Genomic DNA, 461,373 nt, shown 5'->3' with positions numbered 1-461,373 from the left:
ACGTCTCGCCGTTGATGCGAACCCGCCGCAGACCTTGGGCCTGCAATCGTTCCCATAATGCCTCGTACTTCTGCCCCACGCGAACTTCCTGCGGAGCCAGAATCAGCATCTTCGTCCCCGCCGGTGCCTGCATCAATTTGTCGATGACTTGATCGGTCGTCTGTGTTTCGATGGGAATTTGACAAGCCGGACAGTACGGGATTCCCAATCGGGCATAGAGAATGCGGAGATAGTCATAAATTTCTGTGACCGTTCCCACGGTCGATCGCGGCGTGTGCCCGGTGGTTTTTTGTTCGATTGCGATCGCCGGTGACAGCCCGTGAATGTGTTCAACCCGTGGCTTCGGCATTTGACCGAGAAACTGCCGAGCATAAGCCGAAAGGCTTTCGACATACCGTCGTTGTCCTTCCGCATAAAGTGTGTCCATCGCGAGCGAACTTTTGCCGCTACCACTTGGTCCGCAGAAGACGCTCATTTTGTCCCGCGGAATCGTGAGGTCGATATCTTGCAAGTTGTGTTGGGCAGCACCACGGACCACAATTTCCCGCGACGATCGTCCATCCGTCGATCCGTTGCTTCGCGCAGTGGATTGCCAACGGGAGGTGTTACCATTGGATCGAGGCAACTCCTTCAATCCCAGGAACGGACGAAGTGCTTGGCCGGTGAACGAGTCCTCACATTCGGCGATTACTTCGGGCGGTCCTTCGGCAACAATTCGTCCTCCGCCTTCGCCGCCTTCGGGACCTAAGTCGATGACCCAATCGGCCGTCTTGACCACATCGAGATTGTGTTCGACCACGAGCACCGTGTTCCCGGCATCGGCGAAGTCGTGGAGCACTTTGAGCAGCATCTCGATGTCTGCAAAGTGTAGTCCGGTTGTCGGCTCATCAAGTAGATATAACGTCTGCCCAGTCGATCGCTTCCCAAGCTCACGTGCTAGCTTGATCCGTTGAGCCTCTCCGCCCGACAGAGTCGGTGACGGTTGCCCGAGCTTAAGATAGTCGAGCCCGACATCGTGCAACGTCTGTAGAAGCCGTGCAATCTTCGGGTGATTCTCAAAGTGCGATAGAGCTGCCTGAATATCAAGATCAAGAACATCCGAGATACTCAAACCCTTGTAACGAACCTCAAGGGTCTCTTTGTTGAATCGTCGTCCATTGCAAACTTCGCACGTCACCCAAACATCAGCCAAGAAGTCCATTTCAAGTTTGCGGGAACCGTAACCTTCACAAGCTTCACATCGGCCACTCGGGGTGTTGAAGCTAAATCGGCCTGGCTTATAGCCTCGAATTCGGGATTCGGGGAGCTGTGTATAAAGACTACGAATCTCGTCTAGCAATTTGACATACGTGGCGGGATTCGAACGCGGTGTGCGACCAATTGGTGATTGATCGATATCAATGGCTTTATCCAGATGTTTCAAGCCATCGACACTCGTGTATTTACCAGGTGCGCCGTTGCCTTTGTTGAGATCACGGTTAAGAACTTGCCAGAGAATGTCGTTTGTTAGTGAGCTTTTTCCGCTACCACTCACACCGGTGACACAAATAAAAGTTCCTAGTGGAAAGCGAACATCGACTTCCTTGAGGTTGTTGTGAGCGGCTCCTTGAATTGTTAGCCATTGATCTGTCGGCTGACGGCGTTCGTTAGGAATTTCGATCTGTCGTTTACCGGAGAGGAACTGCCCGGTAACGCTTTTGCGGGACTTCTTGACTTTCGTAAGCGAGCCTTCCGCAACTACGTTTCCGCCACGAATTCCCGGCCCTGGGCCAAAATCGATGATATGGTCCGCCGCCCGCATGGTGTCTTCATCGTGTTCGACAACAATCACCGTGTTGCCTTGATCACGCAAGTCTTGCAGGCTTTCTAGTAACATCACATTGTCACGAGGATGCAGGCCGATTGAGGGTTCATCGAGAATATAAACCACACCCACAAGTCCACATCCGATCTGTCCGGCTAGTCGAATGCGTTGTGTTTCACCACCAGAAAGGGTGGGGGCGGTGCGGTCAAGTGCGAGGTAGTCGAGACCACATCGCAAAAGGAACCCGAGTCGGCCTCGGATTTCTTTGATCGCTTCCTCGGCGATTGAAGCCGCGACGGGATCGAGTTCTAGACCTTCAAAAAATGCGGCTGCGTTTGCGATGCTTAACCGACAAACATCAGGCAAGGACAGAGATGGTTGAATGTTCGAGTTGGACTCTTGTGCGAGTTGAGTAAACTCAGGATTCGAAGTCGTGATTAGGACGTGTCTTGCTTGAGCATTCAGTCTCGCACCGTGGCAAGTTGTGCATGCCGAAAAGTCCATATACTTTTCGAGTTGCTTGCGACGCATCGGATTGCGAGCCTTGCGATAGGCGTCTAGCAATTCGGAAATATAACCCTCCCAGACGCCACCATGTTTCCAGATGCCGCCACGATGTCGCCAACTGAATGTGATGTTACGGCCGGGCATGCCGTTGAGGAACATCTCTTGGGCTTCTTGCGGGAGTTCCGACCATTTGGTTTTGAGAAATGAACCACTCTTGAGATCGAGGTCCGTTTCAATCGCAGTCGCCACACCTTTGATAATGTGTTTCCGCCAACGGCCAACCTCGGAGAGTTTTCCGAGTAACGTAAACGCGCCTTTTTGGATGGAGAGATTATCGTCGGGAACTAGCAATTCGGGAACAAAGTCGTGTCGCATGCCGAGACCGTTACAGTCGAGGCACATTCCGAGCGGACTGTTGAAACTAAAAAGTTGCGGGCTGGGGAGTTCGTAACTCGTGCCACAACCGGCACAACTATAGTCAATGCTGTAGAGTCGTTCGGTGTCGCTGATGGACCCACGCAGCGGCATCGCATCTTCGGGCAAGTCTGTTTCATCCGGAGCCGGGCGTTTGGTGTCATCGGCCGTGCTGACGAGCAGGGTACCGCCGGAGAGTTTGAGGGCGTTCTCGATCGCTTCCGCAACGCGGGCGCGGCTGCTTTTTCCTGCCGTGAGACGGTCGATCACGACTTCGATCGAGTGCCGCATTTGCCGATCCAAGCCGAGATCCTGCGTGAGTTGTACGATCTCCCCATCGACGCGGGCACGCAGAAAACCTTGTTTGAGCAGGTCTTCAAAAAGGTCTTTGAATTCCCCTTTCTGTTGGCGAACGATGGGCGCGAGAACCTGATACTTAGTTCCGTTCGGCAATCGGAGGATGTTTTCGAGGATGGCTTCACCGGTTTGCGCGGTGATCAGCTGGCCACAATTGGGGCAGTGACCTTGTCCGACTCGGGCGAATAGAACGCGGAGATAATCATAAATCTCGGTAATCGTGCCTACGGTGCTGCGTGGGTTTCGGCTGGAGGTTTTCTGTTGAATGGAGATCGACGGAGCCAAACCCGCGACGGTATCGACTTCGGGTTTCGGCATTTGACCAAGAAATTGCCTCGCGTAGGACGAGAGACTTTCCACGTATCGGCGTTGACCTTCGGCGTAGAGTGTGTCGAACGCCAGCGAACTTTTGCCGCTGCCGCTGACACCGGTCATACAGATCAGTTTTCCGCGTGGCAGCGTGAGATCGATATTGCGGAGGTTATGCTCACGGGCACCGCGGATGATGATATCGGATTGAGCCATTGAGGAAGTCGCTTGCATGGAAGGACGGCAAATCGAGCAGATCGGGTCAATTTTAGGCAGCCCGTCATCCGGGCGACAACTGAACAGCAACCCGTGAGGGATCGGCCCGTTTTATGGTTTCAATCTGATCTGTTAAGGAAAGATCTCGAAATCTGGCCTGTTCCGACTTCTTCTGGCCGGTATTATGGGCGCGTCGGGAACGGTTCCCGAGTTCCTCTGGATTTCCTAACCCTCAACCCGAATTTTTCGCGAACTTGTGTCTCGCGAACGCTCTCCCTCCTGCAAAAGTGCCTCGCACACCTTCCGAATGGCCATGAGCCAATCACGAGACGTCATGACGACCGAAACTGCCTCACCCGAAAGAATACAACAAGTAAACTCCTCCAGGGATTCGATTTACGACAAGATCTTCTGGTTGACCTACGCTGCGAACGTATCGTTGGTCGCTGCGAACGCACTGACGTTTCGATTCGCCGATTTCGTTAAATTCCTCGGTGGAACCGAAGAAACGACGGGTGCGATTGCCGGTACCGCATTGCTGGGAGCCTTGGCAGCTCGCTGGATGCTCGGACAGGGGATCGACCGCTACGGAACTCGAATTCTTTGGCGTCTCGGAAGTGTCCTGTTCATTGCCAGCATGAGTTTGTTCGTTGTGGTCGATCGGCTCGATGCGTGGATTTACGTGGCTCGCACCGGCTACGCGGTCGGAATCTCCATGATGTTCACGTGCTCGATGGTGCATGCGCAGAATCGCGTTCCGGCAGCACGGCGGACGGAGGTCATCGGCAATCTCGGCAGCAGCGGGTTTGTGGGAATGATTTGCGGTGCCCAGTTGGGCGATTTAATTTTGGCGTTGGTGGAATCAGGACGGATGCAGTACGTCGTGCTATTCGGAACGACGGTGTTGCTCTCGACCGTTTATCTCGGTTTGGTCATTACGATCACGCGACGTGATGTTCACGATCGACCTCACGAAACGCCGGCGGCTCACTCTTTACTGCTGCGATATTGGCCAGGGCCGGTTGTGCTTGTGGCGATGATGATGGGAACCGCTCTCACCGTGACCACGGTGTTCCTAACGCGGTACGTCAATCACTTGGGATTGTCGCATGGCTTCGGAGCATTCTTCACGGGTTATGCCATCTCTGCCTTTTCGTTTCGGCTTTTGGCGTCGAAGTGGAGTCGTTCTATCGGTCGGCACCGCATGATTTTGTTCGGCTTATGCGGTCACGCGCTTGGCTTTGCGATTTTGCCCTACATGACTCGGGATTGGATGTTCCTGATCCCGGCGACATCGTGTGGGTTTGGTCATGCGTTGCTGTTTCCGGCGGTGGTTTCGCTCGGAGCAGGGGCGTTTCCGAAGCAGTATCGTGGAACAGGAACGACAATCACACTGGGCTTTTTCGACCTGGGAATGGCGTTGTCGGCTCCGTTTTTGGGGCGGGTGATCGATCAATTCGATGGAGTCGGTTTCACGCCGATGTTCTACACGGCGATGGGGATGATGTTAATTGTGGCCACGTTCTATACCCTGACGGCGGGGCGTCATCCCGATGTCGATGCCGTGGGGGAAACCGAAGAACAGGTTCATCCACGGGGCTTGCCCCGAGTGGAAACAGCACCGCATCCGGCCCCGCGACCCGAACCCGTGCCCGCCTTGTGTTCTGCTCACCATGACGATTGACGCCGAATCAATAAAAGATCCCCGATCGAGTGACAACCGTTGCCACATGCGACCGGGGATCCGTCGGCGGGTTTCAGGTGAATTCTTGGTTCAGAGCCGTTCTCAGAGTTTCATCGCGGCAACTGTTCCGTGACGGCCGGAAAGCAAAGCCTTTTGGCATTCACCACGGGCTCTGATTCGGTCTATCGATACCAACCGTAGCCGGAGTAATATTGACTCCCGGAATGTGGGTACGGCTGTTGGTAGCCACCATAGTTGCTCTGGTAGTTGTAACCACCGTAGTAATTGTTGTTCTGATAACCCGAGTTGCCGTAATGGGCGGGGTACCGTGAGTTGTAGGGCTGTGGATAGGGGTTGGTGTAACAACCGCCGTAGTTGACTTGGGGAGTGTAATACGAGTTGTACGCCGAGTAGCCCGTGTTCGTGTATCCGGTGTTGAAGAAACTCGTCTTCACTTCGCGTCTGTGGTCGGCTCCGTGTTTGTGATCGGCTTGAGCGGCGTCGGTTGCGAGGCCAGCGGTTCCGAGTCCGACAACAGCCATGGCGATGAAATGTTTCATTGATCAATCCTTAAGAGGGGGTTTTCTGGGTCATCGATCTGGCTGCGTTGTTCGCAACCTGACACCCTAGGAATGGTCAACTTCGCGCGCCATCCGACAGACAGCGAAGTATTTTTTTCGCGGCCCATCAACAAAAAAAGCCACCGGGCATTCACCCGATGGCTTTGATTTTTCGTTCGTGTTCAAATGCGGGATTGATCCCAGCCGACATTTGCCGAGCGATCGGTTAGTCGGAATCGGTACGGAATGGCGATGCCGGCAGACCGTCTTTGTTCATCAGGTTCGGTTCGGCGAGCTTGTGGAAACCAAAGCGGACCGATTTCGGCGCTTTGACTTCATCACTCCAAACGACGACCGTGTCGCCGTCGATTTTTGCCTGTGCGTCGACGAATCCGCCATCTTCACCGGCGATTTGGAACCAGGTGAGTTCTTCGCCGTCTCGACTGGCCAAGCCGCTGCCGACATGATCGAACATCACGCGGATTTTGCCGTCTTCCACCTTCGAGGATTTGTAGAGCGGACCGGAGTAAACCAGATCATCTTGGCCGTAAGTTGTGGCGAGAGCCCACAACGCGAGGCGTTTGCCGACATCTTGTTTGTTTTTGGGGTGAATGTCTTTCAGGTTGGCGATGTCCGTGGTGACGGCCATACCCGTGTGCGGAATTTTGAGCGATTCCGTCTGAGCTTCCCAGGCTTTCGCAAGAATGGTGGGGTCTTCGGTGCCGTATTGGTAAGGGGCCAACTGCACGAAGAGGAATGGCATTTCGGAATTGTGGAAGACTTCCCGCCAACCCTTGATGAGGGCTTCCATCTTGTCCCGGTAAAGAGCACCTTCACGGTGATTCGATTCGCCTTGGTACCAAATTGCTCCTTGGAGAGCGAACGGCACGAACCCTTTGATCATACCGTTATACAGCATCGTTGGGTCTTGATGACTGTATTTGCCTTTGGGATCGCGGTCTTGGACCTTCTTGGCGATTGGTTGGGTTTTCTCGACGGCTTCAAAACCGACGACCGGCGTCCACGGTTCGATCCGCGTTCCACCCCATGACGACGAAATCAAGCCGATTGGTACATCGAGTTCTTTGTGCAAGTGACGACCGAAGAAGTAGCCGACCGCCGTGAAATTTGGAATGGTTTTCGGCGAGCAGACTTCCCATTTGGCTTCGATATCGTCGATCGGAGTGGCGGACGGTCGTCGGGGCACGTTGAAAAGCCGAATCTTCGGGTAGTTCGCCGCTGCGATTTCCTCCTTCGGATTGTTCGATCGCGAAACGGACCATGCCATGTTGGACTGTCCCGAGCACAACCAAACTTCGCCGACGAGAATATCGGTCAAGCCGATCGGTTCCGACTTGGAACCCTTCACCGTAATTTCATGGGGACCACCGGCTTTTTGCGCGGGCAGCGAGACTTTCCACTTGCCATCATCGTCCGCGGTCGCTTCGGCGGTTTGGTCGCCGAGTGACACTTGAACCTTCTCACCCGGATCGGCCCAACCCCACACCGGCAATTTCACATCGCGTTGCAACACCATGTGACTGCTGAAAATCTTCGGCAATCGCACTTCCGCTTGAGCCGAAACGCTCACCGCACTCACCAACGCCAAACCCGCTAGCACCGTTCGAAGGTGCCCATTCACACGCTGCATGGTTTCTCCTCATTCCAAAAATTGTGAAACTGTACTGACTCGGGTAACTGGCCAATCAGCATACTCCTCGGGCGAACAAGCATCAACGAAGGCTAATTGATGACCGACAGCGGCATTGACGCAGGCGGGGGAGCCGATACCATGTCGCGGCGGACTGATCGAATGTTGCGACCAAGAAGGAACTACGAATGAGTGCGATTCTCGTCACCGGTGGTGCCGGTTTTTTGGGAAGTCATCTTTGCGATCGGCTGATCGAACGCGGCGACGACGTGATCTGCGTCGATAACTTCTTCACGGGACGCAAACAAAACATCCAACACCTGATCGGTCATCCGCAATTCGAGCTGGTTCGGCACGACATTGTGCACCCGCTGTATTTGGAATGCGATCAGATTTACAACCTGGCGTGTCCCGCGTCGCCGGTGGCGTATCAGTACAATGCGATCAAGACGATCAAAACCAGCACCGTCGGCATGGTGAACGTCTTAGGTTTGGCGAAACGGTGTCGAGCGCGAATCTTGCACGCCTCCACCAGTGAAGTTTACGGCGACCCGGAAGTTCATCCGCAAACCGAAGATTATTGGGGCCACGTCAATCCGCTGGGGCCGCGAAGTTGTTACGACGAGGGCAAGCGTGTCGCCGAGAGTTTGTGCATGAACTACCATCTCGCGCACGACCTGGAAGTTCGCCTCATTCGTATCTTCAACACCTACGGTCCGCGGATGGACCCGAACGACGGCCGTGTGATTTCCAATTTCATCACGCAAGCCCTGCGGGGCGAACCGCTCACGATTTACGGTGACGGCAGCCAAACGCGATCGTTCTGTTACGTGGATGATCTCATCGCGGGCATGATGAAGCTGATGGACAACGACGAACACACCGGGCCATTTAACATCGGCAACCCAGTCGAGAATTCGATGTTGGAACTCGCCGAGAAAGTGTTGGCGGAAACACAGTCGAAGAGCGAGCTGAAGAATCTCGAACTCCCCGCCGACGACCCGAAACAACGCTGTCCGAATATCGAAAAAGCCCGCACGCTCTTGGGATGGGAACCAAAAGTTCCGCTCGAAACGGGACTGAAGAGCACGGTTGCATACTATCGGGAACAGCTCGGCGTGTGAGGTGTGAGGCGAGAAAAATACAACGCCACGCGCCGCACATCCGTCAAGACGCAGCGCGTCGATTCCCCGCCGCATGTGGGTGGGCGAGTTCGTAGGTTTCCCGCAGACGTCGCGTGCTGACGTGGGTGTAAATTTGCGTGGTTGTCAGGCTTTTGTGCCCGAGAAGTTCTTGAACGCTGCGTAAGTCCGCTCCGCCATCGAGCAAGTGCGTGGCAAAACTGTGACGCAGCGTGTGCGGCGAGGTCAGTTGGTTCAGACCGGTTTGCAGCAGATACTTGTCGAGCATGCGTCGCACGCTTCGGTCGGAGAGTCGTTTGCCGAAGCGGTTGAGGAACAACGCATCTTGCTCCGCCGGCGGCAAACTCGCTGCCGGTTCGCGGACTTCCAAATACCGATCCAACGCCCGAGCCGCGTAACTTCCGATCGGTGCAACACGCTCTTTGCGACCTTTCCCGAGGACTCGCAGCACGTCGGCATCGCGGTCCCAGTTGGAAACATTGAGCGAGACCAACTCGCTCACACGCAAACCGGCGGAATAGGTCGTTTCCAGAATCGCCCGGTCGCGAAGACCATCGGGCGTGTTGGCCGATGGGGCATCTAACAGCTGCCCGACTTGTTCGGTCGTCAGAAAGTGAGGCAGTTTCCGACCGGCTCGCGGCGTTCGCAACGCTTTGGCGGGGTTTGTATCGCACAGCCCTTCACGGACGCAGAACGCAAAGAAACTCCGCAGACATGCCAATCGTCGAGCCACCGTGCTCCGTGCATATTGACACTCGTGCAGAAACGTCACGTAGGTCCGCAGCAATTGCGTCGTGACTTCCGCTGGGGGATAGAGTTGGCCTTGGTATTCCTCGAAGAACTCGCACAGGCTCCGCAGGTCATCCGTGTACGATTTGACCGTCAACGCGGAGGAATTCCGCTCGATTCGCAAGTACCGCGCGAACAGGTCGATCGCTTCATCCATAGTGCAGATGGAGGGGTAAGGCGTGGAGAGTGAGACGATTCGAAATGGAATCACGTGGAGACACAAGGCATTCAACGCCCGATTCCAGACGCCTCACTTCAGGAATCACTCGGCATATGGGCCGGCGTTGGCTTCCGCTTCGCGTTCCTGCCGGAGCCGTCGCACTTTTTGGCTGAGGATGGCGGCGTCGTACCAGGTGAAGCTCAGTTCGTGATCCGCGGCGCATTTGCCAAGTTGTTGCAGCACCGTGGAATGGCTCTCATCGTCGTAGAGAAACACATAGCGTTCCGATTCCTTCACGAGCGCCAATACGTTCATACCTTGCTGCATTGTCTTCGGCCTTCCTGGGCGACAACCGCTGATGTAATGGTTCACTGGGGTTATCGACCAAGTTTGCCACGAACCGTTGCCGAATTTCTGCCGGAACGAACAGACGGAACCGAGTTGCCGTCGCGAGTGGTGCGATCCGTGCAATCGTTCCGATCAGAATTTCAAGATCACCGTTGCTTTCGATGGGCAAATACGACGCGTCGACGGGTTTCACCGCCGTGGAGCATCAGCATTTCGTCGATCATCAATCGAGCGGTGAATTGCAGAAAGTCGTCGCTGCGGTGCAAATACGCTTCCCAACCGCCGCTGCGTAAATCGCCATTGAGTTCGACATAATCTCGCAACGCCGCCGTCAGAGCGGAGTCGGCTCCGTCGAAAATCCGCGAATAGGACATCAACGGACGCGTCGGGTCAACCGGCGTCACTGGTGTTTCGTCCCAAACAACAATTTCGTCCGGCGATTGCCCACGGATCACATCCTCGGTGCAGGATTCCACCGGAGACTGCGGTGTGTCGGGACTTTGTGGTCCTTCGCAGAGATCCCGATGCCGCCCAAACCGTCGTCCCGGTTTCTTAGGACCGTCGCAGGAACCGTCTGGCAACGCGGGCAGAACGATCGTCGGTGGAAAAATGGGAGCACGGGCACGCGGATCGGTCGGCAAGCCCGGCGAGAAGTTCCACTCGTACGGCGAATACCATGCCACCCGCAAACCGACACGTGGGGGATAATACGGATCGTATGCGGTGATCGCACCGACAACGATGGCATCCACGTCCAGAATTTTCGCCAGCTTCAAGGCATCGCCGGGATTATTCAGATTCAGACCGTGATCTTGCATCGCCGCATCGGCAACCCCGACCGGTACAACCTCAAAACCCGGTGTACGTTGAAGTTCCGTGAAATACGCTTCGGCAAAGCGATGCCCGTCCGCCGCCGGTTCCATGCTGAGATTGAAGAACGGAACAACCGCGACCCGTGATAAACCGGGAATCGGGTTCGATACACCGACTTCGACCGTCGAGCAACCGACGAACGCGAACGCCAAGATCATGCAACAAGCGGACCGAATCACAGCACCCCCCGATGAGCCAATTCTCCGTATCAGAAGAATCGGCATAATCGGTCGGAGTTCTGTAGTCAGAACCGTGGAGCGGTGACGTCTGCGATCGTAATTTCCGTCTCACCTTTTGTCATCTAAGCCAAAAGACTCGAAAAAGCTCTCGTAGAATTCTCGTTCGTCTTCGTCCTGAGATGCTTGCAGCTTCTCGTCAATGACTTCTCGGAGAGCGTTGAGTTCCAATGGTGTTGCCCGTGCGAGTTCCGCGGCGATTTGTTCAAGAACACCGACCGCAGAATCAGGATCGACAACGTCATCACTCGACAAATCGAGAAAGGCTGCCACTTCAACCAGTGCTTTTGCCAATTGTTGCATCGACAGCCATTCCCCCATTCACGCAGCTTACGGGCGTCCCGCATAGATCAAGACGCGGGGGCCGTTGCGTTCGTCGCGGTGTTCGGCGACATCAACATTCGTGAAGCCACACTCTTTGAGCAATCGCTGTAAATCTTCCAGGTGCAACCACTTGGCGTGATCGAGCATACCGGCGAACGGGGCATCGCGGCCGTGTTCGCGGTAACGGAAGTAGCGATAGCCTTCGTATTCGTCGAGTTCTTTGTCTTCCGGGGCGACGTGGGTATCGAGCATGACCATCTTCTTGGTCTGCGAGAGATACTCCCGCAAGTGCCCGACCGGATCACTCAAGTGATAGAGCACACCGACATGATGCAGCACATCGCATTCGGCAGAGAACCGCGTCGGCAAACCCTCTTCCAAGTCGTGGAGTTCGACTTGAACGTTCTTTTGGTTGAACGCCCAGCAGCGGACCATTGTTTTCACGCAGTGTTCGATTCGCGAATCGACAGCCACGACGTGCTTGGCTCGCTCACAAAGAGCAACGGTGTGCAGACCTTCGAAACAACCGACTTCAACAACGGTTGAGTCGGTGAGATCAACGCGTTCCGCCAGACTGACGATACGATGATCCGGCATTTCCGCCGGAATGATGCGTTTCTTTTTATTGTGCCGATTGCCGAACCGTCGCCCGTGCGAGTCGACTGTCCAGGCACTCCAAGGCAACAACTTGTTGAGGCGTTGAAGTTCGTCATCGGAGAGCGGGTCGACTTGATGAATCGCCACGCGTCCTTCTTCATGGCCGTCGAACTGAAATTCTTCTTCGACTGGTTCCGGTTCGGGTTCCGGCTTGGTCTCGGCTGGTGTTTCCGCAGCCAATGCCGTCGCCAAATCCTGAGCGGATTTGTCCAACTTCTCCTCGACTGCGGTCGCTAACCCTGAATCCGAGCTTTTTCCAAAGCGACGAAGCAAACTCTTCATACCACCAGCCCCACCATCCATGTGGCCAAAAATTCAAGATGTCCGTACGATAGCGAACCTGTAATGAAAAAGAAAAAACGTGTAAACCCCGATTTTCGATCAAGAGTACAAACAGACCCGGGGTGACGACCAAGAACGATGCTTCCTTGCGGCCGATCAGGACATCAGCGAGATCAACGCAGGAGCGAGAAGGCTCATCAGAATCAGGGCCAACGGGTACACGGTGGCGTAGCTCGTGGCCGGGATTTTGGAATCGATCTTAGAGGTCAACGCACCCAATCCAGGTGTGGATGTCATCGCACCACAAATGGCACCCAAGGTTTGGAGACCACTCAGCGGGACGATGAAGCGTGTCATGAGCATCCCCACAATCAACGGGGCGGACGCGACCGAAATTGCTCCCAGGCAGAGAATCACCCCGTGTTGTTTGAATACCGTGGCGAATTGGCTACCGGCTTCGACACCCGCTTGTGCCAAGAACAACGCCAATCCGGTTTCGGTCAGCAACAAACGAGCCGCACGAGGAAAGTGCCCGACGAACGGACCAATGCGGCCGAAATGCCCCATCACCAAGCCCGCGAACAACGGTCCCCCCGCGAGCCCCAGCGAAATGGTTTCCCCCGCTAATTCAAACCGGACTTGGCCCAACAGCGTTCCGATCATCAAACCGAATGCGAGTGAGATGAGATCCGTTTCGTCAAACGAGCGTTCCCGGTGGCCAGCGAACGTGACAAATTGTTCCAACTGCTCTGGCTCGCCGATGGCACTCAAAGCGTCCCCGAAATGGATGACCTCGTCCGCATCCGGCACGAATTCCACATCGTGACGATAGACACGCGAAATTGTGATCCCGTATTTCGAACGCAGATGAAGCTCGCGAAGAGATTTGCCAACCACATTTTTCGAGGTCGCGACGATTCTCCGACGATGTTCTTCGGTTTCGAGCGAGTGTCCTTGGTGCGGACTGACATCGCCCAAGTAGTCGGTCAGAAGATTCACATCGGCTTCGCGTCCCACGAGGAGCAAATGTTGCCCGGTGGCCAACAGAAATTCGCCGTGGATTGGTTCCAGCAGACCATCGGCCAAATGACGCGTAATCTGACACTGACTCCGTTCCAAGAGAGTAATTTCATTGAGGCGTTTTCCGCTCAAAGCCGGATTCATGACATGAACGAGTCGACGGAGAATGCCCGAATGTTCCGCTGAATCGGCGGGGTCCGCCGGACGTTCATTTTCGTTGAAGATTTTGGGAGCAATATTGATAAACAAAATCACGGCAAGCGTGCCTAACGGATAGGCGATGCCGAACCCCACCGCCAAATCCGAATTGGCCGGCAACACTTCGCTGGCGGCTCCGAGAGCGGGCGTGCTGGTCAACGCGCCGGCCAAAATGCCCGCTGCCAAATCTGCCGGCAAACCAGCGACGCGAGCGAATCCCCAAGCCGCCAACATCGCCGCGACAATCATGACGGCTCCAACAAACGCCAACTGTTTGCCCTGTTGGAAGAAGACGCGGAAGAACCGCGGCCCGGCATCGATCCCCAGGCAATAAACGAAGACCACTAATCCCAGCGGTCCCACAGCTGCCGGAACGTGCCCACCCAGATGTCCCGCGATCAGCCCGGTGAAAATCACGCCGGATGTCCCCAGGGAGAAGCCTCGCCACGAGATTCGCCCCAACGCAATCCCGGAAAACGTGATCAAGAACAGAGTGAGCAATTCGTCCGTCGTTGTCATACAAGCCTTTCGGGCACCCAGTTCCAAATCAGCCGGTGAGTTCCTATCGGGTGGAGTCGACTTTCGGTGTGCAAGTCCTTTGCCACTTCTTGCGAAATTTCCATGAGGTCAACAAACCGATCCCGCAGACCCCACAGAAACAATTCCCGGCAAGAACAAAATCCGAAGCAGCGTAATCTATTGCATTCGAGACACGAAACCGAAATAATTGATTCCCACGCGAGAGTGGCGGAATTGGCAGACGCGCTAGATTTAGGATCTAGTGTCTTCGGACGTGCAGGTTCAAGTCCTGTCTCTCGCAATCTCGTTACTTGAAAAGACTTACGGCGGTTCGTCGTGGGTCTTTTTTGTTTGCGCGGGGCGTTGGCTTGCAATCGGTGGGGCGTTTGCCTCAGATGTTTCTTGAGTTTTCAACCTCGGGCATGTCTTGGAAAGTCTTGTGATGTCGCGATTGATTTTTCTGTTGCTGTTGTCTCTTTCGCTCAGAGTCAACGCGGATGATTCGCCGACCGTCTTTCGGGGAGCCACAATCCATACCGCTGAAGACGCGCCGATCGAAAATGGTGTGCTGGTGGTTGCGGATGGCAAAATCGTGGCTGTCGGCACTGAATCGGACGTCGAAATTCCCGAGAATGCCGAGACACGCGACGTTGGTGGAAAGGTCATCATTCCGGGGTTGGTCGATACGCATTCTCACTTGGGCGTGTATTCCCGACCGAGTGTGCGGAGCAACAGCGATGGCAACGAAATGACCGGGCCGGTGCAGTCGATGGTGCGGGCACTCGATTCACTGAACCCGTACGATCCTGGTATCCGCATGGCCAATGCAGGCGGTGTGACGACGGCGAACGTGATGCCGGGCAGTGGAAACGTCATCGGTGGGCAAACGATTTACGTCAAGCTGCGGGGTTACACGCCGGAGCAAATGTTGGTCGAGCCGGAAACGGTTCTTGGCGGACTTAAGATGGCCAACGGCGAGAACCCGAAGCGGTCTTACGGTCGCAAAGGGCAAGCCCCGGGCACGCGAATGAAACTGGCGGCGATGCAACGAGCGGAGTTCCTGAAAGCCCAGGACTACAAACGGAAGTGGGATGCGTACCGGGCTAAGGCCGCGACCGATGTCGACGCCACTCCGCCGGAAGTCGATCTGGGGTTGGAACCGCTTGTCGAAGTCTTAGAAAAACGCCGCACGGTCCACTTCCACACGCACCGGGCAGACGACATTCTCACCACGCTGCGGTTGAAAAAGGAATTCGGGTTCGAACTGGTGATTCAGCACGGCACCGAAAGTTTCAAGGTGCTCGATGCCATCGCCGAGGCAGGGGTGCCGGTTTCGATGACGGTTCTCGATAGCCCTGGCGGAAAGCAGGAAGTGGTTGATCTGATCGAAGAATGTGGGGCGGAGTTGGCGAGTCGCGGGGTGAAAGTGTTGATCAACACCGACGATCCCGTCACGGAGAGTCGGTTTCTTTTGCGAACGGTCGCAACGGCCGTGCGGGGCGGACTCGACGAAAACTTGGCGTTGAAATCCGTCACGCTGCACGCTGCTGAAGCCATGCATTTGGATCACCGACTCGGGTCGCTCGCCGCTGGGAAAGACGCCGATTTCGTGATCCTCAGCGGTCCACCGTTCAGTGTTTACACGCGGGTTTTGCAAACGTTCATTGATGGCGAATCGGTCTTCGATTGGAACGATGAAACGCAACAACGGTATCAAGTCGGTGGATTCCATCTGCAAGATTCGTCGCAAATTCCATCGCTTCCTAAACCGTTGCCGACCGTTAAGCAACCCATTGAACCGGCCGCTCCGCCGCGAGTTGCACAGCCGAAAGACTCGGATACCGAATTCGTCGTGCTTGCAGGCCGGCTGTACTCGGTGGCCTCGGGACCGATCACAAATGGTGCGGTCTACGTGAAAGATGGGAAGATCGTATTCGCGGGTCCGCAGGGTGATCTTCCGGACGGAGCGAAAAATGCACCTGTGTTAACGGCGGCTACGGTGACGCCGGGGCTGATTGATGCGTTCAGCGTGGTCCCGTTGAACGGTGAGTACAACATCCCCGCCGATCAGGAGGCCAACGAAAAGAGCGATCCGAACCAGGCCGATGTGCGGGCGCTCGATGCGTTCAATCCCGGCGAACCGTTGTTGCGGTATCTTTTGGAGCAGGGCGTGACCGTTGTGCATGCGTGTCCGGGGGATGCAAATGTCATCGCGGGAGCGACCGGTGTGTTCCGCACGCATGGAACGCAGGTCGAATCGATGACGCTCAAGTTCCCGTATTCCATGCTGTTCAATCTCGGCGATGCTCCGAAACAAGCTTACGACGGCAAGAAACCGCAGACCCGCATGGGTACCGCGGCGTTGTTGCGACAAGCCCTCAATGAAGCGGTCAACTATCAACGCAAATTGAAGTTAGCCGACAAGGATTCCTCGAAGAAGCCCGATCGGAATTTGAAACTCGAAGCATTGGCCGATGTGGTGTCCGGTAAAACCAAAGCTCTGTTCGCAGCGGACCGAGCCGACGACTTGCTGACCGCGTTGCGATTGATCAAAGAATTCCAATTGGACGGCGAATTGTCTCAAGCCACCGAAGCGTATTTGGTGGCCGACGAGATCAAACAAGCGAACGTGCCGGTGTTTGTGCATCCCGTGATGCAGCGGGTCGGCGGTTTGGAGACGATTAACTCTCACATGAGCAATCCACTGTTCCTGGCGGAGAAAGAGATTCCGCTCGCACTCACGAGTGGCATTGAATACTACGTTCCGAAAACGCGTGTCGTGCGTTACGAAGCCGCGATGGCTGCCGTTTACGGACTTGGCGTGGATCGGGCGTTGCGAGCGGTCACACTCGACGCCGCCAAGTTGCTGGGCATCGACAAAGACTACGGCAGCTTGGAAGCCGGTAAAGTCGCCGACATCGTGCTGTACGATGGCGATCCCTTCGAACACGCTACCCACGTCACCCGTGTGGTCGTCGATGGCCAAACCGTCTACGACCGGACAGCTCGTCAACCGATCCCGTTCGCACATCGTTGGCAGATTTCCGCACCAGCCGTGCCGTGCTGCAATTGGTGAGCGTCCCAACAGGATGACTCGCTTCAAACCATCAAGTTCTACCGATGGCTAGACAACGTACCGATCTTGCGCGAACATGAGTCGCGTGAGTTCTTGTTGTGATCTAAAGCGAGTTGACCGTATGTGTAGCGTCTTCGAATGGGTTTTTCCTACGAAACACATAGCGCCAGCCGCTGCATTCAAACTAGACATGGTCTAGCCAAAGGGTGTTTTGATGTCGTTGAGACTGATCGTCTTGAACGTGTTGTTGGCGGGTTTCGTTCAATCAGCATGGGCTGAGGAACCACTCCGGACCGCCGCCGATCGTCCGGTGGACGTGCTCCACATTCGCTTGAATTTGGACGTCGATCTCCAAGCGAAAACGGTGGCCGGGTCAGCGACGTTGGAATTCACTCCGCTGCGTCCGCTCAACACGATCACACTCGACGCCATTGATCACGAAGTAATTTCCGTCACTGGGGGAATGAAGGGCGGGAAGCCTCGCGAACTTTCCCACAGCTACGACGGCAAACAGCTCACGATTGAATTCCCCGAGACCACTGAGCGGAAACAGTTGTGGCAGGTCACGGTTCAATATCGTGTCCGTGAACCGGAAGACGGCTTGCACTTCTTCCAACCGACGAAAGCCGAGCCGAACGTACGGTTATCGGTGTGGAGCCAAGGCGAACCGACTGCGAATCGGTATTGGTTTCCCTGCTACGACAATCCGAACGAGAAGCAAACGACCGAGATGATCGTCACCGTTCCCAAGGGCATGGAGGCACTTTCCAACGGCGAATTGCTCTCCCGCGAAGACACCGATACGAAAACCAAATTCCATTGGAAACAGGCCAAACCGCATGTGTCGTATCTGGTCACGCTTGCGGTGGGGGAGTATGTCGTCACCGAGGAAACATGGCGGGGCAAACCGGTGACCTACTACGTCGAACCCGGTCACGAAGCCGACACCAACAGCACGTTCGGCCGCACGCGGGAAATGCTGGACTTCTTCAGCGAGCGGTTCGGCATCGAATACCCGTGGGAAAAGTATGCTCAAGTTGTGGTCGAGCAATTCGACTTCGGCGGGATGGAAAACACGAGTGCGACAACGCTCAATCAGAGTGTCATGCACGACGAAACCGCACTTCTTGACAGCACACCCGACCGCTTGATCGCTCACGAATTGGGACATCAATGGTGGGGCGATTTGCTGACGTGCCAAGATTGGTCGCATCTCTGGCTGAACGAGGGCTTCGCCACATACTGCGAAGTGTTGTGGTGGGAGCACAAACTCGGTCGGGAGGAACGCGATTATCTTTTGTGGGGAAAAGCGAAGTCCGCACGCAGTGGGACGGCCCTCAAACGCCCGGTGGTCGATCGGCATTACCCGCGACCGTTCTCGATGTTCGATTCCCGGTCGTATCCCAAAGGCGGTTGGATTCTTCATATGCTCCGCAGTCAGCTCGGTGACGAAGAATTCTTCGGGGCCATTCAACGTTACGGTACGGTGTACGCGTATCAGTCCGTGGAAACCACCGATCTTCGGCAAATTCTCGAACGCATGACGGGCTACTCACTCGAGCGTTTTTTCTACGATTGGACCGAACGCCCCGGCCATCCGCTGTTGGACGTCAAATCCGCTTATGAAGCGGACGACCACTTGGTTCGGATCGACATCAAACAAACACAAGACCAAGACGCATTCCAGTTTCCGTTGGCGATTGAGCTGGAATTCGAGGACGCGAAACCGCAGCGAATCGAACGCCGAATTGAATCGAAGAACGTTTCGTTCTATTTGCCGGTTCCATCGAAACCGCGTGGGATTCGGGTCGATCCCGAATACACTCTGCTGGCGAAAATCACGGAGAACAAACCGCAGTCGTGGTGGAAGCGGCAACTTCTCGACGGTCCCACCGTACCGGAACGACTGCGAGCCATCGAGCATTTCGCCGGCAGCAAACGGTCTGGTGATGTCGAACTGTTGCAAACGGTGTTGGAGAACGACCGTTTTTGGGGTGTGCGTGTGGAAGCGGCCAAGGCACTTGGGAAAACCGGCGGTGACATCGCTCGTGATGCGTTGATTGCCGCCTGCGATCAAACCGAAGCCAAAGTGCGAACCGCCGCTGCGAAAGCCTTGGGGGAGTACGCCCGTGACGAAACGGCTCTCACGGCTCTTGCGAAACTCGCCCAGCAGACCGACCCCAGCGACGCGATGACCGCCGCCGTGATTGAGTCGCTCGCCAAAGTCCAGGAGAAGCCGGACATCGAACCGTTGCTCGCCGCGTTGGATCACGATTCCCGGCAAGAGATCATCCGCAAAGCCGCACTTCGGGGGCTGGGGCGTTCGAGCGAGGCAAAAGCAGTGGAGGTGTTGCACGAATGGATTCACCGAGGCCATCCACGTGCCGCCCGAGCCTCGGCGATTGCGTCGCTGGCGGAATGTCTCACGCGGTTCGAGTTTTCCGAGCAGAAGACGACCAAAATCGTCGATGATTTCACACGGTTGCTCGATCAATCCGAGACGCCGACGATTCGCCGCGCTTCTGCGGAAGCTCTGCTCAAACTCGGTCGCCGGGCGACATCGGCGTTGTCCGCGGTCGAGGCGTTAGCCGAGCACGACCCGAACGGCCGCGTCCGCACCGCCGCCGAAAAAGCCGCCGAAGCCATCCGCACCGCCGAGTCCCCCAAAGCGGAACTCAAACGCCTCCAAACCGAACTCAAAGAACTCCGCCAACAAAACACCGGCCTCAAAGACCGCCTCATCAAACTCGAAGCCAAGTAGGGGTGAGAAACCACCAAGGCGGACACCGCTTAACGCCTGCGATGGCCGCTGGCGTGGTCGATGAATTGTGGAACATCGAACGGTTGTACGACGAAGTCATGGAGTTGCGAGCAAGCCGACAACAGGCCGCACGGAATCGGCGGTTGTTAGAACGGATGCGAGGCGAGTAATTCCCGAAATGACCGAACCCCGCTAGAATCACCTAGCGGGGTTTTCTTATGCGCCAACACCAGAACGAAGGGAAAGTGATGAAAACCGTTCGGCCCACGTTGATCGTCGTGTTGGCATTTCTTGGCGTGTATGTGGGAAGCTACTTCGCCTTCACGACGCCATCCAAGACATTTACATTCAGTTTTCCTGGCTTACCGTCCGTGGTCGTTTTCAGAACCGCTTCAACTGAATGGCTGAGCGAGTTCTACATGCCAATGGCTCACCTTGAGTCATGGATTATTGATAAGAAGGTGATACTGACGACGGATACATTTTGAGCGATTGGCACGGAAGTTGTAGCTACGTTTATTTGGGCCAGTGGGACCAGAATCGTCCTGCTGGCCTTTCTTGCTTTGATGCTAACTGCGTAGCTTGTGTTGATTATGCCGTTTTTTGGGTTCGTAGCTTGGATTCATATTGAATGACAACTCCTTGCTTGCGATAATCAAACCATGAATCAATCTGAATTCGAGAAGCTAATGGCGGACGTGGAGCGGGAGCGGGAAAGAGCCATCGCTGAGGCTGACAAAGAGTATCGCCAGAATAAAGATGCTCTTGAGCGTGTTAGGAGACTAACTCAACGATACGGCCAGTCAGTGAGTGTGCCAGAGCAAACGGTTGAGAACTCGTTACATCTTAACGCAAGCGAGACGTGTAACGACAATGAGTGGTCGCAGTTGACGATCATTGAACGCGCTCGCCGGTCACTTAAATCAGTTCCTAAAGAGTTTTCTGTGCGAGACGTGGCAGAAATCATCGAGAAAGCCGGAGCAGAAGCAGACAGGACTTCGCTTTCCGGAGCGTTGGCAAGACTAGCCGAGGATGGTGAGATTGTACTGCTCGAACGAGGGAGCGGTCGACGGCCAAGCTCCTACACAATGCCTCAATCGCCAGATAGCCAAGAGCGAAGTGACGATGAAGTCGACTCGTATGGAGTAAATGGTAACGCCGAGTGTTTTTCAGAGGAGTCAGGTATCAACGATACTTTTTGATCACCATTAACAGCAAAGAGCCGCAGAGTGGTTCTGCGGCTCTTGGTGCACAGTGGATTAGACTGGCAAGGTGGTACTTCCAGTCTATCACGCTGTGCACATCAATCTCAATCCTCTTTTTGGGATAGGGCACAAAAATGTCCGCAAAAAGTACGGACTCGTTGCGCGCAACGAGCGTTGCGGTGCGAAACAACTTCACTGACGTGTTGAAGCAAAACGGCGTCTCGACTGGGGCGGAGTACGCAACATATACCGATACGGTTTATGCCAGCGTTTTCGGCATGAGAGCAAAAGAGCTTCGGAGGATGCTCGGACTAAAAGCAGGTGAAAGCATTCGCGATAACTTACCACCTGCCTGGCTTGCCACCGTGGTTATGGCGGAAAGCTTTGCTGTTGAACATGCGAATCTAACCGGGACAATCGATATCGCGACCGTCCGCCATTGTGCGACCTACGCAAAATCGGGGCTGGATTCATTTCGGCAAGGAACAAGCCCAGCCGACAACGGGCCGCAAGAAACCGGCGGTTAATGGAAAGGTTGCGTAGCGAGTGAACAAAAAGTTTGTTACGTTGTTGAGTCACCGGACCGATTTTATTGTGTCGGCCCGGTTTTCTTCGATGCTAAAATGGTGATGGGATGGAAACGCTAGAACCTGACATTACCTACACTTCCACAGACCCCAACGAAGCAACTCCATACGGAAGTGGTGACGCATCTCCACTCTCAAGTTTCGGTGAGTATTTTGAAAAGGTGGCAGGTAGCGGAGTTCTACGAGACGACACACGGCCATTAGACAGAAAAACAAAAACAATGGTCATAAGTGCGTTCGCGAGGGCGCAAGCAATGAAAATAGTTGACGATAAACCAGAAGGTAATGAAGTTGGCCATACTTGGTTATTGACCTGCATTTGGTCTTTTGTAACTGCGTTTTTATTCAGTGTTCTGCTGTTGATTTTCGGGGTTACGGCTCCACTTTTTGGTAACATTGCCGCTGGAATTGTCGGTGTTTCAACCTTGGTTTCAGTGTGTTCATTTGCCGCATTTGTAATTGCTCACATGGAATGAGACGCTCGGCAAAACCACAAAAGAAGGAAACCAGCAAGCAGGTAAAGCTCGTTCTGTCCGTGCTGTCAGCTTATGCCGCAATAGGGTTGGTATTCTTTCCTTCATTGTACTGGTGGTTTGGGATCAACGGCAATCCGCCCCGCACCTGGGACAGCTTCGGAGAATCTGTCTATTTTTCATGGATTACCATAACGACAACTGGCTATGGTGAGTTGCATCCATCACCAGGGTGGCCGCGAATCTGGGCATGTTTAGAAGTCGGATCAGGAATCGTCTTGCTCGTTTTTGGCGTCGGTTACGTGTTTGCAAACATCAAAAAGTAAGAAAACCCCGCTGTATCACCACAGCGGGGTTTTCTTATGCGCTCACCGCACGAACTATTTCCCAGGAATTGAAATTAGGACACTACCCAAACCATAAAATCGGTTGAATTTATTAAATACTAAGTGTCTAGCTTCTTGCAGTTTGATTGGTGGGTTTGGGGGAGTTTTTGGGTGCGCGAAGGGAACGGGTTTGCGGGGTTGTTGTGGTTTGGCATCATTTTGAGTCATGCGTGTTTTTGGTAAACATCGGTGGTCTTTGAGGTTATGGTGCCTTTTGTTATCGTAAACTCGTTTCACGTCTGCTTGACCGGCCTTCTGCATGGTGTAGACTTCCCTTACGACCCGACCGCTTCACGAAGCAGATTGCCGACAGATTTGGTTGACATACGTTGCCTTGTCTCGTCGAGCGAGTTTTTCGTGAGATAATAGAGAACGCGTTGCAGGGATTTCGCAAGTTGGGTGGGTCGGATGGAATCGACAGGCAGAGAGGACTGGCCAACAACCACGCCAGCCTCAACGATGTGGTAACGATCAGTTGGTGACTTGGAACAGGGGACACGGGTGGCATTGGACTTGGCGACAACTTCCTCCGGGTTCTCCACCGATTTCAAGGAGCAGGTCCGCTCCCGGACCAATCTCGTCGAGCTGATCGGCGAATCGATCGCCCTCACCGCTCGCGGCTCATCCGATTTCGTCGGCCTCTGTCCCTTCCACGATGACACAAACCCATCCTTTCACGTTTACCCCGATCGGCAAAGTTATCGCTGTTGGGTGTGTGAAGAAGGCGGCGACTGCTTTTCCTTCGTGATGAAGCACGACCGCGTCGGTTTTCGCGAAGCGTTGGAAATGCTCGCCGATCGTGCTGGTTTGGAGATGCCCCGCACAATCGGCCGCACCTCGCCGGAACAAAAAGACCGCAAAAGTCGGCTGTATGAATACGTCTCCTGGGCGGAAACGCTGTGTCACGAGTTCCTACTCAACGACCGAGCCGCTGCGGCCGCTCGGGAATATCTTCAATCTCGCGGTTACGGTCCCGAGATTTGGCGAGCGTTTCGGTTGGGTTATCACCCACAGGATTGGCAATGGCTGCTTGAAAAATCTCGCTTGAAGAAGTTTCCGGCTGAAGAACTAAAAGCCGCGGGACTCATTACCCAAAAACAAGACGGCGGTGGCTGGCGAGACGAGATGTTGTTTTTCGGCCGCGTGCTGTTTCCCATTCGCGACCTGCGTGAACGTCCGGTGGGTTTCGGAGGGAGAATTTTACCAAAAGACGACGACGGCAAGTTCGGCAAATACATCAATAGTTCAGATTCGGAAGTTTTCGCAAAGAGTAGCCTGCTCTACGCTTTCGACATGGCTCGCGAGGCCATTAAGGACGAAAACACCGTCGCGGTGATGGAAGGGTACACCGATTGCATCTCCGCTCATCAGTACGGCGTGCGGAACGTCGTGGCGTCTTTGGGGACTGCACTCAACGAAAATCACGTGCGGAACCTGAAACGGTTTGCCCAGAAAGTGGTGCTGGTGTTCGACGGTGACAAAGCGGGTCAACAAGCCACCGAACGAGCCATCACCAAGTTCCTCGCGGAAGATGTCGATTTGCGAATTCTCACCCTTCCCGGCGGACTCGACCCCGCGGACTTCGTGTCCCAACATGGCGGCGAGGCGTTGAAAGATCGCATTGCGAACGCTGCCGAAGCGTGGGAATACAAATTGAATTCGTGTGTCGAACGCATCGGCGTGAGTTCGGTGGATGCGAAACAACGGGTGCTCGCTGAAATGGCGACGGCGTTGGCGCAGTCTCCCCGACTCAGCGGTTCGGCTCGCGAATCGTTGATTGTGGCCCGGTTGGCCGGTCTGTTGATGATCGACGAACGCACGATTCGGGAAACACTCAACACAACTCGCTCACAAGGCGGCAACCAACGACCGACGCGGATTTCTCACTCGCAAACCCAACCGAAACCACTGCGTGTGGATTGGAACAACCCCGATGATGTGATCGAGTGCGAACTCTTGGAGATGATTTTCGCCGTACCGTCGATCGTGTTTCGGCTCCAACAGGAGATCGGCCCAGAGGCGGTGGCGAATTTGGCACTCAGGCAACTGTTGCAACTGTGTTATGACTTGGCGGAGCAGGGAGACGAACCGTCATTTTCTTTGGTCTCGACAGCTCTGGAGGATCCGGAGTTGAAGCGATTGGCAATTCGAATCGACGATCATGCACGACAGAAACGGATCGATCGGCTTCTGCAGGAAGCAAAACCTTTCATTACCAACAATGGCAAGAGGACGACCCACGCGGACTACGTGATCGACCAACTCAAGCTTCGGTACGAGCGGCAAAATCAAGAACCGCTCAAAGGCCGACTGACGGGTTTGGTCGCTGGGGAATCGCCTGATTCTCCGGTGGAAGCGGCTCGCCCGGTCGATCGCTCGGAGCAACTCCGCCTGTTGGAAAAAGTTCAGAAATACCACGCCCGCCGAGCCAACTCCTAACGAGACGCTGGCGGCCACAAGATCGACGCGATTGGTTTTCGCTTCGCTCTTGCCAAACTGAAATGAAAATGAACCGATCCGCAAGTTTTTTTACCAAACTTCTCAAGTTTGGCCGAACAGAGCGAAACATTTTGCGAGCGTAAGCTCAATACCTGTTAAGCGTTGAGTTTGAAAACTTGCCACTATCGTCCCAATTGATCAACGAAAACAACCCGACTATTTGGAGACCGCGCCCCGTGTATCGACTTCACAACGACCTCCACGAATTGATCACTCGCGGTAAGAAGCAGGGGTTCCTGACCTTCTCACAAGTCAACGCTTACCTGCCGAACGAAGCCCCGAATCCGCAAAAACTCGACAACCTCGTCGAGTGCATGGACGAAATTGGTTTGGATGTCATCAGTGACGAACAAGCCGGCCTCCCGCCCGTCGACGATGGCAAAAAGAAATCGAAACCCCGCAAGCCTCGGGAACTTTCGGAAGAAGATCGGTCCCGCCGAATCGACGACCCCGTCCGGATGTACCTGACGCAAATGGGCGAGATTCCGCTGCTCACCCGCGATCAGGAAATCGCTCTCGCCAAGAAGATCGAAATCACTCGCAAACGATTTCGACGCACACTGTTGGAAAGCGATTTCGCGTTGCAACAATCGTTGGACGTGATGATCAAAGTCCACGAAGGCGACTTGCCCTTCGACCGCACGATCAAAGTGTCCGTCACCGAAGGATTCGAGAAGCATCAAATCCTCGGTCGCATGGGACAAAACATCGCGACACTCGAGTACCTTCGCGATCAAAACATTGCCGATTTCGACATTGTCGTCTCGCCGGATTCGAGCAAAGACGACAAGAAAGCCGCCACCGCACGGATGGAAATTCGCCGTCGCAAGATGGTGAATCTCATCGAAGAACTTTCGCTCCGCACCCAACGGTTGCAACCGACGCTGCGAAAGCTCGAACAGATTTCCCGCCGCATGACGGAAATCGAACGGCAAATCAAACGGCTGCGACGACTCAAGAGCGCGAAAGACGAACGAGCCAACTTGCAACATGAATTGCAAGACCTGATGACGATGACCCGTGAAACGCCGGATTCCCTGCGAAAACGGGTCAAGCTGATCAATCAACGCTTCGGTGCTTACGAGCAAGCCATGCGGGAACTGTCCGGCGGTAACTTGCGACTGGTGGTATCAATCGCCAAGAAATACCGCAACCGTGGGCTGTCGTTCTTGGACCTCATTCAAGAGGGCAATACTGGGTTGATGCGAGCCGTCGACAAGTACGAATATCGTCGCGGTTACAAATTCAGCACCTATGCCACTTGGTGGATTCGCCAAGCGATCACGCGAGCCATCGCCGACCAAGCCCGGACCATTCGGATTCCGGTGCACATGATCGAAACGATGTCCAAGCTGCGGAAGGTCAGCAAGCAACTGCTCCAAGAGAAAGGTCGCGAGCCCACCATCGAAGAAACCGCCGAAGCCGCTGGCGTGTCACTCGAAGAAACCCGCCGCGTGATGAAAATTAGCCGCCACCCGATCAGCTTGGATCGCCCGGTCGGCGAAAGTGAAGACAGCTACTTCGGCGACTTCATCGAAGACGAGCAAAGCGAAAGCCCCGTTTCGGCAGCGACGCAAGAAATGCTCAAAGACAAAATCGATGTCGTGCTGAAAACCCTCACCTATCGTGAACGCGAGATCATCAAACTGCGATACGGCCTGGGTGACGGTTACACGTACACGCTCGAAGAAGTCGGTCGTATCTTCAAAGTGACCCGCGAACGGGTGCGGCAAATCGAAGCCAAAGCCGTCCGCAAGTTGCAGCATCCCGTGCGAAGCAAGCAACTAAAAGGGTTCTTGGATGGATTGCTCGTCGGAGCAGTCAACTAAAACGGTCAAAGCCGGTCATTACTGACCGGCTTTTTTCTTTGGCCATTGCAAAATTCGAATCAAGAAGGAAACAATGCAACAGAGTTGTCGGTCGATATTCCAGGGGAGCCATTGATGTCCGAGGTTGATCTGAAGGAACTGCACGATTTGCACTTGCAGCTGCATGATGTGCAAAAGTCGCTACGGCGGGGGCCGAAGCAAATCGCCCGCTACCAGCAAGCCATTGAGACGCGACAGCAAGAACTTCAAGATGCCAAGCAACACCTCAAGGATTTGCAGCACACCGCGAGTGTGAAGAACCAGGACTTGCAGGTTCTCGAAAGCAAAATTGTCGACTTGAACGTGAAGCTGAACGCCGCCAAGACGAACCAAGAGTTCGATGTCTTTCAACGGCAGATCGAAGCCGACACAACCGCGAAAGAAGTGGCGGAAGTCGAAATTTTGGAAACTTTGGAACGGATCGATCACCAACAAGGTGCGGTGAAGAAGGCCGAGGCTGCCGTTGTCGATGCCGAGGCGGAAGCCAAAGAGATCGCGGAAAAAATCGCCGCCGCTGAAGCCGGCTTGAAGCGACAAGAAGAAGAACTGGCTGGCCAAGTGGCGGACCGAGAAAAGCTGATTCCGGCGACCGTTCTGAAGCAGTACCGCCGCGTTGTGGCCGTTCAGGGGGCCAACTGTCTGAGCCCGGTCGAAAATAAAACCTGCCAAGCGTGCTACACCAAATTGAGCCCACAACACAACGTGGAAGTCAACACAGGCAAATACCTGTTTTGCCGCTCGTGTGGTCGGTTGCTTTACAAAGCGTAACGGTTTGTCGGGTGTGGATGGTCGGTTGGTCGCTACCGGTCCGAATTGTTGTTAGTTTCTTTGGGAATTCCAAATCCTCGCTATGCGAACTTTGATTGCCGGTGCTGAGTGTGTTCTGCCGTCTGGAAAACAGTCGGTGAATGTGTTGATCGATTCCACATCAGGGAAGATTCTTGATCTCGATCCGGCGACGACGGCCGCGGTCGATCAGCGTGTGGATGCAAGTGGTCTCCATTTGTTGCCGGGCGTTGTCGACGATCAGGTGCACTTTCGCGATCCCGGTCTAACCCACAAAGAGGATTTGCACACCGGCAGTTTGGCGTGTGCGAAGGGCGGCGTGACGACGTTCTTTGAAATGCCGAACACGAATCCGAATACCATTACTAAGGAAGAGCTGCACAAGAAACTCGACCTAGCGGCGTCGAAGTGTGTGGTGAACTACGGTTTCTACATTGGTGCCACGCCGGATAACGTCCCTGAATTGCAATCGGTGAACCGTACGCCGGGCATCAAGATTTTCATCGGTTCAAGCACTGGGAATTTGCTGGTCGACGAGCAAGCCGCGCTCGAGAAAATCTTCGCGGAAACGTCGCTGCCGATTTGTGCTCATTGCGAAGATGAAACAACCGTCCGAGCGAATGCAGCTCGGTTGGATGGCGGAAAATCCTACGCGGATCATTCGCTGATTCGCGATCATGAAGCCGCTTTGATTGCCACAAAACGGTCGGTGGATTTGGCGGTGCGGCACAATCATCGATTCCATGTGCTACACGTTTCGACCGCTCACGAAGCGGAGTTCTTGCAGGAACACCACAATCTCATCACCGCGGAAGCGTGCCCGCACCACTTGTTCTTCAACATCGACGATTACGAACGTCTCGGTTCGTTGGTGCAGATGAATCCGTCGATCAAAACCGATTGCGACAACCGGGCGTTGTGGGACGCATTGCGGTCGAATGTCATTCAAGTCATTGCGACTGATCACGCACCGCATACGTTGGAAGAGAAGGATCAGCCATACCCGAAATCGCCGTCCGGTGTGCCGGCTGTCGAAAACTCGTTGGCGTTGATGCTGGATGCCGTCCATCGTGGTGAGTGCACCTTGGAACAAGTCGTCCACTGGATGTGCGATGCTCCCGCACGTGTTTGGGACGCGGTCGGGAAGGGGCGGATCGAAGTCGGTTACGATGCCGACTTGGTCCTCGTCGATTTGGAGCGAACGCACACGATCCGCAATGCCGAGCAAGTCACGAAGTCCAGGTGGAGTCCATGGGACGGCGTGGCGTTGACTGGGCAACCTTTGAAGACCTGGGTTGGTGGGAACCTCGTTTATGATGACGGTCGCTTGGACACCGAGCATCGCGGAGCGGAAGTGCAATTCGATCACGATCGCGGCGGCTATTGGGCCACAACAGACTAAGATCGCTGCGGTTGGAAGTTGTTTCCTTCAAACGCACGTCTGCTGGACGCAATAGAATCGGTTGATCTGACATGTTTTTTGGTCAAGTTATATTGCACAAATAGTCACTGGTCGCCATTGTATGTGGCCTTCCATTGACCAGGTCATTCGAGAAATGCCAAACCGCTGGAAAGTCATTCGATGCGAGCTGTGCGACTCAGCCCCCAGGGACTGGATCTGAAAGTCGATTTCCCGCCTCCGCAGCCAACCGAAAACGAAGTGTTGGTTCGTGTGTTGAAAGCTGGGATTTGTGAAACGGATTTGCAATTGATTCACGGATACATGGGGTTCCGTGGCACATTGGGACACGAATTCGTTGGGGTTGCCGAAAGCGGTCGGTATGCCGGTCAGCGTGTGGTTGGTGCGATCAACTGCGCATGCGGTGTCTGCGAAACCTGCCAACAGAATCGCCCGCACCATTGCCCGCATCGTTCGGTACTCGGCATTTTGGATCGTGATGGTGCATTCGCCGACAAACTGGTTCTGCCGGAACGCAATCTCTACCCAGTGGATGATAGTATCCCGACAGAGCACGCGGTTTTCGTCGAACCATTGGCAGCCGCGTTACGCATCTTGGAGCAAGTCCCGATCGACTCCCGACATCGCGTGTTGATTCTCGGTGACGGTCGGTTGGGGAATCTGTGTGCTCAGGCGATCGCCACGACGGGAGCGAACTTGGCCGTCGTCGGCAAACATCCCGAGAAACTCGCGTTGCTCATCAATGAAGGCATCACGACGCATTTGCTAGACAATCTTGATCTCTCCAAACGGGCTGATATCGTGGTTGATTGCACCGGTTCGGAGAACGGGTTCTCCACGGCGTTAAAGCTCGTTCGACCGGAAGGCACGATTGTGCTCAAAACGACCGTGGCCGGTGAGCAAACAACTCAGCTTTGGCCGGTTGTGGTGGATGAAGTGAAGGTCATTGGGTCACGCTGTGGAAATTTCGTGCCGGCTCTCGAAGCATTGCGACAGCACCGTGTGAACGTGGCACCGATGATTTCCGCGATCCGTCCGCTCGAAGATTATCACGCTGCCTTTGACGACGCCCGCCGAAAAAATATGATCAAGGTTCTGTTTCACATCAGCGATTGATTTCTGCGAGCGCTCTATGTTTCGTCTTCTCGTGATCGTCACCGTTTTGGCTGTTTCGACTGGCTCTCGATTGACCGAGGCGGCTCCGAATTTCTTGGTCTTCATCGCAGACGATCAGGGGTTTGGCGATCTGAGTTGTTACGGACATCCCACGCTGAAAACGCCACACATCGACCGCTTGGCTCGCGAGGGAATGCAATTCGAACGGGCGTTCCTCACGACGAGTTCGTGCAGTCCCACGCGATGCAGTTTTCTCACCGGCCGCTACCCGCACAACACCGGGGCCGAAGACCTGCATGAACCGTTGCCATCCAGTCAGAAATCGCTCGCCGCGTACTTGCAACCAGCGGGCTATCACACAATGGCCGTCGGCAAATGGCATCTTGGCAATGACGAAAAAGCCCATTGGAACGCGATCCAAGAATGTAGTGGTGCGGAGACAGCGACAAAAGCCATCAAGTTGCTCCAAGCTCGCCCGAAAGACCAACCGTTCTTCTTCTGGGTGGCATCGAAAGATCCGCATCGGCCGTTTGACAAATTCAAACCGGTCCGTAGGACGGCCGAAGACGAAATTCTTCCACTCTACACGGCGAAAGATGTCGTCGTGCCGCCGTATCTGCCGGATCATGAGTTGATCCGTGAAGACATCGCAGATTACTACAATGAAATCGTCCGCTTCGATCATCATGTGGGAGAGATTCTCGACGAACTTGCCGAGCAGGATGTGCTCGACGACACCTTCATCGTGTACCTTTCCGATAATGGCATGCCGTTTCCGCGGGCGAAAACGACGCTGTACGATTCCGGCATCCGCACACCGCTCTTGATTCGTTATCCGCCGCTCGTGAAAGCCGGTCGCGTGCAACGGGAGTTGGTGAGCAGCATCGACGTGACCGCCACGATGCTCGAACTCGTCGACATCGACGCACCCACGGTGCAGGGCCAATCGCTCAAGAACCTGCTGACCGATCCGGAAGCGACTGGTCGAGAGGCAATTTTTGCCGAAGCGAATTGGCACGACTTCGAACAATTCACGCGAGCCGTGCGGACCGATCGGTTTCTGCTCATTCGCAATTACTATTGGCAAAAACCGTTATGGAATAGTGTCGATTCGGTCAACTCGATAACGTGGATTGGCTTTCAACAGGCGTTATCGCAAGGCGAACTCACACCGGCTCAGAAGTTCCTACTCGTCGAACCGCGACCGTTCGAAGAGCTTTACGATTTGCAACTCGATCCGCATTCACTCGAAAACGTGGCGAGCGATCCGCAGTACACGGAACACCTCAACGATCTGAGAATTCAACTCGATAACTGGCGGGTCGAGACCAACGATGTGATGCCGGAGGAACCACGTCGTGACGGTTGGACTCGCGACGGTCGTCCGTTGCCGCACAATCAACCCTGGTACGATCGGTATATCAAAGCCGGTGGCGAGAACAACTTCGAGAAGTTCTGATTCGCTTCATGGACCGCGTCACTCTGGCATGTGTTTCATGGCGACGGAGTTGATGCAATACCGCATTCCGGTGGGTGGTGGGCCGTCGGGGAAGACGTGACCCAAATGCCCCTCGCAACGGGCGCAGCGAACTTCCGTGCGTGTCATGCCATGGGATGTGTCGGTGTGTTCGCTGACAGCCTCTTCAGAAATCGGCTCGGTGAACGAGGGCCAACCCGTGCCGGATTCGAATTTCCCGCCGGAGCGAAACAATGGATGTCCGCAGCCGGCACACACGTACGTGCCCGGTTCTTTCGTGCCGACAAAACACCCCGTGCCCGCCCGCTCGGTGCCGTGTTGTCGGAGCACGTAGAATTCCTCCGGCGACAATCGCTCCCGCCATTCGTCTTCGCTCAATCGAAACGGTTCCACCATCGGTCTCTCCTCAATTGCAGTTGGGACTCGCTGTATGAGCATTGTAGGAGATCGTTGGTGGAGACAAGCCCCAATCGACTAGGTGACTGTTTGTTCCGTATTCGTCGCGATACCACATCTTGTGGATCTTGACGCGAGCGATCTCAAACAGTACCTTTGCCGCTGAGTGAGTGTCCGAAAGGACTGGGGTACGAGCGGCAACGACGGCTTCGCCCACCGGGTGTCGCATCGACCAACAGCGGGCGATCGGAAGGAGTTCGAGAATGCTGGTGCTGACGCGAAAGCTCAATCAAAAAATCATGATCGGTGATTCCATCGAAGTCATGGTGGTGGAAATTCGAGGCGACCGTGTTCGTCTGGGGATTGCCGCCGACAAATCCGTCCCGATTCATCGGGAAGAAGTCTACAACGCGATTCAAGATCAGGAGTGCGAACCGCAAACTGCGTGAGGTTTTCCTCAAGCAAACATGAGTACGCATTTTTCAGAAGCGGCGGAATCCCGGTTTCGCCGCTTCTTTGTTGCGCGGAGTCGGCTAGAATGGTCGACACGCACGAGCAAGTTTTGAAGTCAGGAAAAGTCCGATGTTTGTCGATCGAGTGGAAATCTATTGCGAAGCCGGTGACGGGGGCAACGGCTGCATGAGTTTCCGTCGGGAGACGCACGTCCCACGCGGCGGTCCCGATGGCGGTGACGGTGGCAAGGGTGGCGACATCATCATCCGAGCCGAGTCGAACATTTCCAGCTTGGCGAACATCGTTGGTCATAAACATTGGAAAGCCGGGCGCGGTGGGCATGGCGAAGGCAACTTGCGGACCGGCAAGAACGGCGATGATGCCCTGATTCTCGTTCCGCCGGGCACATTGGTCAAAGACATCGAACGCGGTCACGTCCTGAAAGATTTGGCGACCGACGGCGATTCGGTGATTCTCTGTCGCGGTGGCAAAGGCGGACGCGGCAACAAACACTTTGCGACGGCGACGCATCAAACGCCACGTGAGTTCGAACCCGGCGAAACCGGCGACAAACGCAGTGTGCTGCTCGAACTGAAACTCATTGCCGACGTCGGTTTGATCGGCATGCCGAACGCGGGCAAAAGCACGCTGTTGAGCCGGCTATCACGGGCGACTCCGGAGATCGCGAATTATCCGTTTACCACGAAGTACCCGAACTTGGGGTTGGTGTCGGTGGGGTTTGATGATCACTTCGTGCTTGCGGACATTCCCGGTTTGATTGAGGGAGCCCATGCGGGGGTTGGGTTGGGGCACGAGTTCCTCCGCCATGTCGAACGCACGCGGGTCTTGGTTCACCTGGTGGAACCTGCCCCGATGGACGGCAGCGATCCGGTGGAAAACTATTTCAAGATCCGCGAAGAACTGCGGTTGTACGATGCGGAGTTAGCCAAGCGTCCGGAGCTAATTGCCATCACCAAAAGTGAACTCCCTGATGCCGAGGCAGCCGCCGAATTACTCGCGGAGAAACTTGGTCATCCGGTGCGTCAGATCTCTGCGGTGACCGGAGACGGGCTCGACCCGTTGAAACAAAAAATCATCGAGACCCTAAATTCACTGCCGGAAGCTGAAACTGAATCCGCTTGAACTTTGCGAGCAGGTAACGGAAAAGACCAGGCACGATGCAAGTCTAACCCGAGCCGTCGCGTTGTGATTTCAGTTGCGTGTAGAGTTTTTTCAACTCTGGGCGAAGTTCTTCCAGTTCGGGGTTTTCGATCAGCTTTTCGATGCTGACGAGGTTTTCGAGCTGACTTCCTTCACTGAGGTGGGGCATCATCTGCGGGAGTGTGGCTTGCACGTGGGTCAGAAGACGCTTGAGGTCTTTCATCTCGTAGCGATCCGTTTCCGAGAGCATTTGCAGGCAACCGGTGAACGTCATCGCGAAGCCTTTTTTCATCCGGTTGTAACCTTCCATGCGGACAGGGTACGTGGGATCGTTCGGATCGAGTTGCGGCAGCAATTCGGTCGCCAATTCCCGGATGACTAAAGACAGCTGCATTTGAGCGCCAGCCAATTCCACAATCTCGCCACTCAAGCCCGATTGCTGAGCGGAGAGTGAAAGATAATTCCAAAAAACCGTGTTCAAGCCCTGAGTATGTGCCAGTGACGCTGGCATGCGTTGTTGCATCGGCACTTGGGAATTGCGGTAGAATTCCAGGTTCTCGGTGGAGACTAGCCGAGCAAACACGTCGCCAGATTTCGGGCTTTGATATCGTGGAAGCTGCGTGGCATCTCGCTGAGCGAGTTGGCCAATGATCGCAGCGATGCCGGTGAACTCAGATCCAATCCATTCCCGATCCGGAGCCGGCAAACCGAGCCGAATGTATTCTTCAGTTGTCAGCGAGTTGTCCGCTAACGGCTTCAGTTGTGCGGACTCCGCCGGCACGACCGGGTAACGCGGGTCGGGTGGAGTATCGAATGCCGACGCGTCCGCATTGTGAGCCGGAACCGCGGTCTCCGGAGCAGTTTCCGTTTCACACCCCAAACACGCCACAAGTAGGAATCCGGCTAGCCATCGTGAAGCCATGGAACAAGTTCCCAAAAAACTCAAATCGGCATGTGACACTCCGAATGTCATCATACTGGTCAGTCTGCGGAAATGTCATGCTCGGTGCGTTTTCCAGTCGCATCCCTGGTGAAACGGTTAACCGTCGTTGCTTTGGATTTTCTGTTTCAGATCAATCTGCTTGGCGTTTGCGAGATAGTCGAACCGCTCGGGGTGGCAGGTGAAGATGAGAACTTGCAACGGTGAAATCGGCGAACCATCGTCCGTCGTGCCCCGACCGGCGGCGGCCTCTTGCAAGATTTCCACCATGCGACGGTGTTTCACGGTGTCCGCATGGGTGAGCGGATCATCGAGCAAAGTGACGTGACGTTTTCCGCCCGCGACCAACCGTCCGATGGCCAATCGCACCAAGAGCGCCAATTGCTCAAGTGTGCCGTACGACTCGTCATCCATTTGCACGGGTGTGTCGATCGCGGGCAGACGCATACCTTGCGGGAGATATCCCTTTTCGAATTCGACGGCTTCGTATTCACTCAGCCCCAGCCGATGCGACCACTGCATGACCTGAGTAGCAATTCGACCGGTGGTGGCTCCGACTTGCTGATCGCGACAAGACTCGAACAAATCCAACAACAACTGATGGGCATTTGCGTCGATGGTTTTTTCACGGTGCAGGGCTTCCAGTCGGTGCAACTCGGCTTCGGCGGCGGCGAGTTTTTCGTGCAAGCCTTCTTTCGATTGCAATTGCCCACGGATGAGCGTCGCCTGATCGGTCTTGGATTGGATGCGTTCGCGTCGTGTCTCGCGAGCTTGCCGAGCACCAACCAATCGAGCTTCGATCCCCAATTCTTCCTCAGTCAACGCCGTAGCATGCACTTGTTGCCGGGCCGCCTCGCAAGCCGTCTCGGCATCCGCCGTTGCTTGTTTCAATGTCGCCTCACTGCCGAGTTCCCGCAATCGCCGTTCGGTGAGGTCCTGTTCGGTCGTCAGTTGAGCGAGTTGAAGACGCATATCGGCGGTGGCGTTTTCGGCTTCGTCTTTGGCGGAAATGATCTGAGCATGAGCAGTCTCGAGTTGGTGCAATTCATCACGCAGTTTGCGTTCGGCTTCATCGACGGACTTCTTCTCGATAGCCAGTTCTTCGCGGTTGGGTGTCCAGTCCTGCAGTTCCGGTAAGCGTTCGAGAATCGCCTGGCGGCCGAGTTCCAATTGTTCGAGTTTCGCCGTCAGCGTTTCGCGGCCGTCCGGTGCAATCCCGCGTAATTGCTTTTCGAGTTCTGTTTGCTCCTTCCGCAATCCGTCTCGCCGAGTTTGCCGTGTGACGAGTTCATCGAGTGCGGAATCGTTGCTCGCATCCAATCCGAAACTCCGCAGCGTATCGGCGTATTCGGTTTTTAGTTCATCGAGTTGGCGGGCGGACTCGGCCAATGATTCGTCCTGTTGACCACGAACCACTCGAATCTCGCCCCAACCGGGCACACGTAACGTAATGCGTTGTCGGAAGGCGTGTCGTTGCGGTTCTTCGGCCGACGTTCGCAGCGAGGTTTGTGGCTCGTCATCGCTGAGCAGTTCCACCTCGGCATTTGATTCCGTTTGGATTTCGAGTTGTAACGCCGCCGCCGCGACTTCGGCTTGCAGCGTCCCAATTCGACGGGCAGTGTTCCGCAGCGATTCCAACATTCTTTTGTCGGGAGCTGAGAGTGTGTGCAACTCCTGTTTGATGCCGACGAGTTTTTCTTCCAGGGATTCGAAGTCTTTGATCTTCGCTGTCAGGTTTGCTTGTTGCTCGTGGATGGTCAGGAGCTTTTCACGTTCATCGCAAGCGGTGCGGGCTTTGGCGAGTTTCTCACGGTCCGTCCGACGCTCAGCGAGTGTGCGGGTGAGCGTTTCGAACTCCGTCGTCGTTCGCTGCTGCACTTCCTGGGCGTTTTCCAAGGCAGCTCGATTCTTGAGCGTTTCGCGTTCGAGACGTAAAATCGTTTCCCGAGTTTCTTGGAATTCGTTCCACGTTTTCTTTCGCTGGGCAAGTTCCTTCTCGGCGGCGTCTCGGGCGGACTTGGCTTGTTCGTGTTGCGATTGTCGGGCGGCCAAATCGCGTGTTTGTTTCTCCAATGCGATGACATCCTGCTCCGCTTCGGCAAGCCCTTCGCGAGCGTTGGCGATCTCGGCTTCGAGTCCTTCGTGCTCGCTGACCAAGCTTTCGCTTTGGATTTGTTCCAGTCGCAACTTGCCGACGCGTTCTCGAACGGACTCCAGTTCGCCCGCCAAGATGGCGACCGGGGAATTCGATTTGAAGTTCCCCTTCCGCGTAAAATACTCGTCCGCCGCCTTGCGGAGCACATCGTGAAAGCCCCAGTCATGCGAGGTCAGCAAGGTTCCGAGAACGGCTTCCAAACGTTGTCGTAGAGAACTGCTCAGCTTGTTTGCATCGGGCAGCCGAACTTCGCCCTGCGTGAGCCAAAGCAATTCATTCAGCCCCTCTGTGGATTTCTCAGCTCCCAACAGAATGCGGGCTTGCCGACCGGCTTCCTTGTCACGTTCCAGCACGGTTTCGCCGGTCGTGGTGATTTCCTTCAACCACGCTTCGCCGTCTTTGCGTGTCGAGAACACCTTGTGCAAGCGGTATCGCTTTTGATCGACTTCAAATTCGATATCCACTTCCGGCGAGGCTTGCGAACGCCTGGGCATACAATTCTTGATGGACGTCGCGGACGAAGAATGATCGAAGTCGAACAACCCGTATCGCAACGCGAGCACAATCCCCGATTTGCCCGTCCGATTCGGACCGTGCAACACAACGAGATCGTGGTTCAAGTCTTCGAGGTCGAGCGACTCGATGTTTCGCCAATTCCGCAGATGTAGACCGTGCAGGATCATTTCAATAGTCGGGATTCAAAGGGGATTGGGCTGAGTGAAATCTCGCTGTTATTTCACTTTCGCCGCGAGTTTGTAGAGCACTCGCGTGGCGTGTTCGATGACGGCGGGATCGGTATCGGGGCTGGCCGTTTGCGAGAGTTCTTGCAATCGCTGATGAACTTGACCCAGCACACCGGTGCCGATGATTTCGCGAACTTCCTCGGAAGTCGGTTCGACGGTCAATTCTTCATCGTCCAATTCCGAAACCGCATACCGACCGAGCACGTCGCGAAGTTCTTCCACACGATGCAACACACCCACCGGCAGGGTGCCGGTCAGCTTGAGTTTGAGCAACATGCGTTCGTAATTTTCTTGCTCGGCCACTCGCTGCAAGATGGCGTCGAACTCGGCTTCATTGGTGACGTGTTCGGTCCGCGATCGCCAACGGAAATGCTGGACGTTCACGCTTTCCACCGTCGGAGTGGCTCCCGGTTTTTCGATCGTCACACGCAACGCGGTTCCGTCTCCGGTATCGAGAAACTCCTCGCGATCGGTGCCGGAAGAATACGGTTGCCAACCGGCCACGCGGGAGTCGTCACGAAACCGCATCGGCTCATGCACACCGGGGTACGCCATGCGAACCGCGGATGCGTCGCTGGTGTAGAGTTTCTGCCCATGCCAGTGTCCGAGCGCCAAATAATCCAAGTCGAGATCGGTGGGAGCGGACGGTGAAATGGGGTGGTCATCGGTCGGCAAATCTGGGCGGTCCATCACGCTGCCGTGTGCGATGCCGATCCGAAAACCGTCGTCATCGGTGCGGGGATGATCGGCGATCCAGCGTGTGGGATCGTCTGCCGATCGCTTGCGAAAAACAGGGCAGGGCAGGATTGTCACTCCCTCGATTCCCGTGAACGGTTGCCGCTCGCACAGCAGTTGCACGCGTTGGTTGCTCGTGCCGTCCCATGGAGGCATTTCCCACAACGAACCGGGTTCGTACGGATCGTGGTTGCCGGGAATCAACAGTACCGGCACGGAGAAACTTTCAAGCAATTTGAACGTCCGATTCGAGATCGACCGACTCACGCGGACGTCGTCGAATAGATCGCCAGCGATGATCACAAATTGATCACCCGCTTCGGATGGATCGACTTCATCGCGGATTCGTTCGAGAGCCGCAAACCGGGCTTCCCGAATCCGGTCGATCGCTGTGCCGTCAAACCGTGTGATCCGCAAACCGAGATGCAAGTCGGCAACATGCAAAAACCGCAGCATGAGATTCCATGATTCCGTGAAAGCAATGATTTATGACGGATGAGATTCCAGGGCGTCGTTTTCGTCGGCTTTGGTTGGCATTGGTGTCGGTGGACTTGGCATCAAGAAATTCTCGATTTCACTAACGCTGAGGAACGTCAACAGCAGCAACCAATCTGCCGAGGGAAGATGATACAGAAAGACGCCAAACGCCAACGCACCGAGCAGGCCACTTTGCATCAGCGGCTTCCGATCGCGGGGGATCAGCGTATTGCGAATCAGCAAATACGCCAGTGGAATGAACGGCAGCAAGTGGAATGACTTCCCAACTAACGGCAACCGGAAATTGAAGTCGAAAAGTTCGTCCGGTTTCTTGAGGTTTTCAATCCACGTTTGTCCCCAAAACGGTGCTTTGGCATCGAAACCGGCGATCTGCGAAATCGCGGTGTGGAAGGAATAGAAGATCAGCCCGATCACCAAGAACGACACACATCCCGCAAGGGGATTGAATCCCACAGACCGCAACCGTTCTTGTTGCTCCTGTCGCATTCGTTGCGGGTCGCCGGCGTATTCAAGCCGAATCGCGTCCAACTCGGGCTTGAGTTGTTTGATCAGCAAGCTGTTGCGACGTTGGGAAATCGTCATCGGTAACAGAAACAATCGAACGATAAGCATACCGAGCACAACACTCATGCCGTAATCGTTGACGTACGATTCAAGCCATTCGATCAACTGTTGGGCTGGTTCGCCAATCGAGAACGCGAAGACGGTCGGTGGGTAACTCAGCATGAGCAGCATCAATTCGAGGACAGAACTTCGGCGAGGTAATCAGCGACACCTTGAATGTCGGCTTCGGTGACCACGTCGATATTGCTTTGCCAACGCGGGATGCCTCGTCGATCGAAGACCGTCATGCCTCGGGTCAGTTCGCCGTTCGTTTCCACATCGACGGCCATCGGTTCTCGCTCGAACAAGCGTGGACGTGCCAACGACGCCAAAGCTACCAACTCTGTCAACGCCACACCTTCGATCCCCAAATGCTGATGGTGAGCGCGAAAAGCGAACGGCAACAGACGGTCCAGCAGGCTGACGACTTCTTCCTTGGCCTTAGATTTGATGCGGTCGAATTGATCGAGAGTGAGCAGAAACTTTCGGCTGACGTCCAAAGGAACCAGCGTTTTTGACGCGGGGGAGGTCAGCACTTGTCGAGCGGCTTCGGGATCGGCGAAAACGTTGAATTCGGCAGCCGCGGTGACATCGCCACCCGTCGCGACCGTACCACCTGCGAACACGATTCCATGAATCAAATCGAGGAACCCCGGAAACCGTTCGTTGGCCAATTCCAAGTTCGTCAACGGACCCAGACACAACAGCGAAACTTCATTCGGTTCCGACCGGACAATGTCGATCATGAGTTTGGCCGACTCATGACGATGGTGCAGGTCGGCCATGCGAAATTCCCAGTCACCCATGCCGGATGGCCCGTGCAACTGCGTCATCGAGACATCGGCCGGACCGACATCAATCTGGCTGACCGCCGCCTGACCGTCCGAGAAACCGAAACGCGGCCACTTGAGTGGATCGAGATGTTCCACCACCGCTTGCACGTTCCGAAACGCCGATGGACCACTCACGCACCCTGCGGTGGCCGTCACACCAAGCACATCAAGTTGTGGATCCAGTAACGCCACCGCCAACGCCACGGCATCGCCGATTCCTGAATCGGTGTCGATAATTACCTTCTGGCCCACGACCGACCTCCATTGTGCTCGGTGAAAACTCCAAGCCCGCATTGTAGCGCAGCGACGGCTGAACAGTCAAATCGTTGGATTCAGTCGCGTCTTGAGTTTGCGAAGGCGGTGAAGACGTTCATGCCAGAATCACAACCAACAAAAAAAGCCCTAACCTCTGGTGAGGCAGGGCTTTTCGAAGTGGACAGGGGGGGAATCGAACCCCCGACACCAGGATTTTCAATCCTGTGCTCTACCAACTGAGCTACCTGTCCGACGTCACTTCAACTAGGGCGGGAACTCAACGCTCACGCCGCTGGTCTCTCAGAAACGTATTATTCCGGCGAGGATAGCAATCATTCCCAGAAAATCCAAGCCTCCTCGGTGATGGAATTGAAGAAATCACGACTTCGTCGGTCTCGAAGCAAGTTCACGCCTGTCTTTCCTGCGAATCCGGCATCAGACGTTCCCGGAGTGTGATCTTATGAGCAGTTCTGGCGGCACGCTACGGCGTATTCGGTTTGACGGTGATAGCGTTCTCATCGATGCCGACCACGACGAGCCCGTTGTCGAGGGTGTCTCCCACTTGCACCATTCGGTTATTGACCAATGCCATCATCCCATTCTGACCGGAAACAACCGCCGTCACACGGAGCGTCTGTAATGTGGTTGCGGATGGCGTCACGGGGGCGGATTCGTCTTCGTCGGGTTCCGTTGTCGAGTCGGGTTCGACGGGCGGCGGTTTCGGAATATGGAACGGATTGTGGGCGAGCATGTCATCGAGACAGCAACTCGGCCATGGCGGGAGCACGGTGAGTGCTTGCTTCGAATTACTGGACGGTTTGTCCTGTTTCGAGGCTTGTGAATTCGACTTCCGTGGTGCAAGGCTTTGCTGTTCGTTGAACCCTTCGTCTTCGAATACGACCGAAAAAAGAACGAACCCCAGCACAGGAATGAGGAGCAACTTAATCGTTTGTGAGGAACGTAGATTCATGGCACTGATCAGACATGGCCGTTGGAACGGTTGTGGCGTTACAGGTAGAAGATCGAAATCTCAAGCTCCATACTCAGCCGCGACGTATCGTCTGGCGATTGCGACTGGCGAATGACGAGCCGAGTCACGTCGGTGAGTCGTGGAAGGTCGTTCAAACCGAGCAAAAACCGACACAACGCCGGATAGGTCGCTTGGGCGGAACAGCGGACGGAAATTTCGGAGTGTGGATCGTGTGAGATCGACCGTTGCGGTTCAAACTGCAACAACTGCACACCCGAGTGATTGGCAAGGTCTGAAAGTTGGGCGAGAAATTCCGACTCACTCGGCCGATCGGGAACCATCCGCGTCAGTTGTTGAAGCTGCCGACGTTGAGCTTCCATCTGACTCGTCATTTCGCGGAAGTCGGAATGAATCTTGTCGGTCTGAGCCAAGATGGCTCGATGGGTGTCGATCTCCATTGCGAGGTCCGAACGTGCATCCGCCAACGGGCTGAGAACCGTCCACACCGTCGCGACGACAATTCCAAGAACCAAGCCACCACCGATCCAATCGACGGGAAGAATCCATCGGTTGGCCGAGTTCGCTGGCGAAAACGATTTCATCAGGGAATCAGTAGACACAGGCCACCTCGAACTGACGTTCCGACGCAATGGTCAGGCTTGGCAAAGTCGACCGCAACTGCACGGATCGGAACACTTTGGCTTGTCGTAACGCATCAATGAACTTGGTCACAGCGACCTCATTCTCCGCCGTTCCAAGAATGATCAATTGGTGATCGTAGACCGTCGGCTTCTTGGATTTGGATTTGGCTTTGCCTTTCGTTTGACGTTTCTTCGGTGGCTCCACGGGCGCCCGTTCCTTCCGAGTCAGACGCAACTCGTGCACATGGAGTGTGCCATCGAGCGATCGGCTCCCGGCACTCACGACGGACACCAAAGTCGAAGGCGGTCGATTATGTTCCAACGTATGCACAAGACTGTTCTTCTGAGCGACCTCCCGCGATGCCGCTCGCATTTTGCTCGTCTGCGATTTTTGCTTGTAGATCGGTGCGGTTTTGTGCCGCAACTGTTTGGTGGTGTTCCGAAGATCGTCGAGTGTCCGATAGCCGGTGTAGATACACAGCCCCGCAAACAAGACAGACACGATAACGGCAATCGGCCAAAACCGGCGGTGAGCACGGTCCCGCATTTGGGCCTGGAATGTGGGCGACAACAAATCGATATAGTTCATGAGCGAGCCCTCCGCGTTCTCGTCTGATCCGAAAGCGAGAGCATGGCCATCGCGGCGGCAGGTCCGAAAATGGCTTCTTCCGGAACGGAGTCCGTAGCGGACGGTTCCAGTGACCAACACCGGACCGGCCGACCGACCAGGGGCTCCAGTTTCTTCCGCAGTCCCGGCCAAGTGGCTCCCGCTCCAAACAACCAAACTTCCTCAGGACGATTCGACCTGGGGTTGCGATCGAGATAGGCCAACGTCCGCGTCAATTCCTGCCCAAGATGGTTCAGGTAAGCATCCGTGACCGAGTGCAACAGTTGACGCCAGGAATCGGATGCTGCTGCAGTGACTTCGGGCAAGTTCGGCAACAACAATCGGCATTCCTCGATTGGAAGATTCAAACGGTCCGCCAACCGCCTGAGCAGTTCCGTCGTCGAGCAGTCGCGGAGTGGGCGAATCATTCGTGGTCGGCCATTGTAGATCGACACGAACGTGCTGACCGAGGTTCCCAGATCAATCGCGGCGACCGATCGCGACCCCGCCGCCCAATTCGCCGCCCGTGCCAACGCAAAGGGTAAACCGTCCAAAACGCGGCATCGCAAACCGACCGCAAGCATATCCTCTGCGATCTCGACGGACTCAGCTTCCGACATACTCAACGCCGAAACGGCGACGGTTTGACCATCCCCATTCACCGGCGACTCCGCTCCCATCGACCAGCAATCAGCGACGAAATTCCGACGTCCACTGTCCTCGAGTTCCGCTCGCGTCATCATTCGCAACTCGGCTGATGATCCCGGTGGAAGCTCGAACGTATCAAGTTGCGTTCTCGAAAAAGAAACGACCGCAAAGGCATCTTTCTGCTGGCACAAATGACGACGTGAAAATACAGACGCAAGTTCATCTGCAAGACGCGACGTACCATTGTTGTCCCGCGGAATCGCAAGCCGAACATGATACCGAAGTTGTCCGTCTTGCAGTTTGAGTTGCACGGCTTTGATTGCGCTCGTGCCGACATCGACCCCCCAAGCCGACAGACTCCTGCGTTGCCGGGGAAGCCATCGCGAGAACAATCGAGACCCGAGACCTAAACTCATATTCGGATTCCAATCGTTCTTAATGGGACATCGTGGAGACATCGAGCAAGGGCAGCATCACAGCGAGCACCACACCCGCGACGACCACACCCATGATCACAATAACAATCGGTTCCATAAGTTTGACGAGTTGCCGAACATGCCGTTCGCCTTCATCTTCATAGAACTGACCAACCGTTTGCAGTACGTCTCCAAGCCGACCGGATCGCTCAGCGGTTTCAACCATTTGGGCTGCGCCGGTGGGAACGAAGTTCGATGCCGTCAACGCCTTGCCGACACCGCGACCGTTGGTGACATCATCGATGAGGCGATCGAACAGATCATGGTAAAGGGTGTTCTTCGTGGACTTTCGGCAGAGCTGTAACCCGTCAAGAAGTGGGACGCCCGTCTGAAGCATTGCACCCAACAACTGATACGCTCGCCCAATTTGCAAAGCTTGTGACGCTTTCGCTAGCACAGGCGCCGTCAACGCAATTCGGTCGAACCGGCGTCGAAACCGGTCGTTGCGAATGTTAGAGAACACGAAGCCGCCAATCACTACTAGACCGATTCCGATAACAAGCATATGTGCTTGAATCCAAGTCGCAGAGTCGAGCAGGATTTGCGTGAGCGGTGGGGCAGGTTGGCCGAGATCTTCAAAGACTTGTGAGAACTGTGGTAACACGAGCAGTACCAGTGCTAGCACCACACCTGTTGCCACAAGTGCTAGCATCAGAGGATAGGCTAGGATTGATTTCAGAGTTCCATTGAGTCGAATCTCGTTCCGCAATGACTCCGTAATTCGTTTGAGTACTTCGGTCAACGTGCCTGACGCCTCACCCGCTGCCACACCCGCAACGATTGGTCCGCCAATGGCATCGGAGTGACACGCGAGGGCTACCGAGAAACTGACACCTGCAGACACCTGATCGAACACTTCGCAGAGAATCGTTTTGAGTTGCGAGTGACGACACTGCTCGGACACATTCTGCAACGCCTCCGCTAGGTCCACGCCCGACTGCAACATGATCGCAAGTTGCGAAGTTGTCATCATCAAGTCAGTCCGTGGGATCGCACGGCTTCTCGTCGGTAATGAGAACGATGACGACCGGCTGAGTGCCCCTGGTTTTTGTGCTCGTATTTCGAGCGGAAACAAGCCCTCGCCACGCAAGAGTTGTCGCGCATCGGCCAACGAGGCGGCTTCTATCATGCCGTCCATCGAGGCACCGTTTCTCTGCTTAGCAAGGTATTGAAATTGCATCAATTCGCATCAATCAAACAAAGTCACCGAGGCCACTTCTTCCAAACTCGTTAACCCTTCCTCCGCAAGACGCAAACCCTCTTGCAACAACGTCGATCCATTCTGGCGAGCGTGACATGCTCGGATTTTTTCAAGATCGGTCGTGTCGGTGATTAGTCGTCTCATTTCCGGATCGCAGCTAAGAATTTCGTAGATCCCTTGGCGACCACGAAAGCCCGAATCATGACACTCGCGACAACCGCTGCCTCGCACAAACTGACGACGCGAGTCACCAAGATAGTGCAGCATTTCTAAGTACTCGGCAGTCGGAAAGTAATGCGATTGGCAACTCGAACACACGGTTCGAAGCAATCGCTGAGCCACCACGCCGACTAAGGCCGCCGCAATCTTATAGGAGGCGACACCCATGTCTAACAGTCGAGTGACGGCAGAAGCACTATCGTTCGTGTGTAATGTGCTTAAGACGAGGTGTCCCGTCAAAGCCGCTTGGATTGCAATCTCAGCGGTCTCGCCATCGCGGATTTCCCCAATCATAATTACATCGGGGTCCTGTCGAAGGATGGATCGCAACGCACCGGCAAATCGCATATTTTGCGAGCTGCCAACTTGAACTTGATTGATGAGTTCCAGTTGATATTCCACCGGGTCTTCAACAGTGACAATATTTCGTTGGACTGATTTGATCAGTTCAAGCGCGGAATAGAGGGTCGTGGTTTTTCCACTGCCTGTCGGACCAGTAACTAAAATGAGTCCATACGGTTTGGCTAGCATACGTTTGAGGACATGCAGTTGATCGTTCGGCAAACCGAGTCGGTTCATGTCAAAGGTGACATTGCGACGGTCTAACACTCGAAGAACCACTTTTTCGCCAAGCACCGTTGGCAACGTCGAGACACGAAGGTCGATCTCACGCCCTTCAACCATCGCATGCACTCGACCATCCTGAGGGATACGATGCTCGGCAATATCTAGTTTTGCCATCACTTTCACACGCGAAACAAGCGCCGGGTGAAAGTCTTTCCGCGGCCGCAAAACCTCACGGAGTTGTCCATCAACCCGAAAACGAACGGACGTATGCTGATGGCCAGGCTCGATATGAATATCACTCGCACCTTGTCTCGCCGCATGTACGACGATGTAGTTGACTAGGCTGACGACCGGGCTGCCTTCGGCCATTTGTGTGACGTCTTGCAGATCGAGTTTAATCGTCTGGGTTTCGACTTCGACGGCATCTCGATCAATGTCGGCGGTGACGGCATCAACCGCAAAATCCTCCTCATAACATCGCTTAAGGGTCTGTTCGACTGCCGACTGCATCGCGAGAACCGGGTGAACTCGCAAGCCGGTCAATCGCTCAATTTCATCAATCCGATTGAGATCCTGTGGTTCACTCATCGCGACGGTGATCGTGTCGCGAACTTTCAGCAGGACGACCGCTTGCAACCGCTCAGCCACACGACGCGGTAGCAGTTTGACAACGTGCGGATCAATCAACCCATCACGCAGTCGCACCGACTCAAATCCAAGTTGCTGCGCGAGAAACGGAAGTACCTCTTCCTCTTCGACTAAACCCATTTCGGTCAACATCTCACCGAGACGAGCTCGCTTCGCAGGCTGTTCGGTGAGCGCGGAACGCAGGTTTTCCGCACTAATTAAGCCGGCTTCGACGAGACGTTCCCCAAGCAAAGGGAATCCTTGATCGTTCGCTGTTGATTGTGTTTCGTCGAGCGTTTCTGATGCGGCGATCATACTGTGAAACTCCCCGCCGCTGTGACCGGATCACTATAGACTTCGAAACGCTTGTCAACTTCAGTGATTCGTAGAATGTCCTGACAAAGCGCATTCGGGCGTGCCAGTCGAAGCGACCCGCCACGATTCTCGCAAGTCTCGAGTGTATCGAGCATCAACTCAAGACCGGAACTATCGACGAGCAGGATCTCATTCATATCAAACACGATTCGTGGAATACCGAGACTAACACCTCGCTCAAATGTTCGAGATGCAGCGTCGACAGATTCGAGATTCAATGGCCCCTTCCCAGAGACAATTGAAGTCGCTCCCTGTTGTTGATGGTTCCACATGATGGATGTTTCCTCATCGGCGATTAGAGAGGCAGGTGAATGGTGAATCTCGATCCCTTATCGAGTTCACTAGACGCGGCAATCTGTCCACCATGCTTACGAATGACTTCAAACGTGAACGCAAGTCCTAGTCCGGAACCCGAAACAGAACGCACCCGTTGATCGTCACTTCGATAGAACTTCTCAAAGACTCGAGGCAACTCCTCGGCTGAGATGCCATAGCCACTGTCTTCCACTTCGAACATCAACAGATCGGAATCGAACTCCACCTTGAACTGCACACGCCCACCATCCGGCGTATACTTGGCTGCATTACCAAGCAAGTTCACGAGGGAACCTGTAATCTTGTCTTTATCGAGTTTCGCCTTGGGGTATTTGGCGGGCAGGATTGTTTCGAACTGGATGTTCTTATGCTGCAGTTCCGGTCGAACATGCTCAATGACTTCGCTGACGAGTCGCTCGAGGTCGACATCACTGACAGTGACTTGCAATGCTCCAGCTTCAAGTTGACTCAAGTCAAGTAGTTCATCGACAAATCGCGCAAGTCGGGTCGCCTCAGCATTGATGTGATTGCAAAAACGCTTCTGCTCCTCGATATCAATATCGTCTTCAAAAGCGAGCGTCTCCGCCAGAGCGCGAATGTTAGTTAGAGGTGTTCGCAATTCATGAGTCGCGGTCAATACAAATTGGTTTCTCGCTTCTTCGGCGAGCTTCTGTGGTGTCAGGTCGCGGAAACACCAGATCGTCTGCTCTCCAGAGCGATCAAGTTGACTTCGACTAACTCGCAGAACGCCATCCGTCAGATTCTTGCCAGCATGCAATTCGAAGGCAATCCGACGGGCTGAGCTTTCGAGATGGTCATGCAAATGAGGGTTGTCTGCTCCGAAGTTCTGGACGAGAACTTCACTAACTCGTTTTCCAGTCGCTTCATCACTACTTAGCTTGAGGATCGCGAGACCTGCGGGATTGATCTGCTGGATCGACGATGTGCGATCCGCAATCGCGATGCCATCTGGCAGTGCATTCAATACACGCTCAGAGTTTTGGCCGCCGGATTCCGACGTTTGCGACAGTCGGTGAACCAGTCGATCAATAGATGCAATTTGGCTCAAGCGTTGACTAATGCGGTTCCAACCGTCGGCGGCCTCACCGCCAATCGGAAGTTGTCGGATCGTTGTTTGATGATGATCGACCTGACGAGAGACTGTGACTAGTTCCTGTTCGATTTCCGTCGCGAAGGCAACAGTGCGACGCAGAAGAAAACCACCTGCCAGTAGTACAATGATCGGCAGAACGGTGGTTAATGCGACGAATTCCGTAAACTGCCCGCGGTATGCGAGGTGCAAGGCGAAGACGAGCAGGCAGAGAATACCAGCGAGTCCAATGAGTAAGTACTCGCTGATCAGGCGGCGAACAAGAGTCGGGAAGGCGGGCTTTCCTTGCATGGGATGAACTCAAGTGCTAACAGGCATGAGCAGATAGCAATCTTGATCCTGAAATTAGTAGTGTCCAAGTGCGTCAAGAATGATCTCGTTGCGACGCGACTCAGTCATCGAGTCGGTTTCGCGGCGACGGCATCGGTCCCTGCGTAAAGAACCTCATCGATCCATCGCAAGACCTGTCGTGGACTGAACGGTTTGAAGATGACTCGCGACACTTTCAAAGTTTCTTCGATATATTGCCGATCAATCTCCATTCCTTTGGCGGAACAAAGAAAAATGGGCAACGGCTCTTGAGTGGATTCGGATTCTCGAATTCTTTGAATGAGGTCGAGCCCATTGATGCGAGGCATTTGATGGTCTGTCATCAAAACCTTCGGCCGGACTTCTTGAAGCCGTTCCCACGCGAGTTGACCGTCAGAACATACTTCGAAGGTGAGACCTCGCCGACGAAGATTGAATCCAAGTATGTCTGCGGTAACGCGGTCATCTTCCGCAACAAGCACTTGCAATTCACTCACGTCGTGACTCCCTGAACTCAAATGTACTGACGGCCAAAACAAACTGACGAGAATGACGCAGCCTAGAGATTGTCGAAGCTGGCAGTGTTAATGATGATTTCGCCGGTGGACTTGTCATACTTCCAGTCACCAGCACCCCCAGCACTGAGCGGGGTGCCATCAGAGACGATCGTCACAGAGGCATCGCCAGCAGCACCCGTGATGTGATTCTTAGGGAATGGTCCGCGGAGGAAGGGCTCAAGGTCGCTGAGGAACGTGGCTTCTTCGCCATCTTGACCAGGGTAGGTTCCTGTGGCTCCGAGGTGCATGTCGATTGCATCACGGATCACGCCCAGCGATTGGCTCGTACTGCTAATGCGAGCGTCTTTAGCGGTATCGAACATCTTAGGGGCTGCCACTGCGGCCACAATTCCCATCACAAGAACGACAACGACGAGTTCAACTAAGGTAAAACCTCGCTTCTGCTTCGTGACGTTTTCGCGAGTGTAAGTCATCGGTGGTGTCTCCACGGTAGTCGGTCATAAAGTGTAAATATATGACCCAAGCACGTGTCTTGAGCCAATTAGCAAACTCTCAGTTGTGATAGCATAGGTTACATTTTTAACTCTGTTGAAAAAATGCGACAAATAGTTCTATCGTGGACTATGATTGTGTCGCCTTGTCTAGGTCTTGCAACGGGTCGTAATTTAATGTGTTGCATGCGGTACAAGTGGTAGCAGTCGGTTAATCCGTAAACGTGGAAGACTGTCATGGATTTCTCAGAAAACAGCTCTGCCGTTGGAGAAAATAGTCAATTTGTAGCCAATCGTCTGTCGGGGGTGTTTCCAATGGATTCCTACGCATCGCCGCAGTTGCTACAGCAAGAGATCCGGACGGGATCGAATCACGACACTGGGCCTGACGCACGTGAGATGGAGCTAATGCTCAGCGCGCTGATTGGAAAATCAGCGGGACGTGTGTCTTCGGCATCGATATCGACGACCCAATTACTGCAAAATCTTCATATGGTCGCGAAGATTGCAACCGATCAGAAAGCGGAGATTGATAGTCACGACACTCGCGTTGAAGAGTACATGCACCGAGTGAACTCCAGCTATGAAGAAGTGACGTTCGTTCGTTGGCTTGTGAGTCAGATTCAATTCCGGGGCTTGCAGGATGATGATGAGACATTAGCCGCTCAGATCTGGCCGGAACTGAAGTCAATTCTCGGGGCTGAAGGCGTTTACTACATTAAATGTCACCAGACTGTTCAGCAGACGCCTTCTGAGCTGTGTGTTCCGAGAATCGCACTCGCTGAAGGTCCGCTCCGGCTGGCTAACGAATTGCTTGCGGACCCGACGTCTGCCGAGAAACTGTTGGTCTGGGAATATCCGCAAGTTCACAATAGTGATCAGCGTCCTCATGGTGACGGTGAGTCGGCTGAGGTTTGGTCTTACATCATTGTGCCGGTCGTCAACGAGGCGATTCAACTCGGTTGGATTCTCGCAGTCAATAAAACCGTAGATTCATACTTTGAACGCTCAGCGCACGTGGATGAGTTCCAGCCGTCGGAAGTGGAGTTTGGGACATACGAAGCAACCTTTATGGAGGCCGTTGCCACATTATTAGTCACGCATGCACATAACTATTCGCTCTTCCGTGCTCAAGAGAAACTACTGCTCAACACGATTCGTACGCTCGTCAATGCTGTCGATGCACGCGATCCATACACGCGTGGGCACAGCGAGCGAGTTGCACTCACGAGCCGACGTCTCGCGGAGCAATTAGGGCTTTCGACCAAGGAGTGCGAGGAGATCTATGTGGCTGGTTTGCTGCATGACATCGGGAAGATCGGCGTTCCCGATCGGGTGCTTAGTAAGCCTGGGCACTTGACGGACGAGGAGTTCGAGTTGATCAAGCAGCATCCGACTATCGGTTGTCAGATTCTGCGTGGCCTTGGTGAATTCGCTTATGTGCTGCCGGGAGTTAGATATCACCATGAAGCGTGGGACGGGAGCGGGTATCCGGATGGTCTGGCAGGGGACGCCATTCCCTTCATTGCTAGGATTATTGCAGTCGCGGATTCCTACGACGCGATGACTAGTAATCGTCCCTATCGAAATGGCATGCCGATTGAGAAGGCCGAGAGAATTCTTCGCGAGAATGTAGGAGTGCAGTGGGATGAGAAGGTCGTGGAAGCCTATTTCCAAATCCGAGAGGACATCCACGCCATCGTTGACAGCAGCACTTCTGAATAAGAAGTCGCGGGACCTCGACCATCAGACCTGGGTTGTCTTTTGGAATAACGCGACTTTTCCCCACTGGAGCCCACGGCGAGCGGGTATCACGCTACTTGACGTTGTTGTGACAATGCTGATTATTGGTGTTCTGTCAGTCGCGGCGGTTCCTCAGTACACAGGTATGATGCATCGGTACCGGATCGATGCCGCCGCGAAGCGTTTGAAGACCGATCTCAAGACTGTTCAGACAGATGCAGTCACAAGCAGTCAGACGCGAAGCATCGTATTTGAGCCTGCCGAAGTCTCCTATGATATCGCTGAAAGTGGGCAACTCAGGCAGGAGCGGCGAGTTGACCTGTCGGCGCCGCCATTTCATCTGACACGGATGGAAGTCTTCTCGAATGATCCCGATCTCGAGGGCGAGTTGAACGAAGTCGAGTTTAGTGCGTATGGGTACGCAGACCATAAGTTTTCGATTCGACTGGAGTTGGGGCGGGAGTCGCGACTAGTGACGGTTGAGTCGCGGGGGACGGAAGCGAATATCATTAGTGTGTCGGAGTAGCTCATGCAGTCGGTCCCAAAAGAGTTTAGTGCACGACGCGATTGGCCGACCGGGTTCACGTTGCTAGAGCTGATTGTCAGTATGCTAGCATCCACGGCTTTAGTCGCTGGCCTTTCATCAACACTCTTTGTGGCAACTCAGATTGTCGATCCGCCAAAAAGTCCGAACGCGGCAACAGCCAATGCGTTTATGGATCTGGAACGGATACTTCAAGATCTTCGGTATGCCATCCGAGTGCACGAACTAAGTAGTCATCGTCTTGATGTTGAAGTTCCCGATCGAGATGGTGATGGATCCACTGAGCGTGTTCGATTGGTGTGGTCTGGGGGTTCAGGAGATCCGGTGACGTGGGAATGGAACGATGAACCCGCCATACCAATTGTGCAAGACGTTCACAACTGGGGCGTGACGAGGAGAATGCTAGAGACTGGCGAGATTGTCTTGCTAGAGATGGATCTTCAAGTCGGGTCGGCTTCGTACGGGCGAGTTCAGTCGCAGATTGATCTTCCAAATCGCCCCGAGATGGTTGCAAACTAGCCAGGTTTTTTGTGATGACTATAGGGCGGTTGTGATGTCGAAACGGAACGGGTTGAGTTTGGTGGAGGTCTTGATATCGACATTGCTCGTTGGTGTCTTGCTCGTGTCCGCATTGAAAGCCGTAGGTGCGGTATTGCGACACCGTGATAGTCTGACAGACCGCTCACGGGCCCTAATGTTAGCAAATGGCCTCCTGAGTGAGATTCTTGAAAAAGGATATGCGGATCCAACGGACGCCGATGGTTTTGGATGCGAGACAGACGAAGATGCGAGTGATCGCCAGACGTTTGATGATGTCGATGACTATGCGAATTGGTTGAGATTGCCACCAGAAAATCGCTTGGGAGTGGCTGTGGCGAATTCGGAAGCGTTTCAGCGGTCCGCAACGGTTTTTTATGTCGATCCGAGTGACATTTCGGAGCAGGTTGAGACGGATCTCGGGATCAAGCGGATTCGGGTGGCTGTTGAGGTGAATGGTGTGGAGTTGGCAGTTGTCGAAGCACTCCGGACTCAAGCTCACGATGAAATGCAGCAACAATGATGCGTGCTAGTATTCAAAGTGATCAGAGAAAGTCGTTGAGATCGTTCGGCCTAATGAGTCGTAGAGTCGGGGGTGCGCTCTTTGCACTCGTTGTTTCAGTGAGCTTTCTCGTATCGGTGCTTGGCATGACTGGCATTGTGCTCACGCGAGTTGAGCGTCAAAACACACGTCGTCAGCACGATATGATCCATGCGAAACGGTATGCGCACACGGCGATTGAGTTAGGGCTTGATCGGATCCTTCAGAATCCGAATTGGCGAACACAGTATCCGAATGGTGTTTGGGAGACGATGTCGTTCGCGGAGTCTGGTGAGATTGTGATTGAAGGTATTGATCCTGCCGATGATAGGCTCGATGACAATTCGACTGAGTCTATAAAAATGACAGGCACGGGTGTGGTTGGGATGGCGCGTCAGAAAGAGTCCGTCATTCTTGACTATAAGGATGTCCCATTGGACTGTTTAGAAACCGCCGTTGCCGTTCGAGGAGACATCACAACTAGTTATGCGACTGTTCAGGCAGATGCAGTCATCACGTCGAATGACGATATCTATGCCTGGGGAAGCGAAGTCTATGCAGACGTTGAAGCTGCGGATCGGATCGATGGTTCAACCTACCATGGGCAACAGAGTCCGTCACATACGTCGCGGGAGCTTCCAAGTCGGCTGTCGGTGTTAACGAGCTATCGGCAAGAGGGAACTTGGATTCCCATCGGTTTGTTTCCCTACCGGAACGGTGCCTTTCGAATTGAAGATCGAAGTTTTGATCCAACGACGAACCCCGTTAGTCTCTTTGGGAACGCCAAGGGAATCTATGCGGTCTATTGCTATGGCTATAGTGTTGTTGTCGAAGATAGTCACTTTGTCGGAACTTTAGTCCTCGATAACGCCGGTAGTTCGACACGAGTCACAGGGAACTGCACATTCGAACCTGCGGAGACGGGTTATCCCTCGTTGTTGGTGGACGGGGATCTGACGATCGATCTCAATGCTGATGGAGCCTTGAGTGGGATTGTCTATGCGACTGATGATGTGTTCGTGGATCGACTGCCAATTCTGAATGGTACGCTCGTCGTGGCCGACCGTTTGGAAATCGACGGTCCGATGAATGTTGTTCATAACCTCGACGCAGTTCGACTTCCACCGCCAGGTTTTCGGGCGGCTCAAGGGATGATGAAAATTCGCCCGGGGAGTTGGCGGCGAGAAGTCGATTGAACTTCACCGGGTCAGGAATCGACCCGGTTTGGATTCGGACTCATACTTGTTTTGGCTTGGTGTTGCTCTGTTATGGTTTGTCGTTGGTTGCGGACACCCAGGCGAGTGGGAATCTTGTGATTTGGGTGAGTGCCAATCCGTTGTTCTGGGTGCGGTCGCCGGCACAGTGCGACAACACGACGTGGTCATCAACGAAATCCATGGCAATGTAGCAGTACCAGCCGTTGGGGTTATCTTCGAGAACCTTGGTATGCTGCCAAGTTTGCCCGTGATCCGATGAAATCGCGACCGACAACGGTGTCCGTTTGCCCCGCAATTTGGCTGGGATATTTTGGTGATCGTTCCAAACGAGTAGCAATTTATCGGATGACGGAATGCGTTCGATGGTGGCCGGTGAAACGGGCGACAACATGTTGGACGGCTTCAGCTGCGACCAAGTTGTTCCGTCGTCTTTCGAGTAGGAAACGTATTGGCTTCCCGCATTCGTGCGACACCACAGCATGATGCGTCCGTCGGCGAGTTCGACCACTCCGGGTTCTTGAGTGACGACAGCTTTGCCACCAATTGGTTCCGCCACGGGGACCATGGGGCTGCGTTTCCAGGTTTTACCGATGTCGTCGGAGGTGTAACACACCATGTCCGCGCCGCCTCGCCAGCGTTCCCAACCGGGGGCATAATGTTGAGCCAACGGCACGATCAATCGTCCGCTCTTTGTTTGAATCACCCGGTCGTTATTCAGCACGTAGTAACCGACTTCGTCTTCGGGAACGATCTCAATGGGTTCGCTCCACGACTTGGCTTCGTCTTCGCTGATTCGCAAGACCGGTTCGCAGTCCTGCGTGGAATTCTTGCGGAGATAGAACAACGCGATGCGTTCGTCGGCTAGTCGCAGCAGCGAGACCGACATCACGTTCATTCCGGCTTCATTGTCGACAACGAGTTCGTCGTCTTCCGTCCAAGTTACGCCGCCATCACTGGAGTACCGACCCGCCAAATGGGCTTTCGCGTGATCACCGGCACCGTCTGTGAAGTGCGTATACACCAACAGAAGACGACCGTCTTTCAGCTCGATCATGTCGCCTTCGCTGTTGCGAGGGTTATTCTTCGTTGGTGGCAACAGCACGTTTCGCTGAACCGGGTCAGCCGCTGCTGAGTCTCCATAAAAGGAGACTAACGCGATTCCGAAAACTAGACAGACGCGAACAAGGGAAAATGGCATGGCATCCTCGTCGATTTTGGGGAGACGCTTTTCGGGTCACCCAGGATGCCATAAACCATCGTTGATTGGAAGCATGGAGATGGAAACAAGTTTGGCCGTTCGTTTACCGAATTTCCACGCCTTTGTCACCGGCTTGAACTTCGCCGATTCGCCACGCAAGTGTGTCTTGTCCGTTCAGCTTGGCGAGAATATCGTCGGCGGATTTTCCGGAGACGAGCAGCACAAAACCGACGCCACGGTTGAACACGCGGTCCATTTCATCGGGTTCGACGTGGCCCAGCGAGACGAGCCAATCGTCGACATCGGTTGGAGTCCATGCGGAACGATTCAGCGTCACGCGGGTGTTTTCCGGCAGAATGCGTTCGATGTTCTCTGCCAAACCACCCCCAGTGATGTGTGCCATTCCGTGAACGTCTTCGCGGTGACTTTCGAGAACCGACCGTACCGTGGGAACGTAGATTGTCGTCGGTCGCAACAACGCCTCGCCGACGGTGCAACCGAGAGCGTCGATCTGATCAGACGGTTTCAAACCGGCACGCTCGAAGACAACTTTTCGCAGCAAGCTGTAGCCATTCGAGTGAAAACCGCTCGCTGCCAGGCCAATCGCGACGTCACCAGGCTGAATTGCCGATCCATCGACCAAGTGTGATCGCTCCGCCACACCGACCGCGAATCCGGCCATGTCGAAATCGCCGGTGCCGTAGACGTCCGGCATGATTGCCGTTTCGCCGCCGAGCAGTGCCATCCCGCCTTGGGTGCAACCTTCGCTCACGCCTTCGACGAGATCAGCGATCAGGTTTGGATCGTCTTTTCCCAGGGCGATGTAATCGAGAAAGAACAAGGGTTCCGCCCCGAGACACAAGCAATCGTTGACGCACATCGCGACCAAGTCGATGCCGACGGTTTTGAACTGACCGGCGGCGATGGCGACTTTCAACTTCGTGCCCACCCCGTCTGTGCCGGAGACAAGTACGGGGTCTTCGTACTTGCGGCCGTCGCCTTGCAAGCGGAACAGTCCCGCGAATCCGCCGGTTAGGTCCATCACACGCGGCGTTTTCGTGCGGGCCATCAAACCTGGCAATCGTTGCATCGCTTGTTCGTACAAGTCGAGATCGACGCCGGAATCTTTGTAACTAATTGGGGACATGGTTCAGTCGGATGATGAGAGTTTTCGGTCAACGTGTTCCGCAATCGCGATGTTCGCTTGAATGTGGTCAAGATTCAAGCTGCCGACCACCACACTACTGACGGATTGATCGGAAAACAGAAACTCCAACGCTTCGCTTGCGGAAAGATGACCGGCGGCCAATCCCTTCTTGATCACCACGCCGATTCCCGCATTCGCCGCCCGATGCAGCACTTCCTCGTGCGAACGGTCTTCGAGATGGTATTCAACCATCAGCACATCGGCCCAATCCAGTGCCGCTGCCGCACCCGCGGGAGTTTTGCCGGACAGGCCAATCGCCCGAATCTTCCCGGATTGCTTCAAATCTTGCAGGGTGGGGACGGCATCGGTGTTTTGGAGGATGTCCAAATCCTTGCCGTTGGAATGAATGAACACTGCGTCGAGGCGATCGGTTTGGAGTCGTTGCAAACTCCGTTCGACACTGCTGCGAACGCTATCTGCGGTGAACGAATATGTGCTCACGCCGTTCTCGAAGGTCTCGCCGATCTTCGACGACAACGTGAACTCCTCACGCCGATTCGCCAGATGTCGTCCGATTCGTTCTTCGCTCAGCCCGTAGGCCGGTGCGGTGTCGATGTAGGTGATGCCGGCATCGAGCACCGAATTCAAAATCCGACTGGCGGATGATTCATCGGGCAAATCGTAGCCGCTGGGGTATTTGATGTTCTGATTTCGACCAATCTTGAACGCACCGAATCCGATCGGTGAAACGTTCAAACCGGTGCGTCCCAAGGCCCGGGATTGCATCAATCAATCTCCCCACCCTTGACCGTGTTCTCACGATCGTCATAGTTCAGAAAAGATATCACCAATGTGTGCCACGGCTCTGTGAGCCGTGTTTTCCACACCCAGGTGACTCGTTATCGCTCTTTTTAATCCAACGACATAAGGAATCCACTGTGAACTTCGGCGAAAAATTCGATCAGGGGTTAAGTTACTCCGCGTTTCTCGAACAGTACGGCAACGCCAACGATCAAACGCGTTGGCAGGCCGTTCATGAGGAGGTTAGTCTAACCGCCGCCCAAAAGGAATTGCTCGCGGGGTTTGTGCGGGAGATGAAAGTGCTGGTGCTCGCCGGTGCGTGGTGCGGCGATTGCGTGAATCAATGTCCGATTTTCGATCACTTCGCTAACGCGACGGACAAAATTCAATTGCGATTTTACGATCGCGATGCCAACCCCGATCTGGCGGAAATTCTGCAAACCTGCGGAGCCGCCCGCGTGCCCAGCGTGTTGTTCCTGAGCGAAGACAACTTCATCTGCGGCCGCTACGGTGATCGCACACTGGCCAAGTATCGCAAGATGGCCTCCGAACTCTCCGGCGCCGCCTGCTCCACGGGCATCGTAAGCCAAGGCGATGAGCTACTGAAAACCGTCACCCAAGAGTGGCTCGACGAATTCGAACGCATCCAACACATGCTCAGAACCTCCGGCCGCCTCCGCGAAAAGCACGGCGATTGAAATTTGAGATTCCCCAGGGTGTATGATAGTGAAGGACGCTGAGTCGTCACCTGGTCTCTTACGATCTTGAATCAGGTGAAAGCCTACTGAAATCAATCTCAGTAGGCTTTCAATATAGACTAGGTTTCTTTCTGTTGCGAAAGATTGCCACTAGTACTGGAAGTTAAAGAAACTGCCTAGCAAGCAGCGAGTTGTTTTCTTCTTTGGCGAAGTACAATCAAACCCAGCCCACCAAGTCCGACGCTAAACAGCACCATGGTGCCTGGCTCTGGGACAGCCGAAGTGCTCGTTGTGACATTGTCGATGTAGAATCCACCGCCTGCTGTATCAGGAGCCGCCGTTCCACTAATGCGGAAAATCAGTGATTGTGTTGGAACTCCTAGAGGATGACTAGCAAATTGCCATGGAACATTGCGGTAGTATTCTTCCCAGCTGGTACTCGTGTGCACGAGCGCTCCGTTCAAGAAATAATTGATCACGTCGTTTTTAGGTCCATCGTTGAACAAGATTTCCATACCAAACGTATGGAACACATCTCGGCTTAAGAAACCGCTACCTGGAACAATGTTGCTACCACTAGCAAAGCTGCCATCCAAATTGACATCATAAGTGATGAGTCGCAGGCCATCCATTGAATCTTCGATATCGATGAAGCCTTGACGGCCACCGGTTCCATTGTCACCACTGACAGTCACACTTAGACCTGGCTGGAACATTGACGAGGTCGACCGAAAATCAAACTCGGCGAAGAATCGGTTATTGTTAGCCCCGGTGCTGCTTTCTCCAGCAAAATCGTCTGGATTCGAATTCACAGGATCTGAGGTGGTATCCGTTGGCACTCCACCCGGACGCGGTGAGAAAGGCTGATCGCCAAGCGAGTCTTGGGTCACCGCATTGGAAACACGCCAAACGGTATTCCCACCAATGTCGATGACTTCTTCATCGAGATTCGTAATGTCAACACTCCATCCGCCTTGACCATCAACACTGACTCCTGTGGCGAATCCCTCGAAATCGGTAAATGTCATTCCGGCTGTGGCGATGTCTAGTCCGCCTGCAAGAATGACACCTGCAAGAAATAACCGCACCAAATGCTCACTTTCTACGCACAGTAAACTAATCTATACCTAGCGGTACTAGGGAAACACACGAGCACATTCGCGGACTTACACTAGCTGTCACCCCAGACAGAATGCAAACCCATTCGTTATGATTTATCGAATTTTCACAATATGAAGGCAATCGTGATGAGTCGCTATGTAAACGTAATCTATCTGTGCACATGAGTGTTCTATACGCATCTTGTGCGGTGGCCCTTAACGCTCGGAACCGAGGCGTGATTCCGGTATCGGCTGGGAGATGACTTGGCATGGGGCACGAATCCTGTGCAGGAAAATGCTAGGACTTTTCCTAGTCCCAGCAGAGGCTAATTTTGTGTCCTTAAAACATGCGGTCGAAGAACATTGTGAGGTCTGTTTCTTGCAGGTACTCGAACCATAGGTAGATGAGAAGCATCCATGGGGCTCCGAATGCTGGAACCATTGGCCATTGCCATGGTTTCTTGGTGTACCAAACATACGCGATAGACGTAATCAACCCGAGTCCGCATGGAATTGCTAGTAGAAGACCTAGAACAACTAGCACGTCGAAGATGGAAACAATTTGACTAGCAATCATAAGAGTCGGAATCGACGTTGGCATGAGATGACCCTCCATCATGATGGCAGGTGGACGTGAAGACTTGTTCGGTTTCGCGTTTGGGCGAGGGAATTTTATCACACGTTCGATGGGCAAATAAAAAATCGGACTTGGCACAGTGTTCCTGTTTCGCCGGTTCGGAGAACTTGATTCGGTGCAAAATGGTCTTCCGGGTGGTGTTCGTCTATGATGCGGGTTGACTTCGACGCATTTTGATACGGGAACATCTATGGAGACGGCGGCACGGGAACGGATTCGGGCGGCTTACGATCCGGAGTTGTTTGCCACGCTCGGTGGGCGGATGGTCGAGCGGTTGACCGCTCATTTGCGGGCCATCCAATCCGGTGAGACGGCGGTGCTGAATTGGAACACGCCGACGGAAAACATCGACGTTGCCAATTCGCTGCTGAACTCAGGGGACGGGACCAGAAACACGTCGCTGGAATCGTTCACGGCAGCGGTGCAGACGATTTTGGATCGCGGGCAGAACTTGCATCATCCGCGGTATGTTGGGCATCAGGTTCCGGCGTCGGTGCCGATTGCGGGATTGTTCGATGCCGTCGGGGCAGTGACAAACCAAGTCATGGCCATCTACGAGATGGGGCCGTTCGCTTCGTCCGTCGAAGTTGCGATGGTCGAGCGATTGGGACAGGAAGTCGGTCTGACGCCCGGCGAGTTTACCGGGTTCGTCACGCATGGCGGATCGCTGGCGAATTTGACGAGTTTGCTGACGGCTCGAAATGTGGCGTTGCCGAACTCCTGGCAAACTGGCATTTCACAGGATTGTTCGCCGGTGCTGGTTTCCCATGCGGAAGCTCACTATTGCATTGCTCGATCCGCCGGGATTCTCGGATTGGGAACCGATCAAGTTCTCAAAGCCGCCTTGGACGATCGGCGTCGGATCGATCCGAACCAACTCGACGAGCAACTCACGAAGCTGAAACGAGAAAACCGTCCGGTGATTGCCGTTGCGGCGTGTGCGTGTGCGACGCCGATCGGTGCGTTTGATCCGCTCGAAGATATCGCGGATGTTTGTGAGAAACATGAGGTTTGGATGCACGTCGATGCGGCTCACGGTGGAGCGGCGGCGTTTAGTGAGAAGTATCGGCATCTTGTGCGGGGAATGGATCGAGCGGACAGTTTCATTTGGGACGCTCACAAGATGTTGTTCGTGCCGGCACTCTGCGCGTTCGTGATTTATCGCAATCGTGAGCATCGGTTCGCCGCCTTTCAGCAGAACGCACCGTATCTGTTCGATCCGACTCAGGGTGACATCGCCGAGTACGACAGCGGACTCAAAACCATCGAATGCACGAAACGTTCCGCGGCTCTCGGGTTGTGGGGATTGTGGAGCGTGTTTGGTCGTCAGTTGTTCGCCGATCTGGTGGATACCACGTTTGATCTTGGCAAGACATTCCACGAAATGCTCGTTGACGCTCCCGATTTCGAACCGCTGCATGAACCGGAATGCAACATCGTTGCCTTTCGACACGTTCCCGAGTCGCTACGGAATGCCCCGCCGGACGTGTTGGGAAGTTTCAATCTACGATTGCGACGAGACGTGATGGAGTCCGGCCGATTTTACCTCGTGCCGACCGCGTCCGATGGTGTGGGAGCACTCCGGGTGACGATTATCAATCCGCTGACGACCCGCGATCACCTGGCGGAACTGTTGGACACGCTGCGATCGCAAGGGCAACAGTTGCGTGAGTCGATGAATCCATAGACGTCACGAATTCACCTGCACACTTTGGCGGGTCTGGTGTATTATCCCCATAGATCCTTCCATGTCCCAGACCGTTTCTCCACTCAGCCAACGTGTCGCATGAAGCTCCGAAAATTGATTGATTGTCGTCCGGTCTCTCGGTTTGCTGCGCCGTGTTCGGCTCTCCGGACGTGGCCGAACGTGATCGCTGTTTGTGCCGTTGTCGCGTGTTGTTTTTCTTCGCATGCGGCCAACGCGGGAGAAGTCCGCCTCGCGAACGGCGTGATTTTGGAAGGTCGTTGGGCGTATTTACCGGGGCTGGGACGTGCGGATTTAATGCGGAAAAGCGCGTTTCGTCCGGTGGTGATGGTCGATGACAGCCTGCGAAGGTACCTGGTTCCGAAAGGGCAGGTTGAGAACATCGACGATGCCGCCGGTGTCACGATCAATCAAGAGCACTTCTCGCTTCCCCAACGGACAAAAACACGGGTGGCCAAATTTGGGCAGATTGGAAGTGTGCGGGTGCTTGATGATTTCGACGACTTCGGCCGTCGGACCGTTGAGGTCCAAACCGGTCGGGGGCCGATGAAAGTCGTGCAGGGCATCACCAAGATCACGCCAACGCATGTGGAAGTCAAAGCGTTAACCGAACTCAACTGGGAGCACGCAATCGCCACGACTTCTCTCAAAGAAGAGAAGCTCTCAGCGATGATCGAAAAGGTCATCGACGAGAACAAACCGACTGAAATGATGGCCGTTGCGATTTTCTACATGCAAGCGGGGATGTACCAGCGAGCGAACAAAATGCTTGACCGCATCATCGAGAAGTTCGCGGAAATGCGACCGACCGCCGAGGAAGTTCGCCGGGAACTCAACGATGTGCAAGCCGGGCAGTTGTTGGCTGAGTTGCGGATGCGTCGGCAAGCCGGTCAGAACGAACTCGCCAGTTATGTGTTGCGGCAATTTCCTACGGAGTTGGGGGCGTCGGTTCAGAAGGAGATTTCCGATCAACAAGAGAATCTCCGCCAGCAGTACGAGAACCTTGATTTCGTGCAATCTCGTTTGGCCACCTTGCAGCAGCAAGTTTCCCAAAGTGATCAGCAAGCCGAACTCGAAACGCTCCGCGCCACGTTGCGACGAGAGTTGGATCTGGAAGGGCTGGACCGTCTTCAACCATTTGTGAATCTGCAAGGCGATGTCACGCTTTCGCCGGAAGAAAAGTTGGCGTTGGCTTATTCCGGTTGGTTGCTCGGTGGGGCCGATGCAATGACCGACTTGCCACGCACATTGCGACTCTGGCAGGCACGGTACTTGGTGTTGGAAGCGCTCCGTACGTACGAAGTGAACACCGAAACCCGACTCATCGAGGAGTTGAACGACTTGGAAGGCGTGGGCATCGATGTGGTGATGAAGATGATTCCGCATCTACCGCCACTGTTGGACACCCCCAGCATCCGTCCGCTCGAACCGCATGTGATCGAGGCTCGCGAACTCGATCCCGATACTCCGGTGCGGTATCGGGTGTTGTTGCCGCACGAGTACAGCCCGAATCATTCCTATCCGGCGATTGTCGCGTTGCATCCGGAGGGACGCGGCGGCGATTGGTCCACGATGTGGTGGGGGGGCAATGCGGAAAAACCCGGGCAATCCGCTCGGCATGGATACATCGTCATCGCCCCCGAATATGTCGACGCCGATACAACCGCATATTCCGCGAATACGAAATCGCTCCGCCGCGTTTTGCGATCACTTCAGGATGCCAGCAAACGGTTTTCGATCGACTCCGACCGCGTGTTCCTCAGCGGTCACGGCATGGGGGCGGACGCCGCTTTTGACATCGGGCTCACGAGGCCCGACGTGTTCGCCGGAGTAATTCCGATTTCTGGTCGACTGCGGGAAAACTGCAAATGGAAATGGGAAAACGCCGAATTCACCTCTTGGTACATCATCTCTGGCGAACTCGCGGAAGCCTCGCTGCAAGACACGCATCATTCGCAAATTCTGATGAACATGATGAAACGCGGCACCCGGTACGATGTGATTGTCGCGGAGTATCTCGGGCGGGGCTACGAAACCTTCTATGAAGAGATTCACCAACTCTTCGATTGGATGGATCTGCAAACCCGTCAGCCACAACCGAAGGATCTTTCGACCGAACTCGTTCACACGAACCAAGCCCGCTACTACTGGTTAGCGGCCGAGGGGTTGCCGGTGAGCATCAACAAACGCCCGATCACCGTGGAAGCCGACATCCTCGATGGCAGTACCGACCACACCACCATCAATCTTTCGACCGCCGCCAAACTCTACACCGTTTGGCTCTCGACGGACCTCATCGCCTACGATCGCAAACTTCTCATCCGAATGGGCGGCCGCCGGAAATACAACGAGTTTCCCCACCCCACGTTCAAAGCCCTCTTCGAAGACTACCGCGAACGAGCCGACCATCGCCGACTGTATCACACCAAAATCGTGGTCGAATAAGGCATCATGGAATGAAATACGACTTCACGCGTTGCTCGTCTGCGTTTTTCGTTCAGAAGAATTGCAGCACAACGTCAGAAGTCATTCGGTGAGAGCAGTACGATGACCATTGAAGCCGGAACATCACACGGCTACGTCGCGGTTTGCCGACATTGCAGACGGAGTCTTTGCCGAGACTTCGGAGGCTTGGATGATGTCGGCGATTTCGACTTGGGAGAGGACTCGCTCGACGCGGAGATGGGTTTGCTCTTCGAGATTGAGGGTTTGTCCGCTTGTTGGCCGTAGCAATGGGTCACAGAGAAGTTCGAGCACGGGACGGTCGTAGGCTTCGGAGTTGTTGCGGACGACACAGCCGATGGAGCCGTCGTTCAGTTCCACGTAGGTTCCCAAGGGGAACAGGCAAACGACTTGCAATAGGCCGCGGATGGCTCGGGGATCGAACAGTCCTCGGCGGGTGTCGGCTATGAGTTGTTCGATGGCTCGATACGGTGTGAACGCCGGTCGGTGTGGGCGTGGTGACGAAAGCGCAACGTACACATCCGCGACCGCGGCAACACAGGCCAACGGATGGATCTGCGAACCGGCGCGTGCTCGCGGATATCCGGAGCCGTCCCAACGCTCAAACATCTGGTAGGCGACTTGCCGAGCGACCATCGGCATATCTGGGGTCTCTTGCAACAGGTCGAACGTGCGACAGGGATTCTTCTGAATCTCCACATGATCCGATGAGGACAAATGCCGCTTTTCGGCGACGAGTTGTAGTCCACTCTGAGTCATCCCCACACGTGAGATCATGCATCCCATGCCGAGTTGTTGGATTTCATCCACGGTATGATCGAGAGTCGTGGCAATCGCCATTGCTAATTGAGCGGTTCGCAGGCAATGCTCGTTCGTTGATGGATCGGCGGGCGGTTCGATGGCTAGCTTCACGAAGATGTCTACGTCATTGATGATCATGTCCATGGAATCGAAAGTGACGCTTTTCAGAGGTGTCACGCTGACGCTTGGAGTCACGCTGGCCGATTTCACGACTTGCCGAACTTGAGAGGAGTGCTGCGTCCGATTCCCCTGGAATTCTCCCACGTTTTTGGCCGAGTATGCTTTGCGGGGCGGTTTCTTGATGAGACTCTTCAGGGGTTTGTTCGCGTACTTCCGAAGATCCAAAGGTCCATCGGGTTTGCTGGATTTCGCTGATTCGTCCGTGGCGGGATCGGTGCTTTGTGGCTTCGCACAGATTTCGGCAAGGTGTCGAGATTCAATCGCAACCTGAGTAACCCCACGACTTTGCAATCGCTCGAGGTTCTCCGGGCTGAGACGCATACCGGAACCCAAGAGCAATACACTGGGATTTCGGGCGTCATAGATTGCCGCGGGGAGTTTGGCACCCGGACGCAAATCAGAAACAGAGACAGCCTGAATAACGGTGGGCGTGCGATCGGACACGAAGTTTGCCTTAAAAAGACCGCATGACGGTCTTCCTTTGCTACGGGTTGTCGATGAAGTCGCGCTTGCTTAACAGTAACTGCCAAAGTGTGTAACACTGTAAAAGCGAGGGTACGCTGCAGAGCGCTTGAGGGAGTTGATCAACTGTAGCTCTTTTTCCACGTGTCGGCTGAAGATTTTTGTGAACGAGTGACCAGAACGCGGTGATAGCGATTGTCGCCGGAATTTGGCACACACATTCAGACCGTAGGATGTTGGGGTCAACCATTACTCGTTCGACGGACGAAGAACGATCCCACGCAAACTGGGCTGCCGGATCGAATTCTTTCAGGAACGGCAAGGCGTTTTACGGGGCACTCTGCCTATTGTGAATGCAAAAGAGCCGGTGGTTTGTGGGCTCTATGAGACAGCCCCGCACCGATCAGAAGGGAATGACACTCACGTCTGTTGGATCTACGCCGTGGTGAAGAGGGCGTCGACGAAGGCATCGGGGTCGAAGAGTTCCATGTCGTCGACTTTCTCGCCGACACCGATGTACTTGACCGGAATGCCCATCTGCTGACGAACCGCAACCACCACGCCGCCTTTGGCCGTGCCATCGAGTTTGGCGAGGACGATTCCGGTGCAGTTGGCGATTTCGGAGAAGTTCCGGGCTTGGCTGAGCCCGTTCTGTCCGGTGGTCGCATCGAGGACGAGCAAACTTTCGTGTGGAGCGCCTTCAATCTTCTTGCCGACAACGCGATGAATCTTCTGCAGTTCCTGCATCAAGTTCTTATCGGTTTGCAGGCGACCGGCGGTGTCGACGATACACACGTCGGCTCCGGTTTCGAGCGTCTTTTCACACCCACCGAAGGCCACGCTAGCGGGGTCGGTCCCGCTGGGACGGGTGACGATTTCACAGCCAAGTCGCTCTGACCACATTGTGAGCTGTTCAACGGCTGCGGCACGGAAGGTGTCTCCGGCGGCGAGTACGACCTTTTTGCCCTGCTTTTGGAGCAGATTCGTCAGTTTTGCGATACTGGTCGTTTTGCCGGCACCGTTGACTCCGGAAACCATAATGACCGTTGGTCCGGAATCAGCGAGTTTCAGTGGCGAGAGCGGATCGGTCACGTCGTACCGCACATCGCCTTCGCCCTTGAGCATCGACTTGAGTTGTTCGCGGACAGTCGTCCAGATTCCTTCGACGTCAACGGTTCGTCCACCGTGTTTGCTACGGACTTCACTGACGATGCTATCGGCCGCAACCACGCCCATATCGGATTCGATCAGACGTTTCTCGAACTGCCGCAACTGTGGTTCCCCCAGGATTTCTCCCGAGCGGAACAAGTCACGGACGTCCGTGTTGAGCAACGTCTTTGTTTTGGACAGCGCGCCTTTTAATTTGTCAAACAGCCCCATCGCCGCCAACTCCGTAGTTTTTTCTGAAGGAATCAATCCGCATGATAGGACACCATGAGTAATGAGCCAAGTGCCAGCAATCGCGATTCCGTCGCGGTGTTCTTCCATCCGCCTCGTCGCCGGTCTATACTTGAGATTGACAGGTTATCAAAGAGCAACGTTTCACAGCCGAATGGTTCGAGAGGGGAGACGCGGATGCTGGTCCGGATGGAACTCGCGCGAATCATCATTAACGATATCGCGGATCAGTATCTCATCTATCTGCGTGAGGTCGATGGCGATCGCATTTTTCCGATTTTGATTGGCTTGTTCGAAGCCATGAGCATCAACCGGCGGTTTACCGAAGAACCACCGCCGCGACCGATGACTCACGATCTGCTCAAGAACATGATCGAGGATTTGGGTGGCGAGGCCGAAGACGTGGTGGTCAACAATCTAATGGACCACACGTATTACGCCGTCATTCGGGTGCGACACGATGGTGAGTTGGTGGAGATCGACAGCCGCCCCAGCGATGCGATTGCTCTCGCGGTGCATTACGATCCACCGTTGCCGATCTACGTCGATAGCGAAGTGCTCGACGAAGTCGCGTGATTGGCCGTCAAACTCACTCTTTGGGAAGCTTTGCCAACGCTTCATCGGTTCCGACGAGCACAAGAATGTCGGACTCGTGGATGGATTCCTCCGGCTTGGGAACCCCGACCACTTGATACTGCGGCGGGGTCGTGTTGGGAATCGGGCGACGAATCGTGATGAGGTTCACGCCGAAGTGCTGGCGAATGCCGATCGAGCGAATGGATTGACCCACGAACTCTTTCGGGGCTCGCACTTCAATCAGCGTATAACCTTCACCCAGGCTGATCAGGTCTTCCAATTGCGGATTCGCCAAGCTATGTCCGAGCCGTTCACCGGCTTGAATTTCCGGTTGAATAACCTCGTCGGCACCGATTTGCCGGAAGATTTCCGTGTGAAATTCCGACTGCGATCGGCAAATGATTTTCGGCACGCCGAGTTTCTTCAGAATCACCGTCGTCAGCAATGCCGCCTCGAAGTTCTCCCCGATTGCGACGACGGCCACATCGACTTTGTCGATTTCCTGATTGATCAATGCGTCGCGTTCGGTGCTGTCGATACGGACGGCGACGGCGACATCGTCTTGGACCTCGTTGACCCAACTCATTTCGTTATCGATCGCGATAACTTCGGCACCGCTCCGTGAAAGTTGCCGAGCCAACGCGACACCAAATCGTCCCAAACCGATGACTGCAATACGTTGCATAACTCTTGCTCAAAATGAATACGGGGCCACATGACGGGTGTGATTGTGGGGAATCAACCGAGGTTCACACGTTCCTCGGGGTAATCGTACCGTAGCGGTTTCGGTGCACCGGCGAGCGCGATGAACAGTGTGAGCGGGCCGATTCGGCCGAGAAACATCGTCACCATAATCACGTACTGAGAAATCGGATGCAAAGTGTGAGTTCCAATCGCCGAAACACCAACGGTGGCAAAGGCACTCACGGATTCAAACAGGTGATTCATGAACGCGGTTTCATTGCGTTCAAAAATGGTGAGCAACATCGTTACGGTCATCACGCATAACACGCCCAACGCGACGATCGTGAGTGCCCGGTTGACGAGGAAATCGGGAATGATTCGCTTGTGAACTTCGATGCGTTGGCGTCCTTGCAGAATGTTTCGGAGTCTCAGGACGACCAACGCGATCGCGGTGACTTTGATTCCCCCGCCAGTCGAACCGGGAGCGGCTCCGATGAACATCAGCATGATGCCCAAAAGTTTCGTGGCCGGCGTAAGGGCGTCCATATCGACGGTGTTGAACCCCGCCGTGCGGAATGTCACCGCCTGAAACCAGGCTTCGGAAATCCGCTGACCGAAGGAAATGTTGGCTTGTGGGTCGTCGGCGGGTCGGCCGGTGACTTCAAGTAAGAAGAAGGAAATCGTGCCACCCACCAACAGCACGATGGTCGTGGTCAACACAATCCGAGCCGACACCGAAAGCCGAGGGCGAGTTTTCGGAAGATTGAACAACGGCGTTGTCCGAATCGATACCAACTGCATCCGCGTGTATAGAAAAATGTTATACAGCGTGGCGAACCCCAAGCCGCCCACAATGATCAACCCGCACACGCCGCCCCAAACCTGCCAACGGTGCCCGTAACCAACGAAGCTATTCTCCGTCAGCGAAAACCCCGCATTACAGAACGCACTCACGGAATGGAACACGCTGAGAAACACGCGATCTCCGAAACTTTCCTCAGCGAAAAGGCCCGAAATACACACCGCCCCCACGAGTTCGGAAATGAGTGTAAAGCCTAAGATTCCCAGGACAAGTCGTTTCACCTGACCGGGTTGGTCGGCTTCGAGCAGTTCGTGCAAGGCAGCTCGTTCCCGCGCTTTCATTGCTCGTCCAGCCGCGACTGCGAAGAATGCTCCGCAGGTCATGATGCCCAAACCGCCGATTTGAAAGAGCCCGAGAATCACCGCATGTCCCATACGACTCCAATATGTGGGCGTATCGACCACAATCAATCCCGTCACACAACTCGCACTGGTCGCGGTGAATAATGCGATGCGAAATTGGTCGGTGAAGTTATCCGGAACTTGGGCTTGGTCGGCATAGGCTCTGGGCAAAAGGAGCAGCAGAGTGCCCACACCAATGAGCACCATAAACGAACCCACCAACAGAGGAGCCGGATTGCCGCCGCTTCGGGCCGTGAATTCGCGGGTCAGATAGATGGCATCCACGAATGCTCGGCAAAGGATGCAAATTTCCGAGAACTGCACCAACGCCGCAAAGTGCGAGTCGGCGAAAGTGTCTCCCCAAATCGGAATCGACAAACTGCCGAACGTCCAAACCGCACTGATCAGAATACGCCAGCGATTTCGTCGCCGAAACGTCGACTTCGTGAGGGACCAGCGATAACGGAGAATGAGCGAAGCCGTCAAAAACAACATCGTGACACAGACGGCGATTCCCAGTTCGTACTGGTTCAGCCCATCGAGTTGTCTCAAGCCGTTGAGGATGACCGTCGACACCACCCCCAAGACGATGCTCGCCCCCTCGGCCCACCGTAGTCGATTGACTTTGGTGGGATTCAGGGTGTTTGTCGACTCGAAACTCTGGAGAGTTTGCGGTTTGTCATTCATGGACCGGCTCGGCGTCGTTTGCGTTGGCTTTGTCTCGTCAACGTTTTTGATGCCAAACGGATCCGCGGAAACTCAGGAAATCATGCGAGTTGATTGTTGTCGGGCATCGTGGGATTGAAGAATCCTAACGAAAACGCAGCCAAAGCGGCAAACGATTCTCCATTTCCCGCGAGCGAAATCCGGGACGGTCTACCGTGCAACCAGGTATTGCACGGTGAAGTTCTTCTCTTCGTCTCGCCAAACGCGATCGACGTCAAAACCCGCGTCGCCAGCCATTTCTGTAAACATCGATTGCGTGTACTTGTAAGAACATTCCGTGTGGATGGACTCGCCTTCCGCGAACTCGATCGAGGAACCATCAATCTCCACGACCTGATCGGACAGCGAAACCAGATGAGATTCCATTCGATGTTCGGCCGCATTCACACGGGCTTCGTGCTGGAATTGCGAAATCTCAAAGTCGGCACCGAATTCAGAGTTGATTCGTCGCAGCAAGTTGTAGTTGAACTCCGCCGTCACGCCGGAAGAATCGCTGTAGGCGGGGTGGAGAAGTTCCGGGGACTTCCAAAGATCGACACCAATCAGCAACCCACCACCGGAACCGACTTGGTCCGCAATGTTGGACAGAAGATCGACCGCTTCGGTTGGGCTGAAGTTTCCGATCGTGGAACCCGGGAAATAGACGACATGATGAGCGTCGGAATTCTCCGGCAACTTGAAGGGCTGCGTGAAATCGGTGCAGACAGGGTCGATCTCGATGGCGGGATAACGGTCTCGCAACCGATCGGCAATCGCATACAGATAGTCGCCGGAAATATCGACCGGCACGTAATGCACGTTGGGTTGAAGTGCATCCAGTAGCATCCGCGTCTTCAAACTGCTCCCGCTGCCATATTCGATCAGCATACTGCCCGCACCGATCGCATTCGCCATTTCACCGCAGTGACGACGCATAATTCCCAACTCGGTGCGTGTGAGATAATACTCATCGAGTTCGCATATCTGATCGAAGAGCTTTGAACCGGTTTCGTCGTAAAAGTACTTGCTTGGCAAGGTTTTCGGCGATTCGGTGAGCCCTTCGAGAACATCCGACAGGAATACATCGAGTGTAGCGTTGAGCGATTCGAGGTCGTGAGAGGACATCCGTGAGCGCTTTCGTTGTTGAAGTCGAGCGTGTGTGGTGGAGCGGGAGTTGGGGTTGGAGGTGCAGGGCGGGCGAAAAATGATTGAAACTGAGACGGAAGTGAACGCAATTCCCGCGAAAGAAGTGGCCGATTGTAGGCCTGTTAGCTGTCGTTTTCTACCGGGGTTTTGATGAGAGTTTTGTGAATAGATACAAAAAAACCGACCCAGATCACTGGGTCGGTTCCTAGATTTTCGATTCGATTAGTTCTCGTCAGGAACGAGTTTGTCGAGCACTTCACGAGCTTTGGCCTGTTCCGCTTCGACTTCCGCCGACGCCGGAGTCGAAGGACTGCCATTTCCACCGCTACCCAGTTCGGAGCCGGTTGGCTCGTTGAGCATATTCATGCGGTTGGCGTGAATGCGTTCTTTTTCCGCTCGCAGTTCTTCGAGGGCTTCCTCGTGAATGCGGACTTCGGAATTCTGATGCGTATGGAACCCGGTTCCCGCTGGCACCAAGTGCCCAAGGATGACGTTTTCCTTCAGACCAACGAGATTGTCGATCTTGCCAGCCAACGCCGCTTCGGTGAGAACCTTCGTCGTTTCCTGGAAACTCGCCGCCGAGATGAAGCTTTCGCTTTGCACCGAAGCTTTGGTAATCCCCAGCAACTGAGTCGTTCCGGTTGCCGCCCGCGGCTTGGTGTATTTCACCGTCGGTTCGTTGGCGGCTTCCAAGTCTTCGTTGACTTCCTCGATCAAATCGAGCGGAACCACTTCGTCGACTTTGAAGTCCGCGGCACCCGAGTCCGTGACCCGGACTTTGTCCATGAGTTCTTCGTTGATGCGGCGGAACTCGAACTTGTCGACCAAAACGCCCGGCAGCAATTCGGTGTCGCCGGTGTCTTCGATGCGAATCTTCCGCAGCATCTGCGACACAACGATTTCGATGTGCTTGTCGTCGATATCCACCCGCTGAGCTTGGTAGACGCTTTGGATTTCGTGCAACAGATATTGTTGCACTTCCTCAGCACCTTGCACACGGAGGATGTCGTGAGGCACGAGCGGACCGGCAATCAGGGCCGTTCCCGCTTTCACCTTCTGACCACCTTCGACCAGCAACTGCTTGCCCGGCGGCACGACGTGTTCCACTTCCGAACCGTCTTCACCGACCACGATGATGATTCGCTTACCGCGTTTCTTCTCACCGATCTCGATGACGCCGTCGATTTCGGCGATCACAGCCGGATCTTTCGGTTTTCGAGCTTCGAACAGTTCCGTCACCCGAGGCAGACCCCCGGTAATGTCCTGCGTCCCGGCGGCGGCACGCGGCGTCCGAGCCAACACCCGACCGGCGGCGACTTCGTCGTCGTCTTGGACGTCGATGCTCGCACCTTCTGGCAGCGGATAGTACTTGAGGGCTTTGCCGTCTTTGTCTTGCACAACGATCTGCGGGTGCACGTCGCCTTTGTGCTCGATAACGGTTTGTCGGATGTTCCCGCTGGACTCTTTTTCCGACCGCACGGTGCGGCCTTCGATACAGTCCACCAGTTTCACCCAACCGCCTTCTTCCGAGAGAATCGGCACCGAGTGCGGGTCCCATCGACAGAGGACATCGTCTTCTTTGACGTCCTGGTCTTCGGTCACGAGCAAAGTCGCACCGTTCGGAACTTTGTAGGTTTCGAGTTCGCGGTCTTTCGGGTCGAGAACGGTGATTTGACCGTCCTTGGTGAGGACGATGTTCTGGCCTTCGTTGTTGATCACGCTGCGAATCTGCGTGAACTTGACCTTCCCGGCTCGACGACTCTTAAGTTCGCTCTCTTCGATGTCCCGGCTGGCCGTCCCACCGACGTGGAACGTCCGCATGGTGAGCTGCGTTCCCGGCTCACCGATCGACTGGGCCGCGATGATCCCAGCGGCCAAACCGTCTTCGACGAGCGAACCGGTCGAGAGGTCCATCCCGTAACAGAGACGGCATAGACCAAGTCGGCTTTCGCACGTCATCGGAGACCGTACCTGGATTTTCGCCAGACCCATGTCCTCGATTTTTCGAGCGATATCGACCGTGATGAGTTGATTCTCACGCACGATGACTTCGTCCGTAATCGGGTGGACAATGTTTGTCCGCGAGACCCGTCCGCGAATCGCGTCGGCCAGACTGACTTCGACTTTCTCGCCCCGATAGAGAATCCCTCGGGTGATGCCCTGAGTGGTTCCGCAGTCCTCTTCGGTGATCACAACGTTTTGGCAGATGTCCGCCAACTTACGCGTGAGGTAACCAGAGTCGGCGGTTTTCAAAGCGGTGTCCGCCAGACCTTTCCGAGCACCGTGGGTCGAGGAGAAGTATTCAAGCACCGACAAACCTTCACGGAAGTTCGCTTTGATCGGCGTTTCAATAATCTCACCAGACGGCTTGGCCATCAGCCCCCGCATCCCGGCGAGCTGTCGCATCTGCTCTTTACCACCACGAGCACCCGAGTGAGCCATCAGGAACACGGGGTTGACGTACTTGCCTTCATCGCGGGTATCGTGTTCCAACTCGTGCATCATCGCTTCGGTAATTTCTTCCCGAGCGTGCGTCCACAAGTCGAGCACGGTGTTGTACCGTTCTTGGTCGGTAATCACCCCGCGACTGTAAAGCTTCATTTGCTTGAGGACTTCTTTCTCCGTTGCCTTAATCACGCTGAACTTTTCGTCCGGCGTTTTCAGGTCGCTGGTTCCGAAAGAAATCCCACTATTGGTCGCCTCGCGGAAACCAATTTCTTTCATCGAGTCGAGCAGCTCGATGGTCGCCTTCCGGCTCAGTTCGAGGTAGCTGTCGGAAATCACGTTGGCGAGTTCTTTACTCGTCATCGTGATGTTGTAGTACACCATACCCTTCGGCAGGATGTCGTTAAACAACACGCGACCGACGGTGGTTTCAATCAGTCGGCCAGGGCGATAATCTTCCGCACCTTCGCCGCGAACTTGACGATCCTTCGGCAAACGAACTTTGATGATGTCGTGCCGACGGACTCGTCCTTGAGCCAATGCCGTAAAGACTTCGTCCGGCGAAGAGAATTCGATGAGCCGTTTCTCGCCGTTTTCGCCGCTCCAACCCCAACGTTCCATCTCTGGACGTTTCACCGTGAGGTAGTAGCAACCCATGACGATGTCTTGGGTCGCGGCGATAATCGGTGCCCCGTTCGCCGGTCCAAAAATGTTGTTCGTCGAAAGCATCAGCGTGGTTGCTTCGACCTGAGCTTCGATCGACAATGGCAAGTGAACCGCCATTTGGTCGCCGTCGAAGTCGGCGTTGAACCCCTTACAAACCAGCGGGTGAACACGGATCGCGTTCCCTTCCACCAACACTGGTTCGAAGGCTTGAATCCCCATCCGGTGCAAAGTTGGAGCACGGTTCAGAAGCACTGGGTGATTGGTGATCACCTCTTCCAAGATGTCCCAAACTTCGTCGTCCCGACGTTCGAGCATCCGTTTGGCGCTCTTGATAGTGTCGGCGTGACCAAGTTCTTTGAGCCGGCGAATGATGAATGGTTGATAGAGTTCCAACGCGATCTTTTTCGGCAGACCACATTGGTTCAATTTGAGTTCCGGACCGACGACGATCACCGAACGAGCGGAATAGTCGACCCGTTTCCCGAGCAAGTTCTCACGGAAGCGACCTTGCTTCCCTTTGATCATGTCAGTCAGTGACTTGAGCGGTCGGTTGGAGGAACCGAGCACTGGTCGCTTACAGCGGTTGTTGTCGAAGAGGGCATCGACCGATTGTTGCAACATCCGCTTTTCGTTGCGGACGATGACTTCCGGTGCGTTGAGGTCGACCAATTTCTTCAACCGGTTGTTTCGGTTGATGATTCGGCGGTACAGGTCGTTCAAGTCGCTGGTCGCGAAGTTGCCGCTATCGAGGAGCACCAACGGACGCAAGTCCGGCGGAATGACCGGCACGCAATCGAGCACCATCCACTCGGGACGGTTGTCACTGTCGCGAAGGGCCTCGACGATTTTCAGCCGTTTGATGTAGTCCTTCATCTTCTGCTGTGAGCCAGTCTCACGCAGATCGCGACGCAACTGCACCGACTCTTCGACGAGGTTAATCGTCTCGAGCAATTTCTTGACCGCTTCGGCTCCCATGTCGATTTCGAAGGAGCCGTGTCCGTACTTTTCACGGGCTTGGCGGGCTTCGTCTTCGGTGATGAGTTGGCCACGACGGAGTGGTGTATCGCCGGGATCGATGACGGCGTAGTCCTGGAAGTAAATGACTTTTTCCAGGCTGGTCGTCTTCATGTTGAGCAACGCACCCAAGCGGGACGGCATGCTCTTGAAGAACCAAATGTGAACGACCGGAGCCGCCAATTCGATGTGGCCCATCCGCTTCCGGCGTACGCGGCTGTGAGTGACTTTCACACCGCAGCGGTCGCAGATCATGCCTTTGTATTTCATACCGCGATATTTGCCGCAAGCACATTCCCAGTCCTTTTCAGGCCCGAAAATCCGTTCGCAGAACAGCCCATCGCGTTCGGGACGATAGGTCCGGTAGTTAATCGTTTCCGGTTTTTTGACTTCGCCAAAACTCCAGGAACGAATATCGTGCGGACTCGCCAACCCGATTTTCACCGAGCCGTAATCGTTAACGCGTTCGTAGGCTGATTCGGTGATTGCCATACTTTGTCACTCCAGGTTGTGATCAGAGAAGATGGAGGCTTTTAGATAGAAGACGGCGGAATCTTCAGTTGGCACCGGGCAGGAACTACAGTTCATGCCCGATGCGAGATGCAACGGCTATCTCACACTTGATTCTTCTCCAAAGTCAGGTTCAAACACAGGCCGCGAATTTCGTTGTTGAGCACGTCGAAACTAGCTGGGGTACCAGCTTCGAGGGTGTTCTCACCTTTGACCATGCTTTCGTAGATTTTGGTTCGGCCTTCCACGTCGTCACTCTTCACGGTGAGCAACTCTTGCAGAATGTACGCCGCCCCGTAGGCCTCGAGAGCCCACACTTCCATCTCCCCGAATCGTTGACCACCGAAACGGGCTTTCCCGCCGAGTGGTTGTTGGGTGATGAGGCTGTACGGTCCGGTGGCTCGAGCGTGAACCTTGTCGTCGACAAGGTGGTGCAGCTTGAGCATGTAGATGTAGCCAACCGTCGTTTTCTGTTCGAGAACTTCCCCAGTTCGGCCGTCACGAAGGTGAACCTTACCGTCTTCGGGGAGCCCAGCTTCGTTGAGGGCCGCTTTGATCTGCTCTTCGGGAGCACCGTCGAACACCGGGCACACACAACGATAACCGATATTCCCGGCAGCCCATCCAAGGTGAGTTTCGAGAATCTGACCCACGTTCATCCGGCTCGGCACACCGAGCGGGTTGAGGATGATGTCGATTGGCGTGCCATCCGGAAGGTACGGCATGTCTTCGATCGGGAGGACCTTCGAGATAACCCCTTTGTTCCCGTGACGACCAGCCATCTTGTCACCAACGGAAATCTGCCGTTTACTGGCGACATACACTTTCACCATTTGCAGCACACCCGAGGGCAACTCGTCCCCGCGTTTCATACTGTTCAGAGCGTGATCACGTTCGTCGAGGGCTTCCTCGACCAGCGACCAATGCTCGTCCATGACTTTTCGCAGGTCGGCTTCTTTCTTCGGGCTACCCGCATCCAGTCGTTCGTACCATTCAGGGAATCGAACGGCGAATTCAGCCACGACCTTCTGATCTTCCAATGATTTCATTGGACGACCGTCATCATCGATCACCGTTTGACCATAGGCTTCTTCGAACGGGCCGAGGAACTTCTGGAACGCAGCCGCGACGGACTCGTTGCCTTTCTCCTCAGTCTTCTTGAGTTCCATTTGGAACTTCTTGCGTTCGATGTCCGAAAGACTCATTTGTCGAGCGAAGCGTTCGGTGTGAATCACAATCCCCTCGACACCCGAAGGCACGTCGAGCGATTCATTCTTCACATCTTCACCGGCTCGCCCGAAGATCGCGTGCAACAGCTTTTCTTCTGGCGTGAGTTCGCTTTTCGCTTTCGGACTTACTTTCCCGACCAGAATGTCGCCGGGCGAGACGCGTGTTCCGATTTGGACGATACCGTCTTCATCGAGATGCCGTAGAGCTTTCTCGGAGACGTTGGGAATGTCGCGAGTGAACTCTTCCTTCCCGAGTTTCGTCTCACGAATTTCGACATCGAATTCGTCAATGTGAATCGACGTGTAGACGTCTTCCTTCACCAATCGCTCGGAGAGGATAATCGCGTCTTCAAAGTTGTAACCTTCCCAACTCATGAAGGCTACGAGCACGTTCCGACCGAGAGCCAATTCGCCGTCGCGAGTGGCGGCACTGTCGCAGAGCATATCGCCCTTGCGGACTTTCTGCCCGACATGGACGGTCGGTTTTTGCGTGAGGCAGGTTCGCTCGTTGAGGCCGGTGAACTTCCGCATGGGGAACTTCTTGCCTTCAACGTGAACCTGATCGGCGTCGACGTAGGTAACTTCGCCATCGCGGTCGCTACGGACGACCATCCCGGAGTTGCGGGCGACATACTGTTCCATACCGGTACCGACGAGCGGCGGTTCGGCAATCAACAAAGGCACGGCTTGCCGTTGCATGTTCGAACCCATGAGTGCCCGGTTGGCGTCGTCGTGTTCGAGGAACGGAATCAATGCCGCCGACACCCCGACCATCTCGCTCGGTGCCAAGTCGATGTACTGAACTTCGTTCTTGGCAATCCAAACCACGTCGTTGTTATGACGAGCCAAAACCCGTTCTTCGACCAGCTGACCGTTGTCGACTTTCGTATCCGCCGGAGCCACGCGGACGTAGCTTTCCTGGTCGGCTCGCAGCCATTCGATTTCGTCGGTCAGGCGTCCATCGACAACCTTCCGATACGGAGCGATCAAGAAGCCGTAATCGTCAACTTTCGCGAAGATCGATAGCGACGAAATCAGACCGATGTTCGTTCCTTCCGGCGTTTCGATCGGACAAATTCGACCGTAGTGCGAAATGTGCACGTCACGAACTTCAAAGCCCGCCCGTTTTCGGTTCAAACCGCCCGGACCGAGAGCACTCAACCGGCGTTCGTGCGTGAGCATCGACAGCGGGTTGGTTTGGTCGACGACCTGGCTGAGTTCGCTGCGACCGAAGAAGTAGTCGATCGCCGCCGAAACACTTTTCGGATTGATGAGCTGCCGAGGAGTCATTTCCTCGACGTCTTTCATCTGCATCCGCTCTTGGACGGTTCGGCGAAGTTTCAGGAAGCCTTTCCGCACTTCGTCGGTTCCGAGTTCGTCGATGGTTCGCAACCGCCGGTTTCCGAGGTTGTCGATATCGTCGATCCGAGCGGAATCGTCACCGGCTCGCAATTTGAGCAGATACTTAATGGCGTTGACGAAATCCAACGCATCGAGCGTCATTTGCGTGTCAGGAATGTCTTGATCGAACTTCCGATTGATACGGAATCGACCGACTCGACCCAGACGGTAGCGGTTGACTTCGAAGAACTTCTCGTGGAACAGATCTTTAGCTTTGTCCAGGGCAGGGGGGTTCCCTGGTCGCAAACGTTGATAGATCTTGAGCAACGCTTCTTCGTGGCTGTGCGTTCCGTCATCCAGAATGCTAGAGAGGACCAACTCGTCCGTCATGTTCTCGATCAGCTTCACGGTTCCCAAACCGGATTCACCGACTTGAACGCACATCTCAGCCGTCAATTTCTGCCCAACGTCGGCGATGATTTCGCCACACCGTTCGTGACCGGACGGGTACACGATGTCTTTGGCAGCGTACTTGTCGACGAACTGCTCGTTGCTTCCACCTTGATGCACATCAACATCGACGGTGTTGTAGAACAAATCGACGAGGGCTTCGTCATCGGAGTAATCCTTCTCCATCGCACGCAGAAGCGTCATCGCGGAGAACTTACCGCTTTGGTCGATCCGCACGCCGAGGGCATCACGCTTGCTGATGACCAGTTCAATCCAGCTACCACGTTCTGGAATGATTCGGCAGGAGAAGTTTTTGCGTTCGCCTGGTTCGTCGGTCCGGACGAAGTCCACACCCGGGGAACGGTGCAACTGCGAGACCACACACCGTTCGGCACCATTGATGATGAATTCACCGCCGCCGATCATGATCGGCATGTCGCCGAGGTAGACTTCCTCTTCGACCGGCTGCTCCTTTTCCAATCGCAGCCAGACGCGGAACGGGCGGCCGTAGGTAAGCCGCAACTGACGGCATTCTAGCGGAGTGTAGCGAGGCTTGCCGAGTTCGTACTTGATGTAGTCGAGCCGGTACTGCCCGTCGTAGCTTTCGATCGGAAAGATTTCCCGCAGAATTTCTTCCAGACCCTGATCCTTCCGCTCACGCGCGGGGCGATCGAGTTGCAAGAACCGAGCGTATGACTCGGTCTGAATTCGTGTAAGGTCAGCCAGCAAGTCTGGCAACATGACCTCGAATTCTTCCGGAAGATCACCGAAGTTGCGGATTTCTGTGGTCGGGACGATTCGCTCTGCTGGAATCGGCATGGATCGCTCTCTTCTGATGAAAAACGGTGATCAACGGCCAAACTGCACTGACAATTCCATTGGAGGCCGCCACCCAAGGGAATCGCACAGCCGAAACATCATGCTTCAACGAAACGACGGCGACGAAAGACACGTCTCACGCAAGAAACAACTTTCGTGACCTGAAACCGTTGGAATAAAACACGGACACTCCGGAGCAGATCGTAGAACACGATGGGAGTAAGCCTTGGCGAGAAAGTGGCTGGACAAGTCTTGACGTGATTTTTCCAACCCGGTAGAAGTTGCCCACGCGGAACCAAGCCCTTTGCGTCTTTCGAAACTGGGCAAAGAGGACGAAAAAGCCCGCGGCACGGAGCGGTAGCTCCGCGGCGGTCGATACGTTCATGGAACGCCGCCTCACATTGACCCCCCATGCCTCTCCAGAGAGGCTGCGAATACTTCCGTGCCACGTTTTCTCGTCGCCGTTTCCTGCAACACACCACGTCGAAAATGTTCACTCCGAACGGTGTGGTCTTTGAGCGTCTGGAAGGGAATTCCAACAATTCAACCGACGCACCAAATGACAGCATAGACGACCGACATGTCGGCGCATAGTCATTCGTCGAAAAAAAATCGGACGGCACCCGTGATCGCGGGGTGCCGTCGTTGTCAAAAAGCAGCGATTACTTGATTTCGGCGCTACCGCCGGCCTCTTCGATCGCCTTCTTGATTTTCTCAGCGTCTTCTTTCGAGACACCTTCTTTCAATGGCTTCGGTGCCCCTTCGACGAGGTCTTTGGCTTCTTTGAGGCCCAAACCGGTTTCGCCACGCACGACTTTGATGACGCCGATCTTTTGATCGCCGAAGCCGGTCAAGATGACGTCGAACTCGGTTTTCTCTTCGGCTGCTGCACCGCCAGCGTCGCCACCAGCACCGGGAGCAGCCATCATTACGCCACCACCAGCGGCGGGCTCGATGCCGTGCTCGTCTTTGAGGTAGTCAACGAGACTTTTGGCTTCCAAGAGTGTCAGCTTGACAATCTTTTCGCCGAGGTCTTTGATTTCCGCAGGAACTTCCATTGTAGCCGCGCCAGATTCTTCACTCATGGTCAACACCATCCCCGTTTTGTCTGCTCCTCACCGGCATTCTCGCCCACGCGGGCAGGCAGATCCGGGTGTTGGTTGCCAGAGGGTTTTTCGGTAACTTATGTACGACACGACCGCCGCGTCGATTCAGTTTCCAATGACTCAAAACTTGAAAAAAATGCGTTCGCCGGTTTTCGGCCACCGATCGCCTGTTCCAAAACTTATTCGCCGTCTCCGTCGTCGCCTTCGGAGATTTGTTTGACTTGGCTGGCGAGCATTCGGGCCGGTCCCAATAGGGCGGCTGCCAAATTCGCACCAGGGCTGAGAATTGTGCCAGCAATTGTCGACAGCAGTTCTTCTCGACTCGGGCTCTTGCTGAGTGCCACCACGCCATCGGCGTCGAGCGACTGACCGCCGACTGTTCCGCCTTTGACTTCGAGCGGTTGCAGCTCGTCTGCCCACTTTGTGATTTCTTTGGAGAGCTGAACCACATCCTCGCCACCAAACACCAAGGTGCTCGGGCCTTCGAGGACATCGTCCAGCGAGGTCACGCCCACGCCGTGCAACGCTTGCCGAGCAAGGGTGTTTCGCACGGTGAATGCGGTGATATCTTTCTTCTGGAGTGCCAGCCGCCAAGTATTCGACGTGATGGCGTCCAATTTCGAGCAATCGACGACGAGCATGTCTCGGTGTTCGCCGAGACGCTCGGTAATTTCGTCGATCAACATGCCTTTGATGACTTTACTCATGACACTCTCACAGCCTGAATTTCACGCACCGAAAACAACCGGACACAAGTCTCGTCGACCGTACCAATGACGATCACGCCGCGACAGAAATTCCAGGGGAATTGGTGGCGGTCAGGGTGACGCTTCGAAGATAGACGCCCTTCGAGGACGCTGGCTTCAAGGATTGAATATGTTTGAGGAACGCTTGGGCGTTTTCGGCGAGTTGTTCCGTCGAGAACGACATCTTGCCAACAACGCAATGGACGATTCCGGCACTATCGTTGCGGAACTCGACCTTCCCAGCTTTGTATTCACTGACGGCGGTGGCCACGTCTTGGGTGACGGTTCCCGCTTTCGGCGATGGCATCAAACCTCGCGGCCCCAGCACTCGACCGAGCGGACCGACGACACCCATCATGTCTGGAGTGGCGATCGCAACGTCGAAGTCGAGCCAGCCGTCTTTGATTTTGTCGGCCAGTTCTTTTCCACCGACATGGTCGGCACCGGCTTCTTCGGCCACCGCAACGTTCGGGCCTTGAGCGAATACGAGCACTCGCTGGCTTTTCCCGATCCCGTGCGGAAGCACGATGGAACCGCGGACGATCTGATCCGCTTGCCGTGGGTCAATCCCAAGCCGCAATGCCAATTCAACCGTTTGGTCGAACTTGCAGGGCTTGATCGTCTTTGGCAGGGATCCTTCGAGCCCTTTCAAAGCATTGACTGCCTCCGGGAGCGAGACTTGACCCGCTTCGGCCGCTTTGGTTCGCAGGAATTCCATGCGTTTCGAACGTTTTGCCATCGTTCTTTTAACCTTGCTTCTCTCGACCCGATAGACGGAGACCGGATGCGTCAATCAACTCTGACTGCCGGTTCTGTTGTTCGCCTACCGTTCGAGTGTGTTTTTCACTCTTCCACCAGCTTCGCTCAGTTGCGACAGGTGGTCTCCGGGAAAGAAGGCGGGTAGAGGGGAGTTAGTCGACGACTTCAATCCCCATGCTTCGAGCGGTGCCGGCGATTGTTTTCGCGGCCTGCTCGACGCTTCCTGCGTTCATGTCTTCAAACTTCAGCTTCGCAATTTCCATCAAGTCGTCCGTGCTGACGGCACCCACTTTTTGGGTTCGTGGGTTACCAGCTCCCTTGGCGACTTTCGCTTTTTGCTTCAACAGCACTGCAGCTGGCGGGCTCTTGACGATAAAATCGAACGAGCGGTCGTTGTAAACCGAGATGACGACGGGCACCGTGGTGCCAGCCATATCTTTCGTCTTATCGTTGAACTGCTGAACGAACTGGCCGATGTTCACACCATGCGGCCCCAATGCAGTCCCCACAGGTGGAGCCGGAGTTGCTTGGCCGCCAACGACCTGAACCTTAATTTGGGCCTTGAGCTGCTTAGCCATGACTCAAATTTTCTTTTCTATCTTCAACGCCCAGCCAGTATGGCGTGAGGTGTGTTGGATGCAAAATGTGTGAAAACGAGTTCTGAACTCAAAACTCGCGGGAAGCGTGCCATTCTGTTGACTCGCTGACGAAACGCAAGGGGTGCGTGCAATCTTTTTTTGGTTTTTTTGAAACATCAGCTTGTCGAAGCGTGTGAATCCAATATTCAGTGACTGCGACAAGCTTCGACCGATTACACCTTCTCGGCTTGCCAGTGTTCCAGTTCGACAGGAGTGGATCGACCGAACACTTCGACCAGGACCGAAATCCGTCCGCTGTGTTCGTCGATGCCGTCGATTGTTCCTTCGAAACCTTCGAAACCGCCTTCTTTGATTTTGACCATCTCGCCAACTTCGAAGTCGATTTTGGTAAGTGGTTCTGGCTGGGAGGTCCCTTGAGGCAAGTCGGTTCCGAGCATTGCCGCCACTTCGTGGGGTTGCATCGGAATGGGTTTGCCGGCCGCACCCGTGAAGTCGCCGACACCGGTGGTGTCGCGAACGAGATACCAGGTCTCGTCGTTCAGCTCCATGTGGGCCATGATGTAGCCGGGGAACAGTTTGTGCTCAACGACTCGCGGTTTGCCGTTCTTGTTCTCTTTGATCTTCTGGGTGGGGATGACGATTTCGCCGAAGTATTCCTCCAACCCTTCCCGTTTGATGCTTCGCTCAAGGGATGCCTTAATCGACTTTTCGCGATTGCTTTGGACCTTGAGGACATACCATTCAAAGTTTGATGGTGCTTCAGTGGATTCGTTGGTGGTGTCCACAGCCGGAGCGGAGTCTTCGGCCGCGGGTTCCGGGGTGGCATGTTCATCGGTCATCGTTTTGACCTCATCCGTAATTATGCAGTGATCCCGATTCGACTTGCCGAACTTGCAAAGCAGAACCGGGACGCGAGAACTTTTTCGATTTGCAGGTGGAGTGAACCACCCGAGACATCAGGCGATTAGACCGCCCGTTCCAACAGTCCGACCAGCGTGAAAAACCATGCCCAAAAGATGTCGTATGCCAAAAGAACCAAGCCGATAAACAGCATGGTGGCGATGACAACGGTCGTGGCTCGTTGGAGTTCGTTTCGAGTTGGCCACGTGACTTTGTCCATCTCGGCTTCGACGGCGATCAGGAAGTCAGCGAACTTCGGCCAGTTGACGGCACGATAGATCATCCATAGGCAGACGGCTGCCAAAATCGCCGGGACCCCCAAGCTGATGGGACGCTCGTATCCGTACGAGAGCAGGAATTGCGAGAGTCGCCACAGGCCGATCAACGCGATCAGGGCGATGGCAATTGCAGTCAGTTGGCGGGTCAGGCGGCCTTGGTTGCGTTTATAGAGGCCGAACTGCGTTTGAGTTTGCCAGAATCCAGCTTCTGCCGTTTTTGCCATTCTTGCTCAGACCTTACTACACTCAACAGCCATGCGAGTGATTGTTGCGAATATTCTTCGACCGCAAGCCACTAGAACGGCTGGAGAATAACCAACTGATAGGGAAGCACGGGCGGGAGGACTTGAACCCCCAACCTGCGGATTTGGAATCCGCTGCTCTGCCAATTGAGCTACACCCGTAAACAGTGCACTTTGACTTTATCCGATCTGGAACCGATCTGCAATCGCAAGACAACAGGGGGCACCGTTTCGGGTCGCGTAAAGTGCGGCTGACTACTTCTTGCGGGACTCTTTATGCACCGTGTGCTTTTTGAGGGCCGGGCAGTACTTCTTGAGTTCTAGCCGCTCGGTACCCTTCATGATTTTTTCCACGCGATAGTTGCGCAGGCCGGTTTCCGTGCATTCCAGCCAAACGTACTCGCGTCGATTGCTCTTGGCCATCGTTATCTTCCTTGCAAGTGACTAACTTGCAGATTGGAGTCAATGAAGAAGAGAGTTCGAAGACGAAGCCGCGTCCTCAAAAAGGCTTGAGAACGCGGCTCAACTTGACTTGCAAACTCGAACTATTCGAGGATTTTGGTAACAACGCCGGAACCGACGGTTCGGCCACCTTCGCGAATTGCGAAGCGGCTGTTTTCTTGGAGAGCGATCGGCTTTCCAAGTTCAACCGAGAGGTTGACGTTATCGCCAGGCATGCACATTTCTGCTCCGCCGAGCAGGTTGGCGGTGCCGGTCACGTCGGTTGTGCGGAAGTAGAACTGTGGTCGGTAGCCGCTGAAGAATGGCGTGTGACGGCCGCCTTCCTCTTTGCTCAACACGTACACTTCAGCTTCGAACTTGGTGTGCGGGTTGATGGTTTTAGGTGCGGCGAGCACTTGACCACGGTCGACGTCTTCTTTCTTGATCCCACGAAGGAGGATACCGACGTTGTCCCCGGCGATCCCTTCGTTGAGGGTCTTTTGGAACATTTCGACACCGGTCACGGTGGTTTCGACGGTGTCTTTGAGTCCGATGATTTGGATCTTCTCACCGACCGTGATGGTTCCGGCTTCGATACGGCCGGTCACAACGGTACCACGACCTTCGATCGAGAACACGTCTTCGATAGCCATCAAGAATGGCTTGTCTTGTGCACGAGCCGGCTCAGGGATGTAGCTGTCGAGAGCGTCCATCAACTCGCCGATGCAGGCGTTGGCCGAATCGTCGCCTGGGTTGTCGAGAGCTGGTTTGGCGGAGCCTTTGACCAACGGGATGTCGTCGCCTGGGAAGTCGTACTTGCTGAGCAGTTCACGAACTTCCATTTCGACGAGTTCGAGCAATTCTTCGTCGTCGACGAGGTCGCACTTGTTGAGGAAGACGACCAATCGTGGCACGTTCACCTGGCGAGCCAAGAGGATGTGCTCACGAGTTTGTGGCATCGGGCCGTCGGCGGCGGAGACCACGAGGATCGCACCGTCCATTTGGGCGGCACCGGTGATCATGTTTTTGATGTAGTCGGCGTGACCTGGGCAGTCGATGTGAGCGTAGTGCCGAGTTTCCGATTCGTATTCGACGTGGGAAACAGCGATTGTCACGGTTTTGGTGTCGTCACGCACGGTACCGCCTTTGGCGATGTCGGCGTAACTTTTCATTTTGGCCAGACCTTTGTGGGTCTGAACTGCGAGTAGCGCAGCGGTGAGCGTGGTTTTACCGTGGTCAATATGGCCGATGGTTCCCACGTTGACGTGCGGCTTAGTTCGCTCAAAGACTTCCTTAGCCATCGATCAGTCCTCTCCTGTGGTTTCTTCTTTGCTTGACGGCTTGGCGAGCCGCTCTGAAATTTGAACAAAATAACTTTGCTGCGAAACCGCTTGTCTCGCACGCACTTCTTTCACCAGCCATTCACGGCACGCGGATTGTCGCCTGTTGAGGCCAACGGGCTGAAAGCTGCTGGTGGGACTTGAACCCACGACCTCGTCCTTACCAAGGACGCACTCTACCGACTGAGCTACAGCAGCGATGACAACATGTTTCACGTTGCCGAGCAAAACTGAAAAGCGGGTGAAGGGAATCGAACCCTCACAACCAGCTTGGAAGGCTGGGGCTCTACCATTGAGCTACACCCGCGTTGAGTTGTGTTTCAGCATTTCGAGGTTTGGGTGGAAAGCACCCTTGTTGAAACCTCCATGTTTTGTCTCTCGATACTCAAAATAAGAAATGGGGGAAGCAGGATTCGAACCTGCGAAGGCGTAGCCACCAGATTTACAGTCTGGCCCATTTGGCCGCTCTGGAATTCCCCCGTTATTGGGTTCTCAAGCACCCGTCATCCGGGACACTTCATTTTCTCTATTGTGATGGACAACCGGTTTTTTGGAAAGAGTTAGACGCTACCGATTTCCTACAGGTGCAGTCAAGCTCTTTCACAAGCTAGCGGTGGGAATCGAACCCACAACCTCCGGTTTACAAAACCGGTGCTCTGCCAATTGAGCTACGCTAGCGCAATGACGATTCTTGCGCCAGAGTGGTGAATATAGCAACGGGATGTCGGCTTGCAAGGCTCAGCGTGCTTCTGAAGCGAGATTTCCGAGATCTTCTTCACGGATTCGACACAACACCCGTCGAAACGGTTCACAAAAAATGCCCGCTGGCGGTGAGCCAGCGGGCAAAACTCTAGAAAACGGTAGGATAGAGGGCTTAAATCCCCGGAATATCAAGCCGTTCTTGTTGAGCAATTTTGCGAGCTTTTTTGAGTGCTCGGGCTTCGAGTTGGCGAATACGTTCCTTGGTGACACCAAATCGGCTGCCAACTTGTTCGAGCGTCAACGGTCCTTCTTGTCCTAACCCGAAGCGATACCGGATGATGTCCTTCTCGCGGTCGTCGAGTTGTTCAAGAATCTGCATGATCGCTGCGTGTTGACGTTTATTGGTCAATTCCTCTTGGAACTGGTTGCTACGATCGTCGGTTGACTGTTGGAACAACTCGTCCTTGCCGGTGCGGAAGCGATCGGCTTGGGTGTGAGCTGCCGGAATCGACCGAGCGTAGTTCTTCATAATGGCCCAAGAGGCATAAGTCGAGAACTTATTCCCCTTGGAGTAATCGAACTTCTCAATCGCCCGAATCAGGCTCATGTTGCCATCGGAAACCATTTCGAAGAAGTTGCTGGTCGGTTTGATATGCCGTTTGGCAATCGAGACGACCAATCGCAGGTTACTGCGAATCAGGAAGTTCTTGATTTCCGTCGCTTTGCCGAGCAAGTCTTCGACTTGATCCATTTCTTTCGTGCGCGGCCGGTCCATGTCGATTTGATCGCGGACCGCTCGAGCTTTGAACTTCAGGTAGTTCATTTTTCGGAAGTAATACTGCTCATCTTCCCGTGTGAGCAGCGGGATCGAGTACAAGCTGGCCAAGTATGGGGGCAAACCAGGCGGGATTTTGCTCGGTGTGCGTTTCTGTGGCGTTTCCGGTGGCGGGCCGAGAATGACTTCATCCGCGTCCGCTTCTTGAAACTCCTCGGAGTCGATGTAGTCGATCGGTTGTTCCAGCAACCGTTTCGCTCGGACTTCCGTCACGATGCGATACATGCTGGCCTTCGTTCGGCAATATCGATCCGCCAATGTCTCGACAGAAACACCGCGACGATAGCTGCGGAAGATGTCCGACTTCTGCTCATCGTTGATTGGCGAACTCGCCAATGGGAAGATGGCCGACTCCGGTTGTTCTTGATCGTAGTTCTTTAAGGTGTAGCGAATCGTTTCCACTGAGCGTCCTAACTTCCGCGCTAAACGGCGGCTGATATCCGCGGGGCACCCTCCCCGCCGGGCCAAGCGACGTGCTCGGCGAATAATGTCTTCCCGTTCTTCTTCGGAAAGCTGGCTGAATTTGGAGCCTCGTTTAATTTCGCCAGCGTGGTTTTCGACGAACCAATCGACGGACGATTGCAAGAAGCCAACTCGTTTGCGTTTGCCGAATTTGAACCGGCGGCTCACCAGCCCGCGATCACGCCAACGGTCCACCGTTTTCGTGGATACGTTGTACTTCTCGCTGAGTTCTTTCACTGTGTAAACTGGCTCTTCGACGGTCTGTGCGACCAAGTCGACGCTGTCCGAAAGATCCTCAACGAAGCACCGTAAATCATGGACGGCTTCTTCGCCTGACAGTTTCAGGTCCGGATACAAATCGGTTTCGCGTGACGTAATTCGCTCGAAGAGTGACGGGTAAAGGTACTCTTCTTGCGGGTCGATCTCGCGCAGAAGTTCCTCAGCCCGATCGACTTGCTTCATGCGAACGTCGCGGGGCGTGTACCGAATCTGCTGCTCGGCCAGCTTCCTCATTGCCGGGTTATGATATCGCGTTGCCATGACCATGGTGTTTCTCCGAATCTCGCAGGTAGACCGGTGGTTTTGATGTCTTCCAACAGCAACCGCTGTTCCATTCGTCCGTCAAATTACATCCAGAAACGAATCTTCTAAGGCAATTCAACGCACAAGATGTGCCTAATTGAGTGAACAGTCACATCTCCGTATGAGGGAGTACGTATTTAGGACGACATTCGCGTGAAAAAAGTTCGTATGCGAACCAATTTTTCCCAAAATAGCTCTCGTTTACGGATCTTTTGTTCATTTTTGCGGTGTCGTCATGTACCAAATTGCTACGTTTGCTGTCTTTTCGTTGTAACCCCGGTCATCTTGAGTCGAATCGCGAAATTTCTTTGTCAAGTAGAGTTTGTCGGACCACTTTGGTTCGAATTGCACCAATGTGCGCACAATTCTGGAAAAGTGTGCGGATGGGTCTCACTGCTGAGTAGTTGCATGTTGAGTAGTTGATGCCTTAGCTTATTGACGTCATTTCTCCGCGTTCATCAGGGTCTTTCATCTCATGAAATCGCACTTCGATTGGTTGGTCCGCGCTGTTTGGGCGTTTTCTTTGGCTCTCAATGGCTGTTTCGGTTGGAGTTTGGTTGTCTCCGCAGCGGAACCGGCCTCGTTGGTTGTGGGTTGGGATCCGACTGACGGTCACGTTCTGTTGGGTGAGTTAAACTGCTTGGCCTGTCACAAAACCGGCGAAGATTTCGCACTCCCGGTGACGAAAGACGCTCCAAACCTGAAAACGGTCGGGCAACGGGTGACGCCGCAGTACCTCACGCGGTATTTGGCTGATCCGCAGGAGATCAAACCCGGCACACCGATGCCGCACCTCTTACACTCACTGCCGGATGGCGAAAAAAACAAGACCGTCACGGAATTGACCCATTACTTGGTATCTCTTGGTGGTCCGATTGATCAGCGTGCGTCCGGGGCCAGTAGTTCTCAGATTCACGCTGGTGAGGAACTTTTTCACTCGATTGGGTGTGTGGCGTGTCATCAACCAATGGCCCAGGCACCACAACAGGACCGCGACCTACCGGCCGGTCTGGAGTTGGAAGACCTAATCGAATTGAACCTCCCCGGCACGGCTCCGCCGAAACCGTCGATTCCCTTGGGCGGTTTGGCGATGAAAACGACTGTCTCGGCATTGAGCAAGTTTCTGAAAGATCCGCTGCAAACACGTCCCTCCGGACGCATGCCGCATTTGAATCTCGATTCCGGCGAAGCTCAGGCTCTAGCGGCCTATTTGTTACGGGACCAGTACGACGAATCCGCACAGTCGGTTGGTTCCGGGTTGGACTTTGAGTTCTTCGAAGGGAAAGTCTCGAAGTCCACGGATCTTGAGAACAAAGAACCCACTAATACCGGCACGGTCAAGAACTTCGACCTCACGCAGTTCACGAACTCCAAAGGCGTGTCACTCAAAAACACCGTCAAGGGAGGAGCCCCGGATAACTTCGCGATTCGCTTTCACGGGGCGATCGAGATTCCGCAAGACGGCGAATACCGTTTCTGGACGAAGTCTGATGACGGTTCGGTATTGCGAATTGGTGGCAAACTGATCGTTAGTAATGAAGGTGTGCATGCACCGGTCGAGAAAACCGGGCAGGTGAAACTGACCAAGGGGCGACACAGTATCGAGGTGATTTTCTACGAACTCGGCGGTGGGCATGAGTTGACCGTCAATTGGCAACCGCCCGGCAAGAAACGTGGAAAGATCCCAGCGGACGCATTGTTCCACGACACCGCTGCAATGTTGCCGAAGGGAATTGCCGAGGGCGAGCAGTTCCAAGTCGATCCGGAACTTGCGAAACGAGGAAAAGAAAAATTCGTGGCCATTGGCTGTGCGAACTGTCACAGTACCGGCGAAACCCGCGTGCAGAAGATTGTCAAAGTCGATCTGAACCCCGCGAATGTCGAAGGCAATCGGGGGTGTCTTTCTGACGACGTGGGACCGGGGCGGCCGCGTTTTGCGTTCTCGAATGAACAACGCAGCGCGCTCCGCAAAACCGTGGCGAGCTTGTCTGATTGGCATGGGCCGGAAACGGCGGCCGAGAAAATTGACTACAGCATGGCCGCATTGAATTGCTACCGCTGTCATGAACGGGATGACAAAGGCGGACCAGATTTATTGCGATCAAATTATTTCGGCTATCTGAAGCATGTCGATCTCGGTGATGAAGGTCGATTGCCACCACCGTTGGATCATGTGGGTGTGAAGCTGACTGATGTCGGCTTCCGTGAGATGCTTTTGAACGGCCAAAAGTATCGAACATACATGGCGGCTCGCATGCCACGCTTCGGTCGTGAAAACGTTTTGTGGATGGCTAAGTCCTTCAATGCCGCCGATGCCGGTGAAGTGCCGAGCCGACAAATTCCTTTCAACAAGAATCACATTCGCGTCGGTCGGCAATTGACCGGCAAGAAAGGTTTGGCGTGTATTAACTGTCACGCTTACGGCGAGTACCGGTTGCCGGGAGCGGAAGGCTTGGACTTGTTGAATGTCACGCGGCGGATTCAGCCGGGATATTTCCATGCCTTCTTGAAGGATCCGCAAGGCCTAAAACCGCGAACACGGATGCCGTCCGGTTGGCCCGACGGTCGTAGTGCCTATCAAGACCTGCTCGACGGCAATGCCGATGCTCAAATTGATTCAATCTGGGCGTACCTTTCGGTGGGCGAGAAAGGCGGTCTGCCTTCGGGATTGTCGCCCAACAACACGAATATCCTGGTCCCGACCGATGAACCGATCACGTTCCGGTCGTTTTTGGACGGCGTGGGTTCCCATTGTATTCTTGTCGGATTCCCAGAACGCACCAACGTCGCGTTTGACGCCAACCGAATTCGCACGGTGGTGGCGTGGCCGGGTGATTTCATTTCGGCTCGGGAATCGTGGGAAGGCCGTGGCGGACAGTATGCTAAGATTCCCAGTTCCAACCCGATGTGGTTGCCCGATGGTCCGCCACTCGCTCGGTTGCCCAGTGGAGAATCGGAATGGCCGAAGGATGTTCCCAAAGGCCAGAAGATCGGTTCAAATCGCACGTTGGAAGGGTGGCAGTTCAAAGGGTATCGCTTCGACAAAAACCGCGTGCCCACGTTCCTGTACCAGATGCCCGGCGGAATCGAAGTCGAGGAAACCTATCAAACCGAGTTGGTGCAAGACGGCACCGTGTTGATTCGCAAATTGCAGATCAGCTCGACGAGCGACATTCCCGATTTGTATTTCCTGGCCGCTCGTGGTGATGCGATTCAAGCAGACACAGAGCGAGAATTCGTGATTGACGGCGACGTTCGCTGTCAGATCGCTTCCGGCACGGACAGCATGCCGATCACGCGACCGGTCGGCAATCAGAAAGAGTTGCTCTTGCCGATTCGCTTTGAAAATCGCGATGGCAAAAATGTGGCGACATTTGAAGTCAAAATGACGTGGTGAGAATCGCCGAGGCTCTCGGTGTTGGTCTTGCATTCATTATCTCTCATCCTTGTGAAATGAGTTTCATATGCGTTCGCTTCTCTTGGCGATGATTGCCGTTTGGCCGTTGGTTTCCGTCGCGTCCGCCGCCGAACCGACGGAGAACGATTATTACAAGATGATCACGTTGCCGACGCCGGACGATGTCGTTCTGGAAGTTGGCGGATTGGGCTGGCTCGACAAGCAGAAGACGCGTCTGCTCGCTTGCACACGACGCGGCGAATTGTACGTCATCGACAACGTCTACACCGAACAGCCGAAACTCGCGGGCCAGGAAAACGCCAAGCCAGCTGACGTTGTGAAGTACACGCGAATGCTGTTCGGTTTGGCCGAACCGTTGGGGATTTTGGTAAATCCCGGTCACGGTTTCAAAGACGGCATCTACATGGCTCAACGCGGTGAATTGAGTCGCGTCGAAGACAGTGACGGTGATGACCGAATCGATCTCGTGGAAACAATCTGCGACGATTGGGAACTCAGCGGGAGCTACCACGAATACTCGTTCGGACCCGTGCTCGGCAAAGACGGTGATCTGTGGGTGACGCTGAATCGACCATTCGGCGGCGGACAAGAGCCGAACGGTTTTTGGCGGGGTTGGGCGGTGAAGATCGACACCGAAGGCAACATGGAACCCGTCTGCCCCGGTTTGCGGTCGCCTGCCGGGTTCGGGAAAATCGCGAACGGCGAGATGTTCTACACCGATAACCAAGGCGATCACGTGGCGGTGTGCAAACTTGCTCACCTCAAGCCTGGCGTGTTCCATGGGCAGACAACCGGATTGGAATCGGTCGATCATCCACTCTCGAACTTCAAACTACCATTCAAAGGGTATCCGAAGCGGGGCATGTATTGGGCGGAAGCCGTGGAGGCCAATCCGAAGTTGCAAGCCCCGGCCGTGTGGTTTCCGTATCCGGATTTGGGCAAATCACACAGTCAGTTGTTGCTCGACAACACCAACGGAAAGTTCGGACCGTTTCAGAATCAGTTGCTGGTGGGTGATCAAGGTACCGCGATTATCGTACGGGTGTTCCTTGAGGAAATCGGTGGGGAATACCAAGGGGCGTGTTTCCCGTTCCGACGCGGATTCGATTCCGGTGTGCTCCGACTCGAATGGGGACACGACGGTTCGTTATTCGTCGGCGGAACGAATCGTGGTTGGGGTGGTGGATCGAAACCGTACTGTCTGCAACGATTGGTTTGGACCGGGAAAACACCGTTTGAACCCCACGAAATGCGTGCCAAACCAGATGGTTTCGAAGTCACCTTCACACAACCGGTCGATCCAAAAACCGCGGCGGATGTGTCTTCTTACAAACTTCGTTGTTGGACGTACCGTTACGACGGAGCCTACGGCGACCCGCCACGTAACACGCACGATCTCAAAATCACGAAAGCCGATGTCGCCGAAGACGGGAAATCTGTCCGACTGACCGTGGACGGTCTTGAGCCGTATTACGTTCACGAGTTGCGGTTCGATGGCGTGCGGAATACCGAAGGGCAGGGGTTGTTGCACCCGATCGGCTATTACACGTTGAATCGAATTCCCAGCGAGTAACTTCAGCGAAAGTTTCTGGAAATCATCGTCGATCATGCCGCCGGTTCTAGCCGGCGGTTTTCTTTTTCCAGCCTACGCAGTTTGCCAGACGGTGCGTTTTTTGTGTGCGGATTGATCCAATTAGGAGGACATTTCGGGTTATGTCAAGCCCGTTTTGGAGCCGATGAATGCCTTGGCGAAAAACTAAAATGACGCAACGCAATGTTCAGAAAGGGGGGACATATGCCGTTGCCGAGGATCTACGGTTGGGTGGCCGCTGTTGCCGCCGGAGCCGGCAGTTTCGTACTCGGTGCGGACGGTTCGTCATGGGCAGGCGAACCGAACCGTCAATACGCGTCGGCTTCCACACCGCTGACGCGACCCGCAATCGACAAGATCGTAAGAACGATTCATCGGGGCACGTCCTCGAACGAGTCCAAGTTGCAAGCCATCAGCGAATTGCCGATGGACAAGCTGACATCCGAGCAACGCGGCGAGGTTCAAGCCTTGTTAGATTCGCTGAGCTTGTATCGTCAGTTGGCAACCGTCTCGGTCCGTGCGGAACCGGAAGTTCAGCGGTATTTTCTGGAACGTCCAGATATCGCGGTGAGCTTTTGGCGATCCATGGAGATCTCGAAGTTTCATCTCGTCGAGACCACACCCGGCGAATTTACCTGCGATGACAACGACGGCACACGGGGAACCGCGAGTGTCTTGTACCAAGACAAATCGCAAAGTCTCGCGATCTGCCAAGGTGCCGTGAAAAGCCCGCTCTATCCGGGGCTGATTCACGCGAGTGCATTGTTGCACTTGCAGCATGATTTCGTGACCGGCGAAGACGGGAACACGTGGTGTCGGGATCGGGTGCGAATGTTCGTGAGCATTCCGTCTCATGCGGTTCAGGCGGCGGCTCAGTTGTTTTCGCCGTTGACGAATATGATTCTCGATCGCAACCTGCAAGAAGTGGCCGTGTTTCTCGCGGTCATGGATGGAGCGATGGCCCGCCAACCCGGTTGGGTGGAACAGTTCTCGCAGCAAGTGGAGGATATGTCCCGCGAGGACCGGGAAGAACTACTCGACGTGACCGCCAAAGTGTTCATTCGCAACCGCCAACGGGAGTATTTCCGTTTGCACGGCGAACAACCAACCATTGAGCAAGTCTTGGCACCACTGCGAGAAGCCCAGGCCAACCGACGTCGTGAGAACGCGACCAATTAATCGGCGTTTTCGTGCGGGACGTGTGTGATCGCAACCACACGCGTCTCGCACTTCGGACGCTAAGACGTCGCAATCCCGAAATTTTGAGCGAACGAAGTTCCGACGACGGCAACGCCGAGATGGGTCGATTCCGGCCGCAAGATATTCGCCCGGTGGCCGGGTGAGTCCATCCACGCTTCCACGACTTCAGCGGCGGTCTGGAATCCGTACGCCAAGTTCTCGCTCCAACCCCGATGTTCGAAACCGCCGTAATCAATCCGCGTGTTGATGGTTGGGAAGCGAACTCCCCAGAGGTTGTGCTCGAATGCGTTTTCGATACCGGCCGCTTGACTCGCGTCGACGATTTGCTTGGCGTGAATGAACGCGGACAACGACAGACGCTCGCTCGGTAGCACTTCGTTCAAGCCGGCTCGCACTCGCTCTTCATTGGTCAGCCGCAAGATTTCCAACTCAATGGCCTGCATCGACCGCGGGCGATCGGGTGTGCCTTGGGTCGTGGTGTTCGTCCCGGTGCCGCCATCGACAACATCGAGGCCAACGCCGCCCCACATGTCGTCGTTTCCTCCACGACCGAACAACCGATCGTTGCCGAGTCCCCCATAAATGTCGTCGTTGCCACCACCACCGTAGATGTCATCGTTACCGAATCCGCCGTAAATGCTCGTTGGGATGGTGATGGACTCGGAAACTTGAATGGTGTCGCTACCACTATCACCATCGATCACGATTTCCAAAACCTCGCCCACCGGGAAGGATTCTCCTGTGCTATCCACGGTCACGATGTCGTTGTTGAGAGTCACAACGATGTTGTCCGCGTTTGTGGTGCCGCGGACGACAAGAATGCCATTGGAGAGGTCGCTAGTGACTTCGTTGACCACACTTGGTGCCGGGCGAACTTCTTCAAATGTGGGATCGCGATTTGGATCCGGATCTGGGTTCGGATCGGGGTCAGGATCCGGATCAGGATCTGAGTCCGGTTCGCCAGGCAGGTCGGATGCCAACCGGTTAAGACCGTCTCCCAAGGAATAGAAAAAGAGTGCGTCGGCTTCAGCCAGCGGAGTCACCACGACGTGCTCGAACGTGCCCCCGTTGATTGCCGCCGCTTCGATGTTGTTGGTTTCCAAGCGGGTGGTCAGTTCCCCGTTGATCAGGTAGCCGGTGCGGTTGCGTCCCGATTCGGGGTTCCAGAAGAACAGGTCGGTTTGGTCGTTGTCATCAAAATCACCGGCGATCAGGCGGTTGAAGTCATTTCCGTTGACGGCAGCCGCGGGAATGAGGTTTGTCCGTAGATCGGTCGGCGTCGGGAGATCGGAATTCAGATTCAGATCGATCAGCCGATTGCGACCGGATCGAGAATTCCAGAAGAACAGGTCGCTGGTGCTGTCGTTGGCGAACTGACCACTCACGATCTGCTCGAAATCGCCACCGTTGACCGCGGATGGCTCGATTCGGTTTGTCAGGAATGTCGTCACGACGGATTCGCCGACGACCGTTTCGTCCCCAAAATCAATGAAGCGGTTCCGTCCGGTTTGGGGGTTCCAGAAGAACAAGTCTTCAGCGGTGTCACTGGAGAATTGCCCGGACACGACTTCGGTGAAATCGTTGCCGTTGACGGCTCCACTGGCGACCGCGTTTGTCGAGAAGGAGACGACTCCGTCCTGGATCGCGATGAGCCGGTTTCGTCCGGTCCGTGGGTTCCAGAAGAAGATTTCGTCGCCGGTCGTTCCGTCGAAGTTGCCCACCACAAACTGCGGGAATTCGCCATTGATCACGCCGGTTGGGACGACATTCGTGCTGATCTCGAAGCTGTTTCCAGAACCCCATGCAAAGCGGTTTTCACCCGTGACCGTATCCCAGAAGAAGTAGTCCGATTCGCCGTTGCCATCAAAATCGCCGTTCGCGATGACATCGTAACTTCCGTTGATTGCAGCGGGGGAGATCGCTGCGTTCTCGATGGTTGCCGTGAGCAGAATTCGGGATTCCAGGACTTCCGCCGCCATCGCGTGACTCGTTCGCCAGCGGCGTTTTGCTCGCTTCGCGAAGGCACGATCGACGCAGACTGTCCAAAATTTCCGTAATGTGAGAGGAGTTGTCATCAGCTCACTTTCGAACCGAATTGTTTGCAAGGAGATGCGCAAACGCCCCAGAATCCGCCCAATGCTTGGAATCTCGCATGGGAATAAGGCGGTGAAATGGCGTTCGTACCGTGGATCGGCCCGAGTCTTGTCTATCAGATCGGGAAACTGGGGGGAAGAGGAATTGTTGTCAGATAAAAATTGGCGCGCGAAGCGAACCGCGGATGGTTCGCATTATTCCGTTCACGATCCCCCACGATAGTGATTCTTCGTTCAACAGGCGGTTCGCAAATGTGTCACGAGCCCGGACACAGACGGTCGCAATTCGGTCGAGACGGTGTTTAGATGTCGTAGTACATCGCGAATTCGTAGGGATGCGGGCGTTCGCGGATGGCGTTGATTTCGTGTTCGGTCTTGTACCAAATCCAGGTGTCGATCACGTCTTCGGTGAACACGTCACCACGAAGCAGGAATTGATGATCGTCGCGGAGTGCTTGCAAACATTCCTCCAGGAACGCGGGCGTTTTGGGGACGTCTTTGAGTTCGCTGGGGTCGAGATCGTAAATGTCTTTGTCGAGCGGAGCACCGGGATCGATCTTGTTCTGAATACCGTCGAGAGCGGCCATCAACACTGCCGACATCGCCAAATACGGATTCGATGACGAATCCGGGCAGCGGAACTCGAAGCGTTTGTGGTCCCGATGTGGCGAGTGCACTGGGATGCGAATCGCTGCGGACCGGTTGCGGAAACTGTACGTCAGATTGATTGGTGCTTCGAATCCGGGCAGAAGCCGTTTGTAGCTGTTGGTCGTCGGACAGCAGAACGCCAGCACGGCGTTCGCGTGTTTAAGGATGCCGCCCATCGCGTGCAACGCCATCTCCGATAACCCACCGTATCCGCTGCCGGCGAACAATGGCTCTTCGTTTTTCCAAAGCGAGAAGTGCAAGTGCAAGCCGGAACCGTTGTCATTCCACAACGGCTTGGGCATGAACGTAGCGGTTTTGCCATTCTTAGCGGCAACGTTCTTGACGATATACTTATACCGCAGCAGATGGTCGGCAATCTGCACGAGCGGACCGTATTTCATGTCGATTTCGCATTGCCCGGCCGTGGCAGACTCGTGATGCTGGGCTTCCACCTCGACGCCGCACTCCATCAGCAGCAGCATCATTTCGGTTCGCAGATCTTGCAAGGTGTCGTTCGGGGGCATCGGCAAATACCCCTCGCGATACCGAACCTTGTAGCCTGCGGTGCCGCCGCTGCGACGTTCGCCGTTCGTGTTCCACGGTCCTTCGATGCTATCGACCCGATACATCGATTCGTGTTCGTTACAGCTGAATTGCACGTCATCGAAGACGAAAAATTCCGCTTCCGGCCCGAAGTTGGCGGTGTCCGCAATGCCGGTCGATCGCATGTAGGCTTCGGCCTTGCGAGCGACGTTCCGCGGGTCTTTGGGGTAGTCGGCCCGAGTGATCGGGTCTTGAATGTTGCATGTCATCGACAACGTGCGATCCATGAACGGATCGATCATCGCCGTCTCGGGTTGCGGGACGACGAGCATGTCGCTTTCGTTGATCGACTGCCAACCACGCAGGCTGGACCCATCGAAACTGAAACCGTCTTCAAAGCTGACTTCCGTCAGGGCTTGAACCGGAATCGTGAAATGCTTCTCCGTTCCCGGAAAATCCATGAAACGGAGATCAACGGCTTTGACATCATGGGTTCGGCATAACGCCAAAACTTCCTTCGGGGTCATTCTGTCGGTCCTGGGAACACTCATCGGGTCGGGCAACTCTCAGCGATGCTATTGGGGAACGCAAAAACCGTACCGCTTTGACGTTTCGCCATCATTCCATGGAAGATCACCCCGTGAAGGGGCAAAGGTTCTCACAGAGATCAACTCGCGTTTGGACGCCAATTTCCCTACAGTCTAGCCAGATCAGCTGTCCCGAAGTAAGCCAATTCGAGATGGATCAATTGTACGGTCCCATCTGTCTGGTTCCGTCATGGACTTGGATGGTGAATGATTGCACTCGGGAACGCAACGAATTCATGGCACCCTAGCACAAAATGTGAGCAGAAATGTCGAAAAAGAAGGCAAAGGCGGCCAAAGAGGACGTGAAGTACTGGCTGTTCAAGTCCGAGCCCAATGCGTATTCCATTTCCGATCTGTTGCAAGAGAAAAAGCAGACCACGTTTTGGGATGGGGTGCGGAATTATCAGGCTAGAAACTTCCTGCGAGACGATGTCCAGGTGGGTGATGGGGTGTTTTTCTATCACAGCAATACGAAGCCGCTCGCAATAGTGGGAACCATGCGGGTTGTGAAAGCTGGTTATCCTGACCATACCGCATTCGACGAGAACGACCATCACTACGATCCGAAAAGCGATCCTGAGAATCCGACTTGGTACCACGTCGATGTGAAGTTGGAGCAAGAGTTTCCCGAGCCAGTCACACGGGACATGCTCAAGGAGGATGAGGAAACTGCTGGGATGATGGTACTCGCACGGGGGTCGCGGTTGTCGATTCAACCCGTCACGCCAGATGAGTGGGCAGCGGTGCATCGGTTGGCCGGTGTGGAACCGAAGTCTTAGACGTATCGGCATCCGAATTGCGGTGGTTGTTTTGGTTGTTTTCCACGGACCGACTTCGATAGACTTCGAGCCCACCTCTCTCACACTTCACGGACTTGGTCGATGAGTGATTTCTCCCTGCAAAACCACGGTATTACCGTGGAACGGATTCTCCGCAACCCTGATCCCTCCACGCTGTACGAAGAGGCGATCCGCCGCGAAGCCGGCACTACGATTGCTGACACCGGCGCTCTGATCGCTTATTCCGGTGAAAAGACCGGTCGTAGCCCAAAAGACAAACGGGTCGTCAAACATCCGGATTCCGAAGCGGATGTGTGGTGGGGACCGGTCAATTTTCCGTTGGAGGAATCGACGTTCCAAATCAACCGCGAACGGGCGATCGATTACCTCAATACGCGAGACCGGTTGTACGTGATCGATGCGTTTGCCGGTTGGGATCCTGCGAACCGCATCAAGACGCGGGTGATTTCGGCTCGTCCTTATCATGCGTTGTTCATGCGGAACATGCTGATTCGCCCCACGCCCGAGGAGATGGAAACCTACGGCGAACCGGATTTTGTCATCTACAACGCTGGCAAGTTTCCGGCGAATCGTTACACGTCCGGCATGACCAGCAAGACCAGCGTGGACCTGAGCATCGAACAAGGTGAAGTCGTCATCCTCGGCACCGAGTACGCCGGTGAGATGAAGAAAGCCGTCTTCACATACATGAATTACACGATGCCTGACAAAGGCATTCTGTCGATGCACTGCTCGGCGACGGCGGAGAAAGACAGTGAGAAAAGTTCCGTGCTATTCGGGCTCTCCGGAACCGGGAAGACCACGCTATCGACCGATCCAAGACGGCGGCTGATCGGTGACGACGAACACTGTTGGAGCGATTCCGGCGTGTTCAACATCGAAGGTGGTTGCTACGCGAAAGCGATTTACCTCTCTGCTGAAACCGAGCCAGAGATTTTCGGGGCTCTCCGTTACGGCGCGGTTTTGGAGAATGTGAAATACGACTCCGCCGACCATCACGTCGACTTCAATGATTCCTCGATCACGCAAAATACGCGTGGAGCGTATCCGATCGAGTACATGGACAACGCCAAAATTCCATGCGTTGCCGGTCATCCGACGGATGTGATCTTCCTCACCTGCGATGCGTTCGGCGTGTTGCCGCCGGTGAGTCGACTGACTCCCGAACAAGCGATGTACCACTTCATCAGTGGCTACACCGCGAAAGTCGCCGGGACGGAGATGGGCGTCAATGAACCGCAAGCGACGTTCTCACCGTGTTTCGGTGGACCGTTCCTGGTGTGGCATCCTGGCAAATATGCCGAGTTGTTGGCCGAGAAAATCAAGAAGCACGACGCGAAAGTCTGGTTGGTGAACACCGGTTGGAGCGGCGGAGCCTACGGCACGGGAAGTCGGATGAAACTCGCTTACACACGTGCCATCATCGACGCGATTCACTCCGGTCAATTAGCCGACGCCCCAACGCAGCCCGACCCGATCTTCGGTATCCACGTCGTCACCGAATGCCCCGGCGTGCCAAGTGAAATCCTGATCCCGAAGAACACCTGGACCGACCAAGCCTCCTTCGACGACACTGCAAAGAAACTCGCCGGCCTCTTCCGCGAGAATTTTCAGACCTACGAAAGCGGCGTGAGTGCCGAAGTCATCCAAGCGGGTCCGACTTCTTAGCCCTGCTTTTGACTGCGTTTTGACTGCGTTTTGATATGCGAGAAAGCTGGGAGTTGTCCCAGACTGCGTTACTCGTCGTGTATTTGAATCGGCCGCAGTGATTTCAGCGTTTTGTTGAATTGCCGGTCAACCATTCGGAAGACTTTTTGGCGGAGGCGGTCGTATTCGCGGACGAGGAGTTTGGCTTCGTCGGTGAGTTCACTGCGTTGCGGTCCGGAACCGCCGACGTGCGTTTCCACGAGCGGAATGCCGAAATCGCGTTCGACGTCTTTCACCCGCGACCACACATGACGGTAGCTTTTGCCGACGTGTTCGGCGGCGGCTTTGATCGAGCCGGTTTTGTCGATCGCCTTCAGAATGTTGCTCAGCCCCAAACCGAAGACGTATTGGCCGTCTCGCTCAATCCAGATTTTGGCACGCGGTGTGAGAGGTGGCTCGCCCGTGTGCTGATCGTCGCTCATGTTGCCCTCGTTCGGAAGAGTCGACCCCATGCGAACATGGTGACGGACCGCTTCCCGAACGTCAATGTCTTGTCACGAGGGGCAGGTCAGGGAGCGACTTCGAGCAACTGTTGCTTGTAAGATTCGACGGTCGTGTAGCACTCGCAACACCGATCGATCAGAGCAGGGCGGTCTTCGATGACAATTCGCCGCCGTCGATACGAAATACAACCCTCGTCGCGGAGCATTTGAAGAATCTCCGTGACGGTTGCCCGTCGCACACCGAGAATCCACGAAAGGTGTTGTTGCGTGATGGCAAGTTCTTGCTGACCGGTGGCGTCGGCACACGTGAGCAACCACCAGCAGAGTCGTTGTTCGGTCGGATGAAGTTGGCTACAGGCGGTCTTCTGTGACGACTGAAATTTGACGGTCAACATGAAATGATGCAACGTCTCACGGAAGGCCGGTTCGGCTTTCGTCAGTGATAGAAACGGACCCACTTCGATGCCAAGCATGGCTCCTGTGGCCGACACGACGACTTCTCGATCCGACTCCAGACAACCGCACAACACTGCCACGCCGATGAAACCGTCTGGTCCAATCGTCAGGACTTCGATGGCGCGGTCGTTGCGAAGATTCACCATGACCGACGTCATGGCGTCTAACGGGAAGTAGACGGACTCAATCTCCTGGCCAGGTCGATAAACGACTTCGCCCTGTTCCCAAGTCCGGCATTTACCCATACTGAGAAGTCGGTGACGAACGTCCGTCGGCAACTTTCGAATGAGACTATTTTGTTCGATGTTCTCGGTGTCGTTCTCGGGCACGGGATTGATCTCCCATTGAAACCGACCGGCTAGTTGGCCCATCTCCGTCTGAATAGCCGGCAGAATTTGATCCAGAGACAATATTAAGTGGGTGCATCGTACGTGTCGATTGGCGAATGTCTATTGAGACGCATCGAGAAGTCGAAAAAATCGTCGAATTTCGCAGTAAGGCGATTGCCTTCTATCGAGACATCGTTCTCGAATGCACCATTCGTGCCATCAAACAAAAAAATCTCAACGAGACGCGAATCCCCATGGTAAAACGGCTGATACGTCATTGATCAAACGCGATCTCGGAGTTGACATCCCATTCTTATGGTCTGCTATCAATCAACTTGGTTCCGCCAAGGCCGGTTTGAACTGATTCTCTATGGTCTGCTGGCAGTTGCTGCGGTTTGGCCGATGCCGAAATCGCTGACAACGGTGTTACCACTCGGGACTGAACCGGTGGAAACCGTGCCACTTTTCAATCTGTGGACCATGTGGTGGAATGCGGACCGAGCGGCCGAAGGGTTTTACGATTATTGGCAGTCGCCGATTTTCTTTCCCGCTGCGGATACGTTTGCGTTCTCGGAACCGCAGCCAACTACGCTCGTCGTGGCCCCGTTGATTTGGATGATGGACACCCCGATCGCGGCCTACAACTGCTACCTCTTACTGGCCTTGAGCTTGAACGGTTGGAGTTCGTTTCGGTTGCTCCGACGGTTGGAAGTTGGGTGGGCGGCGGCGTTCACTGGTGGGGCGATGGTGCTGTTGTTGCCGTTCGTGCATTGGCAACTTGGGGTGTTGCAGCTCGTGCCGATCTTTGGAATCGTGTGGACGATTCACGCACTCGTCGATATTGCCCACGGTCCGAATTGGCGAAACGGTTTGCGGTTAGGACTGTCGGTCGCGGTGACTTATTTCCTCTGCAACCATTATGGATTGTTCCTATGTTTACTGTTGGTGCCGACAACTCCCTGGCTGCTGGGGCGGAAAAGTTTCGATTGGCGGGCTTGGGGAATGATTTTGTTCGGTGCGACGATTTGCGTGGCGCTCATCGGTCCGATGGTCTGGACCCAATTGGAAGTGATGCACCGACACGATTGGAAACGGAGTCACGAGTTGATCGAAACGTTATCGGCTCGTCCATCCGATTTGCTGGTTCCGCCTTGGAAACCCATGTCACCGCTGCCGGCCGAGTTGGTCACGCCTCGTGAGTGGCCTTGGAAGTTGTTTCCGGGAATTGTCAAAACGGTTTTGGCGGTGGTCGGTATTTTCGGCGGGTTGTGGAAGTCGCAGTGGCGAACGGCGACCGTCTTCCTCTTGAGTTTCGGAGTGCTCGCGGAATTGTTGGCGTTGGGGCCGTTCTTGAAGATCAACGGCGTGCAACCGTATTGGTGGTTGTTCGAGCATGTTCCCGGAATCGCCCAAGTGCGAAGCGTTTACCGGTTCAACGTGTTCGCGCAGTTGGCATTGTGCTTTCTGGCGGCCATCGGTGTGCAAACGTTGTGTGTCGAATTTTGGTGTCGATCTCAAGAGCGATCTTGGGGGAAGTTCGGACTCGTGGTCACGACGTGTTCGGCGCTCGTACTGGGAGGGTGGGCCGCTGCGGAATTGTGGCCGCCGTGTCAACGTTTACATGTGGTAACGTCACCGGAAGTCCATCGCAAATGGATCGACTGGGTGAAGGACAACACACGATCAGACGCCATTGTGTGTGGCATGCCATTCGTGAAAGGAACACGGGCGGAAGACTACGCCCCGGAAGCCCAATGGATGCTGCACGGCATGTTGCATCATCGGCGAATGACGAACGGTTATTCGGGTTTCTTTCCGCGATCGTTCAAGCGATTGAAGGGCGATTTGTCGGCGTTCCCCAATCGACACGGGTTCGAAGCCCTGGCGAAACTTGGGGTGAAATGGTTGATTGTCGATTCCACCAAAATGCCGACGGTGCAACTGATGAGTGTGCCCGGGATTCGGAATTACCTGCGTCTCGACTTTTGGGACGAAGACGCGGGAATCGCAATCTATCGGCTGTTGAAATGACAAATCCCTACGGACTCGTCGTCAACGGGATGCGAACTCGAAGCGTCAAGTTCGCGGTGCCCGTTGAGCGGATTGCTGATGCCGCCGGTCTATTTTGTCAGTTTGATTTCGATCTCATTGCTGCCAGATTCGATTTCCACAGTTGCCGGATTCGGTTTCAACCCGGCATAAGGGGATTGGGCGGCTTCGCCGTGCCCGTCGGTCGCGGCAGACGATTCGGCGGCGGGAGCACCGTAAGAGATCGCGTGTTTGCCGATCACGGCACCGTCTTCTTCTTCATAGGTGCTGAGTGTGAAGGTTCCATCCGATTGAATTTTCCCCGACGCAGGTTTGCCGGGCGTGGGGTTGTCACTGCTAGCTTGCGGCACGAATGTGAGAGTTCCACCGGTGACTGGTTGGCCGTTGAACGTGACCGTTCCCGTAACCTCTGCGGTGGATTTCTGATCGCCACTGCCTCCGCAGCCTGTAACTGTCATCACGAAACCCATGATGACCAAGCCCATCGCATGCACGCTTTTGCGAATATCCGTCATTGAGTATTCCTTGGATTGAGCAATTCCATAAACAACCAGCCCGAACATCGGCTGACGTTCGAGCTGGTGAAATCATTGGTGTGGTTGCCGTTTCACCGTTGATGCGAGACCACCGGGAAACGATCTTGGAGCCAAGAGCAGACAGTCGGACTATGGGATGGTCACGACTTGTCCGTCATTGCGTTGGCCCAGATTCTCATAGGTGACGACGTCGATGTTTTCGCTCAGGAAGCTGACCGAGCCATCGCCAAAGACGAATTGAGCACCACCAGGGTGTTGGCTGCCGAAGCTCAAGTTCGACTCGGCATTGATGCGTTGGTTGATGGGGGTGATTCGGTCCATCAACCGCAAGTGCGATCCCAAGCCGAGTTCATCGCCACACCCGCGACCGTTCGGATTTCCGCCGGCCCAGATGGGGTACGCTCCATCACCGATGTTCGATGCGGTTACGTTTTCGCTGACCGAAACTTCACCAATGCACACTGTGTTGCTGGTTCCGTCGATGATGTCTCGCATCGCCGTGGGGTAGATGTTGGTGTTGTTGTTGGAGCTTCGGTACACACCGTTGAGGGTGTCGCCACGAACGCCCGTGTTGCAACCCCAGTCGGAGAGTGCTTGGTTCGGCCAGTTGCGGACGTTCCCCATGTTGCCAAGGTAGTTCGACTTCCCGTAATTGTTGTTGGCTTGCTCCGGGAGGATGTCACTCGGGCAGATCAGTGCGCTCAACACGTTTTGCGTGGCGTTGTTGCCGAGGGAGTTGCTGACATTGTGGTTGGCGACGGAGTCAACGTTCGAAACGCCTACCGAACTGCTGCTGAAACTCGGAGGCACGAACATGCCAGCAGTTTTCAAAGCGTCGTAAATGTTGGTTTGTTCCATGAACGGCAGCAGGTGGACATTCCAGCCCCAGTTCACATTGTCGTCGTCATAGGAACCGTAAGGGAATGCTTTGTAGACATCATGAAAGTTGTGCATCGCGACGCCCAACTGTTTCAGTTTGTTCTTGCATTCCGTTCGGCGGGCAGCTTCGCGAGCTTGCTGCACCGCTGGTAGCAACAACGCGATCAGAATCGCAATGATGGCGATGACCACGAGTAGCTCAATTAACGTGAAGCCACGACGTGAAGATAGATTTCGTCCGCGCATACAACTCTCCTCAAAAAAGGACCAAAAAAGTGTGTGGGGATGGTGAATCAGTCAAACGACTGACCCACCACATGGATGTAGCGTCAGGGTGCCCGGGAAGAACTGGTGTGGTGTGAGGGTTGTGGTTCCCAGGATGGTCGTTGCGTTGGCAACGTTTGGTTGGGCGAAGTTAATTGCTTCGGTGTTCGAAGAATTTAACCTCATATTGGCAGGAAAGATTCGGCAAATTTTCACATACCTGAACAATTTCACGGAATCACCACGAACGATCACTCCAATCACAACCGCAAGTGATCGACGATTTCTTGCGGCGTGCGGGAGTAACCGATGTAGAACGGGCCGAATTCCGCGTACTTGGCGGAGGCTTCATCGAACCGCATGGTGTAGACGATTTCCTTGATCGATTCCGGATTGCGTCCCCAAAGAGTGACGCCCCATTCCCAATCGTCGAAACCAGTGCTGGCGGTAATCAACTGCGACACACGACCGGCGAACTTAATTCCACTGGTGGCGTGTTCCGACATCAAGGCCGACCGGTGCGAGAACGATTCCATGTACCAGTTCGCACCCGGCACGCGGCTCTTGTTCATGGGGTAGAAACAGAAGACCGGCAGTTCCGGGAAATCGGGATACAAGCGTTGCTTGTTCATCGCCGGCAATCGCGAGGCGTAAGCGTTGAGTTTCGCCGCGTACATTTCCGAACCGGCTTCCAACCCCTGTGCGACGAGTTTTTCACCGTACTGCTCGGCAGTGGGAACGTATTCGGAGACTTCACTGATCGAGACGAACGAATACGTCGGAACCAAAGCCGGTCCCAGTGGGCACGCGCGGATGGCTTGCACGACGCTGTCGATCACCAGCGGATCGGGGTCCATAATCATCAAACCGAGATCCGCCCGATGACCACTCATCACGGCTGCGAGCAACCGTTGCGGGGCGTCTTCTCGTTCGGGGTTCAGCCAGTGCATCAATTCGCCGCGTCCCCAATCGCGATCCGACTTGCCAATCGCGTTCAAAGCGGCTTGGTCAACTCGGTAATAAATATGCAGGCAATGCCAGCCTTCGGAGAGTTTCACGGTGGGATCGGGCAGGGCGGCTTGGGGAGGGCGATTCATAGCGTGTGGTATTCAAAAAGTCTGTTGTGGTGGGAGTGTCAGTAGACACGATAACCTAGGCGGAACGTGAGGCACAATCCACTCAAATTGCAATTTCGTGTGGAAAAGCACGATCTTAATGATTGTACCAACTTTGCTGGCGGAAGCGGATTCGGAACGCCGATACTATGGGTGTCCCGGAAACACACAACGGAACACAAGCCAGACTGCCACTTTCGGATCAAATGGGCACCGGGTGCCTGTCACAAGCGAGGAAAGCTTGCCGACGCGGTTCGTGGCGATGTTCCGAGGTAGAGGAGACGATTCCACCATGCTGCGACGATTCGTGCTGAGCGGCCTCCTGGGAGTAGCGGCATTCGGTGCCCTCTCCACGCAAGATGCCGACCTGTCCGGTAAGGCTGAAGCTCAGGCCCAACAAGTCGGCCAACCCAACGATTGGCAACGCTTCTACTACTATCCTTACGTGTACTACCCCCACAACTTCCAACCGCCAAAGCAGTACGACAGCATGTACTACAAGTACCCGGCGGAACGTCGAATCCCGGTGTACAACAAGGATTGGTACAACTTTTATCCAACGGAAAAACCCTGGTACAAAGGCCATCACTTCATCTTGGATGTGTTCTGATCGGGTGATCGGTCCTAATCCAAAGGACTATCACCGATCAGCTTCCGGGGGCGATTGTCCGCAAGGACGAATAAAACGACCCGGCGAACCTAATGTTCGCCGGGTCGTTTTTGTGTTACCTCATGCTTTCACGGTTGCGAACTCAACGGTTGATTCCAATCGAGAACGAGAATACCGGAGTCGGTTGGGAACTACCCCGTTTTCGGAAGATCGGGTCTTCGCTGAGCACCTTTTGAACTTCCTCGCTGATGACGGACGGCAAGAGTTCTTGAGTCTCATCATCCAAACCGAGACACTCTTGAAACTTGCATTGAATCGTTCGAGGAAGCTGTCCCAGCACGTGGGCTTCGAGATTCTGACATTTCAGAATCAGTGGGTGACCGTCATCGTCCACCTTCCGAACGCTGACACCCTGCGGACCGCATTCGAGCTTGAACCGTGTGTCCTGGGAAACTGCACACGCGGAATTCACGCCAGTATTCCCCGCGTTGGATTGCGTGCATTTTGGTTTCTTCTCCGCACATGCCGGCCGAGTTGGTTTCTCCTTCGGATACGCAACCGGGGCTTTGTACTTCACGGGCTTTGCGGTTTCGTTGAGACGGACGGAGACGTCGCGGATTCGGTACTGTTGCCCACCGTGGGGAAAGGTGATCACTCTAACTTTCGGTGGGGTGGTCGGTGCTTTTTGGACGACCGGTTGGCACGGCTTGGGTTGCGTCTCTTCGGTCTTCGCGATGTTACGCTCGGCTTTTGAGGCCATCTTTGGTGGCGACGGTCCGACGACCGTGGCGATGAAGTTCGCGACGGCTTTCTGTTTTTCTTCCGTAGTGGTGATGGTCAGGATGTCGTCATCCCGTTTCACGTCGATGCTGCACTGATCCCGCAGCAGTGTGGCCAACATTTCGCCTTTTTGCGAAGGCAGGGCGTAGCGAACTTCCACGATGTTCGTGACCGAAATCGCACCGGGATACGTCGTATCGGCCGGAGATTTCGGAGCCGGTTTCGTTTCAAATTTGCCACCGAAGACGGGCTTTCCACCGGCAACACGTTGCACGAGTGCCCGGATTTGTTGTGGCGAGATCATGCCAACCGCTCGGTCGCACGGCTCGCCATCGACAACTGCCACGAACGACGGCAGCACGTTGACGTTGAACTTCTTGGCGAACTCCGGGTGCTCGTCGATATTCACAACCTTCAGCGGGCAACCGTGGCTGATGAGGTCTTGAATGATCGGTTTCATCTGTCGGCATGGACCGCACCACTCCGCACCGAAACACAGCACATGGTTGTTTCGGTCCGCCTCCGCAGCAGCGGGCGAGGAGTAAACCGGCACGCTGGCGGTTTTCTTTTTGTCACAACCGGGGCATTGGCAGCCTTTGCATTCACAGCCGTCTTTGCAGCAACTCGATTCTGCCGAGCACGCTTCGTAGACAACTCGTTCGTGACCACTCGGGCCTTTGCAGACGCGGGCTTTCACGTACGGTGCGTGTGCGGCGACCATCGGAGGAACCGGCATCGGAGGCATGACCGGATGATGCGGTCCATGAGCTGGGGCATTCATCGGCCCATGCGGCGGAGCACCAAACATTACAGGAACCGGATACGGTGCGTACGCCGGAACCCCAGCCATCGGAAACACACCGACCGGGCAAGCCACGGGTGCTGGGCCATTGGCAACGGGCGTTACGGGGTGAGGAAAATTCGGTGCGGGCGGGAAGAATCGCTCGTGCTCATCGCTGTGTCGAGCGAACGGAGCCGGATGGACCGGTTGCGGATGCGGAGCGTGTTCGAATTCGACTTGGTGAATTCGACGGGGCGCGGGAATCGGTGTCGGTGGTTCGACGGGGAACTCGGGACCGGGCGGGAAAAACACGACGTCGTCTTGCACGTATTGCGGTGACGGCAGCGTTTGTCCGCGCCACCCATGGGGAACGAAATTGTTCAATGCTTGCCGCAATCGGGTGATCGTTGGCACGCGGACCGGTCGTGGCGGTTTTGCGGTCTTGAGGGCGGGGACGATTTCGCTGGGCAACTGGCATTGAAGTTTGAGTTCAAAACGCCCACTCGGAACTTGTCGACTCACCTCACATTTCGTTCCGCACAGGATTTCCGAGTTTGCACCAACGGACACATGGGCTTTGCCCGGTGGGCAGGGGGCCGGCGGGCACTCTTTCGGTGAATCCGCGGCGAACACGCCGACATTGAGCAGCAGGGCGGCAGTCCAAAATACTTCAGGCATCGACAATCAACTCCTTGATAGATGAGTCGGGAATCCGTTCGCGACATCGGACTCATCCACCGATGCAAAACCGTTGCCAATCCATCAACCGAATTCGGGAATTCTCTCCAACTCGTGGATCACATTGATCTTCCAACGACGAAATGTTTTTCCGTGTGTGTTCCGGAGACGAAAGAATTGCAATTCCATCCCGATCGGTTTGCAAGAATTACCGACGGAACTGTTTGTTCGCTCTTGGAAAACCATCAACGATCGTTGATAATTGAGCCGATTGATCTGACAGATGAATCGTGTGCTCGGATTGAACACCTTCCAACCGGAATGTTCCAATGACCCCACCAACAACGCCTCACCCGCAGAATTTCGCCCGCCAAGCCTGGTTTGATGGAACCGCCCGCCGACCGGAGGGGTTGTCTCTCGTGTCGCGGCGGAACGTGCTCAAAGCGGGATTGGCCGGAATTGGCGGTTTGACGTTGCCGGGCCTGTTGCAACATGAACAATCCGCCCACGCCGGTTTGAAGACCGACCCCTCGAACGGAAAAAGTGTGATCCTGTTATGGATGGCGGGCGGACCGAGCCACATCGATACCTGGGACCCGAAACCGGACCGTCCGGTCAACAATCGTGGTCCGTTCGATGTCATCCAAACCAAGCAACCGGGAACGTTGATTTGCGATCGTCTGCCGTTGATGGCCGATCGACTTGATAAGTTTTCGATTCTGCGGTCCGTTGATTGTCGTGGTAGCAGTCACCAACCAAACATGGTGATGCAAACCGGCAACCGCGAGGCGGCTCCGCGAACGAATCCGAAGGGCGATCGCTATCCGTCACACGGTTCGATCGTCGCCAAGCACTGCGGACCGGTCCGGCCGGGAATGCCGCCGTATGTGGCCTTCCAAACCCACCCCACGCACATCGGCTACGCGGGTTGGTTGGGCAAACAATACGATCCGTTCATCGCCAACAACGCCGCGAAACTGCCGATCTACACGAATGTGGGGAAGGATACCGGTCGCACATCCGGGGCCGACGTGTTCCAACTTCCGTCCGGTTTGAACTTGGAACGACTGAAGAACCGGCAGAATCTCGTCGCGGATTTCGACCAGCTCCGTCGTGATCTCGATTTGCGAGGTTCGATGGACGCCGTCGATTCGTATCGGGCGCAAGCGGTGGATTTGCTCGTCGGTCGGCGGGCTCAGGAGGCGTTCGATCTTTCACGGGAATCAGACGAAACCCGCGCGAAATACGGCAAGCACTTATGGTGTCAACAGGCGTTGCTCGCTCGGCGTTTGGTCGAAGCCGGTTCGCGGTTTGTCACGTTGGACTTGTCGTATCACCCCGCGTCCGGGACGTGGGACAATCACGGCGACAACATCCCACCATACGGCGGAATCTCGCGTGGCTTGGGGCCGCTGTTGCCGTTGTTCGATCACCTCATCACGACGCTTGTCGACGACTTGGAAATGAAAGGTCTGCTGGACAACACCCTTGTCATCGCGATGGGCGAATTCGGACGCACCCCGAACATGGGCACGCAGGGCAGCACCGATGGTCGGAATCATTGGCCGGTTGTAATGTCGATGGCCCTCGCCGGCGGTGGCCTGACGCATGGTCAGACGATCGGTTCCACCGAATCGGACGGCGGAGCGATCCAAAGTCGACCGATTACTCCTGGCGATTTGTCCGCGACGATCTACCGTTACTTCGGCGTGCCACTCGGAACCACCTACGAAGACGAACGCAACCGTCCTCGCTACATCGTCGAAGACGGCCAACCAATTGCAGAACTCTTCAGTTAATCGAAACAAAACAAAAGCCCAACGCCGTTTGAGCGTCGGGCTTCTGGATTGTTGGGTTTGTTGCCGACAAATCAGATTGGGCAGGAGATGTTCCCGAGGCGTTCGGTCAGTTTGCCGTTTTCTTCGTAGTCGATCGGAACAGCGACCAAGCTGGGGCCGTCTTCTTGGAAAGATTGCTCCAAAACATCCGCGAGTTTCGTGCTGTCGTCGCAGAAGTGACCTTTCCAACCGAAGGCCTCAGCGAGTTTGACGAAGTCGGGGTTGCCGAAATCGAGATCGGTGTGGCGGCCGAAAGTGTTGTCTTGCTTCCAGGCGATCAAACCGTATGCGTTATCGACCCAGACCATCACGGTCAGGTTCACATTGAGACGCCGAGCGGTTTCCATCTCCTGCACGTTCATCATGAAACCGGCGTCGCCGCAGACCGAAAGAATTCGTCGGTCCGGATGAACCAAGCACGCTGCGATTCCACCGGGCAACGCGAAACCCATCGAGCAAAAACCGTTCGGAATCAGGCATGTGTTCGGCTCATGACATTGGTAATGCCGAGCGATCCACATTTTGTGAGCACCCACATCGGATAGCAGCACGTCATGCGGTCCGAGAACTTTCCGGGCATCGGCGAGCGCTTTCTGCGGTTTAATTTTGCCGACGGAATCGTCGTTGGCGTACTCGTCGAGGTCCTTCTTCATCGCTTCGCGAGCATGTCGGGCGTGCGAGTGGTCGTAATCGAGATTCTCCGGACCAAACGCGTCAACACGTTCGTTGAGCATCCACAACGTGTGAGCCAAATCGCCGACGACTTCCACATCAATTCGGTAATCTTCGTCGATTTCCGCCGGAATGAAGTCGAGGTGGACCAGCTTGTGAGTGTTGTCGGCATTCCACAATCGCGGGTGATATTCGACCATGTCATAACCAATGGAAATGACGACATCGGCCGCCTCGATGGCACAGGCTCCATGATCGCGAGCTTGCAGACCAACGGTGTAGCAGCATTCGTCGGCATCCATGTCGATACAACCTTTGGCCATGAACGTGCTGAGCACGCCGATGCCGGTTTTTTCGACGAAGTTGCGGAGTTGCTTACTGGCTCGGCGACGGATCGTGCCGTTTCCGGCCAAGATCAGGGGGCGTTTCGCGGTCCGAATCGCTTCCCAAGCTCGGTCGACGATTTTGTCATCGGGCACGGGACGGCGGAACTTACGAACTTCGATTGGCTCGGTCGTGGCGTCTTTTTCAGCGATGTCTTCCGGCAACTCGATATGACACGCCCCCGGTTTCTCGGTCCGAGCCAACCGGACCGATTTGCGGACGATCTCGGGGATGTTGTCCGGATGGTAAACCGTCTGAGCCCATTTGGTGACGGGGCGGAACATCGCGACCACATCCATCACTTGGTGCGATTCTTTGTGAAGCCGTTCGGAATCGCCTTGCCCGGTCAGCACAAGCATCGGGGCACGGTCCATGTTGGCGTCGGCGACACCGGTGATCAGGTTGGTCGCTCCCGGTCCGAGTGTGCCGAGCGCTCCAGCAGGGTTGCCGGTGAGGCGGCCATACACTTCCGCCATGAACGCGGCCCCTTGTTCGTGACGAGTCAGAATGAACTTGATCTTGTCCGAGGCATCCAGGGAAATCATGAAGTCGGCGTTCTCTTCGCCGGGCACGCCGAAAATGTATTCAATCCCTTCAGTTTCCAGACATTTCACGAACAGATCGCTGGCTTTCATGACATCGCTTCCTTGGAGATGTGAGTTGAGAGAGTGCAGAGCGTCGAGATGGCGTTGAACAACAAAGAGCGCGTTCACTCGTCGAGGCAGATTACACCCCACCGGAGCGGATTTCCACCGTAACCACGATTCCGTCGGTTTTTAGTAAAATGTTGTGCTCGAACAATTTGCGTCCGGACGCTAGAATGGGAATCTTCAAATGGCATAGCCGTGCAACTTGAGGTGGATGGATCGATGAAAAGTCGTCGTGGTTTTACATTGATTGAACTGTTAGTTGTGATTGCCATCATCGCGATTCTGATTGCGCTTCTGCTCCCGGCGGTGCAACAAGCCCGTGAAGCGGCGCGACGGATGCAGTGCATGAACAACCTCAAGCAAATGGGAATTGCACTGCACAGCTATCACAGTAGTCACGGTTCCTTTCCCTCGGGTTTCATTTCGGTGTTGGACGATCCGAATTGGAGCTACACGACCGGTAACACTCGTAGTTTTCCGCAGGAGCAGGGGCCTGGTTGGAGTTTCTTCGCCCTCATGTTGCCGCAACTTGAGCAGGAAAATCTCCACGAGCAAATCCGCTTCGATTTGCCGATTGCTGCTCCGGAGAATGCCGATGTCCGTCAGCAATCCGTCACGACGTATCTGTGCCCCAGCGATACCGATGGCCGCGTGATTCAAGTCACTACGTGTGGCAATCCGCCTGCGGACTCCGGATCACTCACGAATTTGACTGATGCGGCTGTCTGTAGTTATGTCGGTTCGCTTGGTGGGGGGAACAGCACCGATCCGAACTATGGTGCCTATGAATATCAGCCGTTCAACGGCGTGTTCCATCGGAATAGTCGAGTTCGGGTGGCGGACATCACCGACGGGACATCGAATACCATCGGCATCGGCGAACGCATGAGCCGCTTTGTGGAAAGCACTTGGACGGGTGTCGTGCCCACGCAAAGCATCGTCTACAACCAAACCAATCCACCGCAACCGAATTTCAACCCGCCCACAGATCCGCCGTGCTACAAATGGCGACCGCCGATCACTGCAATCCTCGTTCACGCCCGCTCGGGCCCGCCGAACGGTCTTACGAGTAGTCCTGCAACTTTCAACGGTCCGCACGAGGCCGGTTGCAATTTTTTGCTGATGGACGGCTCGACCCGCGTGATTACCGACCAGATCGGCTTGCCGATGTTCCGGGCTCTGTGTACCCGTAATGGCGGTGAAGTTGTCGACAAAGACTGAACAGTTTGCATATTCTGTACCGAATTTGGCCAAATGGCATCGAAATCGGCTGGCAATCATGTAACAATAACCGTAGATGCGTCACCAAGACGCGTCTTCAGACGACAAAAACTGCCAGTCCGTTTCACACCGTGAATGGAAAGCAAGCTGAGTCATTGCCACTCGGTATTGCGATCGCGGTCCCTCCTAGTCAGGCGAGTTGACGACATCCTCAGTCGGCACTCGTGGTTTGGATGATCAATGACTCAATCCCTCGCACAGAATGTCCTTCTGGGATTCATCCTTCTCACAGCAGCGTCTGCCCATGCCGAAGTCGAATCGACGACCGAAGAGAATCGGGCGGCGGAAACCGTCACGTTCAATTTCCGAGAAGCACCGTGGCCAGGTGTGCTGAGTTGGTTCGCGGAGAAAGCCGACCTCACGCTCGATCTGACCGACCCCCCAACCGGGACGTTCAACTACGTCAGCGAACGCGAGCAAACCATCGTCGAGGCGTTGGACGTTCTTAACGGATATCTGTTGCCGCGTGGGTTCGTCACACTTCGACGCGATGAATTCCTCGCCGTCTTGAAGACCGACAATCCGATTCTGCCGAATCTCATTCCAACCGTGCCCGCGTCTCGATTGAATGAGTACGGCAGCAATGAACTCATTCGCATCGTCGTGAAACTGCAAGGGCTCACCCCCAGCGAACTGGTCGAGCAAGTTCAAACAGTGCTCGGCCCGCATGGGAAGGCGTCTGCATTGGATGCTTCGGAATCGCTCGTCATTCAAGGGTTTGGACGCAGTCTGCGGGAAGTGGTTGCACTGCTCGATGATGCCATTGTCCCTGCCGCCGATGACGAATTGACGTTCCGATCGTTCCCGCTCAAGAACATTTCCGCGACTGATGCCGAACGGCAGATTCAAAATCTGTTCGGTCTTGGCGGCAATCCATATCAAGCGTCGATTGCCCGCCGAAACGCCTATTATTCCAGCCGATCCCGCGGACGGGACGACGACCGAAACCGCACTCCTCAGCCAACCCCGTTGTTGCAGACGATGGCGATGAACATGAAGGTGTCGGCTTTGGGGCAAACCAACACGCTGCTCGTGACGGCGACGCCGGCGGCGATCAAGTTGGTCGAGAACATTTTGCAGTCGATCGATGTGCCACCGCCAGATGGCAATCCGCTGGCACTCAACGACACCACGCCGGTGCTGCGAGTCTACAAAGTCAAAGATGCCGACGAGGACGACGTTGCAGAAACCGTGGACGCGGTGATGCCGGGTGTAGTCATCAATGAAGACGGCCGCCACGATTCCATCCACGTTCTCGCCACGCCGCGTGAACATGCGGAAGTCGAAAAACTCATTCGCATCATCGACAGTGACGGTTTTGGCAGTGGTTTGGAAGTGATTCAGTTGACCAAGACCGATCCGTATCAAGTCAGTGAGATGCTGACCTCGTTGTTCGAGAACGAAGACCGGGACGATCGCCCTGTCATCCGTCCCGAACCGCTTTCCCGTTCGCTCGTGATCCGAGCCACCGGCGGACAAATGACCGAGATTAAACAGATGCTCTTGGCGTACGGTGAGACCGGGACCGCCACTACACCCGCGAGCACCGGCAGCCGATTCCGCAAAGTCTCCCTGACCGGCAGCAACGGCGAACGCGTTGCCCGTGCGGTGGAAGAATTGCTTTCGGACGATCGTGAATTCGAAAATCCAATTCGGGTCGTTGTGCCTTCTCGATCGACACGCAGCACACGTCGTGACGACGACAAGAAAGACAGCTCCCGTATCCGAGTGGATCGTGATGCCGCATCCTTGCAAAACGCGGTGGCATCGGACGATCAATGGATGGCATCCGTCGAAGACTCCGCCTGTAGTTCCCGCGAGTGTCGTCCAGAAACTCGTACGCAGACCGCCATGCAAACAACGCAGAACGTCAACGTGCTGAACGAGGAGAAAGCAAAAGCCGAGAATGCAAAGCAATCGCGACGGCAACGGGTGACGATCGAAGTTCGCGACGGCGAATTGCTGATGTACTCGAACGACGGGAAAGCACTCGATGAAGTTGAGGACACCGTTCGCGAGTTTCTTCGGCAACTCCCGCCGGAAACCGATTGGACGGTGTTTTATCTGCGTGCCGCCGCTGCGGAGGACGTGGGCGATCAACTCGCCGAACTTCTGCGCGGGCAATCCACCACGCCGCTCGTCGGACCAACGTACGGTTTGGAATCCAGTTATTACGGCCAACCGGTCATGCGAATCATTCCCGACTCCCGCACGAACGCCCTGTTCATCAGCGGGACCGAGCAGGAACTTGATCAGGCAGAGCGGTTCTTGGAGTTCCTCGATACCACGGAACTTCCCGAGTCCATGCGTGACCGTGTGCCACGAGCAATTCCCGTCGAACACGCCGATTTGACCGCGGTCGCTGAGATGATTCGTGAACTCTACAAGGACTTCATGGTCGATCCTGCCGCCCAAATGCAGGCACGTCGTCGGGACGACGACCGAGGTGATGACGACGAACGCCGTGTCCTCGTGAGTCAGGCGAACAACAGCCAGAAAGGGCTTCGTCCGCCGGGCATTCGACTGACGCTCGCCGTCGACACCAACACCAGCGAGCTTTTGGTGTCTTGCAACGAACAGTTGTTCGAGCAGATCAAGGAAGTCGTCGCCGCCCGTGACGCCGCAGCTTACGAGTCCCGTCCGCAAATGCGAATCGTCGAACTGGAAAACATCGGAGCCGCCGAACTTGGCATGGCGCTTGATGATCTTTCACCGCGAATTTCCGTCAGTTCCACGACGGCCGGAACCGTGACGCGTTCTCGTACCAACAGCAGCAACCGTTCCCGCCGGCCTAGTACATCCAATCGCCGTCGCAACCGAAATTGATGTTCTCGACTGAGATGACAAAAGCCCGCTGCTAACACACAGCGGGCTTTTTTACGTACGGTGGGAAGTTAATTCGCGTCGTCTTTGGGCAATGGGATTCGCACGGCGAGATCGTCTTTTTCGATGTCGCCGGTGTAGTCGAAGACCCCATTGTCGTCTGTCTCGTTCTCACCAATGCTATACAGTAGAAAACCGTCTGGCGTCCGTTGGTAGATCAGTGGTTTGCCGCTGAACAGGTCTTGCGGGACCTCTGCGAAGAACTTCGGTTTTAAGTCGGCAAGTGATTGCGGGTATTCACCGTGCTCGCGTTGGTAGGCGGCGATTGCGAAGCCGATTTGTGTGACCTCTGCCTTCATTGTTTGCCGCTCTTCTGCCTTGTGAGCCTGGAGAACCGCAGGAATGAGCAGACTTTCCAAGATGACACTCATCCCTTCCGTCACGCTAGCACGGATGCCCTTGCCGAAGAGCATCTTTAGCGGATTGAGGTTCTGAACTTCGCCCCGGCGTTTCTTCATTTCCTCGTTGAAGGCGTTGATGGCCGCGATACGTGCGGCCCGGTTTTTGATTTGCAGCAAGCTCGTCAGCCGATCATAGAGCTTGTTGAACCGCGTGAGCACCAAATTCCAATCCACGCCATTCTTCATGAAGAACTCAGCGATGTTCCCCATGATGCCTTCATCCGGTGCACCATCGCCGATCATTTGCAGTCCTTGCGGACCTTCGATTGCCAGAAGTTGAATGGCGTCCAGACTGAGGCTGCGTTCGCCGAGATCGATTTTCTCACGCATGAGCGGCAACGGCGGGAGCGACTGGAGTTGCTCGCGATATGCGATAAGTTGTTTCTCACCGAATTTCGGCGACGCGATCAAGGCCTGGTCGGCATCGCTGGCAATACTGTCGATCGCAATGCCGACGAGTGCTTCAATGATGGTCGGACCTTGGCCCACCATCCGTCCCAATCGGTGGCTGGCGAGCAGGTCTCGTGTGGCGGCGTCGAAATCCGATTCGCCGAGTGACCGCATCGCTCGCGCTGAAAGCAATCGGGCGATGGCTCGGCACTCTTGTATCATCGGCAGGAAGGTCGTGATCACATTTTCGCGATCGTCGGAACTGACCAGCGGACTAAAATATCGTTCCCGTTTGGTCGCTTCGAGGACCAACGTCAACGGTTCTTGGTTTGCATCGATCCATTGATTGATCACCGGAAACTGTTTCGGCGACCATGGTCGATCCATTGCATGCCCTTGGTTCTCGTAAATTCGATCGAGTTCGTCGGGGCGTTGCCCAGCGGGCAGAGATTTCACGAAGTCATCAATACCGACGAGAAACGTTCCTTCGCTGGGCAGAGATTCGATGCCAAGCCGCTTTGCAAGTCGCTCGTTGTAAGCTTCGGTCAAATCGTCGCGGTAGCCGATCAACTGCCAGATCAGCACGGCGGCATTGTTTTCCGGTGTCACGCCTTCACCGAATTTCGCGTTCAATGCCGCCACGTAATCCACAGTGCCGTCTTCGCGAACCGGCTCGGTGAAGTACGTGGTTTCCTTCGAGAGTTTGATCCCCGCCTTGGTGAATTCCGGAGCCGGGGTGTTGTCTCCGTCGGCAGCCCAGCCGATTGATGACGTCAACAGAATTCCGGCTGCAATCGCGGAACGCATTCGCATGGGCAACTCCCTGTTCGCAAAATGGACTCAAATACCGGCGGCATCGGGGAACAGACCGGTGCGGATCGCCAATTTGTCTAGTTTTTCGATCAACCACCGTGAGATGCCGGAGGATTACAGTTCCGCCGTGGCCCCGGTTCGGATGACGACATCGTTCTTGGCGGCCCAGGTGTGCATGTCTTGCTTTTGGATCGCGGTAGCCATCATCGAGGGGAACAGGTCCGGCGTACACGCAAAACTGGGGGCACCCAGGGCGGTCATCTGGGCGGCGAGCTTTTCATCGTAACAGGGTGTGCCGTCATCACTGAGAGCCAGGAGACAGACCATGTTCACTCCACTGGCGACCATTTCGGCCGTCTGACGCAGCAAGTCCGCCGCGATACCGCCTTCGTAGAGATCGGAAATCAATACGAAGATGGTCTGTGACGGTCGCGTGATGTGACCCCGACAATACCGCACCGCCCGATTGATATCCGTTCCGCCGCCAAGTTGTGTGCCGAAGAGCACATCGACTGGGTCTTGCAGCTGATCAGTGAGGTCGACGACCTCGGTATCAAACACAACCAGCCGCGTGGAAACGGCTCGCAACGTCGCCAACACCGCTCCGAAGATGCTGGAATACACAATCGAAGTCGCCATCGAACCGCTTTGGTCGATACACAATACGATATCGCGGAGCGAGGATTGTTTGCGTCCGTATCCGACGAGCCGTTCGGCGATGATCGTGCCACGATCGGGCAGATAGTTGTGCAAGTTCTTCTTGATCGTGCGGTGCCAATCGATTTCACCGGCCTTTGGTCGTGAAGTGCGTGTCGCTTTACTGATCGCACCGCGGACGGCTTCGGTCATCGGATTTCGCAGTCGGCGTTCCAAGTCGGCCACGACTTTCTGTACGACCTGCCGAGCGGTTTCCTTCGTTTTGTTGGGAATGACGTTCTTGAGCGTGAGCAATGTGCCCACCAAATGCACGTTGGCTTCGACGGTTTCGAGCGTTTCCGGCTCCAACAACATTTGGTGCAAGTTCAGTCGCTCAAGGGCGTCTTTCTGCATCACCTGCACGACGGACTTGGAAAAATACCGCCGAATGTCCCCGAGCCAACGATTCACGTTTGGGCTGGAACTTCCCAAACCGGCCGAGCGATCGGAATCGTAAAGGGCTTCGAGGACGTGATCCATCTGCAAGTCGTCACCATCAAGCCCCCTGGGCAGACCTTCGCCATCGGCTGCCGAACCGCCGCGTCCCCGGTTTCCTCCACACTCCGCCGACTTGCCGAGTACCATTCGCCAGCGACGCAGACGCTCATCGTTACTGATCGGTGGCATCGTATTTCACTCCCAAAATGTGGGCCAACACCGGCAGCACTTTTCGGGCTCGTTCGGTGTTGAGTGTGGCGGATTCCGTTGCGGTGGTGGCCGGTTTTTCTGATGCGGAGTCGGTCGCGAGATGTTTCACCTTCTCGCCCATTTGCCGGCGTTCCGGGCTGGAGAAGTCTGCGAACGCCCGGCGAATCATCGGCAACATTTCGATAAACGTCTCCGCATCCAAACCGGACAGCCAACGGTCGAACACACGCCACACGCTGTCTTGGTGCAGCAACAGCAATCCGCTCCCGCGTAACAGCCCCGTCACCCAGTGGGCACACGCATCGGGCGGGTTGGCTGACGAAAGGGCACGGCGGGCGAGGGTATCGAGTTCGTCATCGGTGATGGCCGCTTTCTCCAACAAGACTCGCACGCACCAACCTCGCAACAGTGGATGGATGTTTCGCGTCATCAACCGTCGCAAACATTGCTGCCATTCATCGGTCTGGTCGGTTTTGGCGATCGTGTCGAGCGACTCGTTGACATGCCCGATGCCCGTCAGCATCCGTTCGGCGGCATCGTCGTCGAGTGACGCACACGCGGGAGCCAGACCGACCGTGATGCGTTCAAAGATGCCAACTAGAATCGGCTCGATCTGTTCCGCTCGCGTGCCTCGCACATCACTGTACCGCGCGACTCGGGCCAACGGCGGCATGGCATGCATGAGATGACGGACATCGGCTCCGACCGCCGCCATCGTTTGGATGCGATCGAGCAGCGGTTCCGTGGCGGCATCCAAACCGGCGAGAATGGCTTGATCGAGCAGGTTTGTCACTACGGAAAGATCATTCGCGTCGGTACTGGTTTGAACCATCTTTGCGGTGGCGGCGGCTTCGACGGTGTTGCCCCAGACGTTGGCTTCGATGATCGCGACCGCAAACTCCGGTTGCCATTCGATCCGCCAGACTTCATGGAACGTGGAAACTCGACCGCCGGTTTGTTCGATGTGTCCCCACGGGATTCCAATACTATGCAGGCGATGCAGCAGGTGACTGCGGGCGAGGTGGTTTTCTTTGCGGAGATCAAGATCCAACACACGGTTTTCGCTCGTTGGTTTGAGTCGAAGTGACTTCTGCAACCGAGCTAAATCTTGGGCCAACGGGACGGCGGGCGTGTCTTCAGGGACTTCGCCAAGCATGTCGCCGATTTCGAGTTTCCGTCGAATCAGCCGCATCGGTGTGGCGTCGCCGTGACAGAGAACCGTCTGCACGGCATCGTTGAGTTCGGCGAGTCCCGGTGATCGCAACTCTCGCATGGCCGCGAGCGCGTCGGCCAATCGCACCGCTTCGATGACACTCGCCGAGGATGCGTCTAAATCGCGGTCTCTTAGCAACCGTGCGGTGGTGGCGATCCAGCGTGTCCCGGCGGTTTCTTGCGAATTCCACAGATGAGCATACCAACCCGGTGACCGGACACCCGCACCGTAACCGCTTTGGTAACTGAGGCGTGAATGCGTCCAAGGAATCCACGTCGCTTTCGTTTTCAGCTTCGGTAAACCTTTGAGCAACTTGGCATCATCGGATTTCTTGAGACCGGTCCGTTTTCCGTTCAAGGCGTCTTCGTCGAGCACCGGGGTATGCCACGCTCCGCAAACGACCGCAATTCGCTCCGGTTTCTCCTTCAACACCTCCCGCAATGTTTTTCGCATATAGGCTTCGCGGAGCAGATCGCGTTCGCGGGTTTCGTCGAACTCTTCGCGGACGGTTCGCATCGCTTCGAGAATGGCGGCGAACAAACCGGTCGCATCGGAACGACGTTCGATTTGCTCCTCCCACCACATCTCATGATCCTGATACCCCGCCGCCTCGGCAAGCAAGGCCAACGGATCGGCTCGCCAAGTTCGTTCGGTTGGTTCGGTCTGTGTTTCCGATGTCTCGTCGGTGCCTTCGGATGGCGTTTCCTCAGCGATCCGTTTCGCCAGTTCTTCCTCGGCTGTTTTTGCGAGGGCAAAGTGATGTGATTGTGGCAGGTCCATCAACCGGACCGGCACCTTGTTCTCGGATGCCCACCGCAGCGTTTGCCATTCGGGCGAAAACACCGTTAGCGGAAAGTAAACCGCTCGCGCGGGTTCATCGGGCGGATAGATCAGCATCGCCACCGGCGGTTTTATCTCTGGATGAGCCGCCAGTTCCAATGCGTCTACCGCATCCGCTGGGCCTTCCATCACGACGACATCCGGCTGCAACTCCTCCAAAGCCGCCCGTAAACTCCGCGCACAACCGGGACCGTGATGCCGAATTCCGAAGAGGTGAAGGTTCATGGCATGGAACTACTTTTTCTTCGGGACTTTGCCGTAGGAGTACTCCGATTCCTCCGCAACGAGTTTATCAAGAACCGCTCGCAATTCCTGACGAACCGCTTTGGTTTCGGTGTCGATCTCACCGGGCTTCAGGTTGCGTTTTTCGAGTTCGTCCGCAGGGACATTGTAGAAGCGACCGTCGTGATAGAGTTTGTAGGTTTGGTTGCGGGCGTAGCGTTTGACGTTGTTGCCTTCGCGTTTGCCGTTGCGTTCGTACCAGCAGAAGACCCAGTCCCGCGGGTTGCCCTCGTTGCCTTTGAGTTGCGGGAGGAAACTGCGGCCATCGATCGTACGATCCTGCGGAATTTTTGAACTGGCACCGGCGGCTTCGGCGAGCGTCGGCAACAAATCGCTGAAGTCGATCAAGTCTTGCGAGACGGTGCCCGGTTGAATCGTGCCAGGCCAACTCGCGATCATCGGCACGTGAGTTCCCGCGTTCGGCGTGGTGCCTTTGCCGCCTTTGTAATCGCGGCCTTGGAACGGTGACTTGATCATCTCGTATGTGCCGTTGTCACAAGTGAAGATCAACAACGTATTCTCCCGCACGCCAGCGGTTTTCAATGCCTGATCGATCTTGCCGACCATCTTGTCCGTGTAGGCGACCATGTCCTTGAAGTGTTTGCGGTTCCACTTCTTGCGTGGCCACTCTTTGGTTTCGGTCGGGTCCCAATCGTCGGAATCGGGGGTGGGTTGGAACGGCCAATGCGGGAGAATCATCGGATAATACGCCAAGAACGTTTCGTCCTTGTGACGCTGGATGAAGTCGACCAGATAATCGCTGACGATATCCGGTCCGTATTCGCCATCGGTGTAGTCGAGGGTCTTGCCGTTGACTTCGACGCCGGGATTCGGATAGCGACATGGCCGCCGTGTGAGTTGCCAAAGACAATACTCGTCAAAGCCGAACTTGTTCGGGCCTTTAAATCCGCCTTCGAGTTGCCACTTGCCTGCGATGCATGTTTTGTAACCGGCGTCCTTGAGGACATTCGCGAACGTGATCTCATTGGGATGCAACAACCCGAACCGCACGTAATTCCGCGAGTTGTACCGGCCCGTCATGATCTGCACCCGCGAGGGTGTGCAAATCGGTTGGGAATAACAATGCTCGAACCGCATGCCCTCGGCGGCTAACCGATCAAGATTCGGCGTGCTGTAAAACTTCGACCCGTTCGCCCCTACGCACTCATAACCCATGTCGTCGGCCATGATGAGCACGATGTTCGGGCGTTGATTTTTCTCGGCGGCGACGCTCGAACTTGCGGGGCGGTTCCAGACGATCAATGTGGCGGCGATGAGCAGTAGCATCACGTGACGCTGATGGAATCCGAGGTGGTGTTCTCTCCCGAGACGCATGAGGAATCTCCAATCGGGCGGTGTGCCGGGGGACAAGATATGTGAATTGAGTATCCGGTTATCGCATCATCAGGTCAACTTGGTCCCGAATCGCGTGGGCGGAGGGCGAACAACATAGTGGCACCGGTTATCGATTTCGATTTTATGGCAACGGTTTGGCTCCCTCGAAAAAGAATTTGCTCGTCCGAAACCGTCAGGTATACTATGTTGTCAAATTTCAACAATTTCACCACACTGTGGGGCTTCATACGATGTCCGAATTAATCGACGACAACGGCTCGAGTCAGACAAGTCGTCGGAGCAAACCGGAAAAGGAAAGCCGACCCAAACCGCCGGAAACAGTGCTCACATCTTTGCAACTGATTGCCGTAGCCGCGACGTTGGGGGCGATTGTGTTGCTGGTATTGTCTCTGGCACGATATGATTGGGCACTGCCGGGTTAAGTGGTTTGATGCCACAACTGTCGGCGGTTGCACACGACTGTGCCGGATATGAGAGCTCAGTCGTTTATTCCGATCGAAAGCACGACGAACGTATGAGACGAATTGCCCTCATCATTGTGATGACCGCCACCATTGGTTGTGCGAACGATCCGCCTCCCGTTGACACCGCATCGGAGAGCGAACAAACGCCTTCACCCGCTGTCGCTGAGTCTGCAACAGACGCCTCCGACGAAGTCGTTGTGATTGATGTTCGGAGCGAGTCGGAATGGGACTCGGGTCACGTCGAGCAAGCGGTGCACATTCCCCATACTGAGATTGCAGATCGAATCTCGGAAGTCACAACCGATAAAGACGCCAAAATCGTTCTATATTGTGCCGTCGGCGGACGAGCCGGAAAAGCCAAGTCCGCGTTAGAAGAACTCGGCTACACCAACGTCGAAAACGGTGGTGGATACGACGACGTTAAAGACCGCTTCTAGACCGCCGCTACCGCATCTCGCCTGCACCATTCGCTTGTCGTGATTTGGCAAGCAGAGTTGGTCTTCTCTTTCTGTCGGTATTCGAACAGAGCCCTGGCGCGCTTTGGGATCATCCCCGCCGATTGACGAATCTGCCGTCTCGGTCTCTTTGCGGAACTCGGCTCGCTTACTGCGATCGTTTCGTGTCTGAGCATCTGTGAGTATCATGAAATACGCTCACACCGTGCTGCTAGTTTCCAAGAGGTTCACAGAGTCCTCGTGTTGCGGCGGCTGGCTTTGAGAGTGTTCACTCCGATTGGATGTTCGCAATCCTCGTGAAGGCAGAAACGGAGGCATCGAATGCCGTGCTCTTTGATCGTGACGCTACTGATCTGTTTCGCGATGAACCTTTCGACAACGCTGGCTTCGGATTCGTTGCTAGTCGAGAATGGCCAACCGCGTGCGCAAATCGTCATTGCCGAGAATCCCACCCGCACGCAGCGATTAGCGGCGGTCGAATTGCAACGTTACCTCGAAAAGATCAGCGGCGCCCGATTGCCGATTGGTCATCAGCACGGGAAGTTGCCGATCACGATCTACGTGGGGCAAAGTCCGGGCACAGAGAAGTTGGGCGTGACCACCGAGGGATTGACCGATGGAGCCTATCGGATTGTCTCGGGAGATGATTGGCTGGTGCTCATCGGTGACGATTCGAATTTTACGCCGATCGAACCGTGGCCACGGGGGCATCGAGACAACCGAAGTGGAAAGATGCAAACCGAATGGGATCGCATCACCGGTCGTCACTGGGGCTACATGCACAACCAACTTCATAAGCATTATTCGGGACCCAACTCGCTTTTCGGCACGCCGAACGAACCGATTGCCGACGATGCGGGAAACGTGCACGTGTGGAACTTCGACGAACGCGGGTCGTTCAACGCGGTCTGTGGGTTTCTGCGAGATTTGGGGGTGCGGTGGTATATGCCGGGCGAAATTGGTGAAGTGGTCCCACGACAAGACACGATCCGTTTGCCGAACGTCGATCGAACGGTGCGTCCAGATTTTCCCATGCGGATTCTCAACTTTCGTCCGGGTGTGTATGGACGGGATGTAATGATGTGGGGCTTTCGGCTCGGGGTGCGTCGTCCCTACGGACGCCAAGCCGCACACGGGCTGCATGGCATGACCGACAATCCGTGGACGCTCGAGAACCGTCCCGAATGGTTCGCACTTTACGGCGGGAAGCGTCACACCGATCCGAATCTCAAGAACAATCAACTCTGCTATTCCAATGAGGAATTGTTTCGGGAAGCGGTCGATTTTGCGCGGGTGCAACTCGACCACTTTGACATGGATGTCGTTTCGATCATGCCGCCCGATGGCTACACCGCGATGTGTCAGTGCGAGAAGTGTGCGGGCAAGGAATCGCCCGATTTAGGAGAACGCGGACGGCTTTCGAATTACGTTTGGGACTTTGTAAACCGAGTCGCCAAAGAAGTGGGCAAGACCCATCCCGACAAGAAAATCTCGAACTGTGCCTACGGCGTATATACGGAACCGCCTTCGAACATCGAAAAGTTAGAACCGAACGTGCAGGTCATCATTGTCGGCGGTCGCCGTCCGTTATCGGATGACCGAGCCGATCTGCGTCGATTGCGGTCCGAGTGGCAGAAGAAAACCGACAACCCCGTGGAAATCTTCGAGAACTATCCTTTCACCGGTCGAGGCTTCTACCTGCCCGCGTATTTTCCTCGGTTGCTAGGCGAGAGCATCAACGAAACAAAAGGGCAATCACGGGGCGAGGACATTTGGCTGACGATGGACTTCTCCGACGATGCGGTGGGCTACAACCATTTCCTGGTCTACTTCACAGCCCGAATGTATTGGGGCGGAAAAGATCAGGATGCGGCGGCAATGTTCGACGAGTACACGCAGAAATTCTATGGCCCAGCGGCACCGCAGATGGCGAAGTTCTTCGAGTATTGTGAAACGCATTGGCGCGAGATGGACAAGAACGAAGAACTCGCCAACCAAGCTCTGCAACGATTCGCCGAAGCCCAGGCCCATGTTCCGCCGAAGTCGATTTTCGCGCGGCGAATTCAGCTGATCGACAATTACTTGAACGGTTTGCGAAACAAGGCGAAACAGTTGGCTCAGAAACGCGGGCCCGTGCCGACACTGCGAATCGTCAGTGGTGCGGAACAACGGGGGACCATCGTCGTCGATGGCAAACTCGATGACGGCCCGTGGACGAAGATTCCAACGGCGTCCATCGGCCGACTTTCGGAGTTGCAGACCGGTCGACAACCGACTTTCGGAACGCGGTTCATGGCGGAGTGGCTCGGGAACAATTTGTATTTGGCGATCCGATGTGACGACAAAGCCGGAGAGGCGTTGAACATTGCCACCACGAAGAACGGCGACCCCGCGATTTGGTACGGCGATGCGGTCGAGATTGAGTTGGCCACGGAATCGCACAGCTACTATCAACTTGCGATTAATCCCGCTGGTGCGTTGGTGGACCTGGATCGCGGTGCCCCGAAAAACCAGTGGTTCAATTGGTCGTCCGGTGCGGAAGTTGCGACCCACATCGCAGACGATCACTGGACCGTCGAGGTTCGCATTCCCATCACGCAAGACGCGAACGATCCGTTGCATCAGGTGGTCGGACACAAGCCAACGCAGAGTCTGCCTTGGTATCTCAACGTTTGTCGGCAACGCATTCGCGATGGTGCGTCGGAGTTCTCCGCGTATTCACCGACTGCGACGGCCGGTTTTCACGTACCGATGAAATTCGCTCATCTTTTCGCGGGGCGTTCATACAAGTTTCCGGCGGATCCCTCGGTGAGCGATTTTGTGATCGCCAGTCGAGCAGCGGAAAAACTGACACGCAGTCGAAAATGGCAAGCCGCACTCGACGCCTATATCACGCTGGCCGATTCCCCAAAACTGACCGATCTTCAAAAGTCGTCCGCTCTCCAACATGCGTCTGCATGTGCCTGTCAGCTCGAAGATTTTGACCGGGCGAACACGCTTGCTGAGCAAATCCCCATTGCCAGCGTCAGGAAAACAACGCAGATGCAAACCCTGGGAGCGGCACGTCGGTGGACGGACATTGCCACGAATTTCGGAGATGAAGATTTCAGCCAATGGCCGTTTTGGCAAATTGCCGAGGGGGCATTCGCCCGTGGCAAAAGTTACTTCTTTCTCCAACAAGGCGAGCGAGCCAACCACGATTTGCAACTAGCATTGGCCTACGAACCCGCCCCGTCAACACAACTCGCCATCCGCACGATGCTCGCACAGAACTTCGAGTCGCGTCTTGAGGACAGCGACGCCGCGTTGAAATTGTATTTGGCGAATCTCGACGGAAAGCAGCGAATCGGTGGTGCGGACGAGTTTCGATCCCTGCAACGAGCCGCCGCGATTCTCTCCGAACGGGAGCGTTACGACGAAGCGTTGTCGTTGTTCGGAGTCGTTTCGTTCGAGAAGCTCAACGGTTTCTGGCTGCACGAAATGAAACTCACCCGAGCCGACACGCTTGCAGCATCTGGACGCAATGACGAGGCCCGCGAACTCTACCGCCAAGTTTCTATAGCGAAATCCGCCACAAAAACGCAACGCCAACGGGCCGACATGGAACTGGGAAGTTGTGAACGTTGAACTCGACAAATGGATCAGGTGAGAGTCGCCGCAAACTTATTGTTGTGTCGGCGGCGATTGTCTCACCCGTCAATTGCAACGAGTTGGCTTCCTACAGTGAACCAATGCGATTGGCTCCGGTGCTGGGATTCCAGAAGAAAAGGTCATCCTGTGGTGGGGTGGTGAAGACGTCTTCGATGAGACGAACGACTTGTTCGTAATCGCCATTGACACCGCCGGTGGCAAAGGCGTTATCGGCAAACGTGGGATCAGCGGCGGGGACGATGTCGGTCAGCAGGCTGCGGTTTTCGCCCGTGTTCGGATTCCAGGCGAAGACGTCATCGAGCCCATCGCCATTCAGGTCGGCAACCTCGATGACATCATAAACCGAACCGTTGAGCAGCGAAGCATTGCCATCGCGGACCATGTCGACCGTCGTGCTGCCCCCCGAAGAGTTGAACGAAACCCGTCGGTTTTTCCCGCTGGTAAGATTCGTAAAGAGCAACTCATCCAAGCCACCCGACTCAAATTGGCCGACGTCAACCGATCGGAAATCACCGCCATTGATTTGCGTGGGATCGATCACGTTGGTTTGCACGCTGCTCACGGCACTGTCAGTTCCCGCAGTAACGGAGAGGAAGTGAGCAATACGGTTTCTTCCACTGATGGGATTCCAGAAGAAGAGGTCCGTTTGATCGATCCCATCGAGGTCCGCGACGACAGCAGTGGTGAAGTCGTTGCCATTGATTTGAGTGGGATCGATCACATTGGTTTGGAACGTACTCATCACACTGCCGGTGCCACCGTTGATATGGATGAGACGGTTCCGCCCGGTGGTCGGGTTCCAGAAGAACAGATCGGTATTGCCGCCACCGTCGAAATCACCCACGAAGACTTCGGTGAAGTCGTTGCCGTTAATGAGCGTGGCGTCGATGGGGTTATCCTGTTGCGTCCGGTTGGCATCACCGAAGAGGATGCGGTTGGTTCCACTGACGGGGTCCCAGAAAAAGATGTCATCGACGGCGTCCACCGGTGTACCATCGAAATTCCCGCTGACCAACGTGGTCAATCCGCCGCTGATGTTGGCTGACGGGATGGCATTGGAGGTGAACGTCGCTTGATTCGGTGCCAGTTCATCGTTCTGAATCGTGCCGTCTCCGGTGCTGACGGCGAATGTCACATTCCGTCCACCGGCTTGCAGATTGGACAGATTGACGTTGAAGGTTTCGTCGGCTTCAAACGTGTTGTCGCCGATGATGTCGACGGAAATCGTTTGCGTCTCGCCCGCGTTGCCGGCAAAGTTCAACGTGCCATTCACGGCGATATAGTCGTTGTCGGCGACGGTCGCGGTGCCGTCGTTCGTTTCGAAGTCCACGGTGAACGGTGCATCAACGGCGTTGTCGAGCGTAACAGTGAAGACCGCCTGCGAAGTGCCATTGTTGCGTTCGATGACGGTCACATCATCAATCGACAAAGTCGCGGCATCATCGTTGATGATCGTGCCCAACCCTCGACCGTCGGCGAGGTTCGCCCCCTGAACGAGAAGGAGATCGACAAAGAATGTCTCGTCGAGTTCAACGGTTGTATCGCTACTGACGAAGACCGTCGCGGTCGCCGAGGTCTGTCCGGCGGTGATCTGATTTGCGGGGCCGATCCCAACAGTATCAGTCACGATCGACGCAGTGCCGTCGGCAAGACTAAAATCGAAAGTGACGTCCGTGAGCGCCGGTCGATCGAGCGAAACCGTGAATTCGAACTCGGTATTTCCGCTATCGCCTTCGTTCAGCGTGACATCGTTGATCGACAGGTTGGCGACATCGTCATTCGTGATGGTGCCGACTCCTTGACGGTCGGAAAACGTCACGTTACGTCCACCGGCGCTGATACTTCCGAGAACGATGACGAACACCTCATCTGCTTCGACCTTCGTATCGCCGTTTACTTGCACGGTGATCGTTTCCGTAGAACCGGCAGTCACGCTGCTGAAGTTGCGAGTCGTTAAACCGATATGCGTGTAGTCGCCGTCCACCCCGTTGGCGGTGTTGTCACTCACTCCGAAAATGAAGCTCACACCGGTGTCGACTTCCGCATCCAGCGTGACGGTGAATACGAACGGAGTCGTGCCGGAATCACCTTCATCAGCGGTGACATCGTCAATGCTGATCGTCGCCGCATCGTCATTTGTGATCGTGCCGACGCCGGTGTCGTCTGCGATGGTGGCCCCCATCGCGTTTGATAGCATCACGGTAAATGTTTCATCCAGTTCGACTTTTTCATCGCCGTTGACAAAGATGGTGATCGTCGCTTGTGTTTGCCCCTGGGGGATCGTCTCGGTACCACCGGCGTTGAGGTAGTCGTCGTCACCGTTTCCACTTTGTAGTGCCGTCCCATCGACTGCCACGAAGTTGAATTGCACATCTTGGTTGGCTGCTTGGCTCAGTGACACCGTAAACGTGACCGCGGTGGTGCTGCTATCCCCTTCGGCGATCGTGACGTCGTCGATGGAGAGTGACGGCAGCACGGGGTTGTCGACGGTAAAACTTGTGGTTGCAGAGGATTGATCGGTCCCGTTGTCGACCGTCAGGCGAAAGATGATCGACTCATTTCCCACGCCATCCGCGACACTGTCCCAGACAAATGTGTTGCCGCTGCCGAACGACAGTGGGGAAGTCGGATTTGAGCCGGACGTCGGCGTCGCTAGTGCGAACGTGGCACCTCCATCGATTGAGTACTCAAACGTCGCGGTCAGCAGACTGTTGAGAGGATCAACGGCGTCGAAACCGATGACGATGATCCCGCTTTCCGTGGTCCCCAAAGGATCGGTGATTGTGGCGGAGGGACTTGTCACCGCTTCGACCGCACCAATGTCGACTGCGGCACCTAGAACCCGTGCGAATCCGGTGCCACGTTGATCGGTGGTGAGCGAGTTGCTCATTGCATCGACGGCAAGAGCGTTGTCTCCCGCGTTGATAGCAGGACTCCCGGCGACCAAGGCATGTGTTTGAGTCGGTCCGCCGTTGTCGCTAAGCGTGGTACTTAGCACGGTATTAATGTCGATTGTGCCCGTCCCGTTGTTACCGACGATATTGCCGTCTTGACCGTCCATGATGGCGCCGGCCGAACTTGCATCGCCGATCAGATTGTTGCTGGCGGAGGTAATAAAGCCCGGCGCTGCATCAATATCATTGGGCGTTGCGTTTCCGGAACTGCCTGTGAAGTTGCCTGCCACAATCGAATTGTTCACGACTTGCGACTGACCAGAAAATGAGAGGAAATTGGCAATTCCACCGCCTGTGTTGGCCGTCCCATTGTTATCAAAGTCGTCGGTGTTGCCGGTGATCGTGGCGTTTGTGATGACTACCGAACCCCCAAGAGCAATTCCACCTCCAACGCTGTTGGACGAATTGCCAGAAATCGTGGAATTGACAATCTCCAAGGAGGCGAGTCTAAAGACCGACTCGCTAGTAATCCCCCCACCATTAGAGCGGGCCATATTGCCATTGACGGTGGAGCCGATCAATCGTGCCGTTGCCCTGTTGTAGATGCCCCCTCCGCTGTTCGCAGTATTTTGGACAATTGTCGAATTGCTGATGGTGAGATTTTCACTATTAATAATGCCTCCACCATTTGCATTGCCAGAGGCACTTCCGCCGGTGATCGTGAGGTTACTCAATGACACTAGCACACCAATCGTGTTGTTGCTCCCATCATCAATGTTGAACACACGGCTGTTGCCACCGGCGTCGATGACGATGTTGTTCATCTCACCGTCGATGCTGAGTGCTTTGTCGATGACCAATTCACCATTCGTCAGGTTGATCGTGCCTTGCACGCTGAAGGTGATATCGTCCCCAGCGCTGGCGGCGGTAATCGCGTCTCGCAAACTCACACCGCCAGTGCCAACGCCGTCGTTTTCATCCGCCAATGTATCAACCGTGAAGGACGTCAACAGCGTGCGGTCTTCGAGGACTTCCGTCGCGATGGGCATGGAGAGACTTCGGCGAATGTTTTTCCGGCGGTCGTTGCGGAGTTGCTGCTGAATGCGGTCGGCGACCAACTCGCGTGTCTGGCGAATGCGGGTCCAGAGATTAGATTGGGAGAACATCGGCAAATTCTTTCCGGTCTGACGAGATTGGTGGAGTCGACGAGTGAGAGTTGGGTGAAACACGGGCTTGGCGCAATCTGGGGTGAAGCGAAAGCCTCTCCTAGTAAATACGGGAGGCTTGGACATTCCCATCTCAAAATTTCTCAGAAGCGATTTTCTGGTCACTGAACAGACAAAACGGCACGAAAACCTTGATAACCGTGCAAACCGCTCGGTAGACTCGATTGTTAACAAAGCCCACACCTGCGGCGTTCGTGTTCCGAGCGGCTCATTTTCTTGAGTTCGTAGCCGGGTTTTGACGTCACTCATCCGAGCGTCGGTTGATTACCAACCGTTGCAGAGGGGGAGGAATATGTCGCCAGAACCTGCCGAAACACTCAGCCAGACCGCGTTTCAGCGGGTTCATGCAGGTGATGCAGACGCTTGTGAATTGGTCGTTCGGGTCTACGGTCCGATCGTGTATCGCTGGGCTAGACGCGAAGGACTGTCGGATGATGTATCCCAAGACCTCATGCAAGATGTCTTTCTCACCGTCTTCCGCAGTTTCGATCCGCAACGCAAAGGCCGATTTCGGCATTGGTTGTGGCGTGTGTTTCGCAGTCGCTTGACCGACCGGTTCCGTCGCGAACAGAAACAACCGCTCTCACTTGGTGGCACCGCAGGCCAGCAATTCTTTCAAGACGTGCCCGATCTGGCGGATACTCCGCCCGATGAACACAGCCCTGACGGACAAGCCGATCAGAAACTTCTGCTCGTTCGAGCGGTGATGGCGATGAAATCGCGGTTTCAAGAACACGTGTGGCAAGCGTTCTGGCGAGTTGTGATCGACGGCCAACCCCCAAGCGAAGTCGCCGCCGAACTCAAGATGTCCACGTGGGCGGTTTACAAAGCCAAATCGCGATGTCTCAAGCTGATCCAAACCGAATTGGCCGGCTTGGAGATCGAGTGGAACCGGAGTTTTCTCACGCAATGATTGGATTTTCAATCGGAAGATTCGTGTGAATGTCCAAGCCACACGTACTTTTAAGTGGAAGCCTCATGCGAAGTCTTGTGATTCCGAAGTGAACCGTTCTGATGCCAATTGACCGCGAATGTCCTGACGAGAGCACACTCCGCGACATCCTCAATGACGTTTCCGGAGAAGTCGAACTCGAAGACTTGGCGACCCACATTGATCGTTGCCAGGACTGTCAGCAACTTATCGAGCGATTGGGGCGGGAGTCCGGCGAAGGTGTGTCGTGGGATTCGCTTGACATTGCCCAGTCCACTTCGTCTCCGTGTGATGCGGTTGTCGATCGGTTGGTTCGGATCGTGCGTGGCGAGACGCTGGCGGAGCATCTTGACGACACCACACCCGACGCACCACCGCCGGAACGCTTGGAGCATTTCCGCATCGTGGAAATCGTTGGCCAAGGGGGAATGGGCACGGTTTACAAAGCGAAAGACACCCGGCTGAACCGGTTCGTGGCGTTGAAACAACTGCGTCCGATTCTGGCCCGTAACGACGAGATTCGCCAACGGATTCTTTCCGAAGCCCAAGCCGCCGCCGCGATTAATCATCCGGGAGTGGTGTCGATTCATTCGGTTCACGACGACCACGATCCCGCGTTCTTCGTCATGGAGTACGTTGAAGGTCCGTCGTTGCAGCAAGTTTTGTCTCAGCAACCGATGATGTCCGTGGACGAAACCATCACCACTGCGACTCAAGTTTTGCAAGCGATGGCAGCCGCCCATCGGTGCAACGTCGTGCATTGCGACATCAAACCCGCCAACATTCTGTTGGATCGCGTTGCCGGAACCGCACGGTTGACGGACTTTGGAATTTCCTACGCGGCCAGTCGGGACGAGAGCGGCCATCCCGAGAAGTACCTGGGCACGCCGCTTTACATGTCGCCCGAACAGTGTCGCGGATCGCGAGTCGACGCCCGCAGCGACTTGTTTAGTTTGGGCGTCCTGATGTACCGAATGCTGACCGGTGTGTTTCCGTTCGCTGGCGAGTCCGCGGGAGCGCTCAAAACGAGTATCCAGCAAACACCACCCGTTCCGATTTCAACGCATCGCCCGGACCTGCCTGAATGGCTAATGGACCTGATCCATTGTCTGATCGCAAAGGATCCCAACGCTCGCCCGCAATCGGCAACGGAAGTCATTGAGTTGCTCGCCGTCTACCAAGAAGAACGGTCGCCGCGATCGCGATTCTTTTTACCGTTGGCGTTGGGGACCGTCTTGCTGGGGCTTGCGGTTTACGTGGTGTGGGACCGTCCGAAACCGTCTCAACCAACTGCGGACCTGCCATCGGAACCACTCGTCACTGCCGCGAATTTGCCGCGAGTTCCGGAACCCATCGAGTTGGTTTCACCGCCCGAGGCCACACCGTTTTATCAGGGTTTGGCATCACCAAGTTTGCCGCTGCTCGAAGCGGATCCATCCATCGAACTCGAATTTCGTGATCCAAGTTGGCGACTGATCGAAACTTTTCGGGTGAATGGAAAGGTGCGTTCGGCGAAGTTCAGTCCGTTTGATGGCAGCATTTGGTTTTGTTACATCGGCACCGAGGCACCACGTGGTGTTTACCGGATCGGTCCGCTTGATCCGCCACGCAAGTACAGTCGAAAGTTACCAATCACTCCCGTGGCTCCGTCGCCGAAAAGTTGGCGATCCACTGGGAAAGCTCGATTGATTCAAGCAACGTCGATGACACATCTCGTTGAGTTCTCATCCACCGGACGCTACTTCGCCTTTCCCTTCGGACGCGACGGCCTCGTCGTGCTCACCGAAACCGCGACCGGCGAACAAATCGGTGGCTATCAATGCCGGTTGAATCGCGACAACGATCCAACGGCCGTCACCTTTTTGCCTGATTTTTACCACGGAGAAATTGGCGAGCCGGGAGAGATCCTCACGCTTGATTATGGTTACCCGTCCTATCCTGGCAGTATCTGGAAATGCACGCTCGACAACGCGACATGCGTTGAAATTGGAATGCCGGACGAATTCAATAATCCGACGGACATCACCGTTGGTCCGAACTCCGTCTATGTTTGCCAGCGTGCTGCGGACGACGAGAAAGGCCCGCGACACGAAAGCCACTTCAAACGACGCCTATTTGAAGTTCGGCTCGACCGCCTCGTTCCCATTGTCACGACCCGGCCGCTCCGGCTGACCGAAGCCATTGTGTACGACCCGGTGACTCAAGGTTTGCTCGTCACGACACGGTATCCGTCACAGTTGTTGCATGTTGACCTCAACTCGGATTCGCCCCGCAAGAAGACCACACTCATCACCAAAGGTTTCAACGAACCCCGTACCGACGGATTAGACATCTCGCCCGACGGCCGCTATTTGCTCATCAGCGATTTCGTCGTCGGCACGATTCACGTACTCGAACGGGTTGTGTCGGTCGAAGATTGATTTTCGCTCGTCACCGTCTGACAAGAAACACACGCGAATTCTTCTACCCGATCCACCATGGTTTTGGAGAAATGACAATGGGGTTACTGCATCTCTTGGGTAAAATCGCTCCGGTCTTGGTATTGGTTTCGACGCTCTACGCAGACACACCCGCCGAGCATTTGCTGAAAAAGTCAGATGACTGGTACCGCAGCGATGCCGGCCAAACCACAGTGAAGAATGTTCTCTCCTGGCAGACGAAGCATGGTGACTGGCCGAAGAATACAGATACCACGAGCCGTCCGTTTCCCGACAATGCCAAGCACCCAACGGGAACGTTCGACAACGGTGCCACCACGGGTGAATTGCGTGTGTTGTCCCGCGCGTATCGTGTGACCGGCGATGAGCGTTGCAAGCAAGCATTTCTTCGCGGTTTCGATCACATTCTGACGGCTCAATACGGCAACGGCGGTTGGCCGCAGTATTATCCGCTCAGCAGGAACTATCATCGACACATCACCTTCAACGACGGTGCGATGATCCGGCTTCTCAATTTCCTGCGCGATATTGCCTTAAAGACTGACGACCAGTGTCTCGACCCGAAGCGTCGTGCAGCCGCAAAAAACGCATTTGATCATGGCGTCGAATGCATCCTGAACTGTCAGATTGTTGTGGATGGCAAACGCACGGTCTGGTGTGCCCAGCATCATGCGGAGACGCTTGTGCCGGTGAAGGCTCGCAGCTACGAACACGCCTCCTTGAGCGGTGGCGAAAGCGCTGGAATTCTGACGTTCCTAATGAGTCTCGACGAACCATCACCGGAAGTCATTCAGGCGGTTCATGCCGGTGTCAGTTGGTATGAGTCGGCCAAAATCGAAGGCGTCCGCTACCGGAAAAGCAAAACGAAACCCGCACTCACTCCAGACCCGAACGCTCCGCCACTTTGGGCCAGATTCTACGAAATCAGGAGCAATCGTCCGATCTTCAGCGACCGTGATGGCGTCATCAAATACGATATCGAAGAAATCGGCAACGAACGCCGCGGTGGTTACACCTGGTACGGCAACTGGGGCAATGGCGTTTTCAAGAGATACGCAAATTGGCCCCATCGATGAGTTGGCGCGTCACCCGTGTTGCATTGTTGAGCTGGAACGAAACAAGGACCAGTCTTTTGGGAAGACTGGTCCTTGTTGATGGATGCCGAAATTGAATTAGTATTCGTTCTGTGCTTCGCCTTCGGTTTCGAGGTGGGCGAAGTCGCTTTTGACGACTTGTCTCACGACGCGGTCGTCGACTTCTTTCTTGAGTTTGGTGATGGCGTCTTCGAGGGCCATCGCTCCCAAGTCGCCGTCGATACGGTCGCGGACGGCGACTTGGCCGGATTCCGCTTCTTTCGGGCCGACGACGAGCATGTAGGGAATCAGATCGAGTTGGGCCTCGCGAATTTTCGCTTGGACTTTCGAACTGCTGCTGTCGACGTTCACACGGAAGCCAGCCGCACGGACTTTTTTCTCCACCTCTTTGGCGTAGTCGAGTGACTTGTCACTGAGGGGCAACACGCGGATTTGCTCGGGCGCGAGCCACAACGGAAACGCTCCGGCGAAGTGCTCGATGAGCATACCGACAAAGCGTTCCATCGAACCAAACGGGGCGCGGTGAATCATCACCGGGCGGTGCGGACGGTTGTCGGTCCCGATGTATTCCAGTTCAAACCGTTCCGGCAAGTTGTAGTCGAGTTGCACGGTGCCGAGTTGCCATTCGCGACCGAGACAGTCCCGCACCATGAAGTCGGCTTTCGGACCGTAGAACGCCGCTTCGCCTTCGCACTCGGAGAACTCCAAGCCGGATTCGCTTAGCACCTTCTTGAGCACGCCTTCGGCTTGATCCCAAAGTTCGTCGCCGCCGACGTACTTGTCGCTATTCGGATCGCGTTTCGACAATTGCACGCGGTAATCGTCCAGCCCGACGCTATTCAGCACGAACTTGACGAGTCCCAAGGTTTCGCGGAATTCCTCCTCGACTTGATCGGGAGTGCAGAACAGGTGGGCATCATCTTGGGTGAGGCCACGCACACGGAGCATCCCGTTGAGTTCGCCGGATTGCTCGTGCCGATAGACGGTGCCGAACTCCGCCAACCGCACGGGCAAATCGCGATAGGATCGCGGTTGAGCCTTATACATCTGCACGTGATGCGGGCAGTTCATCGGTTTGAGCAAGTACCGCTCTTGCTGTTTCTCCCAAAGCTTCAACAACTCGATACGCCCCTGGAGTGCTACGCGGCTTCGATAGACGTTCAACTGTTCCATTGGCACACCGAGAGCGCCAGCCGCGTCGAACATTTTCTGCTCGAACTCGGAAAGTTCTGGACCGATCTTTTGCGATTTCGGGTCTTGATCCGGTTCTTTGAGTTTTGTCAAGTGCTCGATCCAACCGTCAACCAATTGCCCCGCCGGATGTTGGAAGATCGGTGCAAATTGCGATTCGCGGTAATACGGGAAGTGACCGCTGATCTCGTAAAGTTCCACTCGGCCGATGTGCGGTGAATACACCGGTTCATACCCACGGGCGAGTAGTTCGCGTTTGATGAAATCTTCGAGAAGGGCCCGAATGGTCGCGCCTTTCGGCTGCCACAAACACAACCCCTGACCGACATCATTGCTGATCGAAAACAGATTCAGCTTTTTCCCGAGCACGCGGTGATCGCGTTTCTTGGCTTCTTCGAACTTTTCGAGATACGCCTTCAAATCTTTCTTGTCGAAGTACGCGGTGCCGTAGAGTCGTTGAAGTTGCTTGTTGTCCGCATCGCCTTTCCAGTAGGAACCGGCTACAGAAAGCAATTTGAACGCCTTGATTCGCCCGGCATCGGGGATGTGCGGTCCACGACAGAGATCGACGAACTCACCTTGCCGGTAGAAACTGAGATCGCCGTGTTCCGCGAGGCCGGTTTCGATGTGCTCGCACTTGAGTTCTTGGTTCAAATCTTGACACAGTTTGAGGGCTTCATCCCGACTGAGCGAGAACCGCGAAAACTCCTCGGCTTCCTTAATGATTTTCTTCATCTCCGCTTCGATCGCGGGGAAATCATCTTCGCTGATGCGTTGCTTCAGATCGAAATCGTAGTAGAAGCGATTGCCGACAGTCGGCCCGAATGCGAGCCCAACGCCTTCGTACAATCGCATGACGGCTCGCGCCATCACGTGAGCACACGAGTGTCGCATGACCGCAAGGGCGGCTTCGTCGAGTTCAGCAGCACGATCGCCACGATTCTTCTTGGTGAGCAATGTGAGATTGATCGGTGCGTCGTCGCCGGCAACGTCTTCCAGCGGCCGCATGGCGTCCACGACGGTGCCATTCACTTCCGCCGCGACCACGTCGTTCGCCAATCGGGAGCCGATCGAGGCGGCAACATCAATCGCCGAGCTACCGGCGGGGTAATCTTTTTGAGTTCCATCGGGAAGCAGAACCGAAACCATGTCGATGCGTCCTTCGGCGGCCTCTTCGCTGCCGCCATTGGTGAGATGACCGTGGGAGTCGCCGGTACGAAAGGCAATCTCCATCCCCCAACGGTGCAGACACAAAACCTCAGCCGACGGTTCACACCGCTACTGAGGCTGAAAACGCGTTATAGCCCAGCGACTTTGAGAACGTCAAGCACTTCATGATTCGCTCGAAACAACACAGCGGTCCTGGTGGATTCCCCCGCTTTTCCACACGCCTTCTTGCCGTCCGACGAATACGCCCGATAATGACTGACACGTATTGAACGTTCTCACCAATATTCTCCCGAAAAAGATTCAGGTTTCGATCCGTTGCTTAAATCCACCTCAATGTCAGAACGAATTCGCGAAGACGAGGTCATGGATCAGCCGGGTTTGGATCAGGAATCGCATCGTTCGGCGCTCAGGGGGCTGCGTCGTGTCAACTACTGGAGTCGCACCGCCAAACGTATTTGGCCTATGCTGCGAGAATTGGCGAAGGATCGGAAGCAGGCTCAAGTGCGGGTGCTCGATCTGGCTTGTGGCGGCGGTGACGTGACGCTGGCATTGGCGAAACAAGCTCGTCAGACGGGTCTTCCCGTGAGTTTGGAAGGTTGGGACAAAAGTTCAACGGCCATTGATTTTGCTCGGGAAGCGGCGAAGTCGATAGACTTGGATCACGTACAATTTCAAGTTCGTGACGTCTTGGCTGATCCCATCGAAGAACGATTCGACGCCGTCATTTGCACGCTGTTTTTGCATCATCTAGAAGTCGACCAAGCGAAATCCCTGCTGGAACGAATGCGGTCGGCGGCAGAGCGTCTGGTCGTGGTGGATGATCTTCGGAGAACGTCCGCCGGATTGTGGTTAGCTCGGGTAGGGACCCAGATTCTTTCGCGGTCGCCGGTCGTGCATACCGATGCGTTGTTGTCGGTGCGGGCGGCGTTTACCAACGATGAGATTCGGGAACTTGCCGAGTCCGCTGGTCTGAATGGCTGCGAAATCCAACCCCATTGGCCGCAACGTTTTCTCTTGAGTTGGAAGCGATCGTGAACGCTTCTAGTCAACACACAACCGCATCCGATCTGAACGATCGTTGGGATGTCATCATCATTGGGGCGGGGCCAGCCGGAGCACTCACTGCGAACCTGTTGGGACGCTCCGATTTGCGGGTATTGCTCGTCGATGCCAAACCGCTTCCCCGTGCAAAAGTTTGCGGCGGCTGTTTGAATGCCCGCTCGATCGAGTTGCTCGAACACCATGAATTGAGTGCCGTTTTGGACCAATCGTTTGCCACACCTCTGAAAACAATTCAATTGGTGGGGACAGCGGGGCATTTCGATTGGCCATTACCGCAGAACCTAGTGATCAACCGAGCCGACTTCGATGCAGCGTTAGTGAATGCAGCGATCGAAGCGGGCGTGACATTCCAGCCCCGTACGTTGGCCACGGTGCTGCCGGAAGCTGATCCGGGCTCGCGAACGGTCCGGCTGCAATACGGCGGTGACATTTCGGAAGTATTCGGTCGTGTGGTTATTTGCGCGGATGGTTTGGGGCAATCGAGTCTGCGACAACTTTCGGAGTTCTCGACGAAAGTGATGCCCTCATCGCGGATTGGTCTGGGAGTCGTCGTGCGGGACGACAGCGAGCATTATCCAAGTGGACGTCTTTCGATGGTCGTCTCGCCGACAGGGTACGTGGGTTTGGCTCGGACTGCGGACGGACGTTTGAACATCGCGGCTGCCGTCGATGCAGAGACACTCGCTTCTTCTTCCCCATCAGCCGTGACTGCTGACATTCTCGCTCATTGCGGGATGCCGAGACTCGCAGGGATTGAGTCAGTGCAATGGCAGGGGACGCCGACGTTAACTCGATCCAGTCGTCGTGTGGCGGCGAATCGGTTACTTGTGCTAGGCGATTCGGCGGGCTATGTCGAGCCGTTTACCGGCGAAGGCATGTCCTGGGCGATGCACTCGGCCATACTGTTGGCACCGATCGCTCGACGAGGAATCGATCGCTGGAGCGACGCGTTGGAATCGGAATGGAATCTCACACTCAAAACGAAAGTTGTGCGAAATCAATGGACGTGTCGCCTGATCAGCAAGATTCTCCGCTCACCGCGATGGACCGGTCTCACACTGCAAGCGGTTCACAAGGTTCCTTTTCTGCGGCGGCGAGTGATGTCGCGACTGGCCGGCCGGTGACCCATCGTGTCCGGTCCGAAGACGCCCGCTTGGTCAAGTTGCTTTCCATCGGCACCGCGGTTCCGCCCGGTTCGATTTCCCAAACTGACGCAGCGACGTTGGCCACTCAGTTCACGCACGGACGTTACCGAAAGACCGTACCGGCGTTGTATCGTCGCGCGGGAGTCGAAAATCGTCATTCGGTCATCTGTGACGAAACACCATCCGGTCCGTTGGAGAATGCCTTTTACCCTGCGGCAACCGATGACGAAGATCGTGGACCGACCACCGCGACACGCATGCAGAAATATGCGACCGAGGCCATACCGCTGGCCGAAGAAGCCTGCCGAATCGCCGTTGCGGATTCGAATATCGATCCGAAAGACGTGACCCATTTGGTGACGGTTTCGTGCACCGGCTTTTCGTCGCCCGGCGTCGATTTGGCGTTGGTGGAGCGGTTGGGGTTATCGCGGCAAGTCGCCCGAACGCACGTGGGATTTATGGGGTGTCACGGGTTGCTCAACGGTTTTCGTGTAGGGCATGCCTTCGCGAACGATCCCAACGCAACGGTGCTGATTTGTGCCGTCGAGCTGTGCACGCTTCATCAACAATACACCGACGATCCCCAACAAATTGTCGCCAATGCCTTATTCGCGGACGGTGCCGCCGCCATCGTCCTGCAACAGGAAAGTGAGCCCAAAGCCTCGCCGGGCTGGTCCTTGAAAGGGCAGAATTCCTGTGTCATTCCTGAGACATCGGATTTGATGACCTGGAAAATCGACGATCACGGTTTCCAAATGACGCTGTCCCCGAAAGTTCCGGACATAATTCGGGCAACGCTGGTCGATTGGCTGCAAAACTGGCTTAGCTTGTTTGGCCTGGCCATCGAAGACATTCCGAGTTGGGCCATCCATCCTGGCGGTCCGAAAATTATCTCTGCCACCGGACAAGCACTGGAACTGTCGGCTGAGCAACTGGTCCCGTCGCAGTCGATCCTCAAACGCTTTGGCAACATGTCGTCGCCCACAATCGCGTTCATTCTGAACGAATTGCGGACGAATGGTGCCGACGGGCCCTGTGTGGCTCTCGCGTTCGGTCCCGGTTTGACTGTTGAAGCGGCACTATTTCTTTGAACGTGAAATCACCGGCGGTTCAATAGGTTTCCGTTTCCAACCCGCAGCGGTTTTGGACTTGAGTTGCGATCGCGTCCAACTCGTCTTTCGTCAGCGGGGTGACAAAACTTTCCGCCGGGGGTCGCGCGACGGTGTAGACCTGCACCAGCCGAATCTGGCCGCCGGCGTCGAGTACTTCGGCGAGTCGCTCACAGTATTCGTCGATCTCCTGCGGCGTGGGCGGTTCGCCTTGGACTCGCATGAACAGGCTTTGAATGACAATTGGTCGTTTCTGAGCGACCGTGCTGATGTTGTCGAGAATCCGCGAAAATGGAATCTTCGTGCGTTCGATGAGCTGGTAATACTCCGCCGTGCCCGCATCGAGTTTCGCCCAAATCTCGCCATTGTTCTGATCGAGCAATTCCAACCCCGCCGCGACGACCGGCCGGTGAAACATGCTGGCGTTCGTGATGAGCACCAGTTTCACGTCATCCAAATTCCGCCCGCGTTTGAGTTCGGCGGCTCGGCGAATGATTTCGTCGAAATTGCGATACGTTGTCGGTTCGCCATCCCCAGAAAACGCGACGTCGTTGAGTCGTCGCAAATTCTCGGGGACGGATTGGAACTTTTTGTCTTGATAGAGTTGACCACTCGTGACGAGTTCCAACATATGATCGAGTTCGGCGAAGAGTTGATCAAACTCGACAAATTTCGTTTCCGCTTCGCTCCGGCGATCCACTTGGCAGTAGATGCAATCGAAGTTGCAAACCTTGTCGGGGTTGAGATTCACGCCGATCGAAATGCCGCCGCTGCGACGCGACAACACCGGATACACGAACCGATTCGTATGGAACGTGCGAGCGTGGTCGGTATGCAGCGGCACAATTTTGGTATCGGTCATGTTCAAATTTCTCAACTGCAGGTTCGTGCCAAATCGCGGATGTAATCCAAGGCGTCTTCGAGTTCCGGGACATCCACGCCGCGTTCGCGACCGGCTCGATCGCATTCGCCGAGCAATTGCAGCGTTTCGTAATCCTCGTGAGCCGCCAACCGTCGTCGTGCCCGTGCCCCGATGCTGCCGTCATGCAACTTGTGGGCATCCATATGATGCGCGATCAACCACAAGGTTCGCTCGGTGCACACATCTTTCAACGCATCGAGAGCCGCCAACACGTGATCAGTCGGATCGATCGACTTGCCGACGTCGTGCAACAACGCCGCCAGCAGAAACTCTTCATCGTATGGTAACTCGTCACATGCGAGGTCGAACACCTGCAAACTATGATAGAGCGCATCGCCTTCGGGGTGATACTTCCGCGATTGTTTCACATCCTTCATCGGCAACATCAAAGCATGATAAATTTGAAACCGATCGATCTGGCTTTCCGCTTCGATCATCGCATCGTCGAGCGACAAATCCGGATATTCCTGCTCCAAAAGTTGTTCGAACTCCGCGATCGATGCCCGTTCCATCGCCTTCCCAGTGATCGAACTTTTGAAGACGTACCCGATTTTGTCCGGTGAGTACATTGTCAGTTCGACCGGGAACCGATCCTGCACGTGAATGTGGGTGAAGACCCGTTCTTCGCCGTGTTTGCGGACACGTTTGTGTTCCACGTCGTAGACCAACCCTTGATCTTCCAAAATCCCGACGATGCTTTCGGAACTCTGGGCGAAGACGTGGATGTCGATATCCGACCCCATCCGCACATGTCCGGTCAGCACGCTGCCGATGATTTTCGGTCGAAACTCGCGTAGCAACCGCATCAGCCACAACGCCTGCACACGCATGTCGCGGAGTTTGTCGAACCGCGATTCACCCTCGTGCATGAAGGCGAAGCGTTGGATTTCGTCGCGAATCTCGCTGTTGCTGGGCAATTCGGACGGCTTCACCCAACCTTGACAAATTTTGCGAGCCGCCTTCATCTTCGCTCGGTAGTATTCCGATTCCTGCCGAGTGTACATCATTCGGGCGGCTTCAAAGACGATCTGCCGCCGCAACTTGTCGTTCGCCATGTTGTTGTGTGTCGATATGATACCAATCGCCTTCAAGGTGAATCAGTGTCCCTCCTGCTGAACAATGTTGGAGGAACAATCGAAATCGAACGCGATTGGAAATGCCCATCAATGCGACACCGGGCATTCGGATTGTAGACATCACCGACCCAGCAAGGCAAGTTCTTTGTGATTTGCCGGTCACTTTGCTATACGAGGGCTGTGTCGACTGTCTCCATACGTATTGGCTCTTTTTTCGATACCCGACCGATGTCCACACCCACCCCGCTATCGCCCGACCAAGTTCGTCAATGGATCAGCACGAACGTCCCCACCGCCGAATTCCAAGGCAAACGTGTGCTGCTGATCGTCCCCGATCACACGCGGACGGCTCCGTTGCCGTTGTTGTTCGAAGCGTTGCACGCTCATCTCGGACCGGCTGTGAGCCAATTAGACGTGCTGATCGCCCTTGGCACACATCCGCCGATGACGGAAGAGCAAATCGATTTGCTTCTTGGACTCTCGCCGGAGCGTCGGCAGAACGAGTTCCCGAATGTCGGGCTGTACAACCACGCCTGGGATGACCCAAACGCCCTAACCACGATCGGCACACTCACGAAAGCCGACACGGAACGCGTGTCCGACGGCAAACTTTCGATGGACGTGCCGGTCCAGATCAACGCCCGCATCAACGATTACGATACGCTCTTAGTGCTCGGCCCGGTCTTTCCGCATGAAGTTGTCGGGTTCTCCGGTGGGAACAAATACTTCTTCCCTGGCATTAGTGGGCCGGAGTTGTTGAACTTCTTCCACTGGCTCGGGGCGTTGATCACGAACGTCGGCATTATCGGTGTGATGGATACTCCGGTTCGGCAGGTCGTTAATCAGGCGGCGAAGATGATTCCCGTCGAGCGGAAGTGCATCACGTTCGTCGTCGCGCCGGATGCCTCACCGTATGGTCTGTTTTACGGGACGCCCGAAGATGCGTGGGCGAACGCGGCAGGGTTGTCGTCACAGGTGCATATCGTCCGCAAACCGAAGCCGTTTCACACGGTGCTTTCGTGTGCTCCACCGATGTACGACGAACTTTGGGTCGCCGGAAAGTGCATGTATAAGTTGGAACCGGTCGTCGCGGACGGCGGGGAACTTATCATCTATGCCCCGCACATGCACGGCATTTCGATCACGCACGGTGCGAAGATCGAAGCCATTGGCTACCACGTTCGCGATTACTTCCTGAAACAGTGGGATCAGTTCAAAGATCACCCCTGGGGTGTGCTGGCTCACTCCACGCACGTTCGCGGCGGTGGCACGTTCGAAGACGGTGTCGAGAAGCCCCGTGTGCAAGTCACGTTGGCCTCACAAATTCCGCCCGAAGTCTGCGAGCGAATCAATCTTGGCTACCGCGATCCGAACACGATTGATATCGAAGCCTACGCCGACCGGGAAGACGAAGGTGTGCTGCTCGTCCGGAAAGCTGGTGAGCAACTTTACCGTCTGAATGATCAATAGTTTTAACTGACTCACAACTTTTTCAATTCACACCCTCACGACTAATCTCGCCTGAACGGAGTTGTCCGCCCTATGTCCGAGACCGACTACGAATCTCGCTTGAAACTCGCCGTTGACGCTGCGAAGGAAGCGAGCGAGTTGATCCTGAAGTACTACCAAACCGACAACATCGGCCTCGAAAGCAAAAGCGATTCCTCTCCCGTGACGGTCGCCGACCGCGGAGCCGAGGAGTTGCTGCGAATGCGGATCGGTGATGCGTTCCCCGACGACGGCATTCTCGGTGAAGAATTTCCACCGAAAGAAGGTACGAACGGCTACCGTTGGATTCTCGATCCGATTGACGGCACGAAGTGTTTCGTCGCGGGCACACCGTTGTTCGGCACGCTGATCGGCATCGAACGTGATGGCAAAATGATCGCGGGCGTATGTCGGTTCCCAGCTCTCGATGAAGTCGTCTATGCCCGCGAAGGCGGCGGAGCGTGGTTCCAAACTGGCGACAAGGAACCGAAAGCCGCCCAAGTTTCATCGGTCGATCAAATCGAAAACGCGTTGGGTTGTTTCACCGAATTGGCTGGCTGGTACAAGATCGAACGGAAAGAACTGTTCGACAAACTCGCCAGCTCCGCCCGAGCGCTTCGCGGTTGGGGCGACTGCTACGGCCACATGCTTGTCGCGACCGGACGAGCGGAGTTCTCCATTGATCCCATCATGAGCCCCTGGGACATCGCCGCGCTCATCCCAATCGTCCGTGAATCCGGCGGCTACTGCGGCGACTGGGACGGCAACCGCATCATCGACGGCGGCAACGGCGTCTCCACAAACGCCGCGATGAAAGACAAAATCCTCGGCATGCTGAAATAGACAACCTGTTGTCACTGCTCGTTGCGAGTGATTCGAAGTTAGAAAAAAGATGGATGTCGGAGCCAAATGAAGAGCAGGTAGAATTGGCGCGTTCGTACTGTGTGTTTGCAACGCTTGTTGCAATGCCAGTTTGGTGGTTCATTTTCGTTCTCTTCGCGACCGGAGACGAATTCACCGATAGTCCCGCAGGCCTTGGTTTTGTTGGTTGTATAGTGGTTGCATTCGCAACTCCCGCAATAATTGCGAATGTATTTCTTGTTGCACCGTCGCTATTTACCTGTAGCTTTGAAGTCACCTCACGAAAAGGAATTTACTTCGTCCATGGTTCCACGTTAGTCACATACTCGGGTCTGTGGTTTGGCATCGAAAGTTTTTTGGGTGAAGGAACATCAGCTTGGGTCTCTCTGTTCCTAGTGCTATCGATCTTCTACGTTCCCCCGATGATTGTTGGTTCGTTGGTCTACTCGCATATCCTCGCTCAAGAGTTGAATGCCAAAGAAGTTCCGTAGGGTGCGTCGTGACGCACCAGGCGTGAATGACTCGGCAGACTACGATTTGTTCCTGTTGAATCAGCGGTTGGTCATGAGCAACTACCGACGATCTCGTGAAGGAAGAATGTTTTTCTTCACCGTTGTCACGCACGAGCGGCGATCAATTCTGACTACTGACTTTGGACGACGCACGCTACGAAAACCAATCTTGGAGGTGAAATCCCAGCGGCCTTTCGTCATGACAGCAATTGTTCTTCTCCCTGATCATTTGCATGCAATTTGGGAACTTCCATCGGGCGATTGCGACTACTCGACCCGTTGGCGTCGGATCAAATCGTTGTTTACACATCGTTGGCTGGCAGACGGGAGACAAGCTGGTTTCGTCAATCAGAGTCGGTCTTCTCGAAAGGAGCAGGGTGTTTGGCAGCGGCGCTTCTATGAACATACTTGCCGTGATGATGACGATCTCAAACGGTGTTTAGACTATCTACATTTGAATCCCGTCAAGCATCACCTAGTCGATCGGGTTACAGATTGGCCTTGGTCGTCTTTTCATCGTTATGTGGGGCTCGGAGAGTATGACCGGGATTGGGGCGGCTCTTCAGAGTTGTACGGTGATGAGTTTCAGGACGCCGAATGAAAGCGGTGCGTCGCGACGCACCCTACGAGATCTCGCTTGTTCTCGATCGAGAGGCAAAGCGACGGCGGGACCGGTCCGAATCGATCAACTGCCGCGTTTGGAGGGTGGGTCTTCGTTGGCGTGGGCGACGGCGTCTTCGAGGAAGTAGTTGATGTCTTCGGCTTCGTCTGCGTGTAGCACGGCATAGGCGTGGGCGGCGCTGCGGGCGTGATAGAGTTGCTCTCGCAGATTGATGTCGCGGGTGATTGCCGTCGCGAACGCGGCGAGCACTCTCAGGTGGCGTTTGCGGTCGGTTTCGGGAGTAGCGAGCAGCAGAACGGCGTGGATCGGTTGCCCATCGGGGGCTCCCAAATCAATGCCGTTTGAACTGATGCCCAAGATTCCGTTCATTTCGGCTCCCTCTTCGAGAACCACGTGCGGCACCATCAAGCCTTCCGACAAACACGTCGTTTCCAACGCCTCGCGTTCGAGCACTCTCGCGACGAACTGGTCTTGGGGAATCGGCGGCGGAGTGGATGACGCATAAAGCTGCGTTGCCAATTCGCGGATGATTTCCTCTTTCGTCGTTCCCGAGAGTTTGGTTGTGATGTGGTGTTCGTCGAGGAAGTCGAGGAGACGAGGGAAATCCATTCCGGCTTCACCGGCTCGTTGCAATGCAAATCGAGCTGCACTGGGACCGACGAGTTGGTTGATGGCGAGCGCTGCCAGTCCGACCGTGGTGACCGTCTCCGCGACATCATTCAAGTGTGGATCGCCCTGAACCAACAGCACGAGACCAACCGCGACACCACCGTGCGGAATCAAGGCCATCCCCAAGTTGTTCCGAACCGTGGTGGGAACGCCCGCAATGGACATCGCACCGAACGCACCGACGTACTTGCCGATGAGTCTTGCGAAGAAGAACGCCAACACCAACCCGGCGGCTTGCATCACCAAGCTAAAGTCCAGATTCATCCCGGCGAAGGTGTAGAAAGCGGCGAAAAGAACGCCGCCAATCGCGTGGAGATAGGCTTCCGTCGAACGAACGACATCGTGCTGCACATTGGAAACCATGATGCCTGCGAAGGTACATGCCAGAATTCCGGAGACACCAAAACCTTCGGCTCCGCCCCATGCTCCCAAAATGACCGCCACCATCGTTGGGCCGAGAAACGCCGGACCCACCAACGTCCGATTCAGCCCCAACGCCGCCAGGGCTGCTCCACTCCCGACTGCGAACGAGATGCCGAATTGAGTCACCACCGAACCCAAGGCTGTCGACCAGGTACTATGCCAAACGGTCCCCTCGGCACTTCCTTCGGCGAGGTAAGACGCCACGAACGCGAACGCTCCGACCGCGACCATGTCAATCAACGCGACAGCCGCCAACAGCGTGCGTGTCAGAATCCCACGTGCCCGCGCTTCCTGAACCACCAGCACCGTTGTTCCCGGCGCTCCGGCAATCGCGATGGCCGCCAGCAACAAACTGGCTCGGATCGGCATTCCACACATTGACATCGCCAACCCAACGAGGACCGGCGTGCAAATGGCTTCGCCGATGAGCAATAGTCGAAGCCGATTCCCGGAGTTTCTCAGACTCGCAATGTGAAGCGCCGCGCCTACTGTGAAGGCAATATATCCCAGCACAAAATTCATGTACGGCTTGAAGGCCCCGACCGTAGCACCGCCAAGACCTGTGAATTCACCGTGATACGGAGAGGTCGCCCGCAGCAAAATCCCGACACTGATCCAGCCCGTCACCTTGGGCAAATGGACTTTGCCGAACAACTCGCCGGCAATGATGCCCGCGACGAGCACGATGGCCATTTGATAAAGCGGACTGTCGACTGCAAATGATACATCCATGATGAAACTTCAAATTCGAGAGCATTCGCCAGAATTCGGTTTGTGGGCGCAAGTGCTTCAGTCGCTTGCCCATTCAGAAGACACGAGGGATTGTGGTTTCATGGTATAGCGTGATTTGCAAGTGCAACACAAGTCGAATGATTAGGTGACGACCGTTATCACAGAATTCCAAACCAAGAATTCTTGGCATCCGACTCAACGAACATCGTGAATCGTGCCGTGCATTGTCCGTGAGACCGTTTGCCCGTTGGGTGTTCGCAATCGGCATTGCAGTTCATAACACCAGGTCGGTGCCAACTCCGGGATGGTCAACGTGATGGTTTTTCGATCGGCCGAAAGGACTGCTGAAGTGATCTCACGATTCTGTTCGTTGTAATGTTTCGAGCCGTAATTCTTCGTGCGTTTCAAATCCCAGGTTTGGAATTGAAACCGCTCAAGTTCCGAGACGACATCCGCCGCCAAAGCGTCGCTGAAAGTGATGGATAAGGTCTTCGGTTTTGTTTGAACCTTGATGGGCATGATCGCACCGGAACCGGAATACCGAATGCGATACAATCCGCCTTCCCGCATTTGTTGGCTGCTGCCCCACGCGAACAAACCGCACACATAGAGTTGGCCATCACCAGGATGAAACCGCCCTCGCATGGTGCCGGTGGGGAATTGATCGATCGGCAATTGGCACATCGCGCCCTGCACGCCGCCGGTTTCGTCGAGATGTTCGTGCGGTACGACGAACACCTTTCCATACCCATAGGACAAATTCAGCAAGGTGTTCCGCAAGTTGCCCCACTGGTTCGCGCCGGACCATAACAACTCCGCAGGCGATCGGTCAAAGGAATTGGTGATCCAGCACAACGGCGGTTGCATGGCGGAATCGGAGGAGTCGGTCACGTCGTGATAGCCGTACATATTTCCGTAGAACCCACCTTCCACCACCCAATTGATGCGGTTTTTCGGGTTCCAATGTCCCTCTTGATCGGTGACGACAAAGCTACCATCGGGATTCATGCAAACCCCGTTCGCCGCTCGAAACCCGAATGCGAGAATCTCTGTCGCGTTGCCATCCGGCGTGACTTTCAACAACGTTCCATGATGCGGCACGACGGCTTCCAACGCGTGACGAGCCGACTTGGCGTAGTAGAAATTCCCGTTCGCGTCACGTTGCAGTCCCATGGCGAATTCATGGAAATGTTCGGTCACTTGTTGATCGTTGTTGAAACATTCGTAGAAATCGGTTGCACCATCGCCGTTGCGGTCACGAAGAATGACAAGCTGATCGCGACACGTGAGATAGATTTCTCCATTCACGATTTTCAGTCCCAACGGCTGAAACAAACCCGCTGCAATTCGTTTCCAAGTCAGCGTCGCGGTTCCGTCAGTTTGGAGTTGCGATAAGCCGGAGACTTCGTAGACGTCGCCATCCCACGAGCAAAGCGCAAGCCGATCACCGTCGGCGTAGAAATCCAAACCGGAGAAACGGAGTCGTGCCAACCAGGGATTCGAGTCGGGGGCGGTCAACGTATCGACGGCGAAGCCACTTTCGTTGAACTCACCCAAACTTGCGGTTGTCTTGAGCACTTCCGGCCAAGGATTCTCCGCCGGTTTCGTGATGAGTTCATCCAACGCCGTGTTGGGCGTCGCGTTCGCAATGGAATTCTGAATGCCGGAGACGACGGGTTCCGCAATCGGTTTTTCGTTGTTCGGGCGTGCCGTCCACACGCGGAGCGTCCGTTTTTCTTGTGACGGTGGAATCACCAGCACCAACCGCTCGTCTTGCTGTTCCAGGTGGCAACCATTCCCATCACCCGCAAAGCCCGCGAGCAAACGGTTTGCCGATTGAGACTTTCGGACCGGATTGGAAACCGCTTTGGCCGGGAATTTTTGGGGGTCGGTTTGGGCATCCGTCAGCCAGCTTGCGATCGGTGAGGACTTCGAGTTCCGTAGGTTTCCGATGGCGACCTCGCTCAAAGATTCATCGAAGAATCGCACGTCGCGAATTGAACCTTCAAAAGCGGATTGCCGAGGGAAGTTTGGCGCACCAAATCCAATGCGGAGCACGGCATCTTTCAACGGTTGTTTCGTGGCCATTCGGCGCGATGCCACTTTCTGACCATCGACGAACAACTGAACGAGTTCGGTCTCGGCGTCCCAGCTGACAGCCACGCGATGCCACTGGCCGTCGGCGATTTTGCGTCGTGACTCGACCACGCCGACCCAACCGATGTCGTAGCACAACCGTCCGCCTCGCAAGAACAACACGGTGCCGTTCGGGACCCATTTCGGGCCGGGCGTGGTGTTGGCGACGATCACGCCATCATGTTTCGTTTTGATGCTCGCCGTAATTGTGAAATCATGATTAAACGTGTCGAACGTCTTTGCGACCTGCAACCATTGCGAACCATCAAAATGACCAGCGTGAATCGAATGCTCTGGCTGATCCGTGTCGGTAGCGTTGTCGGTCGGTTCGATCGTAACGGTCTGTGCCAACGGTGTGCGGTCGAGAACGGTTCCCTCGGGAAGTGTGGCGACCAGCAGCGTGCGTGGCTTGTCGGTTGGTTGTAGTTGCAACGTGCGGACCATCGCCGGAGAGATGTCCGAACTTGCGGTCGGCACGGAACTCACCGTTTCGAGAAGACGTCTGCCACCAACGCTGTAAGAAAACACGGGACCAACTGCAGTATTGTACATGCCGTGATAGTCGGCCCATGGCTTCGGAAGCGGACCGTAACGTTTGCCGTCTCGACCTTGAACCCGCAGCGTGTCCGCGAACGAATTCGTTTCCGGATTGGCCCAACCAGGACCGGTCGGATTCTGAAAAATCACATCACCCATCGCATGGGGATGGGCTTGGTGACGGCCGTCGAAATGGATTCCCTGCCAATCAATGAAACGAGTTTTTTGCTCGGGTGAATGCACCCAACCGGCGGCGAACCGCATTGTGTCGTGATCGAACATCATCCATTGATTCCCACGGGAAATGCCGCCGGGACCGGGATCGAGCCGCACCGCAATCCCTTTGTACGCGATGTTCGATTTGTCGCGGCCGACCTCGATGGTGTTGTGCATCCATCGGCCGTAATCCATGTCCTGCCAGGGAGCGAACTCGACTGGTTCGGGACCGAACGTGTCGCCCGACGGCAGCGACTTGAGATACGGCTGAGTCACACTGACGTACTGCTCCGCGTTATGTCGTTTCAGATATTTCTCGCGGATGTAGTGGATGACATCGTATTTCTGTCGAGGCACCATCCATGTTTGCGGCAGCATCAGACCGAAGCCGTGCGTGAGGGTCTGATACATCGTGAACGGCTCGGAACCGTTCTTGAACTTTCCTTGACCAAACCGCAACGCCGTCGGCAGCGAGCCCGCCCGTTCCAAGTTGCCATGACAGTTGATGCAAAGACGGTTGTAGATTGTCTCGCCACGTGCGAACGCGTCGTCATCCAGATTGCGGATGAGACCGGCATGATCGACGTGGTTTTCGTATTCGGGAAGTTTGAAGGCGATCAAAGCGGCGGGCGGGTGCAGTTCACGGGCTCTCGCGGAACCGCCATCACGAATCTCAATCACATACTGCACCAAATCGAGAAACTGCTGGCGACTGGCCAGCGTGTTGACGACACCAGTTGGCATGATCGACTTTTGGCTTTCGAGAACTTGGTCCACTTCGGCACGTGGGATTGTTGTGATGCCGTTGGTCGTCGTCTCCCGAATTCGAACGAACTCGCTTCCATCGGCATCGGCCTTGAGACCGGTCAAAACCGTGCCATCCGTCTTCAGAACCGTGACCGTCTCGAACCCCGGGCGAATTTTCTCCGACGGTTTCAAAATAGATTCGACAATGTGCTCGACCGACGCATCCTTCCGGCTTCCCAACTCGCTGAGGTTCGGTCCCAATGGTTGCGATGGGTTGTTGGCGGTTTGATTTGGGGGTGTGCTCTCAAAGACCTGATGGCATTTCGCACAGCCAACATTCACACGATGAAAGACGATCGCCCCGCGTTTGGCATCGCCCAACTCCATCGCCGCTTTCGCCAAGTTCGTGGTAGCTTCCGCGTTCAATCGTTGCTCAAGCGTTTGAGCCGACACCACGGATGCGAACCCAAGCCACAAGAAAAGGGCGAAACTGCGTTGGAGTGAGTGCATTGCGAATTCACCTGAAATCGTGATTGTGATGGGTTTGTTTCGAACCGAGTTCCAAACGGCGAATGGGGATCGATGGGAATCGCTCGGCGGTCGCTCGGTCATGGCTGCGTAAACTTGACGAGTACGAATGTGATATCGTCGTCTTGCTGGGCTTGCCCGCGGAAGGTCGCTAAATCCTCCGTGATTCGGGACGCGATTTCATCGGCGGACTTCGCGGCGTGGGCACGCATCGATTCACAGATACGCTCCTTGCCGTACTGCTCACCGGCGGCGTTAGGGCTTTCCCACAGTCCATCGGTGGCCACCAAAACGAGCGTTCCCGGTGGCAAATCGGTCCGCTTCATTTCCCGGTAAGACTCACCGCTGACCAACCCCAACGGCAAACCGCCGACATCTTCGAGTTCGATGAACGAATCGGTGTTCGGAAAATAGACGAGCGGCAAGTCATGCCCGGCGCTGGCCATGCGGACGCGGCGTGTCGCTGGGTCCACGAGGAGTAGGACCATCGTCATGAAACGTTCACCGCCGGTGTCTTCGACGAGCAAATTGTTGATGTGCGTGAGCCAATTGCCGAGGGAGTTTTCGTCTTCCGCTCGACTCCGCAGAATGCCTCGAACGGTCGCCATCAACAAAGCAGCCGCCACGCCATGCCCCATCACATCACCGAGCACCACCACGAGTTCATCGGAATCCGTTTCGGAGACTTCAAGAAAATCGTAGTAATCCCCGCCGGTTTCGTCGCAGTATGTGCTGTGACCGGCGACTTCGAGCCCTGGAACTTGGGGCACCGATGACGGCAACAATTTTTGTTGAATCTCCATCGCCAATGACAACGAATGTCGTAGACGCATACGGTCCTTGAGTGCGAGCGACATTTGATTGAGTTCCCGCGAGAGCTGCTCAAACTCCCGGTGACCGCGGACTTCGACGGCATGATCGAGGTTCCCTTCGCCAATCGTTCGCACGGCATCAGCAATTTCCGTGACCGGCCGCACCAAGGTCCATGCCGCCCAAATTCCCAGAGCCAGTGTTGCCAACACGACCAGTCCACCGATCAACCAGGCTTGTCGTCGCAGATCCGACACGCCAGCCATGATTTCTTCGTTCGGAACAATTACCGTGAGCGTCCAATTCAGACCCCAGGGATCGCCAAGGGGCCGAGTTTCGACGCGATACTCCTGCCCTGAGATTTCGAGAAACTGCTTCTCGACGAAGTGTTCCGAGGAATGGGTTTCCATCGCTTTTGCAACGCTGGAGATCAGCGGATCTGCGGAATCACTGGCGAGTATCCGTTTGCCATCCGCACTGACGACAACCGCATCGGCTGATGTGCCGAGCAATCGCCGGTCGGCGTCCATGAGGACTGCTTGTCCCGTCTCGAACACGGGTGTCTGAGCGAGGAATCGGGAGACATCGGTCAGGCTGATGTCGGACTCGATAACGCCGACGAGATCGTTGTTGTCATTGAAAATCGGTCGGGCGTACGCGATCCCTAACGTTGTCTGACCACCGTTTCCCCGCACCCACGAATACGGTTCACTCCAAGTCGGTCCACCAACTGTAACAACGGCTTGATACCACGGACGTTGACGCGGATCGTAAACGTAGGTGCTAATCTGCTCGCCGACAGTGCCGGACTCGGACACCCGATATTCGATCAACTCCCCGTTGGTTTCTTCGTCGAGGATCGCGTATTCGTATCCTTTTTCACCGGGGTAGCGGATCATCCAGGTGGCGTCTCCTTGCGTGTTCCCGAAGGTCACGGAATTGATTTCCGGGAATGCTTGGAGATAGTCGAACAACTCCGGTCGCCAACGCCGAGGTTGGTCCGCGGGTAACTCGCCCGAGGTGATTTTCAACGCCGCATGGCCGGTCGCGAGAACGGCATTTTCGAGATAGGAGTTGACGGTTTGCTCGACGCGATCGGTGGTCTGATCGAGAACTTGCCCGGCCAACGTTTGCAAAAGACGACCAGCTTGCCAAGTGGCCACCCATGTGAGCGCAACGGCAACGACAAACACCGGCACCAGCAACATGGCTGGTGCCGTGTGGCGAATCGAAAAGGATTTCACAGGAGTTACTTCAGTTAGTTGGACGTGTTTGCGGAGTTCGCGTCGGAACCGTCATCGGTGTTGGAATCAGCATCTGACTCAGGGTCTTCCAATCGCACCAACAACCAGTCCTCCACGCGATCGGTTCCGAAATGAACCAGCACGGGGACATCGTCTTGAGTCAGGTTGTAGAGACCGGTTTCGACGATGACATCGTCACTCTCGCCGATTCGCATGGCAACCCGTTGAGTTTCCTTATCAACTTGGCCTTGGACGCTCACCGCTTCGTCGGTTTGATCGTTGTAGAGCGTTCCACTGATGATGCCGGTCTTGGACACCGCGAGTTGAATTGCTCGACTCGGTTTTGCTTCCTTTTCGTTGCTTGAAACGGCGAATGTTCCTAACGGCATCCATTCGGTTTGTTCGGCTTCTTCCTGCGAAGCCGGTGGTTCGACCGTGGCGAGTGCGGCGGCGGATTGTGCGAATTCATCGGCTGTCGCGACTTGCTCACCGTTGATATACACACTGTTGTCCTGATAGACCACGTTGCCGCCGGTTCCGTAATCGTAGTAGATCGGTTCTGCCCAAACCGCTGGGGGAGCCGACCATGTGAACCAATTCACCGTCGCCGCGAACGTGGGAACGGTCCACCAGTAAGACCACGGATAGCGGTTGAATCGGTAACCGTAATGCCAACCCGCCCACCGATGCGCGTGCCGATCCCACCATCCCCGATTGAACCAACCACGTGCATAACCACGGAACCAAGAACTACGTCGGAAGTAGTCGCCACGGTTATGCCAATACCGCATACGATCGGGATGGCGCGTGCCGTAGTTTCGGAGTCCGCCGATCTGGTTCGACCAACGATTGTTGATCGAGTTGATGCGGTTGCGATCAATGTTCACCCAGGAGGGGCGATTATTGATGACACGATTGCCACCGACATTGATCTTTCCAATGTTGATGTTCGTGCGATCCCCGCGATTGCCGGACCCAATGTTGAGATTGGTTCGGTCTCCAAAGTCGGTGACACGATTGTCTCGGTCCGTGATCCGGTTGTTTCGGTTCCCGAAGTCGGTGACGCGGTTGTCTCGGTCACCGATACGATTATTGCGGTCGCCGATGTTGATGTCCGGTCGCCGATCTCCGAATTCGCCATCCGGTTTCAATGGGCGATCCATGCCGAGAAAATCCCCGAGTTGTCCGGCGGATGGCCGGTTTCCGCTTCCCGGTCGATTCTCGAACGCCGGCCGATCAATCACACCAGGTCGGTCTCCGATGTTCGGTCGATCACCAATATTGGGACGATCTCCGTTACCCGGTCGATTGATCCCGCCGGGACGGTCCCCAATGTTGGGTCGGTCCCCAATGTTGGGTCGGTCGCCGAGGTTTGGCAGGCTGGGGCGGTTTCCGATGTCTGGCCGATTGATGTTGCCTGGCAGTGTGGTTGGACGCGAAGGACGATCTGGCCGATTCGAGCCAATGTTGCCTGGCAGCGTCGTGGGGCGATTAGATGGATTGAATCCACCGCTGGGGCGTTCAAAAGACGGCCGTGTTGTGGGACGGCTGATACTGGGACTTGAGGGAATTCGCTGGCTGAAGTTGCCTCGCGAACTTCCCAAGCTTGGTGAACTCGGTCGGGACGACGGACGGTAATTGCTGATACTGCGACCGCCGCCACCTTGGAAACCACCACTGCGGATACCGCCTCCGCCACCACTACGGAACCCGCCACCACCTCCGCGGAACCCACCGCCTCCGCCTCCACGAAAACCGCCACCTCCGCCACCACGGCCACGCAGTCCGAAGGCGTGGACGTCGGTCGGGAGAAGGAGTGACAAGCCGACTAGCAATGCAATTCGAAGTGTCATGTTATTTCTCCTCGTCAGCAGTTGAGTCGCCGGATTCGGGAAGCACGTCGACTGTTTCATCGGTCGCGGCAGTTGATTCTGCAACGCGACTGACCTTCACCGCGGACTTGGTCGGTTGGGGCGTGCCGCCAATGGAGTGGCCGATCAATTGGATTTCGATCGTGTCCTCATCTTGAGACGTCATGACGAATGTGCCCGATGCTTTCCGACCATCGGCGAGTGTTTGGGTGGTTTGCACCAACCAATCATCATCGTTCCTCGACCACGTGCCACTGCCGAAACTTCCGTCGAGATTGAACGTCCACGAGCGAATTTGCTGCGTGTTCGCGTCCCAACCGATCACTTGGGTCCCTTGTCGACGGGCATCGTCGGATTGAACGATGGTGAAAGACCGAACCAAGAACGCTCCGCCGGGAGCCCAGCGGGTGACGGTTCGCACGGTGTGATCTTCCGCGACATCTTCCCAAGTTCCGACCAGCCATGCCAAGTCGGCTAACGCTTCACTGGCGGATTGCGGTGTGGGCACTGCGGATTCGGTCACGGACTGAAACACCCAACCCGCGTCCTCTTTCACCAGAAGCATTTGAAATTGGGTCTCGAGCGGATCAGTTCCCGGCACGAAGATGCTGCTGAGGCCATCCACGATCGCGATGTCGGATTTGATCATCCGAACGTCGTCAATTGTGACCGCCATCCGTGTTTCTGGGTTGGCCTTCAGTGTGTCTTGAATGCTCTTGGCAATCGCATCGTGACCGACGGACTTCTCGCCGGTGCTGTGATCGGTGTAGCTGACATCTTCGGCCCAGAATTTCTTGACCGTGGCGGCGTCGTGTTCGTTGAACGCCTTCACATACTTCGCGATTGTTTTCCGGACATCCGCCTCCTCGGCCGATGAAACCGCACACACTCCAAACACCGCCACGCAAAGCAATTGAATTCGCAACAACCGTTGCATAAGACAAACCTCTCCTCTTAGGTTTTGGGGGATCACGACAGGCCCAACTCAACTCTACCGTGGGCGTGCGTCTTGGACCAGTTCGTGAGAGATTCCGGTGAAAAAACGTCCTCCGCTTGACGCTCCGACTGAGATGCGTTGGAATACTCGCGTTCGATCCAATCTTCGAGGATGAGGGCGATGAGTCAGTTACTTGAGAGTTTGCGACAACTGTTAGTGGCGGTTTGGAACGTCGTTCAATCGCTGCTGGGCGTGTTCGAACCAAATTTGGGACTGTGGCTGTTCCTGGCGGCGTGGATCGGGTACTTCCTGTTCGCCGTCAACTGGGTGGCACTCCGACGCGTGATGCTCTCCGGCGGTTGGGTGGGTGTTTTGCTGTTGGCGTTGGTCTCGATTTTGGTCTGGGGTTCGGTTGATCCCGCGACGCAACCGCATGAAATCTTTGGTCTGCAACTGTCGAACTACGTCGGCAAGACGGTCTACGTGACCGTGCTGCTCTGCATCATGCTGGTGTGCGGTTCGGTGCAATTGGCGAATCCCGCTCGAACGGATGTCGATATCGCAGGTTACGAGGAGTAAGTTCCAAGAGGTGGTGGGCATGTCGGATCGGCAGCGTTCGCAATTTGGCGGAATCGTGCTTTGCGGCGGACGCAGCCAGCGGATGGGGCGTCCCAAATTGAGTCTGCCGTTCGGTGACGAAACCATGTTGGGACGAGTTGTCCGCGTGCTGAGCGAAGTCGTCACGCCGATTGTGGTCGTGGCGGCGGTCGATCAGGAATTACCGACGCTCCCAAGCGATGTCATCATCACACGCGACGAACAACCCGATCTCGGTCCGCTTGCCGGTTTGGCCGCCGGTCTGAAGGCGTTGCCAACCGGAACTCCGGCGGCGTATGCCTCATCCTGCGATGTCCCACTGCTGAAACCGGAATTCATCTCGTACTTGGTGAACCGCTTCGGCGATGCTGACGTGCTGATGCCGCGAGAGGGGAAGTTTCATCATCCGTTGGCCGGTGTGTATCGTAGCACGTTGGAGCCAACGATCCGCGAAATGCTCGCGCATGATCAACGTCGACCAGTCGGGTTGTTGGAACGGTGTCGTTCGGTGACAATCGACGTGGACGAACTGCGGGCCGTCGATTCCGAACTCGATTCTCTCCGAAACACAAACACGCCCGAGGAATACCACGCCGCGTTGATGCGGGCGGAACGGGATGATTCATGACCGAACCAACATCGAACCCGAACGACGTGCGGATGCGGGGGTTTGCTCAGCGGGCTCGGGTCGAAGATGCGTGGACGTGGATTGCGAACAGTGCCGAAACGCTGGGCTCCGAAACGGTTCCATTGGCGGAGGCAACCGGTCGCGTGTTGGCGGATGCGGTGATCGCTCCGTTGAATGTGCCGGCGTTCGATCGCTCGGCGATGGACGGTTACGCGGTACGGGCGGACGAAACCGACGGTGCCGCCGACTACACCCCGCTGACGCTCAAAATTCTTGGCGAATCCCTACCGAATCAACCGTTCGCAGGGGAAGTCACACGGGGAACCGCTGTGCGAATCATGACGGGAGCCCCGGTGCCAACCGGAGCCGACGCCGTGCTGCCGGTGGAGTATGCCAGCGAACGGGAAGGGCAATTGGAGCTGACAACCACCGTGCCACCGGGCAAACACATCGGGCGAGTCGGTGAAGATGTGAAAGCCGGTACGGAACTGCTGCCGTTCGGGCGTCGTCTGCGACCGCAAGACGTGGGCGTTTTGGCTTCGGTGGGGTTGCCGGAAGTGTCGGTCGTACGCCGACCGACCGTGCGAGTCCTCATCACTGGCAACGAATTGGTTCAGCCGGGACAATCGCGGGGAGAACACCAAATCTTCGAAGCGAATTCTCATCTGCTGCGAGGATTGATCGAGCGGGACGGGGCGGTGTTGGAGTCCGTGCGGCTGTTGCCCGACGACCGAGACGCCATCCGCAACGGTTTGATTGACCCCGGTGCGGACGTGCTGTTGGTCTCCGGCGGATCGAGCGTGGGCAAAGAAGACCATGCCCCGTCATTGGTGCAGGAAGTCGGCACACTCGACATTCACGGCGTTGCCATGCGACCGTCGAGTCCCGCGGGAATGGGGCGAATCGGCGAAGCGTTTGTGTTCCTGCTGCCCGGAAACCCGGTGTCGTGTCTCTGTGCCTACGACTTCTTCGCCGGGCGAACGATTCGAAATCTCGGCGGCTGGAACACCGAATGGCCCTACACTCGCCAGACAGGAACGTTGACCAAAAAAATCGTGTCGATGGTCGGTCGAGTGGATTATTGCCGTGTGGTCATTCAAGATGGTCGCGTTACGCCGTTGGCAGTGAGTGGGGCATCGATTCTGTCTTCAACGACTCGGGCAAATGGTTTCGTCATCGTTCCCGGCGAACACGAAGGCTATGCCGCCGAGACCGAAGTGACCGTCTTTCGTTACGACTGACCGAATCGCTGAACGGTTTGATCCAGCTTGATGACCGTCTCGCCAAGTTCCTGGTTCTTTGCACTCGCCAACGCAGCTTGGTTGGCCGCCGACATCAGGCGTTTGTGGAGACGTTGAATCTCTTGGCCGATGCGTTCCTCGAAGTCTCTCATCTCGCTACGCGAGATCTTGGGAAGCGTCTTCGATTCGGCACTCAGTTGATTCAGCTCGGAAATCACGTCTTCCAAGGTCTCGATTGCGGTGTCGGTGTCTTCGACACTGTCCACGTTTTCGAGGGCAATCGCCGCTCGTTCCAAAGCTCCGACGTAGCGTTCACCGAATTCGTTGGTTTGACGGACGGCGTCGGGGTTGGACGCGGTTTGGCATCCCCACACGACTACAAGGAAAGTTGTCAGCAAAATCGCATGTCGCGAGGTGTTCCGTGGCATGGTCATAATCCGAATGGGTTGATCGACGGAGGAGAGAACTTCTCATCAAGGTAGCCGTCGGGAAATATCTCTGACGAGTGAGAAACCGGCGTGCATCGGGAAAATCACCGAGCACGGGCCGTTTGCTCGATCTGTCCGCGTTGCGGCATTTTTCGGTGAAGCACCGGTCGTTCAATTCGTTCCGGGAGGTGGGTTTTCGGCATCATCTCGATGCAGTTGTTAGTCCGGTTTGGAAATTTTCAGGAAATCGTTGACAGCCGATTTTGCTTAGTTATGATTGCAATTGACCTCCGCTCATCCTCCCTGCTTAACGCGGGCTTTTGAGTGGGCACAAGACAATTGCCGTTTTTCCTTGATCAACGAGTATCGTTGACGAGTGGACAAAACGAGTCGTCCCGCCCCTCGCCCGCGATCGTGCTTGCCAGGTTTGCCTTCTTGTTGGATGATCCGTTTTCTCACTCGGTGATATCCGGGATTCGGCTGTTGACTTCCCTCCCATAAATTCCATGTGTGACGTTAGTTACGCATCCAATTTCCGTGAAGGATTCGAGAAATGACAACCTTACTCACCGCTGCCACGTCTCAGTCACTCCCCGCCATGATTGGTATGCCGGGGCCATTCGAGTTGGCCATCATTGGGGGAATCGTGCTGCTGCTGTTCGGGAGCCGCTTGCCATCCGCGATGCGGAATTTGGGCCAAAGTGTCAACTCGTTCAAGAGAGGCCTGAAGGAAGATGACGAAGAAAAGAAGGTTGCTGAACAAGAAGAACTCAGCGATCAAACCAAGTAGTTCGTCTTTCCACCGGTTCACGCACTTCGATTCGTCAAGGAAACTCGTGTTATGACCAGTCCAGTTCTGGCCCAATTTGGTGGCATTGGCCCGATGGAAATGATGATCGTTGCGGTCATCGGGTTGTTGCTCTTCGGAAAGCGACTGCCAGAAGTCGCCAAAAGTATGGGGCAAGGCCTACGGGAATTCAAAAGTGGCATGAGCGGCTTCCAAGACGAGGTCCACCGCACCGCCTATTCCGATTCTTCCAGCAGTAGTAGTCGACGACCACTGCCCGAGGAAGAACGTGCGGAAGTGACCGCCCCCAAGTTCGAGCCCCCCACATCCGCTCCCCAAGCTGACGACGAAAACAGCAACGAGAACGCCTGAACAAGAACCCCCTGGCAAGTGGCATTGGCCGGGGGCAATCCCGGTCTCCTGCTGGGCAAACATGCCAGCAATTCATCGTCAGCAACCTAGGCTTAGGCTAGTCTTCGTATTGCCTCGCACGTTCGCATGTCATGCTGTGATTAATGCATCGAATCGTCTTGACATCTATCGGACTAGTCTCGCTGGCGCTGGGATTCCTCGGAATCATTCTGCCCTTGTTGCCGACGACGCCGTTCCTGCTATTGTCGGCCTCTTGTTTCTGCCGAAGTTCGCCGAGGCTCTACAAATGGCTGATGAATCATCCGTGGTTTGGACTCTACATTCGAAGTTATCGCGAAGTTCGAGCAATCCCGTTCCGAGCCAAGGTCATCGCCGTTAGTTTGCTAGTCGTGACAATCGGATATCTAGTCCTCTTTACGAGCATCTATTGGCTCATCAAAGTCGCCGCGTGCACTGTTGCTCTGATTGTGACCATCCATATCCTTAGGCTCAAAAGTTTGACTAGCGAGATGGTCAATGACATGAATCAAAGCAACGAACTAAGCTAGGCAGAGGAAGTCTAAGACGCTTCGTTTGCTAGTATGCAAGCGGATGTTCGGCGGTCTCGAATCAACTGACTTTAAAGACGTACAGCCCAGACAGGAAACATGATGAAAGTATGTATTGTTGGGGCGTCTGGGAAACTAGGTCGGTATATGGTCCAGCATTGTTTGGATCGCGACTACGAAGTCGTTGGTGTCTGCCGGCCCCGCAGTGTCAAGAAACTCGATGAGTACCAAGATCGAATTCAGATCATTCCCGGATTCACCAATGACCGTGAAGTCATCAAGCAAGCGGTTGCGGGTTGTGACGGTGTGCTGACCGTGCTAGCTCCTTGGGGGGTGAATGATTATTCGTCTGGGACAGCACAAGCCGTGATGGATTTCGCCGAACCGAATGCTCGGCTAGTTTTCTCTTGCGGTTGGCATATTTCCAAGGACGGCCAAGACGTTTACTCAAAAAAGTTTCTGGTCGCGGTCAGCGTCATTGGGTGGATCGTCAAAGCTTTGCGACTCGTTGATCTCAACGATCAAGTTGTGGCTTGTCGCAATATCTTTGCGAGTGATCAGCGATGGACGGTGGTTCGTGGAAGTGACCTTGAGGAAGGTGAAAGCCAAGGACTGCCAATGTGGAGTCAGCATATCGGTGATCCCATTCTCAAGAGCAATCTGACTCGTCGAATCGACTTTGCATTGTTCATGGTGGAAGCCCTTACAAACGATTCCCTCGTGCATGAAGCACCTGCAATTGTCGGCTGCCAAACTCCATCCGCGTTAGAATATCAGAGCCAAAAGACTTCCTAGAGTTACGCAGTGTGACCGCCAAACCGTATTGCTGTCTTCTATGTTCGCGGCGGATGCCAAAACGAGAACTGGTCAAATGCTAGCTGTGCAAGTTTCTAGAGTGCCGATGATGGCTAAGATCTTGCGGCAATAGGGTGACTTAAGTCGTCAAATCGCGACGGCCCCACATGCGGGTGAGCATGAGGACGATAACCGCTGCAAAGACCATAATGAGAGAAACGGCAACGGCGGCTTGAAGGTTGCCAATCGAGAGTTCTAGGAAAATCGTGGTCGACAAAACTTCTGTTTTGTATCGCGTCGCGCCGGCAAAGACGAGCAGGGGCCCGAACTCTCCTAATGCACGTGCCCAGGCTAAGGTTCCGGCGGTCAGGATACCGGGCCACGCTTCCGGGAATGTCACCATTCCAAATGCTTGTGCACGCGTGCAACCGAGTGTCAACGCGACTTGTTCGCGCCGTGGATCAAGATTATCGAAAGTGCTTCGCATTGTTCGCACCGCAAATGCCGCCGAGACGACAAATTGCGCGAGGATGACGGCGGGTGTTTGATAGACAATGTAGCGGTTGAACCACGCGAACGGTGGGAACTGGAACAAAATCAGCAAACTCAAGCCGACGACCAACGGCGGTAACACAATCGGGATGTCGAGCAGGGCATCGACAAAGTCGCGGCCGGGAAATCGACACCGTGACATCACATAGCCCACGGGGACCGCGACCCACAGAGACAAGATGGTTGTGATTGTGCAGGAGAGCAAACTCAGGCGAATCGAAGCGCGAATTTCCGGTCGGTTAAGTGCATCGACGATTGCCGACCCAGCCGATTCATTCTCCCGGGCGGCATTGGTCATATAGGCGAAGTCGGCGATGATCAATCCGCTGAGAAACAGCACGTAAGTCCCTGCAACCACTCCGAGAATCGCGAAGAAGATCCAATCGGTTCGGGTGCGAATCGATGTATTGTTCGGCGAATCGGTCATGGCGCACCGTTTTCGATCGGCCCCCAGCCGAGTTCTTGGAAGACCCGCAAACCGTGTTGCTTGTCGGAAAGGAACCGAGCGAACTGGCGGGCCGATTCAGGATGTTCGGAGTGCGTTACGGTGCCGAGTGTGATGGTGGCAAGTCCCACGTCGAGTTCCGGGATTCGGACGGCTTCCAGATCGGGGTATTGTCGAGCAATCGTATTCCAGACGATACCAGCGTCAACGCTGCCAATCTGCACGGCGTTGGCGACCTCGGGAACGGTTGGAAGATATGTGCCATGATCCGTCACCGCTGACGCAATTTCGGTCCAATGACCCGATTGTTCGAACAATGCCCGCGTTTTCTGTCCGATGGCCGCCAGTTCCGGGTTTCCGATAGCGAGGAAAACATCGTCACGGGCGAGGTCCGCGATGGTTGTGATGTTTTTGGGGTTGCCTTTGACGATCAAAATGACCGGTTTCTGTGTGGCGATGGAAAACGCTTCATCGACGAGTTGTCTTTGCATGGCCTGCTCGATGTACGTTTCATCCGCCGCCAGATACAAGTCGCCGCGACGGGAGACTTCCAGTTGGTTCAGCAGAGTATCGGAACCGGCCCAATTGGTTTCGATGCGGACGGGATGTCGCTTTTCGTATGCCGAGATGAGTTGGTTCATCGGCATTCGACAACCGGCGGCACAATGCAAGTACAGCGTTGTCACGGGAGAATCTGTTGAACCAGCCGTTGGTCGCGTGGGGCTTGAGTTCATCAAGAGCCCGATCAACCCGACCAAGATGACTGCGGAACAGACGAAGCTGACCGCGAGTCGATTCGGTGGCAATAAGTGGCGATCAAACATCAGGGGTACTTGTGGTCGTTGCGGCGGGAAGCATGAATGATCCTATCGGGTTCGGGTTGCGTTTTCGACTGTCACGGACGCAAGATCGAAGCGAACACTTTACAACCTGACGATCAATTCGTTAATCAACCGATGTCACGACCGCTCTCACGCCGGAATTTAGGAGTACAACGATGCCCGCCAAAAATGTTTTGGGAGGCGAACTGCAAACATGTAGCAAAGACCCTCTGACCGGATTCTTCCGCGACGGCTGTTGCAACACGGGGAAAGACGATCTCGGCTTGCACCTGGTCTGCACCCGTGTGACGCAAGAGTTTCTAGAGTTTTCCGCGATGCGGGGCAACGATCTGATCACGCCCAATCCGATGTACCAATTTCCGGGTTTGAAGCCGGGCGATCAGTGGTGCGTTTGTGCGTTGCGATGGAAAGAGGCGTTCGAAGCAGGTTACGCCGCTCCAGTCGTGTTGGATGCGACGCACATTTCCGTGCTCGAGTATGTCGATCTGGCCGATTTGGAAGCCAACGCCGCGACCTAACGGATTCGATTGCTCATTGGGGCGGGCCAAGTTGCAGTTCGAAAAGCGTGTCTTCATCCGGCGACTGTTGAGGATGGGTGACTTGCGGGACCGGTTCCGGGAGTTGCGGCTTCAGCGAGTTCCAGAGCAACGTGAGACCGACTCCACCGCCAACTCCACTTGCGAGCAGACCGGCTCCCAACAACGCGGGCCAAATTCGTGACGGGCTGCGTCGTGGTGGCAAATGCTGATGATGATCGCCGATATGGATCATGTCGGAACTCTCCGAGTCAGCAGGTGAGCGGTAATCCGAGCCGAAGTTGCGGCGATTGTGAGCATCCACCGCCGCTCGGTCCATCGCCAAAATTTGGTGATTGTCCTGCAAATCTTTGGCTTCGCCGGCGAGTCGCATTTTGCCGTAGTCGTTGAGGAGTTGCTCGATCCATGACATGACGGGTTCTCAATTGAATGGAAAAACGGCGTGAGCCGGTTCGTGAAACACGTCCCGACTCCGCCGTGAATTGCCGATCAACCTATGCGGGCTGATTCTGGACGCTGCGATGCTGCACGATTTCTCGGGCAACTCCACTGGTCCGCACATCTTGCATCGCCTGGGCTTCCCGAACGCTGATCTTCTCCTTCGATTCCAAATACGCCAGCCGCGTTTGCTCGGCGATGTTCGCAGAGGCATCTGCCTGACGTTGTGCACCATTGAGTGCATGCGTCACCATCATTTCCGCCGTCACACTTCCCAATTCAATCGGCATCTTCCACTCCTTCTGGGTTAGTACAGGAACTGTCATCAAACGAGGGTTTGGTGGCGTTATTGACGTCTCGGTATCAGTCGTAGTTGGATCGGTTCACCGAGTCGGTATTTGGCTTCGGATTGGATTGTCCCGTTTGGTGTAAGCACCTGGACGGGGATTTGAATGTTCTCAAGTTGTTGCAAGCGTTGTTCGATTGGCTCCAAATCGTGCGATGAGACTTCCGCGAGCGTCGCTTTCATGGCATTCAATTCGGACTCCAACGTCTGTAGTCGCTTGGCGAGTTGAGCGAGATACTCTTGGCAATGGCAGGTCTCCGATGGTCTGCGGGACGATACGTATGGTCGTGGATACGCTGGCAAGTGGGTGTGTCGTCCGGTGGGGGGATCGGCTTGGAACGTGGAGCGAATCAACTGACGAACGGCGTTGGCATCGGTTGCGAGCGTGAACGTGGGATGACGCACGGGAGCGGTGGCAAAAATCACGGCGGTGAGTTCCGCCCGTGCATTGAACACGCCTCCGCCGGAATCACCTGGCCGTGATGGGGTCGCCACGGTGAGAATCTGACTTCCCCATTGCGTTCGCATGACGTGGCTTGTACGACGGTGAAGAGTTTCTCCGCCTGGGAATCCGGCCAGTGTGACGGACTCGTTCGCAGCGGACATGGTCTTGGCGAGCGATACGGTTTGGAGCTGTTGATCGGTCAACGTCACACCGATCAGGGCGAGATCGTGTTGTCCGTCTGAGATCCCCAAAACCGTTGCTTGAGTCCATTTTCCGTGAATGTCGAGTTCAATCTTTCGTGGGTTCCCTCGCACGGCATGGGCCGCCGTTACCAAGATTTCTTTGCCAGCGTTGTAATGACCGATGGCCACCGCCGACGCATACGCTGTGGTGACACGACACGATTGCCCCACGCATTCCGACGAGACGATCCGTACGCGGTAAACCGCTTCCGATCCATCGGATGCCAGTCCGCAAGTGGTGTCGAGCAACAAGATCGACAGACCAAACCATTGAGCGAGTCGGTGCATCGCGGGGGTCCTCCTGATTGGCACATGACGTTCGTTGGCAACGAGTGTTGCACTCACTCAATACGTGAACCGGTGCGCGGGCTTCGTCATGGTTGGACATTCGCCCCGCCGTCGCTACAACTTGGGTGTTGTAAACCGACTGAAACAGGCATGGGGAACACAAAACATGGAGTTGGCAGAACGGACCGCTGTTGTCACTGGTGGAGCGATTCGGTTGGGCAGGGCGATGGCATTGCGATTGGCCAAGGCCGGCATGAATATCGTTGTGCATTACGGTCACTCCGCTGAGGAAGCCGAGCAAACCTGCGGTGAGATTCGCGAACTCGGAGTTCAAGCCGTCAGTGTGCAAGCGGATTTGATGCAACCCGAATCCGCCGCCGAGACAATCTTCTCCACCGTTGAAAGTGAGTTGGGTGGAGCGGATGTGCTGATCAACAGTGCTGCGATCTTTGAGCCAGCGCGGCTTGCCGACACGACGGGGGACCTGTTCGACCGTCACATGCAGATCAATCTCAAATCACCGTTTTTCCTGGCGAAGCGGTTTGCTGACGGATTGCAGAACCGAACGGAGGCCGCGATCGTGAACATCGCCGATTGGCGGGCGACCCATCCCGATCCGAACTATTTGGCATACACGCTGACCAAGTCGGCGTTGGTTTCGTTGACGGAAGGTTTGGCGAAGGATTTGGCTCCGCGTGTGCGAGTGAACGCGATCGCTCCTGGTGCAATTCTGCCGCCGCCAGGAGGGAGTGAAGCAGAATTCGAGAAACGCGGCGCGAACAATTTGCTCGGTCACACTGGCACTGCGGACGACATTGCCGAGGCGGCGGTGTATCTGCTGGAATCGGATTTCATCACCGGTCATTTACTGATGGTCAATGGTGGCGAACACTTGAAGTCCCCGAGGACATAGACGATGTTGCCAACACTCGCGTTTTTCGTACGAACATCCAGCAAACTCGTGAATTGGCAAGTTGAAGCCACTGGTCGATCCGCTTCGCAGTGGCGAAACCGTCGCGAACACCCCACAATGGACGCACTATGACCGATCGCATTCTCGTCAAGGACCTCCTCCTGCGAACGATCATCGGCATCAATGACGATGAGCGTGTCAATCAGCAGGATGTGGTGATCAATCTCGTGATGCACGCCGACACGCGATCCGCCGCACGCACCGACGACATCGCCGAAGCGGTCAATTACCGATCGGTGACAAAAGACGTGATTGACCTCGTGGAGAATTCGGAGTTTCTGTTGGTCGAGCGAATGGCGGAAGAGATTGCTCAACTGTGTTTGGCCGACAGTCGCGTCGAGCGTGTGGAAGTGACTGTCGAGAAGCCGACGGCGTTGCGGTTTGCCGCTTCGGTCGGTGTTTCAATCGAACGCACACAAGCCGACCGTCGCTGATACGGTGAATGAAGGGGTGACGATGAACCGCGTCTATCTGGGGCTGGGATCGAACATCGACCCGGAAACCAACTTGCCGAACGCGGTTCTTGAATTGCAGAAGTATGGGCGGATTGCGGCTGTCTCACGGGTCTGGGAAACGAAGCCGGTGAATTGCCCCGGCAGTCCCGAGAACTTCCTCAATGCAGCTGTGTTGTTGGAGACATCGCTATCTGCGATTGCGGTTCGATTGGAAGCCATCGCCGCCATCGAATCCGGACTCGGCCGCGTTCGCGACCCCGCCAACCGCAATGCCCCGCGGACAATCGACATCGACGTCGCGTTGTTCAACGACGAAATCCTGCAAATCGAACACCGTCCCGTTCCCGATCCCGCCATTGTAAAGCATGCGTACTTAGCGATCCCGCTTGCGGAGTTGGACCCGAACTTCAAACATCCCCAAACCGGTGAAACGCTCGCGGAAATCGCCGCCGGTTTCGATCATGAGACAGAAGGCGTGTTTCCCAGTTCGCATGTCGATCTGGAAACGCTGCTCCCATGATTGTGCTTGCTCTGCAGTGGACGTAGAAAAAGTCCGCCGGACGTCACCGGCGGGCTTTCGAAGTCGATTGACTTGGAGTTCGATTAATAATCGCCGACAACTTCGCCGCCCGCTCGGGTTGCGAGGGCTTGGTACACGGTGAGGTCGATGGAATCACTGACGAAGCGAACGCGACCATCACCATAGGCAAAGTGGACGCCGCCGGTGTGGTTGCTGCTGAAGTCGTCCAAGTGACCGACGGGATCATTCGGGGCGTGGTCCGCAATGCCGAGAATCCGTGAGAAGGCTTCTTCACCTTCCGGGACCACACCGGCCCAAGTCGAATGCCAAGGCGGGGAGGCGTTCGGGTTCGTCTTGCGTTGGCCAACCATGAACGTGTTGCTGGCTCCGTCGGTCATGTCGCGGAAGGCAATCTTGCTGTTGTGGAAGAACACGCCATCGCTCATGCATGCTTGGCCGACGGAAAGCCCTTCGCAATCGTGTAGTTCCAGCGTTCCGAAGTTGCCCACAAAGTTCGCGGTGGCCAACGTTGCGAGAACCGTGCCTGGGCTGCCTTCTTCTTCGATCTCCCACGTGTCGTTCGAAGGATCGGACGGCGAGCGGAAGGTGTCTAGCGGGGTGGCGAGGATCGTGGCGTTGGCGGGATCGTTGATCGGAAGGTTGAAGTTGATCAGATCATACAAGTTGTTTTGCTCAAGTTGCGGCAGAATGAACGTTGCCCAACCCCAACCGTTGAGTCCTTCCACGTCGGCCCGCCCGGTGCTGGCTTCATAGCCAATCCAACCCGGGGGGAACGAGAGATTCGTGTCGTGATAGTTGTGCAATCCCAAAGCGACTTGGCGAAGGTTATTCCGTGTTTGCGTGCGGCGAGCCGCTTCCCGCGCTTGTTGCACGGCTGGCAACAACAAAGCAATCAGAATCGCAATAATCGCGATGACAACCAACAGTTCGATCAATGTGAAACCGCGACGCGCACGCGTCCGGCTTGAAAGCGGTGAAAACATGCGTAGCTCCCGTCTGAAGTTCGCGCATCGGCGAACCCGAAAATAGAAAATAAGTCCGCGAAGAAGTAACCGTACGACATCGGGACGCGTCGTGATGACGACACAACCCAGGTGACATTCGTGATCGAGCGAATCGAACGTCAGACGGTGGGCGGAGCACGGGAGCGAAACCGTAGCGGTGGCAGTTTCGATGGTTGCGAGCTTGAGACGAGTTCCGTCGTCGTCACCAGTTGAACATTGGCCGAGATCGAAGCCAACGCCGTGACCATCGGCACATGCGCGATCACCTGGCAAACGGCACAGTCGTCATCATGATCGGGACAATGACGGTGTGGTAACGTCGGAGTTTCGGAATCCGATGCATGAGAGTGCTCACGTGAGCAACTCGAATGCGATGAGTGACCCGCATGCGAGTGCGTAGTCGAAGATTCACCCAACGCGTGATGGTGAGAATGGTCGTGCAATTGCGCTCCGGCGATCGAAGCGAGAAAATACCCGCCCATCGCAACGAAGGATAACAATCGCGAAAACGAACCCATTTTCACAACATAAGCAGAAGGAAAGAAATTGCGTGTGACATTATGGGCAGGAAAGGCCGCCATGGCAATCCGTCGTTTCGAGAAGTTTGGAAAAACTTCAACGAGCTGCCAACCGACGGATGACCCGTAAGAACTCTCGATCCAGCGATTCCAAGTCGTCTCCGAAATACTTCTGGAACACTTGAACATGCTCCTCCGATGAGCGGAACATGAGTGGTTCCAACTTGGCGATCGATTCGAGATACTTCTCGTATTCGTCGCGTTTTTCGTGCATTAGGAAGTACGTCAACGCCCACGCTTCGGCATAGGCATCGGTGGCGATTTTCGGATCGACGAAGCGATCGTTAGTGGCGATCAGCGTTTCGAGCGAGTTTCGGGGGCGGCGTTGGCGAGCGTAATCCAGGAACTGTTGTAATCGGTGTCGATGTCGTAACCCAATTGTCCGTTTTGGGTTGCGAGTTCGTGGGTCAAAGGTTTCAAACTGCATCGCCAAGCCTTCGGTGAACCACAGCGGATTATCCGCGTAGCGAGTGTGAAGTCCGCGATTGAAAGCAATTTGATGGGTTGCTTCGTGAATGATGGTGGCCGCATTCGTTCGCAATGCATTCGCCCGAACCGACCGACTCCGTGAATTCCGCGATAAGTCGTAGAGAATGATGCGGTTCGAACGAGCCGAGTAATACCCCTGACTCTGTGCCGTCACCGGGCCGTTTTCGGCGGTTGCGTATTGGGCGAAATCCTTCTGGTCAGCGAACAAAACGACGGCGAGTGGAAATTCGGATTTCGTGAGCGTGACGGCTTTCGACTCGAATGCTTCTTGGAACGCGGTGTAAAGTCGCTCGAACAGTTGCCCCACGTCGGCGGTGTAATCGCGGTTGGCATCGGAGGCAATGACGTAGTGTTCGGTGGCATGGATGCGAAAGCCGACGCCAAGTTCCGCAAGCATCGCCCGGCCGAGTTCCTCCGCGGTCGCCGATTGAAACTCGCCGACGGTGTCTTTCGACTCCAAGTTTTCACCGGGGACGATGACGATTTCCGCGGTCGGCGTTTGCAACAACATTCCGCCGTCTTGTGCTTCGACCAGAATCCGCCCGGTTGCGGTTGTCGTTGGTTGATCAGCCGCCGTCTGAAACTCCACCTGCACAAGTTCCGCCGCTCGCAACGAGCCAGCGTAGAGAATCACGAAACAGAGACTGAGGATTCGCGTCATGGCATGCACCTTGGGATTTCCACTCTGTTATATCCGATCGACGCCGTCTCAGCACGGTCAAAACGGGCACGGAAAAAACGATGCCGGTTATTGAGGTAATCCTTTACCACAAGGTGTCCATGCGATACGATAGCAGACGTATCGGCGGTTTCCGATAAGATCCTGCCGGCAATTCTCTCACCGTCCTGAGTGATATCAAAAGGACACTTGCCATGCTTCGCGTTGATGCTGGTCGAACGGAATCGTACTGTGACGGAATGAATCGGCGGAGTTTTCTGCAGGTTGGAATGGCCGGTTTGGGGGCATTGTCTTTGCCGAATTTGCTGCGGGCCAAGGAAGCAAGCCGCAACCCCAAAGACACATCGCTGATTCTCTTATGGCTCGATGGCGGACCGAGCCACATGGACATGTACGACATGAAACCGGAAGCGCCGGTGGAGTATCGCGGGATTTGGAACCCGATTCGCACGAACGTCTCGGGTTTCGACATGACCGAGCTGTTCCCGAAACAGGCCCACGTTGCGGACAAGTTTTCCGTCGTGCGGTCTTTGCATCACAACAACGGCGACCACTTCGCCGGCGGACATTGGATGCTCACCGGACGTGGCGGAGCCAGTGGTGCGGACAAGGTCGGCAAGTATCCGTTTTTCGGTTCCATCGTCAGCAAAATGCGTGGGGCCAAACAGCCCGGCGTGCCCGCGAACGTGGCCATTCCCTACGCCATGAGCATCGGCATTCGCCCCGGTTATTTCGGCGGCAACTATCTCGGCGTGCAACACGATCCCTTCCAGACGCAACGCGATCCGAGTCGACCGAACTTCCAGGTTCCGAATCTGAACATGCCCAGCGGAATTTCCGTGGATCGGCTCGGCGACCGCCGTCACTTACTCGCCCAGTTCGATGGGTTGCGACGCGAAACCGACCGCAGCGGCATGATGGACGCGATGGATCGTTTCGAGCAGAACGCCTTTGAGATGGTCACCGGTCCCGCTGCTCGTCAGGCATTCGACATCGAATCCGAAGACCCACGACTCCGCGACAAATACGGTCGCAACACCTGGGGACAAAGCACGCTGCTCGCGCGGCGGTTAGTCGAAGCCGGTTCGACGGTTGTTTCCTGTCACTTCGGCGGTTGGGATCACCACTGGAATCTGCAATCGGGCTACGAGCGAGTTTTGCCGAAGATCGACGCACTCGTCTCCGCTTTGTTCGACGATTTGTCGACACGCGGTCTGCTGGATTCCACCTTGGTCATGCTGTGTGGTGAGTTCAGTCGGACGCCCCGCATGAACGATGGCAGCGGCAACGGCACTCCCGGACGCGATCACTGGGGCAATTCGATGTTCTGCTTGATGGGTGGCGGCGGAATCCAAGGGGGACGTCTGATTGGCTCAACCGACCGACTCGGTGCCGCCCCGCAAGACAATCCCAAACGCCCCGGAGACATCCATCACACCGTCTTCAAAGCCATGGGCGTCGACCCAAACCTTTCATTCCTCAACCACGCCGGCCGTCCCATCGCCGCAATCGACCACGGCAGCGTGATCGAAGAGTTGTTTTAATCCAGTCGCCGCGAGTTGACTCTGAAAGTTCCCCATGTATCGATTGCTCGCGCCCGTCTTGGTGATCAAAATCGCGATGGTTTTGGGAGTGTGTTCGACCGCGTTTGCGGGTGATGGCCCACTCGAAATCGAACGCCTCACGATCGCCAAAGGCGACGCAAAATGGGACTGGACCCAAGCTCGAACGGCGATTGCAAAGCTCGGAACGAATTCCGTCTTCGTCACCACGTTGTCACGCACGGCCAAGCGGGGGGCCCATGGCTATCACGATGTGTTTGCAGTCTTCAGCGATGATGATGGCGAGTCATGGTCGGAACCGCGATCGATTCCATCGCTACGCAGAATGACACGGGATGATGGTTACGAAGTGGTCGCGGGTGATCTCTGCCCGATTTGGCATCCCGCAACCGGCAAAGTGTTGATCACCGGCAAAACATTCAATTTCGCAGACGGTACCAAAGAAAATATTCTTCGAGAACAAGTCGCGTATTGTGTGTTCGATCCGAAGCGAAACGAGTTTGGGCCGTTACGTACGATGGAGATGCCGGAGAAAGATCACGCCGGCGATGCGATCATCGCGCCCAATGCTGGCTGCCATCAGCAGGTTGTCTTGGATGATAGCACGGTTCTGTTGCCGGTTCGATATCAACGCAGCGTCACCAAACGCAACTATTCATCCATCGTGGCCAAGTGTCGGTTCGATGGCGAGACGCTCACGTATCTCAAGCATGGCTCGGAGCATTCCATCCCCACGCGTCGCGGACTCTATGAACCCTCGGTAACGGTTCACGATGATCGCTACTTCCTGACCATGCGGGCTGACGACGGCGCTTGGGTGGCACGAAGTTCCAATGGAATCAACTACTCGGAACACATCGTTTGGAAGTACGACGACGGAAGCGAACTCGGCAGCTACAACACCCAGCAGCATTGGGTCACGCTGGGCGGCAAACTTTATCTCGTCTACACTCGCCGAGGCGCTGGCAACGACCACATCATGAGGCATCGAGCGCCGCTTTTTATCGGTGAAGTCGATCCAGAAAAACTCGTCGTATTACGAGACACCGAACAAATCATTATTCCTGAGAACCACGCGACGCTCGGCAATTCCGGCGTCTGTCGAATCAGTGACGAAGAGTCGTGGATCACAGTTGCCGAAGGCGGTGTCAGTCATGGTAAACGCAAGGGTGAGAACAATTGCGTCATCCTTGCCAAACTACGATTGGCTCGTTGATCAAGCATTAGCGATTCCCCGTGTAATCCCAAATACGCGGATCGCCGCGACGAATTTCCTCGCCGTAAATCCGAACACTTTGCTCAAACGGTGGGAGTAGTGGGCGTTTGCGGCGATACTGTAGTTCTCCGACGAGCATATCGGTGAATGATTCGCCGGAGAACGCAAAGCAGGGATGGATCAGGCTATTGGAGAAACAACGGCCCGCCGAGTCGATATAGAGTTCCGAGTGCCAATTGCATTCTTCAGCTATGGGGATCAATGTGGATTTCAATCGGTGTTCCCAGTGTCCGACTGGAAAGTCGATTTCCGAGAATGGACGAAAATAGAACTCTTCAATCGGCTCGTCTTCCGCCGAGCAATCACGCTCTAGCAGTTTGATACCGCCGAAGTTCTCCAGTACGGCATACGCCGGATGATCACGCGGGACGAAATCCGGAACCGCTGCTCGGTGATGCGGTGTCCAATCACATTCAAGAAACCATTCACGGACTTCAATCGGCAGTTCGAACACGGCTGTGATCGTAAAGTATTAGGGTACGAGGTTAGTCCGAACGATTGTCTTCCGTTTCTTCAACGGGATCAATCAAAATTGTGCGCCGGTTCGATGTGTCACTGCAACTCTTCCAAGACGTGATGCGACCGGTTTCGGGATCGATCGTGACACGTGTGTAATAAGTTACAGTCGTGGTTGTTCGAAAGTCACGGCCGGACGAGACGCCTTCCTCATAGCTACCCTGACCAAGGTGCCACTCGCGATCGCTAATTCGCTCAAACGGTTGCTGTTTGTGCGTGAAGTGCCGCCCGCTAATGTCACAAAACGTGTGCCACACAAGTTCGGCATCGCGATTGGTCTGTATCTTGATTTGATGGTTGACAAGTAATGCGGCGAACGGATCGTTGCGACTGTGAGCATACGGACGGTATGCAACGTCCCCCTTGGCATCGCAAGCGATTGTCACGTCTGTCCACGCCGCTAGGTCAGGAGATCGTTCTGGTGCTGCGGGGTTCGGTCGTTCGAAGTACCGGACCCGTGCGAAACGCAGTTCCGGGAAAAGTTGCCCGGCCGCTGGCGAATACACATGACGCCATGGTCTAAAGTTCGCAAAGGCATAACCGCCAGCGCGGTATCTCTGTTCGACCGATTCTTGATACGCCTCCAACGCTGGATACATGTCGTGAGACTCGGCAACGGGAATTCGGATCCCGTATTGAAACTGGATGTGAAAGACCATGAGTCCCACGAGCGTGCTCGTCATGTCCAATTTCCTTGCGTCTTCGACTTCCGGTGGTGGTCCTGACTTGGTGCCAAATCAAACCCGATAAAACTCCCGGTACCACTCCACGAAGTTTTTGATGCCGGTTTCGATGGGGGTGCTGGGGCGGAAGTCGACGTCTCGGGCTAAGTCGTCGATGTCGGCGAAGGTGGCGGGGACGTCGCCAGGTTGCATGGGCATCATGTTCTTCTCGGCTTTTTTCCCGAGACAGTCTTCGAGAGTTGCGATGACGTGCATCAATTCCACCGGCTGATTGTTGCCGATGTTGTAGACGTAATACGGTGCCCGACTGCTCGCCGGGTCCGGGGCGTCGCCGGACCAATCAGGATTGCCGGTCGGGATGCGTTCGGAGATTCGCCGCACACCTTCGACGATGTCATCCACATAGGTGAAGTCTCGCCGCATTTGGCCGTGATTGAACACCTTGATCGGCTCACCCGCGAGAATCGCCTTCGTGAACAGGAACATCGCCATGTCCGGTCGTCCCCATGGCCCGTACACCGTGAAGAACCGCAAACCGGTCGTCGGTAAACCGTAGAGATGGCTATAACAATGGGCCATCAGTTCATTGGATTTCTTCGTCGCCGCGTACAGACTTAGCGGATGGTCGACGTTGTGATGAATCGAGAACGGCATCTCGGTGTTCGCGCCGTACACGGAACTACTCGACGCATACGTGAGATGTTTCACGCCATGATGCCGACAGCCTTCGAGAATGTTCACGAACCCAACCAGGTTAGCATCCACGTAGGCATGCGGATTTTCGATCGAGTATCGCACACCCGCCTGTGCAGCGAGGTTCACGACGACATCGAATTGCTCGTCGGCAAACAATTGCATGAGCGGTTCACGGTCGGCGAGGTCCATCTTGACGAACTGGAAATTCGCTTGGTCCTTGAGCCGATCGAGTCGGGCGTGCTTCAGAGTGACATCGTAATAGTCGTTGATATTGTCCAAGCCCACGACGGTCTTACCGGCTTCGAGCAGTCGCAAACTCAGTTGAGAGCCGATGAACCCAGCGGCTCCGGTGACGAGATATTTTTGCATCGCCATACTTCCAGTCTCTCCCTAGTGAACACTCCCTGTTTCGATTGCGAGTAGACCGAATCTTGCGACGTGGTGCAATGCTGGTTTGGCGTTCTGGGGGCACGTTTGCACTTTGATTGATGAATGCCGTACCATTTTTCATGCGAATTTGCATGGAACCACACACTGCTATGAACCTCTATGGAGACGCTTGATGCTTTCATTTCCTTTTCATTGCGGCCACTGGCTTCGCGGAGCGATGCTGGCCGGTGCGTTGATTTACTTGACGACTCCGCTCGTCAAAGCGGCCGAACCGGTGTTCAAAAGCCCGGTGATCACCGAATCCACGCCCGGTCACGAGGTGAAAATTGATATCAATCTGAACAACGCCAAGAGCTTGTACTTGGTTGTTCGTGACGGGGGCGATGGGTTCTCGTGCGATTGGGCGAACTGGGGCAATCCGCGAGTGACGTTGGCCGACGGTGAGGAAATCAAACTCACCGAGCTGAAATGGAAGGCGGCGAAATCCGGCTGGGGGAATGTGAATGTCGGCAAGAACTGCGGTGGTCGGCCGATGCAGGTTCTGGGCGTGTACTTGGAAGACGGGATCGGCACACATGCGAATTCCGTCATCCAATTCGAACTGGCGAAGCCTGCGAAGAAATTCCAAGCGACCGGCAGCTTAGACGACGGCGGTGCCAACCAGCCCGGCACAACGAGCGTGCAGTTCTACGTGTACACCGAGAAGCCGCCACAACGGGTTTTGGCGACTGCCTCCAAATCCGGCGGCGGCGACTTGCCACCAGGGGAAGCACTCGACGGTTTGGATGTCGCTGATGATCTCGCCGTGTCTCTGTTCGCGCATGAGCCGATGTTGCTCAGCCCGTCGAATATCGACATTGATCATCTCGGTCGCGTGTGGGTTTGTGAGATCGTCAACTATCGTCAGTTCCGCAATAAAGACACCCCGGAACGCAAAGAAGGCGACCGCATTCTGATTCTCGAAGATACCGACGGAGACGCCAAAGCCGACAAGTCCACCACGTTCTACCAAGGTCGCGACATCGACTCCGCTCACGGTGTGTGCGTGCTGGGGAACAAGGTGATCGTTTCCGCCGGTGACAGCGTGTTCGTCCTCACCGATGACGATGGCGACTCGAAAGCCGACCGTAAAGACGTGTTGTTCACGAAAATCGATGGCACGCAACACGACCACGGCATTCACTCGTTCCTGTTCGGTCCCGATGGAAAACTGTACTTCAACTTCGGCAACGCCGGGCGACGCATCCACGACAAGAATGGCAACGTGGTGGTCGACATGAGCGGGCGAGAAGTGCACGACCATCGCAAACCGTATCAAGAAGGGATGGTCTTCCGCTGTAATCTCGATGGCAGCGAGTTCGAAACGCTCGGTTGGAACTTCCGCAACAACTGGGAATTGGCCGTTGATAGTTTCGGCAACATCTGGCAAAGCGATAACGATGACGACGGCAACCGTGGTGTGCGGATCAATTTTGTGATGGAGTTCGGCAACTACGGTTACAAAGATGAGTTCACCGGAGCCGGTTGGCGAGATGAACGCACCGGTTGGAGCGAGGAAATCCCGAAACGTCATTGGCATTTGAACGATCCCGGTGTCGTGCCGAACTTGCTGCAAACTGGGGCCGGTTCACCAACCGGAATCTGCGTCTACGAAGGCGATTTGTTGCCGAAGCAATACCGGGGTGAGATCATTCACTGCGATGCGGGTCCGAACATCGTGCGAGCGTATCCCGCGAAAGTCGATGGAGCCGGTTACACGGCGGACATCATCAATATGCTCTCCGGCACGCGGGACAAGTGGTTCCGCCCGTCGGATGTGTGTGTGGCTCCGGATGGTTCGTTGATCGTGGCCGACTGGTACGATCCTGGCGTGGGCGGGCACCGCATGGCCGACATTCAAAAAGGCCGCCTGTTCCGTTTGACGCCGAAAGAGATGGAGTACAAGTCCCCGAAGTTCGATTTTGAAAGTCTGGATGGAGCGATCGAAGCGCTGCAAAGTCCGAACATGGCGGCTCGGTATCTCGCGTGGACTTCACTACACGAGATGGGCGTGAAAGCCGAGAAGGCTTTGGTCGACATGTTCCAAACTCATGACGATCCCCGCATGCAAGCACGAGCGTTGTGGTTGCTGACGAAGCTCGAAGGACGCGGCTACGATCACGCTGCCGAAGCCCTCACGCATGACGATCCGAACATCCGCATCGTCGCGTTGCGGGCGATTCGGCAGATGTCTTCGGCATCAGAGAGTGACAGGTTGCTGAACGTTTTGGAATCGCTGAGTCACGATCCATCGGCAGCGGTTCGGCGGGAATGTGCGATTGCCTTGCGAGCCAAGAAATCCGACAAAGCGGCCGATATCTGGGCCACTTTGACGAATGAATACGACGGCGATGACCGTTGGTACTTGGAAGCCCTTGGGATCGGGGCGGAAGGGCAATGGGATCGGTTCTTTGAAACCTGGTTGAAGACCGATGCCGTTAGTCAATCGCCGGGGCTTTCGAAAGCCGAAAAGGATATCATCTGGCGAAGCCGATCGGCGCAGGCGTTGCCGTTGTTGGCGACGGCGATTCTCGATGAAGACACATCGGACAGCGAACGGCTGAAACATTTTCGGGCGTTCGATTTCCATCGCGACCCAGCCGAACGAGAATTGAAGACCAATACGCTATTAACGCTCCTTGCTGGAAACCATCCCGATCAAACGCAAATTGCGGCGTTGTCGTTGAAACACCTTGGAAAACTCTCGGGGGCTCAACGCGAAAAGTTGCTGCCGATGTTGAACGAGGTCGTTTCGAGAATCGAAGACCCCGAGCGAGTGGTTGCGTTGACTCAGCAATTCGGGTTGTCGCAGCAGTATCCGCGACTTCTGCAAATTGCACGGGAGAATCCCGCCGAACAAGCCGGTGTGGAAGCCATGCGAGCCTTGCTGGCTGCCGAGCAAACCGAACTGCTCGAGAAAGCGTTGGCGAGTACCGAGGACGTGCAAGCCACGGCGGTTGCGACGGCACTTGGGTATTCCAATCACGGTCGAGCTACGAAATTGCTGATGCAGACGATGAACAACAAGAAAGCCGGTTTGGCGGTTCGTCGGGCATCGGTTACGGGGCTGTCGAAGTTCAAAGGTGGAGCGGAACGCTTGGTCGAACTCGCGAAAGCGGACAAGCTCGACAAGAAACTCACCGACGCCGCCGCGGCGGGGTTGCATGCGTCGCAATATCCGCACATCAAACAAGCCGCCGAGAAACTCTTCCCGTTACCGCCCACGAAGAACAACAAACCGCTGCCGCCGATTGAACATCTTGTCTCGCAACGCGGTGATGTTAAACGCGGTCGGGTGTTGTTCAACACGGAAGCGACCTGTGTGAAGTGCCACATCGTGAACGGCGTCGGTCGTGAAGTCGGGCCGAATCTCTCGGAGATCGGCAAGAAACTCAGTCGGCAGGCGATGTACCAATCGATTCTGTTCCCGTCCGCCGGGATCAGTCACAACTACGAGTCGTACACGCTGCTCATGACCGATGGCACGCAAGTGACCGGGTTGAAGACAAGCGAAACCGAGGATTCGGTTTCGATCAAAGACATCAACGCCCTGACGCGGACCTATCCCAAAGACGACGTGGAATTCATGAAGAAGAATGAAACGTCTCTGATGCCCGCCGACTTGCAGAAAGTCATGACCGAGCAAGACTTGGTCGACGTTGTCGAGTACCTAATGACACTCACCAAAGCAAAGGAGTTTCATTCGGAGAAAGCGTCGAAGTAGCCTTCATCGCGATTGGAGGGGAGTGGGGGCAGACATTCTTGTCTGCCCCAATTGCAGATTTGCGGTCTTAGCCATCGGAACCGGTCGGGCGTTTGGCCTGATCGGTTTTTTCGTTGGCTGTTTTGTTGGCCAGAGGGATGATGTCGCGGGTGTCGTCGGTGCTGTGACGTTGCTCGGTTTGAGCGCGGTACAAGTTGCGATACACCGGGCAAGACTCGATCAGTTTCTCGTGCGGACCGTAGGCGACCAAATGGCCTTGGTCCATCACGGCAATCTTATCGACGAAGTCGAGAATGCTTTGGCTCACCGAGTGCGTGATGAGGAAAACCGTGCGGTCTTCCACGAACTCTCGCAAGGCGGCGTGGATTTGTTTTTCGCTTTGAGCATCGACGGCCGATGTGGCTTCGTCGAGGATGAGAATCGTGGGGTCTCGGAGAATCGCACGGGCCAACGCGATGCGTTGTCGCTGACCACCGGAGAACCGACCACCTTTCTCGCCGACGGATGTTTCAAATCCGTCTGGCAACTCACTGATGAAGTCATACGCGTGCGCCTGTTTCGCAGCGGCGATGACTTCCTCACGCGATGCGTTGGGGCGGCCGTAACGAATGTTTTCGTAGATCGTCTCGTCGAACAGCAGCGTCTCTTGCGTCACCACGCTGATCTGATCACGGAGTGATGGCAGACGCACGTCGCGGATATCGACGCCGTCAATCAGAACTGCACCATGATCGGGGTCGTAGTATCGGGGCAGCAAGTTGACGAGTGTACTCTTACCCGAGCCGTTTTCCCCCACCACGACCACCACATCACCGGCGGCCACTCGCAGATCGACATCCTTGAGCACGGGCGGCCGGATGGCGGCTTCGTCACTGGAATAGTAACTGAAGGTGAGGTTGGAGAAGTAAATGTCTCGGGCGTGACGAGGACAATTCTGAGCTTTGGGCGATTGTTTGACGAGCGGTTTCTGATCCATCAAATGAAACACGCGATCGGCGGCGGCTGTCGAGCGTTTCAGCTTGGCGTAGACCGTCGAAAGTTTGCGAATCGGATCGAGTGTCCCGGCGAGCAACACGTAGAGCAACGTTAGTTGGGCCATGTCCATCGGCTCGGAAGCGAGATTGATGCCCCAAATCGATTTCGTCTCTCGCATCACCAAGTATGCACCTGGCAGCAAGGCGATGAACACCGCACAGAGCCCCATGATTTCGGTCGTCGGGCTGGTGAGAGCATCGAACTGCACAAGCTTCATCGCTTTACGGTAATACTCTTTGTTCTCACGATGGAATCGAGCGCGATGCCGATGCCCACCGTTGAATGCAATCACGACTTTCAGTGAATCGAATGTCTCTTCCAGTGTTTTGTAGAGCTTGGACATGCTCTCCATCATCTTCTTGCTGGCCACCTTGAGTTTGCGACCGATGCGGTAAAACACCAGCCCGACTAGTGGCACGAACAGCATGGAAATCAGTGTGAGACGCCAATTCACAAAGAAGGCGAACACGATGCAGCCCATCGCTTTGAGTGGCTCACGAATGACTTTTCCACCCAGCAACGTGAGCCCTTGGGTGAGCACGTTCATGTCGTACGTGAAGCGAGACATCAAATCGCTGGTGCCATTGTGGGCGAGCGTTTGATAGTCGAGATGCAGCACTTTGCGGAAGCAATCCTTACGGATGCTCATCGCGGTCAGTTGCACAATACTGCCGACCAAGACTTCTTGAACAACAATAAAGATGCTTTTTAGAACCGTTGCAAAGAGAACCAGGCCCAACAGCATCGCGAGCATGGTGAATTGATCGTCGGGGAGCCAAGGCAGAATTGACGTTTTGAGCCAATTCATCAGCAACGCCGTTCGGGAAGCCTCGCTGGCGAGTGATTGCTGCTTGGCTTGCTCACGGAGCAAATCCACCCGTTCTTGGGAACTGGCGGCACTTGCTGGCAGATCGGCGAGCAATTGGTCGATGTGCGTGACGCGGCGTTGGCGTTCATCCAACTCGGCGTTGGCCTCGGTGATGTTGGTTTCCACGTATTCGGTCAAACTTTGTTGCTGTAGCAGCAACTTGACTAACGGAAACGCCGCGGAAAGATTCAAACTCCACAACACCGCAACCAGAAACGCAAACAACACGGAGAGCGCAATTTTTCCGCGGTGGGGCAGAACGTAAGCCAAACATCGGGTGGCACTGCTCACAGGTCAATTTTCCCGGAAGACAGGGGTGTGTTCTCAGACCGAGATTCCATCGAAGAATGAACTTCATCGACTTACTCGGATTCGTTCGCGCGGAATTAGAGACGAAAGACGAAGTTGCGTCTAGACCGATTCGGTGTCGATACCAACCGATCTCACAATGGGCTCACACGATTGCCTCTTCCCATGAAACTCGGATCTCGCTAGATTTGAATTCGATAGGAATCAGAGCATCACCGGGCAATCTGCCCTGCCGCGACTTGAGGAAAGGAATTCCCGATGCCGAACAATCCCGTCATGATCGGCGGTTCGCCGTGCGGACCGGGGCATCCCCTGGTGTTCATTGCTGGTCCATGTGTGATCGAAAGCGAGGAGATGATCCTCGAAATCGCCGATCATCTGGCGAACACGGCGAGCCAAATGGAAGTGCCGTTGGTCTTCAAAGCCAGCTTTGACAAAGCCAACCGCACGAGCATTCACAGCTTCCGCGGACCGGGTTTGGAACGCGGGATGGAAATTCTCGCCAAAGTCAAAGAACGATTTGGTTTACCGGTCACGACGGACGTTCACGAGGCCGGTCAATGTGAAGCGGTGGCCGAAGTTTGCGACATTCTGCAAATCCCGGCGTTTCTGGCTCGGCAGACCGATCTCGTGTCGGCGGCGGCTCGGGCGACGGCCAGCAAGGGTGGTGTGGTCAACGTGAAGAAGCCGCAGTTTGTGGCTCCGGAAGATATGGTTCACGTCGTCCGCAAGACCGAGGAAAGCGGGAACTCGAATGTCATGCTGACCGAACGTGGGACCACATTCGGTTACGGTCGGTTGGTCAATGATATGCAGTGCATTCCGGTTATGCACAAGCTCGGCACGCCGGTGTGCTTTGACGCTACTCACAGCGTGCAAATGCCGGGTGGCTCGACCACGGGGGGACGCCGAGAAATGGTGTTCCCGCTGGCACGGGCGGCGGTGGCGTGCGGTGCGGATGCAGTCTTCTTCGAGACACACCCCAACCCCGACGAAGCCAAAAGCGACGGCCCGAACCAAGTCTACTTGAAGGACGCTGCCCGGTTGATCGGGCAACTTCGCCAAGTACGACGACTGATGCTTGAATTCGAAACCGCCAACTGAATGCCAAAACCCCGGTCGCCACGGCGTTGTCAACCGCGTCTTCCGGGGCATGGTTCCATGTGATTTTGTCGATTCTGAGTGCGGTCGAAAACCGTCGACTCATGATCGAGGCAGGTTCCGTCTCGTGGTGGCCTGGAAACCCGGGATTTCTCGCGACCACCACGGAGTCAAAAGACTGTAATTCGGTTTAGAACTCGTCATCTTCGACGGCTTCGACTTCGATGGCATCTTGGACGGGGGCGAAACGTGCCCGTTGTCGCGCCATGCTGGCGTAGCTGAACCCCAAGAAGACCGGCATCTGTCCCACGACCGAAGACAGACCAGGAATCGGCAACGCGGCTTCGGAATGCCAAACCACGCCATCGTCAGTCCGCACGGCGTGAGAATTGGCATCCTGAATGTATGGCAGGAATGCTCGCGTGGATGGCCAAATGAAGGTGTCGATCGGCGTGCCGTCACGTTGGATCTCTGAGAAGACGATTTGGGAAATGTAAGGAGCAAAGGACAAGAATGCCTGCATCGCTCCTTCGGCGTTCGCGTATCCGATGCTAAGAACATCGCCCGAGTGGTCAGCCAGTTGCTTTTTGACCTTGGCTGACAAGTTGGGCGATTTGGCTTCGGCTCCCCGCAGATAGGCTTTGATCGCTTGCGGGTTCAGGGTCGCGACGATGTGCGTCTCGGTCAAACAGAACGCTGGGGCAAACGGAATTTCGTCGCCAACGGTGTTGATGAAATGAATATCCCGCCCCATAAACTCGTGTTTGGTCAGGTAAACGCCGCGTCCCCATCGTCCCTCACGGGTTTGACCGGGAACCGCGAGTTGCAGGACTTCCATCAGTCGCTTGAAGACTTTCTCCGCTTTGTCGGCGTCTTTGACATCGACGGTCAACACGGGGCTGGTGAAAAGCAATCCACCATTGGAAGGGGAGTTGTGAACACTCCACACCTGACCGATGGCCGGGAAGATGTCGTCGTCAAACGACAGTTCCAATTCGGATTCGAGTTGTTTCACGGTTCCGTTGAGGGCGTCCAAAGCGACGGGATCGGCATCGCCCACGACGGTCCGAAGTTCGGCGAGAACTTTCGGCCAATCCATCGAGAAGACTTGGTAAAAGTCTGCATCGGCAGGGATATGAGCGAAATCGTCGGCTTTCAGCGAGCGACCACCGAGTACAGCCAGCAATCGTGCCGTTTGTCCGCCGGTGATGAGCTGACCCTTCTGCGTGATTCGGCCATCAACCACACCCACACATTGCGTGTACGAGCCGACTTTGTCCAAACCGAGAATCTTCGCCATCTGCGTGTAGACCATACCCTGTTGGCCAGCGCTTTCAGCGTGTGATTTCAAGAGCCCGCCCAGATCGACCCAAGCCAAACTTGCAACACGGTCCATGCCGACTTTTTTCATCGCGGCTTGGAACTTGGGATTCTCTTGGATGGACTGGGTGTCACCGTCTGTCTTGTCGTCCAACGCGGCGACGACTCGGTCAATGGTTCCGGATCCCCAACCGAGGATGAAGTAGTTTTCGTGACGATGCAGGGTGAGTTCCGCACCGGGAATCGGAATCGGAAAGGCTTGCCGCTCAAGTCCCGGTTTCTGCAACAATCCTGGGATGAGGCCGAGAAGCGATTCCAAGTTTTTGCCAAAGGAATCGGCGTTCTTCTCACCGGGATTCAAAATGACCGTGACGCGGTAGTTTGGGGCCATCATGATTGCCGGGGGCATGCCGGGCGGAATTTCCGGCGGATTCTCGACCGATGCGGCGGCTTTTTCCGCGTCGAATTCCAAGTAAGCACAACCCGAGCCGTTCAAGACGGCCATGTACAGTTCCGGTATGGACTTGGTGAAGGGGTTGGATGGCCCACCGAATTCACTGGCAATGACCGTCCGAAAAGTCTCGAGGACAGTTTCGACGAACAAACGCACTTCCGGATCGGCCGCGAAACCGTCGATTCCGGGGGCACCGGGTTTGCCCTCGCCGCGTGCGGTCCATTCGGAGTAATAGAACGCATCGACTGGTGCCGCCTGCACATAGAGAGAGTCTCGTTCACCTGGCGGCAATCCGAGGATGTCCCCCCCGCTGAACATTGCCGACAACATAAACAGGAAATTGGTTCCGACCAAACCGACTGACGCCATCTGTCCCATCCTCGCTGACTGGTGACTAAAGTTGATTCCTCGGAATGGTATCGAAACGGGTTCTCAAAAACCATCGTTACCACGCGAACGCGATGTCATGGGGCGTCGTCGTAACCGATTGACATTGACAGGTTTTCCGGTCCTCGGTATCACGCCTGCCCATTCGCGGATCGCTTCGGAGGCGTGAGATGCTGTTCAGTTCGAGCATTTTTCTTCACTTATTTCTGCCAGTCTTGCTGGTGGCGTATTTCGTGTCGCCACGTAGCATGCGGAACGGTTTGTTGCTGACGGCAAGTCTCATCTTCTACGCCTGGGGTGAACCGAGTTTAATCGTGCTGATGCTCGGCTCGGCGGGCCTGAACTTCATGATCGGCCGTTGGATCGGTGATACGCTCGGGACGGTCAAGAGTCGTTGGATTCTGACGTTCGGAATTGTGGCGAACTTAGCGTTCCTGGGGTACTTCAAGTATGCCAAGTTGATCGTGGAAAGTTTGAGTTCCCTTTCGGTGGCGTTTGGCGGCGTTGGTTTGCAAGTGCCCGACATCGCGTTGCCGATCGGCATTTCGTTCTACACCTTCCAAGCGATGGCGTATCTGATCGATGTGTACCGCCAAGAAGTGCCGGCGGACCGCAAGTTCGTGAACGTGGCACTTTACATCGCGTTGTTCCCACAATTGATCGCCGGCCCGATCGTGCGTTACACGCAGATTGCCGACGATCTTCACGGTCGCCGTGAAACTCTCGATGGGTTCGCCGACGGTGTGCAGCGGTTCGTGTTCGGACTCGGTAAGAAACTTCTGATCGCGAATTCATTGGCTGCGGTGGCGGACCCGATTTTCGATTTACCGAACACGCAGCTTTCGATGTCCGTCGCGTGGCTGGCGATGGTGTGTTACACGCTGCAAATCTATTTCGACTTCTCCGGCTATTCCGACATGGCCATCGGGCTGGGGCGGATGTTCGGTTTCTCGTTCCCGGAAAACTTTCGCTACCCCTATGTGGCTCAGTCGGTCACGGAGTTTTGGCGACGTTGGCATTTGTCACTGTCGACGTGGTTTCGCGATTACCTCTACATTCCGCTGGGCGGAAATCGATGTGCGGCTTGGCGAAATTCGCTGAACTTGCTGATCGTGTTTCTCCTCTGCGGACTCTGGCACGGAGCCAGTTGGACGTTTGTCGTCTGGGGCGTGTATCACGGTGTGTTCCTGATGGTCGAACGGCAGGGCTTGGGGGATGCGTTGGCGAAACTCTGGCGACCGTTGCGACACGTCTATCTGCTGCTCGCTGTGATCGGTGGATGGGTCTTGTTCCGAGCCGACAGTTTCGGTCATGCGACAGCCATCTATCGAGCCATGTTCGGACTGCAAGGTTGGAACGGTTTTGAGTACCCCTGGGAACTCTATCTCGATTCTGGTGTGGCGTTGGCACTTGCGGCCGGATGCATCGGAAGTTTGCCGGTGCTGCCTTGGATTCGAGAGAAATTGACCACCACCGAATCGGATGCACCCGCTCCAATGATGGCTCCGCGAATGGCTTTCACGGGCGCGTTGGCAGCCTGTCAGCTGGTGCTTCTCACGGCGGTGTTGATTGCTTCGTCCGCCGTGTTGGCCGCCGGAACTCACAACCCGTTTATTTACTTCCGATTTTAGTCATCCAACCGAGAACGGTGGGCTGCTGGATTCGCCAGTGCTTCACTGATTCGATGTTCGTGATGCTCCAGACCTGATTTCCGAGACTGCGATGACCGCACTTCCCACCTCGCGATTGTTCGCCCCGCAAGCCACGCGGACTGCATATTCCTTCGTGATCGCGGTCATGTTTTTCGGGTTGCTATCGGCCCCGTTGTTCGGCCTACTCCAAGGGGGAGCCGACGATGCTATCCGCGAAAACGAGAACCGTAATCCGGCAAAATTTCCCACTGTGGAACTGCGACAAAAAGGACCGATTCTTTGGCCGTCCAAAAAGAGTCTCTCGCTCTTTCCCCGGTCGTTCGAGCGATGGTTCAACGATCATCGTGGATTCCGGCAGCCGTTGTTAGGGCTCTACAATCTGGCACGCAGCGAAGGTCTGGTGAGTGAGAGTCTCGGTCAGATGGTCACTGGCGAGGCCGACCGTGTGCCGGTCATCATCGGTCGTGAAGGGTGGTTGTACTGCACGAGTGATCGGCTCGTGGACGAGTATCGTGGCACACATCCCTTCACGCAAGACGGGCTCGATCGCTGGAAAAACGTGCTGCTTGCCCGCAAGAAATGGTTAGCCGAGCGGGGCATTTCGTACATCGTCGTTTTTGCGCCGAACAAGAACGCGATCTATCCGGAATACATGCCACGAGCGATTCACCGTGTGACAGACACTTGCCGACTCGATCAACTCAAGTCGCATTTGCAAGATACGGACCTTGATGTCATCGATCTTCGTGCCGCAGTGACGGCGATGAAATCACGGGCGAGGACTTACCATCGCACCGACACGCACTGGAACGAAGTCGGTGCGTTCGCGGGTTATCAGGAAGTCATGCAGGCGGTGTCCCGTCATTTGCCCGGTGAGGACTCATGGACGCTCGAAGATTTCGAGATTCAAACCGAAATGGTCGGGAACAAGGATCTCGCTCGAATGTTGCAATCCCCGGAACCGTACATCGAAGAAGACATTCGCCTCGTTCCGCTCCGTCAACGGCATGCGAACTGTGAAATGCTCGAAGGTGATCCAAAGTCGGTCAAATCGACGAATCCCTCCGCCGATCGTCCGAACATCGTTGTGGTACACGACTCTTTCATGACGGCGATGGCTCCATTCTTGAACGAACACTTTGAAGCCGTGCAATACGAATGGCAATCGGATTTCCCGAAAGACGTCATTGAACGCGAACGCCCCGCACTCGTGATTCACGAGTACGTGCAACGTCGCCTGATGAGTCATCAACCGGAGCCAGGAGTTCCAACCGCGGAGTGAGTTGCCCTCTCGCTATTTCTTCTTCCGTGCCCGTTGAATCCAGCTTTTGTATTCCGGTCGGTCGGCCCACGCATCGAAGTAAGCTTGATAGGCTTTTAAGTCGATCCAATATCGCGGTTCCGGATGGCTAGGATCAACACGGCCTTCCGGGTAATCTTTCCCCGCCATGCTGCGATCCACGGAAGCATTCCATTTGTCCAACTTCGACTTGAGGTCGGCGAAGACCTTCGGCTCGGACGCTTGAAGATCTTGGGTTTCCTTCATGTCGTCCTTGAGATTGTACAACGCATATCGGGTTTTCTTTTTGTTCGGCAACGCGAGGATTTTGTAATCGCCCTCGGTCAATGCTGAACCGTCACGATATCGAAAACCGATCGGTTGCGGACGGCTCAGCACGGTTCCCTCGAACATCGGTTTGAGACTGATGCCATCCAGCGTCGGCAACAACGTATCGCTCGGCAAGCCGACGATGTCCACAAGTGTCGGGGCAATGTCCATGGTGCAGGCGGGCACTTTGGTCACGCGGGCTTTCGTGATCTGAGCCGGCCATTCCACGATCCCCGGCACACGCAAACCGCCTTCGTACAAACTTCCCTTGTTGCCGCGAAGTCCACCGACGGTGTCGGGCGTGATCCGGGGCAATCCGCCATTGTCGCTGCAAAACCAGAACAGCGTATTTTCGGCGATGCCCGCGTCTTTCAAACCGGCTCGAAGGGTGCCGATGCTGCGATCCATCGCCACCAGTTCGCCGTAATGTTCCTTGGAGTTCCGCTCCAGGTCATCGAACTGAGCGGCATCATCTTTGGCCGCTCTCCAAGGACTATGCGGCGTGCCGTACCAAATGACCGTGAAGAACGGTTTCTTCGCTTTCGCATTCTTGTGGATGAACTTGAGTGCTTCGTCCACGACGATTTCCGACGAGTCCCCCGCAAACTCTTCGAACTCGCCTTGGCGACTGAGAATCGGATCCCGATCGAAAAAGTTCGTGACCGACAGCCATTCTTGAAATCCGAATTCGCCAGGTGAGTGCGGGTCGTCTTCCAACACCGGCACGCCGGGTCCCCGTAAACCGTTGAGATGCCACTTCCCAAAATGCCCGGTCGCATAACCAGCTTTCGCGAGTCCCTGGGCGATGGTCGGTTCTTGTCGACGGAGTGCGTATCCGTGCGTCATCACGCCGGTGCGTTCGTGGGTTCGTCCGGTCAAGACGGTCGCTCGTGTCGGTGAGCACACCGGACCGCCCGCATAAAAGCGATCGAACCGCAACCCGTTCGCCGCCATCGCATCGAGATTCGGCGTCTTCAAAACCGGATGGTTGTAGTATCCCGTTTGCCCCCACCCCATGTCGTCGGCCATCACCAGCACGATGTTCGGTCGCTCAGTCTCGGCAGCCAACCCGACCGGAAGCCGCGTGAGCAGAGCCGTGAACAAAAACAATCCAATTCGGCAAAGTCGAAGATGTGGAAGCATTAAGAAGAACCTTCCTGAGTGGGGATCGCGAATGTGCGGTCAGTGCGGGATGTTCGTCATTGTTCAGCCTTCATCCGTGAACGTCAAACCAACTGACCAATGGTCTCGGGTGGCATGCCCACAGCTCGGGGTGGGCATGGGCTAGCGACGTTCGATTATCCATTCATGTCCACGCAAAGCCGTGGGCATGTCACTCGGTTGCTCATCTTGATGCAATTTCCCGCAGGGGCACCAAAAATGGGAAAATGACAATGACGGCTGGTTTCGCTTTCGTTGGCCGATGTTTTGGCGTACGGTGTGACACATATCAAAGTTCTCAAGCGCTCTACGAATCTTTTCGAAGGCGATTGCCGGTGCAGACGACGCTTTCACTTTTGGATTATTTGGTCATCCTCGGTTACCTCGCCGGGACGTTGTGGTTGGGCGGTTGGATCGGGCGACGTATTCGCTCGGGGACCGATTTCTTCCTCGCCGGTCGCACGCTGCCATGGTGGGCGATCGGAATGTCGCTCGTCGCGACCGATATCGGCGGGACAGACATCATCGGTGTCGGCGGGGCGGCGTACTCGCATGGGATGGCGGTCGCGAATTTCGAGTGGATCGGCTGCGTGCCGGCGATGATTATCGCCGCGTTCGTCTTCGTGCCGTTCTTCTACCGCAGCGGACTTTACACCGTCCCCGAGTTCATGGAACGTCGCTACAACGCGGGCATGCGGTCGGCATTGGCGGCGTGTTGGCTGATCTTCATGGCCTGCAACATTGGCGTGATGCTCTTGGCGTCAGCGAAAATGATGGGGCAAACATTCGGGTGGAATCTGTCGGCGTGTATTTGGGCGACGGGTTTATTGGTCGGGTTCTATACCATTGTCGGTGGACTCGCGGCGGTCGTTTACACCGATGTCATTCAGTGCGGTGTGATGATCGGCGGGTGTCTACTGATTCTCGTGCTTGGGTTGATCGAAGTCGGCGGCATTGGCGGTTTGCAAGAACGACTCGCCGCCAACGAATACTCGACGCAACTCATTGTGCCCGTCGATGCGGATTCGCCGTTTCCGTGGACGGCTATTTTCTTCGGATTGGCACTCATCCTCAGTCCGGCGTACTGGATCGGCAACCAAGCGATCGTGCAGCGGTCGTTCGGGGCGAAGGACGAATTTCAAGCGAAAGCGTCGTTCGTGTGGGGAGCGGTTCTTAAGAATATCATTCCCATCATCATCGCCGTGCCGGGTTTGATCGCCGCCGCATTGTATCCCGATTTGAAAGAAGGAGACGCCGCCTTCCCGCAACTCGTCGCGACGCTGCTCCCGGTTGGCATTCGCGGTTTGTTCGTCGCGGGTTTCATTGCGGCGTTGATGTCGAGCGTCGATTCCTATCTGAACTCCGCCGCGACGATTCTCTGTCACGATCTTTACCGACGATTTTTGAACCCGTCGGCCAGTGAAGAGAAACTTCTCGAGGTTGGTCGGATCACAACGGCTGCGTTGGTGGCGTGGGGCATCGGGTTTGCGTTTGTGTTCCTTAAGGGCAGCGAAGAATCCGGCGTTTATGCCATCTTCCAAACACTGATGTCCTTCTTCCAAGGACCGGCGCTGGCGGTCTTGTTGATCGGCGTGTTCTGGAAGCGAGCGACCGGGCGTGCCGCCGTCATCGCGTTCCTTGTCGGTATTGCCAGTTCGGTGAGTCTGTTCGCGTTGAGTCAACCGGCCGTGATCGAGAAACTCGGTTGGAAACCATTGTTCCAGATTCCCGATCCGTTCCTGTATTTCTCCGTCTGGGCGTTCCTCGTGACGGCGACACTGTTAGTCGCGTTGAGTTTCCTCACACCGCCGCCGTCTGCGGACAAAGTGAAATACACGCTGGGACAACGAAAGGCAAATTCATGACACCTTTGCACGTCATCGGAAACACGATTCGGGAAGTGTTGGCCGCCATCCCGATGCCCGTGGTTCGCGGCTTGTTTTTGGCGGTGCTTATCGGCTTGCTGATTTGGGTTTTGCGACTGCCACAATCGGAAACCACCGCCCAAAGCGAATCCGGTCGCACCGGAATGAATCTCAAATGGGGAGCGGCGCTCGCGATCCTTTTGCAAATTGTGATCTACGCCATCTTCTGAGTGATTCGGAGACGCCATCATGTCGCTGTCCACCCGTCGTGAATGGATGCAATCCACACTGCAATCCGCCGCTATTGCCGGTGGACTGAGCCAATTCGGTTGGGCTGCATCACCGAAACGGGAACCGCTCCCAGTCGCGGCTGCCGTAACGGAATACCGACAGAACTCACACGCCGATGTACTCGTCGGCAAAATTCTTGACGGGTTCGATCAGCAAGGCGGCGATGGGCCGGATTTGAAACTTGTCTCGCTGTATACCGATCAAACCCCACCCAAAGAACTCTCGCGATCACTCGCCCAGAAACACGGTTTTCGGATCTGTCGTAGCATCGACGAAGCGATCACGCTCGGCACCGATCAGGTCCAAGTGGCGGGAGTGCTAAGTATCGGAGAGCATGGCAACTATCCCAAGACGAAAGACACCGGTCAGAAGATGTATCCGCGTCGCCGGTTCCTTGACGACATTGCCAATACGTTTCGGAGAACCGGGCAAGTGGTGCCGGTTTTCAACGACAAGCACCTTGGGTATCGGTTTCAGGATGCGAGCCACATGGTGAAGACGGCTCATGAAATGGGCTTCCCGTTGATGGCGGGGTCGTCCGTTCCGGTCGCGTGGCGACGTCCGCCGTTGGTCTTGCCGATGGAGTGTGAAATCGAAGCGGCCCTTGCCATCGGGTATGGCGAGCCGGAAGCGTATGGGTTCCACGCCATCGAAGGCTTGCAGTGTATGATCGAACGTCGACGCGGCGGCGAAACGGGGGTTGTCTCCGCTCAGGCAGTGCAAGGCGATGCCCGATGGCAAGCCGCCAAAGCAGGGCGATGGAGCGAAGAACTGTTCGAAGCCGCCATGAAGTGCACGCCGATGGAACTGAAACCGGATTGGAAAGATCGCATCTCGAAAGTCAGTCCGTTTTATCTATTCGAACACGCCGACGGTTTGAAGTCGTGTGTGGCCATGGCCAACGGCGTGAGCGGTCATTTCGCGTTTGCCGCCAAATTGAAGGGGCAAGCTGAACCGGTCGCGACGTGGTTCGAGTTGGAACTCGACCGCCCGTACGGTCACTTCACTTACTTGCTGAAAGCGATCGAAACCATGTTCCACACCGGACGGGCCTCGTATCCGGTCGAACGCACATTACTCACGACGGGAATGCTCGATTACTGCATGCATTCCATCGCCCAAGACGGCAAACCATTCCGAACCGCCGATCTGAACGTGAGCTACAAACCCGTCGATTGGCCCTTCGCGAATTCGTCACGAACCACAAAATGACTCGCCGCTTCAATTCATAAGGAACAAGAATGCGTCGTCCGCTAGTTTCCGGCGGGCGTCGTCTTCGATGAATCGTCGTAGCGTGTGATAGCCGTAAAGTGTTTTGATGCGGTGCGTCAGCAAGGCGCTGTTGCGGTTGAGCATGCCGTCCCAGTATTCGGGATTTCGCGGGTCGATATCGGACTTCGTGACCGGCCCCAATTCCTGTTCGACGTTCGGCAACGATCGCCACAACCGCACATGCCGGTGATGAGCGGCGAGCGCCTTCCGCGCGATGGTCGGGAAACCAAAGCGATCGATTTCGGTCACGGCGGCGGCATGGTTGATCAGATGATGCAACCCGCCGAACCCTTGTTTTCGGGTCGATGCGGTTTGAATCAATTCATCGATCGTGACCTGCACCATGTCCCTGGTGTGTTTGTAATCGGGGAACTGCGTCTCGGATTCCAACGTTACCTGCTGACCGCTGAGCCAACCGGTTTTCTGCCCATAGTATCCGCGACCCTCCGATTGGTGCTTGAACGCCTCGGTGAGTTTGCGGATCCCATCCACAACTGGTGCGGTCGCATATCCGGGATGATCGTGCAATGCCCGCAATGCGATCGATGCGAAGATGATGTCGTGACCCGATTGCTGCAGCGAACCGGCGATCTGTTCCAAGGCGCTCGCAATCGGTTTGAGTGACGCCGGCTTGGTGTCTTCGGGAGCAACCGGGTCGAAAAGCTCCTGCGGTGTGATACCGGCTTTGCGGGCGTTGAACCAGATGGCTTCTTCACCCTGCATCACGCGGTCTAACTCGCCTTCCACACCGCGAAAGACCCGCTGATCCAATCCGCCCTGGTCCTCTCCGAAGAAGTACCCCGCGACGACGGCGGCTCCCAAATGACCGGCCATCGTGCCCGCTCGATGCGCGTTCGCTAGCCCCCACAACCCCTTCTGCAGGTATTCGAAATCGACCATCACATCCGTCCTCTCGAGAGTTACTTCAATGACCGCAAATACGAGATCAAGTCGGCCAACTGCTCTGGTTTGAGATTGTTGACGAGGCCTTTCGGCATCATGGAAAGTTCGCGTTTAATGCGTTCTTCGATATCTGGTTTGATGATCTCTTTCGAGAGGCCGTTGGCACTACGGATCGTGACGGTCTCCGCGCTTTCGCTCACCACGAAACCCGTTTCGACTTGGCCACTGACGGTCAGGAACGAGAACGTATCGAAACCTTGAGCGATTTTTTCGCTGGGTTTGAGGATCGACTCGACGAGTTCCGCCGGTTTGTAGCGTTTGCCGATATCGACCAAGTGCGGGCCTTTCGGTTTTTGCCCGTCGGCGTAAGTGTGACACGCGATGCACGATTGCGAACGGAACAACTCCGCTCCCCGCCCAACATCACCTTTGGTCTTCAACGCTCGTTCGGCGACCGCCTCGTATGATAGGTTTGCGATCAGGTTCGGATCCTTGGAATCCACTTTAGGAACTTCGATCGCCGTTTGCGGTTCGGGTTCATCCATCGCGACCAGATTGCCGTCACCAAGTCCGTCCGCTTTGACCTTATGCAACACGATCTGGTCTTCGATGAACTTCGTGGTGTCTTCGTTCGCATCACCGAGCGCGGTTTTCACGACCGACGCGATGCGTTCGCTTTCAGACCACGGTTGGCGATCGTAAATCGGTCCGCTGTTGTCCGGCCGCGTGCCCCACCAATCCCCCTTGTATTCGCCTTCCCTGTAGTACAGTCGAAGCAGCGTGGCGAGCAATTCGCGTCGCTCGGACACGTTGCTCGTTTTGTTGAGTCCCTTGATCAAACCGGTCACGACCGCCGACGAATAAATCTGCCGCAATGCCTGCAATGCACCGGCACGGTAAGGACCGTCAAGAGCAGCCAGACACGCATCAACGGCTTCGAGTTCAATCAACGCCTGCACCGCGAGATGCGGAATGACGCGGCCAGGATCGGGTTGGGCATGGAACTTCTTGTGTTCCGGTTTCGGTTCATCGGCCGATCGTTTCGTCAACGGCAAAATCTGATCCGCGACGGTCGCATCGCCCAACCGGCCCAAACTGATCACCGCTTGGGCTCGTGTGCGAAGATCGTCGGACTGGAGCGCGGCTACGAACGGTTCGGTCGGCAGCGACTTCAATTCGCTTTTTCGATCGGCCAACGCTCGCAGGGCGAAGCGACTCACTTCTGAATCTTTGGCGAGGGTCAACAGTGTGTCATGCGAGGCAGTGCCGTCGAGTTGTTTCAACGTGAAAATCGCCGCCACGCGACCGTAAAGTGGAGCATCGTCACTCTTCGCAACTTTGGCGAGCATTTCGCTCACTTCGGCATTCCGACCGCGACGCAGAATCTCACGCTGACTGTGCAACTGATGCACCGCACTGGGGGAACTCAGCATCTCGACGAGATCCGAACTCGAAGCGGCATCGAGATGCGGGAACGGTTTCGGTAAAAAATTCTTTGGTTGAATTTGAGCGACGAAACCGACGTTGGGGCCGCTGTAGTTGAACTTTCCGTTCTTCCAACTGCTGACGTACATCCGTCCGCTGCCGTCGACGTCGATGTCCGTCGGTCGCGGAATTTTGAGGAACACTTCTTGATGCGGATCGAAGGTCGCACCGTGCTCTGGGAAGTTGTGCCGATAGACTTCGCTGCGTCCCCAGTCGCAAGTGTAGGCGGCGTTCGCGAACGGTTTGGGCCAACGCAAGTCGTGAAAATACATCGCCCCACAACCGGAACCGCCACCGTAATCCGCCAGCGGCGGCATGGTTTCCTCGGCGAAGTGCAGGTAACGCGACGGATAACCATAGTCGGCCGACTGCATCACATGCGTAGTCCGGATATCCCAACCGCCGCCGTCGTTCGTGTTGTCGCGGGTGAACATGTTGAGGTAGGGATCAATGCACACATCGAGAATGTTCCGCTGCCCCCAACTGAAGACTTCCATCTCCGTGCCATCGGGCCGCACACGCACGACACCCCCGCCGCGTCGCGTGAGTTTCCGGCCGTCGGTTCCCGTTGCATCGACGAAACCGAAGTCACCGACGGCAATATAAATCCAACCGTCGATGCCCATGCGGATGCCATTCGTGGTGTGGTCGGCTCCGCGTTTGTTGACCTGATCGGTGCTGATGCCAGTGATCAGAGTTTCGTGCCGATCGGACACGCCATCCAAATCGTCATCGTGATACACACTCAAAAACGGCGGATGGAGCACCCACAGCGAACCTGCGTCGTAGATCAAACCACGGGGGTGATCGACTTTCACGAACTCGTTGATTTTGTCTGCTGTGCCGTCGCCATCGGTGTCCACACAACGCAGGATTTTGCCTTTGCCGGGCTCTTTGCCTAGCGAACCTTGCTCATCGACACCGACGAACAATTCCCCTGTCGGAGCGGCCGAAATGCACACTGGATAGTTCACTTCCGGCGGAGCCCCGAAGATCGTTGCTTCGAAACCTTCGGGCAACTTCACATCACTGAGCAATTCATTCGGCGAGCCCGCCGTGTCACCGGCTTGGAGTGATTTCGGAAGTTCCGGGAGATCGCCGTTGTAGGCTTCGAACTCCCAGAAGCTGCCCCATGCTCGCGTGCTGGACGAGTTGTACGTCACCCGGAGGTAACGTGCATCGACAGAATCGAACGTGTGTGGATTGATCTTGGCTCGCTTTTTGTTCTTCGTCTGATCGACAATGGTTTGCCATTCGTCACCGTCTTGGGAAGCTTCTACTTTGTACTGATACGCCGCGTTCTTGGCTTCCCAGTGAATCCGCACCGACGACACCGGTTGAACCTTGCCAAGATCAACCTGCCACCATTGCCCGCCGGACCCGTTGCTCGCACACCAGCGGGTGGAAAGTTTGCCATCGACGGCGTTCTTGGCGAAGTTGTTTTTGTTCTTTTCTTCGCTGCTGGCTTTCGTCGGTTGACCGAACGCAAGGTTGGCCGCTCCACAACAGCCGGACAAATCCGGTTCGCTCGCGGGCGCTTCGATCTTCGCGGAAATTAGTTTTTTGATCTCCTCGTTCTGCTGTTGCGTGGTCGCATTGAATTCCTTGTCGACATCGCGACCGGCGGCCCAGAGGATGCCTCGTGTGACCATGTCGAGGTATTCGGGTTCGACCATCGTTTCGTTGTGGTGGCCGATCGTCGTGCCGAACACGCGGGTTTTGTTTTTGCCGTATTCGTTGGTCCAAATGCACGTTTGCGGAGAACCGTCGGCTCGTTTCGGAGCTTCCGCCAGTGGCGTGGCGGTCGGGAACAGTTTGATGGTGTGGTACAACTCACCCATCGGCGTGATCCACTGCGGACCGAACTCCGACATGATCGGATGTTTTGGCTTCAGATTCTTCACGGTATAGGAATATTTTGGCCCGTGATTCGGCGACTGCACACCGACGAACTCGAACCAATCATCGGTGCCGGTGCGGTAACAGTGCATCGCACAATGAATCAGCACGGCGGGCGTGCCCTCACGGTGCGGCTTCAAAATTCGCTCGACCCACTCTCTGTCCTTCACGTGAGCAAAGCACTCGTTGTGCACGACGACATCAAACCCCTCCGCCCAATCTGCGTCTTCATACAGCGGAATCTTGGTGTTCGTCGTGCTGCCACCCTGATGGACCACTGTCCAAACCACATTCGCCCGCGCGGACACACCCCGCGCGATGATCAACTTCTGTCGCTGATAATCGTGACAGCATCCGCCGGTGACGAGCAGAGCACGAATGGGCTTCGACGCAGGTTTGTCATCGGCTTGCACGAGTACCGGCAGCAGACACAACACTCCAGTCAGAAAAGATCGCATGGCAAGCGGTTCCATATTCGATAATTGTCAACAAATGATGGTGTCGGAATTTGGCAGGACCATGCAGTTTGACCGAAGTCAGGACCACTCGCAAGGTGGTCGATTCGCCCGCTTCCGTTTTTTTCTGTCGTGGCGGAAGTTAGGGTAGTGCACCGTTGGAACGACAATGGATAACTCAAAACCGATTACGAACATCTATTCGGAAGCGCTATGCAAGCTCGTAATGCCCGGATCGGCATGATCCTATTCTGTGTGTACCTGCTGTTTTACGGCGGGTTTGTGGGGGTGAATGCGTTCGCCCCGGAGATGATGGAAACGCTGCCGATCGCGGGGATCAACCTTGCGATTCTGTACGGGTTCGGTCTGATCGTGCTGGCGTTGGTACTGGCGTTGATTTACGGATTGTTGTGCCAAGCGGACGTCGAACCGCCCACGATGGCTGAAGCCAAAGCGGATGCTGAAAGCAAGGAGGCGGGCGAATGATTTACGAACCTTCAATGGTGGCCGTGATCATCTTCGCGGTCTTCGTGGCGTTCACGTTAGGTCTCAGTTTCTATCTCGGCAACCGGGCGAAATCTTCGCAAGGGTACTTCGCCGCTCATGGGCAGATTCCGTGGTTCGTCAACGGTGTGGCGTTCGCGGGGGATTACCTTTCAGCCGCATCATTCCTGGGCATCTGCGGGATGATCGCCTTCTACGGTTACGACGGGTTTTTGTACTCGATCGGTTATCTCGCCGGTTGGGTGGTCGCGTTGTTCGTGATCGCCGAACCCATGAAACGCCTTGGCAAATTCACCTTCGCTGACGCGCTGGATGCGAAATTCGATTCCCGTGGGATCAAACTCGCCGCCGGGATTAGCACGCTCGCGGTGAGCGTGTTCTACCTCATTCCGCAGATGGTCGGAGCCGGTGTGCTCGTGCAACCGCTGCTCGGGTTTCCACACTGGGTCGGTGTGGTGTTGGTGGGGACGGTGGTGATTCTGATCGTCGTCACCGCCGGGATGGTGTCGACGACTTGGGTGCAGTTCTTGAAGGGGTCGTTGCTGGTTGTTTTCAGTGCGATTCTCGTCGTGATGATCTTGCAACGCGGGTTCACGGTCAAAGCCGGTGGCGAAGACGATTACGCCTTCCGACGCATCGGCCCGATTAACGCAAGCAACATTCCAGCCAGCGTGCAAAGTCTTCCCGAATATCAGAACGCCGAAGTGATCCCCGCTGCAGACGGTTGGGAATCGACGCCGTTCCTCCGATTGAAAGACTCGAAATCCGGAGACGTATCGACGTGGAGCATCGAGGAAGACGAGTCGGGAGCCGTCACACTCTACGAAGCTCAAACGCTGACGGAGTTGCCGAATGGCGAGACCTTGATCAACGGCAAACCGCTCGGCACCGAGGAGGGCCAAGCCACCTTGCATCCGGTGGGACGCGTTAGCGAATTGCCCGGTGGCAAGATGGAATCCGGTCCGGTCGGTCCGTTGGAATTCTTCCGCACGCTGCAAGACAGCACGGTGATCCTGTGGAAATCGAAAGTCATCACCGAGGCTGACGGCACGACTGTCAACGTCTATTACCAACAACCGACCGAGGGCAGCCGCGTGTTGCGACCGGGTGAGCATCCGCGTTTCGCCGGGATTCGTGGCGACAACTTCATCGACAAATTGAACTTCCTTTCGTTGATGCTCGCGTTGTTCTGCGGGACGGCATCGCTGCCACACATTCTGATTCGCTACTACACCGTCAAAGACGCCGCCGCTGCTCGGAAAAGCACGATCGTCGGGATTGCCTCCATCGGCTTCTTTTACGTGCTCACGCTCTACATGGGCCTGGGGGCGATGACGAGTGGTTCGATGGACGTCACCAACAGCAACATGGCCGCCCCGCTGCTCGCCAAAGGGATGAATGAATGGTTGTTCGCGGCGATCTCGGCGATTGCGTTCACCACGGTGCTCGGCACGGTCAGCGGGTTGATTCTCGCTTCAGCCGGGGCGGTCACGCATGACCTGCTCAGTAGCGTGTTCCGATGGGAGATGACCGATCACGAAAAAGTCCGCGTGGCGAAAATTTCGTCGGTCTTCGTGGGTGTGATCGCGATCGTCTTGGGGATTTTGTTCGAGAAACTCAACGTGAGTTATCTCGTCGGTTGGGCGTTCAGCGTGGCAGCTTCGGCGAATTTGCCGAGCCTGGTCATGCTGCTCTTCTGGCGAGGCACCACCCGACAGGGCATCATCGCCGCCGTCGTGGTCGGTATGACCAGTTCGCTCGCGTGGATCCTCCTCAGCGGCGACACCTTCGCCAAAGTCTACGGCCTCCCCGCCGAAGACGCCCTCGTCCCGTTCAGTCAGCCGGGCATCGTAACGATCCCGCTGGGCTTCTTGACGTTAGTCATCGTGTCACTCCTGACACGTTCTAAGGATTAACCAAGCACAAAGTAGGCTGGGACAAGTCCCAGCTTTCTAGTGTCTCAACGCGGCATCGAAAGCTGGGTTACGCTGCGCTAACCCAGCCTACCTGCTAGACTGATTTCACAGGGAATGATTGGTGCACCGAACCGTGGAGCTTGCTGATTTCGTTGCTTATGGGCTGATGATTGTCGCGACAATCATGTGGTCAATGATCCTTTACGGAATTGTTGGCACTTCAAAAATTGTCGCAGTCGTTCTTTCTGTAATCCTCGGACCGACTTCGTTCATTCTTGGTTGCGTTCTCATCCTAACGATCATCGATCGTTGGAAACGTTAAGTTAGTGTAGGCTGGGACAAGTCCCAGCTTTTTCAATGTCTCGTGGCCTGAGAAAATGCTGGGTTACGCTCCGCTAACCCAGCCTACTTACTCATGATGAAGATTTGGCCGACTGGTGCGATTGCAGCAGCCACTCTTGGAGGGGCAACCGCAGTTTTTGCTTTATGCTACTATTGCATTCAGCCAGCGACTGGTGTCTGTGCGTCTTTCCACGAACAAGCGAAGTTGCTTCACTTAACTTCACGGTTTCAAGACTTTCCTGCTGTCGGTCCTACCGAGTGGAAGCGTTTTGACCGACTTCGAAACGCATATCGCGTCAAGGGACGTGTTCGAGACTTACAATCTTATCTGGATTGGCGATTTGGACCCGGTGTTGTCGAAGTTGGTGAATTCCGACTTGCAGAACAGAACGGGAACCCCGTGATTGGTGAAAAAGACGATCGATACCTCAACGATGGTTTTGATGACAACGGCCATCACCTCGAATTTCGAGTCCTTAATACAGGAGAGTTTTTCTTCGATTTCATGAGCAATCAGTGAATCATTGGCTGGTGCAAGTCCTAGCTTTCTGGCCATTCCATAACCGCAATGAAAGCTGAGCAGTAGGGTGCGTTGCAACGCACCTTAGTTCGGAGTGGTGCGTCACGACGCACCCTACAGTTACTGGACAGGGTTTCATACCAGTCAGTCTATCAACACGCTTTGCTCTCGCCAACATGCGGGTTTTCTTCTTATAGTGCGGTTTTGGTTCAAGATATTGAGAAGACCATCCGTCAGGACGGAGACTACGATGCGATGTCATCGAAATTCCGCAATTTGGGCAATTTGGGGGCTGCTGACGATTGGCGTCTGCGGTTGCGGCGGCAATTTGGGAGCTGAACCGGCTTCCGAGGACGGTTCCGCTGTCTCCACGGCTGAGAAATCGGCCGAGCCGAAGGGCGAACCGAATCGGTTGGCGGGCGAGACCAGTCCGTATTTGTTGCTGCACGCCCACAATCCGGTGGATTGGTATCCCTGGGGACCGGAGGCGTTCGAGAAAGCCCGCACCGAGAACAAACCGATCTTCCTCTCGATCGGCTACAGCAGTTGTTATTGGTGCCATGTGATGGAACGGCTGGTCTTCGAGAATGAAGACATCGCCAAAGCCATGAACGAGAAGTTCGTGTGCATCAAAGTCGATCGCGAGGAACGCCCGGACATCGATGACATCTACATGACCGCGTTGTTGGTGTATCTGCAAGCGACCGGGGCGGAGCAGGGCGGCGGTTGGCCGTTGTCGATGTTTCTCACACCGGAAGGCAAACCGATCGCGGGTGGCACATATTTTCCGCCGGAAGCCAAACCGGGTCTGCCGAGCTTTCCGAGTGTGCTGAAACAGGTCGATCAGATTTGGACAAGCAACGAAGACGGTGTGCGTCAAAGTGCAGAGACGATGGCCACGAATGTGCGACGCGTCATGCAACCGCCGCTTGTGCTCAAGAAGACCGAACTCAAACGAGAACTCGTCACGCAGACCGTGACCGCGATCGCAGAGACCTTTGATCAGAAACACGGCGGCGTGGATTTTGCCGCGAACGCTCCCGATTCGCCGAAGTTCCCGGTGCCGGTCAAATTGAGCGTCTTGCAATACGCTGCGGCACGGGACGACATCGAACAAGCCGGGAAAATCGTGCGACAAACGCTCGATGCGATTGTGCGGGGCGGCATTCACGACCATCTCGGCGGCGGATTCCATCGCTACAGCACCGATCGCGAATGGCATGTGCCGCACTTTGAGAAGATGCTTTACGATCAGGCACAACTCGCCGACGTGTTGCTCGAAGCGTATCGTACGACCGGCCAAGATCAATTCCGTCGAGCGGCCGAAGGGACTTACGATTTTGTCCTACGCGAACTCACCGATCCGGCGGGTGGTTTCTATTCCGCGTTGGATGCTGAAACCGATGGCGTGGAAGGTCAGCGGTATGTGTGGACGAAGAAGGAAATCCTCACCGCCTTGGGGGAAGACGATGCGAAATTGTTCGCCAAAGTGTATGGACTGAATCAACCGCAGAAGTTCGAACATGGTTACGTGTTGCATCAACCGCAGCCGTTGTCGGACATCGCGGATGAACTGGGAACCACCACGCCGGAGTTGGAACGGCGATTGGCACCGATGCGGAGAAAATTGCTCGCCGTGCGGGACCAACGACCGGCACTCCTCAAGGATGATAAAGTTCTCACGAGTTGGAACGGTTTGATGATCCGTTCATTGGCTCATGCGGCAAAACGCTTGGACCGGGCGGATTACCGAACCGCCGCCGAGAAAGCCGCTCTGTTCGTGCTGTCCAACATGCGGGATGAGAAAGGTCGGCTGCAACGGACCTATCGTGATGGGCAATCCCAATTGAATGCTTATCTCGATGACTACGCCTTCATGATCGAAGGGTTGTTGGCTCTGTACGAAACCACCGAAGATCAGAAATGGTTGCGAGCCGCCAGACGGTTGACCGATCAGCAAATCGAGTTGTTCCAAGACGAAGACGGTGCCGGCTTCTTCTTCACGCCGCATCATCACGAGGAACTGTTGGCTCGCACGAAGAACGCGAACGATGCCGTGTTGCCCTCCGGGAACAGCGTGAGCGTTCGCAACCTGTTGCGGTTGTCGTCATTAACGGATACGCCGAAGTATCAAGAAGACACCGAGAAAACGCTGCAACTATTCGCGTCGCAATTGGCGGACCGTCCGCGTGGGATGGCGAACATGGCTTTGGCATTGGGCGAGTATTTGGACAATCCGAATTTCGCCGCCGCCCGCACGCAAGAACCGAACATTCACGATCAACGCCGGAATCAAAACGCGATTCTGCAAGTGGCCGCCGAAACATCGAGTGACTCCCGCAAGGAAATCGTCACCGCTCAGGCGTATTTGAATGTCGACAAACTCCCCGCTGGCAGCACCTGCGAGATTGTCGTCTTTGTGGACATCAAACCTGGTTGGCACATTAATCAGAACCCCGCCGTGCCGAAGAATCTGATCCCGACCAAGTTCAGCATCAAGAGCGATCACGGCATCACGGTTGAAGACCTACGATATCCAAAGGGCGAACCGCTGACGATTCCCGGTTTCGACGAATCCGCGTTGGTCTACGAAGAGAGCATCGTCATCCGCGGCAAACTCCGAATCCCGCAAGACATCAACGTGACCACCGACGAAATGCACCTCGCTGTGAGATATCAGCCGTGCAATGACAAAACCTGTCTCGCCCCCAAGACGGCGAAACTCGTCGGCCAAGTGCCGATCGCCCGACCGGGGGAGCAGGTGCAGTTGATTAATCAGAACTTGTTCCCGCGGCGATGATGATGTGAGGCGTGAGGCGTGCGGCGACGCGATCGGGATACACCTCACACTTCATTCGCCGATCACGGAATCGGCGTCTCCTCGAGGATCTGCCGAATAATCTGCCCGGCTCGTTCGCGTTGGTTTTCTCGGACGATTCCGCCGCAGGCGACGCGGTGGGCGAGGACCGGTTCGGCGAGCGTTTTGACATCGTCCGGGATGGCGAAGTCGCGGCCTTCAATCATCGCGAGACTTTGCACCGCCCGATATAGCGTGAGTGCCCCACGAGTACTCACGCCAAGTTGGAGCATGTCGTGATCCCGCGTGGCGTGGACGACGTCGAGGATGTATTCGCCGATGGCGTCATCGACTCGCACCTCCCGGACCTTGGCTTGGAGTCGCTGAAGTTCATCACCGGTCATTGCGGGTTGCAACGTATCGACGGCTTCACCTTTCCGGTGGCTGTTGAGGACTTCCAGTTCTGTCGATCGTTCGGGATAACCAATGCCGGTGCAGATCATGAAGCGGTCGAGTTGGTTTTCCGGCAGCGGATACGTGCCCTCGAATTCGAATGGGTTCTGTGTGGCGACTACGAAGAACGGTTTGCTCAGCGTCCAGGTTTGGCCTTCGATCGAAACCTGATTTTCGCTCATTGCTTCCAACAGGGCACTTTGCGTTCGCGGCGTGGTGCGGTTGATTTCGTCCGCGAGCAACACGTTCGTGAAGATCGGGCCTTTGCGAAATTCAAATTCGCCCAAGTTCGGCATGAAGATGCTGGAACCGAGAATATCGCTCGGCAACATATCCGGCGTGAATTGCAGCCGGTTGAATGTGCAGTCCAAACTCTTGGCAACCGATTTCGCCAACGACGTTTTCCCCACGCCGGGTGCGTCCTCCACCAAGACATGACCACCGCCGAACAAAGCGACGAGTGTTAGACGAATCGGTTCCGGTTTGCCGAGCAACACGCTGGCGATGTTTTCTTCGAGACGGCGAATCGAGCTGGTGTCCGGTGTCACAATCGGTCCATTCCAAGTCAAAAACAATCGGCGAGTTTGGTCCGATGATACCGGCGTGAACGACTTGAAACCAGCAACGAGAATGTCAAGAAACACAAGGTTTTACAAACTGGGTAAACAGCAGAGACTTTATCAGCTTGGTTGTCGTTAGCGGTTTTGATTCGGATTCTGTTCTTGCGGGTTGGATGGGGACGATCAAGAAAAATGGTTCTTCCCATCATGTGGATTGGCACTCGTTATCTCCCTCCAGCCTCGTTCGCGCTTATGACATTCGCGTTTCGATCCCGACAAATCCTGCACCAAACTGGTTTCCACGGTTCAGTTGACCGGAGGGTGACGGTTGCTGGCTTGCTGGTGGTGTTGATGTTCGTGAGTGGATGTCAACATACGTCCGGTGTCGCGTGTTCACCTGGTGTGTACGAGCACAATCGCGGTCCGGTCCGGCCAGAGTTTTCACCTTCTCCAACCGAATCACCGGCCAATGTGTCTAGCGTGGCGCCGGTGTCGTCGGAGTGCGTGGTGGAATCACCCGGCGAGGTTTCGTGTGCGATGACCGATTCGTATTCGGCACACAGGCATTCGGGGAATCAACCGATTTCTTTTCGGCAGGATCTGCATGATTTCCTAGGCCGATTGGGGGATGATGCCGTTGGCATGGCGGACTGGCAGAACGCGGCTTTAGCGGGAGTTGCGACCGCCGGTGCGATTGCGATTCATCAGGACTGGGACGACGACGTTCGCGAATACACAGCCGAACATCCGAAGCGGTGGGGGCACGGCAGTACCGTCATCGGTTACTTCGGACACGCCGAATACCACGTTCCTGCGTTGCTCGGTTTGTACGGTTGGAGCGTGAAGCAGCAAGACCCAGAGCTTCACGAGTACGCCACCACGCTCATCAGTGCCTACACGTTGACGAGCATCAGCGTTCTGAGTTTGAAACTCATCACGGACACCGATCGGCCGAGTGACGAATGGAACGACGGCCGTTACGGGTTCCCATCGTATCACGGGGCCAGCTTGTTCACGTTGGCAGCGGTCACAGAGGAGTTCCACGGCTTCTTGCCAGCGACTCCGTTATACACACTGGCCGGTCTGGTGAGTTGGAGCCGAATCGACGAGCGTGATCATGACCTGTCCGACGTGGTCTTCGGAGCATTTCTTGGCTGGGCAGTGGGCAAGAGTGTCGCAGCGACCCGCTTGCATGGCGACGGTCGCATTCGGTTGCGTCCGTATTTTCACCCCACGGAACCGGCGGCCGGCCTCGCCGTTCAAGTGCCGTTCTAGACCAGGTTTCGTCGAAATCGTCGGTGACGTGAGAGCCGAACGCAGCCAATTTTCTGATCGCTGCGGGGTGCTGTCTCGTGGCGATCACAGGGAATGAGGGCCGTTGGATTGTGTCCACCGCGGACACGGAAGACCGGAACACGGTCTGGGGCATTTCCCTGAGTGAGAAACCAGGAAAGGCGGATTCCAACTCTTTGGGAGCGTCATTTATCTTGGACCAAGTGACCACATTGGTCGAGTCGATTCCGACTGAATCACACTTGGAGGATATGCCGATGCCATCCGCCTGGTCGAAAAAAGACGAACGTCAATACGATCACATCAAGAAGGGCGCCCAAGAGCGTGGGAAATCCGAGGACCGTGCCGAGGAAATTGCCGCTCGCACCGTTAATAAGACGCGACGCAAAGAGGGGCGAACACCTAACAAGACGAGTTCTGGAACGGGGAATCCCAATTCCAAATTGGAAGAACGGACCAAACGCGAACTCTATAATCAGGCCAAAGACTTGGATATTCCCGGTCGTAGCCAGATGAACAAGAACGAGCTTATCAGTGCAATTCGACACCATCGCTGATAGTCTCGACCATCACAACGAACATGCTCGCCCGTCAACGGACCGCAAGCCGTTCCCGGCTTGAACACGGCCTCGTCTAGCGTTCCCTGTGCTTGACGGGCGCGGTTTTTTCCCAGCGGAAAATTCGCAACGGCGGGATATTTCGCCAGACGGTGCATTTGTCGGGGCGGCCAAACGAGCCTTTTGCCAAGTTGCACACGCGATCGCGAATTTGGTACGCCACGAACGCGCCGTTCGGGCTGAGCAGCGAGTGAATATCCGCGATCAACTTGCGGCCGGTTTCTTGATCCATAGTCGAGAATGGAATGCCGGAGATGACCAAATCCGCGTTATTCCACTCGGCTTGGTTCAACAACTCTCGCACCTGCAATGCATCGCCGTGCTGCACGGCCAATCGTGGATCATCAATCTGTTGGAGCCGATCGATGAACAACGGATTCGCTTCAATGCTCATCAGTGCTGCGTCTTCGGTCATATGACGCAACAATGCCCGCGTGGTTCCCCCAGTTCCCGGCCCGAGTTCCACAATTCGCCGCGCCGATGGAACACGAGCGAACGTACTCAGACGACGTTCCAGAATCGGCGAACTCGGGATGATCGAGCCCACTTGCCGAGGTTCTTTCAGGAATCCGCGAAAGAAACTAAAGGAATCCGGGGACCGTTTTGCGGAGGTGTTTTCGGTGCGTGGGGAAGAAGACGCCGGGTCCATGAAATGACCTCAAAATCAAGATGTGTCGGCATTGGCGGAAAATTTGGTCAATTATGGCATTAACATGGCTTCGCGTAAACCTAACAGAATTTTTGGCGATGTGACATTCACGCGGTCCAAGTTCATTAAATCGCGATGAGGGCGGGTTGCGAAATCCGTGAGCGCGAGTCAGACTGATGTGGTAATGTGAGTGATTGTTCGCGTGTGATTTAAGGGCCGTTCATGAATAATTCGCAAGAATATTTTGTCGGCTGGAGCACATTGGCTCTGATCAATGCGGGGTTGGCTCAAGGGAAAAACCGCAGTGGTCTAGTGTGGTTTTTGATTTCGTTGGTCTTGGGACCAATCGCCACTCTGCTTCTCGTCGTGCTTGACCGCGGAACGCCGGAATAACCCATTTAAGAAGGCCCGCGAGCCTGGTCTTTCCGAGTGGAAATTGAAACCGTTATGAGTGAACCGTCGTGGGATTGTTTGTGTGCTGGGATTGTGGTCGCCGATCATGTGTGTGCCCCGATCGCTCGGATGCCGCATTCCGGGGAACTCGTTCTGACGAAGCGGATGGAACTCACCGTGGGTGGGTGTGCGGCGAATGTGTCGGTCGATTTGGCGAAACTTGGGCGTCGTGTGGCGATGTCGGGCTTCGTCGGTGAGGACGCCTTTGGTTCATTCGTCCGCCAGACGATGCAATCCGCCGGTGTGAACTGCGACCAACTCCTGACCAGCACAACACGTGAGACCAGCGGGACCCTGGTCGTCAATTGTGAAGGCGAAGATCGGCGGTTCATCCATTCGATTGGTTCCAATGCCGAATTCACCGGACGAGATCTTACACCAGAGCGAATCGCATCCGCCCGCGTGCTGTATTTGGGCGGGTATTTGTTGTGCGAGGAGTTGGCAGCCGACCATGTGGCTGCGGCGTTTCGGACAGCTCGGGAACTTGGTGTGACGACGATTCTCGATGTCGTCGTGCCTGCCGCCGGCGATTACTGGTCCCGCGTGGCGGCGGTGTTGCCGTTCACCGATGTGTTCCTGCCCAACACGGATGAAGCCAAACTCATCACCGGTTTGACCGATCCCACCGAGCAAGCCCAAAAGTTCCGCGACGCGGGTGCGAAGACGGTCGCGATCACCTGTGGCGATACGGGAGCGGTGTTGCAGTCCGCCGCCGGTAATTGGCGGTCCGGGCGGTTCGATGTGGCGGTGGTCGATGGCACTGGCAGCGGTGACGCATTCGCCGCCGGTTTCATTCATGGCTTGCTCGCCGATGCCGATCCGGAAACATGTCTCCAATGGGGCAGTGCCCTCGGAGCCAGTTGCGTCCAAGCCGTCGGGGCTACGACGGGTGTGTTCTCGGATGGCGAACTTCGACAGTTCTGTGCGGCGAATCAACTGGCCATCGAACCGGTGTAGACGTATCGCGTTCCGATCCGCTTAGACTGATTGACTCTCAATCGCGACGAGTCTTGTCTCAAGACGGCCCGGAAACAAACTGGTCTACGCATCAGTCTCGGCAATCAATGCGGCGACGGCGGCTTCACGGGTTTCGTGGATTTGCCAAACGGTGTCGAAGCGGGCAGTTTCGATAATTTGCACGCCCGGTTCCGACAGACCAGTGCATGCGAATCGGGCACCGTCTTTGGTTTTGACCGCCTGCCAGAGTTTCAGCAGACTTTCCAACACCGCGGACCCGAACGCATCGACATTGCTAAAATCGACAACGATGTGTCGCAAGTCTTCCTCGTTGATGCGGGAGAGGGCCCGCTCCTGGTCTTCGGTGCGGCGATCGTCCGCGAAACCGGCGAATCCCTGCAGCACCGTCACGATCAGGACATCACCTTCGCGATCGTTGCCAAACACCGCCGGTGAGGTCATCGAATCTGCGGATGCCATCAGACTCGTCAGCGGTTCGGCGTCGACTTCCTGTTGCGGTCGCCGCCGGATCAACGTTAACTCTTTGCCGGATGCGTCCACCGAAATCTCGTCCATGAAGGTTTGAATCAGAATCAAACTTCGCTGCAACGGGTCTTCCAAGTCGGCATCGCCGTTGGATTCCGGGAGGAAGATGCTCGCCGTACCTTCGCCTTCGTGCTGCACGACCAGCCGGACTTCGTCGTCATTGATACGAACCGTCAGCCAGACGGAACGGTCGGAGAATGGTGGCATCGCCCGTTGATTTTCAGCGGCCTCGCGGAAGATCAACTCACCTTCGAGTCGCGTGCTCGGGTCGAGGGCCAAATTTCCGAAGAACATGGCGTGATCGAGGGCGTTCCGCAACGCGACAATAATTTGCATGCGGACTGTATCATCCCCGAACTCCGCGTTTTTGAGTTCCTGCTCCACATGCGTGGCGACGGAAGTAATTAACGTGGGATCGTTTTCCATCCGGAATTCCAGCGATCGTGCGACAAGACAACGCTGCACACGGTCTTTGGTATCCGCAACTCGCATGGATTCCAAGATGTCTTCGAGCGTGTCGATCATGCTGTGATCGAGCCGACTCTTCGGCAGATAACTAGCCGCTCCATGCCGGAGTGCTTGGATGGCAATATCGTCGCTGCCGTGTGAAGTCATCAGCACAACCGGCAAATGCGGATGATCTCGGCGGACGGCATCCACGAGTTCCAAACCGTCCATCTCCGGCATTTGCAGATCGGTTAACACCAAATCAGGTTCGTGTGTGCGGAGTACGTCCAACGCCAGCCGACCATTCTCGGCCACGTACACATCGTACCCGGCTTTTTTGAGCGTCAGTCGAATTTGCGTGGCCTGGGTGAGGCTGTCTTCGACAAGCAATAAAGATGACATACATGGACTCCCGTCGACACCGTGGATTTCCGAAGAAGTTGCCTTTGGTGAAGCGAATCACCGGGTCACTTCGTCGGTTCGAGCATCAAGAAGTCGTTGAGTTCTTCGGCGAGATTCTCGAAGCTCGAACGTAAAGCGTCCCATAGCGCGGGGGCTTCGTCCAGTCTGCCGTGCCGGGATTTTTGTTCGAGCTGGTCGGCCAACGGTGCGATTTCGATGCCGCCCACCATCCGAGCGACATGACCGATTGCCTGCGAAGTTCGTTCGATGCTCTCGGAATCTTCCAACGCAATTGCCATTCGCAGGGTGTGCAAATGCCGGGGGCAGGCTTCCAAAAAGGAGTCGATCGCTTCTTGCAGACGCTCACGGCTGCCACCGGCTTCTTGCAACGCGGCGGCCCAATCGAGTCGTTGACTTTTCGGCCAACTCATGCGGGAGGAATCGAGCGATTCCGTGTTTTTCTCCAACGGAACAGAGGGTTGACGAAGACCAGGAACGGACGTTGTCGCACGGTTCGGACTCGCAAACTCCGATTCCATTTGCAACGCGGGACGCTCGACGGTTTTCAATGCGGCCGTGATCATCGCGTGGACTTCATCGCGGCGGAACGGTTTGAGCAAGTATTCCGAACTTTGCGTCGGAGCTTCCTGCACATTCCGCAGCAAAACCACATGCCCGGAGAAACCACGATCCTTGCGAAGCCGATCCGCCAGCGAGGTCGCACTGACATCGTCCAGGTCGGCGTCGACCACAACGAGCGAGAATTCCCGACCCTCCCGTTTGGCTTGCCGCCATGTTTCCAACGCCTCGAAACCGGCCGCCGCCGTGGTTGGCAAAAGTTTGCAGTCTTGCAGCATTCGAGCGAGCACGCGTCGAGCGGCGGCGTTGTTATCGACGATCAACACCGGCGTGCCCACCCAATCGGGCGACACTGTTTCCGCCGGCGGACTGTGACCGATCGGAAGTTGCAACGTGAGTTCAAACTCCCGGCTACCATCGCTGCCGTTGTTCAACTTGAGATCACCGCCGAGATGCGATGACAATTTCTCCGCCAACGCTGGACGCGGTCGGTAGCCGTCACTGTGAGTGTCGTTGAGTCGAAATCGAAACGGAAGCACTTCACCGGGTTCGGGGGACCGAGATCCGAGTTGCTCAGCATCGGTCTCCACCGTCAGCACGACCGCACCGCCGGGATTGCGGGCCACTCCCGGCCCGATCAAATCGAGAAACAACCGCCGCAATCGGTCCACATCCCCCACGACCGCAGCCGGTACGGAGTTCGGCCAGTCAATGAGCCACCGTGTCGACGCTGGATGACTGGGGTGTGTGGCGAGATTGCGGAACAGCGATTCCAACTCGTCTCGCAGCGAGAATTCTTCGGGTTGAAGTTCGAGCGTGCCGACTTCGAGTTTGGCCAAATCCAGCATGTTGCGGAGCACGTCTTGCAAATACCCGGCGGAAACCGAGACGGTTTGCAGGGACTCCCGTTGAGCTTCGGATAATTCCGTTGCCAATGCGTCGTCCAACGAAGCGACAAGCGTCTCGGCGGGAACTTCGATTTGCCGAGACAACTGGTGCAAAAACTCTTGTTGCGTCCGGACCGCCGCACCGGCTGTTTGCCGCGTTTGTTGCAACTCGGCACTGGCCCGTTCGAGTTCTTCGCGAATTTGATCGAGTTCGAGCGTGGAACGTTCGGTGCTGCGAAGAGATTGATCACGTTCGCGTCGGACTTGTTCGAGTTCCTGCCGAGTTTCCGCAAGCCGTTCGGCGAGGGCATCGGACTCTTTCGACGATGCGGCGGACGGCGGAGATGATGACGGTTGTTCGTCGGTTTCGTCCGGGCTGACTTCTTCGGTGCTCAGTTGGAGGATTCGCCCGACGCGGGTGGTCATCACAGCGACGATCCAAACGGCGAACATAGCGAGCAACCGATTGGCCAGCACGACCCGATCACCCAACGCACCGGAAAGCAGCGGGACAAGCCAAATGAGAGCCGTACACACACCAGCGGACAGCATCGAGAAGCGACGACCAGCGGCGAATGACAACGCCACCGGCAACACGTAAGCCGTACCGCCGACGACATCGCTCGGCATGATCCAATCGATCACGCTGATCGCGATAGTGAGAATGAGGGGTAAGAGAATGGTGATCACAGACGTCATCCCGTCGGGTCCCGTCGACGGATTGGATTATCCCGAATGATTTTTCGCGTCTTCTGCGAGCCGAGCGACTTCCTGCACTTCCGACTCAACGCGCTAGTTATACACGTCTGGCAAAACAATTGCGACAGGAAATCCGGCCAGCGTTGCAACGGAGCGGCGGAGTGCGATAATCAGAAGCACGGTCGGTCGGCTGAGACCAATTGACTGTGGCGATCCGCCGCGGTTGCGTTAGCCTACCCATTGCCTTCCCAGGGCCGTTGTTCGTGTGGCCAGCCCCATCATTGGCGGCGGGGCCACAGCAAGCCACAGGCTTTCCCCGCCGCCAATGATGGGGCTGGCCTGAGTGAACGACCCTGGTCCGCCGTGAGAAGTCAGCCGACCGGCTCTTTTCAGATCGATTTTGTGGGAATTCCTTGCTTCGACGGGTTGAGAACGTATTGGCTGCGACGATCCGTCGTGGTGTCGAAAGATTCGTCATGCTTCCCCCGGCTTTGGGTTCGCAATTCCTCGCGACAAAGGGGGCGGCAGACGATGACGAGCCGAAAGGCTCTTCCTGGCCCATTTGCCGCGAGGAATTGCAACCCTGACCGCCCGGTCTGCCGGGAGAAGTCAATCCGTCGGAGCAATTCAAATCATCAGGTCGTTGTATGGGCATGTTTCGTTGGTTGTTGAACTTCTTGGGACTGGCTCCCAATCCCAGGCCGACCGCTCGGCAGCGGACGATCGCCGACAGTTGGACGGCCGAACGGACGTCGGCAGCACCTCAATCAACGCCTGCTCGGTCGGTCTCGGCCCAAAAGAAGCAAACGTCGGCCAGTCCCGAAGCTCTGAATGCCGCTCAGTTTACGCCAATTGGCGATCGCGACCTCAAAGAGCAGGCGAAGAATCTGGGATCCGCGTGGAGTAATCCATGGTTCGGGCGACGGGACATCATTCCGCCAGCGGATGATCCCCGGACACAACTCATCGATCGGGCGATGGTCACGCACGGTTTCCTCACCAGAGAGGAACTCGCCGACATTCACGCCGTTGGCGAGGAAATGAGCGAATACCGTCCGGATACCGTGCTCGTTTCGCACCGGGCGAATCAGTTGGTGGCCGAGGCGACGGCGGACCGCGAGGAACTCAAACGACAGAAGAAAGCCGAAGCCGAGGAAAGAAAACGCCAACGGGAAGAAGAAATCGCCGAACGGAAGCGGACGGATATCGTTTTTCTCGGGCGTGGTGTCTCCAAGGGTTTGGCCGATCGACGGGCGAACGTCGAGGAGTTGCAAAAGAATAATCTGCCGGTACTGGCGACGCCCGGCGAATTGGCGAAGGCGATGGAATTCCCCATTCCGCGTCTGCGTTGGTTGGCGTTTCATACCGTCGCGGCGGAGCGTGTGCATTACATTTCCTTTACCGTGCCGAAGAAAAGTGGCGGCGAACGGGTGTTGTCGGCTCCGCATCGGGACATGGCGGCGGCTCAGCGTTGGATTCTTGAAAACATTTTGGAAGCCGTCCCAGTTCACGAGGCGGCTCACGGATTCGTCCGGAAACGCAGCACCGTCACCAATGCCGAACCGCATGTCGGTCAAGAAATGCTCGTCGGATGTGACTTGGAAGACTTTTTTCCCTCGATTACCGTGTTCCGTGTGATGGGCGTGTTCGAGCAACTTGGCTACTCACCGGCAGTTGCGACGATTTTGGCTCTTCTTTGCACGGAGTGTCCACGTCGCAAGATGATTTACGCCGGTCAAACTTTTTATGCTGCGACCGGTCCGCGAGCGTTGCCGCAGGGAGCATGCACGAGCCCGGCTCTCAGCAATCTTGTCTGCCGCCGATTGGATTCCCGTCTGACCGGACTCGCCAAACAGTTCGGGGCAAACTACACCCGTTACGCGGACGATCTGACGTTCTCCGGTTCCGGAGATGTCGCGAATATGGCCGGTTGGGTGATTGCCAAGATTCGGCATGTCGTTGCTGACGAAGGGTTTACACTGAATCGGAAGAAAACCCGCGTGCAACGGCCGAACATGCGGCAGACCGTAACCGGTGTGGTCGTCAACGAGCGTCCCGGTGTGCCTCGGAAGCTGGTGCGACGGTTGCGAGCGATCTTGCACAATGCTCAAACGACGGGGCTTGCGGCTCAGAATCGGGAGAATCATCCGCATTTCGAGAGTTGGGTCGAAGGGATGGTCTCGTACATTCAGATGGTCAATCCCAGCCAAGGCGAACCGCTGCGAGCGGCACTTGCGACGATCAGGAATTGAAAATCCGCTGTCCGATTCACTAAACTCTCTCGATGAACGAATCCTCCGCACCGTCGTCGTCCATGACTCGCTCGCAGATTGCCCGCGAAGCCGAGATCCGTCGGACGTTCGCCATCATCTCCCACCCGGACGCCGGGAAAACCACGCTCACCGAGAAACTGCTGCTTTACGCCGGTTGCATCGACGAAGCCGGTGCGGTCCGCGGGCGGAAGAATCAACGGGCAGCCACATCGGACTGGCTGGAACTCGAGCAACAACGGGGGATTTCCGTCACGTCGACGTTGCTGGCGTTTCCGTATCGTGGGTTCCAGATCAACTTGCTCGATACACCCGGTCACGAGGATTTTAGCGAAGACACCTACCGCACGCTGACCGCCGCTGACGGTGTGGTCATGGTGCTTGATGCGGTCAAAGGCGTGGAAGCCCAAACGATCAAGCTGTTCAAGATTTGTGCCGATCGGAAGGTCCCGATTATGACCTTCGTCAACAAGATGGACCGCCCCGGTGCGGACCCGCTGAAATCGTTGAGTGACATCGAAGAAGTCCTGGAAATCGACGCGATTCCACTGAATTGGCCCATCGGCACGGGGCGGGAGTTCTGTGGCGTTTATGACCGGACACAACAGCAAGTTCTGAAGTTTCAACAGGTGGCGCACAATGCGACTCGTGTGCCTGTGGAGACCGCGACATTGGAGAACGCCGATTCCGTTCTTTCCGATGAGCTTGCGATCGGTCTGCAGGATGAAATCGAACTGCTCGATGTGGCAGGAACGGAATTCGACGAGGAACTGTTTCGACAGGGCGAGCAAACGCCGGTTTTCTTTGGAAGTGCGTTGAACAACTTCGGGGTGGAACCGTTTCTCGATGCGTTCTTGAAGATGAGCCCCGCACCGCGTCCACGGGAATCCGACATTGGCGAAGTGCCCACAGATAGCGACGCGTTTTCGGGTGTGGTGTTCAAGATTCAAGCGAACCTCGACCCGCGTCACCGCGACCGAGTGGCGTTTGTTCGGGTGAACGCCGGCCGATTCAAACGGGATATGGAAGTCACGTTGGCTCGCACGGGTGAGAAGGTCCGCATCAAACGGGCACACCGCGTGTTCGGTCAGGATCGCGAAACCACCGACGAGGCGTTTCCCGGCGACATTGTCGGCATGGTCAACCCCGGGCAATTCCACCTGGGTGACACGCTCTGCGAGGGCGAACCCTTGCAATATTACGGCCAATGGGAGTTCCCGCCGGAATGTTTTGCCCGCATCCGCTGTGGAGATACCGGCCGCCGCAAGCAATTCCAAAAGGGGTTGACGCAGTTGATCGAGGAAGGTGTCGTCCGCGTGCTGACCGACTCCCGCACCCACGCCAACGAACCGGTGTTGGCGGCCGTTGGGGAATTGCAATTCGATGTCGTAGAGTTCCGTCTCAAATCGGAATACAAGACGCAAACCACGCTGGAACGGTTACCGCACTCGGGAGCACGGTGGCTCGACACCGATCCAGACAACGTCGATTCGCTGAATTGCCCCTCGGGCACGCGGATCATGTACGATCAATTGGGCTGCCCGATGTTGCTTTACAATAGCGATTGGGAATTGCGATTTTTCCAAGAACGCAACCCCAATGCCGCCTTGTGCGAATCTCGACCGATCCGCAAACGGAACTCTTGAGTGCATCAAGACGTACGGGGTGAACTTTAGCGGCGAGAAGCCAGCCTGGTGACAACGGCGTTTTTGGGTTCGGATCGGAGACATCAAGACCGCAATCCGGCTTAACCCGTACAACCGGAATTTTTCCGCAAACTTTTCTCAAGTTGCCTAACCGGATTAGCCGACACGATGCTTAGAACCGCGCTTTGCGTCTGGTTCGAGGATTGTTTCGTCGGTTTTGAAGGCGACTAAGAAGATGCTGCAACTTCGCATGCTATTGGTGATGCAATTGGGCTTGGTTTGCTGCGGATGCGGCGCGGGCACGTTGCTGCCGAACCGCTGCCTGATGGACATGCGAGACCGCGTGTTGGCGAAGGGCGCTTGGCATGGATGTGGTTCGCAGTACGATGGACCGCATCGCGGAGCCTTCAAGGACGGTTTTCTCGACGGATATTCTGACGTGTGCGGTGGTGGCACCGGTCAACCTCCGGTTGTTCCGCCCAAGAAATACCAGTCGGCGTGTTATTCCTCTCAGGAAGGGGATTCGAAGACGATCGCTTGGTTTAACGGCTTCAGTGCTGGTGCGGTGGCAGCGTCGGCGGATGGTCGGGAAGGACTGCGGGAAGTGGTGCTTTCGACCGATCCCAATGGCGGTTTGATCGGTGCGGAGTCGAGTTTCCCCGGTTTTTCCTCGCCGGTCGGAACCGTTACGGTTCACAACGGCACCCCACACGAGCCGTACGAAGTCATGCAACCGGAAGTGTGGCCCACACCGCCACCCATTCCCGACCCACCAGCCCCGGGAACCCGAACGGTTCGGCCGAACGCCCAGGGCGAGCAAAGCGTGCCAAGACAACCGCTGCCCCGAACGGAGCAACAAGCACCGCAACCGGCTCCACAAGCGGACATCGACCCGTTCAAACCGGATGCACCGCGACGAACTCGGTAATTTGGTCGACACGAATCGGGCCGAATCCGTGGATTGAGTGGGGTGTGCGAATCTCGTATGATCGCCGGAGTTCAACACACTCCCCCCTTCTTCAAGCCGGGCGATTTCATGACGGAAGATCGGCTGCAATCCACCACATGCGCCCAAAAGCTGAAAGCATTGGGAGAACCGTTGCGGCTACGGATTGTGGACTGTCTGCGTGCGGGCCCGATGACCGTCAGTGAAATTTGTGAGGCGATCGAGACGGAGATCGTCACCGTTTCACATCATTTGGGAGTGCTCCGCAACGCGAGTATCGTCGAGCGAACGAAGAACGGCCGATTCGCGGTCTACCGGTTGAGCGAAGGCACACTCGAACTCGCCGAGAATGCCAAATCGAACGATTTTATCGATCTCGGTTGTTGCCGCATCGAAATCCCGAAGTGATTCAGTCGCCGACGTCTCGTAATCGCTGACGTACGCACATTAGTGCGAATCCCAAGAGATTCAACCCTCGCCATTCGCTGGGATTTGTGGCACTCGGGTTGCGTTCACCCATGCCGATGCCCCAAATCCGATCTCGCGGACTTGCCTCGACCAATACTCGGGCACCGGTTCCCAACAAGAAATCTCGTAAGTCTTGGTGTTGGCTGAACTTGGCCAAATTACCTGCTACAACGATTTCAAAGCGTTTTTGTTTCCAGACGGCTTCATCAAACCCATGAACGGCACGACCCAACTTCTTTGCTTCGCCGGGGTGTGAAGATGCGATGATGGCTTCTCGAGCCGGTTCGTCATCGAACAAACGGGCCTTTTCCGCCATCATGTAGTGTTCGGCGGTTTGGTAGGTTTCCTCGTCAACGATGAACGGTACTTCCCACCATTGGCTGAAACACCATTTTCCGACCGGTTGATCACCGTTCGGGGTGTGTCCCCAGAAGAACAGGTACTTCGGCTGCCAACCGGCGTCAATTCGCGTTTGCAGAGCGTTGACGTCGAAAGTTTTCCAGTGGTCATGATTCATCAATTTGCCTCCTGATCTAACGCCGATGCAGATTTCTACCGCGACAAACGTCTCGGGATCGTTTAAGATTGTCTAGATACGTCGATGTCGAACAATGGGATCCTACTGCCATGCCTCATATTCCGCGTTACTCCTCTCGCCGTGAATTCCTGCTCAAGGGCGGTACGGGTTTTGGTTCGATTGCCCTGGCTCATCTGCTGCAATCGGAACAAGCCTCCGCGAGCACTTCGCCATACGCTCCAAAGCAGACGCACTTTCAGCCGACCGCAAAGAACGTGATCTTTCTGTTCATGGAGGGCGGTCCCAGCCAGATGGACACGTTTGATCCGAAGCCGAAACTCAACGAGTTGGCCGGTCAACAACTGCCGGACAGTTTCGGTGAGGTCATCACACCGATGGGCGAGTACAACGCCCCGTTGCTCGGTTCCAAACGGAAATGGAAGCAGCACGGGGAATCCGGCACTTGGGTCTCGGATTGGCTGCCCGAGACCGCGAAGTGTGTCGACGACATTGCCGTGATTCGTTCGTGTTGGACCGATGGCATCAACCACTCGGGCGGTGTTTGCCAGATGAATACCGGCACGCCGGTCGCCGGGCGACCGAGTCTCGGTGCGTGGGTCAGTTATGGTCTTGGTACGGAGAACCAATCACTACCGGCATTTGTGGTGATGACCGATTCCGCGACCAAACCAACGAACGGTCCGCGAAACTGGGGCACCGGTTTCATGCCGGCGGTTTATCAGGGCACCCATCTTTCGCCGTCGGGCAGCCCGATTCCGAACCTATCGGCTCCGAAGGGCGTTTCGGATCGGCGTCAGACGTCGAAGTTGGACTTTCTGAACCAACTCAACAGTCAGCACGCCCAACCACGGGGATTCCAAACCGAATTGGATGCCCGAATCGCCGCGTATGAATTAGCGTTCCGGATGCAAGCGACGGCTCCGTCGGCCATCGACTTGACTGCGGAAACCAAAGAGACCCAGGACCTTTACGGCTTGAACGAAAAGAAAACCGCTGCTTTCGGTCGGAACTGTCTGCTTGCTCGACGATTGGTCGAACGCGGCGTGCGATTCGTGCAACTTTATCACGGTTCCGGTAGTAAGTGGGACGCCCACTCCAACATCGAACGGAACCACGCCGACCGCTGTGCCGAGAGCGACAAACCCGTTGCCGCACTCCTGACCGATCTCAAACAACGCGGCATGCTCGATGACACGCTTGTGATCTGGGGCGGCGAATTCGGCCGCACACCGATGAGCGAGAAGGGCAACGGTCGCGATCACAATACCACCGGATTCACGATGTGGATGGCCGGTGGTGGTGTGAAAGGCGGTCAGACCATCGGAGCGACCGACGAACTTGGTCTTCATGCGATCGAAGATCGTCTGCACGTGCACGATCTCCATGCGACGATTCTGCACTTGCTGGGTCTGCATCACATGGAAGTCGTCTACCATTACAAAGGCCGACCCGAACGCCCCACCCTCAACGAAGGTGAAGCGTACGAGAAAATCACCACCGGTTGAACGACATCGGTTTCGAGGGACGCGGCTACTGTTGGCGTCCCTCGATTGCGACCATTAAGATCCCCGCAGCCAATACCAACATGGGCGGCACCGAAGCATCGTCATGAACGCTGACCGTCATCTTGTGGATGAACGGATTGAAGTGCGTGCGGAAATGTGCAACTTCGTGACCGTCGATATCGTCCATGTGAAAGGCTTGCGGTAGGAAGTTCATGCCGAACCGCCGGATAAACGCATAGAACGCGCTGTCTTCCTGAATCTTCCCCGCGGGATGTCCGTCTTCATCCATGACTTCCCAACTGTCGCGGAACATCGAACTAAACCCTTTCCGCTGCAACGTGCCCACGGTTTCATTCGTCCGGCTGTCGATCACATCGTAGGCCGCTGAGAAGTCGATCACGCTACGGGCGGAAATCAGCAAGCGTTCGTCGCTCATGGTTTCGTCGGTGTAAATCCGAATGTCTTCCTTGAGTTTGAACGCCTTCTGCTTGCTGAAACCAATCAGGTCACCGGCGGAATTGTAGATGTGAAACTTCGCGCCGAAGAGTGTGAAGACCTTGCGGCGAATGGTGTATTCTTTGCTCATGTCTGATTTCCCAGTAGCCCTTGCGGATTGATTGGCGTTGATATGGTGATTTGAGAAGGATGTTGCAATACCAACCGTTCCGACGAATGATGTTCGAGACCGCCTGACGATTGGCTGTGTTTCGGCTGATGGATTCCCGTTCTTCAGCGGTACACATCATCGAAACGGGCTCTAGAATTACTCTACGTTTCAGACGTGGAATCGGACCATTTTTTCTTCGAAAGTTCATCACCATGATCGTCGGTGTCCCCAGCGAGATCAAACAAGACGAGTACCGTGTGGCATTGTTGCCGGTCGGTGTGGAAGAACTGACGGCGGCCGGGCATCGTGTGTTGGTTCAAAAGGGAGCCGGTCTGGGGAGCGGCATTGCGGACCAATTGTACGTGGAAAACGGTGCGGAAATCGTCGAGACCGCCGAAGAGGTGTTCGCCAATGCGGAACTCGTAGTGAAAGTCAAAGAGCCGCAGCCGTCGGAATGGCCAATGTTGCGGGCTGATCAAATGCTGTTCACGTATTTCCATTTCGCTGCGGATGAAGTCCTGACTCGCAGCGTTTTGGACACCGGTGTCACGGCCATCGCCTACGAAACTCTGCGGGGACCGAGCGGTGATTTGCCGTTGCTCACGCCGATGAGCGAAGTCGCCGGGCGAATGAGTATCCAAGAAGGAGCCAAGTTCTTGGAGCGTCCGCAGGAAGGCCGCGGAATTTTGCTCGGCGGTGTGCCCGGTGTGCCGCCGGCCCATATTGTGATTCTCGGCGGCGGAGTCGTCGGCAAGAACGCCGCTCAGATTGCCGCCGGGTTTCAGGCGGATGTGGCGATTCTCGATATCAACGTCGATCGGCTACGGTATCTCGAAGACATCATGCCCGCGAACGTGAACACGTTGTTTTCTGATCGTCACAACATCCGCGAACAACTTCAGTTGGCCGACCTCGTCATCGGAGCCGTCCTCATTCCTGGCGCACGGGCACCGAAGTTGGTTTCCAAAGCGGATTTGAAACTGATGAAACCCGGTGCGGTGATCATTGATGTGGCCGTCGATCAGGGCGGATGCATTGAAACCACGCGACCAACCACACACGCCGAGCCGACCTACATTGTCGACAGCATCGTTCATTACTGCGTGACGAACATGCCCGGTGCCGTCGGTCGGACCAGCACGTACGCGTTGTGCAACGTGACGTTTCCGTACGTGCTCCGCATCGCCAACGACGGTCTGGAAACCGCCGCCACACAAACGCCGGGCATCGCGGCCGCGGTGAACATGCACGATCGCCAGGTGACCAACCAAGCCGTCGCGGACACATTTAGTCTGGCATTTCATCCGTTCGGATGAAACGGTTTCGGTCTTGTTCACTTTTCCATTCCTGAGTATCATCCCGCGCGAACGGCTGCACTCAGGCCGTTCTATCCTCTCTGTTAAAAACTGAAACTTGATCGGTTCGGGTTCTGTTTCGTGGTGACGACGAAGCACGAAGCTTCTTCGTGTCCTCCGCAGATACAGACAACCGAAATCCGATCTCGCGATTTCTCAATCTCACTTCTTCGTCTCTCAAATCAGCGGGTGATGCCGTGGTTGCGGTTCCCTCGAATGCTGGCGTTCCCGGTACGGATACCGATACGCCTCGACCGTCTCGTTTCCGAAAATTTGTGCGGTTCGTGTTCGTTTCCAGCGTGCTGCTGGTGGCGTTCGTGTTCGTCGCACCGATGATCGTGGCGAAGACGGAACTCCGACAACACATTCTTCCCACGATCTTCGCGGACTACTCCGGGAACATCGAAACCGGGGGAGCATCCCTCAGTTGGTTTGCGCCGGTTGTCCTGTACGACGTGACCGGATACGACACCGAAGATGAACCACTGCTGACCGTGCCACAGGTCGAGAGTAGCAAGAAACTCTGGGAACTCGCGTTGGATGCGTCGCGATTGGGGCGGTGGACGCTGACTCGACCGCACATCGATGTTCGACTCCACGAGGACGGCAGCAACCTCGAAGACACATTGGCCAAAATGATCGCCGCCGAAAGTAGCGACGCACCGATGTCGTTTGATGTCGTTGTCAACGAAGGCACGGTTTCCGTCGTGGACGGTGAGACGGCCGAGTCGGTTTGGCTGTCGGAGTTGGCTGTCGAGTTCGTGCAACCCTACGAACTAACGGCACCGCTCGTCGCAAAAGTCGCCTCGAAAATCGGCTCACCCGACAGCCCTGGCACCGCCGGTCAGTTCGACACCGAACTTTCGTGGACACTGCCAATCGAAGACGAAACTTTGGGCATCGGGCAAGGCGATCTGGCGTTGAAGACTCAAGATTTGCGACTTGGCACGCTGACCAAACCTCTGCGGCGGTTTCTTGCCGAGTTGCAACTTGGTGGTGTGTTGGTGAGTGATCTGAAGCTCGATTGGCAGGAAGCTGACGGGGAGTTGCAACTTAAAACCAATGGTCGACTCAACGCCACGCAACTCGCGATCGGTAACCCTGCATGGTTTGGCGAGGAGCAATTGCGAGCCGAGTTCTTCGCCACCGAAACCGACCTGGAATTGAATGCGGGACAACTGAAAATTGCGAAGTTCACGTTGAATTCCGATGCGGCGAAAATCGACGTGCAAGGCGGTGTGGATCTCAATCGTGCTGGTGAGTCTTCCAATCTCGATCAATTGACGCAATCGTTCAACGAGTCGGATCTCACGGCGTCGGCGATTGTGGATTTGGCTCGGCTCGCGAAAATGCTGCCGCAAACGGTTCGGCTTCGTGAGGGTTTGGAAATTACGGAGGGCACGTTGTCCGCGTCGCTTCAGCCGGAGGACCGCGACGGCGTTCGCGTTTGGAATGCCAGTTTCGGGACTTCGCGATTAGTTGCCAACGCCGATGGCCAGGAGATCGTCTGGGAACATCCGCTCGCGATCGACGCCAAAGCGAGGATGACGGACACCGGTCCGCAAATCGACGAAATTCTTTGCGAATCCGATTTCCTCAAACTCCGTGGCGAGGGGCACATTGACGATGCCACCTTGGAAGCCGAATGCGACTTGAATCGTCTCACACAAGAAGCCGGTCGATTTATCGATCTGGGAGACATGCGGTTGGCGGGGCAAGTGCGATCGCGGTTGACGTGTCGGCAACTCAATCCCGGCGAATGGCAAGCAGCCGCTGCGGCAATTGCCAACGGTTTCTCGCTGGCGATTCCCGGTCAACCAACATGGACCGAAGACCAACTGACGATCACTGCATCCGGAGATTATCTATCCGTCGGCGAATCGCAGTCGATCAAGAATGCGACTTTTGAAGTTCGCTCTGGTGACGATGACCTCAACATTCGCCAAACCGCCGCGTGCGAATGGCCCCTCACCACCGGCACCGCGATGCTGCGGGCGGAAATGAAAGGTGATCTCGGGCGATGGGCGACTCGATTGAAACCGATCGTCGATCTCGAAGGTTGGACCATTCAAGGACAAACCGCGATCGCGGTCGATGTCGAATACTCTCCGGTTCGGGTCGCGGCGAAAAATTTGATCGCCGACTTCACACCGCTTTGGATTCGTGCCGAGGGCATCAACTTCAACGAGCGACAAGTCCGCATCCGAGGGGAAGCCGAGTGGCAATCTGTGTTGGCTCGTGCAGTGGCTTCCGAATTGGTTTGGACCAGTCCCGCGTTGAGTCTTCGCGTGGACGGATTGGATGGCCGATTCGCACCGAATGCACCGACGACAATCGCCGGGAACATCAACTTCCGTGGCGATTTGCCGACCGTGTTGTCCTGGTTACGAGACCCCAACACGCCGCCGACATATCAAACCCAAGGCACGGCTGTCGGAAAGATTCAGTTGGCCGTTTCGGAGTCGCGAACGCAAGCCGATTGGGATTTGCAAATCGAAGATCCCGTCGTGACCGATCCGCAAGATCCGCGGACGCCACTGTTCGCTGACAATCGGGTTTCGTGCCAAGGCAAAGGAACTTACGACTCCGCCCGTGATCATGCGGTCTTCGAGCGACTCACGTTGCTGGGCGGACCGATTGAATTGAATTGTGTCGGTGAGGTCAAACAACCGTCAACGGTGTGTCTTGTCGATCTGAGAGGACAATTCGCGTGCGACATGAATTCAGCCAGCGAACGGTTACGACCGTGGATCGGCAACGATGTGCGATTCACCGGACGCCAAACACGTGACTTCGCCATCCGGGGACCGGCATTCACACCCACGGGTGAGCAGGGCTATGTGGCGAAGGATTTGCTCGCTCGCATTTCGATCGGTTGGGATGGAGTGAGTGCCTACGGACTTCAAGGTGGGGCATCGGAATTGACCGCGAATCTTGCCAACGGTGCCTTGCGGCTTGGTCCGCTCAATCAATCGATTGTTTCCGCGGTTGGGGCTACGGGACAGGCATCGTTGGGCACGACGCTTCCGCTTCGCGACCCGTTGGTTGCCACAATCGACAACGGAAGTGGTCTCAACAATGTCGTGCTTTCGCAAGAAATGTGCGGGCAATGGTTGAAGTATGTGGCTCCGATGTTGGCGGACTCCACACGTGCGGACGGGCAATTTTCGTTGCGGCTGGCTGGCGGTCAGGTTCCGCTTGCCGACCCCATGCGGATGAACACCGCTGGCGTCTTGGCAATTGAGCAGGCGCGTGTGCGGCCCGGTCCGGTGGCGGCGGAGATGTTCAAGGTCGCGCAGCAGGTGAAGTCACTCATCAATCGTGGTGCGGGCGGGCAAATTGTCGACCCGGAGAAAGCATTGCTCACGCTGCCCAAGCAGAACATTGAATTCCGCGTCTCCGAAGGCTTTGTGACGCATCGCGGTTTGACGATGGCCATCGACGATGTGCCGATCCGAACCAGTGGGCGAGTCGGGCTCCTGGACGATTCGCTCGCCATCGTCGCCGAAATCCCGGTGCAGGACGATTGGATTCAGAAAAACAAATGGCTCGCCCCGCTGAAGGGGCAGGTCATCGGACTACCGATTGGTGGCACGCTCAGTCGACCCACTGTCGATGCTCGTGTGATGCAAGACCTGGCGCGTCGACTTGCAGAGTCGGCAGTCGGTGGAGCGGTCGAGGAACAAGTTCGTGATCAGATTTTTGGCGGCGAATCTCCCGAGAAGAAACTTCAAGACGAACTTGGCAAAGGCTTGAAGAACTTGTTCGGGCGATGATGAAATCCAACCATCGGGGGCGTTAAGGATAGGTTTCCGCGTGGAAGGTTCCGAATGGGCGTCTTCCACAAATGCGAAATCTTCCGAGTCACTGAAGATGCACCCGATGATCGGTGATCGGTCGACGAGAAATTAATCCGAAGACTTGCTGGTTTTTGAGCCGGAGTCCGATTTGGATTCGCTCTTACTGCTGGCTTCGCTTTGCGATTTCTTGTCGGCGGCGGCGGCTTTCTTGTAGCTATCGCTGCGGTAATCGGTTTCGTAGAAGCCCGAGCCTTTGAACAGAATCCCGGCTCCCGGACCGATCACACGGCGGGCTTTCTTCTTGTTACACGCCGGGCATTTCTTTTCCGGGGTGGCCGTGATGGATTGAAACAACTCCCATTCGTGTTGGCAGGCTTCACAGCGATAATCGTACGTGGGCATTCAAGAAACCCTTGAGTTTACGGGGTAGGAAGTAGGTCAGGCTAAACCTGAGATTGGCGGTTTCAAACAGAATGAATTCGTCAGGCGACGGCCTAACTACCATCCGCCGGTCCACTGGAGACCACAACTTTACTCGGGCGGATGACGCGGTCGTGAAGTTTGTAGCCGGGTTCGTAATCCGTGATGACGGTCATCGGCGGATGCTCGGATGGAATCTGCGTGACCGCTTCATGAAGGTTCGGGTCAAATTGCTGACCTTCCGCTTCGATCCGCTCGATGCCATGCGATTTGAGCGTGTTCTCGAACTGCACCGAGACCATCGAAATGCCTTTGAGCAGTTCGTCGACGTTCTTTGACTTCGCCGCTGCTTCCTCGGCTCGCCGGAGGTTGTCCAGTCCGGAAAGTAAGTCCCGCACCAAGCCGATGGACTGATACTTGCGAATCTCGTCAGCGTCTCGTTGCGAGCGTTTGCGGTAGTTGTCGAGTTCCGCCTCCGCCCGCAACCATTTGTCACGATTGGAATCGCGTTCGGTTCGCAACGCTTCGAGTTGCTCGGCGTTGATGGCCGGCTCGTCGGAATTCGCGTGCTCCTCCTCGGCGGTCGGCGGTTGTTCTTCGAAGACTTCTTCCACGTCGTCCGGTGTGGGTTCCGGTTCGTTTTGGCGTTCAGGTTCACTCATGGCTATTGACTGCAAATATGAAATGGTGAAATTTGGGTTCGTCGGTCAGGAGGGATTTGATGCAATCCGTTTCGGACCCGGAATTCGTCAGGGATCGCCTGACCGACTCACGACAAATGGGACCTCGCGGGCTACTCGTCATCGTCGGGCGAGAAGAACTCGCGGACTTTTTCAAAGAAGCTTTTGCGATGCGGGGTGACGTTGGTGTTCTCGATCTCGGCGAGTTCGCGAATGAGTTCCTCATGACGGCCATCGACCGACTTGGGCACTTCCAATTGGATTTGCACGAACAGATCGCCCCGACTGCCGCTATGCACATCCGGCATGCCTTGTCCGCGGAGTCGAATCACTTCACCGGGTTGTGTGCCGGCGGGAATTTCGAGCGAATGTTTTCCGCCGCTTTCGAGGACGGGAATGTCGATGTTCGCACCGAGAACTGCTTGCGAATAGTGAATCGGCACGCGACACGTAAGGTGATCGCCTTCGCGCTGGAACAACGGATGTTCTTTCACGCGGACATCGACAAGCAAATCGCCCCGTGGTCCGCCGTTCGGACCGGCGTCACCTTCGCCTCGGAGTGAAATTCGATTGCCGTTATCGACACCGGGGGGAATTTCGAGCGTCTGTTGAATCTGTTTGTCTTGCCGACCGTCGCCACGACAGTCGGAACATTTATCGCGAACCACTTTTCCGCTACCGTGACAGGCCGGGCATTCGGTCGCCATTTGAAAGCCGAAGAACCCCGCTCCCGCACGCTGCACGACCTGGCCTTGCCCGTTGCAGTAGTCACAAGTTTCCGGAGTTGTGCCAGGTTTGGCTCCACTACCGCTACAGGTTTGACAGGTTTCTTTGCGAGTGAATTCCAGATCGCGTTGGCAACCCGTTGCGGCTTCGAACAGATCGATTTCCACGACCGTACGCAGACTGTTGCCGCGTTGTCCGCCGCCACTTCCGCGACGCCGTCTTCCGCCGCCCATCTGTCCGCCAAAGAGTTGGCTGAAAAGATCCATAGCGTCGTCGAAACCACCGAAACCGGCTCCCGCGCTGGCGGCTCCCTTGACGCCTTCGTGTCCGAAGCGATCGTAGCGACCGCGCTTCTCCGGATCGCTGAGAACTTCGTACGCTTCGGCCACTTCCTTAAATTTCTCGGCGGCGGCTTCGTCGCCTTTGTTTCGGTCGGGATGGTACTTGACCGCAAGCTTCTTGTACGAACGTTTGATCTCGTCATTCGAAGCGGTCTTCGTGACGGACAACACTTCGTAATAACATCGTTGAGCTGGCATGGAGCTTGTCACTTCCGTCTATCCTCAAAATTCATTCGCGCTGCGTGCCCGAAGTGTAGGCGGTTCCCCAACCCGAGGAAACGCCAGAATCCCGGCAAAACTGACTCCAGCCAATGACGCGAACCCTCAAAATTTCTCGTGGTCGCAGTCAGCTGGGGGATGCCCACGGCTTTGGAATTCGACCAAAAGAAACCCCGGCTTCGCGGACGAAACCGGGGCTTATTATAAACCGGTGTCTCCTTACGGATTACCGGATTGCGCCTTCGACTTTGGCTTTTTCGCCGCCATCGGGATCGTCCGTGCGGGTGACGCAGACTTGGGTCGTCAGCATCAAACCAGCGATGCTCGCCGCATTGGACAGAGCATTTTTGACGACCTTGGTGGGGTCGATAATACCTGCTTCGAACATGTCGACGTATTCGCCGCTGTTCGCATCGAAGCCGGTGTTGGTGTCCATTTCCTTGACTTCGTCGGCGATCACCGAACCGTCCCGTCCGCTGTTGCTGACGATCTGACGAATCGGAGCTTCCAAAGCGCGGGAGATGATCTGGATACCGATCTTCTCGTCGCCACGACCTTTGACACCCTTAACCGCTTCGATGCAGCGGAGAAGAGCGGTGCCACCACCGGGAAGAATACCTTCTTCGACGGCAGCTCGCGTCGCGTGCAGGGCGTCTTCCATGCGGGCTTTGGTTTGCTTCATTTCCGCTTCGGTGGCAGCACCGACGGAAATGATCGCCACGCCACCGGTCAGCTTCGCCAAGCGTTCTTGGAACTTTTCGCGATCGTACTCGCTGTCAGTTCCGGCGATGTGCTTGCGGATTTGATCAATGCGGGATTGGACTTTGTCCTGATCGCCAGCACCTTCAATGATGGTCGTGTTGTCTTTGGTGACTTCGACCTTCTTAGCTTGACCGAGGTGCTCCAACTTGACGTTTTCGAGCTTGATGCCCAAGTCTTCGCTGAGCATCGTGCCACCGGTCAGGGTGGCGATGTCGCCGAGCATGGCTTTACGACGTTCACCGAAACCAGGAGCTTTCACCGCACAGACGTTGAACACGCCGCGAAGTTTGTTGACGACCAACGCCGTCAAGGCTTCGCCTTCGAGGTCTTCGGCGATGACCAACAACGGTTTGCCGGTTTGAGCGACTTGCTCGAGGATCGGCACGAACTCACGCAAGTTGCTGATCTTCTTTTCGTGAATCAGAATGTAGCAGTCTTCCAATTCACAGCTCATGTTTTCGGCATCGCTGACGAAGTAAGGCGAAAGGAAGCCTTTATCGAACTGCATGCCGTCGGCGAGGTCGAGAGTCGTCTCGTTGCCTTTGCCTTCTTCAACGGTGATCACGCCGTCACGACCGACTTTCTCGATAGCTTCAGCGATGAGCCCACCAACTTCGCCGTCGTTGTTCGCGGAAATTGCGGCAACTTGTGCGACTTGAGCGGTGGAGTCGATGTGACGTGCCATGCTTTCGAGCTTCTCGACAGCCGCGGCAACGGCTTTGTCGATGCCACGCCGCACGACGGTCGGGTTGGCACCGAGCGTCAAGCTTCGCAAGCCTTCTTCGAAGATCGCCCGAGCGAGGACGGTGGCGGTGGTCGTTCCGTCACCGGCGACATCGCTGGTTTTCTGAGCGACTTCGTTAACGAGCTTGGCCCCCATGTTTTCATAAGGGTCTTCGAGTTCGACTTCCTTCGAAACGGTCACGCCGTCTTTGGTGACAACGGGGTTGCCGAAGGATTTGTCGATAATCACGTTCCGACCGGTTGGGCCCATCGTCGAGGCAACCGCGTCGGCCAGGGTATCGATGCCACGCAGCAGTTTCAGCCGTGCGCGGTCGTCAAATAAAAGTTGTTTGGCCACGGAAAGGCTCCTGGGTTGTTGGTTGTGAGTGGTCCGTTGTCAGTTGTCTTCGGTGTGTTGCCAGTGGTCCGTTGTCAGCCGTGGGTGTTCGTCACGAAGTGAAATCACAAAGCGACGGACAACCAACCACGGACAACCGACAACCGACAACTGACTACTTTTCGATTTTCGCGAGGATGTCGCTTTCACGGAGAATCTTGTATTCGACGCCATCGATTTCGATGTCGTTGCCGCCGTATTTTCCGAAAAGGACTTCATCACCGACCGACACAGCGACGGCGGCGCGATCGCCGGAATCGAGCAGACGGCCTGGGCCAACAGCGGTCACGGTGCCGCGTTGTGGTTTTTCTTGAGCGGCACCTGGCAGCACGATTCCGCCAGCGGTGGTTTCTTCGGCGGAAGCAGGTTCGACAACGACGCGATCATCGAGAGGGTTGAGTTGCATTGTGGATTCTTTCTTCGATTTATGAGTTGATTGTTGTCAGTTGTTGGAAGTTGATCGTCAGCAAAGACCGACAGGCGGCTTACATCATGCCGGGCATGCCACCCATTCCGCCCATGCCGCCCATACCGGGCATTCCCATTCCGCCCATGCCACCCATTCCGCCCATGCCTCCCATTCCACCGTCGTGGTGATGGTCGTCGTGGTGATCGTCGTCTTCCTCTTTCGGTTCTTCGACAACGATGGAATCGGTGGTGAGCAACAAGGACGCAACGCTAGTTGCGTTTTGGAGAGCGGTCCGCACGACTTTGGTTGGATCGACCACGCCAGCGGCGATCATGTCGCCGTACTTGTCATTCAGAGCGTCGTAACCGTAGTTGACGTCTTCGCCCTTCTTGACGCGGTTTGCGACCACAGCCCCGTCCAAGCCGGCGTTGGAAGCAATTTTCCGCATCGGCATTTCGAGGATGTTTTTGACCAACTGAGCACCCAACGCTTCGTCGCCTTTGAGTTTGAGCGACTCCAGTGCCGGAGCACATCGCAGCAAAGCGACTCCACCACCAGGAACGATGCCTTCTTCGATGGCAGCTCGCGTGGCGGCGAGGGCATCGTCGAAGAGGTCTTTGCGTTCTTTCATTTCGGTTTCGGTCGCTGCTCCGACGCGAATTTCCGCGACACCGCCAGCGAGTTTCGCCAACCGTTCTTGGAGTTTTTCACGATCGTATTCGCTGTCGGTCTCGTCGATTTCTCGGCGAATTTGCTCGGCACGACCTTCGATCGCGTCTTTGGTGCCAGCACCTTGAACGACGGTCGTCGTTTCGCTGGTGATGATCAGCTTCTTGGCTTTACCGAGATCGTCGATTTGGACATTTTCGAGCTTGATGCCCAAGTCTTTGAAGATCGCTTTGCCGCCGGTGAGGATGGCAATGTCTTCGAGCATCGCTTTGCGACGATCGCCATAACCGGGAGCTTTGACGGCGGCGACGTTGAGGATGCCCCGCATCTTGTTGACGACCAACGTCGCAAGGGCTTCGCCTTCGATGTCTTCCGCAATGATCAGCAGCGGAGCACCGGCTTTGCTGATTTCTTCGAGCAGCGGAACCAAGTTCTTGGCGTTCGAGATTTTTTCTTCGAAGATCAGGATGCGAGCGTTGTCGAGAACAACTTCCTGATCGTCTTCGTTGGTCACGAAGTGAGGCGAGAGGTAACCGCGTTCGAACTGCATCCCTTCGACGAGTTCCCAATCGGTCGTGCCTTTGCGGCCTTCTTCGACCGTGATCACGCCGTCTTTGCCGACTTTCGTCAGGCAGTCCGCCAAGATGGAACCGATTTCTTTATCGTTGTTCCCGGCGATGGTGGCGACAGTTTCGATTTTCTTCTTGTCTTTGGCGTCCACCTCTTGAGCGATCGTTTTCAGATGCTCAACCACGGCGGCGACAGCTTGCTGAGCACCACGAGCCAAGCTCATGGCGTCGGCACCGGCGGCGATGTATCGCAGACCTTCTCGGAACATGGCTTCGGAAAGCACGGTGGCGGTTGTGGTTCCGTCACCAGCGACGTCGTTGGTTTTGGAAGCCACTTCCTTGACCAACTGAACCCCCATGTTTTCAAAGGGGTCTTCCAGTTCGATGTCTTCCGCAACGGTCACGCCGTCTTTGGTGACTTTCGGGGCTCCCCAGCCTTTGTCCAGAACGGCATTGCGACCACGAGGGCCAAGCGTGCTGCTGACGGCGTTCGCCAGTTTGGACACACCCGCCAGCAAACTTTTGCGGGCATCGTCGTCAAACGTCAATAATTTGGACACGTTTTCTCCTCGATCAACTCTGATGGGAACGAAAATTCAATACCAGATCGGCGAGCGGGACGTTCATCCGGAAGTTCAATTCGAATGAGCCGCTGCCGAGAGTCGGTCAAATCCAGGCTGCCACGATGGAGCGTTCCCGCCTGTTTTGGTTACACGTCCGCCGAGTGTGCAAGTCGCGCGCCGCTGGTGTGGTCGGGAATGTAAGTCGATTCTACTAAACAAGATAAATCTGTTGGTATGGATCTGGTGGTGTTCGCAACTGACAAGTTGTCAGAGGATGGGATTCTCTCACGATCGAACTGTCAGCGGATGTCAGTCCGACAGGGCCTCCGCCGATTTGGGCGAATTCGAACCCAGAATGCGGTTTTCCGGGAATTTCGACGTTTCCCGCGCGTCCTATATTCACCGAGTTCAGCTGTCTGGAAGGGGCGTCTCATGCGGTACCTCGTTTTCTCCGTGTTCTCCGCGTTGGTAATTTCCGGTTGCGGACGGGAAGCTCCCCGCAAGCACACTTCACAACCGCGTCTACAGGAGGCCGAGTCTCAGACCGCGCGCGTGGCGAAGACTGATGACGTCTCGAATTCGTCGGAGAAAATCGCAGAATTCACAACACCCGCCGCGGATCAGGTTTTCGAGGGGGCTATGGAATCGGAATTCCATGTGGTCGAGCAGCCACAGCCAATCCCGCCGCAACAGCAGCAACCACGACCACCACGCCTCCAACGTCCTCAACCACAACCGAATTTGCTGACGGCGGGAAGCCTCAACGATTCCGCCAATTTGCAGGCGTATCGAGAGTATCTCGCCGAGACACGTCAAAACGGAGCAGGGCGGTTGCTGCCCGAGTTCTCGCTAGGACCCGTTGCGACAATCAATGTCGTCGATGCCGAAAACCACGCCGTTTCAAATGCGGTGGTCACGCTGCACCATCCTGAAACCAACGAAGTCTTGATGACTACCCGCACGCGAGCCGATGGCACAACGCTGCTTGTGGATCGGAATTCCGTATTCTCCCAATTTGAGGAACCGCTCCCGATCGAAATACGATCGGGACCAGAGATCAATCGGCAAGCGATCACCTTGCAAGATCGGACTTGGTTATTCCGTCTGCCGTCGAAACGTGCTCGGTTACCGCATCGGTTGGATGTAGCGTTCGTTATCGACACCACCGGCACCATGGATGATGAGTTGGAGTATCTGAAATCCGAGATCGACCATGTGTCGTCCACGCTGCAAACACAATTTCCCGATGTCGGGCAGCGATTCGCGTTGGTCTGTTACCGTGACCATTACGATCAATACGTGACACGGACTTTCGATTTCACCGATTCCATCAGCGAATTTCGCGGACATTTGTCGGCTCAACGGGCTCGTGGTGGCGGAGATTACCCCGAGGCGGTCCACTTGGGATTGGAGAAGGCCACGCAATTGAGTTGGCGAACCGACAATTCCGCCCGGTTGGTGTTCCTCATCGGCGATGCGCCGCCGCACCGCAACCAAGTAGACAGTGCGTTTCAGGCCATCGAGGAACTCCGCAATCTCGGCGTGGCGGTCTATCCGCTGGCCGGAAGTGGGACGAAGGATGAGTGCGAATTCGTCTTTCGTGCGATGGCTTGTCTGACACGCGGAGAGTACCTCTTTCTGACCGACCACTCCGGCGTTGGGCAGGCTCACGAAACACCGGCCACGTCCCGTTTCGAAGTCGAGCCCCTGAACCAGTTGCTCGTGCGAGTGATGGCCGAGCAGCTCAGCGGACGTTCGATGTTGGCACAAGACGTGATTGCCGTCGAAGATGGTCTGTCCGATCGTCCCGTTCGTATCGTCAATGCACCGCCGCCTTACGAGGAAACGGCACCTCCATATGTGCATGAGCATCATTCAGGCCATCATCATTCCGGGCATCACCCGACGCATCCGGTTCAGCATCGTTATTTCATGGTGAATCCGACGACCGTGGTTCGTCTGGTCGCTGGTGCCATTATGATCGGTTTGATTCTCTGGATCGATCGCCGCATGCGACTTTCATAACGGCAGACTAGTCACTGCGGATGCGGTCGATACAATACCCACATGGCAGGCAACTCATACGGACAATCGTTTCGCATCACCACCGCCGGGGAAAGTCACGGGCCGGGAAATGTCGTTATTATTGACGGCGTCCCACCGGGGATTCCGTTGGTTGTGGATGACTTCACCGAAGACCTGAACCGACGACGACCGGGGCAGAGTAAAATCGTCACACAGCGGAAAGAACCGGACGCTCCGGAAATTCTCTCCGGCGTGTTCGAGGGAAAAACCACCGGCACGAGCATCGCGATTTTGGTTCGCAACCAGGATCAACGCAGCCGGGACTACGGCGACATCAAGGACAAATACCGTCCTGGTCACGCCGACTACACCTTCGACGCCAAATACGGCTTGCGGGACTATCGCGGTGGTGGGCGGTCGAGCGCTCGAGAAACCACGGTGCGTGTCGCGGCGGGTGTCGTTGCGAAGAAGTTGCTGGCGGAGGCGTTTGGCGGTTTCGTGATCGGGTATGTCGTGCAAGTTGGCGAAGTGCGAGCCGAGATTTCCGACCCAGCAGCGATTACGTTGAAGCAAGTCGAAGAGCAACCTGACGGCGAACCGAACATCATTCGTTGTCCCGACCCATCCGCCGCCGCTCAGATGATTGAACTGATCGATCAAGTCCGCAAAGAGGGCGACAGCATCGGCGGCGTGGCGGAAATCGTGGCGACGAACATTCCCCCCGGTCTCGGCGAACCGGTCTTCGACAAAATGAAAGCCGACCTCGCCAAAGCGTTGTTCAGTCTGCCGGCCGTGCTGGGCGTGGAGTACGGCATCGGATTCGGCTGTGCAACAATGCGGGGCAGCGAAAACAACGACGTGTTCACGCCAACGGACTCTGCGACTGCGGACGAGAGTTCTCTTCCGAAGGGAGCCGCAAACCAAATCACCACGCAATCCAACCGACACGGCGGTATGTTGGGCGGCATCACCAGCGGACAACCGATCGTCCTGCGAGCTGCCGTCAAACCAACAAGCAGTCTACCGCAAGAGCAGGACACCGTCACAACCGAAGCCGAACCCACCACGATCCGCACCAAAGGCCGTCACGATCCCTGTTTGCTCTCCCGCTTCATCCCGATGGCCGAAGCCATGGTTGCGATCACCCTCGCCGATCACTGGCTAAGATGGAAAGCCCAATGTGGGTGATTTGAGTGATTGTTCGCAATTGGGTGTCGCGATCCCTGTTTGCTCCCCCGCTTCATCCCGATGGCCGAAGCCATGGTTGCGATCACCCTCGCCGATCACTGGCTAAGATGGAAAGCCCAATGTGGGTGATTTGAGTGATTGTTCGCAATTGGGTGTCGCGATTTCACGCTGGCTATCGTTCTTCATTCGCAGAGTTGCCGGAAAAGTCGCCTGTTTCACCTGTGTACTTGGCAATCTCATCGTGCGTAGCTTTAAGCTCCGTCAACTTGATCAGCCATAATTCGGCAAATCGTTTCGGGACTTCGATCGTGATGGTGATGCTTCCATCGGAATGCTCTGAGACCAGATATTCTGAAGAGCATTCGCCGACCATCTCGACGGTGTTCTGAGGCATTTGTAGGTCAATCTTTCTGGCTAAAATCTATCAACAGAGCTCTTCACCGATCTGCTGCTCATCATTCTGGTAATTAAAAATCGATATGAGGCCGGCTTCCGGTTGTCCTCATTCGATGAGTTTGTCATTTCAATCGAACGTCAAATACGGTGACAGGGCTTGTCGTGTGTCGGTTTGTGCGTAGTAACTCGAGAGGGTATGTCGCGATTTGACGCTGCTGGTGACCCAGGTTTGATTGACCTTGTCCGCTTGCCAGCCCATTTTGCGGAGATCGCTCCTGCGGAAACCGGCTTTGCCGATGCCCTTTTTGAGCCCGATGTTGGTGAACGGGTAGATACAGAGCATCGGATCGAGCCAATTGTGAACGCAGAGCAAACACTCCACGCGACACAACGCCGGGTAATACCGCTCACCCGGATTGAGCCAATGTTGATGCACGGTCGCTGCGGAGAGCACTAGTCGAAATCGGCGAAGTTGTCCGTCGGTCGGATTGACCGAGTCGGCCACGCGTCCGGTCGCAATCAACGACAACGCTTGGCAGGAAATTCGGGCACCGTGACTGTGGCCGATGAGGCACACCGGGTTTTCCGGCGGAATGCAAGAAATCAGTTGGGCCAAGTAGTGTCCATTGGTGGTCGCTTGCCGGTCGAGTCGAGCCATCTCCGTTAAGATACATTTGGTGAAATCGGCTTTGCTCGGCCAGTGCAACGCCATCATATGAATTGGTTGATGACCGGCACTTCGGAGAAAGCTTCGATAGTGCGTTACCGAATCACGAGCGGCCGATTCACGATCGACGAATGCTCCGTGCGTCAAAATGCAGACCGGCACGCCAGGTTGCAGGGACGCGGTCCATTCCTTTAAGTCCGACGGTCGGTATCGGCCCGATTCGTAGCGAACCACACGGACTTGGGCAACCGGTTCGCAGCCCGGTTCAACGTTTTGTGGACTGGGAATCGTATCGATGAAGAAGAGGTCTGGGTCACATTGAGTTCCCAGAGATGGTTTCACCGGAAGAACTGGTGAGTCGGTGGGCGGAACTTCTGGCTCGACTTCCGGTTTGATGCGAACGTTTTCGACCGAGGGCGATGGCGCATGGACGGACAGGGAATCCGCGAATGCCGGGGTCACACCAAGACAGGCCGTCACCAATCCGCAATGGCAAACCAACGACCGCCAAATTCCCTGCGACTTCATCAAAGACTCCGCGTGAGTGTGTGACCGGAAACGGACAGTCCGTTCAGGTACTCATGCTTATCGTCTTGGTTGCAGAGTGGTGTCGGCTATTTCTTTCACGGTGAGGTTTGTTTGGAATATCAAAACGATGACGGTTGCGTCAGGCAAACACTGGCAACGGATTGCCAGTGCAGGAAATTGCATATGGTGACGGCGATGTCTCGTAAATATTTATGTGATAGGAAGTTGTGTGGCATGCCCACAGCTCGGGGTGGGCATGGACCAGCAACTTTCGATTATCCATTCATGCCCACGCAACGCCGTGGGCATGTCACCAGGTTGGTTCTCAGCTTGATGCAATTTCCGGCACCGTCATCTTCTCGAATCATGTTTGGGAGCGCTCAAGCGACTTGTGTGGTTTCCGTAGATTGCGGTTCCGGGTCGCCGAGATCTTTCTTGAGAATCTTCCCGATGGCCTCCAACGTGCCGTCTTCACGCCATTTCCGAAAATAGGTGTAAACGGTGGCCCAGGGCGGGAAATCGTGGGGCAACATCCGCCACACACAGCCCGCGTTCGCTCGGTAAACGATTGCATTCACAATCTCACGCACATTCGTTTCGCGATGGCGTCCGCGTTGTTTTTCGGGAGGGATCAGCTCCGCGATCCGGTTCCAATCGAAATTGTCGATGTCGCTCGGGTATCGTTCCCGAGCTTCGGGTAAACCAATCATGTGAAGGTCTCGACGAGGTTCAACAAGGACCCGCGGGAAATCATTCCCCACGGATGGTGGATATTATTCAGTGGTCAATCAGGAGGTGTTTTTCCGGCGTTAAACGTCGGCGGTTGATTTCGATTCATGATTCGCTCGACGCAGACGTTCCATATCGGGGTTCATCCAACGTCGGCAAAGTTCCGACATGGGAATTCGTTGCCGAGCCGCTTCGAACCGGATCGCTTTCCAATCCGAGAGCGGCATAAAAATCGAAACCTGCTTGCGAATTTCACGCGTTGACATAGCGGCAATCCTGGTGGTGCATCAACTCGGGCATAGAGGCGGGAAAATCATCGGAAGCTCGAGATCAGTAGGCTTTTAATCAGGGCCACAGAAGACCGTCAGACGGTCTAACGTTCCAAACCGGTCTCTTGGTTCGGCACGCGTCCCGGATGTTTCGGACGCTTGAGTGGTTGGGTCGCCGCCCATTCCAACCAGTTCGCATCGGCCAGGTTCCGCTTCGGTAAATGCTCAGACGATTCATCATCGGATTGCGTCGATCGTCCGGACTTCTTCGCCCGTCGCCGACTGACACGCGGTTTGGGAGACTTCGCCGAATCCTCGGTGTTCCCCATTGTCGTCTGTCGCATCGGGAGCGTGATCGGGCCGTCGTCGTCCCAATCGTCTTCGATTTCCGCCACCCGGTAGCCCCAACGGAAACTCAACCCCGACAATTCTTCGTCACTGTCCCAAGACACTCGGACTTCACGAACCATGATCAACCTTTCCATGTGTGGTGAATCAAAATTGACTCGATTGGAGCAAGACAAATGTGAGAAATGGAGCAAGACAAATGTGAGAAAGGGTGACCTCCCTGTCATTGTCCGGCTCGTCCTGGCTCACCTTTCTCACGTGCATCATTGTAGTGTACGCGTGAACATAAAGGCAAGTGGAATTTGGGTCTCTCGGGAAAATTTGTTCATTGGTGTCCTCCTTGAGACGCCTCTATGGTTCTCAACGGGGAACCGGCTCGGTTGGATCTTCAATCTGTTTGAGATTTTTGAAAATTTGAACATCATGACGTGATGACCGGGATTGCGGTGGAGTTTGCCTTCCGGTCGGCGGTTGTGTCTGGTCGCTCCTCTTGACGCATCGCCCGAATCGCTGGTACTTTCCGCGAAATGGACTGGCCCAATGATGCTTCGCGAAGGGAGTCGCGACCGTGAAAATCTTCTTCTCCGCCGGTGAACCCAGCGGTGACCAGCATGCGGCTCATTTGATTGAAGAGCTTCGGCGGCGTGATCCGAACATCGAATGTTGTGGTTTCGGTGGTCCCGAGATGGAGAAAGTCGGGCTGCGATCCATCTTTCGGCTGACCGATCTGGCGGTGATGGGTTTCGTGCGTGTCGTGCCGATGCTTCGGAAGTTCTTTCGTGTGCTAGGGTTAGCGGAGAAGTTCTTCGCCGAGGAAAAACCGGACGCGGTCGTATTGGTGAACTTTCCTGGTTTCAACTGGCGTGTCGCGAAGCGTGCAAAAGCCGCCGGCATTCCGGTCTTCTTCTATTTGCCCCCGCAGTTGTGGGCTTGGGCATCGTGGCGGATCAAACGGGTTCACAAGTGGATTGATTACGTCCTTTGTGGCTTGCCGTTCGAGCACGATTGGTATTCTAAGCAGGGCGTGAACTCCGAATACGTCGGCCATCCGTTCTATGACGAAGTTGCGGAGAAACAGCTCGACGAGGAATTCGTTGCCGAGTGGAAAACCTCGGAATCGGCGACTCACCCACGGACGGTCGGTGTGTTGCCCGGTTCGCGGCGGCATGAAGTCGAAAAGAACTGGCCGATCATGTTGCCGGTCCTGCGAAACATCGCGGCCAAACATCCGGATGTGCGGTTTCTCGTCGCCGGGTTCAATGATGAGTTCGTCGCACACTGCAAAGAGTTGATGGCACCTGAAGACGAAAACCTGCCGCTCACGTTCTTCACGGGCAAAACACCGGAGATCATCGAAGCGGCGGACTTTTGCTATATGGTGTCGGGCTCGGTCAGTCTGGAGATGCTCGCCCGAGCGAAACCGGTTGCGGTGGTCTATAAGGTCTTCCGTTTTGGCCGGATTGTGCAGCGATTGATGATGAAAGTCGATTACATCTCGTTGCCGAATCTGGTTGCCGACCGTGAAGTGATGCCGGAATGGATCGTCTCCGACCTTATCGAGCAGGACATCACCGCGATGACCGCTCAACTCGATACCTGGCTTTCCAACCCCGAGGAACTTCAGCGGTCTCGTGAGGAGTTGATTGCCCTCCGAGACAGCGTGATGCAAACCGGTGCATCTCGAATGACGGCCGATGCCATCCTCGCGCGACTGCCGCAAGAAGAGACGATCGAACACCGCCGAGCTGCGTGATCACCGTGGCACACCGGTTTTTAGAACTCAATCGCGACGGCGAACCCGTTGGCGGCTTGTTCGATGGAAAAGCGATTACGGATGTCCTGCCGTGCCCGTTCTGCTCTGGCCATGCGATCGGGATCTTGCAGGACAAATCGAATTCCGTCGGTGAGTGCGTGGGAATCGCCCGCCGGTACGAGCCAAGCGGTCTGACGATGCGTGAGCATTTCCGTTGTACCGCCAACGTCGGTGGCGACAATCGGCAACCCACACGCGGCGGCTTCGAGCAACACGCGGCCGAACGGTTCCTGTTTCGCCGCATGCACAAGTAAGTCCGCCTCGGCCATCAATCGCGGCACATCATTCCGATAACCCAGCCGGTGCAACCGATCCGACATTCCCGCTTCGGCAAATCGATCGGAAATTGCTTCGTCAAATTTCACGGTTTCGGGTTTCGTCGAGAAGCGTTCGCCGACCAGCACGAAGTGAGTCGAGGAATCCTGGGAACCAACTGAGATCGCCGCTTCACTCCAGACATCGAGTCCCTTTCGCAGGCCGATCTGCCCAATCGTGAGCAGAAGTTTCGCATCCGCGGGCACACCGAGTTCATGTCGTAGATCAAGCGGCATCTGACTGGTATCACGGCAAGACTGATCGACGGTGATTCCGTTGTGCACGACGACGGTGCGTTCGGCGTTCAAGCCTTGTTCGATGTGAAACGTTCGTGTGGCTTCGGAAACGGCTAGCAATCGACGGTTTTGGTTGAGGTCGGTGATGGTTGCTCGGCTGAGTTTCATGATGTCCCGCAGATGGGCGGTCGTGGGGATGTCGATTTGTTCGGCCAGGGCTCCGGTGAGACGGCCCATTGACAAACTGTTGGCGTGAAGGTGCGTCGCACCGCTGGATTTCACCAAATCGGCCAACGTGCTCAATGCCTGTTCACGGGATAATCGCTGACCGTCCTCGCGCCGCAATTCAAATGGTAGGCATTCCAAATCCTGCTCCCGCAAAGCATCCGTGAGCCGACCAGTCGGTGGAGCAATCGCGATGAATTCCCATCCGTCCCGTTGGAGGGGAGCAATGGTGGCCAAGATCGAATTCTCTCCGCCATGGATCGAACCGTATTCAAAAAGCAACGCGACACGGCGAGGCATATGGATGGTTTCTTTCGTCGAAACTCAATCAATGACGGAAAAATGGGGATATTCGTCGAAAATGCATCGAGTATGCCGCCAGGTCAACCGAGTGCGAATCGAATCGACATAAACGGACGGTTTTCCGGACCGTTTGTGGTTCCTCGTTGGCCCTGGTCGAGTCTTGGTCGGTCATCCTCCGATAACGAAAGGGAGTCCCCAATGCGGCCGATGTTTGGCATCGTGTTGCACGGTCCTGAACGGTTTTCGGGATCGAACGATCTTACGGAGAATGCGGATGGAATTATTTCAAACCCTTACGGATGATCAGAAAGCCCTGGTCGGTTGCGTGGTTGCACTGTTGACGTGCGGAACGTTGATGTCGCTCAGTTACTACGTCGGCCAAATGTTTCGCAAGAACGACACACCCGAACCCGCCGAACCCCACATCTTGCGATTTCCGAATCGTGTCGATACGCACGAGGAGCGTCCGGAACGAAAAGCCGCCTAATCAACGACCCGAAAGACAAATTTCACTGCCAGGCCAAACGAGGATCGACACGTGCCCGATACACGTGTGATCCTCGATTTTCTTGGTCGCGATTCGTTTCAGATCGGATGATCGATTCGTTGCGGTTGAATTTGTTCCATCGTTAAGTGGGTTAACTGTATGGTCTACAGACTTCTCTTTAATTCTGAGCTAAGAGATTGATTGAGAGTGGAGAAAATTCGTCTCTCGAAGCAATTCCCGATGGAGACATACGACCGCTTGTTAAGATCGATCATAGTCGAAGCGAATTTGCCCTTGGAATTTGGAGGTCGAGGTTGTCATGACTGATGTCAGCATTTATTCGGAATTTGCCGACGATCCGGAATTTCAAGAGCTACTGACCATGTTCATGGAGAGCATGGCGGAGCAGCAAACCCACCTGAACGACGCGTTCATGGCCGGTGATTTAGACCAAGTGCGGGAAGTGTCTCACAAGATTAAAGGCTCAGGAGCCGGCTACGGGTTTCCGGAATTAACGGACCTGGCTGCCAGCTTGGAAGTGAGCAGTCGAGAACGTCTGGACGATCGTGTTGAAACCGATTTCAACGCCCTACAGGACTATCTGAATCGATTGCTTGCCGGAACCTAGCGGATTCCCGTGGGAAACTCCGTCTTTCCCTTGCCGTGAGCGGTCGAATTCGCCAACGTAAAGCGATAGTGATAAGAGTGCATCACTTGTTAGACGTTGTGGCGTCGATTTCCATTGAAATTTCGCGAGGGAACTCTCATGAATCAAAATATCGTGCGAATGGTGTGTGGAGTCGGGCTCCTGGGGTTTGGGTATCTCTTGGGCGCAAGTGGAAGTTTCTCCACACCGATGGCCAACGCCCAGCAAGCCGCCAACGATTCAAAAATTCCGTTGGGGCTGCAACGCGATACGATCGACAAGGTAAAGCAAGCCCTCGATAATCTCAGTGGTGCTCAACAAGCGCTCAAGGACGAAGGTCGTTACAACCCGGCTATCAACGGTATCAATGCGTTTGCAACCACGGTTGGTGGTGTGGATGCGGTTGGCGATTTGGAATCGAACCGGGCTGTCGATCCGGAAACCTTCGCCGCTCTCTACGCCGGACAGGCCACCAACGAAGTGAAGCAACATCTTGGGAAAGACCAGGAAGGCCGGTTGACCTACAAAGACAAGGTCATTCGGATGTACTCCTTGGCTCAACTGCAACAGCTTTATCAACAGCGACAGATGATCACAGAAGCTGTCACCAAGTAGTAACGCTGTCGGTTGGTACTGGTTCCGTCGCGGGTTTCCGATCCGGACTCGTTGGCGTGCTCGTCGACAATCCATTAGCCTGTAACTTCGGGTTGGATATTGCCACAACAGGAACGACCTGTGTGGAATCGTCTTCGTGTCCGTCTTTGTGATCCGTTTAGAGGAAACTCCTGTGCCGACTGCGCAATCTTTGCGAACCCCATCCGATAACTCGACACGCTCTGGCTATTGGTTGCAATTGTTGATCCCGGCTGTCGTTTTCGGATGGGCCCCGCTCGTCATGGCCGACGACGCGGACCATCTGAACCAGCTGCAAACCGAAGCCGTGAAGGAAAAATTCAGTCCGGCTGCATTTTGGGGCACCGATGACTCGATTTATTCGAATTGGTATTCGCACTCGAATCGACTGATTCCGGTTTACACCTTCGGCACTCGTGGAGCTGGTGAGGGGATCGACCTAACCAGCTACACCGGCAAAAACAGCCCCTACCGAGACGAGGCGAAACTCAGCCGGATTTACGGTCACACGCCGACCGATACGCTTAACGATGCCGCGGAATACCTCGATCAATCGAACATTGGGGACATCCAAACGGCTGCTCTCAAGGCCGGGAAGAAGCACATCTTCTTAGTAGTCTTCGATGGCATGGATTGGCAAACCACGCAGGCGGCTGCGATCTACAAGACTGGCAAAGTCGGATACACCTCCGGTCGGGGCAGTGGACTGCATTTTCAAGACGCCACCGCAGGCGGCACGACTCAGTTTGGTGCGATGGTCACGACTCCCGTTGCCCAACGGGCTCAGATTGATGTCGATCAGCAAACCGCCGACGGGTTGGCGGGCACGTTCGGCGGATACGATGCGAAACGCGGGGGATCGAACCCGTGGTCGCAACCGGACGATTTGCCTTACCTCATTGGCAAGTCGTCGAAGAAAGCCCCCGGAAAGCACGCCGTCCCAGATTCCGCAGCGACCGCGACCGCGATGACCACGGGAAGCAAAACCTACAATGGTTCGATCGGGGTGGATCGTACGGGGTTTCAAATCACGTCGATTGCTCATGCCGCTCAGCAAGAAGACTACCGAATCGGCGTGGTGACGAGCGTGCCGATCAGTCATGCCACTCCCGCGTCGGCGTATTCTCATAATGTCACTCGCAACGACTACCAGGATCTCAGCCGTGACTTACTCGGGTTGCCTTCGATTGCCCACCCGGATCAACCGCTTTCTGGTGTGGATGTGCTCATCGGTGCGGGGTACGGGGTGAAGACTTCAACCGACCGCGCACAGGGCAAAAACTTCGTACCGGGAAATCGGTACCTCACCGATGCGGATTGGAAAGCCGTCAATGTCGAGAATGGTGGCAAGTACGTTGTCGCATCGCCGCAAAAAGACAAGACGGGTAAAGAGGTTCTCGCCGAAGCGGCTCAAAAGGCCATCACGGACGGTCATCGTTTGTTCGGATTCTTCGGGACCGGTTATGCCCATCTACCATTCCAAACTGCCGATGGCAAATTCAATCCGTCACCGGGGACCACGAAGAAACAAGAAAAGTACTCCGCTGATGAAGTTCGCAGCCAACCAACTCTGTCTGAGATGACCGAAACCGCCCTGGCCGTGATTTCGGCTGACGACAAACCGTTCTGGATGCTGGTCGAAGCCGGCGATGTCGACTGGGCCAATCACGACAATAACTTGGACAACTCCATCGGTGCTGTCTTCAGTGGTGACGACGCCGTCCGGACGATCACCGAGTGGGTCGAGAAGAACAGCAGTTGGGACGAGTCGGTTCTCATCGTCACCGCCGATCACGGACACTATCTCCATCTGAAGAAACCGGAATTGCTGATTCCAAAGACTGAAAAATAGCCCCCCCGACGCTCGATCGACATGGATGCCGTTATGTCTCGTCCGAATATTCTTTGGTTCTGCACCGACCAACAACGGGCCGACACAATTGCGGCACTCGGGAATTCGTTAATTCGCACGCCGAACGTGGATCGTTTGGTCTCCGAAGGCGTGAGCTTCACGGAAGCGTATGCTCAAAGCCCGGTTTGCACGCCAAGCCGGGCTTCCATGCTGACCGGGCGGTATCCCCGCACGACGCGTTGTCGCCAGAACGGGCAGGGCATTCCACCGACCGAACGGCTTGTGCCGCGAATGCTCGCGGACGGCGGTTACGTTTGCGGTTTGGCGGGGAAGTTGCATCTTGGGTCCTGTGCGAACGGGCAAGTCGAACAGCGGATCGACGATGGTTATTCGGTCTTTCACTGGAGTCATCATCCGCAACCCGATTGGCCGGAAAACGCCTACACGCAATGGTTATCTCGACACGGCCAGAGTTGGGAGAAACTTTACGACGGTCCGTCCACGCGATTCGTCAAACGAGGTGTGCCGGCGAAGTGGCATCAAACGACGTGGTGTGCCGAGATGGCGATTGAGTTCATCGAGGCTCAAGCCGCCACCGATCAACCATGGATGTTCAGCGTGAATTGTTTCGCGCCGCATCATCCGTTCGATCCGCCCGGCGAATACTTGGACCGCTACGATCCCCAAGACATGCCACTGCCGAAGTTTCAAGCGGGGGAACTCGACGGCAAACCGAAGTTTCAACAACTCGATCACGCTCATGCTCATAACGAGCCGGGTTCGTATCCGACGGCGGACATGACCGATGACGAAGCCCGCGAAGTCGTGGCGGCGTATTATGCGATGATCGAACACATCGACCACGAATTCGGCCGCATTCTGACGGCTCTCGAACAAACTGGGCAACGACGCGATACGCTGGTGATCTTCATGTCCGATCATGGCGAGATGCTGGGCGATCATGGTTTGCTTTTGAAGGGGCCGCATTTTTACGACGAAGCGGTTCGCGTGCCGTTGGTGATGTCTTGGCCGGAACGGTTCCAGGCCGGTTTACGAAGCGATGCCCTCGTGGAGTTGGTCGATCTCGCGCCGACGCTGCTGGAATCCGCCGGCATACCGATCGAATTGGGGATTCAAGGGCGGTCGTTGTTGCCAATTCTCCGTGGAGAAGCCGACCCGCATTCGCATCGGGAATTCGTGTTCTCCGAGTACTACAATGCCTGGACTCACGCTGACGCATATTCGACAATGCTGCGGACGCGAGACGAGAAAATCGTTGTGCATCATGGACAGCCGGTAGGGGAACTCTATGATTTGCGGGCCGATCCCGACGAGTTCGTGAACCTATGGGATGAACCGACCGAATCTGATCGAAAACTCAGGATGCTTCAAGCTGCTTTCGACGCGAGCGTGTTCACAATGGATCCGTTGCCGCCACGTTTGGGGCCGTTTTGACGATCGACAATGGAAAACTACCGCACGGAGTGAGACCGGAACTCATGGATGCCGAACCGCCAGCGGACGAATCGCCACACATCAGCCGCGCCCCTTCGCTTTGGCACAGCTTTCGATTTGCCGCCGAGGGCATGTGGTATGCGTTGCGGACCCAACGCAACTTGCGAATTCACTTCGGTGCCGCTGCCATTGTGATGACATTGGCCACGTGGCTGCACGTCTCTCGCTTTGCGTGGGCGGTGCTGGTGCTGCTCATCGGCTTGGTGTTGGCAGCGGAGTTGATTAACACCGTGGTGGAAGCGGTGGTCGATCTCGTCTCGCCGGAGTTTCACCCGCTCGCGAAAATCGCCAAAGACGTCGCCGCCGCCGCGGTGCTAACGGTCTCGGTGACGGCGGTGGTCGTCGGGTTGTTCCTCCTCGGTCCGCCGTTGTGGGAAGCGTTGTTCGAATCGTAATTACCCGCCTTGGCACACTCTCGTGTTACAGCGACGGGTGAGTGACGTTGGGGCGTTCGTAGTTCCAGCGGTCGAGCACGGTTCGCCACTCGCGATCGATTCGCTCCACCGTCTCCGCATCGAAACTGTATTTGTTCTTGCGATACGATTTCTGGGCGGCGACGTATTCCTCAAGATGCGGTTTCGCGGTTTGGAATCCGGGCAGGGCGAGTTCCGTGTAGAGTCGGGCGACTTCACCGACCGGGTTTTGCTCGACATCTTCAAACCGAACTTCCGCAAATTGCCCTGGGGGAATGCGGTCGATGTCGTTGTAGAGTCGTTCGTGCAAGCGGGTGTAGACGCCGAAGTTTTGGTCTTCGATGTCTTCCCGCTCCACATTGTGAAGTGCAAACGCGTCAAGAAACTTCCGCCACAAATTGTTGTTCGACTGCTGCACCACATACGGATTGCGGTAGATGTGAATGAATTTCGCGTCCGGAAACATTTCCAAGAGCGTCGGAATGCGAGCGGCGTGCGGCGGGCTTTTGAGGCACAGCGGTTTCGGTCCCTGGTCGGCAATCACGCGGCGAAGAAACCAACCGTAGGTGCGTTTCCAGCGGTCGTGTTGTTTCTCGGTGATGTCCTCAAATAGCACCCAATTCCGAAAAATCTGTTCGAGCTTCTTCGGAAAATAGTACGCATGCAGGAACGACATTTCGCTGATCCGCGACATCGCGAACTCTTCTTCCTGCGCTTCCTCCAAACCGAAGCGGACGGAATCCATCGGGCGTTCCGACGGCATTCGTTTCGCCAAACTGCGATACACCAAACCACGCGCTCCGAGGAAACTCTGAGCCGCCACGCAGTGAAACGCTTTCACGTATGCGAATTGCGGATCGCAGGTCATGAGGTTGTGCAGATGCGTCGTGCCGCTTCGCCAATGACCGATGATGAACACCGGTGACTTCGGCAAGCCGATCCGCTTGACCTTTCGAGAGGATCGCAGATCGTCGAGTCGTCGAAACGGAATACCGACCGTGCAGGTGGCGGCGAGTTTCGTCGCCAAGCCGCGGTACTCCCGATCGACTCCGTACGTGCGAACGAGCTTGGCGAACGTGCGGCATCCGATCAACGACAACGGATGTGGTGAGGAACGGTCAAACGTTGACATGGTCTCACTTCCGGTTCACCGCGACATCATCGGCTGCGTCGTTTCTTCGGTCGTGTCGTTGGCATCGCGAGTCAGTCGCTGCACGCCATACGGTTTCCGAACGTCGTACGTCACGCCCCGCCACACGATCCGTCGTTTGACGATGGCCTGAAAAATCAGTTCGGGCGTCAACCACGATGCCGCGAGCATCAGCAATCGGCTTGGAATTCCGAACGATCTTGCGAGCGTCTTGCGATGGGCAAGCAAACCGCGAACCCGCTTTTCGATCAGCAGCAACAAGCCGAACGCCAATCCCAGATAGATCGCCAGCACACCGAGAAGCTGCCCCAATATGGTCCAGTTGGCTTGCGTCATTCGCAGGAATGCAGCGATGGTGAGGCCCCAGAGGCTGATTGTCGTCCCCACGTAAATGACGCTCGCAGGCCAAAAGGCATCGGGGCGGTACAACCGAACCCACAACATCTGTCGCGTGACGAACGTGCGGTAACTCTCCAGCGAACAACTCGATGACTCAACCATCACCAATCGGGTGACGCATTGCAGTTTGCGTTTCGTTCGACGGAGATGGGAACTGAGTGGCAAATCCTCGCAGCCGGCGTGCTTCCAACGCTCGCGGAGTTCCGGTTCATCGAGAATCGCCCGCCGAACCGCTAGCGATCCACCCCACGGCAAGTTGCGAACGGTGCTACTCACAATCGACGCCGCACACCACACGTAACGCCATACGGTGCCCAATCGGCGATCGGGCACTGTGTACCAGCGGCAACCGTACGTGCAGTCGGCCTGATCGCTTGCCAACGGCGCGACCAATTCGCTCAGCCACGTTTCATGCGGGACGACATCGGAATCAATGAACGCGACAACTTCACACTCGGCGGGCAATGTTTCCATCGCCTGCAAGACCGCGCTGTTCTTAAGTCCGCAAGTCGTGAGTCGCGTGACGAGCGGTTGAATGTCGAAGTTCGCCGCGTCTTGGAGTTCATCTCGCAAAAGTGGTTCGGCAGTTCCATCGGGATCGTCCAAGATGATCCGTACGGAAACCGACGGATAATCTTGATTCTTCAACCCACGGATTGTCTCCCGTAATCGGTCGTCGATACCGCGGATCGGCAGCAAGACGGCGACTGGTGGCAGAGAACTCGGTTCTGGCTGCGGGGTCGGTCGAGGACGCGAGCGGAACCAAAACAGCACCGTCGCGGCGGCCTGCTGAACGGCCGAAACCGCCAGCAGGATGACCAAACCCCATTCCCAGGAGGTCATGACCGATTTCCTCGACGAGTCGTTCCGGCTGCGGCGAACGCGGTTTCCGAATCCGCCGGTGCGAGGGCAGCATCCAATTGCGATGCCAATTCCGAAACTTGCGGTGGGAACATGATCGAGAAGTGCTCGGCTTCCAATTCCGTGTGCACGCAGTCTTGATTCGTCCAACGACTCCAACTGCTTTCCGCGGCACCGAGCCCGTTGGTCGCGCTCCACAAGTGCAGCGGCACGGAAAGCGGGGACTGCGGTGTGCCGGGGTCGTCGCTCATCATTTCCAGGTGCAAGCCGATTCGTCGGAGATACTCACCGACCAATTCCTCGGGCACACCCGCACTGAGGTGTCCGCCATCGAGCAACCAACTCAAGACTGCATCGGAACTGAAGTGAGCAGCGACTTCCGCCGTTTCGCGTTCGAGACGATCGGCTTCGAGTTCGACCAGGAAGCCCGTTTCTTGTCGGATCAACTCGTAAGTTTCCACCAGGAACTTCTGAAGTTGGCGTTCCTTCTTCTCGGTGGAGTCGAGATCGGCGGGGTTCGATTCCACGATGCCGAGGAAGTCCACGGTTCGTCCCATCTCTTCCAGCCGAAGTGCCGTGCGAGCCGCCAACAAACCACCCATCGAGAACCCGAACAACCGCACTGGGCCGTCGGCGTGTTCTTGAACGATGGCGTCCGCGTATTGCCGAGCGAGAGTTTCCGTCGTTTCGCCATCCGCCACTTCCGTGGCTTGCAGACCGAACACAGTGTATTCGTCGCTCAATTGTGGCAGCAAGTCGTCATAAATTCGCAGCTCGCCACCCGCTGGATGGAAGACGAACAACGGCGACGCTCCGCCGGTGCCCTTCCGAAGCGGAATCAGCGGGGAATCTTGAGCAGCTTGCGGTGTCGATTCGTCTTCGACGATTTCTTCCGACGTTCCGAGCAGCGATTGCAACAACGTCACGGCGAGTCGTTCGATCGTCATGTCTTTGGACAACGCACTCATCGGCACGGCGACGCCCAAATCGGATTCAATGATGCTTGCCAGTTCGACGCCCATCAGCGAATCCAGACCCATTTCGGAAATCGGCCGATCCAACGCCAACTTGCCCGGCGACATACCCAGCACACGACCGACACGGCCGCGAACGAACTCCCGCATTTTCGCGGGGCGTTCTTTGGGTTCGGCAGAAACGATGGATTCCCGTACTCCCTGCGATGCGTCACCGTCGCCGGATTCACTTTGGTTGGCGAGGAGGTTGGTTAGCAGCCCTGGCGTTTGTTTCAGGTTGCGGAATCGTCCGGCGAGGGTTTGCCAATCGGCTCGCACGGAAACGAACGAGGAATTCGCTGCCGGAATGGTCACGTCGAGTGTTTTGCGGATGTCATCGACAGACATCGCGGTGAACCCGAGTTTCGCGAGCGAATCGCCCAGATCTTCCCGTTCGGCCACATACCCGACTTCACCCAGCACACCCCAACCGATGGCCGTCGCGGGCAAACCGAGACGACGCCGATGGTCGGCAAGTGCTTCCAACGAGAAGTTCGCCGCCGCGTAGTTGCCTTGGCCAAAGTTCCCAACCGCCGCACTGACCGAACTGAACAGCACGAACATATCGAGCGGCATGTCCTTCGTGAGACGATGCAGCACCCAAGCCGCATGCGACTTCGGCCGTGTGACGGTCTTGAAGCGATCGGTGTTCAGATCGCTGATCACGGCGTCGTCGATGACCATGGCCAAGTGCAATACGCCACCGATGGGCGGCATTGTGGCTTGCGTTTCCTTCAACACTTCCGCCATGCGGGTTTCGTCGGTGATGTCGCAGCACTCGGCTCGCACGGTGACATCTCGCGATTCGAGATCGGCCACGAACGCCTTCGCGGCATCCGTTTTCGGACCGCTACGACTCACGAGCAACAAGTGTTTCGCACCGTGATCGACCAACCACTTCGCAACTTCCTGACCGGCTCCTCCGAAAGCACCCGTCACGAGGTATGTGGCATCGGACCGGACCGCCGGTTTCGTTTCCGTTCGGCGAATTTGCCCCCAGTGTTGCGTGAGGTCGAGCACAACTTTCCCGATGTGCACACCTTGTCCCATGAGCCGGAAGGCTTCCTGCACCCGGGCCACCGGCAACACCCGTGTCGGCAGCGGTGCGAGGTTTCCGTCCGCACTTTCGGCGAACAGACCACTCAGCAACGACATGCCGGATGCCGGATCGCTGCCCATCATCGCGGACAAGTCGACCGCATGATACGCCACGTTCCGACGGAACGGCCACAAGCCCACGCGGGTGTTCTCGAAGAAGTCCCGCTTACCGAGTTCGAGGAATCGACCGTACGGTGCAAGACACGACAAACTTCGCACCATCGCTTTTCCGGCAAGCGAGTTCAACACGGCATCCACACCGCGTCCGTCGGTCGCTGCGAGGGTTTCGTCGTAGAAGTCGAGTGACCGCGAATTCATGATCCGCTTCACACCGTACTTCGGCAGCAGTTTTCGTTTAGGATCGGTCCCAGCGGTCGCGTAGATGTCTAAACCGAGACGCCGGGCAATGTGCATCGCCGCCATCCCAACACCACCAGCCGCCGAGTGAATCAACACCGATTCACCTTTTTGCATCCGTCCAACGTTTCGCAACGCGTGATCGACGGTGATGTAGGCCACCGGCATCGAAACCGCTGCGGACAAACTGAGGTGATCCGGCACTTTCGTTACCCGAGCACCGGCCACGGTCAGCACGGATCGGAAACTTCCCGCAGTGCAGGCGATGATACGATCACCAGGTTGAACGTGCGTGACGTTCGCTCCCACGCTCCGCACGATCCCACTGCATTCGTCGCCCGGTTCGATCTGAGCCAAATCGTCAGCCGGGAACCGACCGAGTGCCCGCAGAATGTCGCGGAAGTTGAGCGCGACAAAGTGCACATCCATCTGGATTTCGTCTGGTCCGGGCGGTGCCGGATGCGTCTCCAACAACTCCAAGCTGCCGAGATCGCCGGGCCGAGCGACGTGCAATCGGAAGGGAACTTCGTTGGCAGAGTCCGCGGCGATTGTCTCGGTTCGTGGATCGATTTGCTCCATTCGCGGCACCAATCGGTGTGCTCCACGCCAAGCAACTTCCGATTGCGGATCGTCCGCACAAAGTTCCGCCCACAGCGTGTTTTCGTCGCCCTTCAGCGGGTCGAGATCGATTTGCCGAATGGCAATGTGTCGATATTCCGAAGCCGCCGAGCGGCCCAATCCGACCAATCCGCCTTGCAACGGACCCGTTGCTTCGGTCGAAACTCCCACATCGCGGGCACCCCGTGTGACCAGCAGCAACCGTCGCGGCGATTGCTTCTCGTCAGCGGCGAATACCTGCAAGAGATGCATCAACGAATGCGTGGAACGATCGTCAATCGATTCCAGTCCGCTCATGGTGATCTCGGCGGAGTCGGTGTCGCTAGCGGTCAGATGGACGATGCTCCAATCACCGCCTCGGAAGCCGATCGCCGACTTGAGTTGCACGAAATCATCGTAGTTCGCGGAGTTGATTTGGAATTCATCGGAATCCAACAAGTCGAATTCTTCGCCATCCCGCACGGTCACACAACGACGACCCGCGTGACGAAGTTGGTCAACGAGCGTATGCCCAGCGGCTCCACCGTCACCAAAGATCAACCAGTTCGGTTCCTTTGGTGGTTTGTCGGCGATGAACACTTTCGGCAATTTGGTTTCCGACCGGTTCGGCTGCCGAGCGACAATCACGGCGGCATGTTCGCCGGTTTCGTTGCAGGTTGCGGGCAACGTGGGCGATTCCCAACCGGTTTCCGAGAGGATTTCACTCCACTCGGATGTGGTCAACAATGGGCTGTGTTCACGGGCGGGGTCTTGCTGATAATTCCACCAACCGTCCGTCAAACCAAAGACCAAATCGAAGGCCATCCGCGTTTGCGTGAGTTCTCGCAGCACGAGCAACCCGCCATCGACGAGCAAGCTCGAACATCGTCCGAGAGCCGCTTTCAAGTCCGTCACACCGTGAATCGCGTCGGCGGCGATGACGATGTCGAAACAACCGGTCGGCAGATCCTGCTCGGCGGGGTCGCGTTCCAAATCGAACTTCGCATAACGCACGCAATCCGAATTGCGGAATTGGTCCTCGGCTCGTTGCAAGAAGTACGGCGAGAGATCGGTAAACCAGTATTCGGTTTGATTGTCCGGCAGCACCGGCAGCATGTATGCCGTCGTTCCGCCTGTGCCAGCACCGACTTCCAGAATGCGAAGCGGTCGTGATTCCGGCAACCGATTTCGCAGTTCGACCGCGATTCGTTGAATGAACGTGTTGCCGTAACGAGTCCAGTATTGATCGCGGTAAACTTGTTCGAGCAGTCCGACTGATTCTTCGGAGAACAACAACTTCAACGGATCGACTTCACCGGAGAACACACCTGCCAAGTCTTCGCCGCAAACTTCGATCAACCGCAAATGCGGATAGAGTTCGGGCAGTTCCGCGAGTGCGTCCAACCAGGCGGCGTTGACGTCTGGTTCGGGAAGATTGTTCGCGACCTGCCAGGCACCGTCTGTCTTCGTGAACTCACCCGATTCGACCAAGCGATCCAAGCACCGCTCGAACAGCGGCCGATGTTTCTCGATGAGTTTGCCGGAATCGACCAACGCTTGCGAATCGACCGACTCACCGGCTTTGAGATCAATTCCCATCTGCTGCAAAGCGTTCAGGAAATACGGTGTGGCCACACGATCCTGAGCGGCAACGCTGTCACCGATGATTGTGGCGGGCACGTCGTGCCAAGTGTTTGCGGCTACGTTCTCGGCGGATTCGACAAGGTCCGTGAGCGATTTGGTTTCGGCCAGCGGTTCCGCCACGACCGACGATCCCGGAAGCGGCGCGTGATACCAACGAGTTTGGTGCAAACACGGACCAATCTCGTTGCGTTCCCGTTCGCGTTGCGAAATCACACCACGACAACGGAAATCGAGAATATCGATCGCGGGTTGTCCGTCGATGGTGAAGATGCGAATGTCACCCGTGACTTGCATCGCGGATGAGCTCGTCAGTTTGACTTCACTGTACGCAGCCGTGCCGGGCGATTGATGGAAGTGCACGCGGCCGATTCGTTCCGGCAGGAACATACGGTCGTCGGCTCGTTCTTCCGGCGGAATCGCTTCGAGCAGCACTTGGAAACACGCATCCAGCAACGACGGATGCACATGGTACAAGTTCGCCCGGTCCATCAAGGATTCATCGAGTTCGATGCGACCAAGTGCCGATTGCCCCGTGCGGTGCAATTCTTTCACACCTTGGAAAGTCGGTCCGTATTCCAGGTCGATCTGGCGGAATGTCTCGTAGAATGCCTCGGCGGATGCGGGTTCGGCATTCGCTTTCCAGGCGTCGATGTCGAGTGGACTCGGTTCGAGTTTCGGCATCGGACGGTACATGGCTTGGGTGTGTTTCATCCATGCTTCGTCGGATTCGTTCATCCGGCTCGCCATGAACAGCGTGCCCGCGTTTGGGTCGGCGGAAACTTGCGTGAGCGGAGCCGCTTCGTTCGGCAGGAACAACGCTCGCAGCATGTCCACATCGTCGATTGTGACGGATTCGGATTTCTCCGCCCGCAACGCCGCTGCGAGGAACATTTCCACAAAACCGGCCGCCGGGAAAATCACTTGGCCACCGGCTTTGTGATCGGGCAACCACGTATAGACCGACACATCGAGCGAGTTGTGCCATTCGTGTTCAGCAGCCGTCGCGGCTTGACCGAGCAACGGATGGTAATCGGGACGCAACCGCGATTGTCGAGAGTCGGCACTTTCATGCCAGAAGCGTTCGTGCAACCACGGATGACGCGGAAGATTCACGACGTTTCCACCCGTCGGGAAGAACGCAGACGGATCGACCGTGAGACCGTGCGTTTGCAGTCCGACAAATGTTCCGCGAATGGTTTTCTGGTCGTCTTCCTTGCGGACAAGCGATGCAAATACCGTTGGCTTCGGGCCGTCCGACTTGCGGCATTGTTTGATCGACGCACCCAAAACTGGATGCGGTCCGATTTCGAGGAAGTTCGAATAGCCCATGTCTTGCAGGGTTTCGATCGCCGGAGCGAAGCGGACCGGCTGACGGATGTTGTCCCACCAGTAATCGGCGGAAAGCCCTTCCAGACCGACTTTCTCGCCCGTGACGGTGCAGACCATCTCGCAGGTGCGGGCGGAGTTGTTGATTCTGCCGATCGCGGACATGAACGATTCTTCCGCGGGAGCCACCAGGTGACTGTGAAACGCGTGCTTCACCCGCAACGCTTTCCACCAAATATCGCGGGCATCGAGTTCCTTGCCGACGGCTTCCAACGCTTCGGCTTCACCGGCGAGTGTGACCATGTCCGGGCTGTTGATGGCGGCCACGCACACCTTCGGCTCAAACTCGGCAATCAAACGGCGCGCGTCGGCTTCGTTGAGGCCGGCGGCAAGCATCTGACCGGGCAGGGCGTGTTCTTGCAGCGAAATTCCCCGGTAGCCAATGATCTTCACGGCGTCTTCGAGCGAGACCAAACCGGCCACATGAGCCGCCGCAATCTCACCGACACTGTGTCCGACAACGGCCGCCGGATTCACGCCCCACGATTCCCACAATCGAGCCAAACCGACGTGAATCGCAAACAACGCCGGTTGAGCCACCGATGTGAGATGGATTTGGCTGGATTCGTTGTCCTTCGAGAGTTCCTCGATCAATGACCAATCGACCACGTCTTTGAGCAGCGTGTCGATTTCGTCCATCGCCGCTCGGAACACGGGTTCGCGACGGTACAAGTCCATGCCCATTTGAGCGGCTTGCGGGCCTTGTCCACAGAAGACGAACACCAACCCTTGTTCATCTTTCTTCGCTTCCGCCGTGTGCATGTTCGGGCGGGTTTCGTCATCCAGAAACGCGGTCAAGGTTTCACGGGCCTCGTCGGCGTTCTGTGCCACCAAACCAAGACGGTGCGAATAATGCGACCGCCGCATTTGCGACGTGTAAGAGATATCGGCCAACGAACCGTTCGCCGAGTCCGCAAGGAATGCGCGGAAATCGTTGGCTCGTTGACGGAGGGCATCTTCGGATCGTGCAGTGATCAACAGCGGAAACGGAACCTGGTCCGAATCAGTGTGGGCGTGCGAACCGTTGGTGCTCGCGATGGCCGATCCGTTCGTTGCCGGTGTATGCCCGTTGCTGCGAACAATTTGCGGGGAGTGTTCGTTGAACTGCTGCGTTCGTTCGTGGTTGGGGTCGGCCAAGATGACGTGCGCATTCGCGCCACCGAAACCGAACGAGTTGATACCAACGACACCGGGTTTGTCATCCGGCCAGGCTTCCATCTCCGTCGGTACGCGGAGTTTGAATTCCTCGAACGGGATGTGCGGGTTTGGGGTTTTGAAGTGCAAGTTCGCAGGGATTTGGCGTTTTTGCAGCACGAGAATCGCTTTGACGAGCGAGGCAATCCCCGAAGCGGCTTCCATGTGTCCGATGTTCGTTTTCACCGAACCGATGATGAGCGGTTGCTCGGCGGATCGGCCATCGGAAAACACACGACCAAGGGCCGTCGTTTCCGCCGGATCACCGACGACGGTGCCGGTTCCGTGGGCTTCGACGTAGCGGACACTCGCCGGGTCAACCTGCGAATTCTGATAAACTTCCCGCAGCAACGCTTCTTGGGCATCGGGGTTGGGCATGGAAATCCCGCCGGTGCGTCCGTCTTGGTTGGCACCGGTTCCCAGCACAATCGCTTGAATCGGATCGCGATCACGGACGGCATCGGAAAGGCGTTTCACGATGATCGCCCCGCCACCTTCCGATCGGACGAACCCGTTGCCGGACGCATCGAAAGCCTTGCAACGGCCGTCGGGAGACAACATCGACGCCGCCGAGAAACTGATGAACGTTTCCGGGTTGATGATGACGTTTACGCCCCCGACGATGATCATGTCGGATTCGCCATCAAGCAAGCTCTTGCAACCGCGATCGAACGCCATGAGCGCAGACGAACACGCCGTATCCACGATAAAACTCGGGCCACGGAGATCCAAGCAGTAAGAGATCCGGTTGGCCGCGATGCTCAGTGAACACCCTTGAGCCGTGAACGCACTCAGACCACGTTGCGATTGGCGGTCGCGTTGAATCTGGCCGTAATCGCCGGTGGAGATCCCCACAAAGACCCCGGTTCGACTCCCGGCCAACGATTCCGCCGGAATGCCCGCATGTTCCAAGGCTTCGGCAGTCGTTTCGAGCAGCAAGCGTTGCTGTGGATCGATGTACTGAGCTTCTCGCGGGGAGATCCCGAAGAGACTCGGTTCAAACTGATCGATACTGTCGAGGAACCCGCCCCAACGGGAAGCACTCTTACCGTTCATTCCTGGTCCGGCGCTGTAAGCAAGTTTGCTCCAACGATCTTCCGGGATCTCGGTGACAGCGTCACGACGCTCTTCCAACAATTGCCAGTAACTGGTTCCGTCGGTGATTCCCCCAGGCAGACGGCAAGCGTACCCGACAATCGCCAACGGCTCCGCAGGAGTTGCGGAAGTCGAATGCGGTTCAGACATAGGAATGTGATCTTGGTAAGAAGGAAACGTAGATTGACCCCAGCGCGTTTCCAAGTGACCCACTCGGAAGGACCATCCAGTATCACGATGGCCTGGACTTTCCGCAAGCAAGGATTTCGTGTTTCCGCAAACTTGCCCAATTTAACACCTTGAAACAAATATCGCGGAGAAAAGTCGGATGCATGTTGCCGAGCTTGTGCAGTTGGTTACGGACTATTGAGGAAAAGGTTGAAGACATTTACTAATTCCATAGGGATTTTCACTTGAGTTGCGTGTTTCCTTCGTTCATTCTTTAAATAGGGAGATTACAACGGTTTCGCGTAATCCATGGGCATGAATGACAGGGCATCTGTATGCGAGCTGAGTTAAAGGTCGTCGAAGGTTCCTTGGCCGAAAAAAACATCAAATTGAAAGAAGGCAAGTTCATCGTCGGTCGCGCTCCCGATTGTCATCTTCGGCCCGATAGCGATCTTGTCAGCCGCTACCATTGCGTTGTGCGAGTCGATGAGTACACCGTCCGCGTTCGCGATATGGGTAGCCGAAACGGAACGCATGTCAATGGTCGGTTGATTCAGGCGGACACGCGATTGATGAACGGTGACAAGGTGAAGATCGGCGATATGATCTTGCAAGTGTCGATTGCCGAGGCCGCCGATCCACCATCGAGTTTCGAGATTCCCAAGGCTCCCACGGAACCATCCGATAGCGAAACGAGCTACGGGATTCCGAAAATGCCGAAGTAGACACGCGGACGGTCAATCCGACGAATGCCTCAGAAAACCGCTCGCGCCCCCTCGTCAGCGGACGACTGGCCGACTAAACTGTGAACGATCCTCATGAGGACTTCGTACACGCTCCGTCCAGCCGGTTTTGAGTCATTATGTCTGCTGTTTCTTCCTCTGTTGCCAAGCCGTTGCCGTTCGATGAAGACTTCATTCGTCAATTGACGGAGAAGTACCCCACGCCGTTTTACATCTACGATGAACGGGCAATCCGTGAAAACGCGCGGCGTCTCAATGCGGCTTTCGCTTGGTGCGATGGGTTCCAAGAGTACTTCGCCGTCAAAGCCACGCCGAACCCGCATATCCTCAACATCATGAAAGAGGAAGGCTTCGGCGCAGACTGTTCGAGTTTGGCGGAACTCGTGATGTGCGAACGAGTTGGCATCACCGGGGACGATGTGATGTTCACCTCGAACAATACGAAAGCCGAGGAGTACGCCAAGGCGGTCGAGTTGGGTGCGATCATCAATCTCGATGACATCACGCACATTCCGTATCTCGCCGATTCGGTGAAAATGCCCGAGCAATTGTGCTTCCGTTACAATCCGGGACCGCTCCGCGAAGGCAACACGATCATCGGCAAACCCGAGGAAGCGAAGTACGGGTTCACCAAGGAACAGCTCTTTGCAGGCTACCGTCAAGCTCGGGAACTGGGAGCTAAGCGGTTCGGTTTGCACACGATGGTGGCCTCGAACGAACTCAACGCCGAATACTTCGTCGAAACCGCACGGATGCTGTTCGAGTTAGCCGTCGAATTGAAGAAGGAAACGGACATCTCGTTGGAGTTCGTGAATCTCGGTGGTGGTATTGGTATTCCCTACCGTCCGGGAGATCAGCCGGTCGACTTGGAACACATCGGCAATGGCGTCAAGAAGCTCTACGACGAAATGATCAAGCCTGCCGGTCTTGATCCGTTGAATGTTCTGATGGAAAACGGTCGCTGCATCACCGGGCCGTATGGTTATCTCATCACGTCAGCGATTCACGAAAAGCACATTTACAAGGACTATGTCGGCGTCGATGCCTGTATGGCGAACTTGATGCGACCGGGGATGTACGGTGCGTATCACCACATCTCTGTGCTCGGCAAAGAAAACGCGGCAGCGGACACAACCTGCGACGTCGTCGGTTCGCTCTGCGAGAACAACGACAAATTTGCAATCGACCGGAAACTGCCGAAAGTGGAAATCGGCGATTTACTCGTCATCCACGATGCTGGTGCTCACGGTCACGCGATGGGTTTCCAGTACAACGGCAAACTTCGCTCCGCGGAACTGCTTTGGAAACCCGACGGCAGTGTCCAACAAATTCGCCGTGCCGAAACCCTCGATGATTATTTCGCGACTTTGGATTTCTAGACAGTCGGGCGGGGGCAGCGAGTGTAACCCGCCAAATCCATTCCGCATGAATAACATGGTGCGTTACGCATTGCTGCACGCACTCAACGAAGAAATCTTCGTCTCTTATGATTAATATTGCTCCGATTCGACGTGCTCTCGTTCCTGTCGACAGTGCCGCTGCCGCTCAACTTGTGGCTCCGAATTATGATGAGTTCCAAGGCGACCGCGAGGTTTGGGAGTTCATTCAAGCCAAACCGGAATCGATTCTCGCGGTGACGATGGCGCATTGCGATGTGCCAACCGAAACGGAAATTGGCGAGGACGGTTCCGATGCCACGCTCGACAAAGCCCGCGAGACGCTGAGGAATCGCATCGACAGCCCGCTGACGAAAGTTGTCGAGAACGTGCTGTGGGTTTACGAAATTGTCGATCCGCGTCGGCCCAGTGTGCGGCAGATGGGGCTCGGTGGAGCGGCGAAAACCGCAGACATTCGCACCGATGAATCGCCCGACGGGACCGTGATCCGCAACGAAGGGATTCGCGAGGAAAAAGCCCGTGGGCGAGCGAATTTGATTTCCAAGACGAAGTCCTACGTAGGCGTTGTCAACAATACCGTTGAAGACGAAAGCGGCCACTTGATCACCGCTCTTGAAGAGTACGCCGACGGGCGGGAATGCGATTTCCAAGCCGACGACGAAGTCGGCAACACGCACAAAGTTTGGCTGATCGCGGATGAACCCAGCATCAACAAGTTCGTCGAGCTGATGAAGGCAGAGCCGTTTGCGTACGTCGCCGATGGCAACCATCGCAGTGCCGCTGCCGCGTTGCTGGGGCATGACGATTATCTGGCGATGTTCTTCACGACCGGACGGATGGGGTTGGCACCGTACAATCGGCTGGTCGCCGAACCGAAAGCGGCCGAATTGGATTGGCTGCAAACCCTGGCCGAATATTTCGACGCCCAACCCCGTCGCGATTCCGAACCATTCCAACCCAAGCAGACTCATCACATCGGTCTGTACGATGGCAAGAAGTGGTTGGAATTGGTGCCGAAAGACAACGCCTACGATGCCAGCAACGCGGCGGAGTCAATTGATTCCGACATCGTGCAACGGCACATTTTCGAAGATGTGCTCCAAATCGCTGATGCTCGCGACAAACGGCTGACGTTCGTCGGCGGCAACAAAGATGCGGCCTGGTTGCAAAGCCGTGTCGACAGTGGCGACTTCCACTTCGCCGTGACTCTGCCACCGGTCACGATGGAACAGTTCGTTTCGGTCTGCCAACAGAATCGATTCATGCCGCCAAAATCGACGTGGTTTGAACCGAAGATCCGCAGCGGCTTGGTTGTGGCATTGCTCGACTAGATCGGATTGCGATTGTTCGTCCGGTTAGGGTCACCGTCGATTGTCATCACCGACGGAACGGGTTCGTGTTCCACTTCGGCAGCTTCTCGAGCAGTTTAAGCGGATACGAGAACGGGCTATCCGACTCGGTCGGTGTTGGCTCCGGTGCAGGGACGACTTGCTGATCCTGCGTGATGATGCGGAGATCATCGAACATCACTTCGCCCAGTCCGGTGAGTTGCATTGTGAGTACGTAAGGACCGGTCTCGGGCACTTCTCGCAGGAAGAAGAAGTGTTGCCATTCGCTGGCTTGATTCCAGCGAAGCGCGGCAGCGGGGCCAGCGATGTTGTCGAACAGCATTGCTCCGTCGAGTGAACGTTGGATGTCGTTCGGAACACGGACCCAACCGCTCACATGAACAACTTGCCCACTTTTGACCGAAACTGGCGGCGTCTTGATGATGACAGGACTCGCCGGCATGATCTCCGGTGGGTTTTCTTGCGGAATGGGCAGGGCGTGTAATCGAAGCGAATAGTTGCCTTCCCGCTGCGAGGGGTACAAATCCGCTCCCGCATGCACACCGGGCACATCGTTGCCTTCATGCAATCCGCCGGCGGCGAAGAAGGTGTCGGCATCTTCGAAGTTGCCACCACGGAGTCGGTTTTCCTGGCCAGCGAGATCACTTTGCCCGATGCGTTGCATCAATCGCCAGTGATCGGGCAGGGTTTGGTAGCAGACGGTGTACGGACTCGACAACGGCGATGGCAGTTTGATGACCGCATCGTTCCAGTGTCCGCGTTGCAAGATTCGTTGCAGTTGCATCGCTCGCCCGGCTTCTTCGGCGGCCGCTTGATACGCACCGCGAGCCAAGGCGTCTTCAGCCATCATGACGTGTTCGCGAGACCGTGAAAGAATCTGCGGACTGTCCGGCCAACTGGCTCCGAGCGATTGCAGTTCTTCATCGATTCGCCGGACACGCTCTAATTTTTCCCGGGCCAAAGCCACACAGACCGCCGCACTTTGCGGAGCGATCTGGGCGACTTTTCGCCGGATGGCGTCGATCAACTCGCGATCTCGTGTAATGATGATCGCCGAGGTTTGATCAAACTGTTTCAACGTGATTTCCAAACCACCCGCACCGCGTTTGACCTGACCTTGACCGGTCAACGGCACGATTTTCGTCGGGGACACTTCCCAAGCGGAGGAGAAGTCATCCACACCGGCGACGACAATTCGGGCATTCCGTGCGGCCATCTGACCGGGCACGAATTGGGCTTCCGTGCCGTACCAAATCGGCAGCACGAGTTTGCCATACTCACTGGAGATGACAGTCGCTTCCAACTCACCACCGACTCGGGAGGCCCGTTGCCGTTGGTATTCTTGCTCTCGGAGCATGGCGTCTCGTTCATGACGCGAATCGGCAGTGGTGCGGAAGTCGATGGAACCGCGTCGAATCGCTTGGGCACTCGGCAAATCAACCGAGAACGAAGATGGTGATGAAACGGAACCCGTCGCCAAGAACGGTTGCAACAACGAGAGTTCAAGATTGAGCTGCGTGATCGCCAGACGTCGCTCGGTGGCACCGGGCGAGTTGTCGTCGAAGGAGGTGCGTTTCCAGTACCCAATCCCCTTCATGCCCGCCGCGATCGCCGAATACACCTGAAGCCGGAGTTGCTCCGGTTCAATGACAACTTCGTGACTGCCTTGCCGAGACGTCATCGCCTCCAGCGATGGAGCCGGTTCGGTTTGAATCCAGGTCCACTCGAAACTTCCCATCCGGGCGAGTTTCCGTTTTTCGAGGAACCATTCGCGTTTTTGTTTGTAGCCGAACGATGTGTTGGCGACGTGTCGGCTCATTCCGAGCAACGGCACGCGTCGGGACATCGCCCGTTCTTCACCACCGATGACCTCCACGGCGATTGGGCGATCGAAATTCCGATCGGCGGTTTGCACCTGATCGACCCACGCGAACAACTCGTCTTTCGCCGATGACGGAACACGCGTTCCGAGATTCCAAATGAGAATGGGGCGTGTTTCCTGACCGAATGGCAACACGCTGACATCACGGGCGTCGATGACTTGCCCGTCGGCATCGACCGCACGCGGTGGAGTGGCCATTGCCCACAAGTCATGTTGTCGCAGGGCGTTCAGAGTTGTTTGGTCTTCGTAATCGGGAATGCCAACAACATTCAAACCGATTTCCTTGAGAAGTTCCGGCGATTCCGAATGCTGAGCCGCAATGATCGGGAAGAACGGTCGGCCTTCGACCAGAAACCGACCCAACCGTACTTCACCCGCGGGACCAACCGGAGTGTCGGGCTGCGAGAAACTCGCCGGTTCCGTTTGACTGATTGGATCCTCAACCGCACTGGCGAGCTGCACTTGTTGCGGATTGACGAGCGGACCAAAGTGGAGTCCGTCGAGAAAGATTTCCGTTTCCCCAATGCCAACTTGGCCAGTCAGCACGATGCGATTGACAAACGCACCTTCGGTGTTGAGCGACGGGCGATCCAACTGCACTCGCCATTGGCGAATCCGAGCTTGCAACTGCTTGGAATCGGCCCGACAAACCAACTGCTGCCATTCACCATTGTTCCGATAGATATCGCCGGAAACAAAGGCCGTCAGTGGTTTTCGGGTTTGCGGATGGGTTTCATTCGGGAAGACAACACGGAACCACGCTGTCAAACCGGGGCGATTCGACCGCACCGACACGACCGCTTCCAACTCGTCGATTAACCGGCCTTCCGGGACATCGTGCTCGAGTTGGAAGGTGATTCCGTCCACCTCGCTGACCAGTTTCAACGCTTCGCTACGTTGACCGTCCGCGAATTGTTGCTCGGTACGATGATGAGCGGTCAGCCGGAGTTGCGACGATTTGAACCGGACTGTCCAAGCAGTTTGGTCCGCCTCTTCAAACCCGGCGTAATACTCGGAGGCACGACTCGTGGAACCCCAGAGCACAAGCGATAGACAGACCGCGATCGTCCACCGCGTGATTCGCCTACGAAGCCGTTCGACAATCACGGTGGCAACTCCATTCTCGTCCATGAGGCAAGAGTTCGACAAAATCGGGTCTCTGGTATCAATCAAAACGAGTATGACGCCCCAAACCGTCGGGGCACACAATCGGAATTATCGGCACAACCGGACTGCGGAGATGACTAAAAATCACGGAACTTTCGCGTTTTCGCTCAGAATCGCAAATTATAGCGATTTCCCGAATGACCGATACGGCAGTTTGCTGAGGGGCGGAGTGATGTTGTAAGTATTGTTCTTGATTGTGTTTACGAAATTGTTGTTGTAGTGAACATTTCGGCGACAATCCCGGTTAGCGAATTTATGCAGTCGTTGAGAAAAGGGAACCTGTGAAACCGGGAAAGGATGGGACTTTCGTCTTGTGATCGGTAGGCTGTACCCTCAGAATTGATGGGGTAGCAAGTCCAACTAAGGAGCCTCTGTTCGATGTCGACATCAAATTCTCGCCTCCCCGATAGCGTTGGCGACGAACTACCCCGCGAACTGATCGACTTCGCCAAAGTCATCGCTCGTCTGCCCGCCCACCATCAACCGGAAGTGGAAGAAGCCTACAATCGGGTTGTGGATTCGGTTCGGCGACGTCGGCGGATTCTCACGTTAGTGCAAGAAGCATTGGCTCAACTTCGGCTGGACATCAAGTATCTGATGTTCGATCTCGAAATGACCCGCCGCGAACGGGACGAGCTGAAACACCGTCTCGAAGAATAGCAACATCGATATTTAGGTGGCTGTTTCCGAAGTTCCCGCCAATTGACCCTCCGCCGCCGGTGACTCGGCTTCCTCGCTTCCCACCCGCATCGCCCACCACTGAGCCAACATGGTTCCCGTTAGCATGCAACCGAAGGTGTACAACGCCGCCGGCAACGCGACCGTCGGTTGATCGGGGAACAACTGCGATGCCAAAGTCGCACCGAGTCCCGCGTTTTGCATCCCGACTTCCAGCGTCAGTGCACGTCGTTTGGCGTGGGAAATTCGCATGGCTCCGCCACCGAACCAACCCGCCAGATAGCCAATGCCGTTAATGACGAGCAGCATTGCCAATAGATCGAGTTGCAAATTCGCCAGCCGTTCGTGATTGGCGTTCACAACGACGGCGATCACCCACAGGATGGTCAGGTTGGCGACTGTCGGTCCGATGCGTTGCAACACCGATTCCGCCCGGCGACTCGATCTCGCCAAGAAATACCCCGACAGCACGGGAATCGCGACTTGCAGCAACAGATCCAAAAACGCTTTCTGAGCGATCGCCGCCGGATTGGCCAATGATTGTCGTAATGTCAGAAACAGAATGAGCGGCACGAAAATCGGTGACAGCAACGTGGCGGTGGTGGTCAGGCTGACGGAGTAACTCACGTTGCCGCGAGCCGCGAGCGTCAACACATTGGATGCCATCGCTCCGGGAACCGAACCCACCAAGACCAAACCCAACAGCCATTCGCCTTCCAAACCGGCCAGTCGCGCGACGGTGTACGCCGCTAGTGGCATCGTCGCATATTGCACGAGTGTTCCCCCGAGGACCGTCGGCCAACTCTTGAGAACTTGCCGAATCTCATCGCGGGGCAGCAATCCACCGATGAGGAACATCGTCACGGTGATGATCCAACCCAAATACGGTTTGGAAATGGCGAACGGGTCGAGTTCGGGATTCCAACTCGGCCAGGAGTAAGCCAACAGAGAAAGCAGGATCAACCAGCCGAGCAAGAAGCGTTGAAACATGGAAGTGTCCGTTGTCTTGTTTGTCCGTCGTTCGTGGTTGGCTAGTGAGAAAATGCTTGGATCAGCGGCATCGGACTCGGTCCCGCCGGTTCCGGATTCCCGCCTCGTGACCTGGTTGCTATGGGTGGTCGGTGAGCCGAAATGTGTCTACAGTCTTAACGGTTTGCCGCTAATACTTCGAGAGACTCACGTCATGACGGTTGATAAATCCGAAACTCGCATTCGTCGGATGTTCGGCGAGATTTCCGGACGGTACGATTTGTTGAATCGCGTGCTGTCCGGTGGGATCGACACCGCATGGCGACGCAAAACCGTACGAACCGTGCCACCGACCGGGACGGCTCCCATTTTGGATACCTGTACCGGCACCGGTGATTTGGCGTTGGCGTATTGGAAAGCAGCGGGAGGAAAAGTTCCGGTCGTCGGAACGGATTTCACGCATGAAATGTTGGAAATCGCCCGCGAAAAATCGGCTCGCAAATCCGCCGAAGACGTGACCTACATCGAAGCCGATTCCCAGAACCTACCATTTCAGAACGACATCTTTCAGATCGTTTCTGTCGCGTTCGGACTGCGAAACATCACGGATACGATGAAAGGGCTTCACGAAATGGTCCGCGTGTGTCGACCCGGGGGGCGGGTGGTCGTGCTGGAGTTCTCGCAACCTCGTCGCTCGCTGATTCGCGGTCCGTATCTGTGGTATTCCAAGAATGTTCTGCCTCGGATCGGGCAATTGTTCGCCCCGAATCGTCAGAACGCCTACAACTACCTGCCCGACTCGGTAGCCGAGTTCCCGCATGGCGAAGAATTGGCCGGAATGATGGAGTCCGCTGGATTGACGGATGTCCGCTTTCAACCATTGACGTTTGGAATTGCCACCCTGTATTACGGGATGAAACCCGAGTCGACACCAACCAAGGAGTAGAACGCATGACCGATTTGGTGGTCGCCATCACCGGAGCCAGTGGCTCCATCTATGCAGTTCGCCTGATGGAGGTGTTACTTGCAAGCGGATGCAACGTTCATCTGACGATCAGCCCCGCTGCGGTTCAAGTTTTCGAGCATGAATTAGGGCTCTCGATTGATCTCAACAATTTTGATCCGTCGCAAATCATGCCGCCCAGCATCGACATGAAACATGACAGCAAGCTGGCGTCATTGCGAGGGCCATCGGATGAGCACTACGCCCTGAGTTCGGTCTTCAGCGATTCTGAGATTACCCGGGGCCAACTCAGTTATTATCACCACGTCGATTTCTCCGCCGGTATTGCAAGCGGTTCATTTTTGACGCAAGGCATGGTGATTTGCCCATGTTCGATGGGCACGCTGGGGAACTTGGCGAACGGGATTTCCTCGAATTTGATCCACCGGGCAGCGGACGTGCACCTCAAGGAGCGTCGCAAACTGATTATTGTTCCCCGCGAAACTCCACTGAGTAGCGTGCAATTGACGAACATGAAAACCCTGGTCGATGCGGGGGCCGTCATGTTGCCAGCGATGCCGGGGTTCTATCACAACCCGTTGTCCATTCCGGACTTGGTGGATTTCATCGTCGGCCGCATTTGTGACCAACTCGGCATCGAGCACCGGCTCATCCAACGTTGGGGCCAAGGTCGCAAGTCGTAAGCTTCGCGTCGACACACGTTTTCTGCCGGGTATGAGCGGAGTTAGGAACTCCGGCGACCGCGACGCATGCGTTCGGAGGCTTTGGGTTTTGCCTTCTCTTCATCGCCTTTATCGGAATCGCCTTTGCTTGCCGCGCCGTCGGGTGGGCCGATGAGTCGTTCGACGGCTTCAAGGAGCACATCCATTGGAAATGGTTTCCGCAGGTACTCGTCGACGGCGACTTTTCCCGGCGTGGCGGTTTCCGCGTAGGCTTTGTGCCGTGCACCTTCGTTCGCGGTGATCATGATGACACGGGGCGGGTTTTCCAGTGTGGAGAGAAACTCCAAGACGGGAAATCCGCCCATGCGGGGCATCATCATATCGGTGATGACCAACTGGGGTTCCTCGGAGGAGACCAATTTTTGACCTTCAACCCCGTTCGGTGCTGCCACCACCGTGTAACCGGCGGCGTCCAAGACGCTTTGGATGGTCGTCGAAATTTCTCGGTCGTCTTCGATGAGCAAGATACGTTTGCCGGTCGCCGCCATGTTGGTCCTCAATCCCAATTGAAGAAGCAGTCAAGCCGCCTCGTGTTATCGATATCGTATGTCGCGATTCGACACCGGACAAGGGCGAGTTGGGAACTTGCCAAGAAGTCTTGGAGACCGCATCGCCACCCGCCTGCTGCTTGACAGGCATCCACACGGAATCGTAGTCTCTGAACGATAATGACGCTCGACCGGTGATTTCAACATAGACCCTTGGGATTTCGGAGTTGTGTTCGAAAAGATTCTGTATGTGCTGGCGTGCATTGTGCTACCGGTCTTGTGGGGCGTGTTCGTAAACTGGCTGTTTACATTGTGGGCGTCTCGAACGTCGGATTCCGACGACGAACCGATTTTCCCCGATTACCAAATTTGATTGTCACACGCGAAATGGAATTCCTGAATTGGACCAATCTCGCAGCGTGTGCGTTGGCGAGCGGTATTATCGGCGTGTTGGCGGGGATGTTTGGGTTCGGGGGCGGTTTCCTCTTGGTCCCGGTGCTGAACATTTTGCTGGGCGTGCCGATCGAATACGCCGCCGGAGCCAGTGCGTGTCAGGTGTTGGGCCCGGCGACGACGTCTCTACTGGCGCGAAAAATCCAATGGTCTTCGTTTCGACTGCCGCTGATTCTCTCGGGAGGGTTGTTGGTCGGCGTCAACTTAGGGGCCCGTTTGTTAGCGTTCGCGCGTGAGGCGGGTGACGTGGTTGTTAACGGACGTTCGTTGTCGATCGCGGAACTCGTCGTGCTGCCGACGTATTGGGCGGTGTTACTGCTGCTCGGAATTTTCTCGCTGTATGAAGCTCATCGCAGTCGCTCGAATCGTCCGGTCGGTCGAGGATGGTTGATGCATTGGCGAATTCCTCCGAACGCTCCTCTGGAAGAATTCGACGGCCGTCCGACTTCGATTCCCGTTTTGGCATGGTTCGGATTCGGCGTGGGATTGCTATCCGGATTACTCGGCAACAGCGGGGGATTGGTGTTGCTGCCAGGATTGGTCTACCTCCTAGGCATGCCGACGCAACAAGCGGTGGTTAGTTCGTTGGTGATTGTCTGGATCAATTCGATCTTGGCGACGGCGAGCCATGCGTGGTTGGGACACGTACATTTGGGTTTAGTTGCGGTGCTGCTATTCGGGGGCACCATCGGTGCTCGGGTGGGCTCGCGATTTGGAACCCGACTCAGCGGACCGGAACTCCGTGCACGTTTCGGTTGGGTGGTTTTGGTGACGGCCGGTCTGATTTCCCTGCGTCTCGTTTCGATGTTGCTGGTACGGATGTAAGCTGGGCCGTTAGTATGAATGGTTCGTGAATCCGTAATCCGTTCGCAAGACAAACGGAGGTCGCTTGTGAAGTTCCAAAGTTGGCACCGACGTGTGTGGGGCATCTTGGCATTCTTGATGCTTGATCCGATGGCGTTCGCCGCCGAGACCCGGTACGTCGCCGAACTCGCAGACCGAACGCGAGTCAGCGATGAAATCATCCACGAATGGCATGAGGCCCAAACGAATCCTCATCTCGCTGGTAAACGCATCTTCGACGAGAAACTTCCGTTCCGTTGGTTGATGAACGTGGCGGCACCGTTGCCGTCGACGAACGGGCCGTCGGTGGAATTCAGCGGTGGCGATCGGTTGCCGGGCAAAGTCGTGGGATTCCGGAAGCGAGAATCATCCCCGTACTTTCAGTGGGTGGATCATTTGCTCGTCGAGCCAACCACCGAGGTGGATCACCCTCAACAGTCACGTTACGGCGCGATTCGTGTGGCGGTTATGGATGTCCGGCGAGTCACTTGGGAACCGATTGCCAATCGTGAATTTCAACCGGGGAATGTGTTTCTGCGGGATGGTCGACAGTTTGGCTTTCGTTCGCTGCGATGGTCGGACGGTGCGGTCACTCTGCTGACGGCCAACGGCTTGGAGCAGTTTCGGTTCGGAGAAATTGCCGAGATTCATGTGCCGCCACAAGATCCTTGGGACGCGTATGTGGAGTCCTTGACGAAGTTGGTGACAACACGGGACTCTCGCCTCCTTCGCCTCGAAACAACCGACGGACTCCGGGTGACCACGTCCACCGAACGCTTTGAAGCCGGACACTATGGCGACAAGAAGAAACGGGAATCATGGCTGCAACGATTGCAACCGGCTTGGAGTTTGGACCCGTTTTGGGTTCGATTTCCGACCATTCGCAGTTGGTTGTTTTTCCAACCGCACGAGGTTCCCGTGTCGTTGATCGCACCGGTGGCGGTCGAGCAGAAATCCACCTTCGGGACCGGTCTTCGCTGGCAAACCGATCGCAGTGTGCATGCCGAGACGCTGCGTTCAGCCGATGAGGAATACCCCGCCGGTTTCGGTGTGCACGCGAAGAATTCGCTGACGTTCGCTCTGCCCGCCGCTGCAACAGCGTTTCGTTCCCAGTTCGGTTTGGACCAATCGACTGGGAAGGGCGGGTGTGTCCGTGTGCGGGTTTTTATCGACACCCAAAGTAAACCGCTTTACGAAAGTGATCTGCTCATCGGTTCGGAGAAAGTCTTGGAGACCGGTGAACTCAAACTTCCGATCGTCGAGAACCGTCCTGATCGACAATTAACGCTGACGGTCGATCCCGTGTTGACCGGGCGTCCGGCGGGAGCCGATCCCTTCGACATTCGTGATTCCCTCAATTGGCTTAGTCCAACGCTCACCCTGGATGCCGATCGTCTTTGGCAAGACATTCAGCAACGCAGCCTCGACGCCATGCCGGTTCTCGCGGATTGGGAATCTTCCGAAACTCGCGAGAACGTGCGTTTGTTTTCGTTTTGGGATGAGACCATCGAGAACGATCCCCGATATCGGATTGCGATGGCGATCGATTCGTCCTACACGGTTTTTTCACGCACGCTGACGTTCGATCCTGAAGACCGTTGGCTGAGCATCGCGGTTTCGCAAATTGCCGCCAAAGTTCCGGATAGCCGGTTGGTCGTGTTGTTCAACAAGCAGGTGGTCGGCGATTGGAACCCACCGGTCATGCGAAGGCATCTCGATCCGCAGGCTCTCGCGATTCCATTGCATGAATGGCAAGGCCGCCCGGTACACGTCGAACTTGTGCAGTGGGTGCCTACCGACGACGACGGCCAACCGAAACCGCCAGAAGTTCGGTCGGCGATCGATTGGCGGGGGATCGGTGTTTTGCCGCATCATCCCGGTTTGATCAATCTGTTCGATGAGGAAGCCAACTTTGTCGATTCTCTGAACTACGGAACCGGGATGGCGTCGATCGTGACGGATGACGCGTACAGCGGACAACGGTGTTTGCGGGTGACTCCACCAGGGCGAGGCAGTCTCGACCTGACCGAACGACCGTTGCCGATTCGGTTCAATCCGCGATTGGGAGAGTTTCAGCTTCTTCATTTCGCTTGGAAGAAAGACGGCGGACGGACCATCGGTTTGGAGGTCGCTCATGATGGGGAAATCGGTGCCGATCCGGACATGCCGAGGCTTCAGAACCGGCGAGCACGTGATTGGGGCGACCTCACCGGCCTGACGGCCATCGATCGGGGAATGAAAACCGGCTACCGTTATTACAGCGGCATTCCCGTGGAACCGTTCAAGAAGGCGAAGCGTCTGGATTCCAAGCTGTCGCCCGAGTGGAAATCGAAGACCGTTCACATCGTCAACGATTTCGGAGAGTTCTCGCTCACGGGGTTTCACTTCAGTTGCCCCGATGGAAACGCCGCTTGGTTGGATTCGGTTTACCTCACGCGAACTTATGAAGACCTGAACGACTACCGCGAGTGGATTAAGAAGACGCAAACGCCCGTCAAAGACGATGCTCGTGTGTTGGTCGAAACGTATCGACGGCAGGAATACCCGTATGCCGTCTCGCAGGTGGCTCCCGAATTCGTGGTCGACCGCAGCGGTTCGGGGTGCTCTTTGTTTCGCGAACACGCCGGACGCCAAAACGTCTTGCGGACCAGTCCATACAAAGACAAACCAAGCGTGTTCCGAGCCGCCGTCACGATTCCGGAAGGACATTCCCCGAAACTCAAACTCGGGGTCAGTCACGATCATCGTTCGGACTGGAAACTCCGCGTGCTCGCCAACGACGAACAAATTCACGAGGAAATCATTGGCGGAACCGACGAACCTTCATGGAAAGATCTAACCTTCGATCTCTCCAAATTCGCCGGCCAACAAGTTCGGTTGGATATCCACAACGTAGGCAACGGCGGCAACGATTCCGCATTCTGGAGCGAAATCAAGATCGTAAAATAGATCGCCAACAAAGTGTGCCACGGCTCTGTGGAAAGAATCACCGCATGTTGAGTGGATCGACGTCGATGGTGAACTCGATGTCCTTGGCATCGAGAAAGTCGGGCAGTGCGTTCCGCCAGAGTGTGCGGATCGCTTCCGGAGTTTCCGCACTGATTTGCAAATGATACCGGTAGAACGTTTTCAATCGCGTGAGCGGAGCCGGAGCGGGACCGAGGATCATGACGTCATTGTCGATTCCCAAACGCTGCGAATGGTCGCGGAGAACGGCGGCCATCGCGGTGATTTGGGCGACCACATCCGGTTCGACCGGGCCACGCACAATCACACGGGCCAAGCGTCGGTAAGGGGGGACTCGGATTGCTCGTCGTTGTGAGAGTTCCTGCGTCGTGAAACCGATGTAGTCGTGTTTGGCGGCGAATTGGATCGACGGTTCCGCAGGCATGGCCGTCTGAACCAACACCCGACCACCGCGTTCACTCCGTCCGGTGCGTCCTGCGACTTGGGCAATAAGTTGAAACGTTCGTTCCGAGGCTCGCATGTCCGGTTGATGCAGCATTGTGTCCGCCGCGATCACACCGACCAGCGTGACATTCGGAAAGTCCAACCCTTTGGCGATCATCTGTGTGCCCAGCAAGATTTGCACTTCACCGGAGCGGAACTTCTCCAAGGCTTCGTCGTGACTGCCTCGGCCCCGCATGGAATCGCTGTCCATCCGCAAGCAGTTCCACTCGGGATAACGGGCCTTCACTTCAGCTTCCAACCGCTGCGTGCCGACACCAACGTGACGAATCCCCGCATCGCCACACGCCGGACATTGCGATGGCGGATCGCAAGTGTATTCGCAGGAGTGGCACATCGCGGCGGCTTTGTCACGATGCCAAGTCAGTGTGACATCGCAGTTCGGGCACGTCACCGATTCCCCACACGCCCGACACCAAAACACAGGCGAAAACCCACGCAGGTTCAGGAACAGAATGACTTGCCCGTCATCTTCAATTGCCTGACGGATGGCGTGATCGAGTGCCCGCCCGATTGCCGCTCCTTTGCCAATTCGCGGATCATTACGGATGTCAACCAACACCACGGGTGGCAACGGCAATCCGACCACGCGACGCGGCATCGACACCAACTGATCTTCCCCGTCTTGCACACGCTGCCAAGATTCAAGCGTCGGCGTGGCCGAACCGAGCACGAGTGGAACTTGCTCTAGCTCGCACCGTTGGCGGGCCACTTCGCGGGCATGATAACGCGGTGTAGTTTCCTGTTTGAACGAAGTTTCGTGTTCTTCGTCGATGACGATTAGCCCCAGATGCGGCGTCGGCGCGAACACCGCACTTCGGGCACCGACAACCACCGAGACCCGACCCGCCGCGATTTGCTGCCAATGCCAATGACGTTCCGCATCGCTGAGATGACTATGCAACACCGCGACGGTATCGAATCGGCTGCGAAACCGGCGAATCGTTTGCGGCGTCAGACTGATTTCCGGCACCAGCACGATGGCTTGCCGTCCGTAGCTGATCACTTCCCGAATCGCCTGAATGTATACTTCAGTCTTGCCGCTGCCGGTCACGCCGTGAAGTAGAATCGTTTCGTGTTTCCGCGACTCCAAGACCTGACAAATGGCGGTGACGGCGTCTTTTTGGTCTTGGTTCAACTCCAAGTCGGTGACTTGGGCCGCCACGGGCGAGTCGTAACGGGACGTCGATGTCCGCACCAATTTCGATGCAATCAACTTGCGACGTTCCAACGTCTTCACCGGTGACGGTCCGCAGCCAACGGCTTCAAGAATCTGACCCTGCGTGGGCGGCTGCTTGGCGTTTTTGATGACATCAAGCACCGCCTCTTGCTTTTTCGTGAGCGAGGCCACATCAGCCGCCAGTCGGTCGGAATCACCCAGGAAATATACGCGGGCCATCCGGGTTCCCGCGTTTTTCTTGACACCCGCCGGCACAACCGCGTGCAGCACCGTTCCCCAACTGCACAGGTAGTGCTCACCGATCCATCGGGTGAGTTGCAGCATTCCCGGTGTGACCAACGGAGCGAGATCGACAATCGCTTCGACCCACTTCATCCGTTTCGATAACGACGGTGGCGGACCGGTCGCGACGCAAAAACCGACAATCCGCCGATTTCCCTGTCCAAACGGAACCCGCACTCGCTGACCGGCTTGAAGCTGCTCTCGCAACGCATCCGGTACGAGGTAATGGAACGATTGATCGACCGGCAAATCAAACACGATCTCAGCCGACCAACGATCGGATTGATCAGCAGCTTCCCAAGGAACTTCGTCGGCAAACAGGCTTTTCTGGTGTGAATCGGTCATGCGGTATCGGGGGTGTCAACGCGAGCGTCAGGTTTCGAGAGGCTGTGTCGGACGGACGAACACGAACCGCGAAGTTGTCGGGCACGGCCGACGGTTTCTGGATCGCTAGCGAATATTCGGGCGAGGCTCTAAACTTGCGAAGATAGTTTCGTCTCGTGTCATATGAGGAACAGTTCGCGATGTCTAGATGGACTTGGTTTGGCGTCGGTTTGCTGGGAATGATTTTCGGCTGTTCGGGGGAACCGGAACCGCAACCCGAACCGGCTGCACCCGTGGCGGCCGGCGACGGATTTCGTGTGAAATTCGAGACGACCAAAGGCGATTTTGTGATCAAGGTCCGTCCGGAATGGGCTCCACGAGGAGCGGAACGCTTTCGGGAATTGGTCGAAAACGGTTTCTATGACGGCGTGAAGTTCTTCCGCGTGATTCCCGATTTCATGGTGCAGTTCGGCATGAGCGGTGATCCGGAAGTCAGCAAGAAATGGGCGGAGAACACGATTCCTGATGATCCCGTCAAAACGTCGAATCAACGCGGCACGGTGACGTTCGCCAAAACCGGAATGCCGAACAGTCGCACCACGCAAATTTTCATCAATTACGTGGACAACAGCCGACTCGACGCCGACGGATTTGCACCGTTCGGTGTGGTTGTGGAAGGTATGGATGTCGTCGATTCGCTGAACAGCCAGTATGGTGGGGCACCGTCGAGCTTCCAACCGCAGATTCAAGCCGAAGGCAACGAATTCCTCGACCAACGTTTCCCCGGTTTGGATGAAGTCAAGAAAGCGACCATCATCTCCGAAGAAACGGTGCCACCGAAAACCGAAGAAGCCAAGGACACCGAAGCCGAGTCGAACGACAAAGCCGAAACGGACTCGAAAACCGAGGAGGCTCCCGAGGAGAAATCCCCGGAAGAGACGGAATAATTGTCTCGGCTGATTAATTAAGAACTTTTCTCCCGGAAAAACCGTGACCAACCAACCGCTCTCGCCGATATTTGTCACCGCCGAACGGGACGCGGCCATGCCGTTGATCGATTTGGCGTTGCGGGAAGATTTGCACGACGCTGGCGACCTGACGTGTCGGGCGTTGATCGAGGAGAACGAAACCGCCGAGGTCCAGGTGACGGCTCGGCAGGGTGGGGTTCTCTCCGGCGGACCGGTCGCGGAACTGGTGTTCGGAACGCTTGACAAGCGTGTGACCTGGAAATCCTCATTGCCGGACGGTAGCCCTGTTTCGCCGGGGCAAGCCGTGGCCATTGTGTCAGGGCCGCTGAGGTCGTTGTTGTCCGGGGAGCGAACCGCGTTGAACTTCATGACGCACTTCAGTGGCATCGCGACGCTGACGAATCGGTTTGTCGAGGCGGTGCAGGGTACACGGGCCAGAATTCTCGATACCCGCAAAACGCACCCCGGTTATCGGGTGCTCGAAAAATACGCAGTCCGTTGCGGAGGCGGGCACAATCACCGGATCGGCTTGTTCGACGGTTGCTTGATCAAGGATAATCATCTGGCAGCGTGGTCCGCACATCATCCGGGAAGCACCATTGCTGATGCCATTCGCCAATCCCGTGAGCGGTTGGGACCCAATGTGCCGCTTGAAGTCGAAGTCGACACACTCGAGCAATTGGCAGACGCGTTGAATGGTGATCCGGATATTGTGTTGCTCGACAACATGGCACCGCCGGAACTGCTGCGGGCAGTGGCCATGCGAGACAACGCCGGTTCGCAGACGTTGTTGGAAGCGTCCGGTGGCGTCACGTTGGAAACCGTTCGCCCCATCGCCGAAACCGGTGTGGAGCGAATCAGCATTGGCGGTCTGACGCACTCGGCAGTTGCACTCGATTTGGCGTTCGATTGGATCTCATGAGCGTTCGTCGGAACCGAGATTGTACTCGTCGATTTTCTTGTGCAACGTGTTCCGGTTGATGCCCAATCGAGACGCCGCCTTCGTTTGCACACCTTGGCTGTTGTGCAGAACTTGGGCGATGAGTTCCTTTTCGACCAATGAGACAACTTGGCGGTGGAGATCACCGTTGTCGCCTTCGCCGCTGGCCATCCCCATAGTGACCAGTTCGCGGCAGAGGCCGTCCAAGTCTTTTGTGCGACTGCGAGCAACCCGCACCGGTGCCAATCCTCGCACATGAGCTGGGAACAATTCGGGTGTGAGAACCGGTTCGGTGGATAACACAATCGCCCGTTCCACGTAGTTTTGCAGTTCCCGCACGTTCCCCGGCCACGTGTAGGTTTGCAACAGCCGCGTCGATTCCGGTGGGAGTTCCGGGTTTGGTCTTTGATTGCCTTCGGCGTATTTTTGAGCAAAAAACCGAACCAAATCGGGGATGTCGTCCGGTCGTTCTCTCAACGGAGGAATGTCGATGGGAATGACGTTGAGTCGGTAGTACAAGTCCTCGCGGAACCGACCGGCTTCGATTTCGTCCACCAGATCGCGGTTGGTCGCCGCCACAATTCGGCAGTCGACTTTGATTGTTTTGGTATCGCCGACACGTTCAAATTCGTGTTCTTGCAGGACTCGCAGCAATTTCACCTGAAGCTTGTAACTCATCGAGTTGATCTCATCGAGGAAAATCGTTCCCCCGTGAGCCGCTTCAAATCGGCCGGTTCGGTTTTCGTTCGCACTGGTGAACGCACCTTTGACGTGCCCGAACAGTTCGCTTTCCAGCAAACTCTCGCTGAGTGCACCACAGTTCACGCGAATGAACGGACCGGTAGCCCGTTCGCTGAGTTCGTGAACCGCGCGAGCGATCAGTTCCTTTCCGGTTCCGGTTTCACCAGTGAGTAGGACCGTCGCAGAAGTGCCCGCCACCTGTCGCGTCAGACGACAGATTTCGACCATTTGCGGACTGGAGCCGATTAACCCGTCGATCAAGGGCCAAGGCGGTGATTGAGATGGTTCGGTCGCAGGCATTTTCAGGAAAGCAATTGGAATTGGCAAATGGAAGATTTAACGTCACTGCGTTTCATCGTCGTCATCACCCGCATCAGGAGCGGCTGAACCGTGACAACAATTGGAGCAGACGGAAAACCTTCAGTTGCAAAAGTCCGAGAAAGATGAGCGCGAAGCGTGCTGGAATTATAGGCGACGCGTGTCTGTAATGGTAACGAAGTTACTCGACATTAAGAAAGTTTCCAAAATCACTCTCCTTGAACAGTGTCTCGTGCGCGTTTGTTGCGCATTTGTGCTGTTTTATTGCGCGTTTGACGGCGTGTGTTGAGGCGTCTGGATCAAAAAATGTCGATCTGTGCCACTGTTCGACGACGGGTGCATATGGTGTGCCACAGCAGGAATTTGCGTGTATCGACGATAATCTCTTGGAACCCGGAGTCGAACCGGGACTCAGGTGACATGTCCACCGCTCAGGCGGGACGTGCGTTAGCTGTGTTCTTATGTGCAGACATACTGGCACAAGACCGTGGAAAAACGACTGACCGAATGTGTACGCGTGTGGCAACAAAAAACACGGCAAGGAAGGTTCCTTGCCGTGGAAATGGTAATGTGATTCGTCGCTGGCGAATGGTGTCAGATCATGGTCGGACTTATGCGGCGACCTTTATTCCGGCAGCACGGGGAGCGGCGGTGTGAGGTTGCTCAATCGTTGGCCTGATCGAACCGCATCCGGGCGGAGCGATCCCATGACGGTTGTCAGGGAGGCAATCAACTCCGGTTCTTTCGCGGCAGCGAGGGCGTTCTTAATTTCCACGATCTGAGCCGGTCGCAATAGCAGGCCGTGTCGTTGAATGTGAAATGCCAGTTGCCAAGCCGCCGACTTCCGAGTTTCCGCTGGATAATTCGCACCAACCGCCACGTTTTGCAGCCGGACTTGGGCGGACTCACTACCGATTGACGATAACGCGGAAATCGCGTTGCGGGCGAGTTCCGGGTCTTCGATGGCATCGCTCAGGGCGGACTCTGCCGACTCGATGGGGAAGACATTCGTTCGTCGTCGATCCGCAATATCCGCTAACCAGAACGTTGCGGCCCCGGCGTATCGGCTTCGTTCGTCCGGCGTGAGTGGCCGTCCGGCGGTGGCATTGAGAAACGGTCGGACCTGCAATTCCAGGAAATCGGTCGAAGCCGGTTCGACGATAAACTTCACTTGCGAGTAGTGGTCGAGCAAGTATTGCACGTTGGGTTCGACCCGTTCAGGGCCGTAAATCACGATTGGAATCAGTTCGGTTCGCGGGTCGGTTCGGAAGTTGGCGAGCAACTGCGAGAGTGGCCAACGAGAGACGTTTGCATTGACGACGATCAATTCGACATCGTTCCGACTCGCGGCGATGCGGAATCCTTGTTGGCCGGTGGCCGCTGTGAACGGTCCACCACTGAAGCCGATTTCCGCGAATCGGCCAGCCATGTCAATTGCACGCGATTCATTCGGATCGATCACCAAGGCGGCTTTTTTTCCGTCGTCGCGTAGCGTCTGTGTCAGAATGTTGACCACACGCGAGGAGTGCTCGAATGGGGCTTTCGGGTCCATCCCTAAAATCGTCTCCGCAGCGGCGAACCGTACCCGACGATCCGGAGAATACAACGCATTGACCAGCGGAGATGCTCCGACATTCGTGGCTAAGTCGTTGCGAGAAGACAGTTGCCCCAATAGTGGAACGATTGCCTCAGCGGCGATGGCGTTGCCTGCGTCCAGGGCTTCATGCAGAGCGGCATTGAGTGCGTCCATCCCGGCTGCCAAAGCCGTGTTCGAGACGGTTCCGCGTCCGTTCGGCAACGGTTGTCCCGGGCCGTTGCGGTAGGCTTCCGAGCCGAGCACCAATGCCAAATACAAACCCTGAGCGTCGCGATTTCTCGGCGACAACCGAACCGCATCGCGTGCCAACCGACTGCCTTCGTACAAAGAAGCCGCAGTTGGGGGCATCGGGATGGGTGTGACGGTGTTTTGTTGCGGGTTCCATGCCCAAATGGTGATGTCGTCGTCTTCAGTGTAGGTGGGCCAGGGGTATTCGCCGCGAAGATGTTTACGGGCGGTCTGGATCAAATCGTTGCTGGCTTCGAAATCCGTAATGTCACTCAAACGCGGACGCTCAAGCAGGCGTTGCAACGCCCGTCGAGCGGCGGACTGCACACCGGCGGGCTGATCTTTGCCAAAACCGGGATACCACAAGTGCGGGATGCTCAACACGGAATCGATGTGCCCGAGTACTTCGATCACAGCCGATCGCAGGTCATCGTTGTCGGCGGAGAGTGCACCGATCAACGGCGGAACAGCTTGCGGACCCATCTTCACCAGGGTGATCATCAAATTATCTCGCTCATCGCCTTGGGAGGCGGCGAGACGTTGAATCATTCGCGGCACAACATTCGGGCCGGCATTCCGCAGTGCAGTGGTAGCTTCGGCTCGTTTTTGGGAACTGGCCGAGAGATCGTCAATCAGCCGGTCCACACGTTTCGGGTCGGAAGCGTTCTTGCGGAAGACCTCGTTGACTCGGTCGAGCAGTTGCGTGCTTTCCGGTCGCAGGGCTTTGTTGTTGTCGAGGTTCAAGAACACACCGGGACCAAACTTCTCGCGAAGTTTAAGCAGCAATGCGTCATCCGGATTGGAATCCAGAAACTGCTGAAGGTAAGTCCGTGAAAGTTCCGGTCGGCCGAGACGAATCATCAAGCGAGCCGCATCGAACGCAGCTTCCGGGGTTTCCGGTTCGATGAGCAATGGGGAATCGTTTTCGGCATCGTCCGCGGGTTGTTGGGCTGACAATTCCAGAGGTTGAATGAGAACAACCGCCACGATCGGAATGGTCCAGACAAACCGAAATTTCAGAAGCGGCATGCAATCAACTCCCAGAGATGTCATCAAAATTCAGCCTTGCCCATCGTTTCGCCAGACAGTGCGTTCGACGATCACAACGGCATTCTTTGCGGACCTAACTATGCAACGACCGCTAGTCCCAATTCTAGCCATGGACAGGGACGACAATCGAGAGTTTTTTCGTTCTGTGAGAACGTAAAACCTCCTATCAGTTTCGTATCGCCGATTATAACGGCTAACTGCAACCAGGTTCTGTTTGAACACACGATCGGAACGACCCGTGCAAGTTGTGGATTCCGCAGTCTAGACCAAGTCTCGTTTTCGTGTCGCGACTTCGGCGATGGGATCGCTACAGGATATCCATCGATGGCCGGCATGCATTCAGCAAACACACTTGAGCCCGATTCGCGGTTTTCTGGACTGACGAACAGAATTCCAAAGGGAACATTTGCCGGTCGGGAGAACAGATGGATCGGTGGAACCGTTTCGGTCGATAGAACCGATAATGCCGCAAATGCGGACGGTGTTCGGAGTGTCTTCGTGATGGGATGGTCAATGAGCGAAGTTCGGCAAACCAAGCTCATTTTGTCTGCGAGACGCATGGTGATTCTGTGTGTAGCAGTCATTGGTTTGCAGTCTCAGCCAGCGATCTCTCAAGATTCGGATGATGGATCGTCGTCGGTGCGTTTGGCTTCACTTCCTACGGAAAACACACTTGAGGAGACATTGCCACCGTCTTCGATTGAAGGCCAATTTGCGACTTCTGGTGATCTTGAACCACCTCGAAGTGTGTTCAGTCAACTCAAGCGGTTTCGGCCCCTCGTGAATGCGGAAGCGGAGTGGTTGCCGTCGACGGGAGGATTTGGAATATCCTCGTACGGGGCGGCGATCAAAGTTCCGATGTATCCCATCTTCGGTCCACCGCCGCCGCTCATTCAATTTCGATATGAACGCACCGATTTTCAGTCACCAAGTGAATTGGGACTTCCCGATGACGTGTTGGATTTGGTGGTGGGGATATCTTGGGTGCGTCGGATCAACGACCGTTGGACCGTGCGAACGATGGGAAGTGTCGCTTTCGCCAGTGACGGTGACAACACGTCCAGCGATGCATGGCAGTTTCGAGGTGGGGCATTCGCGATGTACTCCCGCGATCCCGCCTGGATTTGGACCGTCGGTGTGATTGCCTTGGGACGAAACGATCTGCCGGCCGTTCCTGCGGTGGGGTTGATTTGGCAACCGAGTGATTCGTTCAAGCTCGATCTGATACTTCCACGACCGAGAATGAACTTTCTTCTCCTCGATGGACCCAGCCGACAGTGTTGGGGCTATTTGGGCGGCGGGTTCAGCGGAGGAACTTGGGCGTTCGAACGTGGGGATGGACAACACGATCAACTGACGTACGGCGACTGGCGTTTGGTGGTGGGCGTGGAGTCCGTCCCCCGGGTCGTGCCGGGCGTGCCGTTCCAACGAGGTCACAAGATCGGTCTGGAAGTGGGCTATTCCTTTGCAAGAGATCTCGAATTCCAAAGCGATCGCCCAACGATTTCCCTCGACGACACCGCCCTCTTGCAAGCCACGATTTCGTTCTGAGTCGGCTTACTACCCGATGGAATCCGACCGGCAATCGTGGAGAGTTGATTCGGTGAGGATGAAGTGCATGGGGATGTCGTGCGGTTCGGCTGGAACGTGTGAAACGATCTGACAATCAAACGCGACACCGACGAGCATCGTCCGCTGGGGCAATCGCGAGAGCAAACGATCGTAGAATCCCTGGCCGTGTCCTAACCGTCCGCCGTGGAAGTCGAACGCTACGCCAGGAACGAGGACCACATCCAACTCGTCGATCGGCGGACATCGGAGCGGATCGGTTCGCAATTGCGGAGTCGGTTCCAGGATGCCGAAACGTCCGGCTGTGAGATCCGTCCACGACGTGATCCAGGTCAACTCCAGATGACGTTCCACACAGTACGGGACCGCCACCCGCTTTTCCGCTTGCCACAATGAATTGATCACATCCCGCGTGGCCACTTCGCTCCGCACGTTAACGTAGCATACGACCGCCTGGGAATCGCGGTGGAGTTCGGATTGGATCCACCGATCGTGAATCGACCGACTTCGCGATTCGCGATCCGGCAGTGCCGCACGGGCGGTCTGGATTTGCTTCCGCAAAGTCGATTTCAAACTTCGCTGCGAACTGTCGGGCACGTTGCGTCTCTGGCATCGAGTGCGATTGTGTTTCGAAAATCGCAGGAATCGTTTTACCGTCAAAACCTGCGATTCATGAACAGACACGTTGCGGCAACGGAGCGTGCGGTTTCAACACACATTCCCGATAATCCGTTAGGCCGGGATCGCGGACAATGGTTCGTGAATTGGGGATTGGTCGAGGTAATCACCCAGTAATTGCCGATAGTCGTCTCGACCGCCAATTCGATTTCGTTCCAAGTGGTGAAGCAGCGTCTCGGGGTCTTCCTGTTGCCACGCCAACAAGTTGGCTAATACGTCGAGTGAAATCAAGCCCCGGCGAATCGCCGTTTCTCCGAATCGTTCTTCGGTCGCTTGTTGTTCGTCCAAGATCAATCGGACCTCGGCGTTGCTCAGATAACCGTGTTTCCGGGCGAGTTGGCCGATCAGTTGATGTTGCTGAGGGATCGTCTTGCAAATCGGATCGATCACTTCTCTCGCAATGTGGTTGCCAGTCACCAGCCATTCGCTAAAGCGAAGTTCATTGATTCGGTTGAGCAAGTGTTGATCGGCGGTTGGCAGCAAATTGATGAACCGGGACTGATTTCGTCCGTTGGATTTCGCCTCGTACATCGCATGGTCGGCAGCTTCAATGAGCTGTTTTGTGAACTCGTCATCTTCGCGGCCGGGAATTCCCAACGCACAACCGAGACTCACGGTCACAGGCACTCGGGTGTTGTTTAATTCAATAATTTCACGTTCCACAGCCGTTCTTAGACGCTCCGCGACGATTTGAATTCCCTCTGGACTGGGATTCATCACCAGCGCGACGAATTCCTCACCGCCGTATCGTGCCAGAATATCCGCGCCCCGTAGCGTCTTTTGCATCGTGCGAGCGACTCTTTGCAGCACGACGTCGCCAAACGCGTGCCCGTGGGTGTCGTTGAGGTTCTTGAACTTATCGACATCGATGAAAACGAGCCCGATCGCCTCGGCCAATCGGCAGCAGCGATCGGTTTCCCGTCGCAGTGCATCTTCGAGATACGCTCGATTGTAAATCTTGGTGAGCGGGTCGTGCAGTATGCGTTTTTGCAGTTCCTGATTGACGGCTTTCAAACGCTGTGTTTCACGCTCCAACCGTTTGTGCTCTTCCATCGACTCGACATGCTCAAGCCGTTCTTGAACCGCAAGTCTTGCGAGTTGTTCGTTGGCCATCGCGAGCAACTCGTTCGGCGCTCGAATGATTGTAGGGTCGACATTGAACAACTCCGCAGCGTGATCAATTCGGCTCTTGATGGTCGTCAATAACTCCTGCAACTGGTTGCTTTCCAACTGGTAGAAGCTGTTCGCTAACTCGCGGACTCGTTCGAGTGCCGGGCCTTGGTTCTCCATGCAGTAGTAGTCACCGATCGCCGCTGCCGTCGCGACACATTGAACGGGTGATGCCGTCACCTCGTTTGTATGTTCCCGAATTTCGTCCAACGATCGATGGTGAAACCGCGACGCTTCAATCAACGCGGGGGGCAGTTTCCAATTCTCCATGAGTTTCGTCCCGATCTCGACATGGTCGAAACCAAGGTCGTCTCGTTCTTGCTCGGCAAGCCAACTTTGACGTTCCATCATCGTCTCGAGTGTGGACGTGTATTCCGGACCAATCGTCTTGAGCATCGCCAATCGACCCAGGTCCGCAAGGAGACCCGCCAAGAAAAAATCGTGCTCTTTGGGATTATGGAATTCTTGACCAAGCACTTCCGCCGCCAATCCCTGCACGACGGACTGTCTCCAATAGGCTTGGAAATGGTCGGCTAGTTTTCCCGTCGACGTGGCGGCGTCAACGAGACTGAAACTCAACGCTAGAGAAGTGACCGCCCGCGTGCCCAACAGCGACACGGCCCGTTCGAGAGTCGTCACTTCCTTCTTGAATCCGTAGTAGGACGAATTCGTGACTTTTAGAATCTTCGCCGCAATGGCAGGGTCCGTCTTGATGACTTGAACCACCATCGGCAATTCGGTCGCCGGATCGTTGGAGAGTTCAAGTAGTTCGACCGCGACAGATGGCAACGTTGGTAGTTGGCTAGACGCCCAGATCTTCGAAGAATCGGTCATGGGAGATCGGCTTTCAAGCGACGCGAGGGGATCAACGTGTGGGGAATGCTGACCGCTTCGTCTCTAGTCTCATTCGGCAGATTGAAAATCCTGCCGCGACAGGACCTCAGAGAGGTCTTCGGTTGTGATATGAAATCTGCGGAAGAATACGTCACGTATTTGGCACAATGGTTCGCGTCGGTTTCCGTACAATCCACTTTCCCAAAATCGGAAGTTTTCTCGGTCGGTTATACCGTTTGATTCGGTTTGTTGGCGTTCGGACAAGCCGTCCAACTCCGAGTCGGCGTCGGTTGGGTTGCCCAGTTGATCTGGTTATGATGATCTTGACCTCGCAATTCATCTCATCGACGCCCTCCGTTGGAGATTCTTCATGCTGCCAATGACCCGACTCGTCGGTTGTCTGATTCTTTTCGCCAGCGTTTCGAACATGGCTTCCGCGGCCGACACCCCGCCAAACATTTTGTTCATCGCCATTGACGACCAAAACGACTGGATCGGCTGTCTCGATGGACATCCGCAGATTCAAACGCCGCACATCGATGCTCTTGCCGAACGGGGAACCGTTTTCCTGAATGCCCACTGTCAGGCTCCGTTGTGCAATCCCAGTCGTACAAGTTTGATGACCGGCCGCCGACCATCCAGCACCGGAATTTACGGGTTGGCCCCATGGTTTCGGCAGGTGAAAGAACTCCAGGACATCGTTTCGCTGCCGCAGTACCTCCGGCAACACGGATACGAAACCTACTCCACCGGTAAGATCTATCACGGCGGATACGGCCGCAAGAAGAACGACGACGAATTCGAACACTTGGGGCCTGCTGCGGGTGTGGGCGTGCGTCCGAAACAGAAACTTGTCGAAACTCCCGCTCCGCATCCGCTCGTCGATTGGGGCGTGTTCCCACACCAAGACGAAGACAAAGGCGATTGGAAAGTCGCCACTTGGGCGGTCGACCAACTCGATGGTCCGCTGAAGAAGCAAGACGACAAGCCAGACCAGAAACCGTTTTTCCTTTCCTGCGGGTTCTTTCTCCCACACGTTCCCTGTTACGCCACGCAAAAATGGTTTGACCTGTATCCCGAAGAGGACGTGCAACTGCCGCCCACGCAACTCACCGACCGTGCCGACACGCCTCGATTCTCTTGGTACCTCCACTGGAAACTTCCCGAACCCCGTTTGAAGTTCCTACGAGAATCTGGCGAATGGACGAACCTTGTTCGGTCGTATTTGGCGTGCACAAGTTTCGTCGATAGCCAAGTCGGTCGGGTGTTGGATGCCCTCGAACGAAGTGGACGCATGGAGAACACCATCATCGTGCTTTGGTCCGACCATGGTTGGCATCTCGGCGAGAAAGAGATCACGGGCAAGAATACGCTTTGGGATCGTTCCACGCGGGTTCCGTTGATCTTCGCGGGTCCCGGTGTCACTGCCGGGCAACGTTGCACGCGACCGGCCGAGTTGCTCGATATGTATCCCACGCTGCTCGATCTCTGCGGGCTTCCCGAGAATGAAACCCTGGAAGGTCACAGTTTGAAACCGCTCTTGCAAGACGCCGATGCAACCCGAGAGTGGCCGGCGATCACCACCCATAATCAGGGCAATCATGGTATTCGCAGCGAGCGTTGGCGTTACATCCACTACGCAGATGGCACCGAAGAACTCTACGACATGCAAGTCGATCCCAATGAGTGGCGGAACCTCGCCGATATGGCTCAATATGCGGAAGTCCTCGCCGAGCACCGCAAATGGCTGCCCCAAAAAGATGTGCCGCCCGCTCCCGGCAGCAAACATCGTGTGTTGACCTACGACGATGGCCAAGTCAATTGGGAAGGTGCCGACGTCGCACCGAGCGATCCGATTCCTGAAATCGAAGAATAATTCGTCGGCCGCAAGAGAACGCTTTCGACAATTCGATTCCCGCATCAAAGGTTCGATTCACGAATGAGGTCGACATGAAACAGTTCGCGTTCGCATTTGTTGTTCTCCTCACCACTTGGTCGGCAGCGTTCGCTCAGAAACCGAATGTATTGTTCATCGCGGCGGACGATTTACGTAACGACTTGGGTTGTTTGGGGCATCCGGAGGTGAAGTCGCCACATCTGGATGCTCTCGCGGCACGCGGCCGGTTGTTCACACATGCGTACTGTCAGCAAGCGGTCTGCAACCCTTCGCGGGCGTCGCTAATGACCGGCCGCCGCCCAGACACGTTGGAAATTTGGGACTTGCCAACACACTTCCGCACCCGAATGCCGAACGTCGTCACGCTGCCAGAACATTTCAAGAACAACGGCTACTTCACGCAGAACATCGGCAAGATTTATCACAACTGGATTCACAAGCTCAAAGGCGACCCCCAGTCTTGGAGCGTTCCGGCTGTGATGCATTTTGCCAATCACGGTTCCGACAAACCCCAAGTCGACGGGAAACTGCCGCCAAACCACGCAACGGATCGAAAGTGTGAATGCCGCGATGTCCCCGACGATGCGTACTTCGACGGTCGGATTGCTTCCCTAGCCATTGAAGCCCTTCGAGAACGCAAAGCCGAACAGAAACCGTTTTTCCTCGCGGTTGGGTTCTGGAAACCACACTCGCCGTTCAATGCACCGAAAAAGTATTGGGATTTGTACGACCGCTCAAAACTATCGCCGCCCGCAAATCCGAATTGGCCTAAGAATGCTCCCCGGATCGCTTGGCACAACAGCCGCGAGATACTTGGTCGCCCGCCGAAAAATCGGGAACTCTCTCCCGAGGCGGTGATGGAAATTCGTCATGGTTATCTCGCTGCCATCAGCTATATGGATGCCCAAATCGGCCGAGTGCTAGACGAACTCAAGCGACTCGGTCTCGACCGTAACACTATCGTCGTCTTTTGGTCCGATCATGGATATCATCTTGGCGAACATACCCTATGGGCGAAAACGTCAAACTTTGAACTCGACGCCCGCGTGCCATTGATGATCAGTACTCCAGACATGAACCAACCTGGCACGGAAACGGATTCCCTCGCGGAATTGTTAGACATGTATCCAACGCTCGCCGAACTTTGTGATCTTCCCAAACCGATCGGTGAAGGCACGAGTTTAGTACCCGTTCTCAAAGACCCCACTGCCACCATTCAACCGGCCGCCTATACACAACATCCAAGACCTGCATACTATAAAGAGCAACCAGACGTCATGGGGCGTTCGGTTCGTACCGCACGCTATCGCTACACCGAATGGCGAGACTTCAAAACGAACAAGCTAGTTGCCGCTGAACTATATGACCATCAAGCTGACCCATTAGAAACCAATAATCTCGCCAATGATTCGCAACTAGCAGACGTGCTAGCACGATGTCGAGAACTCTACAATCGCGGCTGTGCAACGCATTAGAATGTAGCGTGGTGTGTGGCTGTGAACTTGCATTCTCTAAACTTCGGATTCCAGTCGAGGAACAATTCCGTGAGAACACTATTATTTAGTCACTGCTTGCTAGTCCTGTTGGCAGCAACATCGTTTGCGGCCGAGGAGAATTCGCGTCCGAATGTGATGGTGTTTCTCGTCGATGATATGGGCGTGATGGATACCTCTGTTCCATTCCTGACAGACGAGAATGGCAAACCGAAACGATATCCGTTAAACGACTACTATCGAACCCCGAACATGCAGCGGTTGGCGGAGCAGGGGATTCGGTTCAATAACTTCTATGCGATGAGTGTCTGCTCGCCGACGCGGTGTTCGATCATGACCGGGCAGAACGCGGCTCGGCACCATGTGACGAATTGGATCAATCCCACTCGAAATAACAAAGGCCCGTTTGGGCCACCGGAGTGGAATTGGGAAGGTCTAAAACCTGGTGACGTCACCCTGCCAAGTGTGCTCGCCAAGAACGGCTATCACACAATTCACGTTGGCAAAGGGCACTTCGGCGCGCGCGATTTTGCCGGAGCCGACCCCGCAAACTTGGGGTTTGACGTGAATGTGGCCGGGGCATCGTTTGGAGCACCAGGAAGTTACTACGGCGAGAACAACTACGGTCATGGCCAGAAACGTCGATCGCATCATGCTGTTCCGCACTTAGAGAAGTATCACGGTTCGGAGACATTCTTGACCGAAGCCCTTACCATCGAAGCAAAGTCGCGAGTGACGGACGCTGTCAAAGCGGACAAACCGTTTTATCTCTATATGTCACACTATGCAGTTCATGCGCCGTTTCATTCCGACCCGCGATTTGCCGATCACTATAAAGATTCCGGCAAACCTGCGAACGCGCAAGCCTTCGCGACACTAATCGAAGGAATGGATAAGTCACTCGGGGATTTGCTGGATCACTTTGAGTCGCTTGGCGTGGCAGAGAACACATTGGTGTTCTTTGTCGGTGACAATGGTAGTGATGCCCCGCTTGGTGGTCCGCATGAAGTTGCCTGTGCCGCTCCGCTTCGGGGCAAGAAAGGGTCACACTATGAAGGCGGGATGCGAGTTCCCTTCATCGCGGCTTGGGCAAAACCGAATGACAAGAACCGCAATCAAGCTCGTCTACCAATCCCGGCAGACGTTGTGCAACCTCAACCCGCGGCTGTGATTGATCTGTTTCCTACGATTCTTGCACTGACAGATACTAAGACGCCTAACAATCACACTGTCGATGGTTCTAGCCTACAAACCTTGTTGCTTGGGCAATCTGATGATAGTCGTCAGCGAACCTTCCTGATGCACTACCCTCACTCTCCCCATCGTAGCGACTATTTTACTTGTTACCGCGATGGCGATTGGAAGGTGATTTACCACTATCGTCCCTCGAAAGCCTCTGATGACTCTCATTACCAACTGTATAACTTGGCGAAAGACCCCTTTGAACAGACGAACCTTGCCGAGTCTCGCCCGCAGCAACTGAAAGCAATGATGCAAAAACTCATTGCAAGTCTCGATGCCCATGATGCATTAATGCCAGTGGCAACGATGGACGGAACAGAGCCTCTCAAACCGAAGATGCCGTAGTTTTGTTTAGTCCGCTGGTTCGACAACGATCCAGTTGACGCACGTGTTTGAGCCACCTTGAGGAATGCCGAGCGTCACCGTCAATCGACCATCGTCGACGGTGACGTTTTTCGTGAACTCACGAAACCAACCGGCATCGGTGTCGATTGCTTTCGCAACCAGTTGGTTTTCGATCGACAGATGTTGCCCATGTTGTTCATGCCCGGAATCTCCCACACAGACGCGGACGGTGTAAGTTCCATTCGGCACAATGCACTCCCAAACATCTTGTGTCCGAGTGAAAACAAAACCGTCTCGAATTGGCTCGCTAGCCACATTACGCAGCCGCGTGTTTTTGGTTAGATCGCGTTGCCAACCGAAACCTGTGTCCGTCGAGAAGCGACCACCGACATCCTTTTGGAAACTCGCAACCTGCGGACCATTGGCCGCAGTGAAGTTGAAGGCGAACGTGCCATCCGGGTAGGGCGGTTGTTGATCGGGGAGGCCATCGCTGGCGGGGTCGAGTTTCCAGGAAACTTCGCCAGGCGTGAATGGCAGGGCGTCACTCGCATCTGGCAAACCATCGCCGTCGGCATCGTTTTTTGCCACCCAAGTGCGTTTGGGGATCGGCTGGGTTTGGATGGCCTTCCAAACTTGAGCGGCGATCGTACGACGTTTTTCGGTTTTTGTGATCACGATCCGTGGCGGTTGATATCCCGCGTCGCGAACGGTGTTCAGCAAATCGGCGATCCACTCGGCTGTTGCAGCTTCATCGGGATGAAATGCCGTGTCCGATGGTCCGATTGGCAATAACCGTCGCAATGCGAGCTGTTGAATAGAAACGAAATCGTTGTCGAACGGGTCAACATCCGCAAAGGGCCAAATTGCCAATGGTGCGCCAGACGGCGGATTCAACAATCCCTGCCAAACATCTGCGAGGATTGCTTGATCAAATGCGATATCAATGGGATCAGTGTCATGTCGCAAGCTCACGGCCGCAACCGCTCCACTCGCTTGACCAGCATGGATCGATTGGTCGTGCAGGCGACATGATGAACTTACGATGCTTGTGTAGCCCAGGTTTTTCTGGGCCGCGAGCAATCCTTTTCGATCTTTGGGAACAAGTGCCCGTAGCGGAAACACACACCGCCCCGTACCACCCCGGCCGAACCGACGATTCCCCCGGAACGCGGCTTCCCAAGGACCGGCGTCTGCGAGTTTCGTGGTCCACGATCGCTGGGTGGGGTGGAAGTCCAACTCGAACTGCCAAGAGAAGACCGCATCGGGGAACATGGTGGTGGCGTAATTCGATCGGCTACCGAAACCAAGGACTTCCGACTCATGCAAAATGTGTTCGGCCACCAATCTCAGACTCTCACGGATGTACGGTTTCGGTGGCAAATGGTCGGGTGTGCCGAATTCTCGGCTCAGTGCCATCTTGCGAAACTTGGGAAAGCGTTGTTGGAGATGGTAGAGGAACTTCAACGAGTGACGCCGGGCATCCTGAAAGACGATCTCTCGTTGCTCGGCCGTCATTGCGACAATGTTTTTCTTCGATGCTCCCGCTTCCGTGGCTTCCAGAGCTGTTGCGACATCTTTGGGGTACACATCCAGCGGGTAATCGATCGGTGGCGTGTTGATGAGCAAGACATCCGGATGATTGATCTCGGCGAATCCCTGTCCATCGACGAGACGTCGCGTGGTGTAGGCAAATTTTTCGTCAATCCAACCCCATCGCCCGGTGAAATATCGCGGATCGTACCCGTCTGGTTTCGGTAGCAACGTTTCTTCGGGTTGCTGTTCAAGAATCATGCACCACGTGATCGGGTTGAGATCGGTTGCGGGCTCGCCGGACTCCGGGGCACTCGGTTCGTTGAATTCGGATTTCGCATCCAGACCCGCATCCCAAGCGGCTCCCGATTTTTGGATGACATCGCCCCAATCGCTTGCGTCGATGGTCATCTTGGCCCGCACCGTGAGTCGCGATTGATCCTGAGTCGATACGAACTCGACACCGTGCACGCGTCGATCCTTCGTCAGGACAGACACAACTTGGTAATCGGAGAACCGTTGGATCTGTTTGGTGGTCTCATAAGGGCTGAGTAACTCCCGAAAGACCTGTTCGGAGACAATCGGTCGGCTAGTGGTGATAACGCGGGTGTTGCCAGGGCGACGGATACCCCCGTAGAGTTCGGCATTCTTGTCTTCGATGGCGTCGATCACATCGCGGAAGATTCCGGAACGAGGAATTGGCACAGAACCGTTGTATCCGTGAGCCCGGTTTTCGTCGATCGCTCCCAATGCCTCGGCACTGAACTGGCCGCCGAGCCATTCGATATCGTTGACCAACACGATCCGTTTCACGCCCATCCGAGCCGCCTGCACGGCCGCCGCACACCCGGATTCCGTTCCTCCCACGACGAGCAAGTCCGCTTCCACTTGCAGGTCCGCAGCCGAAACCGTGCTGACTGCATTGAAAACGCAAAGGATCAATAACGCAAAAATTCGGTTCATCATTCACCATCCGAATCGTCTGAGCACAAGACGCAAGAGAGTCCATCACCGAGTGGTAGCGACTGAATATTCGAACCGCATCATGCGGGCAACGTGTATCCAGATTCAAGCCTGTAAGATTCGCAGAGGCCAAAACTTGACGAAGCCGACCCACCGCGATAGCGTACACCAAAAGAAAACCACTTGCGGGTGTAGCTCAATGGTAGAGCGTTGGCTTCCCAAGCCAAATGTGAGGGTTCGATTCCCTTCACCCGCTTTGCACCACTTCTTCCACCTGACCATCGGCACTCCATCGCCTAGGTTTAGCTGTCTTCCTGCCGTGTGGCAAAATAGCGGGCGACTTCGGCGATCATCTTTGGTTTGCGTTCTTGAGCGAACTCGGACCATGTGAGCGGACCGTTGTCATCGGTGATGTCGGTCGCGGGATCGTATCCGCCACGGCGAAGAATCTGATAGCGATCGACATAACGGCGGCGTGCACGAGTGCCGTGATAAAGATGGACCGCGTCGCCGGGAACGTAACCGATTCGGCCTTGAACACGAGGCGTCTGCCGGGCGGCGTACTCATTCAGCCAGTTGCTTTTCAGTCCCGCGTAGCTTTGGGCCTGCTGCACTTTCCCTTGCCACGCATGCACCATGATGGAATCACCGCCGCCCAGGACGTGTCGATCGTAAAGTCCATCGACGATCGTCTCCCGCCAAGCTGCCCAAGCACCGCCCGGCCGACCGTATTGCCCTTTGAGAGCGGGCGTTCCGAGAACATGACCGATCCCACTTCGTGGCGGAGCAATGAGCTGGCCGGTGGCGTCGGTGTCCATTACACGGCTGAATAACTGGACGACTGGCGTTTCCGAGAGCTTCTGCAATGCGATTTCCGGCCAGTTCTGATTGGCGAAAAGTAAATCCGCATCAATCCATGCCACCGCATCGTAACAGTCCGGCAAAGCTGCCAGTCCCAGGTTGAGCAAACGCTCTTTCTGCCAGAGCACACCGTATTTCGACGAGACCCGATACCTCAAATGCCGATCAGGGGCAACGTGCTCGCAGAGTTGGAACGGTTCGTCATCGAATGCTAACTCGACGGTATAAAGTTCAAGCTGCGAGGCTGCGATACCCGCCGCGAAACGAATATAGTTTTGGACCGGTCGGGTATATCGACACGGGTTAAAATGACACGTTACCACACCTAATTTCCGAGGTTTCGTCATTCGATATCTCGCTTTGGCAATCAGAATCCGTTTGCAAAATTGCTGCGGATGGTTCGACTGGCCAAAACGCCCACGCATCCGCCGTTCAGCTAAACGGTTTCGCGGTGCGCCGGGGATTGAATGCGATCGGTCCGTCGACGAAGTGAACTCAGGCGAGACTCCAAGGGATGACCGGCTCTCGGCATGGTCAACGCTGATTTTATGACGGATCAGCAAATGTGATTATGTGTCATTTCCGAAAATTTGCCGTCCGCTGGTTGGTGTTTTTGTGTATCTTTGTACTAAGCGCGATCTTATATTGGAAACTGTCAGACTTCTCGAAGAATTCTTGGCCCATTTGATTAATGGATACGCCTAGTTCTATTGAACCAAACCGTTGTACTGAGGAATTGAACGAGTTAATTGAATTGGCTCGCTCTGGAGACCGGGAGGCATTAGATGTTCTCATCGCGTCCTCGCGGGAGGCAATTCGTGAAAAGGCGGAGAACAAGTTTCCGTCTGGGGTGCAGGCTGAATTCGATGATTCGGATTTGATCCAAGAGGTTTTGCTCGAAGCCAATCGAGATTTTGCAAGTTTTCGAGACTGTTCCGCGGAGGAATGGCAAGCCTGGCTGAATCGTGTCTTAAACCAGAGTGTTGCGAAGTGCCTCACACGCCACGTCGATGCCAAGAAGCGAGGGATCAAAAACGAACAATCTTTGAAGGCCCCCGTTCAAGACGGAAGATATCATGTGACAGCGGATGACTTGTCGCCCAGTCAACGAGTCATCCAAGCGGAATTACAGCAGTGTTTGGCCGCGATGTCGGTGGAGCTTGATGATCGCCAGCGTCGTGTGCTGGAACTTCGGTATTGGCAGAGGGCATCTCTCGCAGAGATTGCGTCAATCATGGAGGTTTCGAAGAGTGATGTGACTCGTTTGTTGCATCAATCCCTTCAACGACTCCGTCCAGGTCTCAGGAAGGAAACCGACACCGATGCTCCATGAGGAAGCCGATCTTGACCCAACATCAGCGGTCGAACGGGCACTAGAAGAGTATCTCGAACAGGTCGATGCCGGCACCACACCCGATTTGGACGAGTTCTTCAAAGCTCATGCCGATTACGCCGACGAATTGCGAGAATGTCTGCAGACCGAACAATATGTGCAAGTTCTCGCCGAAACAAATCCGGAATTCCCTGAAGCGGCATCTTCTGTCAATGCGTATGAGAAGACCAAGCCGTTCCAAAATGGCCCCGGAGCCGGAATTTCTCGAATTCTGGGCGACTATATCCTTCTGCAACAAATTGGTCGGGGAGGGATGGGAGTCGTCTACAAAGCTCGGCAACTGGGCTTAGACCGGGTGGTCGCTGTCAAAGTGATTGCCGACGGTCAGTTCGCGAATCCCATTGCGGTTCGGCGTTTTCGTAGTGAAGCGAAGTTGGCTTCCAAGTTAAATCACTCGCAGATTGTCTCCATCCATCAGATCGGTGAGGAGCAGGGACTCCTCTATTATTCGATGGATTATATTCCCGGGCAAACGCTGGCCGAGGTCTTGCATGAGGGGCCGTTGCCACCACGGCGGGCCTGTGAAATCGTCATGCAGACGGCTCGCGTGATGGCCTACACCCACCAACAAGGGTTGTTGCATCGGGACCTCAAGCCCGCCAATATTCTCCTTGATGAATCCAAGAGACCTCTCATCACCGACTTTGGTCTGGCTCGATCGTTCGACGACGAGAGTCAGGTGACCCGCACGGGCGAGATCGTCGGGACCGTCAGTTACATCTCTCCCGAGCAAGCCAGCGGAGACACCGCGAAGAGTGAGTTGGGACCGGAGTCTGATATCTACTCCCTGGGAGCAATTCTCTACGCTCTACTTGTCGGGCGACCACCGTTTCAGTCCGACAGTAGCCTCGACACCTTACTGCAAGTCCGCTACCAAGAACCGATCTCACCCCGGCGTTTCAATAAAAAGATCCCACCTGAACTCGAAACGATTTGTCTCAAGTGTTTAGAAAAATCTCCGCAACAACGCTATCAGACAGCCGATGAGTTAGAGGAAGATTTGGCTCGGTTTTTGAGTAGCGAGCCGATTCTCGCGAAGCCAAACCGCTGGTGGAAACGCGGTTGGCGGTGGTGTTTGCGACACCGTTCGGCAGCATTGGGTCTTGGCGGTGTCGCGGTGTTGCTTGGTGTGCTCGTCATCGGACTGGTACTGCATAGCGTCATGGTCAATTCGCTCAATGGTCGTCTTGCCAGGTCCAATAACGAACTGACTCACATTCGAAACGACTTGAACACGGCTCTGGGGCAAAGTGAGAGCCGCAAGCAGCGTTTGGAACAATCGCTTTACGTCGCCAACATGCAGGCTGCAAGCCGAGCGTACAACGAACAAGATTTGCGAGAGGTCCAGCGGGTTCTTGCATTGAGCGTACCCAAACCGGGAGAACGCGATTTGCGGGGATACGAATGGAAGTTGCTCCAGGAGATTGTCACCGCTCCCTACACGCAACTTTCCGGACACGTTGGCGACGTTTATGCGGCCAAGTATTCTCCCGATGGTCGTTGGTTGGCCTCTGCGGGTGAAGATGGCACCGTCCGATTTTATCGGGTTCCGTCGCTCCAGTTGGATCATGTGATACCTGGCTCGCTTCGTCCGATGCGTGGATTGGAATTTCACCCCACGAGTGAATCAGTCGCTTGCTGCTGCAAAGATGGGAACGTCTACATCTACGACGTCGAGACCGGGAAACTGCTGCAAACGATTCCCGCCCATCCGGGGTTGGTCTGCGATGCAACTTGGACCGCCGATGGCACATTGCTCACCTGTGGCGATGAGCCTTGGATTCGGTTGTGGGATGCCACGACAACACAACCTTTGGGAAAGATCGGCCCCAATCCCGGAGACAGAATAATCACCCGACTTGCACTGTCCCACAACGATCAATGGTTGGCGGCGGCTCAAGGGGCACACATGACCGTCTGGGATCGGACGACCAACACCCAGCGGATGTCGTTCACCGTGCCGTCTCGTGTGACGTCCGTGGCATTCTCTCCGAATGACGATTGGGTGGCCTTTGGATCGTTGGAATCCAAAACACGACTGCTTCCCTGTAAGGATCGCACGAATCCCACAACGTACGAATCTTCTCACCGTGATCCCGTAGAGGCTGTCGCGTTTTCTCCCGATGGACGGTGGGGAGCGGACACCGATCGGGGCGGTTTACTGTCCCTCTGGCCGATCGATACCGGCAAACCTGGAAGCAATCGCGTCCCGTTGTCCCCAACGACCGAAACTCTCTCCACTCAAACCTTAGCCCACCAAACGGAGGTCATCTCGATCGAGTTTTCGCCGGACAGCCGACAAATCGTGACATCCAGTCAAGACGGGCTCGTCCGAGTTTGGAATGTGGCCGAGCTTCTGCCGCAACGGTTTACGCAAGTTCAAGGAGAGCAGATCGATGACGTCATTCCGATGTCAGACGGGACGCTGCTGCTTTGGGTCTTTGGAGACATTCTGCATTACGATCCAGCCACGGGTGAACTCCGCAGTGTGGTGGAACCGAAGAAAATCGAATGGCAAAACACGCCGAAACATGAACAAGCTTTGGCGGTTCTTCACTTTGATGCGGGCGTGCGAAGCACCTCGCCGGAACGGTTCCAAAGAAACCCTTGTCTTCTTTGGCGGGACGCTCTCTCACCGGAATTGGGAAAACTACATTCTGTGTGTGTCTCCGCCGATGGAACGATGTTGGCCGGTCTGACTGCCAAATGGCAACTCGCTCTGCTCAACGCAAAAACGTACGCCCCAAGTGAAGATTGCCCATTGATTCGCTGCAATTCTCTGGCCTTCTCGCCCGTTGATAGCGGCATTTTAGCTGTCTCGTTGGTTGGCCTCGACAATGTCGAATTGTGGGATATCGAAACGGCCCGGAGAACGAAAATACTGGGCTATCATTCGGCACAGGTCAATTCGTTAGCCTTCAGCCCCGACGGTCGGTATCTTGCCTCCGGGGCGGAAGATCGCCGAATCAAAGTTTGGGAAGTCTCGACGGGCAAGCTCGTTCGCACGTTTCACGGACATCGCGGACGCATCACTGATGTCATCTTCTCGCCCGACGGCAGTTCGCTGCTCTCAACCGGGTGGGACGATACGTTACGCGTATGGTCAATGACTCTTCAAGAAGAAATGCTAACCCTCGGCACGCCCAAACAACCCAAGGTCGGTACCTACCAACTCCGAATTTCGGCGAACGGTCGCTATCTCGTGCAACGTAGCAACACCATCTTCACCCGCTACAAACTGCCCACAATGGATACCGCCGATTGAACCAGTCTCTAGCGAGAAGACATCCTGTCAGTCGATCACCAGCGACCGCAAGCAAATTTCCGCCAGTACCGACAGCCAGACCAGAAACCGTTGCAGTTGCCCCGCCGCCGTCTCCTCGATCAGCCTGCAGAAATGCCTCGGCGTAAGGAACCGGCCAGAATGACCGTGAGAAACCGCGTCCTCAAAGAGCCAACCGAAGAACATCAAAACAGCGACGTTCTTCGATCACACCGAGCGGCACCCATCCTGTTCCCACCGTAATCCGAAAAAAAAGGCCCACCAGCAATACCAAAGCAACTCTGTGACCAAACCAGCCATCCAACAAAAAAGGACTCACGCCAGTTTGACGTAAGTCCTTTGATAGCAAAGTACCGGAGGGGGGACTCGAACCCCCACATGGTTTACCCATACTGGATTTTGAATCCAGCGCGTCTGCCAATTCCGCCACTCCGGCTGTTGCTGTTTTATAAGGTTTCCGAACGATTCGGGCAAGCCTCGTTGGATGTCAACATGGGGTCGACATCAAAAGGTGCACGAATGGTTCGCAGGAAACCGTCAAAAACACGCTCATCGTCATCGTTTCCCGGATTGCAGGAGGCTGGGAGCCACCGATCACGGGGGAGGCATTATTTGGAAGTGCGTGAAGATTTGCAAGTCGAACATGGTTTCTCAGAAGAATCGGCGGTTTTCGGGTTTTCCTTGGGGGTATGAAGATTGTGTGGTGGTTCAGATACTCTTGAGATGCCGGATATCTGTCCGGTTGCGTTCATAACGTCGGGAAATATCGGCCATCTGGTGGAATTTGGTATCTTTGTCCATCTTTCGTGTCCTATAACGGTGGCTTCTTGTGATTGTTTCTGATGACGTCACCTTAGGGCGACGAGTTCGAGCGGCTCTGAGTGCGCTGAGGGGATGGCTCGATTTTATTGACTGTCATATGACGGCCGGCCGGTAGCCCGGATTGAGAAAGGGGCATGTTCGGCCGACGCCTTGTCGATGTGGAGATTGAACATAATGCCTTGGATGTTCTGGTTGCGGAATCTGTACACACGCTGGATTCCGCAAGACCGCCGTGCTCGATCCCCACGAATGCTCGGTAAGAATCGGCGGCGGCCGCGATTTCCACTCGCCGCGTCTGTCGAAGCATTGGAAACACGTGCCATGCTTTCCGCTACGCCGGTCGGACTCACCAGTGGCGAAACCGTGATGGCGTCCATCAGCACAATCGGTGAGGAAGATTGCTATACGATCAACGCGGCCGCCGGTGAAGACCTGCTGCTGACGATCGGCGAGGCGGATGGTTATCAGCTGGAAGTGGCGTTGTATGCTCCGGACGGCACGGAGTTGCAAACGGTCTCAGAGAACTTCGGTTTCCGTTTAGACCAAAAGGATCTTCCGCAGACGGGGACTTACACGTATGTGGTTCGGGAGGTCAATGGCGACGATGTGGGTGATTATTCTCTGACGGCGGTCCTCGTCGATGAAGTCGCGGATGCGGACAACACCGTGATGGCGAGCGGGACGACGTATGACTCGTCGATTGCGATCGGTGATATCGACACGTTCACAATTGATGCGACGGCCGGCGAAGATTTGCTGCTGACGATCGGCGAGGCGGATGGTTATCAGCTGGAAGTGGCGTTGTATGCTCCGAATGGCACGGAGTTACAAACGGTCTCGGCGAATTCGGGTTTCCGTGTGGACCAGAAGGATCTCCCGCAGACCGGGACGTACACGTATGTGGTTCGGGAAGTCGATGGCGATGATGATGGGAATTATTCACTGACGGCGGTCCTCGTCGATGAAGTCGCGGATGCGGACAACACGGCCATGGCAAGCGGGACGACGTATGACTCGTCGATCGCACCCGGTGACATCGACACCTACACGATTGATGCGAGTGTCGGTGAAGATTTGCTGTTCACGATTGGCGAGAACTTTGGCTATCAGTTGGAAGTTGCATTGTATGCTCCGGATGGCACGGAGTTGCAAACGGTCTCAGAGAACTTCGGTTTCCGTTTAGACCAGAAGGATCTTCCGCAGACGGGGACTTACACGTATGTGGTTCGGGAGATCAATGGCGACGATGTGGGTGATTATTCACTGACGGTAGTCCTCGTCGATGAAGTTGCGGATGCAGACAACACGGTCATGGTTAGCGGGACGACGTATGACTCGTCGATTGCGATCGGTGATATCGACACGTTCACGATTGACGCGACGGCAGGCGAAGACCTGCTGCTGACGATCGGCGAGTCGGATGGTTATCAGTTGGAAGTAGCGTTGTATGCTCCGGATGGTACGGAGTTGCAGACGGTCTCGGCGGATTCGGGTTTCCGTGTGGATCAAAAAGATCTTCCGCAGACGGGGACGTACACGTATGTGGTTCGAGAAGTCGATGGCGATGATGATGGGAATTATTCACTGACGGTGGTCCTCGTCGATGAAGTCGCGGATGCGGACAACACCGTGATGGCGAGCGGCACAACGTATAACTCATCGATCGCGATCGGTGACATCGACACGTTCACAATTGACGCAACGGCCGGCGAAGATTTGCTACTGACGATCGGCGAGTCGAATGGTTATCAGCTGGAAGTGTCGTTGTACGCTCCGGATGGCACGGATTTGCAAACGGTCTCAGAGAACTTCGGTTTCCGTTTGGACCAGAAGGATCTTCCGCAGACCGGGATTTACACGTATGTGGTTCGGGAAGTCAATGGCGACGATGTGGGTGATTATTCTCTGACGGCGGTCCTCGTCGATGAAGTCGCGGACGCCGACGATGTGGCTTTGGTGAGCGGGGCGACGTATGACTCGTCGATCGTGAATGGCGACATCGACACCTTCACGATTGATGCGGTTGAGGGTGGTGTTCTGCTACTTTCCATCGACGAACGGGACGGGTATCAGTTGGAAGTCACGTTGTATGCTCCGGACGGGACGGAGTTACGCAGCGTGTCGGAGAACTCGCGGTTCCGATTGGATCAACGAAATCTTTCCCTGACGGGAACCTACACGTATGTGGTTCGCGAAGTCGACGGTGACGACGATGGCGAGTACACGCTGACAGCGGTCGCGGTCGATGACACACCGGAACCGGATCTCGTTGAATTGACGAGCGGCTTGACGGTCGACGGCACGTTGGAACGCACGGACATCGACACGTTCACAATTGATGCGTCTGCAGGAGACGATCTGTTGTTCTCGGCCATTGGATCATCAGCCAGCGGGACGTTGGGGGGCATCGATTTAGAAGTCAGCCTGTATGCACCAGACGGAAAATTGCACCAGACGGTCGTGCCGAGGATCAATTTCAACGGCGTGCGTTTGGATCAATTCAACCTTTCGCAGACGGGCACATACACCTACGTCGTTCGCAACTCTCGCGAGGATTTGGCGGGATCGTATTCTCTCACGGCTGTCGTTGTGGATCAGACCGTGGACGCCGACAACGTGGCCCTTGTCAGTGGAGACCCCGTACGCAGAACGGTCGCTGCCGGTGACATCGACACGTTCACGATCAATGCGTCTGCGGGTGAAGACCTGTTGCTGACAAGGATCGCGGAGGACAGTGCAAGTCAGTTCCGTCTGGATGTCACGCTGTATGCTCCCGACGGGGCACACTTACGAACCTTTACCGCTTCGGACAATCGTAACGGCTTCAACTTCAATCAACCGAATCTCCCGCAAACCGGGGTCTACACGTATGTGGTCCGCGAACGCAATGCGAACTTCATAAGCGACTACACACTGCAACTCGATAAAGCCATCAACACCAACGACGCCACGCTTTCGATCGATGACGTCACGCAAGATGAAGCAGCCGGGGTGATGCGGTTTACGGTTTCACTCAGCCAAGCGGTTGGCTCCGACGTTTCGTTTGATTATTTCACGACGACACGCACCGCCGATTCCAGTGATTTTGGATTCGTCAATCAGACCGAAACGATTCCGGCTGGTGCAACCTCGACAACGGTTCTCGTGAACATCACCGACGACGTGACCGAGGAAATCGACGAACGGTTTTTCCTCAACCTGGCGAACGTGCAGTCGGGTGCGTTTGATGTCGCAATTGGCGACGGGCAGGGCGTGGGCACGATTCTCGATGACGATGCCCCATCGCTGACCGTCAACGATGTGGAGTTGGAAGAAGACGACGGGCCAATCGTCTTTACCATCTCGTTGAATCAGCCGTTGGACGAAGACTTGGAAGTCGACTTCACCGTGACGGATGAAGGTCCAATCTTCGGTGGAGGCGGCGGGGCCGGAGGTTTCGGCGGCGGAGCGAGTCTGTTCAGTTTTTCGGGGTTTTCGCAGACTTCGACGGGCAATGTGGTGGCGTCCGGTACGGCGGTCATTCTCGCGGGAAATCTCTCGACCCAGGTGACGGCACCGTTGGCGTTGGATAACGTCGTCGCGTTCAAACGGGAGTTCCGAGTTAAGCTCGAGAACCCAGACGCTGGGAATATTGACGTTGGTTTCTCGAAAGACGAAGGAGTCGCGACGGTCATTAATGTGGAGACTGCGTTGGTCTCGATCGACGATATCACGCAGGATGAGGATGCCGGGACGATGATCTTCACGGTCTCGCAAACATTGCCGGCGGACGTGGATGTTTTCTTTGACGTCACACCTCGGAATGAAGGCACGGACGAAGCCGACTTCACCGCAACGCCGCTTCGCCTCAGCATCCCCGCTGGCAACACGACCGCGACGTTCACCGTCGATGTTGCCGCGGACAATGTCGTGGAACTCGATGAGCGGTTTTTCGTCGACATCACCAACTTGGACCCGAGCGGGCGAGCGGTGACTCTCGGCGACAGCGAAGGCGTGGGAACGATTCGGAACGATGACACTGCCACGATTTCGGTCGGCAATCTCACGCAAAATGAAAACGCCGGTCCGATGACGTTCTTGATCTCGTTGGATAGTCCGGTCGATGTTGCCACGACCGTGCAGTACGCGACCGCGACCAACACCGCCGATTCCAGCGACTTCACCAGCCGCTCCGGTAGCGTCACGATTCCCGCAGGGAGTTTGTCCGTCCCGGTCACCGTCCCCGTCTCCGCGGATAACACGGTTGAACTCGACGAACGATTCTTGATGAACCTCAGTAACCCGAACGCCAGCGGACGTGCCGTCGGTTTGGGGTTGGCTCAAGCCAGCGGGAACCTCAACAACGACGATGCCGCGGTGCTGACCATCAACGACGTTATCCAGATCGAAGACGCCGGAGTGATCACGTTCACAGTCTCGATGAGTCGCCCCGTCGACGCGGCCGTGAGCTTCGACTACACAACGCTGACCGACTCCGCAGACGCGAACGACTTCACGCCGCAATCCGATCGCATCACGATTCCGGCCGGAAGCCAGTCGGCTACCATTTCCATTCCCGTGACGATGGACAACACCACCGACGAAGGCGCCGAACAGTTCTTTGTCGAATTGACGAACTTGGCGAACGCGGGGCGGGATGTCAGCTTCGGCGATACGCGGGGGACGGGCACAATCATTGGCGACAACGGTGAAGGGGTGATGGCGCGAGTCTCCATCGACGACGTCACGCAGAATGAAGACGCGGGCACGATTGCGTTTACCGTTTCGCTCGATGCCCCGATTTCCGTGCCCGTTCATGTGGAATTTACGACTGCCACGGACTCGGCCGATGCGTCGGACTTCACGGTCCAGACCGGCACGATCACCATCCCCGCCAACAGCACATCCGCAACGCTGGTGGTCAACGTCGATGCTGATATGGTCGTGGAACGTGACGAGCAGTTTTTCGTCAACCTCTCCAACATTCAACCGCAGACGCTGGGGGTTTTGTTCGCCGACAACCAGGGCGTCGGCACGATCGTCAATGACGATGTTGCTCGGTTGAATATCGACTCGGTCAGCGGTTACGAGGGCAGCGACGGCACGCGGCCGTTCGTGTTCACGGTGACTTCGGACCTTGCGGTGGATCGGTCTTTTACGGTCGATTTTACGAGCTTCAACGATCCCGCCGTACCCGGCGACCCAGCCAACGCGGCCGACTTGAGTTTTCAGAACGGTACATTGACGTTCGCCGGAACGGCGGGCGAGACACAGACGATTACAATTGACGTCAACGGCGATACCCAACCGGAAGGGGATGAAGCGTTCTTCGTGGACCTCGCGAACGTTCAAGCCGGGGGACGCAAAGTGGTGACCTCCATGGGCCGTGGCCGGGGCGATATTCTCAACGACGATTTGGCCGGCTCCGATGCTGTAATTCTCGATCAAGGCATCAACAACGGGGCCATCAACGGCAATTACCAGAAGATTGTCTCCGGCAGCTTCGATGGCATTGAGATCATGGCCGATGATCTATTTTTCTGGGACCCGCGTTCCGGTGCCAACCGAATTGTGTACGGTCATGGGAACATTCAAACCAATCCGATTGAACCGGGGGCGTTGAACGGCAATGACTTCACCGAAGTGATCGTAGGGAATTTCAATGACGGTCGCCAAACCGAGTTGTTCTTCTGGAATCCGCGAACCGGGCGCAATCGGCTGGTGCACTTGAGCAACGGCATTGTCGAGGGAGCGATCGAAACAAACGTCATTCCGTCGACGGCCATCAACGGCAATGATTTCACAACCGTCGTCGCCGGCAACTTCAACGGAGACGCGACGACGGACTTGTTCTTCTGGAACCCCGTGAGCGGTCGCAATCGCATTGCCCATTTCCAGACCGTGCAAGTTGGGTTGGATAGCGATGTCGTCAATCTGCAAACGAACGTCATCACTCCCACCATTATCAATGGAAGTTTTCAATCCGTACATGTCGGCAATTTCGTGGCTGGCGGTCTGGATGAGTTGTTGTTTCTCAACTTGCAAAGTGGAGCGAATCGTCTCGTCTCGTTGGAAACGATCACGCCGGGAGTCACGACGGGCTTGGAAAGTTTCCAATCCAACATGCTACCGCCGAGTGCATTTAACGGATCGGCTTACGATCGCGTTTCCATCGGTGATTTGAACGGCGACGGGCTAGACGATGTGTTCGCCTGGGGCATGCGAAGTGGTGCGAATCGCGTTGCCCTCACAAACCTGACCCCTGGCAATGCCCCCAACATTGTAAGTAATGTGATGCCACCATCGCTGATCAACGGCGAATTCGAGCACATCGTGAAACTCACTGAAGATGTTTTCAGTTCGCCCGACAGTGATGAGTTTTTCTTTTGGAATCCAAGAACCGGTCGCAACCGAGTCGGCTACATCAACGCGACCTGAGTTGGAAAGTCCTACGAAATCGCATCTGAGGGATTTGAAAGAGTACTATGGAGACAATTGATTGGGCGAGTTTTGAACGTGTCGAGCTTCGCATTGGCACGATTCTGTCGGTGGAGGACTTCCCCGAAGCTCGCAAGCCGGCGTACAAGATCGAAGTCGATTTTGGACCCAAAATTGGGATCAAAAAATCGAGTGCGCAAATCACCGACCTATACACGAAAGACGAATTGGTCGGCCGCCAGATCCTTGGCGTCGTGAATTTTCCGGTGAAGCAAATCGGCCCGTTTCGTTCGGAATTTCTGGTCACAGGTTTGTATCGGGAAGACGGTGCAGTCGTGCTCGCTGTGCCCGATCAGCAAGTTCCCAATGGGGCCAAATTGGCGTGAAGTATAGCGGTGTCATCTGATCGGGCAAAAAGCTGCGGTGTGCTTGCTGAAGCACGAATCGTCAAACATTCAACTCGATCGGTCGACCCTCGCAACTTGAGAGACCACTCATCAAATTTAGACGATCATGTCTCCACGGCAGGTCTTCGTGGACCGTCTGAAATCGCTCACGTTTGGGGCAATGTGTTGATCCACTGAGGCGGTGAGTATCGTTTCGTGCCGATGGGCGAAACGGGTGGTTGGATTGCGAAAGGTGTGCTGAGCGGTTCTAAATGAGGGGGGCGTCCGCTCTTCGATTGCGGTTCGCGCTGACTCAGAGTGATCCCTTCGGAATCGAGAGCCACATGTCCCTACAATTGATGACGTTGAGTATCGGGGTGATGTTTTCGGCTTGGACCCCGTTGGTTGCCAATGAAAACTGGCATCAACCCGCCGGGCCAAACGGCAACTGGTCGGTGGATGGCACGCCGCCGATTCAATGGAGCGTCACGCGAAACGAGAACATCCGGTGGCGAACGCCCCTTCCCGAAGCGGGGCAAAGTGGTGTTGCGATTTGGGGGGAGCGTGTCTTCGTGACCACACATGTCCCCATCAAATCCCTGGACGAGAAGGAAGCCGTTACCGACATACTGGGCTTTTGTCTCGACGCAAACACGGGGGAAATCCTCTGGAAAGTGACGCTGCCAGGCACGGCGTTTATTTCATTGGCAGGTGGTTTCACCGACGGAACCGTTTTCGCACCCATCACCGACGGCGAACATGTTTGGTTCTTCAATCGCTGTGGTTCGATGGGGTGCTATGACATGTCGGGAAAAACTATCTGGCTCCGCGAATGGAAACCGCGTTTCAAGCATAACAATCGGCAAGCTGAACCGTTCCTCGTCGGTGATGCGATTTTGTATGTCGAAGTGGCGAATAAAGTCGAAGGGGCTAAAGTCCAAAAGTGGAAGGCACCGGGTGTGAAGTCCAAGGGCACCGCGGCCCCTATGGGAGTGGATGAGAAGGAAGTTTGGACTTATTTGCATGGGATCGACAAGCGAACTGGCAAAGTTCTCTGGCGTGAGAATGTCGGCACTGTCGTTCATAACACGCCGGTCGTCGGCTTGACGGCTGATGGAAAACTCGCAGTCTCTCATGCTCGTGGTGGCCCACATGCTCCGTTCGAGAAACCTAAAGGGCATAGTCTGACAAGTCTAGCTCCCGGTGAAGAAGGCAAGACGTTATGGAGTACAAACCTGCGGAACTATGATCCCTCCTTTGCCAGCCATTGGAATGAAAAATACGTTTTTGGCTTCCGTGGCGGAAGGCACGTTGTGCTTGATGCGAGTTCGGGAAAACTCTTGCGAGATCAGCCTCTCTATAAGAATGCGACAGTATGGACGTTTGATCCCGACACTGAGACTTGGGGGAGAAAAACGAATGTTTCGGTGAAAGCCGGTAAGGGGCATCCGAATACGAATCAGGCGAATATTGTTGTCGGGGATTGGCATTGGTTCCTATCACATAACGTTCATTATGTGGGTCGGGTGCATGTCGAGACGGGAGCGGTGGAATATCTCGAAGTACCTGCTCAACTGATGCCAAGCCGGGAGTCACGAGAACAAGATGTTCGGCTTTGGGGGGCAGGGAATCCCAAAAATCGACCGTTAAACGCAGCCGGTTTCGCTGTTGGTGACAAAGGTCATAACGGCACAGGTTGGGGGCATATCTCTGCAGCAAGTCCCACAAGAGTCGGCCATTATCTCTTCTTTCCTGTTGTCACAGGAACTGTCTATGTGATTGATGCGAGAGTCGATTCATTAACTCCAGATGCACTAGTGGCTATTAACGATCTTGGGCCAGGTGGGGAGACATGGACACTAGCACCACTGACATACGCAAAGAATCGTTTCTATGCACATACCATGAGAGAAATTATCTGCATCGAGACCGAAGACAGAGGTGCGTCAACCGAAGAGTAGTCGAAGGATCGGTCTTTGTTCAACTCGTGTGGGATGGTGCTTCAAGGCTTGGCAATTAATATGATGAACGGAAGTGCTTTTGGAGTGGGTTGACAAGGTTAGTTCGTATCAATACAGGTCTGTTGAAGAGAATGCTATGACAAATCGAACAATGCGCTTAGTCTATTTGTTGCTTGCAATACTCGTTCAAACAGCGAGTTGGCAGCAGGTTGCCCATGCCGCTGAGAAACCGAATATCATTTTTCTGTTCGCGGACGATCAGAATCTTCAGTCGGTGGGTTGTTATGGTAATCCCGAGGTCAAAACGCCGCAGATGGACCGTTTGGGGCGGGATGGTGTCATTTTTGATCGGCACTATAACACCACTGCGATTTGCATGGCGAGCCGTGCAAGTGTGTTTACTGGGATGTATGAATACAAGACGGGTACGAATTTCACTCATGGAAATATGAAGCCTCAGACTTGGAAAAAGTCTTATCCCGTTCTCCTGCGTCAGGCTGGCTATCTAACGGCGTTTGCTGGCAAGTTTGGTATTGTTGTCGAGGGAAAAGGACTATGTGAAGACGATTTCGATATTTGGGGTGGCGGTCCCGGGCAGACGTATTATGCGACTGCAAGGAATAAGTCGATGGCTAAATACGCCGAGCGTTATCCACACTCGACATTGTCCTATGGGGCATTCGCGCAAGATGCGATTCGCGAAGCGGCGAAACAAAAAAAGCCACTCTGTTTGTCGATTAGTTTCAAAGCACCTCACAAGCCGGCCACGCCCGATCCCAAGTTCAATCATGTCTACGCCGGTCAAAAGTTTACGAGACCCGCGAATTTTGGCCGTGAGGCGGGGACGCATCTCTCCGAGCAAAGCAAGCAAGGTCGCCAGTATCCTCGTTTCACAGAGTGGAAATACGATACGCACTACGACGCGGAGATGGCGAAGTACTTTCAACAAGTCTATGCGATCGATGTTGCACTAGGCATGATTCGTGATGAACTGAATGCGCAAGGCGTTGCTGGCAATACTGTCATCTTCTATACGAGCGACAATGGCTATATCTGTGGAGCCCACGGGTATGGATCAAAAGTCTTGCCGATGGAGGAGTCGTCCCGTGTGCCATTGATTGTCTATGATCCTCGAAGTGCCTCCGCCGGGAAACAGCGACGGTGTTCTTCACTCACCGGGAATGTTGACTTTGCACCAACAATCTTAGAACTAGCAGGGTTGCCGATTCCTAAAAACATGGATGGTGTCAGTCTATTACCGTTGTTAGAGAATCCATCTGGAGAAGTTCGTGAACGCTTAGCCTTGATGAATACTTTTGACAAACTTCCAGTGCATAGCCTGAGTGTTGTCTCAGACGGTTGGAAGTATACGTATTGGTGGTACGGCGATGAAACGATGGCACCAACCGAGGAACTCTTTGATCTAACAACTGATCCACTTGAAATGACGAATCTTGCTCGCGATCCAAACCGCTTGACGATGCTTCGCGCGATGCGAGAAAAGTATGATGCGGAGCTCGATGCCTGGAAAGCGAATGCCGTTCCTTACAACGACTATCAGAAATATGGTGAGCTGTTCGATCGAAATGTTCCGTGGGAGAAGAAGAATTATCGGCGGATAAAGCCAGCGGGGCAATCTTCGAAGAAGACACGGACCAACGCTGCAAAAACGAGAAGACGCGAACGAGCAGTCCAGAAGTCGGCAACGAAATCGAAGTGATCGTTTCCGGAAATACTATTCAAGCTTGGTGTCATTGAAATAGGACCTAACTTAAGAATTGACGTGGTTTGATGTGTCGTGCTGTCGGTTTGGGTTACGATTCGTCTTGCGATCACTCGTTGACCACGCCGGTTCGTCGAGTAAAATGAAGTTTTGGACGTATCTCAACAAACGAAGTCGCCATGCTTGCCAAACGGATTATTCCTTGTCTCGATGTTCACGCCGGTCGGGTGGTGAAGGGGATCAACTTTGTCAACCTGCGGGATGCGGGCGATCCCGTGGAAGTTGCCGCTCGGTATGAGTCCGAAGGGGCTGACGAGTTGGTGTTTCTGGATATCACCGCCAGCCATGAGGAACGCGAGATCATCCTTGATGTGGTCCGTCGGACGAGTGAAGTGATTTTCATGCCGCTCACGGTCGGGGGCGGAATTCGCACGTTGGACGACATCCGCACGCTGCTCAAAGCCGGTTGTGATAAAGTTTCAATCAACTCCGCTGCCGTGAAGACACCAGAGTTTATCCGCGAAGCGGCGTTGCGATTCGGCAGTCAGTGTATTGTGGTGAACATCGATCCGCGGCGGGTGCCGATCGATAACGAACCGGCCGAGATGAAAGACAAGTGGCCGGAGCATCTTCAAGTCCGTCCGCATGCCAGTCGCGATGGGCAATCGGAAGTCTACTGGGACGTGCACATCAACGGCGGTCGGTTGCCGACAGGGTTGGATGCCGTCGCTTGGGCGAAGGAAGTCGAACAATTGGGAGCGGGCGAAATTGTTCTCACCAGCATGGACGCCGATGGCACGAAAGATGGTTACGACATCGAAATTACGCGGGCAGTTTCGGATGCGGTGACGATTCCCGTCGTGGCCAGCGGCGGTTGTGGTTCGCCGGATCACATGGTGGAAGCCCTGACCGACGGCAACGCCAGTGCCGCTCTGGCCGCTAGCATCTTCCATTACGGGGAATACACGATCGACGAAACCAAACGCCAACTCGCTGCCGCCGGTGTGCCGGTGCGATTGGAAACGGTCCTCTCTTGAATCGGAAGGTCAACACGCCATGAGTTCGACCGAATCGCTGACGGACATCGATTACCCCGAATCGGACGGCCAACCGATGGGCGAGACGGAAATCCATATCGAATGGATGATTCGGTTGCGTGACATTCTCAAGTTGCGATACCGCGAACGACGAGTGTACGTCGGCAGCAATTTGCTGGTCTATCCGGAAGAGGGGGTGCCGCGAAATTTCGTGGTGCCGGATGTGTTCGTGGTTAAGGACTGTGAACCCGGACGACGGCGAATCTTCCAGACATGGGTCGAAAATCGCGTCCCGAATGTTGTGTTCGAGATCACATCGCGTTCGACCCGGCGACAGGACAGCATTTTCAAGCTCCGCCAGTACGCGGAAATGGGGGTGGCGGAATACTTTCTGTTCGACCCCACATCCGATTATCTCTCTCCAGCGTTGCAGGGATACCGGTTGGTTGACGACGAGTATGAACCAATCGAAGCCAATTCCGCCGGCCGCCTGGAGTGCCGCGAACTCGGCCTTGATTTGGCGCTCTCCGAGGAACGGCTACGATTGTTCGACTCGATTGAGCGTCACGAGTTGTTAACCGAAGCGGAAACGGAAGCCCATGCCCGCGCCGAAGCGGAAGCTGAGGTCGAACGGTTGCGAAAATTACTGGATGAACGAGACAATTCGGCGTAATCTAATAGCGTCGCGACAACAATATTCTTCCCCCAATCGGGTTTCTGAGGATTCACGTTATGGTTTTGGCATCGGAATGGACCGAATCGACCTTTGAACCGGGCAAAGAAATCGAGATCGACAAGATCTTTCGGCTGGCGATCAAGCACGGTTGCTCCGACATTCACCTGCAAGTTGGTCGTCCGCCGGTGTTTCGGATCAAGGGGGCACTGCGGGAATTGCAGATGGACCCGATCGACAATGACAAAATGATCGAACTTTGCTTCCCCATGATGGACCAACGGAACCTGGACATTTTCCACCGTGATGGCGGGGCGGACTTCGCGAAGACGATGATTTCCGACGGTGAACCGTGGCGGTTCCGGATCAACCTGATGACCCAACTCAGCAAAGTCGGGATGGTGGCCCGGAAAATCGAACGCTCGATTCCGCCATTCGAAAAATTGTTTCTTCCGCCGGTCATGGAAGAACTTTGTAAATACGATCAAGGCATGGTGTTGCTCGCCGGGGTGACGGGGTCCGGGAAATCGACCACCATTGCGTCGATGCTCGACTGGATCAACCAGAACTACCGGAAACACATTCTAACCATCGAAGACCCGATCGAATTTGTGTACACCTCCGATAAGTGTCTCATCAATCAGCGGGAAATCGGGCAGGATGTGATCGACTTCCACGTGGCGATGAAACACGCGGTGCGGGAAGACCCGGACATCATGCTGGTGGGGGAAATGCGTGACCGCGAAACATTCGAAACCGCGATCCACGCTGCCGAAACCGGTCACTTGGTGTTTGGGACGATTCACGCGAGTTCCGCACCAGGGACGATTGCCCGTATTCTCGACCTGTTCCCACCGATGATGCACAAAGCCATTCGCGCGACGATGGCGATGAACATGAAAGCGATCGTCGGTCAAAAACTGCTCAAAACGATCGTCGATGTGCCTTCGCGGGTGCCGATCGTGGAAATCATGCGGTTCAACCCGACCGTCCGCAAATTGGTTCGGGAAGAAACCGACGAAAAACTTGCGGCGGCGATTCGCATCGGGAAAGACGAAGGGATGCAGCAATTCAACGACAGTCTGAAATCCTTCATCGACCGAGAATTTATCAGCCGAGCGGATGCCTTCGAAATCTCGCCGAATCCCGACGAACTCAAGATGATGCTCAAAGGGATCGACGTCAAAGCGGCGGCGATTCTGTAAACGCAGTCGAATTACGACCGAAGAACACGCGAATTCCTCAAGACGGTTGCCAGATCACGTTTCGATCGGCGACCGTCTTTTCGCTTGTTAGCAGCGTTGATCGTCGTCGATACCCCAACCATCCATATCGCAAAGCATGATTAACCGTTTTCGCTTCGGCAGATATTCTGCGGTGGCGGCTTGAAATTCCTTGTCCGAGACAACTTTGAGATCGTGGTTTTTCAGGACCTCGAGCGATAGGGAGTCTGGAAATTCATCTGAATTGCCATCCTCGGGACTGGCGACTCCACTGTCGGTTAAATCGACATAATTGTCGATTGTTCGCTCGGCCAAACGGAGTAGGCTTGCCGGTGGACGGTCTTCGATGTTAGTTCCTTTGCCAACAAGAAAAATCGAATCGGAAAGCAAGAGAATCGCCCGGCTCGTCGATTTATCGGGAGAGGGGCTGTGAAAGAAGTGGAGGATCGGATACGCCAAATGCCGATGGGAGAGTTGGTCTACCCGGCTCAGAACACTATTCAAAATATAGTTGTCCAACGTGCCACGCGATCGTCCGACCCAGGCCGCTTCGATGAATTCATCGGTGCATTGACCGACTCCAAAGATGGCTTCAGCGGTTTGTTTGCGTTCGATCCCTGCCGAGAGCACCGGGAGAAAGTACGACAAGGCCGTGGTGATGACGAGGGTTGCGGTCAACGACGCCAGATTACTGATCAGGGTCCAGGGAAATGTCGATGGCACGTAGTCGCCGTAACCCACCGATGAAAGTGTCGTTCCGATAAAGTAGAACTTCTGCATCAGATCCGTCGCCGCGCCGGTCGAGTTGCTAATGACGGAGTCACGGTGGACGGCGAAAATCAAATACCAGCCCGCGCTGAGCAACAGATACCACAGCAAGATCACCCCGATCAACATCGCTGGACCCGTCAAACCGAGGATGCCGTGAATCGACCGGCGTCGATGAATCCGTAACAGAGCCCCCCAGATGTTTTGCGTCCACCAGTTGGTCAGCGGCCCGCCACCTGACGTGCTTAACACCGTGATGAACGCGTCCCATACCACCAGCAGGATCAATGCGCCCGCAATTCCATAAATCAGCACAGACATCAAATCACACACTCCGTCAGTCAAAACCGATCGCTCTTCAATTCACGTCTCGTCTCGGTCGATCCACTTATTCTGCGGTGTCGGTTGCCAATTGGCGAGGCACACAAACAAATCGGAGACCGAGTCAGCGGTGAGGACCATTTGGTGATGTTCCAGGCGTAGGAAACGATCGTTTTCAGCTCGCTGGAACAATGCCAACAGTGAATCATAGTAACCGGCGACGTTTAGCAAACCGCATGGTTTGTCGTGCACGCCAAGTTGATTCCATGTGAGCACTTCGCAGAACTCCTCGAACGTGCCGAATCCACCGGGCATGGCGACGAACGCATCGGCCAGTTCCGCCATTTTCGCTTTCCGCTGGTGCATGGTTTCAACGACGATGAGTTCCGTCAGCGATTGGTGGGCCACTTCTTTCTTGAGCAATGCTTCGGGGATCACGCCGACGACCTCACCACCGGCGTCCAGCACCGCATCGGCAATCACACCCATCAGGCCAATGTTTCCGGCCCCGTAAACCAATCGCATCCCCCGCCGGGCAATCTCGCCACCCAATTCCTGAGCGGCCTCCTTGTAGACGGAATCCGCTCCCAAACTGGAACCACAAAACACGCACAACGCTTTGATTGGCTGACTCATCTGACTTGTGTCCTGACGTTGTTCAAAGATTTCAGCGAACCGAACGATAGTTGAGCGACTCGGGAAGTGCTAGCATATGATCGTGCATTCCCCGATGGACTGATAAAGTGAACTGACGATGACTTCTCCCCATTTCGGCATTTCGAAAGACCAACGGTTGCGGCGGTCGCAGGACTTCGCCCGCATTTATGCCGGTGGCGTGCGGGCGGCGGATGCTCACTTGCTGATTTTTGGAGGCATCAATCCGACAGGGCAGACGCGGTTTGGTTTGAGTGTTTCTAAGAAGCATGGAAATGCGGTCCGGCGGGGACGACTCAAACGGTTATTGCGGGAAGCGTTTCGGTTGTCGCAGCACGACTTGCCAGCCGGAATGGACATGATTTTCATTCCTCGTCAGAACTCCGGGGCCACACTGGCAGATTATCAACGGTCGCTTAAGTCAACCGCGCGTCGGCTAGCCAAACGGTTGCCGTCCGTTGATCGGGATGCCAAGTCGTGAGTTTGCTCCGGGGAATTCAGCGATTAATCGCGGCCGTGATGATTGGCCTCGTGCGGGGATATCAACGCTTCATTAGTCCGTTGCTCGGTCCTTCGTGCCGGTTCACGCCGACTTGTAGTGAGTACTTCATCCAAGCCGTCCGAAAGTACGGCATCCTTCGCGGAACGTGGCGGGGAGTCATGCGGATTCTGCGGTGTCACCCATTTCATCCCGGTGGCTACGATCCGCCGTGAGCGATGGCCAGACGAAATTCCACATATCAAGCTCAACGCATTTGACAGGAATCCCAGGTGAAGTCGCGATTCGCCAGTTTGTCCCCACCGATTCCCAAGGTTCATTGTTGCAATTGAGAGGAAAACGTGGCACAATCGGTGGCTCAAATAACCCCCCAAGCCTCGTCGGACTCTCCGCAATTTAGTTCGGCGAGGCCTCTTCATGCGCGATGGAATCCGTTAAGATCGGGAGTTGCTTCCAATTACTGACTTCTGACCATCGAATGACTCATGATCGAACTCACTCCCCGCGAAATCGTCGCCCGATTGGACCAACACATCGTCGGTCAACACGACGCGAAACGTGCCGTTGCCGTTGCCTTGCGGAATCGTTGGCGTTGGAGTCGGCTCTCGCCGGAGATTCGCAAGGAAGTCACGCCGAAGAACATCATCATGATCGGCCCGACCGGTGTTGGGAAAACCGAGATCACTCGCCGTCTCGCCAGCTTGACGGGGGCTCCGTTCATCAAAGTCGAGGCGACGAAATATACCGAAGTGGGTTACTACGGGCGTGATGTCGAAAGCATGATTCGCGATCTGCTCGATGCGGCCATCAACTTGGTGAGCGACAAGAAACGCGAGGAACTTAAGGACAAGGTCGGTGATCGGGTCGAGCAACGCCTTCTAGATGAACTCATTCCGCCACCGGATTTCTCAGGAACAACAGAAGAAGAAGTGGCCGCTGCTCGCGAACGTCATCAGCGTACCCGCGAAAAGTTTCTTGGGATGCTCCGCAACGGGCAGTTGGAAGATCGGGAAGTGGAAATCAATGTCGAGCAACGTGGCAACAGCGTGCAAGTTTTCGGTCCGATGGGCATGGAAAACATGGACATCGATCTCCAAGGCATGATGGACAAACTGGTTCCCAAGCAAAAGAAGAAGCGGAAACTTCCCGTCAAAGATGCTCGGCAGGTCCTCACAGATCAGGAAGCCGAAGCCATGATGGACCAGGACGCCGTCCATGAGGAAGCCATTCAACTCGCCGAACAAAGTGGGATGGTGTTCATCGACGAAATTGACAAAGTCTGTGGCAGCGAGCAAGGGCAACGCTCTGCTGATGTCTCCCGACAAGGTGTGCAACGCGATCTGCTTCCGATCGTCGAAGGGACGACGGTTCAAACCCGTTATGGGTCCGTCCGGACCGAGCACATTTTGTTCATCGCCGCCGGAGCGTTTCACCGTTCAAAACCGTCGGACTTAATGCCGGAACTCCAGGGGCGTTTTCCGATTCGCGTGGAACTCAGCGACCTCACGCAAGCCGACTTTGTTCGTATCCTCACCGAGCCAACCGGGTCGCTCACGAAACAATACACGGCTTTGCTGAAAACGGACGGGGTCGAATTGGAGTTCACTCAGGACGGCATTGAAGCTCTCGCGGACTACGCCTACCGTGTGAATCAAACCACGCAAAACATCGGTGCCCGTCGCCTTTACACCATGACGGAACGTCTCTTGGAAGATGTGAGTTTCCGTGCTCCCGACGACGGTTCGATGAAGATCGTGGTGGATGCCGATTTCGTCAAACAGCGGTTGCAGTCTGTTGCCGAAGACGAAGACCTCAGTAAGTTCGTCTTATAGACGAATTGATATGTTTCAAAGAGTGGACAAGTTCTAGTGGTCGGCTAGGACACGTCCTAGCACGATCTGACTTGTACTAGCCAAAACAATCAAGAGAAGACCATGCAAGACCCGCGAATCAAGACTCTCGCAAAAACACTGCTTGATCATAGTTGTCGGATCCAAGCCGGTGAGACAATTCTAATTGAAGCGATTGATCTTCCTGAACCGAACCTAGTTTGTCAGCTTGTCGAACTAGCAGCCGAACGCGGGGCGATTCCGCTAGTCACCTGGAAGAATAATGCGATCTTGCGAAGTCTGTACAAGACGGGTAGCGAAAAACAGATGGCATTGATTGGTCAACTTGAAGCCGATCGGATGTCGAAATGCGATGCCTACATCGGTGTGCGTGGATCGGCAAACTCCAATGAATTTGCCGACGTTCCTCAAGACAAAATGGGACTCTATCAGGAGCATTGGTGGAAGCCGGTGCATATCGAAGTTCGGGTCCCGAAAACTCGCTGGGTCGTACTACGATACCCCACACCATCGTTTGCGCAAGCCGCGAATATGAGTACCGATGCCTTTGAAAATTTCTACTTCAATGTCTGTACGACCGACTATGCCAAGATGGCGGAAGACCTAAAACCCCTTGAAGAACGGATGTTAAAAGCCGACGAGGTCCACTTAACCGCGCCGGGGACCGATCTTAAGTTTTCGATCAAAGATATCCCTGTGATCCCGTGTACCGGGCAGTGCAATATTCCCGATGGAGAGATTTTTACAGCACCGGTTCGCGATAGCGTCAACGGCACGATCGCCTATAACACTCCGTCTCGTTATCAGGGTGTTGTCTATCAAGGCATTCAGTTCCGTTTTGAAAACGGAAAAATTGTTGAGGCGACCTGCGACAACGAACCTGAGAAGCTTAACGCCGTTCTCGATTCCGATGAAGGGGCCCGATATATCGGCGAATGGTCGCTCGGGACAAATCATAATGTGAAGCATCCAATGCTAGACACGCTCTTCGATGAGAAAATCGGTGGGAGTTTCCATCTCACTCCTGGCAATGCATACGACGACGCCGACAACGGCAATCGAAGTCGTGTGCATTGGGACTTAGTGTTGATTCAAACTCCTGCCTATGGTGGTGGAGATGTGTATTTCGATGGCGAACTCATCCGCAAAGACGGGCGATTTGTTCCCGACGATCTGCAACCATTAAATGTAGGACTCGACGACTAGAACAGTACATTGTCAATAGTGGTGATTTCCAATATCAGCTAGGCAATGTCGATGACTAGGGTAGGGCTGTGAGACTCGAATCCATTTCATGTAATAGTTGTGGAGCGCCTCTGGAGGTTCCGGAAGGGGCGAACTATGTGACTTGTACGCACTGTGATTCGCGACTTGCAGTCCACCGAACTCAGAATACGCGATTCACGGAAGTGATCGACGATCTTCGTGAGCAAGTCGCTAAACTCACAAAACATAAGGACATTGAAGCACTCGATCGGGAATGGGAGGCCGAGCGGCAATCGCTGATGATTACCGGCAAGCACGGCCATACCCATGTGCCGACCAAGGGTGGGACTGTAATCGGCGGGGTCGTCATCTCAGGTTTCGGAGTCTTGTGGACAATCTTCGCGTTCGGGATCACTTCACAGATTCCCGTCGGCTTTGCCAAAATCTTTCCGTTGTTCGGGGTGATCTTTGTCACGGCGGGGATCGCAATGAGCATTCACGCGTATCGAAAAGCCGAGCTATACGAACAAGCAGAACGACGATATCGACAACAACGTGCCACACTCCTCAGTCGACTCGAAGGTCAAGAGTGAGGGTTTTGAGACAACCAATGCTATTTGCACCGATCAATGCCACGAGAAGACGAACACGATTTCGCTCTTTCGGTGAGTGTGTCTTTTCAAACTGGCTGAGAGAGGATAAGTCGCGTTTGGATTGCTTTAGGTTGTAGTTTGGTCGGCGGAAACTCGGCGCAGTGGGCTACTGCCAATATCGACGATCAAGCGTCCGATAATTGATCGCTTCGGAGAGATGGATTGCCGTGATTTGGTCTTGCTGATCAAGGTCGGCGAGTGTGCGACTGATCCGGAGGATCTTGTCGTGAGCCCGGGCGGAAAAGCCCATCTCTTCCATGGCATTCTTAAGGAGCGTTTCGGCGGCAGATTCGAGACGACAAAACTTGCGAATCTGACGGGGAGCCATCTTGCCGTTGAGAAGGTCAGGGTGCTCGTGGAACCGCTTGCGTTGGATTTCTCGGGCGGCAACAACTTGTTCGTGCATCTGCTCGCTCGTGGTCCCCGTTGTCGTGTTCGATAGTTCGCGAAATGGGACGGGGGGGACTTCAATGTGAATATCGATGCGGTCGAGCAGCGGTCCACTAATGCGATGAATATAGCGTTCAACTTGCTGAGGGCTGCACTGACATTGCCGACGAGGATCACCGCGAAATCCACAAGGACACGGGTTCAACGCGGCGACGAGCATGATGTTGGCGGGGAATGTGATGCTGCCGATGGCGCGGGAGATTGTCACGGTGTTTTCTTCGAGCGGTTGTCGAAGTACTTCCAACGTACGTCGGTTGAACTCGGGTAGTTCGTCGAGGAACAAAACTCCGTTGTGAGCCAATGAGATTTCGCCGGGACGTGGCGTGCTGCCACCACCGACCAAACCGGCTTCGCTCACCGTGTGGTGTGGGGTGCGGAATGGGCGAAGGACGATTAGTGATTGCTCGGTCGGCAAGCGTCCGACGGCACTCCAGATTCGTGTTGTCTCCAAGCTCTCTTCCGAGGACAGACGAGGGAGAATTGTCCCGAGTCGCTGAGCCAAAAGCGTCTTTCCAGTGCCCGGCGAACCAATCATCAGCAGGTGATGGGCGCCAGCTGCGGCGACGGTGACGGCACGTTTGGCCATCTCTTGGCCTTTGACATCGGAAAAGTCGATGGGGTATCGGCCGAGCTCGGAGACAGCGTTCGTCCAGGAAAATTCGACGGGATCGATGGGCAACTCGCCAGTGAAAAAGCCGACAGCTTCCGCGAGTGAACCAACCGCGATGACTTCCAGTCCCTCGACCACGGCAGCTTCGCGGGCATTTTGGATCGGCACGACAATTCCGGTGCAACCCTGCTGTCTCGCGGCGACCGCCATCGAGAGGGCACCGTTGACCGGTCGCAAGGAACCGTCCAAAGCCAATTCGCCCGTGGCGGCGTAGTTGTCGAACCGGTCCGATGTCAATTGCCCACTGGCGGCGAGGATGCCTAGCGCAATCGGTAAATCAAAACCGGCGGCGTCTTTCGGGAGATCGGCTGGTGAAAGGTTGATAACGATTCTGTCAATCGGCCGCGTGTAGCCACTGTTGATGAGGGCTCGCTCGATGCGGTGGGTGCTCTCCCGAACGGCCGCCTCCGCCAAACCGACAAGTGTGGTCTTCGGCATAGCCGCCGGCGAGATATCAACTTCCACCTCAACGGTTTTCGCGTCGATCCCGAATAGGGAATACGTCAGCAATTTCGCCAGCATTCGAGCTTCGCCTTGATGAACTCGTGATCATCCATTGATCATTGTGCGGCGAGGCGAACGCGACTGCAAGCAAGCCGGATTGATGCCGGTTCGCGAAAACTGTGTCGGTGGAGTTTGTCGGCGCGTTCAATTCGGTCGGCATGCGGCGAAAACGCTCGAACAGGACTCGGTCTAACTCACGCTGCCGACGGCGAAGTAGTTTCTGGCGGCGGCGTCGATGATTTCCGGTGTGACAGTACTCGACAATTGATGGAAGCGTTGGTAGTTCCGCATCAGATTGAGCAGGTCGCGGGGTTGGCAGAAGCGGAAGGTGCGGCCGACGGCTTTGTAGTGCTTCTCGACGAGATATTGAATCTGCGATTCGTCGCACTCCATGCCCATCTTGGTGGCGAGTTTTCCAAAGAGATTGACGAATTCCGATTCGTCCGGGTCGCGGGCTTCAATTTTGTACGGAATGCGGCGGAGGAAGGCTTCGTCGACGAGTTCTTCAGGGGCGAGGTTGGTTGCGAAGACGAGCAGTTGCTCGAACGGCATTTTGATCTTCTTGCCGCTGGGGGTATTAAGGAAGTCGTATTGTTTTTCGAGCGGTACGATCCACCGGTTGAGCAGTTCGGTGGTGCTCATGCGTTGGCGACCGAAGTCGTCCACGACGAGCGTTCCGCAGTTACTCTTGAGTTGCACGGGCGCTTCGAGCACACCAGTGGAGTTGTCGACACAAAGTTCCAGGCTTTCCATCGTCAGCTCACCGCCGACAACCACAGTCGGTCGTTCGATGCAGACCCATCGAGCGTCGACCTTGGCATCTTCGCCCAGATATGGCGGTGTTGCGGTTTCGTGCATTGTCGGGTCGAACAGTCGGACGATTTCGCCACCGATGCTAATGGCCCTGGGAAGCCAGATGGTTTTGCCGAAAGCCTGCGTGAGCCGTTCGGCCATACTGGTTTTCCCGTTCCCTGGGTTGCCGTAGAGGAACACCGCCGCCACCGACATCAACGCCTGACCGAGTTGGCTGATGACCTCGGAACCGAGTTGCAAGTCTCCGAGTGCTTTTCGCAGCGAGGCTTCCGTGGGTCGTTCCCGCAACAGGGATTGTTTGGTAACGCTGTCGCGGTACTCCTGCAACGGAACCGGAGCGGCTCCGAAGTAACTGCTGCGTTTCATCAACAAGCCGGCCCGTTCGTAGCCTTCCGGGGTGAGTTCGTGTTCGTAGTCGTTCACGCCGGCGGACCGTCGGTAGGCCACCAGTTGTTCGCTTTTCATGCGGCGGAGTTGGTCGTTGACGATCGCGAACGGCAACCGAACTTGCTCGGAAACTTTCCGAGCCGACGCCACACCAGCGTTGAGCAGAAACTTCAACGCAAGCGCTTCGATCGTGGGTTCCGTGACGCCAGCGGACTTTAAATCCCTGGGTTCTCGCGGAAACCAAGCCATTGGCGGCGTCGATGAATGCTCTGTCTGCGCCTGTGGCAACGGGCACGTTTGTGTCTCTTGCGTGTCCATCCCGGTCGATTGGCGAAGTTCGGCAATCAGGCTGGAAAGGTCTTCGCTGAGCATGGAATTCTCACTGAACGGAGGTGACGGACTCGGTATCCAAACAGAGTGTTTCACTCAGTGGAAAACAGGTGCAAACGGAAATTTTGGGGACTGTCAAGCGGCCAACTTCCGGTTCGGGAAGTTGCAAGGAGTGCCAACGGTGCGGGTTATGTCGAGACGCACACGGAGCCATGGCCTTGGTCGATGTGATTGAAGTCCAGTAGTACAGTAGGTCACGGAAAGAGGGAGTCAAAAAGAACCTGCTCGGAAGGAGTTTTGACCTTGGTACTCGTTGGGTGGGCAGGTAGAATTCACCGGTTTTGACGTTTCTACTTTTCGACGGCGAAACGATCGCTCGTTCGATTCTGGCTGAGAGTTGGGTGCCTCGTGCGGATCGCTTATTTGGATTGTTCGACCGGGATCAGCGGCGATATGACGCTATCCGCCCTGATTGATGCCGGTGTGCCGGCGGAGGCGATTCAATCCGCAATTGCCTCGCTGGGCATCGACGGTGTGCGGTTGCACGTGGATACGGTCGTCAAAGGCGGTTTCAAAGCGACGTACGTGCGGGTCGAACATCCCGAGCAACACGCCCATCGGCATTTGGCCGACGTGCATGAACTGATCGATGGTGCGACGGAGCTCACCGATCGGCAACGCGACCTCGCCAAACGCTTGTTCGGGCATGTGGCGCGAGCGGAATCGACGGTTCACGGCATGCCGATCGACCAGGTGCACTTTCACGAAGTCGGTGCGATTGACTCGATTGTGGATATTGTCGGGGCAGCGGTGGGGTTCGATTTGCTCGCCGCTGAACAAATCGTGTGTTCTCATGTTCCGACCGGCCGCGGGCAGATTTTGATCGATCACGGCGTTTGTACGGTTCCGGCACCGGGAACGGCGGAACTTCTGAAGGGCATTCCGCTGACCGATGTGCCCGTGGAAGCCGAATTGACAACGCCCACCGGGGCGGCAATTTTGACGACGTTTGTCGATCGGTTCACACCAGGTTTGCCGGAAATGCGGATCGAATCCATCGGCTACGGAGCCGGCACCAAGGATTTCCCGCAACGTGCCAACTTGCTGCGGTTGTTCGTCGGCACGGCGGTTGCGTCGGATGAAGTCGATCAAGTGGCGTTGTTGGAAACGAACCTTGATGACGTTTCGGGCGAAGTCATCGGATTCACAAAACGGAAGCTGTTCGACGCTGGTGCATTGGACGTGTACTCGACGGCGATCCAAATGAAAAAAGATCGCCCCGGTATTGTTTTGAGCGTGTTGTGCTCACCGGCGAAGGTCGACGAACTCGAATCGATTTTGTTTGAAGAAACCGGCACTTTCGGGGTGCGACGGCATTTGCTGTGGCGATCCAAACGCACGCGGAAACCGCACACCGTGGAAACAGTCTTTGGGCCGGTGCAGGGGAAACTTGGGTTCCGACACGGCAACCAAGCGATTTTCACGCCGGAATTCGAAGACTGTGCAAAAGTCGCCGAGAAACAGGGGGTACCGCTGCGGGACGTGTACCGAGCCGCCGAAGCGAATTTCGATGCCGCCAGTGTTTTGCCAACGGGAAGCGGTTCGGGGGACCATCACCACGATCATCACACCCATGATCACGATCATTCCCACGACCACGATCACCATGGCCACTCCCACGATCATGACCATCACGGACACGATCACGACCACCATAATTGACCCACCTCACCGGCAAGGATGCCCCGATGATTTCAGATTTTCTCGACGGACAAACCCTGTTCGCATTTGGTGTTGTGTTGCTGACGGTCACGATGATGCGAATGTCAATCCGCCGTCGCAAAGGACTTCACAAGACTCCCGAGACGTCCATTTCCGCCAAGGAAGTGGCTCCGGTTCAAGCTGCGAGTGAGCGGCTGGACGAACTCGAAGTCCGGCTGCACGATTTTGACCGTGAAATCACCGGACGCGTGGAAACGACGTTGGCGTTGTTGGATCGCCTGATCGAAGAAGCCGATCACGAAATTGTCCGCTTGGAAACGCTGCTTGAGAAAACGTTGCCATCGAACCGATCCGGCGTTGAATCGACACCACGAGACCGCGAGGTCGTGCGGCAACTGCGAACCGCTGGTTACGGTGTGCAGGAGATCGCGGAATTGACGGGGTTGTCGATCGTCGAAGTCGCTCGCTTGTTCGATGGCCGTGACGACGACGAGGCACGACGAGCCGCCTAAAGTGTGCCACGGCTCTGTGAGCCATGTTTGCCAATGGGAAACTTTGCTCAGCACGGCACCCGTTGGAATCATTGGCGTTCCGCTGGCGATGCCGCTATAACGATACCATTTCATCCAAGTGTTTTGATGGATTGGTTGAGGACGTGTTGGAACTGTTTCAGTTAAACGGTCGAGTGGCATTGGTGACAGGGGCGAGTCACGGGTTGGGTCAGGCGATGGCCTGGGGGATGGCTCAAGCCGGGGCGGATGTGGTGAACGTTTCGCGGCAAGACACCGCCGGCGAGACTCGCGAACTTGTCGAAGGTGAAGGCCGTCGGTTTCTCGACTTGCGTGCGGATTTGTCAGAACCCGAGCAACGAGTCGGTCTCGTGCAGAAGGTTGTGGACGAGTTCGGACGGATCGACATTCTCGTCAACAACGCGGGGCATGCCGAGCGATTCGTGCCCGAGGAATATCCGGTTGAGAACTGGTCGAAACTGCTGGCGGTCCACTTGGATGCGGCGTTCGATTTGTCTCAGCAGGCCGCCCAGTTCATGTTGAAACGGGGACGCGGGAAGATCATCAATATCGGTTCCGTCTTGAGTTTCGAAGGCGGTTGGCACATCCCGGCTTACGCGGCGGCGAAGCATGGATTAGCCGGTCTGACGAAGTCGTTGGCTACCGGCTGGAGTGCCCAGGGCATCAACGTGAACTGCATCGCGCCGGGGTATTTCGATACCGATCCTCCCAACGGCTTACGAAACGATCCCGTTCGCGGACCGCAAATTCTTGATCGCATCCCATGTGGACGATGGGGGCAACCGGACGAGATCGCACCGCTGGCAGTTTTTCTGGCGTCCGATGCCTCGAATTATATGCACGGCAGCGTGGTCCCGATCGACGGCGGTTGGCTGGCACGGTGAGCAGATGTCAAGACGTGAGGGGTAAGGCGTGAGGCGTGGAAAACGGCCTTCGTTCGCCTGACTCCTCACCCGTTACGTCTTGCACATTATTTCCCCTGCGGTTGCCACAACACATCGGCTCGGCCTTCGTCATTCGTCAAGCGTGCCCAGACGAAAAGCAGGTCGGACAGGCGATTCAGGTACACTGAGACTTGGGCGTTGACGGGTTCCTGTTGAGCGAGTGCAACGATGCCGGTTTCGGCACGACGACAGACGGTGCGGGCATGGTGCAAATGAGCCGCCGCCGCGGTACCGCCGGGGAGAATGAAACTCGTGAGCGGTTCGAGCCGTTCGTTGGCTTCGTCGATCCATTGTTCCAGCCGTTCGATCGGACCAGCCGCAAGACGCAATGGTGGGTGTTCGGCGTTGGTTTCGTCGGGGCGGATCGGCACACACAAGTCGGCTCCGACATCGAAAAGATCATTTTGAATCTGCCGAAGTCGGGATGCGAGCGGCTCGGGTAAGTCGGTGGTCAACGCAACGCCGATCACTGCGTTCAATTCATCGACGCCACCGTAGGCCAAAATTCGCAAGTGGGTTTTGGGGACGCGTGTGCCGTCACCCAGGGCCGTGTGCCCGTCGTCTCCGGTTTTGGTGTAGATGCGGTTGAGATAAACCATGGGATTTGGTTCCGATGTTTCTGGTTTGTTCGTGAAAAGGTGTGCCGAGGTTCTGTCGGCTGTGTTTTCTGGGGGGATTGCTTAGCACGGCTCATAGAGCCGTGGTCCCCGGGGGAGAGCCGTGGCACCTGGAGTTGTAGGTTTGCCGATTGGGACCGGCGACAACATTCCGTTATATTCAAAAATGCTCTTGCAGCGAATGGGCGAAACCGGTAAGACTCCCGCACTCTCTCAAATCTCAATGACAACTCACTCGGAATTCGCTGAACGACCTCGGCTTGGGCGTCTTGAGCGCGGTTTGCTGCTTTCTTGGAGCATCACACTCGTGCTGTGTTTCGCCCTGGCAGCGTCGATGGATCCCGATCCGCGAGGATACGGAACCCACGAGCAACTTGGTCTGCCGGCGTGCTCCTTTTGGGAAATCACAGGTCGTCCCTGTCCGGGGTGCGGCATGACAACCAGTATATCGTTATTCGTTCGTGGCCGATGGATCGATTCCATGCGGGCCAATGTCGGGGGACTGGCATTGGCAGCGGCGTGTCTGTTCCAGATTCCCTGGGCTGGATACATCGCTTGGACCGGTCGGTCGCCTCGTCGATTTCCACCTGCCAGCGTTGCCATTTGGACTTGCGGATTGGTCTTCATTTTGGCCGGTCTCCAATGGTTGCCACGGTTTGTGGGAATTCTATGAACGTACGGCAACTCCACTCTTCGATTTTCAATTTGGCAATCCTATGCTACGGACGCACGGAAGCGACCGCCGATCTTCGACCGCATGGCCAATGCTTGTGATTTGTCTCGGCATGGTCACTGCGATTGTCGGCTGTGGGCCGGTTGTAATGATCAACAAAATGGTCTTCGGCGACCCCGAAATTGACAGCCCCTTCAAACTTGCCACCGGCGTCGACCTGACGGAAGGCAAGCACAAAGTCATCATCATCTGCGATGCCCCCTCGGCAATCCGCGATGGAGATATGACCGGTTTGAGCCATCAGTTGGTCGAAACGCTCACGCGGCAACTTCAACGCGAAGGCGTGAAGGTCGTCGAAAGCAACGATGTCCGCGACTGGATGGACGACAACGGCGGGCGGCTCGACGATCCTCGTGATCTGGCCGACGAATTCGATGTCGATTTCATCATTCACGTCGATTTGTTGAGTGTGAGTTTCTACGAGGAAAACAGTCCTGATCTGTTCCGCGGACAAGCCCACGGTGACTTGATCGGCTATCGCGTGGAAACAGAAGACGACGAAGACAGCGATGAAGGCGAACGCCGAATGGCGCGACAAGTCTTCTCCAGCGGGTTCGGTTCAACGTATCCCGAATTCAGTCCGATTCCGGCATCGCAGGTCGATTCGCCACGAATCTTTCAACGTCGGTTCGTGCAACGCCTGGCCAGTCAGTTAGGGCATATCTTGCACGACCACACCGCCGGAACCGAAGTGTTCTAGAACAATCGACCCCAACCCAACGCATCACGATTTCACCAGCGGTAGCCGCGAAAACCCAAAGTTTGGGCGGCATGGTCTGAGACTCGGCGAGGATCGAGGATCGTAGATCGAGGATAGAAGGAAACAATCATGGTCTTCGCAGAAGTTAACGGACGACGCCTAAGTTTGATGCTGTTGGCATCGGTTCTGACCGTCGGCACACTCTCGGGCTGCAACTTGTTCATGCTCGGTGCGTATCTGATTGGTGGTCCGCCGTCGATCGAACCGGCCTTCGATGGAGAAACCGGTCTCTCGATGACCGAGAAAGACATCAAGGTTGCCGTCGTGTGTACCGCACCGCCCGATGTGCAGCTTCAGTTTTCGCATATCGATGCGGACTTGGCGAAGTATGTCGCCATGCGAATGCACCTCAAGAAGATTCAGGTCATCAATCCGGACCGTGTGAACGACTGGCTCGACCGCAATCCCGATTGGGACACGCCCGAGGAACTCGGAGCGAAATTCGAGGTGGATTACGTCGTGTATGTGGAGCTGAAGGATTTCAGCCTTTACGAAAAGAACAGTGCCGAACTGTTCCGCGGCCGTTCCGATGTGATGGTGTCGGTGTGGAAGATGGAAGACGACGAAGGCGAGCAGATTTTCAGCCGAGACGTCGAATCGGTGTATCCGCGGGCGGTCGCTCGTTCGTCGTATGAAACGAAGTACACAAGCTTCAAACGCGAATACCTCGAAGTGCTCAGCGACGACATCGGCAAAAACTTCTACGAAACCTATCACGGCGACGACATGATCAACGCGAACTGATCGCGGCTCGAAGTTTGGAATCGAAAAAGGAAGACAGAGGATCGCGGCGGGACAATCCGCTATGATTCTTTGGCTTCCTTTTTCTCATTTGAGATTTCGAATTTCCATGTCCAGTTTGCCTCCCGAACGTGCTTCACGATGGTTGCGTCGTTTGTTGCGACTCAACGCCGTTGTGCTGATGTTGGCGTTCCCCGCCGTTGTGTTGCCGGATGTATGGATGAATTCGGCAGCGATCACGATCGGACTTGGCGAACTGTCCGACACACCATTGTTCAATTACCTCGCACGCACGCTATCGGCGTTATACGGCATGTGCGGGATAGCGACTTGGATTCTCGCGTCGGATCTGCCCCGCTACGCACCGCTTGTCAAACTCTGGGGGTGTAGTGCCATCGCGGCTGGTGTTGGCTTCACAATGTTGGACCTGATCGTCGGCATGCCGGGAGTTTGGGCGGCGATCGAAGGCGGCTATCTGCTTCCGACCGGTGCATTCGTGCTCTGGCTCGATGCTCTCCGAACCCGAACGAACGACCCGCTGGTTGACGTACAGGCTCCACTTTCAGAAAGTGGATCGTGAACCGTGTCGGAACCAAGAAGCCCCATGAGTCGTCGATGAAGAATGTTTGGAAAGATGTCCGTGCGATTGTGATTCTCCCGGGCACGGCGATTATCTTCATGCCGCTGTATTTGTGGTGGCGATTTGGTGTCGATCCGTTCGGGCTGTGGCAGGAACATCGTCCGTGGGCGATTGGGCTCGCCGTGGTTGGTACCGTCTTCGTGCTCGCCGGACTGCGGTTGATCGCCGCCACGATCGCCATGCTAAGAGCGATCGGCAACGGCACGATTGCACCTTGGGACCCAACCGAGCGGCTGGTCGTCAATGGGATTTATCGGCATGTTCGCAATCCGATGATCTCCGGTGTCTTCGCGGTCATTCTGGGCGAAGCGTTGATCACGGCATCGCCGGCGGTGTTCTTGTGGTTAGTTGTGTTTGTCGTCGGTAAATCGATTTACATTCCGCTGGTCGAGGAACGCTCGCTGCGTCGCCGTTTCGGAAACGACTACGACGAATTTCGTGCCGCCGTCCCCCGCTGGATTCCCCGTCGCACCGCTTGGCAACCCAGTTGGAGCGAGTCACGGACCCCGGCGAATTCTGGAGAAATCTGCCGCTAGTACTTGATCGAATCGCAGGACCACGTTCAACTTGTGTGGACTATTCAAGTCTGGAGTTTCGTAGACTCGGGCCATCGTGATCTGTTCTTCAAGGATGAATCGTTCCCATGGAATTGTTGGTCATTTACGCTGCGACGTTGTTGCTTGCGGTCCTGTTGTCGGGGTGGGCGGAACGGAGTGTGATGTCGGCGGCGGTGTTGTTCCTGTTCGCCGGGTTCTTCTTCGGTGAGCCGTCGATGGAATTGGTGAGCGTGCTCTCTACGATTGCACTATTCACCGTGCTTTTCACCGATGGCATGCACGTGAGTCTGCAAGATATCCGCTCGGCATGGAGACTACCCGGACGGGCGTTGTTCTTCGGCATGCCGTTGACGCTGGTCGGAACCGCGTTGCTGGCGCACTATGTCGCTGAACTATCTTGGTTGGATGCGTTTCTCGTCGGTGCGGTGCTCAGCCCGACCGACCCCGTGTTGGCAGCCGCGATCGTCGGACGCGAAACCGTGCCGCGTCGATTGCGACACTTGCTGAACGTGGAAAGCGGACTCAACGACGGTTTGGCTTTGCCGGTCGTGATTGGTCTGCTCGCCGCTGCGGGGGATCAGGCCGACGAGCCGTCCGCATTGGCGATTCAAATGGTCCTTGGGTTGGCATTGGGGATCGCAATTCCGTGGGTTGCCTTGAAACTCGAGGGCACTAAATTCTTCGAGTCGTCGAAAGATTACTTCGCTCTCAACGCGTTTGCGATTGGTTTGCTCTTGTTCGCGATCACAGAAAAGTACCATGCGAACGAGTTTCTCGCGGCGTTCTTTGGTGGGATCACGGTGGCGACCGTCAGCCCAATGTTCCGCGATGCTTTCCATGAATTCGGAAGTCTCGTCGCGGAGTTGCTGAAGTTTCTCGCCATTCTGGTGTTCGGTGCGTTGATCTCGGTGGAATTCTTGCAGGAAATTCCTAGCAATGGCTACGTGTTTGCGGCTCTTGCGTTGTTCCTGGTCCGTCCGGTTGCACTGGCATTCGCCTTGATCGGCACGAAGTTAACGTTCAAAGAATGGGTCGCGGCTTCGTGGTTTGGGCCGAAGGGGTTCGCCTCGGTTGTGTATGGCCTGCTGATTGTGCAGTCCGGCCACGACACCGGTGACAAACTGTTTCACCTCATCGCGATCGTTGTGGTCGGTTCGATTGTCTTGCACTCATCGACCGACGTGCTCGTCGCCAAGTGGTTTGAAACGCATCCGATCGAAGCCGATCATCAGAAGCCGATGGACGAAGACGACTCGAACGGCCATCCGAGCGATGAACCCACTTCGACCGATCCGCCACCGGTCGCGTGATGACACGACTTAAGCACCGCTGCCAAGCTGCCAAAGCACCGCTGCCAAGCTGCCAAGTTATTGCGGCGGTGTTTGCGATTTTTGTTTGGGCATCGGTGCAGGGGGTTTCTTCCAGATCAACGTCACATTGACCTGCTGAGGTTCGTTCTCGGCAAGTTGGATTCCATCTGGCGGCACCAGAGTCGCGGTGAGCATTGTTTGCTTGTCTTTGACCGCCAACTCGCTGAGTTCGATGGTGTTGGTCGGGATTTCCGGAACGGTTTCAAATTCACCATCGGGCACAATCACCCGCACCGAAGGCGGATTGATCCGCACATCGGCAAGTTCCCAACCGTCGTCCCGTTGGCCTTCGTGACGAACGCCGATGGGAGCGCGAACTTTGCTGATGCGGTACAGCTCCAGTTGAACGGTCGAGGGATCCGCCTCACTGAGCGTCATGCCCAGCGGCAGCCGGACGCGTTCGGGGGTGATCGGAAATGTGCGATGACGAAGTCCCGTGGGTTGAGGGTCAGCGAGGTCGATGGAAACCGTAAAATCGGACCGTCGCACATCCCGGAATGCGCGTTCCGTTCCGGTGACAACCAAGCGGACTTCATTGGGGAAGACGTTGTCCACCGCCCATCCCTCCGGGATATTTCGAAATTCCACCGGCACTTTCTCGTACGATCGCATCACGGCATCGACCTGATACGCAATTCCGAACCAAAGCAAAATCGCCGTGGCTGCCGCCGCAAACTTCAAGCCGAGTCCCCCGACAAAACTGCTGACACGATTCTCCGTGGGCGATGATTTGGAATGTTTCTCGTCAAAGTCCGAGAGCAGTTTCTGAAGCTCCACTGGGGATTCAAGCGGCGTCAGTTTGTGTTCATGAGCCACGCTGACCGTTCCCCGTTCTTCGGAAACGGTGATGACGAATGCATCGCTACATTCCGCCAAACCCAAAGCCGCCGCATGACGGGTTCCGCCGGGACCGAGGGCACTGACGTTCGAAGACAATGGTAAATGCACTGCAAACTGGGCCAGCCGATCGCGATGAATAATCACCGCACCATCGTGCCCAGGGGTCTTGGAGTGAAAAATACTCAACAATAACGGCATGCTGATCTGGCCACCGAGCTTGATTCCTCCGCGGACGTGAGGCTCCAATGGCTCTTTGCCTTGCAACACAATCAGAGCGCCGGTTTTCTGCTCCGCCATTGTGGCGACCGCGTCGATGATTGCGTTTCGCGACTTTTCCGACTCCGCCACGCGGTCTCGTCGCCAGGGACGCCAACTCGAAAACTGCTCAAACGCCCGTCGCAAATCCTGCTGAAAGATGATGACCAAGCTCAACGCCAACACCGTCAATCCCGCTCGAAACATGAACAGGGTGACGTACATTCCCAGCAGATGGGCCGCCAGATAGGTCGCACCGGCGACGACAAACGCAAACGCCACCGCATAGGAAGCCCGCCGACGGATCCAACTGATGGCGATGTAAACCAAAGTGGTCCACAAGGCGATGTCGATAATGTCGGCCAGTCGAACATGATCTTTCAGGTTTTCAAACCAAGTGGGCATACATCGGTCTCCGTTCCCGGTTCCATCAATCGTGCTCTGTTTTCTGGATGGTCTTCCGAATTGTAGGCAATTCGATGGAGCGCATGAGCAAAAAAAACAGCCGATACCCGAAGGCATCGGCTGAAGAGCGTTCTTGATGGAAACGACAGTTACGCTTCTTGGTACTGCGCGATGTCGAAACCTTCACGATATTTACGACGGATCAGCGATTCACCGCCATCGTCCATGTTCGTGACTTTCATGTTTTTGGCGTCCCATTCGATCTTTTGACCGGCTCGCATCGCGACGTTTCCGAGCAGAATGGTTTCGGTCAATCGACCTGCGTAGTCGAAGTTCGACATGGTCATTTTGGGATCGCCAGCTTTGGCGGCCATCATGAACTCTTCGTAATGACCATTGGTTCGCGGCAACGTTTTTTCCGGTTCTTTGTAGTCCGCGAATTCGTCTTTCGGCAGCATGATTCGGGTTCGACCGTAGTCGTCTCGCGAGTACATTTTGCCTTTCGATCCCACGACGACACAACCACTGCCCGATGGGGATTCGCCTTCGAGCAACTCTTTCGGTGGGAGTTTGCCGCCATCGTACCAGACGACTTTGACCGGTCCGCGGCCGTCTTTTTCTGGGAACTGGAAGGTGATGATCGACCAAGCCGGATAGGTTTCGTTTTCCACGATTCCCGCGGTTTCGGCAACCACGCTGGTGGGGTCGAACAGGTTGAGAGCCATCACCGGCATGTTGGCGGTGTGACAGGCCATGTCGCCCAGGGCACCGGTGCCGAAGTCCAGCCAGCCACGCCATTTGAACGGGGTGTAAACGCCGTTCTTGTAGGGACGTTCCGGAGCCGGTCCGAGGAACAAGTCCCAGTGCAAGTTCGGTGGGACAGGGTCGGAACCTTTAGGACGACCGGTACCTTGTGGCCAAATGGGGCGATTCGTCCAGATGTGGACTTCGCTCACATCGCCGATGGCACCACTTCGCAAGACTTCAACGCTGGTTCGCATACCATCGTCAGCGGTCCCTTGGTTACCCATCTGGGTGACGATGCCTTCTTTGGCAGCCACTTCCCGCATCACGCGAGCTTCTTCGACCGACCACGTCAACGGTTTTTGGACGTAAACGTGCTTGCCCATTCGCATCGCGGGCAAAGCGGCCGGTGCGTGGGAGTGGTCCGGCGTACTCACGCTGACAACATCGATTTCATCGCCGATGTCGTCATACATTTCGCGGTAATCGGAATACTGCTTGGCTTTCTTGTGACGAATGCCTTGCTTCTTCGCGGCGGTTTCGTCGACGTCACAGAGGCCAATGACGTTGCCGTACTTGGCGAGTCCGTTGGTATCCGAGTTACCTTTTCCGCCGACACCAACGCAAGCGATGTTCAATCGCTCGAGTGGCGATTTCTCCTGAGCGGCCAGCGATTGGGTGCCGAACCACCAGGCGGTCGCGCCAACGGCGGCCGACTGCTTCAAAAAGTCGCGGCGATTGGTTGATTGCGTCATTTTGTGTTGACTCCTCTGGGTTGTAGAAATGCGTGTTTCGTCGTGTGGACGAAAACGACGCCGAGAACCGTGCCTGCTTATGTTTCCTATGGTAAAGCGATGAAAACACTTCCACAAGCAGAACGAAATTTTCGTGGACGGAAAGTGATTTCCAAGCAGGGCTGACAGACGGGGGAGATCAGGGTCGCGGCATGCGGGCAAACTCGTCACGCCCCACTTGATGGCGGGGTTGGGGGCCGGTTCGTTATACTGCTGGTTCTCGACTCACTCGGAGTCGGACTTGGAATCGAGAATTCTTTTCGATTGAATCGAAGCATGTCGAATCAATATATCGTCCGTTACGGACTGCAACGCCACATTGCCGAGTTCTCCGGAAAAGGACAAACTCGGTTCGTTCGCAATGCCGATGTGATCATCCGCAGCGATCGCGGTCAGGAATGGGGCACCGTGTTATGTTCCGCGACCGATCGGACGAAAGATTACCTGGGGCAAGCCGAACCGAAGGGCCGAATTCTTCGCCAAGCGACGGAGGAAGACCGCGATTTGGCCGAGGATATCCGCGATCTCGAACGTCGAGAGTTCTCCGTCTGTCAGGAGCACATCGCGGAAAGAAAACTCCAGATGGACTTGGTTGATGTCGAGCATCTGTTCGGCGGCGAACGGTTGGTGTTTTACTATCTCGCGGAGAAGCGCGTGGATTTTCGCGAGTTGGTCAAGGCGTTGGCATCGGAGTTCAAAACGCGGATCGAGATGCGGCAAATCGGCGTGCGAGATGAAGCGAAGTTGCTCGCTGATTACGGAGATTGCGGCAAACCTGTTTGTTGCAACACGCACTTGCAAGAGATGCCCCCGGTCTCGATGAAGATGGCGAAGATTCAAAAAGCCACACTCGACCCCAACAAGATTTCCGGTCGGTGCGGGCGACTGAAATGCTGCCTCCGCTACGAATACGACACTTACGAGGAATACCGTCGTGAGTTGCCACGGGTCGGCGTCACTGTGGTCACAAAGGTCGGACAGGGTCGTGTGATTGCCCAAGAGATTCTCTCGCGGAAACTCGTCGTGCGATACGAAGACCAACGCCAAATGCTCACCGATGCGGATGATGTGTTGACCGTGATCAAATCATCGCGGAACAAACCATCGGACAGTCAGAACAATTGAAATCGACATCATGAAAGTGGGTGGGATGCGAGACTTTTTTCAGTCAGTTTGGGGCCGAATTCTCGGTTTCTTCGTGGCGGGTGTGCTGGCGATTTTACCGCTGGTGATCACAGTCGCGATCGTTGGTTGGGTGGTGAGTTTCGCTCAGAAATTTGTCGGCCCTGGCACGGCAATCGGACATGCACTTAGCCGCGTTGGGTTCCGGTATTCCGAAAATTCGGTGCTGGCCTACATCATCGGTTGGCTGGCGGTTCTCGGTGTGATCTTTGCGTTGGGGGTGTTGTTGCAACTCGGAATGCAGCGTTTGTTCTCCGGTTTGACGAACACACTCATCAAACGGATTCCAATTTTAGGCAGCATTTACGGCACGACGGAGCAGTTCGTCGGGTTGCTCGACAAGAAGAAAAGTGCCGAACTCTCTGGAATGACGCCTGTTTTCTGTTGGTTCGGTGAGAAAACCGGAGCCGGGCTGTTGGCGTTGCTGGTCTCGCCGAAGAAATACCGTATCAACGATCGGGACTATCAAGTGGTGATCGTGCCCACCGCCCCGGTGCCGGTGGGAGGCGGATTATTTTTCGTGCCCGCGGAAAACGTCCAACCCGCTAATATGTCGATTGACGGGCTGATGAGCATTTACGTGTCGATGGGAGCAACCGCCGGCCAATACATGAAAGGCTCGGAAGCCGTTGAGTAATCAACCACTGAAATCAATATCGTAGGTACTCTCACCGCTCTTGATTTCCACGGTCTTGGTGGTCGTGGAAGTCGAACGGAACATGGGAGGGATTGGGAAACTTGTATCTTCCTTGTTCTCCGGTGGAGCACCGCTGGCGTTCATTAAGTCGTCATAGTTGGCCGAACTTGTGTCGACGGATTCCGCGTCTCCCGGTGGTTTGATGGCAGCCTTGTAGGTTCCCACAGGAAGTGCACCACTTCCAGTGAGGGAGTAGGTTCCGTCGGCGGAAATTGTGGCTGTTCGCGAGACGCCGACTTCTTTCGACTCAAGGATCAAGATGGATTCTGCGGGAACCGGTCCGGTGTTGAAGGTGACTTTTCCTTGAATATCGACGGTTTCTTCATCACGACCGCCGCCGCCGCAGCCAACCATCGTTGCAAGAAGAGTGACGGTCATCAGTCGGGCCGCCCATCGCGTATTGCAGCAAGAAACGCGTTTCATCGTGGTCACTCCAGTTGTGAGGGAATCGAGACCGTGTTGCGGTCGTCTGTATCCAAGCTGGACACGGAAAGGTCGTTGTTGTTCGACCTCCACAAGACAATACCCGCTACGATCAATAGAAAGATGTTCTAGTGCGTATCGCACACATAAGTCACCGGCAAACAGCTAGAAAGCCAAGTCGACTCACCGTTTGATCCGCTACATTTCAGTGTGAACTGTTCTAGGAAAACAGCCAGCCTTCCAAGTTCGGAAGCTGGCTGCATTCTGGCGGAAAGTGCGTTTTACTCAAGTTCGACAACGCGACCGTCATTCCGGATCGCCAGCATGGCAAGGGTTTCGGTATCCGTGGAGTCACTGAGGAACCGCACGGAACCATCGCCGAGCAACACTTGAACACCACCAGGGTGAGCGGAGTTCAGTGGGATGTTTTGTCCGGTGTTGCTGCAAACACCAACGCTCCCACAGTCGCCACCGTCCGGCCAACCGGTCTTTTGATTGATCCGATATCGAACTGTGGTCATGTTGAATGCTCGGCGGTCTCCACCATAACTTGGCGGCGGCCCCGACGCGCCATGAGCACCGATGATGAAACCATGTGGTCCGGTCGCTGTCCAAGCGACGAGTGTCCCGTTCAGCGTTTCAAGAAAGTCACCATGTTCGCTGATCACCATCACATTCGTGGAACCGTCTGCCATGTCCTTAAAAGAAACGGCTTCGAGGGGGAAGAGAGTTCCTGCCGAACTGATTAACCCACCTGAGCAGCAGCCTGCACTACCGCCATTGTCTTGCTGGTTTGAGTTCGTGTAGCCCGCAATCAAATTGTGATCGGCACCAGCGATTCCCACATAGTTGGGCATCATGATCGCGTTTGCACCGACTTGATAAGCGCTGGCAACGAAGTCTGGCAGTGGTGAACTTGGGCAACGATATCCTTCGATTGTCACACCGCGGGCAACATCGACGTTGTGTCGCGCGTTGGAACCCCAACCGGATTGCCCGTTTGTGAACCGCATTTGGCTAAACATGTTGTCTTGCTCGATGTATGGCAAGAGGTAGACCATCCAACTGGATCCCCAACCAGAGGTGGTGGTGTTGGTACCATGTGGTGCGCGATCGTTCGTTCCACCCATCGGGAATGCACCCACGACATCGTGGTGGTTGTGCATCGCAATACCAAGTTGCTTCAGATTGTTCTTGCATTGCGTGCGACGGGCGGATTCCCGAGCTTGCTGCACTGCGGGCAAGAGTAGAGCAATGAGGATTGCGATAATCGCAATCACAACCAACAGTTCAATCAATGTGAATGCGTTGCGGCGGACGCGCCGGTTCCGGGTGGCCATGCGAATGCTCCCAAGAAATGAAATGGAAAAGTCCATTGCCCCCTCGCGAGAATTGCAAAGGGAGATCAGTGAATATACTCAGCATAACCGGGGAGTTACGGGTCGACAAGCATTAATTTGTTCGGAGATCAAGTCAAGAGATCGCGATCCACTTTAATCCACTCTAGTGCGATTTGGAGTCGTTAGCCGTTTGTTGGGGGTAGACGAGAACGCGGTCGTGGGTGAGTAGCACCAAGTCGCGGTGGTTGTCACCGGTGACATCGACCAGCAGGGCTTCTCGGGGGTTCATGCCCGGGGCACCGGAATCGCTAAAGCTCTTTCCCTCGAAAACCGGGAAATGGGTCGCGTGACGCAAACCGTTTTGCGAATCGTAGGCGAGAAGCTCGACAAAATGCGATCGGACATCGATCAAAGCCACATCGGCTTGCCCGTCTGCATTGAGATCACCGGCCGCAGCGTCGGCGAAGAAGACTTTCTTAAGCGGTGATTCATAGTCGGCCAACTCGCTGAGTTCGATTTTCGCGCCGCCGGAGTATAGAACCGCGAATTTTCCCCGACCGAGCAAAATCAAATCCGGTTTGGTGTCGCCGTTGAGGTCGGCCACTCGCGTACCCAGGAATGGGAACTTGCCGATCTCGACTTCCTTCCACGGTTCGTAGAGCGCTTCTTTGAGTTGCAGAATTCGGAGTCGTCCGATGCCGCGATCCACCAACACGATTTCCTCACCGGGTTCATCGTTCATATTGAGAGCGGCCACTCCGACGATTTCCGTGTTCGAGTCCGTTGCGTTGAACTGATCGACGACTTTCCATTGACCGTCCTCGCCCAAGGCCAATTCGCGGGCGAATCCGTCGCGAGCAACAATCAGGGCACCGCGGTTTTTGTCGGTGTTCGGAGGCAACACGAACAATTCACTTGATGAGACATTCCCAAGTTGGATTCCACCGGTTGTCTTGACGACGGATAAGTCATCGTCTCCACTCAACAACACCGGCAATCGACCCAGACTAAAGAACGCCAAGAAATCGGGTCGGTCGTTCCGGTCGACATCGACGGCCACCAATCGCTGCGGTGTGCCGGGGAGTTCGATTTCCTGCACCTGAGGTTCCTGTGTGGTTCCATCGGCTTTGAATTGCAACGTTTCCGCACTGGAACTTTTCGAACCTTCTTTCGTGAGACAAACAATCTGCGGTGGTTGTTTGGCATCGGGACGCACAATTTCAAAGGCTTCCGGTTCCCCGTCGGTGGCGAGTGCCTCGGGAAATGTGAGTCGTCCATTCTCATAACGACAGATGCCCAGCGTTTTTTCTTTTGGGCTAAGCACGAAGACTTCAGCTCGTGAGTTGCCATCGACATCCGCGACCCGCACTTGCGTGATTCCGAGTAGACTGGGAAACGTTTCCGCCGGTCCGAGTTCGCCGTCTTTTTGTTGTCGATAGACCAGGATCTGTGCGGATGACGGTGCGGTTGCGACGACGTCTTCCAAGCCATCGCCGTCAATGTCACCGGTAGCCAGATCGCGGTCTCGATCGGAACCGCCATCGCCGAAACCGTACTGAATCAAGCGGGGAGCGATTTCATCGTCTTTATCGGCATCTCGCATTTGTAGAATTTTGAGTCGGTTCGTTCGCGAGTCTACGACGAGTAATTCTCGGCCGGGTTTTCCATCGACTTCCCCAATACTCAGCGAACGGGGCCGACTGAGATCGAATTGCAACTCCGGACCGAGCGTGTGGTCTGGCGATTGACGCCGCACACAGAGGACGCGTTCGTTCGAAGGCCCGGCGGTGTAACACAAATCGTTTAGGCCATCGGCGTCCAAGTCAGCAATCTGAGCCAAGCCGAGACTTTCCGACGTGTTCATCAACCGCTTCGGCGTGGAGAGCGTTCTGTCTTTCTGCTGGTAAAGGACGTAGGTCGTAGTTTCACCGAGGACGGCGATGTCGGCAAGTTGATCCGAATTCAGATCGCCGCCCGCCATGGTCCAGAGTGAGTTATTCACATCCGGCAATCGCACTTCATGACGCTTGGACCATGCGGGGGTGTTCTCGGCGGATTGAAAGTAAATCGTGAGCTGATCCGGTTTGCCCAACGCGGCGATGTCGGTGCGTCCGTCGCCGTTGAAGTCGCCCAAAGTCAGAGAAGAAATCTCCGCATCGACCGCCAACTTTTCATGATCGAATCGCCGGGCGTTTTCGAGTTCGTTGACATCCCGCGTGTCCGAATCCTCAGTGACGGAGTTTGGATCGCGTTGAATGAGCAAATCGAGCCGACTGTGGCTGTTGTCGATGAGCACCAAATCGGTTTTGCCATCGTGATTGACGTCACCGGCCACCATGCCTTGCGATCGGTCTGCCAATTTGAAGACTTCCAACGCCTCGAAACCGTAGTAGTCCGCCAACGAAATTTGATCGTTGGTCTGCTTTTCCTCGGCTCGCACCGAAGCAGCGAACGGCAAGAAAATCAGCCCTAGAAGCAGCGTCGCGATCTGATTACCAGCGGTCATTTTATGGCTTCCTCGATATTCAGTCGGTGGCGACTGGGAATAGACATCTTCTCTAAACCTTCAAAGATCACGCATCTGTGGACGCAACGCAAGTGCTCGGGGCGGACACTTTTATGGGATTTCACGACGCTGACAAGAATCGTGAGTCACCGCCGATGCGGAATTCTCGGCAGAAAACCGGATGCACTGATTCGGTCTGTGACGGTTGTCGGCATCGAATATCGGCACGACTGCCACCAAATTCGGCATTGAGTGAATTCACTGGCATCATCAGACCCACTGTCGAAGCCAATTTTTCAGCCGTTTGAGAATCGAGAAATGTTGGGTTTTATAAGGGTTTTTACTGGGTTGCCCGCGACTTTGCCCTACGTGGCTCGCCTTGTATACCTAGCTTGTGGTATGCGATGTGCGTAAGATGCGGTTCCTACCTGCCTTTTTTCCTGCCTGTATTCCGCGAAGGAGCCCCCCATGAAGATTGAAACGCAATCCCGATATCGTTCGGGGTTTACGCTGATTGAGTTGCTGGTCGTGATTGCGATCATTGCCATCCTCATTGCTTTGCTGCTCCCGGCGGTTCAGCAGGCTCGCGAAGCGGCTCGGCGGTCCCAATGCAAGAACAACATGAAGCAAATGGCTCTCGCAATGCACAACTACCAAAGTGCATTCAAAGTGTTCCCGTATGGACACCGGAGCAATTCGTCTCCTTCGACGGTGACGCACATTCGTGACTGCTGGTTTCAACGCATTCTGCCATTCATCGAGCAAAATGCCCTCTCCGAAGCCTACGAAGCCGATACAACCCAATGGATTCACCATCTGACAGATAACACCGCAACGGCATACATCGCCGAAACGGTCGTGCCGGCGTTCACTTGCCCGTCTGATCCGGGCGCACCGGGGAAAGGTGCCAACGGCGGAACAACCGCATTCCAAGGAAACTATGGTGTGGCAGCCGGTGTCGGGGATTGGTCACTCGACACAAGTACAAACCCTGCAACGATTACCGTGACCGATGGTGACATCGCGTACGGCGACGCCAATGGGATGTTCTACGAACTATCTGCGACCGCTTTCCGCGATTGTATCGACGGTTCGACCAATACTCTGTTTGCTTCGGAAGGCATTATTCGTCCCGGAACCGCAGCGAAATGGGGTGAACTGGGTGGTTACTGGGGTGGAGCCCCGCACGGTTCGTACGGTGTTTCTTCAGCCGAAACGCCGAATACGAGTGTTCCGGACCGTGCCTACACCTGCAAAGCGACCTCGGTTGCAGCAGCACCGAACAACGCCCCTTGTGAAGAAGGGAACACCAGCGGTTTGTCCGGACGTTGGAACTTCGCACGAAGTTTCCATCCTGGCGGTGTGCATGGTGCGATGGTGGATGGTTCTGTCCGATTCTTCAGCGATTCGATCGATCGCCAAATCTGGATGCGTCTCGGTATTCGCAACGACGGCCAAGTCGTCAGCGAATTCTAGACCGTCATTGTTTCCAGGCCTCCACGAGACGAAACCCGCTGCGATCAAGAGCTAATATTCGATCGCCTGTGTTTCGTTCTCGAATCACCCTCATCAAGACTCAGCCGGGCAGCGAATGCGTGCTCGGCTGCTTCGCATGATCAGAGAATTTCCCAATGATTGCCCAATATAAAACTGTGATCGGACTCTTCGCGGTCCTTTTGGCGACACTCGGGTGCGGTGGTGCTCCCGAGGGGCCAGCCATGTTCGGTGTCAGTGGCAAAGTGACGTTTGATGGTGAACCGATCGAAGATGGTCGGATCACGTTCCGTCAAACCGAACCGCCTCGCAAGGCGTTCTCAAGCGAAATCGTCAACGGAGAATACAGTTTGCAAGCGGAAGCTGGTGCGATGGAAGTGCGAGTCATCGCCTCGCGACCAATCCCCGGCAAATTCGACAATTCTAACGGAACTCCGGAACCGGTCGGCGAAATGTACATTCCCAAGAAATACAACGACAACACCGAATTGACCGCGACCGTCACCGACGAAGGCGACAACGAGTTCAATTTCGATCTCACGGCGAACTAGAGCAGGTCAAATTCAACGCAGCGACAGCCGTTGTTTCCGAGCGATTCTCGGAGGCGACGGCTTTTTTCTTTGCTGGCCCGGCAGTGGTGACGTGGCGGCGATTCTCGCTGAATTCGGGCGGAACTCGGACAGCAGCGTGTACCTTTTGGAACCGACCCGACTATAATACCATAGCAGCCATCAGTCTCGTTTGATTTGAACGGGGGTGTTGCCACTGTCAGTCACAGGAATGGAGCCGCACGTGACTGCCCCTTATTCCTGCCAAATTTCTTGTTGATGATGGTCTCCCGCAAATGGCGGTGGCGACCGTCCAGTTAAGCTCCTTGGACTCAGGATGAGTCGGTTTCGTCAATCCGCCGCCACAATCAAAGCCTTAACCAGGCGCTAGCCTCGCATTGAATTTATGTTTAGAACTCCTGCGCTCATCGGTTCTCTTGGGAACCAATCGCTGACAATCTTCGCCGGTCTTTTTTGCATCGTGAGCGTGATGGGTTGCGGCCCACGCGATCAGATCACGGAACACACTGTCCGCACCGAGAAGGCCCTGCTGGAAGAGAATCGCTTGGAAGAGCGGATCTTGGGTGCGGTGGTTCGAAAAGATGATCGGGCTTGGTTTTTCAAGCTCCGTGATGCCAAACCGAAAGTCGAATCCCTCGAAGACGCATTTGAATCCTTCGTGAAAACGATCCGATTCAACGACGAAAGCCAACCGGAATGGGAGCTCCCCGAGGGGTGGAACTCAAAAGAAGAGTCAGGGTTGCGGTTCGCGACTTTGGAAATCGAGACTGGTTCCGAATCTGACCCGGAGACGCTCGAAGTCAGCGTGATTCCGCTGCCAGTCGGTGATGGCAGTTGGGAGGATTATCTCAAGGACAATGTGAACCGATGGCGGAATCAGCTGGGGTTGTCCCCGCTCGATCAGTTGGTGATTAGCGATTCCGATGCTATGGAAGACACCGATGAAGTGATCCAATTCCAACTCGCCGAGGATTCCGGGGCCGATGACAACACCGTGTATGTGGTGTCGATTGTGGGGAGTGGCGGTAGCGATTCGATGTCCGCTCCGAGTCCACCGTTCGCCGGAAATGCTCCGACAACGTCCCAACCGCCCCGCAGCAACGGCGGACCGCAACGCCCGGCACCGATGGCCAGCAGCGCTCCGAAGCTGAACGCCCCGGACGGTTGGAAGGAATCCAAGAACGACCAATTCAGTGCTGCTGCCTATGAAGTGACCGACGGGGATGATGCCCTGCGAATTACGGTGACTTCACTCGGTGGCGGAGCCGGGGCATTGCTGCCGAACGTGAACCGCTGGCGACGCCAAGTCGGTTTAGCAGCGGTTGAAAACAGTGAGGTCGGCAACGTCACGGAACCTGTGACGGTCGACGGGCAAGCCGGACATTTGATGTTCTTCGATGGTCAAGACAAAGCGTTGTATGGCGCGATTATTCCGCAGGGCGGTCGGATTTGGTTCTTCAAATTGATCGGTCCACCGAAACTCGCCGCTCGCGAACAAGCCGCCTTCGCCGACTTCGTCCGCTCCGCGAAATTCGAGTGAAAGTAGGACCGTCGGACGCCATTTTCAGCAGTGGGCCCCGGCGCCTTCACCGAATGCAGTTTCTCAGCTTTACGCCGCCGACGACTACAGTGACCACTTAACTGCGAATCCAGAAACGAATTAAGGATGTTTCAACCATGAGTTCAGACGCGATGGATTCGAACACGAATGAATCGACGCAGGCAACCCCCGCCGAACCTCGCATGAGTGGTTTCGGAAGCACGTTGCATGAAATTCTCACCGCATTCGCCTCGCTGAAATTGACGGTGGCATTGTTTGCGTTGGCGATTTTCATTGTTCTTGCGGGCACGCTCGCCCAGACCGATCATGGGATTTGGACGGTTGTCAGCAAGTATTTCCGCTTGGAAACCGACGCCACCTTCGACACCACGTCCGTCTCGGCGTTCACCGAAACGAGTTGGGAAGTCATCACGGAAATGGTGCACCCCAAAGAATGGTTTGTGCACGTCGACATGAAACTGCTGTTTCCGCCCTCGTTCTTCGCTGGGCAGGGGCGGCCGGAATTGGAGTCACCGACCGATCCGGTCCGGTTGGGGACCTCGATTCTCATGGGCTTCGGCTGGATGGCGTTGCTGTTGCTCTTTATGCCGAAAAGTTGGGACTGGCCCACGAAGTTGGCGGTCTATCTGCCGATGGCGATTGGTTATACGGCGGCGACGGCAATCACCAACGGGATTTGGTTTCCGAAGGGCTGGACCGTCGGCGTGGTAATGGCGTTCAACTTGCTCGCGGCTCACATGATCCGCTTCAAAGTGCAAGGTCGCGGTGTCGCCGCGATCTCTGGTTCCGTGTTGTTAGGCATCGGCGGTTTGCTGACCGCCTGGGTGATCAACGAAGGCTCGAACAAAGACGGTTTGTCTTCAACCGGTAACTTTGGAGCCGTGGAAATTTGGAACGTCTTTCTCGTTTCGCTGGTCGTTATTGGAGCGATCATCGGATATGTCGGGGCTCGGTTGAAAACTCCGGTTTGGCCCGGTCGCGTGTTCTGTTGGGTGATCGCTGCCGGTTTTGCCGCGACCGCAGCTGTGTTGTTTGTCGGGATCGATGAAACATCCGTCAAAAACAACTACTCCGGCATGCGGATTCTCTGGCAACTGATCAAAGCCACGTTGGCCGCGATGGTGCTGCTCGCCGGTTGTTCGCTCTTGTTCAAGAAGCGAGCCGGTGTGGTGTTGCTGCACGGTGGAATCGGTTTGATGATGCTCAGCGAATTGCTCGTCGGTCTCAGTGCCGTCGAAGCCCGCATGACGCTCCGTGAAGGACAAACCTTGGATTACGTGTTCGATATCCGCCGGTTCGAACTCGCGGTTCAACACGATCCGAATGAAGACGACGAAGAGTACAATGAAGTTGTCGTGCCGGAATGGATGATCAAGAAAAGTCATCGCACCGGCGACACGATCGCGAACGAGAAGTTGCCGTTTGAGTTCGTCGTGAAAGAGTTCTACGAGAACTCGGATCTTCGTACAGCCAAACCCGACGACAAAAACTTGGCGACCGAGGGCGTGGGCAAGCAAGCCTTCAGTTTCCCGATGCCAATCAGCACCGGAACCGACAACGCCAGCATGGTCGATATGTCTGCGGTGTACGTCGATGTGATCGACAAGGAAACCAAAAAATCACGCGGGACGTGGTTGTTTAGTTTGTTCTTGTCCGAGCCGCAAATCATCGAGGTTGATGGCGAACAGTACGGCGTGACGTTGCGGTTTCATCGGATTTATAAACCGTATTCGATGCACCTGGTCGATGTCAGCAAGACGGATTACATCGGCACGAACACGCCTCGCGATTACCGCTCCGAAGTGCAGGTGTACGACAAAACGCGGGATTTGACCAGCACTGTCGATATCTGGATGAACAACCCGCTCCGCTTCGGCGGCGAGACGTTCTACCAAAGCGGTTACGATCGCAACCCCCGCACTGGTGTGGAAACGACGACGCTGCAAGTCGTCGAAAACCGCAGTTGGATGATTCCTTACGTCTCCTGCATGATTGTTGCGGTCGGTATGTTGGCACACTTCGGTGCGATCTTGCTGCGATTCTTGGATCGTCGGCGACGTGAGCAGAATCTGCCCACGATGACGTCCACAGCGACTTCAGCGGTGACACCGGAGTTGACCAAGGACGACGGGTTGCCCACATGGATTCGGATTGGTGTGCCGGTGGTCTTGGTTGTTCTTTGGGCCGGTTGGCTGGCGGGGAAGGCTCGGGTGCCGTCACCGGAGGAAGGGCAGTTCAATTACTACCAGTTTGGTGAGATTCCGGTCGTCAATGAAGGCCGGGTGAAGCCGATCGATACCGTCGCCCGAACGACAATGCGGATGCTCTCCGGTCGGCAGGAACTCATCGCCGAGATTGAAAAAGACGGCGAGACGGAAGAAGTCCGTTTGCCGGCGACAAAGTGGTTGCTCGATTTGATGACGCTGCCAGAAGAGGAACTCGATCACAAGATCATCCGTATCGATCATCCGCAGGTGCTCACCAAACTCGACCTGTTCGAGCGGGATCGGCATTTGTATTCCTACGTGGAGTTGAAGAAGAAAGAGGACATCATCAACCGTGAGGTCGCGGCTGCGGAAATCATCGCGCAGAAGAAAGCGGATGAAGTCGCCAAGAGAGAAGCGAAGAAACAGCTCGCCAAAGCCGTCGGCAAAGACGCCAAAGCCGCTGCGGAAGAAGCGGTCGAGAATGCCAAAGGTGATCCGTCCCCATTCCGCAGCATCTATCACAACCGTTTGATTGATCTGCAGCGGCGGATGTCAATCGTCGAAGAACGCCGAGAAATGTTGAAAACCGTGCCATTCACCGGTCGGATGGCGATCAACAATTTGGGGTTGGTCACGAATCTTCAAGACAGTCAGATGTTGGATACGTTTCCGATGCTGATCTTCTCGCCCACCGTCGAGAAGTGGCAACCCTACGTGTTGGCCGCCTCACGATTGACGTTGGCGGAGTTGGTCGAGAAGGACGGCATTGAGGAAACCGCTCGTGAAATCGCCCGCGAAAGTCTGCCGCAATTACTGACGGAAATCGAAGTCAGCAAGGTCTACGATTATCTCGAAATGATGCGGAACCGAGCGGCTGAAACTGTCGGCGAACAAGCCAAACAGATTCCACTTTCCGACTTGGCAAAGTTCGAGTTGGATCGGGGATCGTTCAAGAATATCGATGGCGAATGGAAGCAGGTGATGGAAGCCATCGTCGATGCCGGTCCGCAAGGCAACGCAACGACGGTTGCCCTCAAACTCCCCGACGGTGTAGTTCAGAAAATCTTCGAGGAAGCCATCGATACGTTCCCCGGTGAGAATCGGGAATCGAAAATCGAAGACGCGGCCACACGGATGGGCGAACGAGCGCAACTGCTGGTCAAAGCTGTCCTGCGAGATTTGCCGAGTGATTCCCAATCGGGCGAAAAATCCACGAACGTGCTGCCACGCATTATCGCCGCGTACGAGGCGAATGAGCCGAAGGCGTTCAACGAGGCGGTGGCCAATTATCACGCCGTCGTCGAGTCCAAGTCGCCTGAATTGCCTGGCAAGGCGAAGGGGAATTTGGATGTCGAGCGGACCGATTTCGAAGCATCCTTCAACCAGATGGCTCCCGATTTTTATCTCATGTTCCCGTATCTGTTCGCCGCAATTCTTGCGATGGGGGCGTGGTTGGGGTGGAGTCGCGTACTCAATGCGAGCGCATTTTGGTTGATTGCGTTCACCTTCGTGCTGCATACACTGGCCCTCTGGGGACGCATTTATATTTCCGGTCGTCCGCCGGTGACGAACCTGTATTCCTCGGCGATCTTCATCGGCTGGGGATGTGTGGTGTTAGGCTTGGTGTTTGAGTTGATTTGGAAGATCGGCATCGGCAATCTCGCAGCCGGTGTCGCTGGGTGTACCACACTGTGGATTGCTCATCTTTTGACGACAGAAGTGCTCAACGAGGGTGGTGATACGATTAAAGTCCTGCAAGCCGTTCTGGATACCGGCTTCTGGCTCGCAACCCACGTGGTGTGTATTACTTTGGGATATGCAACGACTTACATTGCCGGTCTGCTCGGGATTGCATATGTCATCCTCGGGATGTTTACGCCGAAACTGGATTCGAGGTTGGACCGCGAACTGACGCGAATGATCTACGGCACCATCGCGTTTTCGATCTTCTTCAGCTTCGTCGGTACGGTGCTCGGTGGACTGTGGGCGGATGATAGTTGGGGCCGGTTCTGGGGTTGGGACCCGAAAGAAAACGGGGCTCTGATCATCGTGCTTTGGAACGCATTGGTGCTCCACGCTCGCTGGGGCGGCTTGGTGCGGGATCGCGGGTTGGCTGTGTTGGCGATTGCCGGAAACATTGCGGTGAGCTGGTCGTGGTTCGGTGTGAACCAACTCGGTAAAGGTTTGCACTCCTATGGCTTCACCGATGGTGTGATCAAGACGCTCTTTGCAGTGATCTTTGCTCACTTGCTGCTCATCGTCGCGGGAACCGTACCGAAAACCCTGTGGTGGAGTTTCGCACCGACGGACGGCAAACCCGTGTCGGAAGACAAGTAACCCAGCCGGAAAAATGGGAACCAGATGACGGGGGTGGGTGATTGTCCGCCTCCGATTCTGGTTCCTGAGTTTTGTTCCGTGATCCGTGGTTCGCCACCCCTGGTTCCGGGCGGGCCTCTTTCGCTATAATGGGATTCGCGCTGAGGGTCCGTCTGTTGGGACCGGCGGCTTGAGAACCACCTTTGCGATTGCAAACGGATAATTTATGGATCCGCAGTTCATTCGGAATTTTTCGATCATCGCCCACATCGACCACGGCAAAAGCACGTTGGCCGACCAATTTCTGCTGCAAACCGGAGCGATCACCGAACGCGAGTTCAAAGCGCAGTTGCTGGACGACTTGGATGTGGAACGCAGCCGAGGCATCACCGTGAAAGCACGGACGGTCGCGTTGCGTTACGAACACAAAGGGCAAGAGTACGAACTCAACTTGATTGACACGCCTGGTCACGTGGATTTCCACTACGAAGTCTCGCGGAGTCTTGCCGCCTGTGAAGGGGCGTTGTTATTGGTTGATGCGTTCCAAGGTGTTCAAGCTCAAACAGTTGCGAACGCCTACGCAGCGATTGAAGCTGATCTCGAACTGGTTCCGGTCATCAACAAAATCGATTTGCCTGTCGTGCGAATCGACGAAGTGATGGAGGAAATTGAAACCGTTTTGGGACTGGATCCGTTTGAGTCGATCAAGTGCAGTGCCAAAACCGGGTTGGGTGTGCAAGACGTGCTGGGAGCGATCGTCGAACGCATTCCCCCGCCAAGCGGGAAACCCGAAGACCCACTACGGGCGTTGGTGTTCGACAGTAAATACGACGGTTTCCGTGGTGTAGTCACGTACGTGCGTGTGGTTGAAGGCACCATTGAAGTTGGTCAGAAGATTCAGTTCATGAAGGCCGGCACGGTGAACGAAGTCATCGAGCTTGGCCAATTCCGCCCACATCAGGTCGAGTGCGACAAACTTGGTCCCGGCCAAGTGGGCTACATTCTGACCGGCATCAAAGACCTTTCCACGGTGCACGTTGGCGATACCGTTTGCCATCCGGAACGCAAACCGGAGAAGGCGTTGCCGGGGTATCAAACGCCACAGCAGATGGTCTTTTGCGGCATGTATCCCATCGACGCCACCGACTTCGAAAAGCTCCGTGGCGAATTGCAAAAGCTCGGGATGAACGATGCTAGTTTCAGCTTCCAACCGGAAACCAGTGATGCGTTAGGGTTTGGGTTCCGCTGTGGATTCCTGGGCATGTTGCACATGGAAATTATCCAGCAACGGCTTGAGGGCGAACAGAACATCGATCTGATCCAAACCGCCCCCAACGTGACCTATCGGATTCGCAACCAACAAGACGAAGAAATCGAAATCGACAATCCCCAAGATGTGCCAGACGCGGGGCAAATCAAGGAGTTTCTCGAACCGATCGCTCGCGTGACCTTCATCGTTCCCGAAGAAAACATCGGCGTGCTGCTGCAACTTTGCGAAGACCGTCGCGGTGTGTTCAAGAGCACGGAATATCTCGGCTCGACACGGGCACAGATCACGTATGAGTTGCCGCTGGCGGAGATTGTCTACGACATGTACGACAAACTCAAAAGTGCTACCCGGGGTTACGGCACGATGGATTACGACGTCATCGGCTACGGGGCGGCGGATTTGGTCAAGATGGATATCCTCGTCAAAGGCGTGAAAGTGGATGCCCTTTCGACCATCGTTCACCGCTCGAACGCGGAGAAACGTGGTCGGTCGTTGTGCAAACGGTTGAAAGAAGAAATCTCGAAGCACATGTTCGAGATCCCCTTGCAAGCGGCGATCGGCAGCCGCGTGATTGCCCGGGAAACGATTTCCGCCCTCCGCAAAAACGTGACCGCCAAATGTTACGGTGGGGACATCACCCGGAAACGCAAACTCTGGGCGAAACAAAAGGAAGGGAAGAAACGCATGAAACAGTTCGGCCAAGTCGAGATCCCGCAGAAGGCGTTTCTCTCGGTCCTCGATGCGGGCAAAGACGACTAATTTTCTTCTGTCGACTTTCGATTTCGATCGGTAAAATCAAACACATCATCTCTGTCTTGAGGATGCTGCAGTTCAAATTTTGATGGACGCAGCATTCACGAGTCTCCTGAAACTTCGCAGGCTCGATAGCTTCTCCGAGAAATCCATGCAACAGCTTCCAATTCTCGATCAGTCCGAACCGACACAACCCATGCTTGTGGATGCTCCGGAAGTGGCCGATGCCAAAGGCCGATATGCTTTTGTGAGTTTGGGGTGCCCGAAGAACCTTGTGGACAGCGAGAAAATGCTGGGCACGCTGGCGATGGAAGGGTACTCGCTGGTGTCTGAACCGGACGGGGCGGACTTCGTGATCGTTAACACTTGTGGCTTCATCGATAGCAGCCGCGAGGAATCGAAAGCCGTCATTCGCGAAATGCTCGATCTCAAAGCGGCTGGGAAAACGAAAGGTGTGATCGTCGCTGGATGTCTCCCGGAACGGTTGGGGGCGGCCGGCTTGCGAGAAGAGTTATCCGACATCGATCACGTGGTCGGTGTGTTCGGTCGTGATGAAATTGGTCAGGTCGCCGACCGATTCGTGCAGGATGTCGGGCAAACCGAACGGCCGTCGGCGGAAGAAATGCTCGACGAACAACGCAACGTGTTTCGTCCGGCTCCGATCCAAGCTCTCGACGATCGTGCGCGACTCAGAATCACGGCGAATCACTTTGCCTATCTGAAAATCAGCGAAGGTTGCGATCGAACGTGCACGTTCTGTTCGATTCCCAGCATGCGGGGAAAGCACGTCACGAAACCGATCGAAATGGTCGTCGCCGAAGCCGAGGAACTTGCTGCGGACGGAACCAAGGAACTGATCCTCGTTGCTCAAGACACGACTTATTACGGGTTGGATCTTTATGGCGAGGTGCGGCTCGTTCAGTTGCTGAAGGAGTTGGAGAAGGTCGAAGGGATCGAGTGGATTCGCTTGATGTACCTGTACCCGATTCACTTCACCGATGAACTCATCGACACAATTGCGGAGTCGTCGAAGGTGATTCCGTACCTGGATATGCCATTGCAGCACATTAGCAGTCGGGTGCTGAAACGCATGCAACGCCGCGTCAATCGGGAACAAACGATTGAACTCGTCAGCAAGCTCCGCGAACGAATTCCGAATCTCGTCATGCGGACCACATTCGTCGTCGGATTTCCTGGCGAGACAGAAGAGGAGTTCCAAGAACTCAAAGATTTTGTCTACGAGTCGCGTTTCGAGCGGATGGGGGTGTTCCCGTATTCACTCGAGCCCGGTACGCCGGCGGTGAAATTGGACGGGCATCTGCCGGAAGAAGTCAAACAGCAACGCGTCGACGAATTGATGGCCCTCCAGCAGGATATTGCTTTCGCTTTCGGTGATACCCTCGTGGAATACGAGCTGGATGTGCTGATCGACGAGGAACTGGAACCCGGATTATACGCGGGGCGGATCTACGCCGATGCCCCGGAAATTGATGGAACGGTGTTCGTGCAAGGCGAAAATCTTCCCCTCGGTGAATTCGTTCCGGTCGAGATTCTGGAGCGTCGCGGTTATGATTTGATTGGCGTGCCTGCCAGTGAGGAGGCCGACGAGGACTAGAACCAAAGAGGCAGCATCCGCAATTTTCGTGTCGATCTTCGATGAACGCGTCAATTGCCGTGTTGTGATCTTCGGTTCGCCAACCCACACCGATTGTTCAAATCGAGTCCTGTCGGCAATATGATCGATTCAGTAAAGGCCCTGTCATGTCGACGACCGATCCACAAGTTGATCCGAAACCGCAAACGCTGGGAGTGAGTCCGCTGACTCGCGGCGCGCTCAATCTTCCCAACGCGATTACCATCAGCCGTTTGGGTTTGTCTTTGGTCTTGTTTGCGTTGATCGATTTCGATGGTTGGTGGCGAACTGCCGCGGCATTGTTCGTGTTCGCTGCCGCGACGGATTTCCTCGACGGTTGGGTCGCCCGCCGTTATGGCTTGGTGACGACGTTAGGGCGAATCTTGGACCCGTTCGTGGACAAGATCATCATTTGCGGATCGTTCGTGTTTTTGCTCGGTTTGGGTGTCGAACGCAGTGGTGTGAATGCTTGGATGGTCCTCATCGTAATTGGCCGAGAGATGTTCATCACCAGCCTCCGTGGATTCATGGAACAGCACGGGTTGGATTTCTCCGCGAGTTGGAGCGGCAAATTCAAGATGGTGGCCCAGTGTGCCGCAGTCACGGTCGCATTGTTGGCCCTCAGTCCGGAAGTCAGTTCCGTCTGGACGTGGATGCCAACTCTCCGCGATGTCACGCTCTGGGTGGCAATCGCATTGACGGTTTACAGCGGTGTCATTTATGTCTTCCGAGCCGCTGAGATGCTTCGCAAACCATTGGTTTCGTAGGATTTCGAGCGATTCAGACCCGTTTTATCGGAAAAACCTGTGAAATTCGGGGGATCCGTAAAATCGCGTCTTGACATTCCGTTCAGTTTTCGGACGATAAATCGCGCAAGTACTGATGTGGCGGAAGTTTCCACCATATTCACGATTCTACTCTGAGAGGATGCACCGATGAAACTCACCGATTTCCAAAACGAAGTGGCCCGTCGCGTCGACACCGACAAAACCAAAATCAACGTGTCTGAGACCAAGCGTGTTTTGTCCGAGGCGTTCCTCGTTCTGGCCGAGTTGGACGCAGCCGATGCCATCGACACCTTCTCCAAAGGCATCAACGGCGCAGCCAAAAAATTGGCGAAAAAGTAAGACCTGCCGCCGCGAAGCCGTCAAACAAAAACCGCGGGCACGATGAAATTGTTGACGGCCTCGATTAGCAAGGTAGAATGGGGCGATCACCGAAGCGTCGGTATTCGCCTCTTGTTTTTTGAGTTCGGCCATGACTGCTGCCACCAATTACGTTCGCCGTTTGCGAATGGAATTAGATTTTACGCAGCAACCGCTTTCGCCGCCGACTCTCCCGGACGGCTATCGATGGATTCCGTGGACGTTCACGGCCCTCGAACGTCATGCCGCTGTGAAGTATCTCAGTTTCCGTCATGAGTTCGATGCGAAGCTCTTTACGAGCTTCCGTTCCTACTCGAATTGCCATCGACTCATGCGATGTATTTCGCGACACGAACGCTTCGCCCCGCAGGTGACATGGCTGATTGCTCGCATTCCGTTCGATAATTGGAGTACGAATCTCGATTGCGCGACGATCCAGGGGATTGTGAAGTCCCGATATTTGGGAGCCATCCAAAATGTGGGTGTGGTGCCCGAGCACCGGGGTTTTGGTCTCGGCCGTGCTCTCGTGCTAAAGTGCTTGAACGGCTTTCATGCGTTGGGGATGCAGCGGGTCATGCTGAATGTGACCGCCTCCAACGAAGCGGCGGTTGAGTTGTATCGGTCACTGGGGTTCCGGCCCAAACGGACATTCTATCATCCCACCGCCGACGACTTCGATCCGCTCTCGCCCGAAATCAACACCGAGGAATCGGCCCCGGTCGGTCATGAGCATGACCTCGAACCGGCTCAACTTTAGCGAAATCTCCTCCATCGGACGCGATTTGTCAATAAAGATTTTCCGGGTGATTTCGCCGAAACTCCTCTTGTTGCATCCGAAATTTTTCAGTATTTCTGCCGAAACCGGATGTCTTGCGGGCGGGACTGCGAGTTTTCCGGAAACCCTTCATTGAAATCTTGAATAGCGAAAAGCGAGTGTTTTGGATGGGGGCAATCATCAGTTTTGATCAAAACTGAAATTGCCCGGAGACATCAATCGCTGTTTTTGACTCAAAGACCTATCAAAAAATTCTCGGTTGAAACCTGACAGCAAACAAATTGAGTCGGTTTGACTCGGCGAACCGTGCGGAAAAAACGCCGGTAAAGAAACTCCGCAGGATGTGGTGTTATGCTTCGCTGAGTGAAACGACGTTTGCATCATATCGCACGACGGAATGGATGCACCATGAACAGCCTTTCGTTAGGCAAGGAACGCCGCGCGATGGTTCGTGTTGGTTCGCGCAAGCCGCGCCGATGGCGAGGTCTGATTCGACCGGCCGTTATCGGTCTGTGCCTATGGGCATGTGGGGTTGCCCCGGTTTGGGGACAATCCAACTTCCCAGGCGGTTCGGCTCCGAATGCACCTGTGCCAACCAGCTTTGAAGAACCATCACGGTTGAGTTCGCCACCCATTCGCGAGTTTGAAGCGAAACCGATTCGCACGAGTGACCTACCGGACACCGGCGCGGAACTGGTTGACGTTCGCGTGGAAGGCAACGTGACGATTCCGTCATCTTCAATTGCCAAGTTCATCACCACGCGAGCCGGTCGTCCGGTGGACGAAGCTCAAATTCGCCGAGACGTTCGGGCCGTTTACGGTTCGTCTTGGTTTCTGAATGTCGAGCCGAGTTTGCGTCAGACCGAAGAAGGTTTGGTGCTGGTCTTTCGCGTGGTAGAACGACCAATCGTTCGCCGTGTGGAATACAAAGGCAACGATCAGATTAAAACGAAACACCTTGCGGTCCGGACGGGAATCGAGCCGGGAAGTCCGTTCGATGTCGCCGCCAACCGGGAAGCCGCTCAGGTGCTCGAAGAGTTCTACCGCAAGGAGAAAGGGTTCGCTTTCGCCACGGTCGAACTGGAAAAAGGTGGTTCTCGGCAGGATCGGGAAGTGGTCTTTCAGATCACGGAAGGTCCGAAAGTCGTTGTGACGAAAATCGGTTTCACCGGGAACGAAACATTTCCCGCGACGCTGCTCAAAACCAAGACCGTGAGCAAAACAGCCTTCTTGGGGTTGATCGGCGGGCAGTACGAGAAATCGACGATTCCGCAGGATATTGCTGCTCTAAAGCAGTATTACCACGGGCTGGGTTACTTCGATGTGAAGATCACCGAAGACGTGCAATTTGCCGACGGCAACTGGGTTCCGCTACCTGGAGAGCGGGCGCACGCTCATGTGAACTATGTCATCGAAGAGGGCATTCGGTACCGCATCAATCGAATTGATGTCTACGGTGCGGAAGTCATTCCTGAGCAAGAACATCGGGCAGACTTCAAACTTCAGGAAGGCGATTTCTTCAACGCTCGGTTCCTGGCTCAAGACATCAACACCATGCAGGATAAGTATGGTGAACTCGGCCGTGTATTCGCCAAGGTCAATGCGACGCCGCGATTCTTGGAAGAACCGGGTGTGGTCGATTTGGTTTACGAAATCGACGAGGACATGGTCTATCGAATTCGTCGGGTGGATGTCGTCTTCCGTGGCGAGCATCCGCATACGAAGAAGTCCGTGGTGCTCAATCGCATCCTGACGCGTCCCGGCGAATTGGCCAACGCGAGAGATATTGAACTGAGCCGTAAACGCCTCGGTGGAGCCGGCCTGTTCGAACGCGGTGGTGCAAGTGCCCCGAAAGTGAACATGGAACGTGTCGAACCGGAACTCGAACGCGGTGCCAACATTCGTGGGCAAAGCCCCGACGGTGCTCGTGGAACGTTCCGAGCATTGCAGAACGTTCCGTCACCGCATGCGGGTGAGGCTCCGATCGTCAAACCGATCTCGCAGCCCCAATCGCAGTATCGACCGAAACTCGATCCGGCGAAAGCCATTGAATTCCCGGATGTTTACACAGTGTTGCGAGCCAACGAACCCGAACCGGTGGCCTCGATCAGTGATGATGAATTGCTGATCTTCCGTGGACAAAGTTTCGAGCCGTTCATTCCGCCGTTGAATCCGCTGATCGAACAGAACCCGCAAGGGGACCCGCTCGATCCGGCACTTCGGCAACCACGACAGGGTGAATTGGATTTGCTCTACGAATTGACGGAAGCTCAAACCGGACGGTTGATGTTCGGGGTGGGGGTCAATAGTTCGTCCGGTTTGGTCGGGTCGATTGTGCTGAGCGAACAGAACTTCGACTTGTTCCGTCCGCCGCGAAGTTTCCAAGACATCCTCGACGGCACCGCGTTCCGAGGTGGTGGTCAACGATTCCGATTGGAAGCCGTTCCAGGGACCGAAGTCAGTCGATACTTGGTGAGTTGGACCGATCCGTACATTTTCGATACGAATTACAGTCTGACTCTCAGCGGGTTCTACTACCAACGGTACTTCGAGGACTGGAGTGAGCAACGCGAAGGTGGTCGAGTGAATGTCGGTTACCAGTTCACACCACAATGGTCTGCGTCGGCTGCACTCCGGTTGGAGAACGTCGAACTGTATGACGCCGACTTGGTGTTGTTGCCAGGGAATGTTTTGGCTCCGCAGGTGTTAGCGGATGCGGTCGGTGATAGCTTCCTGTCGACCGGGCGAGTTTCGGTCGTGCACGATACCCGTGATGCGGCCTTCCTGCCGGGATCGGGACACCGTGCGGAACTTAGTTACGAACAAGCCTTCGGTGATTTCGATTACCCTCGGATCGAAGGGGAAGCTCGACAGTACTTTACCCTTCGTGAACGACCCGATGGAGGCGGACGACACACGCTCGCCGTCGGTGGCCAATTCGGTTGGACTGGCGATGACACGCCGATCTTTGAACGGTTCTTTGCTGGTGGCTTCCAAACTTTCCGGGGTTTCGACTTCCGGGGCGTTGGTCCAGAGGAGTACGGCGTTCGACTTGGCGGCACGTGGATGGCACTCGGTACGGTGGAATATCAATTCCCGCTACTCGCCAACGACATGCTGCAAGGTGTGGTCTTCTCCGACTTCGGTACGGTTGAAGAAGACGTGGCCTTCGATGAATTCCGGGCGTCGGTCGGTGCCGGTTTGCGAGTCTCGGTGCCCGCTTTGGGTCCGGTCCCGTTGGCCTTCGACTGGGCTGTTCCCGTCGTCGATCAAGACACCGACGACCGCCAAATCTTCAGCTTCTACATCGGCGTCAACCGCTGATCATTGCTGATGACACAATCCAGATTTTCACAGAAGCCGCCGGTTCCAACTGGCGGCTTTTTTTGTGTATCCGCGATCGGCTTGCATTATCATGAATGTCATGGATGACGATAACAAACCAAGCTCTTCAGAAATTCAGCGTCGGTTAGCCGATATTGAAGCCGTTACTGCCGCCATGAATCGCAGTCTTGGCAAAGCCATGCGCGAGCACAAGTTGATGGGGCGATCGGTGGTGGGTTACCGAGACGGGAAAGTCATGCACATTCCGCCGGAGGAGATTCTCGACTACGACGAAAACGGCGAACTCATTGAACCCAAGCCGGATCAAGACTCGTAGGGACTTACGCAAAGAATCGCGAGACACGTTCACGAAAGGCGCCGAGCGGAGCGGGTAATGTGAGTTCTTCTTCGGCGGTGAGGGTTTCGCTGCCTCGGTCGGTGTAGAATAACCGGGCGGTTTGGTCTTCGGGATCGAGCACGACGACGCAATCCACGCCAGCTTGAAGATACTCGGTGACTTTCTCGTGAATGTTCGGCCAACGATCGCTCGGCGAACGGACTTCGAAAACCACGTTCGGCGAGACGGTCGGATACCGCACGATTTCCGCACCCTTCGGAATGCGATCGTAACTGTGAAACATCACATCCGCCCCGCGAACCGTATCGGGATCACGCTCGGTGATCACGCCGGAATCCGCACCGGAAACGTGACCAACGTCGTGTTGGTCCACGTAGTTCTGCAGGTGCTGGCCGATTCGGATGATAATATGACCATGTCGATGTCCTGGTGGATTCATCGAAACGACCTCTCCCTGAATTAGCTCACAGAACTCCGTCGACGGAGTGGTTTCGAAAAACTCCTCGGCGGTGAGTAATTTTTGCTGGGTTGCCATGAACTTTTCTTTCCAAAGATGCGTTCACACAGGTGCGGGGACGATCCGTCAATCGCCGGGGAGAGGTTCGATGGTGACGCCTAGTGGAAACTTGACCGGGACGGAGGCGTATAAATCGTCGCCGAAGTTGCGGATTTGGTCGCGTTTCAACTCGGCCACTTCCAACGCTCCTGACCAAACCACCGCTCGACCTGCTTTGTCAATTTCACGCGTCAGGGAGAACGCTTTTTCCAGTTGGTAGCCGAACACTTTTTGCAAACATTCAATCACGTATTCGTACGTGTGCAGGTCGTCATCATGCACGATGACGGCATACGGAGGCTGCCGTTTGGTTCGGTTTTTGGTGTCCTCCTCCGGCTTTTTTTTCGGTTCGGCACTCGGACGAACGAGTGGTTCTTCGATAACGGCCGTGTCGGCGGCTTCGGAGGGAAACTCCGGCATATAACACTCTCTCCTGAGGTCTAAGAACCCGATGAGCTCGGGAATTGTCTAGTATGGATACATCTATGATGATCAATCAACCTGCAAGGTTGTCAAGAGGCGACTGATCAAGATTCACAAACCGCGATTTGACCCGCATTTTCCGGCGGGTGTATAATGACTGCGTTCAAGAACTATGAAGAATCTCATTATAACGGTGTCCGCGATGGAACGATCACTGCCTTTCCTGCGGAATTTCGTGGCCGCTCTATTTGCGACCTGCGTTTTGACGTGGGGCGTTTCCACGGTCTTTGCGGATGATCCACCACCCGACCAAACGGCCGAAACCGCTACCAATCCGCCGAGTGAAGAAACCGATTCATCCGTTGACGAGGATTCCACTCAGCGACCTGCGTTGTATTTGAAGATCCGCAGTCCGCTCGGTGATGCTCAGTTCGCTCGGGTCCGGAATGCAGCATTAAATCTGCAAAGCGAAGCCGAGCGACGTGGGCAGTCGGGGGTATTGGTGTTGGAGATCACGCCGGGAACCAGTCCGTTCTACCAAGTTCAGGGATTGGCAAGATTCCTGACGTCGACGGAAGTTTCTTCGGTGACGACCGTGGCTTGGGTTCCCGAAGACGTGACCGGAAATAATGTTGTTTTGGCACTCGGTTGTCGCGAGATCATCATGCACCCCGATGCGGAACTTGGCGACATCGGCCGAGGTGCACCACTCGACAAAGAGGAGCAGGGTGATGTTTTGAGTTTGGTGCGGAAAGGGCATAACCCGAAGGTTTCCGAAGCGGTTGCTTTGAAGATGATGGACCCCTCGGTGAGTCTGCTCAAGGTGAAGTATCGCGAAACCAAAGACGCACCGCCACAAACGGAGGTTGTGACCAGCGAGAACCTTCGTAGCTTGCAAGAAACGAAGACCACCGTGGAACCGCGAACACTTCTCGATGCGGGAATGAAAGGTGTGTTCACAGGGAAGACAGCACGCGATTGGGACGTGCTCGTCACGCAGACGGCCGAATCACGAGCGGATTTGGCGGACCTGTACGATCTGCCGAAGTCGGCACTTCGCGAGGATGCCACGCTCGGTGGCGAATTAAAAGTGCGACTGCTGCGAATCGACGGCGTGATTGACGGCCCGCAAGCGGCGTTCATCAAACGACAGGTGCAACGGGCGATCGGGCAGGGGGCAAACTTGCTCGTTTTCGAAGTTGATTCCCCCGGCGGTCATCTGGATGCGATGCAGGAAATTGCCTACACAATTTCCGATCTCGACCGGGAAACGGTCCGCACCGTCGCGTACGTTCCCCGAGACGCCATCAGTGCTGCCGCCGTGATTTCGCTGGCCTGCGATGAACTCTACATGCAACCGCACGCGAAAATCGGCGATGCGGGACCGATCGAGTTACGACCCGGCCAAGCGTTTGAACATGCTGGGGAAAAGATTGTCAGCTACATGCGGAAGCTGATGCAAGAACTCGCCGAGAAAAAGAACCGACCAGCTGCAATTATGAAGTCGATGGTCGATCGCAACTTGGAAGTTTATGAAGTCAAAAATCGGGACACGGGAGCCGTTTGGTTCATGACCGAGGACGAAATTCACGCCTCGAATGGAGAATGGATTCGGGGGGCGATCGTTCCGGAGTCTCGAAAAGAATTGCTGCTGACCATCAACGGAACCGAGGCACACAAGTACAAACTCGCGGAACCGCCGGTGGCGGATGAGAGTGAACTTAAAGAGCGACTCGGTGTGCCGCCGGATCAGAAACTGATTCCGATGGAGGAAACCTGGGTCGATTCGATGGTGTTCAACCTCAACAATCCGGCTTGGACGGGGACGCTATTGACGTTGGCGATGATTTGTCTGTTCATCGAATTGCACTTTATGACCGGCGTGATGGCTATTGCCTCCGCGTTGTTCTTTGCGTTGTTCTTCTGGAGCAAATACATGGGCGGAACCGCCGGTTGGCTGGAAGTGATTTTGTTCGTCTTCGGACTGATTCTGATGGCTCTCGAAATCTTCGTGATGCCCGGTTTCGGTGTGTTCGGGATTTCCGGCGGCGTGTTGTTGTTGATGTCCGTTGTGATGGCCAGCCAAACGTTCGGGCACTCCGAACCAGGTCGCGATATGGTCTTGCTCGCTCGAAATTTGACGACGGTAAGTTTGTCGATCGGGGCGGTGATCTTGATCGCGGTGGTGCTCAATCGGTTCTTGCCTCATATGCCAATTATGGGAGCGATGATCCTCACACCACCGGGCAGCCCACTCACCGCCGACGGTCCGCAACTCCGTCCGGATTTGATCAACGACGGCCCCGGTGCCGATCTGGTTGGTCTGGCCGGCAAAGCCCAAACGACGTTGCGACCGGCGGGCAAAGCGCTGCTCGATGGGCGGTTGGTCGATGTCGTTAGCGATGGCGGCTACATCGACACGGGCACCCCCATCGAAGTCGTACGCGTGGAAGGCAACCGCGTGATTGTCCGTGAAGCGTAATCTGGATTGGTCAAGGGGCGAGTGACCAGGGTCGAGGGCCAGAAAAACGATCCGATCCTTCGGTTTTGAATTCCGGCTCTGGTGCCTGGACCCTCGCCACTGGATCCTCATGAAAGGTCGAACCATGTATCCGTCCTCTGCTTTTTCGGATTCCCCATCTGAACCGCTAGGTTCGCCGAGCCAATCATACGATTCGACATCCGGGCATTTCACTATAATGGTTCGCCGAGTCGGTGCCGGTTTGCTGTTGGGCGCCGTCGCCGTGTTCGCAGCCTGCGGCATTCTCGACGAGGAATTCCCGTTGGTCTTGGGCGTGATTGCCGCCGGCGGTGCCGGTACGTTTTTGCTGTGGAGGTCGGGGCAGTTTGGTGGTTACGGCGATGAAGTCGAGCACTTCGAAATCAACTGGCAAGCAATCGGCGAGAGGCTGCTTCGCGCCGGTCAATCGCTCGGGGCGTTTGGAAAACGATCGGTTCGACGGCTTTATTTATTTGTCAGCCGCTTGTGTTTCTCGGCGATCATTGGACTGGGAACCGGCTTGGTGATGTTGGGAACGGCGGCGATGAATGACCCTAATTCGTGGCAATACGAAACTCTTCAGCGAATCGGCCCACCCATCGGCCAGTCAGCACTCATGGCCGGTTGCGTGCTGCTCATCACAATGGCGACGTGGTATCTGCTCGGTTTGCGGAAACTTCGCGATTGAGTGCATTGGTGGCCTATTGAGTTCGGTATTAATAACGAGTGTCGTCCTGCTCGCCATTAAAACGGTGCACCCAATTTCTTGTTTTTCCGATCACTTCGATCGTGACGGCTGGTTGAACATCGTCGATAGGAAGCATTTTCTGCAAACGATCCAGAAACAAATCAAGTTGTGCACTACGAGGAAGCAAGGATTTTCTTACGGAGCCGGTGATAAGTACATGATGTTGAAATGACCGAATCCAGAGCAGGCAATCATCGTTTGGTGGGGAGTAACCGTCCGTCATGTCTTTCGGCTTCGGTTTCGAACTTTTGGGGGTCACGCGACAGAGCCAGTCGTTATCCCTCCCGTAGCACGTGACCTCACACATGATGCCATTGAGCCTCATCGTTTGTGAGTAACGCGTCGACATTCGGATTCCCCCTTTGCTCACAGGACTTATCAATTCTCGTCGCCTTGCGGGTCGGACGTGACGGTGATTTCCTCGGCCGGTCCCTGTTTGTCCACGGAGACGCGGAGTTCTTTCCCGTAGTAATTCCGAGTGAACTCGCGCCAGAAGTTTTTGAACGCGAGTTCCTCTAGGTAGATGTAGGCAAAGATTTTGACGGTGATAATCAACGTCACAACGGCCAGCATCAAGAGTAACAGACTGACCACTTCACGGTGGAAGATCACAAACGCCATTCCGCTTCCCACGGCCGCCGGATGCATCGCTTGAGCCCATCGCATGAACGAGATCGACAACGCTACCGCCAAGGCGCACTGCACGGGAATCGGAAAGTAGCGTTCGTCGTTGCCGAGGTAGTCTCGGAGTCCGAACAACAACATGCACACCAATGCGGATAACGCATAGGCCAGCGTGATGGAGCGTAGACTGTTCGTTTTTTGCAGCGGGGCAAAGACAACGGAAGCCGCCGACGAACCCAAGCAGGCAAACAGGAGCAAGTCGTTCTGGTCGATCTCGAAGTAATTTTGCTCGACCGCAGCGACGGCCCACGCCACCAACCCGACCGCGATGCCCGCGATGAGGCCGTTGATCAGCCCGGATCGCCAGAAGCTCTCCCGCTCGATGCGAAAGAATTCCTGCTCGACCTTTTCCGCGAGTTCGCGTAGTTGTCGTCCGTAAAGCACTCGCACCGCGATTGTCCTTTCATCCGAAATCACTTCGGTGGTGGTTCCCGCAAATCATCGTGATTTTGCCGTTGAGATTCCAGGGTTCATTCCGATTCCCGGCAGATGGCTGACGGATTTGTGAAGACGTCTTCACCGAATGGATTGTGAGATCCGGATTCGATGGCGATACTGAAGATGTGAAAACCGGAACTTTGAACTCAGTAAACGAACAACCATGTGGAATCGCTCAACCATCGGAATTGCTGCTCTCATCGTTGGATTGGCTTTCAGCTTGGCCGGTTGCGGCGGAGGTGATGAGGAAGCAGTCAACCAGTCGGCTCCAGCGCAGTCACCGCCAGCGAGACCACAACCGCGAGTTCCGACAGTGCCATCAGTTCCCACGGTGCGGTCACCCGTTGTGAATCCGCCTCAACGACCGCAACGGCCGACGGCACCGAAGGAAACTCCGCCTCCACCGCCCAATTCGTTCACAATTTTGAAGGATTCACCACCCGGCAAAGACTTCAAGATCGCACCCGAGTCGGAAAATGCCAATCGGTTCGTCGCGGAAGTCCCGCAAAACGGATTCGATTCAAGCACCTTTCGACTTGAGTTCCCCGAGTCATCGGAGCCCGAACAACGGGGGGTATTGAATCCCGAGTTGAAGATTCCGCCGACAATCGAAATCATCGAGTCGGCCGGTTTTGACAAAGACGGTTTGCCCTGGCGCATTCGTACACAAGTTGATGGCATGGAGATGGCCCTCGTGCCTGCGGGAGCATCTCTGCTCGGAACACGCGGCGGAGAGGCCAACACGCAACCACAACTTGCAGTGGAGGTCGGTCACTTCTACATGGACATTCACGAAGTGACCGTCGCCCAATACGAGAAGTTTCACGCCGCCGCCGCGAAAGCAATTCGCGGCCGCAAACCAGACGAAGCCATCAACGAGAAGGATCCCGATAACCATCCAGCTTTGGGGGTTTCGTGGCGAGACGCGGAATCGTATGCGAAGTGGTGCGGGCAGGCTTTCGGTGGCAAGAAACTTCCGACCGAAGCCCAATGGGAAAAAGCCGCCCGGGGGACGCAGGGGTATCGCTATCCCTGGGGGAGCGAAAAGCCGTTCTGGTCTCGGTCGCGAAAACCCGGCCAGATCGATCCCGTCCAATCGTTCCGCAACGACGTCAGCATCTACGGAATTCACGATTTAGCCGGCAATGCGCGGGAGTGGTGTGCGGATTGGTATCGAGAAGACGCCTTTGGATCGGCTGCCAAAGCGGATGGCTCACCACTCACCGATTGGACCGGACCCAAATCCGGAAAGCCGGACTTCCATCATGTCATCAAAGGATCGGCCACGGATTGGATTGTCTGGCGACGCGATCACGGCCGCTCGACCGATCAACTGCCCGACGTCGGTTTCCGCTGTGTCCTGCCCGTCAAACTGCCGGAAACGAAACCGAATGCGGCAGTGAGTGCGAATGCAAATCGTTAGGGCAGTTGGCTCTGAACGGGCGTGGGGCTAGATCGTGGAGGCCTCGAAACACAATTCTTTGTGTGGCCTCTGAGACACAAAAGACCGCAAGGCAGCTTCGGTTGCGAATCACTACGGTTGATTACCGCACTTGCTCTCTATAATTTCCGACGTTGGAAGACTTCAAATAGGGAGCTGGAGATTCGTGAGCGAACGTCAACATGTGGTTGTGGTCGGTGGCGGGTTTGCCGGGCTGAATGTGGTGCGGTCGCTGCGGAAGGCGGACGTTGATATCACGCTGCTCGATCGGCACAATCACCATTTGTTTCAGCCGCTGTTGTATCAGGTGGCGACGGGCGGGTTGTCGCCGGCGAACATTGCGGCTCCGCTGCGAAGTGTTTTTCGTCGGCAGAAGAATTGCGAAGTGCAACTCGCGGAAGTGACGGGATTCGATCCGGACAATCGCAAGGTGATTCTCAAGGACGGTGAACTCGCTTACGACATGCTCGTGGTCGCGACGGGAGCGGAGTACAACTACTTCGGGCGAGATCGCTGGAAGAATTACGCCCCCGGTTTGAAGAGCATCGAGGATGCGTTGGAGATTCGACGACGCATCTTGTCCGCCTTCGAAAATGCCGAACGCGAACTCAACCCCATCAAACGGAGACAATGGCTGACCTTTGTGATCGTCGGGGCTGGCCCGACCGGCACGGAACTCGCCGGAACGTTGGCTGAGATTGCCCGTCACACATTGAAATCCGAATTTCGGCATATCGATCCATCGGATGCACGGATTTTGCTGGTCGATGCGGGACCGGCAGTGTTGTCGAGTTATCCGCCGAAATTATCCGATCGGGCGCTCGCTGATCTCGAGAAACGCAACATCGATGTCCGCACGAATCAGATGGTGACGGAAATCACCCCGACTTCGGTGACGCTGAAATGCAACGACGATGTCGAAAAGATTGCCTGTCATACAATCATTTGGGCAGCGGGCGTGCAAGGATCACCATTGGGGAATGCGCTCGCGGAAGCGACCGATGCCTCAACGGATCGGAGTGGTCGATTGATCGTCGAACCGGATTTGCGAGTTCCGAAGCATCCTGAGATATTCGTCATCGGCGATTTGGCTCGCGTGGACTCCGAAGACGGTCAAGCGTTGCCGGGCTTGGCGCCGGTTGCGATTCAGGAAGGCAAATACGTTGCGAGCGTGATTCAATCCGCTTTGAAGAACGAGCAGGATGTGTCACCGTTCCGGTACAAAGATCGTGGCACGATGGCGACAATCGGACGCGGTTCGGCGATTGCGGATATCAAAGGCTGGAAATTCACCGGGTTCATGGCCTGGATGATGTGGTTGGTGATTCACCTAATTCAGATCGTTCAGTTTCAGAATCGGTTGCTGGTATTGTTTCAGTGGGCGTGGAACTACATCACGTTTAATCGGTCGGCCCGCTTGATTACGGGAGTTGCTCCAAATTGGGAAACCACACCGCGAGTGGAGGCCGAACAAGAAACGGACTCGGTGAAATCGCCCGTTGCTGAGAACGTTTCTTCCTGATGTGCCAATGAAAAAAACGGCTACCGAGAGAACTCGGCAGCCGCTTCTGGAGGACGACGGTTGGAAAGCCGTCGATCAGGTGAGTTGGTTATCGATTACTTTTGCACGCCGAACAGGTCGTTCAGTTGCTCCCGACGAGCGGTTGGTTGTTGCTCTTGAATTCGGCTGGGGAAGTAGTTTCCGGCAGCTGGTTTCGGAGGAGCGGAAGGAAGCGGTTGGATGCTTTTCGCACCGCTTTTGTTCGGAGTGACGGCAACTTTCGTTGCAGGTTTCTTGGCCATCGTGCCAGCCGGAGCGTAGGCAGTCCGGGTGTTGCAAGCAGCACAGGCACCGCAAGCGGTGGTCGTGCAGCCAGGCTTCATGTTGCGGCAGTTCGTAGCGGTCGTGCAGACGGGCTTACTAACTCGCACAGGAGCACAAACCGAGGCGTTGCAAGGAGCCGCACAGGTCGGTTCGGTTGCACAGCCTTTGTCTTTCTTGCTGAAGCAAGAGAAGAGACCTTTTTTGGCCGGTGTGGCACAGGTTGGTTCTTTGACGCAACCGTTCGTCGGAGCACATCCAACAGGTGCACAGCCTTTGTCATCTTTCTTGCTGAAGCAGGAGAAGAGACCTTTTTTGGCCGGTGCGGCACAGGTTGGTGCTTTGGTGCACACGGCTGCAGGAGCACTGCAGGCAGGAGCACAACCAGCTGGTGCACAGCCTTTGTCTTTCTTGCTGAAGCAAGAGAAGAGACCTTTCTTGGCCGGTGTGGCACAGGTTGGTTCTTTGACACAACCGTTTGCCGGAGCACATCCGACAGGTGCACAGCCTTTGTCGTCTTTCTTGCTGAAGCAAGAGAACAATCCACGTGACTTCGATGTGGTAGCACAACCTTTCGGAGCACAAGCGGAGTCACCGCAAACCGGTTTCGTGCTGCAAACGGTTTTCGGAGCACAAGCTGAGCCGGTTGTGCAAACCGGGGCAGGAGCGGCACAACCGCATTCGGCTTCCTTCTTGCCGAAGCAGTCGAACAGTCCTGCTTGAGACTGAGCAGCGAGTCCGACAACCATCAGGCTCGCGACGCTAAAACAACGGATCCATCGCATGTTTCGTATCCTTCCCTTGGAATCGAAGCAGGTGTCTGCACAGACCGCACCGCCGAAGCGGAGGTGACAGCCGCGTTAGGTGTGCCTTGGGTCGCGACTTCGCAGGCGGCCCTGCTTTGGCATCCCTTTCGGTGTCGGAAACTCACGGCCAGGCCGCTCTCCATTTTCCGACAGTACACCGAAGGGTTGTTTCTGACTTTTTGATTGTCTCGCAGAAGCGGGTTCTGCGGGGCTGGTGAGTGGTATCGGCGGCAACTCGAAACACCCTTGAACTTCTTAAGTTGCTAAATCCCAAAATAGTTACGTCAACCATCGTGATGATTGTGACGCCTGGTCCGGTTAGGAAAACTTTACGGCCTCAGAATGCCCCGCGAGCGGCCGATTGCCGTGATTTTGGCCAAATCTGGGTGGTCTGCGACGAGTTTTCGAATTGAAACACAAGTTGGGAATGTGCGGATCGAACCTGCCAACCCTCGGTAGGAGCGTGTAGATGGTCGTCAAAGGCGGTCTGAACAGCCGTCCGAACACGAAAAAACCGGCTATCGGGAGGGCCCGATAACCGGTTCAGATGTCACTTAGAGCAATCAGTTCACGTCGAATTACGACTGAGTGATCGTTGGATCGTCGTCATCCAAGTCGCTGCTAGCTTCTTCAGAGGCCGATTCCGCGGACTCTTCCACAGCTTCGGCAGGTGTTTCGGCCGTTCCCGACTCCTCAGCAGCTGCTTCGGACTCCGCGGGGGCTGCTTCTGATTCGGCCGGTTGCTCGCCACCGATTGGCATTTGGAACAAGGGACCAGCACCTCCACCGGTTCCACCCAGCAGTGGTTCGCTGACTGCTCGGCCACCTTCTGGTTTAGCACCGGCAGTCGTCGCGGCGGCTTCTTGTTCGATTTCTTCCAAGTCGCCTTCGAGTTTCCGGCTGAGGCCAATCTTGCGATCTTCGATATCGACTCGCAGGATACGAACTTCGATTTCCTCGTCGACTTTGACGACTTCTTCGGCGTTCTCGATCTTGTCGTCCGAGAGTTCCGAGATGTGCAGCAAGCCTTCGAGTTCCGGCTCGAGTTGCACGAACACACCGAAGTTGGTGATCTTCGTGACTTGGCCGGTGACAATCGTACCGGGGCGGTATTTGTCGGGGATGGTCGTTTCCCACGGATCGTTTTCGAGTTGCTTCATGCCGAGTGCGATCCGTTTGCGATCTTCGTCGACCGAAAGCACGATACAGCTGATGGCATCGCCTTTCTTGAGCATCTCGTTGGCGTGGGAAATCTTTCGGGTGTGCGACATATCACTGACGTGCAGCAACCCGTCGACGCCTTCTTCCAACTCAACAAACGCACCGTAGTTCGTGAGGTTGCGAACCGTACCCTCGATCTTGGTACCGGTGGGGTATTTCTCGGCGACATGATCCCAAGGGTTGGCTTGGGTTTGCTTCATACCGAGCGAAATTTCCTGCTTGTCGGTATTGATACCCAAGACAACGACGTCGATTTCATCACCGATGCTGACCAATTCACTCGGGTGATTGATGCGTTTGGTCCAAGACATTTCGGAAATGTGAACCAAACCTTCGATGCCGTCTTCCAACTTCACGAATGCCCCGTAGGTCATGATATTGACCACTTCGCCGCGAACTTTCTCGCCGACGGGGTATTTCTCGGCCACATTGTCCCAAGGACTGGGCTGAAGCTGTTTCATGCCGAGAGCGATCTTCTCGCGTTCCCGGTCGATATTGAGGATCTTGACTTCGATTTGCTCGTCGATCTTCACCTTTTCGGTTGGGTGACCGATGCGGCCCCAACTCATGTCGGTAATGTGCAGCAAACCGTCGATACCACCAAGGTCGACGAAGGCACCGAAGTCGGCGATGTTCTTGACCACGCCGTTGCGGACGTCGCCTTCTTCGATTTGCGAAAGCAATTCCTCTTTCGCAACGCGGCGGCGGTCTTCGATGAGTTTACGCCGCGAGACAACGATGTTCCGTCGGCTTTCGTCGATTTTGAGAATCTGGCACTCGATATCTTTGCCAATGTAGTCGGCGATATCGCGAGGCCGGCGAATATCGACTTGGCTGGCCGGGAGAAAGACGTTGACGCCGATATTGACGAGCAAACCGCCTTTGATCTTCCGCACAACGTTGCCGGTGACGACGTCGCCTTCGTCGTGGGCGTTGATGACCTTTTCCCACTCCCGGATGCGGTCGGCTTTCCGCTTGGAAAGCATGATCAAGCCAAAGTCGTCTTCGACTTCTTCCAGCAACACTTCGCAGGTATCGCCTGGTTTGGGCTCTTCTGGGTCTTCCGACCATTCATCGAGCGGGACAATGCCTTCGCTTTTGTAACCGATGTCAATGAGGACATCGTCACCTTCGATGCGAAGGACTTTACCTTCCACGATGGTATTGACGTCTGGAGCATCGCCAACAACGACGTCATCCCAATCGTCGAGGTTATCTCCCAAGTCTTTGAAGATATCCTCGAGAGCGTCATCTTCAACTGCAAACTGCCGAATGAGGTTCCTGTCAACCATACCGCGATGTGTTCCGTTCCCGTTCAATCCGCAGGTAAAACCGTAGAAACCGGTTTTCCGAACGCTGCGAACCGTCAAGCGTTAGGACTGATCCCCCAGTGTTCTCCGTCCCAAGGAACTCCTTGAAAACGGCTTGGATGAACAGTCAGCCAATCCCCAAACCGACCGACACACCACGCGGTCTGTCATCCCAAGCGGTTTGGTGGAATTGCGTCAATATAGTTGACAGAACCAAATCGGGCTAGGGAAGTTGGGTGGGTTTTTGGGATTGAGCCTCGTGAGAGGCAGTCGAACGTGGTCCAGACCCAAGGATCTACTCGATCGGCTCTGGTTCTTCCACGCGGAGTTCGCGAAGACGTTCCAAGGCACGATGGGTGAGGACTCGGGCTCGCTCTTTACTTAGTCCAATACTCTCACCGACTTCGGAAAATGTTTGTGGACTCGGGGTGTTCAGGCCGAATCGCGACTTCAAGATGCTCTGATCCCGTTCGGGAAGCGTCGTCAACATTTCGCGGGCCAATCGGCGACATGCCTGTGCTCGCTGTTCTTGCTCCGCTGGCAAGACGCGGTCTTCGGGGACGGCGTCGAACTGATGCCATTCTCCCTGAGTTTGTCGACGAGCCAGTCGCGTTTGGCGTTTCCCGACTCGTCGGTAGTGGTTTCGCAGTGTATGACTGGCATATGTGCTGAAACATAAACCGCGGGAGACGTCGAACAACTCCACAGCCCGGATTAACGGCAATGTGGCGTCGGCGACCAGTTCTTCGAGAGTGTCTTCGGCATCCGCAAACGGCTGAGCCATCGCAACCGCCAATCGCAAATTGGATTCGACGATTACATTCCGAATCTCGGTGGCTCGCTGGAGATGTTTGGCATGATTGCGATGCCAATGTTCGTCGCGTTCACGCGGTTTGACCGACTGCTCCATGCGAGCCGCTTGGAACTTCTCGAAGTTCATCCGGCAGAACAGATCGTGCTCCACGGTTCTGGTGAGTGGTGGCCGAACACATAACCGCCTCAGTCCCGCCGACCGACCTCGCTCGGAAGAATCAATCGCTGGGCAACTTGGGATCGGTTGCAACGCCTGAATTTGTGCGGTGGCGTCTGGTTGGTGAAACATCGGGTGATCAACGTATGAAGTTCCGATGCGGTCTGAATGAGAAGGCGTCGGGCGAATCATGGATCGGGTTCCCAATTGTTGCGGGATAGCTCATGTGCAGCAAAATTCAACGTTTCCTTTCTAATGACCGCAGTATTGGTCAAGGATTAACACGCTTGGTCAAATTTCTTCCGCTAAGACATGCACACAGCTTGATGCGACCTCGACATGATTGGCTTCCGCATACAATTCATGGAACAAATGGAGAACCGTGTCCTCTGGAACTTTGATGTTTTTGAGGCGTTGTTCCAACAACTTGGACATTCGTGGATTGGTTCCGCACCATTCGGATGTGGATTTTAGAAAAGTTCGATCAAGTTTCTCGATCTCGGCGACCATCGGCGCAGTTCTTGCGAAAGGAGAGCCGCAACAGGTTTTCGTGCGGGCAAGTGACACTTTTACATCAACAAACTTGCAAGCGAATACGAATACAAACGCTTCAGGAGAGCGAAACATATGTTGGGACTCTGGACGATTTCCGCCATGCTAGGTGGATTAGTAGCGATGGGCGGATGGGAGTCGTGGCGTCACCGCCGCAACTTGAAATCGATTCCAATCCGCATTCACGTCAATGGAACTCGAGGGAAATCAAGTGTGACGCGTCTTATCGTCGCGGCACTCCAAGAAGCTGGAATTCGGACGGTCGGTAAAACGACTGGAACACTGCCACGACTGCTATTACCCGATGGCACCGAACAGGCGGTTGAACGTGTTTCGTCAGCGAATGTTATTGAGCAACGCGGTATTGTGAATGCAGCTCGGCAACATGGTGCCGAAGCACTTGTGATCGAGTGTATGGCATTGCAACCACAACTTCAGTGGCTCTGTGAATGTAAGCTCGTGAACGGCACGCATGGTGTGGTTACGAATGCTCGGGCAGACCACCTTGATGTCATGGGACCAACCGAAGTTGATGTCGCAAAGGCGTTGGCAAATATGACGCCCTGCGGCGGCAAATTGTTCACAGCCGAACGCAAACATCTCAGTGTGTTCGCGCACGCCACGGAGGATCGTGGTAGTCAATTAGTCCCCACAACTCGCGATGATGTCGAAGCCATCACCGATGAGGATATGTCTCCCTTTCCCTATGCTGAACACAAAGAGAATGTCGCACTCGTATTGAGTTTGTGTGACGACTTAGGGATCGACCGTGAAACCGCATTGCGAGGGATGTGGAAAGTTCTCCGTGATCCCGGTGCGATGACATCGCACGAAGTTGATTTCTTTGGTCGACGAATTGTCTTCTCAAATGCGTTCGCTGCGAACGATCCCGCATCGACTGAGACCGCTTGGGATACATCTATCAAAAATGCCGGTCGAACAGAGACTAAGATCGCATTGATCAACTGTCGTTCAGACCGCCCGGATCGCTCGTGGCAAATCGGAGAGGCGTGCCCGAATTGGCAACCGGCCGACTACTACTTATTGACGGGAACCGGCACACACGTCTTCACACGTGCCGCCATCAAGAACGGGCTTGATCCGCAACGCATTCTACAAGTCGATGACAGTGACATCTCGAAGATTTTCGAAACCATTGTCGAAGTCGGCGGAGAATCAGCAGTTGTCGTCGGTATGGGAAATATCGGTAAACACGGTTTAGAGATTGTGCAGTTCTTCAAGAACCGCAGCGTGTTGCCATCGCAGCGTCGCAAGCGGAAGAAACGAGTTCAACCTGTCAATCGGATTCGCCGCATCGAGACAGTGGCATCGCAACCCAAGCCCAAGACGAACGGACACAACACTGGGCGAGCTCGTGAACTCGCAGTCGCTTCACTGTCAACCGAATCTGATCACTTTCTTGGTGAACAAGACGAAGACTAGCAGATCAAGTTTGTGCCAAGGATCGAACTGTGTCTGCGCACAATGAGTTGCTAGTCAGTCTGTGTGTTACAGATTGTTCATAGGTTAACGCGAACACTTAGTTGAATCATTTCACATTCAGACATTCGTCATTTCTATTCAGGATGAATCATGCTTGATCTACTCAGCTTATCAATAGCCATTGGCTTGGTTGTGAGTTTGATATTTTCCGAGACACTAGGACGCGGAGCCGGTGGCCTTGTGGTGCCGGGTTATGTGGCGTTCTATTTGACTCGGCCGACTGCAATTGCCATCACGCTCGTTGCGGCTCTTGCGACATATGCGTTCGTGTATTGGCTTTCACAGGTGTTAATCATTTACGGGCGTCGTCGGACCGTCTTGATGATTCTGACAGGCTTTGCCTTAGGAATGATCTTTCGAGCTTCGTTCGAGGCGTTGTTAGTGACCCCTGATCCAGCGTTGACAGTGATCGGCTATATTATTCCCGGTCTACTAGCGATTTGGTTTGATCGCCAAGGCATCTTTGACACATTGACAACGAGTCTAACGGCAGCGGCAATCGTGCGGTTAACACTAGTCGTGATTGCACCGACTCAGTTGATTGAAAACGAAGTCGCAATCGAAGAACGGCGCGCGAGGATCGAGCAGATGGCTGCGGCAGAAGAGTCGCTAGCGGACGAGACGCAAACAATCCAAGTGGAACGACATAACTAGTCACCGGTCAGCTCGGTTTCAGTTCAGTTTACTTCCCAAAATCTTTCATTCGAAACTCGCGGACATCACCGCACAGGACGCTTCTGATGCAAAAGAGTTATTGGACCCACCCCAAGTCATCACGAACAGTCGTGATATTGACATTCCTACTAGCCATCGGCGGTGTCGCCGCGGCTGAGTTTCTTCGCAATGAGCCGACCGCGACTTTGCAGACGCAGAAAACGGCTGCTGCGAACTTAGCTTTGGAAATGATGGAAACAGTCAAAGCCGAACGCGAGCGTCTCGGCGTACCCATTGATCCGAAAGTTGACCCGGCAGAATCCGGGATTATTGGTCTGCCGTCGAGTATTGTGACGAGCAATAATGGTCACCTACCTGCAAAACAAACGTCGGTCAATCCGAACTTTGCCGCAGTGCTTGTTGAGATGCTTAGTCAAGCCGGTGTGAAGTCCGGCGATGTCGTAGCTGTTGGTTTGTCGGGCTCGTTCCCGGCGATGAATATCAGCACGTGTGCCGCTTTGGAAACGATGAAGTGCAAGCCGATTCTTGTCGCCAGTGCTGCGGGTTCTCAATGGGGAGCCAATCTTCCCGACTTGATGTGGGTCAATATGGAAAAACGACTCCACGATGAAGGGCTGATGTCGTTCCGCTCGAAAGCTGTCTCACTAGGCGGACTCGATGACCAAGCCGCCGACATGACCGAAGAAGGTGTGGCCGCCGTTCGAGAGGCAATTGATCGGAGCGGTGTTCCGTTCTTGGAAACTCATGGCTACACCGATAGCTTGAAAAAGCGTCTGCGGTTGTACCAAAAACACGCCGGTGAAGAGCCGATCATGGCGTACATTAATATCGGCGGTGGTACGGTCTCAGTGGGGACTTCCGCGTCGAAGAATCTGTTCCGTGCGGGGGTGAACACCCATTTGCCCTCAGAGATGTTGCCGAAAGATTCCGTGATGAGTTTCTTTCTCAATCACGATACACCAGTGATCCACCTTTCACACATCGAAACGCTCGCAACGCGGTACGGTTTACCACTTCAACCGCAAGTCACGCCGGATCCTGCGGGGGAAGTGATCGAGGCACCGCGAAGTTATAATGTGTGGATTGCCGCCGGAAGTTTGCTGCTCATCTTCACCGCGATGTATGGCCAGGTCGTTTTTCAGTGGAGCCGAAACCGAACGGCATCCAAGTTCGCACGAGCCAACACGGAGGAAGTCCACCAAGCCGCATGATGGATGAACACTGTCTGAAACCACCCAGTCTTGAGTCGTGGTTTCTACGGAATTGAGTCAGGAAAAAGACCCCTCGATGAACCAACCGAGGGGCTTTTTTTGTTTGAAACGGCATGAAATCCAAGTTCTTATAGGAATTTGCCGATTAAAGAGGGTTGTCCGCGATGTTATCGTGTATATGATGGCAGACTGCGTTTCGCGCAGTTTTCAGGAAATATTCTTCGGAGTGTTCTACTCCATGACCACAAATTTGGTCACATCGACAGAACAATTTATTGAACTCGTTCGCGCAAGCCGGCTTGTTGAGGCTGGCCGAATAGAGCGTTCCGAAGCTGCGCTCCGGAAGGCTGCAACCGCGAAAGAGGCCGCCATTGCGTTGGTGAATCATGGTTGGCTGACCCGTTATCAAGCCGAACGGCTGCTTTCGGGACGGGCGCGAGGGTTCTTCATTGATAATTACGCCGTGCAGGATCTTCTTGGATTCGGTGGTATGGGGCGAATTTATATCGCCAAAGACACCACCACCGGCGAACAGGTCGCCCTCAAGGTGCTGACCGAACGGCACGAAGTCGATCCCGGTATGCTCACGCGAATGCAGATGGAAGCCGAAGCCGGGATGCGGCTCGACCATCCCAACGTGATTCGCACCCTGAAAACCGGTGATACCGGGGCTGTGTTCTACATGGTCATGGAGTTCGTTCAGGGGATCAGTCTGTATGAGGTTCTCGCGACGGGTGGCCCATTGCCGTGGTCACAGGCGAGTGATGTGATTGCCCAGGTCGCTCAGGGTTTGCATCACGCTCACCAACGGGATTTGGTCCATCGCGACGTGAAACCCGCGAATATCCTGGTGACCGAAGACGGACGGGCGAAAATTCTTGACTTCGGTTTGGCACTTTTGACGGATGAGGAAGACGCGGAGTTCTCGCTGCAAATGATCTTTGGGCACGATTGCCTGGGGACGGCAGATTACATCGCTCCCGAACAATCCCGAAACAGCAGCGAAGTCGATGCCCGTGCGGACGTGTATGGTTTGGGTTGTACGCTGTATTTTGCCATGTCGGGCAAACCGCCGTTTCCGGTGGAGGGCGTGCGGGCGAAGCTCGAAGCTCAACGGAACGAAACGCCGAAGCCCATCCAAGAACTTGCACCCGAGACCCCGCCCGCGCTCGCCGGGGTTTTGGGCCGCATGATGGCCAAGGATCCTGCGGATCGATTCCAGTCCGCTGACGAAGCCGCCGTGGCATTGCAACGCTTTGCCAAACGAGAGCCCATCGCGATTCCGTTCCAGAAAGTGTTGGCGGCTCGTTCAAAGGCGGTCCGTCGGAAAGTTGCGGCTCATCGGGCCCAGCAGGGGGGAAGCACAACCGGAAGTTCTGTCACCGGTGGTCCGAGAACGAGCGATTCCGTGATGGGAAGTTCGGTCATCAGCTCGCGTCAGCCAGGGTCGACGAAGCAGATGCACGAGGAGTTCGACACCTCCATTCAACCTCGAAATCCATCGAAAACGCCCACAGACCGACCTGTGGAAACCGTGGCAAGTTTCGCGGAAAACGAGGAACCTACCGACGGCATTACTCAGACAATGCGGGCGGCCGGCCAATCGCTGCCGATGTCGGTTGCGTTGTATCTCATCCCGGAGGGCGAAGAAACCGGGATCGGTTTGGTGAATTCACCCACGATTCTCGGGCGGGACCGCAATTGCGACATCGTTTGGGATCATTCGGACATCTCCGGAAAACACTGCGAGTTCCGATTTCAAAACGGTTTTTGGACCGTGACAGACCTCAAAAGCACTAACGGAATCGAAATTGACGGCGAAGAAGTCCACAGCCGCATGTTGCTCGCTGGTGAACGCCTGACGGTCGCGCAGATTTATCATTTCGATGTCAGCGACACCCCGTCGCGTGAGAAGTCCAACTCGCCGATCGGCAAATGGCTCGGCATTGCGGCAGCGGTTGCAGGCCTCGCCGGTGCGATTTGGTGGTTCGGCTTCTCCGGCTGATCTCGCCGTGGCATACATGTTCTTGTGAATTGGTTTTTCTCGATTACGACGCTTTCATCAGTGCCCAGAATAGGTTCCAGCCGTTGAATAGGGCGTGAAGAACCACGACAGCCAAGTAACTTCGCGTCTGTTGGAAGACGAAGCCTAGAATCAGGGCCAACGGCAGAAGTGGGATGGCGTCTGGCAAGCCATGAACGGCACTGAAGAGCACGGCCGTTCCGATCCACGCGACTCGTCGATTCCACCAACATTCGAGTGACGATTGCAAAATCACGCGGTACATCAGTTCCTCGACCATCGGAGCCGTCACCATTACCGCCAATGCAATCCACAGGATGGTGGTGCCGTCGGAGTTGGTTTCCATCAGTTGCAACAAGACGTGTTGATTCTCGGCGTTTCGGAACGGTGCGGTCAGCATCAACGCGGCGTAGACCGGCAACAAGCTGGCAACCGCCCCCAAGCCACCGGCGAAAAATTGACGCCCGAGTTCTCGCCGATGAATTCCCCATGCCGCCCAACGTTCGGAACCGCCGGTCCATCGCAGCGTGACCAATAACGCCACCCACTGCGCGAGTGAGAAGTACACCAGCTGTTGAACCCGGTGAATGGTGATCGCTGTTTGGGGCGTTCGTTCGACGATCGGTAATTGAACCAACAACGATTGAGCCGCAAAGAACAAGACGATCGCCACCGCCCAACCGTTGGCTGGCGTGGGATCGGTCGGACGGATCGCGGATGCTGCATCTCTCCAGCGGCCAGATTGCCAAGCGAGCAGAATCGACAAGCTCGCCAGCATCATCACGCCCATACCGATCATCAGTGGCCAAGGAATTGGATTCGATTCGGGCATGAGGCTTCGTGCGTCCGCGGGGGATGGGGCAGGATGCGGCAATCTGGTGACGAAAAACGGGATCGCTTAGCAACGTGGGCTGTCTCGCTGGACTCCTACGTTGATTGTGGAAACATCCCTCGAAAAATGCCGGTCGTGGAAATGATGCTGTCTTCTTGTCTCGATAAGTCGGAACCCGCTACAGTGGGGCCGATGTTAAGAGACGCGGAACCAGCACGAAAGGGACCGGCATGAATGTGCTGGAAAAGATTGTCGAGCGAAAACGTGAAGAAATTGCTACCGCCAAATCGAAACTGTCGTTGACGGAATTGCAGGCGGCCCTCGCGGACGCACCACCCGTGCGGGATTTCGTCGCCGCTTTGCGTCAGCCGGGGCAAGTCTCGTTGATCGCGGAAGTCAAAAAGGCTTCACCGTCTGCCGGACTGATTCGAGCCGACTTCGACCCCGTCGCAATTGCGAACACTTACGCTGATCATGGAGCCGCCTGTATCAGCGTGCTGACTGATGAATCCTTTTTCCAAGGCCACCTGGATTTTCTCCGCGATATTCGCCGGGCCGTCTCCGTACCGGTGTTACGGAAGGATTTTTTGCTCGATCCGTACCAAGTCTTCGAAGCCCGCGCAGCTGGGGCGGATGCGGTGTTGTTGATCGCCGAGTGTCTGGATGACGCCGCGCTCGCCGAACTCTACGGAACCACCCGTGAACTCGGCATGTCCGCATTGATCGAACTCTACGAACCGGAGAACTTGAGTCGTGTGTTGAAGCTCAATCCCGATCTGGTCGGCGTGAACAATCGGGATTTGAAAACCTTCGTGACTGATCTGGGTCACTGTTTGAAGCTCCGCGAGCAAGTGCCCGCCGAGACGGTCTTCGTCGGCGAAAGCGGCATCCGCGCACGGGCCGACGTGGAGAGACTCCAAGCCGCCGGCGTCAACGCAATGCTCGTCGGCGAAACCCTGATGCGACCGGACGACATCGGTGCGGAAGTCGACAAACTATTGGGCCGAACTTGATTTCTGTCTCGTGGTCCACTGACCATCTACGATCCTTAGAAACCCGAAACTGGAATCAAACATGTCCGTTGAACAGATTCTCGTTGTGCCGACAATATTATTTCACGAGATTGGCTACTTTCAGGGGTTCTTGCCCGCGACAACGCCAGTGGCGGAGCAGTTGCGGCAGACGCTGTTCGATCCCGCACACACCAGTTTTCGGCCCCGACCGGAAATGGAACAGGATCCGAGTTTCAAACAGCTCATCCCGTATTGCATCTTCCGTCACGATGGCAAGATCTTCTCTTACACCCGCGGCACGGCCCAGGGCGAATCGCGGTTACACGCCAAGCGGTCGATCGGCATTGGTGGGCACATTTCCAGTGATGATGACCTCACCGACGCCACCCCCTACGAAGTCGGCATGCAACGCGAAATCGACGAAGAAGTTTACCTTGAAACAGGTTACCGACACGAGTTTCTCGGGCTGATCAACGACGACGACAGCGAAGTCGGACGGGTCCATTTGGGTGTTGTTCATGTGTTTGATCTGGATGAACCCAAAGTTCGACCCCGGGAAGAGTCGATACAAGAAACAGGTTTTGCCGATCCTGACGGCCTGGTTTCCGATCGGGCCGCCTTTGAAACGTGGTCGCAATTTTGTCTGGATTACCTAATCTCTCTGAACGGATTTTAAAGAGAGTCACCAGACGAGTGGTACCAAATAACGCGTCGGGTCGAGACGTTGTTTGGGCATCGTTAAAGACAAAGGAGTGTCGACCTATGCAAGTTTCCTCTCGTGGGTGGTTACTCGTCGGGGTGTTCGGCGTGTTCGCCTTCGCGGTGATCATTTTCAGCGAACCCAACGTCACCGCTCAAACGGCCGCTACGGAGTCTGCGCGTCAGTGGACGCACGATTCGCTCGGGAAAGCCCTGTCCGATTTGGGTTTGAAACCGACTGTCGATCGCCAACGCTATGACTTTTCGTTCAAGGCGATGTATCAGGACCAAGAATGGGAATTGACGATGTCCGCTGTTCTCAGTCAGAACGGCAAATCGTTGTGGATCATCTCCTGGTTGGATGAGTTGCCCAAAAGTTCCAACGACGTTCCCAAAACCGCGTTGCTGCGGTTGTTGGCCAACAACGATCGTCTCGGCAAGGGCAAGTTCTTCGCCTATATTCCCGGCAACCGACGGTTCGTGTTGCAACGGGTGATGGACAATCAAAGCATGACGACCGCGAAACTTCGCGATGCTCTCAGCGATCTGGGCGGCAGCGTCGTCGAAACGTATCCGTACTGGGCCGTCTCGAATTGGAAGCAAGCCCAGGAAACCGCCGCCGATCAACCGCCACGCGAAATTCGTGACGCCTCCCGCGAAACGCAATTCTCGCCCATCAGCCGCAATTAGACCGGTGATCGAGGCCAGTCCTCAGCTCGTCATTTTGCATACCGCCGACTGTTTTAGTCGGCGGTTTTTCGTTGATCAAGGGAATCTCACACCCCGATGTATCGAGATGCAATCGACGCTCTGCTAAAATTGCCGACAACGATCATTCCCATGTGATGCTTCTCGAATTCGAAGACTGAACCCATGAATCCGCAGGACGACGCCCAAACAAAATTTGGTTTGGTGCAAGATATGTTAGCCACGCCGGAGATCATCCGGAATTTCGATCTCAACGCCATGCAGGAGACGAGCGAGCAAATCGCGAGTGTGGGCAAACTCTGGCTGACCGGTGAAGGGTCCAGTCGGTTGTTCCCGGCGAAAGGAGCGATCACGGCGGCGTTGAAACGTGGAACGAAATTGAATCTGCAAACCGAAGCCGGGCTGCAATCACAAGAGTATCCGCTCGACGATTGGGCGGTCTTCGCGTTGTCCAACTCCGGCCGGACAGCGGAAGTCATCGGGCTATTCGATGATCTGAAGAAGCACAACCACAACCATCTCTACAGCTTGACCGCACTTGCCGATTCCAAATTGGAATCACTCGCACGCACGGGGTACGTTCTCAGCTGCGGCGAGGAACACGCCGTCGCCGCGACGAAAAGCGTGCTTGAACAGGCGTTGTTCTTGAATGCCTTGCTGGAGCACGTGGACGGAGCTGACACGTTGGCTTCTCAGCAGGAATCACTCGCGGATGCGGTTCAGTCGGCGCTCACGTTGTCGTTGGACGCGGAAACGGTGGACCGCATCGCCAATGCCCGCACGATTTACTGGGCCGGGCGGAGCGACGGCGTGACGGAAGAACTCACGCTGAAAACCAACGAAATCACCCGCAAATCCGCTGACTTTCTCGAAGGCACTTACGCGGTCCACGGTATCGAAGAAGTGATGGACGCCGAAGATGTCGTCATCTGGATCGATCCGCCGGAGATCGCCGAGGAGAAGTTCGAGAAAGTCCTCGTCGATGGTGTCGGTTTGAGCGTGATCGCCATTGCGGACCGGCCGACCCGCTTCCCGACAATCACGATTCCCGCCACTCCCGCATACGCCGAATTCGTGCAGATGGCGGCCGGTTGGAACGTGCTGGTCGAAGTCGGGGTGAAACTCGGCGTCGACATCGACAAACCGACCCGTGCCCGCAAAGTCGGCAACGAATTCAGCGGGTAGTGGTCGAGTCCCGCTTGGCCTGATCGACGATTGTTCCATCTCGAAGTTCAAACACGACATCCCCCAGCCGATCGGCTTCGGTCTGGCTGTGGGTGATGTGCAGGGTCGTTACGCCGGTTTCACGCGTGATTGATCGCAGCAAGTCGCACAGGTTCTCGCGGGTCGTTTCATCGACCGCACTGAGCGGCTCGTCAAAACAAACCACGTCCGGCCGAAATGCCAACGCACGACCTAGCGCGATGCGTTGGCGTTCGCCGCCACTCAGCCCATGAGGCATGCGGTTCAAAAGGTGCTTGATGCCCAGGTGACTCGCCAGTTCCTCGACACGCGAGCGAATCGCCGACCGCGACCATCGACGAATTGACAATGAAAACGCCAAGTGTTGGGCAACATTCAGCGTGGGAAACAACGCGGCCTCTTGCGGGACAAACCCAATACCACGCTCCGCCGGTGGAAGATTCGTCACATCGCGATCGCCGAACACAATGCGTCCGGACTGCACCGATTTGAGTCCGCAGATCGCCTCTAACAGCGTCGTTTTGCCGCTACCGGTCTGTCCCATCAGAATGCCATAGTGACCGGCGGGAACTTCGAACGAGATGTTCTCTAGGCAGAACGAACCCGCTTGAATGGTCAGGTTGTCGAGACGAATCGTCATAACACTTGGTTCGCACGAGGCGTGAAAAGGAGGAACAGTGGGAGAATCCGTGACGGCATCGTAAACTAAAACGTTATCACGGTCTGCCCGCATTGCAAAATCTCAAGAGGTTGTCTGATGTCACATCGTCGCGAAGAAGAATGTCCGTCGGGGGTGACTCGGCGAGGGGTGATCAGTTCCGCATTAGCGGCCGCCGGTGGAGCATTTGCGTTTTCACAAAGTGCCATCGCCGGTTCAGAGACAACCGCAAAAGCGAAGTCTGAGCCAACCAGCGGCAAACAATACGCGATGAAAAAGTCCATCAATCAATGGGCGTTTCCCTATCCCGAGCGAATGGATCTGCGAACGTGTTTGCAACTCGCCAAAGACGCCGGTTTCGATGGCATTGAACTCAACTACGATTTGGAAAACGATCTTTCTCCGAAATCGACCACCAAGGATTACCACGCGATCCGGCGGATGGCGGAGGAGATCGGCATCGAGATTAGTGGCGTATGTTCGTTTTTGTTCTGGCCGTATCCGCTGACGAGCAACGATCCCGCCGAACGTGCCCGCGGTCGGGAACTCGCTGGTCTGATGACACAAGCCGCCCACGATCTCGGCACCGATAATCTCCTCGTCGTCCCCGGTGCCGTCCACATGCCTTGGCGAGAAGATCACGATCCGACGCCGAACGACGTTTGCGACCAACGTGCTCGGGAAGCGATCGGCCAACTCGTGAAACCGGCAGAGAAGCTTGGAGTCCACCTCAACATCGAGAACATCTTCTTCAACGGTTATCTGATGACGCCGGGCGAGATGATTGATTTCGTGGACAGTTTCGACAGCGAATTCGTCCGCGTGCACTTCGATACCGGCAACATCATGATGTTCCAATTCCCGGAGCATTGGATCGACATGCTCGGTGACCGCATTCAAAACGTGCATCTCAAAGAGTTCACAAAGAAGGGCACGGATTACTCCCTCGAGTCCTTCCGCACTCTCCTCGACGGCACCACCAACTGGCCCGCCGTGCTAGACGCCTTCGACCGCACCGGCTACGAAGGCTATCTCACCTTCGAATACTTCCACCCCTTCATGCACTTCCCCGAGGTGTTAATCCACTCAACCTCCGCTGCAATGGATGTCATGCTAGGGCGGAAAAGCGTGTACCAGTCGTAGGGTGCGTCGCGACGCACCTGATATTGAGACGGGTCCCGGTTTTGGTGCGTCACGACGCACCCTACGAAAACTTACGACTCACTTAGAATGGCAAATTGAACGGGGTTAACTCGAAGGATTCGGTGTCGAAGATGGCAAATCGTCCTTCGCACAACGCGCCGATGACAACGAAGTATCGGTCGTCTTGCAGGGTGATCGGGGTCTCGCCGTTCCAATCCATGATCTGGTTCGGTGTTACCAATAACCAACGGTGAAAATGGCCGGCGAACATCACGTCGTTCGGCACCGCATTAAAGATTCGATCACGCTTGTCCTGCCGGTCGGGGATACCATCAAAGTACCAAAGATCCGACAGTTCTTCGGGGTCAAGCCAAGGCTCCACATGAGCGAAGTAACAACCCTCGTACTCCAACCGAGGCTGCAGCGATGTCATAAACTCAATCACATCGTCGCCGTACTTTTCGCGTGACTTGTCCGTCGGTTCAAAACATAAACCAAAATCGTGGTTGCCCCAAACACCAATCACCCCGGCATCGGCTAACAACCGACAAGCGTCTTGGATTTGACACCCGAATTCAAAAAGGTCACCCAGGAAAATGACTTGATCGACCTGTTCATCGCGAAGGCGGTCGAGTGCCGCCTGCAATAGATCGACCTCTTCGTGAATGTCGGTTAGCAACCCAAGTTTCACCAATGGCCCCTCCGCGAAGCATTGTCATTGAGTAGACTGGAAGAATCGAGTGATGCTGTGATCGTCGTGCCTTGATTCCTAGCATATCGTTGGAGTTCCATTCTGTACACAACGACAGAACAACCCTATAGGTCCGGCTATGCCACCCGCCCGGTTGTCTCAAAACACTGGCAAAGCCAGTGGCACCCTGCCGTATATCAAACGTAGGCTGGGACAAGTCCCAGCTTTCGCTCGAATTTGTAGAAAAAGCTGGGTCATGACCCAGCCTACGTGACTTTGCCAGTGCCGTTGGGGTTTAGTCGAGGAAGCCGGGTGGAGGGCCGTGGATGAACGGGAGATCGGGGGATTGTTGTTGGGAGGGTTCACCCAGATAATAACGAGCCGACGACCATTTCTATTCGATAGCCCGTCGGCACAATCCTCGACGTGGGGAATTCTCGTGGATGTCGTCGATCGCATGTCGAATCGCCATGCTCACGGCTTTGCGTGAGCATGCGTGGTGCAGGGATCGCAAGTTGAATCATGATCATCTGAAGCGATGAGCATGGCTTTCGATACTCTTAGAAAATCACTCGTCGGTCACGCAGCCTTCACTCGCGCTTTTGACGTTTTTGATGTACTTGTAGAGGGTGCCGCGGGTGAATTTGTAGGGGGGGGCTTGCCAGTTGTTTTTGCGGGTTTGGAGTTCGGCGTCGCTGAGGTCGACGTTGAGTTGGTTGGTTTCGGCGTCGATGGTGACGGTGTCGCCATTCTCCACCAAGGCAAGTGGTCCACCTTCCTGGGCTTCGGGGGTGATGTGGCCGACGATGAAGCCGTGACTGCCGCCACTGAATCGGCCGTCGGTCAAGAGTGCGACATCGCTGCCCAAACCGGCTCCCATGATGGCCGACGTCGGCGTGAGCATCTCCGGCATACCGGGGCCGCCTTTCGGACCTTCGTAGCGAATGATGACGACTTCACCCTTTTGAATCTCGCCGTTCGCCAAGCCGGCGAGCATGTCTTCTTCAGAGTCGTACACGCGAGCCGGTCCGCTGAACTGCAGACCCTCTTTGCCGGTGATCTTGGCGACTGCTCCGTCGGGGGCTAAGTTTCCACGAAGAATCCGTAGGTGCCCGGTGGCTTTGATGGGTTTGTCGACATCGTGCACGATGTCTTGTCCGTCCGCCAAACCGGGCACGTCGGCGAGGTTCTCGGCGAGCGTTTTTCCGGTGACGGTGAGACAATCGCCGTCGATCAGTCCTTGTCCGAGCAGATACTTCAGCACCGCCGGTGTGCCACCGATAGCGTGCAGATCTTCCATCACGTATTTGCCGCTGGGCTTGAGGTCAGCGAGATACGGGATGCGATCGCTGACGGATTGGAAGTCGTCAATCGTGAGCGGCACATCGACGGAGCGAGCCATCGCAATCAAGTGCAGCACGGCATTCGTCGAACCGCCGAGGGCCATCGTGATGACCATGGCGTTCTCGAACGCGGCACGGGTCATGATGTCACGGGGTTTGATGTCTTGTTCGAGCAGGTTTTGAATCGCGGCGCCAGCCCGGTGACACTCGTCGATTTTTGCGGGGTCGACGGCGGGAATCGAAGAACTGTACGGCAGACTCAGACCGAGGGTTTCGATCGCGGACGCCATCGTATTGGCTGTATACATTCCGCCACACGCTCCGGCACCGGGACAGGAATTCTTGACGATTTCCTTGCGTTCTTCGTCGTCGATCGTCTTCGCGAGGTATTGCCCGTAAGACTGAAATGCGGAGACGATGTCGAGTTTGTCGTACTTCGCGGTGCAACCGGCTTTGATGGTCCCGCCGTAGATCATCAACGCCGGACGGTTCAGACGGCCCATCGCCATCACGCAACCAGGCATGTTTTTGTCGCAACCGGGCAGGGTGATGAGGGCATCGTACCATTGGGCTCCCATGATGGTTTCGATCGAATCGGCGATGAGGTCTCGCGATTGCAGCGAGTAACTCATGCCGTCGGTGCCCATGGAAATCCCATCCGACACACCCACCGTGTTGAACCGCATGCCGACGAGGTCCAGGTCTCGCATGCCCTCTTTCACAGCCATCGCGAGATCGAGCAGGTGCATATTGCACGTGTTGCCCTCATACCACACGCTACCGATGCCGACTTGCGGCTTGTTCATGTCCTCTTCGGTCATGCCCGTGCCGTAGAGCATCGCTTGCGACGCCCCCTGTGACGGCGGTTGTGTGATGTGTCGGCTGTACTTGTTGAGCTGCTGGTTCGTGGTTGTGTCGGTCATGTCTGGGCCTACAGAGTCTAGCAAATCAAGTTTTGTAGGCTGGGTCGTGACCCAGCTTTCAGTTCTGGTGTGGTCTACGAAAGCTGGGACCAGTCCCAGGTTACGCAGTGTCGAGATGGCATTATGGAGTTAGTGTAATCATCCCGCCGGATGGAAACCATACTTGGGAGGTTCGCGGTATTTCCCCCGTGATCGGCAAAGTTTACCGGATCGTCACTGTCGGCGTAACGAGTAGTAGTCGCAGATTCGTCGCATGAATACCGTTCCATGACGTTTCGAGGGCGAATGGATTGGTTCTCCGGGAACGATTATTCCGATCCTGATTCCGGAACCGTATTTTCAACCTAAGACGATTTCGCGTCTGGTAGGGACTCAACGGAGTTGCTTCGGTCCCTCCACTTGGACGCAATTCGCCGGACACAAGGAATATCACGGATGGTTTTTCCTCGACTCGTTGCGAGGCCGGCGTGGCTGCCACTGCTGGTTCTCGTCACGTTAAGTGGCTGTAAGACGGGACAGAAGTTGAGTTTGTGTTCGTTCACCAAACCTGCGAAGTCCTCATGTGCATCGACATGCACATCTGCGTCGGCCTGCACATCGAAGCCGAAAGTTAACGCTCCGGCTGGTTGTGTTCCGCTCGAAACATGGAAGAAATGCGGAACCCAATCCAAACCGCTGTGTGCGATGACTTCGGCTCGTGGCAAGAAAGTCAGTTGTGCAACGACCGCCTGCGGACCGACGAAAATCGGCTGTGCATCGAAAACATCCTGTGCAGCGACCTGCGTGCCGGTGCATAGCTACCCCCAACCGCAAGTGCAGACACAAGTTCGTCCGGAAGTGCGTCCACACGTGCAACCGAAAATTGTGCCGAAGGCAACGCCTCGGAAATCGGAACCAACACCGGTGGTCAATGATCACCAGCCTGTGAAACGGAAGCAGAAACGGGCACCCGCCGTCGCTGTGCCGAAGCAAGACAAAGTCGCGCCGAATTACGATGGCATCGAAATGCCACCGTTTCCCATGGCTCCACCGGCTCCACCAGAGCCAACCACAATGAACCATCAGGTTCCTGCACGGACAGCGTCGAACACGTCGCCGTTTCGTCAGGTGATTGTGCCGGGTCGTCGGTCGGTCGAAATCCTTCCCGCGTCACCCGCCCCGGTCGAAGTGTCCGTAGCGACGACCGAACCGGTTTCCGTCGAGCCGAGCAATCCTTTCGAGGAAATTGTCACTGAAACTGTGAGCCGAACCCAACCGGTCCCAGCTCCATCGAGCAATTTGTCCACGGCGTGGGCTGATGCGATGGGATTGGAAGACGAAAGCGAAATTCGCGAAACGCCAATCGTGAGTGAATCGCTACCGGAATTCCGTCGCGGCGACAGTCAACCGCGAATCGCCACACCGGATGGTTGGCGGGAAACCCCCGCTCGCGTGGTCGGCAACATTGAGGAAATCCCGGAGCGAAACTAGACCGGATCGCATTTCCAAGTTCACGCAATACCCTCGGCGTCCGCGTCGAGGGTATTTTTCGTTTATCGTTCCCGAATCTCGGTTAGCAGTCGTTCGGTCGCGTCGAGTTCCGCGCTCAAGCCTGCGACCAAATCCGGTTGCTCGCCAGGTAACACGTCCCAGGTGTAGGTTTCGACTTCCAAATCCGGTGCGTACGGAAGAGCGTTGACCGCATCCAACGCTGTCGGGAGCACATGCCGTGTGGTTCCCAGCGGGCCCACGCTCTCTGCATTAACGGGAACATGGTAGTGCACCCGCCACGTCTCCGCATTTGCAAATTCGCTTGGAGGAGATTCAACGAACTGGGAGTCCAAATCGACCACGCGGACAACTTTGCCGGAGGACAGACGACCCATCGTCTGATGCAAGTACCGTGGCTCGACGAACCGCGCCAGAGCGGCAATCGCGTCGGGATTGGCACTTGGATTCGGAATGTCAATCGCACATGTAATGTGGACTTTCACGATCCGAATGTCTTCGTCCGCGAGTTTGGCGATGGATGCCGCAATGTCTTCAAACTCGACGGCTTGATGACACACATCATAACACACACCAATGTGCCGATTGACTAACTCCAGCACATTCCGATCCGCCGCCACCGCCCGCAATTTCTGAAAGAACGCGACGGTTTCGTCGGTGGTTTCCAACAGGCAAAACGGTTCCGGCTCGATTGCCAGTCGAATGAGTCGTCCGGTTTGCTCGTGAAGTTTGCTGAGCGTCTTTGCCAATTCGATCAGCTGATCAATCGCCCGGTTCGGGAAATCTTCGGCGTACTCGAATTCCTTGAAACCCAGCGGGACCGTGGAAATGCTGCCCTCGCTGTTTTCGGGGAGAATTTGTGAAAGCACGTTGGCACAACCAACGGTGTATTCCAGGCGTTCCGATTGCGACCAGTCCGGCAGGTACACGTTTTCCTTCACGCGGTCGCTATGAAAATTGCCGTAAGGAAACGCGTTGAGTGTGTAGCAAGTCAAATCACGCTCGGCGAGTCCGGCGGCGAATTTCGCGATGGCATCCGGGGAAGCGTGGAGTTCGCGAATGACAGGTTCCGCCAACCACAACCCAGCGGCAAGCGGTCGACCAATCCGTGATTGCACGGGAATCGTAAATTGATCGAGTCCCGTTTCGACTTCGGCAACCGTCAAACCGGGATGGACGTTGGAGCAATAACTAAGTGGTCGTGTGCTGAGTGTCATATCGTGCTTCATCGTCTGAGGAAAAATCGTCAGCCCGACTATAGTTCAGCGCACGAAAAAAGCCCACCGATCGACGTCGGTGGGCTTTTTTATGGTGTTCGACTCGGCTTAGTAGTTCTTGCCGTTTTGGCCTTTGGGGGCTTCGTTCACAGGAGCATCGCAGCTGATGTCGCATTCGTTGTTGTCGCACTCGTCGGCGTGGTCGATGAACTGCGAACCAACCAACTGAGCTTTCAATTGACCGTTGCTTTTGTAGCTGCTGAAGCCCGAGAAGCAGTAGCTTTGATTCAAGTTTCCGATGGCTTCGCCGACGTCGTTGAGTTCGCCGACCACTGCGTGTTGCACTTCGCTGAGTCCGACGACCAAACCGATGACCAAAATCGTGGCGATCAGAATGAGTTCAGCGGAGACAATGAAACCAGCTTCGTCGTTCCAGAGAGCGTTGAGTGTGTTTGTCATGGTGGTGTCCTTCGCAATTGTGCTGTGAAAAGAGACTTTGCAGTGAGTTAAGTTCGTTGTCAGGTGGCCTTCGCAACTGCTCGCCTGATGGAAGTTCTTTAAAGCATGCGGTGTGCCAAAACTCGAAAACATCGCCGCGTTTTTCGTGGCAATTCACTCGCTGCGTTCGTCTCGGATACTCAGGAAACTGCGTTTTCTCCAGGCAAAAACGGGATTTATCCAATTTGCGGAAAACGTTCAATGTGGTTAACGATTCGCCAAAACACCGACACGAAACGTTTCAGCCACGCCAACTCGACGTTGCCAAAGCACCACGCGTGTTGCGACGATTCACCGAAGCGTTGCGATGTCGCCACACGAACGGCGGCGAACGATCAATTCGGGAAGTCGGCATGTTTTGCGAGTTGTCGAAATTGTTCGCCACGGTCGGCGAAGTCGCGGAACCAGTCGTAACTAGCACACCCCGGCGAGAGCAGCACGACATCGCCGACCAAAGATTCCTCGCAGGCAAACGACACCGCTTCGGCCAACGACGAGCACACACGCATCGGCAGCGATCTCGATGTGCGATCCAGCAAAGTCTGGAGCTGTGTTGCCGTCCGGCCGATTAACGCGACTGCCTTCGCACGCTTGGCAGCGACTTCGGCCAACTGGGTGAGATCGATACCTTTGTCCGATCCGCCCAGAATCAACACGATCGGATCATCGAACGACTGAATCGCTGCGATCGCTGACTCGGGAGTGGTCGCCAGGGAGTCGTTGAAGAACCGGCGTCCCTGACTTTCGACCACAAACTCCAACCGATGCGGCAACCCTGGGAACTTTTCCAGTCCGCGACGAATGGCAGCGTCTGTAACCCCGTCGACGCACCGCATGGCCGTAATCGCTGCCAACGCATTCGCGCGATTGTGCTGACCGGGCAATCGGAGTGCTTCCAGCAACGGTTCGTCAGAAATTTCAGGAGAGAAACCAATACGCCGTCCGTGCACCGGCCAATTCCTGACATCGGCATCGTCGTCATTCAGCACCGCCCGATCGTCGGCGGATTGCCAACGCAGAATCGTTTGCTTTGCCTCCCGGTAGTCGGTCAGGTGTTCGTGCCAATCGAGATGGTTCGGACTGAAATTCGTGACCACCGCGATCTCCGGCGAAACTTGCAGCCGGTCCAAATCGTGAAGTTGAAAACTGCTGAGTTCCAGAACCGTCCAGTCATTCGCCCCAATCGCATCGACTTCCGAAAGCAAACTCTGTCCGATGTTGCCACCAAGTCGCACTGTGTGATCGGTCTCGGAAAGAATCGCGTGAATGATCGCCGCCGTCGTGGACTTGCCATTGCTACCGGTGACGCCGATGACTCGACCGCGATGGTGTGACCAAAACAGATTCATCTCGCTCGTCAACACCGCCCCGGAGTCTTCAGCCGCAAGCAACAACGGATGATCCCGCCGCACCGCCGGATTGACGACAACGAAATCCGCCCGCGTGAAATCGGATTCGTCGTGCTCGCCGAGTCGCCAACGTTTGATCGGCACATCTGAAAGCCGCTGAATCGATTCGGCCAGTTCCGCTTCCGACCGCAAATCGGTGACGGTGACTTTCGCACCACGCTCACTCAAAAACCGCACCGCTGCCACGCCGCCGTCAAAGCGTCCCAACCCCATCACCGTGACTCGTCGATTCCGAAACTCCATCGCGAAATCATCGGCTCACTGGGCAATCGTTGCAACTCTGTTCCGTCACGGTTACGCTGGCAATGCAAAAGCGAAACCCGATGCGTTTGCGTTTTTTGTATGGTGCATGCAGCGAAGCGTAGCGCACCACGTAGTTCCCACATCGCCGATAGGTGCGTCGCGACGCACCCTACAAGATCCATTTAAACACCAAAGAGTAACAACAATGTTAGCGGCTGATCCGGTTTATCTGGGGTTGGAGTGGGCGGATTGGATTGTGTTGGCCGCTTACTTTCTGCTGATTCTTGCGGTAGGCTTGTGGTCGATCCGCAAGGTCAAGGACATGGCCGACTTCTTCATGGGCGGTCGGCGGTTCGGGCCGGTGTTCATGATGTTCTTCGCCTTCGGCTCGGGCACCAGCAGCGACCAAGCCGTCGGCGTGATCGCGGGCACCTGGCGAGCCGGATTGGCTGGCATTTGGTGGCAATTCCTGTGGTTGTGGGCCACGCCGTTCTACTGGATTATCGCCCCGGTCATGCGGCGTATGCGAGCCCTGACCACCGCCGACTACTTCGAACACCGCTTCGGCAGCAGCACGGCGTTGCTGTACTCGATCTACGGCATCATCATGTCGATCGTGTTCATCGCCAGTTACGTTTACGCGGCGGGCAAGATGGTAACGGCCCTCACCGGCGGGGAACTCGACCGCTTCTCACAACAAACCGATTGGCAAGTTCCCGAAATCAAGTGGGACAGCGAAAAAGGCTGGTTCGGTCGCGGCGTGTTGTTCCACATGAGCGACCCGAACGAACTCATCACCGAACTCGATGCCAAGCAAGTCCCATCACGGTTGACGAATCAACTCAGTGGATTCAAGAAACTTTCCGACGACCTCCGTGTGCGAGTCGACAAGGACGGCGAGCAATGGACGCTCTACGACGATACACGCGACGTCAACTATCCGCTGCGGTTCGTTGCGGCTCCGATGGTTGATGACCAGACCGAAGAAGACGATGGCGAAGCAAGAGCCGAAGCGTATCTGCAAGTTCGCGGGTCGGGTTGGCGGATCGTCGAAGGGTACGAGTTCGCGATTTTGATCATGACGTTTCTGTTCGTGCTCTACGGCATGGCGGGTGGACTCGGGGCGGCGATCATCACCGACTTCATCCAAGGCCTCCTGACGATTACGTTCTCGTTCCTGTTATTGCCGTTCGTATTCCAAAAGATCGGTGGGTTCGGGGCTTTGCACTCGGAGGGTGAAATCCGACCGGGCATGTTCGACTTGATCGCGAGTCCCGAAGTAGCGGAAACCCTGGGGAAAGAACCGATCACAATTTTCTATGTGATTATGCTTTCGATCACGGCGTTGACTGGAATCGTCGTGCAACCGCACATCATGGGCGTCTGTGGAGCAGGGAAAACCGAGTTCGAAGGCCGTTTCGGATTCACCTTCGGTAACTTCCTGAAACGGATTTGCACAGTCGCTTGGACACTGACGGGATTGGCATGTGTCGTGTGGTATCTGGGTTCGAACAGCCCGCTGCCACACGCCGACAAACCTGCCAATGATGCCGCGGAATTTGCGGAGCTTTCCCCAGAGGAGCAGACGAGAGTTCTTCACGATCGCCAACTCCACGCCGATCTCACGTTGGCCGCGTCTCCGGAACTGCAAGATCAACCCGAAGCTCGTCGTAAAGAGATTCAAGACATCGAAGCCGAGTTCGCTGACGGTTTGTTCGGACGAGCGGCGTATGAAGTGCTGCCCACGATTGCACCTGGTCTGGTCGGGTTGTTGCTCGCTTCACTATTGGCGGCGGTGATGAGTTCCGGCGACGCGCAAATGGTGGTTTCGAGCGGCTTGTTTACCGAGAACATTTATCGTCGGTATATGGCGAAGAATCGATCCGAAAAACATTACCTGTGGGTCGGACGTTTGGCGGGTTTGATCATCGTCAGCACGGCACTGGTGTTGCAAGCATCGTTCCGAGACATCATTAACGCCCTGCAAATCGTGATCAAAACGCCGGCGGCGATCGGGCTGAGTTTGTGGATCGGCATCATGTGGCGTGGATGGACGGCGGCCGCAGTGTGGGTGTCGACGTTGGTCTCCGCGTCAGCGTGGGCACTCGTGGCCTTCCAACCGAATTTGGTACACGATTGGGGGCTGCCGGATGCGATGTTCCGCTTCAACGCTGTCGGCCAACCCACCGCGATGACGGACGCCTGGCAGATGGTGTTCTATCTCTCGGCGGGGGTGCTGGCGGGACTCATCACAAGTTTCCTCACTCGGCGACCGCCGCAAGAGAAACTCGATCACTTTTTCCGTCTACTGCACACACCGGTCAAACCGAACGAAGAAGTTCCCGGGCCGTGTCAGTTGCCGGAAGACCCACTGCCACCCAACGAAAAACTCCTCAACATCGGCGATATCGAACTTCCCAAGCCAACATTGATTGGCTTGGGCGGATTCATCATCGCTTGGATACTCGCTGGTTTGCTGGTGTGGACCACATCACTGCTGGCCCGGGTGTTGTGATACTTCACATTTCAGACGAAACGCAGCGTGCCATGGCTCTGTGAGCCATGGCACACTAAATCGATGTCTTTTAGAAGTGAATCGCTCGTCCGTCGACGGCTAATGCCGCTTCTTTGAGGGCTTCGGCGAGGGTCGGGTGAGCGTGGCAGGCGCGGGCGAGGTCTTCGCTGCTGGCTCCGAATTCCATCGCAACAGCGGCTTCCGCGATCAGGTCACCGGCTCGGGCTCCGATGATGTGCACGCCGAGAATGCGGTCGGTCTTGGCGTCGGCGAGGACTTTGATTTTGCCGTCAGTTTCGTCAATTGATCGTGCCCGACCGTTGGCGATGAACGGGAACGAACCCTTGCGATATTCGACCCCGGCTTCTTTCAATTGCTCCTCGGTTTTGCCAACAGAGGCGATTTCTGGATGCGTGTAAACCACGCCGGGGATGGTATCGTAGTTGATGTGACCATAACCGGTCGCGAGATATTCCACGCAAGCAATCCCTTCCTCTTCGGCTTTGTGGGCGAGCATCGGGCCTTGGATCACATCGCCGATGGCGTAGATACTCTCCACGGACGTCCGAAAATGATCGCCCACTGCAATTCGGCCACGGTCGTCGAGTTCCACGCCGATGTCTTCCAATCCCAAATCTTTTGTATTCGGTCGACGACCAACAGCGACCAGCACGCGATCACAGGTGATTGGGTCGGCTCCGTCAATTTCAACGGTGCACTTTTCGCCGTCGTATTTCGCGCCGGTGACTTTCGTGCCGAGGTGAAATTCCAGTCCTTGTTTTTTGAAGAGCTTCTTTGCTTCGCTGGCAATTTCGGAATCCATACCGGGCAGAATCCGATCGAGATACTCCAAGACCGTGACTTTCGCACCGAGTCTTCGCCAGACGGCCCCGAGTTCCAAGCCGATGTAACCGGCTCCAATGACGATGAGATGTTCCGGCACCTCGGGGTATTTGAGGGCTTCGGTGCTGCTGCCGATGCGGTCGCCATCGAACTCAATGCCGGGCAAAGTCGCAGGCACACTGCCGGTGGCAATGAGAATCTTTTTTCCTTCGAGAACTTCAGTTCCGTCCTGGCTTTCGACGGTCACTTGGTTCGGTCCCGTGAGACGGGCATGACCTTGAAACCGAGTGATCTTGTTTTTCTTAAACAGCGATTTTACACCGCCCGTCAAGGTTTGAACGACTTTGTCTTTTCGCTTCATCAACTTGGCGAGATCCAATGAGACCTCGCCGCAGTCAATGCCGTGCTCGTTCAGACCACCGACGGCTTCGGCGTAGATTTCGCTGGATTCGAGAAGCGCCTTGCTTGGGATGCAGCCGACCCGCAAACAGGTTCCGCCCAACGCCGGTTCTTTCTCGATACAGGCGACATTCATCCCGAGTTGAGCGGCCCGAATCGCCGCCACGTAACCACCCGGACCAGCTCCAATTACAATCAGATCATGTTGTGACATCGTCAGTCGTTCGCTTACGGTTTGGATTTCAAAGGTCGTTCGGCTGCAAATCCCAGATGGTTCAACGACATGCAGAATGAATCAAAGAGCGCTTCTCGAAAGGTCGGTTTTCAAACTTCCAACAGCATGCGGGCCGGTTCTTCGATAGTGTCCTTGATGCGTTTCAGGAATGTCACGGCTTCGCGACCATCGACTATTCGGTGATCGTAAGTCAAAGCGAGGTACATCATCGGACGAATCACGACTTGGCCATCCACCGCGACGGGGCGTTGTTCGATGCGGTGCATTCCGAGCACACCACTTTGCGGTGGGTTGATAATGGGTGTCGAGAGCAGGGAACCGTAGACCCCACCATTGCTGATGGTGAACGTGCCGCCTTGCAGTTCCTTGAGTTCGATTTTGTTCGACTTGGCCCGTTCGGCGAAGTTGTTGATGGATTGCTCGATGTCGGCGAAGCTCATGCGTTCGGCATTGCGGAGGACCGGCACAACGAGCCCTTTGCCGCCCCCGATCGCCACACCGATATCACAGTAATTATGATAGATGATCTGATCGCCTTCGATCTGGGCGTTCAGTTGTGGGATTGCGTTGAGTGCATCGACGGCGGCTTTCACGAAGAAGGACATGAAGCCGAGTTTCATGCCGTACTTCTTTTGGAAGGTGTCTTTGTACTCGTTCCGCATTTTCATGACCTTCGACATATCCACGTCGTTGAAGGTCGTGAGCAGGGCGGCGGTGCGTTGAGATTCGACCAACCGTTCCGCGATGCTGCGACGCATCGGCGTCATTCGAACGGTTTCCTTCTGGCGGGACGGGTCAAACGGCTCGTTCGGGCTGGTCATCGAATGCGTGGGGGTCGGTGGCGTGGACCGCTTCGGTTCGCTGAGGTACCGCTGCACGTCTTCTTTCAGGATTCGTCCCCCTGGGCCCGTCGCTTGAACACTGCTCGCGGAGACCTGGTTTTCCGCCAGAAGTCGTTGGGCAGCGGGCATCACGCGAGGTTCGCCGTTGCCGCTGTCTTGCGAGGCTTCCGAATCGCTGGATGTCGGTTGATCGGCCGTTTTCGCCGGTTCGGGGGACGAGTCTGGTTTGGGTTGGTCGTCGCTGGGAGCTTCGGCGTTCTCGTTGATGGTGGCGATCACTTCGCCCACATTCGCGGAGTCACCGGGTTGCTTGAGAATGCTTTCGATCACCCCCGCCGATGGAGACGGGACTTCGAAGGTGGCTTTATCGCTTTCAAGTTCAACGAGATTTTCGTCGACTTTGACGGCTTGCCCTTCGGACTTCAACCACTCGCCGATGAAGACTTCGGTAATCGATTCACCCACGGGCGGGACTTTGACTTCCACAGACATCGTTTCGTATTCCAGCAGAATGATTGGGAGATAAAATATTTGAGCCTACAGTCATGTCACAACAATTTCACAAGTGTGAAAACCGTGTTCACATCACTGAGGTGGAATTACTGGGAGTCGGACTCTCCGAACGCTTCGCGAATCAGTTTGGCTTGTTCCCAGCGGTGAGCGGCGTTGGAACCGGTTGCCGGGCTGGCTGAAGACGGCCGCGTGACCCCATGGAACGGGAAGCGACCGAACAACGAGTCACCCAACTCGAACCGCAAGTGTCGCCAAGCCCCCATGTTCTCCGGTTCGTCTTGAACCCAGTAAACCGGTGTTCCTTCGGGGTAGTCGGCGAGGGCCGCTTGCAATTCGTCGTTGGAAAGTGGGTAGTATTGCTCCAGCCGTACAATTGCGACATCGCGGCGATCTTCTTTTTCACGAACATCGGCCAATTCGAAGTACAGCTTTCCTGAGCAGAGCAAAATTCGTTGAATTTTATCTGGTGTGTCGCAAGCCTCGTGCACGTCCGGCAGGACACGTTTGAATTTCCCGGTCGTCAACTCTTCGAGATCCGAAACGGCTCCCTTGTGCCGTAGCAGACTTTTCGGAGTCATGACGATCAGCGGTTTCCGCCACTTTCGCACCACTTGACGACGCAGTAAGTGAAACATTTGGGCCGGCGTGGACGGTTCGACCACTTGAATATTATCTTCGGCACACATCGTCAGGAATCGTTCCAAACGGGCGCTTGAGTGCTCTGGGCCTTGGCCTTCAAACCCGTGAGGAAGCAACAGCACCAAACCGCTGAGCCGACGCCATTTGTCTTCGGCGCTCACGATGAACTGGTCGATGATGACTTGTCCGGCATTGACGAAGTCGCCGAACTGGGCTTCCCAAATGACCAGACCATCCGGGCAGTCGAGACTGTAACCGTATTCGAAACCAAGGACGCCCGCTTCGCTGAGTGGGCTATTGACGATCTCCACCGGTGCCTGATTCGGGTCCAGATGGGCCAACGGCATGAACGTTTCACCGTTCTTTGCGTCGTGGAGTACGGCGTGGCGGTGGCTGAACGTTCCCCGTTCGCAGTCTTGACCGGTCATGCGGATGCGGACACCGTCGGTCGCCAACGATGCGAACGCCAAGATCTCTCCGGCGGCCCAATCGAGGACTTGCTCGCCCTCGGCCATTTTCCGCCGGACTTTCATTGCTCGAGCAATCTTCGAGTTCGGATGGAATCCGTCCGGCAATTCCGTGAGTTTTAGCAACAAATTTTTCAGTGTTTCGGCGGGAACACCGGTGTCAGGATCGTCGACGTCGGCTTCAAGATCGCCAACATAGCCTTTCCAGACTCCGCCGCCGGTGTCGTAGCGATGGGAGTAGTCGTCGCTACGGGCGACTTCCAATTCTTGCGTCAAGAATTCACGACGCTGTTCGACGATTTGTTCCGCTTCTTCCAGCGTGACGCCTTTGAGCTTGAGCAAATGGTCCCGGTAACTTTCGCGTACGGGACCCCGCTGGCTGATTTGCTGATACATCTGCGGTTGCGTGTACGCCGGTTCGTCACCTTCGTTGTGACCGAGACGGCGGAAGCACCACATGTCGATCACGACGTCCCGCTGGAATTGCCGCCGGAAGTCCATCGCCACGCTAAGTGCCTGAGCAACGGCTTCCGGATCTTCCCCGTTGACATGCAAAATCGGACTGTAAAGCATTTTCGCCACGCTGGTGGCGTAACGCGTCGAACGACCTTGCTCCGGACCGGTGGTAAATCCGATTTGGTTGTTGACGACGATGTGAACCGTTCCGCCCACGTGGTACGCCGGCAATTCGGAGAGGTTCAGCGTTTCCTGCACGACGCCTTCACCGGCGAAGGCCGCATCACCGTGAATGAGCAGCACCATGCCGCGACGGCGATCGTTGTCCTCGGCTCGGTCTTGCTTGGCTCGCATCCGTCCCAACGCCACCGGATTGACGAATTCCAAGTGGCTGGGGTTGAAGCAAAGCGAGAGGTGAACCTTCCGCCCGGATTGGGTTTCCCAGTCGTTACTGTAACCCAAGTGGTATTTGACATCCCCGCGACCGACGTTCATCTGCGGGTCTTTGTCTTCGAACTCTCGAAAGATTTTTCGAGGATTCTTGCCCATGATGTTGGCAAGAACATTGAGTCGTCCACGGTGGGCCATTCCGAGGACAATTTCTTTGATGCCTTGACCGCCGGCTTTCTCGATTGCCAAGTCGAGCAGCGGAATCAAACTTTCCGCACCTTCGAGCGAAAAGCTTTTCGCTCCCATAAATTTCTTTTGGATGAACTCTTCGAAGACCACCGCGTCGGTCAGCTTCGTGAGAATCCGAATCTGCGTTTCCCGGCTGAGCGACATCCGGTTCTCGTTGGCTTCCATTCGCTGTTGGAGCCAACCACGGGCTTCGAGGTCGTCGATGTGCATGTATTGCACGCCGATCGACCGGCAGTAGGTGTTGCGTAGCCGGTTCGTCAATCCGCGGAGCGTTTGCACTTCCGGCCCTTGCACACCGGATGTGGAGAACTCGCGGTCCATGTCTTCTTCTTGGAAGCCGAACCACTCGGGCGAAAGTTCCGGGACCTCTGGGAGCGGTCGGCCGAGCGGATCGACCTTCGCGATGATGTGCCCACGGACTCGGTAGTTCCGCACCAATTGGTTGACGCGGTCTTGCAAACGCTCGCCGAGTTGCAAAGGCGAACTGCGATCAAGAGCCGCCAACGGTCGCAGACCACCCGGATCGGAAATGTCTTCCGCCGACCCTGGCGGGTTGAAGATCGATCTCGGCGAGAACGTCGGCCCCAGCTTCGCCGTCGAATCGGAAGCCGTCGTCGCTGCGGTTCCATTCACCGCGAAATTCCAGGATCCGAAGTAATTTCGCCAAGACTCGGAAACCGATTGCGGGTCGGCGAGGAAATCTTGATACTTCTGCTCGACGAAAACCAAGCTTTGACTGTTCAGAGGTAATTCGTCGACGGGCGGGTCGGTTGGGGCATGCATAAGAAATCGGCGCGGCGTGGATAGGTGACTGGTTGAGCGATTTCAGTCAAGTTTTGGGGTGAGACCCGAATCAAATAAATCTCGAAAAAACAGGCCGTGTTCCGAAAGCCAAGTCATTCGCACTTCAACCAATTCGGGTAGACTGGTCGGCAAGGAGTGTCAACGATTTGGCTTTGCTCATCCATTCGGAACAGATATCGACCGCGTTTGCATCCTAACGCTGGATTGTATCGTCTTGCCGCTTCGCTTTGCAGTCGCCAATCGAAGGTTTTCTATGTAATTCTTGAAGTCAATTTCGGGGGTAGACGTGATTGCACGAGTGTGCGATATTGATAACCGACATCGAAGAAGGCTCTTCGACCAAAGACACCCCAAAAAATTGCCCGCCCCTCCCAAATTGCGGGCCAGAGCTTGTGGAACATTCATGCGGAATTGACGGATCGGGAATCTTCCACGAGCAAGCCGACGAATACGCAGGCATCGCTCGGGACGCCGTCAATTCGGGATGGGTGGTCCACTGGGAATGGAGTCCCAAATGCGATTCGTCAAGATGCACGGTGCGGGAAACGATTACGTCTATTTGGACGGTTTCGAACACGCTCTCCCCGAGAACCTCCCAGACACCGCCCGAAAGATTTCTAATCGAAACACGGGGATTGGCAGTGATGGCTTGATTGTCGTCGAACCGACTTGGCAAGCCGACGCCCAAATGCGAATTTGGAACGCCGACGGCAGCGTCGCGGAAATGTGTGGGAACGGTCTGCGTTGCGTCGCCAAACTCCTGTACGAAACGGGACACGTTCGCAACGAAGAAATTCACATTGCCACCGATGCCGGCATCCGAGTGGCCTGGCCGGAAGTTCAGAACGGTCGGGTGGAACGGGTGCGGGTTTCGATCGGTGAGCCACAGTTGACGGCCGATCACCTTCCGAATGCCGAGGAATTGGAGACTCTCCAAACCGATTCGCGATTGCACGTTATCTCTGCCGTTTCGATGGGCAATCCGCATTGCGTTGTTTTCACCGACGAACTTTCGGACGAACTCGTTCAGGAACTCGGACCGCAGATTGAGCAACACCGTTTGTTCCCTCAGCGGACGAACGTGGAATTCGTGCGGGTGTTGTCGTCGACGGAAGTGCAGGTCCGTGTGTGGGAACGGGGCGTTGGTGAGACCCAGGCGTGCGGCACGGGAGCGTGTGCTGTTGCGGTCGCCGGGGCTTTGAGTGGTCAAACCGATCGCCAAGTTCGCTGTTTTCTTCCCGGCGGAGTGTTGGATATCGATTGGACGGACGACGGTGACGTGCATCTCACGGGACCGGCCGCGGAGATTTTCCGGGGTGACTGGTCGGAATCGACGCCCACCATTCGCATTGCCAACGCTGCTTGATCAATCGCAGGGCCGAATTAGTCAGACACCCGCACCACGCGGTGGAAGTTCAACATCACTTCACGATCGATCACGCGTCGCAAACCCTCGACGAGGCATTGCGGTTCGTGATCGGTCTCGCCTTGGCGTTTGATTTGTTCTAGCGGTGTGCCCGGGAATACCGTGAACGTGCTTTGGTGAATGATCTGGTTCCCCGCATCGAGTTCTGGCACGATGAAGTGAACAGTCGCTCCATACGTGAGCATGTTGTGCGAGAACGCATCTTCATACGGGCGAAAACCGGGGAACGGTGGCAGTAACCCGTGATGCAGATTGATGATGCGTCCGCCTGCGAATCGCCAACACGTTCCCGGCGGTAACACACGCATGTAGCGGGCAAGGATGACGTAATCCACGTCGTACTCGTCGAAAAGTGCCACCATTCGGTCATTGTCTGGCTCGCCCCGGTGGTTGCCGATGTCGTGCCAGTCCACATCGAATTGCTCCGCCAATCCCCGACACGCGGGCCGATTCCCGATCATCACGGCGGGTGTGGCTTTCAACAGTCCATCGCGGATGGCCCGTAAAATCGCGAGCGGCGGTTCACTTCGGTAGGTTGTGCAGATGGCAAGTCGCGGCGGACCTTTTCGTTCCTCACGAGACCAAGTGCGGATCGAAAGTCCCGTTTCCTGCCCGATTTGCTTCATCCGCTTCCGCAATTCGGCAACCGATTCACCACTTTCCGGCCATTCGATCCGCAGCAGCATCGCGAATAGTTTTTCCACGCCGTGATCGTACATTTGGATTTCGTGGATGTTCGCCCCGGCCCCGGTCACGTGATGCACCAATGGGTCCGCCAACCCTCGGTTATCCGGCCCCACCGCCGTCAAAATGACTTCCATGATCATCGTTCCTGGTTATTCGTGTCCACCGCGTGCGGCAAACCGCTGTCGATCGTCGGAAATCGCAGTTCCAAACCGAACTTCTCTCGTAATAATCGGTTGTTACATCGTTTCCCCAATGATGTTTCTTTGCCCTCGGAGTTGAAAACTGGCGAAGACGCACCGACGAGTTCCGCGAGTTTGGTGTAATATTCTCGACGTTGTATCGGACGGTCATCACAGACGAGGACTGTGCCCGATTCTGACGCAAGCTCCGATTTCAAAATCGCTTGCACCAAATCATCGACGTGAATGAGGTTCAGCCAACCGTCCGGATTCGCGGGGATCGGGTCTTGGTTTCGTAAACTTGCGACCCGTCGCAGTAGGCGATCCGGTCCGTAAATGCCCGCGGACCGCAGCACGACACCGATTCGGCTGTCTTGATGTTTCCGCCAAAACCCTCGCCAAAAATCCGTTTCCGCTTCGACATACGCTCGGCCGGATTCGGTGGTGGCGGCGGTCGGTGTGTCTTCGTCGACTTCGCTGCCATCGTCGACGCCATACACGCTTGTGCTGGAAACGAAGATCATCCGTGTCGGCAGATGGGCGGCGTACTTCAGAAAGTTATTTAAGCCTTCGACATACGTCACCCGTGGCGGGTACCCGGCGGAGCGATCGTGGCTGACGGCATATAATAACGTATCGATTGGTGGAATTGCGGTCAGCGTTTCCGGTTGGGTGACATCGGCAATGATGGGCTCAACTCCGAGCGATCGCAGCAGTTCCGCGTTCGACTCCGACCGCGTGACGGCGAACACTTCGTCGCCTTGCTCCAGCCACTCTTTCGCCACACGTCGACCAACATAACCGCAGCCGACAATCAGTTTTCTCATAGTCAATCTTGTCCCGTTGCTGACTTCAATTCTTGGATCATGGTTTTCGCGTCTGGATTCTCCGGATCGTTCGCCAGCACGTCATTCACCATTTTTCGTGCATCGCCGATGCGGTTGGCTAATTGGTAGGCTTTCGCAAGAGCGAGCCGATTGGCGTCTGACGGATCGAGTTCCATCAAAACCTCGTACTCGCGGATGGCGTTGGTGGCTTCTTTTTGATGCAAATACGACTTCCCCAAGATTTCGTGAGTGTCGACATCCATCACATCGATATAGAGTGCCGACATGCCGTATCGAATGGCGTTTTCGTAGTCCTTGTCCTCGAAAGCCATTCGTGCAAGTTTCTGCCGGACGGACGCGCTGTCTGTGTCGTGTCGTGCGAGTTCTTCCAACGCGGTCCGCAGGTTTGGGCGGTCGTCCATTCGCAAGTACGCGGCGGCTTGTCCTTTGAGCCAGGTCAGATCGTAGGGAAATTTCTTGCGACCAAGTTCGTACAACTCGGCGGCCTCCGCGTTTTTCTTGAGAGCAAACTTGAGTTTCGCCAACAGTTCCAACACGTCGGGATGCGGTTGGTCCCGATCCAAAACGGCCTCCAAGTGAGACACCGCAGCGTCGAAGTCCCGCGACCGCACGGCCAGCTTCGCGAGCACCAACCCGGCTTGCGGTAATTGAGCATTCTTCGCCAAAGCTGCTTCGGCCAATTCTTCGGCCTCGTTGAGCTTGCGGATATCAACCAGAGCCGCCGCGTACGCCGCCATCTTCGCGGGGTCTTCGGGATCGGCTTGGTAGTCCTTTTCGATCTCCGCCAAAGTTTTCGCTTCCTCTTGCGGACGACTGCCTTGAATGTCTCGCACAATGTCATCGAGATATTTGCGGTAGCCCGCTTCGAATTCCTCAAGCGTTATCTCAAAAACCTCGGGAATGGCTTTCTCGGTCGGCAGATTTCGGCGGTAAGCATCAAGGAGTTTGGGGATGGTGTCCGCTCCGAATTGCTTGGTCATGTATTCCGCGTAGAGTTTGCTCTGACAATACGCGAACTGCCAATCAGCGGGCGATTCCGGGCGGATGAAACCGTCGTTGAGATTCTTGAGCGTTCGAATGTCACCCTGCGGAACCCGTTCGGCGAGCAACCGATTCCACTCTTCCGGACGGGGAATGTTTTCGCTCGTGACGGCAAGAGCCTCAGTGAACCAATGCGGAATGTTGAACTGCGTCTGTTGGAGCGTGATGATGTGCACATACTCGTGCTTCAACACCCGAGCCCAATCGAACGACTTCTCACCGGCGGTCGGCGATGTCAAAGCGACGATCATGCCGGTGGATGCGCCAACCGTTTGAATCCAAGGCAGACCAATCATCCGGGCACTGAACCACTGATGCCCCGAAAGCCCTTTGGAGTTGTGGAAGATCTCAAAAATCGTTCGGCTGGGCGGCTCGAAATCGAATTGCTTCGTGAGTTCTGGATAGATGCTTTCCAAATACTCCGCCATGTACCGCCCGAGGATTTTGTCCGCTTGCGAGTCGACACGGATTACGAAATGTTCGGTGGAAATCGTTTCGTAGTCATCGAGAAGTTTGAGCACTTTCCGCATGTTGCTGACACGGACGTGGAACGGATCGGCTTGGAAGGCGTCGTCGAGGATGTCACGAGCCGCCTCGTTCTTTCCGGTCCGCATCGCCAGCAAACCGAGATTTGTTTTCGCATCGGCCAACTCGGGCATCGACACCATCGCCTGACGGAAGAATGTTTCCGCTAAATCGAATTTGCGGCGACCTTCCATTGTCTCGCCAACGACATTCAAGAACGGTCCCGGATGCGGATTTCGTGCGGCTAACTCCTGAACCAATTTTGTGAAGCGATCCGGCTTCGCAATTTCCACTTGATCAATCGCATCTAAATGTGTCAGCAACTCGGTCAGTTGATCTTCAGCAGGCGGGCCGTCGTGAATGAGGTACAACGCCGCCAATCGGGCCAGCGTGCGTTGATCATGCGGATTGATTTCCAAAGCTTGGTCGATGGCTTTCTTGGCCGCATCCAGATCGCCCGCTTGGAGTTGGTAATCCGCCTGAAGTTGCAAGGCACGGGGGTGTTTCGGGTTGATGGCGAGGGCTTGGGCGAGCAGTTCGGACAGTTTCTCCATCTGATGCTTCTGAAACGCCGCCCCGGCTTGCGAAGCCAGCACGTCGGCAGCCCGCGGGTTGATCGCCAATGCCGCTTGGAACTCCGGCATTGCTTGAGTGCGGTTGTACTTCTCGAGCAGCACATCCCCAGAGAGGTGAACCGACTGCCAATAATTCGGATCGTCCTTCAACGCATCCGGGCAAAGCGTGTTGATGATGAACCGAAAAATCTGCGAGGAACTTTTCCAGCGGGCGTACTGCAAACTTCCCTTCGCGACGAGCAGCAAATCCTCGGCGTCTTCGGGTTGGGCTCGGTTGTAGTACCGCACGAACCACACGTACCCGTCCAACGCCTCTTTGATACGACCGGTTTCGGCGAGCGTGTCTGCGAGCACCAATCGAGCCCGCAAATGATTGGCATCGAATTTCAGTGCTTGCCGGGCGGTTTTCTCGGCGTCGGTGTACTGACCGCGTCGAAATTGCAGCTCGGCGAGTCGAGCCACAAGATCCGCATTCTTGGGAAACGATTCGATGGCTTTCGCGACGACATCGGTGGCGTCTTCCCAGCGACCGACAGATTCGTGAACTTCGCTGAGTCCCAACGTGACCGCGATCTGAGTTTGAGAATCGTCGGCTCCCGCCAACTCTTCGTACGCTTCCACCGACTCGGCGTACCGACCTTTTTGATAATGTTCGCGAGCGGCTTCGACGGGAGATTGCTTCTCCTCGGCGAAACCGAACAGGCTCGCTAGCAAAACAATCTCAAAACCCATCATGTCACCTCCCACCCGGTCGTTTTCGATACCTCGACAGTATCGCATCGCAAGGCCCGTGACCAGACTTCAACCGATTGGCCAGATTGGACCGGGCGTTTCCACCGTCTGCTCTACCCCAACCAACGACGGTTCCTTGTGACTGAACCGACCTAACGGCTACGCTAGGGGCTTCGCGTCAATCGCTGCTCTTTTTGCTTGATGAACCATGCCCACGCAAACCGACAATCCGTTGCTGCAACTTCATTCCGAGGACAATATCGCCGTACTGACGGTGTCGCATTCCGCCGGTCGCGAGTTGGAGACCGTCAATCATGGAACTGTCACGCTGCGTGAGCCGATCGAGTTTGGTCATAAGGTGGCGATCACTGCGATCCCCGCAGGCGAGCGGATTCGGAAGTTTGGACAGACGATCGGTTTTGCCACTCAGCCAATCGAACCCGGTGAATGGGTGCATGCTCACAATGTCGGCTTAGGCGACTTGACGTTGGACTATGCCTTTGCGTCCGAGATTCCGCCCGAACCGGAACCGATTCTAAATCGCACGTTCCAAGGAATTCGTCGAGCCGACGGACGTGCTGCAACGCGGAATTACTTGGCTCTTGTCAGCACCGTGAATTGTTCGGCGACGGCGTCAAAATACATTGCGAAGGAAATTGACGAGTCGTTGCTGGCGGACTACCCGAACATTGACGGCATCGTGGCTCTCACGCACAAAGGTGGATGTGCATTCGAGTACGGCGGCACCGATCATCAGCAACTTGCCCGGACGTTGGCCGGTTTCGCGAAGCATCCGAATATCGGCGGATATTTGGTGATGGGCTTGGGGTGCGAGGCGTCGCAGGGGTCGTTTCTGGAAGAACAACACGGGTTGGTGCAACTCGAAACATCCGCGAGGAATGGCCGAAATCGGAAGCCGCCGGTGGTGATGAATATTCAAGACTACGGCGGTGTGCGGAAGACCGTAGACCGGGCCGTCGCAGTGCTGGCGGAAATGCTGCCGAAGGTCAACGACATCCAGCGTGAACCGATTCCCGCCAGTGAAATCATTCTGGGCACAGAATGTGGCGGCAGTGACGGCAACAGCGGCATCACTGCAAACCCGGCGGTAGGAGTTGCAAGCGATTTGCTCGTCGCGGCGGGAGCGACCAGCATTCTCGCCGAAACCACAGAGATCTACGGCGGCGAACACCTCATGACTCGTCGGGCGGTCAGCCAGCAGGTTGGTCAAAAATTGATCGATTTGATCGACTGGTGGAAAGAATACGCCGGAAAATTCGGGATTGAAATTGATCACAATCGGTCCGTCGGCAACAAAAAAGGCGGTTTGACCACGATCTATGAAAAGAGTCTGGGGGCGATCGCCAAAGGGGGATCGACCGCGTTGAAGCAGGTTTATCAGTACGCGGAAGCTGTGACGGAGAAGGGATTTGTCATCATGGACACGCCCGGTTACGACCCGGCCAGCGTGACCGGCATGATCGCCGGCGGGGCAAATATGATTGTGTTTACAACTGGGCGCGGAAGTTGCTTCGGTTGCAAACCGGTGCCGACGATCAAAGTCGCCACTAACACACCGATGTTCCGTCGCATGGAATCCGACATGGACATCAACGCCGGTCGCATCCTCGAAGGGGCGAGCGTTCAGGAAATTGGTACAGAAATCTTCGAGAAAATTCTCGCCGTCGCGAGTGGTGAAAAAACGAAGAGTGAAGCTCAAGGAATTGGTGACGAAGAATTCTGCCCTTGGCAATCGGGGCCAGTATTGTAGTTCGTCACCCAACTAGAAGTGGGATCTGATGAACGACATATTTTTTGACAACTGGGAGTCTTTGGCGCGGACCACCGTGATCGGTATTTGTGGATACGTCAGTCTGATCATCTTGCTGCGGATTGCCGGGAATCGAACACTCACCAAGATGAACGCGTTTGATTTGATCGTGACAATCGCGTTGGGTTCGACACTTGCGACACTACTATTGAGTAAGGATGTTCCGCTGGCACAAGGCGTGTTGGGATTGGCTTTGTTGATCGGTTTTCAGTTTATCATCACCTGGGTCAGTGTGCGTGCTCCGTGGGTACGACGAGTCGTCACGGGAGAACCTTCACTGCTGCTGTATCGAGGGGAATGTATTGACTCGTCGCTGCGGAAATCCCGAGTGGTTCGCGAGGAAGTCGAGTCGGCCATTCGTGGGGCAGGGCTAGCTGAATTGAAAGATGCGGCCGCCGTTATTCTGGAAACCGATGGTTCTGTGAGTGTCATTCCCAACGGCTCTTCGAACATTCAAGACATTGCAGGGATTGATGTGTCGGATGCCATAACATAAATACGCGTCGTCGCTGGCCTTCTGATTCCTAGGGCCTCGATTGGAAACGACACACTGGAATTGGTAAAATTTTGCCGGAAACATGGGGTTTCCAATTTTCGAAAGTCGGCATTAAGGAATAAAGGTTATGTCGTCGAGACTATTTGCGTTGCTGGCAGCGTTGTTGATTGGTGTGGGGTGCTCCTCTGAAACCGGCGAGAAAGCAAAGAACGCTGCCGAAGCGACCGGTGAGGCAATTGAGAGCGCCGCTGAAGACACCGTAGAAAATGCAAAGAAGGCCGCTAACGCGGTGACCGGTGCTGGTAAAGAGGCAGCCGACGAAACCGAGAAGGCGGCAGACGAAGCTGCTGAAGAAACTAAGGAAGCCGCTGAGAAGGTCGCCGACGAAGCGGAAACAGCCGCCGATGAAGCCGAAAAAGCGACTGATGATGCTGTTAAGAAAACAGATGAGCCAACCGAGTAAGTTGTTAGAATCTAACTTGGCGAATCGGCGAAGTTGCTTTTGATTCGATGAAGACAAACATAAAGCCCAGAGGCTCACGTCTCTGGGCTTTGTTCGTTTGTATCCGGCTACTCTAGCTTTCGTGGTTATTCGTCAAACTCGCGTCTCTATATCTATCGCAGAGACAGACCACTGAGAAACGGATTAGCCGATGATTTCGCTGACATCCATCAAATGAAGTTGCCGACCGAGATCTCCGTGCGGTGTGTCGATGACGATTTTCGTACCGTCCGGACTGTGACGGGGGTGCGTGTCACAACGCCATTCGCCGGAGTACCGTTTCGGTGAATGAAACTTGCCGAGGACAACCTTCCGTTTTGTTTCCGGATGATACAAATACACGGTTTGATTTCGGTCACGGTCGGGGTAGGTATCGTTGATGATCCATTCGGTATCCGCCAAGTACGTGCAGTGGCCGTCGCGTGTCATCACATCTTTGCCGACCGCCTGCGGGTTGGTTTCAGCGGCGTCTTCGAACAGGTAAAACGCTGCCCCGTCGGACGGTTGGCGACTCCACGCGAGAATCCGATTGGGATCTTTCCAGATGAAGTGACTTGTGAGACCGTTGTCATCGACGATTCGCACATTCTTGCCGTCCGGGTCAGCGGTGAGCATCCGCGTTTGCCAACCGCGTCGGCCGGGGTTGGTGTAACGGTGCAAGAAGATGAAGCGGGAACCGTCGGTGTTGAACAGCAGGTGATTGAACCAATGCTTCGATTTCGGATCGCCAACGGGTTTGCTATCACGTGAGATTTCAACGGCATCGGCCAGGGAAACGATGAGCTTCGTCTCTCCGGTTTCCAAATCGACATGGAAGATGCCGGACTCCTCCGGGGCGAGTTCTTCGCGATGCGGGTCTGCGAGACCGACGTATCCGTATCCTGGTCGGGTTTCTTGAATACGTCGGAAGTCGGCCGTCACCGCGGATTTTCCATCGGGGCTCAAACTGTAGATCGGTGCGGGCACAGTGCGGGTCTGGCCAGTTTTGATATCGTGAATACGGCAAACGAACTGACCGTCCTCGCGATCGTTCCACAAGACTTTGGTCTTCGATCCGGGAACCCATTGCAACATGCAACCCTGTTGCCAGCCCCAAGCCGATGTGGAACCAAGTTCAATCCATTCATCGTTGTTTTGCAAATCGACCATGCCCACGCCGATGCGGTCGCTACCACGAGGTGTGCGGCCTTCGAAGCTCACTTCGTTGCTGAGGACATATCGCCCGGTCGGGTCGAATTCCAACTTGTCGTAATAACCGAACCAGTGGTGTTTCGGGCCGCTCGTGATCATTCGATGCGGCACATTCACCTGATGCTCCGCCGCAAACGACTTTGATGACGACAGCCAAGATCCCAGCGTCACGCAGGAGGCGGTTTGCAGGAACGTGCGACGAGTGAATGAAGACATTCAGAAAGTCCTTCTAACAGGTACCGTGATTCAAAAACGCAACAACCGGTCTGTGGCAAAACGGCGACACGATTGCATATTCCGCAGGTGGCATGACACGTCCGGCAAACCTTGGGTGAGGAATTAGAGTTCCCCGTGGTCGCGAAGCGTGCGTGCGATATTGTAACAGCGTCGATCTCTTAATCGTATTCCATCGCGGGCGGTGTTATGAAGTTCAGTTTGCTAGGCCCTGTTCGAAGTTTTGTCCGACAGAAATTCTTCGGTGTGTTGCGTCAGGCGTTGCAAACTCAGGATGGCCGTGAAATTCTGGCCGACGCGTTTCCTGATCTCACGTCGCTGGCAACCACGAGCAGTTTACGAACCGAAACAGGTTTGGGCTCGATGGGGCATCCTTATGCCAATTTGGGGACCGAGACCGCGACCGATCGAAAACCATTCGTAATTATTTCATCGCGTTTTCGGAGCGGCTCGACGTTCCTTTGGAATCTCTTTCGGCATTTGCCCAACTGCACCGCGTATTACGAACCGTTCAACGATCGGCGTTGGTTCGACCCCGAGAGCCGTGGTTCCCGTGTCGATACCACTCACCGAGCCGTCGATGACTACTGGCGAGAATATGACGGATTGGAACACCTCGCCGAGTTCTATCAATTCGATTGGATTCAACGCCGACTGTTCATGCCGGCGGTGGCAGTCGATCCGAGAATGCACCGATACATTCGCGAATTGGTCGATGCCGCATCGGGTCTGCCAGTGCTGCAATTCAATCGCGTCGACTTCCGTTTGCCGTGGCTGAGACGTCAGTTTCCGGAAGCAAAAATCATTCAACTCATCCGCCATCCGCGTGACGTCTGGAACTCGATGACGGCACCATATCGTGAGGTGAAATTAGACGATCGGCTGGGTGATTTCGATTTGTTCGATCTATACAGCCTTGGTTTGTGGGTTCAAGATTTGAAGCTCGCGTTTCCATTTCTTCACGACGCCGAGAACGAGCACCCCTACCGGGCTGCCTATTTGATTTGGAAGTTGTCGTGCCAGTTCGGGCAGCAATACGCCGACGGCTGCTACCGCTATGAAGACCTGATCGGACAGCCGTTGCATTACCTGCGTGAGATGTTCTCCGTGGCGGGCGTGACGGACATTCCCTGGGAAGAATTGCTGGCGTTGGTCAAACCACCGACACCCGATCGCTGGCGTGGATATGCGGACGAAGCGTGGTTCCAAGCTCACGAAGCGGAATGCGATCAACGATTCGCCGCCTTTTTCGGTGCGGGAACTTTGGAGCATCATCCATCCACGGAGATCACTCCCAAAGCCCAAGCCGCTGAGAATGCCGCGCCGTAGCAGTACGAAATCCATGTGTGAGCTGAATCGGTCGGTCCAATTGACTTGACGCTCATTCATGCGATTCACGGCCAGAGCCACCCAAGCCCACCTGTTTGCAAGTGATGAATCTCTATGCGTTGGCATCGTGACCTGCTGAAACATTCTTCGATTTACAGTCTCGGTGAGATTCTCACCCGGCTGACATCGTTGTTGCTGCTACCGATCTACACACGCTATTTAGCTCCGTCCGATTACGGGGTCATGGCGATTATCGACTTGCTCATTGGGCTGCTAGCCATTGTGCTGGGCGGGGGACTCGCAGCGGCGGTGAGCCGATTCCACTTCGACTACGAAGACGAAGCCTCCCAACGAGCCGTATGGTGGACCGGTCTGACGTTCGTAGCCGTTGTCGGGGGGCTGGGCTTTGTTCCGTCTTGGTTGATGCGTGAGCACCTGGCCGATTGGACGTTGGGAGAATCGGTCAACCAAGGCGGCTGGTTTTACACGCTCGCCCTGGGAACGATGTGGCTGGCGTGCATTGAACAGATTCCGATGGTCTATTTGCGAGTCCGCAAATGGTCCGGACGATTTGTGCTTCTGAGTTTGTTCCGCTTGGGGCTGAACATTGCGTTGAATCTGAGTTTGCTCGCCCGTGGTTGGGGAGTGGCGGGGGTGTTGTGGGGGAACTTCCTCACGGGGATCGTTTTGGCGACGGTTTCGGTCGGCATGTTGGCGTGGGAACTGAAACGCTTCCGATTCGATATTCCGCTGCTCCAAAAAATGCTGCGGTTCGGTTCGCCGTTGATCATCATTGCGTTTCTGTCGCTGTTGATGCACCAGGCAGACCGTTGGATTCTGCATCGCTTTGCCTCAATGTCGGAAGTCGGTGTGTACTCGCTGGCGTACCGGATCGGTCAGGGCATGAATCAGGTGTTGCTTTTGCCGTTCGCCTCCATTTGGGGGGTGATGATTTACGATGTCGCGAAACAGCCGGATGCGAGAAGCGTGTATGCTCGGGTCTTCGGATACTACACAAAAATCGCGTCGTTGTTTTTGCTCGCCGGTGCTTTGGCATCGCGGATGTTGATCAAAATCGTGGCCACGGACGACTACGCGGCGGCAGGCGATGTCATTCCGGTGATCTTGCTCGCGTATTTGGCATTCAGTTGGCATGACCATTTCCGGATTCCCGTGCTACTCAAAAAACGAACGCTGAGCATGGTGCCGGTCTCGTTGACGGCGACCGTGGTGAACGTGGCGGCGAACTTCGCTCTCGTCCCGTTTTTTGGGGGGATGGGGGCAGCGTGGGCCACTGTGATTACATTCGCCACCTTCACCGGACTCGGGCTGTTCACGTACCAACGTGGTGAGCGGTATCCCTATCGATTTGGGGAGAGCTTTGCCGTGGTGGTTGGCATGGCTGTGACCTATGGGATCTGTCGCTGGACGACGAACGGAGTCGATTGGCAATCCGTCGCGATTGGTGGTGGCGTTTGGTTGGCATGGGCGGTCGTGCTGTTCGCGAAACCGGCTTGGAATTTTTGGAAACACTCTGACCGATCCAATTCGACCCCAACACTCGGGTCGACGGTTTCCGCTGCTTCACAATTCTAGAGCCACGCTCTTGGTGTTGTCGCGAGTATTGTCCCGTGAATAGAGGAGATCGATGCGGATATGTTCCGGTCGGGAGAGGCTGAAATGTCGAACGGTTTCGATTCAAGTATGTCAACAGTCAACGCGATTCCCGGGTCGGTCCCCGTGAAGACGGCGGTCGCTCGTCCGATGTTCGTTCTCAATTCCACTCAAATCGGGGGTGGCTCTCATGCGGTCCTCACGTTGTTGGATGAATTGGTTCATCGCCGATATTTCCCCACCATTGTTCATCCGGGAGATGGTGATGTCTTGGCGGCGTTCGAGCGGTTTCCCGTCGAAAACCATGTCGTCAAGTATCAGCAACCGGGATGGTGGGAACCATTGCAATCGAGTCAGTCGATTCGCCGTTGGGTGCGGTTGATTCGCAAGTCTCAAACCAACGTGATTTACGTGAACGAACCCATGACCGCGAGGGTTGTGTTGTTGGCGGCTCGTGTGTGTCGAGTTCCGGTGGTGGTGCATGTACACTGCGATGTCGAACCCGCGTTCGCCCGATGGATGTATCGTTGGATGCCGTCGCCGAATTTGTTCATCTTCAACAGCAAGGTGTTGCGTGAGCAAACGTGGCCGCATTTCCAAGCCTGTGCGCCGAGTGCCAAAGCGGTCGTGGTTTCCAACGGCATCGACTTACAGCGATTTCAGCCCAGTCCCAAGAGCGAGTCGATTTCGTCGGCATCAACCCGCGTGCCGGTCGGGATTATCGCGAACTTGTTGCCGATTAAAGCTCACGACAATTTCCTGAAAATGGCGGCGGAACTGGAACGTCGGGGCATCGCGGCGGAGTACCGGATCATTGGCGATGGACGTCAGGAACCTGAATGGACGGCTTCCTTGAAGTCCTTGTGCGACGAACTGGGGCTGAACCATTGTGTGCGGTTTTTGGGATATCGGTCGGACATTCCAGCGGAAATCAACGAGTTGGGCGTGCTGGTGTGTTGCTCGCATTCGGAAACCTTCGGGCTTTGCGTCGCCGAAGCGATGGCCTGTGCCAAACCGGTGGTCGCGACCAATGTCGGTGGGTTGCCGGAAGTCGTCGAGAACGGCGTGACCGGATTGCTCGTCCCGCCCAACGATGCCAACGCCCTGGCGGATGCCGTCTCGAAGTTGCTTCAAGATCCCGAATGGCGAATCGAAATGGGGCGATGCGGCCGCGACCGTGCGTTGCGGTTGTTCGGTAGCAATCGGTACGCCGAACGCATACTCTCCGCATGCGAAAACTTGATCTGAGCCACACCCGGATTTCGAGCCCGCTTCGATTTTGTGTGACGTTTCTGATCTGCTATTCTTCAGCGAAAACACCCGCCCGTAGCGACATCAAAATGTTCGGACTCCTTAACATCAACAAAATGGCCGGGCTCACTTCTCGGCAGGTCGTGAACCGAGTCCAGCGACTCGTGCGGCCGGCCAAAGTGGGACACGCCGGAACACTCGATCCAATGGCCACCGGGGTGTTGATCGTGTGTGTGGGGCCGGCGACGAAATTGATTTCACTCGTCCAGCAACAATCCAAAGTGTATCGCAGCGAATTTGTTTTCGGCCAAACAAGCAACACGGATGACAGCACCGGATACGTGCTCGACGTGCTTGATCCCGAACCCGTCACTCGTCAGCAACTCGATGAATCGCTGCATCGGTTTCGCGGAGAAATCTCGCAGACGCCGCCGCAGTTCTCGGCAGTGAAAGTCAACGGCCAACGGGCGTACAAGTTGGCTCGGCAGGGGCAGTCCGTGGAGATTCGAGCCAAGACTGTGCGAATTGATCGCTTGGAAACGATTCACTTCGAATACCCACGATTGCAACTCGAAATCGAATGCGGGTCGGGAACGTATATCCGTTCGATTGCCCGAGATTTGGGGCGGTTGCTCGGTTGCGGAGCCGTGATGAGCCAACTCGAACGCACACGGATCGGTGATTGTGCCATCGACGATGCTTTGAATCTCGATGACTTAACTCCCGAGACGCTATCCAATGCGTTGTTACCACCGACACTTGCAACGCGGGAACTCCCGTGTTTGAACGCATCGCAGTCGCAGTGTGAACGTCTGCGGAACGGGCAATGGTTGTCGCTCGATCCACAAACCGATTGGACGGAAGACCGCCCGATCGCGGTTCTTTCTCCGGACGGTCAACTTGTGTGTTTGGCTAGCTATCGCGAGCGTGATCGGTCACTCGCGCCCAAACAGGTGTTTCCCGCAGTGTCATAGCATGCAGACGCAGCCGATAATTCCGCGGCTTCAGTTCGTCTACATCAGCTTCGCAATTTGGCCGTACAGCCCCCAAACTCCGACGATCAGCAATCCAAGAAATGAGACGACAAGTGCCACATCCCAGGCACGTGAGGGTTTCAGTCGGGGATCGGTCGCGGTCTTGCGGAAGTAGAGGGCACCGAAACCGATCATCGGCAACAACAGTGATTGGGCGACACCGGAAAGAATCACCGCCGACACCGGATTCACACCGGCCCAATAGATCGCCAGGCAAGTCAGCGGCAACGCGATCCCGAAATTGCGGATGCTTTTCTGGTGCGTGGATTCGCTGTGCTTGTCGATGAGACCGTAAACTTTCAGGCCGTCGGTCAACATGCGGGAGTGACCGGCGTTCGCGACGAGGAACGTCGAGTACAACACCGCGACCGCTCCACCCAGGAACAACCATTTCGCGTATTCGCCGAATACCGGGACGTAAGCCGTTGCGAGTGTGCTGACCATTCGCATGTTGTCCGGATCGCGTCCTTCGCTGTAAAGCACGGCCGCTCCCATCACGAAAAAGGCCAAAGTCGCGACGGTGTAAACCACCATCGACAACAATGCATCGTAGTGCATGACTCGCATCCATCCGCGAGCCCGATTCGCCCAGCTTTCTTCATCGGTTCGTTGACCGGTGAACTTCGCGTACCCTTTTTCCAAGCACCAATAGGGGTACGTGATGAGTTCCGTCGCCCCGACCCCGATGATGCCGAACGTTGCCAATGCCGTCATCAACGGATTGATCCCACCGACCGACTCCGGCAACCGGAACGATAATCCTTTCCAAAACTGATCGGCGGAGATGTGGAACTCTTCCGTCGACTGAAGCGCCAGCACGTTGCCGATCGTGATGAACGTAAATGTGACGACCAACACCAGCGACACATTCTGCAAAAGTCCATACCGCCCGCGATACAACAACGCCACCGTCAACAAAGCCGCGAACGCCGCCCAGTATTTGTCGTCATTGGTAGACGGGTTGAGCAGGGCACTCAATTTCTTCTTTTGATTATGGATGACCTCCTCAAGCGACGGATCAGTTTTCAAAGCCGCCTCGTTCTTGACTAACTTGGTTGTTAGTTCAAGCGCTTCGTCGATGGGGCGGTCTTTCGCTCGAAGTTGTTCAAACTGGGCTTCTTGGATTCGCTGCCCATTTTGTAACCGCGCTTGTTGTTCTGGGGAGAGTTCTTGGAAAGCTTTCGTGTCGGGTTGCCATTTCAGATAGTTCCGCAACTCTTTTTCGGAAGGCATCTGAATCGCTTTGGCATAATCGCCGGAGAGCGGCACTGCGATAGCCATTGCCTGACCGACGCCGCCCACAATGCCACCGAGTTGCCCGACACCGCAGACCATCATCGCCAGCCAACACCACACGATCCAATTCGCTTTGAGTCGCGGTCCTGGCACACGGTCCAGGGCGGAGAGCGTGGTTTCGCCGTGCGTGATCGCGTAGCGTCCGAGTTCGACTTGCACAAAGACTTTGATCACGCAACCGATGAGGATTAACCACAACAAGGTGATTCCGGCTTGGGCACCGGTTTTCGTCGTGGCGATGAGTTCACCCGAACCGACGATACTCCCTGCGATAATCAACCCCGGCCCAAGTTGCTTCAGAATGCCGACGAATCCACGGGGCGGCTCTTGCACATCCCCCGCGACCGCAGGGTCTTGCGAGGGGGGCAGGGTATCGTGTTCATCGAGAATTGGTTGATCGTCAGGGTTGGTCATCGGCGGCGCATCCGATTGGCAAGCGAACAGCGGGTGAATTTCTGTGAAGGAATCCGCCCGTTATAACCCGCCTGAATGCCACACGCAAACCCGCACTCGCTTTCGACTTACCGTCGCGGGCCCCGTGATCGGATGAGCAACACGGTTGCCAATGCAATCGTTGCACTCACGATTCCCGCAGGAAGGATCCAAGGATTGGGTTCCTGCGACGAGTTGGCGACCATCGTCTCTTCCTGATCGTTCCAGTCCACATTTCGCGTAGGTTCCTGACCGACCAACCCTCGCGCGGACGGGTCGATCAGCAAATTCCGCGGCGATTCAATTGGCTCTGTTGGCAGTGGTGGCTCCGGGGCGGCTGGTGTTTTCGGAACGAATTCGATGATCGGCTTCTCGACTGCGGCGAACTCCGAAGCTTTGTCAAAGACCGATTCGGATTCATCGACTTGCTCAAGTGGAAGCTGAGCCGGGAACGGCGGTGCTTGGCTGGCTTCCGAACGGTCTGCGGGTTCGGCCTCCACTTCGATGGCAGAGCCCTGATTCGCTTGGACTCGTTGGGCTGCGAGAGGTTCCGCTAACAGACCAGGAGTCAACTCCCGACTGGCGATTTGTGGAGCCGTCGGCGGGGTTTGGAAGGGGTCCTTCGGCATCGGCTCCGGTTCTGTCTCGACCACTTGCGGCAGCGGTTGTGGAAAACCATCCGTGGGTGACGGGGCGTCATTCTCTGACGTCGGTGTCACCGGGGAAACCGGCTCGGTGGCAGGTTTCCAAGTGTATTCGAGTTCCGATTCCGATTCGCCGGGAGGCGTCGGCACTGCTTCACTCAAGATTGGTTTGTCCGCCGGCGTCTCGGTTTGAGCGATCTGGGTGGTCTGCTGACGTTTCTCCATCCGAGCCCGCAAATTGGCGACCATGTCGGCGGGTTTTTGTTCCTCCGGTCCGAAGAACACTCCAGAAGTGTCCACCAATTGCTGAGCTGCCATCGCCATTCGCAGGGCAATGGCGTATTCTCCTCGAACGGCTTCGGTGTTGGCAATTTGCATCATTTTGTCGATGCGTTTGCGGATCAATGCCGGGTCACTCGCCGGCGGTTTTTCAGCCATGCGGGAGCGGGCGTCTTCCTGCAACGCATTCTTCAAGTCAGCCAACGAGGATTCCTGCCGTTCCAGAATCTTCTTCGACGAATTCGGCTCGCCCGGCGTGACGACAGGCAATGTGTTCTCGGTTGAAGAAATCTCGCCGACTTCCTGCTGATGCTGAGCCAATTGTACCGCCGATTGTGATTCGGAATCGGTCGGTTCCACCGGCGGATTTTCGAAAAGCGTTTGCACAACCGGATCGGCGGTTTCCAGTGACTCGGCAGAGTTCGACGCGGTGGTCACGGCGTGACTATCCGTCGGGTTCGCTTGCATGCTGGGTTCGATTTGCATGTCGAGGAACGGATCTTTGCTGCAATCCATGGCATTCGGATCGCGATTGATCGATTCGACCATCGACTCAAACGATTCCGCCACGGCGTGCGGCGCGGACTTCAAGGTCGCCGAAGCGCGGTCGAAACCCCAAAACCTCGAAAATGCGGTCTGCCAAGGGCCGTGCAAATTGCTCGAGCATCCCGTGAGGCTGATCGAGACACCCGCTGCCAGAACGGCGACGCCATATCGCAAACGAAGACAGATTCCGAGATTCTTGCTCATGGACGTTCCTTGGGCAACGTGTCGTCGTTTGCGATTGAGGGATCTTCTGCGTGCTGGACCTTAGATGAGGACGCAGTCATTTCTAGTTCATCGTCGCGGTATACATCCTTTCGTGAGTCCGATGGTGTCGACTTGGACGGTTTTGACGATTCATCACATCTCTCTTCCGTAGAAGTTCGAGGTGGTCGCGGATTTCACTCAAGTTGATAGCAGTCATCGAGAAATCTGACCGGGAATTGACCGCAATTTGACCTCCGACAAACGGTCTTGGCGGGTTGAGCGAGTTGTGCTAGAAGCCAAGGGGCCAAATAGCGTGATGATGAACCGCTCGCATCCAGCGCATGACGCGAGCCAATATAGTTGGACAAGGAGGTCCTCATGGCAGGACGCGTAATTGGTGTCATTCCGGCTCGGTTGCAATCGACACGATTGCCAAGGAAATTACTGCTCAACGAAACTGGGAAACCGTTGTTGCAGTACACCTGGGAAGCCGCTTCGGCTGCGAAATCACTGTCCGAAATCTTGGTCGCAACCGACAGTATCGAGATTTCCGCCTGTGTGCGGCGGTTCGGTGGTCAGGTCGAATTGACCGCAAATCATCCGAGCGGAACCGATCGCGTCGCGGAAATCGCACGCCAGTTCCGTCCGGAAGCCGATATTCTCGTCAACATTCAGGGCGACGAACCGGAGATCGATCCGAACGCCATCGATCTTCTGGTCAAAACGTTGCAGTCGTCGCCGAGTGCTCAGATGGCGACACTCGCGACACCCATCACCAACAAAGCGGATTTGGAAGATCCCGGTTGTGTGAAGGTTGTCTGTGGGGCCGACGGTCGGGCATTGTACTTCAGCCGACTGCCCATACCCTACGTCCGCGATGGCAACACCGATGAACTTCTCAAGCACGATTCGCCTTGGAAGTTGCATCTTGGCATCTACGCCTACCGCCGAGCGTTTCTCATGCGGATGACGGAACAACCGCCGTCGCCGCTCGAACAACTGGAAAAGTTGGAGCAGCTTCGGGCATTGGAAGCCGGTGCGAACATCAGTGTGGCGACCGTGCTTCACAGAGCCGCCGGAATCGACACCCCGACCGACTATGCCCGCTTTGTCTCACGCCAAAAAGTGGCCGCCTGACTTGGCGACGGTGTAGGGAAGAGGGGCGTGAGTTGTCTTCGACTCACACCCCTTCATGCTCGACTTTCAAGATCTACGCGCCGTATTTTTCCAAGCGACCCGCGTGAGCGAGGGCGTGGAGCATGAGGTACTTCGCTTCGAATTGCCCCAAGCCGCCACGCAAACATTCTTTCTCGCCGAAGGCGGTCAAACCGTCGAATCGGGCGATGTCTGCGACTAACAATGTCGGCACCGGATGGCCGGAGTGGCTTTTCATCTTGCTCGGCGTGGAGTGATCGCCCGTCACGATGAGCACGGTCGGGTCGAGATCCATGATCTTCGGAATCGCCGCATCGAGTTCTTCGGTCCGCTGAACTTTCGCATCGAAGTTGCCGTCTTCGCCGGTGGAGTCGGTGTACTTGAAGTGGACGAAGAAGAAGTCGTAATCGTTCCAATTCGATTTCAAACACGCCATTTGGTCATCGAGTGTTTGACCCGCATCGAGTACATCCATTCCGACCAACCGAGCCAATCCGCGATACATCGGGTAAACCGCGATCGCACCCGGTTTGGTGCCGTAGACTTCCTCGAAGGTCGGAATCGGCGGTCGTTTGGCAATGCCGCGTAGAGTCAGGAAGTTGGCGGGGGCATCGTCTTTCAGAAGTTCGCGAGCCTGTTTCAGGAACTCGTTGGCAACTTCGACGGTCTTCAACGATGCCGAATCGCTGCTGTCGTTCGCTTGCGGATCGAGCGGCGGAACACCCGTGCGTTGTGGGTCGGTGTCAGCCAGATTGCCGCCAAGTCCTTCGGCTCGGAAGACAATGACCAAACGGTATTCCTTCACCGGTTTGACGAACACTTCCACGCCGGGAATCGTGATGGTGTCCAACTTCTCGCAAAGTTTGGCACCGATGTCGCTGGCGATCCGGCCGGCTCGTCGGTCGGTGATGTTGCCGTCATCATCGAGCGTGCAGAAGTTCCCACGGATCGCGACATCGTTCGGGCCGAGGTCAAAGTCGATGCCCAAAGCTTCAAGCACACCCCGACCGATTTGGTACTGCAACGGGTCGTAACCGAACAGCCCTAGGTGTCCCGGACCACTTCCCGGTGCGATTCCTGGCAACACGGGAGTGCTGAGCCCACTCACGCCGCGTGCGGCCAAAGCATCGAGGTTCGGCGTATTTGCGGTTTCGAGTTCGGTCTTGCCGCCCGGTTCCATCGGCAGTCCGCCGAGTCCATCCGCGACCAACAGCACAATTTTCGAATCGTTCTTGCGTTGCAGTTCTCGGGTCAGCGTGTGAATATCGGTCATGACGATGGTCCGTAGTCCGTCGGTGAAAAAGGCGCTTAAAATGACAAGGGGTCAACGCCGGATATCATGGCAACTCTTCCACAATTCGCAAGTCATCCGGTAACGGACAAAGCGAGTCGGTCAGCATGATCGGCGAACTTCTTACTCGCTGGACCGTTCGCATTGCGATGGCGTGTTACATCGGCCGCGTGACGTTGGACATCGCAGGTTGCCAATCCGAATCTGCCGCACGATGGAAACGCGGGTTGTGGACGATCGGTTGCGGCTGGTATTTGGTTCATGTCGCGTGTGCGTTCATGTTCTATCACAACTGGAGCCACGCCGCGGCCTACGAACACACCGCCAACCAAACCGCGACCGTCACCGGTTGGCATTGGGGCGGGGGACTTTGGATCAACTACGCTTTCACCTTCGCATGGATTCTTGATTGCATCGCCTGGTGGCGAACCGACCCCACCACCTATCCGAAACGCCGTTGGCTCAACATTCTCACCCAATCCATCTTTGGTTTTCTCGTCTTCAATGCCACAGTCGTCTTCGGCCCAGGTGGCTGGATCGCAATTGCACTCGGCGTTTTCGCATGGTGGTGTGTGTTGATCCGACGACGCCTCAGTCGCAAAGAAACATCGAACGTGTCGGCTAGGACAGGTTAGTCTTCCGTTTGTGTTTGCAGAAGTCGCGTTTTGGTGGCTTCTTCCGGTTTCAAGTGGGTGTCCATCCAACCGTACATGAGTTGACGAGATTCGTGGGCGACGGAGTGGCCCCGGCCGTGAACATAGAATGCAAAGTTTTCGGGGGCTTCTTCGAGTTCATAGACTTCCATGATCTTTGTTAACATCAAAACTCGTTGGCGTTGCGTTGGGCCGTGCCCGTCATTAAGTCCAGATAAGTCAAGAAACGCCCGGGGGGCTATTAGGGCAATGATCTCATGGAAATCAATCGGTGGCATCTCTTGTTTGAGGAGGCCTTCGCGGATGGGCTTGAAATAGATATACCAACGATCGCGAGACCAAGCGAGGACTTTAGGGTTATGTCGAAAGAATGACGCACCGCAATTGCAAGCCGCCGCTTTGATGCGGTTATCATAGGCTGCTAGGAAAATCGACCCGTGTCCGCCTAGTGAATGGCCTAGCACTCCAATGTTCTTATGGTCGACAAAATCAAGTGTCTCAAGAACATCAATCGCGATTGAATGTTCGTAAGTGAACTTTCCGACGGCTGTCCAGTTCGGGTGCTTCTTATGAAACTCTTCCGTTTCGTATGCACCCTTAGATGGCGTGCGATGTCCTGAAACAAAATGTTCTGGCGCGATGACAACATAGCCGCGACGGCACAGGTGATCGAGATACGCCTTGTCAGGGTTGTCAACGAGCCCCGCGACCCGCTTCTTGCCCATCGCGTAAGTGCCATGCAAGGCGACGATTGCCGGTGCTTTCGCTTTGACGTTCAAAGGAATGCCTAGATAGGCATGGGCTCGTTCATCAGATTCCACCGCGTAGCTAATGAGTTGTCTGCGGTAGATGCCTTCCACCTCAACATCTTCGTGAATCTCCAGGTCAAGGGGGGGCTTTTCTGGTTTGAATTGGTCGCGAATCAAGTCGAGATAACGTTGCTTGAGTTGACTCTGGCGTTTCTCCCAGTCCTCTCGTGACTCGATGCCTTCGGTTAAGTCGTCCCATGTTGACTGGATTTCGGGGACTTCAAACAACTCCGGTTGAATGCGGTTCTGTGCATTCGATGTTTGGGTGAGCGTGACTATCGAAAGTAGGGTTACTAAGATTCGTGTCATGACTTCGATACTCGGACGAATTCGGTTGGAAAGTTACGGAGAGACGCTGGCAGTGAAGGTGTCAGTTTATTGAGGGAGACTCGTCTAGGATAACAAGATGCGAGTCTGTCAAACTATAGAGCTTGAGTGAAGGTCAAGTGTTAAATGCGAGTTGGAGAGCTTTTAGGCTTTTAGGAATTCCCGTGAGAGGGTTCTCTTTGCCTTCGAACTCGAGTGAAACATAACCTTGATAGTTGTGTTGCTTTAGCATTTTAGCGATGCGGCGATAGTCGAGGTCTAACTCGTACCAGAGTCCGCCGCCGAAGTAGGTCTTGGCCTGAACGAGGACCGTCTTCGGTGCGAGTTTTACTAGACGATCGTAGGGATCTTCTAAGAAGTTGCCGGTGTCCATGGTGACTTGCAACCACGGGGAATCAATCGCATTAACAACTTTCATGACGCCCTCGGGAGTGCGGCCAAGTCCCCAATGATTTTCCAGTCCGAGAACCACACCGCAACGTTCGGCCGTCTTGAGACAGCGTTCTAAACCATCGATTACCCATTTGAATCCGTCTTCGTCGGTATAGCCTTCAATGGGTGGCTCGATCCCGCGATTCTTCATCAGGTCGTCAAAGTTCTTGCTCGTTCCCCATGTGCCAGTGTTGACTCGCATTGTGGGGATGCCGAGTTTGTAGCACAGCTCAATACAACGGATCGTATGCTCGACGTTTCGTGTTCGGTATTCCGGTTCGGGCCGGAGAAAACCTTGATGCGTGGAGAAACCGCATAGATCAATCGCGTTTACGAATGCGCGCCGCTTGAGTCGCTGCAGATAGGCATTGGATTCATCCGTCATCTGGCGATGAAGAATTTCTACGCCATCAAACCCCATCGCTGCGGAACGCTCGATGCATTCCTCAATGTCGCGAAGTTCCTGGTGCCGGAATTGCCAGAACGAATACGTGGAAATCGCGAAACGCTGATCGCGTTTTGTCGTGGCGGGGGCGTCGGCTGCGAGGGATACGGGGAGATTCACAAGCGGGGTCGAAAGACAAGCCGCGGTGGCGGTTCTGAGAAATGATCTTCGGTTCACAAATGGTTTCCTCGGTCGCGGGAGTTTCGAACAAGTCCGTGTCACGGGTTTCGCATTGAGCGGCGGTTCTCCTCCATTCTGTCGAGACCGTTTCGCAGTTGCCAGCGAGGCGGTTGGCTTTGCCGGACTAGATGTCCAAGACATGCCGACTTTCCACAATTATATTTGTGAGAACTTCGGATATTCGACAAGAATGTCCAGAATTGGAGATCGGTCTTGACGGATTTTCGGAAATCTTGAGAATTCGCTCGGATTTCTCTCAAGTGGTCCTGGGCTGGAAGCCGGGGGCAAGAATGAGCAGAGCCGTTTCAAGGCTTTGCTTGAGAGGGTGTGTTGACATAACTCGCTGTGTTGTCGCTGCTTGCGACATCATTCGCCGAAGTGTGTCCAATGATTATCCACCATGGAGGGTGCCTCTGATGAAGCGTTGGCTCTGTCATTTCACGATTTTCGCTTACCTCTCGTGTTTGGGGTGGGGGATTGTCTCACACACATTGGGCGTCGGTACTTCGGTGCATCCGGCGATGTACTATGTGGTGTGGGATATGTTCTGCGGTTGGTCCGCTTGGTCGGCCCGCACGCATATCGTGGCGGAAGGCGAAAGCGGAGCCTATTACGCGGTCACACCGACTCCGTGGGGGCAGTACCATCCGTATGGCGATTTGCCACGTGAGGACTACGATCCGTGGCATCATCATTGCTACACGATTGCTCAAAATGTCTTAAAGCACACCGAGCATGAGCCGATCACGCGGATTTTTGTGGTCGAGGAGTTGTGGGCCAAGAAGTACAACATGCCCGAGCCGATTTGGCAGCGACACTTCGAAGAACCCAAAGAACGCTACAGTTACTATAATTTGCGGTTTGCCTTCGATCCTCAAGGCACGGTGCTTACGCAGAACGCGAACTGGCTTAACCGTCAGCACGCGTTGGTGATGTCGTCCAATCCGAAGCTGCGACAAGACTTCCAGAAGGATCGGTCGTTCTTGGTTTCGCCCTCCAACTACACAGTGACGGAGCCGGCTCCGATGTCGACATCGGCCCCATGGGACTTCTCACTTCGGCAGTAGGAAATTGTTTCGGGATGCAAGCACTGGTGATTCCAGTGACACGCGAACGTAGATTCTCCCTCCAATGACTCTCGCTTGATGCAGGATGCCCAAGCTATGAAGTATGAACCTCCTGAAAAGAAACCGAAGCTCCGCGATCGTATCAACGACTTCTTCTACGCCGAAGAAGTGCCGTTCAGCTTGGCATTGATTCGGATCGTGATGCCGTTGGTGCTGATGGTCCCGTTGTTGCCGCGTTGGCCGCACGCTCGGGAACTTTACTCGCTGGACGGAGCACCGGCTCCGCTTTGGGATTCCTACAGTCATTACGGGATGCTCCCAATTATGCCGGGAGCGGTCGTGGTGTTGATGCACTCGACGATGATCATCTCGTTCCTGACGGCGGCGATCGGTTGGTGCACGCGAGCGTCGTTGATCACGGCGACCATCTTGTTCACGTACCTCAATCTTTGTGACTCGATCAGCACGATCACAAAATACTCCGTCGTGGCGACGCACGTTCTGTTGTTGCTGAGTTTCTCGCAATGTGGGGCGGTTTGGTCGGTGGATGCGTGGCTGAAACGCCGTCGTCGTTCCAATTGTCCGGGAATCGAAGGATTGGATCAGCCCCGTTCGGCAGTTTGGCCTCGTCGTTTGATTCAGCTGATGATTGGGATTGTCTACTTCGGTGCTGCGGCAACAAAAATCCACACGCCCGCGTTTTTCAGCGGCGATCAAATGATTCAGTGGATGCGAACTTACATCAATCATCAGCATCCGCTGGGTGATTGGTTGGCCGAGTTTCCGTTGCTGGTGATCATCTCCGCTTACGTCTCGATTACTTGGGAAGCGACGTTTCTCTTTCTGTCTTGGCGAGGGTTTGGCCGCGTCGTGATGATCGGGTTGGGCGTCATCTTCCATGCGATGACGTACTTCTTACTCGGCTTGCACGTCTTTCCTTTAGTGTGCATTACAGTCTATCTCAGCTTCCTCAGCGAAACCGATGTTCGTCGAATGGCGGCTTGGTTTCGGCGTGTTCGGCGTCGATTGGGATTGCTGGCGAAGCGATCGGTTGCCCAGCCGACCTGGGCGTTGTCGGCTGAAGAAGTTGCTCAACGAGTTTGGCAAGGTCGCACCGCTTGGGTGGGCACGTTGATTGTGCTGGCTTCGTTCGGGCTTCTCCTCGAGCACTGGCTGGATCCGTATCAGAAACGGGGCCCCGATGGACCCAAACAACTTGCGGAATTGGATCCTCAGGTTGTTCGGCATATGCTCGCTCCCAGCGAAGCGATTCGCCCGACCGACAAGGTGTACTCATTCGACTTGGGCGGACAAATGGTGGGAGAGCATTTGCTGGCTCAAAAACGGGAGTTTCGACATGGCGAAGCACTGATCGCCCAAGCCAACTTCATTCCACCACACGGTGATTTAGCATTGACCTGTACGCTCGAGGATGAGTTCGGTCATGCGATTGAGCGGATTCACGTCACGATGGAACGCGAGCGGTTTCGGGCTCACTTCTTGTTCCCGGTTCAGCTGGCTTATGCTCCGGGGAACTACGAAGTGGTTCTGAGTACCGGGGGCCAAGAGATGGCTCGGCGACCACTCCGAATTGTCGATGGACCTGCCGTCGTCATGACCGGGCGTTGAATCGGTACCTCGAAGCCGAAACGGATTGGAATGCGGTTGTGTGATTATGAGACATCGCCCAGGACGTTGGGCGATGTCTTTTTTAACGTCTTACGTGTCGTCAGCGGGGCTATTTGGTGGTTAATTCCAGTGTGATTGGTGTTTCGGATTCCGTGACGGTCGTCGTGAGTTGACTGTTGTTCGGATCGCTATACATCCTCGGAAGAGTTTCGGTAGCTGGAGATTCAATTGGTGGCGTGTCATCATCGGCTGGAACCGGGGAGCCGTCCGGCATCATTCGTCGGCTGACTTGGACTCGGTATTCACCGGCCGGTGCTCCCTGTCCACCTCGGTTGTATTGAAGTTCGAATTTTCCTTCCGCGTCCGTTCGGGCAAATCCACCAACACCTGGGGTGTCGCCGATGGGGAACAACTTGATGTCGGCGTCGGCAAGAGGTTCGGAGTTTAACGTCACGATTCCGGTGACGGGAAGGACTTCCGGGCCTTCGTCACCCGAGCCACCACAACCCAAAGTGAGGGCCAAACCGGAAAATAACACAAGCCAGGACACAGGTTTCATGGTTGGAATGGGTCCTCGAAAGATGGATGAAATGCAGGTCCCCCGATGATCCACGAAAGCCGTGGATTCGGGGGGATTGAGATCAGAACAAGAATCAGAACTGGCACAGAACTTATGGAAGTTCAACAACCGTCCCGTCACCCATGCGGGCCAACTGGACCAGGGTGGTGTTGCTGACGTTCTCGGAGATGAATCGCACCGAACCGTCACCCATTGCGAAGTGGCATCCGCCGGGATGGAGACTTCCGGCTTGACCCCAGCTATTCAGGTTTCCGAGCTGTGGTCGTCCGGTGCTGGTGGGAATGTCCCAGACGTTGAGTCCGCCGTTCGGATCAACACCCGATTGCACCCAACCCCGGTATCCCCAGGGGTTGGGCTCACCATTGGCAACTTCCAACGTCGTTTCGCCGACCATCAGGGTGTTGGTTGTTCCGTCCGTCACGTCTGCCACGCGTGTCGTGCTGTTATGACCAAACATGTAGCGGCTTGCTCCGGCGTTCTTCCAGTAATTGCAGTTGCCAAGGATGCTACGAGATGAAATGAAATCGTAACAAGTCTTGGCTCCACCGGGGCTTACGGTCACGCCGTAGTGGTAGCCCGTTCCGAGGTGGGTACGGCCGGGATCGGACGGGCATAGCAGGGCGTCGATTAAGGTCGTCATGGCTTGTGCGTTGACGGCTGGGTCTCCCGCAAGTGTCCCGTTGGTGTTACCGGAGTAACTGCAGCAACCGCCGCCTTCAAATCCTTGGTGGGCATGCAGGCTATCGATACTCTCAGCCAAATTGTTTTGCTCGATGTAGGGCAACAAAAATGAAAGCCCGTTCGCATTCGTGATATAATCGTCGCCAGCCCCGGTACACCAGCCGTATCCCACACCAGCTGGCGGGAACTTGCGGGCGGTGTCGTGGTAGTTGTGCAGAGCGATCCCGAGTTGTTTCAGGTTGTTCCGGCATTGAGTTCGACGAGCCGCTTCCCGGGCTTGTTGAACCGCAGGGAGAAGCAAGGCGATCAAAATCGCGATGATCGCAATGACCACCAACAATTCAATGAGCGTAAATCCGCGTCGAGGGACGTGCTGCGAACGTTGCATAGGACTTCCATAAGAATAGAGTCAAAGAGAGTTCACTCAGACATAAAGCAATACCGATGCCAATTCCCTCAATGTACACAAGTGTGGCCTCTGAACAAGGCAAAAGTTTCTTAAGACAGGCGGTGGTAGGGACTTGCAGGCCCCTAAAAATCTTCATTAGCAATCTCAGACATGCCCGAACATACTTGCAGTGATGACTTTACGGGCAGTGATGCCCTGAAATTAGGCTGAGGGTTCGCGTGATTTCGGTATCAAGAAAAAGTTTCGATCGGTTGGAGTTGATAGGCTGAAATGAATTCACATTGACACGCCGAAGGAGAGAGCATGGCCGACTTGGAAGCTGAACGGACCCGAAGTGCCGGCATCACACCGTGGTGGAATGCTGCTCCCGTCCGTGTGCGAGAAGTGCTGACTTTGTTGGTCACGGTGGCGATTGCCGATGCGACGGTCTATCACGGCCATGGGTATTTCGGGGTGGCGGTGTTGTTGGCGGCGTTTCCAGTGCTGCTAGCGGTTGGCTCACCGAGACCACGGTTCGGACTGGATTTCATCGTGGCAACGACCATGTTGCTCGTCGCCGCCATTCGCCTGGCGTGGTTGGGATCGGTCGGTTTGTTGCTTGCGGGATTCGCGTTAGTGGTTGTTGTTGGAATGACCCTCGCAGGGCGACTCCCGTTCTTTGCCCAGTTCTTTCAGTATCTTGTGCAGATATTGCCCGCCGGTTTGCTTGGACTGATTCAATACGGGGCCAGACTCGGTCAGCCGAAATTGGGGGTCTCGCGATCTGGGGGACTCGGTGTTGCGTTGCCGGCGATGGCCGTCCTTGTGTTTGGCGCGATCTTCGTGATGGCGAATCCCGATTTGGCGGAACTGGTCGGAGGCAACCTCTCCCGATTCGTCGAGTGGTTTGGAGATTCCTTCTCGAGTTTTCTTCCGAAGCCATTACAAGTGGTTTGGTGGGGCACTGTTGCTTGGTTCACGGTCGGGCTTTGGCGGCCACTTCCGTTCACGTTACCGGTCGTAGATTCGCTCGAACCGACGGAGCAAGAATCGTCTGAAAGCACGGACCAGTCGGTAAACCAACTCTATACGGCGTACCGCAATACATTGGTGGCGGTCATCATCCTCTTTGCGTTGTATCTCGTCTTTGAGTTCCGGACGTTGTGGTTCCGCGAATTCCCAGATGGTTTTTACTACTCCGGCTATGCTCATCAAGGAGCGGCTTGGTTGACATTCGCGTTGGCCCTAGCAACGGTTGTTCTCTCCATGGTTTTTCGTGGACCCGTCTTGCAGGATCCTCGCTGCCCGAATCTACGGAAATGGGGGTGGGTGTGGTCTGTGGAGAATGGTTTGCTCGCGATGGCCGTCTTCAACCGACTTGGGATCTACATCCAATTCAATGGCATGACGCGAATGCGAGTTGTCGGCGTGCTTGGCATCTGTTCCGTGATTGTCGGGTTTTTGCTGGTCTTGCGAAAAGTGACCCAGAATGCCAGTTTCCTTTGGCTATTAAGACGACAACTCTGGACGGTGTGTTTCTTCATTTGGCTGTACCTTGTATTGCCGGTCGATATGTTAGTTCACACGGCCAATTCCCGATGGGTGCTCGCGGGGCATCCGGCACCGGCGGTGCAAATCAGCGAACACCCTCTGGATGCCAGCGGGCTTTGTGCCATTGCACCACTCTTGAACTGCGATGATGCGATTATCCGAGATGGCGTTCGCGCGATGTATGCGCAGGCAGCTGAGACGTCATTCGGTTATCGGTCCTCAAGAACAGCATCATCACGTCCGCAGCATTGGACCGCTTGTCAAGGTGCCAAAGTGTGTCTCGCTGCACGTTTGCAAGAAACAAAACCGCTATGGGAACCTTTCCTCGATCAACCGCTTAGGAATGCCGCTCTTCATCGTTTCCACTACTACACAATGCAATGGTGGTAGTCGGCACGGAATGGGGTTCGTCGGGAGTGACTAGGAATCCCAACGCCGTCGCTGCATAATCTGAGTGTTGGACCAGTGACTCCGTGTCTCTCTCCTGAACCACTTGCCACGATGGAACTACTGATGAAGTCGATACTAGCAACGCTGTTACTTGTGACATTGGCAACTCAAAGTTTTGCCGAGGAACTGAAGACTCTCAAGGATGTGCCATACGGGACCCACCCTCGGCAAGTGTTAGATTTCTATCCAGCGAAATCCGATCAACCGACGCCCGTGGTTTTTTACATTCACGGCGGTGGTTGGCGAGGAGGTGATAAGAAGACGAATCCGAAGGCGTTTTTGCAGAACGGGATTTCTGTGGTGGCGATCAACTATCGCTATGTTCAAAATGCCGTCCAAGACAAAGTCATTCCGCCGGTAAAAGCTCCGTTAGAGGACGCGGCCCGTGCATTACAATTCGTGCGATCAAAAGCTAGCGAATGGAACTTGGATAAAAAACGCATTGGGGCGACTGGCGGGTCGGCCGGGGCGTGTTCATCTCTTTGGCTAGCATTTCATGATGACTTGGCCGACCCAGACAGTGATGATCCCATCGCCCGTGAGTCGACTCGCCTCTATTGCGCGGCCGTCAACGGAGCCCAGGTGTCTCTCGATCCAAAAGAACTCCGTGAATGGATGCCCAACTATCGCTATGGTGCACACGCATTCGGTTTACCGAATATCAATAGTTTGATCGAGAACCGAGAAAAAGTTCTGCCTTGGATTCAAGAGTACTCGCCGATTGAGCACGTCTCCAAAGACGATCCGCCGATCGCACTATTCTATCGTGGGGAAGTTCCGGTCGTTGGTGCGTCTCCGAAAGATCCCACACACTCGGGAATCATGGGCGTCAAACTCGCGGAACGCCTCGAAGAAGTGGGTGTAGATGTGGTGCTCGTTCACCCCGGTCAAGAACATGAGAAATATTCGAATTCGACAACCTACTTGATTGATCGGCTGAAGAAGTAGCTATTTTAGTCGTCTTAGCGGTATTGATCGCGCGAGCGGTGAGATCGACTAGACCAAAGCTCGTTTTGGTCTAGTCTGGAGACTCGAAAACGGAATCTAGCAATTTGCTGGTTTGCAGAATGGTTCATGTCGACATAAGGGTTTTGTTGTGGCTACGATCGAGAAGGCAATTGAGATCGCTGCGAAAGCGCATTCGGGAACGAAGGATAAAAGTGGTGTGCCATACATTCTGCATCCGCTTCGTGTCATGATGGGTGTGGAAGGTGAGGCGGCTCAGATCGTAGCGGTGTTGCACGATGTGGTGGAAGATACGTCGGTGACTTTGGACGATATCCGCGCCGAAGGCTTTCGCGAAGAAATTGTAGAAGCCTTGTCGCTTGTGACACATGAGTCGGATCAGTCCTACGCCGAGTATGTCATCGCCTGCAAACCGAATCCGATTGCTCGGGAAGTGAAGCTCTCGGATCTTCGCGACAACTCTAGTCTTGAACGAACATTATTGCGTCCCGATATTATCGACCGGGATACCATCCGCATTCAACGCTATATTCTTTCCTATCGGTATCTGACTGATAGCATTTCAGAGGAAGAGTACCGATCACTAATGCAGGATCGTGAATAGATCGCGAATGTGTCGTTCGTGTGTATGGCTAGTTTGTAGTGCTACTTTTCTGGTTGATCAGGCCAAGTTGCACTAGGGATTCCACCGTTTGTTTAGCCACCGGACCGGCTGCGGTTCCGCCGCTTCCAGCGTGTTCCAGAATGACAGTCAACGCATACCGAGGACTAGTTGCAGGGGCGTAGCCGGCAAACCAGGCGTGGTCTTCTTTGCCACCGACTTCCGCTGTTCCCGTCTTTCCAGCGATTTGAACGAGCTTTGATCGGACCGCTTTGTATCCCGTGCCACCCGGGTGAGCGACGACACGTTCCAGACCCTCGCGGATGCGTTCGAGTGTGTCGGGCGTGAGACCGGGAATCGGTTCCGATAACGTGTTTCCGCTGGTGAACTGTCCGCCGATTCGCTGCACAAAATGCGGCGTGACGAGATGACCATCATTCGCGACCGCTGCCATCATGCGAGTGATTTGCAGTGGCGTGACCGCCAAGCGACTTTGCCCGATCGCCAGCCCTAACGTGTCACCGTTGTACCATGCTCCTTCATCGGTCGGTGAGGGCACGTGTCCGGCTGCTTCGCTTGGGAGGTCGATTCCGGTCGGACGGCCGAATCCGAAACGGTCGGCCCAGCCAACGATTGGCTCGGCACCGATGACGCGGGCTCCGTGAAAGAAGTAGACGTTGCAAGACTGTGCGATCGCGTCTGCCAAACCAATGTGTTGATGGCCGACACCGTAATGGCGATAGATATAACAGCGATGACTCTGTGGACTATCTAAAAATCCTCGACAATAGAACGGAGCATCAGGGTCGATTTGCCCACTCTCAAGTAGGGCAATTGAGGTCAATGTTTTGAAGACCGAACCGGGGGCAATAGCCATTTGGGTCACACGGTTGAAGAATGGGCGTCGTGGGTCGGATGATAGTTCCTGCCAACGGTCGACCGTGGGGGTGATGAGATCGTTCAAGTCGTAATCGGGAGCAGACACCGCCGCCACGACGGCTCCGGTGCGGACATCCATCACAACAATCGCAGCTCCGGCTGCGGGGTCGGCGTTTTCGCCGGTTCTGGCTGCCAATGTCCTCGCAAGGAGGGACTGTAACTGTCGTTGGAGTGGTGCGTGTAAGGTCAGAGTGACATCTTGACCTGGTCGCGGATGCCGGACGACTTCGGTCGTGATGATCTCGCCTTGTCGGTTCTTGACGATTCGTTTTTGGCCGGGCATTCCATGCAAGACGAGCTCGCGATGCCGTTCGATTCCGCTGCGACCGACGCGGTTTTCTTCCCGATAGGCCAAGGGGTCGCCATCGGGAAATTGCTGTTTACGGGCTCGGATTTCGTCTCCCTGGATTTGGGTTCGCACGCCGATCACATGCGGAGCCAACGAACTGTCTCGATACACTCGTGAGGAAGTCCGTCGTACGAGCAGACCGGGAAATTGGTCCGGGGCCGATTCAAACTTTGCCGCCGTGTGTAACGAGATCGATTCCAACAGCGGGTGATAGTCCAACTCCTCACGAATCACGATCGGACCGCGACGCTCTCGCGATGGGGCGTTGGTCAGTTCATCTAGAATTCGCTGCCAAATCCGTTCCCACCATTCCGATTGGGGAGCAGTTTCCAACGGAGTTTGCTGAGCTTTGAGTTTTCGTTCGTGATTTTCTCTCACATGGGTCGCGATGCGTTCGACCCGTTGTTGGATGGCTTGTCGTCGTTGACTGAGTTCATCGATTGGCGTGCCGGTTTCTTCGGCTATTCGCCGCCATAGCGTTTCGCGATCCGCTTGGACTTGTTGCTTGGCTTGTTGAACGAGAACCGGATCACGTCGGGCGAGTCGATCTAATCGGTCCAACGCCTGTTGTCGCAACCACGCATCGTTCGGAGGTTCTTCCAGCCAGCGATAGTGAATATGCAAGCTCAGCTCGAAGGTGTCTTCGGCAAGAACTTGACCGTCCTGAGTGAGAATCCGTCCATCGGATGTGGGGATGTCTTCGAAGGTTTCGGTCGTCTGTGCATAAGGGGCGGCGAAATCTGAGCCGATGGCAAATTGTAGGTACGCAAGACGAACAACGATCAGCAAGATCGGAACCGAGAACCCCACGAATAACCAGCAGAGTCGGCCGATCGGACGGCTATCGACTTGCCATCCCGATTCGGTGATGGAATCGGTTGCATCGTCGAACAGACTTCGGGGTTGGTTGAGCATCGGTGGTGATGTCTGTCGAAAGCGGGAGTCGCGGAGCGTGATCCCGTGGGGGCTTCATCGGCAACGTGGAATCGCTTACAGATTGATTTCGTGGGGTAGGGGTTGGACGGCCAATCGGCGGACAAATGCTTGCACGCATAGGAAAATCAACACCACGGCCAAAGTGCAGAATCCCGTCGCAGCGACTGCAAGCACAACTTGGGCATGATCGGATTGCTGACCGGTGATGAGTAATCGGGCGGTTTGCGAAAAGAACAATGCTGCGAAGATCGCCACGGCTGCCACGCTAACGGTGGCTGTCATGCCAGCGGATTCGCCACGTTGGGAATGACTTGCCAACCAGCGACGAATTCCGAAAACCGTCCAGACGCCCACCAGCATATCGACTCCCAGCGGACCACCGATCAAGCCATCACTCAGTAACCCCGCGATCGCTGCCCAGACATACGCCGACCATCCGCGTAACGTCAGCCCGGCAGTCACGACAGCCAAGACGAGGTAATGCGGTCCGACGGGACCGGTCAAAACTCCCGTCACTTGGCAAACCAAGGCTGTGTAAATGAGGAGTAAAAATCCGAGATGCTGCATCTCTATGTCACCGCTTCGATTGAGAGGAACTCGTCTTCGGTGTCGTCGGCGGGTCTCACCGTGGTATTGGGTTTCGGGTCGAAACGAACGCTGGGGTCAACGGTTCGCTTTGGGTTGCTCGGCGGATGCGGTGCGGAGGGGATTGGGTTTTTCCCGCAGAACCGTCACTTGCGAGGCAGAACCGGGCGAAAATCCAGGTTGAATCTGAATCGCCCACGTTTGACGATCGGCTGACAACTCGGCCTCCACAATCGTCCCGTAATACATCGGATGTCCGCCAGTTTCATCGGGGTTGGCGGAGAAAATTTCATCACCCACGCTGACCGGTTCGGTCGCGGGCACATGCTCCAAAATGCACGTTTCGCCTCCGGTGCCAGCGAGAATGCCTTCGGCACCGTAGACAAATCCATCCGTGGTGCGACGCACGATTCTTGCAAGCCCTCGGTATTTCTCGTCAGTGACCAGTTGCACGACGCTGACGGAACTTCCGACTTCCAGCAATCGACCAACGACACATCGACCGGCGAACACCGACCGTCCCACCGACAAACCTGCATCGGTTCCTTGATCGATCACCGTGGACTCGTCCGCCAAGACCAATTCATCGCCGATCAGTCCGTGACTGCGGCCGAGATCAATCAGCGTGGCCGACTTCCACAACGATCCGGATTCCCGGCTGAGCACATTCGCGGAGATCATCTCCGGTACGAACAGCGGTTCCGAACTTGCGACGGGCCAGGGTGCGACACCTTGTGTCTGTGTGAGCGTCAACTGCTCTTGGAGTTGGGCAGCTTCGGCTTGCCAACGTCGGCTTTGTTCTTGCCAATGACGCACCTCGGTGGCGAGTTGCTCGACTCGTGGATCGACTCCAGCCGGTCGTTGCCAATTCTCAATCCATTGACTGACCGTATCCCGCGTGGAATGGGAAACTTGCAATCCCGGCTCCAGGGCATCGTACGTGGATTGCTTGAGCGTTTGCCCCCACCGTTTCGGAGCAGCCAACAACCCCACCGCCACGAGCGAAAGCAGCACGACGATTCGCAGTTCCGTTTTCATCGGTTGCGTCTCCTCTATACGTCGCGATCGCCGGAGTCCAAACTGTCCCGCCATTGGGCGAAGTGATCCAAGCAGATGGCCGTTCCCCGCGCCACAGTCGTGAGCGGATCGTCCGCTGCCCGCACGGGGATACCAAGTCGTTCCCACAAAAATTGATCCAAATTCCGCAACAGTGCTCCGCCACCGGTGAGAATCAACCCGTTGTCAGCCAAGTCGGCGACGAGTTCGGGGTGACAGCTTTCGATAGTCGATTTCACGCAGCCCAAAATCGCTTCGAGCGGGTCTTGCAATGCCTCGCGGATTTCTTCGCTGGTCACGATGGCCTTGCGAGGCACACCGCTGATGGTGTCCAAACCGTTGACTTCCGCCGTCAATTCCTGGTCGAGCGGATACGCACTCCCGGCGGCAATTTTGACTTGCTCCGCCGTTTGGTCACCAATTCGAAGCGAAAAGTGTTGTTTCATGTAGTCGATGATGGCCTGATCGAGTTCATCGCCACCGACCCGAATGGATCGCGACGATGCGATGTCCGCCAGACTGAAAATCGCGACTTCCGTGGTCCCACCACCGATGTCGCAGACCATGCTTGCCATCGGTTCGGAGATCGGCAGACCGGCCCCGATCCCGGCGGCTTTGGATTCTTCGACCAGCCATACGCGACCGGCTCCGGCGCGTTCGGCACTGTTGAAGACGGCCCGTTTTTCGACCGGTGTGATGCCACCCGGTACCGCGATCACCACTCGCGGCCGCAGACCCCGACTGTTCTTGCGGGCCTTCTGGATAAAGTATCGCAGCATCGCCTCACAGAGTTCGAAATCGGTAATCACACCGTCTCGTAGCGGACGAATTGCGGTGATGGAATCCGGCGTGCGACCGAGCATTTGCTTGGCCAGTTTTCCGACGGCTGTTCCCTTCCCCAGAACCCGTCGACTGCCTTTCTGCAACGCCACCACCGACGGTTCGTTCACCAATACACCGAACCCATGCACCGCAACCAGAGTGTTCGCGGTACCCAAGTCGATGGCAAGGTCCGGGCATAACCATTGTCGCAAACGATGCAGCATCCGTGCCGGCTCGCAAAATGGGCGGGGTCATTCGAAGTTGTTCAGAATGGGGGACTGTACTTTGCGCGCTGATTTCTGACAAGACGAGGTTTCCGCCATTTGCAGATGGGATCAACGTCCGAATCTGACGTTCGGGCTTTCTTACAGTAATCACAGCGGCGAAAATGGATGCGAAGTTGGATTCCAAGACCCTTGGTGGTACGTTGGCGGCTACTGCTGACTCCGTTCAAACACGCTTCCCGCCTTGTGTCCTGACCACGAAAGTCCTTCCATGTTGTTCTCCAAACTTCTGCCGGTCTGCTTTGTGGTGTTCATGACAACCAGTCTCCATGCCGACGATTGGCCGCAGTGGATGGGGCCGAATCGTGACAACGTGTGGCGAGAAGACGGACTTCTGCAAACGTTTCCGGAAGGAGGCCCGCGAGTCGTGTGGCGGGTTCCGATCGCTGGCGGGTATTCCGGACCGGCGGTGGCTAATGGCCGAGTCTACGTGATGGATTACGTGACGAAAGAAAATGTGAAGGTCGACAATTTCGATCGTAAGCAGTTCTCGGGAACCGAACGAGTCCTCTGCTTGAATGAGGCCACTGGAAAAGAAATTTGGAAGCACGAATACCCGGTGCGGTATCGCGTTTCCTATCCCGCAGGACCACGCTGCACGCCCAACGTTCACGCCGGCAAGGTTTACACACTTGGGGCTGAGGGCGATTTGTATTGTTTGAATGCCCAGACCGGGGAAGTGGTGTGGTCCAAGAATTTCCCGAACGAGTATCAAGCCAAAACGCCACTCTGGGGGTTCGCGGCTCATCCGTTGATCGACGGCCAAAAACTGATTTGCGTGGTTGGCGGCCGAGACGCTCATGCAGTGGCTTTCGACAAGGACACGGGACGAGAAATTTGGCGGGCCCTCAAAACCCCTCAAACCGGTTATGTTCCACCGTCCATAATTGACGCCGGCGGTGTTCGACAGTTGATCCTATTTCACCCATCGGCTGTTGCGTCTGTCGATCCGGAAACCGGAGAGCTTTACTGGTCGGTTCCATATGAAGCCACAAACGGTGCCGCGATCATGACCCCCGTCATCGAAGACAATCTGTTATTTGCCGGCAGTTTCTCGAACAACAACATTCTTATCGAGCTAGACGAAACCAAGCCCGCAGCGAAACCACTCTGGCGAGATCGGTCGAAAAAAGCGATTTCGCCAGTCAACGTGCAACCGTTCCTGGGAGACGGCACTCTATACGGTTTCGATCAGAACGGGTTGATGTACGGTGTGGAGTTGAAAACCGGCGATCGCCTGTGGCAATCCGGAGAGCCCGTCAACACAAAACGCCCCTCGAACTCGGCAACGGCATTCATCGTCAAGAATGCTGAGAAGTTCTGGATGTTCAATGAACACGGTGAACTTCTCATCGCAAAGCTCTCCCGCCAAGGCTACGAAGAAATCGACCGCGTCAAAGTCATCGAGCCAACCAACAACGCATTCGGACGAGACGTCGTATGGTGTCCACCAGCATGGGCCAACCGCAAAGTCTACCTTCGCAACGACAAAGAGTGCCTATGCCTCGACTTGGCCGAAAACTAGTCACGCAGGCAGGGTTGACGTAGCGTAACCCTGCCTGCGGTGTTCTTTGTGTAGAGTTGTCTCTACTTGCCGACTACCGATTACTTCTTTTGCTTGGCTTCAATCTTGAGCATTTCTTGGGCGTAGCGTTGGCCGAGTTTTTGCATGCTGGGGGTGTCGAAGTGCCAGCGGTCCATGGTTTTGAGACCTTTGGAACTGGCGAAGCCGGTGTGCGGGACGGTTGCGGGGAGTTCGGCGATTTGATCGTTAATCGGCGGGAGATTCTGAACTTGCCCGGCGACAAACGGAAGCTCTTCATTGCCGAGGTCGGTCCGAAGATCTGTGATCAAGGTTTCGAGTTTCTTCAGATAGCCTTCGGGGTTGCTGCCGTTGCCTTCACCTTGATGCCAAAGAATTCCTTTGAGCGTGCCGGTCTTCTGAGCTTCTTTCGCCCGCCGGACAGCTTCCTTGTAGAACTGTGTGCCCTTCGCCCATTGCTCAATCTTCGTTCCGCCTTTGGCATTCACAACGAGGCCAATGGTGGCGTCTTTCTTGGCCTTTGACATCATCTCAACAAACCCGTAACCCGGATTCATCTTCTGCATGCTCAGGGATTTGCGAATGGTGGAATAGCGATTGAACGGATTCTTGGCAGGCTCCCATTGATCGTCACCATTGAGCAGATAGCAACCGGCGATGGCTCCCGACTGCTCGTCACTGAACGGTGCTCGCCCGGCCATGTTGGATTGACCAATCAACAGATAGACATGGAGCTTTTCTTTCGGTCCGCTGTAGGAACTTGCACTTTCGTCCTCTGCGACGAGGTTCGTGACATGCAAGCACAGTAATGCTGTCAGTGTGAGGACCGAAACACCTTTGAGGAATCGCATGGGAGGACTTTCTAAAGCAGTTAACTCGTGATCGTAGCGGGTTCTGGGACTTCGCCGTATTTTAACTCACCGGCGAGGAAAGTCGCGACGGTGTCGAACGTGCCGCCGGGTTGCCAGTTGAACAACACGAGATCCGCACGGGAACCACGGCGGAGACGACATTCTTCATAGCCGAGCAGCAGGGCGGGGTTGCGGCTGGTCATGTCGATGGCTTGACCGAGAGTGAGTGGAGCCATCTTCATCGCGGTGGCAACGCAGTGATCAGTTTCCTGTCCCGAACCGGCAAGATACTGCCGTTGACCGGCGACCACGAGCCGTCCGTCTTCCAAGACTTCCATCGCCACGGCACCTTCCTCGTACACTCCCGGCGGACAACCGGCGAGCCCGGACGCGTCACAAGTGATGATCGTCCGATCAACGCCCTTAGCCGTAATGATCGACCGCACCACGCTGGCGGGAAGGTGGTGTCCATCGGTGATAATCCCCGCCCACAAGCGAGAATCTCCAAGTTGCTCCCAAAGGTAGTTCGGGTGTCGTCGCAGTGTGCCGTGGGCACCGTTGCCGAGATGCGTGCTCATCGTGGCCCCGGCATCGACGGCGGCTTCGATCTGCTCGGGAGTGGCACCGGTGTGACCGATCGAAATAACCACACTCGATTCCACCGCTTGTCGAATGAACGGGACGATGTTCTCTTGATCCGGCGCGACCGTCACCAATCGAATCCGGTTACCGGAGGCCTTCTGCCACTCCGTGAACTCGTCCCAATCGGCGGGGCGGACGTGCTCGAGTGGATGCGCACCGCGAGGACCATCTTCGGCGGCAATGTAGGGGCCTTCCAAATGGCAACCGGGCACCATGCGATCGACCCACTCGTGCCGATCACACGCTTCGGCGACTGCGGAAAATCCATCGCGGAGAGCTTCGAACGAGTTGGTAATCAACGTGGGACAAAGACGAGTCACCCCGTGAGCCAGATACTTCTCGACCACCAAACAAACGTCGTCCGCGGACAAATTCTCCTGGCTGAACCACGTGCCGGAGTGTCCGTTGATCTGCAAATCGAACAAACCCGGCGCGATCCATGGCCAATCGGCGGTGGAGTCATCCGGCCACACCGGATCGACGCGTCGAATGCGTCCAGCGTTCAAGGTGACTCGAATCGGTTCACCGTTCTGATAATGCCGACCGAAAACCTGCATAAGAAATCTCTATTCAATGTCGAAATAGTGTTCGTGTTGATTCGGTTCTTGAGCGCATCTTCTTCGATATCAACAGGTTATTGTGAGTGATTCTGTTTGGTGATTGTTCCAACGAGATTTTTGGAAATCTCGGAGCGCAAGTTGCTTCTTGTCCTGGGAACCGAGAATTTTTACGTATCACCATAAAAGAAGGACACGAAACCGATGGCATTTCTGTACTGGGCGATTTTTGGATTGATTGCCGGCGCGTTGGGGAAATTATTGATGCCAGGCGATGATCCTGGTGGTTGTCTGGTGACGATTCTATTGGGAGTCGCTGGTGCATTTGTCGGTGGATTTATCGGCACGCGACTCGGATGGGGCACCGTGGATGGCTTCGACATCCGGAGCTTTGCCATGGCGATCGGCGGCACCATGCTGTTGCTGCTCGGATATCGAATTCTGAAGAAAACAGACTGATCGGGTTCACAATTCCGCTGGGAGTGCGAACGGTCGATCAGTCCCCTGCGAGTCGGTGGGGTTGAAATCAGCGTCTGTTGATGTCTGATGCTACGATCGGCAGCCGACTCTTGCAAGCGTTGTCAGTTCGTGACTTGCAGGCGACGCAATTCTTTCGGCAACGGGAAATGAACATGTTCCTCACGGATCACTTCTTCCCGCATGGTCGCGTTGAACGTCTTCACAAGGTGATCGACGACTTCTTCTACGACGACCTCCGGCGCACTCGCCCCAGCGGAAATCAGCACCGTGTTAATGCCTTCAAACCACTCCGGCCGGAGTTCGCTGGCGGTGTCGATGAGGTACGACGGTTTCCCGACAGCTTCGCCGATTTCTTTCAAGCGGCGACTGTTCGAGCTGTTTTGGCTTCCCAAAACTAGGACCAAATCCGCCTGGGGAGCCAGTTGGGAGATGGCGTCTTGCCGGTTGGTGGTCGCATAGCAAATATCGCCTTTCGGGGGCGATTCGATGTGCGGATACCGCTCGACCAACGCATCGATCACCGCACCGGCTTCGGTCACGCTCAGCGTCGTTTGCGTGAGATACGCAAGTTTGTCGTCTGGGCCAAATGGAAGTTCCGCGACCTCCTCCGGAGTTTCGACTAGCGTAATGCTCTCCGGAGCTTCGCCCATCGTGCCGATGACTTCGTCGTGGCCTTCATGACCGATCAGCAAGATGTGGTATCCGCCGCGCGCGTATCGGATGGCTTCCAAGTGGACTTTCGTCACGAGCGGACAAGTGGCGTCGATGGTCTGTAACTTCCGCTCACGAGATTGGTTGCGGATTTCCGGAGAAACGCCGTGGGCGCTGTAGAGCAGAATCGAACCTTCGGGAACTTCGCTGACATCGTTCACGAAGGTCACGCCTTGTTTCGTGAAGCGTTCGACCACATATTTGTTGTGCACAATTTCGTGGTAGACGTAAATCTCCGATCCAAACATGCGGATCGCTTCGTCGAGGCAGTCGATGGCCATGTTCACGCCGGCACAAAAGCCGCGTGGGTTCGCCAAGATGATTTCCATGAGAATTCCTCAATGGTTTCGAGGTTCGGTCCATCAGTGTAACCGCAGATGGCGGGAAGTTTAACGGCTTCACGGAGGAATTTGAGTGTACGTCTGAGGATTTTGAGTTTCGTTCCCGCTGCGATTTTCCGTTTGATAGCGAAATCCGATGCCACGTGTTCGTTCTAAAGGCCCTGAAATGGAGCCCGAATTGGTAGGTAACAGGGCAGGCGACGTGGTAGCAATTCAAACTCCAGATGTTTGTCTTCGCCCGGTTCACCGTCGAGGTTGAACTGCAAACCGTCGGGAGCTTCGACCGACAAGCGATCGGTTTGAAGGTAAATCAGGTGTTCGCTTTCAAAGTGCGTGGTCATTTCCTTGAGTTCTGCCAGCACTTCGAAATACTGCATCAGCGGAAAATCTTTGACGATGGTCACGTCGAGTAAACCGTCGTCGATGATGGCTTTGGGTGCGAGTTTGTAGCCACCGCCGGATTGTCGGCCGTTGCCGACGGTGATCGCGAGGGCCTCACCGGACCATTGGAAATCATCAGCGGTCACATGGATCGTGCGTGGTTGAATGTTGGCCGCCTGCGTGACCCCCGTGACGAAGTACGCAAACCCGCCGAGCAATTGCTTCAGTTCCGGTGCCGTTTCCGCCGTGATCTCCGCACCATACCCACAACTGACCATATTAATGAAGTGCTGATCGTTGACCTTGCCGACGTCGATCGCCTTCCGTGGGGCTTTGTCGAGCATTTCGATGGCCACATCCGGATTGTTCGCCGGAATCCCACAAGCGGTGGCGAAATCGTTGGCCGTGCCATAAGGGATGAGTGCAAACGCGGCTTGGATGTCTTCCGCACTGAGCATGCCCTGAGCGACCTCATTGGCGGTTCCATCCCCGCCGACCGCGACGATGGCATCCCAATTGGATTGGCAACGATCTTTTGCCAGCGTGAAGGCATCTCCAGCTTGCTTCGTGAAGTTGACTTCGATCCGACGATTTTGCGACTTCAGTAAATCGATGACGCGAATGAGTTCCGCATCATCCCGACACTTTCCATTGACGATCAAACACAGCGAACGATGAGACAGTTCCGGTGTGGACATGGGTGTGGCTTAATCCGCAGGGGGTTGAAGTTCACTGAGTGATGTTTTGGCTTGCAGGACAACATCGTTCTGCATGCCGCGAACTTGCAGACGAATTGTTGGGTCTGCGGTCTGCCAGTCAATGTGAATCGTGCCAAAGTTTTCCGGATTGTACACTACACCAACACGGTGTTCGTTCAATTCGTTCCGCCATTTGCTGGGCTGGTTCAAACTGCTCGAGGTCACATCATAGATGGGATATCCAACGACCTCGGCCGGTAGTCGGGAAATTTCCGCGTGATGCCGGTCTCCACTGACGAAGATAACACCGTTCGCTTTCGTCTTCCGAATCAGATCGAATAACCGCTGACGTTCGTGGGGCATGAGTCCCCATTTTTCCCAGCCGTGTTGGTCCGCCACGACTTGAATGCTGGACGCAATGATTCGCACCTTGGCGGGTTTTTTCAGCTCCGCTTCCAACCACTTCCATTGCGTCTCACCGAGCATGGTCGCATCGGCATTGGTGTTTGGTAGATACACGCCGTGCTCGCCCGAACCCGGTTCGGTTTGCCAGCGTTTGGGGATGAGTGGGCTGCGAAAGTAGCGGGTGTCCAGAAGCAACACCTGCACGCGTTTGTCTTCCGGGCCGAACATCTTCGCCAGATACACTCCTTCGCGTTTGCGTCTTGGGGAGTCGGCGGGTTCTTCGAAGAAGTCGAGGAAGATTCTCTGCGATTCTACCTTTTTGGGGTATTCGCTGCCCGCGTCGTTTTCGCCGTAATCGTGGTCGTCCCATGTCGCCAAGATCGGCACACTCGACTTGAGTTTCTGATACCCCGATTGAGCCCCGAGCTTGGCCCACTTCGCTTTCAACGCGGCCATGTCCCGTGTGTCACCGTAGATGTTGTCACCGATGAACAGAAACAATTGTGGATTGCTGACCTGAATGCCGTTCCAAATCGGTTGGGGGTTTTCTTGCTTCGCACAGGACCCAAATGCGATTCGGCTCAGCGGTGCATCGTCAGCCCGAACGACCTCGCTCACCGAGATGAGATTCAGCAGCACCAACAGTGCTGGAAGAAACAGTACACGAACAATCATCAGGTAGGTTCCTTGGCTGGAGCCGGGACGGCACGGGGCGGGCGCGGACCGTGAAATTGATAATATGTGCATGCCAACCGACCGTTGTACAACTTCCGTCGCCGGTCGGCTTTTCGATTGATCAATTGCTCAAACTTCGGGTTCGATGCCAACACGTAGAAGGACCATGTCGGCAGCGATTCAAACACCTTGGGCATTTGGCGGTATGTCGCTTCGGCTTGGCGTTGGGAACTCGAGCGTTCGCCGTAGGGTGGGTTGGTGATGATGCACCCGTATTCTCTCGAGGTTTGCAGTTCGGCAAACGGTTTGCGTTCGAAGTGAATGGCGTCTTCGATTCCGGCGGCTGCAGCGTGAGTGCGAGCCAACTGAATTGCTCGTGTGTCGATGTCGGTGGCCAAAATCGGATGGGCCAACTTTTCGACTTCCTGAGATTTCGCGTCCTCGCGAACGTCTGTCCAAATCTCGGATGCGATTTGCGGCCAGGTTTCGCAGGCAAATTCCCGATGCATTCCCGGAGCACGATTCAACCCGATCATCGCGGCTTCAATGGCGATCGTGCCGGAACCGCAAAACGGGTCGATCAGCGGTCGCTCACGGTTCCAGAAACTCAATTGCACCAACGCAGCTGCCAACGTTTCTTTCAACGGAGCACTTCCGACCAAAGTTCGGTATCCACGTTTGTGCAAGCTGGGACCGGTGGTGTTGATCGCCAACGTCACTTTGTCTTTGAGGATCGATACATCAATTTCGTAGGCCGGTCCGGTTTCATCGAACCAATTGCCTCCGAAGCGACGTTGCAATGATTCGACAATCGACTTCTTGACCATGGATTGAATCGTCGGCGTATGATGCAACTGTGACCGGACGCTTTTCGCTCGCACCGGAAACGCCGCCGTCTTGCCCAGAATGTTCGGCCAATCTTGCAGCGTGGTGATTTCGAATAGCGTGTCGAAGTCGTCCGCGTGGAACTCGGCGATCTTCCACAAGACGCGGTCGGCACTTCGCAACCACACATTCGATCGGCAAACCGCCGACCAATCGCCCTGGAATTGCACGCGACCATCGCTGGTGGTTTGCTCGGTGTACCCCAGGGCAGCCAACTCACGTCCGACAACGGATTCCAAACCGAACGGCATAGTGGCGATAAGGTCAAGTTGGGGGGCGGAATCGGTCATGGATCTCTAGGGGCGGAAGGAGTGTGTTTCTCAACGGTCATAACAAATTGCCAGACGCGAATCGAGACGCAGCCCGATTTGCCGATGAGAAACAGTTCTCGTTGATGCGTTGGTGGAAGTTTCAACCGCGAAACGGTTAGGATGACACACGTTGCTCCCAACCTGAACTGACGATCCGGGAATTTGCGACCTCCACACTCGCAAACGTGCATTGATTGCTCTGGAATTCGTCGATTCAGCGTGGTTGGATCGCTCGTCTTCCTGATGGATTTTTTGGAGTATGACCAATGACCCAACATCCCCGACTCGATCGACGTGAATTTCTCGCCTCAACGGCCGCCGGGTTGACGCTTCCGTTAGCGGCACCCGCGATTCTCCAGTCGGCGGCTCCGAATGGGCGGGTCCGGTTGGCCGCCGTTGGTGTGGGCGGGAAGGGGTGGTCGGATCTCAACGGAGCGGCGGCGTTCTGTGATGTTGTTGCGTTCTGCGATGTCGACACGAACACAACGCGTCGCGGGGGATTTGCCAAAGCAGTCGAGAAATGGCCGAAAGCCCGACGCTACAGCGATTGGCGGAAGCTCTTCGACAAAGAAGCCGGCAACATCGACGCCGTCACCGTCAGCACACCTGATCACATGCACGCCCCCATCACGATGACGGCGTTGCAGCATGGCATCGCGACGTACACACAGAAACCGCTCACGCGAACCATTCACGAGGCCCGCGCTCTGACGAATGCGGCGGCGGAGGCAGGCGTCTCAACCCAAATGGGGAACCAGAACCACAGTGGTTCCGGTTATCGTACGCTGGCCCATTGGGTGCAAGGTGGCGTGCTTGGGAAAGTGAAGGTCGCCCATACATGGTCCAACCGACCAGTTTGGCCGCAGGGCATCGATCGCCCCCAAGGTTCGGACCCTGTGCCAAAAGGGTTGGATTGGGATGCCTGGTTGGGAGTGGCTCCCGAACGGCCTTATGTGAAGAATGTCTACCATCCGTTCAAATGGCGAGGTTGGTACGACTTCGGTGCGGGGGCATTGGGAGATATGGGGTGTCATATCATCGATCCGGTCGTGTGGTCACTCGGACTGGGACCGGCACTCTCGGTTCAGTATGACGGGCCGACTCCAAACGCGGAAACCTTCCCAAAGGAAGAAACCATCCGTTACCGCTTCGGTGGCACACGCCACACCGCCGAAGACACCTTCGAAATGACTTGGTACGATGGCGGTCGACTACCTAGCATTGAAGGTTCTCACTTGCCGCCAGGTACCAAGTTGCCATCAAACGGCGTGTTGATGATCGGTGAAGACCGGACGCTCTTGTGCCCGCATGGTGGAACTCCGCAGGTCTACTCCGCCGCACCAGTGAGCCTCCAGGAGATCCCTGGATTGAATCACTACGAAGAATGGGTCAACGGCATTAAAACCGGCAGCACCCCCAACAGCAGTTTCGACTATGCAGGCCCCCTCACCGAGACCGTGCTGCTCGGAGTCGTGGCTTCGCGTGTCGGTTCCCAGGAACTGAAATGGGACTCCCAAGAACTCCGCTTCATCAACTCCGATGAGGCAAACAGCTACGTCAAACAAGACTATCGCGAAGGCTGGCAAGTCAAAGGACTATAGAACTAACTGTGAAAGCTCAGGTGATTAAGCATTGCGCTGAAAACCTGAGCTGTCACATGACGAATGGTCTGAGTCTTCTGAGTCGAGTCGGTATGAGGGTTCCTATTCGGGAATGACAACCTCCAGATTGTTTTTCCCGGTGGTGATCTCTTTTGTGAGGTTGGACATGGACAGGTCTTGATACTTTCGCGGTACGGGAAATTCATCCGGTTTCTGTGATGGGCTTCCCGGCGGTAACTGCTTTGGCTCTGGTGGTGTCAAGGTCACGGTGTAGATGCCGGTTTTCGGCGGCGTCGCCAATACGAAACGTCCGGTGTCGTCGATTGGGATCGAACTAGACATTGGTCTGCATGAAATCGGATGTCTTTGGGAAGTCACCGGTTCATGGAAACCGATTTCTCGCTACTTCCATTCCCAAATGTCTTGTTCGTCGAGCTTCGTTGTTGTGATGGGCTGATTCGATTGCAACCATTTTCGAGACTTGGCATTGTCTTTAAGGTAAGCGTTCCAGAAGTGAAGACTAATTTGCTGAATGGCGGGGTGATGTTCGGGGTGTTGTCGTCGACGGAGCAAACGTCCGCCTTCGCCGAAAGCCGAGTGTTCCGCGTCGTGGAGGACTAACTGATATTTATCACCGGCTGGTAAGCTTGTGTAAACTTCGCGACGTGTTGCCGGTTTCAAAGTAGGGTCGATGGGGCTGCCGTCTTTGGTGCCTGTCATGCAGAGAATTGGCTGCGTCAGATGTCCGAATGTCTTGGCGGTTTGCGTGCCTTTGCCTGGTTGCGGACTCATTGCTAGGAAGGCGTCGATTCTCGTTTCGGCAAAGTTCTGATTGAATGGGAACTTGCGTCCGGCGACCGCTAGTGTTGTGACGGCTCCATAACTATGACCGCTCATGCCGATGTGTTCGAGATCGAGTTTACCGTTAAGCGGATGCCCGGACTTCGCGTTCCAGATTTCGAGTTGGTCGATAACGAATGGAATATCGGCGAATCGAAGCAACGCTGTTTGCGTGCTAGCCGCCGCTTTCAGAGCTTGGAACCGTTTGCCTAGTTTAGCGGACTTCCAGACGTCGTCATCACTTCCCGGATGCTGCATAAAGACCGCGACATAACCATTCGCCGCCCAATAGTTTCCCAGATAGGGATTGTTCTCGCGGGAACCGCCGAGTCCATGCGAAAAGAGGATCACCGGTTGCGGGCGTTCTGAGTTTGAGTGATAGACTTTGATTGGGACGGTTCGGTCTCGAAGTCGGTCGACCGGTTCCAATCGTAACTCTTGGATTGCATTGTCTTGCCCGTAAGAAACTGTCGTCATCAACGCCACAACAACGATTGCCAAGCTCGATCGAAACTGTCCTATCATGGTGGGAATCGCTTATTCGGTTGATGTGGAGACAAGTAGACAAGGTGGCAAGTCACTTGTTGATGATTGTGTTTACCTCGATACTACAGTTTCGGTTTCGAAAATGTTTTTGAAAGCGTCTTTACGAAGCGGGCAGGGGGGCGGTTTTGATTTTCCAGTTCTCGCCTTGTTTCACCAAGATCCATTCGGCGGTCGGGGCGGATTCTGGGTTTGCTGCTTCGTTGCCAGTCTTGGAGATGGCAACCTGAACAGTCGCTGTGTCGTCTTCGATCACGATGGATTTCGCTTCGCAGGTTAGCGGAGCATAGTTCTTGGGAGTGGCTCCTTCGGGTGGTTTGTTATCGACGAAGAGTTTCGCAAACTCCTTTGGCATCATCGCCATGTCGGGGACGGAGTTGACCTTGTTCCGAATTTCGCTTTCGGGGGTGGTCTCTGGTGGTCCAGATGGCTGACCGCCGCAACCCGCTAGCAGACAAACACAGATTGAGCAAAGACTAGCAAGAGCAGTGCAGGGGACGAATTTCGTCATTGGGGTAACCTGATGGAAGGAACGGGAGCCAGTTCAGTGGCTCGTGTTGTAAGGATGCGTACACCGAGTCACAGGCAGCGAATACACGCTGGGGGTGGATTCACTGCCTGGTCTTCAAGTCGGTGTCAGTGGGGGTGGGTCGTCAAAACGACATCGGGCGGGGGTTAAAACTCGTCGATGACTTCGGCACCGGCACGGGTGCTGAGAGCTTGCCAAACGCTGAGTTCAATCGTGTCGGAAATGAATCGCACGCTGCCGTCGGCCATGGCAGCGTTCACACCGCCGGCGTGCTCACTTCGTGCTGCCGCCCAGGTGTTCTCGTCGCTGTAGTTCTCCGTACATCCCATGCCGCTACCTGGCGTGACGGCACTGTTGTCGCAACCGGGGACGACGTCGGTGTCTTTGGCGTTGGGGCCGTCGTGAGTGGTGAATGCGGTTGCACCCATCCAGCCACCGAACCACACGCCGCGACTGTCGCTCGTGCTATCCAACCCGATTACTTCACTGATCATGACGGTGTTCGATGTCCCATCGCGGACGTCACGGAAGCGAGTTCCTTTGCCACGACCCATCTCTGCCAAACCATCGGTGGAATCCACCTCGACGATCCCAAAAATTCCCGCAGTCGATTTGTTCTTGAACGAGTACAGGTTGTGGGAACCATAGTTGGCGGCGTAGTTACCTTTCGATTGCTCGTCGGTATTCCAGCCGGTGTAGAGCGCGGTGATGAGTTCCGCACTGGGGCAGAGGTACATTTTCGGGGTCCACGTGCTCAAACGCGATGGCAAGAACTCGCAGTAGTCCGAGGTGTTGTTCCACGTTTTGACGCATTCGACGATGTCCGCTTCCAAGGCCGGTTGTTCCATCTCGGCGAAAATGTTGGAAGCCCAGTTGGGACCGTGATAGCTCGGCTCTTGAATTCCACCGAGATTCCAAAGTGTGGACGCAGGGTTCGCGGAGGTAATTCCAGGCGGGAAGGAATTGTTGTTCGAATGGTGGTTGTGCAGTGCGATACCAATTTGCTTGAGTTTGTTCTTGCACTCGGTGCGGCGAGCGGCTTCGCGAGCTTGTTGCACCGCGGGCAACAACAGGGCGATCAGAATTGCAATGATCGCGATCACGACCAGCAACTCGATCAATGTAAAACCACGACGACGAAGTGTCTGTCGACTTCCAAACATCTGAGATAACTTTCTGACAAGAAGTACGGAATCTGAGCGACAATTGGCTCACGGGCTCACATTAGAAAGATAAAGATGAAGGTTTTCCGAACGTGAGATGAGGATTGCCCGAAGTTTGCTTGTTCGTGATTCTGTAAGGCCGGATGTCCGTGTGAAACCACGTTTATCATGGGGCGAACGCTTGCTGTGAATCTTTTGTAAGTGGACACGTTGAAGTGGACGCAAAGTTTCTGGCGGTTCCGTACAGACACGGATTGATCGCTGTGGCGGGTTGTCGTGCGGGATGGTGTGCATTAACCTGCGGGTTCGTTTTGCCTCGCTGATTCCTTGGAATAAATTGTTATGAGTTCACCAACCGATCCGCCCGCGTCGTCATCCGTGTCGGCTCCCGCGAAGGGGGCATTGTTGGCGGTGTTTCTGACGGTGTTTATCGATCTGCTGGGGTTCGGCATGGTCATCCCGTTGGTGGCCATTTACGCGAAGGAGTTGGTTCCGGGCGAGAACGGGACTTACTTGGTGGCACTTCTGGCGATTACGCACCCTGGGATGCAGTTTTTGTTCTCGCCTTTGTGGGGGCGACTATCCGACCGAGTCGGGCGACGACCGATTTTGTTGATGGGGTTGTTCGGTTCGGTTGTGTTCTACACGATCTTCGGATACGCAACGGCGGCCCGGAATCTGACTTGGATGTTCGTCAGCCGGATCGGGGCCGGTTTGTTCGCGGCGACGATTCCCACCGCTCAGGCTTACATCGCCGACGTAACCACGAAAGAAACCCGTACGAAAGGAATGGCGATCATCGGGGCAGCGTTCGGGTTGGGGTTCACCTTCGGACCGTTGCTCGCGGCGGCATCCATGTATATCGCGGGATCGGATGGACTCAGTGCCGCTCCCGGTTACGCAGCGGCGGGGTTGTCGGCGATGGCCTTTATCTACGCCTTCTTCAAACTTCCCGAGACGCTCGGTGCTGGCAGTAGCAAAGCGAAAAGCAAGCTGCTCGATATCCAAGCTCTGCAAACGGCGGTCAAAATGCCGACCGTGTTTGGGCTGCTGATGACGTTGTTCGTCACGAACTTGGCGTTTTCGAACTTCGAGGCGATCATGGCGTATTTGCTACAACGCCCGGAGAGCGAAGGCGGATTCAACTATGATATCAAAGTCGTCGTGATGATGTTTGCCGTCGTGGGGTTGGTGAATGCCATTGCCCAAGGGTTTGTCCGACAACTCTCCAAACGAGTGTCCGAAGCGAAACTCTCGGCGGCGGGCACAGTCGCGGCGGTGATTGGCTTTATCATCTTGGCAATCGGGACGGCCACACATTCGTTCCCGATGTTGATCATCGGAGCGTTGCTGGAAGCATCGGGGATCGCGTTTGTGCCGGCTCCGATTCAGTCATTGATTTCTCGACGAAGCGATCCCCAGCAGCAGGGTGGAATTCTTGGGTTGAACCAAAGTCTCAGCGCGTTGGCTCGGATCATTGGTCACGGCGTGTGTTACCTGCTGTTTGCGGTGACGGCGGCGTTGCCGTTCTGGACCGGAGCGGCGTTGATGGGCGTGGCGTTGCTGCTTGTGATGGTGCATGCCCGCAGCGGACACGATTTCGGCGAAGCATCTCCACCGATTCAAACCGCCGAAAGCTAGCAACCCGACGCAGCTCACGTTAGGATACGTCACCGAATCATTTCGATGGAACTGTTCTCGCGGACTCCACACATGGCCACGACAACCACCACACCTGGCGAAACTTCGATTACCGTGATTTATCCGTCGATCGCGGCGGGGGGATTGGGACGGTTGATCGGTTCGCTTTTGAATTGCTGCCGGATTGGCTTTCTCAACATCTCGGCGATCATTTTCGGTCTGCCGTTGGCTCCGCTGGGAGCGACGTTGTACCTACTGCAAAAAGCGTTTGGCGAGCGGTATGAGTTGACGACGCACGCCGTCAAAAGCTGGTCCGCGATTGGCCAAAACCTGCATGGGGAAGCGGCGTTGTCGCAGATTGGTTCAGTTGATGTCGATCAGCAATCCGGCCAAGCGTTCTTTCACGCTGCGGATTTGGTGATTCGCGACAACGGCGGTAAAGAGCTGCTCACGTTGTCGGGGGTCAGTCGTCCTGAGGTCTTCCGGCGCACAATTCTCGAAGCCCGCGAGGCCTCGGTCCACACGTTGTCGGCATTGGAAACCATCGCCGCCCGTCAACCGGCCTAAGTTTGGTTATGGCAGCACCGGATTCATCTCTCGCGGACCGGAAAGTCCGCGAGTCGCTCAATCGTCAATGCCGAGACGATATTTCAGTTGCTCGAACTCTTCAAAGTGATGATCGCTGGATGAGTGGACGTGTTCCGCTTCGGTGATAAACCGCAGGTCTTCCTGACATCTGAGATTGTAGTCGGACAGCACGTTCTCAAATCCGTCGAGTTCTTGCCCATACATGATGAGCAGTTTGTGCTCGTCGAATTGAACTTCCAACGGAATCCGTGGGTTCAGAACGGCGATGCCGAGGCAACCATCGTCGAGTAGCAAATCCTCAAAGTCGTAGAGAATGCTTTTGAGGACCGGCAAGTCGATGTGTTCCCGATACAAATCGTCGTGTCCACCGCTCGTTCGGTCGTGACTGGTTTCCAAGACGACATCGACTTGGTCACCCAACGGGTCGAGCATGTCGATGAAGACATCCATCACGCATTCCCGTGAGGCGGCCGCCATCAAGACGGGGATTTGCACACCGGAGTCGCGGTCCTGATACATATCATGCCGATAACCGGCGCGGGGCACGATTTGCAAATCGTAGCTCGGCCGAACAGCATCGGTCAGGACAAACTGGCCATATCGCGCGACACCCAAATGGGCTTCCAAATCCTCATCACTGAGGTGTTGAAAGCTACTTGGAGCAGCGGTGGTTTGTTCTTCGCGTCCGGAATTCTTCAGGAAGCGTTGTAAAAACCCCATGTGAACTCTATCTCCCAGGCAGTCCCGAATCTCGGGACCTTCGTCCGTTGCCGATAACAATTCATTCTGTAGTCGGCGGTTCGATTTCCAACACATGCTACGGGCGGAGGCTTCCGATACACCGCGACGCAGCTGACGACCTGCGACCAATCTGTCCGTTCCCCATCCGACAATTCGATCCGCCTCAAGTGTGCGTTCCGATTATGCCGATTGGGTGGATAAACCGGTCTTGTTGGGGCAAGAACATTCCATCTCGTTGCGGTTTTCGCAGCTGATTGATTGGTCTCGCCTATATAAGGCCCGATGACCAACACCCTGTGAGCAATTCACGAGAGCGTTGTCGTCAGAACTGTAGCATGCGCCGAGAGTGGTCTTCCGTCCGAACCTGTGAGGTGGGGCAGAAAACTCGGGACACGTCCTGCTTACGACTAGCGTTACGGACTGCGCAGAAATAGCGGGTTGAGTAGATGAAACGGGCCGAGCAGAAATGGCGAATTGGGAAGTTTGTCCGCCTTTGAGGATTAGGAAAGATTGATCGCGGGGCGGGGAAGCGGGCCTATCGGATCTTCGACCAGTCGGTCTTGACCGAAATTTTGGATTATCGTAAAAATCCGCCCGCCCTGAGCAGTCAGCGGGCCGGTGTTCTCCCATCGGAGTCGTTCAGCGGCACCCTTCAACTCTCTCCGTCTCGGAACGTCAGACAGGATTCTATCCATGTATCAAAGCGTCCCTCGCGCAATTCGCGCATGTGGTGTCTTTGCTTGGCTTGTGGCAGCCAGCCCGGCAATGGCTCAGTTCTACGGTGGTGTCGGCGGTAACGGCTCGTACGCCACGCCCACCGGCTATGGAAGCTCTTGCGATTGTGGAGTTCCACAATACTCGCAAGCCGTTGTTCCACAATACACACAAACCGTCTCCAACCCTTGTGTGCAACCGGTTGCAATGCAATGCGTCCAACCGGTCGCCGTGCAATGTGTGCAACCAGTCGTCCAACGATTGGTGCCGGTTCCGCAAACCACGTATCGCACGGTTCCGGTAACGGAATATCAAGAACAAAAAGTGACCGTGCAGCGTCCGGTTGTGGAAACCGAATACGTCGAACAACCCGTGACGGAATACCGTCCTGTGGTGGAACAACGCACCGCGCAAGTGCCACACACGACTTATCAAACCGTCTCCGAGTGCCAAACGGTCACGCGGGATATGGGCCAATGGGTGACTCGGCGGGAAGCGGTCTGCAAACCGTCGCCATGTGAGTACGATCCTCGTCCGGGATTTGCCGGTTGGTTCAATCGGACTTCTTACAACATGCGGTCCGCGTTCACCCCGAGTGTTCGGACTCATCGTGAGTACGTGCCCAACATGGTCACGCAGACCGTTCCGGTCAATCGCACGGTGGCAATTCCAGGGACTCGACAAGTCACTTACAACGTGACGAAGTATGAACCGCATCAAACCACCCGTCGCGTAGCCGTCAACAAAGTTCGCATGGTTGCCGAAGAAGTCACGCGAAAAGTGCCGGTTACGGTCTATCGCAGCGTGCCTTCGGGAACTTCGGTTGCTTGGGTGACTCCGGAACAAGCCACCGCAATGGCTGCTCGATCCGGCAACACATCGACAGCGTTGGCTCCGTCTTCTGATCCTGCGTTCCGCTCCGCTGACGCCAGCGAAACCAAAGTTCCCACGCGATCCGGCGAAAAGTTCCGTCGCGACAACGACAAAAGCACGTTCAAGAAAGATCCGGAAACGTTCAAACCCGGAGCGTCGATTCACCGAGACCGCAACATTGTGCCGGCCTCTGGCGTGACTCTGCCCATTCCTACTCCGGAACCGCCTGCACTCAACGTGATTTCACCAGCTCATCACGGTGCGTTGGACCAAAATCGTGATGCTGCTCCAGCGAGCACGAAGCCAGTTCAGGAATCAATCGAGCGTCCGAAGTTTTCCAATCGGATTCCATCATTCGTCCGAGCGGCTCCGCGAGCAACTCAGCCGTCGCCAACGTCCGGCCCGCAACTGCCAGCACCATCTTTGTCAGTCGCCGGTTCTCGGTAGTTTCCGACATTACAGTTCATCAAAACGCAAAAAGCCCCGGGTGAGTGATCACTCGGGGCTTTTTTGTTTGATCATCCCCAAAAAACACGGCTCACAGAGCCGTGGCACACTCACTTTTTTAATCACGCGATCCAGCGGTCGAGGACGTTACCTGCGACGTCGGTGAGCCGGAAGTCTCGGCCTTGGAAGCGGTAGGTGAGTTTGAGGTGATCGAGACCGAACAGGTTCAGCATGGTGGCTTGGAGATCGTTGACGTGGACGGGGTCTTTCGTGGGAGCCCAACCAATTTCGTCGGTTTCTCCATAAACTTGTCCACCTTTAATCCCACCGCCTGCGAGGAACATGCTGAACGCGAAGGGGTGGTGGTCACGACCGGTCGCGTTGGGATTGCCGTTCCGGTTTTCACCGAGCGGTGTCCGCCCAAACTCTCCCGCCCACACGACCAGCGTTTCGTCGAGCATTCCACGGTCTTTGAGATCTTGAATCAACGCCGCAATCGGTTGGTCAGCCATACCCGCGTTGTATTTCAATTCGTTGTCGAGATTCGAATGATGATCCCAACTGGCGTGGACAATATTCACAAATCGCACGCCACGTTCGACCATTCGGCGAGCCAATAAACAGTTGCGGGCGAAGATTCCGTATTGCCCAGGACCGCCACCACGTGACGCTTTGACCTTAAGGTCTTCCCGGTTAACCCCGTATTTGTCGAGCGTAGATTTCGTCTCTCCGTCGAGATCGATCAACTCTGGTGCCGCCGATTGCATCCGAAATGCCAATTCATAACTCGCGATTCGGCTGGCGATTTCCGGATCACGCATGGTGGCGTATCGGGATTGATTGACCTCACGCAAGGCATCCAGCCCGGCCCGTTGAAGTTCCGGGGGAAGTCCGTCGGGATTCCCCAAATTCAGCACGGGATCACCGGCGTTCCGAAACCGCACGCCGGAATACACGCTGGGCAGAAATCCGCTTTGCCAAAGTGTCGCGCCGCCACTGGAACCGCGTCCCGCTGTCAGCACCACATATCCCGGCAGATTCTGCGATTCGCTGCCGAGCCCGTACGTTAACCAACTTCCCATGCACGGCAGACCGAACGCGGCCCGACCACATTGCATCAGCAGTTGACCGGGGTGATGATTGAATTGATCCGTGTGCATGCTCCGCACGAGCAAAATGTCGTCCGCCTTTGAACCGATGTTCGGCAGCAAATCGGAAAACTCGGTGCCGCATTCACCGTACTTCTTGAATGTGCGGTTTGTGCCCATCAACTTCGCGGAGTCTTTTTTGATGAAGGCGAAGCGAACATTCTTGGTCATTGACTCGGGCAATTTCTGCCCGTTCATTTCGTTGAGTTTCGGTTTGGGGTCAAACAAATCGAGATGGCTCGGGGCACCAGCCATAAAGATAAAGATGCACGATTTCGCCTTCGGCGCGAAATGCGGTGCTTTCGGTGCCAAAGGATTGACCGCTGCCGCCGCATCGTCTGCCAAAACAGAACGCGGACCAAGAACACCATCCTGGGAGAGCATGGCTCCCAGTCCAATCGCTCCCAATCCGCTGGCGGACGTCGTTAAGAAATCTCGTCGAGCGTGATCAACAAACGGTGAATCGGCAGACATGATACGACCTCATCGAGAAATTTAGATACTTCAATCTAAGCCGTTCGCATCATGGATGCAAACGCTTGCCCCGTGAATCGCAGCTTCAATCCATGGAAGCCGCCCGGTACGCAGTCACTCTTTCAGTCGCCATGCATCCCGCACAATCGGAAAATTGAGATCAACCTGTGCAGTTTGCGGCGACTCTCAGGTTTGCCGATCTTTCCCTGTCTTCCTCTTTTGTTGGGCGGCTGTGCTGGACGATGACAATTAGGTGCTTTGGGAATTCTTGAGGAACTAACGCGGGGTGTGGTGAGATGTCTCATGATCTAATTGTCATTGGTGGCGACCCGGTCGCCCCGCGAGTCGCATTGGAAGCGGCTCGACAGGGATTGTGGACAGCGTTAGTTCACAAGGATGACCGGAACGAGTGGTCCAAATCGATGACGGCCGACGCCCGAATCGATCATTTTTGGGGAAATGCGGAGTTTGTCTCCGCGACTCAGGTGGCGATTGGTCAGGGCAGCGAACGAGTTGTTCTCGATTCTGCTCGAATTCTGATCGCGACTGGTTCCCGTCCGTTGCGTCCGCAAGGAATTCCCTTCGACGGAACGACGGTTCTCGATGCGGTGGATGTGGCGAAACAGGAACCGCCACGGTCAGCCATCATCATCGGGGCCAGTCACACCGGATTGGAAATCGCCGAAGATTGGGCCAAAGCAGGAAGTACGGTCCGGGTCCTTGAACAACATCCGCAACGCTGGCTCTCGAGGGGGGCAGTCGATTTGGTTCGGCAAGCCCAAATCGCCGGCGTGGAGTGTTTGTTCGAGAGCGAAGTGGTCGGAATCCGCTCGCAAAACGGACGTGGTGTGTCTGCGTATGTTCGAAATCGGCTGCCGATTCGATCCGAAGTCGTGGTTGTCGCCGTGGGACGCGTCGGCAATGTCGAAACTTTGAATCTCGAGGAAATCGGTCTGATGGCGGACGAACGGGATCGGTTGTGGTGCGACCCTCATGGACAAACATGGGAACCGACGGTTTATGCCATCGGTTCCGTGGTCGGTTTTCCCGAAACGGTTCGATATCAAGCCGATCTCGAACGCTTTATCCGGCGTATGGCTGACAAACCTGGCAAACATCCGCACATTCCAGCCCCCCACTTGCGACTCTACGCGGGTGAGATGTTGGAAACCGTTCGGTTGGCCGCTGAGTAATGTCAGGCCAGTTCGGCTTGAATAAACGTACTTCTAGGCACCTTGAGGATTGTCGAATCGGCAATTCTCAAGGTGCTTTTTTCTTAAAACCTGCTTTTGTCTTGGCTGTGTTTCTTGAAGATTGGTTTTCTTTAAGTGAATAAATGCAAGGGTTTATGGCATGTGTCGTCGATTGCGGGCTGATAGTTGGCGTGGTTTTGGCACACTGGTTGCTTTGCAGGGGATTGTTCCAAACAAAAAGCCGTCTCAATCAGCAAGGTGCATCATAATGCGATTTTCCAATACCGACTCTGTGAACTGGTCCGCTGCTCGTAAAGCCGTTCGCCATCTTGTTGCGGCTGAAGGATATCTGGAATTGGAATTGCCAGGGCGAGCGTTGGCCGAGTTGGAGTGCATCCCACACAACGAGGAAACGACCGACTTACAACCGTTCGTCCACTATCTCACTGGGGAATCGCTGAAAGACCTCGAGCGTTTTGAAGAGGCGATCGACCCTCTGCACGAAGCCGCCCGAACCATGCCCGCTCCGTATAATCGCACGGTTTGGACCTCGCTCGGTGAGTGCTTCCGGCGTGATGGCCAACCGGTTCTCGCCGAAGTCGCGGAAATGTTCGCTGAGATGAATCCCGAGTTGGTCGAAAGCGAATCCATGTTCGGTGAGATGGACGGGTGTGAGGAAAATGCGGAATTCGACATGGAAGCGTGGGAAGCAAGCTCGGAAGATTGGGGCTTCGAATTCGATCTGGATTCGCTGGATGACATGGAACGACCAGAAAAACCGCGGTTCGACTTCTAAACTCCGCTGTGCGTCGATCGTAATGAAATCTGTCTCGTGGAAACTAAAGAGCCAAGGCTTTTTCGAACTTTCCGCAGACACAGAAGACCAGAATCTTATTGAACGACAACAGAGGACGCGAAAAGACTGGACGGTTTCCGATCAACCTCGAACTCGCATTCCTCGAATGGACCCAATTCGCTATAAACCCGCCGGTTTCCAGCTCAAACACATGCAAAGGAAGTAGGCGGTGGGCCGGTTGATCGTCGAAAACCACGCAATCCGATTGAATATCCCAAGGACGGGACTCGGGTTGGTGTTGTGTCTCTTTCTCGGATGTGGCAACAGTCTCCAACGCACAGCGACGGAGCAACTGATCACATCCGATGCCGTGGATCAAACCGTAGCCGGTTTCGACTTTACCGATCTCGCTGGTGAAACGGTCTACTTCGATACGACGTATTTGAAGACCGTCAAAGGGGTCGGGTTCGTCAACGCGGACTATATTATCAGCTCGATCCGTCAACAGTTGGTTGCCGCACGTTGCCTACTCAGAGAGAAACGAGACGACGCGGATTACGTTGTCGAAGCACGCGTTGGAACACTCGGCACGGATCAGCATGAAGTCACCTACGGGATGCCGGCGAACAATTTGCTGAGTTCCGCTGCCTCAATTCTGCCAGGGACACCCACAGTTCCCACGCTCCCGGAACTTTCCATCGCCAAACGAAATGAGCAGATGGGAGCCGCAAAGATCGGTGCGTTTGCCTACCACCGCGATAGTGGAGAACCGGTCTGGCAATCGGGAGTGCGGCAGGCCAGCAGTACCGCGAAAGATGTGTGGGTCATGGGCGCTGGTCCCATTCAAAGTGGCAACATCTATAAACGTGCTAGATTCGCTGGAAGCAATCTCGGTTTGTCATTCGGAGAAGACGGAGCCGAGTCCGTCGCAGCGTTGCCCGTGGACTATCATTCCGAAATGCACTTCGCAGCTCCCGCTGAGAAAACAATTCAAGCAGTGCATGAAGAGGCGGACACTCAAGAAGCCGAAAAGCCCAAGGGTGACGCCGAATCGAAACCCGCCGACGATAAAAAACGGCAGGAACCTGGCAAGCTCGGGAAGGCGACGAAGGACAGTTTGCCAATAAAAGGCAAAAGTTCCCCGCCGAAAAAGCCGAAGCCATAAGTCCCAACGACAAACAAGTCGCGGGAAAATGGCGAGATCGATGCGATTCACACCGAACCACAACGGAGTCTCTCGCGTCCATTTCAACAGGCAAGACAGCCTCGTGATGAGGATCTTCGGGTTTTCTTCAAAAAAGCCGGGCGAACCTCTAGACAACGAGGAGGGCAGACGCAAGAATGCTGCCCTGACAAGTGAGGGGGGTGTATAGCTCAGTTGGTTAGAGCGCAGCTCTGATAAAGCTGAGGTCCGTGGTTCGAATCCACGTACACCCAATTCAGGAGTTAGGGGTCAGGAGCCAGAAGACGTTAAGTCCTCTGTTTTCTGTTACCCCGCCCCCCTGAATCTGCCGGGGACGTAGCTCAATTGGGAGAGCACCGGCTTTGCAAGCCGGGGGTTGTCGGTTCGATCCCGATCGTCTCCACTGAGTTTGGGTTTGCGAAAGTTTTGAAAAGCGAAAAGAAAGTTTTCTTCACTCGCTTGACTTCCAAAACACCCAGCTCTAATATTTCCGCCCCGCTGACTGGCAACGGTCGACGGGGTGAGGCAGCGGAGAGTTTTTAATTCTCTTTGCCTCAACTTGGGTGAAGAGTCACTCAGTGAAAAAAACTTGTTTCACTGGGTTGACAATTGAAAATCTTCTCCTAAGATTCCTCTCCCGCAAATCTCAAGGGTTTGTGGGAGTTGGGTTGCCAAGAGTTTTCTTGGTGTCCTGCTTCTGGTTGAAGCCTGAATGTTGAGTGAAAAAAAAATAACTCACTCGGTTGACATTCAAAAAGCTTCCACTAGAATCTTCGCTCCGCTGGTTCTTGTGGCCGGCAAGTGAAGAAAAGGGGGATGAAAAAAACTTTGACAAGTCGCTTGACTTTCAAAATTTTTCAACTATCCTTCCTCTCCCGCTTCTGTCGGTTCAACTTAAGTTGCTTCGGTGATTTAAGTTAAGCCGATTGGGCTTAACTCGCTTCGGCGAGAGTGATCTTTGACAATTTGGTGGTAGATTG

Annotated in this window: 355 protein-coding genes and 11 tRNA genes (1 of these 366 cut by a window edge); 187 read left to right on the top strand and 179 right to left on the bottom strand. The window is 55.4% G+C overall.

The window, feature by feature from the left end; translation table 11 throughout:
• Positions 1-3,607, bottom strand: the 5' portion of a protein-coding gene (uvrA, locus tag G6R38_RS22650; protein ID WP_166831038.1) for an excinuclease ABC subunit UvrA. 3,323 nt of this gene lie to the left of the window's left edge; the window shows 3,607 of its 6,930 coding nt (coding positions 1-3,607); the start codon lies at positions 3,605-3,607; its stop codon lies off the left edge, out of view.
• Positions 3,608-3,941: 334 nt separating this feature from the next.
• On the opposite strand from uvrA, the gene G6R38_RS22645 reads away from it, so the two are divergent.
• Complete coding sequence (locus tag G6R38_RS22645; RefSeq protein ID WP_166831037.1) at positions 3,942-5,291, top strand: MFS transporter; 1,350 nt, start codon at positions 3,942-3,944, stop codon at positions 5,289-5,291.
• A 182-nt stretch (positions 5,292-5,473) separates the two neighbouring features.
• On the opposite strand, the gene G6R38_RS22640 is transcribed toward G6R38_RS22645, so the two are convergent.
• Both G6R38_RS22640 and G6R38_RS22635 read right to left on the bottom strand, forming a co-directional pair.
• Entirely contained in the window at positions 5,474-5,851 is a 378-nt protein-coding gene (locus G6R38_RS22640; RefSeq protein WP_166831036.1) for a hypothetical protein, read from the bottom strand.
• 226 nt (positions 5,852-6,077) lie between these two features.
• On the bottom strand, positions 6,078-7,502 hold the full coding sequence (locus G6R38_RS22635) for a sialate O-acetylesterase (RefSeq protein ID WP_166831035.1): 1,425 nt from the start codon (positions 7,500-7,502) through the stop codon (positions 6,078-6,080).
• 188 nt (positions 7,503-7,690) lie between these two features.
• On the opposite strand from G6R38_RS22635, the gene G6R38_RS22630 reads away from it, so the two are divergent.
• Positions 7,691-8,626, top strand: coding sequence for a UDP-glucuronic acid decarboxylase family protein (locus G6R38_RS22630; RefSeq protein WP_166831034.1), 936 nt, complete (start codon positions 7,691-7,693; stop codon positions 8,624-8,626).
• Between the two features lie 43 nt (positions 8,627-8,669).
• Here G6R38_RS22630 and xerC read toward each other — a convergent pair whose 3' ends face one another.
• From xerC to G6R38_RS22600, 6 genes are all read right to left on the bottom strand, one after another.
• Positions 8,670-9,590, bottom strand: a complete 921-nt coding sequence (gene xerC, locus G6R38_RS22625) for a tyrosine recombinase XerC (RefSeq protein WP_166831089.1) — start codon at positions 9,588-9,590, stop codon at positions 8,670-8,672.
• Between the two features lie 105 nt (positions 9,591-9,695).
• Entirely contained in the window at positions 9,696-9,920 is a 225-nt protein-coding gene (locus tag G6R38_RS22620) for a hypothetical protein (protein ID WP_240928335.1), read from the bottom strand.
• A gap of 167 nt (positions 9,921-10,087) precedes the next feature.
• Entirely contained in the window at positions 10,088-10,993 is a 906-nt protein-coding gene (locus G6R38_RS22615) for a hypothetical protein (RefSeq protein WP_166831033.1), read from the bottom strand.
• 108 nt (positions 10,994-11,101) lie between these two features.
• Entirely contained in the window at positions 11,102-11,353 is a 252-nt protein-coding gene (locus tag G6R38_RS22610) for a hypothetical protein (RefSeq protein WP_166831032.1), read from the bottom strand.
• Between the two features lie 27 nt (positions 11,354-11,380).
• Positions 11,381-12,313, bottom strand: coding sequence for a class I SAM-dependent methyltransferase (locus tag G6R38_RS22605; protein WP_166831031.1), 933 nt, complete (start codon positions 12,311-12,313; stop codon positions 11,381-11,383).
• 156 nt (positions 12,314-12,469) lie between these two features.
• Positions 12,470-14,050, bottom strand: a complete 1,581-nt coding sequence (locus G6R38_RS22600; protein WP_166831030.1) for an aspartate:alanine exchanger family transporter — start codon at positions 14,048-14,050, stop codon at positions 12,470-12,472.
• A gap of 219 nt (positions 14,051-14,269) precedes the next feature.
• Between G6R38_RS22600 and G6R38_RS22595 the strand changes: the two genes are divergently transcribed.
• The 15 genes from G6R38_RS22595 (at position 14,270) to G6R38_RS22525 (ending at position 31,686) form a co-directional block, all read left to right on the top strand.
• Positions 14,270-14,351 (top strand) — tRNA-Leu (locus G6R38_RS22595).
• Between the two features lie 141 nt (positions 14,352-14,492).
• Positions 14,493-17,126, top strand: coding sequence for an amidohydrolase family protein (locus tag G6R38_RS22590; RefSeq protein WP_166831029.1), 2,634 nt, complete (start codon positions 14,493-14,495; stop codon positions 17,124-17,126).
• A 214-nt stretch (positions 17,127-17,340) separates the two neighbouring features.
• The gene (locus tag G6R38_RS22585) at positions 17,341-19,887 is read left to right on the top strand and encodes a M1 family aminopeptidase (protein ID WP_166831028.1); all 2,547 of its coding nucleotides are present in this window, start codon (positions 17,341-17,343) and stop codon (positions 19,885-19,887) included.
• A gap of 2 nt (positions 19,888-19,889) precedes the next feature.
• Positions 19,890-20,057 (top strand): hypothetical protein, encoded by a 168-nt coding sequence (locus G6R38_RS22580; protein ID WP_166831027.1) that lies wholly within the window; start codon positions 19,890-19,892, stop codon positions 20,055-20,057.
• A gap of 78 nt (positions 20,058-20,135) precedes the next feature.
• Entirely contained in the window at positions 20,136-20,375 is a 240-nt protein-coding gene (locus tag G6R38_RS22575) for a hypothetical protein (protein ID WP_166831026.1), read from the top strand.
• A 174-nt stretch (positions 20,376-20,549) separates the two neighbouring features.
• Positions 20,550-21,089 carry a hypothetical protein gene (locus G6R38_RS22570; protein WP_166831025.1) on the top strand — a complete coding sequence of 180 codons (540 nt, stop codon included), beginning with the start codon at positions 20,550-20,552 and terminating at the stop codon, positions 21,087-21,089.
• A 182-nt stretch (positions 21,090-21,271) separates the two neighbouring features.
• Positions 21,272-21,619 (top strand): hypothetical protein, encoded by a 348-nt coding sequence (locus G6R38_RS22565; RefSeq protein ID WP_166831024.1) that lies wholly within the window; start codon positions 21,272-21,274, stop codon positions 21,617-21,619.
• A gap of 107 nt (positions 21,620-21,726) precedes the next feature.
• Positions 21,727-22,155 carry a hypothetical protein gene (locus tag G6R38_RS22560; RefSeq protein WP_166831023.1) on the top strand — a complete coding sequence of 143 codons (429 nt, stop codon included), beginning with the start codon at positions 21,727-21,729 and terminating at the stop codon, positions 22,153-22,155.
• The gene (locus G6R38_RS28505; protein WP_166831022.1) at positions 22,152-22,478 is read left to right on the top strand and encodes a potassium channel family protein; all 327 of its coding nucleotides are present in this window, start codon (positions 22,152-22,154) and stop codon (positions 22,476-22,478) included. The genes G6R38_RS22560 and G6R38_RS28505 overlap by 4 nt, the downstream gene beginning before the upstream one ends.
• A 573-nt stretch (positions 22,479-23,051) precedes the next feature.
• Entirely contained in the window at positions 23,052-24,977 is a 1,926-nt protein-coding gene (gene dnaG / locus G6R38_RS22550; RefSeq protein WP_166831021.1) for a DNA primase, read from the top strand.
• A 236-nt stretch (positions 24,978-25,213) separates the two neighbouring features.
• Positions 25,214-26,866 carry an RNA polymerase sigma factor RpoD gene (rpoD, locus tag G6R38_RS22545; RefSeq protein ID WP_166831020.1) on the top strand — a complete coding sequence of 551 codons (1,653 nt, stop codon included), beginning with the start codon at positions 25,214-25,216 and terminating at the stop codon, positions 26,864-26,866.
• A gap of 114 nt (positions 26,867-26,980) precedes the next feature.
• Positions 26,981-27,673, top strand: a complete 693-nt coding sequence (locus G6R38_RS22540) for a zinc ribbon domain-containing protein (protein WP_166831019.1) — start codon at positions 26,981-26,983, stop codon at positions 27,671-27,673.
• 82 nt (positions 27,674-27,755) lie between these two features.
• Positions 27,756-29,093 (top strand): dihydroorotase, encoded by a 1,338-nt coding sequence (locus G6R38_RS22535; RefSeq protein ID WP_166831018.1) that lies wholly within the window; start codon positions 27,756-27,758, stop codon positions 29,091-29,093.
• A gap of 180 nt (positions 29,094-29,273) precedes the next feature.
• Positions 29,274-30,227 carry an MDR/zinc-dependent alcohol dehydrogenase-like family protein gene (locus G6R38_RS22530; protein WP_166831017.1) on the top strand — a complete coding sequence of 318 codons (954 nt, stop codon included), beginning with the start codon at positions 29,274-29,276 and terminating at the stop codon, positions 30,225-30,227.
• Between the two features lie 16 nt (positions 30,228-30,243).
• Entirely contained in the window at positions 30,244-31,686 is a 1,443-nt protein-coding gene (locus G6R38_RS22525) for a sulfatase family protein (protein ID WP_166831016.1), read from the top strand.
• An 18-nt stretch (positions 31,687-31,704) separates the two neighbouring features.
• Here the strand turns inward: G6R38_RS22525 and msrB are convergent, their stop codons facing one another.
• Positions 31,705-32,100 carry a peptide-methionine (R)-S-oxide reductase MsrB gene (msrB, locus tag G6R38_RS22520; RefSeq protein ID WP_166831015.1) on the bottom strand — a complete coding sequence of 132 codons (396 nt, stop codon included), beginning with the start codon at positions 32,098-32,100 and terminating at the stop codon, positions 31,705-31,707.
• Between the two features lie 263 nt (positions 32,101-32,363).
• On the opposite strand from msrB, the gene csrA reads away from it, so the two are divergent.
• On the top strand, positions 32,364-32,549 hold the full coding sequence (gene csrA / locus G6R38_RS22515) for a carbon storage regulator CsrA (RefSeq protein ID WP_166831014.1): 186 nt from the start codon (positions 32,364-32,366) through the stop codon (positions 32,547-32,549).
• A 133-nt stretch (positions 32,550-32,682) separates the two neighbouring features.
• Complete coding sequence (gene obgE, locus G6R38_RS22510; RefSeq protein ID WP_166831013.1) at positions 32,683-33,696, top strand: GTPase ObgE; 1,014 nt, start codon at positions 32,683-32,685, stop codon at positions 33,694-33,696.
• A 43-nt stretch (positions 33,697-33,739) separates the two neighbouring features.
• Here obgE and G6R38_RS22505 read toward each other — a convergent pair whose 3' ends face one another.
• The 16 genes from G6R38_RS22505 to G6R38_RS22430 all read right to left on the bottom strand — a co-directional run bounded on the left by G6R38_RS22505 (position 33,740) and on the right by G6R38_RS22430 (position 49,533).
• Positions 33,740-34,636, bottom strand: coding sequence for a hypothetical protein (locus tag G6R38_RS22505; protein WP_166831012.1), 897 nt, complete (start codon positions 34,634-34,636; stop codon positions 33,740-33,742).
• 117 nt (positions 34,637-34,753) lie between these two features.
• Complete coding sequence (locus G6R38_RS22500) at positions 34,754-37,492, bottom strand: hypothetical protein (RefSeq protein WP_166831011.1); 2,739 nt, start codon at positions 37,490-37,492, stop codon at positions 34,754-34,756.
• Between the two features lie 48 nt (positions 37,493-37,540).
• Entirely contained in the window at positions 37,541-38,743 is a 1,203-nt protein-coding gene (locus G6R38_RS22495) for a metallophosphoesterase family protein (RefSeq protein WP_166831010.1), read from the bottom strand.
• 30 nt (positions 38,744-38,773) lie between these two features.
• Positions 38,774-39,511, bottom strand: a complete 738-nt coding sequence (locus G6R38_RS22490; RefSeq protein WP_166831009.1) for a YidC/Oxa1 family membrane protein insertase — start codon at positions 39,509-39,511, stop codon at positions 38,774-38,776.
• Between the two features lie 8 nt (positions 39,512-39,519).
• On the bottom strand, positions 39,520-40,473 hold the full coding sequence (locus tag G6R38_RS22485; protein WP_166831008.1) for a nucleoside hydrolase: 954 nt from the start codon (positions 40,471-40,473) through the stop codon (positions 39,520-39,522).
• Between the two features lie 181 nt (positions 40,474-40,654).
• Positions 40,655-40,727 (bottom strand) — tRNA-Phe (locus G6R38_RS22480).
• A gap of 230 nt (positions 40,728-40,957) precedes the next feature.
• Positions 40,958-41,446 carry a hypothetical protein gene (locus G6R38_RS22475; protein ID WP_166831007.1) on the bottom strand — a complete coding sequence of 163 codons (489 nt, stop codon included), beginning with the start codon at positions 41,444-41,446 and terminating at the stop codon, positions 40,958-40,960.
• Positions 41,447-41,484: 38 nt separating this feature from the next.
• Positions 41,485-42,066 carry a type IV pilus inner membrane component PilO gene (pilO, locus tag G6R38_RS22470; RefSeq protein ID WP_166831006.1) on the bottom strand — a complete coding sequence of 194 codons (582 nt, stop codon included), beginning with the start codon at positions 42,064-42,066 and terminating at the stop codon, positions 41,485-41,487.
• Positions 42,056-42,676 carry a hypothetical protein gene (locus G6R38_RS22465; RefSeq protein ID WP_166831005.1) on the bottom strand — a complete coding sequence of 207 codons (621 nt, stop codon included), beginning with the start codon at positions 42,674-42,676 and terminating at the stop codon, positions 42,056-42,058. Before G6R38_RS22465 ends, pilO begins: the two co-directional genes overlap by 11 nt.
• Positions 42,673-43,758 carry a type IV pilus biogenesis protein PilM gene (locus tag G6R38_RS22460; RefSeq protein ID WP_166831004.1) on the bottom strand — a complete coding sequence of 362 codons (1,086 nt, stop codon included), beginning with the start codon at positions 43,756-43,758 and terminating at the stop codon, positions 42,673-42,675. Before G6R38_RS22460 ends, G6R38_RS22465 begins: the two co-directional genes overlap by 4 nt.
• 19 nt (positions 43,759-43,777) lie before the next feature.
• On the bottom strand, positions 43,778-44,791 hold the full coding sequence (locus G6R38_RS22455; protein WP_166831003.1) for a type II secretion system F family protein: 1,014 nt from the start codon (positions 44,789-44,791) through the stop codon (positions 43,778-43,780).
• 216 nt (positions 44,792-45,007) lie between these two features.
• Entirely contained in the window at positions 45,008-46,747 is a 1,740-nt protein-coding gene (locus G6R38_RS22450) for a GspE/PulE family protein (RefSeq protein ID WP_166831002.1), read from the bottom strand.
• Entirely contained in the window at positions 46,744-47,079 is a 336-nt protein-coding gene (locus G6R38_RS22445; protein WP_166831001.1) for an STAS domain-containing protein, read from the bottom strand. Before G6R38_RS22445 ends, G6R38_RS22450 begins: the two co-directional genes overlap by 4 nt.
• Positions 47,080-47,102: 23 nt before the next feature.
• Positions 47,103-48,524 carry a sensor histidine kinase gene (locus G6R38_RS22440; RefSeq protein WP_166831000.1) on the bottom strand — a complete coding sequence of 474 codons (1,422 nt, stop codon included), beginning with the start codon at positions 48,522-48,524 and terminating at the stop codon, positions 47,103-47,105.
• Between the two features lie 104 nt (positions 48,525-48,628).
• Entirely contained in the window at positions 48,629-49,039 is a 411-nt protein-coding gene (locus G6R38_RS22435; RefSeq protein ID WP_166830999.1) for a response regulator, read from the bottom strand.
• A gap of 62 nt (positions 49,040-49,101) precedes the next feature.
• The gene (locus tag G6R38_RS22430; protein ID WP_166830998.1) at positions 49,102-49,533 is read right to left on the bottom strand and encodes a type II secretion system protein; all 432 of its coding nucleotides are present in this window, start codon (positions 49,531-49,533) and stop codon (positions 49,102-49,104) included.
• Positions 49,534-50,043: 510 nt separating this feature from the next.
• On the opposite strand from G6R38_RS22430, the gene G6R38_RS22425 reads away from it, so the two are divergent.
• From G6R38_RS22425 to G6R38_RS22405, 5 genes are all read left to right on the top strand, one after another.
• Entirely contained in the window at positions 50,044-51,276 is a 1,233-nt protein-coding gene (locus tag G6R38_RS22425) for an HD-GYP domain-containing protein (protein ID WP_206028683.1), read from the top strand.
• Positions 51,277-51,388: 112 nt separating this feature from the next.
• The gene (locus G6R38_RS22420) at positions 51,389-51,820 is read left to right on the top strand and encodes a pilus assembly FimT family protein (protein ID WP_166830996.1); all 432 of its coding nucleotides are present in this window, start codon (positions 51,389-51,391) and stop codon (positions 51,818-51,820) included.
• A gap of 3 nt (positions 51,821-51,823) precedes the next feature.
• Positions 51,824-52,357: a hypothetical protein gene (locus G6R38_RS22415; protein WP_166830995.1), complete on the top strand. Its 534-nt coding sequence runs from the start codon at positions 51,824-51,826 to the stop codon at positions 52,355-52,357.
• A 34-nt stretch (positions 52,358-52,391) separates the two neighbouring features.
• Entirely contained in the window at positions 52,392-52,898 is a 507-nt protein-coding gene (locus G6R38_RS22410) for a type IV pilus modification PilV family protein (RefSeq protein WP_166830994.1), read from the top strand.
• A 125-nt stretch (positions 52,899-53,023) separates the two neighbouring features.
• Complete coding sequence (locus G6R38_RS22405) at positions 53,024-54,112, top strand: hypothetical protein (RefSeq protein WP_166830993.1); 1,089 nt, start codon at positions 53,024-53,026, stop codon at positions 54,110-54,112.
• A gap of 70 nt (positions 54,113-54,182) precedes the next feature.
• Here G6R38_RS22405 and G6R38_RS22400 read toward each other — a convergent pair whose 3' ends face one another.
• From G6R38_RS22400 to G6R38_RS22390, 3 genes are all read right to left on the bottom strand, one after another.
• Positions 54,183-55,331, bottom strand: a complete 1,149-nt coding sequence (locus G6R38_RS22400) for a sialidase family protein (RefSeq protein ID WP_166830992.1) — start codon at positions 55,329-55,331, stop codon at positions 54,183-54,185.
• Between the two features lie 103 nt (positions 55,332-55,434).
• Complete coding sequence (gene purM, locus G6R38_RS22395; protein WP_166830991.1) at positions 55,435-56,478, bottom strand: phosphoribosylformylglycinamidine cyclo-ligase; 1,044 nt, start codon at positions 56,476-56,478, stop codon at positions 55,435-55,437.
• Positions 56,479-56,481: 3 nt separating this feature from the next.
• Positions 56,482-57,264, bottom strand: a complete 783-nt coding sequence (locus G6R38_RS22390) for an aldo/keto reductase (protein ID WP_166830990.1) — start codon at positions 57,262-57,264, stop codon at positions 56,482-56,484.
• A gap of 152 nt (positions 57,265-57,416) precedes the next feature.
• Between G6R38_RS22390 and G6R38_RS22385 the strand changes: the two genes are divergently transcribed.
• A complete protein-coding gene (locus tag G6R38_RS22385; RefSeq protein ID WP_166830989.1) occupies positions 57,417-57,977 on the top strand; it encodes a thioredoxin family protein in 561 nt (186 codons plus the stop codon).
• A gap of 176 nt (positions 57,978-58,153) precedes the next feature.
• On the opposite strand, the gene G6R38_RS22380 is transcribed toward G6R38_RS22385, so the two are convergent.
• Both G6R38_RS22380 and G6R38_RS22375 read right to left on the bottom strand, forming a co-directional pair.
• Entirely contained in the window at positions 58,154-59,065 is a 912-nt protein-coding gene (locus G6R38_RS22380) for a PEP-CTERM sorting domain-containing protein (RefSeq protein WP_166830988.1), read from the bottom strand.
• Between the two features lie 352 nt (positions 59,066-59,417).
• Complete coding sequence (locus G6R38_RS22375; protein WP_166830987.1) at positions 59,418-59,678, bottom strand: hypothetical protein; 261 nt, start codon at positions 59,676-59,678, stop codon at positions 59,418-59,420.
• Positions 59,679-59,904: 226 nt separating this feature from the next.
• On the opposite strand from G6R38_RS22375, the gene G6R38_RS22370 reads away from it, so the two are divergent.
• On the top strand, positions 59,905-61,401 hold the full coding sequence (locus tag G6R38_RS22370) for a pyridoxal phosphate-dependent decarboxylase family protein (RefSeq protein ID WP_166830986.1): 1,497 nt from the start codon (positions 59,905-59,907) through the stop codon (positions 61,399-61,401).
• Positions 61,402-61,581: 180 nt separating this feature from the next.
• The gene (locus tag G6R38_RS22365; RefSeq protein WP_166830985.1) at positions 61,582-63,864 is read left to right on the top strand and encodes a carboxylesterase family protein; all 2,283 of its coding nucleotides are present in this window, start codon (positions 61,582-61,584) and stop codon (positions 63,862-63,864) included.
• 123 nt (positions 63,865-63,987) lie between these two features.
• Here G6R38_RS22365 and G6R38_RS22360 read toward each other — a convergent pair whose 3' ends face one another.
• A complete protein-coding gene (locus tag G6R38_RS22360) occupies positions 63,988-65,307 on the bottom strand; it encodes an HD-GYP domain-containing protein (RefSeq protein ID WP_166830984.1) in 1,320 nt (439 codons plus the stop codon).
• A gap of 453 nt (positions 65,308-65,760) precedes the next feature.
• Entirely contained in the window at positions 65,761-66,813 is a 1,053-nt protein-coding gene (gene ftsY / locus G6R38_RS22355) for a signal recognition particle-docking protein FtsY (RefSeq protein WP_240928334.1), read from the bottom strand.
• A gap of 87 nt (positions 66,814-66,900) precedes the next feature.
• Here ftsY and G6R38_RS22350 point away from each other — a divergent pair, with 87 nt between their 5' ends.
• Positions 66,901-67,299: a bifunctional nuclease family protein gene (locus G6R38_RS22350; protein WP_166830983.1), complete on the top strand. Its 399-nt coding sequence runs from the start codon at positions 66,901-66,903 to the stop codon at positions 67,297-67,299.
• A 13-nt stretch (positions 67,300-67,312) separates the two neighbouring features.
• Here the strand turns inward: G6R38_RS22350 and G6R38_RS22345 are convergent, their stop codons facing one another.
• The 19 genes from G6R38_RS22345 to G6R38_RS22255 all read right to left on the bottom strand — a co-directional run bounded on the left by G6R38_RS22345 (position 67,313) and on the right by G6R38_RS22255 (position 88,461).
• On the bottom strand, positions 67,313-67,984 hold the full coding sequence (locus G6R38_RS22345; RefSeq protein WP_166830982.1) for a potassium channel family protein: 672 nt from the start codon (positions 67,982-67,984) through the stop codon (positions 67,313-67,315).
• Positions 67,985-68,037: 53 nt separating this feature from the next.
• A complete protein-coding gene (locus tag G6R38_RS22340; protein ID WP_166830981.1) occupies positions 68,038-69,873 on the bottom strand; it encodes a TrkH family potassium uptake protein in 1,836 nt (611 codons plus the stop codon).
• A gap of 189 nt (positions 69,874-70,062) precedes the next feature.
• Complete coding sequence (egtD, locus tag G6R38_RS22335; RefSeq protein WP_166830980.1) at positions 70,063-71,016, bottom strand: L-histidine N(alpha)-methyltransferase; 954 nt, start codon at positions 71,014-71,016, stop codon at positions 70,063-70,065.
• A gap of 243 nt (positions 71,017-71,259) precedes the next feature.
• Positions 71,260-75,654, bottom strand: a complete 4,395-nt coding sequence (rpoC, locus tag G6R38_RS22330) for a DNA-directed RNA polymerase subunit beta' (RefSeq protein ID WP_166830979.1) — start codon at positions 75,652-75,654, stop codon at positions 71,260-71,262.
• A 122-nt stretch (positions 75,655-75,776) separates the two neighbouring features.
• Entirely contained in the window at positions 75,777-79,511 is a 3,735-nt protein-coding gene (rpoB, locus tag G6R38_RS22325) for a DNA-directed RNA polymerase subunit beta (RefSeq protein ID WP_166830978.1), read from the bottom strand.
• A gap of 662 nt (positions 79,512-80,173) precedes the next feature.
• The gene (gene rplL / locus G6R38_RS22320; protein ID WP_166830977.1) at positions 80,174-80,596 is read right to left on the bottom strand and encodes a 50S ribosomal protein L7/L12; all 423 of its coding nucleotides are present in this window, start codon (positions 80,594-80,596) and stop codon (positions 80,174-80,176) included.
• A gap of 200 nt (positions 80,597-80,796) precedes the next feature.
• Positions 80,797-81,324, bottom strand: a complete 528-nt coding sequence (gene rplJ / locus G6R38_RS22315; RefSeq protein ID WP_166830976.1) for a 50S ribosomal protein L10 — start codon at positions 81,322-81,324, stop codon at positions 80,797-80,799.
• A 73-nt stretch (positions 81,325-81,397) separates the two neighbouring features.
• Positions 81,398-82,102, bottom strand: coding sequence for a 50S ribosomal protein L1 (rplA, locus tag G6R38_RS22310; protein WP_166830975.1), 705 nt, complete (start codon positions 82,100-82,102; stop codon positions 81,398-81,400).
• A 172-nt stretch (positions 82,103-82,274) separates the two neighbouring features.
• A complete protein-coding gene (gene rplK, locus G6R38_RS22305) occupies positions 82,275-82,700 on the bottom strand; it encodes a 50S ribosomal protein L11 (RefSeq protein ID WP_166830974.1) in 426 nt (141 codons plus the stop codon).
• Positions 82,701-82,933: 233 nt separating this feature from the next.
• On the bottom strand, positions 82,934-83,560 hold the full coding sequence (gene nusG, locus G6R38_RS22300; RefSeq protein WP_166830973.1) for a transcription termination/antitermination protein NusG: 627 nt from the start codon (positions 83,558-83,560) through the stop codon (positions 82,934-82,936).
• Positions 83,561-83,685: 125 nt separating this feature from the next.
• Positions 83,686-84,123: a preprotein translocase subunit SecE gene (secE, locus tag G6R38_RS22295; protein WP_166830972.1), complete on the bottom strand. Its 438-nt coding sequence runs from the start codon at positions 84,121-84,123 to the stop codon at positions 83,686-83,688.
• Between the two features lie 107 nt (positions 84,124-84,230).
• Positions 84,231-84,303: transfer RNA gene (locus G6R38_RS22290), tRNA-Trp, on the bottom strand.
• 93 nt (positions 84,304-84,396) lie between these two features.
• The gene (gene rpmG / locus G6R38_RS22285; protein WP_166830971.1) at positions 84,397-84,564 is read right to left on the bottom strand and encodes a 50S ribosomal protein L33; all 168 of its coding nucleotides are present in this window, start codon (positions 84,562-84,564) and stop codon (positions 84,397-84,399) included.
• Positions 84,565-84,686: 122 nt separating this feature from the next.
• Entirely contained in the window at positions 84,687-85,883 is a 1,197-nt protein-coding gene (gene tuf, locus G6R38_RS22280) for an elongation factor Tu (protein ID WP_166830970.1), read from the bottom strand.
• 164 nt (positions 85,884-86,047) lie between these two features.
• Positions 86,048-86,120, bottom strand: a tRNA-Thr gene (locus G6R38_RS22275).
• Positions 86,121-86,158: 38 nt separating this feature from the next.
• Positions 86,159-86,229: transfer RNA gene (locus G6R38_RS22270), tRNA-Gly, on the bottom strand.
• Between the two features lie 91 nt (positions 86,230-86,320).
• Positions 86,321-86,402, bottom strand: a tRNA-Tyr gene (locus G6R38_RS22265).
• Between the two features lie 125 nt (positions 86,403-86,527).
• Positions 86,528-86,600 (bottom strand) — tRNA-Thr (locus G6R38_RS22260).
• A 196-nt stretch (positions 86,601-86,796) separates the two neighbouring features.
• Entirely contained in the window at positions 86,797-88,461 is a 1,665-nt protein-coding gene (locus tag G6R38_RS22255; protein ID WP_166830969.1) for a sigma-70 family RNA polymerase sigma factor, read from the bottom strand.
• A 517-nt stretch (positions 88,462-88,978) separates the two neighbouring features.
• Here G6R38_RS22255 and G6R38_RS22250 point away from each other — a divergent pair.
• The 3 genes from G6R38_RS22250 (at position 88,979) to G6R38_RS22240 (ending at position 94,691) form a co-directional block, all read left to right on the top strand.
• Entirely contained in the window at positions 88,979-91,900 is a 2,922-nt protein-coding gene (locus G6R38_RS22250) for a PA14 domain-containing protein (RefSeq protein WP_166830968.1), read from the top strand.
• A 67-nt stretch (positions 91,901-91,967) separates the two neighbouring features.
• Positions 91,968-93,494 (top strand): hypothetical protein, encoded by a 1,527-nt coding sequence (locus tag G6R38_RS22245; protein WP_166830967.1) that lies wholly within the window; start codon positions 91,968-91,970, stop codon positions 93,492-93,494.
• Between the two features lie 222 nt (positions 93,495-93,716).
• A complete protein-coding gene (locus tag G6R38_RS22240; protein ID WP_166830966.1) occupies positions 93,717-94,691 on the top strand; it encodes a hypothetical protein in 975 nt (324 codons plus the stop codon).
• Positions 94,692-94,750: 59 nt separating this feature from the next.
• Here the strand turns inward: G6R38_RS22240 and G6R38_RS28270 are convergent, their stop codons facing one another.
• Together G6R38_RS28270 and glnA are read right to left on the bottom strand one after the other, a co-directional pair.
• Positions 94,751-96,787, bottom strand: a complete 2,037-nt coding sequence (locus G6R38_RS28270; protein WP_166830965.1) for a CAP domain-containing protein — start codon at positions 96,785-96,787, stop codon at positions 94,751-94,753.
• A 320-nt stretch (positions 96,788-97,107) separates the two neighbouring features.
• Positions 97,108-98,523 carry a type I glutamate--ammonia ligase gene (glnA, locus tag G6R38_RS22230; RefSeq protein ID WP_166830964.1) on the bottom strand — a complete coding sequence of 472 codons (1,416 nt, stop codon included), beginning with the start codon at positions 98,521-98,523 and terminating at the stop codon, positions 97,108-97,110.
• A gap of 362 nt (positions 98,524-98,885) precedes the next feature.
• Between glnA and G6R38_RS22225 the strand changes: the two genes are divergently transcribed.
• Together G6R38_RS22225 and pckA are read left to right on the top strand one after the other, a co-directional pair.
• Positions 98,886-99,362 carry an EVE domain-containing protein gene (locus tag G6R38_RS22225; RefSeq protein WP_166831086.1) on the top strand — a complete coding sequence of 159 codons (477 nt, stop codon included), beginning with the start codon at positions 98,886-98,888 and terminating at the stop codon, positions 99,360-99,362.
• 102 nt (positions 99,363-99,464) lie between these two features.
• A complete protein-coding gene (gene pckA / locus G6R38_RS22220; protein ID WP_166830963.1) occupies positions 99,465-101,051 on the top strand; it encodes a phosphoenolpyruvate carboxykinase (ATP) in 1,587 nt (528 codons plus the stop codon).
• A gap of 68 nt (positions 101,052-101,119) precedes the next feature.
• Here pckA and G6R38_RS22215 read toward each other — a convergent pair whose 3' ends face one another.
• Both G6R38_RS22215 and G6R38_RS22210 read right to left on the bottom strand, forming a co-directional pair.
• Positions 101,120-101,512, bottom strand: coding sequence for a winged helix-turn-helix domain-containing protein (locus G6R38_RS22215; RefSeq protein ID WP_166830962.1), 393 nt, complete (start codon positions 101,510-101,512; stop codon positions 101,120-101,122).
• Positions 101,513-101,598: 86 nt separating this feature from the next.
• Positions 101,599-102,399, bottom strand: coding sequence for a Crp/Fnr family transcriptional regulator (locus G6R38_RS22210; protein ID WP_206028680.1), 801 nt, complete (start codon positions 102,397-102,399; stop codon positions 101,599-101,601).
• Positions 102,400-102,633: 234 nt separating this feature from the next.
• On the opposite strand from G6R38_RS22210, the gene G6R38_RS22205 reads away from it, so the two are divergent.
• The gene (locus G6R38_RS22205) at positions 102,634-104,349 is read left to right on the top strand and encodes a hypothetical protein (RefSeq protein ID WP_166830960.1); all 1,716 of its coding nucleotides are present in this window, start codon (positions 102,634-102,636) and stop codon (positions 104,347-104,349) included.
• A gap of 89 nt (positions 104,350-104,438) precedes the next feature.
• Here the strand turns inward: G6R38_RS22205 and G6R38_RS22200 are convergent, their stop codons facing one another.
• The 3 genes from G6R38_RS22200 to hemQ form a co-directional block, all read right to left on the bottom strand.
• Complete coding sequence (locus tag G6R38_RS22200; RefSeq protein WP_166830959.1) at positions 104,439-104,882, bottom strand: hypothetical protein; 444 nt, start codon at positions 104,880-104,882, stop codon at positions 104,439-104,441.
• A gap of 150 nt (positions 104,883-105,032) precedes the next feature.
• Positions 105,033-106,028, bottom strand: a complete 996-nt coding sequence (locus tag G6R38_RS22195) for a DUF1559 domain-containing protein (protein ID WP_166830958.1) — start codon at positions 106,026-106,028, stop codon at positions 105,033-105,035.
• A gap of 278 nt (positions 106,029-106,306) precedes the next feature.
• The gene (gene hemQ / locus G6R38_RS22190; RefSeq protein WP_206028679.1) at positions 106,307-107,143 is read right to left on the bottom strand and encodes a hydrogen peroxide-dependent heme synthase; all 837 of its coding nucleotides are present in this window, start codon (positions 107,141-107,143) and stop codon (positions 106,307-106,309) included.
• Positions 107,144-107,453: 310 nt separating this feature from the next.
• Between hemQ and G6R38_RS22185 the strand changes: the two genes are divergently transcribed.
• Positions 107,454-107,771, top strand: coding sequence for a hypothetical protein (locus G6R38_RS22185; RefSeq protein WP_166830957.1), 318 nt, complete (start codon positions 107,454-107,456; stop codon positions 107,769-107,771).
• Positions 107,772-107,913: 142 nt separating this feature from the next.
• Here the strand turns inward: G6R38_RS22185 and G6R38_RS22180 are convergent, their stop codons facing one another.
• Positions 107,914-110,010 carry a thioredoxin family protein gene (locus G6R38_RS22180; protein ID WP_166830956.1) on the bottom strand — a complete coding sequence of 699 codons (2,097 nt, stop codon included), beginning with the start codon at positions 110,008-110,010 and terminating at the stop codon, positions 107,914-107,916.
• A gap of 329 nt (positions 110,011-110,339) precedes the next feature.
• Here G6R38_RS22180 and G6R38_RS22175 point away from each other — a divergent pair, with 329 nt between their 5' ends.
• Complete coding sequence (locus G6R38_RS22175) at positions 110,340-111,809, top strand: DUF1501 domain-containing protein (RefSeq protein ID WP_166830955.1); 1,470 nt, start codon at positions 110,340-110,342, stop codon at positions 111,807-111,809.
• Positions 111,810-111,880: 71 nt separating this feature from the next.
• Here the strand turns inward: G6R38_RS22175 and G6R38_RS22170 are convergent, their stop codons facing one another.
• Positions 111,881-113,539, bottom strand: a complete 1,659-nt coding sequence (locus G6R38_RS22170) for an acetolactate synthase large subunit (RefSeq protein WP_166830954.1) — start codon at positions 113,537-113,539, stop codon at positions 111,881-111,883.
• A gap of 234 nt (positions 113,540-113,773) precedes the next feature.
• Here G6R38_RS22170 and G6R38_RS22165 point away from each other — a divergent pair, with 234 nt between their 5' ends.
• Positions 113,774-114,775, top strand: coding sequence for a DUF1559 domain-containing protein (locus tag G6R38_RS22165; RefSeq protein ID WP_166830953.1), 1,002 nt, complete (start codon positions 113,774-113,776; stop codon positions 114,773-114,775).
• A gap of 240 nt (positions 114,776-115,015) precedes the next feature.
• The gene (locus tag G6R38_RS22160) at positions 115,016-117,661 is read left to right on the top strand and encodes a secretin N-terminal domain-containing protein (protein ID WP_166830952.1); all 2,646 of its coding nucleotides are present in this window, start codon (positions 115,016-115,018) and stop codon (positions 117,659-117,661) included.
• Between the two features lie 68 nt (positions 117,662-117,729).
• Here the strand turns inward: G6R38_RS22160 and G6R38_RS22155 are convergent, their stop codons facing one another.
• The 4 genes from G6R38_RS22155 to G6R38_RS22140 all read right to left on the bottom strand — a co-directional run bounded on the left by G6R38_RS22155 (position 117,730) and on the right by G6R38_RS22140 (position 124,336).
• Positions 117,730-119,322: a hypothetical protein gene (locus G6R38_RS22155; RefSeq protein WP_166830951.1), complete on the bottom strand. Its 1,593-nt coding sequence runs from the start codon at positions 119,320-119,322 to the stop codon at positions 117,730-117,732.
• 114 nt (positions 119,323-119,436) lie between these two features.
• Entirely contained in the window at positions 119,437-120,645 is a 1,209-nt protein-coding gene (locus G6R38_RS22150) for a VWA domain-containing protein (RefSeq protein WP_166830950.1), read from the bottom strand.
• The gene (locus tag G6R38_RS22145; RefSeq protein WP_166830949.1) at positions 120,629-122,944 is read right to left on the bottom strand and encodes a DUF5682 family protein; all 2,316 of its coding nucleotides are present in this window, start codon (positions 122,942-122,944) and stop codon (positions 120,629-120,631) included. The genes G6R38_RS22150 and G6R38_RS22145 overlap by 17 nt, the downstream gene beginning before the upstream one ends.
• Before the next feature lie 9 nt (positions 122,945-122,953).
• Positions 122,954-124,336 carry a sulfatase-like hydrolase/transferase gene (locus G6R38_RS22140; protein ID WP_166830948.1) on the bottom strand — a complete coding sequence of 461 codons (1,383 nt, stop codon included), beginning with the start codon at positions 124,334-124,336 and terminating at the stop codon, positions 122,954-122,956.
• A 251-nt stretch (positions 124,337-124,587) separates the two neighbouring features.
• On the opposite strand from G6R38_RS22140, the gene G6R38_RS22135 reads away from it, so the two are divergent.
• The 3 genes from G6R38_RS22135 to G6R38_RS22125 all read left to right on the top strand — a co-directional run bounded on the left by G6R38_RS22135 (position 124,588) and on the right by G6R38_RS22125 (position 128,903).
• On the top strand, positions 124,588-124,779 hold the full coding sequence (locus G6R38_RS22135; RefSeq protein WP_166830947.1) for a hypothetical protein: 192 nt from the start codon (positions 124,588-124,590) through the stop codon (positions 124,777-124,779).
• Positions 124,780-124,871: 92 nt separating this feature from the next.
• Positions 124,872-125,258, top strand: a complete 387-nt coding sequence (locus tag G6R38_RS22130; RefSeq protein ID WP_206028678.1) for a rhodanese-like domain-containing protein — start codon at positions 124,872-124,874, stop codon at positions 125,256-125,258.
• 339 nt (positions 125,259-125,597) lie between these two features.
• Positions 125,598-128,903 carry a DUF4838 domain-containing protein gene (locus tag G6R38_RS22125; protein ID WP_166830946.1) on the top strand — a complete coding sequence of 1,102 codons (3,306 nt, stop codon included), beginning with the start codon at positions 125,598-125,600 and terminating at the stop codon, positions 128,901-128,903.
• 91 nt (positions 128,904-128,994) lie between these two features.
• Here the strand turns inward: G6R38_RS22125 and G6R38_RS22120 are convergent, their stop codons facing one another.
• The gene (locus tag G6R38_RS22120) at positions 128,995-132,987 is read right to left on the bottom strand and encodes a beta strand repeat-containing protein (protein ID WP_166830945.1); all 3,993 of its coding nucleotides are present in this window, start codon (positions 132,985-132,987) and stop codon (positions 128,995-128,997) included.
• A gap of 352 nt (positions 132,988-133,339) precedes the next feature.
• Between G6R38_RS22120 and G6R38_RS22115 the strand changes: the two genes are divergently transcribed.
• From G6R38_RS22115 to pelA, 3 genes are all read left to right on the top strand, one after another.
• On the top strand, positions 133,340-133,960 hold the full coding sequence (locus G6R38_RS22115) for an RNA polymerase sigma factor (RefSeq protein ID WP_166830944.1): 621 nt from the start codon (positions 133,340-133,342) through the stop codon (positions 133,958-133,960).
• 101 nt (positions 133,961-134,061) lie between these two features.
• The gene (locus G6R38_RS22110; protein ID WP_166830943.1) at positions 134,062-136,398 is read left to right on the top strand and encodes a serine/threonine-protein kinase; all 2,337 of its coding nucleotides are present in this window, start codon (positions 134,062-134,064) and stop codon (positions 136,396-136,398) included.
• Positions 136,399-136,475: 77 nt separating this feature from the next.
• Complete coding sequence (gene pelA, locus G6R38_RS22105) at positions 136,476-137,492, top strand: pectate lyase (protein ID WP_206028677.1); 1,017 nt, start codon at positions 136,476-136,478, stop codon at positions 137,490-137,492.
• 96 nt (positions 137,493-137,588) lie between these two features.
• Here pelA and thrS read toward each other — a convergent pair whose 3' ends face one another.
• On the bottom strand, positions 137,589-139,850 hold the full coding sequence (gene thrS, locus G6R38_RS22100) for a threonine--tRNA ligase (protein WP_166831083.1): 2,262 nt from the start codon (positions 139,848-139,850) through the stop codon (positions 137,589-137,591).
• Positions 139,851-140,204: 354 nt separating this feature from the next.
• On the opposite strand from thrS, the gene G6R38_RS22095 reads away from it, so the two are divergent.
• The 3 genes from G6R38_RS22095 to G6R38_RS22085 are packed head-to-tail and all read left to right on the top strand — an operon-like array spanning position 140,205 to position 143,169.
• Positions 140,205-140,906, top strand: coding sequence for a methyltransferase domain-containing protein (locus G6R38_RS22095; protein ID WP_166830941.1), 702 nt, complete (start codon positions 140,205-140,207; stop codon positions 140,904-140,906).
• Complete coding sequence (locus G6R38_RS22090) at positions 140,903-142,057, top strand: NAD(P)/FAD-dependent oxidoreductase (RefSeq protein ID WP_166830940.1); 1,155 nt, start codon at positions 140,903-140,905, stop codon at positions 142,055-142,057. The genes G6R38_RS22095 and G6R38_RS22090 overlap by 4 nt, the downstream gene beginning before the upstream one ends.
• A complete protein-coding gene (locus G6R38_RS22085) occupies positions 142,054-143,169 on the top strand; it encodes a type III polyketide synthase (RefSeq protein ID WP_240928332.1) in 1,116 nt (371 codons plus the stop codon). Before G6R38_RS22090 ends, G6R38_RS22085 begins: the two co-directional genes overlap by 4 nt.
• A gap of 19 nt (positions 143,170-143,188) precedes the next feature.
• On the opposite strand, the gene G6R38_RS22080 is transcribed toward G6R38_RS22085, so the two are convergent.
• Positions 143,189-144,049, bottom strand: a complete 861-nt coding sequence (locus tag G6R38_RS22080) for a radical SAM protein (RefSeq protein WP_166830939.1) — start codon at positions 144,047-144,049, stop codon at positions 143,189-143,191.
• Positions 144,050-144,060: 11 nt separating this feature from the next.
• A complete protein-coding gene (locus G6R38_RS22075) occupies positions 144,061-145,164 on the bottom strand; it encodes an HD domain-containing protein (RefSeq protein ID WP_166830938.1) in 1,104 nt (367 codons plus the stop codon).
• 249 nt (positions 145,165-145,413) lie between these two features.
• On the opposite strand from G6R38_RS22075, the gene G6R38_RS22070 reads away from it, so the two are divergent.
• The 4 genes from G6R38_RS22070 to G6R38_RS28580 all read left to right on the top strand — a co-directional run bounded on the left by G6R38_RS22070 (position 145,414) and on the right by G6R38_RS28580 (position 148,647).
• Complete coding sequence (locus G6R38_RS22070; RefSeq protein WP_166830937.1) at positions 145,414-146,655, top strand: lactate racemase domain-containing protein; 1,242 nt, start codon at positions 145,414-145,416, stop codon at positions 146,653-146,655.
• A gap of 72 nt (positions 146,656-146,727) precedes the next feature.
• On the top strand, positions 146,728-147,516 hold the full coding sequence (gene hisN, locus G6R38_RS22065; protein WP_166830936.1) for a histidinol-phosphatase: 789 nt from the start codon (positions 146,728-146,730) through the stop codon (positions 147,514-147,516).
• Positions 147,517-147,524: 8 nt separating this feature from the next.
• Entirely contained in the window at positions 147,525-148,025 is a 501-nt protein-coding gene (locus G6R38_RS22060; protein WP_166830935.1) for a hypothetical protein, read from the top strand.
• A 73-nt stretch (positions 148,026-148,098) separates the two neighbouring features.
• Entirely contained in the window at positions 148,099-148,647 is a 549-nt protein-coding gene (locus G6R38_RS28580) for an REP-associated tyrosine transposase (protein WP_166831081.1), read from the top strand.
• An 84-nt stretch (positions 148,648-148,731) separates the two neighbouring features.
• Here the strand turns inward: G6R38_RS28580 and G6R38_RS22050 are convergent, their stop codons facing one another.
• The 5 genes from G6R38_RS22050 to G6R38_RS22030 all read right to left on the bottom strand — a co-directional run bounded on the left by G6R38_RS22050 (position 148,732) and on the right by G6R38_RS22030 (position 159,518).
• A complete protein-coding gene (locus G6R38_RS22050; RefSeq protein ID WP_206028676.1) occupies positions 148,732-150,492 on the bottom strand; it encodes a cation:proton antiporter domain-containing protein in 1,761 nt (586 codons plus the stop codon).
• A gap of 195 nt (positions 150,493-150,687) precedes the next feature.
• The gene (locus G6R38_RS22045) at positions 150,688-154,638 is read right to left on the bottom strand and encodes a DUF6797 domain-containing protein (protein ID WP_166830934.1); all 3,951 of its coding nucleotides are present in this window, start codon (positions 154,636-154,638) and stop codon (positions 150,688-150,690) included.
• Positions 154,639-154,736: 98 nt separating this feature from the next.
• Positions 154,737-156,710, bottom strand: coding sequence for a SpoIIE family protein phosphatase (locus tag G6R38_RS22040; RefSeq protein WP_166830933.1), 1,974 nt, complete (start codon positions 156,708-156,710; stop codon positions 154,737-154,739).
• A gap of 14 nt (positions 156,711-156,724) precedes the next feature.
• On the bottom strand, positions 156,725-158,563 hold the full coding sequence (locus G6R38_RS22035) for a mu-protocadherin- cell-suface protein (RefSeq protein WP_166830932.1): 1,839 nt from the start codon (positions 158,561-158,563) through the stop codon (positions 156,725-156,727).
• A 1-nt stretch (position 158,564) separates the two neighbouring features.
• The gene (locus tag G6R38_RS22030) at positions 158,565-159,518 is read right to left on the bottom strand and encodes a YybH family protein (RefSeq protein ID WP_166830931.1); all 954 of its coding nucleotides are present in this window, start codon (positions 159,516-159,518) and stop codon (positions 158,565-158,567) included.
• 180 nt (positions 159,519-159,698) lie between these two features.
• Here G6R38_RS22030 and G6R38_RS22025 point away from each other — a divergent pair, with 180 nt between their 5' ends.
• From G6R38_RS22025 to G6R38_RS22015, 3 genes are read left to right on the top strand one after another with little or no spacing between them, the layout of a single operon-like run.
• Entirely contained in the window at positions 159,699-160,097 is a 399-nt protein-coding gene (locus tag G6R38_RS22025; protein WP_166830930.1) for a hypothetical protein, read from the top strand.
• A gap of 19 nt (positions 160,098-160,116) precedes the next feature.
• Positions 160,117-160,743, top strand: a complete 627-nt coding sequence (mobA, locus tag G6R38_RS22020) for a molybdenum cofactor guanylyltransferase (protein ID WP_166830929.1) — start codon at positions 160,117-160,119, stop codon at positions 160,741-160,743.
• Positions 160,740-161,984, top strand: a complete 1,245-nt coding sequence (locus tag G6R38_RS22015; protein ID WP_206028675.1) for a molybdopterin molybdotransferase MoeA — start codon at positions 160,740-160,742, stop codon at positions 161,982-161,984. The genes mobA and G6R38_RS22015 overlap by 4 nt, the downstream gene beginning before the upstream one ends.
• Here the strand turns inward: G6R38_RS22015 and G6R38_RS22010 are convergent.
• Positions 161,975-162,412, bottom strand: coding sequence for a hypothetical protein (locus tag G6R38_RS22010; protein WP_166830928.1), 438 nt, complete (start codon positions 162,410-162,412; stop codon positions 161,975-161,977). The two genes, G6R38_RS22015 and G6R38_RS22010, sit on opposite strands and share 10 nt — an antisense overlap.
• A gap of 553 nt (positions 162,413-162,965) precedes the next feature.
• Here G6R38_RS22010 and G6R38_RS22005 point away from each other — a divergent pair.
• The 4 genes from G6R38_RS22005 to G6R38_RS21990 all read left to right on the top strand — a co-directional run bounded on the left by G6R38_RS22005 (position 162,966) and on the right by G6R38_RS21990 (position 164,914).
• A complete protein-coding gene (locus G6R38_RS22005) occupies positions 162,966-163,202 on the top strand; it encodes a Sec-independent protein translocase subunit TatA/TatB (RefSeq protein ID WP_240928331.1) in 237 nt (78 codons plus the stop codon).
• Between the two features lie 51 nt (positions 163,203-163,253).
• Entirely contained in the window at positions 163,254-163,571 is a 318-nt protein-coding gene (locus G6R38_RS22000; RefSeq protein ID WP_166830927.1) for a Sec-independent protein translocase subunit TatA/TatB, read from the top strand.
• Between the two features lie 143 nt (positions 163,572-163,714).
• Positions 163,715-164,119 carry a YbaN family protein gene (locus G6R38_RS21995; protein ID WP_166830926.1) on the top strand — a complete coding sequence of 135 codons (405 nt, stop codon included), beginning with the start codon at positions 163,715-163,717 and terminating at the stop codon, positions 164,117-164,119.
• 102 nt (positions 164,120-164,221) lie between these two features.
• Complete coding sequence (locus tag G6R38_RS21990; RefSeq protein WP_166831077.1) at positions 164,222-164,914, top strand: NAD(P)-dependent oxidoreductase; 693 nt, start codon at positions 164,222-164,224, stop codon at positions 164,912-164,914.
• 139 nt (positions 164,915-165,053) lie between these two features.
• On the opposite strand, the gene G6R38_RS21985 is transcribed toward G6R38_RS21990, so the two are convergent.
• Positions 165,054-165,893 carry an ABC transporter permease gene (locus tag G6R38_RS21985; RefSeq protein ID WP_166830925.1) on the bottom strand — a complete coding sequence of 280 codons (840 nt, stop codon included), beginning with the start codon at positions 165,891-165,893 and terminating at the stop codon, positions 165,054-165,056.
• Positions 165,890-166,735, bottom strand: coding sequence for a molybdate ABC transporter substrate-binding protein (modA, locus tag G6R38_RS21980; RefSeq protein ID WP_166830924.1), 846 nt, complete (start codon positions 166,733-166,735; stop codon positions 165,890-165,892). Before modA ends, G6R38_RS21985 begins: the two co-directional genes overlap by 4 nt.
• Positions 166,736-166,908: 173 nt before the next feature.
• Between modA and G6R38_RS21975 the strand changes: the two genes are divergently transcribed.
• Entirely contained in the window at positions 166,909-167,271 is a 363-nt protein-coding gene (locus G6R38_RS21975; protein WP_166830923.1) for a DUF2237 family protein, read from the top strand.
• Positions 167,272-167,284: 13 nt separating this feature from the next.
• Here the strand turns inward: G6R38_RS21975 and G6R38_RS21970 are convergent, their stop codons facing one another.
• From G6R38_RS21970 to G6R38_RS21960, 3 genes are all read right to left on the bottom strand, one after another.
• Positions 167,285-167,701 carry a hypothetical protein gene (locus G6R38_RS21970; RefSeq protein ID WP_166830922.1) on the bottom strand — a complete coding sequence of 139 codons (417 nt, stop codon included), beginning with the start codon at positions 167,699-167,701 and terminating at the stop codon, positions 167,285-167,287.
• 82 nt (positions 167,702-167,783) lie between these two features.
• On the bottom strand, positions 167,784-168,017 hold the full coding sequence (locus tag G6R38_RS21965) for a hypothetical protein (RefSeq protein ID WP_166830921.1): 234 nt from the start codon (positions 168,015-168,017) through the stop codon (positions 167,784-167,786).
• A 56-nt stretch (positions 168,018-168,073) separates the two neighbouring features.
• Positions 168,074-169,048: a S1 family peptidase gene (locus tag G6R38_RS21960; protein ID WP_166830920.1), complete on the bottom strand. Its 975-nt coding sequence runs from the start codon at positions 169,046-169,048 to the stop codon at positions 168,074-168,076.
• Between the two features lie 88 nt (positions 169,049-169,136).
• Here G6R38_RS21960 and G6R38_RS21955 point away from each other — a divergent pair, with 88 nt between their 5' ends.
• The 3 genes from G6R38_RS21955 to folK all read left to right on the top strand — a co-directional run bounded on the left by G6R38_RS21955 (position 169,137) and on the right by folK (position 170,996).
• The gene (locus G6R38_RS21955; RefSeq protein ID WP_166830919.1) at positions 169,137-169,961 is read left to right on the top strand and encodes an SDR family oxidoreductase; all 825 of its coding nucleotides are present in this window, start codon (positions 169,137-169,139) and stop codon (positions 169,959-169,961) included.
• 128 nt (positions 169,962-170,089) lie between these two features.
• Positions 170,090-170,455, top strand: coding sequence for a dihydroneopterin aldolase (gene folB, locus G6R38_RS21950; RefSeq protein WP_166830918.1), 366 nt, complete (start codon positions 170,090-170,092; stop codon positions 170,453-170,455).
• 22 nt (positions 170,456-170,477) lie between these two features.
• Complete coding sequence (gene folK / locus G6R38_RS21945) at positions 170,478-170,996, top strand: 2-amino-4-hydroxy-6-hydroxymethyldihydropteridine diphosphokinase (protein WP_166830917.1); 519 nt, start codon at positions 170,478-170,480, stop codon at positions 170,994-170,996.
• 83 nt (positions 170,997-171,079) lie between these two features.
• Here the strand turns inward: folK and G6R38_RS21940 are convergent, their stop codons facing one another.
• From G6R38_RS21940 to G6R38_RS21930, 3 genes are all read right to left on the bottom strand, one after another.
• On the bottom strand, positions 171,080-172,000 hold the full coding sequence (locus G6R38_RS21940) for a DUF1559 domain-containing protein (protein ID WP_166830916.1): 921 nt from the start codon (positions 171,998-172,000) through the stop codon (positions 171,080-171,082).
• Positions 172,001-172,140: 140 nt separating this feature from the next.
• The gene (locus G6R38_RS21935; protein ID WP_166830915.1) at positions 172,141-172,602 is read right to left on the bottom strand and encodes a DUF2946 family protein; all 462 of its coding nucleotides are present in this window, start codon (positions 172,600-172,602) and stop codon (positions 172,141-172,143) included.
• 34 nt (positions 172,603-172,636) lie between these two features.
• Positions 172,637-173,749, bottom strand: a complete 1,113-nt coding sequence (locus G6R38_RS21930) for a DUF1570 domain-containing protein (protein WP_166830914.1) — start codon at positions 173,747-173,749, stop codon at positions 172,637-172,639.
• 212 nt (positions 173,750-173,961) lie between these two features.
• Here G6R38_RS21930 and G6R38_RS21925 point away from each other — a divergent pair, with 212 nt between their 5' ends.
• On the top strand, positions 173,962-175,311 hold the full coding sequence (locus G6R38_RS21925; protein ID WP_166830913.1) for a DUF1501 domain-containing protein: 1,350 nt from the start codon (positions 173,962-173,964) through the stop codon (positions 175,309-175,311).
• 34 nt (positions 175,312-175,345) lie between these two features.
• Entirely contained in the window at positions 175,346-176,545 is a 1,200-nt protein-coding gene (locus G6R38_RS21920) for a sialidase family protein (RefSeq protein ID WP_206028673.1), read from the top strand.
• A 7-nt stretch (positions 176,546-176,552) separates the two neighbouring features.
• Here G6R38_RS21920 and G6R38_RS21915 read toward each other — a convergent pair whose 3' ends face one another.
• From G6R38_RS21915 to G6R38_RS21905, 3 genes are read right to left on the bottom strand one after another with little or no spacing between them, the layout of a single operon-like run.
• Positions 176,553-177,059, bottom strand: coding sequence for an SUKH-3 domain-containing protein (locus G6R38_RS21915; protein ID WP_166830912.1), 507 nt, complete (start codon positions 177,057-177,059; stop codon positions 176,553-176,555).
• 31 nt (positions 177,060-177,090) lie between these two features.
• Positions 177,091-177,804, bottom strand: coding sequence for a hypothetical protein (locus G6R38_RS21910; protein WP_166830911.1), 714 nt, complete (start codon positions 177,802-177,804; stop codon positions 177,091-177,093).
• A gap of 54 nt (positions 177,805-177,858) precedes the next feature.
• Positions 177,859-178,869, bottom strand: coding sequence for an NAD-dependent epimerase (locus G6R38_RS21905; RefSeq protein WP_166831075.1), 1,011 nt, complete (start codon positions 178,867-178,869; stop codon positions 177,859-177,861).
• Positions 178,870-179,062: 193 nt separating this feature from the next.
• On the opposite strand from G6R38_RS21905, the gene G6R38_RS21900 reads away from it, so the two are divergent.
• The gene (locus G6R38_RS21900) at positions 179,063-182,653 is read left to right on the top strand and encodes a PVC-type heme-binding CxxCH protein (RefSeq protein ID WP_166830910.1); all 3,591 of its coding nucleotides are present in this window, start codon (positions 179,063-179,065) and stop codon (positions 182,651-182,653) included.
• Between the two features lie 67 nt (positions 182,654-182,720).
• On the opposite strand, the gene G6R38_RS21895 is transcribed toward G6R38_RS21900, so the two are convergent.
• On the bottom strand, positions 182,721-184,847 hold the full coding sequence (locus tag G6R38_RS21895) for an ABC transporter ATP-binding protein (protein WP_166830909.1): 2,127 nt from the start codon (positions 184,845-184,847) through the stop codon (positions 182,721-182,723).
• 276 nt (positions 184,848-185,123) lie between these two features.
• Here G6R38_RS21895 and kdsA point away from each other — a divergent pair, with 276 nt between their 5' ends.
• Positions 185,124-185,969 (top strand): 3-deoxy-8-phosphooctulonate synthase, encoded by an 846-nt coding sequence (gene kdsA, locus G6R38_RS21890; RefSeq protein ID WP_166830908.1) that lies wholly within the window; start codon positions 185,124-185,126, stop codon positions 185,967-185,969.
• A 187-nt stretch (positions 185,970-186,156) separates the two neighbouring features.
• On the opposite strand, the gene G6R38_RS21885 is transcribed toward kdsA, so the two are convergent.
• Positions 186,157-188,109: a hypothetical protein gene (locus G6R38_RS21885; protein ID WP_166830907.1), complete on the bottom strand. Its 1,953-nt coding sequence runs from the start codon at positions 188,107-188,109 to the stop codon at positions 186,157-186,159.
• A gap of 188 nt (positions 188,110-188,297) precedes the next feature.
• On the opposite strand from G6R38_RS21885, the gene G6R38_RS21880 reads away from it, so the two are divergent.
• Both G6R38_RS21880 and G6R38_RS21875 read left to right on the top strand, forming a co-directional pair.
• Positions 188,298-189,758: an MBOAT family O-acyltransferase gene (locus G6R38_RS21880; RefSeq protein ID WP_166830906.1), complete on the top strand. Its 1,461-nt coding sequence runs from the start codon at positions 188,298-188,300 to the stop codon at positions 189,756-189,758.
• Positions 189,759-189,849: 91 nt separating this feature from the next.
• Positions 189,850-191,061: an alginate O-acetyltransferase AlgX-related protein gene (locus tag G6R38_RS21875; RefSeq protein ID WP_166830905.1), complete on the top strand. Its 1,212-nt coding sequence runs from the start codon at positions 189,850-189,852 to the stop codon at positions 191,059-191,061.
• A 12-nt stretch (positions 191,062-191,073) separates the two neighbouring features.
• On the opposite strand, the gene G6R38_RS21870 is transcribed toward G6R38_RS21875, so the two are convergent.
• Positions 191,074-192,531, bottom strand: a complete 1,458-nt coding sequence (locus G6R38_RS21870) for a sulfatase family protein (RefSeq protein ID WP_166830904.1) — start codon at positions 192,529-192,531, stop codon at positions 191,074-191,076.
• Between the two features lie 353 nt (positions 192,532-192,884).
• Between G6R38_RS21870 and G6R38_RS21865 the strand changes: the two genes are divergently transcribed.
• From G6R38_RS21865 to G6R38_RS21855, 3 genes are read left to right on the top strand one after another with little or no spacing between them, the layout of a single operon-like run.
• Entirely contained in the window at positions 192,885-194,414 is a 1,530-nt protein-coding gene (locus G6R38_RS21865; RefSeq protein ID WP_206028671.1) for an SLC5 family protein, read from the top strand.
• The gene (locus tag G6R38_RS21860; RefSeq protein ID WP_166830902.1) at positions 194,411-194,644 is read left to right on the top strand and encodes a hypothetical protein; all 234 of its coding nucleotides are present in this window, start codon (positions 194,411-194,413) and stop codon (positions 194,642-194,644) included. Before G6R38_RS21865 ends, G6R38_RS21860 begins: the two co-directional genes overlap by 4 nt.
• A 19-nt stretch (positions 194,645-194,663) precedes the next feature.
• Complete coding sequence (locus G6R38_RS21855; protein ID WP_166830901.1) at positions 194,664-195,917, top strand: hypothetical protein; 1,254 nt, start codon at positions 194,664-194,666, stop codon at positions 195,915-195,917.
• 9 nt (positions 195,918-195,926) lie between these two features.
• Here the strand turns inward: G6R38_RS21855 and G6R38_RS21850 are convergent, their stop codons facing one another.
• Both G6R38_RS21850 and G6R38_RS21845 read right to left on the bottom strand, forming a co-directional pair.
• Positions 195,927-196,877 carry a hypothetical protein gene (locus tag G6R38_RS21850; protein ID WP_166830900.1) on the bottom strand — a complete coding sequence of 317 codons (951 nt, stop codon included), beginning with the start codon at positions 196,875-196,877 and terminating at the stop codon, positions 195,927-195,929.
• A gap of 20 nt (positions 196,878-196,897) precedes the next feature.
• Positions 196,898-200,722, bottom strand: coding sequence for a DUF7133 domain-containing protein (locus tag G6R38_RS21845; RefSeq protein ID WP_166830899.1), 3,825 nt, complete (start codon positions 200,720-200,722; stop codon positions 196,898-196,900).
• A gap of 210 nt (positions 200,723-200,932) precedes the next feature.
• Here G6R38_RS21845 and G6R38_RS21840 point away from each other — a divergent pair, with 210 nt between their 5' ends.
• The 4 genes from G6R38_RS21840 (at position 200,933) to G6R38_RS21830 (ending at position 206,801) form a co-directional block, all read left to right on the top strand.
• Entirely contained in the window at positions 200,933-201,205 is a 273-nt protein-coding gene (locus tag G6R38_RS21840; RefSeq protein WP_166830898.1) for a DUF485 domain-containing protein, read from the top strand.
• On the top strand, positions 201,202-203,139 hold the full coding sequence (locus G6R38_RS21835) for a sodium/solute symporter (protein ID WP_166830897.1): 1,938 nt from the start codon (positions 201,202-201,204) through the stop codon (positions 203,137-203,139). Before G6R38_RS21840 ends, G6R38_RS21835 begins: the two co-directional genes overlap by 4 nt.
• Positions 203,140-203,554: 415 nt before the next feature.
• On the top strand, positions 203,555-204,001 hold the full coding sequence (locus tag G6R38_RS27885; RefSeq protein WP_206028670.1) for a hypothetical protein: 447 nt from the start codon (positions 203,555-203,557) through the stop codon (positions 203,999-204,001).
• 250 nt (positions 204,002-204,251) lie between these two features.
• Positions 204,252-206,801 carry a DUF255 domain-containing protein gene (locus G6R38_RS21830; RefSeq protein ID WP_166830896.1) on the top strand — a complete coding sequence of 850 codons (2,550 nt, stop codon included), beginning with the start codon at positions 204,252-204,254 and terminating at the stop codon, positions 206,799-206,801.
• Between the two features lie 62 nt (positions 206,802-206,863).
• Here G6R38_RS21830 and G6R38_RS21825 read toward each other — a convergent pair whose 3' ends face one another.
• The gene (locus G6R38_RS21825) at positions 206,864-207,799 is read right to left on the bottom strand and encodes an AAA family ATPase (RefSeq protein ID WP_206028669.1); all 936 of its coding nucleotides are present in this window, start codon (positions 207,797-207,799) and stop codon (positions 206,864-206,866) included.
• A 549-nt stretch (positions 207,800-208,348) separates the two neighbouring features.
• Between G6R38_RS21825 and G6R38_RS21820 the strand changes: the two genes are divergently transcribed.
• Positions 208,349-209,086, top strand: a complete 738-nt coding sequence (locus G6R38_RS21820) for a phosphatase PAP2 family protein (protein WP_166830895.1) — start codon at positions 208,349-208,351, stop codon at positions 209,084-209,086.
• Positions 209,087-209,361: 275 nt separating this feature from the next.
• A complete protein-coding gene (locus G6R38_RS28500; protein WP_166831073.1) occupies positions 209,362-209,661 on the top strand; it encodes a Rho termination factor N-terminal domain-containing protein in 300 nt (99 codons plus the stop codon).
• Positions 209,662-209,737: 76 nt separating this feature from the next.
• Here G6R38_RS28500 and G6R38_RS21810 read toward each other — a convergent pair whose 3' ends face one another.
• A complete protein-coding gene (locus G6R38_RS21810; protein ID WP_166830894.1) occupies positions 209,738-210,370 on the bottom strand; it encodes a class I SAM-dependent methyltransferase in 633 nt (210 codons plus the stop codon).
• A gap of 222 nt (positions 210,371-210,592) precedes the next feature.
• Here G6R38_RS21810 and G6R38_RS21805 point away from each other — a divergent pair, with 222 nt between their 5' ends.
• Positions 210,593-210,763, top strand: a complete 171-nt coding sequence (locus G6R38_RS21805) for a hypothetical protein (RefSeq protein ID WP_166830893.1) — start codon at positions 210,593-210,595, stop codon at positions 210,761-210,763.
• Between the two features lie 54 nt (positions 210,764-210,817).
• Positions 210,818-211,780 (top strand): carbohydrate kinase family protein, encoded by a 963-nt coding sequence (locus tag G6R38_RS21800; RefSeq protein ID WP_166830892.1) that lies wholly within the window; start codon positions 210,818-210,820, stop codon positions 211,778-211,780.
• An 84-nt stretch (positions 211,781-211,864) separates the two neighbouring features.
• Here G6R38_RS21800 and G6R38_RS21795 read toward each other — a convergent pair whose 3' ends face one another.
• Together G6R38_RS21795 and G6R38_RS21790 are read right to left on the bottom strand one after the other, a co-directional pair.
• Complete coding sequence (locus G6R38_RS21795; RefSeq protein WP_166830891.1) at positions 211,865-213,175, bottom strand: response regulator; 1,311 nt, start codon at positions 213,173-213,175, stop codon at positions 211,865-211,867.
• Between the two features lie 65 nt (positions 213,176-213,240).
• On the bottom strand, positions 213,241-215,340 hold the full coding sequence (locus G6R38_RS21790; protein ID WP_166830890.1) for an Hpt domain-containing protein: 2,100 nt from the start codon (positions 215,338-215,340) through the stop codon (positions 213,241-213,243).
• Between the two features lie 653 nt (positions 215,341-215,993).
• Here G6R38_RS21790 and G6R38_RS21785 point away from each other — a divergent pair.
• The 4 genes from G6R38_RS21785 to G6R38_RS21770 all read left to right on the top strand — a co-directional run bounded on the left by G6R38_RS21785 (position 215,994) and on the right by G6R38_RS21770 (position 220,610).
• Positions 215,994-217,592 (top strand): reverse transcriptase family protein, encoded by a 1,599-nt coding sequence (locus tag G6R38_RS21785; RefSeq protein ID WP_206028668.1) that lies wholly within the window; start codon positions 215,994-215,996, stop codon positions 217,590-217,592.
• 32 nt (positions 217,593-217,624) lie between these two features.
• Positions 217,625-219,256, top strand: coding sequence for a peptide chain release factor 3 (locus tag G6R38_RS21780; protein ID WP_166830888.1), 1,632 nt, complete (start codon positions 217,625-217,627; stop codon positions 219,254-219,256).
• Between the two features lie 235 nt (positions 219,257-219,491).
• Positions 219,492-220,184, top strand: coding sequence for a hypothetical protein (locus G6R38_RS21775; protein WP_166830887.1), 693 nt, complete (start codon positions 219,492-219,494; stop codon positions 220,182-220,184).
• A gap of 57 nt (positions 220,185-220,241) precedes the next feature.
• Positions 220,242-220,610, top strand: coding sequence for an ArsR/SmtB family transcription factor (locus G6R38_RS21770; protein WP_240928329.1), 369 nt, complete (start codon positions 220,242-220,244; stop codon positions 220,608-220,610).
• Between the two features lies 1 nt (position 220,611).
• Here the strand turns inward: G6R38_RS21770 and G6R38_RS21765 are convergent, their stop codons facing one another.
• Positions 220,612-221,187, bottom strand: coding sequence for an NADAR family protein (locus G6R38_RS21765; RefSeq protein ID WP_166830886.1), 576 nt, complete (start codon positions 221,185-221,187; stop codon positions 220,612-220,614).
• A 110-nt stretch (positions 221,188-221,297) separates the two neighbouring features.
• Here G6R38_RS21765 and G6R38_RS21760 point away from each other — a divergent pair, with 110 nt between their 5' ends.
• Positions 221,298-222,713, top strand: a complete 1,416-nt coding sequence (locus G6R38_RS21760) for a DUF1501 domain-containing protein (RefSeq protein ID WP_166830885.1) — start codon at positions 221,298-221,300, stop codon at positions 222,711-222,713.
• 25 nt (positions 222,714-222,738) lie between these two features.
• On the opposite strand, the gene G6R38_RS21755 is transcribed toward G6R38_RS21760, so the two are convergent.
• Positions 222,739-223,299, bottom strand: a complete 561-nt coding sequence (locus G6R38_RS21755; RefSeq protein WP_166830884.1) for a hypothetical protein — start codon at positions 223,297-223,299, stop codon at positions 222,739-222,741.
• Between the two features lie 233 nt (positions 223,300-223,532).
• On the opposite strand from G6R38_RS21755, the gene ald reads away from it, so the two are divergent.
• Together ald and G6R38_RS21745 are read left to right on the top strand one after the other, a co-directional pair.
• The gene (gene ald / locus G6R38_RS21750) at positions 223,533-224,636 is read left to right on the top strand and encodes an alanine dehydrogenase (RefSeq protein WP_166830883.1); all 1,104 of its coding nucleotides are present in this window, start codon (positions 223,533-223,535) and stop codon (positions 224,634-224,636) included.
• A gap of 149 nt (positions 224,637-224,785) precedes the next feature.
• Positions 224,786-228,451 (top strand): AsmA-like C-terminal region-containing protein, encoded by a 3,666-nt coding sequence (locus G6R38_RS21745; protein ID WP_166830882.1) that lies wholly within the window; start codon positions 224,786-224,788, stop codon positions 228,449-228,451.
• A 132-nt stretch (positions 228,452-228,583) separates the two neighbouring features.
• Here G6R38_RS21745 and G6R38_RS21740 read toward each other — a convergent pair whose 3' ends face one another.
• From G6R38_RS21740 to groL (G6R38_RS21715), 6 genes are all read right to left on the bottom strand, one after another.
• Positions 228,584-228,877: an FmdB family zinc ribbon protein gene (locus G6R38_RS21740; protein WP_166830881.1), complete on the bottom strand. Its 294-nt coding sequence runs from the start codon at positions 228,875-228,877 to the stop codon at positions 228,584-228,586.
• A 92-nt stretch (positions 228,878-228,969) separates the two neighbouring features.
• Positions 228,970-229,557 carry a nucleotide exchange factor GrpE gene (gene grpE / locus G6R38_RS21735; protein WP_166830880.1) on the bottom strand — a complete coding sequence of 196 codons (588 nt, stop codon included), beginning with the start codon at positions 229,555-229,557 and terminating at the stop codon, positions 228,970-228,972.
• 131 nt (positions 229,558-229,688) lie between these two features.
• Positions 229,689-230,840 (bottom strand): molecular chaperone DnaJ, encoded by a 1,152-nt coding sequence (dnaJ, locus tag G6R38_RS21730; RefSeq protein WP_166830879.1) that lies wholly within the window; start codon positions 230,838-230,840, stop codon positions 229,689-229,691.
• Between the two features lie 247 nt (positions 230,841-231,087).
• Positions 231,088-232,704 carry a chaperonin GroEL gene (gene groL / locus G6R38_RS21725; protein WP_166830878.1) on the bottom strand — a complete coding sequence of 539 codons (1,617 nt, stop codon included), beginning with the start codon at positions 232,702-232,704 and terminating at the stop codon, positions 231,088-231,090.
• Positions 232,705-232,858: 154 nt separating this feature from the next.
• Positions 232,859-233,149, bottom strand: a complete 291-nt coding sequence (locus G6R38_RS21720) for a co-chaperone GroES (protein ID WP_166830877.1) — start codon at positions 233,147-233,149, stop codon at positions 232,859-232,861.
• A gap of 79 nt (positions 233,150-233,228) precedes the next feature.
• Positions 233,229-234,950, bottom strand: a complete 1,722-nt coding sequence (gene groL / locus G6R38_RS21715) for a chaperonin GroEL (RefSeq protein WP_166830876.1) — start codon at positions 234,948-234,950, stop codon at positions 233,229-233,231.
• 435 nt (positions 234,951-235,385) lie between these two features.
• Here groL (G6R38_RS21715) and G6R38_RS21710 point away from each other — a divergent pair, with 435 nt between their 5' ends.
• Complete coding sequence (locus G6R38_RS21710; protein WP_166830875.1) at positions 235,386-236,978, top strand: vWA domain-containing protein; 1,593 nt, start codon at positions 235,386-235,388, stop codon at positions 236,976-236,978.
• Between the two features lie 42 nt (positions 236,979-237,020).
• Positions 237,021-238,166, top strand: coding sequence for a chorismate synthase (gene aroC / locus G6R38_RS21705; protein WP_166830874.1), 1,146 nt, complete (start codon positions 237,021-237,023; stop codon positions 238,164-238,166).
• 172 nt (positions 238,167-238,338) lie between these two features.
• Here aroC and G6R38_RS21695 read toward each other — a convergent pair whose 3' ends face one another.
• The 5 genes from G6R38_RS21695 to G6R38_RS21675 form a co-directional block, all read right to left on the bottom strand.
• Positions 238,339-238,560, bottom strand: a complete 222-nt coding sequence (locus G6R38_RS21695; RefSeq protein ID WP_166830873.1) for a hypothetical protein — start codon at positions 238,558-238,560, stop codon at positions 238,339-238,341.
• 129 nt (positions 238,561-238,689) lie between these two features.
• Entirely contained in the window at positions 238,690-239,757 is a 1,068-nt protein-coding gene (locus G6R38_RS21690; RefSeq protein WP_166830872.1) for a hypothetical protein, read from the bottom strand.
• A 380-nt stretch (positions 239,758-240,137) separates the two neighbouring features.
• Complete coding sequence (locus G6R38_RS21685) at positions 240,138-240,467, bottom strand: transposase (RefSeq protein ID WP_166830871.1); 330 nt, start codon at positions 240,465-240,467, stop codon at positions 240,138-240,140.
• 99 nt (positions 240,468-240,566) lie between these two features.
• Entirely contained in the window at positions 240,567-240,752 is a 186-nt protein-coding gene (locus tag G6R38_RS21680; RefSeq protein ID WP_166830870.1) for a hypothetical protein, read from the bottom strand.
• Positions 240,753-240,859: 107 nt separating this feature from the next.
• Positions 240,860-241,225 (bottom strand): hypothetical protein, encoded by a 366-nt coding sequence (locus tag G6R38_RS21675; RefSeq protein WP_166830869.1) that lies wholly within the window; start codon positions 241,223-241,225, stop codon positions 240,860-240,862.
• A gap of 446 nt (positions 241,226-241,671) precedes the next feature.
• On the opposite strand from G6R38_RS21675, the gene lpxB reads away from it, so the two are divergent.
• Positions 241,672-242,856 (top strand): lipid-A-disaccharide synthase, encoded by a 1,185-nt coding sequence (lpxB, locus tag G6R38_RS21670; protein WP_166830868.1) that lies wholly within the window; start codon positions 241,672-241,674, stop codon positions 242,854-242,856.
• Positions 242,857-242,876: 20 nt separating this feature from the next.
• On the opposite strand, the gene G6R38_RS21665 is transcribed toward lpxB, so the two are convergent.
• Entirely contained in the window at positions 242,877-243,992 is a 1,116-nt protein-coding gene (locus G6R38_RS21665) for a glycosyltransferase family 4 protein (protein ID WP_166830867.1), read from the bottom strand.
• 277 nt (positions 243,993-244,269) lie between these two features.
• Between G6R38_RS21665 and G6R38_RS21660 the strand changes: the two genes are divergently transcribed.
• The 6 genes from G6R38_RS21660 (at position 244,270) to G6R38_RS21635 (ending at position 249,523) form a co-directional block, all read left to right on the top strand.
• On the top strand, positions 244,270-244,482 hold the full coding sequence (locus tag G6R38_RS21660; RefSeq protein ID WP_166830866.1) for a hypothetical protein: 213 nt from the start codon (positions 244,270-244,272) through the stop codon (positions 244,480-244,482).
• A 319-nt stretch (positions 244,483-244,801) separates the two neighbouring features.
• On the top strand, positions 244,802-245,110 hold the full coding sequence (locus G6R38_RS21655; RefSeq protein ID WP_166830865.1) for an Hpt domain-containing protein: 309 nt from the start codon (positions 244,802-244,804) through the stop codon (positions 245,108-245,110).
• A gap of 138 nt (positions 245,111-245,248) precedes the next feature.
• Positions 245,249-245,743 (top strand): hypothetical protein, encoded by a 495-nt coding sequence (locus tag G6R38_RS21650; RefSeq protein WP_166830864.1) that lies wholly within the window; start codon positions 245,249-245,251, stop codon positions 245,741-245,743.
• Positions 245,744-245,915: 172 nt separating this feature from the next.
• Positions 245,916-247,613 carry an alkaline phosphatase gene (locus G6R38_RS21645; protein WP_206028666.1) on the top strand — a complete coding sequence of 566 codons (1,698 nt, stop codon included), beginning with the start codon at positions 245,916-245,918 and terminating at the stop codon, positions 247,611-247,613.
• Between the two features lie 33 nt (positions 247,614-247,646).
• A complete protein-coding gene (locus tag G6R38_RS21640; protein ID WP_206028665.1) occupies positions 247,647-249,068 on the top strand; it encodes a sulfatase family protein in 1,422 nt (473 codons plus the stop codon).
• A gap of 44 nt (positions 249,069-249,112) precedes the next feature.
• The gene (locus G6R38_RS21635; RefSeq protein WP_166830862.1) at positions 249,113-249,523 is read left to right on the top strand and encodes a diacylglycerol kinase family protein; all 411 of its coding nucleotides are present in this window, start codon (positions 249,113-249,115) and stop codon (positions 249,521-249,523) included.
• A gap of 25 nt (positions 249,524-249,548) precedes the next feature.
• Here the strand turns inward: G6R38_RS21635 and G6R38_RS21630 are convergent, their stop codons facing one another.
• From G6R38_RS21630 to G6R38_RS21620, 3 genes are read right to left on the bottom strand one after another with little or no spacing between them, the layout of a single operon-like run.
• A complete protein-coding gene (locus G6R38_RS21630; RefSeq protein WP_166830861.1) occupies positions 249,549-250,673 on the bottom strand; it encodes a sulfotransferase family protein in 1,125 nt (374 codons plus the stop codon).
• Positions 250,674-250,688: 15 nt separating this feature from the next.
• Positions 250,689-251,933: a glycosyltransferase gene (locus G6R38_RS21625; protein WP_166830860.1), complete on the bottom strand. Its 1,245-nt coding sequence runs from the start codon at positions 251,931-251,933 to the stop codon at positions 250,689-250,691.
• Positions 251,930-260,485: a type I polyketide synthase gene (locus G6R38_RS21620; protein ID WP_166830859.1), complete on the bottom strand. Its 8,556-nt coding sequence runs from the start codon at positions 260,483-260,485 to the stop codon at positions 251,930-251,932. Before G6R38_RS21620 ends, G6R38_RS21625 begins: the two co-directional genes overlap by 4 nt.
• Before the next feature lie 353 nt (positions 260,486-260,838).
• Between G6R38_RS21620 and G6R38_RS21615 the strand changes: the two genes are divergently transcribed.
• The 3 genes from G6R38_RS21615 (at position 260,839) to G6R38_RS21605 (ending at position 263,974) form a co-directional block, all read left to right on the top strand.
• A complete protein-coding gene (locus G6R38_RS21615) occupies positions 260,839-261,228 on the top strand; it encodes an FHA domain-containing protein (protein WP_166830858.1) in 390 nt (129 codons plus the stop codon).
• A 137-nt stretch (positions 261,229-261,365) separates the two neighbouring features.
• Complete coding sequence (gene lysA / locus G6R38_RS21610; protein WP_166830857.1) at positions 261,366-262,625, top strand: diaminopimelate decarboxylase; 1,260 nt, start codon at positions 261,366-261,368, stop codon at positions 262,623-262,625.
• Positions 262,626-262,732: 107 nt separating this feature from the next.
• Positions 262,733-263,974 (top strand): DUF1015 family protein, encoded by a 1,242-nt coding sequence (locus G6R38_RS21605; RefSeq protein WP_166830856.1) that lies wholly within the window; start codon positions 262,733-262,735, stop codon positions 263,972-263,974.
• A 46-nt stretch (positions 263,975-264,020) separates the two neighbouring features.
• On the opposite strand, the gene G6R38_RS21600 is transcribed toward G6R38_RS21605, so the two are convergent.
• Positions 264,021-267,005 (bottom strand): hypothetical protein, encoded by a 2,985-nt coding sequence (locus G6R38_RS21600; RefSeq protein ID WP_166830855.1) that lies wholly within the window; start codon positions 267,003-267,005, stop codon positions 264,021-264,023.
• A 414-nt stretch (positions 267,006-267,419) separates the two neighbouring features.
• Here G6R38_RS21600 and G6R38_RS21595 point away from each other — a divergent pair, with 414 nt between their 5' ends.
• Positions 267,420-267,701 (top strand): transcriptional regulator, encoded by a 282-nt coding sequence (locus G6R38_RS21595; RefSeq protein WP_166830854.1) that lies wholly within the window; start codon positions 267,420-267,422, stop codon positions 267,699-267,701.
• A gap of 12 nt (positions 267,702-267,713) precedes the next feature.
• Here G6R38_RS21595 and G6R38_RS21590 read toward each other — a convergent pair whose 3' ends face one another.
• Positions 267,714-268,709, bottom strand: coding sequence for a bile acid:sodium symporter family protein (locus tag G6R38_RS21590; RefSeq protein ID WP_166830853.1), 996 nt, complete (start codon positions 268,707-268,709; stop codon positions 267,714-267,716).
• On the opposite strand from G6R38_RS21590, the gene ubiE reads away from it, so the two are divergent.
• Positions 268,708-269,634, top strand: a complete 927-nt coding sequence (ubiE, locus tag G6R38_RS21585; RefSeq protein ID WP_240928328.1) for a bifunctional demethylmenaquinone methyltransferase/2-methoxy-6-polyprenyl-1,4-benzoquinol methylase UbiE — start codon at positions 268,708-268,710, stop codon at positions 269,632-269,634. The two genes, G6R38_RS21590 and ubiE, sit on opposite strands and share 2 nt — an antisense overlap.
• Before the next feature lie 5 nt (positions 269,635-269,639).
• Positions 269,640-270,335, top strand: coding sequence for a UbiX family flavin prenyltransferase (locus tag G6R38_RS21580; RefSeq protein ID WP_166830852.1), 696 nt, complete (start codon positions 269,640-269,642; stop codon positions 270,333-270,335).
• A 41-nt stretch (positions 270,336-270,376) separates the two neighbouring features.
• Here the strand turns inward: G6R38_RS21580 and G6R38_RS21575 are convergent, their stop codons facing one another.
• Positions 270,377-270,862, bottom strand: a complete 486-nt coding sequence (locus G6R38_RS21575; RefSeq protein ID WP_166830851.1) for a response regulator — start codon at positions 270,860-270,862, stop codon at positions 270,377-270,379.
• Positions 270,863-271,091: 229 nt separating this feature from the next.
• Here G6R38_RS21575 and G6R38_RS21570 point away from each other — a divergent pair, with 229 nt between their 5' ends.
• From G6R38_RS21570 to G6R38_RS21560, 3 genes are all read left to right on the top strand, one after another.
• Complete coding sequence (locus G6R38_RS21570) at positions 271,092-271,235, top strand: hypothetical protein (RefSeq protein ID WP_166830850.1); 144 nt, start codon at positions 271,092-271,094, stop codon at positions 271,233-271,235.
• A complete protein-coding gene (locus G6R38_RS21565) occupies positions 271,232-272,140 on the top strand; it encodes a sulfite exporter TauE/SafE family protein (protein WP_166830849.1) in 909 nt (302 codons plus the stop codon). The genes G6R38_RS21570 and G6R38_RS21565 overlap by 4 nt, the downstream gene beginning before the upstream one ends.
• A 66-nt stretch (positions 272,141-272,206) precedes the next feature.
• The gene (locus tag G6R38_RS21560) at positions 272,207-275,107 is read left to right on the top strand and encodes an NPCBM/NEW2 domain-containing protein (protein ID WP_166830848.1); all 2,901 of its coding nucleotides are present in this window, start codon (positions 272,207-272,209) and stop codon (positions 275,105-275,107) included.
• A gap of 37 nt (positions 275,108-275,144) precedes the next feature.
• Here G6R38_RS21560 and priA read toward each other — a convergent pair whose 3' ends face one another.
• On the bottom strand, positions 275,145-277,433 hold the full coding sequence (gene priA / locus G6R38_RS21555; RefSeq protein WP_166830847.1) for a replication restart helicase PriA: 2,289 nt from the start codon (positions 277,431-277,433) through the stop codon (positions 275,145-275,147).
• 179 nt (positions 277,434-277,612) lie between these two features.
• Here priA and G6R38_RS21550 point away from each other — a divergent pair, with 179 nt between their 5' ends.
• Complete coding sequence (locus G6R38_RS21550; protein ID WP_240928327.1) at positions 277,613-278,359, top strand: peptidylprolyl isomerase; 747 nt, start codon at positions 277,613-277,615, stop codon at positions 278,357-278,359.
• 43 nt (positions 278,360-278,402) lie between these two features.
• The gene (gene nadC, locus G6R38_RS21545) at positions 278,403-279,302 is read left to right on the top strand and encodes a carboxylating nicotinate-nucleotide diphosphorylase (RefSeq protein WP_240928326.1); all 900 of its coding nucleotides are present in this window, start codon (positions 278,403-278,405) and stop codon (positions 279,300-279,302) included.
• Here the strand turns inward: nadC and G6R38_RS21540 are convergent.
• Both G6R38_RS21540 and G6R38_RS21535 read right to left on the bottom strand, forming a co-directional pair.
• Positions 279,297-280,361, bottom strand: coding sequence for a sigma-54 interaction domain-containing protein (locus G6R38_RS21540; protein WP_166830846.1), 1,065 nt, complete (start codon positions 280,359-280,361; stop codon positions 279,297-279,299). The genes nadC and G6R38_RS21540 overlap by 6 nt on opposite strands.
• A gap of 643 nt (positions 280,362-281,004) precedes the next feature.
• The gene (locus G6R38_RS21535) at positions 281,005-283,233 is read right to left on the bottom strand and encodes a HEAT repeat domain-containing protein (protein WP_166830845.1); all 2,229 of its coding nucleotides are present in this window, start codon (positions 283,231-283,233) and stop codon (positions 281,005-281,007) included.
• 534 nt (positions 283,234-283,767) lie between these two features.
• On the opposite strand from G6R38_RS21535, the gene G6R38_RS21530 reads away from it, so the two are divergent.
• Complete coding sequence (locus G6R38_RS21530; RefSeq protein ID WP_166830844.1) at positions 283,768-284,805, top strand: DUF6268 family outer membrane beta-barrel protein; 1,038 nt, start codon at positions 283,768-283,770, stop codon at positions 284,803-284,805.
• A gap of 9 nt (positions 284,806-284,814) precedes the next feature.
• Here the strand turns inward: G6R38_RS21530 and G6R38_RS21525 are convergent, their stop codons facing one another.
• Both G6R38_RS21525 and G6R38_RS21520 read right to left on the bottom strand, forming a co-directional pair.
• Positions 284,815-285,420, bottom strand: coding sequence for a 5-formyltetrahydrofolate cyclo-ligase (locus G6R38_RS21525; RefSeq protein WP_166830843.1), 606 nt, complete (start codon positions 285,418-285,420; stop codon positions 284,815-284,817).
• Positions 285,421-285,555: 135 nt separating this feature from the next.
• A complete protein-coding gene (locus G6R38_RS21520; protein ID WP_166830842.1) occupies positions 285,556-287,505 on the bottom strand; it encodes a sensor domain-containing diguanylate cyclase in 1,950 nt (649 codons plus the stop codon).
• A 379-nt stretch (positions 287,506-287,884) separates the two neighbouring features.
• Here G6R38_RS21520 and G6R38_RS21515 point away from each other — a divergent pair, with 379 nt between their 5' ends.
• From G6R38_RS21515 to G6R38_RS21505, 3 genes are all read left to right on the top strand, one after another.
• Positions 287,885-289,381, top strand: a complete 1,497-nt coding sequence (locus G6R38_RS21515) for a sulfatase (protein ID WP_390881448.1) — start codon at positions 287,885-287,887, stop codon at positions 289,379-289,381.
• A 74-nt stretch (positions 289,382-289,455) separates the two neighbouring features.
• Positions 289,456-290,877, top strand: coding sequence for a sulfatase (locus tag G6R38_RS21510; RefSeq protein ID WP_166830840.1), 1,422 nt, complete (start codon positions 289,456-289,458; stop codon positions 290,875-290,877).
• A gap of 69 nt (positions 290,878-290,946) precedes the next feature.
• Positions 290,947-292,482, top strand: a complete 1,536-nt coding sequence (locus tag G6R38_RS21505; RefSeq protein WP_240928325.1) for a sulfatase — start codon at positions 290,947-290,949, stop codon at positions 292,480-292,482.
• A gap of 6 nt (positions 292,483-292,488) precedes the next feature.
• Here G6R38_RS21505 and G6R38_RS21500 read toward each other — a convergent pair whose 3' ends face one another.
• Positions 292,489-294,978: an FAD-dependent oxidoreductase gene (locus G6R38_RS21500; RefSeq protein WP_206028664.1), complete on the bottom strand. Its 2,490-nt coding sequence runs from the start codon at positions 294,976-294,978 to the stop codon at positions 292,489-292,491.
• A 182-nt stretch (positions 294,979-295,160) separates the two neighbouring features.
• On the opposite strand from G6R38_RS21500, the gene G6R38_RS21495 reads away from it, so the two are divergent.
• A tRNA-Gly gene (locus G6R38_RS21495) sits at positions 295,161-295,231 on the top strand.
• A gap of 46 nt (positions 295,232-295,277) precedes the next feature.
• Here the strand turns inward: G6R38_RS21495 and G6R38_RS21490 are convergent.
• A complete protein-coding gene (locus G6R38_RS21490) occupies positions 295,278-296,183 on the bottom strand; it encodes a hypothetical protein (RefSeq protein ID WP_166830839.1) in 906 nt (301 codons plus the stop codon).
• 344 nt (positions 296,184-296,527) lie between these two features.
• Between G6R38_RS21490 and G6R38_RS21485 the strand changes: the two genes are divergently transcribed.
• Both G6R38_RS21485 and G6R38_RS21480 read left to right on the top strand, forming a co-directional pair.
• Complete coding sequence (locus G6R38_RS21485) at positions 296,528-297,169, top strand: RNA polymerase sigma factor (protein ID WP_261345403.1); 642 nt, start codon at positions 296,528-296,530, stop codon at positions 297,167-297,169.
• On the top strand, positions 297,159-300,494 hold the full coding sequence (locus tag G6R38_RS21480) for a WD40 repeat domain-containing serine/threonine protein kinase (protein WP_166830837.1): 3,336 nt from the start codon (positions 297,159-297,161) through the stop codon (positions 300,492-300,494). The genes G6R38_RS21485 and G6R38_RS21480 overlap by 11 nt, the downstream gene beginning before the upstream one ends.
• A 369-nt stretch (positions 300,495-300,863) precedes the next feature.
• On the opposite strand, the gene G6R38_RS21475 is transcribed toward G6R38_RS21480, so the two are convergent.
• Positions 300,864-300,948 (bottom strand) — tRNA-Leu (locus G6R38_RS21475).
• Positions 300,949-301,508: 560 nt separating this feature from the next.
• On the opposite strand from G6R38_RS21475, the gene G6R38_RS21470 reads away from it, so the two are divergent.
• The 7 genes from G6R38_RS21470 to G6R38_RS21440 all read left to right on the top strand — a co-directional run bounded on the left by G6R38_RS21470 (position 301,509) and on the right by G6R38_RS21440 (position 314,736).
• The gene (locus G6R38_RS21470; RefSeq protein WP_166830836.1) at positions 301,509-307,751 is read left to right on the top strand and encodes a Calx-beta domain-containing protein; all 6,243 of its coding nucleotides are present in this window, start codon (positions 301,509-301,511) and stop codon (positions 307,749-307,751) included.
• Between the two features lie 47 nt (positions 307,752-307,798).
• Positions 307,799-308,137, top strand: coding sequence for a tRNA-binding protein (locus tag G6R38_RS21465; RefSeq protein WP_166830835.1), 339 nt, complete (start codon positions 307,799-307,801; stop codon positions 308,135-308,137).
• A gap of 344 nt (positions 308,138-308,481) precedes the next feature.
• A complete protein-coding gene (locus G6R38_RS21460) occupies positions 308,482-310,098 on the top strand; it encodes an outer membrane protein assembly factor BamB family protein (RefSeq protein WP_166830834.1) in 1,617 nt (538 codons plus the stop codon).
• Positions 310,099-310,234: 136 nt separating this feature from the next.
• Complete coding sequence (locus G6R38_RS21455) at positions 310,235-311,818, top strand: sulfatase family protein (protein ID WP_166830833.1); 1,584 nt, start codon at positions 310,235-310,237, stop codon at positions 311,816-311,818.
• Between the two features lie 182 nt (positions 311,819-312,000).
• A complete protein-coding gene (gene hisF, locus G6R38_RS21450; RefSeq protein WP_166830832.1) occupies positions 312,001-312,858 on the top strand; it encodes an imidazole glycerol phosphate synthase subunit HisF in 858 nt (285 codons plus the stop codon).
• Between the two features lie 19 nt (positions 312,859-312,877).
• A complete protein-coding gene (locus tag G6R38_RS21445; RefSeq protein WP_166830831.1) occupies positions 312,878-313,531 on the top strand; it encodes a Uma2 family endonuclease in 654 nt (217 codons plus the stop codon).
• A 59-nt stretch (positions 313,532-313,590) separates the two neighbouring features.
• Entirely contained in the window at positions 313,591-314,736 is a 1,146-nt protein-coding gene (locus tag G6R38_RS21440) for a type IV pilus twitching motility protein PilT (RefSeq protein ID WP_166830830.1), read from the top strand.
• An 87-nt stretch (positions 314,737-314,823) separates the two neighbouring features.
• Here the strand turns inward: G6R38_RS21440 and G6R38_RS21435 are convergent, their stop codons facing one another.
• On the bottom strand, positions 314,824-315,843 hold the full coding sequence (locus G6R38_RS21435) for an ion channel (protein ID WP_166830829.1): 1,020 nt from the start codon (positions 315,841-315,843) through the stop codon (positions 314,824-314,826).
• A 42-nt stretch (positions 315,844-315,885) separates the two neighbouring features.
• On the bottom strand, positions 315,886-316,479 hold the full coding sequence (locus tag G6R38_RS21430) for an LOG family protein (RefSeq protein ID WP_166830828.1): 594 nt from the start codon (positions 316,477-316,479) through the stop codon (positions 315,886-315,888).
• A gap of 118 nt (positions 316,480-316,597) precedes the next feature.
• On the opposite strand from G6R38_RS21430, the gene rnpA reads away from it, so the two are divergent.
• From rnpA to G6R38_RS21405, 5 genes are all read left to right on the top strand, one after another.
• Positions 316,598-316,978 (top strand): ribonuclease P protein component, encoded by a 381-nt coding sequence (gene rnpA / locus G6R38_RS21425; protein WP_166830827.1) that lies wholly within the window; start codon positions 316,598-316,600, stop codon positions 316,976-316,978.
• 38 nt (positions 316,979-317,016) lie between these two features.
• Positions 317,017-317,211: a membrane protein insertion efficiency factor YidD gene (yidD, locus tag G6R38_RS21420; RefSeq protein WP_206028688.1), complete on the top strand. Its 195-nt coding sequence runs from the start codon at positions 317,017-317,019 to the stop codon at positions 317,209-317,211.
• Between the two features lie 270 nt (positions 317,212-317,481).
• A complete protein-coding gene (hslU, locus tag G6R38_RS21415; RefSeq protein ID WP_166830826.1) occupies positions 317,482-318,828 on the top strand; it encodes an ATP-dependent protease ATPase subunit HslU in 1,347 nt (448 codons plus the stop codon).
• A gap of 102 nt (positions 318,829-318,930) precedes the next feature.
• Positions 318,931-320,052, top strand: a complete 1,122-nt coding sequence (locus G6R38_RS21410) for an aminopeptidase (protein WP_166830825.1) — start codon at positions 318,931-318,933, stop codon at positions 320,050-320,052.
• A gap of 68 nt (positions 320,053-320,120) precedes the next feature.
• Positions 320,121-320,645 (top strand): zinc finger domain-containing protein, encoded by a 525-nt coding sequence (locus tag G6R38_RS21405; protein WP_449353779.1) that lies wholly within the window; start codon positions 320,121-320,123, stop codon positions 320,643-320,645.
• Positions 320,646-320,811: 166 nt separating this feature from the next.
• On the opposite strand, the gene G6R38_RS21400 is transcribed toward G6R38_RS21405, so the two are convergent.
• Together G6R38_RS21400 and G6R38_RS21395 are read right to left on the bottom strand one after the other, a co-directional pair.
• Positions 320,812-322,347 carry a YifB family Mg chelatase-like AAA ATPase gene (locus G6R38_RS21400; RefSeq protein WP_166830823.1) on the bottom strand — a complete coding sequence of 512 codons (1,536 nt, stop codon included), beginning with the start codon at positions 322,345-322,347 and terminating at the stop codon, positions 320,812-320,814.
• A 171-nt stretch (positions 322,348-322,518) separates the two neighbouring features.
• Positions 322,519-323,901, bottom strand: a complete 1,383-nt coding sequence (locus G6R38_RS21395) for an AAA family ATPase (RefSeq protein WP_166830822.1) — start codon at positions 323,899-323,901, stop codon at positions 322,519-322,521.
• Between the two features lie 366 nt (positions 323,902-324,267).
• On the opposite strand from G6R38_RS21395, the gene larC reads away from it, so the two are divergent.
• The 3 genes from larC to G6R38_RS21380 all read left to right on the top strand — a co-directional run bounded on the left by larC (position 324,268) and on the right by G6R38_RS21380 (position 326,995).
• The gene (larC, locus tag G6R38_RS21390) at positions 324,268-325,581 is read left to right on the top strand and encodes a nickel pincer cofactor biosynthesis protein LarC (protein WP_166830821.1); all 1,314 of its coding nucleotides are present in this window, start codon (positions 324,268-324,270) and stop codon (positions 325,579-325,581) included.
• Positions 325,582-325,607: 26 nt separating this feature from the next.
• Positions 325,608-326,093, top strand: coding sequence for a hypothetical protein (locus tag G6R38_RS21385; RefSeq protein ID WP_166830820.1), 486 nt, complete (start codon positions 325,608-325,610; stop codon positions 326,091-326,093).
• A gap of 143 nt (positions 326,094-326,236) precedes the next feature.
• On the top strand, positions 326,237-326,995 hold the full coding sequence (locus tag G6R38_RS21380) for an SDR family oxidoreductase (RefSeq protein WP_240928322.1): 759 nt from the start codon (positions 326,237-326,239) through the stop codon (positions 326,993-326,995).
• 86 nt (positions 326,996-327,081) lie between these two features.
• Here G6R38_RS21380 and G6R38_RS21375 read toward each other — a convergent pair whose 3' ends face one another.
• Positions 327,082-327,654 (bottom strand): cob(I)yrinic acid a,c-diamide adenosyltransferase, encoded by a 573-nt coding sequence (locus tag G6R38_RS21375; protein WP_166830819.1) that lies wholly within the window; start codon positions 327,652-327,654, stop codon positions 327,082-327,084.
• 142 nt (positions 327,655-327,796) lie between these two features.
• Between G6R38_RS21375 and G6R38_RS21370 the strand changes: the two genes are divergently transcribed.
• From G6R38_RS21370 to G6R38_RS21345, 6 genes are all read left to right on the top strand, one after another.
• Complete coding sequence (locus G6R38_RS21370) at positions 327,797-328,345, top strand: DUF2752 domain-containing protein (protein ID WP_166830818.1); 549 nt, start codon at positions 327,797-327,799, stop codon at positions 328,343-328,345.
• A gap of 91 nt (positions 328,346-328,436) precedes the next feature.
• Positions 328,437-329,105: a hypothetical protein gene (locus tag G6R38_RS21365; RefSeq protein WP_166830817.1), complete on the top strand. Its 669-nt coding sequence runs from the start codon at positions 328,437-328,439 to the stop codon at positions 329,103-329,105.
• A 129-nt stretch (positions 329,106-329,234) separates the two neighbouring features.
• Positions 329,235-329,909: a hypothetical protein gene (locus G6R38_RS21360; protein WP_166830816.1), complete on the top strand. Its 675-nt coding sequence runs from the start codon at positions 329,235-329,237 to the stop codon at positions 329,907-329,909.
• A gap of 106 nt (positions 329,910-330,015) precedes the next feature.
• Positions 330,016-330,486, top strand: coding sequence for a hypothetical protein (locus G6R38_RS21355; RefSeq protein WP_166830815.1), 471 nt, complete (start codon positions 330,016-330,018; stop codon positions 330,484-330,486).
• Between the two features lie 35 nt (positions 330,487-330,521).
• On the top strand, positions 330,522-331,082 hold the full coding sequence (locus tag G6R38_RS21350; protein ID WP_166830814.1) for a methyltransferase family protein: 561 nt from the start codon (positions 330,522-330,524) through the stop codon (positions 331,080-331,082).
• Positions 331,083-331,189: 107 nt separating this feature from the next.
• Entirely contained in the window at positions 331,190-332,413 is a 1,224-nt protein-coding gene (locus G6R38_RS21345; protein WP_166830813.1) for a cation:proton antiporter, read from the top strand.
• 57 nt (positions 332,414-332,470) lie between these two features.
• On the opposite strand, the gene G6R38_RS21340 is transcribed toward G6R38_RS21345, so the two are convergent.
• Entirely contained in the window at positions 332,471-333,973 is a 1,503-nt protein-coding gene (locus G6R38_RS21340; RefSeq protein WP_166830812.1) for a diadenylate cyclase, read from the bottom strand.
• Positions 333,974-334,122: 149 nt separating this feature from the next.
• Positions 334,123-335,472: a Gfo/Idh/MocA family oxidoreductase gene (locus G6R38_RS21335; RefSeq protein ID WP_166830811.1), complete on the bottom strand. Its 1,350-nt coding sequence runs from the start codon at positions 335,470-335,472 to the stop codon at positions 334,123-334,125.
• 315 nt (positions 335,473-335,787) lie between these two features.
• Here G6R38_RS21335 and G6R38_RS21330 point away from each other — a divergent pair, with 315 nt between their 5' ends.
• Positions 335,788-336,636, top strand: a complete 849-nt coding sequence (locus tag G6R38_RS21330) for a PSP1 domain-containing protein (protein ID WP_166830810.1) — start codon at positions 335,788-335,790, stop codon at positions 336,634-336,636.
• 25 nt (positions 336,637-336,661) lie between these two features.
• Entirely contained in the window at positions 336,662-337,330 is a 669-nt protein-coding gene (locus tag G6R38_RS21325) for a DUF502 domain-containing protein (RefSeq protein WP_166830809.1), read from the top strand.
• On the opposite strand, the gene G6R38_RS21320 is transcribed toward G6R38_RS21325, so the two are convergent.
• From G6R38_RS21320 to G6R38_RS21310, 3 genes are all read right to left on the bottom strand, one after another.
• The gene (locus G6R38_RS21320; protein ID WP_166830808.1) at positions 337,331-337,813 is read right to left on the bottom strand and encodes a carboxypeptidase-like regulatory domain-containing protein; all 483 of its coding nucleotides are present in this window, start codon (positions 337,811-337,813) and stop codon (positions 337,331-337,333) included.
• 281 nt (positions 337,814-338,094) lie between these two features.
• Positions 338,095-339,153 (bottom strand): DUF1559 domain-containing protein, encoded by a 1,059-nt coding sequence (locus G6R38_RS21315; RefSeq protein WP_206028662.1) that lies wholly within the window; start codon positions 339,151-339,153, stop codon positions 338,095-338,097.
• A 163-nt stretch (positions 339,154-339,316) separates the two neighbouring features.
• On the bottom strand, positions 339,317-341,659 hold the full coding sequence (locus tag G6R38_RS21310; RefSeq protein WP_166830806.1) for an FG-GAP repeat domain-containing protein: 2,343 nt from the start codon (positions 341,657-341,659) through the stop codon (positions 339,317-339,319).
• 468 nt (positions 341,660-342,127) lie between these two features.
• On the opposite strand from G6R38_RS21310, the gene G6R38_RS21305 reads away from it, so the two are divergent.
• The 7 genes from G6R38_RS21305 to pgsA all read left to right on the top strand — a co-directional run bounded on the left by G6R38_RS21305 (position 342,128) and on the right by pgsA (position 354,229).
• The gene (locus G6R38_RS21305) at positions 342,128-343,135 is read left to right on the top strand and encodes a DUF1559 domain-containing protein (RefSeq protein ID WP_166830805.1); all 1,008 of its coding nucleotides are present in this window, start codon (positions 342,128-342,130) and stop codon (positions 343,133-343,135) included.
• A 155-nt stretch (positions 343,136-343,290) separates the two neighbouring features.
• Positions 343,291-343,704 carry a hypothetical protein gene (locus G6R38_RS21300; protein WP_206028661.1) on the top strand — a complete coding sequence of 138 codons (414 nt, stop codon included), beginning with the start codon at positions 343,291-343,293 and terminating at the stop codon, positions 343,702-343,704.
• 403 nt (positions 343,705-344,107) lie between these two features.
• Positions 344,108-345,262 carry a hypothetical protein gene (locus tag G6R38_RS21295; RefSeq protein WP_166830804.1) on the top strand — a complete coding sequence of 385 codons (1,155 nt, stop codon included), beginning with the start codon at positions 344,108-344,110 and terminating at the stop codon, positions 345,260-345,262.
• A gap of 137 nt (positions 345,263-345,399) precedes the next feature.
• Positions 345,400-349,827 carry a cytochrome c biogenesis protein gene (gene ccsA, locus G6R38_RS21290; RefSeq protein ID WP_166830803.1) on the top strand — a complete coding sequence of 1,476 codons (4,428 nt, stop codon included), beginning with the start codon at positions 345,400-345,402 and terminating at the stop codon, positions 349,825-349,827.
• Between the two features lie 205 nt (positions 349,828-350,032).
• On the top strand, positions 350,033-351,835 hold the full coding sequence (gene lepA, locus G6R38_RS21285; RefSeq protein WP_166830802.1) for a translation elongation factor 4: 1,803 nt from the start codon (positions 350,033-350,035) through the stop codon (positions 351,833-351,835).
• Positions 351,836-351,980: 145 nt separating this feature from the next.
• Positions 351,981-353,444 (top strand): 30S ribosomal protein S12 methylthiotransferase RimO, encoded by a 1,464-nt coding sequence (gene rimO, locus G6R38_RS21280; protein ID WP_166830801.1) that lies wholly within the window; start codon positions 351,981-351,983, stop codon positions 353,442-353,444.
• Positions 353,445-353,590: 146 nt separating this feature from the next.
• A complete protein-coding gene (gene pgsA, locus G6R38_RS21275; protein WP_166830800.1) occupies positions 353,591-354,229 on the top strand; it encodes a CDP-diacylglycerol--glycerol-3-phosphate 3-phosphatidyltransferase in 639 nt (212 codons plus the stop codon).
• 147 nt (positions 354,230-354,376) lie between these two features.
• On the opposite strand, the gene G6R38_RS21270 is transcribed toward pgsA, so the two are convergent.
• Positions 354,377-354,721 (bottom strand): hypothetical protein, encoded by a 345-nt coding sequence (locus tag G6R38_RS21270; protein ID WP_166830799.1) that lies wholly within the window; start codon positions 354,719-354,721, stop codon positions 354,377-354,379.
• Between G6R38_RS21270 and G6R38_RS21265 the strand changes: the two genes are divergently transcribed.
• The 3 genes from G6R38_RS21265 to G6R38_RS21255 all read left to right on the top strand — a co-directional run bounded on the left by G6R38_RS21265 (position 354,720) and on the right by G6R38_RS21255 (position 359,043).
• Positions 354,720-355,364, top strand: a complete 645-nt coding sequence (locus G6R38_RS21265; protein ID WP_240928321.1) for a GNAT family N-acetyltransferase — start codon at positions 354,720-354,722, stop codon at positions 355,362-355,364. The genes G6R38_RS21270 and G6R38_RS21265 overlap by 2 nt on opposite strands.
• Before the next feature lie 426 nt (positions 355,365-355,790).
• Complete coding sequence (locus G6R38_RS21260; protein ID WP_166830798.1) at positions 355,791-358,706, top strand: BamA/OMP85 family outer membrane protein; 2,916 nt, start codon at positions 355,791-355,793, stop codon at positions 358,704-358,706.
• A 91-nt stretch (positions 358,707-358,797) separates the two neighbouring features.
• The gene (locus G6R38_RS21255; protein WP_166830797.1) at positions 358,798-359,043 is read left to right on the top strand and encodes a hypothetical protein; all 246 of its coding nucleotides are present in this window, start codon (positions 358,798-358,800) and stop codon (positions 359,041-359,043) included.
• A 4-nt stretch (positions 359,044-359,047) separates the two neighbouring features.
• On the opposite strand, the gene G6R38_RS21250 is transcribed toward G6R38_RS21255, so the two are convergent.
• Positions 359,048-359,599, bottom strand: coding sequence for a Uma2 family endonuclease (locus G6R38_RS21250; protein ID WP_166830796.1), 552 nt, complete (start codon positions 359,597-359,599; stop codon positions 359,048-359,050).
• A gap of 48 nt (positions 359,600-359,647) precedes the next feature.
• Complete coding sequence (locus G6R38_RS21245; protein ID WP_166830795.1) at positions 359,648-360,040, bottom strand: ATP-dependent Clp protease adaptor ClpS; 393 nt, start codon at positions 360,038-360,040, stop codon at positions 359,648-359,650.
• Between the two features lie 205 nt (positions 360,041-360,245).
• Between G6R38_RS21245 and G6R38_RS21240 the strand changes: the two genes are divergently transcribed.
• Together G6R38_RS21240 and G6R38_RS21235 are read left to right on the top strand one after the other, a co-directional pair.
• The gene (locus tag G6R38_RS21240) at positions 360,246-362,525 is read left to right on the top strand and encodes an NfeD family protein (RefSeq protein WP_166830794.1); all 2,280 of its coding nucleotides are present in this window, start codon (positions 360,246-360,248) and stop codon (positions 362,523-362,525) included.
• A gap of 217 nt (positions 362,526-362,742) precedes the next feature.
• Positions 362,743-363,231, top strand: a complete 489-nt coding sequence (locus G6R38_RS21235; protein ID WP_166830793.1) for a hypothetical protein — start codon at positions 362,743-362,745, stop codon at positions 363,229-363,231.
• Between the two features lie 28 nt (positions 363,232-363,259).
• Here the strand turns inward: G6R38_RS21235 and G6R38_RS21230 are convergent, their stop codons facing one another.
• Positions 363,260-363,514, bottom strand: a complete 255-nt coding sequence (locus G6R38_RS21230; RefSeq protein ID WP_166830792.1) for a hypothetical protein — start codon at positions 363,512-363,514, stop codon at positions 363,260-363,262.
• Between the two features lie 155 nt (positions 363,515-363,669).
• Positions 363,670-364,365, bottom strand: coding sequence for an HPP family protein (locus G6R38_RS21225; RefSeq protein ID WP_166830791.1), 696 nt, complete (start codon positions 364,363-364,365; stop codon positions 363,670-363,672).
• Positions 364,366-364,576: 211 nt separating this feature from the next.
• Between G6R38_RS21225 and G6R38_RS21220 the strand changes: the two genes are divergently transcribed.
• Positions 364,577-365,836, top strand: a complete 1,260-nt coding sequence (locus tag G6R38_RS21220; protein ID WP_166830790.1) for a formylglycine-generating enzyme family protein — start codon at positions 364,577-364,579, stop codon at positions 365,834-365,836.
• A gap of 184 nt (positions 365,837-366,020) precedes the next feature.
• Positions 366,021-367,376, top strand: a complete 1,356-nt coding sequence (locus G6R38_RS21215) for an NAD(P)/FAD-dependent oxidoreductase (RefSeq protein WP_166830789.1) — start codon at positions 366,021-366,023, stop codon at positions 367,374-367,376.
• Between the two features lie 95 nt (positions 367,377-367,471).
• On the opposite strand, the gene G6R38_RS21210 is transcribed toward G6R38_RS21215, so the two are convergent.
• The 4 genes from G6R38_RS21210 to G6R38_RS21195 all read right to left on the bottom strand — a co-directional run bounded on the left by G6R38_RS21210 (position 367,472) and on the right by G6R38_RS21195 (position 372,418).
• Positions 367,472-368,461, bottom strand: coding sequence for a hypothetical protein (locus tag G6R38_RS21210; protein ID WP_166830788.1), 990 nt, complete (start codon positions 368,459-368,461; stop codon positions 367,472-367,474).
• 599 nt (positions 368,462-369,060) lie between these two features.
• Positions 369,061-370,995 carry a 30S ribosomal protein S1 gene (rpsA, locus tag G6R38_RS21205; RefSeq protein ID WP_166830787.1) on the bottom strand — a complete coding sequence of 645 codons (1,935 nt, stop codon included), beginning with the start codon at positions 370,993-370,995 and terminating at the stop codon, positions 369,061-369,063.
• A gap of 313 nt (positions 370,996-371,308) precedes the next feature.
• On the bottom strand, positions 371,309-372,115 hold the full coding sequence (locus G6R38_RS21200) for a sigma-70 family RNA polymerase sigma factor (RefSeq protein WP_166830786.1): 807 nt from the start codon (positions 372,113-372,115) through the stop codon (positions 371,309-371,311).
• A 159-nt stretch (positions 372,116-372,274) separates the two neighbouring features.
• Positions 372,275-372,418 (bottom strand): hypothetical protein, encoded by a 144-nt coding sequence (locus G6R38_RS21195; protein ID WP_166830785.1) that lies wholly within the window; start codon positions 372,416-372,418, stop codon positions 372,275-372,277.
• A gap of 192 nt (positions 372,419-372,610) precedes the next feature.
• On the opposite strand from G6R38_RS21195, the gene pgsB reads away from it, so the two are divergent.
• From pgsB to G6R38_RS21175, 4 genes are all read left to right on the top strand, one after another.
• Positions 372,611-373,978 (top strand): poly-gamma-glutamate synthase PgsB, encoded by a 1,368-nt coding sequence (pgsB, locus tag G6R38_RS21190; protein WP_166830784.1) that lies wholly within the window; start codon positions 372,611-372,613, stop codon positions 373,976-373,978.
• A gap of 150 nt (positions 373,979-374,128) precedes the next feature.
• The gene (pgsC, locus tag G6R38_RS21185; protein ID WP_166830783.1) at positions 374,129-374,692 is read left to right on the top strand and encodes a poly-gamma-glutamate biosynthesis protein PgsC; all 564 of its coding nucleotides are present in this window, start codon (positions 374,129-374,131) and stop codon (positions 374,690-374,692) included.
• Positions 374,693-374,778: 86 nt separating this feature from the next.
• Positions 374,779-375,924 (top strand): poly-gamma-glutamate system protein, encoded by a 1,146-nt coding sequence (pgsW, locus tag G6R38_RS21180; protein ID WP_166830782.1) that lies wholly within the window; start codon positions 374,779-374,781, stop codon positions 375,922-375,924.
• A 238-nt stretch (positions 375,925-376,162) separates the two neighbouring features.
• Positions 376,163-377,929, top strand: a complete 1,767-nt coding sequence (locus G6R38_RS21175; RefSeq protein WP_166830781.1) for a protein kinase domain-containing protein — start codon at positions 376,163-376,165, stop codon at positions 377,927-377,929.
• Positions 377,930-377,972: 43 nt separating this feature from the next.
• On the opposite strand, the gene G6R38_RS21170 is transcribed toward G6R38_RS21175, so the two are convergent.
• On the bottom strand, positions 377,973-378,779 hold the full coding sequence (locus G6R38_RS21170) for a CPBP family intramembrane glutamic endopeptidase (RefSeq protein ID WP_166830780.1): 807 nt from the start codon (positions 378,777-378,779) through the stop codon (positions 377,973-377,975).
• 230 nt (positions 378,780-379,009) lie between these two features.
• Between G6R38_RS21170 and trpC the strand changes: the two genes are divergently transcribed.
• The 4 genes from trpC to G6R38_RS21150 all read left to right on the top strand — a co-directional run bounded on the left by trpC (position 379,010) and on the right by G6R38_RS21150 (position 382,384).
• Positions 379,010-379,792 (top strand): indole-3-glycerol phosphate synthase TrpC, encoded by a 783-nt coding sequence (gene trpC / locus G6R38_RS21165; protein ID WP_166830779.1) that lies wholly within the window; start codon positions 379,010-379,012, stop codon positions 379,790-379,792.
• A 61-nt stretch (positions 379,793-379,853) separates the two neighbouring features.
• Positions 379,854-380,468: a phosphoesterase gene (locus G6R38_RS21160; protein ID WP_166830778.1), complete on the top strand. Its 615-nt coding sequence runs from the start codon at positions 379,854-379,856 to the stop codon at positions 380,466-380,468.
• An 86-nt stretch (positions 380,469-380,554) separates the two neighbouring features.
• Positions 380,555-381,181 (top strand): type III secretion system chaperone, encoded by a 627-nt coding sequence (locus G6R38_RS21155; protein ID WP_166830777.1) that lies wholly within the window; start codon positions 380,555-380,557, stop codon positions 381,179-381,181.
• A 183-nt stretch (positions 381,182-381,364) separates the two neighbouring features.
• Positions 381,365-382,384, top strand: a complete 1,020-nt coding sequence (locus tag G6R38_RS21150) for an SIS domain-containing protein (protein ID WP_166830776.1) — start codon at positions 381,365-381,367, stop codon at positions 382,382-382,384.
• On the opposite strand, the gene G6R38_RS21145 is transcribed toward G6R38_RS21150, so the two are convergent.
• Entirely contained in the window at positions 382,374-383,042 is a 669-nt protein-coding gene (locus tag G6R38_RS21145) for an ABC transporter ATP-binding protein (RefSeq protein ID WP_166830775.1), read from the bottom strand. The genes G6R38_RS21150 and G6R38_RS21145 overlap by 11 nt on opposite strands.
• Before the next feature lie 117 nt (positions 383,043-383,159).
• Between G6R38_RS21145 and G6R38_RS21140 the strand changes: the two genes are divergently transcribed.
• On the top strand, positions 383,160-384,203 hold the full coding sequence (locus G6R38_RS21140) for a sugar phosphate isomerase/epimerase family protein (protein WP_166830774.1): 1,044 nt from the start codon (positions 383,160-383,162) through the stop codon (positions 384,201-384,203).
• Between the two features lie 82 nt (positions 384,204-384,285).
• On the opposite strand, the gene G6R38_RS21135 is transcribed toward G6R38_RS21140, so the two are convergent.
• Both G6R38_RS21135 and ilvD read right to left on the bottom strand, forming a co-directional pair.
• Positions 384,286-384,894, bottom strand: a complete 609-nt coding sequence (locus G6R38_RS21135; RefSeq protein ID WP_166830773.1) for a metallophosphoesterase family protein — start codon at positions 384,892-384,894, stop codon at positions 384,286-384,288.
• A 568-nt stretch (positions 384,895-385,462) separates the two neighbouring features.
• The gene (gene ilvD / locus G6R38_RS21130) at positions 385,463-387,160 is read right to left on the bottom strand and encodes a dihydroxy-acid dehydratase (protein ID WP_166830772.1); all 1,698 of its coding nucleotides are present in this window, start codon (positions 387,158-387,160) and stop codon (positions 385,463-385,465) included.
• A 435-nt stretch (positions 387,161-387,595) separates the two neighbouring features.
• Here ilvD and G6R38_RS21125 point away from each other — a divergent pair, with 435 nt between their 5' ends.
• Positions 387,596-388,630 carry a hypothetical protein gene (locus G6R38_RS21125; RefSeq protein ID WP_166830771.1) on the top strand — a complete coding sequence of 345 codons (1,035 nt, stop codon included), beginning with the start codon at positions 387,596-387,598 and terminating at the stop codon, positions 388,628-388,630.
• A gap of 62 nt (positions 388,631-388,692) precedes the next feature.
• Here G6R38_RS21125 and eboE read toward each other — a convergent pair whose 3' ends face one another.
• The 3 genes from eboE to murD all read right to left on the bottom strand — a co-directional run bounded on the left by eboE (position 388,693) and on the right by murD (position 392,015).
• Positions 388,693-389,865 (bottom strand): metabolite traffic protein EboE, encoded by a 1,173-nt coding sequence (gene eboE, locus G6R38_RS21120; RefSeq protein ID WP_166830770.1) that lies wholly within the window; start codon positions 389,863-389,865, stop codon positions 388,693-388,695.
• A gap of 108 nt (positions 389,866-389,973) precedes the next feature.
• Positions 389,974-390,324, bottom strand: coding sequence for a hypothetical protein (locus tag G6R38_RS21115; RefSeq protein ID WP_166830769.1), 351 nt, complete (start codon positions 390,322-390,324; stop codon positions 389,974-389,976).
• A 374-nt stretch (positions 390,325-390,698) separates the two neighbouring features.
• Complete coding sequence (murD, locus tag G6R38_RS21110) at positions 390,699-392,015, bottom strand: UDP-N-acetylmuramoyl-L-alanine--D-glutamate ligase (RefSeq protein ID WP_166830768.1); 1,317 nt, start codon at positions 392,013-392,015, stop codon at positions 390,699-390,701.
• Positions 392,016-392,220: 205 nt separating this feature from the next.
• Here murD and G6R38_RS21105 point away from each other — a divergent pair, with 205 nt between their 5' ends.
• On the top strand, positions 392,221-394,530 hold the full coding sequence (locus G6R38_RS21105) for a sodium:solute symporter family protein (RefSeq protein WP_166830767.1): 2,310 nt from the start codon (positions 392,221-392,223) through the stop codon (positions 394,528-394,530).
• Positions 394,531-394,600: 70 nt separating this feature from the next.
• On the opposite strand, the gene lpdA is transcribed toward G6R38_RS21105, so the two are convergent.
• The 3 genes from lpdA to G6R38_RS21090 all read right to left on the bottom strand — a co-directional run bounded on the left by lpdA (position 394,601) and on the right by G6R38_RS21090 (position 400,346).
• Positions 394,601-395,986, bottom strand: coding sequence for a dihydrolipoyl dehydrogenase (gene lpdA / locus G6R38_RS21100; protein ID WP_166830766.1), 1,386 nt, complete (start codon positions 395,984-395,986; stop codon positions 394,601-394,603).
• A 110-nt stretch (positions 395,987-396,096) separates the two neighbouring features.
• Complete coding sequence (gene odhB / locus G6R38_RS21095) at positions 396,097-397,341, bottom strand: 2-oxoglutarate dehydrogenase complex dihydrolipoyllysine-residue succinyltransferase (RefSeq protein WP_166830765.1); 1,245 nt, start codon at positions 397,339-397,341, stop codon at positions 396,097-396,099.
• Positions 397,342-397,448: 107 nt separating this feature from the next.
• Complete coding sequence (locus G6R38_RS21090; protein ID WP_206028660.1) at positions 397,449-400,346, bottom strand: 2-oxoglutarate dehydrogenase E1 component; 2,898 nt, start codon at positions 400,344-400,346, stop codon at positions 397,449-397,451.
• A 535-nt stretch (positions 400,347-400,881) separates the two neighbouring features.
• Here G6R38_RS21090 and dapF point away from each other — a divergent pair.
• On the top strand, positions 400,882-401,733 hold the full coding sequence (dapF, locus tag G6R38_RS21085) for a diaminopimelate epimerase (RefSeq protein ID WP_166830764.1): 852 nt from the start codon (positions 400,882-400,884) through the stop codon (positions 401,731-401,733).
• A 17-nt stretch (positions 401,734-401,750) separates the two neighbouring features.
• Here the strand turns inward: dapF and G6R38_RS21080 are convergent, their stop codons facing one another.
• From G6R38_RS21080 to G6R38_RS21070, 3 genes are read right to left on the bottom strand one after another with little or no spacing between them, the layout of a single operon-like run.
• Complete coding sequence (locus tag G6R38_RS21080) at positions 401,751-402,614, bottom strand: formyltetrahydrofolate deformylase (protein ID WP_166830763.1); 864 nt, start codon at positions 402,612-402,614, stop codon at positions 401,751-401,753.
• A gap of 2 nt (positions 402,615-402,616) precedes the next feature.
• The gene (locus tag G6R38_RS21075) at positions 402,617-403,486 is read right to left on the bottom strand and encodes an SDR family oxidoreductase (RefSeq protein WP_166830762.1); all 870 of its coding nucleotides are present in this window, start codon (positions 403,484-403,486) and stop codon (positions 402,617-402,619) included.
• Positions 403,487-403,488: 2 nt separating this feature from the next.
• Complete coding sequence (locus tag G6R38_RS21070; protein ID WP_166830761.1) at positions 403,489-406,428, bottom strand: tetratricopeptide repeat protein; 2,940 nt, start codon at positions 406,426-406,428, stop codon at positions 403,489-403,491.
• 160 nt (positions 406,429-406,588) lie between these two features.
• Between G6R38_RS21070 and G6R38_RS21065 the strand changes: the two genes are divergently transcribed.
• The 3 genes from G6R38_RS21065 (at position 406,589) to G6R38_RS21055 (ending at position 409,170) form a co-directional block, all read left to right on the top strand.
• Positions 406,589-408,151, top strand: a complete 1,563-nt coding sequence (locus tag G6R38_RS21065; RefSeq protein WP_166830760.1) for a UxaA family hydrolase — start codon at positions 406,589-406,591, stop codon at positions 408,149-408,151.
• Between the two features lie 28 nt (positions 408,152-408,179).
• On the top strand, positions 408,180-408,707 hold the full coding sequence (locus G6R38_RS21060; RefSeq protein WP_166830759.1) for a DUF421 domain-containing protein: 528 nt from the start codon (positions 408,180-408,182) through the stop codon (positions 408,705-408,707).
• Positions 408,708-408,834: 127 nt separating this feature from the next.
• A complete protein-coding gene (locus G6R38_RS21055) occupies positions 408,835-409,170 on the top strand; it encodes a hypothetical protein (protein WP_166830758.1) in 336 nt (111 codons plus the stop codon).
• A gap of 183 nt (positions 409,171-409,353) precedes the next feature.
• On the opposite strand, the gene G6R38_RS21050 is transcribed toward G6R38_RS21055, so the two are convergent.
• A complete protein-coding gene (locus G6R38_RS21050) occupies positions 409,354-410,616 on the bottom strand; it encodes a hypothetical protein (RefSeq protein ID WP_166830757.1) in 1,263 nt (420 codons plus the stop codon).
• A 219-nt stretch (positions 410,617-410,835) separates the two neighbouring features.
• On the opposite strand from G6R38_RS21050, the gene G6R38_RS21045 reads away from it, so the two are divergent.
• The 4 genes from G6R38_RS21045 (at position 410,836) to truB (ending at position 415,802) form a co-directional block, all read left to right on the top strand.
• On the top strand, positions 410,836-411,963 hold the full coding sequence (locus G6R38_RS21045; protein ID WP_206028659.1) for a sulfotransferase: 1,128 nt from the start codon (positions 410,836-410,838) through the stop codon (positions 411,961-411,963).
• A gap of 114 nt (positions 411,964-412,077) precedes the next feature.
• Complete coding sequence (locus G6R38_RS21040) at positions 412,078-413,559, top strand: oligosaccharide flippase family protein (protein ID WP_166830755.1); 1,482 nt, start codon at positions 412,078-412,080, stop codon at positions 413,557-413,559.
• A 108-nt stretch (positions 413,560-413,667) separates the two neighbouring features.
• The gene (locus G6R38_RS21035) at positions 413,668-414,825 is read left to right on the top strand and encodes a glycosyltransferase family 4 protein (protein WP_166830754.1); all 1,158 of its coding nucleotides are present in this window, start codon (positions 413,668-413,670) and stop codon (positions 414,823-414,825) included.
• Positions 414,826-414,917: 92 nt separating this feature from the next.
• A complete protein-coding gene (gene truB, locus G6R38_RS21030; protein ID WP_166830753.1) occupies positions 414,918-415,802 on the top strand; it encodes a tRNA pseudouridine(55) synthase TruB in 885 nt (294 codons plus the stop codon).
• Positions 415,803-415,841: 39 nt separating this feature from the next.
• Here truB and G6R38_RS21025 read toward each other — a convergent pair whose 3' ends face one another.
• Together G6R38_RS21025 and G6R38_RS21020 are read right to left on the bottom strand one after the other, a co-directional pair.
• Positions 415,842-417,572 carry an Nramp family divalent metal transporter gene (locus G6R38_RS21025; RefSeq protein ID WP_166830752.1) on the bottom strand — a complete coding sequence of 577 codons (1,731 nt, stop codon included), beginning with the start codon at positions 417,570-417,572 and terminating at the stop codon, positions 415,842-415,844.
• Positions 417,573-417,679: 107 nt separating this feature from the next.
• Positions 417,680-419,263, bottom strand: coding sequence for a hypothetical protein (locus tag G6R38_RS21020; protein ID WP_166830751.1), 1,584 nt, complete (start codon positions 419,261-419,263; stop codon positions 417,680-417,682).
• A 378-nt stretch (positions 419,264-419,641) separates the two neighbouring features.
• Between G6R38_RS21020 and kdsB the strand changes: the two genes are divergently transcribed.
• Positions 419,642-420,400 (top strand): 3-deoxy-manno-octulosonate cytidylyltransferase, encoded by a 759-nt coding sequence (kdsB, locus tag G6R38_RS21015; protein WP_166830750.1) that lies wholly within the window; start codon positions 419,642-419,644, stop codon positions 420,398-420,400.
• A gap of 73 nt (positions 420,401-420,473) precedes the next feature.
• Here the strand turns inward: kdsB and G6R38_RS21010 are convergent, their stop codons facing one another.
• A complete protein-coding gene (locus tag G6R38_RS21010; RefSeq protein WP_166830749.1) occupies positions 420,474-421,691 on the bottom strand; it encodes a 2,3-bisphosphoglycerate-independent phosphoglycerate mutase in 1,218 nt (405 codons plus the stop codon).
• 125 nt (positions 421,692-421,816) lie between these two features.
• On the opposite strand from G6R38_RS21010, the gene G6R38_RS21005 reads away from it, so the two are divergent.
• Positions 421,817-422,344, top strand: a complete 528-nt coding sequence (locus tag G6R38_RS21005; RefSeq protein WP_166830748.1) for a hypothetical protein — start codon at positions 421,817-421,819, stop codon at positions 422,342-422,344.
• Here G6R38_RS21005 and G6R38_RS21000 read toward each other — a convergent pair.
• Complete coding sequence (locus G6R38_RS21000; RefSeq protein ID WP_166830747.1) at positions 422,341-423,480, bottom strand: dienelactone hydrolase family protein; 1,140 nt, start codon at positions 423,478-423,480, stop codon at positions 422,341-422,343. The two genes, G6R38_RS21005 and G6R38_RS21000, sit on opposite strands and share 4 nt — an antisense overlap.
• Before the next feature lie 133 nt (positions 423,481-423,613).
• Positions 423,614-424,552 carry a sugar phosphate isomerase/epimerase family protein gene (locus G6R38_RS20995; RefSeq protein WP_240928320.1) on the bottom strand — a complete coding sequence of 313 codons (939 nt, stop codon included), beginning with the start codon at positions 424,550-424,552 and terminating at the stop codon, positions 423,614-423,616.
• A gap of 419 nt (positions 424,553-424,971) precedes the next feature.
• Between G6R38_RS20995 and G6R38_RS20990 the strand changes: the two genes are divergently transcribed.
• The gene (locus G6R38_RS20990) at positions 424,972-425,622 is read left to right on the top strand and encodes a hypothetical protein (protein ID WP_166830745.1); all 651 of its coding nucleotides are present in this window, start codon (positions 424,972-424,974) and stop codon (positions 425,620-425,622) included.
• Between the two features lie 96 nt (positions 425,623-425,718).
• Positions 425,719-427,251: an HTTM domain-containing protein gene (locus tag G6R38_RS20985; RefSeq protein ID WP_166830744.1), complete on the top strand. Its 1,533-nt coding sequence runs from the start codon at positions 425,719-425,721 to the stop codon at positions 427,249-427,251.
• 109 nt (positions 427,252-427,360) lie between these two features.
• On the opposite strand, the gene G6R38_RS20980 is transcribed toward G6R38_RS20985, so the two are convergent.
• Positions 427,361-427,810 carry a DUF4198 domain-containing protein gene (locus G6R38_RS20980; RefSeq protein ID WP_166830743.1) on the bottom strand — a complete coding sequence of 150 codons (450 nt, stop codon included), beginning with the start codon at positions 427,808-427,810 and terminating at the stop codon, positions 427,361-427,363.
• A gap of 112 nt (positions 427,811-427,922) precedes the next feature.
• Positions 427,923-428,900, bottom strand: coding sequence for a DUF1559 domain-containing protein (locus G6R38_RS20975; protein ID WP_166830742.1), 978 nt, complete (start codon positions 428,898-428,900; stop codon positions 427,923-427,925).
• Positions 428,901-429,224: 324 nt separating this feature from the next.
• Between G6R38_RS20975 and G6R38_RS20970 the strand changes: the two genes are divergently transcribed.
• The 3 genes from G6R38_RS20970 (at position 429,225) to G6R38_RS20960 (ending at position 432,471) form a co-directional block, all read left to right on the top strand.
• On the top strand, positions 429,225-430,841 hold the full coding sequence (locus tag G6R38_RS20970; RefSeq protein ID WP_166830741.1) for a DUF4153 domain-containing protein: 1,617 nt from the start codon (positions 429,225-429,227) through the stop codon (positions 430,839-430,841).
• 123 nt (positions 430,842-430,964) lie between these two features.
• A complete protein-coding gene (locus G6R38_RS20965; protein WP_166830740.1) occupies positions 430,965-431,849 on the top strand; it encodes an alpha/beta hydrolase in 885 nt (294 codons plus the stop codon).
• A gap of 217 nt (positions 431,850-432,066) precedes the next feature.
• Positions 432,067-432,471, top strand: a complete 405-nt coding sequence (locus G6R38_RS20960; protein WP_206028658.1) for a hypothetical protein — start codon at positions 432,067-432,069, stop codon at positions 432,469-432,471.
• Positions 432,472-432,499: 28 nt separating this feature from the next.
• Here G6R38_RS20960 and G6R38_RS20955 read toward each other — a convergent pair whose 3' ends face one another.
• The 4 genes from G6R38_RS20955 to G6R38_RS20940 all read right to left on the bottom strand — a co-directional run bounded on the left by G6R38_RS20955 (position 432,500) and on the right by G6R38_RS20940 (position 437,379).
• On the bottom strand, positions 432,500-434,671 hold the full coding sequence (locus tag G6R38_RS20955) for a peptidoglycan D,D-transpeptidase FtsI family protein (protein ID WP_166830738.1): 2,172 nt from the start codon (positions 434,669-434,671) through the stop codon (positions 432,500-432,502).
• Positions 434,672-434,746: 75 nt separating this feature from the next.
• The gene (mreD, locus tag G6R38_RS20950) at positions 434,747-435,259 is read right to left on the bottom strand and encodes a rod shape-determining protein MreD (protein ID WP_166830737.1); all 513 of its coding nucleotides are present in this window, start codon (positions 435,257-435,259) and stop codon (positions 434,747-434,749) included.
• 96 nt (positions 435,260-435,355) lie between these two features.
• Positions 435,356-436,315, bottom strand: coding sequence for a rod shape-determining protein MreC (mreC, locus tag G6R38_RS20945; protein WP_166830736.1), 960 nt, complete (start codon positions 436,313-436,315; stop codon positions 435,356-435,358).
• Positions 436,316-436,329: 14 nt separating this feature from the next.
• Entirely contained in the window at positions 436,330-437,379 is a 1,050-nt protein-coding gene (locus tag G6R38_RS20940) for a rod shape-determining protein (RefSeq protein WP_166830735.1), read from the bottom strand.
• Positions 437,380-437,650: 271 nt separating this feature from the next.
• Here G6R38_RS20940 and G6R38_RS20935 point away from each other — a divergent pair, with 271 nt between their 5' ends.
• Positions 437,651-438,964 carry a PQQ-binding-like beta-propeller repeat protein gene (locus G6R38_RS20935; RefSeq protein ID WP_166830734.1) on the top strand — a complete coding sequence of 438 codons (1,314 nt, stop codon included), beginning with the start codon at positions 437,651-437,653 and terminating at the stop codon, positions 438,962-438,964.
• Between the two features lie 80 nt (positions 438,965-439,044).
• On the opposite strand, the gene G6R38_RS20930 is transcribed toward G6R38_RS20935, so the two are convergent.
• Entirely contained in the window at positions 439,045-439,833 is a 789-nt protein-coding gene (locus G6R38_RS20930) for a sialate O-acetylesterase (RefSeq protein WP_166830733.1), read from the bottom strand.
• 20 nt (positions 439,834-439,853) lie between these two features.
• Positions 439,854-441,032 (bottom strand): N-acetylglucosamine-6-phosphate deacetylase, encoded by a 1,179-nt coding sequence (locus G6R38_RS20925; RefSeq protein ID WP_166830732.1) that lies wholly within the window; start codon positions 441,030-441,032, stop codon positions 439,854-439,856.
• Between the two features lie 204 nt (positions 441,033-441,236).
• Between G6R38_RS20925 and G6R38_RS20920 the strand changes: the two genes are divergently transcribed.
• Positions 441,237-441,491 (top strand): GlsB/YeaQ/YmgE family stress response membrane protein, encoded by a 255-nt coding sequence (locus G6R38_RS20920; protein ID WP_166830731.1) that lies wholly within the window; start codon positions 441,237-441,239, stop codon positions 441,489-441,491.
• Between the two features lie 122 nt (positions 441,492-441,613).
• Here G6R38_RS20920 and ispH read toward each other — a convergent pair whose 3' ends face one another.
• From ispH to G6R38_RS20900, 4 genes are all read right to left on the bottom strand, one after another.
• A complete protein-coding gene (gene ispH / locus G6R38_RS20915; protein ID WP_166830730.1) occupies positions 441,614-442,552 on the bottom strand; it encodes a 4-hydroxy-3-methylbut-2-enyl diphosphate reductase in 939 nt (312 codons plus the stop codon).
• 164 nt (positions 442,553-442,716) lie between these two features.
• A complete protein-coding gene (gene yegS / locus G6R38_RS20910; protein ID WP_166830729.1) occupies positions 442,717-443,643 on the bottom strand; it encodes a lipid kinase YegS in 927 nt (308 codons plus the stop codon).
• A gap of 9 nt (positions 443,644-443,652) precedes the next feature.
• Complete coding sequence (locus tag G6R38_RS20905; RefSeq protein WP_166830728.1) at positions 443,653-444,723, bottom strand: alkaline phosphatase D family protein; 1,071 nt, start codon at positions 444,721-444,723, stop codon at positions 443,653-443,655.
• On the bottom strand, positions 444,723-445,898 hold the full coding sequence (locus G6R38_RS20900) for a THUMP domain-containing class I SAM-dependent RNA methyltransferase (protein WP_166830727.1): 1,176 nt from the start codon (positions 445,896-445,898) through the stop codon (positions 444,723-444,725). The genes G6R38_RS20905 and G6R38_RS20900 overlap by 1 nt, the downstream gene beginning before the upstream one ends.
• Before the next feature lie 287 nt (positions 445,899-446,185).
• Here G6R38_RS20900 and G6R38_RS20895 point away from each other — a divergent pair, with 287 nt between their 5' ends.
• Positions 446,186-447,520 carry a Gfo/Idh/MocA family protein gene (locus tag G6R38_RS20895; RefSeq protein WP_166830726.1) on the top strand — a complete coding sequence of 445 codons (1,335 nt, stop codon included), beginning with the start codon at positions 446,186-446,188 and terminating at the stop codon, positions 447,518-447,520.
• Positions 447,521-447,622: 102 nt separating this feature from the next.
• Here the strand turns inward: G6R38_RS20895 and G6R38_RS20890 are convergent, their stop codons facing one another.
• The 4 genes from G6R38_RS20890 to G6R38_RS20875 form a co-directional block, all read right to left on the bottom strand.
• Positions 447,623-447,862, bottom strand: coding sequence for a hypothetical protein (locus tag G6R38_RS20890; RefSeq protein WP_166830725.1), 240 nt, complete (start codon positions 447,860-447,862; stop codon positions 447,623-447,625).
• 60 nt (positions 447,863-447,922) lie between these two features.
• On the bottom strand, positions 447,923-448,885 hold the full coding sequence (locus G6R38_RS20885) for an alpha/beta hydrolase family protein (RefSeq protein ID WP_166830724.1): 963 nt from the start codon (positions 448,883-448,885) through the stop codon (positions 447,923-447,925).
• Positions 448,886-449,006: 121 nt separating this feature from the next.
• Positions 449,007-449,414 carry a hypothetical protein gene (locus tag G6R38_RS20880; protein ID WP_166830723.1) on the bottom strand — a complete coding sequence of 136 codons (408 nt, stop codon included), beginning with the start codon at positions 449,412-449,414 and terminating at the stop codon, positions 449,007-449,009.
• Positions 449,415-449,578: 164 nt separating this feature from the next.
• The gene (locus tag G6R38_RS20875; RefSeq protein ID WP_166830722.1) at positions 449,579-450,595 is read right to left on the bottom strand and encodes a DUF1559 domain-containing protein; all 1,017 of its coding nucleotides are present in this window, start codon (positions 450,593-450,595) and stop codon (positions 449,579-449,581) included.
• Between the two features lie 342 nt (positions 450,596-450,937).
• On the opposite strand from G6R38_RS20875, the gene G6R38_RS20870 reads away from it, so the two are divergent.
• A complete protein-coding gene (locus G6R38_RS20870; RefSeq protein ID WP_166830721.1) occupies positions 450,938-452,236 on the top strand; it encodes an MFS transporter in 1,299 nt (432 codons plus the stop codon).
• A 72-nt stretch (positions 452,237-452,308) separates the two neighbouring features.
• Positions 452,309-452,803, top strand: coding sequence for a hypothetical protein (locus G6R38_RS20865; RefSeq protein WP_166830720.1), 495 nt, complete (start codon positions 452,309-452,311; stop codon positions 452,801-452,803).
• A gap of 57 nt (positions 452,804-452,860) precedes the next feature.
• On the opposite strand, the gene G6R38_RS20860 is transcribed toward G6R38_RS20865, so the two are convergent.
• A complete protein-coding gene (locus G6R38_RS20860; protein WP_166830719.1) occupies positions 452,861-453,544 on the bottom strand; it encodes a hypothetical protein in 684 nt (227 codons plus the stop codon).
• A 714-nt stretch (positions 453,545-454,258) separates the two neighbouring features.
• Between G6R38_RS20860 and G6R38_RS20855 the strand changes: the two genes are divergently transcribed.
• Positions 454,259-455,599 (top strand): hypothetical protein, encoded by a 1,341-nt coding sequence (locus tag G6R38_RS20855; RefSeq protein WP_166830718.1) that lies wholly within the window; start codon positions 454,259-454,261, stop codon positions 455,597-455,599.
• Between the two features lie 122 nt (positions 455,600-455,721).
• Here G6R38_RS20855 and G6R38_RS20850 read toward each other — a convergent pair whose 3' ends face one another.
• The gene (locus tag G6R38_RS20850; RefSeq protein ID WP_166830717.1) at positions 455,722-457,221 is read right to left on the bottom strand and encodes a DUF1501 domain-containing protein; all 1,500 of its coding nucleotides are present in this window, start codon (positions 457,219-457,221) and stop codon (positions 455,722-455,724) included.
• Positions 457,222-457,517: 296 nt separating this feature from the next.
• On the opposite strand from G6R38_RS20850, the gene G6R38_RS20845 reads away from it, so the two are divergent.
• From G6R38_RS20845 to G6R38_RS20825, 5 genes are all read left to right on the top strand, one after another.
• A complete protein-coding gene (locus tag G6R38_RS20845; RefSeq protein WP_166830716.1) occupies positions 457,518-458,414 on the top strand; it encodes an FAD-dependent oxidoreductase in 897 nt (298 codons plus the stop codon).
• A 268-nt stretch (positions 458,415-458,682) separates the two neighbouring features.
• A complete protein-coding gene (locus tag G6R38_RS20840) occupies positions 458,683-459,210 on the top strand; it encodes a tetratricopeptide repeat protein (RefSeq protein WP_166830715.1) in 528 nt (175 codons plus the stop codon).
• A gap of 229 nt (positions 459,211-459,439) precedes the next feature.
• Positions 459,440-460,375 carry a DUF6655 family protein gene (locus tag G6R38_RS20835; RefSeq protein ID WP_166830714.1) on the top strand — a complete coding sequence of 312 codons (936 nt, stop codon included), beginning with the start codon at positions 459,440-459,442 and terminating at the stop codon, positions 460,373-460,375.
• A 198-nt stretch (positions 460,376-460,573) separates the two neighbouring features.
• Positions 460,574-460,647 (top strand) — tRNA-Ile (locus G6R38_RS20830).
• Between the two features lie 76 nt (positions 460,648-460,723).
• Positions 460,724-460,796 (top strand) — tRNA-Ala (locus G6R38_RS20825).
• Positions 460,797-461,373: the final 577 nt, after the last annotated feature.

The organism is Thalassoroseus pseudoceratinae (assembly GCF_011634775.1).
GTDB lineage: Bacteria > Planctomycetota > Planctomycetia > Planctomycetales > Planctomycetaceae > Thalassoroseus > Thalassoroseus pseudoceratinae.
The sequence above is the reverse complement of the archived record's forward strand: the minus strand, read 5'-3'. Positions and strand labels throughout refer to the sequence as shown.

Bases quoted from the DNA above. Each gene is read 5' to 3' on its own strand.
- G6R38_RS22645 (WP_166831037.1), top strand. From the start codon at position 3,942: ATGACGACCGAAACTGCCTCACCCGAAAGAATACAACAAGTAAACTCC.
- G6R38_RS22640 (WP_166831036.1), bottom strand. From the start codon at position 5,851: ATGAAACATTTCATCGCCATGGCTGTTGTCGGACTCGGAACCGCTGGC.
- G6R38_RS22635 (WP_166831035.1), bottom strand. From the start codon at position 7,502: ATGCAGCGTGTGAATGGGCACCTTCGAACGGTGCTAGCGGGTTTGGCG.
- G6R38_RS22630 (WP_166831034.1), top strand. From the start codon at position 7,691: ATGAGTGCGATTCTCGTCACCGGTGGTGCCGGTTTTTTGGGAAGTCAT.
- xerC (WP_166831089.1), bottom strand. From the start codon at position 9,590: ATGGATGAAGCGATCGACCTGTTCGCGCGGTACTTGCGAATCGAGCGG.
- G6R38_RS22620 (WP_240928335.1), bottom strand. From the start codon at position 9,920: ATGCAGCAAGGTATGAACGTATTGGCGCTCGTGAAGGAATCGGAACGC.
- G6R38_RS22610 (WP_166831032.1), bottom strand. From the start codon at position 11,353: ATGCAACAATTGGCAAAAGCACTGGTTGAAGTGGCAGCCTTTCTCGAT.
- G6R38_RS22605 (WP_166831031.1), bottom strand. From the start codon at position 12,313: ATGAAGAGTTTGCTTCGTCGCTTTGGAAAAAGCTCGGATTCAGGGTTA.
- G6R38_RS22600 (WP_166831030.1), bottom strand. From the start codon at position 14,050: ATGACAACGACGGACGAATTGCTCACTCTGTTCTTGATCACGTTTTCC.
- G6R38_RS22590 (WP_166831029.1), top strand. From the start codon at position 14,493: ATGTCGCGATTGATTTTTCTGTTGCTGTTGTCTCTTTCGCTCAGAGTC.
- G6R38_RS22585 (WP_166831028.1), top strand. From the start codon at position 17,341: ATGTCGTTGAGACTGATCGTCTTGAACGTGTTGTTGGCGGGTTTCGTT.
- G6R38_RS22575 (WP_166831026.1), top strand. From the start codon at position 20,136: ATGAAAACCGTTCGGCCCACGTTGATCGTCGTGTTGGCATTTCTTGGC.
- G6R38_RS22570 (WP_166831025.1), top strand. From the start codon at position 20,550: ATGAATCAATCTGAATTCGAGAAGCTAATGGCGGACGTGGAGCGGGAG.
- G6R38_RS22560 (WP_166831023.1), top strand. From the start codon at position 21,727: ATGGAAACGCTAGAACCTGACATTACCTACACTTCCACAGACCCCAAC.
- G6R38_RS28505 (WP_166831022.1), top strand. From the start codon at position 22,152: ATGAGACGCTCGGCAAAACCACAAAAGAAGGAAACCAGCAAGCAGGTA.
- G6R38_RS22540 (WP_166831019.1), top strand. From the start codon at position 26,981: ATGTCCGAGGTTGATCTGAAGGAACTGCACGATTTGCACTTGCAGCTG.
- G6R38_RS22535 (WP_166831018.1), top strand. From the start codon at position 27,756: ATGCGAACTTTGATTGCCGGTGCTGAGTGTGTTCTGCCGTCTGGAAAA.
- G6R38_RS22530 (WP_166831017.1), top strand. From the start codon at position 29,274: ATGCGAGCTGTGCGACTCAGCCCCCAGGGACTGGATCTGAAAGTCGAT.
- G6R38_RS22525 (WP_166831016.1), top strand. From the start codon at position 30,244: ATGTTTCGTCTTCTCGTGATCGTCACCGTTTTGGCTGTTTCGACTGGC.
- msrB (WP_166831015.1), bottom strand. From the start codon at position 32,100: ATGGTGGAACCGTTTCGATTGAGCGAAGACGAATGGCGGGAGCGATTG.
- csrA (WP_166831014.1), top strand. From the start codon at position 32,364: ATGCTGGTGCTGACGCGAAAGCTCAATCAAAAAATCATGATCGGTGAT.
- obgE (WP_166831013.1), top strand. From the start codon at position 32,683: ATGTTTGTCGATCGAGTGGAAATCTATTGCGAAGCCGGTGACGGGGGC.
- G6R38_RS22505 (WP_166831012.1), bottom strand. From the start codon at position 34,636: ATGGCTTCACGATGGCTAGCCGGATTCCTACTTGTGGCGTGTTTGGGG.
- G6R38_RS22500 (WP_166831011.1), bottom strand. From the start codon at position 37,492: ATGATCCTGCACGGTCTACATCTGCGGAATTGGCGAAACATCGAGTCG.
- G6R38_RS22495 (WP_166831010.1), bottom strand. From the start codon at position 38,743: ATGCTGCGGTTTTTGCATGTTGCCGACTTGCATCTCGGTTTGCGGATC.
- G6R38_RS22490 (WP_166831009.1), bottom strand. From the start codon at position 39,511: ATGCTGAGTTACCCACCGACCGTCTTCGCGTTCTCGATTGGCGAACCA.
- G6R38_RS22475 (WP_166831007.1), bottom strand. From the start codon at position 41,446: ATGAATCTACGTTCCTCACAAACGATTAAGTTGCTCCTCATTCCTGTG.
- G6R38_RS22465 (WP_166831005.1), bottom strand. From the start codon at position 42,676: ATGAACTATATCGATTTGTTGTCGCCCACATTCCAGGCCCAAATGCGG.
- G6R38_RS22460 (WP_166831004.1), bottom strand. From the start codon at position 43,758: ATGAGTTTAGGTCTCGGGTCTCGATTGTTCTCGCGATGGCTTCCCCGG.
- G6R38_RS22455 (WP_166831003.1), bottom strand. From the start codon at position 44,791: ATGATGACAACTTCGCAACTTGCGATCATGTTGCAGTCGGGCGTGGAC.
- G6R38_RS22450 (WP_166831002.1), bottom strand. From the start codon at position 46,747: ATGATCGCCGCATCAGAAACGCTCGACGAAACACAATCAACAGCGAAC.
- G6R38_RS22445 (WP_166831001.1), bottom strand. From the start codon at position 47,079: ATGTGGAACCATCAACAACAGGGAGCGACTTCAATTGTCTCTGGGAAG.
- G6R38_RS22440 (WP_166831000.1), bottom strand. From the start codon at position 48,524: ATGCAAGGAAAGCCCGCCTTCCCGACTCTTGTTCGCCGCCTGATCAGC.
- G6R38_RS22430 (WP_166830998.1), bottom strand. From the start codon at position 49,533: ATGACTTACACTCGCGAAAACGTCACGAAGCAGAAGCGAGGTTTTACC.
- G6R38_RS22425 (WP_206028683.1), top strand. From the start codon at position 50,044: ATGGTCGCGAAGATTGCAACCGATCAGAAAGCGGAGATTGATAGTCAC.
- G6R38_RS22420 (WP_166830996.1), top strand. From the start codon at position 51,389: ATGCTGATTATTGGTGTTCTGTCAGTCGCGGCGGTTCCTCAGTACACA.
- G6R38_RS22415 (WP_166830995.1), top strand. From the start codon at position 51,824: ATGCAGTCGGTCCCAAAAGAGTTTAGTGCACGACGCGATTGGCCGACC.
- G6R38_RS22410 (WP_166830994.1), top strand. From the start codon at position 52,392: ATGTCGAAACGGAACGGGTTGAGTTTGGTGGAGGTCTTGATATCGACA.
- G6R38_RS22405 (WP_166830993.1), top strand. From the start codon at position 53,024: ATGACTGGCATTGTGCTCACGCGAGTTGAGCGTCAAAACACACGTCGT.
- G6R38_RS22400 (WP_166830992.1), bottom strand. From the start codon at position 55,331: ATGCCATTTTCCCTTGTTCGCGTCTGTCTAGTTTTCGGAATCGCGTTA.
- purM (WP_166830991.1), bottom strand. From the start codon at position 56,478: ATGTCCCCAATTAGTTACAAAGATTCCGGCGTCGATCTCGACTTGTAC.
- G6R38_RS22390 (WP_166830990.1), bottom strand. From the start codon at position 57,264: ATGCAATCCCGGGCCTTGGGACGCACCGGTTTGAACGTTTCACCGATC.
- G6R38_RS22375 (WP_166830987.1), bottom strand. From the start codon at position 59,678: ATGCCAACGTCGATTCCGACTCTTATGATTGCTAGTCAAATTGTTTCC.
- G6R38_RS22370 (WP_166830986.1), top strand. From the start codon at position 59,905: ATGGAGACGGCGGCACGGGAACGGATTCGGGCGGCTTACGATCCGGAG.
- ftsY (WP_240928334.1), bottom strand. From the start codon at position 66,813: ATGGAAGAACACCGCGACGGAATCGCGATTGCTGGCACTTGGCTCATT.
- G6R38_RS22350 (WP_166830983.1), top strand. From the start codon at position 66,901: ATGCTGGTCCGGATGGAACTCGCGCGAATCATCATTAACGATATCGCG.
- G6R38_RS22345 (WP_166830982.1), bottom strand. From the start codon at position 67,984: ATGCAACGTATTGCAGTCATCGGTTTGGGACGATTTGGTGTCGCGTTG.
- G6R38_RS22340 (WP_166830981.1), bottom strand. From the start codon at position 69,873: ATGAATGACAAACCGCAAACTCTCCAGAGTTTCGAGTCGACAAACACC.
- egtD (WP_166830980.1), bottom strand. From the start codon at position 71,016: ATGTCCTCTCACGACCTCGAATCGCTCAACGCTACACTCGATGTATTC.
- rpoC (WP_166830979.1), bottom strand. From the start codon at position 75,654: ATGGCAATCACCGAATCAGCCTACGAACGCGTTAACGATTACGGCTCG.
- rpoB (WP_166830978.1), bottom strand. From the start codon at position 79,511: ATGCCGATTCCAGCAGAGCGAATCGTCCCGACCACAGAAATCCGCAAC.
- rplL (WP_166830977.1), bottom strand. From the start codon at position 80,596: ATGAGTGAAGAATCTGGCGCGGCTACAATGGAAGTTCCTGCGGAAATC.
- rplJ (WP_166830976.1), bottom strand. From the start codon at position 81,324: ATGAGTAAAGTCATCAAAGGCATGTTGATCGACGAAATTACCGAGCGT.
- rplA (WP_166830975.1), bottom strand. From the start codon at position 82,102: ATGGCAAAACGTTCGAAACGCATGGAATTCCTGCGAACCAAAGCGGCC.
- rplK (WP_166830974.1), bottom strand. From the start codon at position 82,700: ATGGCTAAGCAGCTCAAGGCCCAAATTAAGGTTCAGGTCGTTGGCGGC.
- nusG (WP_166830973.1), bottom strand. From the start codon at position 83,560: ATGACCGATGAACATGCCACCCCGGAACCCGCGGCCGAAGACTCCGCT.
- secE (WP_166830972.1), bottom strand. From the start codon at position 84,123: ATGGCAAAAACGGCAGAAGCTGGATTCTGGCAAACTCAAACGCAGTTC.
- rpmG (WP_166830971.1), bottom strand. From the start codon at position 84,564: ATGGCCAAGAGCAATCGACGCGAGTACGTTTGGCTGGAATGCACGGAA.
- tuf (WP_166830970.1), bottom strand. From the start codon at position 85,883: ATGGCTAAGGAAGTCTTTGAGCGAACTAAGCCGCACGTCAACGTGGGA.
- G6R38_RS22255 (WP_166830969.1), bottom strand. From the start codon at position 88,461: ATGGCAACGCGATATCATAACCCGGCAATGAGGAAGCTGGCCGAGCAG.
- G6R38_RS22250 (WP_166830968.1), top strand. From the start codon at position 88,979: ATGAAATCGCACTTCGATTGGTTGGTCCGCGCTGTTTGGGCGTTTTCT.
- G6R38_RS22245 (WP_166830967.1), top strand. From the start codon at position 91,968: ATGCGTTCGCTTCTCTTGGCGATGATTGCCGTTTGGCCGTTGGTTTCC.
- G6R38_RS22240 (WP_166830966.1), top strand. From the start codon at position 93,717: ATGCCGTTGCCGAGGATCTACGGTTGGGTGGCCGCTGTTGCCGCCGGA.
- G6R38_RS28270 (WP_166830965.1), bottom strand. From the start codon at position 96,787: ATGACAACTCCTCTCACATTACGGAAATTTTGGACAGTCTGCGTCGAT.
- glnA (WP_166830964.1), bottom strand. From the start codon at position 98,523: ATGACCCCGAAGGAAGTTTTGGCGTTATGCCGAACCCATGATGTCAAA.
- pckA (WP_166830963.1), top strand. From the start codon at position 99,465: ATGAGTGATTTCTCCCTGCAAAACCACGGTATTACCGTGGAACGGATT.
- G6R38_RS22215 (WP_166830962.1), bottom strand. From the start codon at position 101,512: ATGAGCGACGATCAGCACACGGGCGAGCCACCTCTCACACCGCGTGCC.
- G6R38_RS22205 (WP_166830960.1), top strand. From the start codon at position 102,634: ATGGTCTGCTATCAATCAACTTGGTTCCGCCAAGGCCGGTTTGAACTG.
- G6R38_RS22200 (WP_166830959.1), bottom strand. From the start codon at position 104,882: ATGACGGATATTCGCAAAAGCGTGCATGCGATGGGCTTGGTCATCATG.
- G6R38_RS22195 (WP_166830958.1), bottom strand. From the start codon at position 106,028: ATGCGCGGACGAAATCTATCTTCACGTCGTGGCTTCACGTTAATTGAG.
- hemQ (WP_206028679.1), bottom strand. From the start codon at position 107,143: ATGAATCGCCCTCCCCAAGCCGCCCTGCCCGATCCCACCGTGAAACTC.
- G6R38_RS22185 (WP_166830957.1), top strand. From the start codon at position 107,454: ATGCTGCGACGATTCGTGCTGAGCGGCCTCCTGGGAGTAGCGGCATTC.
- G6R38_RS22180 (WP_166830956.1), bottom strand. From the start codon at position 110,010: ATGCCTGAAGTATTTTGGACTGCCGCCCTGCTGCTCAATGTCGGCGTG.
- G6R38_RS22175 (WP_166830955.1), top strand. From the start codon at position 110,340: ATGACCCCACCAACAACGCCTCACCCGCAGAATTTCGCCCGCCAAGCC.
- G6R38_RS22170 (WP_166830954.1), bottom strand. From the start codon at position 113,539: ATGAAAGCCAGCGATCTGTTCGTGAAATGTCTGGAAACTGAAGGGATT.
- G6R38_RS22165 (WP_166830953.1), top strand. From the start codon at position 113,774: ATGAAAAGTCGTCGTGGTTTTACATTGATTGAACTGTTAGTTGTGATT.
- G6R38_RS22160 (WP_166830952.1), top strand. From the start codon at position 115,016: ATGACTCAATCCCTCGCACAGAATGTCCTTCTGGGATTCATCCTTCTC.
- G6R38_RS22155 (WP_166830951.1), bottom strand. From the start codon at position 119,322: ATGCGAATGCGTTCCGCGATTGCAGCCGGAATTCTGTTGACGTCATCA.
- G6R38_RS22150 (WP_166830950.1), bottom strand. From the start codon at position 120,645: ATGCCACCGATCAGTAACGATGAGCGTCTGCGTCGCTGGCGAATGGTA.
- G6R38_RS22145 (WP_166830949.1), bottom strand. From the start codon at position 122,944: ATGAACCTTCACCTCTTCGGAATTCGGCATCACGGTCCCGGTTGTGCG.
- G6R38_RS22140 (WP_166830948.1), bottom strand. From the start codon at position 124,336: ATGCGTCTCGGGAGAGAACACCACCTCGGATTCCATCAGCGTCACGTG.
- G6R38_RS22135 (WP_166830947.1), top strand. From the start codon at position 124,588: ATGTCCGAATTAATCGACGACAACGGCTCGAGTCAGACAAGTCGTCGG.
- G6R38_RS22130 (WP_206028678.1), top strand. From the start codon at position 124,872: ATGAGACGAATTGCCCTCATCATTGTGATGACCGCCACCATTGGTTGT.
- G6R38_RS22125 (WP_166830946.1), top strand. From the start codon at position 125,598: ATGCCGTGCTCTTTGATCGTGACGCTACTGATCTGTTTCGCGATGAAC.
- G6R38_RS22120 (WP_166830945.1), bottom strand. From the start codon at position 132,987: ATGTTCTCCCAATCTAATCTCTGGACCCGCATTCGCCAGACACGCGAG.
- G6R38_RS22115 (WP_166830944.1), top strand. From the start codon at position 133,340: ATGTCGCCAGAACCTGCCGAAACACTCAGCCAGACCGCGTTTCAGCGG.
- G6R38_RS22110 (WP_166830943.1), top strand. From the start codon at position 134,062: ATGCCAATTGACCGCGAATGTCCTGACGAGAGCACACTCCGCGACATC.
- pelA (WP_206028677.1), top strand. From the start codon at position 136,476: ATGGGGTTACTGCATCTCTTGGGTAAAATCGCTCCGGTCTTGGTATTG.
- thrS (WP_166831083.1), bottom strand. From the start codon at position 139,850: ATGGTTTCGGTTCTGCTTCCCGATGGAACTCAAAAAGATTACCCCGCC.
- G6R38_RS22095 (WP_166830941.1), top strand. From the start codon at position 140,205: ATGTCAGAACGAATTCGCGAAGACGAGGTCATGGATCAGCCGGGTTTG.
- G6R38_RS22080 (WP_166830939.1), bottom strand. From the start codon at position 144,049: ATGACCGATACCAAAATTGTGCCGCTGCATACCGACCACGCTCGCACG.
- G6R38_RS22075 (WP_166830938.1), bottom strand. From the start codon at position 145,164: ATGGCGAACGACAAGTTGCGGCGGCAGATCGTCTTTGAAGCCGCCCGA.
- G6R38_RS22070 (WP_166830937.1), top strand. From the start codon at position 145,414: ATGTCCACACCCACCCCGCTATCGCCCGACCAAGTTCGTCAATGGATC.
- hisN (WP_166830936.1), top strand. From the start codon at position 146,728: ATGTCCGAGACCGACTACGAATCTCGCTTGAAACTCGCCGTTGACGCT.
- G6R38_RS28580 (WP_166831081.1), top strand. From the start codon at position 148,099: ATGAGCAACTACCGACGATCTCGTGAAGGAAGAATGTTTTTCTTCACC.
- G6R38_RS22050 (WP_206028676.1), bottom strand. From the start codon at position 150,492: ATGGATGTATCATTTGCAGTCGACAGTCCGCTTTATCAAATGGCCATC.
- G6R38_RS22045 (WP_166830934.1), bottom strand. From the start codon at position 154,638: ATGCACTCACTCCAACGCAGTTTCGCCCTTTTCTTGTGGCTTGGGTTC.
- G6R38_RS22035 (WP_166830932.1), bottom strand. From the start codon at position 158,563: ATGACACTTCGAATTGCATTGCTAGTCGGCTTGTCACTCCTTCTCCCG.
- G6R38_RS22030 (WP_166830931.1), bottom strand. From the start codon at position 159,518: ATGCAACGGTTGTTGCGAATTCAATTGCTTTGCGTGGCGGTGTTTGGA.
- G6R38_RS22025 (WP_166830930.1), top strand. From the start codon at position 159,699: ATGAGTCAGTTACTTGAGAGTTTGCGACAACTGTTAGTGGCGGTTTGG.
- mobA (WP_166830929.1), top strand. From the start codon at position 160,117: ATGTCGGATCGGCAGCGTTCGCAATTTGGCGGAATCGTGCTTTGCGGC.
- G6R38_RS22015 (WP_206028675.1), top strand. From the start codon at position 160,740: ATGACCGAACCAACATCGAACCCGAACGACGTGCGGATGCGGGGGTTT.
- G6R38_RS22010 (WP_166830928.1), bottom strand. From the start codon at position 162,412: ATGCCACGGAACACCTCGCGACATGCGATTTTGCTGACAACTTTCCTT.
- G6R38_RS22005 (WP_240928331.1), top strand. From the start codon at position 162,966: ATGACAACCTTACTCACCGCTGCCACGTCTCAGTCACTCCCCGCCATG.
- G6R38_RS22000 (WP_166830927.1), top strand. From the start codon at position 163,254: ATGACCAGTCCAGTTCTGGCCCAATTTGGTGGCATTGGCCCGATGGAA.
- G6R38_RS21995 (WP_166830926.1), top strand. From the start codon at position 163,715: ATGCATCGAATCGTCTTGACATCTATCGGACTAGTCTCGCTGGCGCTG.
- G6R38_RS21990 (WP_166831077.1), top strand. From the start codon at position 164,222: ATGAAAGTATGTATTGTTGGGGCGTCTGGGAAACTAGGTCGGTATATG.
- G6R38_RS21985 (WP_166830925.1), bottom strand. From the start codon at position 165,893: ATGACCGATTCGCCGAACAATACATCGATTCGCACCCGAACCGATTGG.
- modA (WP_166830924.1), bottom strand. From the start codon at position 166,735: ATGTTTGATCGCCACTTATTGCCACCGAATCGACTCGCGGTCAGCTTC.
- G6R38_RS21975 (WP_166830923.1), top strand. From the start codon at position 166,909: ATGCCCGCCAAAAATGTTTTGGGAGGCGAACTGCAAACATGTAGCAAA.
- G6R38_RS21970 (WP_166830922.1), bottom strand. From the start codon at position 167,701: ATGTCATGGATCGAGCAACTCCTCAACGACTACGGCAAAATGCGACTC.
- G6R38_RS21965 (WP_166830921.1), bottom strand. From the start codon at position 168,017: ATGCCGATTGAATTGGGAAGTGTGACGGCGGAAATGATGGTGACGCAT.
- G6R38_RS21960 (WP_166830920.1), bottom strand. From the start codon at position 169,048: ATGCACCGACTCGCTCAATGGTTTGGTCTGTCGATCTTGTTGCTCGAC.
- G6R38_RS21955 (WP_166830919.1), top strand. From the start codon at position 169,137: ATGGTTGGACATTCGCCCCGCCGTCGCTACAACTTGGGTGTTGTAAAC.
- folB (WP_166830918.1), top strand. From the start codon at position 170,090: ATGACCGATCGCATTCTCGTCAAGGACCTCCTCCTGCGAACGATCATC.
- folK (WP_166830917.1), top strand. From the start codon at position 170,478: ATGAACCGCGTCTATCTGGGGCTGGGATCGAACATCGACCCGGAAACC.
- G6R38_RS21940 (WP_166830916.1), bottom strand. From the start codon at position 172,000: ATGTTTTCACCGCTTTCAAGCCGGACGCGTGCGCGTCGCGGTTTCACA.
- G6R38_RS21935 (WP_166830915.1), bottom strand. From the start codon at position 172,602: ATGGCGGCCTTTCCTGCCCATAATGTCACACGCAATTTCTTTCCTTCT.
- G6R38_RS21930 (WP_166830914.1), bottom strand. From the start codon at position 173,749: ATGACGCGAATCCTCAGTCTCTGTTTCGTGATTCTCTACGCTGGCTCG.
- G6R38_RS21925 (WP_166830913.1), top strand. From the start codon at position 173,962: ATGCTTCGCGTTGATGCTGGTCGAACGGAATCGTACTGTGACGGAATG.
- G6R38_RS21920 (WP_206028673.1), top strand. From the start codon at position 175,346: ATGTATCGATTGCTCGCGCCCGTCTTGGTGATCAAAATCGCGATGGTT.
- G6R38_RS21910 (WP_166830911.1), bottom strand. From the start codon at position 177,804: ATGACGAGCACGCTCGTGGGACTCATGGTCTTTCACATCCAGTTTCAA.
- G6R38_RS21905 (WP_166831075.1), bottom strand. From the start codon at position 178,869: ATGCAAAAATATCTCGTCACCGGAGCCGCTGGGTTCATCGGCTCTCAA.
- G6R38_RS21900 (WP_166830910.1), top strand. From the start codon at position 179,063: ATGCTTTCATTTCCTTTTCATTGCGGCCACTGGCTTCGCGGAGCGATG.
- kdsA (WP_166830908.1), top strand. From the start codon at position 185,124: ATGCCGAACAATCCCGTCATGATCGGCGGTTCGCCGTGCGGACCGGGG.
- G6R38_RS21885 (WP_166830907.1), bottom strand. From the start codon at position 188,109: ATGGCGTCAGTCGGTTTGGTCGGAACCAATTTCCTGTTTATGTTGTCG.
- G6R38_RS21880 (WP_166830906.1), top strand. From the start codon at position 188,298: ATGCTGTTCAGTTCGAGCATTTTTCTTCACTTATTTCTGCCAGTCTTG.
- G6R38_RS21875 (WP_166830905.1), top strand. From the start codon at position 189,850: ATGACCGCACTTCCCACCTCGCGATTGTTCGCCCCGCAAGCCACGCGG.
- G6R38_RS21870 (WP_166830904.1), bottom strand. From the start codon at position 192,531: ATGCTTCCACATCTTCGACTTTGCCGAATTGGATTGTTTTTGTTCACG.
- G6R38_RS21860 (WP_166830902.1), top strand. From the start codon at position 194,411: ATGACACCTTTGCACGTCATCGGAAACACGATTCGGGAAGTGTTGGCC.
- G6R38_RS21855 (WP_166830901.1), top strand. From the start codon at position 194,664: ATGTCGCTGTCCACCCGTCGTGAATGGATGCAATCCACACTGCAATCC.
- G6R38_RS21850 (WP_166830900.1), bottom strand. From the start codon at position 196,877: ATGGTCGATTTCGAATACCTGCAGAAGGGGTTGTGGGGGCTAGCGAAC.
- G6R38_RS21845 (WP_166830899.1), bottom strand. From the start codon at position 200,722: ATGCGATCTTTTCTGACTGGAGTGTTGTGTCTGCTGCCGGTACTCGTG.
- G6R38_RS21840 (WP_166830898.1), top strand. From the start codon at position 200,933: ATGCAAGCTCGTAATGCCCGGATCGGCATGATCCTATTCTGTGTGTAC.
- G6R38_RS21835 (WP_166830897.1), top strand. From the start codon at position 201,202: ATGATTTACGAACCTTCAATGGTGGCCGTGATCATCTTCGCGGTCTTC.
- G6R38_RS27885 (WP_206028670.1), top strand. From the start codon at position 203,555: ATGATGAAGATTTGGCCGACTGGTGCGATTGCAGCAGCCACTCTTGGA.
- G6R38_RS21830 (WP_166830896.1), top strand. From the start codon at position 204,252: ATGCGATGTCATCGAAATTCCGCAATTTGGGCAATTTGGGGGCTGCTG.
- G6R38_RS21820 (WP_166830895.1), top strand. From the start codon at position 208,349: ATGACCGATTCGTATTCGGCACACAGGCATTCGGGGAATCAACCGATT.
- G6R38_RS28500 (WP_166831073.1), top strand. From the start codon at position 209,362: ATGCCATCCGCCTGGTCGAAAAAAGACGAACGTCAATACGATCACATC.
- G6R38_RS21810 (WP_166830894.1), bottom strand. From the start codon at position 210,370: ATGGACCCGGCGTCTTCTTCCCCACGCACCGAAAACACCTCCGCAAAA.
- G6R38_RS21805 (WP_166830893.1), top strand. From the start codon at position 210,593: ATGAATAATTCGCAAGAATATTTTGTCGGCTGGAGCACATTGGCTCTG.
- G6R38_RS21800 (WP_166830892.1), top strand. From the start codon at position 210,818: ATGAGTGAACCGTCGTGGGATTGTTTGTGTGCTGGGATTGTGGTCGCC.
- G6R38_RS21795 (WP_166830891.1), bottom strand. From the start codon at position 213,175: ATGTCATCTTTATTGCTTGTCGAAGACAGCCTCACCCAGGCCACGCAA.
- G6R38_RS21790 (WP_166830890.1), bottom strand. From the start codon at position 215,340: ATGACGTCTGTGATCACCATTCTCTTACCCCTCATTCTCACTATCGCG.
- G6R38_RS21785 (WP_206028668.1), top strand. From the start codon at position 215,994: ATGTTTCGTTGGTTGTTGAACTTCTTGGGACTGGCTCCCAATCCCAGG.
- G6R38_RS21780 (WP_166830888.1), top strand. From the start codon at position 217,625: ATGAACGAATCCTCCGCACCGTCGTCGTCCATGACTCGCTCGCAGATT.
- G6R38_RS21775 (WP_166830887.1), top strand. From the start codon at position 219,492: ATGCTGCAACTTCGCATGCTATTGGTGATGCAATTGGGCTTGGTTTGC.
- G6R38_RS21770 (WP_240928329.1), top strand. From the start codon at position 220,242: ATGATCGCCGGAGTTCAACACACTCCCCCCTTCTTCAAGCCGGGCGAT.
- G6R38_RS21765 (WP_166830886.1), bottom strand. From the start codon at position 221,187: ATGAATCATGACCACTGGAAAACTTTCGACGTCAACGCTCTGCAAACG.
- G6R38_RS21760 (WP_166830885.1), top strand. From the start codon at position 221,298: ATGCCTCATATTCCGCGTTACTCCTCTCGCCGTGAATTCCTGCTCAAG.
- G6R38_RS21755 (WP_166830884.1), bottom strand. From the start codon at position 223,299: ATGAGCAAAGAATACACCATTCGCCGCAAGGTCTTCACACTCTTCGGC.
- ald (WP_166830883.1), top strand. From the start codon at position 223,533: ATGATCGTCGGTGTCCCCAGCGAGATCAAACAAGACGAGTACCGTGTG.
- G6R38_RS21740 (WP_166830881.1), bottom strand. From the start codon at position 228,877: ATGCCCACGTACGATTATCGCTGTGAAGCCTGCCAACACGAATGGGAG.
- grpE (WP_166830880.1), bottom strand. From the start codon at position 229,557: ATGAGTGAACCTGAACGCCAAAACGAACCGGAACCCACACCGGACGAC.
- dnaJ (WP_166830879.1), bottom strand. From the start codon at position 230,840: ATGCCAGCTCAACGATGTTATTACGAAGTGTTGTCCGTCACGAAGACC.
- G6R38_RS21720 (WP_166830877.1), bottom strand. From the start codon at position 233,149: ATGCAACTCAACCCTCTCGATGATCGCGTCGTTGTCGAACCTGCTTCC.
- G6R38_RS21710 (WP_166830875.1), top strand. From the start codon at position 235,386: ATGCGGTACCTCGTTTTCTCCGTGTTCTCCGCGTTGGTAATTTCCGGT.
- aroC (WP_166830874.1), top strand. From the start codon at position 237,021: ATGGCAGGCAACTCATACGGACAATCGTTTCGCATCACCACCGCCGGG.
- G6R38_RS21695 (WP_166830873.1), bottom strand. From the start codon at position 238,560: ATGCCTCAGAACACCGTCGAGATGGTCGGCGAATGCTCTTCAGAATAT.
- G6R38_RS21690 (WP_166830872.1), bottom strand. From the start codon at position 239,757: ATGAAGTCGCAGGGAATTTGGCGGTCGTTGGTTTGCCATTGCGGATTG.
- G6R38_RS21685 (WP_166830871.1), bottom strand. From the start codon at position 240,467: ATGATTGGTTTACCCGAAGCTCGGGAACGATACCCGAGCGACATCGAC.
- G6R38_RS21680 (WP_166830870.1), bottom strand. From the start codon at position 240,752: ATGTCAACGCGTGAAATTCGCAAGCAGGTTTCGATTTTTATGCCGCTC.
- G6R38_RS21675 (WP_166830869.1), bottom strand. From the start codon at position 241,225: ATGGTTCGTGAAGTCCGAGTGTCTTGGGACAGTGACGAAGAATTGTCG.
- G6R38_RS21665 (WP_166830867.1), bottom strand. From the start codon at position 243,992: ATGCCTCGCCGTGTCGCGTTGCTTTTTGAATACGGTTCGATCCATGGC.
- G6R38_RS21660 (WP_166830866.1), top strand. From the start codon at position 244,270: ATGGAATTATTTCAAACCCTTACGGATGATCAGAAAGCCCTGGTCGGT.
- G6R38_RS21655 (WP_166830865.1), top strand. From the start codon at position 244,802: ATGACTGATGTCAGCATTTATTCGGAATTTGCCGACGATCCGGAATTT.
- G6R38_RS21650 (WP_166830864.1), top strand. From the start codon at position 245,249: ATGAATCAAAATATCGTGCGAATGGTGTGTGGAGTCGGGCTCCTGGGG.
- G6R38_RS21640 (WP_206028665.1), top strand. From the start codon at position 247,647: ATGTCTCGTCCGAATATTCTTTGGTTCTGCACCGACCAACAACGGGCC.
- G6R38_RS21635 (WP_166830862.1), top strand. From the start codon at position 249,113: ATGGATGCCGAACCGCCAGCGGACGAATCGCCACACATCAGCCGCGCC.
- G6R38_RS21630 (WP_166830861.1), bottom strand. From the start codon at position 250,673: ATGTCAACGTTTGACCGTTCCTCACCACATCCGTTGTCGTTGATCGGA.
- G6R38_RS21625 (WP_166830860.1), bottom strand. From the start codon at position 251,933: ATGACCTCCTGGGAATGGGGTTTGGTCATCCTGCTGGCGGTTTCGGCC.
- G6R38_RS21620 (WP_166830859.1), bottom strand. From the start codon at position 260,485: ATGTCTGAACCGCATTCGACTTCCGCAACTCCTGCGGAGCCGTTGGCG.
- G6R38_RS21615 (WP_166830858.1), top strand. From the start codon at position 260,839: ATGCGAGCTGAGTTAAAGGTCGTCGAAGGTTCCTTGGCCGAAAAAAAC.
- lysA (WP_166830857.1), top strand. From the start codon at position 261,366: ATGTCTGCTGTTTCTTCCTCTGTTGCCAAGCCGTTGCCGTTCGATGAA.
- G6R38_RS21605 (WP_166830856.1), top strand. From the start codon at position 262,733: ATGATTAATATTGCTCCGATTCGACGTGCTCTCGTTCCTGTCGACAGT.
- G6R38_RS21600 (WP_166830855.1), bottom strand. From the start codon at position 267,005: ATGGACGAGAATGGAGTTGCCACCGTGATTGTCGAACGGCTTCGTAGG.
- G6R38_RS21595 (WP_166830854.1), top strand. From the start codon at position 267,420: ATGTCGACATCAAATTCTCGCCTCCCCGATAGCGTTGGCGACGAACTA.
- ubiE (WP_240928328.1), top strand. From the start codon at position 268,708: ATGGAAGTGTCCGTTGTCTTGTTTGTCCGTCGTTCGTGGTTGGCTAGT.
- G6R38_RS21590 (WP_166830853.1), bottom strand. From the start codon at position 268,709: ATGTTTCAACGCTTCTTGCTCGGCTGGTTGATCCTGCTTTCTCTGTTG.
- G6R38_RS21580 (WP_166830852.1), top strand. From the start codon at position 269,640: ATGACCGATTTGGTGGTCGCCATCACCGGAGCCAGTGGCTCCATCTAT.
- G6R38_RS21575 (WP_166830851.1), bottom strand. From the start codon at position 270,862: ATGGCGGCGACCGGCAAACGTATCTTGCTCATCGAAGACGACCGAGAA.
- priA (WP_166830847.1), bottom strand. From the start codon at position 277,433: ATGACCGATTCACACCAGAAAAGCCTGTTTGCCGACGAAGTTCCTTGG.
- G6R38_RS21550 (WP_240928327.1), top strand. From the start codon at position 277,613: ATGTCTAGATGGACTTGGTTTGGCGTCGGTTTGCTGGGAATGATTTTC.
- G6R38_RS21540 (WP_166830846.1), bottom strand. From the start codon at position 280,361: ATGCCTGCGACCGAACCATCTCAATCACCGCCTTGGCCCTTGATCGAC.
- G6R38_RS21535 (WP_166830845.1), bottom strand. From the start codon at position 283,233: ATGCCGCTTCTGAAATTTCGGTTTGTCTGGACCATTCCGATCGTGGCG.
- G6R38_RS21530 (WP_166830844.1), top strand. From the start codon at position 283,768: ATGAGCGAAGTTCGGCAAACCAAGCTCATTTTGTCTGCGAGACGCATG.
- G6R38_RS21520 (WP_166830842.1), bottom strand. From the start codon at position 287,505: ATGACCGATTCTTCGAAGATCTGGGCGTCTAGCCAACTACCAACGTTG.
- G6R38_RS21515 (WP_390881448.1), top strand. From the start codon at position 287,885: ATGACCCGACTCGTCGGTTGTCTGATTCTTTTCGCCAGCGTTTCGAAC.
- G6R38_RS21510 (WP_166830840.1), top strand. From the start codon at position 289,456: ATGAAACAGTTCGCGTTCGCATTTGTTGTTCTCCTCACCACTTGGTCG.
- G6R38_RS21500 (WP_206028664.1), bottom strand. From the start codon at position 294,978: ATGATGAACCGAATTTTTGCGTTATTGATCCTTTGCGTTTTCAATGCA.
- G6R38_RS21490 (WP_166830839.1), bottom strand. From the start codon at position 296,183: ATGACGAAACCTCGGAAATTAGGTGTGGTAACGTGTCATTTTAACCCG.
- G6R38_RS21485 (WP_261345403.1), top strand. From the start codon at position 296,528: ATGGATACGCCTAGTTCTATTGAACCAAACCGTTGTACTGAGGAATTG.
- G6R38_RS21480 (WP_166830837.1), top strand. From the start codon at position 297,159: ATGCTCCATGAGGAAGCCGATCTTGACCCAACATCAGCGGTCGAACGG.
- G6R38_RS21470 (WP_166830836.1), top strand. From the start codon at position 301,509: ATGCCTTGGATGTTCTGGTTGCGGAATCTGTACACACGCTGGATTCCG.
- G6R38_RS21465 (WP_166830835.1), top strand. From the start codon at position 307,799: ATGGAGACAATTGATTGGGCGAGTTTTGAACGTGTCGAGCTTCGCATT.
- G6R38_RS21460 (WP_166830834.1), top strand. From the start codon at position 308,482: ATGTCCCTACAATTGATGACGTTGAGTATCGGGGTGATGTTTTCGGCT.
- G6R38_RS21455 (WP_166830833.1), top strand. From the start codon at position 310,235: ATGACAAATCGAACAATGCGCTTAGTCTATTTGTTGCTTGCAATACTC.
- hisF (WP_166830832.1), top strand. From the start codon at position 312,001: ATGCTTGCCAAACGGATTATTCCTTGTCTCGATGTTCACGCCGGTCGG.
- G6R38_RS21445 (WP_166830831.1), top strand. From the start codon at position 312,878: ATGAGTTCGACCGAATCGCTGACGGACATCGATTACCCCGAATCGGAC.
- G6R38_RS21440 (WP_166830830.1), top strand. From the start codon at position 313,591: ATGGTTTTGGCATCGGAATGGACCGAATCGACCTTTGAACCGGGCAAA.
- G6R38_RS21435 (WP_166830829.1), bottom strand. From the start codon at position 315,843: ATGTCTGTGCTGATTTATGGAATTGCGGGCGCATTGATCCTGCTGGTG.
- G6R38_RS21430 (WP_166830828.1), bottom strand. From the start codon at position 316,479: ATGAGTCAGCCAATCAAAGCGTTGTGCGTGTTTTGTGGTTCCAGTTTG.
- rnpA (WP_166830827.1), top strand. From the start codon at position 316,598: ATGACTTCTCCCCATTTCGGCATTTCGAAAGACCAACGGTTGCGGCGG.
- yidD (WP_206028688.1), top strand. From the start codon at position 317,017: ATGATTGGCCTCGTGCGGGGATATCAACGCTTCATTAGTCCGTTGCTC.
- hslU (WP_166830826.1), top strand. From the start codon at position 317,482: ATGATCGAACTCACTCCCCGCGAAATCGTCGCCCGATTGGACCAACAC.
- G6R38_RS21410 (WP_166830825.1), top strand. From the start codon at position 318,931: ATGCAAGACCCGCGAATCAAGACTCTCGCAAAAACACTGCTTGATCAT.
- G6R38_RS21400 (WP_166830823.1), bottom strand. From the start codon at position 322,347: ATGCTGGCGAAATTGCTGACGTATTCCCTATTCGGGATCGACGCGAAA.
- G6R38_RS21395 (WP_166830822.1), bottom strand. From the start codon at position 323,901: ATGCTCAGCGAAGACCTTTCCAGCCTGATTGCCGAACTTCGCCAATCG.
- G6R38_RS21385 (WP_166830820.1), top strand. From the start codon at position 325,608: ATGATTTCAGATTTTCTCGACGGACAAACCCTGTTCGCATTTGGTGTT.
- G6R38_RS21375 (WP_166830819.1), bottom strand. From the start codon at position 327,654: ATGGTTTATCTCAACCGCATCTACACCAAAACCGGAGACGACGGGCAC.
- G6R38_RS21365 (WP_166830817.1), top strand. From the start codon at position 328,437: ATGCTTGTGATTTGTCTCGGCATGGTCACTGCGATTGTCGGCTGTGGG.
- G6R38_RS21360 (WP_166830816.1), top strand. From the start codon at position 329,235: ATGGTCTTCGCAGAAGTTAACGGACGACGCCTAAGTTTGATGCTGTTG.
- G6R38_RS21355 (WP_166830815.1), top strand. From the start codon at position 330,016: ATGTCCAGTTTGCCTCCCGAACGTGCTTCACGATGGTTGCGTCGTTTG.
- G6R38_RS21350 (WP_166830814.1), top strand. From the start codon at position 330,522: ATGAAGAATGTTTGGAAAGATGTCCGTGCGATTGTGATTCTCCCGGGC.
- G6R38_RS21345 (WP_166830813.1), top strand. From the start codon at position 331,190: ATGGAATTGTTGGTCATTTACGCTGCGACGTTGTTGCTTGCGGTCCTG.
- G6R38_RS21340 (WP_166830812.1), bottom strand. From the start codon at position 333,973: ATGCCCACTTGGTTTGAAAACCTGAAAGATCATGTTCGACTGGCCGAC.
- G6R38_RS21335 (WP_166830811.1), bottom strand. From the start codon at position 335,472: ATGACGCAATCAACCAATCGCCGCGACTTTTTGAAGCAGTCGGCCGCC.
- G6R38_RS21330 (WP_166830810.1), top strand. From the start codon at position 335,788: ATGTCGAATCAATATATCGTCCGTTACGGACTGCAACGCCACATTGCC.
- G6R38_RS21325 (WP_166830809.1), top strand. From the start codon at position 336,662: ATGCGAGACTTTTTTCAGTCAGTTTGGGGCCGAATTCTCGGTTTCTTC.
- G6R38_RS21320 (WP_166830808.1), bottom strand. From the start codon at position 337,813: ATGAAACGCGTTTCTTGCTGCAATACGCGATGGGCGGCCCGACTGATG.
- G6R38_RS21315 (WP_206028662.1), bottom strand. From the start codon at position 339,153: ATGGCCACCCGGAACCGGCGCGTCCGCCGCAACGCATTCACATTGATT.
- G6R38_RS21310 (WP_166830806.1), bottom strand. From the start codon at position 341,659: ATGACCGCTGGTAATCAGATCGCGACGCTGCTTCTAGGGCTGATTTTC.
- G6R38_RS21305 (WP_166830805.1), top strand. From the start codon at position 342,128: ATGAAGATTGAAACGCAATCCCGATATCGTTCGGGGTTTACGCTGATT.
- G6R38_RS21300 (WP_206028661.1), top strand. From the start codon at position 343,291: ATGATTGCCCAATATAAAACTGTGATCGGACTCTTCGCGGTCCTTTTG.
- G6R38_RS21295 (WP_166830804.1), top strand. From the start codon at position 344,108: ATGTTTAGAACTCCTGCGCTCATCGGTTCTCTTGGGAACCAATCGCTG.
- ccsA (WP_166830803.1), top strand. From the start codon at position 345,400: ATGAGTTCAGACGCGATGGATTCGAACACGAATGAATCGACGCAGGCA.
- lepA (WP_166830802.1), top strand. From the start codon at position 350,033: ATGGATCCGCAGTTCATTCGGAATTTTTCGATCATCGCCCACATCGAC.
- rimO (WP_166830801.1), top strand. From the start codon at position 351,981: ATGCAACAGCTTCCAATTCTCGATCAGTCCGAACCGACACAACCCATG.
- pgsA (WP_166830800.1), top strand. From the start codon at position 353,591: ATGTCGACGACCGATCCACAAGTTGATCCGAAACCGCAAACGCTGGGA.
- G6R38_RS21265 (WP_240928321.1), top strand. From the start codon at position 354,720: ATGACTGCTGCCACCAATTACGTTCGCCGTTTGCGAATGGAATTAGAT.
- G6R38_RS21270 (WP_166830799.1), bottom strand. From the start codon at position 354,721: ATGGCCGAACTCAAAAAACAAGAGGCGAATACCGACGCTTCGGTGATC.
- G6R38_RS21260 (WP_166830798.1), top strand. From the start codon at position 355,791: ATGAACAGCCTTTCGTTAGGCAAGGAACGCCGCGCGATGGTTCGTGTT.
- G6R38_RS21255 (WP_166830797.1), top strand. From the start codon at position 358,798: ATGAATGTCATGGATGACGATAACAAACCAAGCTCTTCAGAAATTCAG.
- G6R38_RS21250 (WP_166830796.1), bottom strand. From the start codon at position 359,599: ATGGCAACCCAGCAAAAATTACTCACCGCCGAGGAGTTTTTCGAAACC.
- G6R38_RS21245 (WP_166830795.1), bottom strand. From the start codon at position 360,040: ATGCCGGAGTTTCCCTCCGAAGCCGCCGACACGGCCGTTATCGAAGAA.
- G6R38_RS21240 (WP_166830794.1), top strand. From the start codon at position 360,246: ATGGAACGATCACTGCCTTTCCTGCGGAATTTCGTGGCCGCTCTATTT.
- G6R38_RS21235 (WP_166830793.1), top strand. From the start codon at position 362,743: ATGGTTCGCCGAGTCGGTGCCGGTTTGCTGTTGGGCGCCGTCGCCGTG.
- G6R38_RS21230 (WP_166830792.1), bottom strand. From the start codon at position 363,514: ATGACGGACGGTTACTCCCCACCAAACGATGATTGCCTGCTCTGGATT.
- G6R38_RS21220 (WP_166830790.1), top strand. From the start codon at position 364,577: ATGTGGAATCGCTCAACCATCGGAATTGCTGCTCTCATCGTTGGATTG.
- G6R38_RS21210 (WP_166830788.1), bottom strand. From the start codon at position 368,461: ATGCGATGGATCCGTTGTTTTAGCGTCGCGAGCCTGATGGTTGTCGGA.
- rpsA (WP_166830787.1), bottom strand. From the start codon at position 370,995: ATGGTTGACAGGAACCTCATTCGGCAGTTTGCAGTTGAAGATGACGCT.
- G6R38_RS21200 (WP_166830786.1), bottom strand. From the start codon at position 372,115: ATGTTTCACCAACCAGACGCCACCGCACAAATTCAGGCGTTGCAACCG.
- G6R38_RS21195 (WP_166830785.1), bottom strand. From the start codon at position 372,418: ATGTCCAAGTTGTTGGAACAACGCCTCAAAAACATCAAAGTTCCAGAG.
- pgsB (WP_166830784.1), top strand. From the start codon at position 372,611: ATGTTGGGACTCTGGACGATTTCCGCCATGCTAGGTGGATTAGTAGCG.
- pgsC (WP_166830783.1), top strand. From the start codon at position 374,129: ATGCTTGATCTACTCAGCTTATCAATAGCCATTGGCTTGGTTGTGAGT.
- pgsW (WP_166830782.1), top strand. From the start codon at position 374,779: ATGCAAAAGAGTTATTGGACCCACCCCAAGTCATCACGAACAGTCGTG.
- G6R38_RS21175 (WP_166830781.1), top strand. From the start codon at position 376,163: ATGACCACAAATTTGGTCACATCGACAGAACAATTTATTGAACTCGTT.
- G6R38_RS21170 (WP_166830780.1), bottom strand. From the start codon at position 378,779: ATGCCCGAATCGAATCCAATTCCTTGGCCACTGATGATCGGTATGGGC.
- trpC (WP_166830779.1), top strand. From the start codon at position 379,010: ATGAATGTGCTGGAAAAGATTGTCGAGCGAAAACGTGAAGAAATTGCT.
- G6R38_RS21160 (WP_166830778.1), top strand. From the start codon at position 379,854: ATGTCCGTTGAACAGATTCTCGTTGTGCCGACAATATTATTTCACGAG.
- G6R38_RS21155 (WP_166830777.1), top strand. From the start codon at position 380,555: ATGCAAGTTTCCTCTCGTGGGTGGTTACTCGTCGGGGTGTTCGGCGTG.
- G6R38_RS21150 (WP_166830776.1), top strand. From the start codon at position 381,365: ATGAATCCGCAGGACGACGCCCAAACAAAATTTGGTTTGGTGCAAGAT.
- G6R38_RS21145 (WP_166830775.1), bottom strand. From the start codon at position 383,042: ATGACGATTCGTCTCGACAACCTGACCATTCAAGCGGGTTCGTTCTGC.
- G6R38_RS21140 (WP_166830774.1), top strand. From the start codon at position 383,160: ATGTCACATCGTCGCGAAGAAGAATGTCCGTCGGGGGTGACTCGGCGA.
- ilvD (WP_166830772.1), bottom strand. From the start codon at position 387,160: ATGACCGACACAACCACGAACCAGCAGCTCAACAAGTACAGCCGACAC.
- G6R38_RS21125 (WP_166830771.1), top strand. From the start codon at position 387,596: ATGGTTTTTCCTCGACTCGTTGCGAGGCCGGCGTGGCTGCCACTGCTG.
- eboE (WP_166830770.1), bottom strand. From the start codon at position 389,865: ATGACACTCAGCACACGACCACTTAGTTATTGCTCCAACGTCCATCCC.
- G6R38_RS21115 (WP_166830769.1), bottom strand. From the start codon at position 390,324: ATGACAAACACACTCAACGCTCTCTGGAACGACGAAGCTGGTTTCATT.
- murD (WP_166830768.1), bottom strand. From the start codon at position 392,015: ATGGAGTTTCGGAATCGACGAGTCACGGTGATGGGGTTGGGACGCTTT.
- G6R38_RS21105 (WP_166830767.1), top strand. From the start codon at position 392,221: ATGTTAGCGGCTGATCCGGTTTATCTGGGGTTGGAGTGGGCGGATTGG.
- lpdA (WP_166830766.1), bottom strand. From the start codon at position 395,986: ATGTCACAACATGATCTGATTGTAATTGGAGCTGGTCCGGGTGGTTAC.
- odhB (WP_166830765.1), bottom strand. From the start codon at position 397,341: ATGTCTGTGGAAGTCAAAGTCCCGCCCGTGGGTGAATCGATTACCGAA.
- G6R38_RS21090 (WP_206028660.1), bottom strand. From the start codon at position 400,346: ATGCATGCCCCAACCGACCCGCCCGTCGACGAATTACCTCTGAACAGT.
- dapF (WP_166830764.1), top strand. From the start codon at position 400,882: ATGCGATTCGTCAAGATGCACGGTGCGGGAAACGATTACGTCTATTTG.
- G6R38_RS21080 (WP_166830763.1), bottom strand. From the start codon at position 402,614: ATGGAAGTCATTTTGACGGCGGTGGGGCCGGATAACCGAGGGTTGGCG.
- G6R38_RS21075 (WP_166830762.1), bottom strand. From the start codon at position 403,486: ATGAGAAAACTGATTGTCGGCTGCGGTTATGTTGGTCGACGTGTGGCG.
- G6R38_RS21070 (WP_166830761.1), bottom strand. From the start codon at position 406,428: ATGCGATACTGTCGAGGTATCGAAAACGACCGGGTGGGAGGTGACATG.
- G6R38_RS21065 (WP_166830760.1), top strand. From the start codon at position 406,589: ATGCCCACGCAAACCGACAATCCGTTGCTGCAACTTCATTCCGAGGAC.
- G6R38_RS21060 (WP_166830759.1), top strand. From the start codon at position 408,180: ATGAACGACATATTTTTTGACAACTGGGAGTCTTTGGCGCGGACCACC.
- G6R38_RS21055 (WP_166830758.1), top strand. From the start codon at position 408,835: ATGTCGTCGAGACTATTTGCGTTGCTGGCAGCGTTGTTGATTGGTGTG.
- G6R38_RS21050 (WP_166830757.1), bottom strand. From the start codon at position 410,616: ATGTCTTCATTCACTCGTCGCACGTTCCTGCAAACCGCCTCCTGCGTG.
- G6R38_RS21040 (WP_166830755.1), top strand. From the start codon at position 412,078: ATGCGTTGGCATCGTGACCTGCTGAAACATTCTTCGATTTACAGTCTC.
- G6R38_RS21035 (WP_166830754.1), top strand. From the start codon at position 413,668: ATGTCAACAGTCAACGCGATTCCCGGGTCGGTCCCCGTGAAGACGGCG.
- truB (WP_166830753.1), top strand. From the start codon at position 414,918: ATGTTCGGACTCCTTAACATCAACAAAATGGCCGGGCTCACTTCTCGG.
- G6R38_RS21025 (WP_166830752.1), bottom strand. From the start codon at position 417,572: ATGACCAACCCTGACGATCAACCAATTCTCGATGAACACGATACCCTG.
- G6R38_RS21020 (WP_166830751.1), bottom strand. From the start codon at position 419,263: ATGAGCAAGAATCTCGGAATCTGTCTTCGTTTGCGATATGGCGTCGCC.
- kdsB (WP_166830750.1), top strand. From the start codon at position 419,642: ATGGCAGGACGCGTAATTGGTGTCATTCCGGCTCGGTTGCAATCGACA.
- G6R38_RS21010 (WP_166830749.1), bottom strand. From the start codon at position 421,691: ATGACCGATATTCACACGCTGACCCGAGAACTGCAACGCAAGAACGAT.
- G6R38_RS21005 (WP_166830748.1), top strand. From the start codon at position 421,817: ATGATCGGCGAACTTCTTACTCGCTGGACCGTTCGCATTGCGATGGCG.
- G6R38_RS21000 (WP_166830747.1), bottom strand. From the start codon at position 423,480: ATGACACGAATCTTAGTAACCCTACTTTCGATAGTCACGCTCACCCAA.
- G6R38_RS20990 (WP_166830745.1), top strand. From the start codon at position 424,972: ATGAAGCGTTGGCTCTGTCATTTCACGATTTTCGCTTACCTCTCGTGT.
- G6R38_RS20985 (WP_166830744.1), top strand. From the start codon at position 425,719: ATGAAGTATGAACCTCCTGAAAAGAAACCGAAGCTCCGCGATCGTATC.
- G6R38_RS20980 (WP_166830743.1), bottom strand. From the start codon at position 427,810: ATGAAACCTGTGTCCTGGCTTGTGTTATTTTCCGGTTTGGCCCTCACT.
- G6R38_RS20975 (WP_166830742.1), bottom strand. From the start codon at position 428,900: ATGCAACGTTCGCAGCACGTCCCTCGACGCGGATTTACGCTCATTGAA.
- G6R38_RS20970 (WP_166830741.1), top strand. From the start codon at position 429,225: ATGGCCGACTTGGAAGCTGAACGGACCCGAAGTGCCGGCATCACACCG.
- G6R38_RS20965 (WP_166830740.1), top strand. From the start codon at position 430,965: ATGAAGTCGATACTAGCAACGCTGTTACTTGTGACATTGGCAACTCAA.
- G6R38_RS20955 (WP_166830738.1), bottom strand. From the start codon at position 434,671: ATGCTCAACCAACCCCGAAGTCTGTTCGACGATGCAACCGATTCCATC.
- mreD (WP_166830737.1), bottom strand. From the start codon at position 435,259: ATGCAGCATCTCGGATTTTTACTCCTCATTTACACAGCCTTGGTTTGC.
- mreC (WP_166830736.1), bottom strand. From the start codon at position 436,315: ATGAAAACGGAACTGCGAATCGTCGTGCTGCTTTCGCTCGTGGCGGTG.
- G6R38_RS20940 (WP_166830735.1), bottom strand. From the start codon at position 437,379: ATGCTGCATCGTTTGCGACAATGGTTATGCCCGGACCTTGCCATCGAC.
- G6R38_RS20935 (WP_166830734.1), top strand. From the start codon at position 437,651: ATGTTGTTCTCCAAACTTCTGCCGGTCTGCTTTGTGGTGTTCATGACA.
- G6R38_RS20930 (WP_166830733.1), bottom strand. From the start codon at position 439,833: ATGCGATTCCTCAAAGGTGTTTCGGTCCTCACACTGACAGCATTACTG.
- G6R38_RS20925 (WP_166830732.1), bottom strand. From the start codon at position 441,032: ATGCAGGTTTTCGGTCGGCATTATCAGAACGGTGAACCGATTCGAGTC.
- G6R38_RS20920 (WP_166830731.1), top strand. From the start codon at position 441,237: ATGGCATTTCTGTACTGGGCGATTTTTGGATTGATTGCCGGCGCGTTG.
- ispH (WP_166830730.1), bottom strand. From the start codon at position 442,552: ATGGAAATCATCTTGGCGAACCCACGCGGCTTTTGTGCCGGCGTGAAC.
- yegS (WP_166830729.1), bottom strand. From the start codon at position 443,643: ATGTCCACACCGGAACTGTCTCATCGTTCGCTGTGTTTGATCGTCAAT.
- G6R38_RS20905 (WP_166830728.1), bottom strand. From the start codon at position 444,723: ATGATTGTTCGTGTACTGTTTCTTCCAGCACTGTTGGTGCTGCTGAAT.
- G6R38_RS20900 (WP_166830727.1), bottom strand. From the start codon at position 445,898: ATGACCGATTCCGCCCCCCAACTTGACCTTATCGCCACTATGCCGTTC.
- G6R38_RS20895 (WP_166830726.1), top strand. From the start codon at position 446,186: ATGACCCAACATCCCCGACTCGATCGACGTGAATTTCTCGCCTCAACG.
- G6R38_RS20890 (WP_166830725.1), bottom strand. From the start codon at position 447,862: ATGTCTAGTTCGATCCCAATCGACGACACCGGACGTTTCGTATTGGCG.
- G6R38_RS20885 (WP_166830724.1), bottom strand. From the start codon at position 448,885: ATGATAGGACAGTTTCGATCGAGCTTGGCAATCGTTGTTGTGGCGTTG.
- G6R38_RS20880 (WP_166830723.1), bottom strand. From the start codon at position 449,414: ATGACGAAATTCGTCCCCTGCACTGCTCTTGCTAGTCTTTGCTCAATC.
- G6R38_RS20875 (WP_166830722.1), bottom strand. From the start codon at position 450,595: ATGTTTGGAAGTCGACAGACACTTCGTCGTCGTGGTTTTACATTGATC.
- G6R38_RS20870 (WP_166830721.1), top strand. From the start codon at position 450,938: ATGAGTTCACCAACCGATCCGCCCGCGTCGTCATCCGTGTCGGCTCCC.
- G6R38_RS20865 (WP_166830720.1), top strand. From the start codon at position 452,309: ATGGCCACGACAACCACCACACCTGGCGAAACTTCGATTACCGTGATT.
- G6R38_RS20860 (WP_166830719.1), bottom strand. From the start codon at position 453,544: ATGGGGTTTTTACAACGCTTCCTGAAGAATTCCGGACGCGAAGAACAA.
- G6R38_RS20855 (WP_166830718.1), top strand. From the start codon at position 454,259: ATGTATCAAAGCGTCCCTCGCGCAATTCGCGCATGTGGTGTCTTTGCT.
- G6R38_RS20850 (WP_166830717.1), bottom strand. From the start codon at position 457,221: ATGTCTGCCGATTCACCGTTTGTTGATCACGCTCGACGAGATTTCTTA.
- G6R38_RS20845 (WP_166830716.1), top strand. From the start codon at position 457,518: ATGTCTCATGATCTAATTGTCATTGGTGGCGACCCGGTCGCCCCGCGA.
- G6R38_RS20840 (WP_166830715.1), top strand. From the start codon at position 458,683: ATGCGATTTTCCAATACCGACTCTGTGAACTGGTCCGCTGCTCGTAAA.